Origin of the sequence: Bifidobacterium cebidarum, assembly GCF_009193305.1 — a bacterium.
In the GTDB taxonomy this organism is placed as follows: Bacteria; Actinomycetota; Actinomycetes; order Actinomycetales; family Bifidobacteriaceae; genus Bifidobacterium; species Bifidobacterium cebidarum.
Window position 1 is genome coordinate 1 of record NZ_WBVS01000003.1, and the last position, 330,369, is coordinate 330,369.

Here is a 330,369-nt window from a genome sequence, read left to right on the forward strand (position 1 = left end):
CCAGCGTGTAGATGAACACGCTGCATGCGAATGCCGTCCACCACAGGCACAGCATGAACAGGAATGGATTCACGGTTTGCACGCGCAGATACAGCAGGTCGCCCAAACCCAAAATGGTGGTCTGTATCAACGCCAAAGCCACGAAAATCATGCCGCGACCAAGGTAGAGCTGCCATCCTTTCGGCTTGTGCAATGCCGCTACCGTCTTCTCGGACACGTTCGGTTTCATGATGATGCCAAGGAACATAACGCCAACCCAAATGGCCATCAATGTGTAGAACGGCGCCATGGAGGAACCATTGTTCTCAACAGGGAAGATAGCCTTGCGCTTCAACGTTACGGGCGTGGTCATGGCGGCGGCCAATGTGTCGGCCGGCTGGCTGAACAGTGTGCGCACCTGGTCCACTCCCCCGGATGCCATTGCCGCATCGATGCTGTCCGCGGCTTGTTTCAGCTTGTCCGCCTGCTCGACGAGCGTACTGTTCGCCTCATCAAGCTTATCCGCCACACCATTGATGCGGGTCAGCGCATTCGCTGCATTGTTGCCATTGGCTTGTGAGGCTTCGGTCACGCTGGCGAGCATCGATTGTGCGTCATTCACCAGCAGTACTGCATCCTTACCGCTTTGCCGTGCGGACTTGGCTGCGTTGGCCATTTGCGGCATCACATCGTTCTGGTATGACTTGTTCAGATCGCGGATCGATTGGGCAAGACTTGCCGCCTGATTACGCAAATCAGTAGCGGCTTGTCCAGTGGACTGCGAGCCAGCAGCAGCTTTATTCGCGGCATCGTTCAGTGTGGCGTCATAACCGTTGAGCTTGGCGATGCTGCGATTCACATCTGCGATAGCCGCATCCAGCGCTTTGCGCTCGGCATCGGTGCTCGCATTGTTTCTCAGACCATCCAAGGTATTGCGATAATTCTTGAGCTCGGCAATCATCGGCTGCACAGTGTTTGTGGAAATCGACTGGAGTTTCGCTGCAGTGTCTCCGGCGGACGTCGAGGGTTGCTCCAAAACGTCCGCTGCTTCAGAACCGACTGTATCGAAAGCATCCGCCAGCGCATCAAGCGCGGTGGTCATGCTGGTGCTGGCCTGGTCGAGAGCATCGGCGGCCTTGTCGAGCTTCGATTCCAATGCTTTGGCATCGATGGTTTTCGTGGACATGGAGGATTTGGAATCCTGCATCGCCTTCAGCGAAGCATCGAGCATGGATGCAGCAGAACGAGTCAATCCTGCGTAGCTGGAACTGAGTGCCGCCGCGGAAGCCAGATCTTCCGATTCTTGGCGCAGACTAGAGCTCAGCGCGGAGACCGAGCGACCACTCTGATCGGTATCCAGATAATCGAGTATCGAGTTCATCGTACCAATCAGCGTCTTGGCCACCGTCGAGGTCAATGTATCGTTCACCTGCTCCTGTACTGCCGCAGCACCTTGGTTCGTCACCGTGGAAGCGATGGGATTCTTCTTGGGGTTGGCGTAGTACACCAAGTGCGCGTGCCGCGTGGTACCGGCGTCGCCAGTATTGCTTCCTTCGCCGGTGAATACGGTGAATACATCCGAGCTGAAGTTTTTTGGAATGATGATGGCGGCATAGTATTCGCCGCTTTGCACACCGTTCTTGGCTTCCTTTTCGGTTACGAACGTCCATTTCAGATCATCGTTCGCGCGCAACGCATTGACCACCTGATCACCCACGTTGACCGCGGCTGGCATCAGGTCGCCTTGATAACCGACATCAGCATTGGCCACGGCGACTTTCATATCGCCGGTATTGTCATATGGATTCCAACTGCCGTAGATGTTGAACCATGCGTAGAACGAAGGCATGATCATGAGGCCGATGGCGATAATCAGCGCGATGACACTGCTACCGATATGCTTGACGTCGCCAGTGAAAATAGTCCAGACGTTACGCATCAGCGCACCACCTTTCCAATCACGGATTGCAGAAGCTCTCGAACATCCATGCGGCTTTCCTCAGCCTGTCTCGGCAGGCTGAGATGCAGGTATTCGATAGCGATAAGAACGATGTCGATGACCAACACAGCGATCAGCCAAGCGACCAGGAAGCCGATTCTCGGTCCGGTGATCATCATGACGGCAAGGAACGCACCCGGAATGGCCCAGATGAGATGGATTCCGACGCGCACGATATATGGGTAGCATCTCTCGAAGGTTGCCGCACGGTTGCGAATCACCTTGCCCCACGTCGGGTCATGCATCATGTTGCGCACAGTACGCATCACATTGCGTTCGGAGCCGACCACTTCGAGTTTTCTCACGTTGATGAGATCGGTGTCCGCCAGTTCGCGAGTGAACAGGTCGTTCAGGTTGGCGAGCGCCGGCCGACAAGTGACCGTAACGGCGAGAAACACCAGTGCGAACAGTGCCGTACGGGCCAAATCCAACCAGAATGCGTTGCCGTAGAAACCGCCGATGGGTTCACGCAATGCCTCCACGCCATAGGTAAACGGCAATATAGGATGCAGCAGTCGATAGAAGCGCGGCATCATTTCGATGGGGTACATGCCGCCCGCTCCAGGCACTTGGAGGATTAGGATGATGACGCTTAAGGCCATGCCGATGTGTCTGAAGAGCATGATCAGGCTGTATACCAGCGACACATAGGTCATCGAGCAGACCATCGTGCCGAATATGTAGGCGATGGGTGACAGGCATTGGATGCCGATGATGAGGTTGCCGGTTGCGATCACGATGCCTTGGAGCATAGCGAGTGGCATCATCAGCAGCCAACGGCCGAGGAATGCCTGTGCCGGGGTGAGTCTTTCGATGCCGTCCGAATCGGCATCGTGGCGGAACAGGGTAAGCGCCACGAAGGAGCCGACCCAGCAGCCGACGTTGGTGAAGAACGGTGCGACCGCGGAACCGTAATTGCGCACCGGGTAATAGCTTTTGGAATTCAGCGATACCGGTGAGGCGAGGAATTCGGAAACCGTATCCGCATTCACTCCGGATAGCCCTTTGAGCTGTGCCCACGCCTCGCTGGAACGCAATACGGTGAAGTCGTTGCGCGTGCGGGTGATTGAGTCGCTCACACGTTTGAGCTGAGTGTCGGTCTGGGTCATGGTTTGTGAGGCGGCGGCCAATGTCGAGTCGAGCTGGGCGAGACTGGAGTCCAACTGTTTGAGCTCTTGTGCTGCGGCTGCCGTGGTGTCGGACAATCCGGTGAGGCTTGCGGACAGGTTATCGAATCCTTGATCGGCTTTGGTATTGGCCTCGCCGGAGATGCGCGACAGGTTGTCCGCCTTGGCGTTGAGCTGGTTGAGCGCGTGGTTGATGGAGTCCTGTGAGACTTCCAGTGAACCGGGCAGGCTATTGTTGAGCTGCTTCAGCGTTGCGATTTGTGTTGCAATGGCCTGTTGCTGATCTTTAGCCTGCTGCAATGCCTGGGTGTTTGCCAGATCAGGGTCTGATTCCATGCTTTCGATGGCGTCGCCAAGTCGATCATTGGCGGATTCAAGTGTGGAGAGCATCGCATCCACGCTGCCGGACAGCGCTGCGGCATTGCCGTTGATCGAGCCGATAGCGCCATTGGCCGTACTGGAAAGCGAGCCCAATCCGGTTTGACTTTGGGTGATCACCGTATTGGCAGATTGGTTGAACGCGTTGAGACCGCCACGTGCAGCGCTGATGGAATCCGCGGTATCGGCAATGGATCCTGACAGCGTGCCCGCCCGCCCGGCAAGCGAAGACATGTCTTTTCTCACCTGTGCAACAGTCCTGCGCGAGGACTCGATGGAATCCTGGGCATCGTCGACACCGGAGCGGGCGTCACCGATGCTGTGCTGCGCATCGTCGAGTTTGACGTTCATCGTTTGGGCAGTACCGTCAAGCTTGGTGTTGACGTTACCGGCTTCCTTGGTCAGCTCGCGTGTCACCGTGGCGCTTACCGTGCGCACGAAGGATTCGTTGATCTGCTTTTCGAGTGATTGCGCACCGGATTGCGCCACCCTGGGAGATAGGGAGTTGACTTTCTCGTTGACATAAAACCGTAGCTGAGGGCGTATGATTTCGCCCTGCAGCACGCTGGTCATATCCGCGCTGAAATTCTTGGAGATGATGATGGCGGCATAATAATCGCCTGATTCCACACCTGCGATGGCATCGTTTTCGCTGACGAATCGCCAGCCCAAATCATGGTTCTTCTTGAGTGTATCCGTGGTCTGGCTGCCGAAGTTGAAGTCTTTACCGTTGACGGATACGCCTCTGTCGTTGTCGGCCACGGCGATCGGCACGTTGCCAGTCAGTGCATACGGGTCGAGGTTCGCGGCGACGTTCAGCCAGGAATAGAGCCCGGGGATCACGCATGAAGCAATCAGCAGTATCACCGCGAACGGCACTGCGAGCACCCGCTGCACATCCCGCATGAACACCTTCCACACATTGCGCATGCCGAATCCTTTCCGTCAATGTCTGCAGAACGTTAATCAGACAACAGAGTGTCTATTTAATCCGGCACACATTATCGAGGAAAGTTCGGCACAGCGCAATGAACACAGTTCCGCATTATGTTCATTTCAACACCATTGATGAGGACTCGGGACCACGGACATCCGCCGCGGCAACGCGAGGCAAATAAGCGTGATGGCTTCTCAGCTGGCGCGACGATCAGTTCGTTCGCCACGCAGGAACACCAGTGGAATGATAATCAGCGGAACAGAGCAAGCGCCCATGGCCAGATACGTGAGGTTCAGGCCATGCATGTTTGCCGCAATCATGTTCATGCCGTCAGCCTGCGCGGAGGCAGCCAGCGAAGTCATCAGCCCCACAAATACCGCCTGGCCGATCGCCCCGGCGATGGTGCGCAACGCGGTGAACAACGCATTCGCATCGGCGAGGCGACCCTCCCCTGCGGCACTGGTGCCCCAGGTCACCAACGGCATCATCAGGCATCCGATTGCCAGTGAACGCGCCACATTGATGGCGCCCGCCGCCCAAATCGACGCGGACAGCGGCAGCAGCCCCATGCACAGGTTGCTTGCGGTCAGGCATATGCCGCCGATGAGGAACAGCCGCCGCACGCCGAACCGGTCATAGAGTCTGCCAGCCATCGGGCTGATGATCGCCATGGCGAGTGAGCCGGGCAGACTCACCAGACCGGCCATCGATGCCGAGCCGCCTTTGATGGTCTGCACGTAGAGCGGCAGCATCACGGACGAGCCCATCATCGCGAAATACAGCAGCATGCTGCCAATCACACTCAATGCAAATCCACGGTTGCGCAGAATACGGACGTCCAGGAACGGGCGTTCACGCTTGAGCTGCAGCATCACGAACCAGATGGACGCCGCGACACCCAATACCAGTGGCAGGAGCACCGTCGTGCTTACGAACGGCATGGAGCCTATGTTGCCGACGCCGAGCGTCACGCCGCCGAATGCGATGATGCTCACGGCAAAGGACAGCGTATCGAAGGACCGCTTGGATGTTTTGAGCACATTGCCGAACACGAAGCATGCCGCGATCAGTGAGACCGCCATCACGGCGATCACCAGGTAGAAGATCGAACGCCATCCGAATGCATCGACCATCAAGCCGGACAATGTCGGGGCAATCACCGGCGTGACGCCGACCGCGAGCCCATACCAGCCCATAACCGTGCCGCGGCTATCCGGATAGATGGTCAGGAGCACGACCTGCGCCATCGACATCAACAGTCCGTTGCCGCAGGCCTGTACCACACGGCCGATCATGATGACGGCGAATGGCACCGGGAGCACGCAGACCAGCGAGCCGATGATGAACAGTACCGCACCGGCGAGATACAGCGGTTTGGTCGGGAACCGCGTGATGAGGAACGCGGTCAACGGCATCACGATGCCCATGGCGAGCGAATAGCCGCTGGTCAGCCATTGGCCCGTCTGCATGGTGACACCCAAATCGGCGGCAATAGGAGGCAGGGCCGTGGTCAGCGCCGTGGCCATGATGGTGGTGGCGATGCACGAGAGCAGGATGTTGATGAAAATGAGCGTACGGCGACGGTTGCTCAGTGAGGATTGTTCAAGGTAAGACATGATGATGATTCGTTTTATTGCTGCTGCTTGTTGAGCTCTTGGTAATGCTGCTTGATTATTGAGAGAATCGTTCCGAATTGTTCGCGCTGGTCGGAATCAAGCGCGGCGAGTAGTTCCCCCGATGCGCTATTGCCCGCCGAGCGATGACGCATGGCCTCGGCTTTGCCCTCCTCGGTGAGCTCGACCATGTAGGTGCGCCCATCTTCAGGATGTGGTGTGCGCGAGATCCAGCCGCGCGACTCCATTTTGCCGAGCAGTTCGCTGAGCGATGCCGAGCGTATGCCCAGAATCGCGGCAAGCCTGCGTTGACTGACCGGACCGAGACCACTGAGGGTCAGCAAACACCGCGACTGCCCACTGCCGCGCGCGAGCGCATCATTGTTGCGCACTTCCCGTTGATGGCTGGCACGCGCCACGTCATGGAACAGCTCCACCAGTTCCTGGTCGCTCATCGGCATGGTTTGCACGGTCTCCTTGGTGATACAAAAATTGCTAGGTACCTTGCAAATAATACAAGGTACCTAGCAAAATGCAAATCAGCATCAACTCATTGCGTCATTGGCGCCCCTTGCGGCGACGCGGAGTAAGCGCAGCGGGACCATGCTGTTTGAGGGCGAACAGCAACGCTCGCATGCCGCCGATGCGCGGGTTCGGTTGTTTGCCGCGCGCGATGCGGTGCATCTGCAGCTCGAACCAGCTGATGACGAGAATGCCGCCGAACGCTTTATCAAGCGGCTTGACGCCGGTCGAAATCCGCGGTAAATCAACGCTTTCACGCCAGCCATCACGGATAACGCGGTTCGGCAGGTCGGGCACAAGCGCCAATGGACGCGCGATACCAATCATCTGCGTGATACCCTCGCCCAGCGCATGCTCCATGTCGGCCGCGTTGCGGAATCCTCCGGTCAGCGCAATCGGCACACGCAGCTCGCCTTTGACCCGTCGCGCAAAATCGGTGAAATAAACACCGCGTCTGCGATCTTCGGCAGCACCGTCATTGGTCTGGATGACCGGCTTGGAATAGGTGCCACCAGAGACGTCGATCACATCGACACCGCGGGCTTCCAGCTGTTTCATGACCCAAATGGATTCCTCTTCGTTGAACCCACCGGGAGCGCCGCTTTGCTCATTGACTTTAACAGCAATCGGCACGTCGGATGAGTTGAGTTTCACCGCAATTGGGAACTTCGGACCAACGGCCTCGCGCACAGCATCGAACACATCGAACAGGAAGCGAGCGCGATTTTCCAACCTGCCGCCGTATTCATCATCGCGATGATTGTCGAGTGGCGAAAGGAACTGGTTGATGAGGTATCCATGGGCTGCATGAATCTCAACACCGGTAAAACCAGCCTTCTTGGCGATGCGCGCCGTGTTGGCGAAGCGGCGGATGATGTCTTGAATCTGTTCACGTGTCAGCTCAGTCGGGTCAGCGAAGAACCTGCCATAGTCACCTTCGATTCTGCCGGCACTCGGGGCGAGTGGATGCTGGTTGACGGTGATCGGCGACTGGCGCCCGGGATGGTTGATCTGCATCCAGCAATGCGCGCCGTTCTCGGTACCGGCCGCCGCCCATCGGCGCAGCATGGGAAGGTCGCGCTCATCCTCGACTGCCACGTTGCCAGGCTCCCCGAGTTGCGTGTGGTCGACCATCACGTTGCCGGTGACGAGTACGCCCGCGCCGCCTTGCGCCCAAGTGCGGTATAGGCGCACATGTTCTTCAGTTGGAGCACAGTCGCGCCCGGCGAGCGCCTCGTTCATCGCAGATTTGTAGAACCGATTCTTAATCGTCACACCGCAGGGCAACGCCAATGGTTCGGCAATCATCGCTGCCTTTTTATTGTCCAGCATGATATCCATCTTTCCATTCGTCCACATTTTTACAGTTGTCTAAAATAGCACAGGTTTAGACAACTGTAAAAATATGGACGATAGACTATGCTGAACTCCAAGCAATACGACCAAGCAATCGCGGAAAGACTGCTCCGCAGGTTTCATAGACAGGGAAAACAAGGATATGAAGAAAGACATCAATGCAAAGCTCACACGTGGCACACAGCGTACATTGAATGCTTTCTTCGACGCGATGACTGCACTGCTTACCGCGAAATCGTTCACCGACATCAGCATCAACGAACTCTGCGAGCACGCCGGTTACCCACGTGCCACGTTTTACAACTATTTCGAGGACCGTGACGACCTGCTGAACTACTGCTGGATCGCACTGTCCCAACAGACTGACTCCGCTGACCTTACTGCGGTTGAATCCTTCCGCCGTGTGGATGTGGCGCTGGATTCCATGGCTGATTTGCTGGAAGCCCACGCCGATCTGCTGCAATCGATTCTGGAACATAACCCGCCGGAGGGTTCACTGTTCTCCAGTCTGCACATATTCATCAAACAGCGCGCACGGGAACTGATGCTCACCTGCATCGACCGCGATCGTCTTGATCTGCCAGTCGAGCTGATTGCCGACCACTACGCGAACACGGTGATGCTCGTGCTCGACTGGTCGTATTTGCGCGGTCATATGCTCACCCGGGAGCAACTGCATACCTACGCACACGCTTTGCTGCGCGGAGTGGAATTCACGGAATCAGTCTGACCGGAGTGGACGAATCAGGCCTCAACGACCTCAGACGCCAGCGAGGCCGAAGAACGTTTCGATAACGGCGTCGTTGAGCAGACGGCCATTGCGAGTAGGAACAACGCGGCTGTGGCCGGCGTCATCAGAAGTGATGACGATCAGCCCTTCCTGGACCATCGGCTGCAGTTGAGCCACATCAATGGGCTTTAATCTCGTTCCGTCACCGGCCTTGGCGGGCTGCTCCCCCATCGCAGCAATCGCATTGTTGATGCGCTTCAGGTCAAGACCTTCGCGGATGCGCAGCCCGAGCATGATGAGCTCCTCGAGGTTCTCAGTCGGAGTGATTTCCTCGCTGCCATCCCATGGGATGCGTTTTTCGTTAATAGCAGTGCCCCACAGTCGCGGATGTGCAATATCCCATGCGCGCAATGCGTCAAGCGATGACCGCGCGTTGTAATGACTGTGCGCGCCCGGGCCGAGCCCTGCCCAGTCGACGTTGCGCCAATAGCCGAGATTGTGCCGGCTTTCGTATCCAGGCTTCGCCCAATTGGAAACCTCGTACCATTGGAGTCCGGCCGCCGCGAACAGGTCATCAGCTATCTCGTATTTGGCCGCTTCATCATCATCGTTCGGCTTGGGCAGGGTGCCGGCGGCAATCTGCCTACCCATTTTGGTGGTCGGTTCCACGGTCAGTGCATATGCGGAAATATGATTGACGCCCAAGTCGATGGCGGTCTTGACCGAAATGCGCCAATCATCCAGGCTCTCCCCCGGTGCACCATAGATCAAATCAACACTCGAGCGCAATCCGGCCTTGTTCGCAGCCTCGACTCCGGCGGCTACATTGGCCGGCGTATGGGTGCGGTCAAGGGTTGTGAGCACATGCTGCACGGCGGACTGCATGCCAAAGGAGATACGAGTGAACCCGCCTTCGGCAAGACGATTGATGTAATACTCGTTGACCGTGTCCGGGTTGGCCTCAGTGGTGATTTCAGCACCGGGCTGGATGCCCCAAGTCTTCCGAATGGCATCCAGCATGGCCACCAAATCGTCCGCGGACAGAATGGTCGGAGTGCCACCGCCGAAGAACACGGTGGAGGCCGGCGGCTCTTCGATACCGTGGTCGAGCTGCCATTGCTTGGCTAGTTCCATCTCGCGAATGACCATCTTGGCATAGTTGCCACGCGAGGCACCTGCACCAAGATCCACCGCGGTATATGTGTTGAAATCGCAGTAGCCGCATCGGCGAAGGCAGAACGGCACGTGAATGTAGACTTCGTAAGTCATAGTGGCTCCCTCTGATGAGGGAGCCAACACGTCGATTCAACCATTCCAGCAGTCGTTACTACAAGTCTCTCCCTCAGTCAGCTACGCTGACAGCTCCCTCGCCAGAGGGAGCCGAACTATTATCAGCCTTCCGTCTTCTGGGCGGCGCGGATCTTGTCCTTGGTGTCGCGGTCGTTGGATTCCTCGCCGGTGGAAAGAGCTGCGATGAACGCCTCCTGCGGGACCTCCACATGACCGAGCATCTTCATGCGCTTCTTGCCGGCCTTCTGCTTTTCAAGCAGCTTGCGCTTACGGGTGATATCGCCGCCGTAGCACTTGGCCAACACGTCCTTGCGCAAAGCTCGGATGTTCTCGCGAGCGATGATGCGCGAACCGATTGCTGCCTGAATCGGAATCTCGAATTGCTGGCGGGGGATGAGACCGCGCAGCTTCTTCGTCATCATCACGCCGTAGCTGTATGCCTTATCGCGGTGCACGATGGCGCTGAACGCATCGACCTTCTCGCCTTGAATGAGAATATCCACCTTGACCAGATCAGCGGTCTGCTCGCCATCCTCGTGGTAGTCGAGTGATGCATAGCCCTTGGTACGGGACTTCAGCTGGTCGAAGAAGTCAAAGACGATCTCCGCAAGCGGAATGCGGTAGTGCATTTCCACGCGATCGGTGGAGATGTATTCCATCGTGCCCATGATGCCGCGGTGGTCCTGGCACAGATCCATCACAGCACCGATGAACTCCTTCGGCGTGATGATATCGGCGGCCACCATCGGTTCCACGATCTTCTTGATCTTGCCGTCCGGGAATTCGCTCGGGTTGGTCACATGATGTTCGCTACCGTCTTCGGCGGTCACATCATAGGTAACGTTCGGCGCGGTCTGAATCAAGTCCAGGCCGAACTCACGAGACAGTCGCTCGTTCACGATTTCCATGTGCAGCAGTCCCAGGAAGCCGCAGCGGAAGCCGAAGCCCAATGCCACGGAAGTTTCCGGGGTATAGATCAGGGCGGCATCGTTGAGCTTGAGCTTGTCGAGTGCATCGCGCAGCTCTGGGAACTGTGCATTATCAATCGGGAAGAGACCTGCGTACACCATCGGCTTCGGATCGCGATAGCCAGGCAGTGGCTCGGTTGCCGGGCGCACGGCAGAGGTCAGAGTGTCGCCCACCTTGGACTGGCTCACGTCTTTTGCGCCAGTGATGATGTAGCCGACTTCGCCGGCACCGAGTGCCTTGGTACGCATCATATCCGGGCTGATCACGCCGATTTCAATAGGGTCGTGGGTCATGCCGATGCCCATCATGTGCACCTTTTCGCGGTCGCGCAGCTCACCGTCTTCCATACGGATGTAGGTTACGATGCCGCGGTAGGAGTCGTAGACGGAATCGAAGATCAGCGCACGGGCCGGAGCCTCAGGGTCGCCGTGCGGCGCGGGCACCTCCAGCACAATACGGTCGAGCAGTTCGGCCACACCCTCGCCGGTCTTGCCGGACACACGCAGCACATCGCTCGGCTCGCATCCGATCAGACCGGCGATTTCCTCGGCGTGCTTGTCCGGCTCGGCGGACGGCAGATCAATCTTATTGAGCACCGGGATGATGGTCAGATCATGATCGATGGCCATGTACAGGTTGGACAACGTCTGCGCCTCAATACCCTGCGTGGCATCCACCAACAGCACAGCACCCTCGCATGCGGCCAATGCGCGGGAGACCTCATAGGTGAAGTCCACATGGCCAGGGGTATCGATCATGCCCAGCGTGTATTCGGTGCCATCGAACGTCCATGGCACACGTACAGCCTGGGATTTGATGGTGATGCCGCGCTCCTGTTCAATATCCATACGATCCAGGAAACGGTCACGCATCTCACGTTCGGGCACGATACCGCTCAACTGCAGAATGCGATCGGCCACGGTGGACTTGCCGTGATCGATATGCGCGATGATGCAGAAGTTACGAATCAGTGACTGATCAGTGGAACCCGGCTGATTGTGTTGGACGACCAACGCATTCCTCCTCTTGGCATATACTCAAACTTCACTTAGTGTAGCCGAGGGACTGTATTCGGCGTGGCATCGCGCGGGTTTTTCCGGGGTGCATGCTATCCTCTTACTTTTGTATGTCCTTGTAAAACACATCGTTTGGAGTAAACGTGGCAAACATTAAGTCGCAGAAGAAGCGCGTGCTCACCAATGAGAAGCGTCACCTTCGCAACGTGGCTGTGAAGTCCGGCCTGAAGACCGCTATCCGCGCCACTCGCGAAGCCATCGCCGCCGGTGACAAGGCTGCCGCCGAGGCCGCCTACAAGGTCGCTGCCCAGAAGCTCGACAAGGCTGCTGGCGCTGGCGTGATCCACAAGAACCAGGCCGCTAACCGCAAGTCCGGCCTCGCTGTGGCAATCAACGCTCTGTGAGCATAAGCCTTTCTCAGGTTTGAATAAAACCCTGCAGTCCACTGGATTGCAGGGTTTTATTGTATTCGTTGTGATTGCGCGCTACAGTTCCTCAAACAACCATATTCATGTGCGGCTAGTCCACAGGCTCATTCTCATCGTTGTCATGAGACTTCAATGCACGCGGCGTAATATCCGGACGCTCAAGATAACGCTTCTCCCCTGGCAGGTACACATGCGTGCGTGGCATCGCACCAGGCATGGTGACGTTGAATGCCACCGACAGCAACCGAATAGCCACCACGATGATGACAATCAGCACATCAAGCACCATTTCAGAACGCACATCAAACCAGCCGTAGCGCACACCCCGCCATACCAGAACAGTCAATATGCATCCAACGAACGATGGAATGGCATAGAGATGCTTGTCTCGGATGATCATCGGCACGTCACCGATGAAGATATCTCGAATCAGTCCGCCGGCTAGTGCCGTGAACATACCGAGAAATACGGCCGTCATGCCGGAGGTGCCAAACGCCAATGATTTTGCAGTACCGTTGACGGCAAATAGGCCGAGCCCCAGAGCATCGATGAAGGTCATCGTCCATTTGAGCTTTCTGATTTCCGGGTGGGCGATGACCACAACCACGCCAGAGAACAACGTGGTGAGCACATAGCCTTTGTCCGTGATGCCCACAGGCGGCAAATCACCGAGCATCACATCGCGGAACAAACCGCCGCCAAGTGCAGTCAGCCAGCCGCAAAGCATAATGGAGAAGATGTCATAGCCTTTTTGAATTGCGGCAAGACCACCGGAAAGACCCCAGCAGAGGATGGCAAGATATTCAATGCCGACAAATACCGCATTGCTCTCCAACGCCATCTGCATGAGTCGCTTCCCTTCTTGCCCCGCTTATCGGATTCGCATGCCGTAACGAGCCTACACCTTCTTCGCAACAGAAAAGACCTCTTGGAATCATAGCGAATCCAAGAGGTCTTCATTAATCGTTATTGAGAATTATTCTCAGCACACCTTCCACATCCAGTTGTGCGGGTCCTCGACTTCGCCGAGCTGGATGCCGAGCAGCTTGTTGCGCAGAGCAACAGTCAGCTCGCCAGAACCACCGTCGGCAACGGTGACGTCGAACTTCTCGGACTTGAAGCGACCAATCGGGGTGATGATGGCGGCAGTACCGCAAGCGAACACCTCGGTGACTTCGCCAGACTTGATGTCTTCGAGCAGCTGGTCGATGGCGATCATGGTCTCGACCACGTCGCGGCCCTCGTCCTGCAGCAGCTGGATCAGGGAGCGGCGGGTGACGCCCGGCAGAATGTTACCGGTCAGGGACGGGGTCTCCACGTGGCCATCCTTGTGGACAACCATCATGTTCATGCCGCCGAGCTCCTCAAGGTAGGTCTTGGTGGCGGCGTCCACGAAGCAGACCTGCTGGCAGCCGTTGGCGATGCCAGTGTATTCGCCGAGCAGGGATGCGGCGTAGTTGCCGCCGCACTTGGCGAAACCAGTGCCGCCAGGGCCGGTGCGGAACCACTTGTCTTCAACCCAGATGCTCACCGGCTTCACGCCGCCCGGGAAGTACGGGCCGGAAGGAGAAGCGATCACGCAGTAATCGACTTCCTGCGGGGCGCGCACACCGAGGAACGGCTCGGAAGCGAACATGAACGGACGCATGTACAGCGTGTACTCACGACGGGACGGAACCCAAGCGGCATCGCGCTTGACCAGTGCGGCAACGGAGCCCAGGAAGTCATCGACCGGCAGTTCCGGCAGGTACAGACGCTTGGCGGAGTTCTGGAAACGCTCGGCGTTGGCATCCGGGCGGAACAGCCAGGTGGAACCGTCAGCGTGACGGTATGCCTTCAGACCTTCGAAGCACTCCTGTGCGTAGTGCAGCACGGAAGCACCCGGATCCATCTTCAGCGGAGCGTACGGCTCAACGCGGCGATCGGACCAACCTTCACCCTTGGTCCAGGTCATGTGGGTCATGTTATCGGAGAACACCTGGCCGAAAGCCGGCTTATCGATGAGGGCCTGACGCTTCTCATCGGATGCGGGATTATCGTTCGGCAGTACGGTGAACGGTTCGGTGAGCTTATCGAGCGCAGCCGGATCGTGGTGCGTGTTTTCAGTCATTAGTCGTTACTTCTTCTTGACTTGGCGGTATAAGCCGCCGTGTTAGGGGGTTTGCTGTGCGCTTGTGGCGCCAAGCTCTGTGGATACTTTCGCACACCAATGCATAATGCGTGCAAGAGTTTTCACATGGTGAAAAAGAAGAACCCGCGTCCTAGATTTCCCTAGGCGCGGGTTCCGCGATCTACTATGAGTTCGTCTGCGCGTTATCGCGTTTCAGACAAAAACTCACTTGGCGTCGGCGGCCGGAGCGGCGGCAGCAGCGTCGGCGGCGGCCGGAGCGGCAGCAGCCTCCGAAGCAGCGGTGGACTCAGTAGCATCCTCCGGAACCTCAACGGTGACCACGGACTCTTCCGGATCCTCAACGTCGAGCTCAACGCCCTCAGGCAGCACAACGTCCTTAGCGAACACCTTGGTGCCGTCGGTCAGGCCCTCAACGCTCACGACGATCTTCTCAGGCAGGTTGGCGACATCAGCGCGAACCTTGAGCTCCTGGATGTCGACGAATGCGACGGCGGCGCCCTTCGGGGTGCCCTCGACGAAGACCGGCACCTCAACGTCGATCTTCTCGCCGGCCTTGACCTCGAGGAAGTCGATGTGCTCGATGATGCGCTTGACCGGGTTCTTCTGCACGTCCTTGACGACGGCCATCTTGGTCTCGTCGCCGAAGGAGATGGAGAACAGGGCGTTGGTGTGACGCAGGGCCAGAGTGGTCTCGCGCATCGGCAGGGTCACGAAGGCCGGTTCGGTGCCGCCGGCGTAGATGGTGGCCGGAATCTTCTTGGCAACGCGCAGACGACGGGCAACGCCCTTGCCGAACTCGGTACGGGCTTCGCCTTCAAGCTTAATGGTGGTAGCCATAATGGATACTCCTTGTTTTTGGTGTTACTTATCGTTTTGTCTGTTTGACGCCACGACGCGCCGCAGAACAAACACCCAAGGAGGTGAACATCTTACGCCGAGTCGATAACGGAAGATACGGACTCTTACGAGACTGTGTCTTCCCTCGCCAAAGCAACACGCTCTGGCTCGGTTTTCGTCGCGTGATCAATCACGCTCCCCTCGCCTACGAACAGTCCACCGGACTGTTCGCTTCACGGCTCAGCCTTGCCAAAGCAACAGGAATCAAGTATATACAAGGCCATGACTTTCATGTAGTAGTCCTATATTTGATAGTGGAATATAGGAATCGAGGGCCGCGATGAAGCGCATCACTAGAAATCTTATTATCGGCGCAGCAGCCACAACCGCTGTGATCAGTACCGGCACCTTTGCCATCGCTGATTTTATGTTTCATCTTTCACTTGATAAGCGTTGCGCGAAGTGGATGGAAAAGCTGATGGCCCATGACGCCGCTGCTGACTATCTGGAAATACCACATGCCGATGCCAATGAAGAGCGAGAAGCTGCGCAGTGGTTCGAAGGCACCAGGCAACCAGTCACCACTGTCAGCGAGGATGGGTTGAAACTGCACGGCTGGCTATTCGACCCGGACAGCACCTCCCCTGCTCCTCATCTGTATGCCATTTGTATGCATGGGTACACCGGCACTCCCGCCGAGATGGCGAAGTACGCGCATCGGTTCGCACGCATGGGATTCACCGTGCTGGTTCCTGCCCAGCGCTGCCATGAACTCAGCGAAGGTAGGTTCGTGGGCATGGGCTGGCTGGAACGCCGTGATCTTATGCGCTGGATTCATTTGATTGTGGAGAGCGACCCTGAAGCTCGCATACTACTGGATGGCATTTCCATGGGTGCGGCCACCGTGATGATGGCTGTCGGCGAGCCTGATTTGCCACGCAATGTGATAGCAGCCATCGAAGACTGCGGCTACTCCTCGGTTTGGGATCAATTCCTCTATAACGCGAAAGGCATGTACCGTCTTCCTCGCCGTTGGATGGCGATACCGACGGTGGCCGCTATGAGCAAGATTGCCAAGCACGTAGCTGGATACGATTTCACAGAAGCATCGAGCGTCAACTCGCTTCGCCGCACTACGATCCCCATGATGTTCATCCATGGCAGTGATGACGTGTTCGTGGACCCGGCTTTTCTGGACCGCAACTTCGCCGCCTGTGCCAGCATCGACCGTGAACGTCTACTGGTTCCGGGAGCCACTCACGCCATGAGCGCCAGCACCCAACCTGAACTCTATTGGAGCCACGTCACCAACTTCGTGAAGCGCACCTTCAAACTGTAAAGCCATAAAAAATGGCTCCCCTTATCAAGGGGAGCCAATACCACTCCATCAGGCCAACAATGCAATTGCTTGCGTAATGCGTGTGTCAGCTGCATTTACGCAGGCAATGTAATTGTTGGACTGATGTGTGTGTCCTCGAGGCGCACTGAGGGAAGGCGTACGATGGTACGTCGACCGAAGAGCAACGACGAGGACACTCCATCAGGCCAACAATTCCTTGACGGCGGCGATGACGGCTTGCAAACTCTTCTTCGCGTCGCCGAACAGCATCTGCGTGTTGTCCTCGAAGTAGAGCTCGTTCTGGATGCCGGCGTAACCCATGCCGCGGCCACGCTTCATGACCACGACGTTCTGGGCCTTGTCGACGTCGAGAATCGGCATACCGGAGACCGGGGTGCCTGGGCGGCGTGCAGCAGGATTGGTCACGTCGTTTGCACCAACGACCAAGGCCACGTTAGCCTGCGGGAACTGCGGATTGATCTCATCGAGATCGACGAGTTCCTCATACGGCACATTGGCCTCCGCCAAGAGCACGTTCATGTGGCCGGGCATGCGGCCTGCCACCGGGTGAATGGCGTAGGAGACTTCGACACCATGGTTCTTGAGCAGTTCGCCGAGGTCGGCGAGCTCTCGCTGGGCCTGGGCCTGAGCCAAGCCGAAGCCCGGTACGAAGATGACCTTTTCGGCGTAGACGAGCTGGACAGCCAGATCGTCAGGCGTGGTTTCCTTCATCGTGCCTTCAGGGCCGTCACCGGCAGCAGCGGCACCGGAGCCACCACCGAAGCCACCGGCAAGCACGGAAATCAGCGGACGGTTCATGGCTTGGGCCATCAGGATGGACAGGGTCACGCCAGCGGAGCCGACCAGTGCGCCGGCCACAATCAAAGCCACGTTGTCGATGGCGAGACCGGACATGGCCACTGCGGTACCGGTGCAGGCGTTGAGCACGGAAATCACGACCGGCATATCAGCGCCGCCGATCGGGATGACGAAGACGAGGCCGTAGCACAGGGCGAACACGGTGGTCAGGATTGACCAGATCAGCCGCTGTTCAGGCTGTACGCACAGCATGACCAGGGAAGCAATGGACAGCACGGCGAACAGGATGTTCCACACGCCTTTGCCCGGCAGAGCCAGTTTCTTGACCCACTTGATGCCCTGGAGCTTGCCGGCTGCAATCAACGAGCCAGTGAAGGTCACGGAGCCGATCAGAATACCAAGGCCGGCGGTGATGAGCACCACGATGTCCGGAGTGCCATCCTTGGTGAGGATATCGTTCAGCGCCACGAGGGCTGCAGCACCGCCACCCACGGTGTTGAACACGGAGACCAGCTGCGGCATGTCGGTCATCTTGACCTTCTTGGCGGAGACCACACCGGCCACAGCGCCGATCAGAATGCCGACGACAAGCACCACTACGGCCACAATGTTCACGAATCCCTTGGCGAAGAGCACTATGAACGCCATAAGCACGGCGACGACCATGCCGAACGCGGAAATCTGGTTGCCCTTACGCGCGGTCTTCGGCGAGTTCATGAAGTGCAGGCCGACCACGAACATGACGGCAGAGAACAGGTATACGAACCATGCAACGATGTCAATGGTTCCCACGGTTGCGGAGGTCATTACTTCGACTCTCCCTTCTTCTCGTTCTTATTGGACTTGAACATCTCCAGCATGCGGTCGGTGACCACATAACCACCAACCACGTTCATCGTGCCGAGCACGGCGGCGAGGAAGATGAACACGTAGGCCAGCGGGCTGTTGGCTTCAGCCGCCACGATGACTACACCGACAATGACGATGCCGTGAATGGAGTTGGCGCCCGACATCAACGGCGTGTGCAGGGTTGCCGGCACTTTGCCGATGACCTCAATGCCGATGAGCAGTGCAAGCACGAATAGCGTGATGGATACAACGAGTGTAGGCATGATAATTTCCTTCTTCCTTGGCTCACTCGGACTTCGCAGCCGGCTCTTCAGCGCGACCGGCAACCACCAGAGCGTTGTCCAGCTCTTCGCTCAGATCCTGGCCGAGTTTGCCATCGCGAATGAAGTGCACGAGAATATCCGCAACATTGCGAGACAGCAGGTTGGATGCGGTGGTTGCCACTCCAGAAGCAAGGTATGGAGCACCAATCAGCTTGACACCACCTTCAGTGACCTGCTCCCCTATTACGGAGCCCTCAACATTGCCGCCTAGTTCGGAAGCCGCGCAGTCCACCACGACAGCGCCACGGTGCAGTCCATTGACACCGGCTGCGGTAAGTAGTACCGGAGGTTTGCGACCGGGAACCTTAGCAGTGGTGATGATGATGTCGAAGCCTGCGGCCTTCTCGTCAACCGCGGCCTGCTGCTGAGCCTGTTCCTCAGCGGTCAGTGCACGGGCATAACCGCCCTCGCCCTGGCCCTTGGAAAAATCGAGACCGAGATCGAGGAATTTGGCACCAAGGGACTCGACTTCACCCTGAGATGCCGGGCGCACATCGTAAGCGGTCACCACGGCACCGAGGCGGCGCAACGTACCGATGGCCTGCAGACCAGCGATACCGGCGCCCAGCACCAGAGCCTTGGCCGGGCGGATCGTGCCTGCGGCGGTGGTCATCATCGGAAGGAACGAACCATAGGCATCAGCGGCCGCAATAGCGGCCTTGTAACCCATCACTGAGTTCTGGGAGGTCATCTCATCCATCGACTGTGCGCTGGATAGCTTGCGCGGCAGCTTTTCGATGCCGATGCCAACCAGTCCGGCCTGTTCGAGCGAGGCAACATAATCAGCATCGGTGAAGGAGCCGAGCATGCCAATAACCCACTGCCCCGGTTTCAACGACGCCACAGTCTCAGCAGATGGCCTATCCACAAAGCCGAGCGCATCGGCCTCGGCAAGTACACTTGCACGATCGGCGACCTTCGCGCCGGCCTTCTCATAATCTTCATCGGTGTATTCGGCGGCTATGCCGGCACCGGATTCAATAATCGAGGAAACACCGCTCCTCTTCAGTCGTGTAACGATATCCGGCGTCAGTGCAACGCGAGATTCCGTTTCAGACGTTTCATTCAAAACGCCGAAGACCACGGTGGCTTCTTGGTTTTGCGCCATGAGAGCCCTTTCTGTTCTACTTTGAATGGAAATGGTTATCCAACTCGTAAGTGTAACCGCAAATCGCGAAGAAAGGCGTTTATTTCTTACGGTTGCGTAGGGTTTTCCTACGGTTGCGTAAGGTGACGAGTTCGTCTTGCATGATTACAATTTGAACTTTGAGAAGCGTTTGGCATGGTTTTGCCATGCCGCAACGGCATTGAAATGTATAGCAGGAGCAAGAATTGTCGGTTATCAATTCCTTCACGCAGCACACCATTGACCTCACCCGTAAGGCGCTGAGGCTTGGATCCGACTTCGTTCATCCGGTTCATGACGACACTCCGGACGAGCCGGATTACCTCTCCAACTCCGATGTGCCGGTTGAGTCGAATATCGAATTGCCTCACACCGACGATTGGGACGACGGCCATCTGACCACTACCGAAATCGACCCTGAAACCGGATTGTTGACCACAACGACCGAAGGCAACCCTGAACTGGATGAGGGTACTTCCATTTACGATCTCTATGCTGACCGCGCCGAACGTATGGGTGATGAGCCGCTCTATACCTACAAGTCCGGCAATGAGTGGACGACCGTCACCGCCAATGAATTCCTCGCCGAGGTGCGTGCCGTAGCTAAGGGCCTGCTGCACTACGGCTTGAAGAAGGGCGACGGTGTGGCCTTCATGTGCCGCACCTCCTATGAATGGGATTTGACTGATGCCGCAGTCATGGCTTGCGGCGGCGTGCTGGCTACCATCTATGACACTGATTCCGCTGAGCAGATTCGCAACATCGTGAACAATTCCGACGCGCGACTGCTTATCGTGCAGACTACCGATATGCGCGATAAGGCCGATGGCGCCGTCGAGGAATGTCCCTCACTTGAGCACATCGTGTGCATCGACAACGGCGGTCTGGATGAAATCAAGGCATATGGTGCCGGGGTCTCTGATGCCGAACTGGACGAGCGTATCGACTCCATCAAGAAGACTGATCTGTGCTCGATTGTGTACACTTCCGGTTCGACTGCTGCGCCGAAGGGCGTGGAGATGACCCACGAGCACTACTGCCAGACCGCTCTGAACCTGCCGAACTACATGCCGGAACTGCTGCATGACAAGAAGAACACAATTCTGCTGTTCCTGCCGCAAGCCCATTCCTTTGCCCGCGCCATCAACTACATTGTGGTGGCTTCCAATATCCACATCTATATCGCCCAGGGCATCAAGACGCTGATCTCCGATCTGCAGGTGGCTAAGCCGTCCATCATGATTGTGGTGCCGCGCGTGTTGGAGAAGGTGTACAACGCCGCATCCCAGAAGGCAGGGCATGGTCCAAAGGGCGTGGTGTTCGCCTCCGCTGTGGTGGCGGCACAGGACTATATGAAGGAAATCTCCGCCAACGGCAAGGCTGGCGCGTTGACCCGCACCAAGCGTGCGGCGTTCGACCCGGTGGTCTATTCCTCGCTGCGTGAGGTGCTGGGCGGCCGCGCCAAGTGGATTGTGGCCGGCGGCGCCCCGTTGGATCCCGATCTTCTGGCCTTCTTCCGCGGTGCCGGTGTGCCGGTGTACGAAGGCTACGGTTTGACCGAAACCACCGCTCCGTGCGCGTTCAACCCGCTGGGCACGCCGTTCCACGCTGGTTCCGTGGGCATCGCATTCCCCGGTTTCTCCCTGCGCATTGCCGAAGACGGTGAGATTCAGGTCAAGGGTCGCGCAGTGTTCCCGCGCTACCACAAGAACGATGAAGCCACCGAACTATCCTTCACTGAGGACGGCTGGTACGCCACCGGCGATCTGGGACGCATCGACAATGACGGCTTCCTGTACATCACCGGCCGTAAGAAGGACCTCATCATCACCGCAGGCGGCAAGAACGTCTCCCCCGGTCCGATCGAGGAAGTCATTCAACGCTGCGAGATTGTCTCCCAGGCGCTGGTGCTCGGTGATAAGCGCCCATTCATCTCCGCGCTGATCACCTTGGATGAGGATTCCCTACGCCCGTGGCTGGCCTCCAAGGGCTTGGATGAGAACATGTCCATGGAGGACGCCGCACAAAACGCCGCGGTTCGCGCCGAAGTGCAGAAGTGGGTCGATCAGGCCAACGAAGGCGTTTCCCGTGCTGAATCCGTGCGCAAATTCATCATTCTGCCGGAGGAATTCACCCAGGAGAACGGTCTGATGACCGCCTCCATGAAGGTGATTCGCCCGAAGGTCATCAAGCGTTACACCACCCTGCTCAACACCCAGATGTACGTGGCCCGCAAGAAGTGACAATTACTGACACATCTAACAATGAAGGCTTCCTCCCACGAGGAAGCCTTCTTACATATTTGCGCTCATATCTGCATATATGTAAAGGCTCCCCTCAACGAGGGGAGCCAGAAACAGCATCGGCAAAGCCGATTCCGAAACTGCGAGTGATCCTAAGCAGTTGGCTAGAAGCCGAGCTTCTCCAACTGCTTAGGATCAGACTGCCAGCCCTTAGCAACCTTGACGTGAAGGTCGAGCTTGGCCTTCTGCCCTACGATGCGGTTGACCGGCGTGCGCAGCTTCTTCTTGACATACGTCAGGTTCGAGGCACCCTTGCCGATGATGATCGGCTTCTGGGAATCACGCTCCACATAGATAGATACGTGAACCTGTGCCTTGCCGTCATAGCCGACGCCGGTTTCATTGTCTTCCGGATAATCGATGGAATCAACCACCACGGCCAGGGAATGCGGAAGCTCGTCATCCAACGCCTCAAGGAACGTGCCACGGATCAGCTCAGCGATGGTTTCTTCCGGACGCTCCTCGCTGATCTGATCATCGGGATACATCTGCGGGCCTTCGGGCATATGCTCAATCAGCACATTCTTGACTTCGGCCAGATTGTCATGCTCCAGAGCACTCACGGGTACGATATCCGCGAAATCAGCGAATGCGTTGATTTCCATGAGCTTGTTGATCAGTTCGGTACGGTTCAGTTCATCAATCTTGGTCACGATGGCGATCAGCGGAACCTTCCAAGCGAACGTGCCATCATCACGCTTCGTCGCGAAATCAGAACGCAAGCGGGAAAGGATGCGTTTGTCGCCAGGGCCGATCTCCTGATCGGCTGGCAACAGGAAAGCCACCTCATCCACATCGGACAGGGATTCCTCCACCACGTCGTTTAGACGCTGGCCAAGCAACGTGCGTGGACGGTGGATGCCGGGCGTATCCACCAGCACCAGCTGCGCATGGTCGGTGGTCAGGATGCCACGGATGGCTTTACGCGTGGTTTCCGGTCGGGAGGATGCAATAGCGATCTGCTTGCCGATAAGTGCGTTGATCAGTGTTGATTTGCCAACGTTCGGGCGGCCCACCACCGCTACGAAGCCGGAACGGTACGGTACATCCTGCTGTGCTGGCTCGGCGGCATTGGCTGTGTTGTTCTGATCGCTCATCTCACTCCTTGCTGGCGGTCTGCTCATCGTCGGCGGATTCGCCGCTTTCATCGCTGGTCTTGCCATCTTCCTCGCCGCCCTCGACGTGTGCCGGTTCCACCACAATCGTGGAGACCTTCTTGCGGCGTCCCGCAGAATCAACTGCAGTCAGCCGCAACCCTCGAGTCACTGCGGAGGCGCCTACGATTGGCACACGGCCCAGGAGTTTGGTGAGCAGACCGTACACCGTATCGACATCATCCTCATCGATATCGATTTCGAAGATCTCCTCAAGATCGGCGATAGGAGTGCGCGCCGGCATCTTCCACTTGTTGTCGCCGATCTTCTCCGGCTCGCTACGTTGGGTGCGGTCATGCTCGTCCTCGAGTTCACCCACAATCTGCTCGAGCGTATCCTCGATGGTCACCATGCCGGCGATGCCGCCATATTCGTCCACCACGACGGCCACATGCTGACGGGAGCGCTGCATCTCGTGGAACAAATCATCCACCGGCTTGGATTCCGGCACCAGGAGCGGCTGTCGCACAATGGATTCCACCTCGCGATTCAATGCCGCGGGATTGAACGCCGTGGCCCGGACAGCATCCTTCAGATATGCGACGCCGATCAGATCATCCACATCCTCGCCGATTACCGGCACTCGGGAGAAACCGGAGCGGGAGAACAGCTTCAATGCCGAGGCTAGCGTAGTGTCGCGTTCCATGCAGATCATGTCGGTACGCGGCACCATGATCTCACGGGTCAGCGTATCGGAAAGAGTAAGCACATTGCGCAGCATCTCCGAGACTTCGGGATCGAAATCATTGGATTCCACCAGTCGGTCGATGGCCGCTTTACCCTGCTCGAGTTGGATTTTCTCCAGTTCCTCGTCATCGGAGAGATCGGAGTCCTTGGACTTACGCCCTTGCGCTTTGCCGCTTTTCTCCGAACCGATACGGGAGAACGGGGTGAGTTTGCAGCCCAAGGAGACGATACGCGAATGGGCGAGCATAATATCCACCGGTTTGGCCATACCGGCGGTCCGAGGGCGTACCAGCACGGAAACCACTGCCACGATGATGGCAAATAGGAATCCCGTGAGCAGGCTTGCCCATAATGGAGCCCCCCACAGCGAAGTGATCGAGCAGACCAGTACGCCATCCAGCACATTGCAGGTGATGCGGAAGAACGCGCAGCTTCCCGCCGTGGCGTAACGATTGGCGATCAGGCGCTGCACCCTATGAATCTTGTCAATCTTCTTCATCTTGAGGAACTGGCTCGCCTCAGAGTCGGTTTGCACTTCCAGGATGAGGTTGTTGAGGCTTGCGCGGGTCACACGGGCCACCGCGCCCTCGGCGGCGGCCATGGTCAGTGAAAGCCATACGAAGACGCCTGCGACCAGAACGAGGATGACGGTGAGGGAAATGACCGTGGTACTGAGATACTCCATGATGGTAGGTGCTGTCCTTAAGAATATTATTGTTTGGCGTTCAGGTCACGGCCGGTACCGTGGGAGGCATCATATAGCGCAAGGGCATCCGGAGTGCCGGCAGGCAATGTGGCCTGCACGTTGGCATCCTGGCGCAACGCGAAGAACGTGAGCAACAGCTGGCGCTGCAGGCCGAACATCTGGCGTTCCTGATCCGGCGTCACATGATCGTAACCAAGCAGATGAAGGATGCCATGGATGGTGAGCAACAGCATCTCCTGCATCGTGCTGTGACCGGCCGCCGCAGCCTGCTGCGCCGCGACCCACGGGCAGATGACGATATCCCCCAGAACGCCTTCCATCACGGTTTTGCCATCGCCGGGGCGAAGCTCATCCATAGGGAAGCTCATCACATCGGTCGGACCTTCGAGATTCATCCAGCGCATATGAAGCTCGGCGATAGGGTCCGGGTCGACGAACATGATCGTCAGATCGGACTGCGTGCTCACCCTCATCTGGTCAAGAACCCAAATGCCCAGATCGGAGAACACTTTGGGATCGATGTTCCATGGTGTTTCGTTGGTAACGTCAACGCTCATTCAGTTTCCTCGCTTGGAGTTTCCGACTTGTTCGCTCGCCCGCCGTGACGATGCTCTCGTTCCATCGCCCGATGGTCGCCGGCTATGGCGGCATGGCGGTCATATGCCGCAACGATCCTACCCACCAACTGGTGGCGCACCACATCTTCGGTATTGAGATGCACGAAGGCGATGTCATCAATGCCTTCGAGAATGCGCTCAATCGTGGCAAGCCCTGAACGTGGCACGGCGAGATCGACCTGCGTGATATCGCCGGTGATCACCATTCTGGTATTGAATCCCAGACGAGTGAGGAACATCTTCATCTGCTGTTCCGTGGTGTTCTGCGCCTCGTCGAGAATCACGAATGCATCGTTCAACGTACGGCCGCGCATATAGGCGAGAGGCGCGACCTCGATGGTGTTGTCGTCCATCAGGCGCTTCAGCTGGTCCGTTCCCAACATATCGCCCAAAGCATCGTAAAGCGGGCGAAGATACGGATCGACCTTATCATTCAACGTTCCAGGCAGGAAGCCGAGCTTCTCCCCCGCTTCCACGGCGGGACGGGTCAGGATGATGCGCCGAATCTGCTTGTCTTGGAATGCGCGCACGGCCTTGGCCACCGCAAGATACGTCTTACCGGTGCCTGCCGGTCCAATGCCGAAGGTGATAGTATGCGATTCGATTGCACTCACATATGCTATCTGGCCAGCCGTCTTGGCCCGTACGGGAACCCCGGCCGCGAATGTGATCACGCCGGGAACCGTGGGTTTGCGATAGAGCGAATCATGTGCGCCGGTCGAACGAGCGTGGGTGCGTTCAAGTGCCGTGGACTGCACCAGCCTGTCATGAGTAGGTCCGTGACCAGGATGCTCAAGACGCACATGGTTCTTCAGTACGTTCTGGTCGAGCATACGGCGCACGGTGTCGGCATCCATGGGCGCGGTGTACGCCGCCTGGATAAGCGTATGGATCAGATCCTCTGCCTGCGCCGCCTGGGACTCGGTCTGCTTGGACCTCGATACGATCGCCACGCGATTGCCGCGCACGATGATGGTCAATTCAGGGAACGCACGCTCCACCTCACGAATGACCTCGTCGACCGGGCCAAACACGGCCACCGGGTCCAATTGGGAGGGGACGGTAATGGTACGTGTAGTTGTTGCCACGAAAAGCGAATCCTATTCGTCGAGCTTTTCACCGGTGAGCACATGGGCGTGCACATGGAAGACCGTCTGACCTGCATCCAGACCAGTGTTGAACACCAAGCGGTATGCTCCATGGAATTCTTCATCCGCGATGTGCTGGGCGATGGCAACGATATGGGCCAGCTCCTCGGGATCAGCGGCGGCAAGCTCTGCGACATTGGCGTAATGCTTCTTCGGCACAATCAGCACATGCACCTTGGCTTTCGGGTTGATGTCCTTGAAGGCGTATGTGGTGTCGTCCTCATAAACCTTGGTGCTGGGAATCTCACCTGCGATGATCTTGCAGAACAAGCAGTCGCTGGATTCGCTCATCGTATTCCTCATCTTTCTTCGGTTGTTGTGCTAGCCATCAGCTTAGCGCGGGGCCAGGTCCCGTTATTCGTAACGGCCCAACGCTCGGGACAGCAATGACAACGCAACCGGGCCGGCTGTGGCGGCACGCAGGATATTGCCGCCCAGCACGCAGCTAATCGCTCCGGCTTGGGTGAATTCCTCCACTTCCTGCTCGCTGATGCCGCCTTCAGGCCCGACCACCACGTTCACGGTGCGTGGTTTGCCGTCCGCGAGACTGCGTTCCATCAGTTGCGCGACCTTGGCCTCCACGCCATTCCATGTATCGGTGGCGTCCTGATGGAGCACCACCACCAAATCGCCATGCACGCAAGCCCTACGGCAAATAGCCACCACCTGCTTGCTGGAAACGCATTCCTCCAATCGGGGCTTGAACGCGCGACGAGACTGCTCAGTGGCCGCGGTCAGCACGGCCGACCATTTTTTATCGGTCCGGCCGGCCTTCCACTTGGCGATGGAACGGTCGGCCTGCCATGGCACAACCTGATCGACGCCGATCTGGGTGGCCATATCGATGGCCTGTTCATCATGGCCCGTTTTTGCCAACGCCTGAATCAGAGCGAGCCTCGTCACCGGCTCAGGCTCACGCCAGACTTCGTCAACCTCGGCAAGTCCGGCTTCAGGGTCTGCCATCACCGCATGGATGCGAAGACCGTCGCCATCTGAAAGCTGCAGCCCATCACCGGACTTCAGCCGCATGGCCTGAACGGCATGACGCTTGATATGCGCAGGCAACGTCAGCTTCCAGCCGGCATGCAGCTCATCACTGTTCACCGGTACGTCGTCAACGGTCGGATCGAATAGGAATAACGCATCAGTCATGACTTCTAGGCTACACGCGACACGCCGAAGGACACGCTCAAATTGCATCCACGTAATTTCATGCTAAAGTACTTACTCGTTGTCCAAACGACACCTGCCCGGGTGGCGGAATGGTAGACGCGCTAGCTTGAGGTGCTAGTGCCTATTTTATACAGGCGTACGGGTTCAAGTCCCGTCTCGGGCACAGAACAAACCCCTTGCATTGCAAGGGGTTTTTCAGTATCTGCCGCAATACTGATTCCAATCACAGTCATACGTAGCCATGAAAGGGCATCATGCAGTTCGTTACGCTCCAAACCGTCGATGATCCGCGCGTCGAAGCCTATGTCAGCCTGACCGAAATGCAGTTGCGCAACCGACTCGAACCAGCGAAAGGCATGTTCATCGCCGAGTCCCCGAAAGTCATCGACCGCGCGTTGGCCGCTGGGCGTGAACCGCTGTCTCTACTGGTCGAAGAGGCATGGCTGGAAGGCATGAGCGACACGTTCGCATTCATCGATGCACATTGGGGCGAGGAAATCCCCGTATATGTGGCCTCTGCCGAACAGCTGAAACGTTTAACCGGTTACCGCCTGCATCGTGGCGCATTATGCGCAATGCGGCGTTGGCCGTTGCCCACCGTGGCAGAGGTCTGCAAAAACGCCACACGGGTGGCCGTCATGGAGAATATCGTCGATCACACCAACGTCGGCGCACTGATGCGTTCAGCCGCCGCGCTCGATGTCGATGCCGTGCTGGTCACTCCCTCATGCGGGGACCCGCTGTATCGCCGAGCCGCACGCGTGTCGATGGGCACGGTATTTCAGATTCCGTGGACGCGTATCACAGGCTTCAACGAAGACGGCACGGAAGACAAGCATTATTGGCCGTTCCGCGGCATCGACGAGCTGAAGGCCCTGGGCTTTACCACGGTTGCCATGGCTCTGGAAGATCGTTCCATCTCGTTGGACGAGCTTACTCGTCGTCTTCATGCACCGGCCAGCGATCCTGCGTACATCGGCAAGCTTGCCCTGATTTTCGGCACCGAAGGCGACGGCCTGTCACACCACACCATCGCCCGTGCAGACCTTACGGTGAAGATTCCAATGAGCCATGGCGTCGACAGCCTGAACGTGGCCGCCTCCAGCGCCGTGGCATTCTACGCGACACGCCACTGAAGCTTTCTGTCTGGACGTTTTTGGGCAAAATCCACTGGTATCGTACAAATTCGCACAACTATTCATCACAAGTTCACGGCACGCGGAAGCGATAGCCTTGCGTGTTCGTTTTTTTCTGCAATTATTAACTGTGTAAACCAAATGCAACGAAGCGTTTGGCCAAGCAGTACGGTGTCGAAAGACGCTTTAGAACAAGAGAGGACAGTAGCGATGGCCAAGAATCCTAAGATTCTGTCAATTGTGCTTGCAGGCGGCGAGGGGACCCGCCTGATGCCGTTAACCCGAGATCGCGCAAAGCCTGCCGTTCCGTTCGGCGGCGTATACCGTTTGATTGATTTTCCGTTGAGCAATCTGGTCAACTCCGGCTACCGTCAGGTAGTTGTGCTCACCCAGTACAAGTCGCATTCCCTTGACCGTCACATTTCCCAGGTCTGGCGCTTCTCTCCGCTGCTGGGCTCCTACGTGTCCCCAGTGCCGGCCCAGCAGCGTCTCGGCAAGCACTGGTACCTCGGCTCCGCCGACGCCATCTATCAGACCATCAACATCATCGAAGACGTACAGCCTGACATCGTGGTGATCGTGGGTGCCGATCACGTCTACCGCATGGACTTCGAGCAGATGGTGCAGCAGCACATTGAGTCCGGTGCCGAGTTCACCGTCGCCGGTATCCGCCAGCCCATCGAACAGTCCAACCAGTTCGGCGTTATCGGAGTCGATCCGGAACACCCGAATATGATCAAGAACTTCCAGGAGAAGCCGACCACCACCACCGGTCTGCCGGATAATCCGAACCAGATCCTCGCCTCCATGGGCAACTACGTGGCCAACACCAAGGCGCTGTTCGAAGCACTGGCCCTCGATGAGAAGGCCGCCGATACCAAGCACGATATGGGTGGCGATATCGCCCCGTACTTCGCTTCCCGCAACGAAGCCGGCGTCTACGACTTCAACTCCAACGAGATTCCAGGCTCCACCGCCACCGACCACGCATACTGGCGCGATGTGGGTACCATCAAACAGTTCTATGATGCGCACATGGATCTGATTGCCTATGTGCCGGAGTTCAACCTGTACAACCAGGATTGGCCGATTTACACGATGTCCGGTAACCTGCCACCGGCCAAGTTCGTGCACGCCGGTCGCGACCGTCTGGGCCACGCCACGGATTCCATCGTCTCCCCCGGCGTGATCGTTTCCGGCGGCGAAGTGCACCACTCCGTGCTCTCCCCCAACGTTCGCATCCATTCCTGGGCTCAGATCGTTGACTCCGTGCTCTTCGACGGCGTGGTCATCAACCGTCGCGCACGCGTGTACAAGGCCATTCTCGATAAGAACGTGGTGCTCACCGAAAACTCCACGGTCGGCATTGATACCGAGCATGATCTGGCCCGTGGCTTCACCGTCACGCCGGACGGTATCACCGTGGTGCCGAAGAACACCATCGTTGATGATTGATTGACGGCATGATTATGGAAAACCCCGCAACCTTTTGGCTGCGGGGTTTTCCATAACCGCTCACGAATGGGGGCGTCCATCATGAGGTTCCCCTCGTCGCGTGGAGGGGAACCTCATGTGATGCATCAGTACGTCGGCATGTTTTCGAAGTTGAAGCCAAGTGCCGCAAGCTGGTCGCGGCCTTCCGGCGTGATGCGGTCCATCGTCCAGAGAGGATCCCACGTCCAGTCGATGCGGAATTCCTCCACCAGGCCGGCGAGCGTGGAAGCGCATTCATCCTCGATCAGATCGGTCAGCGGGCAGGCAGGCGTGGTGAGCGTCATGGTGATGATGGCACGGCCGAGTTCGTCGATTTCAATGCCATATACCAGACCAAGGTCAATCACGTCGATGCCCAATTCAGGGTCGATGACCTGATGTAATGCTTCGCGTACATCTTCCGCGGTGGCACGGCCGATATCATCCACCGCCTTCAGCGGGATATCGTTGCCATCGGACTGTTCATCATCAGAGCAACCACATTGACCATGATGGTTGCCGCACGCGCAAGTATCGTCATTGTGCTCTGCAGGTGCAACTGGATGGCCGTTCGGGAAGCCCTTAGCCAACGCAGGATTCATCATCACGCGGCGGGAGGCCTCCTCATCCTTCAGCACATCATTGACAGCGTCGAAAATGGACGGCTGCGGCTCAGGAACCAGATTGTTATCCGTCATAATTACCTCAGTTCTTCGCGGCAAGGGCTTTGGCGATGGAGTCCTTCAGCCCCTCCCAGCCTAGCAGAGCGCATTTGATACGCATAGGGTATTTCGAGACTCCTTGGAATACCACGGCGTCGCCCAACTTGTCTTCCAAATCCTCGTCGTCCAAGCCCGCACCACGTGATTCCATGAGCTTGTGGAACACCTGTTCCAACTGCATGGCCTCATCAACGGTTTTGCCGTCAACGAGATCCACCATCACAGACAGGCTCGCCTGAGAAATAGAGCATCCGTGACCGTCCCATACCAATCGCTTGATGGTGTGCGGCTCATCATCGGACACCTCGACATGAACAGTGGCCTCGTCACCGCACGTCGGGTTGAACTGATGCGATTCGCCAGGCGTGCAATATTCATGCGTGGCATGAACCGTGGTGTTTGCGGCGGCTTGTCCGGATTCCTCTGTGGCAGCGTCCGGAGCGAAGGATTCCTTGCCGTGCGGGTGCTTGGATGCCTCGAGGATGACCTCTTGGTACATCTGCTCGAGTTCATCTCCAGTCATACCAAAATCACTCATATCTTTTCTGCTACTCCACTTCGAAGAACTTGCGAATACCCTTGGCCGCCTCGACCAGCGCCTTGGCATCTTCCACGGAATTGTAGACGCCGCTGGAGGCACGGTTCGAGGCGTACAAACCAAAGTGACGATGCACCGGCTGAGCGCAGTGATGACCAACGCGAATGGCGATGCCTTGTGCATCGATGTATTGACCGACATCATGCGGATGCACGCCGGCTACATCGAAGGCCACAGTGCCAATGCGGTCCTTGTTCTCGCGGGGACCGAGAATCCTGATGCCCTCGATATCGCCAAGCTTCAGCAGCTCGTCGGTGATGGTGCGTTCATGGGCCTCGATGTTCTCCAACCCAATGTTCATCATCCATTCGGCGGCAACACCGGCAGCTACCACCTGGGCGACCGGCTGGGTGCCGGCTTCGAAGCGAGCGGGCGGAGCCATGTACTGAGCCTCATGATCCATATAGGCGAGCTCCACCATGGATCCGCCGAAATTGGCCGGAGGCAACGCTTCGAGCATTTCGCGTTTGCCATAGAGGAAGCCGACGCCGGTTGGGCCGTACATCTTGTGGGCGCTCCAAGCAGCGAAGTCGACGTCCAGCGCATGGAAATCGACCTTGAGATGTGGCACGGACTGGCAAGCATCAAGAATGAAGACGGCACCCACCTCATGGGCACGCTTGATGATCGGGGCCACGTTGGTGATGGCACCGGTGGTATTGCCGACATGGGTCACGGCCACGACCTTGGTACGGTCGGTGATGACTTCCTCCAGATTATCCGTGCGTACACGGCCGTCCTCGGTCAGATCGATCCACTTGAACGTGGCACCGGTGCGGTAGGCCAGCTCTTGGAACGGCAACAGCACGGAATGGTGCTCGGCGCGGGACACCACGATCTCATCGCCAGGCTTCAAAGCGAAACGCTTGGCAGCCTCTCCCCCACGTCCCAGTGATGCATTGCCGAATGCGGTAGCCAACAGGTTGAGGCCAGCGGTTGCGCCGCCGGTGACCACGATTTCCTCTTGGCCTTCCTCGGCATTGGCACCAACCAGCTTGGCTACCTTGGCGCGGGCCTCTTCGAATGCCACAGTAGAGCGTGCGGCAAGCTCATGCGCACCACGATGCACGCCGGCATTGATCGTGCGATAGAAGTGCGCTTCCGCATCAATTACGCATTCAGGTTTCTGCGAGGTTGCCGCAGAGTCGAGGTACACCAGCGGATGCCCGTGAATCTCCTGATTCAAAATCGGGAACTCGCCCCGAATCGCCTTAAAATCAACCATCATTATCCCCTTAGGTTTTTCTACGGCTAGGAGTGCAAGGCTGGGATGTGCTGGTCCCGACCGCAGGCTTGGCCGAACGGCCTTGAGTGTGTCGGGAATAGTACATCCCAGCCCTGCACGGCCTCGAGTGACTTTGTCAGGCCAGAGCGGATTCGGAATCGGCGCCTTCGGGCAGGTAGGCGTCGTAGCCGTTCTCCTCAAGCTCATCGGCCAGCTCAGGGCCGCCGGTCTTGACGAAGTGACCGTCTGCAAACACGTGCACGATATCCGGCTTGATGTACTTCAAGATACGGGTGTAATGGGTGACCATGAGAATGCCGAACTGGTTGGCTTCCTTGGCACGGTTCACGCCTTCGGACACGATGCGCAGGGCATCCACGTCGAGGCCGGAATCGGTTTCATCGAGAATGGCGAACTTCGGCTTGAGCAGTTCGAGCTGCAGCACTTCGGCGCGCTTCTTCTCACCGCCGGAGAAGCCTTCGTTCACGGAACGGGTGGCGAACTTTGGATCCATCTTAAGTCGCTTCATAGCCGCGGAAAGATCCTTGGCCCACTGGCGGATGCCCGGAGCCTCACCGTCGATCTCGGTCTTGGCGGTTCTCAGGAAGTTGGTCATCGAGACGCCCGGAACCTCCACCGGGTACTGCATGGCGAGGAACAGGCCCGCCTTGGCACGCTCGTCCGGGGTCATCTTCAGGATGTCCTGGCCGTCGAGCAGAGCCTCTCCGGAATCGACCACGTACTTCGGATGGCCGGCCAGCGTGTAAGCCAGAGTGGACTTTCCGGAGCCGTTGGGGCCCATGATGGCGTGTGTTTCACCGGAGTGAACGGTCAGGCTGGCACCCTTGAGGATCTCCTTGATGCCTTCCTTGGTTTCCACATGGACGTGCAAGTCCTTGATTTCGAGTGTTGACATGATTTGCTCCTAAAACGTTCGTTCTTACTTGTCTTCGAGGACCTGCGTCATGGCTGCGTCTTCTCCACGAGCCAGACGACGGTCAATGACGTCCATCAGATGTTCGGAAATGGCGGGAATGCCGATTTCCTCCACAAGCTCACCGAAGAAGCCACGCACCACAAGCTTGCGGGCTTCAGCTTCGGGAATGCCGCGTGATTCGAGGTAGAACAATTCCTCATCATCGAAGCGGCCCACGGAGGAGGCATGGCCGGCACCGATGATGTTGCCGTTTTCGATTTCGAGGTTCGGCTCGGAATCGGCGATAGCACCCGGAGTCAGCACAAGGTTACGGTTCAACTCGTAGGAATCGGTACCGGGAGCAGTCGGCTGAATCAATGCATTGCCCACCCATGTGGAGTGTGCTCCCTTGCCGTCGAGTGCACCCTTGTAGACCACGCGGGACTTGCAGTCGGGGTGGTTGTGCACCACCATTGTGCGGTGTTCGATATGCTCGCCGGGATCAACGAAGTAGATGCCGAGCATGTTGAGATCGCCCTGCTCGCCGCCGAAGTCCTGATCCATGCGAATGCGAACGATGTCGCCGCTCAGGGTGACGACGGAGTGGCGCAGGGACGCGCCCTCCCCGACATGGATGCGGTGATTGCCGACATGCTTGGCAGTCTTCGTCCATTCCTGAATGAACGTGGTGGAAACATGCGAATCCTTGCCAGTGGTGATCTCCACGCCTTCGGCAAGGCGCGCATCGCCGTCATGTTCCACGACCACGTCGGCATGTGCGCGATCGGCAGCGGCGATCACCAGATGGAAGGCGTCGAGATCGGCACCTGCACCATGGACCTTGACCAGCACCGGCTGAGCGATTTCGCCATCCAGCTCGAGAACGGTGGCCGTCGCGCCGGAGTCCCATTCCACTGCGGATACGCGATCGTTCGGCTTGGAGACGGTACCGGACAGACCTTCGCCAAGCTTCACCTGGGAGAGTTTGACGCCTTCTACGATCGGCGATCCATCGATCATCGACACTTCGATTTGGGTTTCGCCGGATGGCTTGAACACGGTGAAGAACTCATTGATGCGTTCGATTGGCGTGTAGCGCCAGTCATCCTGCTTGCGATCAGGCATCGGATAGTCATCCGCATCGAACGAGCGGACGGCGTGATCCACCGAAGATGGCATGGCAGCCGGAACGGCATACGGATCATTGGGATCCGCCACCGGAATCTTGATTTCCTTGACGGGTGTTGTTGTATCGGCCATTGGTATCAGCCCACCGATCCTTCCATCTGAAGTTCCACAAGTCTGTTGAGTTCAAGTGCGTATTCCATCGGCAGTTCACGGCTGATCGGCTCGACGAAGCCACGCACGATCATGCCTTGGGCTTCCTCTTCGGTCAGGCCGCGGCTCATCAGGTAGAACAGCTGGTCTTCAGAAATCTTGGAGACCGTGGCCTCGTGTGCCATGGACACGTCGTCCTCGCGAACGTCAACGTGCGGATACGTATCGGAACGGGAGAAATCATCCACCAGCAAGGCATCGCATACCGTGGAGTTGGAGGATCCTTCCGCCCCCTTGACGATCTTGACCAGACCACGATATGCGGAACGACCGCCGCCGCGGGAGATGGACTTGGCCACAATGGTGGACGAGGTGTGCGGGGCCAGGTGAATCATCTTGGCACCGGTATCCTGATACTGCCCCTTACCGGCGAAGCCGAGGGACATCGTGGACGCCTTGGCATACGGCTCAGCGAGGATGCAGGCCGGATACTTCATGGTGGCCTTGGAGCCGATGTTGCCATCCACCCATTCCATCGTGCCGCCTTCGCGCACATAGGCGCGCTGGGTCACCAGGTTGTAGACGTTGTTCGACCAGTTCTGCACGGTGGTGTAGCGCACACGGGCATGCTTTTCGACGATGATCTCCACGATGGCGGCATGCAGGGAATCCTCGGACCAGATCGGTGCGGTGCAGCCTTCCACATAGTGCACGTAGGAACCCTCATCGGCAATAATCAGCGTGCGCTCGAACTGGCCCATTGCCGGGGTATTGATGCGGAAGTAGGCCTGCAGCGGTATGTCGACGTGCACGCCCTTCGGCACATAGACGAAGGAGCCGCCGGACCATGCAGCAGTGTTGAGTGCGCCGAACTTATTGTCTTCCGGAGGCACAACCGTGCCGAAATACTTCTTGACGAGTTCGGGGTATTCGCGCACCGCGGTGTCGGTGTCCACGAAGATGACGCCCTTCTTCTTCAAATCCTCCTGAATGGAGTTGTAGATGACCTCAGATTCGTATTGTGCGGCGACACCGGAGACCAGACGCTTCTTCTCGGCTTCGGGAATGCCCAGACGATCATAGGTGTTGCGAATATCATCGGGCAGCTCGTCCCAGCTCTTAGCCTGCTTGTCGATCGGCTTGACGTAATACTTGAAGTCATCGGCATTGAAGCCGGAAAGATCGACACCCCACTTGGGCATAGGCTTTTCGAGGAACGCCTTGAAACCACGAAGACGCATGTCGAGCATCCACTGCGGTTCGCCCTTGTCCGCGCTGATTGCGCGTACCACGTTCTCGTCGATGCCTCGTTTGGCAGCCTCACCTGCCGCATCGGAATCATGCCAGCCGTAGCTGTAGTCTCCGAATTGGCTGATGATTTCATCGTCCTTCTTGATCTTATCCTCGTTGACGCGGGAACGATCGGCCACATACTGGCTCATCTCCACGTCAGCGGCGGCGTTTGGTGCTGTGTTTTCGCTCACCATCCTGCCTTCCTTATTACTCACTAGTCCTAGGTAAACCTAACAGAACCTGTGGCGAAACACTACTAGCCACACTGAATATTGGCTATGCGCATACGTGATGTATGGCACATAGCAATAGGGCCCATCCGAAGATGGGCCCTATATGTAAGCAGGTTGGTTCATTCCTTTATGCCTGCACATGCACAGACGTGCCATCAAGGCACCAACCGTAGAACCATTCGGCCACATCCCAGCCAATGCCTACGCAACCGTGAGAAGTGTTGGCATTCATAGCGCCGATTGCGGCATCAGACATCGGAGAGACAATACGATGAATTGCACACCCGGACTTGGAGAAATAATTCACAAAACCGACGTCCTTGACATCCCATTTCGAGGAAGAGCCATCGGAAAGCGTCAGATTGCCGCTCATATCCTGCGACTGGTATTTGAGCCAAATCTTAAAGTCACCGGTAGGCGTGCACAGATCGCCAGTGCATTGACCGGTTCCGCGAACATTGCCTTCGCCTGCAGACATATTCATCGTCTTGATGAGCTGATCATTCTCGTAGGCGTAGACCTTGCCGTCGGACAAATCGACTACTACATGACGTTTCGTGGTCTTGGTCTGCATCGGGTCCACAGTGCCTTCCACGGTGACGGAACCGCTGCCCTGCGCGAGAGCTTCCACGGCATCCTGACCGATATGAGCATCGGCGCCACTGGCAACGGTGACCCCGTCATGACCCTCTTTGATGACCTTGAGTTCGTCACCATCATTATTGACGATGACTTCACGGTCCTCACGGCCGGTATGCAAATTCGGCTTGATGGAATCGACATAGTATTGCTGCAGTTTGGTCGCATCAAAAACCACATATCCGCTGCGAGTCTCATTGGAGCCAAGCTTGGCGTTCTTATTGGCTTCGATATGCGTAGATGCAGCCAATGCCGGAGCGTCAATCGAGGCAATCTGATGATCGGTCACCTTGATGGTCACCGGATTGGCGACCAAAGCATCAAGCGTGGTCTTGGCATCGTTGGCCACGGCATCGGTCACAGCTGGCTCGGTGTTTTTAAGGGCAACGGTCACCGCCTGGGCAGGCTCATTCCCAAGGGTTTTGACACTGGTCAAAGCCGCCTGGGCCACTGGTTTGGCGTCAAGGCCTTCACCTTGCTGGCCCGCGACAACTTCGAAACCGTTACCGTCTGCGTTCAGCTGCACCTTGGCATCCACAGGCTTGACTTCATTGACGCCGAGCTTGGCATTGAGCGTTGCATTATCCGCCGCATCAGCAGTGGCCGGAGTGACGGTCACGTTCTTCTTCACCCAGAACGCGTACTGCTGCCACCATGCATCGCCACGCTTGGCATTGACCACATCGGAGGCGATGGCATCGGAATCGACGCTCAGTCCAAGATCTTTCAGGGAAACCTTGGCGGTCTTGCCTTCATAATTTACCGAGACGGTGGCATTGCCGACGGCATCATCAATCTGTTCGGCGATATGGCTCTGGCTTTGACCCATCACCGGGTTGCCCCACAGAGTCACGCCAGGTAATGCATGCGATTGGAAGAACCAGAATCCGCCGCCGAGACCGGCGACGAAAACAGCCACCACGCCCAATACGAGCCATGGCCAGATTACATGGCGCCTGCCATGCCTGACTTTTAATGTATGATCATCAATCTCCTGAATCGGCTGAGCGACATCGAAAGGAGTGAACACAGCCGTCGTTTCCCCGTCGCTTACCGACCTCGCGACACCGGGCTGAGGCGTGCCCATCGTCTGACCGTAGTTATCCGTCATCTTGAACTCTTACATGTTTTGTTGCCGTTCGTACAATGCCTGTACGTTTGCGTTTCATTATGCACTAAGGCCATGAACTCTTCGCGAATTCATGGCCTTAGTAAGCAGTTAGCGTACGTGATTTACATCACGTTCACTGGCATATGTCAACGTGACTGCTGGTGGTCAAGCGCGGCCTTCACCAAGCCGGCGAACAGCGGGTGCGGCTTGGTTGGGCGGGACTTGAACTCCGGATGAGCCTGAGTGGCCACATAGAACGGGTGCACGTCCTGCGGAAGCTCCACGAACTCGGTGAGCTCGCCGTCCGGGCTCTGGCCGGAGATACGCAGACCGCCTTCACGCAGACGATCCTTGTAGGCCACGTTGACCTCGTAACGGTGACGGTGACGCTCGGTGACATGCGTGGTGCCGTAGAGCTCGGCGACCAGAGAACCTTCCTCCAGTTCCGCGGGGTAGGAGCCAAGGCGCATGGTGTGGCCCATATCGCCCTTGCCGGCCACGATGTCCTTCTGCTCCTCCATCGTGGCGATCACCGGGTTGGCGCAATCCGGCTCGAACTCGGTGGAGTTGGCGTCTTCGATGCCAAGCACGTGGCGGGCGTATTCGATGACCATCGACTGCAGGCCAAGGCACAGGCCGAGAGCGGGCAGACCGTTCTCACGGGCGAACTTCAACGCACCGATCTTGCCTTCGATGCCGCGGATGCCGAAACCGCCGGGGATTACGATGCCGTCGATGTTGTCAAGAGCGGCTGCGGCGCCTTCGGTGGTCTCGCAACGGTCGGCGGCAACCCACTTGACGTTAACCTTGGCCCAGTTCGCGAAGCCACCGGCCTTGATGGCCTCGGTGACGGACAAGTACGCGTCCGGCAGATCGATGTACTTGCCAACGATGGCGATGTTGACCTCATGCTTGGGATGATGCACGCGTTCCAGCAAATCGGCCCATTCGTCCCAATCAACATCATGGAACGGCAGACCGAGCTCGCGAACTACGTAGGCGTCCAGGCCTTCCTCGAACAGGATCTTCGGCACATCGTAGATGCTCGGGGCATCCACGCAGTTGACGACGCCTTCCGGATCGACGTCACACATCAGGGAGATCTTGTCCTTGATGCCCTGGTTCAGCGGACGGTCGGAGCGCAGCACCAACGCGTCCGGGGAGATGCCGAGCTGACGCAGCATCATCACGGAGTGCTGGGTCGGTTTGGTCTTGAGCTCATGCGCAGCGGAGATATATGGCACTAGGGAGACGTGCACGAACATGCAGTTCTCCGGGCCGAGATCGCGACGCACCTCGCGCGCCGCCTCAAGGAACGGCTGGGATTCGATATCGCCCACGGTGCCACCGATTTCGGTGATGATCACATCGACGTCATCGGATGCCTGGGCGCGCATACGGGACTTGATCTCGTTGGTGATGTGCGGAATGACCTGCACGCACTGGCCGAGGTATTCGCCGGCGCGCTCCTTGCGCAGCACTTCCTGGTAAATCTGGCCAGTGGTGACATTGGCCTTCTGGGAGAGGAATACATCAAGGAAGCGCTCATAGTGGCCGATGTCGAGATCGGTCTCAGCGCCGTCCTCGGTCACGTACACCTCACCATGCTGGAACGGGTTCATGGTACCCGGATCCACATTGATGTACGGATCCAGCTTCTGCTGGAGCACATGAATACCACGGCTACGCAGCAAACGTCCGAGGGACGAAGCGGTCAGGCCTTTACCGAGGGAGGAAACAACACCACCGGTGACGAAAATATGCTTGGTGACGTGTTCTTGAGAATTGCCATGTGTTCTTCTAACCATGGAATTTCACTCTATCATCCGCGCATGACGCGATGTCAAACGTGTGTTCCCTCCCCTGGCGCCTATTCCTGTCTATTACTGTGCGAGCAAATGCGCGATGGCTTCAATAGCCAGTTTGTAGCCATAGAATCCCATACCGGTAATGGTGCCAGTGGCAACCGGGCTGATCACGGAACGTTTGCGGAATTCGTCGCGCGCAGACGGATTGGAAATATGCACTTCCATCAGCGGCAGTCCGGCATCGCCCACCATGTGGGCGGCATCGGCAAGAGCATAGCTGTAATGGGTGAAAGCGGCCGGGTTCATGACCACCGGAGTTTTCTCGTCGGCTGCCTGATGCATCCAATGCACCATCTCGGCCTCATCGTCGGTTTGACGAACTTCGACTTCAAGACCGAGTTCCTTGCCCCACTCGGTGCACAGGCGACGAAGCTCTTGAAGATCCTGGCGTCCGTAGACATCTGGCTGGCGTACGCCAAGACGGCCGAGATTCGGGCCGTTGACAACGATGATTTTGCTCATATTGCTCCTTAATGCTGAATACGGCGGAAGGCTTCTTCCACATCGTCGACGGATGGATTATCGAGGTGAACGACATGACCGATGGAATCAAGCACCACGAACCGCAGTTCATTGCCGCGCGCCTTCTTATCGCGATGCATCAGGGCGAGTACATCCTCAAAGGAGCCGTCATTCCAGGATGTCGGCAGGCCCAGAGAAGACAGCAGCGAACGATGGTAATCCACCAAATCGCGGTCGATCAGGCCCATGATGTTGGCCAGCTCGGCTGCATATACCATGCCTACCGCCACTGCGTTGCCGTGACGCCAGCGGAAGTGCTCCAACTTCTCGATGGCATGGCCCAGCGTATGGCCATAGTTCAGGAATTCACGAAGTCCCTTCTCCTTCAGGTCGGAGGAGACATGGTAGGCCTTGACACGAACCGTACGCTCGATGAGCTCGGCCACCACATCTTCAAGAGGCGATCCCAGGAACGTCTGACCATTGAAGTTCCTCAGCTCGTCGGCGTGCTCTTCGAGAATATGCAGAATCTCGGGATCACGGATGAAACCGGATTTGGCCACTTCTCCAAGGCCTTCGATGAATATGTCGTTAGGCAGCGAAGCCAACGTGGTCATATCCGCCAATACGCCGGCCGGCGTGTAGAACGACCCGACCAGGTTCTTGCCTTGCGGCGTATTGATGCCGGTTTTACCTCCGGTCGAAGCGTCCACCATGGCCAACAGCGAGGTCGGACAGTTGACGTAACGGATGCCGCGCATCCACGTGGCCGCAACGAAACCGGCCAAATCGGTGGCTGCACCACCGCCGAGCCCCACCACCGCATCAGAGCGGGTGAATCCTTCAGCACCAAGACGTTCCCAAATGCCGTTGGCAACGGCTATGGTCTTGCCGGGTTCGGCATCCGGAATCACAATGTCGGAGACCTCATAACCGCCTTGGCGCAACAGGGCGCGGGCACGATCGGAATGGCGCTGCACCGGCTGGGTGTGAATCAATGCGATCTTCTTCGGCTGAGTGCCAAGCACATCCACCAGTCGGTTCATCGCGCCTTCGCCAATGGCCACATTGTAAGGTTCGATGGCTGTTCCATCCACATGAACGATTCGTTGGGAAACCATATCTATCACTTTCTTAGCGGCACCTTGCGGGGTCAGACCGCGCGTATGAACGTGGACATTGGACACTTCATGGAACACCGGATCGCGCTGCTCATACAATTTCCGCCACCGGGCATTGGCGTCCCCATTGAGCATGGGTCTGCCGCCTCCCCGATTGGCGCGCTCCATGGCCTCCTGCGGATCGGCGTCAAGATAGACCACCTTGCCGCCACGACCGATGTACGCGGACAATTCGCGCTGGGTGGAGGGGGTCATCGGTGCCCCTCCACCAAGGGAGAAAATGCCTTCGAAACCCTCGAGGAAATCAGCGATGACGTCGGCCTCGACCTCACGGAATGCCGGTTCACCATACTGTTCAAAGTATGCGGGGATCTTCATGCCGACTTCGCGTTCGATCTCCGCGTCCGCATCGGCGAAAGGAAGGTGCAGCATGTGTGCGACTTCCTTGCCGACGCGCGTCTTGCCGGCACCCATCATGCCGAGAATCACTGCGTAAGGGCGTGCTGCCATATCATCAATCCCGGTTATCAGCGCATGTGCTCGGGCCAAGAGGCTAGGTATGCCTCAAGGTTGCGATGCGTTTCCTCGACGCTGTCTCCACCGAACTTGTCCAGCGCATACTGGGCAAGAGTGAGGCGCACCATAGCTTCAGCCACTACGGCGGCCGCTGGAACCGCCGTGCTGTCGGAACGCTGGTTGATGGCCTTCGCGGCCTCCCCGGTCAGCACATCCACGGTGCGTAAGGCCTTCGGAATAGAAGGAATCGGCTTCATGGCTCCACGAACACGAATCACCTGCCCGTTGGACATACCGCCTTCAATGCCTCCGGCACGGTTGGAGAGACGGTCGATGCGACCATCCGCGTTCACTACGATCTCATCATGCGCCTGGGAGCCCGGGCGTGCGGCCTCAAGGAAGCCGTCACCGATTTCCACGCCCTTGAACGCCTGAATGCCCATGATGGCGCCGGTCAATGCAGCATCGAGCCTGCGATCGGACTCCACGTAGGTACCGATACCGGCAGGGACACCATAGGCGAGCACCTCCACCACACCGCCGAGCGTATCCGCGGCCTTCTTGGCCTCGTCGATACGCTCGATGATACGCTGTTCGCCTTCCTTATCGAGGGTACGTACCGGGGAGGCATCCAAGGCGTCCACGTCGTCTGGGGTAGGCAACGGCAAGTCAGGGTCCGTGGAGACGCCGCCAAGCGCCACCACATGCGACACCGTGCGAATGCCGAATGCCTGCTCGAGGAATTGGCGGGCGACCTCGCCAAGCGCCACACGGGAAGCGGTCTCACGGGCGCTTGAACGTTCCAGCACCGGACGGGCGTCATCGAAGCCGTACTTGCGCATGCCGGTCAGATCGGCATGTCCGGGGCGCGGCCGGCTCAACGGCGCGTTACGGCCTTCACGCGGCAGGTCATGGTCAAGGGCATCCGCACTCATCACCTCGGTCCACTTGGGCCACTCGGTGTTGGCGATTTCAATGGCGATCGGGGAGCCAAGCGTCAAACCATGGCGCACGCCGGTGAGCAGACGAACCTGATCCTGTTCGAATTTCATGCGGGCGCCGCGACCGTACCCAAGACGGCGACGGGCAAGAGCACCAACGATATCATTCGTGCTGATGCGGATGCCAGCCGGCAGCCCTTCAATCATCGCCACCAAGGCCTCTCCGTGAGACTCCCCCGCTGTCTGCCAGCGCAACATAGCAAATCCCTCTCATTTCAATGGTCAATAACTAGGGGATAATGGTAAGCCATGCCATACCTGTTCACTCTTCCCGGTCTGCTATGTGAGCTTGCGCTGTCCATCGAGGATATGCACACTCGACGGGTTCCTTTGCCTTGGGTGGCATCAGGCGCCTTGCTGCAACTGGTTGCCGTATTCGCATACGGCGTGATGACCAACGACCTGTTCACATTGCTGCAAGCGCTTCTGTTCACGGGGCTGTGCTGTCTGATTCAATGTGCGCTGGCACTAATCGTCCCGCGCTCTTTGGGGTTCGGCGATGTGACCGCATTGATTCCCGCCGGTCTTGCGGTAGGGATGTTCGGGCTCTCCCCCATCGTGATGTGGTGGCTGGCCATGGGCGTATGCGGTCTTCTCTGGATCGGATGCTGGGTCAGACTCAATGCGCACGATACATCGGTCCACGCGGGCAAAGTGCCGTACGTGCCGGTGATATTCGTGTCGGCGGTTATCGCACTCGCATTGAACTGGATATTCTGAATCATCCATGCGAATACAGCAGTGCCTCCCATATGGGAGGCACTTGAGCAAATAGTTACTGGTTTTCGGCTTGCCATTGACGAAGCTCGGCCACGTTTTTGTCATGCTCTTCGGCAGTGGTCGCGAACTTGGTTTCGCCCGTATCGAGGTTCACGGTGCAGAAGTACAGCCAGTCACCGCTTTCCGGATTCATGGCCGCCTGAATGGCGTTGTCTCCCGGATTGCTAATCGGCGTTGGCGGCAGGCCCGCGATCTTATAGGTGTTGTACGGGTTCGACTCGTCCTGGAGCATCGCAGTGGTCACATCGGCCGGCTGAACGTTATTGCCATAGGCAACCGTTGAATCCATACCCAAGGACATGCCCTGCGCCAGACGATTTTCAATGACTCTGGTCACTTTGCCGTAATAATCGGCCTTGTTGACCTCAGCCTCGGCAATGGAGGCGATAATCATCACACGTTCACGGTCGGCACCGGAAGGCACACCGAGCTCCTCAAGCTTGGCGATACGCTTATCGACCATGTCCTTGAGGATGTCCGAGGCGCTGCCCATGCCCTTGACATTATAGGTGCCGGGCTCCAGCCAGCCTTCAAAACTGCCGTTGGCTTCGGCAGGCAAAATACCGTCACCCTTGTTGCTGATGATAGTTTCGAAATCGGATTGGGCGATGCCGGACAAGGCTGCGGCATCGGCGATGACCGCGCTGAGTCGTTCGCCAGGGCGCACTTCGAGGAATCCCGCCGCCTTCGAACTGTCAGTGAGAATAGCGAGCGCATCGGAAGCCGCCATATGCTTCTTGAGCGTAAAGGTTCCCGGATACAGTTTGGAATCGTTCGCGCTCACCAGACTGGTGAAGGCGTCGGTAGATTTGATGACTTCAGCCTTCAGCAAGCCCTTGGAGATTTCGACGGCGCCCTGGCCTTCACTGACAGTGAACGTCACTTCGCCATATCCAGGGCCGGGGTAATCTTCCAACGCCGTATTCGCCTGACTCTGACTGTCGCGAATGGCGTGCAGTTTGGAGATGGCGAAGTAGCCGCCGCCGATAATCACCGCAACGGCCACAATCGCCGCGATGATGGCGCCAAAGCGCCTCTGCTTGCGCTGTTTACGGCGTTTGCGCATCTCACGGCGAGATCTCGGAGGCTTCGGAGGAACCCCTCCACCCGTCAGCGATCCGGTTCCTTGTTCAACCCAGTGCGTGTTCTCATCGAAGAAATCATGAATGTTATCTGACATGAACCCGTACCTCATTGTTTCCCGGCACGGTCGAGTGCCGTCTGCAAGATCACCACTGCCGACTGCTGATCGACCAAGGGCCTATGCTTGTTCGAGGATTTATTGGCCTCGAACAGCTGCCGATGCGCGCTGACAGTGGTCAATCGCTCATCAATCAATGATACCTGCGGAATCTTATCTTTCTCTAATGTGTTCTCCGCTTCCGTCTGCAATCTCTTCTCAAGATTCGCAGCCCATCGACGCGCCTTTTTTGCGCTTTTGCCCTCTGTTCCATCCATTTGCAGCGGAAGGCCGACAACCACATGCGTCACATGCTCGTCTTCAATGACGTCGAGCACATCGTCGATGGCAAAGAAATAATCACCGGCAACATAGATATCGCCTGCCGGGTGGGCGAAGGTAAGCTCGGGATCGGACAATGCGAGTCCGACCCGAGCATTACCTAAATCGACGCCTAACCACACCACAGGCGTCAGGCTTTCTGCGCCTCGTGCTTCAAAGCCTCGAGCGCTTCATCGATCCTGGATGCGTCAGCACCGCCGCCCTGAGCGAAGTCCGGCTTGCCGCCGCCACCGCCGCCGAGAATCTTGGATGCGCCACGCACCAAATCGCCGGCTTTGATGCCTGCCTTGCGAGCCGCCTCATTAGTGGCCACAGCCACCATCGGCTTGTCATCCTCGTTCACGCCGGCAAGGGCCACGATGGCCGGGGCGTCTTCACCGAGCTGACCACGAATGTCGAGCACGGTCTTGCGCAGGGCATCGAAGGTGCCGAAGTGGCCGACATTCTTGACTGCGGCCTTCACCGGGGCATCGGAAGCCTTGGCGTCGGCAATCAGAGCCGGCACGGCGGCAGCCAGCTGGCCTTCGTACATGGCAGCCAGGCGGCGATCGGATTCCTTGAGCTTGGCGAGTAGCGTGTTGATGCGCTCGGCGAGCTCGTCCGGGCGGGCGTTGAGCTTGTCGGACAGCTGGGAGACCAGCGCGTGCTCACGGGCGTTGAAATCGTAGGCGCCCTGACCGACCACGGCGTCCACACGACGCACACCCTGGCCAATGGAAGCCTCGGAGAGGATGTTCACCATGCCGATCTTACCGACGTGATCGACGTGGGTGCCGCCACACAGCTCACGGCTCCAACCATCCTCGCCAATGGAGACCACGCGCACGATGTCGCCGTATTTCTCGCCGAACAGATGCATGGCGCCGAGGGCGATGGCATCATCGAACTTCATTTCCTTGGTGGTCACGGCGAGGTTGTCACGCAACTTGTCGTTGACGCGTTCCTCGACTGCGGAGATCACAGACTTGGCCGGAGCCTTGGACCACTGGAAATCGAAACGCAAACGGTTCGGAGCATCCTCGGAACCGCGCTGGGTGGCCTGCGGGCCGAGCTCCTCGCGCAGCGCCTTGTGCACCATATGGGTGGCGGTATGGGAGCGGGCGATGGCACCACGACGGTTCAGATCGATGTTGGCGTTCACCTCGGCACCGACCACCAAAGTGCCTTCGGTCAGTCGGCACTGGTGGACGATAAGATCCTTGATCGGCTTCTGTACATCGTCGACTTCAAGCACAGCGCCATCGTCGGAGAGAATCTCGCCCTGATCGGCGAACTGACCGCCGGCCTCCGCATAGAACGGGGTGCGGTCGAGAATGACCTCGATGTTGGCCGGACCAGTGACAGCGGGAACAGAGCCCTTGCCTTCCTGCATGATGCCGATGACCTTGGCACGGGCAGACATATCGGTGTAGCCGAGGAAGTCGATCGGCTTGACCAGGGTCTTCTTGAAATCGTCGTAGACGGAAAGATCCACATTGTGACGCTTCTTCAGAGCATCGGCGCGCGCACGGGACTTCTGCTCGGCCATCAGTTCGCGGAACTTGGCCTCATCGACCTTCACACCCTGCTCAGCTGCCATTTCGAGGGTCAGCTCAATCGGGAAGCCGTAGGTGTCGTGCAGCTTGAAGGCATCCTCACCGGTCACGGTCGGCTCGGAAGAATCGTGCTTGGCCTTGTTGACGGCCACATCGAGGATGGTGGTACCGGTTTCCAGCGTGCGGCGGAAGGCATCTTCCTCGCCGTATGCGGATTCGGACACCTCGTGGAAGGTGTCGTTGAGCTCCGGATAGCTGGCCTCCATGGCGTTCTTGGAGGTCGGGAACAGGGTGGGCAGCACCGGATCGGTCACACCGAGCATGCGCATGGAGCGCACGGTGCGGCGCAGCAGACGGCGCAGCACGTAGCCACGGCCCACGTTGGAGGGACGCACGCCGTCAGACATGATCATCAGTGCGGAACGCACGTGATCGGCAACCACGCGGAAACGCACATCGGCTTCCTCGTTCTCGCCGTACTTCAGGCCGGAAAGCTGTTCGGCGGCGGCGATGACCGGGAAGACCTCATCGGTCTCGTAGATGTTGTTCTTGCCCTGCATCAAGTAGGCGAGGCGTTCCAGACCGGCACCGGTATCGATGTTCTTGTTCTCAAGCTCGCCGACGATGTGCAAATCGGTCTTGGACTTGACGTTGTCGACCTCGTAATTCTCGAACACGAGATCCCAGATTTCGATGTAGCGGTTCTCATCGGCGATCGGGCCGCCTTCCTTACCGAATTCAGGACCGCGGTCAACGTAGATTTCGGAGCACGGGCCGCCAGGGCCAGGGCCACCGGTAGTCCAGAAGTTGTCTTCCATGCCCATCTTCTGGATGTGCTCTGGGTCGACGCCCTCGTTGATCCACAGGGAACGGGCTTCGTCGTCATCGGTGAAGGTGGTCATCCACAGCTTTTCGGGGTCGAAGCCGTAGCCGCCCTGATCCTGAGGAGTGGTGAGCAGCTCCCAGGCATAATGGATGGCCTCTTCCTTGAAGTAATCACCGAAAGAGAAGTTGCCGAGCATCTGGAAGAAGGTGCCATGGCGGGTGGTCTTACCGACCTCATCGATGTCCAGCGTGCGCACGCACTTCTGGTTGGAGGCCATACGATGCTTCGGCGGAGTCTGTTCGCCCATCAGGTACGGGATAAACGGCACCATGCCGGCAATAGTGAACAGGGTGGTGGGATTCGGGGAGATTAGCGACGCAGAAGGCACGACGAGGTGGTCATGCTTGGCGAAGTAATCGAGGTATCGCTTTGCGATTTCCGCAGTGCGCATGGCGGGATATACTCCTTGTTTGTTTTTTAGGCGCGATTGCGCCCTCTCTTAACTGTGAAAGTCTTGATTGTGTAGTGATTATGGCAAAAGGCCTGAACGAGATCATCAATCAATGTGCTTGCTTCAGTCAGCATGCACATTGTATTTGTTGTTGAGTTCAGCCTCACGGGCTCGACGCGTTGCATTGAACTCATTGACCAAGCCCTCAAGCGTTTTCATCGGCACGTTGTTCTGATCAGGGCCGAGTAGGAACTGACGGGCGGCGTCAGGCGTATTCGCCTTGACATACGCCTGAGCTTTGGCAACAGCCACGATGCCGATGGCCACGCCCACGCCGACCCAGAAGATGCGTTTGAACATCACTCCCCCTTCTGAGCGTCGCCGCCAGCGTTCTTGACGATGAAGGACTGGGCGGTGGACTTCAGCGCATAGGCGGCAGATGCAATCTTGATGATGGGCTTGCCGAGGAAGGAGCCATACAGATCGGTTAATGCTCCAACATTATTGGCCGTGGTGGAGGCTGCGGCGGAAATCCGGTTGACATCCTCCAGCGACTTGTTGACCTGCTTGACCGTGGTCACGCCTTCATCCAATGCAGGAATGGCGTGTTCACCGGATTCCTTAACAGTTTGTGCGATCTGATCAAACATCTTGCCGAGCCTGATCAGCGGATAGATCATGAAACCGGCCAATACTGCGAACGCGATGGCCGCAATCAGGCCAGCGATCTCTCCGACTCCCATTGTTTCCTCCTTGAGGTCACATATACTCGCATAACAGTAGCACTTGCGCTCTATTTCCCCGACCAGCTCCATCCTGACTGTAGGTTTTTGAACACTGACTGTAGGTTTTCTAACGGAATTCGTCCAAAAACCTACAGTCAGTGTTCAAAAACCTACAGTCAAAAAAGCTGTGTGGTGTCCGGGGCTTTATCTGATGGTTATCTGCCATATGACACTATGGTCAAGGCCTCGGCAAATGGCTTGTCCGTATCGAAATCGACGACTGTCACAGAGCCGTTTGCCGGCCGTTCGCTCAGGTCAAGGTCGGGCCCACCAAAACGATGCGCCAAGCTCAGCAGTGTGTTGCCGTGCGAAATCTGCAGTACATCGTCGCCATTGCGGAGATCGGGATTTTCGGCGATGAGTTTGAAGGCTCCTTCAACACGCGTCCAATATTCCTCATCGGATTCCGCATCATGGAATGGGTCGGCCTCTTTCAGGAAATCTCGGGAGGCCGCAAGCCCGAACCGTTCCACTATTTCGTTGTAGGTCTTCACTCCATGAGGAGCGCCGGCGGCATACCATGCCATGGCCATATCGAGACCTTCATAGTAGCCATAGAACTGCTCGCGGAAATGCATATCCGAGATTAATGCAGGACGCGGGTTACCTGCCGCTTCATTGATATCCAGGATTTTCTCGGCAGTCTGCTGTGCTCTCGTGGTATCGGAGCAATAAGCGGCGGCAAACGTCAAATCTTTCAGTCTCTCCCCCGCTTTGGCAGCGTCAGCGATGCCGGATTCAGTCAGCGGGGAATTGGACCAGCCTTGCAGACGGTTGTATCGGTTGAAATAGGTCTGTCCATGGCGAACCAAGTGCAAATGAAGAATCATGGAGTCCATGCTACGCCAATTTGGCGTCAGAACGCAGGAACCCCGCGCTTTGCGGCGCGGGGTTCGAGCGGTATGTCCTGGATTGTTTTGACCAGATGGGCCCGGATCAGCGGGCGTAGAATTCGACCACGTACTGGATGTTGACCTGCACCGGGATCTCTTCGACCTCAGGCTTGCGGGTCAGGGTGGCCTTCAGGGAGGCAAGGGTCACGTCGAGGTAGCCAGGAACCGCCGGCAGCACATCGCGGTGCACGCCTTCAGCGGCGATCTGGAACGGAACCATGGTCTGGCTCTTGGCCTTGACCTGAATGGTCTGGCCGGGCTTGACGCGGTAGGACGGGCGATCGACCACGTTGCCGTCAACGAGGATGTGACGGTGAACCACGAACTGGCGAGCCTGAGCGGTGGTGCGGGCGAAGCCGGCACGCAGCACCAGGTTGTCAAGACGGGTCTCAAGATCGGTCAGCATGGCGTTACCGGTCTGGCCTGCGGTACGGGTAGCCTTCTCGTAAGCGGCACGGAGCTGCTTCTCGGAGACGCCGTACTGAGCGCGCAGACGCTGCTTTTCGCGCATACGCACCGCGTAATCGGATTCGGTGCGGCGACGGTCACGGCCGTGCTCGCCAGGAGCGTACGGACGCTTTTCGAAGATGCGCTGAGCCTTAGGGGTCAGTGCGATGCCGAGGGCGCGGGAAAGGCGCACCTGACGGCGAGAACGCTGAACGTTCGTCATTTGGATTAATCCTTCTGTCGTTATTTGAACGGAACGTTTGGCTTCTCTTCGATGCCAAACGCTGAGTCGGGCCTCTCCAACGCTTCGTCGTGATCGCTCACGAATGACTGTGCTCATATGCGCACGGCCACCGACCCGTTGATGGGCTATGACTCCAGACGGCATCTACCGTAAAGCAGACACCAGCGAACAACAATACACCTAGCCCATGGACAGCATGCCGTATCACGCGCTATTGAGAAGCGTTCAGAGCTTCTCAATAGCCGAAGCGCGAAGCGGACAGTCCAGTGGACTGTCCGTAGCTGAGGGGAGCGGCCCTGCCGCGACGGGCTCCTATTGAGAGTCCATCAGAGCTTCTCAATAGGCGCCACGCGCAGCATCAGACGCTTGACGCCGGCCGATCCGAAGTCCACGGTAATCACCGACTTGATGCCCTTGTCCTGAATATCCATGACTGTGCCAAGACCGAACTTGTCGTGAACCACCTTGTCTCCGATGGCGAAATCGGCAGCATTCAGCCCATTGTCTTTCTTGACCGCCGAAGCAGCAGCCTTTGGCGTGGTATGACGGGTCGTCACCTTGCCACCTCGCGTATGACTGTAGGAATCCGATGATGAGCCGGAACGGGAACCGTAGGAGGAAGACCCCGAACCGCGTGAACCATAGGAGCTGGAACCGTATGAAGACCTAGAACCGTAGGACCTTGAACCATACGATGATGAACCCGAACCATACGAGGAGCCATAGCGCGAGCGTGAGCCGTATGAGGATCCTGAACCGCGGCTGCCGAATGTCGATGAACCACCGAACGTGGTACCGCCAAAGTCATCGTCATCCCAGCCACCGAAGTCATCGGAGAAGCCATCGGATTCCCAGCTCGAACGCATACGTTCCACGCCGGCTTCCTTACGCTTCCAATCGATGAGCTCCGCTGGAATCTCGTCGAGGAATTGGCTCGGCATCATATCCGCGGCCTGACCCCACTGCGAGCGCACCGCAGCGCGGGTCACATATAGGCGACGCTTGGCACGGGTGATGCCCACGTAGGCGAGTCGACGCTCCTCCTGCAGTTCGGTGGTGTCTTCCATCGAACGAGAATGCGGGAAGGTGCCCTGTTCCATGCCGGTCAGGAACACCACCGGATATTCCAGACCCTTTGCGGTGTGCAGGGTCATCAACGTCACCTTGCCGGAATCCTCGGCTTCGCTAGGCAGTTGGTCGGAATCAGCTACCAGAGCAGTCGTTTCCAAGAACGCAGACAATGTGGCGTCCGGCGTATTCTGTTCAAATTCGGCTGCGGTGGATTGCAGCTGGGAGAGGTTCTCCAAACGGGAGGCATCCTGTGGATCGACGGATTTCTCCAGCTCTGCCCTCAATCCTGATTTCTCCAGCACTTCGGCCACAACTTCGCTCGGCTTGCTGTCATGCGCACGGGTGAATTGCGAAAGTGCACCCATGAGTTCGCGGAACGCTTTGAGTTGGTTGGCTGTACGGGTGGGAATATTCTGAATCTCATCCAAGTGCATCAACGCGTAGAAGAAGCTTGTGCCATGCTCACGCGCATACGCGAGCAGAATACCTTCGGCACGGTCACCAAGACCGCGCTTCGGCACATTCAGGATTCGGCGCAAGTTCACGTCATCATCCGGATTCACCAGTGCCTGCAGGTATGCCAGCGCATCTTTGATCTCACGGCGCTCATAGAACTTGGTGCCACCGACCAGCTGGTACGGCAGCCCTCCGTTGATCAATGCCTCTTCAAGCGAGCGGGACTGTGCGTTGGCTCGGTACATGATGGCCATATCCGAATAGGCGATGGATTCCTCCGCATGCAGTCGCGCGATTTCTTCCGCCACCCATTGGGCTTCCTGCTGCGCGTTATCCGCAGCATAGCCCACAATCGGCTCACCTTTGCCAAGTGCGGTCCACAGTTTCTTCGGCTTGCGGCCTTCATTATTACTGATCACCGCGTTGGCCGCATCCAGAATGGTTTGCGTGGAACGATAATTCTGCTCCAGCATAATGGTTTTGGCGTTCGGGAAGTCCTGTTCGAAATCCTGGATGTTGCGGATGTCCGCACCACGGAACGCATAGATAGACTGATCGGAATCGCCCACCACAGTAATCCATGCCGGACCGGTTTTGCCGGCAGTGGGAGCACCGGGCACGCTGTGTTCACCAGTGTCGACGCCGGCGAGCTCGCGCACCAGCACATACTGGGCGTGATTGGTGTCCTGATACTCGTCCACCAGAATGTAGCGGAAACGATGATGGTAGTACTCGGCCACTTGTGGGTCGGAACGCAGCAGTTCCACGGTCCTACCAATCAGATCATCGAAATCCACGGCGTTGGCAAGCGCCAGACGGTGTTCGTATTCGGCGTAGATCACCGCGTAAATGGCTTCGAGATCACCAACCGTACCGAACTGGTAGCCACGCTGACCTGGCGTGAAGTCCGGAGCATGGAGGGCCAAATATTCCTTCCAACCGGTCAAATTGTTCTTGAGATCGGAGATATGGCCGAGGATGGATCGCGGCGTATAGCGCTTGATATCCAGATTGAATTCGGTGGCGATGATTTTGACGAGGCGTTCGGAATCGGCGGAATCGTAAATGGAGAAGCCTGATTTCAATCCGATGGATTTACCATCGCGCCTCAGGATGCGCACACAGGCGGAGTGGAAGGTGGAAACCCACATGCGCTGCGCCACCGGGCCAATCAAGGAGCCCAGTCGTTCACGCATCTCAGCGGCGGCTTTATTGGTAAAAGTGATGGCAAGCACCTGGCTGGGCCATGCGCCAAATTGGCTTAGAATCCATGCGATACGGCGAGTCAACACACGAGTCTTGCCGGAGCCGGCGCCTGCGCCGATCAGCAAGGCCTGGCCTCGGTACTGCACGGCTTCGGACTGTTGCGGGTTCAGATCGCCTACCAGTTCCTGGGCGCTGCGTGCAATGACTTCCGGCTCATCGAACATGATTCTCTCCCCTTCACACATACCAGCCTTGACCTCTGCGCGCAGAAAACCGAATCCTCGAATCGCGCGACATTCATATCTACCATATGCGCCGGTCAGCGTAAGCTGGTTTGCCATATCCCATAGCTATATCGGTTAGCTATGCCAATTTGATGTCAAGGAGGTATCCAGTGCAGGAACTTGAGGAACGAATCCAGGCCGAAGGCACCGTCAAAGCCGGCGATGTGCTGAAGGTGGACGCATTCCTGAATCACCAGTGCGATGTGCGCCTGTTCGACCATATGGGTGCGGCTTGGGCCGAACACTTTGCAGGCAAAACCATCACCAAGATCCTGACCATCGAGGCTTCCGGCATCGGCATCGCCTGCTGTGCGGCCCGTCATTTCGGCGATGTGCCGGTGGTGTTCGCCAAGAAGGCACAGTCCATCAATCTCGACGGCGACCAGTACACCACCACGGTCTACTCGTTCACCAAGCAGAAGGAGTTCCCGGTCATCGTTTCCAAGAAGTACCTGAACCCGGGCGATCATGTGCTACTCATCGATGATTTCCTGGCCAACGGCAAGGCGCTGCGCGGTCTTATTGAGCTCTGCGAGGAAGCAGGCGCCACGGTTGAAGGTATCGGTATCGCCGTGGAAAAGGGCTTCCAGGGTGGCGGTGACAAGCTTCGTGAGGAAGGCTATGACGTGGATTCCCTAGCCATTGTAGAATCCATGGATCCTCAAACCGGCAAAATCGAATTCCGCCACTGACCGTTCGCTTGAGGAGAGAGAGAAAAGAAGAATGAGCGACGAAAAGAACACGACGACCAAGTCCTCTGCAGTCTCATTTGAAGCCTTGAGCTCACTGGACGCGCCTGTTTCCTTCTGGAAGGGCATCCCGTTCGGCCTGCAGCATGTGATGGCCATGTTCGTGGCGAATCTGGCCCCGATCTTCATCGTGGCGTCCGCCGCCAAGATGACACCCGTACAGTCCGCTGCAGTTATTCAGGCCGGTCTTCTGGTGGCCGGTCTCGGCACCTGTCTGCAGCTGTACGGCGCATGGCGCATCGGTTCTCGCCTGCCGATGGTCACCGGCATTTCTTTCACTTATGTGGCGGCAGCCGTGGCCATTTGCGCAGATAAGGGTTATGGCGCGGTGGTCGGTGCCGTGCTGGTCGGTGGTCTGCTGGAACTGGTGCTTGGTTTGACCGCCAAGTATTGGCGTCGATTCGTTCCGCCGATCGTCTCGGCCATCGTGGTGACTTCCATCGGTTTCTCGCTGCTCAACGTGGGTGCAACCTCGTTCGGCGGCGGTTCGGGAGCTAAGGACTTCGGCTCCTGGCAGAACCTGACGCTTGGTCTGATTTCTCTGGTGGCCTGCCTCGCATTCCAGCTGTTGATGAAGGGCACTGCCAAGCAGCTGTCCGTATTGTTCGGTTTGGTTGTGGGTTATATTGTAGCCATTTGCATGGGCAAGGTCGATTTCTCCGGTTTCCAGAATCTCTCCATCGTCTCCGTGCCGCAGCTGATGCCGTTCAAGCCTGAGTTCGACTGGGGTGCGATCATTTCCATCGGCTTGCTGTATGTGGTCTCTTCGGTCGAGGTGCTGGGCGACACCGCCGCACTGACCAAAGTGGGTCTGAACCGTACGCCTACCGAGCGTGAAACCGCTGGCGCCATCGCCGGCGACGGCCTGATCTCCTCGGTTTCCGGCCTGTTCGGTTGCTTGCCGCTGACCTCTTTCGCACAAAACATCGGTCTGGTGGCCATGACCAAGGTGGTCAACCGCAAGGTGATTCTCTCCGGCGGTCTGATTCTGATTCTGGCCAGCTTCGTACCGGCCATCGCCGAGGTGTTCAACTCACTGCCTCAGGCGGTGCTTGGTGGCTGCACCATCATGATGTTCGGCAACATCATTCTCTCCGGTTTCCAGATGATCGCTGAGGCAGGCTTCTCCCAGCGCAACATCACGATTGCGGCGCTCTCACTGACCATTGGCATCGGCTTTACGCAGGTGAGCGATATCTTCGTGAACTTCCCTTCGCTGTTCCAGCAGATCTTCGCTTCCAACTGCATCGCCGTGGCCTTCGTGGTCGCCGTCATCCTCAATGCCGTGCTACCAAGCGAGGAACACTTCCTGAGCGCACCAGCAGCGAAGGAAGCATAAACACGGTCTGAGCGCGCCGGCAAAGGAAACATAACCTTACTTCCCGCGCCTTTAGTCCTCTTAGCTCATACAGCTAAGAGGACTTTTTATATCGCCACCCAACAGAAGCATATCGAATATCGATATACAATGATTGCGAGTACAACGTAGAAAAAGGCGGCAGCATGAACAAGTACATGAATCGCTGGGTACTGTACGGACTGAAGGCAATAGTCGTACTGATTTGGCTGGGATGTATATGGGGACAGGTGATTGTCGTACCAATATTCAGCGAAGCAGTGGCAAATACATACCCTAGTCAAACTCCGTTGCACTGGCTGTATCTCATACTCGGTGAATTGTTCCTTGTCTGTGTCGAGATCGCGTTCATCGGAGTATGGCGTCTGTTCTCGCTTTCCGGCTCCGGCAGCGTCTTCACCGCTAAAGCACTCCCCTGTGTGAATCTAATCATCGGCTGTGCTTCAATCGGTACCGCAATAACCGCTATCGCCTTGGGTACGTTTGCCGTCAGCGCCTGGCATGACGCCACTATGCAGGGCATGGACTACTTCAGCATCGCAGCCGTTCTTGGCGCAACCCTTGTGGCTGAGATCGGCTTTATCCTCTTGATGCTGGTGATGAGGGGGCTACTTCGCGCCGCAACCGACCAATCCGATGAATTGGAACAGGTGATCTGACATGGCCATTCGCATCAATCTGGACGTGATGATGGCCAGACGCAAAATAGGCGTAGGAGAATTGGCCGAACAGATCGGCATCACACCCGCCAACGTATCAATTCTGAAAAATGGGCGCGCGAAAGCGGTACGCTTCACCACACTCGATGCCATCTGCAAAGCCTTGGATTGCCAGCCTGGCGACATTCTCGAGTACACACCAGACGAGTGAATTTTCGATGAATTGGCGTACCCTCCCCGCTTGAGGCAAGGCATACCGAACACTCATGCGGCACAATAGTGGCAAGGAGGCGCATTATGGTTGACGACTACACCGCGAAGATGACCGAGCTCATCGAGCTGATGCGCATGATCGGCAACGATACGCAACAGTGCGAGGTCAAGGAATGCAAGCGCCGCATCTCCTCCACCATCACCGATACATTGTCCGCATTCTCCAATGGTTCCGGCGGATGGATCATTCTTGGACTTTCCGAAAAGAACGGTTTCACCCCAGTTGAGGATTTCAACGCCCGTGCCATGCAGGAAGCGTTGAGCCAAGCATGCGAGAAAATGACTCCGGTGGTGCGCCCGGTGATTGTGACCTGCCCATTCGAAGGTTCGAACCTGGTATTCGCCCGGGTCGATGAAATGCTTCCGCGCGATAAGCCCTGCTTCACTACCGCGCTCGGCCCGCACGGCGGTTCGTTCATCCGCACCGGCGACGGTGACCGCCGGATGACCTCCTACGAAGTAGACCGTCTCATTGAAGAGCATCTGCAGCCCACGTATGACTTGGATATCGTGCCGCATGCCACCACTGATGATCTTGATCCAACATTGGTTGCAGGATTGCTGGCCCGTGCCCGCGAGCAGCATCCTCATGTGTTCGCAGACCGCGAGGCCACCCGCACACTGCTGGATTTGCAGGTGCTACGCCATGATGATTCCGACGAGAGCGAAGTGGGTGGCGTGCTCCGGCCCACGCTTGCGGGATTGTTGGCGCTGGGCCGGTATCCGCAGAAATATTATCCCCGGTTGTCTATTGCGATTGCCGTGTTCCCTGGTACGGACAGGGATGAAGTGTTCCGCGGAGATGAACGCCTGGTAGCCACGAAAACCATTGTGGGACCGATTCCAGTGATGATTAATGATGCCGTGGAATCATTGATGCAGTGGGTGGGTGCCAAGAAACTTGACTATCCGCCAGTAGTGCTGCGGGAAGCTATAGCGAACGCGCTCACCCACCGCGACTACTCCCCCGATGCGCGTGGCACGCAGGTGCGTATCAGCGTGTTTACCAACCGTATCGAAATCACCAATCCTGGCGGTTTGTACGGTACGGTGACCCATGATGTGCTGGCGAATCCGAATCCGGTGACCGGAGTACCGTTCGTCTCCACCCGTAATCAGTTCCTGTTTACGCTGTTGGAGTCCACACCGTACCCGGATGGTGGGTTCGTCAATCCGGAAGGCGGCGATGGTTTGCAACGGATTGCCGCAGCTTTGCGAGAAGCGGGCATTGAGCCGGCGACCGCACAGAACGATATCAATACGTTCACGATGACCATCACCAAGCATCGCACTGCAAAGAACAGTACACCTAGCGATATCTCCAAAGCGATTCTGACCGTGCTGGAACGTCATTCGGCAATGAGCATCAAAGAAATCATCCGCGAACTGCAGCTCACTCCCCTGGCCGCCACTTCCGGCATGCGCGAGCTGATACGCGAGGGCCGGGTCGCCAAGGTGAAGTTCCAAGACGATCCGACCCAACGCTATCGACTCAAAGGTCTATAACAAAACCAGCTGTGTTTCGCTACCTCTCAGCAAGCTCAGTTGCAGCAGGAGCAGCCAAGACGGGACGTGTACGACGGAATCGTCCTGCCGCAAGTCCGACGCAGACGAACGCGATGGCGAATAATACCACAATACCGGTTGCAACAGCCCATCCCGTCCAATCCGCGCCGGCGGTTGCCGCCACGCCCAGTGCGCTGTCAATCGCTGCGCAATACCACCATCCCGGCGTTATTTTCGCGATGGTAACCATCACATCAGGCATCATGCTCGTCGGAACCGCAATCCCCGATGCGAAGAGAATCAGCAAGCCAAACACATTGGCAAATCCGTTGGCAACCATATCGGAGGCTCCGAACTCACCAAGCATGAATCCACAGGCCACGCACATGAAGCTGAACATCACAGCTGAAAGGAACGCCATAATTACGCCGCTTACCGACAGTGAAGCCAGATGGCCGCCAGCCGCAGCGGTGAGCCCCAGAGCTCCAACCATATAGGCCACGCAAATCAGCAACGCGAAACCGCACAGTGCCACCATACGGTTCAAGCCGATCTTCATTCCCACTGGAGAGGCCACGAGCCTGCGGCGTAATTCGCCTGTTCCAAATACACGTGCCACCAAGCTCACGCATACGGTGAGCGTAAGGAACAGCGGATACAATGCGGTTTGCATGGTGCCGCCGAATCCCACTGCTACTGGATCGCTTTCCTGATGGGTTTTGTCGCGCGAGGCAACGGCTTTCACCGTGACAGCACGATTTACATCAGCGTCATGTGCCATATCCGCAGCATGGGCGGCGGCGGTCTCCACGTCATTCATCGTGAGACTGCTCAACGTTCCCTCAGGCATAGAATCAATGTTGATGGCACCAGCATCATCCGCTATATGAGGCCAGTCGACGTTTGTGTTCGCGCCCACGGAGGTAATCCATGAGGCGAGCGCTTCCTTGCTGAGATTGACGTGTTCACCAATCAGCGTGATTCGGGCGATCGAAAGGAATCCGCTCACATTCATATTGCCGATGGTTCCAGCTCCCGAGGTGTAGCTGGTGACGGTTTCGAGTGTCGGCATATCCTTGCCGGATTGCGCGGCGTCGAGGAATTCGTCGGCGTAGCCGCGCGGAATGACGACGATGAGGTCCACCCAGTTCGAGGCGACGGCTTGTTGCAAGGACTGAGCGGTATCGTCAAGTTCAACCATGGTGGCGGATTCGGAGAGATAGTTGCGCAGACCCTTGGCTATGCCGCCTCGGTTCCCGTCGCGATCGATAACAGCAACGTTGACCTTATCCGGCTCGTACGTATCGACTACAGGCTGCATGGAGGCGGTAAGCTGCGACCAGCTGAGCGTGAACATCATGATGCCCATCAGAATCAGATACACGATGATGTATGTCCGGTGCGCGAGCAGCACGCGCACGGTGGCCTTATAGGTGTTCATAGCGTTGCCTCCTCAGCATGATTACTCCGGCGGTAAGGAATACCGCGCTCATCGCGAATAAGATGGCACAGGTTTGGATAAACGGCTGATAGCTGTCGTAATACATCAGCGAATAGAACAGGTTCGTGACTTGTTGCGCCGGATTGATGGCGGCGAGAATCGGAGCTTTACGAGTGATCACATCGCTCAAGTCCATGGCGAATCCGCCGTACAGGCCGCTGAACAATGACAGCGAACAGGCGATTGCCGTCGACAGCCCTTGCTTGACGCCAGCGGTAAGTTTCGGTATCGCACCAATCATGGTGCCAAGTGAGCAAGTCATGAAGGATGCGATGATTACAGCCAGTACAGCCAACCCGTCGCGCCCGCCGACCTCAATGCCGCAGCCATACCGGATATAGGCGAGCGCTATCAGCAGGGAAACACTGGTGCAGAGCCATCCGGCAAGGAATCCCGCCACCAACTGCTTGGCTCGTCCGAGCGGGGCTACGGTCCGTCGGATGCCCAGGGCGGAAAGATTCGCCTGCGAGGTGGTGACCGTGTAGATCATGTATGACATGGCCACCAGGCAGGCCATGCCCATAAGCGCGTAATAATACCGAGCCATTGCGCTGGGCTTGAAATTGGTGAGCGAGATCTCACGCGTGCCGCCTGCCGCGGAATTGATGCCTTGCCAGAATGATTGCGCCATCGCCGCGGTTGGATTGTCTTTGAGTACGGCCAGTACGGTTGCGCTGGTGCGATTGTATTGGCCAATCACATTGTCCAGTGCATCCAGCGACACATCGAGCCCGGCTTCTTGCGTGCCGTTTGTGGCTTTGGCGGCGGTGTCGCTGCTTATCGTGAGCGACATGCGTCCTTTATCATCGGCGGATATGTAGCCGTCCACTTTGTTCTTGGCAAGTTGTTCCTGGGCTTGCGCTGTGGATTGGACGGCCGTGGTATCCAGCAGCTTCACATCGACTTTGATATCGCCGGTCACAGCTCCCCTGCTGTTGTTTGCAGTCTTGGGGTTCTTCTGTTCCCCGGATAGCGCGGAGATCAGCGTACTGGCATCCACTGCATTATCCCAGTTGGAATCTTCCACAACGGCCACGGATACTGGGGTGATGCTCATGGCCTTGTCGAGATTGCCGAACACGCCGTTGAACATCGTGGCAAGTGCTATGGGGAAGATGATCAGCCAGAACAATGCGCTTCTGTCTCTCAGGTTTGATTTCAATGAGACGATGAATGTACTCCACATGGCTCCTCCTTTCCTTATCGATTGGCGGCGACTGACTCAGTCGCGCAACGCCGTGCCGGTGAGTTCCAGGAACACGTCGTTCAAGGTGGGCGGTCGGCTGGCCAAATGTCCGATATTCGCTCCGGCGGCACGCAATACGGCAAGCAGGTCCATAAGATTGTGCTCACCTCGTCGGCACCGCACTTCCAGCTCCCGCCCGTTATAGGTGGCTTCGATGACGAAGCCGAGCCTGCGCACCTCGGCGAGTGCCTCGTCGGACAAATCAAGGGTTTCGATGGCGATGCGCTCGCCGGTGTCGATCATGTTCTTCAGCTCTTCGGCGGTGCCGAGCGCCAGATGACGGCCATGATCCATGATGAGAATGCGATCGCAGATCTGTTCGACTTCCTCCATGTAATGGCTGGTGTAGATTACAGTGGCTCCGGCCTTGTTGAGCTTTTGAATGCCTTCGAGAATCGCGTTACGGCTCTGAGGGTCGACGGCCACGGTCGGCTCGTCGAAGAAGATCAGATCGGGCTTATGCGCAATGCCGCACGCGATGTTGAGTCTGCGCAGGAGACCGCCGGAAAGTTTGCCCGGCCGGTATTTGCGGAATTCACGCAGCCCCACGAAGTCAATGGCCTCTTCCACGAGCGGTGCGCGTTCGGCCTTCTTCGGCACATACAGCGAACAGAAGTAGTCGATGTTCTCCGCCACGGTGAGCTCGTTGAACACGGCCACGTTCTGCGGCACGATGCCGATGCGGCGCTTCAACGCGTAATTGGTTGGCGTCATCGGCTCGCCGAATACGCGGATGGTGCCGGAATCATAGGTGAGTAGCGCCAGAATGCAATTGATTGCGGTGGTTTTGCCGGAGCCGTTCGGGCCCAGAAGTCCGAAGATCTCGCCTTGTTGTACGTCGAGATCGAAATAATCGAGCGCCACCATATCGCCGTATCGCTTGACCAGTTGGCTCACATGCACCGCGGGAACAATGGCCTGCGCGGCCTGAGTGGTTGCAGTGGTTTCGTCTGCCATGATCACTCCCTTCCTTGGATGATTCCATCATCCCAAGCGCACATGCACACAACCAGCCACTTTCGTCACGAGTTCTCATGGCAGCCATGACATTTGTCATTGGCCCAGCAAACGGCCATTTGTATGAACGGTTTGAGTTGGCAGCGTAGGCAGTTCAACCTGTGATACATCAATCTCGCCAGACATCAGCTTGGGCAGTAGTGCGTCACGAAGTTGTTCAAGTGCAGTGATTTCTTTGGTGTTATTGGAGATAAGATTCAAAACTGTTTTAGCTTCGTTAGAAAATGCTTGTGCTTCATCACTGATACTGGAAACGTTATAGGACATTATCTGATTTCTATCGCCACGCGGCATTTTTGTTCCTTTAGAACCCGCAACCATATATCTGAAAAACGCATCCGAGTAAAGAACGGAAAAGATATAGGGTGCCAGATTCTCGTTCTTTGCGCGGAAGACTAGTACATCATTCGAGCAAGTACCACTACAATCAGCAAACCATATTTTCTTAAAATAAGGACGAATGTTAGAAATCAAGGTGTCGCCCGATTTGTACATTGTCACTTTACCAGATATCGGCAATCCAGCAGCCTGTTGTCTGCCGCCTTTATCGGAAATAAGACTTTCCGTTGAAACATAGGTATTGAGATCCGCATTTTCAACTGTGGTCTTTTCTTTTACGAGAACACAAATGTCGCGCAATTCGGCATCAAGATGAGAGCCAAAACTGTCATTGTGCTTAGTTGATAACATCTCCAACAAATGGCCGTTTGCCCGTCCAAAACACTGCTTTTCTGTGGTTCGCATTATGTATGCGAATACCCCACATACATTCAGGCGAAAGACCCATATGATTGGCAACAGCACTATTGACTCAATACTGAAAGCTATGCAGAACACGTTGGACGCACGTCAGCTCAAACAACTCAAAGGCGTACTATCTTCCAATCTCATAGCGGAGATAAACACTGCTAACAGTAACGAAGCCGAAAAACTCCTAAGTTCATTCCTTACCGCCAAGGAACTTGAAGGATGTAGCGAACGAACGTTGAAATACTACGATTCAACGCTTACCCATTACATCAGGAAAACCACCACTCCCCTGCCCCAAGTGGACACTGAACAGCTTCGCGCCTATCTCGCCGAATATCAGGCAACGCATGTCGTGGGCAAAGTCACAGTAGACAATATCCGGCGGATTCTCGCCACGTTTTTCTCGTGGTTAGAGGATGAGGACTATATCGTCAAAAGCCCGGCACGCAAGATACGTCGAGTGAAAGCTCCGATTAGAGTCAAGGAAACCATCTCAGACGAAGATATGGAGCGTTTGCGAGACGGCTGCGAAACGCCACGAGACCTCGCAATAATCGACTTGCTCTCCTCCACCGGCATGCGAGTCGGCGAATTGGTAAAACTTGACCGTGACAGCATTAATCTCCACGAACGTGAATGCATCGTGCAAGGTAAAGGCAACAAGGAACGAAAAGCTTACTTCGACGCCAGAGCCAAGCTTCACCTTAAGGAATATCTGCAAGGTCGCAACGACACCAACCCCGCCTTGTTCGTCAGTCTCAACGGCAGCCACAAACGCATCGCCATCTGTTCCGTAGAAAGTCGACTGCGCACTCTCGGAAGGAAACTGCAACTTCCCCGCATCCACCCGCATAAGTTCCGCCGCACTATGGCCACCAACGCCATCAATCGCGGCATGCCAGTGGAACAAGTGCAGAAACTGCTCGGTCATGTCAAGATAGACACCACTATGCAGTATGCATTGGTCAGTCAAAGCAACGTGAAGGCATCACATCGAAAGTATCTAGGGTAATCAGCGTTATCCTTCTATAATCGAAACCAGTACAAATCATCCCCGGTAAAGCTGAAAGGAGAAGCACTTTGAGCACATCTCAAATCAGTTCAAGGCATTCGAATCATACTGCATATCTTAGTGCAGAGAACGGCTTTACTGTGTTTGAATATGGCAAAGCCCGTATTCGGTTCCGCGCTCCTTATTCGCTAGAGCGATATACCGGTGTCAAGCAATGGGACAACGGATATCTCGTCGTGAATGCAAAATACAAGCACAACACTGCGCCAGAAGAGGAATATATCGACTTGGCACCAATATTGAGCGACCTGTACATTGATGCCGATCATTTCCTACAACCAATCAAGAAAGTCGAGATAGCCCATGCCTGACATCGCTTCGATTGCCGGTAGCGCAGGAATGATTGTGAACGGCTATGCGTTCACCAACACAGATGACGGACACGTCAAGGTGCTGAATCTCAATGCGCCCGAATCAGCTCTGGTACTCGACCATGATGGCAGCGTGCTGGAAACCAGCATGGACGACATGGAGGTCGGCATCGTACAGGAATACTACCGGAACAACAAGGAGTTTCTGGAGGAAGACCATGCCTAAATACTTCCAGTTCATGGTCGCCGGATATTACCTGTATTTCACATCGTTCTGCGTCATCGAATGTATGCATGTACACGCCAGCGACACCAAGCTCACCGAATCAGGTTCCGCAAAATTCTTTGTCAAAGCCAACGGTGACACTACCCTCGAACGACAAGGCAGGCTCACCGCAAAGGAAGCCGCCACTATCCAGAAATTCATCAAGAAGAACTATCGGGAAATGTACCTCAAATGGAAAGAGTACAGCACCGAAGACTTTTACGGGCAAGCAAAGTAGATAAGCAAAGCCAATGAACGATTTCGAGTTGAGAGATGTATGTACTCGCCTAAGTAGCGGGAAAGGAATCCGCTCCAGCGAACTCTATCACAACGGGAAATACCCCGTCATTGGAGGCAACGGGGAACGAGGACGTACGGAGACATATAATTTCGATGGCGAGTGCGCCATTATCGGAAGACAAGGCGCGAACTGCGGGAATGTACGTTTTTTTATAGGCCGCGCCTATATGACCGAGCACGCAGTCGTCGCGCAAGCAAACGATAAAGCGGATACACGTTATCTCGCGTATCTGCTATCAACCATGCATCTTGGTAGTCTATCTGCACAGTCCGCACAACCAGGTCTCTCAGTCAAGACGCTCTCCAAACAGGTGGTATCGCTTCCCTCGCTTACAGTACAGAGACAATGTTCTAAGATTCTTTCCTCTTTCGATCAAGAAATCAACAATCTTCATCAAACAAACGGCCATTTGTTGGAATTGCTTAAGATTGAATTCGCCCATAGATTTGAGAATGAGGATACGCCTATTAGCGATTTAGGAAGCGTTGTTTCCATCTGGAAAAAGACGGTAAAACCTGCCAATAACCCAGATAAGTATTGGGAACATTACAGCATTCCAGCATTTGATGCCGAACAATACCCTTCTTTTGAACTGGGAAACACAATTAAAAGCAACAAATATGAGGTCGTGCCGAATTCCGTCCTGGTGTCGAAGCTCAATCCAACAACACGACGTCTATGGCTGCCGCAGTTGATAAACGACGAAAACGCGATATGTTCTACAGAATTTATCGAATATGTTCCCGATAATGAAAAGGATTATAGCTTCTATTGCTCAGCTTTGATGCAGGACAGATTTTTTGGTTATCTTGAGGGACATGTGACTGGCTCCACAGGTTCTCGTCAACGAGTCCATCCTAATGACACTCTTGCATACACTGTGCCGAACCCGAATGCGTCAGAGATTCAGGATTACTGCAAGTTCGCAGATCCTGTAATCAGGCAAATCAGGAACGCAAGCATCGAATCAAGAAGACTGACGATGCTTCGCGATGCATTGTTGCCCAAGCTCATGTCTGGCGAGATTGATGTGTCGAAGATCGAGCTTCCTACGCTGCCAACTCAAACCGTTCATACAAATGGCCGTTTGTTTGATTAAGGTTAGTGATCTCAGCATCAATAGTCCCGAGCAGCTCGGCAATACGCAACTGAATTTCCATCACAGGCAGAACTACTGAACACTTCAGCAATTCAGGCTGTCGCAGACCTACAACGGTCGTGCCAGTAGCTCTGTTTTTCAGTTCTTCTTGAAATGAACTGTTGCACATCCAGTAATAGAGATAGCGAGAGTCACAGATCTCGCTATTGGGCCGAACAGTGAACAGGCGTTGACTGAGAATAATTTTTTCATCACTATTCCAACGGTAAATCTGGCCAAACGGGGCTTCTGAAGTAATGAGAATATCGCCTCGCTGAACTTCATCCTTCATCCAAGCATGATATAAATCGCTGTCTCCGTAATGAATATTCTCAGCCTGAACAATTTGGCCGGTCTTGATATTCCTCGCAGACAATGCTCGGTACCCCGACGAAGACCATTCTTGTCCCAATTTCTTAGGTGTTTTTCCACGATAATCGATAACAAGCGAAATACAATCACGAAGTGGCACTATTTGATTACAGCCCATACCCAATCGCCTCCAGATTCTTTTTGATTTCGGCTTGCAGTCGGTTGGATTCCTCGAAGCATTTGGCGAGTTCGCCGGTCAGACGCTTCATCTTCTCGTCAAACGGCTCGTCATCTTCTTCCTGTTCGGCGATGCCGACATAGCGGCCCGGCGTGAGAATGTAATCCTGCTTGGCGATGTCTTCGATGGATACCGCCGCGGAGAAACCTTTCTCCTCTTCCAACGTTCCGTCACGAAATGCATCAAACGTGGAAGCGATCTTCTGAATGTCCTCGTCAGTGAGCGTTCTCTGCGAGCGGCTGATCATCGTGCCCATGTTGCGAGCATCCACGAACAACGTCTTAGAGTCAACAGGGCGACCTTTGCGCAGGAACCACAAGCACACTGGAATCTGCGTTGAGAAGAACAGCTGCGTCGGCATGGCGACAATGCCTTCCACCAGCCCGGCGTTGACGATGTTCTTGCGAATCTCACCTTCGTTGTTCGTTTGAGACGACAACGAGCCATTGGCCAACACCAGCCCGACACGACCGGTCTGTGACAGATGGTGGATCATATGCTGCATCCATGCGAAGTTCGCGTTGCCCTCGGGTGGTACACCATATTCCCAGCGTGGATCGTCCTTGAGCTTATCGCCGCCCCAATCGGACAGGTTGAACGGCGGGTTGGCAAGAATGTAATCGAACCGTTCGGTGCGATGCAAGTCGTTGAAGAACGTATCGTCGTTCTTTGGGCCAAGATCAGCATCAATACCACGAATGGCAAGGTTCATCGTGGCCATCTTCCACGTGGTCGGGTTTGACTCTTGACCATAGACGGAGATGTTGTTGATGTTGCCCTGATGATTGCGCACGAACTCGGCGGACTGCACGAACATGCCACCGGAACCGCACGCAGGATCGTAGACACGCCCCTTGAACGGTTCAAGCACATTGACCAGTGTTTTCACCACGCACTTCGGCGTGTAGAATTCGCCGGCGTTCTTGCCTTCCTGCGATGCGAATTGCGACAGGCAGTACTCGTAGGTGCGGCCAAGCAGATCATGCGTATCGCCGTTTTCGGCCATTTTCACATTGGTGAATAGGTCGACCACTTCCCCGAGCCGACGTTTGTCCAGCTCAGGACGTGCGAAGTTCTTGGGCAGTACGCCTTTGAGCTTTTTGTTCTCCTGCTCGATCAGTCTCATCGACTCATCAATGACCTTGCCCACCTCGGGCGTATGCGCAGCCGCCGCCACGACTTCCCATCGAGCCTCTTTGGGCACCCAGAAGATGTTCTCGGACGTGTACTCGTCGCGATCTTCCTCGAATCCTTCCCCTTCGGCCACGAGCTCGGCGTGCTTAGCCTCGAAGTTATCCGATATGTATTTGAGGAAAATCAAACCAAGCACAACGTTCTTGTATTCCGAAGCATCAATGTTGCCGCGCAGTTTACAAGCCGCATCCCAAATCTGCTCCTCAAAGCCTAGGGCTTTGGTGCTTGTCTTTTTCGCCATGAATCAGTTTCCCTCTCCGTAGTCAACCCACAACTCGCATTGCTGCATCACCGTCTCGATGGCCTCTGGCACCTCATCTGGCGGATACTTATGCTTCTTCAGCAATCGCTTAATCGACTTACGCATGCGAGCGCGAGCGTCTTCTTTCTTCTGCCAGTCTATCGTGCGGTTCTTGCGCAGCGTGTCAGTCAGCTCTCGGGTAATGGCGACTAACTCGTCATTCTCATAAAAATCCTTGATGGCTTGCGGCTTGGTCAGCGCGTCATAGAAAGCAAGCTCCTCCTCGTCTAGACCAAGTGCCTTGCCTTCCTGACGTGCCGCCATGATCTCCTTGGCCATATCCAATAGTTGCTGAATGACCTCGGCGTTAGTGAGCATGCCGTTGAGATATGCGTTGACCGACTGCTGTAGCATCTCTGAGAATTTGCCAGCCAGAACCACACTCTTCTTGCGATACGCTTTGACCTGATCGTCAAGTAGCTTGCGTAGCAGTTCCACCGCAAGATTCTTCTGCTTCATTTGAGCGACTTCAGCAAGGAACGATTCATCAAACAGTGACACTTCAACCGTCCGATCTTCAAATAGATCGATGACGCCTTCATTGTGCACACCTTGCTCCATGATTGCGGCAATCTGTTTATTAATCTCCTTCAAAGACATACGCGGATTGCCTGGATTAGCATTCAACACTTTCAGCATCTGTGTACGCAACACATCAATGTACGCTTCTTCAATCTTCAGTTCATCAGCGACCATACTGCGACATAAACCGAACGCCTGAGCCATTTCTTTGGCGCACTTGATGAAGTCCTTACGATCTTTTTCGCGTTCTGGGTCGAGCAAGTAATCCGCTCCATCCGCGATGGCGTTGGCCATTTGTTCGGCGGAATTGGTGTGGATTCGGCTTTGGTAGTCCAAACCATGCAAGAAGTCGCGGCATGCGCTCAGCTTGTCAAGGAACAGTGGATATGCAGTGTCGGCCACGTTCATATCGCCATAGCGTTCCCGATCACGCTTGGTGTAATCATGCATCGCGCGTTTCAGTGCCCCGGCAATGCCGATGTAGTCGACGATCAGGCCGCCTTCCTTGCCCTTGTACACGCGATTCACTCGAGCTACAGCCTGCATAAGATTATGGCCCTTCATAGGCTTGTACACGTACATCGTGGATAGAGAAGGCACATCAAAACCGGTCAGCCACATATCCACAACGATGGCAATTTTGAACGGGCTATCATCATCCTTGAACTCTTTAGCCAGTTCCAGCTTATGCGCCTTATTTCCGATGACCTTATGCCATTCCTCCGGATCCTGATTCGATGAGGTCATGACCACATGCACTTTGTCTGCCCACTGCGGGCGCAATTCAAGGAACTTCTCATACATACGCATGGCGATGGTGCGTGAATAAGCAACAACCAGTGCCTTACCAGTAAGCTCGTCCGCTCGGTTTTCCTCATAATGCTTCACGATGTCTCGGCACAGGGAATCAATGGTCTCCGGAGCCCCAAGAACACTGTCCACCGTCGCCAAATCACGTTTACTGCGATCAATAGCCATTTCGTCGGCATCATCTGCGATGCTTTCATACTGCTCATCCAGTTCGTGCAGCACCTTCTCATCCAGCTTGAGCGATACCACGCGACTCTCATAAAACACCGGACGCGTGGCTCCATCTTCAACCGACTGGGTCATGTCATACACATCCACGTAATCGCCGAATATCTCACGCGTGGACTTGTCCTGCGTCTCGATCGGAGTGCCGGTAAAGCCGATGTAGGATGCGTTCGGAAGTGCTTGGCGCACTTTCAGTGCATCGCCCACTGAATGCGTGCCGTCCGCGTGGAATTTCACTTCCAGACCGTACTGGCTGCGATGCGCTTCATCGGCCATGACCACGATGTTGCGGCGTTCAGACAATGGTTCATCGGATTCGCTGAACTTCTGCATCGTTGTGAAGATGATGCCGTTTGCCTGTCGATTATCCAGTAGTTCAATGAGATTCTCTCGGCTGTCCGCTTGCTGGGGAATCTGACGTAAGAAGTCCGAACACTTAGAGAACTGACTATACAGTTGCCCATCTAAATCAGTACGATCTGTAGTCACCACAATTGTCGGACTGCTTACCTGTTCAGCTAGCAAATGCGCGTAGAACACCATCGACAATGATTTACCGGAACCTTGCGTATGCCAGAACACTCCGGCCTTGCCATCGCTTTTCATGGCATGCAAAGTGCTTTCGACTGCCTTGTGGACACCGAAATACTGATGGTACGCGGCAAGAATCTTTGCAGTTCCGTCTTCGGATTTTGAGAAGCAGATAAAATTGCGAAGAATATCAAGCAAGCGTTCTTTAGGGAACATACCGTCAATTAGTGTGGTCCATCGAACAGCAATCCTGTTGGCAATCTTTGAATAATCGCCATCAGCGGTCTTCCATTGCATGAAACGGTCTTCATTGGCTGTGATAGTGCCTACACGCGTATCGCTCATGTCCGTCATCACGCAGAACGCGTTATATACAAATAACGAAGGAATGACCTTCATATAGTTGCGTAACTGCAGGTATGCATCTGAAGCGTCGACATTTTCTCGTGACGGTGATTTCAGTTCAAACACCACTAACGGCATGCCGTTCACGAACACAATGACATCAGGACGCTTCTCCTCATATTCAACGTATGTCCACTGATTAACCACATTGAATACATTGCGTTCCGGATGTTCGAAATCAATAATTCTCACATGATCGGTATCCATCTTCTTCCCATCGAAGAAGGACACCTCAACACCGGATTGAAGATAATCCATGAATTGGATATTACGGGACAGCAAATCCACCCCTTCAATATCCATTATCTTGCGTAAAGCCTCCGTGAGAGCTGCAGGATGAGCTTTAGTGTTAATACGCCGTAAGCAATCTTCCAGCACTCCGGGAAGTAAGGCATCACGATAAGACTCATCCGTACGACTTACATCCGGACCATATAGCCATTCGTATCCCAGCGATTGCAGATGCTGAATAATCGCTTGCTCAAACATAGCTTCATCAAAAGAGGAGATATTCTTATCGCTTTCCAGCTCAGACAAATGATCGGTCATGCTCAAAGTTCCCTTTGCCTCTTCGCGCGTTGAATAACTTACCGGAAACATCAAACCATGCTACTATCCGGCACATTATTTTGCTTGGTTCGACGCGAACCAAAAAGAACTTCCGACTATATCCTTACGGGTATTCTTGGCATTACAGATGATGGTTTTGGCAGGAGGGGCCATGCGGACGATGATTGAGAAGGGGCTGCTGCTGGTGTTCAGCGTGGCTCTGATGCTCACGTCGCCCATCGTCTTCGCTGATTCCGGTTCGTCGTATATGTTTGCATCGGAACATTATGTGGAGCTGATCGCCGGACTGTTGCTGGCCATTTCCGCCACTGGATTGGCTGAATGGCTGATGAGGCGAGATTGGGCATGGCTACCTGCCTGCTGTTATGCCATTGCGGCGATGGTTATGCCACTGTGGGTTATGTTTCTGCCGGTCATCGCCTATGATGCCGGGAAATCCACGCTACCCACCTCCATGCTGCTTCGCACTGTTCCGCACGCATCAGCGCCATCACAGGCATCGTTGCCGTCATCGCAATATGTGCGACTTGCAGGCGAGGCCGCATCACGATGGCTGTGGTTGGTGTCGGTTGTTGTTGGAATGGTACAGGTCCATTTCGTTGCGGACGGTGCGCAGGTCGAATTGTTCACGATCCGCGATTTTGCGGTTATCGTCGGGGCTTGCGCGTTGAGCTTTGCTTTAGGTTCCCGTGCACAGAGGGAAAACGCTGTGCGCCGGTCGCTGCGTATCCTGCAGGATCATGCCAGACAGTCCGCCCGAGTCAACCGGCTGCGGCTTGCCGATGTGGATGAGGAACGTGCGCAGTCGATTCGCATGGCCACACTCGGGGAGCGTACGCGTATCGCCCGTGAGATTCACGACAATGTGGGACACTTGTTGACGCGTGCCATTATGCAGGCGCAGGCCGGCAAAGCCGTGGCTGAAGCGACCGATGATGCGACCGCCGCTCAAGGCTTCGCCGCACTGGGCGATACGCTCAACGATGCGATGACGATGGTGCGCCGATCCGTGCATGATCTGGAGGATGACGGCACCGATTTTGCAGCGCAAATCAAGGATGCGGTTTCGTCATTCGAAGGTATCTCCCCCGGTTTCTCGGTGCATGTGGTCAATGACATTGCCGCAGCGCCTGCACCGGTGTCCCGTTGTTTGGCCACGGTGATTCGCGAATCATTGACGAATGTGGTGCGGCATAGCGAGGCAACCAGTGCCAACGTAACGTTGCGTGATTTTCCGGCGTTCTGGCAATTGGTGGTTCAGGACGCAGGGCCGATCAGAAACGAACCGGTCACAGGCAGCCAGACAACCATCACCAACCATGAAATGTCACGCGGTATGGGACTGGCCGACATCGATTCGCGCGTACGTGCCATCGGCGGCACGGCAACATGCGGACCGTACAATCAGGGTTGGAGGGTGTTCGTTTCCGTTCCCAAGCAACCATGGATGAAGGAGACAGAGAATCGATGAAAATCGCGATTGTGGATGATGATCCCATTGTCTGCCAATCTTTGGCGACCATTCTCGCCGCCACTCATACCGCCGAGGTGTTGTGGATCGCCAATGATGGCGATGCCGCTGTATCGCGTTATTTCGCGTCGCCCGCGAATCATCCGGATGTGCTGCTTATCGATATTCAGATGCCCGGCAAGAGCGGGATTGACGCATCCAAGGAGATTCTCAAGAAAGATCCTGCAGCCCGTATTCTGTTCCTTACCACATTCGCCGATCAGTCATATATCGCCCAGGCGATGGCGTTGGGAGCCAAAGGATATCTCATCAAGCAGGATGTGACTGCGGTGGGACCAGCGCTGCAGGCGGTGATGGCCGGACAGGTGGTGCTTGGCGCGGAGGTGCTGGGCAAGCTGACCGGTGATCATGCAACTGCACGCGGAAACGACTCCGCTTATGAGTCCGGTGAATCCATCGAAGGATTGCTCAATGAGCGGGAGCGGGATATCGCCACGTTGGTGGCACAGGGGCTGGATAACCGGGATATCGCAGCGCAGCTGTGCTTAAGCGAAGGCACGGTGCGCAATCGAATCAGTGCGATATTGGATAAGCTGGGGCTCACGAATCGCACTCAACTGGCGATCGAGTGGATTCGCGAGCACCGGTAATGCCTGAAGTCAGCTGTTTTTCATGACGATGCTGTCGACCACGTTGGCCACGGATTCGCAGTCATCGGCGCACTGTTCAAGATGACGGAACACGTCGTGCCATGCGAATACCTGCAGCGGATCGGTGCATGTGGTGTGCAAGGTGCGCATGGCTTCGATGAATACGTGATCAGCATCGGTTTCGATGGTGTTGATGGCGAACACGCGTTCGCGCAGCGTCTTGGATCGCTTGAACTGGGGCAGTTCGCCGATGAGGCCTTCAATCTGATCGCAGGCGTGCGACACCATTTCGGTCATTTGCAAGGCTTCCGGGCGAACATCGGTCACATTGTCGTAGTACATGCGATCGAGCACACCTTCAATGCTGTCAATCACATCATCCAGCACGTAACTCAGTTGGCCGATGTCTTCACGATCGAACGGGGTGATGAACGCGGTCACCAGTTCGTCCATCAGACGATGGCGAACCTTGTCGGCCGACTGTTCGATACGGTGCATCTCCTCCATGCTGTCCTTCAACTGTTCAGGGTCGAAGTTGTGCATGACTTCGCTTAAGAGGTGCGCTGCTTGGCATGCATATGCGGCGCTTTCGCGGAATCCGTCGAAGTAGAAGGAATCATTTTTTCTTGCCATTGCGGGGTTCCTTTCTAGAACACGAACATGAAGAGTTTGGCCATGGTGAAGCTGATGATGCCGCAACCGGGGAAGGTGAACACCCAAGTGAGCATCATGTCGCGCACCACACCGAAGTTGATGGCGGAGATGCGACGAACCGCGCCCACGCCCATGATGGCGCTGGTTTTGGTGTGCGTGGTGGAGACCGGGATGCCGAGCACGGTCATAACGAGCAGGCACAATGCGCTGGAGAGGTCGGCAGAGAATCCTTGGTATTTCTCGAGTTTGACCATGTCCATGCCTACGGACTTGATGATCTTCTCACCGCCGACCGAAGTGCCCACGCCCATGATGGTGCTGCACAGAATCATCAACCAAACGGGAATCACCACGCCGACCACGGAAGACTGGCCATTGCAGAAGGCCATGCCAAGGAACAATACGCCGATGAACTTCTGACCATCCTGAGCACCATGCATGAAGCTGTTGGCAGCAGCACCTACAATCTGCGCGTAGGTGAAGAATCCGTTCGTACGGCGACGGTCGAAGCCCGCGCAAATCAAGGTGACGATCTTGCAAACGATCCAGCCCATGCCGAATCCGATGACAAGACTTGCCACCAAGCCGTAGAGCACTTTGACCCATTCGCCCATGTTGACGCCGGCGAGGCCGCCTTGAATGGCGATGGCGGCACCGGTCAGGCCGGCGATCAGGCTATGGCTTTCGGATGTCGGAATGCCGAGCATGGATGCACCGACGCTGTAGACCACGATGGAGAAGAGCGCCGCGCATAGGGCGATAAGCGCCGAATGCGTGTCCCCACCGAAATCGACCATATTGGAGATGGTGGAGGCCACGGACGCGTTGAATTGCGTCATCAGAAATACGCCAAGGAAGTTGAAGATGGCCGCCATAATGACCGCGGAACGTACGCGCATGCACCGGGTGGTGACGCAGGTGGCGATGGCGTTGGGCGCATCAGTCCAACCGTTGACGAAGATGACTCCAAGCGTCAACAACGTTGTTACGGCCAACGCTGGGTTGGAGAACACCTGCTGGATGAAATAGGCCAGGGATACGTCCACGGCTAGTCATCACCTTCTTCTTCGGGGGCGTCGGAAAGTCGTCACACCGATTGTAACCGATTGGTGACTACGTAGTGCGCATTCGTGGCGTCGCGACGAAAACACCTTATGTACCGTGTCAAAGGATCTTATTGTGAGAAAATAGACGCAGTGTCAATAGGAGGTGTGTGATGGTTGTAAGCACTGACGAGGGACGTAATCTGCCGGATTGGGTGCGTTATGGCATGTTCTGGCAGGTGTATCCATTAGGCTTCTGCGGCGCCGATATTCGCCCCGCCGGGCCTCGCACCTTCAATGGCCGCGGTCTTGATTCGATGGTCGATTGGCTGGAATATGCGCGAGACCTTGGCGCTTCCGGCCTGCTGCTTGGTCCGATTTTCGAATCGGCAACGCATGGTTACGACACACTGGACCACATGCATGTCGATGTACGGCTGGGCGGTGACGAAGCTTTTGATCGATTGGCTGAAGCATGTCGAAGCATGGGATTGCAGATCATTCTCGATGGCGTATTCAACCATGTGAGCCGCCAACATCCTGCCGTGCGAGCCGCATTGGATGAAGCCGCAGGCCAATCGTCATCTGATAATCCGTGGCATGGCTTGGTGCGCGCGCATGTGAATCAGCAAGGTGAACCACAGCTCGATGTATTCGAAGGACATGGCGATTTGGTCGATCTCGACCATGATGCGCCCGAAACCGTGGATTATGTGACTCGCGTGATGAATCATTGGTTGGACCGTGGCGCTTCAGGATGGCGTTTGGATGCCGCCTATGCCGTGCCAACTTCGTTCTGGGCCAAGGTTCTGCCACAAGTCAAAGCCGCGCACCCATACTCCTGGGTGTTCGGCGAGGTGATTCATGGCGATTATCCTCAGATCGTTGCTGATGCTTCGTTGGATTCGGTGACCCAGTATGAGTTGTGGAAGTCGATTCAGCACGCGTTGGAAACCGACAATTTCTTTGAGTTGGATTGGAACCTGAAGCGTCATAACGCATTCCTGGATTCATTCGTGCCGCAAACGTTCATCGGCAATCATGATGTGACGCGCATCGCCTCGCAAATCGGACCGGCTAAGGCTGCACTTGCGTTGGCGGTATTGATGACGGTCGGCGGCGTGCCAAGCATCTACTACGGCGATGAACAGGGATACGTTGGCATCAAGCAGGAACGATTCGGCGGCGATGATGATGTGCGGCCGAAGTTCCCGGTCTCCCCTATCGAATTGTCCAAGCTTGGCGAGCCCACGTATCGACTGCATCAGGCGTTGATTGCCTTGCGTAGGCGTAACCCGTGGCTGTTGGATGCACGCACCGAAGCAATCAAGCTGGAGAATAAGCAGTTCGTATATCGTTCGGTAAGCGCGGACGGCAATCATTCGTTGATTGTTTCGTTGAGCGTTGAGCATACGCCAACGTTTACGATCACCGATGCCGCCGGTGCAGTGCTGTACCGGTATTAACAATTTGGCTCCCTCTGATGAGGGAGCCAATATGAAACCGGCTTATCGGCGGCCGGAGCGGGTGCCTTGCATACGGAATGGGGCACGCTTGGTTTTGGTCTGCTTGCCGAAATGCTTGGTATGGCGTTGCTGGGAGCCTTCCGCATTGCCGTACTTGGCCATCATGCGGCGTTCATGGCGCTTTGCGTCCTCACCGCGCTCGTCCACGATGATGCGATTCTCGTTACGGCGGTGGATACGCTTGCCGCCATGCTGCTCACCACGACGATCTTCACGCCATTCATTGCGGCTTTTCGAACCACGATGATTGTCCGCATTGCGACGACCGGTTGAATTGCCTCCTGAACGTCTGCGCTCCTCAGGGTGCTCGAACAAGTAGTCGCGACGCTCGGCTTCGCGATCACTCAAACCGGCACGCCGTTCGGCACGGTTCTGCTTGCGAGGCTTGCTTGGCTTTTCTCCACGAGCGTGACGTTCCATATCGAGTTTCGCCTGCTCAGCGGCTTCCAGGCGCTCGGCGGCACGGCGACGACGACGATCCTTCTTTCGCGCATTGCGTTCCTGCTCAAGCTGACGTGCACGGGCTTCACGCTCCTCTTTGCTGATGCGAGGAGTTTCCGGCCTGCCACTACGGCGCTTGCCACCGACCGGCTGGGACTTATCCAGATTCCAATCGTTGACGATGGGCGCACGCTCCCCCACCAGCTCCAATACTTCAGGAGATTCGTGAGTGACTTCCACCGACTTGACGGTGATTCCAGCTTCGCGCAGCATGCGGCGGGTCTGGCGGCGCTGTTCGGGCAGCACGATGGTCACCACATCACCGGCGCGGCCGGCGCGGGCGGTACGACCGGAACGGTGCAGGAAGGCTTTCGGATCTTCTGGCGGCTCGACCTGTACCACGAGCTCCACGCCGGAGACATCGATGCCTCGAGCAGCCACATCCGTGGCCACCATGACATGCACGTCACCGGATTCGAAGGCGGCAAGATTGCGGTCACGTTGGTTCTGGTTCAGATTGCCGTGTAATTCGGCAGCTGGAATACCGTTCTGCGTGAGGTTCTTGGCGAGCTTCTTGGTCTGGAACTTGGTACGCGTGAAGAGGATGCGCTGGCCTGTTCCAGAAGCCAGGGTGCGCACCAGTTCATGCTTATCCGCACGAGTGGTTTCGAAAACGTGATGAGTCATGAGGTCAGGCTCAGCGTTGGCTTCATCCACGCTGTGCACCTTCGGATCCTTGAGGAACTCCTCCACCACGGTATCCACGCCATGATCGAGGGTGGCGGAGAACAGCATGTGCTGGGCGTCCGGGCGAACCTGTTCAAGGAGTCGCTTGACCGGAGGCAGGAAGCCCATATCCGCCATCTCGTCGGCTTCGTCGATGACCACGACTTCCACGCTGGAAAGCGTCAGATGCTTTTGACGCAGCAGATCTTCGAGACGACCCGGGCATGCGACCACGATATCCGCGCCTTGGCGCAGGTCGCGAATCTGACGGTTCTGATTCACCCCGCCATACACCGTGGTGGTGCTGATGCCGTATACATGTGCCAGTGGAGCAATCACATCATTGATCTGATTGGCGAGCTCACGGGTAGGGGCCAGCACCAAACCACGCGGATGCGGCAAATAATCATCCGCACGGCGCTCTTCCAGTTTCTCCTGCTTGCGGCGCTTGATCTCGCGGCGGAATTCTTCCATCGCCAACTCGCCAAGGGAATCGTATTCTCCCAAGCGGGTAACCAGCGGAATGGAGAAAGCCAGGGTTTTGCCAGAGCCGGTGCGGCCACGGCCGAGAATGTCGCGACCCGACAGGGAATCCGGCAGCGTATCAGCTTGGATTGGGAAAGCGGTTTTCTTATCGTCACGGGCAAGTTCGCGAACAATCGGTCCGGGTACGCCAAGTTCGCCGAAAGTCATCGGGCGGGTTGCTTCACCGCTGTTCATAGTGGTATCAGCGGCATCTTCAAATTCGGTATAGGGCACAGTGGCCTTTCATCATCAGGCACGCACAGTAATCGCGTGAAATATGCAAACCACCCGAGCCTAGCCCAAGCCCCCTACTTTGTTGTAGTCAATGACATAAAACCCCACCGTGGGTGCGCGCCACACGGTGGGAGTAAGCATCAGCAGTGCTGCTGCAGACTACAGGATATCCGGATCATCCTTGTCGATGGTGCCGGTCGCCTTGCCAATGGCCTTGAGGCCATGGTAGGCCACCAGAATCACAATGGTGCCGATGGCGATGCCATTGAAAGAGGTACCTGCGATGGTGAAGGCGAACTGGCCGATGGCGATGATCATCGTGATGGCGGCAACCATGATGTTGAGCGGCTTGTCGAAGTTGACCTTGTTCTCAACCCAGATACGCACACCGATCATGCCGATCATGCCGTACAGCAATGTGGTCACGCCACCGAGCACGCCGGCCGGAATCGTGTTGATCACGGCACCGAACTTCGGGCACAGGGACAGGATCAGGGCGAATACGGCTGCGCACCAGTAGGCTGCGGTGGAGTAGACCTTGGTGGCGGCCATCACACCGATGTTCTCACCGTAGGTTGTGGTGCCGGAACCGCCGCCGAAACCGGCAAGCGTGGTACCCAAACCGTCGGCCATCAGGGCGGTGCCGATCTGGTTGTCGTAGTCGCGGCCGGTCATCTGGGCCACGGACTTCACATGGCCGACGTTTTCAGCCACGAGCACGAGCACCACCGGGATGAACATCGGCAGGATGGAGAAGTCGGCCTGCGGCAGGTGGAACTTCGGGAAGCCGATCCAGCCGGCATCCGCAATGGCGGAGAAATCAACCTGACCGCGGAAGCATGCGTAAATGTAGCCGATGAGCACACCGATCAGAATGTTGAGGCGGCCAAGCAGACCCTTGAACAGCACGGCCACAAGCAGCACAGCCACAAGAGTGACGATGGCGGTGTCCGGCGCAGCCTGGAAATTGGTCCATACCGAAGGAGCCAGGTTGAAGCCGATGATGGCCACAATGGCACCGTTGACCACCGGCGGCATGATGATGTCGATCCACTTGGCACCGGCGTAGTGCACCAGCACGCCGATCAGGGCGAGGAGTATACCGGTGACCATGATGCCGAAGCTGGCCACGGCGATGCCCTTATGCGCGGTGGTGACCGCGGTAATCGGGGCGATGAAGCCGAAGGATGAGCCAAGATAGCTCGGCAGCACATTCTTGTTGATCAACAGGAACAGTGCGGTGGACATTGCGGTAAAGAACAGTGTGGTGGACGGATCGAATCCCGTCAGAATCGGCACCAGGAAGGTGGCGCCGAACATGGCGATGACGTGCTGTGCGCCGATGCCTGCGGTGCGCACCCATGTCAGGCGCTCGTCAGGCTCCACGACTTCGCCGGGCTGCAGCGTCTTGCCGTCGCCGTGCAGTTGCCATTGAAAGATATTGGACATTACTTCTCTCCTCGCTTGTGGCTGAGGGCGCGGTCATACCTCCGGCCGCGCACTGCTCGCCATTGTATCGCATGGAGATAGCCCAAAATGGCGCTACCGGCACCAAGTATTAACTGCGTTTACTTGCCGTAATACTCGAGCAGATGTGGGTCCACGGTTCTTACCACATCCACCAGATCGCCATTGGAAAGATATGGACGCTTGAATTCACGCCACGGCTCCACCTTGACCTCCCAGCGCCCTGTTTCCGGATCTTGTACAGGCCTTGCGGTCTGCTCCCAACGCACGCGCTTGGAGGTACGACCGGTTTCCGGGTCGCGGCGGGAATAATGCAGGCAGGTGCAATTGGTGATGCGCCATTCGTCGGCATCGGCGCGATGCAAAAATTCCTCATCGGACAGGTCTTCGATGGTGAGCATCAGAGCCAGCATGAAGTCGCCGTGGGTGACCATCACCACGGATTCGGCATCCGACTTGCGGCTCAGCGAAGTCAGCACATTATGTACGCGATCTTCGGCCACATCGGCGATGGATTCGCCTGCCGGTGGACGCCAATACAGCGGGTCGGTGTTCTTGAACATCCAATTACGCGCATAGTTGGTCTTGAACTCATCCTTGGTGATGGTGTTGATTTCACCCCAGGAGCGTTCGCGAATCACACGGTTCTCCTCCCACTTGGCCTTCGGCAAAGCCATAGTGGCGGCAGTCTCACGTGTGCGCACATATGGGGAGACCAGATAGCGGTCGAACAGCTGCTGTTGGCTCACAATCCAACGGCCAATACAGTCAGCCTGCTTGCGGCCTGTGGCGGTAAGACGCCAAGAGCGATCCGGCACGGTCACATTATCCTGCGTATACAACGACTCATCGCCTTGTTCACCGGCCTGGACGATCACATTGGCTTCGGACTCGCCATGCCGAATCACATACAAATCAAGCGGCATGCTCATGCGCTACATTCCTCATTTCTTCATCACACATATTGAATTCTTCGGCTTCCATGCCGGGAACTATCAAACGGCCTGCGCCTATCATTCATGGCCGTACAACACTTCAAGTTTTTCCTGCATCATAACGTTTATATATAAGTTCCTCACAGAAGCAATTGACCACTACCCTACTCGAAATGCCTAGCGTCCCAATACTTATTCCCTTGGCTGAACCGAAGAATTCACCGGACGTTCAGCCTTGGCTTGTCTGCAATATCAGTTCATGCTTCCGCATCGAAACGTGAACGCACTACGATAAGAAACTATGGGGAATAACTCAAAAATAGACCGTTCCTGGCTGACTTCCGCTAAGGAGAGCATCGGCCAATGGTCATACATTATGTTGAAGGATGCAGATAATAACGATATTGATTGGGATTGGGTGCGTTCACTTGATCTCGAACACGGCATTGGCGTGGCGTCATCTGCCGACTACGAACCGGGGGCCGGTTCGAATGTGCATGATTTGCTGAAGGCTGATTTGGAGATACGCGATCGTCTTGAGGCGATCATCGCGAAAATGAGCATGGTGTTCATGCGTGATTTTGACCGCCATATCAAGACTTATGAGCTGCCGCGTGCACTGGCCTATGCAAATCGTCGTTTGAATGATCAGATTGTGCTGCTGCGCGACCGTGGTGTGGCAGAAGGCCTTTGGACCGTTACCGACGAGGAACGCCAGCGCGTGACCGTGCCGGTGCTGGCTGCCGCTCGTGATGGTGTGGTTGTGGATGATATTCAGGATCATACGGCTGAAATCATCAACGCTCGCGCTGAGCAGCGTAAGGCTGACCGCGCTGCCCGCGAAGCACAGCGTCATCATCGTCAGATGGCATTGTTCGATGCCGACGAGGTGAAATACGGTTCCGTTGAGGCGGGGCCTGATGAATCCGCGCCCGCCGACTCCAGCTCGGATGCCGGTTCTCCTGACTATTTGGTTGAAGGACAGCCGGTCATCAACGATGACAATCCCGCAGTGCCCGATACGCAGCAGATTGCGGTGGATGAGACCGCCGTTTCCGAACCTACGTTCGCTCGGTTCCGCCATGCCGCGGCCGAGCATGTGGCTTCACGCCAGAACGCGGAGACCAAGGAATACTGGCGTGCCGTGTTCCTGCCTGGTCGTGATGTGGACAAGGTGATGGGCATTGATCTGGAGACCAATGGCACCGAACCATACCGTACCTACATCATCGATGTCGGTTTCGAATACATGAATATGAAGTCACCGCGTCCGGCGGATGCTCCATCCGATTACACCTATGACAAGGATTACTATCAGGGCGGTGATGCCTATGATCAGCATCGTTTCTCGTTTGGCGTGACTCCGGAAGCCGCCCGTCATGGTAACCCGTTCATCATCCAGTTGACGGGTATTGATGTGAGCCAGCGCGTGGGCGACGAGTATCCGCTGTTCGATGAGGATGCCGAAGCACAGGCTGACCTGTTGAAGCGCTTGACTTCGCAACCATTCGTAGCGCATATGGCCACATTCGAGCACAGCTTCTTCATGCTCAACGTTGCCGGTTATGCCGAGGCGTACCGCAATGGCCATGTGACCATCATCGACACGCTGCCGATGAGCCGCCTGTGGGATGAGGGTTCGATTCCTTGCGAAGGCCATCCGGATGGCGACAACACGTTGGACGCGTATGCCAAGCGTCAAGGCGCCTTGCGCGAGGACGATAACGAACGCCACTTGGGTCTTGAAGACACGCATATCATGCTGCTCGCGATGAAGCATCATCTCACGCAGCTCAAGGCTGAGGCTCGCGGCCCCTGGGGTCCGGATGGCAAGGCCGGCGTGGGCGGCAAGCGCATCACCAAGAAGCGTCATTTCGTACGGCACGAGCGCCGCACAGTGATGTATGACTGAGCTGTGTGACTGAACACTAACCAACGCAATGGCGTTAGCCTCTCAATCAGAGAGGCTAACGCCATTTTGTCTACTAGCCTTTATGTGGCATATCGGTTTCGGTATCGACGATGATGGTCACCGGACCGTCGTTGACAAGTCCTACGCGCATGTGCGCGCCGAAGCGACCTTCCCTGACCGGCACTCCTCCGGAACGCAACGCCTCATTGAATTTAATCCATGTGATATCCGCATGTTCAGGTTTGCCTGCTTTGATAAAGCTCGGGCGATTGCCTTTGTGCACATCGGCGTACAAGGTGAACTGCGATATCGAGAGGATCTCACCACCGATGTCCTGAATCGATCGGTTCATCTTGCCATGCTCGTCTTCAAAGACGCGCAGGTTCAATACTTTGTGGGCAAGCCATGCCACTTCGGCGTCTCCGTCTTCATCTGAGACACCGACCAGAATCATGTAGCCAGGGCCAATCTGCTGCGGCTCGAATGTAGGGTCAAGGGTTCCCAGTTCGTTGACGACGTCAACACTGGCATGGCTTACTCGCTGAATCACAATACGCATATGCCCGATTATGCCATTCCTCGTGAAGCAAGACATGCTCAGTTCCCGGCGAGCGCACCCGACACGACTGATACGCTTGAATTGAGTGGTTTTTCGCAGCGTTATCGTCGCCTTACATGCAATAATCGCAGGCGCTCATAGAGAGCAGGAATCATGGCATCGGAGCATAACAGCACATCCGCACCAACTAGCACTGTCAATCATCATGATGTTTCCGGCCGCCATGGAGGTCATAATCCCAAGAATAGATGGTCAGGGGTTTTCATCTGCGGGTTCTTCAGCCTAGTTGGCGCAATTCTGCTGGTGCCCACTTTGCTGTCCTTAATCAGTGAGGTGCAGTTGCGTAGAGACTGCACCGAACCGACGGATGGAATCGTGACGCAACTCATCTTGAATCCCGCCGACGAGTCTGATGATGATTCCTCCGATACATGGACGCCGGTGTTTCGGTACATTGTCAATGGACAGTCATACGAGAAAAGGTCCTCGATATCAACGTCTCCACCACGATACAAAGTTGGCCAAGCTATTACGATACTGTATGATCCGGCTGACCCAAACCGTTATATCGCGAAAGGCGATAATTCAGCTCTCATCTTGTATAGCTTCGCCACAATCATGTGCATAGGATTCACAGCCGTATTGCCTGTAGCAGTGGCAATTCACAAATTCAATAATCCCACATCCGGCATTCCGGCTGCGAAGAGACCCGTCAAGCCTGGGACTTTGCCGGATACTCCTCAGAATCCTGCTCAACAAGTCGCAGATGCATCTTCCACGGCTAGCGGCAGAGAGCCAGCCCAGCTGCCCTACTGATATAAAGAGCGTTCAGCGCGATTGGGAGAGGCTGGTGCTGACTTGCTGCTCCACTCGGTCGTAAGCATTGGAAAGGATCATATTGCCGGGCACAGTAGTCAGTAGGAATGCGAGCACAGCCGCAATAATCGACATGACCAGGCCTTTGATGATTTTTGCGACGATTTTGAATACCACGTACGCTACAGCAGCGCCAACCACGATGGTTATGCCGGTCTGCAGAGTCGATGGCAGACCGCCATACCAAACAGCCACCCTATCGAGAGCCGACAAATCCAAATTCGACAAATCGACATTATTCAAATCCACACCTGAAACAATGGCATTCACAGCCTCGCTCCCATCCGTGATACTCGACCGCCACATTCTGCTGCTGCCATATAGATTAGCGTATGACCATGGTGATTATGCCCATGGCGCATATCCATGTGAGGGGGACAATGTATGCGTGGTGTTATCGAGCAGGCGCTTGCCGTGCAATCTCCGCTTATCGTCGATGGTGCGATGTCTACCGAACTGGAGCGGCGAGGTGTGGACACGGCGAATGGGCTATGGTCCGCTGCCGCTTTGATTGACTCTCCTCAATTGGTACGCGATGTGCATGAAGCGTATTTCGAAGCAGGCGCCAATATTGCCATTACGGACACCTACCAGGCGAACATTCCTGCATTCGAAAAGGCTGGACTGACAAGCGAAGAAGCAGAGCGACTTATCGGTACGGCCGTGACCGTTGCCTTGGAGGCGCGTGAACGATATCGGCGTCATCGTGCTGTAAGCAATAGTAAGTCAAGAGAACCATCGAATGCTTCATCGCCAACTTGCACGAGACCATTGCTGGTGGCAGGCAGCGTCGGCCCTTACGGCGCATTTCTGGCGGACGGCAGTGAATACACCGGCAAGTATCGTCTTTCCGACGCATGTTATCGTGATTTTCACCGCAGGCGCATGCAGATTCTGTCTGACAATGGCGTCGATGTATTCGCTTTTGAGACCATGCCCAATATCAGCGAAGTGCGCTCGCTGATCGGTCTGCTTACTGATGAGTTTCCTGACCTCGAGGCATGGGTGTCGTTCAGTCTTCACGATTCCGACCACTTATGTGATGGTACCGCACTGGAGAAAGCCGCGACTCTTGCTGATGCATGCTCACAAATCAGCGCGATCGGAGTCAACTGTGTGCAGCCGAATCTTGTCGCCGATGCCATCGCTCGCATATCGGCGATCACGGCCAAACCGATTATCGTCTATCCGAATAATGGCGATGTCTATCATCCTGACACAAAAACTTGGACGCATGGTTCAGAGGCCTTGTCACTTGGCCGTATGGCACTCCAATGGGTTGACGCTGGAGCTTCGCTTATCGGCGGTTGCTGCCGCACCTCCCCTGCCGATATTCATGATCTGGCCGCGACAGTTCACAGTCAGCGGCCTCGATAATATCGAGCTTTCCGTGCCGACTATTGTGCTTGCAATTGCGTCTTCTTGCGTTCGAATCGCAATGCGAACATCACAAGTAACACGACTGCGGCCAATGTGAACGGCAGTCCCGCGAGGCCGATGGTGTGATAGTTCATGCCGGATGTGTTCAGCGCCATGCCGCCAATCAGCGAGCCGACCGCATTGCCTCCGTTGAAAGCAATCTGCACGGCCGCGCCACCAATGAGTTCGCCGCCGCCTTTGCCCGCTTCGGCCATCAGCAGCATCTGTGGGCCGTTGATGAAGAACAGTCCGAACGCGATCCAGAATGTCAGCAGAGCGCAGGTTGCCAGATTGCCAGGCACTACGAACACCATCAGCAGACCCGCTGCGGAAATCGATTGACCGACCGCAGCGGTCACTGAGTGCAGCCAACGGTCGGCGAGATGACCGCCGGCGAGGCCACCGACCACCATGCCGAATCCGGCCAGCATCATCAGCAGCGGAATCAGCTGCGAATCATAGCCACCGGTTTTCTGCAACCATGGCGACACGTAGCTCCACCAGCAGAACACACCGGAATTTCCAACGAACACGGCACCAAGTACCAGCCATGGGCCTGGTTTGGTAAGGAATCGGAACTGGCCGGCGAGGCCGGCATCCGGAACGGCTGCAATCAGCGGCATCCACGCCAGCGTCAATACAATGGTGAGACCGGCGCCGAGAGCCAGAATGATGAAGGCGAGCCGCCAATTGAGGTATTCGGCAAGCAACGTTCCCGCCGGAACGCCAAGCATATTGGCAAGAGTCTGGCCCGTGACCATTACCGATACGGCCTTGCCTTCACGTCCCTTGTCGGCAAGCGCTTTGGCGATTACCGTACCGGTGCCAAAGAACGCACCATGCGGCAGGCCGGCAATGAATCGGGCGAGGACAAGCACAATGGCATTTGGCGCGACTGCACTCAGAGCGTTGCCGATGAGAGCAAGTGCCATGAAGAGAATCACCAGATGTTTCGGACTGGTTTTACGTCCGAAGACCAACATGGTGACGCCGACGCATACACCGATGGCATATGCGGAGATGAAGTGGCCTGCAGTCGGGATGGATACGTTCATGGCGGCTGCCGTTTGCGGCAGAATACCCATCATCACAAATTCGGCCGCGCCAAGCACAAATGCTCCCGCGGCGATTGACAGCAAGCTTTTCTTCATGTGCCCCGCCTCTCTTCTCCCCTGGCCGTTTATAGCCATCACGCTGTTTTGTGCGCGCTAACAAAACCTTCATGAGTATATGCCGTGGGTTGGAGGCTGTGCGGCGCTTAGTAATTCGACCTAACCAGCCAGATAATCTAGGATTATAAGAATATGTTGCATGACATCGGAGTCATCTGAAGGAGAAGAAATCATGGGCACTGGAGCCACCAAAAAGAAGCCATGGTACAAACGTTGGTGGGGTATCCTCATCATTGTGTTATTCGCCCTCGGACTTATTGGCTACGTATTCACCCCATCAAAAAGCGTGCCTGACGTCACTGGGCAGACAGTCGCCGAAGCTAAAACCACACTCAACCAGGAAGGCTTCACGCAAATCACCGTAACCCCCGAGACGAAAGGAGGAGACAAGAAATGGAAGGTAAAGAGTCAGACGCCAGAATCGGACAGTAAGCAGAAAACGTCTGTATCTATAACGCTCAACGCAGTGCGCGACAACTCGGATTTATCTGATATCGCTGAAAAAGGCATGATGCTCGACGAAGTGCTTATTCAGCTGGAAGATGAAGGCTACTCCACAGCGGACTACAAGATTAAGAGCGACAGCGGGAAAGCCGTGCTCAAACCATCGAACTGGATTGTACTATCCGCAAAAGATGGAGTCATCCGTGCGCATAACAAAGCCGCAGATGAAGAGGAAGCCAGAAAGAAGGCTGAGGAAGAAAAGAGAAAAGCCGAAGAAGAGGCAGCACGAAAAGCCGAAGAAGAAAAGAAAGCAGCCGAAGAGGCAGCGCGCCAGCAAGCAGAGCAACAGGCTCAGCAGCAGGCCGCGGCAGAAGAGGCGGCACGCCAAGCACAACAGCAACAGCAACAGCAACAGCAACAGCAACAGCAACAGCAACAAGCTCAGCAGTCAGCTCCCCAATCATCAACCGGGACAGTGCACGGTGGATCATTCTGCAGCAGCCAAGGCGCTACCGGTAGGTCGTCAGCAGGTACTTTGCTGACATGTCGAGTTGCGTCGGATGGAAGACTTCGCTGGATGAAATAACTAGCGACATCAATATCTCGGACTTCCTCGAATAGCATCGATTAGACATCGAGCCGTGTTCCACGATTCTGTGGAACACGGCTCTTGTTGAGCTGACTGCAAAGCCTCATTTCACGTATTTTGCATGACATATTCGTCGACACATTACTTGTTTGCGGCGGCTCGCGCCTGATGCTCGTAATAGTCGACGAGAGGAAGGAACAGCTCGTCAACGGTGGCAACGATGTCCGCTTCGGATAAGGGACGCATGTCGCGTAGGATGGTCGCACGGCCAAGTTCCCCGGGCATACGCAGCAATGATTCCGGCAGTTCGCATGTAATCTCGCCGCGCGACCGTGCGTTTTCGACGGCCATCATGATGCTGGGCTGATCGCTTATCATCGTTCGCTCGTACAGCTCATGAGCGCTCACGCCGAGCCAGTTGGCATAGACACCGAACTTGGCCAACACCATCACCGCATCGGACTGTTTGCGATTCAGTTGCAGAAGAATGGAGATGACATCTCCCCTGAGAGTGCCGGTGTGCGGGCGTTCGATGGCGGCATGGGCACGATGATGCTTCATAGCGTCTACGAACAGTTCCGTGCGATTCGACCATCGGCGGTACAACACCGGTTTGCTCGTATGCGCTCTGATGGCCACATTTTCGAAGGTGAACTCTTCGGCGCTGCACATAGATAGCTGCTCCCACGCAGCCGCCAAAATGGCTGTTTCCAAGGTCTCACCTCGACGGCGTGTACGCTTCGGCACATTGTTCGCTTCCATGGGATCTTCTCCATACGCGGCATATCCATGTGAAATATCCATACGTAGCAGGTGTTGTACCCGAGAATCATGTATGCCGCTTTTCCAAGATACCACAGCGTTTCTTACTTGCATCTGTCTATAATCGCCTGTGATCTATAAGAAACTTGTTAGTATCTTAAGAAGCTGAATTATGAACGATGCGAAAAAGAAGAATCTGGACCATTCCCTAATCTGCCTGTGCACGGCCGAACTGGTGATGATGATCAACACCACTGCATTCAACGTGGCACTGCCAAACATTGCGGAATCGTTTGGAGCGGATATGGCTGATCAGCAGTGGATTGTCTCCAGCTACAATCTCGTGTTCGCAGCCGTGGTCCTACTGGCAGGATTCATAGGTGACCGGCTCGGTCATTTGCGAACCATGATTGCCGGGTTAGGCATGTTCGTCGTCGCATCCATAATCGGACTTGCATCCGGAAACATACCGACGTTGCTTTTCTCGCGATCGATCATGGGTGCCGGCGCCGGTGTGGTTATTCCCATGGGGCAAGCGCTGCTCGGTATTCTGTTCCGTGGTTCCGAACTATCGCGCGCTATGACCGCCTGGGCGATAGCCGGTACTCTTGGCGTACCGTTCGGGCCGCTCGTCGGCGGAGCCCTTACCGCAATGCTGGGGTGGCGTGGTATCTTCGGATTCGATGGCGTGGTGTTTCTCGCAGTAATCATCGTCATCCACATGAACGTTCCGCAGGCGGGCGCCTCGCACGAATCCCGCTCGTTGCATGTGCCATGGATATCGGTGGCGCTCATGTTCGCCGGTTTCACCCTGTTCTCCGCCGGACTGGTTAACGCACAGCACGGTGTGCTGGCTGCGAGCGCTTGGATCCCAATGGCAATTGGCATTGTGCTGATAACGGGATTCGTGCTGCATGATCAAGCTTCAAACAATCCGCTGATGGAGCTCGATCTCATGAAGGATCCCTCATTCGCAGCCTGCGCACCGGCGCTGATGATGTTGAACTTCTCAATGTATGGCATCATCTTCATCATGCCGACCTATCTGGAGACGGTACTGCGCCACGGCACGTTGGTGGGAGGAATGCTGCTGATGCCGTTGGTCGTTGCCTCTATCGTGGGAGCCCGGATGAACGATTGGATCGTTTCTCGAATCGGTTCTCGTGGCACGAGCCTGCTGGCTTTGGGATGTCTGGCAGTTGGCATGCTGGCAATCGGCGCCGCCATGTGGTGGCCCAACGAAATAGTAAAGCAATTAACGGTACTGGCTGGACAAACCATGGCCGGATTCGGACTAGGAGTCGGGCAGCCTGCAATGCTGACGTGGGCCATGAGCCGGGTACCAATCGAACAATCCGGTGCCGGTTCCAGTCTGCTGACCGTGTTTCGTCAATTCGGATCCATCATCGGCGTGGGAATCTTCGGCAGCATACAGAGCGGACTCTATGTGGCGGAATTCCGCGAATTCGCACAGTCCTTCGGACTGAATCAGCAATCCGCTGGTTCCGTGACGTTAGATTTTCAGCATGCGCTCGAACTCACGAGTTCAGTGGGAGGTCTTATACGACAGACCGCTTCCCGTGCTTATGAATCCGCGATGATCGGTAGCTTCGCCGCAGCCGCCACTATTATCTTGGTCGCTCTCGGAATCGTTGCGCTGATATCACGTAAGACGTTGCGGTGAGGAAACTCGGCTTGCTCAATGGCATTACGTTGTTCTCTAACGACAACATAGAAAGACATGCCCCCTATTCAGAGAATGGGCTCTGTATATCCGTCATTAGTCGACGATCTTGAGCCCTATAACGCAAGCGACCAGCCCGATGATGAGCAGAATCCGCATTAGTGAAACGGCTTCCTCTCCGCTAAGCATGCCATAAACAGCAGTGATTGCCGCACCAATACCAACCCATATCGCGTATGAAGTACCAATGGGGATGTGTTTCATCGCAAAAGCGAGTCCGCCCATGCTGGCAACAAGGCCAATCACAAACACCACAGTGGGAACCAGTCGGGAAAATCCCTGGGATCGGTCAAGTGCAATAGCCCACACGGATTCGCAGATGCCAGAAACTACAAGAACGAACCAAGACATAACCGTCATACTCCTCATATATGGCAAGTCTTGTCAAACCGGGTACTTGTCCATCGTCCGGGAGCAACGCTAGCTCTGTCCCTACACGATAGCACAGCCGAAAACAGATATCGTTCAACCCTATATCTGCACGAAGGTTTGAACTGCGAATCTACGGTTTTCCGGAATGAATCAGAGTTTCAAAGTGCCCGAATGTGCGAGATCGATCGTCACGCTGGCTTTATGGAATTCAATCTCGAAAAGCACCAGCTGGTCGCCGAACCGTTCCACAGTGCCCTGGTAGGCGGGCACCTTACTGATGAAGTCTTCGGCGATCTCGCCAACCGTGAACGTACTGCGACGGCATATGCCTTTGGCCCGGACATGGGCGTTGCCAGTGGCCGGCACGGTGGTGAAGGCAACATGTGGATTCGCCTCGATTTCCCTCACTTTGTCGTTATCGGGAAACGTCGAGAAATAGACGCAACTTGTGTCGGCCCTCCAGCAGAAGTTGACGACGCGAACGTCGGGAACGCCATCCGAAGTCATCGTGGCCAAGGCCATGTTCGGCTGCTCGCTCATGATGTGCTCGAACGATTCACGCACGTCCATAAAATCATCCCCCTTGCCGATCGCGACTCCATTCGGCACAGCATTCTATCTCTTCAATTCGGCGCCCACCTGCCTAACGAGCGGGTCACATTCCCTTTTCCCGCGTACGCGTAGGAGAGATAGCGTGACTGATACATGTCAACATTCGCTCCTACACCATTGGGCTGAGGCGAGGTCATATACGATGTGACGGTGAAATAACCGTGGGCCATAGAACCACTGGAATTCCAAGGCCCTCGGCACTATGAAGCAATTACTTCTTAGACGTTGGGGAGAACTTGAACTCGAGCCGTGTCACTATATGGCATCACGCTGTTTTCTAGTGGCGACGTAGCTTTGCGATGCACGAACTCATAATTATCTCACATTGCATTAGCACAGCAGTTTCCCTATTCCGTATTGCCAGTCAATTCAGTGCTGAAGTGACAAACTAACCGTCAACGGCAGTCTTCCATGCCTCCTTGTAATGCACAACCCGGAGGACTCGGTTATTCTGCTTCTTCCGACATCTTTAGCGCAAGTTCACTCGCATACCTGGTGGCTTCAAACTCCGATCGCCATTCATCAGATGTGGTGATGCGGAAGACGTCATCATGATACGCATCGATAAGGTTGAAGTAATCGTACGCCGACTCAAAAGCCGTCTTCATGCCACACTTTTCCATCACGCGGCCAGACTGGGCGTTCTCCTTGTAATGACCGCCCCACACGGCATCCTTGTGCAACGTATCGAAAGCGTATTCGAGTACAGCGTTGAGCGCTTCGGGCATGTAGCCCTTACCCCAGAACGGGCGGCCAATCCAGTAGCCGAGTTCCAGCGCGTTATCGCCAAGATACTTTCCATACCGCTCCCCGAGCGCGGCATCGCCCTCGACCGGATCGATGGTGTAATGGCTGACCGGCTTGAGCGCGATGCTACCGACTGGTTCATCGCCATTGCTTCTAACGGTTATGGCCCAGTTGTTTTCCACCGCAAGGATGTTTCTGATGTCGTCCATGCTGCCCTCGACGCTGGCATGAGGCGGCCATCCACACAGCAACCCGATTTCAGGGTCGGAAGCGTACTTGAACAACGACTCCGCCTCGGCTGCATCATCAACCCTCCAAGAGCGCAGCAGCAACCGCTCGGTTTCAATGGTCGTGTTCATGTCGTTCCTTTCATCGGCTGGAGACAATAAGCCTGCATGCTATCACGGGACAGCAGAAACGGAAGGACCCGCCCTCCTGTTTTAGGGGAGCAGGTCCTGTATTCCATCCATGTCAATCTACGCGACGTAGCGTGGCACAATTCGTGTGCCAACCCGGCGCGTCTTGACTTATTAGCACTGGATTTGTGCCAACAGGATTGGCTTTATTTCAGTGTTTGCTGACATTGAACTTGAACTCGACCGACTCGCCTTCCTGCGACAGTCGTCCATTCCCTCATACTTGCGCAGTCGACGGATTGGTCATCCGGACAATGAAACCACGTCGTTTCAAAAAATGATTTGTTTGTCCTCGGGTGCATTATTCAAGCTCGATGCCCGACGATCTTTTTCATCCTGTTTTTGCCGTAGATATTCAAGCGCATCACATGGTGGTCTCGTCGACCATTTGACAGACCGACCGACGGTCTGTATACTTGTCGACGACAAGATTGAAAGGTGGGTCGCATGGCACACAATACGCATCCCGCGGAGACCGAGCGGCGGATTCTCGATTCCGCGCGCAGGCTATTCTCCGAAAAGGGCTACGAGAAGACATCCATCCAGGACATCCTGAACGATCTGGGGCTGTCCAAGGGCGGACTCTACCACCACTTCAAATCGAAGGAGGCGATTCTCGACCAGCTGAACGCCGACGAATGGACCGCCACCGCGCATCTTCTCGACGAACTCATCGACCGTAATGACCTGAGTGCGCTGGAGAAGTTGCGCACACTCATCATTTCCGCCGTGGATGCTCCTGCCCACTTGGATCTTGTCCGATCCCAGCTGGCGCTTCTCAAGGATCCCGCGTTCTTCACCGCGAACATGCGCTTCTGGTCGACGGGACTGCCGAAGTCCTTCCGCTCGCTCATCGACATGGGCGTGCAGGACGGCTCCATCCCCACGACGTATCCCGAGGAGGCGGCGCAATTGCTCTCGCTCCTCGGCAACTACTGGCTCATGCCCTGCTTCTACCCCGCCGATCGGGCCGGCATGGAACATCGCATCCGCTGCCTCGCCACGATGCTCGACGCCATCAGCGTGCCAATATTCGACGAGACGGTCATCTTGCGAGCGATCAAGGGCCTCACAGCCCTAATGCCCGAAGAAGGGACGGCATCCGCATAGGCGGTATGTCTGGGTGCCCCATCCCGCCAATCACGGCGCCCGCGCAACGGGACATTCCGTGTCCTTTGCATGGGCGCATTTTACTGCCATACACAGACCGACGGTCGGTCTGAAATAGATTTCCATCAATCACCGGGAAAAGGAATCCACAATGACGAACACAACCGAGCGCACGGCCAACCCACGAACGGTACGCTCCTCCAATCCACTGCGCACACGCGACTTCGTCCTGCTCGTCGCGGGTCTCGGCATCTCCCTCTTCGCCAACCTCATGCTGCGGTTCGCCATGTCCATGTGGGTGCTCGACGAGACCGGGTCGGCGGCGGCGTTCGCTTCCATCCTCACGGCGAGCATCCTGCCCACGATCCTGCTTTCGCCTCTCGGCGGCGTGGTGGCGGACCGCACGAACCGGCGGACCGTCATGGTGGCGCTCGACGCGCTTTCCGCCATGACGGTGCTCGCCTGCGCCATGGTCTTCTCGGTCGTCGGCTTCAATCTGGCGGCGATCGCCGTGATGCAGGTGCTGCTCGCTGTGCTCGATGCCATGGAGACGCCCACGGTGCAGGCGGCGTTGCCGCAGATGTTTCGGTCCCATGGCGAGGATGTGATGCGCCGTGCGATGGCAGTGGTGAACGTGGTGAATCAGACAAGCATGCTCGTGCCGGCCGTGCTCGGCGGCGTGCTCTATGCGGCGGTGGGCGCCATGCCCATGATGGGCATCACCGTCGTGGGATTCGGCACGGCCGCCGCCGTGGAGTGCTTCATCCGGCTCGGCGCCCCCGAACGCAGCGACGGCGGACGGGCCTCCGCTCTGGACGACCTGCGCGCGGCGGGACGCTTCCTCACGCACGAACGCCCCCTCATGCTGCACCTCGTGCTGCTCTGCGCCGCGCTCAACTTCCTGGTGACGGGGTACGCGGAAGTCGGCTTTCCCTACATGGTCCGCACCGTGCTGGGGTTCGACTCCACGGCGTACGGGCTCGCGTACGGCCTCGTGGGCGCATCGGGACTGCTCGGCGCACTCGTAGGCGGACGGGCCGCGAAATCGCTTGCCATGCGACGTTTCCCGACGGCGATCGCCGCCTTCTCCCTCACCATCCTGCCCCAGGCATTCGCCATGATCCTCCCCGTGAGCGCGAATCTGCGCCTTGCGACGCTCACGGCGGGCACCTGCGGGACCATGGTCGCCATCACATGCGCAAACCTCATCGCCGTGCCGGCGATCCAGATGGGTTGTCCCGAGGACATGACCGGCAAGGTGATGTCGCTCGCACTCTCCACGAGCATGTGCGCCCAGCCTCTTGGACAAATCGCATACGGCTGGGCGTACAGCGCCCTCCCGGCAGGAACGGTCCTGGCGATGACGTTCGTGCTCGCAATCGCGATGCTGCCACTGGTCGCACACGTAGCGCGACGGTTCTAGGACGTGCTCCCGTCCAAGATCACGACACTACTCGATAATCGCTTCTTGGACGTTGGTGAGAACTCGAACCCGCCCGGTTATTCTTTCTCAATCAATCTGTCGTTGAGAATCACAGGCGCGTTCCTGACCGCCGGCTGCAACGCGTCGAGCTGGGCGGCGAGCCTCGCCTCGTCCACCACGGGGATGTCGAGCAGCGTGCGTGCCGCGGCGTGCAGGTAGTCGTTCAGCGCCTCGATGCGGCCGTCCTCAAGCGGGTATATTGGATCGTTCTCCAACGTGACGTCCAACGCCTTGCGCAGCATCTCGTGTTGTGCGACTCCCATGATGGCCTCGCACTGGTTGTAGAACGTCATACGCGAGTTCGACGGCTGGCGTTCCTCCAGCACCTTCAGCGTCCACGCTCCACGCTCCCAATCGGCACGCATGTCGTTCTTGAACAGCGACATGTTGTGGTCGAACAAAGGAGCCGGGCCAAGGATACGACCGGTGCGGTTGTCGCGCAGGAACCCGTGGTTGTTGGCATGACGGTCCTGGTTGACGATGAGCGCATCGAACACGAGCATCGTGCGCATCGCCTCGAACGACTCCAAGGACACCGCGCGCGCCGCGGCAAGGATCTCCGGAAACGAGGCGAGCTGCGTGGCAGCGTAGAACGGCACGAACGACACGTCCTTCGAATTCATCGACGGGCACACCGACGCCAGCTTGCCCTTCCACCTAGCCATCCGGTAATCGACCGCGTTCACGCCGAGCTTGCGCGCCAGCTGAGAGGCGAGATACTCGGAATACGGCTCCAAGCCGGCGTTCGCATACCCTTCGGAACCAGCCTTCCACAGTTCCAGCCCGCTGCCCGTATGCCGCCACGCCTTCGGGAACTGTCCATCCGTCGTCCACTCGCTCGACAGGCCGATCGCATGCTTCTCGCTCGACGTGCACCCCGTGTACGCCACGATGGCAAGCGTCTCATCCAGCGGATTGTCATACAGGTTGATGTTTGAGAACTTCAGATCCTCGCCATCCCGTTCCACCCAGAACGAGTCGTTGACCGACAGTCCCTTGCACAAGTCGATGATGCCGAGCGTATCCGCGATGTTCAACCCGGCCTGCGCTAGAATTTGCGCCGCGAACTCGCGGTTCTTCGGGATAGTGCGCCGCTCCAGCCAAGCGGCGAGCTTCGCATCATCCGGCTGAGGAGCCAGCGGGAACGGCAGCAGCGTCCGTTTCGACTCGTCGAACCAACGGATACGGGCCTCGACCTTGCCAGCCAACAGCCCTTCGCCATACGAGGCATCGAACCGGAGCAGCGGGACATCATACAGACGCAACACATAACCAGTCATACCCGTTCCCTCCAATCCGACACGTACCAAGCCCATTCCGGCGCAATCCCGTATGGCAATAAAACTGTCTACAGTATAGACAAGGGCCTTGGAATCGCTTGGATTCCAAGGCCCTCAGCACTACCCGACAATCACTTCTTAGACGTTGGGGAGAACTTGAACTCGACGATATCGCCATCCTGCATGACGTAGTCGCGGCCCTCCTGGCGCAGCTTGCCTTCTTCCTTGATCTTGGTCATGGAACCTTCGGCAGCGACGAAATCATCGTAGGAGACAATATCGGCCTTGATGAAGCCCTTCTCAAAATCAGTGTGAATCACGCCAGCGGCCTGCGGAGCGGTCCAGCCCTTGTGGATCTGCCATGCGCGTACTTCCTTGACGCCAGCGGTCAGGAAGGTCTGGAGACCCAAGATGTCGAAGCCCACACGGGCCAGCTGGTCGAGGCCGGATTCGGAAAGGCCGGCATCCGCCAGCATCTCGCGGGCGTCGGCTTCGTCGAGTTCGGTCAGGTCGGCCTCGAACTGGGCGTTGAGGAACACGGCCGGAGCTGGAGCCACGGATGCGGCGAGCTTCTTCTTCAGCTCGTCGTTGGCGAGCTCGTTGTCGTCCACGTTGAACACGTAGATGAACGGCTTGGCGGTCATCAGGTGCAGGTCGTAGACGGAATCCTTGTCGAATCGGCCCTCACGTGCGGCCTTGTCCAAGGTCTCACCGTTTTCAAGAATCTGCTTGGCCTGCTTGACGGCATCCATATACGCCGGCTCGATCTTCTTGCCGCGAAGATCCTTCTCCAGCTTCGGCAGCGCATTCTCAATGGTCTGCAAATCAGCAAGAATCAGCTCGGTGTTGATGGTGTCAATATCGTCGGCCGGATCAACCTTGCCGTTGACGTGCACGATGTCATCGTCCTCGAACGCGCGCACGACCTCGCAGATGGCATCCGCTTCGCGAATGTTGGCCAGGAACTTATTGCCCAGACCTTCACCTTCGGATGCACCCTTGACGATGCCGGCGATATCCACGAAGGTCACCGTGGCAGGCACGATCTTTTCGGTGTTGACCAGCTTGGCCAGCACAGGCAGACGATTGTCCGGCAGCGGCACAATACCAGTGTTCGGCTCGATGGTGGCGAACGGGTAGTTCTCAGCCAGCACATTGTTGCGGGTCAGCGCGTTAAACATGGTGGACTTGCCAACGTTGGGCAGTCCGACAATTCCGATAGTAAGAGACATGGTTCCCTACCTTAGCTGTGATGGTACCCGTTCAGCCGACGATGGCGTCGACGGCATCGATGACCGAGCCGCGGAAGCCATCTTTTTCAAGCTTCGCGACACCCTTGATCGTGGTGCCGCCCGGCGAGCACACGGCATCCTTCATGGCACCCGGATGGGTTCCAGTCGCCATGTACAGCGCACCTACGCCTTCGACCATTTTTGCCGCCAAACGATAGGCGGTGGCCCGCTGCAGACCGTATTGCACGCCGGCATCGCCCAACGCCTCGATATACATGTCAGTGAATGCGGGCGCGCATCCGGCAATCACCATGGCGATGTTCATATGAGCGGTATCTACACGCTCGATCAGGCTGATGGCGCCGAACAACTCCTCGAAAGTCTGTGTTTCAGCATCGCTGAGCGTGTTGGCGGACTCGGTGACGAGCACGCCCTTGCCCACGGCCATCGGCGTGTTCGGAATCGTGCACTGGATATGGATGTCGGGCGAATTCACGGATTCGCCGTCTTCGGTGGCGAACAGGTCCTGATATTTCTTCAAATCCCAACCTGCCGCGATGGATACGACGAACTTGCCCGGCTTGGCCAGCTCGTGTGCCAGCGGCTTGATGACCGAATCAATCTGATATGGCTTGATGGCGATAATCACCACGTCTGCGGCCACAGCGACTTCCACCGCGCTATGCAGCGGGCGTACGCCAAGCGTCGCGGCGTTCTTTTCGAGCTTGTCGTAGTGTGCGGCGCAGGCAACGACCTGATGTCCACGCACCACGCCGGCGTCCACTAAGCCCTGGGCGATGGCTTGGGCCATGTTGCCATATCCGATGAATCCAATAGTTGGGTTATCCATGCTGTCTTCTTTCATATGAGTTTCAAACGGGGCCAGAACGGCGTCAGAACAATTCTTCAAGATCGCCGCGGTTCAATGCTTCATTCCACAAGTGCTTGAACACCTGTGAACCGTGCAGACCGTCGTGTTCGAATTCGTTGGTGGTCCAGTAGTGGCTGTTGCCCACGCGGCTCAAGGTGTCGAGCTGCATGCCGGAATCCACGTACATATCGTCGAAATAGACGGCCGCCTGTAACGGCACTTCGTTGCGCGCCAACTGACCTTCGTCGTAGATCACGCCGAAATGCGTGTCTTCCATCAGCACATCCATGGCCGGCTTGAAGGGGCGCAAGGCGGCTTCCTGCTCGAACATCCACGGGAACATGGCCTCACCGGTGAAGTTCAGCGGACGGATTTCCGTGCCGAATTCCGGCTTGGTGTCGCGTACGCGCTGAGCCGCCCAATGAATCGGCTTATCGAGTTCGCCGTTGGCATAGATGAATTCCTGCAGCGGCCAGTACAGCGGACGGGACGCAGTGGCGTTCATCACCTTGGCCAGGAATTCGTCGGACAAATCCGCATCAGCGCACGACTCGCCGTCCGAGGTCAGGAAGGCATCGTCGAGAATCCAATGCACGCGTTCGAAGCTTGGCTTCATACCGAAATCGGAGCCCAGGCACTGCAAACGTTCCACGGTCAGAGGATCGCCATTGGGCAACAGCGGGAAGCCATGAGCGGCCATACCGGCAATCAATCCCAGTCGATGATCGACATCGGTTTCCGCCATGGAACCCAGCACCGAATCAGTCAGTTTGCCGGTGAATTCAGCAACATCGTCCACGGTCGGCAGCTTGTCTGCCAACGTTTCCACGCGTTCCTTATCCTGCGGGTAGCGCTCGTAGAATTGCTGGGTCTTACGGGCCATACGCGGGAAAGTGTGCTCGTAGACTTCGGTGGCATCAGCCGGCACATGCGGGATACCACCGGTGGTGAAGCTAGCGATAACGCCGGCCGGGAACAGCGACAGGTAGGTAAGCGTCAGGAATCCGCCATAGCTTTGCCCCATCGTGACCCATTTGCGACCGCCGAATTCAGTCAAACGCAAATGTTCGAAATCACGGACGATGGAATCGGCCAAGAACTTCTTGAGATAGTCGGCTTGCACACGAGCTGCACCGGCGGCATTATCCTCGTGCGCAGCGGCCAAGTGAGCCATCGTATGCGTATCGACACGTGAGGAGCGTCCAGTACCACGCTGGTCGGGCAGAATAATGCGGAAATGCTTGCTGGCTTCCTCAATCCAACCATCCGAAGTGGGGCTGTTCAATCGTGGACCAGCCCCGCCAGGACCTCCTTGCAGGAAGATGAGTAGCGGCAAATCGTCGTGCACATGCTCGGGAGTGGTGACTACACGGTAGAACAGTTTGATGGTTTTACCGTCGAACGCCTGACCGGGTTCATGACCGGCCCAGTCCAGCGGCACATCGATGGAATGGTCTTCGATGGCGAGACCTGGTACATAGTATTTGCAAAGCATTGTCATGATTCCTGACTTTAGCCCACAAATCAGTCTTATGGGTGATGTCGGTTCATCTTCCACCGAGTTAGCCTTGACACCTATGGGATTGATTGCGAACGTTAGAATGCAGCTGACGAAGCTTGGCGGTAAGACGTATCAAACCTTGCTGTTTGATACGCTACTTGCCGTAGTACTGCTGGTACTGGGCTCGTTTATGGCTACAAGCACCGACCCGGGCACCACTCCGGGACTGCTGTTCCGTTCATCATCCTTGGCAACTGTGCTGTGGAATGTGCCCAGCATTGTTCCGCTGGCTTTACGAAGAACCCATCCTGAGGCTGCCGCTTGGATATTCGTCGGTCTTACGGTACTTCATCTGATCGTCGGTCCGACGATTATCTATAGCGATTTTCTTGCGCTGATTATGTTGTATTCCGTTTTGGTGTATGGCAATCCTCACCATAGTGCGAGATTCGTCATGGCATCACTGGCAGTCAGTCTGTTGACTGGCACTGTGTGGGGTGTGACCTTCAATATCGGGCCGCTGTTCGGCACCGCTGCCGGGCCCAACATAGCTTGGACCAGTTGGCTTCCCACCGCAACCACACTTTCGGTTTGTCCCGCCACAGGCCTCACCACACCCAATGCCAGCAGTTGCAGCATGAAAATGCTCGAGGACTCATTGATGATGACGGTCGTGATTGCCATCTGCGCGATCAGCGTCATTATCATGGCGTTGTGGCAACGTGCACGGCATGCCACGCTTGCGGCCATGCGTGAACGCAACGCGGCCATCGCAGCGAGAGATGCAGAAGAGACCCGTATCGCCGCTCTTGCTGAAAGAGCACGTATCGCCCGCGACATGCATGACGTGGTGGCACATACGCTATCCACGATTATCGTGCAGGCGGACGGAGGCCGGTACGCAGGCGCGCATGATATCAATCTGGCCCGTTCCACGATGGGTACGATCCGACATGAAGCGCAACGCGCGCAACATGATATGCAGCGCCTGTTTTCCGTGTTCGGCACGCAGGCAGGCAGCACTTCCATCGCATACAGCAATATGCCATCATTGTGGCATGGTGCGGCCAATGTTTCACGCACTGTAACCGGACCGGCACATCCGGAGCGATTATCTGCGCAAGCCAGTGAAGCCGTGTTCCGACTGGTGCAGGAAGCGTTGACGAATGCCCGCAAATACGCCGGCACAGGGGCACACGTATTCATCAACGAACACTGGTTAGAGACGGCACTCAACGTAACCATCACCGATGATGGGCTCGGAGCCGAAGCCATGCGAGACGGACACCAGCCAGGTTATGGTCTTATCGGCATGCATGAGCGCATCGAGGCTCTTGGCGGCACAGTATCAGCTGGACCGCAACTCCAACAAGGATTCGCAGTATCAGCATCGATTCCGCTCTCCCCCATGTCTGAATCCAATCAAGCTCCTACATTTGCCGTGCATTCGACATCGATAACCGGCAACAATTCCCATCCCGATAACCCCGCGCAGAGCATTCTTCCCATATGGACGCGGATTACAGATGCCGCAAAGCACACCCTGCGATCTTGGGTGGCATCGATATCGGTGGTATTCCAGCCGAAGCATTTCGAACAAGGAGAGTCCGTTCACCGGTTCAATTGGATTGGCAGGCTTTCTCAATGGACCGAACGGCATTATCTGTTAATAGATATACTCGTCGCCGCAATATTGGTGCTGCTGTTCAATTCGTCCACCTACAACGATCTACGACTGCTCGCCAACGACGGTATTCATTGGCTGCTTCCCAATCGGGCACTCACGACCGTTCTGACCATTGCATTGCTCGCTCCGGTGGCGTTCCGTCGCCGTTTCCCTGAATCAAGTGCTTTGGCCATGGCAATCATGTCATTTATTCAGCTGCTACTGCCTGCTTCCATCATGCCATCCAACGCTCTGGCCGTGAACGTATTTGCCTTGGTATCCGTGTATTCCGCAGTACTATACGGCCGCGAGCATGCGTGGCGCTGGGTCAGCATGACGCTGGTGGTTGATTCCTGGGTATTCGGTATCAAAATTGCCGCTGGATGGAATGGGACAAGCCTATGGGGCACTACAGCACAGTTGGTTATTCCAGGACGTGACTCGTGGACCGCATGGCGCATTATTCTTAGCGGACTGATGCCGGGAGGCATGGTGATGATGGCTGGTTTCGCTTGCATCGCAGCCGCACGATGGACTCGTTCCCGAGGAGCGAATGCATTGGTATTGCAACAACGCGAAGAGGCGCTACGCGCTGAACAAGAGCGGCAGAAGGTGCTGGCCGCCAACCTTGAACGAGAGCGTATCGGGGCTGCCATGCAGACCGAAGTACTGGCCACTTTGGAGTCGGTTATCTCACAGACCGATGAAGGTCTCATTATGTTGAGTAGCTCACCAGAACCGAACAGCGAACAGATCGCATCCTCGTTCGCGGCAATCGGCGCGCGTGGCCGTACGGCGCTGGCTCATATGCGTGAGCTGCTTGCCGTATTGCGCAGAACCGGATTCAGCGATGACACAGGTAACGCTTATTCGCTCAAACCTCCTTTACAGCCAGCGCAGTCCTTGGAACAGCAACTGGCGACTATACGTCACTGATTCCCCTTGACTGTAGGGTTTCTGACACTGACTGTAGGTTTTTGAACGTTTTCCGTCAGAAACCCTACAGTCAGTGTCAGAAACCCTACAGTAAATGTTGGAAGTCCTACAGTCAATGTTGAAAAACCTACAGTGAAGATGCATTGCAAATACGAGAGCAGCTACAGTGGGATTCATGAACGAGAGTAGAAGCATTCGTGTGGTTATTGCCGATGATCAGGAACTGGTACGCGCCGGCTTCGGCATGGTCATCAGCTCGCAGGTCGACATGACCGTTGTGGGCCAAGCGTCCGATGGTGCCAAGGCCGTGGCTCTGGCCGAATCCTTGCACCCGGATGTGATATTGATGGACGTGCGCATGCCTGGTATGAATGGGATCGAAGCCACCAGACAAATTGCCGGATTGTCTTCCGTCGTGCAACCGACTCGCGTAATCATCCTGACCACGTTTGACTTGGATGAATATGTGATGGCCGCCATCAATGCTGGTGCCTCAGGATTTTTATTGAAAGACACTGAGCCTGAGACGCTGCTCAATTCGATTCGCACCGTGTTTAACGGCAATGCAATCATTGCCCCTTCCGCAACGAAACGGCTGATCGAGCAAATGCTGCACGATGGATACGCCACGGAATATGCGACTGGAGAGCCCACCCGAGCCGTTTCACGCACCACAGTCGGCGGGGACTCCGACGAACCGTTCTATACCGATCCGGAACTCGAATTGCTCACCGACCGCGAGCGCGAGGTATTGGTGGAGATCGCTCATGGGCTAAGCAATCAGGAGATCGCGAACAAGCTGTTCATCTCCTTACCTACGGTGAAAACCCACGTGGCGCATATTTTGGCGAAAATCAACGCACGTGACCGTGTGCAGGCTGTGGTGTTTGCATACGACAATCGATTAGTGTGAATGACCAAGTAACTGCTTTGCAAGGGGTACATTCGTTTGATTGCAATCATCTATCTGCTCTACGAGGGGTACCAGTCCAATACATATACAGGTACACACGTTGTAATTCCAACAGTTGTACTTACATAAACAAGGTTTTGGTACCCCTTGCACAGCAGATAGAGATCTGGAGGTACGGCGATGTACCCCTTCCAAAGGAGATGGCCTGCACACCGCGGTGTGCAGGCCATCTCCTTGGCACTGTGTCGTCAGGCTTCAGCCAGGGCGACCACTGGCGGTACGCTGACTGCGCGACGAGCGGGCGCGATGCTGGCAATCAACGCGGCAAGCGCCGCAATACCGAGCATCAGACCATTACCGGCCCAGTCAAACGGGAACACCACGTTACCGTACAGACTAAACACCATATAGGAGCCAAGCCAGCCGAATACCGTGCCAAGCAGCACACCGACCACGCCGGAAACCAAGGACAGCAGAAGCGCCTCGACGGCAAGAGAGCGCCGCAACTGCCCTCGGGTCATGCCGATGGCGCGCAGGGTGGCGGATTCCCGGGTGCGTTCTATGACCGAGAGCGAGAGCGTGTTGGCAACGCCCACGAGCGCAATTAACACTGCCACGGCGATAAGCCCCACGAGCAGAGCCATCATGCCGTTGATCATGGTTTCCCACATCGACCGTTCGGCAATCGGCCCGGAGACCATGACTCCGTCACTTGAGGAGAAGGCGTTCCGCACATTGGTAAGCACGTCATTCAACGTGGTTCCGGCCGCATCGTTATCAACGCGCATGAGCAGCATATGACCGGTCGCCGTAAGGTCACCGTTCGCAAAATAGCTGTTATTGACGAAGGCCACTGCGTCATAATCCGCGGAGACTCGGCGATAGTCCACTTGTTCGGGTGCAAGTGTCAGCGAGCTGCCTACGGCATCAGCAGTGCCGTCCGACACCGGTTCCAATGTGATGCCGGAATTATTGAAACGCAATCCCTTGCCACTGTCCGCATCATGCTTCGGCAAAAGTACATGGTTGTTGTCAACAGATGCGCCGCCGATATTCGCTTTCATCACCTTGCGCAAGTCTGCCGCGTGCTCAACGCCGGCGACGAGCACGGTCAAGCCTTTCTTATCCTCGGTCGTGGTGGTCATCACCGTGGTGGGCATGTAGGCCGAGGCAGCGATACCTTTGGTTTCCGCCGCTTTGGTTGCCTGTTCGTCGGTCATGTCAGTACCGGTGGCGATCATATCCACGCTATAGCGAGAGGCAAGAGCCTCCCCCATCGTTTGCTTGGCGCTGGCTGCACCGGTTGCGATAGTGGCCACCAATGTCACACCGATGAGCAGTGCAGCTCCTGTTGCGGCCACACGACGCGGATTCTTCTGAATGTTGGCGTTCGCCACCGTGGCGCTAGGACCGGCGAGCGCCACCAGCGATCCCACACCGTGCATGAGCAGCGGCAACCAGAACACAGCCGCAATGACAAGACCGAGGAACACCGCCGCACAACCGCCAATAGCCGTCAGCAACACCACGACATAGTGATCTTTGACTAAGGATTCATGACCGGTCAGAGATGCGTGCATCTGCCATGCGGCAAAGCCGGCAAACGCCATACCGCAAACAATCAGCAGCGTGGCTATAACACCGCGCAACACACCTGCGCGACGTGTATCGGTCAATTCCATCGGGCGCAATGCCTCCAACGGGGTGACTGCGGTAGCGCTCCGAGCGGAGCTCAGGGAAGCCAGTATGGTCATTGCAAGACCGAACACCATCGGTACCGCGAACACCTGCCAGCTCAATACCAGTCGAGCATCCATACCGGTGGAAGCCATGATTCCGGAGGCGCACAGAGCGGCCATAAGTCCAATACCGAGCGCCACACCAAGCACGGAGGCCATCAGTCCCAGCACCGTGGCCTCGATAATCACCGATGCATACAGTTGCTGTTTCGTAGCACCGATCGTGCGTAGCAACGCCAAGGTGCGACGGCGCTGTGCGACGAGCACCTGGAATGTGTTGGCGATGACGAGCGCGGCGACGAGCATTGCGAGCACGCCGAAGCTCAGCAGGAATGTAGTGACGACGCTGGTGCCGTTGGAGCTCAGAGATTCCACAGCAAGCCGGTCTGCTTCGGCGCGATTCACGAGCCGGCTGTAGCGAGGCAGAAGACGCTTGATGGAGGCCGTATCAGTCCGGGTATCGAGATCGAGGTAGATGGAGGTGGCGTTGACTTGGTTGAAATCGGCGACCCCATTGGCGAAAGCCATGAGATCCTCCGAGAGGATCGAGGCACCGCCGTCGTACGCATAGACATTATTGGGATCATCGGTAAGGCCCGTCACGCGCGCTTCAATGCCACCGGCTGAGCCTTGACTGTCGGCAGTGTTGCCGCGTGAGACATGCACCACATCCCCCACGTGCACGTCAAGCTGTTCGGCAACATGTTCAGGCAGAGCGACTTCGCGATTATCGACGGGGCGGTCACCACGTATGACGGTCACAGGCAGCAGGTTCGTTTCACCCGTGTTGATGGCATAACCGGTGGCATGGTGGTTGCCGTTGGACAACCTGATATTGGTCGCAGTGACAGCACGCACACCTTCGACGCCATCGACAGTACGTATACGATCGAGATGGTAGTCAGCCACGGTACGCGAATACGCTTCATCGGATTGAGCGTCGGTGGGGTGTTCAGGCAGGTCGGTCAGCACCATCGCGTCCGCGCCGGCGTAGATGGCGGTCTGCTGGCGCACCAGCGAGTCGTTCATCGTGTTCGAAAACAGGAAGGTCGTCGCAATGAACGCCGTACCGATCAGGATGGCGATACCGGCCGGAATCAGCATTTTTGCGCTTTTCTTCATGAGTTTGACGGTGATGGAAAACATGACGTTCACTCCCCTCGCCTAGTCAGCGTGCGTGACGGGCCGGTGCAGCGGCATGCGTGGCATGCTCACGTTCGGCCATCAGCAATGCGTTCATGCCTTCTGCGGTGGGGTGCGCCTCGTCGGCCACGATTTGGCCGTCCGCAAAGACGATGGCACGGTCGGCATAGGAGGCGGCCACTGCATCATGGGTGACCATGATGATGGTTTGGCCAAGTTCATCTACCGAACGCTTGAGGAAGGTCAGCACTTCCGCGCTGGAAACGGAGTCGAGATTGCCGGTGGGCTCGTCGGCGAAAACGAGTTTCGGCTTGGCAATCAACGCCCGGGCGATGGCCACACGCTGCTGCTGGCCTCCGGAAAGCTCATTGGGACGGTGATCCAGTCGCTTTTGGAGACCTAAGGTTTCGACCAGCAGATTGAACCATTCGCGGTCCGGCTTCGTGCCGGCCAAGGTCAATGGCATCAGGATGTTCTGTTCGGCGCTGAACATGGGCAGCAGGTTGAAGCTTTGGAAGATGAAGCCGATCTTGTGCCGGCGCAGCAACGTGAGCTGTTTGTCGTTCATCTTCGTCAAATCGCTGCGGCCGAACATGATATGGCCGCTGGTGGCGGAGTCGAGCCCGGCCAGCGTATGCATGAGCGTGGATTTGCCGGAGCCGGATGGCCCCATAATTGCAGTGAACTTGCCACGTTCGAAGCTGACGTTGACACCGCGCAAAGCGTGGACCATATTGGCGCCGATACCGTAATCCTTGACCAGGTCGACGGCCTGGATGGCAGGCGATGACGGCACAGGTGAATTGCTGAAATTCATATGTTCCCTCCCGTAAGTGTCCCGGGCCTTTTGCCCGGATGATGCTTTCAACTTACGGAAGATCGCCGGCCCGCTCCATCGTGCGCCGGGCTGTCATTCTTGAGGATGATGCATTCCCGCACCGCCTGCAGAGCCGGCAATGCTGTGCGGGTGGCAGACACAAAAAAGCTCGCACTGCATGACTCAGTGCGAGCTTTTCCACCTTGAGTAAGGCCCCAACCTTTCAGCCATTCATGACGCTCCCCTTATGCGTCATGCCCCCTCGGCCGAAATGAGCCTTCCTTACTCGAAGTTACTTTGCCAGACCGGAGGCGCGGACGGCTTCGAAACCACCCTTCAGATCGTCGAGGATGTCCTCGATGTTCTCGGTGCCGATGGACAGGCGGATGGTGCCCTGGTGGATGCCCTGATCCTCCAGCTCCTCCAGGGTTTCCTGGGAGTGGGTGGTGGATGCCGGGTGGATGACGAGGGACTTCACGTCGGCCACGTTGGCGAGCAGGGAGAACAGGTGCAGGTTGTCGATGAAGACGCGGGCTGCATCCTTACCGCCCTTGATATCGAAGGTGAAGATGGAACCGGCTCCGTTCGGGAAGTACTTCTCGTAGAGGGCGTGGTCGCGACGACCCGGGATGGACGGGTGGGAGACGGACTCGACTTCCGGCACGGTCTGCAGGTATTCGACAACCTTCAGCGCGTTCTGAACGTGACGCTCGACGCGCAGGGACAGGGTCTCGGTGCCCTGCAGCAGCAGGAAGGCGGCGAACGGAGACAGGGTGGCGCCGGTGTCGCGCAGCAGGATGGCGCGGATACGGGTCACGAAAGCGGTGCCGCCGAGGGCCTCGTAGAAGTTCAGACCGTGGTAGGAGGGATCCGGCTCGGTCAGGGTCGGGAACTTACCCGGCACTTCGGCCCAGTTGAAGTTGCCGCCTTCCACGACGACGCCACCCAGCGTGGTGCCGTGGCCGCCGATGAACTTGGTGGCGGATTCGACGACGACGTCAGCACCGTGCTCCAGCGGGCGGAACAGGTACGGAGTGGCGAAGGTGTTGTCCACGATCACCGGCAGATGATGCTTGTGGGCGATGGCGGAGATGGCTTCGAAGTCCGGCAGATCGGCGTTCGGATTGCCGAAGGTCTCGAAGTAGACGAGCTTGGTGTTCTCCTGGATGGCATCCTCGAAGTTCTGCGGCACCTCCGGGTCGACGAAGGTGGTGGTGATGCCATCGCGCGGCAGGGTGTGCTTGAGCAGGTTGAAGGTGCCGCCGTAGATGTTCTTGGAGGAGACGATGTGGTCGCCGGACTGGGTGATGTTGCGAACGGCGTATTCGACTGCAGCTGCACCGGAGGCGACGGCGATGCCTGCGGTACCACCTTCAAGAGCGGCGATACGGTCTTCGAAAACACCCTGGGTGGAGTTGGTCAGACGGCCGTAGATGTTGCCCGGGTCGGCGAGGCCGAAACGGGCCTCAGCATGATCGAAGTTGTGGAAGACGTAGGAAGTGGTGGCGTAGATCGGCACTGCGCGGGAGTCGGTGGCCGGGTCGGCCTGTTCCTGGCCCACATGCAGCTGCAGGGTTTCAAAACGGTACTTCTTGTTCTCGGCCATGGTGTGCTCCTTGCTGGTTGTGCTTGGTCGCGAGGTTCTTTTCCTTGCCACCCGCCTGCCGTATTCGGCGGTTGGCGAGGTGTTGGTTATGAAAGTACGCGCGGCAAGTGGCGCGGCGCAAGCTGAGCGTTATCACGGTTGCCTATAGACCCTTATAACCCGTTGGAATCATTGGGATTCGAAGCTCTTCAGACATCGTTTTTTCTTACTGAAAATCTCACGACACGCCGAGAATCAGAGGACACGCACCGGCTCGTTCCGCGAACGTGTATGAATCTTCGAGCGTGACGTCGAACACGCGATGATCCTGTAATGCTCGCTCGCGAATTTACAGGATATGGGCAAGGAGACCGTCATGATGCAGGCACTGGACTACGCTCATCACTGAACATCATCCGCCCGCCAGAACCGAAAGAGAATCCCATGACCGACGTGACTCTGTATGACCGCGACCCGCTTTACATTCCCCGCGTGGCCGCCGTGCACGACATGTGCGGTTATGGCAAATGCTCGCTCACGGCGGCGATTCCGATTCTTTCGGCGGCCGGCTGCGACGTGTGCCCGGTACCTACCGCACTGTTTTCGGCGCACACCAAATACAAGGTGTTCACTTTCCACGACACAACGGATATCCTGAACGGGTACCTCGATGCCTGGCAGGCCGAGGATGTGGAACTCGACGGCATTTATTCCGGATTCCTTGGCTCCCCTGATCAGGTGGCAATCATCGAGCGGCTCTACCGCGAGTATCCGAATGCGTTGCGCTTGGTCGATCCGGTGATGGGCGATGGCGGCAGCATGTACCCCACGTATACGCCTGAATTGTGCGAGGCGATGGGGGCGTTGGCATTGGGCGCGGATGTGCTGATGCCGAACCTTACCGAGGCCGCGATTCTGACTAAGACTGAATATCCTGGGCATGATCTGGATGACGCGGCCGTGAACCGAATACTTGAGGCGCTGCTCGAGCTCGGTGCGAAGAACGTGGTGCTGAAGGGCATTGACCGTGGCGATGACCGCATCATCAACTATGTGGCGAGCGCAACCACCGGCGTGGAGCGGAAAATTGAGCTTGCCCATGAGAAACTTCCCTACATGATTCATGGCACCGGTGACGCATTCGCCTCCGCGCTGTGTGGCGCGGTGCTGGCAGGTCGCGGGCTTGCCGAATCGGCACGAATCGCCGGCGAGTTCGTGCGTCATGCGATGGCCAATACCCGTCATCAACCGCACTTCGAGGATCGCGGTTTGAGCTTCGAGCTCAATTTGGGCGAGCTGACTGGGCTTATCGGTTCTTGAAGTATCTGAGCAGGTGATTTTCCTGTGTGAACAGCACAGCTAGGAACGTGCCTAAGAGCACACCCAATACTGCAGCAACAGGTATGCGCAGCAATGTGTTGGTGAGAGCCGCAGCTTCGACTGCATTGTCATCCAACCAGACCCATGCAAGCAGCGGACCGGCCAATAACACTCCCACAATGCTCCAAGCGACGGTTTCCAACATGATCTGCGTCAGCAGCGCGGTTTTCGGCACGCCGCAGTGCAAGGCGGAAGCCATTTCCAATTTGCGCATGCGCGTGGCGATAAGGCCCAGCATCGCCGCCGCTGCAAGCGCAATCCACGGCGCGTAGGCGGTCAATCGTGATTTGAATAGCACGGCGCTATCCAAGGCGCTGCCTTTGGCGGTGTTGAGCTTGTAAATCTGCGGCCGCTCGGCTGTAGTCGCACCTGCCGTGCCATCGCCGGCCAGACGCAGCAACGATTCGAGATTCTTGGTTTGCGGCCATGCACGCACCCAGCATTGGCTGAAGGCCGCATTGGCCTCTGCGGGAACCGGAGTCAGAGCGGCATAGGAGAAGCCTGATTTTCTACCATCGTCAGGCCAGTCGAACACGCCGGCAACATGAAGACTGCGCCCATCCTGCAGTGCCAAGGACTGGCCGGATTGAGCTCGGAAAGGTGCGGCCGCTTCGCTAGACAGCAGCACACCTTCATGGTCCGAGGGCATGACCCCGGTTTCCTGGAGTTCGCCGTTCTTCCACTGCGTGCCGATAGTGCTTCTCATGAACACGCCCGCAGCGCCCGGTGTGATCTCATACAACGGCACGCTGGTCGATGGCAACGCGGCGAACACGAGTTTGTTTTCGGATTGCCGCACCGCTCCGGCCGCTTCGACCCCATTCAATGATGCGAGCCGGTCGCAGGCCGCGCCATCGATATGATTCGGGTATTCCAATATCCAGGTCGAGCCGCCTGATGCCACATATTCGTCCGTCTGCTTCTGAATGCCCGTAACGGTGAGCCAGTCGGCACCGGCAAGCAATACGATCAGGCATGCGAGTCCTATGGCCAGCGTGCAAGCGTGGCTGGTTCCGGTGAGGAGGTCTCGCCATGCCTCCCCCAGTATGCCGGCAAGTCGCATATGAGGCCGATGATCATTCCGTTTGCGCATGGGTCTCCCCGCTCTGCCAATCGCGCAGGTCAATCAGATCGGTGCAGGCGTCACGTGTGCGTGGATCATGGGTGGCCACCACCACGATGGCACCGCTCATCGAAAGGTTGTGCAGATGCTCGTTGACTGTGGCTGCCGTATTGAGGTCCAGCTGTGCGGTCGGCTCATCGACCAGCAGGAGGCCTGCATGTGAGGCGACGCCTCGGGCGAGCATCAGACGTTGCGCTTCACCGCCCGACAAATCCCGGAACGGCTTGCGTGCCAAAGCCGCCAAACCGAATGCTTCAAGCAGTTCCATCGCATGCGTTTCGGCGTCACGCCGTCGTTCCCCTCGCGCGATGAACGGCAAGGCCACATGGTCGATCGCCGAGCGACGGGCCACACCGTGCGGGTTCTGCAATACCCAGCACACGCGTCCGCAGCCGATACGTTCCACACTGCCAGCTACCGGAGTGACCCATCCGGCGATGATGGACAGCAATGTGGATTTGCCGGAGCCGGACGGCCCGGTCAGCGCGTACACATGTTTCGGCAGCAAGGTCATCGTGAGGTGACGGAACAGCATATCCTCGCCGGTACGGTCAAAACTGTGCCCCACGTCGGTAAGTACTACTTTTCTCGTTAACGTGCCGGCTCCCTCTGACGAGGGAGCTGTCGAGCTTCGCGAGACTGAGGGAGAGACATCACATGAATCTATCGGCGAAGCCGATCCCATTGCCGCAGTCACATCACTCACCGCCTTGGGCTGTGCAATGCGCAGCGGTCCGCGGCGTCACATCCACATGGTCGAATGCCTGATCATCACCAACGCTGACCATGGTCTTACCAAGCTGCGAGGCGATAATCAATACCGGCACCGGCTTCGCATCGACGCTCACGCAGCCTGAGCCGGCAGTCGCATCATAGATGGCGGATGGCGGCACACTCAGCGCGGTCAACGGCTGCTTCAGTTTCCAGTCATACGAAACGTTTACGGTTCCGCCAGCGGAAGAGCCCGCGGCATTCCCGGCCGCAACCCCGCCCACACTCATTGCACCGCTGGAATCCGAACCAAGTGAGGCCATGCGGAAGGCCACGGAATTATTGATGGCAGACAGCAATGCAGCATCGGTCAGCTCAGTGGAGTCAACCGGCACATCGAATGTCTGATCGCCGATGGTGATCACGCGCTCCCCTGCCACCACATCCGCGGCAGCAGCCGGCAACGTCGCCTTGAACGGAATTGCGGCCGTGGTGAACAGGTCCTGCCCTGCCGCGACCTGCCGGCCTATGGCAATGGAGGTTTGCTTGACCGTCACCGAATCGGCAGGCAACCATACGAACCAACCGGGGTCGATGGCCCAGCCGCTATCGCGACTCAACTGACGTGCGCCCACGGATTGCGCGAGCGCATTGTAGGCGGTGATGGTGTCCCAAGTCATTGCATCGGAATCCGGAGCATTGTAGCCCAGTCTGCGTAGCGCGGCGTTGAGCCCCGTCGCGTCTGGTCCGCGCATGCCGCTTTTGAGCTCCCGATACAGCGGCACATCGGTATGCAACGCCAGGACCGGCATGGCATCGACGTTGAACGCCACCTGCCCGGATGCGATAGACGCGCCGGCGCCCACGGAGATGCCGGTGACGGTACCGGAGGTCGGCGAAGCGACCACCGAGGACTCTCCCAGGCTCACGGTCAATGCGACCGAACGGGAGTCATCGAACTGAGCGGCCGCCACGTTCACCGTACCGGCTTCGGTATTGGAGACCAGTGAAGGCGGGATTTTGGAGCGGGTCAACAGGAAGCCCACACTCACCCCCATCGCGGCCATCACCAACGCCAGCAGTACCACGATGGAGATTGCCACGCCGTTGCGTGCGGCTCTGCGTTCGTTACGGACTGCCGTTGTTCTGGCCACTGTTTTGCTCCCCTGAGTCATGGCGCCGCCCTCCCTCGCTGTTTCGTGATGTTGCCGTTATTGATGCAGCGGATCGGACTGGCATGCCCAGAACTGCTGCCCTTTCGCTGAATTCTGGTCGTATTTGTAGTTTGGATTGGGCTGGCCATCGAATGTGGTGCTCATGTATTCGCCGAAGAATTCGTGCCAACGTTTGAGGTTGGTTTCGAACTGGCTCTTGTCAGTGAGTCCTACCGTGCTCATCGTGCTCATGTAGTCGTTCTCGCTGATGGGGCTCGGCAGCAGGTCATGCTTGGCATAGCATTGGTAGACCTTGCGTTCGAGGTCGACTTGGTCCACATGGTCGGGATTATTCTGCATGGCGATGTACAGGCTGGAGATATTGCCTGCCCCCGTTTTTGCATGGCATTGATCCATGATCTTGAGTTGTTCGTCGTCGGACATCGAGCCGCGGAATTGCCCCATGGATTCGCCTTGTTCCGCGTTCCAAGTGGCTTGCAATCCGTATGGTTCGAGGCACTTGTTATAGGCGTCGTATGCCTCCTGTACCTCGGTCTGCGTGATTGTGCCGTCTTTGAGAATGTTCCGGACCAGATCGGTGGGTGCTTTCTCGTATTCCTGTTTGAATTCGGCGGCATACGGGCCGGAGAAGGTGGGCTCGCCGTTCATGGCGGCTGCCTTGGCAGTGCTTCCAGCGTTCGAGGACGAACCGCACGCGGCAAGCATCACGCACATGAGTGCAACGGCCGCAATCAACATCATCATTCGGCTCGCCTGCACGCCCAGTGGCGTCGAATATCTCTTGTGCATGATGGCCTCCTCGCCTTTCACTGCCTCTCTTTTATGCATCGTATTGAGCTCATGCCCGGAATCCCAGCATCTATGTCATCTGATGGGTTACGTGATCGATCACTGGTTCAGCGGATCGGACTGGCATTGCCAGAATTGCCGGGCTTTATCGGCGTTGTAGTCGGAGTTCCTGCTGCCGTCATCGTTGTATTCCATGTAGATGTGGTAGAACTCGTTCCATGTGCGGGTCTTCTCCTCTATCTGCGCCTCACCGTCCGCACTGCTGACTTCCATCGCCAGATATTCCTGTTCACTCAACGGCTTGGGCAACAGGTCACGCTGCTTGAGGCATTGATATGACGCCTTCTGAAGCGCCTCGGTGCCGAGGTTGCCCGGATTGCCCTGCATTTCGTCGTACAATGCTTCAACATTCCACAGATCGGTCTTTTCGGCGCATTCCGTGTTCTTCTGGTTCATCTCGGCCTCGGTCAGCGCGCTGTCCCGCAACCGGGCGAGTTGGTTTTTCGTGGCGACCAATCCGTATGGCGCCAGGCATGCGTTTTGAGCGTCCAGGATCTCATTGAGCTCCGCATCGGTGATTTGGCAATCCTCCAAAATACGTTTGCCCAAATCGCTTTTGGATTGTTTGTAGGAATCCTTGAATTCATTGGCGAATGGACCGGAGAAATCCGGTGCCTTGCAGGCGGCGGCAGTGGATTGCGACGTCGTGCCATCTGCCGTGGCATTCGACGGCGAACCGCAAGCTACGCATGCCGCAAGCACAGACGCGGATACCAGCAGCGCAAGCACATGCCGAACATCATGTTGCATGCGCCCTTTGTTCGTTCCCCAACCAACCATGATGACCTCCCTGTCTCAATCCAGCATAGGCATGATGGCTCGGAAATCATCACACCGCTGTAGTCGCGAAGATTACAGGTATCGGTGCGAAACCAAAGCAGCAAAGGTACCGTGGAATCATCGGCAGGCAAGGATATCTAGCCGGAAAACCGTCGCATTCGCATCAGCGTCAAGTACCGGCCGGTAATCTCGCAAAGGAGGACTCCCATGAAGCGCGTACTGGCACATCGTATGGCCGTGTTGGCACTGGCTGCCGCTGTGACGTGCTCCACTGCTGCATGCAGTGCATCATCGTCGAGCACTGCCAAACAGCCGAAAGGCGAGCCTACGTTTTCAGGCCCTTGGGCTGAGGATTTCCGGTTGAGCTACGATCAGGCCCACGAAAACGGCAACACGTTCGCACAGACTGTGCTGAGCGACGAGCAGATCACCGAGGCGGAGGCCACGGAGGTAGCAAGCCGATACCAGTCCTGCATGGCGGATGCCGGGTTCGTGTATGACTATGTGAACCCGGATGGCTCCGCCCAAATGCAAACAGGCAATATGAGCGACGCCGAACAGCAGAGGTTCCATGAGCAGGACAGCGTTTGCTCCAGACAATCAGGTCAGATGTTCATCACGGCTCTCTACAACGCATTGCTTGAAGATCCTGATGGCGAACTGCGCAACCGTACAGCGGAGGAGATACGCCAGGATCTGGCGGAGTGCCTGAAGCGCAAGGGTGCGGTCGGTTCGGAGTTCACCGCGGAAGATGTTCCGATAGTCGACGCGGATGGCGAAGAATACGCCCAGTTCAGTCAGCAGTTCACCAATCCCGGCGGCAAGTACTACAGCGAACAGAATTACGAGAGCTGGGTCCAATGCAACGACGATCCTCGCAAGTAGATCGTAAGGCACTCACGTCTCCCCTTCAGACTTCTCCTTAAGACAGGGAGGCTTTTCTATGCCACTCGTCAGTCAAGCCCGCCGCATGACTTACTCGCAAGTCTCAAGCTTCTGCTGGAAATCTGCGTTCGCGCGTTGTGCTTCGCTGAACGGACCGGTGCCGTTTCTGCTGTCTCGCTCATAATCATCAATCGAATATGATTCGCCGACTATCCCCTGCTTGATATAGCAATCGATGATGGTCTGTCTTACATCCTTACCGTCGTTGTTCGGATTCAATTGCGCGGCGCTGGCCAGCTGCCAGATGGCGTTCGCACCATTGCGTTCGGTGCAGGTTTGCATGTCCTGGTTCACGGAAGCACCCCATGATTGCCGATCCTCTTGCGTCGCCCCACTCGGCGGATAGATGCTCATCTCGCCCAGCTCGCCCATGGTGATGGATTCCTTGTCATAGCCGAGATCGCCCAAGCACTGCACGACGCGATTGTTGAGTTCGGCCAGCTCACTGTCCGCGATAATGCCGTCGTCCAGGATGCCCGCAGCGAAATCATTGCCGTTCTGCCTCAATTGCTCGCGGGACTCACGCAATTCCGTTCCATAGTGGGCATTGAGGTCAATCCCCCCGCTGGTTTGCGGCTGAGACTGCGCAGCAGATGATGCGCAAGCTGACACCGAACACAATATACAGCTTGCGGCGACGGCGGCGACCATGACCTTTACCAATCGAAATCTGCCATATTGCTTGTTCATTGCGACTCCTTTGTCGATTGTTCGGAGGCCTGGATGTTGGCCAATGGTTCCAGCCATCGGTAATCGGATTCGGTGCCGCATTGGCTGACGATCGACGATTGTTGTTCGCCGCTCATCGATCCGCGAATCGGCACGACGCTCTCACCTATAGCTTCACCGTTACTGTCCGTAATCGTTTTGGCTTGCATTCCGTAGACGGATAGACATGCGTTATAGGCCTTGCGCACTTCGACGAGCTCGTCCGGCGTCACCACGCCGTCCTCGAGTATGTTGCGTCCGAGTTCGGTGTGCAGGTTGTTCCAAGCGGTCAACGCCTCGTACTTGTTCGGCCCGGTGAATTCTGGATGTTCGCTGCCAGTGGGCAACGTACGGCTGGAACCGTTGCGCGCATTGGACGCCACGTCGCTCCACGGTTGCGGAAGCAACGATGTCAGCAGTACGGCGATGGCGATGCATACGGCAAGGATGAGAGCAACCTTGAGATGGCGGCGCCGCCAGCGGCCGACTCCAACGGCGAAGACGCGCTGTGAATACTGTTGGTGTTGCTCATGTGGCTGATTGCTGCCACGAATCCTTGTCATCCTGGTCATGATGCGCGCCTCTCAGGTGCTGATGAACCAGGATGCATAGGGATGCGGGCATACAGTATCCAATCGCCATCCTCGGCTGTGGTGTTCAGCTCACCTCCCAGATCGTGGATGATGCGCTTGTGCATGGCGAGCCCGCTGCCGTGCGGTTTGAGGGCGGCTGGCATGCTGCCGTCGGCATTCGGTCCGTCATCGCCTGATCGGGCAATCGGATTGGTTTCCATGATTTCGATGGTGGTTGTACCGAAAGTAATCACACAGCAGTATTCGCCGGCATCTGGGCTCATGTGCCGGGTGATATTAGCTGTGATTTCACCGAGCAGGTTAATGGTTTCCTCAGCTGATTCGTCTGCGCAATTGTCCGGCAGATTGCCACGCGTTTCGATGTTTCCTGTGAATTGCAAATGAGCGAGCTTGCTATGCGCCTGTTGTATTGCCGTCTGAAGTTTGCTCCACTGCTCGGACGTGGCGTTGTCGCAGGATGAACGTTTCGGTATGGGACTCGCGGAGGGTTCCAGAGCAGAATCGGTGGCGGAATGCTCCGCATTGGAGTCATTGGAGTCATGTGACGATGGCTCAGACGATTGCGGCTGCTCAAGCAAATCGATGACATGATGGATTTCATCGAGCACGGACAAGGCCTGATCGTTGACGAACCGCCAATCCTGCTGTTCGTCGTGATATGCCGCGTCATCGCCGATGCGTCGCAACTCGCGTTGCGCGGTCAACGCGATGTATGAGAGCCCGCCACTGGCGGAATCATGGATGCGCGAGGCCAGGCGCGTGTTGCGTTGCAGGGTATCCAACTGCCATTGCTTGCGCTCCAGGGCCAAGGCTTGTTCGCGAATCTCATCGCGTTGTTTGCGCCATCGGAACGACATGCCGCCCATGGTGGCGAGCGTGAACATGCCGATGTAGTTAACCATGCCGATCCATGTGGCGGAAAGCGCATTGAAGGTGTTCAAAGCCACCGGCACGCATTCGGCAATCGTGACCGTGAGCAATGCGGCCACCGCCACGGGAATCGCACTGTCATACCCGATGATGGCAAGCGCCAGATACGCCGCCCACAACGGGTTCGGGCCGGATAGATCGAGCACGAACAGTCTGGCCACCACGGTAACGATAATCAGCCATCCTGAGATTCGTGGGATGAACGGCGAAAGCACAATGGCGATGACCGACAGACCGGAGAATAGGAAGTTCAGCGGGTATATCGGTGGTATCACCGACCATTCGATCAGGGTGGCCGCGAGCGTGAATGCCGCGATGGCAAGCCGGAACCAATGCGCCCGAATCCAGTGGACTGCTTCCGCAGCGGGTTTGCCGTTCATCACTCCCCCTCTGCTGCACCGGTCCACAAGGCCACGGCCGCGCCACGTGAAGCAACACCGAGCTTATGGATGGCACGGGTGAGATAGGTTTTGGCAGTCGAGGCATTGACCTGCATTTCAGCGGCGATCTGGTCAGTGGATAGCCCTCTGGAGCACAGGTTCATGGCTTCGGCTTCGCGGTCGGACAGGAGAAATTGACGAGGCATGCGCTGCCCGCTTAATCGGGCATGCGCCTGCGCCGCGGTTTCGAAGCCTTCACCCCATGTGCCGCCGGAGGCCACCGTGCGGATCGCTTCGATGATGGGCGTTTCGACTGATTTAGGCACAATGCCTTGTGCGCCGGCTGCGGCGGCTTTGCCGGAATACACGGCGAGTGAGAACGATGTGACGGCCAAAATCTTGACACGTGCGGTTTTGATGCGAATGGTTTTGCACACCACAAGTCCGGAGAGTTCGTCCATCGACATGTCGGTCAGGAGCACATTGGGGCTTTGCCGCGGGTCGAGGCAACGGGTGACCGCGTCCCTGCCTGATGTGGTTTTCCAAACGATGCGGGCTTCCGGCATGAGCTCGCTGATGGAGCGTTCGAGGAAAGCGAGCGAGAAGGCGTCGTTGTCCACAAGTCCGATGGTGACGATGGGGCGCACGACCTGCTGCTGCGATTGATGGTTGTGATCCACGTTGCCTTCTATTGCCGCTTGATTGGATATCTGATTGAACTGTTGATCGTCGCCGCTCATGATGTTCATGCCCTCCTGCGGCTTCGCTGCCGCCCCTTCTACGGCTACCGTAGCATCAGTGAACTTGTCACTATAAGGCGTGTTGTCATCCCGTGGATGACAACCAAAGCCTCATCACATGCCTACTGCCTTAACAAACGGTGGATAACCCGGTTTCCATCCACACGTTATCCACAACACGCCAAACCCCGTCATAGTATCCACATTTACCGGTTGCGCTTGTGCGGCGAAACGGTCAACCTGCACAGTGGATACATGAGTACTTCCCTATCATCGCAGATCCTTGAAGCCGGCAACGATGCCGTGCAACATTACCAACAGCCCATGTTGGATTCACCGCATGAGCACATGAGCGAACCATTGGACCATCTGGCCACGCTGATGGCGGACCCTCTGCTCTCCGCCAAACGTTTCGGAGTTCTTGGCGAGCATTACGCCGCGGCATGGCTGGAACAGCAAGGTTGGCAAACGTTGAGCCGCAATTGGCACACCCGATACGGCGAGCTGGACATCGTGATGATGGCACCAAGCCGAACCATCGTGTTCGTGGAGGTGAAGTCACGGCGCAACATGCATTTCGGCATGCCTCAGGAGGCGGTGACCCACGCCAAACAGATGAATCTTCGACGTGCCGCATGCGATTGGCTGATCGACAGGCGTAACCGCATACCTCATATCTCGATTCGTTTCGACGTCATCACCATTGTGATGGATATGGGGAAACCGTTGGTGCGCCACATCATCGCGGCGTTCTAGAAGGAGTCACAGCAATGCCCATCGGAAGCACATTCTCCGTAGGATTAATCGGATTAAAAGCCTTCATCATCCAAGTGCAGGCATTTATCAGTCCGGGACTACCCTATTTTTCCATCATTGGTCTGCCGGACACTTCACTATCCGAGGCACGCGAACGCGTGCGTTCCGCATGTCAGGCCAGCGGTTTTTCCTGGCCGCAAACGCGGGTAACCGTCAATATGAGTCCGGCGTCAGTGCCGAAACGAGGATCATCGCATGACCTGGCAATAGCGGCGAGCGTACTATGCGCGGCAAACGCCATCAGCCACAGTTGTCTGGAGAATACGATCGTGCTCGGAGAGGTGAACCTCGACGGTTCGGTACTGCCGATTCATGGTCTGCTTCCCATTATGCTGCATGCCAAAGAGCGCGGCATCCATAAGCTGATCGTCCCGTACCGCAACCTTGACGAAGCCCGGATGGTGGAGAACATGGATGTGGTCGGCGTGCAACATGTGGGCGAGCTCATCGAACTCATGGGAGGGAAAGCCACCTATCGTATGCCCGAACTGCCCCAGGGAAGCGAAGATGCCATAGACGCCACGTCCCAAACCGATGGCGTTCACCCTTGCGGGGATATGAGCGAAGTGTTAGGTCAGGAGCATGCCAAATGGGCCTTGCAGGTGGCTGCGGCAGGCGGGCATAACCTCATCATGACCGGACCTCCCGGAACGGGCAAAACCATGCTCGCATCACGTATGCCTGGCATCATGTGCCCTCTGGATGAGGCCGAGCAACTGGAAGTGGCGTCCATCCGATCATTGTGCGGCACATTGCCGCAATATGGCATCACCGATGTGCCTCCTTTCGAAGCACCACATCATACCGCCACGACAGCGGCGCTGGTGGGCGGAGGCAGCGGTCTGGCAACACCCGGCGCCATCACCAGGGCGCATCGCGGCATTCTGTTTCTCGACGAGGCTCCGGAATTCAGCGCACGCGCGTTGCAAACCATGCGCGAGCCGTTGGAATCCGGGTACGTGGCCCTCTCCCGCTCAAAAGGCAGCACCTACTATCCCGCCGCATTCCAACTCATCATGGCTGCGAATCCATGCCCATGCGGCTACTATTACGGCACCGGCGAGCGCTGCACATGCAAGGAGAAGGAACGCATGCGCTACTTCTCCAGACTTTCCGGCCCGATTCTCGACCGCGTGGATATTCAGCTCGCAGTCCCGCCAGTGTCCCGCATCGTCCAGCAATCCGAACCACAGGGAGAGTCCAGCCAAACCATTCGCGCCCGCGTGATTCAGGCACGGCGTATGGCAATGCGCAGGTTCGAACAGTTCGGCTGGACCTGCAACGCTCAGGCGTCCGGCAAATGGCTGCATGCCAATACGTCGCTCAAAGCCGTCGAACTCGTCAATAAAGCGCTCAACAACCATCAGCTCACGTTGCGAGGCGCGGATAGAGCCATGCGCCTCGCATGGACGCTTTCCGATCTGGACGGCAGAACCAGCCCAACCGAACAGGATGTCCATCAGGGCATCGAATTGAGAACGAGGATGTCATGACCGAACACAATCCCATACCGATACTGTCACGCGACGCCCTGTTTCGGGCGGCGCTCACCTTCTGCCTGGATGGGGCAGACGCCTCGATGTACGCCACGCTGAAAGGCGCCGGCCAGGCGGAAACCATATGGCATATACTCGTTGAAGCGCACCCGAGCGGCTCCAGCAGCAACTGCGAACCTGCGATGAAGGAACTGGAGCGCATGTTCATCGAAGGGTTGATTCGCTGGGGTCGCAAACCCTCGAACGCCATCATGAACGCATTCCGCACGGCGGTGGCCAGTTGGCATAATCGCATGCAGGATCTGCCGAATCGCGATCCATTGGCTCTTGCCGACTGGTTCACCGTGGACGGCACGCAATGGATCGTCACTCCTGCCAGTCCCTGGTGGCCTCAACAATTGGAGGATCTGGCCATTCGGTCCGACTGGGCACCACCATTGTGTCTCTGGGGCAAGGGCGATCCTCGAGCGCTTACCAGCTGCGATAAACCTCTAGGCATCGTGGGATCGCGCGATGTCACCGAATATGGCAGATATGTTGCTCATACCCTAGCTGAGCAGGCTGCCGTCTCAGGGCATCTAGTAGTATCCGGCGGAGCCATGGGCACCGACGCCGCCGCGCATTGGGGTGCCTTAAACGCATTGCATGGACGCAATCAATCCGGTATCGGGCGAACGGTCGCCGTGTTCGCGGGTGGTCTCAATCATATGGGCCCCATGCGCAACCACGAACTGTTCGAACGCATCGAGGGGCAATCAGGAGCACTGATCAGCGAACTGTGTCCGAATGTGATTCCTGAAGCCAGACGGTTCCTATTACGTAACCGAATCATCGCGGCGCTTTCCTCCACATTGGTGGTCGCCCAGGCCCGCCTGCGTTCAGGTGCGCTCAACACCGCGGGATGGGCGTGCGAATTGATGCGCGAGGTCTATGCGGCACCCGGAGACATCAACCAGCCGGTGAATGCCGGATGCAACAAAATCATCAACGAGCAGAAAGCCGTGCTGCTATGCGCGGCAACCCGGATAGAAGACATCTGCCATGAGCCACATCGACCCATCATGGCGTTCGACCCGCCACGCCATGAACCAGACACGAATCAATCACAACCGCCGAAGGAGGCACGGCAGACACAGCATGCCCAGCAACAACATCTTCCGGGAAACGCGCGCAATCAGCATCGGCCGCAACAGCCGGACGTTTCCAACATGCCCGATTTGAGGAATCAGCCCTCAGCGGCCGACGGCAAAGCGCAAGTCATCAAGCTCAGCAATCTGCCGGAATCGCAGCGGTTGATGGCCGCCCTCATCCGAGAATGCAACAAACGGCACCTGATCACCACACCTGACGCGCTGCTGCGCATGGCCAAGACCAGCGCCCCGGATGATATTACGAATATCGCCACGGTATTGGAAATACTCGGCACCATGGAACTGGCGGGTATCGTGACGAGGAAGGCGGATGCCATGGTGCTCAGCGACTTGGTTGTCTGACTGTCTTTCGCCTATCATCCACATCACTTGCCGGTCTTGTCCCGCACCGCAGGCATTGATGATTGACGGACTCTGTTCGGCGGGTGTGCGAGAATCAAACCCATGAGTCCGAAACGTTTGGAAGATATGTATGATGCGGTCATCGTCGGCGCCGGAGCCGCCGGCCTGTCGGCTGCGCTCGGTTTGCTGCGCTCCCCCGAGGTCGCGGAGCTGAGGGAACAGGGTCTCGATCCGAAGATTCTCGTGGTCTCCAAATTGCAGCCATTGCGCTCGCACACCGGTTCCGCAGAAGGTGGCATCGCAGCCAGCCTAGGCAATATCGAATCCGATGATTGGCATTGGCATTATTACGACACCATCAAGGGCGGCGATTGGCTGGTCGATCAGGATGCCGCGAAGCTGCTCGCCGAGTATGCGCCGGAAACCGTCATCAATCTGGAGCGTCAGGGTGTGGCGTTCTCACGCACCGAAGACGGGCATATCGCCCAACGACGATTCGGCGGTCATACCCGTGATTTCGGCGGAGAACCGGTCAAGCGCGCCGCCTATGCCGCTGACCGTATCGGCCATCAGATCTTGCATACGCTCTGGCAGCAGTGCGTGGCACAAGGCGTCGAATTCGCGGAGGAATGGTACGTCACCGATCTGGTGCTCACCGAGGATGGTAGCCAGGCTGCCGGCATCGTGGCGATGGACACCCATACCGGCAAGATCCATGCCATTCATGCCCGCAATGTGCTAATCGCCACCGGCGGTGCAGGCCGGCTGTTCCATACCACATCGAACTCCTGGGATTTGACCGGCGACGGCATGGCCTTGGCCCTTGCATCAGGCCTTCAGCTTGAGGATATCGAATTCGTGCAGTTCCACCCCACTGGACTTGCGCATACGGGCATCCTGCTCTCTGAAGCGGCCCGCGCCGAAGGCGGTATTCTGCGCAATGCGGAGGGTGAGGCGTTCATGGAACGATACGCCCCCGAACACAAGGACCTGGCGGCCCGTGATGTGGTGTCCCGCTCCATCATGGCCGAAATCGACGCAGGCCGAGGCGTGGCCGACCCGAAGGATCCCAATGGTCCAAAGGACTGCGTCTGGCTGGATATGACCGGTATCGATCCCAAGCGTATGGCCCAGGCGCTGCCTCAGGTGGTGGAGACCATCGAACAATACGCGAATCTCGATCCCGCCAAGGATCTGATTCCGATCAAGCCCACGGCGCATTACACGATGGGCGGTCTGCCCATCACCACGGATGGCGAAGTCTACCGTTGGGACGGCACCCGTCGCACTGTGGTAGACGGCCTGTTTGCGGCCGGCGAATGCTCCTGCGTGTCCGTGCATGGCGCGAACCGATTGGGCGGCAACTCATTGCTCGACGCATGCCTGTTCGGCACGCGTTCCGGGCGCACGCTAGCGGCACGCATCGTCGAGAACCCCGCCGGCTCTCCTATGGCGGACGATGCATCCGATGAGCTGTTGACCGCCGCAGTCGATCAAGCCGCCGACATGCGCAATCAGGAGCTCGACAAGCTTTTGCAAGGGTCCACTGCGGCTGGACAGTCTGATCACGGCGAGGGCGATGAGAACGCCTATGCGCTCATGGCCCGTTTGGGTTCCATTATGGAGCGCGCCTTGGCGGTACGGTGCAGCGCCGACACTATCGGAAACGCACTGGAACAGCTGAACACCAGCATTAGGCCCGCCGCCGAGGCTCTGCATGCGCATGACAAGACGGCAGCGTTCAATCAGGAGGTGACAGCCATTTGGGAGGTACGTCACCTCATCGAACTTGCCGAAGCGGTGCTGCAAGCTTCCGACGCCCGCCATGAATCACGTGGCTCGATGCGCCGACTTGACTTCCCCGAACGAGACGATGAGCATTTCCTAGCGCATTCCATGGTCTCTGCCGACGGTACGGTGACGTTCAAACCGGTGATCATTACCGATTACCCACCCAAGAAGCGTGAATACTGACCCGGCCCAGGGCTTGTGGCACAATAGGTTGGCTGATTAGTCAGATAATGACGCACTGTTTCATGGAGGCAAAGCATGGTTGAGGCGAGCAACACAACGGTTACCCTTCAGGTACACCGGTTCGCGCCACGCGCCGAACGCGCTGAGCGTGCTCGCGGCGGTAGCCCGTTCGCCCGTAAGAGCTCTCCGTTCGGCGGCGGTTCCGAGTCGGCGTCCCGTCGCCGTCCACGTGGTAAACAGTGGGTGCAGGAGTATACGATTCCCGCCCGCCCAGAAGACACCATATTGGATTGTCTGCTGGCCATCAAACGCACCATCGATCCGACGCTTGCCTTCCGATACTCGTGCGGCCATGGCATGTGCGGATCGGATGCCGTGTCCATCAACGGCACCCCGACATTGCTATGCACGGCCTCCATTCGAGACTGGGCCAAGCAGCCGGGCGCATTGCCCCAGGTGGATGACGAAGGATTCCGCCATATTGGCGAAGATGAATCCGACGGTGGCGCATCCGACGATGGCGCTTCTCTCGGTGTCATCGAGCTCGCTCCCCTGCCTGGGTTCCCGCCGCAGCGTGATCTCATCGCAGACATCGATCCGATGCTGAACCAGATTCGCAAACTCACCCCGTATCTTGAGGCCGATGGCGTGCTCGCCACCACCGAAGAGGGCAAGGTGAACGCGTTCGAGTATTTGCAACACCCTGAGCAGCTTGCCAAGTACGAGACGCTCAGCAACTGCATCGCCTGTGGCGTATGCGAAGGTTCCTGCCCGGTATTCGCCGGTGGCGACGCCTTCATTGGCCCGGCCGCATTGATTTGGTCATCCCGTTTCATCAACGATTCGAGGGACGCCAAAACCATGGAACGCATGGATGCCATCGATACCGCTGATGGCGTGGCCGCATGCCAGTCGGTGCGAGCATGCTCCCGTCATTGCCCGCGTGGCATCGACGTCGGCGAGGAGATGTGGCAGATCGTGGCCAAAGTCCGCGAACGCTGATCGGAGCCGCATGGCAACGCTCAACGATTGAGCACTATGAGCATTGAGCAGCACACTATATAGAGGAACGGTTATGGATAAGACGCAGTATACGAATCTTGCCAAGGCATGGGAATTTGCCGAGGATCATGCCAGGCAGCGTGAAGCCCAACCGGTTGTTGCGGCCCGCGAAGTAGCCGAACAGACGGGCCAGCCTCAGGGATCCGCAGCCCAGGCGCAGCTGCTGGCCCTGCTGGCGCGTATTACCGGCGCTTCTTCAGTAATTGCCATCGGCACGGGCTCTTTGGTGGAAACCATGCAATTGGTGCATGCATTGAACGGCACCGGGCAACTCACCGCCGTCGATTCCACCGCGCAAGGCATCGCGATGATTCGCAAGGCGTTCTCTGAGCTGCAGGACACCACCGATACGTCATTGCGTGCGGTCAATGCCGCGGCAAGCGTGTTCCTTCCCCGGTTGAACGCCAATGATTACGATATGATCGTCGTGGCTGGCGATGCCGCCAACTATGCGTCCACATTTGCCCAGGCCTCTCGTTTGCTGCGTTCGCACGGCGTCATCGCTTTTACCGATGCTCTGGCCACCTATGGCGATCACGGTGGTGTGCTCGATGCTGCTGATCGCAGCGCCAAGGCCGTGGCCATGCGTGAACTGATCGCCACAGTGGAAGAAGACGAGAACTTCGAGTCGACCCTGACGCCTGACGGCACGGGTCTGCTGCTCGCGTTTAAGAAGTAATACTTTTTGATAGCGAATAATAAAAAACCGTGCCGCTGAAGCTGATACACAGTGGCACGGTTTTTTATTCGCTATTGCACACCAATGGTGCTAGTGGCGATTTCAACGGCCTCTTCGGGATCATCGGTGACCGTGACCAGATGTGGGTCGATGGAGGAAATCATGCCGCGTTCTTTCACTGGCCCGTTCAGCCAGTCGAACAGCCCTTGCCAGTAGGCTTTATCGAATAATACGACCGGCATATTCGCCACCTTGTGCGTCTGCACCAGTGTCAGTAATTCGAACATCTCATCCAGCGTGCCGAAGCCTCCCGGACAGACGATGACGCCCGAGCTGTACTTGACGAACATCGTTTTCCTGACGAAGAAATATCGGAAGCTCATGCCGAGGTTCACCCACTGGTTCAACCCCTGCTCATGAGGCAGCTCGATGCCCAGCCCCACCGACTTGCCTCCGGCGAGCGCCGCTCCCCTATTCGCGGCCTCCATAATGCCCGGACCGCCACCGGTGATGACCGCGATGTTGTTCTTGGCAAGGAGGGTGCCCATACGTCGTGCCGCTTTATACGATGGCTCGGTTCGTGCGGTACGTGCTGAACCGAAAATCGCCACGGCAGGTCCAAGCTCGGCAAGGGCCCCGAATCCGTCCACGAACTCCGATTGGATTCTGAGCACACGCCACGGATCCATATGCAGCCAATCGGTATCCTGATCGGTTTTCAGTAAATTGGCGGTGGTGTTATCCGAGGGAATCATCTGACCACGAAGAATCACCGGACCACGATGGTAGGTATCTCCCAATGGCGAATAATCCTCGTTCATTGCCGGGGTCTGCTGTTCCTCCGTCATACGTTACCTTCTTCGTGTGCCATGTTGTGCAGTGCCGTCGCCTGTTCATACCGTTTGGATTGACGGCTTAATAATATGCCGGATATTACCGCGGATACCAATGACCCCACAAGCACGCCGAACCGGGCTTCCGCGGAAAGCTCGGCATTGCTGTATGCCAAAGACGCAATCAGGAAGGATACGGTGAAGCCGATACCGCAGGCGCACGCCGTGGGGATCATATCGCGTACGCGCAATCCTTTGGCCATCTTCAATCCGCCCACATGGGTCGCCAGCCATGCGGTCGTGATGATGCCCAATGGCTTGCCTACGGCGAGTGCTACAACCAATGCAATCACCAGCGGGGACAGCATCAGCGCTGGGCTCAGCTCCTCGAAATGCACGCCGGTGGCGAACAAGGCGAATATCGGCAAGGCCAACAACGCGGAGAACGGCTGGAGTTTTTCGGCGTATCGTGCGGCACGTGGCGTGGTCTCGCCGAACACTTCACGAGACGGCGTGGAGAGTCCCACCACCACGCCGGCGAGCGTCGGATGTACGCCGGCTTCGAACATCATGATCCACGCAAGAATGCCTACCACAGCAACGGCGATCCACGGCACTCGGCGCATACGCACCAACATGGACCACACCACCGCGCATACAGCGATGCCAAGGAACCAGTACCAGGCGTTGACCGATGAGAAGAACAATGCGATCAAAATGATCGCCAGCAAATCGTCCACGGTGGCCAGCGTCATCAGAAACGCGCGAATCGAGCCTGGCAGAGCTTTGGCGAACAGTGCCAGCACAGCCAGCGAAAAGGCGATATCGGTGGCGGTAGGCACGGCCCAGCCGTGCGCCATCTCGCCAAACGGTATGCTGCTGCCGGTGGTGGTGAGAATCAGGCTGCCGGTGCTGCCAGGACCATATTGGGAGAACACCGCAATAGTCAGCAGGAACAACACTGGCGGAGCCAACATGCCGCCCACCGCACAAAGCATCGGCACGGCCGCCGCCTTGGGATTGGAAAGTGAGCCGGTGGTGAGCTCCTGCTTCAATTCGAGACCGACGGTCAGGAAAAAGATCGTCAGCAATCCATCTTGCGCCCAATGACCGACCGGCAAATCGATATTGGTGTGAGGAATACCGATGTGCGTTTCCGCGATAATCTCAAACAGATGGTAGGTCCATGGCAGGTTGGCGCATACCAGACCGATCAGCGCAAAGCCCAGCATGATGAGACCGGAGATGCGATCGGAGGCGGCAATCCGCTTGATCACGCTCCATGCACTCCGTTTGGCCCCTGTTCCTGTCATTACCGCTCCTCGTCTTATGGCCGACTGCCCTGCGGCCGAAACCGATTACCCATATTACGGTAAAGCCCGGGAACGATTGCCCCGGGCTTAAGTAATCACATCATTCCTTCGATGCCAAATCAGCCTTTCTGCCGAGCAGCCAACGCCTGTTCGATGTTGTTCAACACGCGTTCAAGCAGCGCGGTTGGGCATGCCAGATTGATGCGTTCGAAGAAGTCTCCGGAATGGCCGAACAAGGAACCCTCATCAAACCAGACGCGCGCCTCATCGCGCAGGAAGCCACACTGTGCCTGAGGATCGACGAAACCAAGGCCTCGGCAATCCAACCAAGCCAAGTAGGTACCTTCCGGCTCAATCAATCGGATGCCATCCACACGGGTAGCAAATTCACGTACTAGAGTCACATTGCGTTCCAGTACCTTCAGCAGCTGATCCAGCCATGCTTCGGCATGGTTGTATGCGGCTTGGCAAGCTACAAGACCGAAATGGCTGACCGTCAATCCACCGATGTTCTCGGCCGCCACATCGAAGCGTCGCTTCAGATCGGCATTGCGAATGATAGCATTCGAGCACAGGAGACCGGCCAAGTTGAAGGTTTTGGTCGGTGCGGTGAATTCAAAGAGGATATCCGCGTATGCATCACCCAACGTGCCAAACATCGTGACCTGGTGACCGGGGTGGGCGAAGTCCGCGTGAATCTCGTCGCAGAGCACGTAGACGCCGTGCTTCAGGCAGATATCGCCGATACGGGTCAGCTCCTCGGCGGTCCAGACGCGGCCGACCGGATTATGGGGGTTGCACAGAATCATGGCTGTGCAACGTGGATCGGAAGCCTTGGCCTCGAGGTCATCGAAATCGATCTCATAACGGCCTTCGGCCTCGTTCAGTACCAGTTCGTTGTCGAGAATGGTCAGTCCATTGCGTTCCGAGGCGAACGTAAACGGATAGTAGACCGGGCGCTGAATGATGACCTTATCTCCCGGATGGGTCACAGCTCGCAATGCGGTGTTGATGGCAGGCATCACGCCATCGGACAGGCTCACCCACTCTTGGCTCACTGTGAAATGATGGCGGCGCCGCATCCAGCCAATGAATGCGTTGAAGTAATCATCAGTGGCGTAATCGTAGCCGAACACATCATTGGCGGCGGCCTTGACTAGGGCCTCAACGATTTCAGGAGCCGGTTTGAATTCCATATCCGCCACGGACAGTGGAATGACATCCTTGGAATCCGGTCCCATCTCCTCTTCAATCATGTGCCATTTGATTGATGTCGAACCATGGCGTTCAAGAACGGTATCGAAATCGTACTGAGACTGCTGCGCCTGCGTCACTGCCTAGTCCTTTCTGCAGAATTGGAAAAGCCTCGGAAGCATTTCGCTTTCGAGGCTTTATCGTGCGCCAGACAGGATTCGAACCTGCGACCTGCTGATCCGTAGTCAGCTGCTCTAATCCGCTGGGCTACTGGCGCATACCACTGTCATCCCCGTGGTTCGGGAGTGCGCCAGACAGGATTCGAACCTGCGACCTGCTGATCCGTAGTCAGCTGCTCTAATCCGCTGGGCTACTGGCGCATGTTGTCGTTCAGACAACTCGATTTATAATACACACTCTTTGAAGCTTCGCAACCCAGTGCACATACCGGCGTGTCGCAATGCAACTACACTATAAAACCGCAGTATTCTGCGGTTTTTAAGCATTATTGTCTACTGCTACTATGCCTCACACCGTTGATGGTTGTTCTCCAGTTGCATCGTTTCACGCAGTAATTTCGGACTGCTTTGCCCCAACACACTGGCCTTATCCACGATGACCTGACGCACATCATCCAAGCTAGGAATCTGGAACATCGTATCCTGCAGCGTCCGTTCAATAATCGAGCGAAGGCCTCGTGCACCAATCCCCTGCCCTATGGCGGTTTCGGCGATGGCCCGTATGGCTTTGTCGGTGAATTGCAAATCCGCGCCATCCACGGCGAACAGTTTGCGGTATTGCTTGACCAGTGCGTTCGCGGGAACGGTAAGTACGGCCACCAGATCATCCACATCCAGTTCCTTGAGCACACTGGTCACCGGCAGTCTGCCGATAAATTCCGGCAGCAAACCGAATTCCGCTAAATCATCCGCGTTGACCTGTTCAAGCAACTGTGTATCACCCAAATCGGCATTATGCCAGTTCGTGCCGAATCCGGTTTCCCGGCGCCCCAGACGTTTACGCACGATATCAGCAAGCCCGACGAACGCGCCGCCGCAGATGAACAGGATGCCACGCGTATCCATCTGCACGGTCTCTTGCTCCTTGTGTTTGCGTGTACCTTCCAATGGCACGGAGGCTATGGTGCCTTCGAGGATCTTGAGCAGCGCCTGCTGCACGCCTTCGCCGGACACATCACGGGTGATGGAGGTGTTTTCCCCGGACTTGCGGGCGATTTTATCGATCTCATCGATGTAGATGATGCCGTGCTGCGCGCGGCTCACATCACCATCGGCGGCCTGCAGCAACCGCTGCAGCACGGTTTCCACATCGTCGCCCACATAACCCGCTTCAGTCAGTGTGGTGGCATCAGTGATGACGAACGGCACGTTCATCACACGGGCCAACGACTGTGCGAGATAGGTCTTACCCACACCGGTGGGGCCGAGCAGAAGAATATTGGATTTGGCCACTTCCACATCAGCGAGCGAATCCCCTTCACGGCGTAGTCGCGTTTGGCGCGCGACTGGATTCTGAGATGCATCGTTCGGCTCGCCGGAGGCATTCTGGTCAAGCTCTTCGGCGGCCTCGCGCAATTCCATATTGACACGTTTGTAATGGTTGTAGACGGCCACGGACAAGGTGCGTTTGGCATCATCCTGACCAATCACATATCGATTGAGATATTCGAAGATCTGTGCTGGCTTAGGCAGACTCAACGAATTGACCTCGGCGTCTTTGACCCGTTCTTCGGAGATGATGTCCACACACAGCGCAATGCATTCGTCACAAATGGAGGCATTGGGGCCGGCGACAAGTTTTTTGACCTGCCGCTCGGTCTTGCCGCAGAACGTGCAACGTGGTATGTCATCGTTGTAGCTCACCACGCGTCCCATACGTGCCCCTTTGCATTGTTCCAGTGCCTTCAGCGTCTTAATACACGTGTGACTCCCCTCGATGAGGGGAGTCACAATCAACGGTACATCCGATTACTGGCGGTGCTCCAGTACTTCATCCACGATGCCGTATTCCTTGGCCTCGGGAGCGGTAAGGAAAGTATCCACCTCGATATCGCGACGGATCTTCTCCACATCCTGGCCGGTGTGCTTGGCCAGCGTGTTCTCCAGCCATTCGCGCATGCGCAGCATTTCCTTGGCCTGAATCTCGATTTCCGTGGCCTTGCCGAAGCCCTGGTCGATGGCCGGCTGGTGGATGAGCACACGGGCGTTCGGCAGCATCAGGCGCTTGCCCTTGGTGCCGGATGCCAACAGAATGGCGGCTGCGGAAGCGGCCTGACCAAGGCAGACGGTCTGCACGTCGGGCTTGATGTACTGCATGGTGTCGTAGATGGCGGTCATGGCCGTCATGGAGCCACCGGGAGAATTGATGTACATCATCACGTCACGGTTCGGATCCTGGGATTCCAGCACCAGCAGCTGGGCCATCACGTCATCGGCGGAGGCGTCGTCCACCTGCACGCCGAGGAAGATAATGCGATCCTCGAACAGACGGGAGTAGGCATCCTGGGTCTTCATGCCATACGGGGTCTTCTCCACGAACTGCGGCATGATGTAACGGTTCGTCGGCATCTGGGAGGCCTGAGCACGGGCGGCTGCCGGCATGAAACCAGCTACGCCCTGACGACCGGCCAGACGGTCGGCACGGGCCGCGAACTTTGCTTCTTCACTTGCCATACGGCTCACTCCCCTTTGTTTCCAATGGTGTCCGGCGTGGTCACGAGCTTATCCACGAAGCCGTATTCCAAGGCTTCCTGAGCGGTGAACCAATGGTCGTATTCGTTGTCACGGTAGATCTCCTCAACCGTGTGGCCGGTCTGCTCGGCGGTCAGCTCGCTCATGGTCTTCTTCATATCCATGATGAGCTCGGCGTTGATGCATACGTCGGTCGCGGTACCACCGATACCGCCGGACGGCTGGTGCATCAGCACGCGGGCGTGCGAGGTCAGGTAACGCTTGCCCTTGGTGCCGGAGCTCAGCAGGAACTGGCCCATGGATGCGCACATGCCCAGACCCACGGTTGCCACATCCGGCTCGATGAGCTGCATGGTATCGTAGATGGCCATGCCGGCGGTGATGGAACCGCCTGGAGAGTTGATGTACAGCCAGATATCCTTCTTGGGATCTTCGGCGGCCAGCATCAGCAGCTGGGCGCAGATGCGATTGGCCATATCATCCTTGACCTCTTCGCCCATCCAAATGATGCGGTCCTTCAACAGACGGTTGAAAATCGGGTCGACGGGGCCGGCCGGGACGTCTTCGCCCGCCATGACCGGCAAGGTCGCAAAGGTATTGCTCACCTTGATACTCCTTCTAATAACTCGAACATTGTTCAGACTACCGCCTTGAAGCGACGGAAGACGGATATTGGCCTGCATTTTGGCGGCCAGCGTAGGCACGGGCCTCACTCCATGGCATCGAGCACATCATCAATGAGCAGGCGTTCGCGAGCACCGTCCCCTTTCAATCTGGGGAACCGGCGTTCGGCGTTCGCGGGGCTCGCGCCGGCGGCACGCGCCACATTCGATTTGCTGGCTCCATGCGCCACCGCTTTTTCCGCAAGCCGATCGACCAGAGAATCCGACACCTGCCGCATCTGTTCGGCGACCCATAACTGCGCCATATCCTGGCTCAGCCCGTAGTCTTCGACCAATTCGCTGGAGGCCTCCTGAATCGCCGCCCACAACACCATAAATGGCTTGCGGTAATAAGCGATACGCTCGCTCAGGGATTCGGCGTCCAGTAATTCCAATGCCTTGCGATCTTCAGTGTTTTGCGACATGGGATCCTTTGATTGCGCTTAACATCCATGTGGACACCAATGCGGATGTGGCCACGGCCAATCCCACCGGCACGAAGAACGCAATGGGCGCTTCGGTCAGTTCCATAACCAAGCACATGGCCATCAACGGAGCCTGCTGCGAGGCTGCAAGCAGCGCAGCGGCTCCAATCAGCGCACAAGCCGTCACTGAGTCAGAGGGGAACGCAAGGAGCCACAACAGCCCCAGCATGGCACCCAACGTGGAGCCCAATGCGATGCCCGGTTGCAGCACGCCACCGGAGGCACCAGAACGAATGGTCATCAGCGTTACCAATGCTTTGGCGGCGAATGTCAGTGCCAATACCGCAAGCATCATGATCCACGGATTCCAGCTGGTGAGGCCGAGAGACGTCAATAGCGAATGCAGCAATGTCCATGGTGATTGGGCGGTGGAGGACGTTGACTGCGTGGCACCTGACATATCAGCGGTTTCGGATAGGAAGGTACTGAATCCAAGTTGCGCCGCGGCGCGCCCGTTGCCCATAACCTGCGGCACCAGTGCCGCCACCACACCAGTGGTCAGGCCGGCAAGAGGCATTTGCCATAGCATCGCTTTACCGGCAGGCTTATGTGATTCCGCCCATGAGGAACCTTTGCGGAACAAGGCACCGGCAATGCCACAGGCGGCACCGCATAGAATCGCGAAGAGCATGAGCGACGGCGTAGATTGCGGCTGCATGGCGGTGATGTCGTAAAACGTATGATGGCCTTTGATGGCGCTGGCCACAAACGCCGCCACGGCAGACATGCCGAGTCCAAACGCCACTTTTTCAAGCGTCACATCAACCAGCAGAATTTCCACGGCAAAGAACATGCCGGCAAGAGGCGCGTTATACACGCCGCCCAAACCGGCGCCTGCCGCCACGGCAACTACCATGCGGCGATCAATGCCACCGATTCCCTCAATATGAAACACATCGCAGAAACGCTGTGCCAACATGGCACCGAGTTCACGCGGCGCCACTTCGCGGCCGATGGAAGCACCGGATCCAACGATGAAAATCTGCAGCACCACATGCGTCACGGTCTGCCAAGCCGGCATCCGCTCCCCCGATACGGCTTTTTTGACCGAAGGAACCTTCGTGGTTTTGGTGCGCAGAAAATACCAGAGCACACCGGCGATGGTAAGACCGAGCGTTACCGAAATGCCGCGCCGTATGGCAAGTACGCCAAATGGCCCCGGTAATTGCGCTCCTTCGATATAACCGAGCATCACATGTTCGACGCCATAGAGCAGCAAGGTCAGCAAACCGGCGCCCGCACCAATCAATGCGCTTAATCCAATGATTGCAGCAGCCAGCCAGCCTATGCGTTTGTAATCGATGGTTTGCGACATGGTACTTCCTCCGACAATGACTTACTGATTGCTGCAGCTGGCACGCGGTACCGCCGATTAGGGCTGTTGCATACAGCGGCCAGCATCAATAAGGCCCGAAACCATAGACGGTTCCGGGCCTTACTAATCGTTACGCTCACGCGTAGTCGCTAAGCTCACTCAGCGTCGGCAGCCTTGTCCTCGTCGGACTTGGACAGCTCGTCAGCCACAGCGGCGGCAGCGGAAGCGGCCTCGACGGACTCAGCTTCCTCATCCTCAGCGGCGTCACCCAGGAAGCCGGAGAGATCGACGACTTCGCCGTCGGCGGTGAACTTCACAGCGCGCATACCGGCAAGCAGGCCCTTGGAGCGGCCGACTTCCTGCACGGCGGAGCCAAGCTGGCCGTTCTTGATGATGGCCTGGATGAAGGCGTTCGGATCCATGCCGTACTGCTGGGCGATGGAGGCGAGGAAGTTGAATACATCGGACTGGGAGACCTTGACGTCAAGCTTCTCAGCCAGAGCGTCGAGCACCATCTGATCACGCAGATCCTTCTCGACGGTCTTCTCGGCTTCGTCCTTCTGCTCCTTGGTGGCCTTCTCCGGGTCCGGGGTCATGCCCTTGAGCTGCTCTTCGACCATGTTGGCCTTGACGCCCTTCGGCACCGGGATCTCGAGGCCTTCCTGCAGCTTGGCGATGAAGGCATCGCGGGCCTCGGTGGCCTGACGGCCTTCGGCATCCTGGCCAGCAGCCTTGCGGATGTCGGCCTTGAGCTCTTCGAGGGTGTCGAATTCGGAAGCCTCGGAAGCGAACTCATCGTTCAGCTCCGGCAGCTCCTCGGCCTTGACGGAGTTGACCTTGACCTTGACCTGGGCCTTCTGGCCTTCGTGCTCGCCTGCTTCCAGGGTGCCTTCGAAGGTGGTCTCCTCGCCGGCGGACAGGCCGTCGAGAGCCTCATCCAGACCGTCGAGCATGGTGTTGGAGCCAAGCTCGTAGCTCACGCCTTCCTGGGAGTCGACGACTTCGCCGTCAATCTCAGCGGACAGGTCGATGTTGGCGAAGTCGCCCTTGGCGGCCGGGCGATCGACGCCGACCAGGGTGCCGAAGCGCTGACGCAGAGCCTCGAGGCGCTTGTCGACGTCCTCATCCTTGACTTCCGGCTTGGAGATGGCGATTTCCATGCCATCGATCTCCGGCAGCTCGATGACCGGGCGACGCTCGACGGTGGCCACGAACTTCAGCTTGGTCTCATCCTTAGCGGACTGCGGGACTTCCTGAACATCGAACTCAGGCTGGGCCATCGGGTGAATCTTCTTCTCCTCGAGAGCCTTGGAGTACAGCTCCGGCACTGCGTTGTTCACTGCTTCACCGGCGACGGCGGCAAAGCCGAAACGCTGGTCGATGATCTTGCCGGGAACGTGGCCCTTACGGAAGCCGGGAACGTTCACCTGCTTAGCGATTTCCTTACGGGCCTCATCCAGGAACGGGTCGAGCTCTTCCGGTTCAACAGTGACGGTGAGCTTCACCTTGGTGGGCTCGAGGTTACGAACGCTGATCTTCACGCTAATGACTCCTCAAAAAAGTCGTTAATTCTTACAATCTGCCGTTAGGCAACCTCTACATGATAACGCCACTTACGGACGGTGCAATAAGACGCACCTGCCAGTTTCGCGCACCCTGCTGGTGGAGAAACTCCGTCACGTCCATCATCTGCGGCTCTTCCACCCAGCACAGGTTGCGCACGATCTGCGGCTTGATGATCATTTCCGCAGGCGTGCGCGTATCCTGAGCGATCTGGTTGATCACTTTTCGCACCCGTTGCAAGCGTTCGTATCGGTCAGGATGACGCTGTTGCCACAGACGCATCGAGCGCGGCGCGTTGGCAATGCCGTTGTCATCCTGTTCGGGCGCAGGCATCGTCGGCCATTCACTCGGTTTCAGCGCCATAGCCCTATCAATGGCGGCCTTCCATACCTTCGGTTTTACCGAACGCTGAATCGGAGCATATCGTTCGAACATTTTGTCTTGCTCGGTACCGGTATGGATGCGCACCCGTTCGTTCAGGGATCGGATCATGCGGAATTGCGCCGCATTATGAGGTTTGCGTTCGGCGGCTTCGATGATCGAGGAATCCGCCAGCAATAGGCTGGGCGCGATATCGTATTGCTTGGCGAGCCTGTCGCGCTCCTCCCACAGTGACTTGGCGATGGCCAGTCCGCGCGGGTCACGCCCCAACTGGGTGATATGGGAGATGCGCAGCCACGGCACAGAATGCGGTTTTCTGGGAGCCAGACCGTGCTGCAAGGCGTATTCGAATTCCTCGCGCGCCCACTCGTCCTTGCCGGATTGCTTCAGGTCACGGCGCATCAGTTCCTCAAGCTCGATCAGCACTTCGACATCAAGAGCGGCGTAGTTGCGCCAATCACGAGGCAACGGCCTATAGGACCAGTCAGCGGCGGAATGCTCTTTCGCCAAGGTGATGCCCAGATAATGCTCGGTGACGGCAGCAAGACCGAAACGATGCAGGCCGAGCAGACGTGCGGCGATCTCCGTGTCGAACAGGTGCTGTGGTTTCAAACCAATATCAGCGAATCCCGGCAGGTCCATCATCGAATCATGCAGGATCCAGGTCGCCTGTTCCACCGCTTCGTTGAATTCGCTCCAATCCGCCCCTGCCTGCGTCAGGGCGATGGGATCAAGCAATGCGATGCCGGCGCCTTCGCGCTTGAACTGGATCAGCCAATCCTCGTGGCCGTAGCGGAATCCGGATGCGCGCTCGGCATCGGCCGCCAATGAGCCGGTCGCGTTGGCCAGTGCATCGCAGACACGATGATAATCGTCAAGTGTCGCAGTCACATCGGGCACTCCCCCACGAGGTTCCTTCAGCAATCGCGGTTGAGTGTCGCGGGCGTCGCTCACCTGTCGTCATCCTCCTCACAACGAACAGTGGATGTCAAGAACGTGGCCCACGAGTTGACTTGTGCGCCGGCGTCCATAGTACCGTTTGGGCCCGAACCGTCAAGCGGCGTCCACGACGCCCGTATTTCGCAACCTGCGCTGGTATTGCCGCCGATGGCGCCAAAAGACGTGTTTTGGTTGACGGTCACCGTGCCGGACAGCGAATCGGGTTCAATGGCTTCGAGATGATCGCACATATCATCCCAATACATGCTTGGGGTCAACGGATCGTTTTCCGTATCGGACAAAGGCAATCGAGCGAAGGCCGTGCATCTCCAGCGGGAACCCCATTCCATGCGAGGCCGCTCGCAATACAGCACCATGATCCAACCTGTTGCCGTATGCGATAATCCATCCGTCGGCTTGCATGGCGCATCACCGTGCGTGTGTTCCGCGCTCTCCAGTTCGACTCCTATGCCGAAATCTGCCAGAGTGGACGGCACAGGAATCTCCCGGTAATGCACGCCGGCGAGCAGAGGCATCGTGCTGACGGATTCAACTGCCGCCCAAAGGTCATCAGGCACACCATGAGGCCTGATGGGCTGCCCCTCGTTGGGCACACCCGCAGGAAACGCGTAGATGCTGGCCATATCTCTAGGCTACGAGAGAACCGCCAGAATCGCGGTATTAACGCGCTCAATATGCGAATTACTCTTCCTTGATTTCATCGGTTCGCTGATCAAATCAAGGAAGAGTAATTCGCGTCAATGCGACGACCATTTAGTACACAACAAAACCGTGGTCTTTGAACTGGTTGGCCACGCGTTCGCGGGTGGCGGCGTTCGGGCCTTTTTGGTTCTCCAGCGGGTACGGGATACGCAGCTCATGCCACTTCGGACGGCCGAGCTGATGGAAGCCGAGCACATCGATATGCTCCACCGCGTCACCGAAGGTCTCGCAGATCTTGGCCACGTTCTCCACGTTCTCCTCGGAATCCGTCAGCCCCGGAACAAGCACGAATCGTACCCAGATCTTCTTGCCGGCCTTTGCGAGACGCTGCCCGAAGTCGATGGTGGGCTGCAACAGGCCACCGGTCACCTTGTGATAGGTGGCCTCATCACCGGATTTGACGTCAAGCAGGCACAAATCGATGTCTTCAAGCATCTCATCGGTGTAATTGGTGTTCAGGAACCCGGAGGTGTCCAAGCAGGTATGCACGCCCATTTCCTTGGCGGCATGGAAGACACGGGAGACGAACGCGGGCTGCATCATCGATTCGCCACCGGAGAAGGTGATACCTCCATGAGTCGCCTTGAACAGATCCTTGTAGCGGTCGACCTTCTTGATCATCGCATCGAGATACACCGGCTTGCCGTCGCGCATTTTCCAGGTATCGGGGTTCTGGCAGTACTGGCAACGCAATGGGCAGCCGGACATGAACACGGTCATTCGGGTGCCCGGGCCATCAACGGAAGTGTTGATATCCCAAGAATGCACGAAGCCGATATCGCCGGATTTGAGCGCGGCGATACGATCGCGTCGATCGAGACCAATCGGGGATTCGAATCCGGAAAGGCCACCCATCAGGGTCTGGGATGCGTAAGTCTTTGATTCACGCAGCATATGGCGCGTGGTGGTACGGAACTGGTCGTCGGGCATCATTGTCCTCCTGTTCCTGAAAGTGATGCTATAGCTCTGCGATCATCGGCCAGAGCGGAACCTTCCTCTCACTCGTTGCATGGAAGCCCTTCTCCTGAGAGGAGTGAGAAGAACTTCATAAGGAAGGGGTGGGACTTGGCCCACCCCTTCATCGTTCACCCGTTCACACGGTTGGCGTCATCGGCTCATCAGTCGGTGACAGCGCCCTGGTGGAAGGTACGGGAGATGACGTCGAGCTGCTGCTCCTTGGTGAGCTTGACGAAGTTCACCGCGTAGCCGGAGACACGCACGGTCAGGTGCGGGTACTTCTCCGGGTGCTCGACTGCATCCTCCATGGTCTCCTTGCGCAGCACGTTGATGTTGGCGTGGTAGAGGCCGTGGCCATTGCCGGCGTCGAGGATGCCGACCAGGTTGCCGATACGCTCCTCCTCATCGCGACCGAGGCCATCAGGGGTGATGGTGTTGGTCAGCGAGATGCCGTCGAGAGCATCGTTGTAGTCGATCTTGCCGACGGAGAACATGGACGGCAGCATGCCGTGGGAATCCATGCCGTTCTCCGGGTTGGCGCCCGGAGCGTACGGGGTGCCCTTCTTGTGGCCGGACGGGAAGGAACCGGTGTTCTTGCCGTACTCCACGTTGGAGGTGATGGTCAGGATGGACTGGGTCGGGACCGCACCGCGGTAGACCGGCAGGCGCTTGACCTGGCCCATGACCGTGGAGACGACCCACTTGGCGATGTCATCGGCGCGATCATCATCGTTGCCGTAGATCGGGAACTCGCCGTCGGTGCGGTAGCCGACGACCAGATCGTCGTCAGCGCCCTCGACGTACTCGTACTCGTGGCCTTCGAGGTTCTTGGCCTCGGCGTTGGTGATCGGGTACACCTTGGCGTACTTGATGGCGGCCAGGGAGTCGGCTGCGATGGACAGGCCGGACATACCGCAACCGAGGGTACGGTAGACTTCCTTGTCGTGCAGAGCCATCTCGATGGACTCGTAGGCGTACTTATCGTGCATGTAGTGGATGATGTTCAGGGCCATGACGTAGGTCTCGGACAGCCACTCGAGAGCCTTCTCGTAGTTGTTCTTGACCTTCTCGTAATCCAGGGAGCCATCGGCTTCCGGCTTGATCGGATCGATGACGCCCTTATCGATGACCTGCATGCCGGTCATCTCATCACGACCACCGTTGATGGCGTACAGCAGAGCCTTGGCGGAGTTCACACGTGCCGCGAAGAACTGCATCTGCTTGCCCACGCGCATCGGGGAGACGCAGCATGCGATGGCGGCGTCGTCGCCCCAGTGGGAGCGAATCTCCTTATCGGACTCGTACTGGATGGCGGAGGTGTCGATGGAGATCTTGGCGCAGAAGCGCTTGTAGCCTTCCGGCAGCTTCGGATCCCAGAAGATGGTGATGTTCGGCTCAGGGCCAGGTCCGAGGTGCTCAAGGGTCAGGGTGTTGAGCAGACGGAAGGAGGTCTTGGTGACCAGCGGACGGCCGTCATCGCCGAAGCCAGCGTCGGACCAGGTCGCCCAGTACGGATCGCCGGAGAAGATGGCGTCGTAGTCCTTGGTACGCAGGAAGCGCACGATACGCAGCTTCATGACGATGTTGTCGATGAGCTCCTGGGCGTCGGTCTCGGTGATCTTGCCGGCCTTGAGGTCGCGCTCGATGAAGCAGTCGAGGAAGGCGGAGTTACGGCCGAAGGACATGGCGGCGCCGTCCTGGGACTTGATGGAGGCCAGGTAGCCCATGTAGGTCCACTGCACGGCTTCCTGGGCGGTCTGTGCCGGGCGGGTCAGGTCGAGACCGTACTCGTTGCCGAGGTTGATCAGCTGCTTCAGGGCCTTGATCTGCTCGTCGTGCTCTTCACGGAAGCGAATCCAGTGCTCGATCTCCGGCTCGGTGAAGTCGTTGCGGTACGGCACGGAGTCCTTGTCGCGCTTCTTGAAGGCGATCAGCTTGTTGACGCCATACAGCGCCACACGACGGTAGTCGCCGATGATGCGGCCACGGCCGTAGGCATCCGGCAGACCGGTCAGGATCTTGTTGTGGCGTGCGATCTTGATCTGCTTGGTGTAGACACCGAAGACGCCGTCGTTGTGGGTCTTGCGGTACTTGGTGAAGATCTTCTTGATCTCCGGATCCGGCTCCTTACCGGCTTCACGGATGGCCTGCTCGACCATACGCCAGCCGCCGTTCGGCATCATGGCGCGCTTGCAGGGCACGTCGGTCTGGAGGCCGACGATCACGTTGTCGACTTCCGGGGAATCAATGTAACCAGCCGGGAAGGCGTCGATGCCAGCCGGGGTGTGGGTGTCCACATCGTAGACGCGCTGCTTGCGCTCCACTGCCAGGTAGTTGTCGTCGAGGTACTTCCACAGGTGCTTCGTCTTTTCGGTGGCAGGCGCCAGGAAGGACTCATCGCCGGTGTACGGGGTGTAGTTCTTCTGGATGAAGTCACGGACGTCAATATCCTTCTGCCAATTACCCTCGGTGAAGCCGGCCCACGCCTTTGCGTCGAGCTCCTCCTGGGAGACAGCTGCATTCTCTACTGCGGTCATGTCACTCCTTTAATGGGGTTCAAGGTTTCGCATCTTCACGGAACCATTGCCATTAAGTGTAGTTTGCACGTACTGGTAAAAAGCTGAATTTATACGTGAGCTATCTCACACTCATGTGATTTGCCTGTATTCGAAAGGGTTTTCCAATCATCGACGATCCCTATATGATTTTTCTCACAAGAAAACCGCTCAATCCATATGTACGGATTTGAGCGGTTGTTCATCATATGAACATGCATGCAGCATGAAAACTACATAGTCGACCCATCGCCTTCCGGATGCATCAACGCCTGTATCCCTCGCCGTTCCACTGGCGATTCTGCTCCTCCCACTTGGCATTGCGATCGGCGACGATGTCCCAAGCGTGTTCCGCATCTTCCTTGGTCTTATACGGTCCCATGCGCTGCTCAATCGGAGATATCGGCCCCAGCTCCGCACGACCTTTGACCATGTTGAAATACCATTGCTTATCGTTATCACTCATACGGGTGTCCCTCCCCATCATCACCAATCAACAATGCCTGCTATGGCGCATAGTGACTCGCAGGCGAGACAGATGAGCCATAGCAGGCATATTATGCGCGATGAGCCGAGCTAATCAGATGACTCGCGCGACGTCAGCCTCCTGCGTCTTGACACGAGCCGCATGCTGTTCCTTGATGCGGCTCAGCAGCTCAGGATCCACGATGATATCGAGGGCTGTGTAGGCCAGAGCCTTGGACGACCAGCGAATCGATTCCAACCCGAACGGGCTGGCTGCGGCGGCCGCCACCTTTTCGTTGTGTCCACCGAGCTTCTCCGGGGAGATGGAGAACCATGGCTGGATGGTCGGCACCACTTGGGAGACATTACCGACGTCGCTGGAGCCGAAGCTGATCTTATCCTGGTCAGTGGGCTTAACGACCTGTCCAAGTGCTTCGGCATTACGCTGCCACACTTCATCGAACAACGGAGTCGGAATCATATTGTCGACCTGGTTCTGGTAGGGAGTCACCGTTCCGGTGGCGCCAGTGGCAAGCGCGGCACCGGCCACGATGTTGTCGACCTTCTTGCGCAGCGACAGCAGACCCGGCACGGAGGCGGAACGCAGATAGAACTTGGCTTTGGCGTAGTCGGGCACCACGTTCGGCTGCAGGCCGCCATCGGTGATGATGCCGTGGATGCGTACGTCCTTGGGCAGATGCTGACGCAGCGCATTGATGGAATTGAAGGTCTGGATTACGCCATCGAGCGCGTTGATGCCCTGCTCGGGCGTGGCTGCGGCATGGGAGGCCTTGCCATGGAATTCAATATCGATAGGCTGGCATGCGAGGTTGCGGGAGGACAGGAAGTTGCCGCCGGCGTGCGGGTGCGCGCATAGCGCGATATCCACGTCGTCGAAGAATCCGTCTTTGACGAAGCTTCCTTTGGCGCTGCCGTTCTCACCGCCTTCCTCACCGGGAGTGCCGTAGACGCGCAGCTCACCACCGAATTCGTCGATGACCTGCTTCAGCGAAGCGGCGGCCAGCGAAGAGTTCGGCCCAAACACACTGTGACCGCAGCCGTGGCCGACGCCGGGCAAAGCATCATATTCGGCAAGGAACACCACTACAGGCCCTGGCTTGCCGGTGCGGTAGATGGCTTCGAATCCGGTGCGATGATCGGCGACACCAAGGGTGACGTCAAAGCCTTCTTCCCTGAGCTTGTTCGACAGGGTTTCGGAGGCGAAGAACTCATAGTTGCTGTATTCCGGCTTGTCATGGATGGCCAGGGAAATACGCTGATAGTCGGCCAGTGACGCATCGGCATAATCGCTGATGCGCTGCTTGGCATCGGCAACGCGGGTTGCAACGGATTGCTGTTCACTCATGTGCGGCTCTCCTCATGGTAATGGCGGCTCGTATGTCTGCCGAGCCGCCGGTTGATAATGCTGTTGATGACTGATTGCGGTGAAATCGTCGACTACTTGGACAGATCGGATTCGATCTGCGCCAGGTAACCCTGGAGCTCCTTAGCGCTGTAATCGGTGACCAACACCGAAGTGCCCTTGGAGTCTTCCTGTACGGCATCGGTGACGGCCTTGGTCTTGTAGATCTCGACGATCTTCTTGTAGACCGGGTTGTTCACATCCGCCTTGCGGGCGACGAAAGCGTTGATGTACGGCTTGGCGGAGTCGGCACTCGGATCGTCCTGGAAGATGGCGTCCTTCGGGTTCAGGCCGGCGTCCTTGATGTAGCTGTTGTTGATGATGCCTGCGGTCAGCTGTGGATCGTTGAGCGAGTTGGCGACTTTTTCGGCACCGAGCGGCACGACCTTGACCTTGGAGGCGGACTCGTCGATATCCGAAGGTGCGGTGACCGCGGTCCACTTGTGCTTCAACGCCACGAGACCGGCCTTCTCCAGCACACCGATGGCACGAGCCTGGTTGGTTTCGTCGTTCGGGATGGCGATGGTGTCGCCCTGCTTAATCTCGTCGACGCTCTTGACCTTGCTGGAGTAGAGGCCGAGCGGCACGATCACGGTTCCGCCGATAGGCTGCAGATCCTTGTTGTTCTTCACGTTGTAGTTGGCAAGATACAGCAGGTGCTGGAATTCGTTCAGGTCAAGATCGCCGGAATCCAGCGCCGGGTTCTCGGAGGTGTAATCCTGGAAGTCGACGATATCGACATGGATGCCCTGTTTGAGCGCTTCCTGCTTGAACACCTGCCATGGCTTATCGGATGCGCCGACGACGCCGATCTTGACCGGGTTGGCCTCGGAGCCCTTTTCGGCGCTGGCGTTGCTGGCGAATGCGCGGTAGCCGAAGAAGCCACCGGCCAGGACCAGCACCACAACCACGGCCGCGATGATGATGTTGCGCAGGGTGTGGTTCACTCGCACCGGCTCCTGCGGGTTGGCCGGTGTCTGGATTGCTGCGGACATGTGTTCTCCCTCTCTCTGTTGGATGTATTTCACGATGCATGTCAATTGCTTGACGACATGAACCAACCATAGAGGCGGAAATCACTGGGTAGCGTCGTTTCGCCATATAGGCTGCTTATAGCCCGTTACGAGGCCATCAGGCGAATACCCTTAATAACCTGTTATAACCAGACGATTGTCTCGCAATATGAGAAAAGCACCTCGATAACGAGGTGCTTTTTCAACCGATATCTTGATTACTCGCGGAACGCGTTGGTCACCGGCAGACGGCGGTCACGTCCGAATGCCAACGCCGTGACCTTGGGGCCGAGCGGGTACTGGCGGCGCTTCCATTCGGCTCGATCCACCAGTCGCATCACCGTATCCACTGTGGCTTCGTCGAAGCCATCGGCCAGCAAATCGGCGCGACCATGCGCATGTTCGATGTATGCGGCCAACACCTTGTCGAGCAATGCATACTCAGGCAAGGAGTCGGAATCCTTCTGACCAGGGCGCAGCTCTGCGGAAGGCGCCTTTTCGATGGACGACACCGGAATCATCACGCCGTTCGGCAGCGGCTTGCCCGTGCTGCCTTCCTCGTTGCCGACGATCTTCAATCCACCGATGCCGACGCCGGCCGCAGCGGCCTTGTTGCGCCAACGGCTGATCTCCCACACGCGGGTTTTCAGCAGATCCTTGATAGGCGCGTAGCCACCGACCGCATCGCCGTAGATTGTGGAGTAGCCGCATGCCAGTTCGGATTTGTTGCCGGTGGCCACCGCAAGAAGCCCTCGGGAATTGGAGCTGGCCATCACGATAACGCCACGGATACGGGCCTGCAGGTTCTCGGCGGATACGCCTTCGAGATGCAGCTGCTGTTGGTAGGCGTTGAACAGCGGCTCAATGGGCTGCACCTCGTAATGGGCGCCGATGTTCTTGACCAGATCGGCGGCGTCGTCCTTGGAACCGTCCGAGGAATACATGGACGGCATGGAGATGCCCCAGACGTTCTCTCCCCCACAGGCGTCGGCGGCCATGGCTGCCACCAGGGCGGAATCGATACCGCCGGAAAGACCGAGCGTCACGCCGGTGAAGCGATTCTTGGCCATGTAATCCTTCAGACCAAGCACGCAAGCGGTGTAGACTTCCTCGTCCTTGTCAAGCTCAGGCACGATCTCGGCTTTGCTCTGATGCTCGACGGACGAATCGAAGTCCCAGAAGGTGAGGTTCTCCATGAACATCGGGCTGCGTTCCAGCAACGCGCCATCCGCGTCCACCACGAAGCTGCCGCCGTCGAAGACCAGATCGTCCTGACCGCCTACCTGATTGAGATAGATGACCGGAGCATTCACTTCGGCGGCCCGCTTCCGGGCGAGTTCGAAGCGCGTGTGGGTCTTGCCTTCCTCATAGGGGGAACCGTTGATGGTGAGCAGCAGATCGATGTTCTTGGTGGCGAGGTCGGCCACAGGGCCGCCATCCTGCCAGATATCCTCGCAGATGGCCACGCCGATACGAGCGCCGTCCATGTCAAGGGTCACCGAGCGATCGCCCGCCGAGAAGATACGGAACTCGTCGAAGACACCATAGTTGGGCAGGAAGTGCTTGTCATAGCCGGCCCATACCACGCCTTCGTGCAACACCACGAGACGGTTGCGCGGTTTGCTGGTGGCGCGGTCGGTGCCCACGGTGCCCACGACCACGAACAGGCCGCCAAGGCCTTCGGCATCGAGCTGGGAGGCGAGCTCATTGGCCTTGTCCCATGCGGCCTGGCGGAACGTGCGGCGCAATGCCAGATCCTCGATGGGGTATCCGGTGAGCGTCATTTCCGGGAACACCACCACCTGGGCGTCGCCTTGGGCGGCTTTACGGGAGAAATCGAGCACCTTGGCTGCGTTGGCGTCAAGCGCGCCGACGCAGGTATCGATCTGGGCGAGTGCAAAACGTAGCTGTGTCATGGTTTCTTAGTGTACTCAGCTCAACTCGTTGAGCACGCGTAGGGCAGCGTTGACGTAGAAGTTCACGAATGTCGGGATCGATTCGTCAAGTCCCACGAAATGCGGGCTGTGCCAGTCGGCACAACCTTCCTGCCCATTGGAGCCCACGAAGGCGAAGACCGGCAGCGTGACCTTGGAGAATTCGCAGAAGTCCTCCCCCGCCATCGATGGACGAATCGGCTCAAGCTGGGCGTATTCGTGCACATCAGCGGCCACGGCCTTGGCCAGTCCCGGATCGGAGGCCAGCGGATCCTGGAAATCGTCCCACATCACGTCGGCGCTGATGCCGTATGCCTTGGCGGTATGCTCCACGATCTCCTTGAACCGGCGACCCACAAGGTTGCCGTCCTCCTTATGGAAGTAGCGCACAGTACCTTGGAATCCAGCTTCGGCCGGCACCACGTTCCACACATCGCCGCCGTGCACTTCGGTCACCGAAAGCACCAGCGGGTGGAAAGGCGTCACATTGCGGCTCACAATGGTCTGCAGGCTCATGATCATGCTGGCCAGAGCCTCGATCGGGCTGGTCCCCTTGTATGGGTAGCCGGCGTGGGAGCCGGAGGCGTGAATGTCCACACGGAACTTCACGCACCCAGCCATCATCGGCTCCACGCCGATGGCCAGCTGGCCGGGCGCATAATTCGGATTGTTGTGAGTGCCGATGATGGCGTCCACATCGTCCACCAATCCGGCATCGATCATCGCACGCGCGCCTTGTCCGGTTTCCTCGCTGGGCTGGAACAGGATCTTGATGGAACCGGTGAACTTGTCGCGATGCTCGGCGAGCCAGAACGCCGCGCCCAACAGGCCGGTCATGTGGAGGTCATGACCGCAACCATGCATCACCCCATGGTTCACCGAGGAGAATCCCAGGCCGGTATCCTCCACAATCGGCAGACCATCGATGTCAGCGCGCAATCCGATGCGTGGCCCTGGTCCACCCTGCCCCTCAATCAGTCCCACGACACCGGTTTTCATAGGATTGGGCAATACCTCGATGCCGTGAGACTTGAGCTGGTCGGCAAGGTAGATGCTGGTGTCGAATTCCTTGAAGCTGCGCTCAGGATGAGCGTGCAGATAATGGCGAATGGCGATAAGTTCCGGATCGAAATCGATATGTTCACACATGGTTGACGATTCTAGTGACGGTGATGGTTACTTATGAAAAATCTCTCACCGAGTAACTGCTCAGTGAGAGATTTTCGAGAGAATGAGGTTGCCGGTGAACGCCGGCATACGGACTATTGCTGTCGCTTCAGCAGCTTCTTGGCGATGGCGTTGGCGATGCCCTGCACCACCTGCACCAGCACGATCATGATGATCACGGCGGTCCAAGTGACGGTCTGGTCGAACTTCTGGTAGCCATAGGCGATGGCGAAGTTACCAAGACCGCCGCCGCCGATGTATCCGGCCATGGCGGACATGTCAAGCACGCCGATAAACAGGAAGGCATAGGCGAGAATCAACGGAGCCAGGGCCTCGGGAATCAGCACCGTGCGGATGATGGTGAGCTTGCTGGCGCCCATCGAACGCGCGGCTTCGATCATGCCGGGGTCCACCGGCACCAGATTCTGTTCCACCAATCGCGATGTAGCGAACGTGCACATCACAACCATCGGGAAGATGGCAGCCACGGTACCGATCGATGTGCCGACCACCACGATGGTCAATGGCTGCATGGCCGCCAGGAAAATAATGAACGGAATCGGCCTGACGATATTGACAATCACGTCGAGCACTCGGTAGACGATGGCGTTCTCGAAGAGATTGCCCGGGCGTGTGCCATAGAGCACCACGCCGAGAATCAGACCGAGGAAACCGCCGATGACCAAGGTGATCAGCACCATGGTCAGGGTCTGCCCGATGGATTCGAACAGCAGGGGGCGCAGCACGCTCCAATCGCTGCGAGAACTTGCGAGTTCAATCATGATTCGGCTCCCTTTTCAGTCACGGACTGGGTCTTCGGCGCGTATCCGGCCACGGCCTGCGCATATTCCACCGGATTCTCGGCGGTGCCGAAATCGACAACGTCGCTGTCCTGGGCAAGCTCCTTGAGGAACCCTTCCACATTCGGTCCACGGAACTCATAGGTGATGGCACCGATCGCGGTGCCCTTGACCGTGTCGATTCCGCCATACAGCAGGCTGGATTCCACACCGTGCTTGGCGATGAGTCCGGAAATGTTCTGGCCGGAAGCGGCGAGCGCGCGGCCGTGGGAACCGAGCACATCCTTCTGGCGGATCAGTACGGTGACGATACGGCCGGACCAATCCTGATGCAGACGCTCCACACGGTCCTCTTCCGGCAGACCGGAAAGCGCGGTGGCGATGAAACGCTTGGTAACCGGCTGCTGAGGTGCCGCGAACACATCGTAGACGTCTCCGGATTCCACCACACGGCCGGCGCTCATCACGGCCACACGGCCGGCGATCTGCTGGACCACGTTCATCTGGTGGGTGATCAGCACGATGGTGATGCCGAATTCCTCATTGACGCGCTTGAGCAGGGCCAGCACTTCAGTGGTGGTCTCAGGATCGAGTGCGCTGGTCGCCTCGTCGGCGAGCAGGATCTCCGGATTGGTGGCAAGGGCGCGGGCGATGCCGACGCGCTGCTTCTGGCCGCCTGACAGCTGGGAAGGATACTTATCCGCATGCTCGGAAAGTCCGACGAATTCAAGCAGCTCGGCGACACGACGGTCCTGATAGTCTTTGCGCCAATGATCCAGCTGCAGCGGATAGGCGATGTTCTGCGCCACGGTCTTGGTGGAAAACAGGTTGAACTGCTGGAAGATCATGCCGATCTTCTGGCGAATAGGCCTGAGTTTGGCCTCGCTCAGCGCAGTGATGTCAGTGCCGAGAACATTCACACTGCCGGACGTCGGACGTTCAAGCGCGTTGATCAGACGCACCAGCGTGGATTTACCGGCACCGGAATAGCCGATGATGCCGAAAATGTCGCCTCGATTGATGGTCAGGCTGACATCGTCCACAGCGCGCGTGGCAGCCGCCTCGCGTCCGCGTGTTTTGTATTCCTTGACCACATGGTCGAAGGTGATGATGGGCTCGCTCATGGTCCTCCCTGATTGCGCCGGTGTTGCCATCTGCAACTGGTCATGCCGGGTGAACATGCCACCACGGCTCACCGTGAATGGCATCCTCACCCGGCACTATTGATTTCGTCTATCAGCAGCTCACTGAGCCTTGGCGTCCTTTTCGATGTCGGCCAGGTAGCTCTGCAGCTCCTGAGCACTGAACTTGTTGGCGAAGACCGCGGTGCCGCCGGACTTCTCCTGCAGTGCGTCAAGCACATCCTTCTCCTGGAAGATCTGGACGAGCTTCTTGTAGGTTTCGTTGTTCACATCATCCTTGCGGGCGACCCAGACGTTGATATACGGGCGGGCCTCCTCGGATTCGGCATCATCCTGGTAGATGGCGTCCTTCGGATCGAGGCCGGCATCGGCGACGTAGTCGTTGTTGATCACGCCAGCGGCGATGGTCGGATCCTTCAGGGTGGTGGCGACCTGCTCGGCCTTCAGCGGAGTGACTTTGACCTTGCTCTTGGCCTCATCGATATCGGCCGGAGTGGAGAATGCGGTCCAGTCGCCCTTCAGGGTCACGAGGCCTGCGGCCTTCAGCACGCCGATGGCGCGGGCCTGGTTGGTCTCATCGTTCGGGATGGTGACGGTGGAACCTGCTGCGATGTCCTTGATGTCCTTGACCTTGGTGGAGTACACGCCGAGCGGGTAGATGGCGGTGCCGCCGATGGGCTGCAGATCCTTGTTGTTGCTCACGTTGTAGTTGGCGAGGTACAGCAGGTGCTGGAACTCGTTCAGATCGAGCTCGCCGGAGTCGAGTGCCGGGTTTTCGGAGGTGTAGTCCTGGAAGTCCACGATGTCGACGTAGATGCCGGCCTTCTCGGCCTTCTGCTTGAACAGCACCCATTCAGGATCCGTGGCGCCCACAACGCCGATCTTGACCGGGTTGTCCTTGGAGCCCTTGGCGTCCGCCTGGCCGGAGCCGGAGAATGCGCGGAATCCGAAGAATGCCGCCACGGCGACGATGGCCACCACGACGATGGCGATGATGATGTTGCGCGGCGTGTTGTTCACGCGCACGGGCTCGTTGTTATTGGCCGGGGCTGCCGGCTGATTTGCTGAAGTCATCGATCTTTCCTCTTCTTCATGTTTGCTTGCGTCGGTGTCCATGAAATGCAGCACATGGTTTCACTGACGAACGTGTTACACAATAGCCGCTTCGCATCGCGCAAAGCCCGGAAATATGCGAATTGCCGTATAGGCGTTGGTTATGGCAGGCATATAAACGACTGGAATCATGCGGTTTTGAGGGCTGCCATAAAACCGGTTCGAGACAGCATTGGACAGGTTTTAATCACTATGTGGACACCTCTGGCGAGAGGAAGCCTGCATACGGCGCGGCGCGGGCGCCCAGCGCCGACAATGAAACCATGACCGATACTGATATCAAAGCCGTGTTCTTCGACATCGACGGCACACTCACGAGCTTCACCACGCATGCGGTTCCGGATTCCACCGTGCATGCGATTCGCTCCTTGCAGAAGGCCGGCATCAAGGTGTTGATCTGCACCGGCCGCGCCCCGTCGCAGATGAAGGTGGTACTGGACACCATGCCCGTGACGTTCGACGGCGTCGTGGCATTCAACGGCCAGTACTGTTTCGATGACTCCGGGTTCTTCGCATCGCAGTCCATCGACCAAGAGGATATTCGCATCATTCTCGATTGGCTCGACAGCCATCCGCACGTGGTATGCAACTTCGGCGAGAAGGATTACGTGTATTTCAATCAGGATGACGACGCCCTGCGAGCCACATGGGCGCAACTGGGCAAGACGGCGCCGATCAGATATTTCGACGATCCTCATGAACGCGCCCTGACTCATGAGACGTTCCAGATCAGCCCATTCATCGGAGTGCAGGAGGAAACCGAGCTGGTGGGACTGTGCCGCAACGTGCGTGGAGTGCGCTGGCACCCGGATTTCACCGATTTGATTCCCGCCGACGGCGGCAAGCCTCGCGGCATCCAACGGTTCATGGAGCATTACGGCATCGCTCGCGAACAGACGATGGCCTTCGGCGATGGCGGCAACGACACCGCCATGCTCGCCTATGCCGGCATCGGCGTCGCGATGGGCAACGCCACCGACGAGCCGAAGAACGCCTCCGATTTTGTGACCGACGATGTGGACCATGATGGCGTGCTGCATGCATTGCAGCATTTTGAGATTCTGTAGGATAGCTCGATACGCAAAAGGCCGACGCTTGAAGCGCCGGCCTTATCTGTGGAGCTAGGGGGATTCGAACCCCCGACCCTCTCCATGCCATGGAGATGCGCTACCAGCTGCGCTATAGCCCCAAATGGGTTGATTCATTATCAATGAATCTGAAGGACATCATCAACACTGGATGTCAATGATCTCTTCGTGGAGCTAGGGGGATTCGAACCCCCGACCCTCTCCATGCCATGGAGATGCGCTACCAGCTGCGCTATAGCCCCGTTTTCAGTTGTTGGCCCGTCGTTCGGACCTCGTATACATTACGACAGAATGAACTATCCGGCAAATCGGCGTGTCGTCAAATGACATTCATGTGATTTGGCATACCTCATACCGGATAGTTTTCCTACTGTTTCCAACGATTTCAGCGCTCTTTTTCCCATTCGTCCGTGTCGGCGATGGCCGGGCCATGGTTGTAATCCAGCAAACGCCATCGAGTCGGCCGCCCCTCGATATCCATCGGAACAAGACGAACCCAATGCGCATTGCGCATCGAAAGCAGCGAGGCGAACGTGGGGTCCACTTGGCTCAGGCCGAGCAGGGTCTGAAGGGTCTGGGAAATCCATGCCCCATGGGAGAACACAAACAGGTCGGTATCCATGCCTGCCCGCGTTGACCAATCCTGCAAGGCTTCCACGCCGCGCTTGCCTACATGTTCCTTGGCCTCGGCGTGGTATTTCATCTCACCGCCACGATGCTCCATCCATGAGCGGAAATCCTCAGGGTAGCGTTCGGCCAGTTCGCTCACCGCATGGCCATCCCAGTCGCCGAAGCTCCGTTCGCGCACGCGAACATCATCATGGACAGTCGCGCCGCCCAGCTCATCGGCAAAAGCCTGCGCAGTGGCGTGAGCGCGCATCAAATCGGAGCATACGATGAGGCGTTGGCTCGTTTCGGGTCTGCGGTCCACATAAAGGTCTTTGAGCGCCGCGGCGGTCTGCCTGACCTGCCACTGCCCCACTGCGTCCAGAGGAATGTCCACCTGTCCCTGAAGCTTGTGCGCAGCGTTATACGACGTGCGGCCATGGCGCACGAGGAAGATGGAACGAACATGTTGAGTTGTCATGGAATAATCCTTACGCTCGAATGCAGCTCTGTATCAACGCAAACGCGGTGGGGTGAAGTCATCCACCGCCACCGCGTCGCTAATGTCAATCGGCCAGATCATCGGCAGTGCGGTCATGCACTGCCGTCTCCGGGTGCTCAAGTTGCAAATCAATGGACTCGCAATCCTTCCACAATCTCTCCAGACCATAGAATTCACGAGCCTCGTCATGCATGACGTGAATGACGAAATCACCGTAATCGAGCAGCACCCACTGGCCTTCGGTCAGTCCCTCTCGCGAACGGGCCTGGCGCCCGTCGCATTTCAGATACAGGTCCTTTTCGATCTCCTCGGCCACGGCAAGCACCTGACGTTCATTCGAGGCGCCTGCGACCATCATGATATCGGTGATGCCGAGCAGGTCGGCGACGTCGAACGCCACGATATCGGTGGCCTTGATGCGGTCGGCAGCCTGTGCGGCCACACGCACGGCATTGATGGAATCCTGGAGCGCCGGCATCGATCAGCGCTCCCACGCGGGCTTCCAGCCCTCGACATTGTGTTGCGTGTTCTCGGAGTAGACCATCGTGTCATCCGGCACGGCATGGCGGACCACGGAGCCCGCACCGGTGGTGACATTGTCACCGACCTGGACCGGGGCCACAAACAGGTTGCCCGCGCCCACATGGCAACCGGAACCGATGACGGTGCGGTTCTTGTGCACGCCATCATAGTTGGCGGTAATCGTGCCGCCGCCGATGTTGGTGTGGTCGCCAAGCTGGGCATCGCCCACATAGCTCAGGTGCGGCACCTTGGTGCCGTTGCCGATATGCGCCTTCTTCATCTCCACGAATGCGCCGGCCTTGGCGTCCTCGCCGAACTCGTTGCCCGGGCGCAGATAGGTCCATGGACCGATGTTCGTACGCGCGCCGATATGGGATTCCTGCACACGGGAGCGCTCCACCACAGCTTCGGCATCCACCGTGGCGTCGATCAGCGTGGTGTACGGGCCCACAACCGCGTCCTCACCGATCACCGTATGGCCCTGGAGGAAGGAGCCGGGCAGAATGGTGGCGTCGCGGCCGATCTTGACGTCATCCTCGATCCAGGTGGTTTCCGGATCGAGGATGGTCACGCCTTCGCGCATCCAGCGTTCGCAGACACGACGGTTGTAGGTCTTGGAAAGGGCGGCCAACTGCACACGATCGTTCACACCCTCCACGGTCAATGGATCGGGAGCGGCGAACGCGCCGACCTTGCCGGCGGACTTGGCGGTTTCAAGGGCATCGGTCAGGTAGAACTCGCCCTGAGCGTTATTGGATTTCAGGCCCGCGATGGCTTCGGACAGCACAGAGGCTTCGAACACGTACACGGACGTGTTCACTTCCTGCACGGCGAGTTCGCTGCGGTTGGCGTCCTTCTGTTCGACGATGCGCAGCACGTTGCCTTCACGATCGCGAATGATACGGCCATAGCCGGTCGGATCGTCGAGGATCGTGGTGAGCACGGTGGCTCCGTTGCCGGAGGCATTGTGGAATTCCACCAGTTGGCGAAGCGTGTCACTGTCAAGCAGCGGCATATCGGAAGCGGCGATCAGCACCGGGCCATTCAGCTCTCCGGATTCGGCAAGCTGCGCCATGGCGCACTGGACCGCACGACCGGTGCCGGGAATGTCATCCTGGTTCACGATGGTCACGTTCTCGTCATACGAGCGGGCCGCCGCGGCCACGCGCTCAGCCTGGAAATGCACGACCACGGCAAGCGTGTCCGGGTTCAATGCGGCAACAGAATTCATCACCCTGTTCAAGAAGGTCTTACCGGCAAAGGTGTGCAACACCTTCGGCTTGTTGGAACGCATGCGGGTGCCCTCGCCGGCGGCGAGGATGATGGCTGCAGATAATGCCATAAGTGACGTATTCCCTTCGATTCGGAATAACTTGTGCTATTGCAAACAATCTAAAACAATAGACGGAAAAACAAAGAACGGCCACTCGTATGTCGAGTGGCCGTATCGGGCTCCCCCACCTGGACTCGAACCAAGACAAAGGGTTCCAAAGACCCGTGTGCTGCCATTACACCATGGGGGAATCGTGGGTTTTCACCCACAAGTGTTCATTTATACCATATGTTCGGCATTTGTCGAATGTCACCGCCATGTCGCGTCGTACACATCGCGCCATTTGCGCGTCACCCTGCGTTGCGCACAGCGACTTCGCATGCATTCATCCGCGTACCGGCGACCGGCGCGTCATGCGAACAGGAAGCCTTGTCCGTGATGTTCCGGATACGTGTCGAACAGCTCGGCGACCGAACCATCCTCGAACACGGCACGGATGGCGCTGGCGAGCAACGGGGCGATGGAAAGCACCGTCAGACCATCCCAGCGCTTCTCCTCCGGAATCGGCACGGTATCGGTCAGCACGACCTCACGCGCGCCGCAGTTCTTCAGACGCTCCACGGCAGGACCGGAAAGCACGCCGTGCGTGGCGACCACGGTCACCGACTTGGCACCGGCATCCTGCAGCACATGGCATGCACCGGCAATCGTGCCTGCGGTGTCGATCAGATCATCGACCAGCACGCAATCCTTGCCCTGCACGTCACCCACCACACGGTTGGCCACAGCCTGGTTCGGACGCGTGATGTCACGGGTCTTGTGCACGAATGCCAGAGGACCGCCACCAAGGCGCTGCGCCCACTGCTCGGCCACGCGAATACGGCCTGCATCCGGAGACACCACGGCCACATTGTCGAGCTGCCCCTGGAAACGGTCACGAATGTAGTCCACCAGTACCGGCATGGCGATCAGATGATCCACCGGGCCGTCGAAGAAGCCTTGGGACTGCGCCGCATGCAGGTCAACCGACATGATGCGGTCCGCGCCCGCGGTCTTGAGCAGATCGAAGATCAGACGGCAGGAAATGGGCTCACGGCCACGATGCTTCTTATCCTGACGGGAATAGCCGACCAGCGGGCACACGGCGGTAATGGAACGGGCGGAGGCACGCTTCAGCGCATCAATCATGATGAGCTGTTCCATGATCGCCTTGTTAATCGGCTGGTAGTGGCTTTGCAGTACAAAGACGTCAGCGCCACGAACCGACTCGGTGTAGCGCACATACATCTCACCATTGGCGAAATCGTACGCCGTGGTTTCCAACAAATCGATGCCGAGCTGTTGCGCAACATCTTCGGCCAATTTCGGATGAATTCTTCCCGTAACGAGAATCAGGTTCTTATCAGGCTTTCCTTCAAGGATTGCGCTCACCATTACTCCCAACGTGTGGTCTCGCTGATGCAAATTCCAAGCATAGCCGCTCTTGGCGACTGCGGTACACATCGGCGTCGCCTTGTGTTTACCAACTCGCATACGGCACATCGTTCAGACAGCCGCGCGCCACCCACTTCGACTCAGTGATTGCCTTTGATCCACGCAGCAATGGTGCTCTTCACCGTCTGTGCGTATAAATCGCTGTCAAGCTTAGGATGGATCCCATCAGATCCCAATATTTGTGGATTGGCTGTGGCGGCGGCATTCCAGTCCACCAACACCACGTTATCCGGATGCGCGGCGGCATAATCCGCAAGAACCTGATTGGTGGACGGAATCCAAGTCCGATCGCCATGGGCATTAATCAACACCAGCACGTGATCAGGACCGATCATGTCATGGATCTGATCCAGCTGGCCGTCGGTAATCTCGGAGTTGGTGGCCAGCCCCACCAGCACCCACTGTCGCAGCGTGCCGGCAGATAAGTCATTCTGGATCATATCGGAAGCCACCATAATAGAGCGCGAGACTTCAGCATCGGTCTGTATGCCTGGGAACACGCTCGACAGGCCTTGGGAGGAAGCAAGCATGACCGAATCTCCGATGGCGGTCATTTCGTCTCCTGCAGGCATGGCAAAACGCGGTCGCGGCGGCTTAGGAACCTCGCGGCGGATCAACGCATGCTCCTTCCGCTGCATTGCTTCCAGCTGTCGAGCCTGTTCTTCAAGCTGTATCTGCATAGCGGTCTTTGCCGGGGCGTTGGCCACGCCTTGAACTGCACCAAACAACGAGGCCGCCAGCAGCGCATCCACGACGATCGCCCGCACAATGTGCGCGCGCGAAGGCTTATGCAACGGCAGAATGACGAATACAGCCGAATTGGAGGCAGCGGGCTTTTCCACCAGAATCCAAGAAAGCGTCACCGCTACGGCAGTGAGCACAGCAGCCATAATCAGCGGCCACGGTCCTGGCACCGGGAAAAGCTTCGGAGCGAATGACTTGGAAGCCAGACACAACGGCCAGTGCCATAGATAAATGCCGTACGAGTATTTGCCGAGACCTGCGAGCGGTCGGAACACCATCAGGTCCTGCATCCATGAATCCTGGCAGATGGTGCCGGCCACGAGCAACAGAGCAAGCACACTGGAAATGACAATGCCGCCATGAAAAGCGAAATCATTCTGTTTGCCGATTATGGTCATGGCCACCAAAGCGATCAAGCTCATAAAGGCGAACAGAGGCGCCACGGCACGCCAGATAAGTATGTGCAAGGGTTCTGACACCACATTCGGTTGCCTATGAGCACCATTGAGAGCGCTCATGGATGGTGTTGCATCCGCAACGCCAGATCGATTCACCGACGCCACTCTTCTTGCTATGCGTTGAGATTGCGACCGGCCACGTTCGGAGGATGTGACCCACCATGCAAGGGCCAGACCAAGCATAAGACCCACGGCATGCGTATCAGTACCGAAGTAAACGCGCGTGGGGTCGCCGCCTGGAATATAGAGCATCCACATGGCATATCCACTGCCGGCAGCCAATGCCAGCGGAATCAATGCGGAAAGATGGCTACGCCGGATTTTCCACATCAGCCACACGATGCAAGGTGCCACCACATAGCATTGCATGAGCACGCCGATGAACCATAAATGCCGAAATGTCTGCGGGCTCATCTGATCAAAATAGCTTTGTCCGCTTGCGATTGCATACCAGTTGTAGCATCCCAGCAGCACCGTGATTATTTGGTCCCGTATGGATACCAATAAATCACGGTCGTACAGCCATCCCACGGACACGATAACGGGGATGAGCAGGAACAATGCCGGGTACAGGCGCACAGCGCGTTTCGGAATATACCGTTCAAGACGGAGTGAACCACTATTCATAAGAGAACGCAGCAGACTGACGCCGATCAGGAAACCGGAAACCGTGAAGAATACGTCCACGCCGTAAAATCCGCCCGGCAACATCTGCTCCTGCATGTGGTACAGCAGAATCGCGATGATCGCCAGACCTTTAATACCGTCCAATCCAACATAACGTCTACGCACTGCCGCCGTCACTGTTGTCTCTCGCTTTTCGATCGTATGCCGTTTCTTCTCAACGGTTTTTTATATCAATCCGCACAGACACGGCAGGCCATACGACGATGGGATAATCCGGATCTTGTATGGCCTGCTGTTTTTTATTTGTGGTACAGGCTCACGCGCTCGTACTTGGGCTCGCAGCACACGTTGATGCCGAGCTTGCGGTAGAGGGCCTCGTCCGCAGAGGAGATGATCACGGAGAAGAAGGCGTCACAGCCACGCAGCTGTTCAAGCCCGGCGATCACATGAGCGGCCACCGGGCTGGTGGCGCTGGTGATGGACAGCGCAATCAAGGTCTCATCGGAATGCAGGCGTCGATTAGTGCTGTTGAGATGTTCGGTTTTCAATTGGCAGATCGGTTCGATCGCCGCATCATCGATGACTTGCTCGGCATCGTCCACTCCGGTGACGGCCTTCAGCGCATGCATGAGCAGCGCACTGGCCGCGCCAAGCAACTCACCGGTTTTGCCGGTGACGACCCTGCCGTCCGGCAATACCATGGCACCAGCCGGCGCCCCTGTGGCAGCTTCCTTGCCCAGTGCCGCCGCTCGTGCCGGCGACAGGTCCGGCGTCACCGACGCCTTGTTCATGATCGAACGCAGACGCTCCACCTGCTCCTCACCGGTTCCGGTGCGCTTGACGCGTTCCGTTGCGGCGAAATACCGGCGGACGATTTCCAAACGCGCGGCATCCCTGCAGGCCTCATCATCCACAATGGCGTAACCGGCCATGTTGACGCCCATGTCCGTGGGGCTCTGGTACGGGCTCTTGCCCATGATGCGTTCCATCATGGCTTTGAGCACCGGGAAGGCTTCAACATCGCGGTTGTAGTTGACCGTGGTCTTTCCATAGGCCTCGAGATGGAACGAATCGATGATGTTCGCGTCGTCAAGATCCGCGGTCGCCGCCTCATAGGCGATGTTCACCGGATGGTTGAGCGGCAGATTCCAGATGGGGAACGTCTCGAATTTCGCGTATCCGGCCTCGATGCCGCGCTGATGCTCGTGGTACAGCTGGGACAGACAGGTGGCGAGCTTGCCGGAACCGGGGCCTGGGGCGGTGACCACGACGAGCGGTCGGCTGGTTTCCACGTAATCGTTTTTGCCGTAGCCTTCGGCCGACACGATATGTTCGATATCATGCGGATACCCGGCGATTGGATAATGCAGATAGCAGGTGACCCCGAGCTGCGCGAGACGGTGGCGATAGGCATCGGCGGCCGGCTGGCCGGCGTATTGGGTGATGACCACCGAGCCCACATACAAGCCATGGGAATGGAACACGTCGATGAGACGGAGCACATCCTCGTCATAGGGGATGCCCAGGTCGCCGCGCATCTTGGCTTTTTCGATGTGGTTCGCGTTGATGGCGATGACGATTTCCACATCGTTCGCCATGCTCTTGAGCATCTGGAACTTCACATCCGGCTCAAAGCCAGGCAGCACGCGTGAAGCATGGTAATCATCAAACAGCTTGCCGCCGAATTCCAAATACAGTTTGCCGCCGAACTGGGCGATGCGTTTGCGAATATTATCGGACTGCAGCTCAATATACTTCTGGTTGTCGAAGCCCTGACGCATAAGGCGGTATCCCTTTCCGAACATCGTCATAAACGGAAAAATTATACCGGAAAAACTAGGATTACTCTTTCGCACGTAATAAGGCACCACAACTCGTCAAAAACAACGATTTGGCAATGTTGTACCATGTTTGTTTGCCACAACCGTTAAGTCAAACGTTTTACTAACGTATTGGGAGCATGGCGCATTATTACAAAACGTTGGAATTAAGCCATTCTTGGACTGCAATTGTTTATTAGGCAAAGAGACTAATTTGTCACAATTTATGGAAAACCACGTTTTCACGATGTTGTGCACAAATTGACCAACGATTCCGCCGTATCACGAAAATAATGCAATCCTCATATATGACGATGCCGTTATTCCCAAGGTATTTCACCCGAGAATAACGGCATTAGAGCATTTCACTCCTTTGAGTAATTGCAGGATGCGTGCGGCCTCTAATCACAATGGCCGAAGGCATCACCTGGTTAAGTGAAATGTTCTGATGTGTGCGGTAGCAAGGCGTGGAACATGAAGGCGTACAACAGTACGTCGAATGTTCCGCAACGCAGCTAACGCTCCATCAGAGCATTTCACTCCCATTCGATGGTTGCCGGGGGCTTGGAGGTACAATCCAGCACCACGCGGTTGATCTGACGGCATTCGTTGGTGATGCGAGTGGAGATGGTGGCGAGCACGTCATACGGCACGCGGGCCCAATCGGCGGTCATGGCATCCTCGGAGGAAACCGGGCGCAGCACGATCGGGGAACCGTAGGTACGCTCGTCGCCCTGGACACCGACGGAATGGACATCAGCGAGGAGAACGACCGGGCACTGCCAGATATCGCGATCGAGACCGGCCTTGGTGAGCTCTTCACGGGCGATGGCGTCGGCTTCGCGCAGAAGGTCGAGGCGCTCCTTGGTGATCTCGCCGATGATGCGGATGCCGAGGCCCGGGCCCGGGAACGGCTGACGCCAGACGATCTCGTCCGGGAGACCAAGTTCGGTGCCGATGGCACGCACCTCATCCTTGAAGAGGGTGCGCAGCGGCTCGATGAGCTGGAACTTGATGTCCTTGGGCAGACCACCGACGTTGTGGTGGGACTTGATGTTCGCAGCACCGTCGCCGCCGCCGGATTCCACGACATCCGGGTAGAGGGTGCCCTGTACGAGGAACTTGACTTCCTTGCCGCGGGCGCCGGCCTCTTCGAGCACCTGCTGCTGTGCCTTTTCGAAGGTGCGGATGAACTTCTCGCCGATGATCTTGCGCTTACGCTCCGGCTCGGTGACGCCCTTCAGAGCAGTGAGGAAGTCATCGGCGGCATCGACGGTGATCAGGCGAATGCCGGTAGCCTCGACGAAGTCATGCTTGACCTGCTCGACCTCGCCCTTGCGCAGCAGACCGTGGTCGACGAACACACAGGTGAGCTGATCGCCGATGGCCTTGTGTACCAAAGCCGCGGCGACGGCGGAATCCACACCACCGGACAGACCGCAGATCACTTCGGCGTCGCCGACCTTTTCGCGAATCTTCTTGACCTGGTCCTCGATGATGGAGGAGGCATCCCAATCGTTGGGCAGGGCCGCGCAACGATGCAGGAAGTTCTCGATGAGCTTCTGGCCCAGCGGAGAGTGCTTGACTTCCGGGTGCCACTGCACGCCGTACAGCTTGCGAGACTCATCCGCCATGGCGGCGACCGGTGCACCTTCGGTGTGAGCCAGCACCTCGAAGCCTTCCGGAGCCTGCTCGACGGCAACGCCGTGGCTCATCCACGTGGTCTGTTCAGCCGGGGAATCAGCCAGGATGCCTTCCGCGTCGTCAATGGTGGCGCTGGTCTTGCCGTACTCGCCAAGGGCGGCCTTGTCCACCTTGCCGCCGAGCTCATAAGCCATGACCTGGAAACCGTAGCAAATGCCAAGCACCGGCACACCAGCGTTGAAGACCTTAGTATCTATGGTAGGGGCGCCGGGTTCGAACACAGAAGCCGGGCCACCGGACAGAATGATCGCCTTAGGATCCTTGGCCAGAATCTCGTCGGCCGGCATGGAATGCGGCACGAGTTCGGAATAGACGCCGGCCTCACGGACACGGCGAGCGATGAGCTGGGCGTACTGGGCGCCGAAATCGACGACGAGCACAGGACCATTTGCCATTGATATTCCCCTAACGTTCATTGAGACTTTACGTGGGTTGAACATTGATGATTATCACCGGTCAATACGACAACCTCGACACGCATGAATAGCGGTCGCTTCTATGTGCGAAAAACGAACAAGTCACATGCCTTCACAAAGCCAACACGCCGGCTCTAAGCACTGTAAATCGAACGTAATCATAGGTGCAAATATACTGATTTTGGCTTTATTGCGCCGTTTCTTACAATCCAGGCACGAAAATCAATGTTTACAAAGTTAAGGCTTAAACGCACAAATACTGAAATTTCCGCAACAATTTCGAACACACCCGCAAGAAATCGTTCAAAAGTCGTGTTGTCCTCGTACCATGACGATTGATTGGGAACGGAAAACCTTGGTACCGCAAGGAACTAAGGCCCGCGACCGAACAGAAATAATCAATCGCACGTTTACCGTGCAGGAGTACAGGAGTACACATGACGAGTCCTGTTATTGGCACCCCTTGGAAGAAGCTCAACGCTCCGGTTTCCGAGGAAGCCCTCGAAGGTGTTGACAAGTACTGGCGCGCTGCCAACTACCTTTCCATCGGCCAGATTTATCTGCGTTCCAACCCGCTGATGAAGGAGCCCTTCACTCGCGAAGACGTGAAGCACCGTCTGGTCGGCCACTGGGGCACCACCCCTGGCCTGAACTTCCTCATCGGCCACATCAACCGCTTCATCGCTGACCACGGCCAGAACACCGTGATCATCATGGGCCCGGGCCACGGTGGCCCGGCTGGTACCTCCCAGTCCTACCTGGACGGCACCTACACCGAGACCTTCCCGAAGATCACCAAGGACGAGGCTGGTCTGCAGAAGTTCTTCCGTCAGTTCTCCTACCCGGGCGGCATCCCGTCCCACTTCGCTCCGGAGACCCCGGGCTCCATCCACGAAGGCGGTGAGCTGGGCTACGCTCTGTCCCATGCTTACGGCGCCATCATGGACAACCCGAGCCTGTTCGTCCCGGCCATCGTCGGCGACGGCGAAGCTGAGACCGGCCCGCTGGCTACCGGCTGGCAGTCCAACAAGCTCGTGAACCCGCGCACCGATGGTATCGTGCTGCCGATCCTGCACCTCAACGGCTACAAGATCGCCAACCCGACCATCCTGTCCCGCATTTCCGACGAAGAGCTGCACGAGTTCTTCCACGGCATGGGCTACGAGCCGTACGAGTTCGTCGCCGGCTTCGACGATGAGGACCACATGTCCATCCACCGTCGCTTCGCCGAGCTGTGGGAGACCATCTGGGACGAGATCTGCGACATCAAGGCAACCGCCCAGACCGACAACGTGCACCGTCCGTTCTACCCGATGCTGATCTTCCGCACTCCGAAGGGCTGGACCTGCCCGAAGTACATCGACGGCAAGAAGACCGAAGGCTCCTGGCGTTCTCACCAGGTGCCGCTGGCTTCCGCCCGCGATACCGAGGCTCACTTCGAAGTTCTGAAGAACTGGCTGGAGTCCTACAAGCCGGAAGAGCTGTTCGACGAGAACGGCGCCGTCAAGTCCGACGTGACCGCCTTCATGCCGAAGGGCGAGCTGCGCATCGGTGCCAACCCGAACGCCAACGGTGGTCTGATCCGCGACGACCTGAAGCTGCCGAACCTCGAAGACTACGCCGTCAAGGAAGTCGAGAAGTACGGCCACGGCTGGGGCCAGCTCGAGGCTACCCGTCGTCTCGGTGTCTACACCCGCGACATCATCAAGAACAACATGCACGACTTCCGCATCTTCGGACCGGATGAGACTGCTTCCAACCGTCTGCAGGCTTCCTACGAAGTCACCAACAAGCAGTGGGACGCTGGCTACATCTCCGATGAGGTCGACGAGCACATGCACGTCTCCGGCCAGGTTGTCGAGCAGCTGTCCGAGCACCAGATGGAAGGCTTCCTCGAGGGCTACCTGCTGACCGGTCGTCACGGCATCTGGAGCTCCTACGAGTCCTTCGTCCACGTGATCGACTCCATGCTGAACCAGCACGCCAAGTGGCTTGAGGCTACCGTCCGCGAGATTCCGTGGCGTAAGCCGATCGCCTCCATGAACCTGCTGGTTTCCTCCCACGTCTGGCGTCAGGACCACAACGGCTTCTCCCACCAGGATCCGGGTGTCACCTCCCTGCTGCTGAACAAGTGCTTCCACAACGATCACGTCATCGGCATCTACTTCGCCACCGATGCGAACATGCTGCTGGCCATCGCCGAGAAGTGCTACAAGTCCACCAACAAGATCAACGCCATCATCGCTGGCAAGCAGCCGGCTGCCACCTGGCTGTCCCTCGACGAAGCTCGCGCCGAGCTCGAGAAGGGTGCTGCCGCTTGGGATTGGGCTTCCACCGCTAAGTCCAACGACGAGGCTGAGATTGTTCTTGCCGCTGCCGGCGATGTCCCGACCCAGGAGATCATGGCTGCTTCCGACAAGCTGAAGGCCATGGGCATCAAGTTCAAGGTCGTCAACGTGGTTGACCTGCTCGCTCTGCAGTCCGCCAAGGAGAACGACGAGGCCCTGTCCGATGAAGAGTTCGCTGACATCTTCACCGCCGACAAGCCGGTCCTGTTCGCTTACCACTCCTACGCTCACGACGTGCGCGGCCTGATCTACGATCGCCCGAACCACGACAACTTCAACGTCCACGGCTACGAGGAGGAGGGCTCCACCACCACCCCGTACGACATGGTTCGCGTGAACGAGATCGATCGTTACGAGCTGACCGCTGAGGCTCTGCGCATGATCGACGCCGACAAGTACGCCGACAAGATCAACGAGCTCGAGGCCTTCCGTCAGGAAGCCTTCCAGTTCGCAGTCGACAACGGCTACGATCACCCGGACTACACCGACTGGGTGTACTCCGGCCTCAACACCTCCGAGAAGGGTGCTGTCACCGCTACCGCCGCAACCGCTGGCGACAACGAGTGATTTCCTCTCTCTGAGGTTTAGCCTAACGGCTTAGAAAAGGGCTTGGGATTATCCCAAGCCCTTTTTGCATATGGTCACACCTTCAGTCATGTTTTCAGCATTCTTCCCGCAATCATTTCGCGTCCTACGCGTGAACGGTAACAATGGTCAGTACAATGATGTGTGGTCCTAATTGCTTGATCATCAAAGGAGACAGACCAAAGTGACCGTTACTCGCGTATATATCGCCAGCCCGGAAGGCGCTAATGGCCGCAACGTTGTGGCCTACGGCGTGCTCAATGCACTGACTTCAAAGTACAAGACCATCGTGTTCCGCCCTGCCGTGTCGAACCATGATGATTTCACTCCGATTCTGCTCTCCGCATCCAATGCGGGCCTCGGCGTGACGCTCTCCACAGGTCTTGATGTGCACAAAGTGCGCGCCGACAAGGACACTGCACGTGGAGATATCGTTGGCGCATTCAACGATGCCATGGAGGTTGCCCGCGCTGACGCCGCCTTAATCGTCGGTACCGATAAGTCCCATGTCAACGATCCGACCAGCTATGAATTCAATGCGAACGTTGCGGCCGATCTTAAGGCAGGAGTCTTCCTCGCCGTCTGCACCATCGACCGGTGGCCGCATGAATTGGACGAAACCGTCAAGCTCTCCATTGAAGGCATGGAAGCAGCGGGCAACAAGGTGCTCGGCATCTTTGTGACCGGATGCGAAACCCGTCATTCCGTATCGGTCAAAGAGACGCTGGCTAAGTACGGCCTTCCGGTTTGGACGTTGCCCCAAGTAGCGTTCACCGACGAATCCGGCAAGACCCTGGCCCTGGAGACTTTCCGCAAATACGCTCCCACCGAAGAAGTGCTTGCTGCACTTGATGTGGACTTCAATCCGCCTACCACCCCATACTCCTTCCAATTCGAACTGCTGGGCAGGGCCAAGAGCAACAAAAAGACCATCGTGCTACCGGAGGGCGAAGAAGATCGCATTATCAAGGCGGCCGATTACCTGCTTGAGCGCGAAATCGTGAATCTCATCATCGTGGGTGACAAGGCAGCCATTCTGGCGCGCGGTAAGGAACTTGGCCTGAACTATCTCGAGCGTGCCCGCTTCCAGGCCATGGATGATGAGAACATTCTGAAGCCAATGGTCGCCAAGCTGTGCGAGCTCAGGGCGAAGAAGGGTATGACCGAAGAACAGGCCCGTAAGCAGCTGACGGATGCCAGCTACTTCGGCACCATGCTCGTTGTGCTCGGATATGCCGATGGTCTGGTATCCGGTTCGGTGAATTCCACCGCCAACACCGTTCGCCCGGCGCTGCAGGTCATCAAGACCAAGCCCGGACAGAAGCTAGTTTCCGGCGCGTTCCTCATGTGCTTCAAGGACCATGTGGCCGTGTTCGCCGACTGTGCCATCAACCTGAACCCGGATGCCGAACAGCTTTCCGAGATTGCATTGCAATCCGCCGAAACCGCAAAAGCCTTCGGCCTTGACCCGAAGGTCGGCATGCTCTCCTACTCCACGCTCGGTTCCGGTAAGGGCCCCGACGTGGACGTTGTGGAGGAGGCCACCAAGCTGCTCAAGGAGAAGGCCCCGGACCTGCCGGCAGTGGGTTCCATCCAGTTCGATGCCGCCTGGTCCCCCACCGTCGCCGCGACCAAGGCCAAGGGCAACGACGTTGCCGGCCACGTCAACGTATTCGTGTTCCCTGACCTGTGCGCAGGCAACATCGCATACAAGGCGGTGCAGCGTTCCTCAGGCGCCCTGGCTATCGGCCCGGTGCTGCAGGGCCTCAACAGGCCGGTCAACGACCTGTCCCGCGGCGCCCTGGTGCAGGACATCATCAACACCATCGCGCTGACCGCCATCGAGGCCCAGTAACCAATTATTCAGCAACTAGTTTCTTAGGTATCTTTGCTGAAAGCAGAGTGGGAAGGCTGGGGATGCGATGCAGGACCGTAAGCTTGGCCGAACGGCCTTGAGTGTGTCCCGCATCGCATCCCCCAGCCTTTCCACGTTCCAATTGCAATCAACATTTTGTAGCAAGTAGCGAGTAATCTAATCAACGGTAACCCGCGTATTCGCGGGACTGAAACATATCACAATGGAGGATGCCCACAATGGCGAAAACCGTCCTTGTCATCAATTCCGGTTCCAGCTCTATCAAGTACCAGCTGGTTGACCTCGAATCCGGCGAAGGCCTGGCTTCTGGTCTGGTCGAGAAGATCGGCGAACCGATCGACGGCCACTACAAGCACGAGTACAACGGCGAGAAGCATGAGCTCGAAGAGCCGATCCACGATCACGAGCAGGGTCTGAAGCGCGTTCTCGGTTTCTTCGAGGAGTACGGCCCGAAGCTGTCCGATGCAGGCATCGTCGCTGTCGGTCACCGCGTGGTGCAGGGCGGTTCCCTCTTCCCGAAGCCGGCTCTGGTCACCGACAAGACCATCAACCAGGTCAAGGATCTGGCCGTGCTCGCTCCGCTGCACAACGGCCCGGAGGCCAAGGGCGCTGAAGTCATGCGCGCTCTGCTGCCGGATGTCCCGCAGATCTTCGTCTTCGATTCCTCCTTCTTCTTCCAGCTGCCGAAGGCCGCCAGCACCTACGCGCTGAACAAGGAAATCGCCGACCAGTACCACATCCGCCGCTACGGCGCTCACGGCACCTCCCACGAGTTCATCTCCTCCGTGGTGCCGGAAGTCATCGGCAAGCCGGCTGAGGGCCTCAAGCAAATCGTTCTGCACATCGGCAACGGCGCTTCCGCTTCCGCTGAAATCTCCGGCAAGCCGGTTGAGACCTCCATGGGCCTGACCCCGCTCGAGGGTCTGGTGATGGGCGGCCGTACCGGTGATATCGACCCGGCTGTGGTCTTCCACCTGATTCGTAACGCCCACATGAACGTGGACGAGCTGGATGCCCTGTTCAACAAGCGTTCCGGCATGATGGGCATGACCGGCTTCGGCGATCTGCGCGAGGTCCACCGTCTGGTGGCCGAGGGCAACGAGGACGCCAAGCTGGCTCTGGATGTCTACGTGCACCGCATCGTCAGCTACATCGGCAACTACACCTACCAGATGGGTGGCTGCGATGTGATCACCTTCACCGCTGGCGTTGGCGAGAACGACGACATCGTGCGCAAGATGGTGTGCGACAAGCTCGCTCCGTTCGGCGTCAAGCTGGACGAGGAGAAGAACGCCACCCGTTCCAAGGAGCCGCGCGTCATCTCCACCCCGGACTCCTCCGTGATCATCGCCGTGATTCCGACCAACGAGGAGCTGGCCATCGCCCGCAAGTCCGCTGCCATCGCGGAGGCCAGCGAGGACACCTACGGCAACAAGTTCGCCAAGTGAGTCTGAACTGCTGATTCACTAAGCTAAAAGCCCTGATGGTTCATATCGAATCATCAGGGCTTTTGCATAACTACAGTGGCTTCGTATTACTCCCCTAGCATGCCGTTCCACATGCCGACGAAGTCCGGCAATGTCTTGCGCGTGGTAGCAACGTTCTTCACCTTGATGCCAACAATACGCAAGCCCAGCATCGCCGCGAAGGTCGCCATGCGGTGATCCGCATACGTTTCCATATCAGCTCCGCGTAACTGTTCTGCAGGCACCGGTTCAATGCGCAATCCATCCGGCAATTCCTCAGCTTTGCCGCCCACTCGCGCAATCTCAGCCACCAGTGCCGCCAATCGATTCGTCTCGTGGCCACGTAGATGCCCAATGCCGACCATGTCCGTTGACGCATCCGCAAACACCAAAACTGCAGCCAAGGATGGCGCAATCTCACCGGCGGCGGTCAAATCAAAGGTTCCAAGCCCATGCACAGTACCGTTCCCAGTGACTTCGCAATAACGGACATCGTCAATCACTGGGAAGGCTACCGTAGCCCCCATCTGTTCAAGGTAACCAGGAAGCAGACCACCCGGCTGTGTTGTGGTTTCCGGCCAGTGCGGCACGCGTACAGTGCCGCCGGCGATCAGTGCAGCACCGAGGAACGGTGCGGCATTGGACAAATCAGGCTCAACCGTGACTGTATCCGGCAACTGCAAGGCACGCGGTTCCACCGTCCAAGTGCGGGCTGTTTCGTCGGCGTGCACTTCGCCGCCGGCACCAGTCACGTCAGCGACGGTCATGCGAATATGCGGCAGACTCGGGGTCTTCTCCCCCGTATGCTGCAATGTCAAACCACCGGGCAGTCGGGAGCCGATCAGCAACAGACCGGAAATGAACTGCGAAGAGCCAGAAGAATCAATGCTCACATGCGCACGCGTCTGCGGCAACGCCGCCGGCGGAGTGATCGTAAACGGCAGTTTGCCGATTTCGCCGTGGTATTCCACCGTGGCACCCAGCTGTTCCAAACCGTCCAGCACCGGCTTCATCGGGCGGGCATACGCCTGTTCATCGCCATCAAAATGCACCGGACCGTCAGCGAACAAGGCAAGGCCCGGCACGAATCGCATCACCGTGCCGGCCAGGCCGCAAAACAGGTCGGTGTTGCCGCGGAAACGTCCACCTGCGGGAGGAGTCACCGTTACCGTGGTTTCAACGTCGGCATCGACTTCGCAATGCACGCCAAGTGCTTCCAGTGCCCCCATCATCAAATCGGTATCGCGCGAACGCAACAACCCCACAAGTCGTACCGGCTGGGAGCCCAACGCCGCAAGAATCAGGTAGCGATTCGACAATGATTTGCTACCTGGCACGGTTACTGTGGCTTCCAATGGCTGCATGGCAAGCGGTGCTGGCCAAAGATTCGTGTTTTCTGTCATAGAAGTCAATCTATCAAGCTTCAGGTATGAAAGAACGGCTGTGTCCAGCATTGGATGCCGGGCGCAGCCGTTCCTCACGATCCCTCAAGCGACGATCAGGCAAGCGCCTCCTTGATGGCGCCGACGAAGTAGTCCAGATCGTCGGGCTTGCGGGAGGTGATGAGCTTCCAGCCGTTCGCATCGTCGACGGTCAGCTGCTTATCGACATAGTGGCCACCAGCGTTCTCGATGTCGGCTGCGATGTAGCGGCATGGCGAAGCGGTCTTGCCTGCAATCAGGTCGGCGTTGACCAGCAGCCATGCACCATGGCAGATGGCTGCGATCGGCTTGCCTTCGTGGGCGAATTCCTGTGCCAGGGTGATGGCATCCTCGTTCACGCGGATGCGGTCGACGTTGCAGGTGCCGCCAGGAACCACCAGCAGGTCATAGTCGGCGGCCTGCACATCGGCAAGACGTGCGTCCGGGGTCAGCGTCTCGCCTTCGTAACGGTCATGCTGCACGGTTTCGCACGGGTCAAGCGTGGTCGCGGCGAGCGTCACCTTGGCACCGGCCGCCTTCAAATCACGCAGCGGACGAGTCAGCTCGGTTTCCTCGATACCCCAGTTGTTGACGATGATCAGTACCTTGGCGTTCTCCACAGCCATAGTTCCTCCTTGATTGCAGTGGCTTGTTTCCGCAATCCATTATGCGTCAATGGCGGCGGTTGAGCCAGTAAAGAACATAACGATAACGTATCGACGGTCAGCGATCGGCCGCAATACGAGATTCGATTGTCGGCTCTTGTTGAGCGTGATGCTGTTCCAGCCCATTTTCCATCATCTGAGCATGCAGCAGCTGCGCTTCCACACGATCGGCTTCAATGGCGGCGATTTGGCGGGAGAACACGATGAACCAGCCAAGGAACATCAGGCCGGCGAGTGCCTCTACATTGGTGAGCGTATTGTGTCCCATCATCATATTGGCCCAGAATGCCGCACATACGAGTGCAGCAAGATCTGAGGCGACCATCACTGCTTTGGAGATGCGCGGAGCGAGCCACGGCAATAGTACGAAGAGCAGCAACATTACGAACGGCAGGCCTTTGGCACAGATGTTATGCATGAGGTTGTGCGGCGTATAACGGAATGCGCCGATGCCGATGAACGCAAGTCCGGATATGGTGAGCAGCACGGAGAGCACACCAATGCGGGCCATGAAGTGCGGAATCATATAGCCGCGGTTGGGATCGGCTTTCGTACGGTCATGCCATAGACGCTGCAGACGTTCGGTGGTCACCAGTTCGGAGATGGCGAAGTAGCTGACGATGATGATGCAGGTTCCGGCCAGCATCAGTGTGGAATTGAACATACGCGCCGCGAACGTGGTACGGTCGCCCAGCTGGGAGAAGTTGTTGTGATACCAGTACGGATCGTCGGTGGTGACGCCTGCGGTGACCACGCCGGAGATGACGAAGAACGGCAGCAGGCTGGCTATGGTTTTGGCGTTCATCATCTCCGCCTGCACGAAGGTCATGTATCCCACCACCCCGGCGAATCCGGCGCACACGCTGGAAATGTAGCCGGCGAATATGGCGTTGCCCATCATATCGTTCGCCGCACCGATCAGGGCGAACGAGGAAAGGAATATGGTGGAGCCGTAGACCACGGAGAGCGCCACGATTTCCACGATGCGTCGGATGGGAGCGAGCCAACCGTTCTTGAGGTTCAGCGAACGGGATTTGCGCGAGTAGCCCACGATGAATGAGATCACGCCACAGGCTGCCACGATGCCGGAGCACACCATGAATCGGCGTTGGGTAAGCTGCCAGATTGCTGGCGCATACTCCATGTAGAAGTTCATGATGACGGCACCTGCTACGGCGCAGACGACGAAGGAAATCAGTCCGGATGTCTCCGAACGCTGATGACGCCCCATGATTCCCTTCGCACCTCCTAGGATTCGGCCCGTTGCCGCCGCATGTTCTTTTCTCCAGCGGAAATCATTTGGTTCCCCGCGGAACGGGTCCAAATTTTTCTGCTGTTCTCCTCGCTATGCGAGCCATTCATGCCCAATATGACATTGTATCCCGTGTCCCGGTCCACCCATACTGTACAATGTTGGTTTGTGCTCTGAAGCTGTTCCAAGGTTTCACCGCATACGGGCTATAGCGCAGTTTGGTAGCGCGCCTGCTTTGGGAGCAGGATGTCGTGGGTTCAAATCCCGCTAGCCCGACTTCAAAGCCCTACTCCCGCTTGGGAAGTAGGGCTTTTTCTTATCTCGGCCTGAAAAACGGTTTATCCGATTTTCTCCGATGGCCATATAGGAAGGCTCGTTACCGAATAATCGGTAGCGGGCCTTCCTTGCCGTCGGCCTTTACAAGCCCAATGACGGCTTTTCGGGCTTCTTGGCGCTCATCAGCATCATGAAGCTGCGCGATTGCGCGGTGATCATGAAACCAGCCTCATAGCTCAGTTCCGGACCGTCCGGATTATGCGTGTCCACAATCAGCTGCCACTTGCGGCCATAGCGTTCGTCCGGCAGGGTGAACATGATCGGCTCGTAGTGCGCGTTGAAGATCAGGATGAAGTCGTTGTCGACCATGCGGTTGCCGTACCAGTCGACTTCGGGGATGTCCGAACCGTTCAGGTAGATCATCATGGAGAAGGCGTGCGTGTTCTGCCAGTCGTCCATATCCATGATGGAACCGGTGTGGTCGAACCATTCCACCTGTGGGATCTTGTTCGAATCGTCGCCGGGCTCACGGCCGGTGAAGAAGCGGCGACGGTGCAGCACTGGATGGTTCAGACGCAGATGGATGAGCTTGGAGACGAATTTCAGCATGCCCTTCTGGTCTTTGTTGAGATTCCAGTTGGTCCAGGAAATCTCATTATCCTGGCAGTACGCATTGTTGTTGCCCTGCTGCGTGCGGCATACCTCATCACCACCGCAGATCATCGGGATGCCCTGGCTGAGCAGCAGCGTGGAGAACATGTTGCGCATCTGGCGTTGGCGCAGGTCGATGACATCCGGAATGTTCGTGGCACCTTCCACGCCGCAGTTCCAGGAGCGGTTGTTGGATTCGCCGTCTCGGTTGCCTTCGCCGTTGGCGTCGTTGTGCTTTTCGTTGTAGCTCACCAGATCGTTCATGGTGAAGCCATCGTGTGCGGTGATGAAGTTCACGGATGCCACCGGGCGGCGGCCATTGACCTGGTACAGATCGGAGCTGCCCATCAATCGGGATGCGAATTCAGGCAACGTGGATGGCTGCGAACGCCAGAAATCACGGACGGTATCGCGGAAACGGCCATTCCATTCGGACCAGCTGGAGGGGAAGCCGCCAACCTGATAACCGCCGGAGCCCAAGTCCCATGGTTCGGCGATGAGCTTGACGCGGGAGATGACCGGATCCTGTTCCACGATGTCGAAGAACGCGGAAAGCTTGTCGACCTCCTGGAACTGGCGAGCCAGGGTGGCCGCCAGATCGAAGCGGAAGCCGTCCACATGCATTTCGGTGACCCAGTAGCGCAATGAATCGGTGATGAGCTGCAGGGCGTGCGGCGAGCGCATGAGCAATGAGTTACCGGTACCGGTGGTGTCGAAGTAATGCATCGGGTCGCCGTCCACCAGTCGGTAGTAGGAGGCGTTGTCGATGCCCTTGAAGCTCAGGGTGGGGCCCATATGGTTGCCTTCGGCGGTGTGGTTGTACACCACGTCGAGGATCACTTCCATGCCGGCACGATGGTAGGCCTTGACCATGGATTTGAATTCGTTGACCTGCTCGCCGCGCTCCCCCGAGCTGGAGTAGGCGTTGTGCGGGGCGAAGAAGCCGATGGTGTTGTAGCCCCAGTAATTCGACAGTCCCTTCTCCTGCAGGAAGGAGTCGTTGACGAACTGATGGATGGGCATGAGTTCGATGGCGGTGACACCAAGCTTCTTCAGGTATTCGATGACGCTTGGGTAGGCGAGGCCGGCGTAGGTGCCGCGGATATCCGGCGGCACGTCCATGTTGAGGTTGGTCATGCCGCGCACATGGGCTTCGTAGATCACCGAATCATGGTAGGGAATGTATGGATGCTGGTCGTTGCCCCAATCGAAATAGGGGTTGATCACGGCGGACTTCATCGTGTGCGCCGCCGAATCAAGGGTGTTCATTGCGGAATTGTCGTCCGGGCTCTTGAACCAGTAGGAGAACAGGCTTTCATCACCATCGATGTTGCCTTCGATCGCCTTGGCGTACGGGTCAAGCAGCAGTTTGTTCGGATTGCATCTCAAGCCGTGCACCGGGTCATACGGACCGTATACGCGGTAGCCATATCGTTGTCCGGGTTGGAGTCCGGGAATGTAGTTATGCCACACATAAGAGTTTTGTTCGGTCATTTCGACGCGAGTCTCATTGTCGTCGTCATCGAAAAGACACAGTTCCACTTTTTGCGCAACCTGAGAATACAGCGCAAAATTCACACCGGCGCCATCATAGCTGGCACCCAGCGGATACATTGATCCAGGTCTGATCTGCATAGTTACAGTATCCCACTTTCTTGTGTTACTAAAGTCTGTTGGAGTTGAACGTCAGGCGAACAAGGTCGGCTTATTGTCATCATCGGCGTGCTTGGCGATCAGACGACGCAATGCCTCATGTTGGATGGCGATCATGGAGTTGGACGCGGTGATGCGCGTGGCGGTCAAATCACTCCAGGGAATCCATGCGGATTCCACGTGCTCATCAGGGTCGAAGTGTCGTGCCTCCTGTTTGAACGGCCCCAGATGCAGCACCATGATGTGCGCCAATTCGTCGGTCATGCCTTCCGAGGAATAGAAGTCCCCCACATAGTCGACGCCCATCGTGTTCCTGTCCGGCACCACACCGGTCTCCTCGGCGAGCTCCCGCAAGGCGGCATCGAGAATGTCTTCGCCTTCATCCATCAGGCCGGCGGGAAGCCCATAGGCGAACATGTCCGAGCCGGCGCGGTATTCGCGTTCGATCAGATAGCGGTCGGTGGACATGTCATGCACCAGCATCACCACGCATGGGGCATGCCGCAACACCTGACGACTGATCTCATGTTTGTTGCCCTGCTTATCGGTCAGGGCAAGCGTCAAGTCATCCACATGGAATATGCGCCCGGTGTAGACGGTGGCGGTGTTCACCACTTCGGCCGGCACGTCCATGTCTATGCCATCGGAGCTGGCGTTCAATTTGCGATCAAGCCTATGTTCCAGTTGTTCCTGCTTATTATGGCCGAACACGTCATCTCCTTGGCTAGGCGACTGCTGAGACAGCCGATGAATGATGCCCGAAATACCACTGTAGTGGTTCACACCTGCGATGTTGTGATAGACAGCGTCCACGGGTCGGTCGTGTCTCGAATCCATTGCATGGTGACATGCTCCCCCGTCGCCTGCGCCACGGCCTGCGGAACATCTTCGAGGGCATAGTTGAACCATATGGATTCGATGGCGGCATGTGGCGTATTGATGAGGTATGGGCGGGCTTGCGCGCTCCCCTGCCCCAAGGCGATGCCCTGAGCACGCATACGGGCCTCATAACGCGCCTGTTCAATGGCATCGGTGGTGGGGTGATGCCGTAGGTCACTGGTCACATACACATCCACGCCTGCGGCACGCACCTCGTCGAACAGCGAGTCACCGGAGCCGGGAAGCACCGCCACTGTTTGGACCGGCGCTTCCAGATCCCCGCATACCTGAACACCAAGTTCGGTGTGCATGCCACGTGTGGATACCGTATCGAATACACGATAGACGAAATCCCTGAGCGTCATCGGCTCATGCAACGTGCCGATTCGGCCCAATCCCACATCATGCCCGGCATTGGCGTCTTGGATGGGTACCAGAGGACGCTGATGTTCGAGCTTCAGGAAATCGGCTGCGGCCTGTCCGACGCCGCGCCATGCGGAATCCGCGTTGGTGTGGCCGACCCATAGACCGCAGCCATGACCGTACAGTCTGCGGACGATGTCCCCGCGGAATCCCAGACCGCCTACTTCATGCACCGAGCGGAAGAACAGCGGGTGATGGGTGATTAGTAGATCCGCACCGGCTTCGATGGCTTTGTCCACAATCGCCGAAGTAGGGTCGGCTGCGACGACGATATGACGCACCTCATGGCTCAGATCGCCGACGATAAGCCCCGGCTCATCCCATTGCTCGGCATAGCGCAGCGGATATAGCGTTTCCAGGACATCGATGACTTGCTTGAGATTCGGCATACGGCTCATTGTAGCCGACCACTCATCGACTGCTCATCAATGCGCGGCAAGCTGCCAATCCGCGCCCATACCGCAGGACACATCGAGCGGCACGGCGAGATCCACGGCATGTTCCATGGCGTTCCTCACCAGTTCGGTGACCTGCTCGCCTTCCCCTGGTGCGATTTCCACCACCAGTTCGTCATGGATCTGCAGAATGATTCGGCTGCGGACACCGGCTTCGTGAAGCGCCTGATCGGCCCGGACCATGGCGATCTTCATGATGTCGGCTGCGGATCCTTGAATCGGCGCGTTCAACGCGGCTCGCTCCGCTGCATCACGCGCCACTCGGTTGAGTGAGCGCAGTGCAGGGAAGTACCGTCTGCGGCCGAAGATGGTTTCGGTGTAGCCTTTCTCCCGAGCGCTGGAGACCAGGGATTCCAGATAATCATGGACTTTGCCGAAGGTTTCGAAATACCGGTTCTTCAGGGCTTCGGCCTCGCGCGGGGCAATCTTGAGCTGCTGGGCAAGACCGTAGGTACTCAGACCGTACGCGAGGCCATAGCTCATGGCTTTTACATGCGTGCGCTGATCATTGGTGATCTGGTCGACCGGCAGCTTATAGACCATGGAAGCCACATATTTATGGAAATCGGCTCCTGAGCGGAACGCTTCGATGAGCGCTTCGTCGCCGGACAGATCCGCCATGATGCGCAATTCGACCTGCGAGTAATCGCAGCTCATCAGCGCCTCGTACCCTTCACCGGGCACGAACACGCCTCGAATCTCCCGTCCCGCCGCATTCCGGTTGGGAATGTTCTGCAGGTTCGGGTCCACGGAGCTCAAACGGCCGGTCGCCGCCACGGTCTGCTCGAACGTGGTATGAATGCGTCCGTCTTTCATATTGATGGAATCAATCAGCGTTTGCACGATCTGCTTGAGCTTGTTGGTTTCACGGTGTCGGAGCAACGCGCCGAGGAATCCATTGGCCTGCTCATTATCAAACGATTTGATGTACAGGCTCTGCAATGCCGCGGCATTCGTGGTGTACGAGCCTGATTTCGTGCGCTTGGTGGGTTTGAGCCCCATGTCTTCGAACAGCACCTTCTGCAGCTGCTTCGGGCTTTGCAGATTGATCTCGGCGCCGGCATGCCTCCATGCCTCTTCCTGGGCGAAGCGAGCATCCTCGGCGAACTGGTCGCGCATTGCGGTCAGCCGGGAAACATCGACTTTGGCGCCTGTTCGCTCCATATCATGCAGCACGCGTGATACCGGCAGCTCGATGGCCTTCATGAGCCAGTACTGCTCACGTTCGTCGATCATCGGCCTGAAATGCGCTGTCAGCGCTTGTACCACGGCAAGGTCATGCGCGCGCTGCTCATCCGCGTCGGCGGCTGCCGGCTCGTCGCCAAAGTCGAATGTGCCTTGTGCGGGCTGTTGCGTGTCCTCACCATGGATGTCAAGGAAATGTTCCACGGCCTGATTCAGATCGTCGGCGTGAAAATCAGGCTGGATCAAGTATCCCGCGAGTTTGGCATCGAACATCGGCAGCGGCAGGTCCAAGCCGATGCCGCCCAATGCGTGCAGCAGCTCCTTGTATCCGTACACGATGGTCTTGCCGTGTTCGGCCGCGAAGAAAGCCGCCAACGACTGCTTCAGCGCATCGTCGACCGGTGATTCGATGATCACCGCCGACTGCGCCACGGCCACAGCCAACGCTTGCGTCTTGACTCGCCCTGGGCGGACATCGCCCCACGCATGCACCGTCCAAGCATGACTCACCGCGGTGCCGCAGGAGATTCCGCGATCGGCCTGCTCGGAATAATCCCCGGGTTTGAATTCCGCGATTTCCCGAGGCACGTTGATCTGCGGACGGTGTTCTCCGACCCACGTTTCGAATTGTTCCGCCGTCGCAATGTGCTCGACGTGTGGTGGCTGAAGCGCCGCAACGCCCTCCTCGGCCTCCACGGATTCGGTTTCCGATGCCGATGAGGCGGGGCTCGTCTTGGAGATGGCCTGAGTCCCGGAGCTGCCGGAACTGCCGGTGTTGAAGGTTTTCAGCACACGGGTCTTGGTGCGCGAACCGAATTCAAGTTCCTTGAACAGCGCATCGACCTGTGCGATATCGACCGCGCCGAATCCGAGATCATCCAGACTTACGCCCAGTTCGACATCCCGCACAAGGGCATTGACCTTGCGATTGAGCTTGACCTGCTCGATATTGGCGCGCAGGGCCTCGCCCTTCTTGCCGCCGATTTCATCGGCATGTTCGCAGATGCCATCCAATGAGCCATATTGGTTGATCCATTTGGCTGCAAAACCGTCGCCCACGCCGGGCACGCCGGGGATATTGTCGGTGGTTTCGCCTCGCAGAGCGGCCAGATCCGGATATTGCGCCGGAGTGACCTTGTATTTCTCCATGATGGCCTGCGGCGTCATATGCTTCAGGTCTTTGAAATGATGGCCTGGATACAGCACCGTGACGTTATCATTCACAAGCTGGAAGGCATCGCGGTCGCCGGACAGTACCAGCGTGCGGTAGCCGGCCTTGTCTCCCATCGAGGCGAGCGTGGCGATGATATCGTCGCCCTCATAACCAGGTTTTTCGATGTACGTCACGCCAAGCGCCTCAAGCATGCGCTGAATGAGCGGCAGCTGGGTCAGCAGTTCTTCCGGAGCCGCCTCGCGGGTGCCCTTGTACTGCGGCAGCATCGTATTACGGAAGGTACCGCCTTTGACGTCGAAAGCCACGCCAAGTCGGTCAGGCTTTTCAGTGTCAATGACCTGCGCGAGCATGGAGGCAAAGCCCCATACCGCGTTCGTGGCCTGACCTTCGGAAGTGCTGAAATTATCTACCGGGAGCGCAAAAAAAGCGCGGAAAGCCAGCGAATGACCGTCTACAACGAGCAGTGTTTCGTTGGCCGCCGCGCTTGAAGGCGCTTGAATATCAGCGCTCATCCGAGTTCGAAGGCTTCGGATCGCCGTACTTGGCGATGATGGCCAGGGCCAGGCGCTTCTTCGGGATGCGCTGATCCATGGAGGTCTTCTGAATCCAGCGGAATGCGCCCTGTTCGGAGAAGTCCGCCTTGTCCATCAGCAGGCCCTTGGCGCGATCGACCAGCTTGCGCTCCTCCAGGGAGTCCTCGGCCTTCTTGAGCTTCTCTTCCGTTTCCTTCAGCTGATCCGCGGTCTCACGCAGCTTCTGCTCGCTGCGTTCGACGTTATCCAGCAGATCATTGATCTCGGCGAAACGGCCCATGGCCACTTCAAGGGTAGGCAGCAGCTTGGATTCCTCGTACGGCTTGGTGACGTAGGCCATAGCGCCCGCGCCGGTGGCCTTCTTGACCAGATCCGTCTGGGAGAATGCGGTGAGCATCACCACAGGGGCGATGTTTTCATCGCAAATGATGCCTGCTGCCGCAATGCCATCCATGCGAGGCATCTTGACATCCATGCACACCACATCCGGGCGATACTTGCGGGTCAGTTCGACGGCTTCCTCACCATTGGCCGCCTGGCCGACGACCTCGTAGCCGTTGTCTTCAAGCATGGCAACCAGATCCATACGGTTCACGGCTTCATCCTCAGCCACGACGACGGTACGCGGCGCGTCTGCCGGCTTTTCCTTACGCTCTTGGGAAACATCCTCGTCAGCGGCTGCGGCCCTCAGCTCCTCGTCGGTGAGCACCTCGTCCACATTGATGCTCGGTTCCTCAGACCTCTTCCTTGCAGCCATGCCAACCTCTTTCCTGTGAGAACCTCGATGTTATTGGCATAAGCCGTATGCATTCGGCGAATGCCACTGTGAAGAGTGCCCTCGGTGGGACTCGAACCCACACTGCGCAGATTTTGAGGCTGCTTCCTCTACCAATTGGGATACGAGGGCGTGCCAAAGCACTCTTCGAGAGATTAGCATACGAATTCGACCTATGGTGCCAAGACACGCATTTTCCGCTGACTTTTGTCAGGACTCTCGTCTTGCAAAGCCACTGTAACCCTTGGAAAACATGTATTTGTGACGGCTGCAAAAACTTTTCGCGATATGTCGCCGCTTGCGTGTGTTGCCTCAGGCATTGAGAAATATCGCGCCTTAGAATAAGCGTAGTTTCGATGGATGCCTTTGTGAGGAGGGATTATGAGCAGCGAAACGTACCGTCAATTTGATCCTTGGCGCCCGTCTCCTGTCAAGGAGATAGCCCGCAAGCAGATCGTGGAGACCCATTACTTCAATATCGATCATGTTACCTATGAATCAGCCAAAGGCGGTCAGTTCGACAGGTACTGCATTCAAGACAACAGCGGGGATACGGTTGCCGTGCTCGCGCTGACCAGCGATGGCAAGATTCCGCTCGTGGAGCAGTATCGTGTCGCCAATCATCGTTGGACGTTGGAAATCCCGGGCGGCCATGCCGCTGGTTCGGAGCGCCCGTTCGAGGCGGCGCAGCGCAAGTTGGCCGAAGAAGGCGGCTATGAGGCGGCCAAGCTCACCCAATTCACCCGTTTCCTGAACACGCCAAGCTATTCCACGCAGCACACCTGCATCTTCTTCGCCACAGGCCTGTCCACCGCATCACGCCAGTCCATTGGACCGGAAACGCCACGTTCCGAGGTTCGCCTGGTCACCGTGGACGAGGCTTATGAAATGATTCTCAATGGCACGATTGTCGACGCAAAGACCATTATTGCCATTCTGCGTCTGAAGAGCGGCAGCTTGGATCATCTCAACGACTAGAACACGCCATTGGCTGAAAGCCCGCGCGCATAAGGTACCGCAGGCACCGTGACGCGCGGTCTATAGCGCACAGCAGGCACGCAACAATACGAACCGATACGAAGAGGTCTCATCCAGATGGATGAGACCTCTTTCAGTATGCTCTACACTCTACGGCTTACCGCCGAGGGCTGCAACCGGCAATCAGTCGCAAGCGCCAACGGTGTGGACGTAGATGGAGTCAGTGCGGCCCGGCTGGTGATCGCCCTGGGCGGAGCTCAGGATGACGATCTTGTCGCCGTCAACGACCTTGCCGGCCTCCTTGAGGATCTTGTCGGTGAAGACCATGAGATCCTTGCGGGACTTGTCGTGGTAGTCTTCCTCGGTCAGGAAGGCCTCGGTGCCCCAAGACAGAGCCAGCCAGTGGTAGGTGTGCTCGTTGTTGGTGATGCCGTAGATCGGGGCGGCCGGACGCTCGCGGGAGACGCGGTGCACGGTGGAGCCGGTCTGGGTGTATGCAACGATGGCCTTGGCGTTGAGCTTGTCAGCCAGGTCAACGGCAGCGGAGGACACAGCGCCGGTGGAGGACATGTCGAGGTTCTTGAGCTCCGGGATGCGATCGAAGCCGTGATCGGTGGCGTAGCCGGAAATGCGAGCCATGGTGTTCACGGTGACGTCCGGGTACTTGCCGACGGCGGTCTCGTTGGAGGTCATGGTGGCGTCGGCGCCGTCGAGGACGGCGTTGGCGCAGTCGGAAGCCTCTGCACGGGTCGGGACCGGGTTGTTCACCATGGAGCCGAGGACTTCGGTAGCCACGATGACTGGCTTGGCGTACTGGCGGGCCAGCTCGATGATGCGCTTGGTGGCCAGCGGAACCTCTTCCAGCGGGCACTCGACGGCCATATCGCCACGAGCGGCCATCACGCCGTCGAAGGTCTTGACGATGTCTTCGAGGTTCTCCAGGGCCTGCGGCTTCTCGATCTTGGCAACGATCGGGATGCGGCGGCCTTCCTCGTCCATGATCTCGTGAGCGCGGTCGATATCGGTGGCGAAGCGCACGAAGGACATGGCGATGATGTCGGCACCGGTGCGGATGGCCCAACGCAGGTCGGCCTCATCCTTCTCGGTCAGAGCCGGCAGGGAGACGGCGACACCCGGCAGGTTGATGCCCTTGTGGGAGGACACGGGACCAGCCACGACGACCTTGGTGTGCACGTTGTTGCCCTCGACCTTGGTGACCTCGAGACGGACCTTGCCGTCATCGATCAGAATCGGGTCGCCCGGATGGCAATCGCCCGGCAGGCCCTTGAACGTGGTGGAGGTGATGTGCTCGTCACCCTCGATGTCGTCGGTGGTGATGATGAATTCCTGGCCAAGCTGAAGCTGGACCTTGTCCTCGCCCTCAGCGTTCTTCTTGAACCAACCGCAACGAATCTTCGGACCCTGCAGATCAACGAGAGCGGCGACGTTGCGACCGGTTTCCTTGCTGGCCTTGCGGACGTTGTTGTAGACGCGGAGGTGATCCTCGGGAGTGCCGTGGGAGCGGTTCAGACGAGCAACGTCCATACCAGCTTCGACGAGCTTGAGGAGGTTGTCGTAATCCTCGGTAGCGGGACCGATAGTGTCTACGATCTTGGCTTTACGCATGAATGCCTGCCTATTCCTTTTGATGTGGTTCGAGGCGTGAAGCCTCACTTGCCGAGCAATAGTCTACTAGCGCTCACCGACGCATGACAAGTTTTTCACCCGGTGTGTTGTGAGCGCTCACATTGTTGTGCCGATTGGGTTTCGAGGTATTGAATTCCTCGTGAAATCAGGCCTTCTCGACCTTTTCCATGCTCTTCATCTTGATTACGGACGCGATGGCCGCTCCGCCAATTGCCACGACGATCACGGCCAGCGACAACCAAGTCGGAATCTCAGGCACCCAGTGCACACCATGGCCGCCGTTGATGAACGGCAGCGTATTGCCATGCAGGGCTTCCATCACGAGCTTGACGCCGATGAAGCCCAGCACGATGGACAGACCAGCCGGTAGGTATACGAGCTTGTCCAGCAGGGCGCCCAGCAGGAAGTACAGCTGCTGCAGACCAAGCAAAGCGAACACATTGGAGGTGAAGACCAGGAACGGATCCTTGGTCAGACCGAAGATGGCCGGGATGGAATCAAAGGCGAACATCACGTCGGTGGTTCCGATGGTCAGGAAGACGATGAGCATCGGGGTCCAGTAGCGCACACCGTTGCGCGTGGTGCGCAGCTTCTCGCCATCATACTCGTCGGTGATCTTGATGACCTTGCGCAGCGTACGGATCAGACCGTTCTCGTGATATTCCTCATCCTCGTCACCACCGATGACCAGTTTGATGGCGGTGTAGATCAGAAATGCGCCGAAGATGAAGAACACCCATGTGAAGCGGGAGATCAATGCGGCGCCGATGAGGATGAACAGGCCACGGAAAATCAATGCGATGGTAATACCCACCGACAGCACATACTTCTGAATCTTCTTCGGCACGGCGAAGTTCGACATGATGATGACGAACACGAACAGGTTGTCGATGGACAGCGAATATTCAGTCAGCCATCCCGAATAGAACTCGATGGCGGGCTTGGATCCGGCGAAATACCAGATGCAACCGCCGAAGATCAGCGCCATGACCACGAAGAACGCGATGTGTTGCACACATTCCTTGGTGGATGGCACATGGGGTCGTCGGCCGATGATGAACAGGTCGACGATGAAGAACAGCGCGAGCACCACAAACGTGGCGATTTCAAATGCAAGAGGGGTTTCTGCCATGATTCACTACCCTAACTTATGTAGTTGACGGCTGGGCGTTCCACTTGCGTTGACCGCCAGGTGGTCGTGGCTGCCGAAATTTGCATCAAAGAGCCGGCTGGCTGTGATATGTGTTGCGCGACCGTAAGCAGCGCAGGTGCGTGCTAGGCTTTGCGAGCACGCGCCGGAGCGAGGCCGAACGGCCTTGAGTGTGTCGCGCAACACATGTCATAGCCAGCCAGCGGTCAGCTGCTACGGAAGCTCACTTATTCGCTTCCGTCATTTGCCTGAGTTCCTTTTTGAGGTCGCGGATTTCGTCGCGCAATCGTGCGGCGAGCTCGAACTGGAGTTGTTCGGCGGCGGTGTGCATCTGTTCGGAGAGCTGGCGAATCAGATCGGCGAGATCCTGCGCGGGCAGTCCAGCCTTCAGGATCTCCTCATGGCGTTTATCGGCCTCCTCAGGGTTCATGGTCGGCACGCCAAGATGCGTATTGCCAGCCTTGCCCGCATTACGGTAACCGCCTTCGAGCAGGGTCTGCGTATCCACATCCTCCTTGGCAAGCATGTCGTTGACGTCACTGATCTTCTTGATCAGCGGTTTCGGGTCGATGCCATGCTCCTTGTTGTAGGCGATCTGCTTGGCGCGACGTCGGTCGGTTTCATCGATGGCCTTGCGCATGGCCTCCGTGGTTTCGTCGGCATACATGATCACCGTACCGGACACGTTTCGGGCCGCACGGCCGATGGTCTGGATCAGGGACCGGTACGAACGCAGGAAGCCTTCCTTGTCAGCATCCAGAATGGCGACCAGCGAGACCTCGGGCAGATCGAGGCCTTCGCGCAGCAGATTGATGCCGACGATCACATCGATCTTGCCTTCGCGCAGCATGCGCAGCAGCTCGACTCGACGCAGCGTATCCACATCGGAATGCAGGTATTCGACCTTGATGCCGCGTTCCAGCAGATAGTCGGTCAGGTCTTCGGCCATCTTCTTGGTGAGTGTCGTGACCAAAGCGCGTTCGTTTTTCGCTACACGAGCCTTGATCTCGCCAAGCAGATCATCAATCTGACCTTCCACCGGGCGCACATCGATCTTCGGGTCAAGCAGACCGGTCGGTCGAATGATCTGCTCCACCACACCGTCGGAAAGACCCAGCTCATAGTCGCCAGGAGTCGCGGACAGATATACGGTCTGGCCTACACGCTCCAGGAATTCCGGCCATTTAAGCGGACGGTTGTCCATTGCGGAAGGAAGGCGGAAGCCATGCTCCACCAACGTGCGCTTGCGGGAGGCATCGCCTTCATACATTGCGCCAATCTGCGGGACCGTTACATGCGACTCATCAATCACCAGCAGGAAGTCATCGGGGAAGAAATCCAGCAGCGTATGCGGCGGAGTGCCAGGAGCTCGACCGTCGAAGTGCCGCGAGTAATTCTCGACTCCGGAGCACACACCCACCTGGGTGAGCATCTCCAAATCGTACGTGGTACGCATGTTGAGTCGCTGCGCTTCCAGCTCCTTGCCTTGCTTATGCAATTCGGCCAGACGCTCGTCAAGTTCCTCGCGGATGGTTTTGAGCGCACGTTCCATACGCGCCGGGCCGGCCACATAATGGGAGGCCGGGAAGATATGCACTTCGTTCTCTTCGGCTATCTCATCGCCAGTCAGCGGATGCAACGTGGAGATGCGGTCGATTTCATCACCGAAAAATTCGATGCGAACCGCCAGCTCCTCATAGACGGGAATGATTTCCACGGTGTCGCCACGCACACGGAACGTGCCACGGGTGAAGGCGATGTCGTTGCGCTTGTATTGCATGGCGACGAATTGGCGCAATAGGTCATCTCTGTTGATCTCCTGCCCGACTTTGAGCAGCAGCATACGGCCGGCATACTCCTCCGGCGTGCCCAAACCGTAGATGCAGGAGACCGTGGCCACCACCACGCAATCCCGGCGGGTCAGCAGGTTTGCCGTGGCCTGATGACGCAGACGCTCCACATCGTCGTTGATGTTGGAATCCTTTTCAATATAAGTGTCGGTCTGCGGGATGTAGGCTTCCGGTTGGTAGTAGTCGTAGTAGGAGACGAAGTAGCTGACGGCGTTATCCGGCATCAGCTCACGGAACTCGGCGCACAATTGCGCGGCAAGCGTCTTGTTGGGCTCGATGATCAACGTCGGGCGCTGCAAACGCTCGATCAGCCATGCGGTGGTGGCGGTCTTGCCGGTACCGGTGGCGCCCATCAACACCACATCGTTCTCACCGTTTTCGATGCGTTCAGCCAGCTCTTCGATGGCTTGAGGCTGGTCGCCAGCCGGCTTGTATGGTGATTTGACGACGAAAGGCTTATTGGCGCGCTCGATATTGAATCCCATGCGGCCATCATAAGCACTGTAGGTTTTTCAACACAAAATGTAGGACTTCTAACACTGACTGTAGGTTTTTGAACGTTGACTGTAGGTTTTTGAACGGATTTTGTTCAAAAACCTACAGTCAGTGTTGAAAAACCTACAGTTGTTGTTCAAAAGCCTACAGTCTTATGAGGTTCGCCTTATGAGGTTCACCTTATTTATAAGGGTTTGCCCATCCATCGGGGTTTGCCCATCCATAAGGGTTTGCCCATCCATAGGGGGGTTACCTATTCACAAGTGTTTACCTATTTACAGGGGTCTGCCTAATTTATAGGGTTTTTTATAGGGGTTTGTCTATTGGTTGGTTATGGGTTGGCATATGGATTTGCGCTAACAGACGCTGATATATTTCATCCACTTGTGCCATCATGCGGCTCATCGGCTGAGCCGAGTCAATGACGATATTCGCAATCGCCCGGCGCTCGGCTTCACTGGATTGGTGCCGGATACGACCTTCGGCCTGTTCAAGGCTCATGCCGCGTTCCTCAATCATGCGCTCGATCCGCATGCAGACCGGCGCCTCCACGGTAATAATGTGGTCGAAGCTCAAGGGAATGCTGCCGATGACTTCGGCCAGCAACGGCACGTCATGAACGATGATATCCGACGTGCTGCACGAGCGCTCTTGCCGAGCGGCAAGTTGATAGACAAGCGGGTGCTCGATGGCATCCAACCGTTCCCTCGCCCCTGGCTCCGCATGGGCTCCAAAAACATGGTCGGCCATCCAGGAGCGGTTCAAAGCACCGTCCGGCAGCAAAGCATCAGGCCCGAAGGCCTGTGCGATTTGGGCAATGGCCTCTCCCCCAGGCTCGACAATCCGATGCGCCAATGCATCATAATCAATGACTATTGCTCCGAGTTCGGCGAAACGCGCGGCAACCGTACTCTTGCCTGCGGCTATGCCACCTGTCAGTCCAATTCTCATAATGGCCATGCTAATACGAGAAAACCCGGCCCATATGGACCGGGTTTTCATTACGCACTAAGCGTCAGCAGCAACTCACTTGCCGAGCAGCTGGTCGCGCAGAGCGGCGAGCTGGTCGGAGTCGGCGAGGGTGCCGGTTGCCGGAGCGGCGGAAGAGTAGTTGGAGGTCTCCTCGACCGGCTTCTCTTCCTTCTGGCCCTGGCCGTCGGCGGCAGCGGACTCGGCTGCGTTGGCCAGTTCCTTGGCGACGAACTCCTTGTGCTCTTCCCACAGTTCGTGAGCGGCAGCGTACTGGGATTCCCATTCCTCACGCTGCTTCTCGTAGCCAGCGATCCACTCGTTGGTGTTCGGGTCGAAGCCTTCAGGGTACTTGTAGTTGCCCTGCTCGTCGTACTCGGCCGGCATGCCGTAGATAGCCGGATCGAAGTCCTCGGAAGCCGGGTCGACGGAGTCGTTGGCCTGCTTGAGGGACAGGGAGATGCGGCGACGATCGAGATCGACGTCGATCACCTTGACGAACACGGTCTCGCCCGGCTTGACCACGGTCTCCGGGTTCTCGACGTGACGGTTGGCGAGCTCGGAGATGTGCACCAGGCCCTCGATGCCGTCTTCGACGGAGATGAAGACACCGAACTGAACGATCTTGGTGACCTTGCCCTTGACGATCTGGCCAGGAACGTGGGTGCGAGCGAAGCGCTGCCATGGATCTTCCTGGGTGGCCTTGAGGGACAGGGAGATGCGTTCGCGATCGAGATCGACGTCGAGCACCTCAACGGTGACCTTGTCGCCGACCTTGACGACCTCGGACGGGTGATCGATGTGCTTCCAAGACAGCTCGGAAACGTGGATCAGGCCGTCAACGCCACCCAGGTCAACGAAGGCGCCGAAGTTGACGATGGAGGACACAACGCCCTCACGGATCTGGCCCTTCTTGAGCTGGGAGAGGAAGGTCTCACGGACCTCGGACTGGGTCTCCTCGAGGTACTGGCGACGGGAGAGGACCACGTTGTTGCGGTTCTTGTCGAGCTCGAGGATCTTGGCCTTGATCTTCTGGCCGATGTACGGGGAGAGATCGCGGACACGACGCATTTCGACGAGGGAAGCCGGCAGGAAGCCACGCAGACCGATGTCGACGATGAGGCCGCCCTTGACGGCTTCGATGACGGTGCCCTCAACAACGCCGTCAGCTTCCTTGATCTTCTCGATGTCGCCCCAGGCGCGCTCGTACTGAGCACGCTTCTTGGAGAGAATCAGTCGGCCTTCCTTGTCTTCCTTGGTGACGACAAGGGCTTCAATCTGGTCGCCGACCTCGACAACCTCGTCAGGATCAACGTCCTTCTTGATGGAAAGTTCGCGGGAAGGAATCACACCTTCGGTCTTGTAGCCGATGTCCAGGAGAACTTCGTCGTGATCGATCTTGACGACGGTGCCCTCAACCAGATCACCATCGTCGAAGTTCTTGATGGTGGAATCGACTGCCTTGATGAAGTCCTCTTCGGTGCCGATATCGTTGATGGCGACCTTGGTGACTTCAGTGTTGTTCTCTGCCATGTAAATATATGGTTTCTAATAGTGGATGGATAATTACTCGATATTCAGTTATGCCTGTACGCCTTTTCAGACATACAAGCATTCAGAATACATAGAGCTATAGCCAAGAAACCACTGCAATACCAAGGTGTGTCGCGCATTCTCTTTTGCAAGAGGCCGCTGATGGGCGAGGATGTGCATGTCTCGACACACTCAAGGCCGTTTGGCCTCGCTCCGGTGCGTGCTCGCAAAGCTTAGCACGCACCTGCGCTGCTTATAGTCGAGTCATGCACATCCTCGCCCACCAGCTCCGCATCACAAGGAACGCTCGGCCATCTCCACTACGTTGGCGAGCAGCATGGCGCGGGTCATCGGGCCTACACCACCAGGATTCGGCGTATAGGCGGAAGCCTTGTCATAGCAGGCCTTGTCCACGTCGCCCTTGATGCGGTAGCGTCCAGCTTCCTCATCGAAGACGCGGCTGACGCCCACGTCAACCAGCACCGCGCCCTCCTTGATCTTGTCCGGGGTGACGAATCCGGCCGAGCCCATGGCGGCGACGATCACATCAGCACGACGCATATGGTCCACCACATCCTTGGTGCCGGTGTGGCACAGGGTCACGGTGGCGTTGACGGCGTTGCGGGTCAGCATCAGTCCGATGGTACGGCCGATGGTGATGCCACGGCCCAGGACGCAGACCTCCTTGCCGTTCAAATCGATGTCATAGGCCTTGAGCAGTTCGATGACGCCGCGTGGCGTGCAGGGCAGCGGCGTGGAGATGTCCCCTCGCACGTGAAGCACCAGTTCGCCGAGATTGTACGGATGCATGCCGTCGGCGTCCTTGGCCGGGTCGATGAGGTCGATGATCGCGTTCTGGTCGATGCCTTTGGGCAGCGGCAGCTGGACGATGAAACCATTGCAGGCCGGATCTTCATTGAGCTCCTTCACCGCATTCGCGATATCCTCGAACGAGGCATCGGCCGGCAATTCCCTCTTCACCGAATTGACGCCAATCTCCTTGCAGTCGGCATGTTTGCCGGCCACATATTTCACTGATCCAGGGTCCTCCCCCACCAGCAGCGTGCCGAGGCCCGGCACCACGCCTTGCGCTTTGAGACGCTCAACGCGCTCAGCGAGATCAGCCTTGATGTCAGCAGCGACCTTCTTGCCGTCGATTCTTGTAGCCATCGAAGCCCTTCCTTGCATGTTTCGGTGAACAGTATCGAAACTGTAGACTATCGTTGAAATAAGTCAGGTTTGTATCTCACGATGAAGAAGGCTTGCCATGGGGACTCGATTTGCACGATTCACGCGATTCGCCGCCGCCTCGATCAGTGCGATGATGCTGCTCGCAACGGCCGCATGCGGGTCTCAGACGTCTTCGGAGCAACCTTCAGCCGAAACCGACAACACCGCCCAGCAGCCGACTGGCCCGATCACCGTCGTCTCCTCGTTGAATCAATGGGGGTCGTTGGCCGCCGAACTGGGCGGCGACGATGTGAAAGTCACGTCCATTGTGAATTCCACCAATGTGGATGCACATGACTTCGAGCCGAAGACCTCGGATGTCGCCAAACTCGCCAAGGCCCAAATCGTGGTGGCCAATGGCGCCGGTTATGATTCCTGGGCCACCAAGTCTCTGAGCAAAACCTCGAATCTGGTGTCCGCCGCTTCCGTAGTCGGCGCCATGGAGGGGGACAATCCGCATCTGTGGTTCTCCAAAGACGCCCGCTCCGGCATGGCGGAGGCGATCACCGAGGCATATATCAAGGCGCTGCCCAGCAAGAAGAAGAATTTCCAACAGCGTCTCAAAACCTGGCAGCAGGGCGAGAAATCCTTGGAGAAGTGGACCAACGATTTCACCAAGAAGCACAGCAAACTCACCTATGCCGCCACGGAACCGGTTGTCTATTACCTGATGGCGGACCTCGGCTTCGACGACTCCACACCCAAAGGGTATTCGCAATCCATTGCCTCCGGCGGAGAAGCGGCTCCCGCCGACCTGCAATCATTCCAGAAAATCATCGAAGACCGCAATGTAGACGTGCTGATCAATAACACGCAGGAATCCAGCGACGCCACGAATATGATCACGGGCACCGCAGGCCGTTCCGATGTTCCCGTAGTGGATGTGTCCGAGCAGATGCCGAAAGACGCCACTTCGCTCAATGCGTGGATTAACCAACTGATCAACACGATCATCGACGCCGTCGACCCCACCTATGGTTGCGATTCAGACGATGCCGACAGCAGCAGCGCCGATGACGACAGCAACACCGACGGCTCCTCGAACGACGGCAACACATCCGCCGACGCCGAAGACAGCGCCGACGACACTGCCTCCAGCGGCACAGACGACGATGATCAATCAAGCCGGTCCGATGATGCTTCGACGACGCAAGGCTCCGCCACCGAAGACGAGGCTCCCAATTTCATTCGCGCATGCAAAGCCTCGTCGAAGGGCACTTCGACCGATGCCAACGGTCAGACGTCATCCGATGACTCCACCAGCGCCAATGACGATTCCGCCCCATCCAATGCGGGTCAGACCGATCCTGGTAAGTAAGTTAATGCAACGCCTATAGCCCATAGAGCGCCGCCGTCGCGAGCTGCAATCGTGATCATCAGCGATCATATTCGCTATTGAGAACGATTGTCAGCATCATTTGCCACAATCGGAGTCATGAACAGCGATTCCGAGTGCATTGTGTTTAATGATGCGGCCATCAAACGTGGCGACCATATTATTTGGCAGCACGGCACCTTCACCATCCCCTATGGATCGGTCACGGCCATCGTAGGAACCAACGGCGCCGGCAAGACCACGATGATGAAGGCGGAACTCGGGTTGCTGCCGCTGGCACATGGCACTGTGCACGTGCTGGGCGAACCGGCGGGCCAGTCGAACCAACGCATCGGCTATGTGCCGCAAAGCTATGTGGCGAATGTGGATTCCAATCTCACCGCCGAGCAATCCGTGTTGCTGGGACTCACCGGAACACGCTTCGGCATTCACCCAATCACCAAAGCCCAGCGGGCCAAAGCTCACGAAGCCATGGAGTTCACCGGCATCGCCGACAAAGCGAAATACCGGCTTTCCGAACTTTCCGGCGGCCTGCGCCAACGCGTGGCCATCGCCCAGGCCCTGGTCTGCGACCCCAAGCTGCTCATGCTCGATGAGCCGTTGGCCAACCTCGATCTTGCCAGCCAGCGATCCACCGTGCATGTGCTTGCCCGCCTCAATCAGGAGCTGGGCATGACCATTCAAGTGGTGGCCCATGACCTTAACATGCTGCTGCCGATACTTACAGGTGCGGTGTATCTGCTGGACGGCCATCCGCATTACGCCGATATGGGCAAAGTGCTGGATTCCGATCTGCTGACGCACCTCTACGGCACTCAGGTCCAAGTGGTCACCACCCCTCAAGGCGACATGTTCGTGACTCCGACGCCGGATGAGCCTCAGAATCAGGAGCAGGACATGCACTCCGCCACTGAGGTGGCACAGATGCATCATCATAATCACAACATCAATCACATGAATTGATGCCCAAGGCAATGGCTGGGATACAACAATGACTTCTATCGACTTCTCCTTCGACCCTGAATGGATGAGTACGCTCACCGCACCGTTCATGACGAATGCCTTCGTGGCCGGACTATGCATCGCCTTGGCCGCCGGTGTCATGGGCTACTTCACCATCGCCAGGCACTCCACATTCGCCGCACACGCCTTGGCCCACATCGGTCTGCCCGGCGCCACCGGCGCAGTGCTGCTCGGCTTGCCGGTATCGCTGGGCATGGGCACCTTCGCCCTCGGTGGCGCACTGATCATCGGTGCGCTCGGCAAGCGAATCTCCGAACGCGAAATAGCCACCGGTACCGTTCTGGCGTTCGCCACCGGCCTGGGCCTGTTCTTCGCGCGACTCTCCAGCTCCGCCTCCCAGCAGATGCAATCCATTTTGTTCGGCTCGATTCTGACCATCACCACCGGGCAGATCATCGGTTTCGCGATCTTCGATGCACTATTGCTGGTGCTGCTGTCCATTATCTATAGGCCGTTACTGTTCAGTTCCCTGGACGAGCAGGTGGCACAGGCCAAAGGCGTGCCGATCGGACTGATGAATGTGGCGTTCATGGCGATTATGGCCGGGGTCATCACCATTGCGGTACCCGCAGTCGGCACGTTGTTGATTTTCGCATTGGTGATCACGCCTGCGGCAACCGCCAATATCCTGGCCGGCTCGCCATTGAAGGCCATGGTGATCGCCAGCGTGCTGTGCCTGGTCTCCATCTGGGCCGGTCTCGTGCTTTCCGCCATGTTCCCCGCTCCCCCGAGCTTCATTATCGTGACGCTTTCCACACTGTTCTGGGCCATCGCCAAGGGTGTGGCCGCGTTGCAAACGCGCTAGTCGCCGCATTCACCGCATGCGCTATTCCAACCGTGCGTCATCGCGGCACGGCGATTCCAGTAGCGCTCCCGTAGCGCAAGGATTTCAGGAAGATAACCTATATCTCCGGAATTTCTTGCGCTGACGGTGTCTCACTGCAAGATATTCGGGAGGTATGGCGTCACTTCCCGAATTTCTTGCAGTGAGACACCGTCAGCGCAAAGATTTCGGGAGGTATGGGCCATTTTCCGGAATTTCTTGCATTAACTTGTTCACGTTCAGCAATGACGTATGTGTCTGATCGATGACGACGAAACCGGACGGAATGCAGACGTATGGAAATCAATCCTCACGCGCAACGAGGGCGTTGGCGATGGCGGCGATGCCCTCGCCCCGGCCGGTGAAACCCATATGATCCGTAGTGGTGGCGGTTACAGAGACACGGCAACCAACCGCTTCGGAAAGTACAGCTTCGGCTTCATCCCGGCGTGCGCCGATCTTCGGACGATTGCCGACGATCACCACCGAGGCCGAAGTAGGCGTGAAGCCCTGAGCAGCAAGATAGGCCGCCGTTTCGCGGAGCATATCAACACCATGCATACCGGCACCATGCGCTTCGGCGCCCACGCCGAACAACAAGCCGATATCTCCGAGCCCTGCGGCGGAAAGCAACGCGTCGATAAGGGCATGCGCGGCCACGTCGCCGTCGGAATCCCCTTCGATGCCCTCGTATCGAGCGGCCTGCGCATCATCGGCGCCTTCGGGAACGGGCCAGTGGAGGCCGGCGACCCATAACGGGCGTCCGGTTCCAGCCGGAGCGAAACGATGCGCGTCGAAGCCTTGGCCAATCATCATGCTGCTGTCGGTCACCGAATCCTCCAAATGTCATTCGCATGCCGTCGGATTAAGACGCCTATGCCGCGGCGGCGATACCAAGCGACACGAAAAAATCCCGGCTCATCACTGACGATGATCCGGGATCCATGATCACTTCTTCTTGGACTTCTTTTCGGCAGCCACACGGGCGAGCGTATCGGCCGCGGCCTCCTCCGGCTCTTCAGTGTGGTGCTTCTCATCACCCGGCTGGGCGGGCTCATAACCGAGGTTCACGTCGAGCAGACGCTGCGCCTCAGGCTCGTCGATCTTCTCGCTCAGCGCGATCTCAGACGTGAGGATGGCGCGCGCCTTGGTCAGCATGCGCTTCTCGCCGGCGGACAAACCGTGCTCATCCACATCGCGCTGGGCAAGGTCGCGGACCACTTCCGCGATCTTGTTGACATCACCGGTGGCGATCTTCTCCACGTTAAGCTTGTAGCGACGAGACCAATTCATCTCTTTTTCGATAATCGGCGTACGAAGAATCTCGAAGACCTTGGCCACTTCAGAGGCGGAGACGATGTCGCGCACACCGACTTTCTTGGCGTTGTCCACCGGGACATTGATGACCAAGCCATCCGAAGACAATACGGACAGCTGAAGATACTCACGCGTCACGCCCTTGACCGTCCGCTCGGTGATGGCCTCCACCTTTGCTGCACCATGACGTGGATAGACGACCATATCGCCGACTTGATAAGACATGTACCCTCCGAGAACTGACGGCTCACACACAAAAACTCGAATAATTATGCCACCCGGCATGGACGGGAAAAATGAGAACGCTCACATTCTCCGCAACACGCTCAAATGCACAGAAATTCGATATATTTACTGCGTTAATACGGCGTTTTCAACTTCCACACACGTAGACTTTTGGGCATGGATACTGAAAAGAAGATCAAAGAAGATACCATCACCGTGCCTGTTGCCCAGGGCGATCTCGACGCTGTGAGCAACGCCGAATTCTACAACCCCCACGAGGTTCTCGGCGGCCATCTTGGCATCGGCAAGCATGCCGACACCGTGACCATTCGTGTCCTGCGCCCTCTCGCCAAAGCCGTAACCGTCGTCACTCAGCACGGCGAATACCCGATGCACCATGAGCACAACGGCGTGTTCGTGACCACCGTGCCCGCCGCAGGTGACGCCAAGCAGCCCGCGGTGCCCGATTACCGCGTGCGCACCGAGTGGGAAAGCGGTGAAGTCATCGTCGAAGACGATCCGTACCGTTACCTGCCCACCCTTGGCGAGATGGACACCTACCTGTTCGGCGAAGGACGCCATGAGAAGCTCTGGGAGGCCTTGGGCGCCCATGTGCTGCGTTACGACGATCCGATGGGCAGTGCCAACGGCACCGCGGGCGAGCAGCTGGTCGGCACCGCATTCTCCGTCTGGGCCCCGAACGCCCACGCCGTGCGCGTCGTCGGCGACTTCAACGGCTGGGATGGCCGCCGCCACGCCATGCGCGAGCTCGGCTCCTCCGGCGTGTGGGAGATCTTCATCCCCGGCGTCAAAGCCGGAGAGCATTACAAGTTCCATATCCTCAACGCCAACTATCAGTGGGAGATGAAGGCCGACCCGATGGAGCGCCAGCACGAGGTGCCGCCGAACACGGCGTCCATCGTGACCGACTCCCATTACGAGTGGCAGGATGACGCTTGGATGCAGCGCCGCCGCACCACCAATCCGGCCAACGGACCGGTATCCATCTACGAGGTGCATGCCGGCAGCTGGAAGCAGGGGCTCACCTACCGTGATCTGGCCAAGCAGCTCGTGGAGTACGTCAAGCAGGAGGGCTACACCCATGTGGAGTTCATGCCGCTTGCCCAGCACCCGTTCTCCGGTTCCTGGGGCTATCAGGTCACCGGCTACTATGCGGTCGATTCCCGTCTTGGCTCCCCCGATGATTTCCGCTACCTTGTCGACCAGTTCCACCAGGCCGGCATCGGCGTGATCATGGATTGGGTGCCCGCCCACTTCCCGAAGGACGCCTTCGCCTTGGGCCGCTTCGACGGCACCCCGCTATACGAGGATCCTGATCCGCTGCGCGGCGAGCACCCGGACTGGGGCACCTACGTGTTCAACTTCGGCCGCCGCGAAGTGCGCAACTTCCTCGTGGCCAACGCCCTGTTCTGGCTTGAGGACCTGCACATCGACGCCCTACGCGTGGATGCCGTCAGCTCGATGCTCTACCTCGACTACAGCCGCGAACCCGGCCAGTGGAGGCCGAACATCTACGGCGGCCGCGAGAACCTGGAAGCCATCGACTTCCTCAAGGAGGCCACGGCGACCGCATACAAGAACAACCCGGGCATCATGATGATCGCCGAGGAATCCACCGCATGGCCGGGTATCACCGCTCCGACCTCCGCCGGCGGCATCGGCTTCGGCCTCAAATGGAACATGGGCTGGATGCACGACACCCTCGAATACCTGCACGAGGAGCCCATCAACCGCAAGTGGCACCACAACGAGATCACCTTCTCCATGGTCTACGCCTACTCCGAGCACTACGTGCTGCCCATCAGCCACGATGAGGTGGTGTACGGCAAGGGTTCCGTCTACGGCAAGATGCCGGGCGACGGCTGGCAGAAGATGGCGGGCGTACGCTCCCTGTTCGCCTATCAGTGGGCCCACCCGGGCAAGAAGCTCTCCTTCATGGGCAATGAGCTGGCCCAGTGGGGCGAATGGGATCACGATGCGTCCATCGACTGGGATTGCCTGAATTGGGAGGAGCACCGCCAGATTCAGAAGTTCGTCGGCGACCTCAACGCCTTCTACAAGGCCAATCCGGCCCTGTGGAGCCAGGACTTCGACCCGGCCGGATTCCAATGGCTCACCAGCGATGATGCCGACCACAATACGCTGAGCTTCCTCAGGATCGGCGCCAAGGGCGAAACCTTGGCCGTGGTGGTCAACTTCTCCGGTGAGGCTTGGTCCGACTACCAGGTGGCGCTGCCCACCGGCGGCAAGTGGACCGAGGTGTTCACCACCGATGACGCCAAGTACGGTGGCTCCGACATCCATAACGGCACGTTCGAGGCGGAGGAAGGCGAATACCATTCCCGTCCGTTCTCGGCAAAGATCACCGTTCCGGCCCTTGGAGTTGTATTCTTGAAGCCAGAGGACTGAACAAGTCAACTGGCTGAAAGGTAATTGTTTATGCTCAATACCCCAGCACGTCAAAACACGGCCGTACGCACGGTGCTGGTGGTGGAGGACGAACCGACGCTCGCCACCGCCATCGCCCAACGTATCACCGCCGAAGGTTGGAGTGCCCGTGTGGCCGGCGACGGTGCGTCGGCCGTGCAGGCGGCCTCACAGCTCAAGCCGGATCTGGTCATCATGGATATCATGCTGCCCGTGATGGATGGGCTTGAGGCCACCAAGCGCATTGTGGCCGAGCGCCCTGTGCCAGTGCTGATTCTCACCGCCCGAGACGATGAGACCGATAAGGTCATCGGTCTCGGCGCCGGCGCGGATGACTATATGACCAAGCCGTTCTCTATGCGTGAGCTCATCGCCCGTTGCAAGGCGCTGCTCCGCCGTGTGGAACGTGCCAAGGTCATTGCCAAGAACTCCGAGAACGAGAAGATCCTCGATTTCGGCTCCATGGTCATCGACCCGGCCCAGCGTATCGTTACGCTGGATGGCGAGCAGGTGCATCTGACACCCACCGAATTCGATTTGCTGGCCACGCTGGCCCGCAGGCCGAAGTCCGTGCTCACTCGAGAGAAGCTCCTCGAGGAGGTATGGGATTGGGTGGATGCTTCAGGCACCCGCACCGTGGACAGCCATGTCAAGGCATTGCGCCATAAGCTTGGCGCGGATATGATTCGAACCGTGCATGGCGTGGGCTACGCATTCGAGCCTCCGACCGAGTGATGGCAAAGCAATCAAAAAAATCCCGGCTTGGCGTTTTCGGCGTCAAGCCGGTTGATTTATTCTCGTCTCTGAAGCTGGAACTGAGCGCATTGATTGTGTGCGCCACGGCCATTGCATTCGTGATGTGCTGGTTCCTGTTGAAATTCGGCTGGTCCGGCTGGATCGCCATGCCATTGACCTTGGTGGTGGCGCTGGGTATCACCTATGTGTTTTCGCGCGGCATCACCGCTCCCCTACGCCAGATGCGCGACGTGGCGGAGGCCATGGCGGACGGCGACTACACGGTGCGCGTGACCATCGATCCGACCAGACATGATGAGGTGGGCCAGCTCGCCCGCTCCTTCAACGAGATGGCCGAAGAACTCGAGCACGCGGATAAGATGCGTCTCGACATGATCGCCAATGTGAGCCATGAGCTGCGCACGCCGGTTTCGGCGCTGCAGGCCATGGTCGAGAACATGGCGGACGGCGTCACCGACCCCACCCCGGCCAATCTGGAAAGCATCCTCACCCAGACGCAGCGCTTATCCGATCTCATCGCATTCCTGCTTGATCTGAGCCGCATGGAGGCCGGCGCCGCAAGCCTCAACATCGAACGGTTCAACGTGGCCGACTTCCTGGACGAAACCGTCGAGCCGCTGGAGATCACCGATGGCGGGCACGCTCATGATATTCAGATGCACGTGCCGCAAGACGTCACCATGGAAGGCGACCAGGACCGTCTGCGCCAGTTGTTCACCAATATCATCGCCAACGCTCTGAAGCACTCCCCTGACGGCACCACAGTGCTTATCGAGACCCATGAGGACACGAACAACGGCACCATTGTGACCAATGTGGTCAATTTCGGCTCGCAAATCGCCGCCGCGGACCGCTCCGCCATCTTCCGCCGGTTCGTCAAAGGCAAATCCGGCCCCGGAACCGAATCCGGCGGCACGGGTCTGGGTCTTTCCATCGCCCGCTGGGCCGCCCAGCTGCACGGCGGCACAGTGAAAGTCGTCGACGATGATCGCGGCGCCGATTTCGAAATCATCCTGCCCAAATACCACATCTCACAGGACTGAATCCTCCACCACGGCATCCGCAAGCGTCAACGCGCCGAGGACCCGGGCTCCGCTTTGCCGGCATGCTCGAACGCATTGGCGCAATGTGGAGCCCGTGGTGATGATGTCATCGACCAGTACCACGGCGTCGCCCTGAAACGTCATGCCTCCGGCGACGGCGATATGGCCACCTATGCGCTGCGCCCGCTGGGTGAACGATATCTGCTGCACCGAACGGCCTCCCACAGCCGTGCTCACCAAAATCGGAGCGGCAACGGCATCGACGCCCCGCTCACGCAAACCCGCCGCCACTGCCTTGGCCAATGGCAATACGTGCCTGCGCCCTCGCCGTCGCATGGAGGATGACGACGAGGGCGCAGGCACGACCATCACCGTCTTTCCCGCGCATACGGGCGCCAGAGGCGAACGACATGCCAGCGCGTTCATGATGGAGCCGAACACCGCATCGAGTTCCACATCATCGTGGTCCTTCCAAGCCAAAATCGCATGTCGGGCAACCGATTGATATGAGGCGGCCGACCATACGGATACGCCGGTCTTCATGCCCAACCCATTGTCGATGGATTCAAGCCGACGGCATCGGCATTGATCAAAACGCCCGGCGCACTGTTGGCACAACACGGCGTCGGGCGCATCGCAACCGGCACAGCCTCGGGGAAACACTATGTCACGAGCCGCCCGCCACGCATGGCATGCCAGCTGCAATGCATCCAACATTCGCGGCATCATCATGCTTCTCCCCCGGCCGAATCAAATCCGTATATTCACTGACCGTCAAACGGCGCAGGATGCTGTGCCACACGTCGCAGCAGGGCATCCAGAAGTCCCAGAGCATCCGTGGGATCGGTCACTTTGATTCCCATCGCACCTGCCTCCACCGCAGGATAATCATTGCCTCCGGGGGTCATGCGATCGCCCACGAAGGCGATCTGCCCGACCGAAAGCCCCAATAGTCCCGCAAGCTTGCGCACGGCATAGGACTTGTCAATGCCATGCTTGCTCACGTCCACGCTGGAATAGCCACCGGTCCGCACCCTCAGATCCGGGAAATCCTGGCTGACCAATGCGGCCAGCGCATGCTTCTTGCTATCATCCGGATCCCATTGCTGTTTGACTGCCACCGGAGCATACTGGCCCAATGCGGAGAATGTGATCTGACTTCCGCGGTTCTCGATACGGGGGCCCCATACCTGGTTCTCCCAGAGGCCAAGCGCCTTGGCATGCCGCTCCAGACTGGATTCGATGGCCTCGACCGCAGCCTGATCCAGATCATGGGCGTAGACCAATGACCATTGGCCATGCCGCCAACGGTAGTATCTGGATCCGGAAGTGGGCATGACGTGCAGATTGCCCCTCTCGGCATGCTCGTTCAACACGTCAAGCACCTGCATCGTGACCACCGCCATGCTGCCGCCGGAGATCAACGCCACCGGTATGCGTGCGGTCAATTCGCTGAATCGTTCCGTCATCGCCGGGCTCATGGGCTGTTTGGAACTGGCAAGCGTATTGTCCAGATCAAAACCGAACAGGCATGCTTTGGCACACAATTCGTCCAAATCAAGTTCGGTCCACGATTGCACTCGCATCCGTCGTGTCCTCCTCGCTGACGAAGCAACCCCAATGCACCAATCCTAGCGCATATTGCCTTCGCCTTGGCCTATGGTGGGAGGCATGCTTCAACCACCATGGAACGCCAGAGTCTACAGGAACCGTCATGGCAGGGGCATGCGCACCCCTATGTTCGGCATTCGCATGCCCCGATACCGCACGCGCACCGGAATGTTCGACGATATGGTGGCCGCACAGATACGCAGGCTCAACGATGCCTGGCCGGAGTTGATTCGACCGCTGCAATTCGCCGTGGAGGATGTGCCGCCTTCGGATCCGGTGCCGTGGCAGACCGAACCGAACATGACGTCGCAATGCTTCCCGGCGTCCCATGGCATACCCGCACGCGTGGTGTTGTATCGTCTGCCGATGCAGACCGAAGCGCCGACCAAACTGGAACTGCAGCTTGCCATACGCGACGAGGTGGTTTCACGTGTGGCCGAGCTCTATGGCAGGCGGCCCGAGGAGATCGACCCCGATTGGGGCATGTGATCGCCGGTCAACGCACGATCGCCGCGTTGCTGCGCGCCCATACATGAGCCGTGGCCGGCATCAGGGAGACGGATTCAACGGATGCGAGTCCCGCGACCTTGCCATCACCGAGATTGTCGTGGGTGAGCCGGATGCTCCAACCAACCTTGCTGGATTCATCCTCCATCATGAAGATGACGGCGTGGGCGTCCTCCCCATTGAAATCATCGGCGTCGATGCTTTGGGCGGCGTTGGCGCCAAGCGTGATGTCCTTGCTGCCCACGGCATTGCCCTGGGCATCGAAACCATGAATCGTAATATGCTGCTCGGCATTGGACGCATTGGCCACGGTTATCGCAGCGGATACGCCATCAGGGACGCTCATCGCGGAGAACCGGGCCGGGGCGGCGGCGTTCATCAGGGCGAAGTCGGCCTGCTGATCGTCTCCGGAGCGGCTTGCCTTGATGCTCAGCGAGAGCTTGTCTTCGGCGGTGGACATCACGCCAAGGGCCTCCTTGGGTGCCGACCCCAAATCGACGACCTCCACTTGGCCGGCCTTGATCGCAACATCCTTGGCATGGACCAAGCCATGTGCGGTGATCCACGACAGTTCCGTATTGGTATCGGAATGGGCGAACAGGTATGCGGTGACGGCATCGGAATCACTGACCGAGGGAATCACGGACGTGTTCGAGGAAGCGGCCAGTGGCAGGGCGAAATCCGACCCCTTGGAGGTGAGGCCATCCATCACCACGGTGCGCACCACGGCGGCGATAGGCGTTTCCTTGCTGGAGACCGTGACGAACAGTCCGTCCTGGTCGGCCACCGATGCGGCCAGATCCAACGAGGATTCCCCCTCGGCGGGGATGGTGAGCGAGGACTGCGTTGACAGCGCCATCTTCCCGGATTGCTTCGACCCCCAGATCGACAGGTCGACCGTGGTTGGCTTGGTCGAGGGGTTGGCCACGATCAGCTGCTGCGTGGTGCCGGTCGAGCTTCCCGCGAGGAGGAACGACTGGCTCAAGGCGGTGGCCACGCAGGATGCCGCGGATACGCCTTTGAGGTCGCCGGTATCGGCCCATGAGGCGATAGACCCCACACTGCCGGTTCCAGCGGATGCCTGCAGCATATGGGTGTCCATCAGACGGGAGGCGTCGACATCCTGCTCGCCGGTTTTCACATCGGCGTCATCGGTCAGATCGTTGTCTTTCAGGGTGAGGTTGCCGGAGCTTGAATCCCGCCCCAGGGCGGAAACCGTGGAGGTGTATACCGAGCCGAACGAGGCGTACCGTGCTTTGGTGCTCAGATTGCCGGTGGAAACCTGGAACTCGCTGTCGCCATAGGTGCCGGTGTCCACCAAACCCATGGGGGCCGGGCAATAGGTCTGAGCCTGCGTGGGGCTCACGGTCTGGTCCATGGCGTCATCGGTGGCAGCCACGGAATCCGTCCAGGATCGGGGCCCGGGAATGATGAACAACGCCACCAAGGCCGCCACGAGAACGACGGTGGTGATGGCGCCAAGCACAATATTGGTCACGCGCCTTGCTCCGGCGGTAATATGCTTGCTCATGCTTCCTCCTCCAATCCGTCGGTCAGCTTCCTGCGCGGCACGGCGACCAGGCAATAGAAGATCATGATGACCGACAGGCAGGCCAGCCAGGCGTATCGCCATGCACTCTGCTGCGTGCGCCGCTGCCATGATGTATCCACGTTCTGCTCGTCCACGTTCTGCAGGGTAAGACGGTAGTAGCTTCCCTCATCCGTGGACACCAAGGATTGTGTGCCGTTGGATGCGGCGATATTGGCGCTCAGCTGCTCATACGGAGAGCCCGCGGTGCTGGCCTGGCCGTTGGCGGCCACATAGATGCCTCCGAATCCGAGGTTGCTGATATCCGTTATGGCTTGCTCGTCCGGATTGGACAGCAGTGAGGCGGCGGCCTTGGCGAGCTTCTGATCGATCTCGTCATGCTCGCCGTCCAGCAGACGGACGCGTGCGATCGGAGAGCTGTCGATCAGATCGCCGCGGGAGGTGCGCATCACCGAATAGTCGACCGCGTTGCGGGTTTGCGCGCTGATGGCCAGGACGCGATGATCCGCGCCGGATGCAAGATAATCGGTGGTGACCATGGGCAGCCCCGTCTCGGTGACGGACAGCCCTTCATCGCGATGGCGTTCCAGGCCATACCAGCATTGGATGGCGACGCAGGCCGCCAATACGCAGGCCAGGACGATACGCCCGGAGACGATCAGCCGCCGAGTGCGTTCGGCGATGGCTTGGTTCTCGCTTGGAATCTGGGAGGCGGAGATATGCAACGGATGGAACCGTTTCACCGCCCCGCCCGCCACCAGGCAGGTGCAGGCGAGGAACCCCATGATCATCAGCAGGTTGCCCGGCTGCGCCGAACCTGCGATGACCCCATCGGAGTCGACGGCGATGGCCACACGGCCGGAGACTATGGATAGCAACGCTCCGCAGACGATCAGCACCCACATCAGCCGTGATGCGCGCAACGCGAACGGCAGCACCAGCGAGACGATCGCCAGAATCGTGAAAACCGACAGCAATACGGCGAGCGCGATGTCCACCGCTTGCATGGATGCCGGATCCCAACCCAGCGCGCGCTTCGTGGACTCGAACAAGCTGAGCGCGGCCGGCGAACCGTTGGCCGCCGTGGAAGGCACCATGATGTCACCGAAGAGCTGTCTCCATGCGCCTTCGCCCCAGTAGCGAACGGCATTGACCAGCGTAGGGGCCACGGTGAAGGCCGCGGGTACAGGAATGAGCAGCAGTGCGGCGCGCTTGCGCCTCACGAACATCAGGAACGCGAGGAACGCCACGACCAAAGCGAGCAACAGCTGTGGTTCGGCGGCCACCACGGGGATGAAGCACAATGCGGAAATGGCCGCGGCCTGCACCGAGGTGCGCGGCTTCAACGGGTCTTCCGTGTGATACATGCCTACCGCACGGAACACGAAGGCAAACGCGGCCGGCATGAACACCAGAACCGTCAGCATGGGCAGGTTCGCCTGCGCATGCCAGCCGAACATCATGCCGGTGGAAGCCCATAGCAGCCCTCCCAGCACACGTACCACGTCGGAACGGGTGAAGATGCCCGCGAGCGCCCAGAACGACAATGCGCTCAGGGGGGCCGCCGCAAACAGGATCAACGCCAAGGCGGCGCCGACATGGCCCCATGTGGCCAACGAGGACACCATCAGCACCATCAGCCATGGCGTGGGCGGAGCCGGGATGCCGGTGCCGGCCCCGAAGACCCAGAGCGTGGTGGCGGATTGGACCAGCTGAGCGAAACTCGCCCCGGTGGGCAGCAGCTGGTTCGAATACAGCGACCCGTCGGAGAACACGTTCTTGAATACCGGCCAATACAGCAATGCCACGGCCAGGAACGCGACCAGCGCCATGCACAAGGCCGCCACCCATCGGCGGATCAGACGCTTACGCAGATGCGCGCGTTCCAGCGGGCTCAGCAGCACGACGCCCTGCTGGGCTCGGAATGCCTCACGACGTTCATGGAACTGGCGGATCTGCTGCCGGTCCGCGGAAAGCACCTGCAGCGAGGAGAGCGGCACCTTGCTTTGCCGTGCCACCAGAGCGCGGGAACCAATCGCCCTGGGAATGGAGGTCAACGCCAGCCAGGGCAAGCATAATTGAATCAACGCCTGATAGGGCCGTTTGCGGAACAGCAGGGCGAAGGTCATGCCGAAGCTGCGGATCAGACGCCACAGCCAGGTCACGACCCACACGGACATATGGATATCGGTGTAGAAGTAGCGCTGCTGCGAGCGCGCGATGCCCATGGCGGCGCTTCTGGCGTGTTCATGCTCGAGCGCTTCACCGTTGTGGCTGCGGATGCCTTCGTAACGGGCACGGCGGTGGGAGATCTCCGCTTTCGGCACCACGACCACTCGGCCACCGTTGAGGCATACGCGCCGGCAGAAGTCCACGGATTCGCTGTAGGTGGTCATCCACGGGTTGAGTTTGAGGCGTTTGAACTCATCGAATGAAATCAGGGCGCCGGCCAGGGAGACCGCGAATACATCCTGGCGGCCATCGTACTGCTCCTGGTCCGGTTCGCCGTCGACGACCAGGGAATGCACGGCATGCCTGCCGGCGTACATGCCGACCTCATGCAGCCGTTCGCCTTCCCAATCGCATTGCTTGCATCCCAGGATGCTGGCGCCGGGGGCATTGCGCCATGCCTCCAGCAGATGCTCCAGGCATAGGGAATCCGATGGGCGGGAGTCGTCATGCAACAGCCAGAGCGCCCTGGTGGAGGAATTGAGTTCGGCCTTGGTCACGGCCTTGGTCACGGCATCGCCGAAGGAGCGCGCCCCCTTGGCCCGCACGATCTGGATGCTGACCTGTTTGGCCTGAGGCACCCGCAGCACCGGGCCGGAAGGCGAGGGAATGACCTCGAACGAGGTTTTCACCGATTGGGTGGTGCGCCCTGACGCATCGGCGATGACGATCACACCGGGCAATATGCTTTGCGTCAGCACCGCGTGCAACGTGGATTCGAGGAATCGCGTGTCATCTTCAACAGTGATCACGGCCGTCACCCCGGCATCCACATCCTGCCGATGCGTATACGGCCGCGCGGCCATGGCGTTGGCCAATGCATTATGGATATCGTTATTCGCTGTTGAACTCATAAACTCCCAGTGTACGCATGAACCTTGAAGGGGTTGTGTATGCGCACGGCTCGCCGCCCGCACCGGGCACTGCGCACCGAGCAGGCTATGCCTGTTCTCGATGCTCCTTCTTGTAACGGCGGCGTTCACGCTCGCTCATGCCACCCCAGATGCCGAAACGCTCATCATGGTCTATGGCCCATTTCAGGCATTGTTCGCGCACCTCGCATTTGGCGCATACCCGCTTGGCGTCTCGCGTGGAACCGCCTTTTTCTGGGAAGAACGCTTCCGGATCGGTTTGCGCGCACAGCGCCTTATGCTGCCATGACACGTCACCGTCCGGATGGAACAGCCCCCATAATTCCTGCAATGGCTCTTCGGCGGAATCGTCGATCACACCCCACATGCGATCCTCCTTGCCTTTGAGCTTTTTCATACGCCTAAATTACACACATGCCACTTGGAGTTTGTCAAATTACTTCTCGTGTCAATACCCTTATTTGCCGGAGATTGTGCTATAAGAGCATCTGTCTTGTGTGATGCCGCGACCAATGCCGCATCGCGAACCGACGGCGTGCGGCATCTCCGGCCAGGCCCCGAACCAGCGAGTATGTGCCGTTCCTGCGTAGGAACAACACAGCCCCGCCATCGCCGGCAGGCGCTGTGCCAAAGTGTCATTCAGACACGCGACGACATCAGGAGGATTTTGCATGACGCAGGAATCAGGTGAAGCGGATCAGCACATCAATCCGCCTAGCTTTGCTCCTCCGGCAAATCGTCGCACCAGGCCTTCCGCCCAGATACCTTCCTCCGCGGTGAACGCCGCACGCGCATCGGTGCCGCAATATCGACCGCATCGCGCCGTGAACGCGGCGGATCAGGAGATGCCGGCGTCGTTCGCGCCTCCCGCATCCCGCCGCGCCTCCGCCGCAGGCGCCCCGTCGACGCCTCCGGCGTTTTCCCCCAACGCCGCAAGACGCCGCTCCTCCGCCTCCTCGGGGCAGGACGCGGCGCCGAGGAGCATCGCGCCAGCCCAGGCACGACGTTCCTCGGGTTCTTCGCGCAATGCGGTTCGCCAGCCCTCCGCCGATGCGGCATCCGTCCTTCGAGCGCAACATGGCTTCACCTCCGCCCTGACCGCAGGCCGAGGCGCTGCGGCCGCCGCCGTGGAGCGCCCCCATGCCAAGCGCCCCAGCGCCGGCAGGATCGCCGCATGCGCATTCGCGTTGGTGGCCGCGCTGCTGGCGTTGTCCGTCTTCGGCGCCTGGGGGTGGGTGAACAGCCGGCTCAATAAAACCGATTGGTTGACAGGCGCCGCCGACACGCCGGCCTCCACCTGGCTGATTCTCGGCTCCGACGAGCGAGATGACCCGAACAGCGATGTCACCGGTTTCCGCACGGACACGATTCTGGTGCTCACCAAGCCCAAGAGCGGCCCCAGTTCGCTGATCTCGATTCCACGAGACTCGCTGAGGCAGATCGACGACCAGTACATGAAGATCAACGCCGTGGCGCAATTGCTGGGCAGGAAGGTCCTGGTGCAGCAGGTCGAGGACATCACCGGCCAGAAGATCGATCATGTGGCGCAGATCAAGTTCGGCGGCCTGGAGCAGGTGGTCGACGCCCTGGGTGGCGTGCAGCTGTGCTATGACCAGGATGTGAACGACGTATATTCCGGTCTGAACTGGCAGGCGGGCTGCCATAACGCCAATGGCAGCGTCGCCTTGGCGTTCTCCCGCATGCGTTATTCCGACGCCAACGGTGATTTCGGCCGCAACGAACGCCAGCGTCAGGTCATCGCCGCCGTGGTGAAGAAGGCCTCCAGCAAGGAGACGCTCACCAACCCCAAGAGGGTCATGGCTGTGGGAGAGGCCGGTCTGAGTGCGCTGTCCGTCGACGAGAAGGCCTCCCCGATGTCGCTGCTCGACATGGCGTTGGCGTTCAAGGACGCCACCGGCTCCAAAGGCATCTCCGGCAGCGTGTATTGGTCCGATCCCGATTATTACGTCGACGGCGTGGGCTCCTCCGTGCTGCTTGACGATCAGAAGAACACCGCATTGTTCAGCCAGCTGGCGTCCGGCACCCATGCCGCGGGCGTGGTGGGCACGCTGGCCGAAGGCTGACATCGTCGCATCGTCGCCTTTTCATTGATCGACGCCTCTTATGCCTCACGCTCCCCAAGATTGTGGATAACTTCATAAGCTGGAACCACATACCCCGTTCCGGCTTGCCAATGCCATGCGTCTTCGTTCACGCTGGTCCTATGGCAGCATCGCGACGAAGAGACGGCACGCATCGCAATCCGCGCATGCGGGATGGGCGGACCCGCGCGCGCCGGTTCCGCCCATCCGCGCAATGGCGTGCGCGGATGATGGCATTCGCCATGGCGGCGCCTCTGGTGGCGCAGATCATGATGATCGCCATCATGCTGGCGCAGGGCCACTGGATGTATGCGCTGATGATAGTGCCCGGAGCGGTGGGCTGTCTGGCTTCGGTGCTGGTCTCATTGCCGGCCATGCAACCGGAGGGAAGCGATGCGCCGCCCGCACGGAGGCCCGCCGACCGGCCAGCGGCGCATGGCCAGGCCGTGGACCCCGCCGCTGGCGTCGATGCCGGACAATCCGGTACGGCGGTGTTCCCCGGCATCGACGCCATGCCGTTGGAGCAGCTCCTGCACGTCGACCCATTGCCATGGCGGACCATCGTCAGGCATTGGTCCGGCGATGCACAATGGGAGGTGCCGGTCGGCATGGCGGCGGACCGTCGACCGTTCGCCCTGGACCTGCGCAAGCATGGGCCGCACGCGCTGGTGGCGGGAACGACAGGTTCCGGCAAGTCGGTATTGCTGCAAAGCTGGTGCCTGGCCCTCGCCGTGCACAATGGCCCTGACCGTCTGCAGTTCGTGTTCCTGGATTTCAAAGGCGGGTCGGCCTTCCATGCCCTGGAACAGCTGCCCCATTGCGCGGGCAGCGTATCCGATCTGAATCTGGCGCACGCCTCCCGCGCGTTGCGCGCCTTGGAAGCGGAATTGACTCGCCGGGAATGGCTCACCGCCAAGCATCGCGCCGCGTATATCGACGCTCTTCCCGCCCCTCCGCCTCGCCTGGTCGTGGTCATCGACGAGTTTCACGCGCTCAAAGACCAATTGCCGGATTACATCAACCGTCTGGTGCGCATCGCCTCGCTTGGCCGTTCGCTCGGCATGCACCTCATCGCCTGCACGCAGAATCCGATGGGGCAGGTCGGCACCGACATGAAGGCGAACATGGCGTTGAACATCTGCCTGCGCGTACGCGATGCATTGCAGTCGGCCGAATTGCTGGGCGATGGCCGCGCCGCCCGCCTCAGCCCAGCAATGCCCGGTGCCGCATATTGCAATGACGGTGAGCAGGTGCGGGCATTGCGCTGCTCCCCTATCGGCGATATCGCCGGCATGAATCGCAATATCACGTATGCCGCGCGCTTCCTGGCAATGGATTCCGCTCCGAAATTGTTCTCCGCTCCCCTGCCCACAGCAGTGCAGCCGCGACGGCAGGCATCCGAGCATCTCGAACAGGTGTGGATCGGCTTGGCCGATAATGGCATCGACGTCAACGCGGCGACCATAGATCTGGCGCGGGGCAATGTCGGCATTATCGGCGGCCACGGCCGCGGGAAAAGCACTGTGCTGGATACCATCGCCAATCAGATTCATGACATCGACGGCATTATGGTGCGAATCAGCCAACCCGCGCATGGCGTCTGGCACACGCAAACCATCCGCCGCGGTGCGACGTATACGGTTCAGAGCGCAGCGCCCACGCCGCCGAGACTGCTCTGGCTGGTGGATGACGCGGACGGGCTTTTCGACCCGTTTCTTACCGATAGGCATGCCATGGCTTTCCGTGAGGCCCTTGCCGACCCATCCATCAGTGTGGTGTTCGCCGTCTCCTCGATGCGGCATGTGCGCGTTCCCGAACATTGCTCCACCAGAATCGTGTTTCCCTCCGGGGAGAAAACGGCTGATCTGATGGCGGGCGTTCCCTCGGCGCTCTTGGCCTCGCTGTCGGCCGACGATTTCGACATCCCCGGCCGCGCGGTGCTCATCGCCGGCGTTTCAGCGCGACTCATGCAATGCGCATCATGAAATAAGCGTATTTTCTCAGTGAAACCTCTTGAAAATGAACACGGTTCGTGGTTTCCTAGTGTAGGAATCAAGGAATACCAACAGCCACGTGGCTTTTAAGGGAGGCAAGCAATGAGCAGCGCTTTTGATTGGCGAGCCAAGGCCGCATGTCGCGATAAGGATCCGGAACTGTTCTTCCCGGTGGGCAACACCGGTGCCGCATACCAGCAAATTGAAGAGGCCAAGGCCGTGTGCCGTACCTGCAAGGTGATTGACGCCTGCCTGAAGTGCGCGTTGGACACCAACCAGGATTACGGCGTCTGGGGCGGCTTGAGCGAGGATGAGCGTCGCGCCTTGAAGCGCCGCGCCATGCGCGCCCGCCGTTCGCAGGCCATGCAGATGCAAATCTGATAACTCGCGGTATTTATCGCTTATGCAAGAAACCCTCCCCGGTCGGGAGGGTTTCTTTGTTGGGTGGGACTGCCCCCAGCCGCTATGCTGACGGCTCCCCTCAAAAAGGAAGGGAGCCGGCGCACGGGCGGATCATTCCTCTTGAGCGGCGCGCAGCTTCATGTCGAGCACCACGCGGGTGCCGCCTTCGCGGCGAGGCTCCCAATGCACGGAACCGCCGAAATCGTTGGTCACGAACGTGTTGATGATCTGCGTGCCCAGGCCCGATCCGGAGGAGCGCGCCATGCCGCCATGCTCCTCGGAGCCGAGGCCGGTGCCGTCATCCTCCACCACCACGTTGAGGTTGGGGCCGGAACGGCCTACGGAAATGGTGATGTTGCCTTCCTTGCGGCCTTCGAAGCCGTGCTCCACCGAGTTGGTGATGAGCTCGGTCAGCACCAGCGAGAGCGGCGTGGCATCCTGGGCCGGCATCATGCCGAACTTGCCCATGAAGTTCACGTTGATCTGCTGGTCCTTCATCGTGGCCAGGTCCACCGCCATGCGCAGCAGGTTCGAGATCACCTTGTCGAAGTCCACGATCTCGTCCGCGGTCTGGCTCAGGCCCTCGTGCACCATGGCAATGGTCTGCACGCGGCGCTGCGCCTCCTGCAGCTCCTTCTTGACCTCTTCGGACTTGGTCTTGCGCGCCTGGAGCCGCAGCAATGCAGAGACTGCCTGCAGATTGTTCTTCACGCGATGGTGGATCTCGGAGATCGTGGCGTTCTTGGTCTGCAGCTCCTTTTCACGGCGGCGCAGCTCGGTCACATCACGGCACAGGATGATGGCGCCGACGCGACCATTGTTGTCGTACAGCGGCAGCGAGCGCATCGAGACCGCGGAACGGTTGGCGTTGAGCTCGGAGTCGACGGCTGCCTTGCCGGCGAGCACCAGCGGCAGGGTTTCGGGAACCGGATCGTTCTCCTTGAGCAGCTGGGTGCCCAGTTCGCTCAGATACTGGCCGGGCATCGTATTGAGCAGGCCCAAACGCCTGAAGCAGCTAATGGCGTTGGGCGAGGCGTAACGCACCACGCCGTCGATGGTCAGGATGATGAAGCTGTCAGCCACACGGGCGATGTGGCGTTGGCTCATCACGGAATCCTGGTAGGGGAACTGGCCGCGTGGAATCATCTCGTAGAGCTGCTTGCCGGCGTTGATGCTTTCCGATTCGTAGCGGCCGTTGGATTCACGTGTGGCCATATTGGTCTCGCGCACCACCAGGCCAAGCGTCTTGCCGTTGTGGCGCACCGGGGCGTACACGTTGCATACGGTGGCCTTGCCGACCGAGCGCAGCACGGTGGAGCGGAACACGACGCTGGACTGCATGGCCGCATCCAGTTCGCCGGTCATGTCGTCGGGCATGATATCACCCACGACGTCCTCGCCACGAAGCGTCATCACCGTTGATGGGCGGCATTGCTCGGCCACCACATACTTGCCGTCGCCGTTTTGCACCAGCAACAGCAGATCAGCGAAACTCAGGTCAGCGACTACCTGCCAATCGGCCACAAGATGATGCAGCCATTCACGGTCCTCGTCATCGAAATCCGGACGGGTCGCAAGAATATGTGAAAAATCAGCCATGCGTACCATCATACGCAACCGGTTGCCCTCGGCTGGGTTTGACTGGCAGACCCAGCCGAGGGAGGAATAGACTGTGTCATAGTTCGAATCCGAGTGGCGGGTTGGCATTGACAATACGCAAACTTACGTTAACGTAGGTTACGGTAACGTAAGCAATGGTTCGTCACTCGATACAGTGGTTGGGGGCATTATGGCGCAGGAGCACATCGGGGGCACATCAGTACATCAGATAGACCCGGTAATCGAAGAAAAACGAGCCGCAGCCATCAAAGCCCGTGAGCAGGCGATGCAGGCCAGGGCGGATGCAGTTCGCGCCAAGGCGCAGTTCAAAGCCGAAGCCATACGGGCCAAAGCCGAGGAAAAGGCACGCAGGAAACTTGCCAAAGCCGAGAACCGCGCGCTGAAAATCGAGGGCATCGCACCGGTGGTGGCGCGCAAAGTTCGTCTGGATGTGCATGGCAGGCCGAAGCCGGCCATGCGTGGTTGGATCCATGCCGTGGCTTCTCCCCTATCGCTGGCCGCCGGCATCGTGCTGATATGCCTAGCACAGGGCGCGGGCCTCAAATGGGCGTGCGCGGTGTTCATGACCGCTTCGCTGATCCTGTTCACCAATTCGGCCTGCTATCACTTGGGCGATTGGAATCCCAAGGTCACCGACGTGCTGCGCCGCATCGACCATGTGAACATCTTCCTGCTCATAGCAGGCACCTATACGCCGGTTTCATTCGCTTTGGAGCCGTTCTGGCGCAACTTCATCATCATTTCGATGTGGTCGTGCACGCTCATCGCGCTGATCATTCATGTGATCTGGATCAACGCTCCGCGATGGCTGTATACCGTGGTGTACATCATCTTCGGCATCTATGGCCTGGCGTTCATGATGCTCTTCTGGAAGTCGCCGTATGCGGGCCCTGCCGTGGTGATCCTGCTGTGCGCGGGCGGCGCCTGCTACATCGCCGGCGCCATCGTCTATGCGCTGCGCAGGCCGGACCCATGGCCGCGCATTTTCGGCTTCCACGAGATATTCCACTGCGGCACCGTCGCCGGATACGCCTGCCACATGGTGGCCATCTATATGGTGATCGTGGCCCTGTGGAGCTGATTCAGCGCCGCGGCTTGCGCTTGACGTAGACGAGGGTGACGGCGGTGGCCGCCACCACCACGACGCCGGCGATGATGGCTCGGCGCAGCCAGCGGCCTCGCGGCACGATGCTGATGGTCTGTTCCTGCGGCTTGTTGGCTTCGGCGAGCGTGGTGCGCTCGCCCGTGACCAAGAGTCGATGCGTGTTCACACCGTAGGGCGTGCAGGTGAGCAAGGTGACCAGGTCACGGCCCTTGACGGCGCGCAGTTCCTCGAGTTCGCTGGGCAACACGGTTTTGATCTCCACCACCTTGTAGGCAAGGGTTTTGCCGAGCACATTGATGGTGAACACGTCCCCTTTGTCGAGTTCGTCCAATCGGGTGAAGAGCTCCGCATTGGGCAGCCCTCGGTGCCCGGTCAGCACGGGCCGGCGATCCTCGCCACCGATGGGCAGTGCGGTCTGGCGCATATGCCCCACGCCTTTGTCGAGGATGTCTTCGCTGGTGCCGTGGTAGATGGGCAGGTATACGTCGATTTTCTTGATGGTGAGGTACCCCATCACGCCATCGCCGTCCGGGTTCAGCACGCTGGTGTAGTTTTCCGGCAATGCGTAGCCGCTGCCGGGGATGAACGGATCATGCACCGGGTCTCCGGCCAGGCTCTCGTTGTATTTTCGGGCCTCGGCCATCTGCTTGTCCCGTTCTGCCTGGTCGAGCGAGTCCACCTTGCCTTGGTAGGAGTTGATGACCGTGGCGTGCTGGCCGTCCGCCAGCCAGTCCGCCACGCTGGGATAGGCGGCAATGCTGACGCCCGCGATGACGAGCACCGCGGCCAACAGGCCGGTGAGTCTGTCTCTCCATGATTTGCGCCGCGTATGTGCGCCCATTGTGTTTTCTCCCATGTGCGTATGTATGAATAAGGCTCCCCGATACGGGGAGCCGAAGTGAAAGGGTCCCCTGACAGGGGCCGGAGGTATTGGGGATCAGAACTCCGGCATCTTGTCAGGGGAGGAATTGATGCATGGCGTCAGGAACGCTTGCGTGTCAGGGCGAGCAGCAGGCCGCCTGCGACCAGCAGTACGCCAGCCACGGCAAACACGAGCGTGCCCACGCTACCGGTGGTCGGCATTTCCGGCGTCTTGGAGTTGGTCACCGTCACCGGGTAGTAGCCCGGAAGAGTGGTGACTTCATCCTTGACGTGGCCGTTGTGCTCCGCGGTGGGGCTGCCGGTCTGGTCATCAATGGTGAACGACTTCGGGCTGGTGAGCTTCACGTAGCCCTCCGGAGCCTTGGTTTCGGTGAGGTCGTAATCGCCTTCGTCAAGACCCTTGATGGTCAGGTTGCCCTTGGAGTCCACGGCGAGCGTGGTGGTCTTATTGGCAGCCGTATCAGTGTCAGTAGCGAGGCGGTATACGCCATCGGACTCCTTGACCACGTTGAAGTAGTTGGTGGTGCCCTTGGTGGAGAGCGCGAACTCGGCGCCGGAGATGGGCTGGTTGTTCTCGTCGTGCTTGACGACCTTCAAACCGTAGGTGAACACCTTCACCTTGTCGGTTTCCTGGTGCCAGCCGTCGGTCGGGTTGTGGGTCCACAGCACGTCCAGCGTGTTCGGGTTGCCGGTCGGTCCGATTTCGGCATCCTTGTTCACGGTGGCCTTGTAGATCACGTGCACCTTCGCGTAGCCCTTCACCTGGTTGTAGACGTAGTCAATGGTGAAGGACACCGAAGTATTGTCGTTCGGGCGCGTGGCGTTCGCAGTGGTCACGGTGTAATCGGTGCCGGCGGTCAGCTTGGTCTCCTTATCGCCATTCACACCGTACACCTCGATGGTGCTCGGCTTCAGGGTCAGGCCCGTGCTCAGGGTATCAGCCATGAAGAACTTCGGCTGAAGGCCGGTGGAAAGGTCCGGCACGTCGGAGCGCAGGTCGAAGCGCACGTCCTTGCCGATGGCTTCGGAGTCGGTGCCGTAGCCGGGATCGGCGTTCACGACATCCTTGCCGGACACATGGTCCTGAGGAGTGGTGTCTTCGTTGATGGACTTGTCGATGTTGGCGACGGTGCTCTTGGCAGCGGCGTTGCCCTCGATCAGCTCCCACTGCTTGGTGCCGTCATTGTACTTCGGGTACACGTTGAGCACGTTCTGCTGGTAGTCGCGCTTGCCGCCGGTCACCTCGGTGAGGTAGGAGCCGAAGCCGAGGTTGCCGATGGTGGCGGTGGCGTCAGCATTGCCGGTGGTACCGCCAGTGGCCTGAGCGGAACCGGCTTCGGTCAGCGCGTTCGCACCCTTGAAGTGGTCGGCCACGCGCTTGTAGAACGTCTTCAACTTGGCCGCGTCCGCATTCAGGTAGGTGTCGGTCACCGCATTGTTGGCGCCCACGTAGCCCTTATAGTCGTTCTGGCTGCTCAGCCAGGTGGCGACCGAGCCAACCCACGTGTAGGTCGGGTTGTTCGTGCCGTCCCAGGTGATGTCGATCACCTGGTAGGCGTGCACGGTGACACCCTGCTCCACCTCGGACACGGTGATCGAGCCCTTGGTCTGCGGCGTCACGTTGGCGGCCTGCGCCGGGGACGCGAATCCCAGCAGGCCGACTACCATGGCCAGCACCGCCACGACGGCGGCCCAGCTTTTCCTTATTGAACGAGACATGATCTCTTCTCCTTCATTGTGTTCAACAACTGTTTGTATTGATGGACGTTTGTATGTGCGGCCTCGCCGCGGTTTTCTCTCTTAACCGCGCCTCCTTGCTTCGATGGACAACACAGTCACACCCGCCAGCAGCAGGCCGAAGCCGGCCAGCGAGAAGAGCATCAGACCGCGGCCGCCGGTGGACGGCACTGCGATGGTCTTGTAATTGGGCACCGCGAGCATCGAATTGCCCGCACGAACGGACGCAGGGGACACGGACGCGCCAGCAGCCAGCGAACGCGACACCGTGAAGAACGCCGGCGCCTCACCCACCGACTCGATCCTCGGCTCGACGACATCCCTATCGGAATACGTCACACGCCACTGACCAGCAGGCTTCGCATAACCGGCAGGCGAGGCGACCTCCACCAGACGGTACTCACCCGGCCTGGCCAGATCATCGAACGTGACCAAGCCATCACCGCCGCTCGTCACATCCGAACCCACCCGCGTCCAAGCGTCACCCGGATCATCCGGATCGATCACATCACCGGCGGACGTGCCCGTACCGCACCTGCCCGCACCGGCCTTGCACTCGAACAGACGGAACGTGGCACCAGCCAACGCCTTCGACGTCTCATCCCCATCACGCTTGGCAAACGAGAACGAACCCTTGACCTGCTGGGGCTTGGGCTTGTTGGTCACCGTGGGCGCGGTACCGGTCAGATACGAATCATCCACCACCACCTTGTCCACCGGCTCCAAACGCAGAATCGGGGAGACATCCGCCAGCGTGCTGTCGGTGATCTGGTCGTTGACCCACTTGACCGCGTTGCTCAACGTATCGCCGGCATCACCGCCGTATTCCACCTTGCCGTTCCTGGAAGCTAACGCATCATCCTTGTTCTGGTAGCCGATGACGCGGTACTTGTACTTATCCGGCATCTGCGAAGCGGCAGGAACAGTGATTGCATCGCCATCGTTTTCAACGAACACATCGCCGCCATAGTCGGAGGCCTTCGACGTGTTGAGCGTGGTGCCGTCGAGAATAAGAGACTTATTGTCTAAAGCTACAAGCCAACTACTAGTATTTCTTGCCTCTTTATTAGTTTTTAATTTCACCGCAGACGGCAATGTCTTCATAGTTGAAGTCGAACCACTCTGTACAGTAATGTCAGACGGAATATCAGATACAGCGTTAACTGTTATTTGATGCTCAGTGGAATCCAACTGATAATCATTCGGAGCGGTAATTTCACGGTAATAATAGGTGCCCGGCTCCAAATCAGGCACCTTTACCTCACCATTGGCATCGGAAGTGACCTGAATCTTGTCAGCGGCCCATTCGATATTGCCATTCTGGTCGAATTGAATATTGCCATTGGCATCACGCTGCGCCTGATGCGGTGCTACCTCGTTGCCTGAATCATCTTTTTGATAAACCTCAAATACCGCACCAGGCAGTGTCTTTTGGGATCCATCATCTTTTTTGATGAAGCGGAAACCCGATAAAACAGCCAACGACTCAGCATCTATAACACTTAGATACTTCACATGCAATCGGTAATAATAATCAATTGAATTCGATTGCATTTGAGTATTGGCATAATAGTTATATACATACTGGAACCCCAGCATTTCCTGATAATTGCCATCTGCACCATTCCCAGGAATTGACATGCTGATTGCATTCCCACCTGGTGTTGTCACTGCATCAGTAACTTCGCCATCATAATCCTGAATAATATTGGCGTATTTCGCAAAGCTTGGATCCACAATCGGCATACTGCAACCTGCTCCGAGAGGATTGCATAGCCAATTCGGCATTTCAATCTTTGTATTGAGGTTAACTTCGCCTTTCTTATACCACTGCAGCAATGTATCGATATTTACAACGGTCGGCTTTGAACCTCGCACTACATATCCCTCATACGGGAAATACTGTGTGGTACTACTTAAGTCAACGGCTCCACTAAAAGTACGCGGAAGATTAAAATCGAACGAATGTTCAGGCAAATTTAGAACCGGAAAAGCTGATTTAACTTTCCAGTATGGACCTTTAGCTGTGAAATGACGCTGATTAGGCAAATCACGCCCAGAGGCTTTCGCAACTGCCTCGTATGCTTCCTCCTGAAATTGGTATCCTGTGTATTTACCAGCATCGAGAATTTGTATACCTTGAATACTTTGCAATAACTGGTAACCGTACAGTGGCCCATCCAGTGGCTTGTTCAGCAAAATCCACGCCTGAGACACACACTCGTAACCCAAATATTCAACAACATCTGCCGCAGACTTCGGGAACACCGTGCTCGTAAATCCGGATGCATTAGTATACGTTAATTTCCGCCAATCAGATCCCCATGTGCGGACTGTGTACCATACGGTTTCAGGCCAAACACTTCCACCTGCCTGACCGTCGAAATCAGTTGGCTTCGTGAAATTCTCATCAATGTAATCCTTCACATCATCAGCAGTCACACCATCCGGCCACACCGTCAGCGCTTCACCGAGTGCATCACCATGAGATGTGTCCACCGAACCATCTGGTCCTTGTGTTCCCCAATATGCCAACCGCGCATTCAACAGTTTCTTGCGAGCCTGGGCTTTTTGAGCTTCGGTCATGTTGGGCACCGTGCTGGCGTCCGGCAGGGCATCAAACATTTGCTGCACGGTAGCCGCCTGAGCCTTTTCGGCGCCCAAGAGATTCCATTGGCCTTGGGGCAGCGCCATCGCCAGTAGCATGGCCACGGCCAGCGCCATGCCCAATAACGCGCGCCACCAATAACGCGTCTTCCGTAATAGTGTTCCCGAACTGTTTGCCTTGCGCATAGCGACTCGCTCTCCTCGACCCATCTCATGGGCGGCCCAGCCCAAGCACAGCAAGCCGAACCGCGAGAGCTTCATGGCACCAGGAGCGGACGCAGCACAATTCCTCAACCCCATGCATCACGGAAATAAGGAATGCACCGTTGCCTCAGCCCCATCCATGAAACCTAAGGCAACAGATACCCCCCCGAGACTTCTTTACCCCCTAAAGCGATATGTCACGGCATCCGCTTCATACCGCCGCATTTCCCTTCATCATCACCCACAACACCAATATTCTCAAGGCTTTTCACACCACTCACCCGTCAGCACCACCACACGCCCACACCCCATGCAGCCCCCTTCGACACGCATAGGGGGCCACCCTAAAATTCCCCTGCGGAAATACACCACACTGCACTATGAACGAGCTTGAGATATACTATCTACTATCAATGTATTGATAGTAGATAGGAAAAGTCATGTCGACTGCAACCGTTTCCGCCAGCGTTGACACCAACACCAAAACAGTCGCCAACGCCTACATCAAGCAAGCCGGACTCACGCCAAACGAGCTTATTCGGAATCTCTGGGAGAGCATCGCCAGCACCGGAGTCGTTCCGGAGTTCGGTGACTCAAGCAGTAAACGCAAGCAGGAAATGCTTCACGCCTTCCAAGAATCACAAGATATTATCGCCACTCTGCCCCGCGGCACCGAATTGGACACCATGAGCTACGACGACATGCGCAAGGAGCTGGAGAACCGTGAAATCTAAGCTGCTACTCGATACCAACGTACTCATCGACTACGCGGTGGTGAATCGCCCGGAGCACGCAGAAGCCACAGCGCTGGTGAAGCGGATTGCCTCGGGGCAGGATACCGGCCATACCACGTCCGGATCATTGAAGGACTTCTATTACCTGTGCAGAAAACCGCTCGGAGAAGCCGCGAGCAGACATCTCATCAGGAATTTCCTGGTGCTGTTGAATGTTCTGCCCGTAGGGCAGGAGGAATGCCACGATTCCGCATACTCCGACGAGCCGGATTTCGAAGACGGACTGATTCGCGCCGTGGCCGAACGCAACGATATGGACTTCATCATCGCCCGGGATTCAGGCGCCTTCGCCCACTCTCCCGTCAGAAGCCTCACCGCCCGCCGGTACCTGGAACTCTTCGGCCAAGACTAGAAATCACGACGCATCGCATCTTTGTATGTTTTGATGAGTTTCCTTGTGGTTTTGCCTGAATACAACTCATCATGCGTGCTGGTACGGGTGAGCACCAATACGAGACCGTCACCGTCGATGAAATATACGAGCAGCCAATCTCCTTCGATATGCAGCTCGCGATATCCATTCCAGTTCCCGGTTAATGCGTGATCACGATATTTCATAGCAAGCAGGTCTTGATCACCATCAACAATGGCATGAATCGCGGGAAGCATACGTTTCACATCAACATGCTTTTTCTTGAGCGTCTTGACATCCTGGTCAAAAGCACGAATCGTCGTGATGCGTTGAATTCTAGATGGCATCGAAATAATCTTCCAGCTGGTTCACATTATCGAACGAATGCGTATATTCCTTAGTTGCGACATCACGCCTTGCCTGCTCGTTACGCAACTCACGAACTTCGTCTTCCAAATCGCGATAGTGCTGGAAATCATGCTGGTTAATGATGAAATATACAGGTTCGTTGTTCCGCAGCACAGTTACAGGACGACCATTATCCACCTTCGCGAATTCCGCACTCGCTCCACCTCGTCCAAACTTGCTAATCGGCACAAGAGTATCCACAGGAACCATAAGCGACGCCATCACGCCCCCCTAATCTACATGCATATTTACATGTAAATTATAACCATGCTCTGTACAACAGCACATGAAAAGCGATGTTCAACAAACAAATAATCCCTCTGAATAGCCAGAGGGATTTCATACGCGTTTGCGGTGTTGGGGAGGCTCTCAGCCGGCTCAGGCGAGGGGCTTGGAGGCCTTGACCACCACGGACAGCTCACGGCCGTTCGGGGCGGTGTAGGTGACGGTGTCACCCACCTTGGCGCCTTCGATGGCCTTGCCGATCGGGGAATCCGGGGTCATGATGTCGTAGTCGGTGCCGGCCACGATGTCGCGGCTGCCGAGCACGTAGGTCATCTCGTTGCCGTTGAGCTCGATGGTGACCACGGAGCCGTTGCCCACGGTGCCTTCCGGAGCGCTTTCGATGATCTTGGAGTCGCGCAGCTTCACGGTGAGCTCGGTGATGCGGCCCTCGTTCTTGCTCTGGGCCTCACGGGCGGCCTGGTAGCCGCCGTTCTCGGACAGATCGCCTTCGGCACGGGCCACGGCGATCTTGTGGGCGATCTCCTCGCGCAGCTCGCCTTCGCGGTGGGCGAGCTCCTCCTTCATCTTGTTGTATGCTTCCTGCGTCAGCAGGTAGACCTTCTCTTCAGCCATGTTGTCCTCCTGAACTTTACGATCAATGCTGAATGTATAGCAAAAACGCCGGCTATGACACCGGCGTTCCGTCATGCTGAATATGTCTCAGCGAGTGGAAATGATGTCGATAACGAAGACCAGGGTGTCACCGCCGCCGATGCCGGCCTGCGGCACGCCACGGGAGCCGTAGCCGTATTCCGGCGGGATGGAGACCACCAGACGGGAGCCCACGTTGTGGCCCGGCACGGTCTGGTCCCAGCCCTTGATGACCTGGCCCACGCCGATGCCGAAGCTGGCCGGCTGGTGGCGGTCGAAGCTGGAATCGAACGGGGTGTCCTTGCCCCACACCACACCGTGGTAGTTCACGGTGACGGTGTCGCCACGGCGGACCATCGGGCCGTCGCCCTCGGTCAGCTCAATGGCCTTGAGGCCCTTGGGAGCCTCGTCGGTCGGGAACTCGATAACGGGCGTGGTGCCGAATTCGGCGTTCACCTTGGGCATCTGTTCTGCCATACGTCCTCCTTGTCAGACACAATGCGCCCTACATTATCACCATTGGCGGAGCGGCGAAAGTCGTTCTTCCCAGTGCGATACAGCTCGCTAGCATTCGACGACGTTGACGGCGAGACCGCCCTTGGAGGTCTCCTTGTACTTGGCCATCATGTCCTCGCCGGTCTGCTTCATCGTGGCGATGGCCTGGTCGAGGGTCACGATATGCGAGCCGTCGCCGAGCATGGCCATGCGCACGGCGTTGATGGCGGTGTTGGCGGCCATCGCATTGCGCTCGATGCAAGGGATCTGCACCAGCCCGCCCACCGGATCGCAGGTCAGGCCGAGGTTGTGTTCGATGCCGATCTCCGCGGCGTTCTCCACCTGTTCGGGCGTGCCGCCCATCACCGCGGCGAGACCTGCCGCGGCCATCGAGCAGGCCGAGCCGACCTCGCCCTGGCAACCGACCTCGGCGCCGGAAATGGAGGCATTGCGCTTGAACAGGTAGCCGATGGCACCGGCGGTGAGCAGGAAGGTCACGATGCCCTGCTCGTTGGCATCATCGACAAAATGCCAGTAATAGTGCAATACCGCCGGAATGATGCCCGCTGAGCCGTTGGTCGGCGCGGTGACGATGCGGCCTCCCCCGGCGTTCTCCTCGGAGACGGCGAGCGCGAACAGATCCACCCATGCGGCGTCGGAGGATTCCAACACGACATCCTTGCGCCGGCGGTCCCTGTGCAGCAAATCGGAGTTGGAGGAAAGCCGCTGGTACATCTTCGGGGCGCGACGCGGCACATCCAATCCGCCGGGCAGCGTGGTCTCGGTGGACGTGCATCCATGGGAAACGCATTCGCGCATCACGCGCCACACATTGTCGATGGTGTTGCGCACCTGGATGCCCGAGCGGTTGGCCGTTTCATTGGCCCACACCAATTCGGCGATGCTCATGTGGTGCCTGTTGCACAACGACACGAGTTCGGCGCATGAGGAGAACGGGTATGGTGTCTCCGGGCCGAAGTCGGTCGAGTCGGATTCGTCTTCGTCGGCGAATGAAGTGCCCGCCGGCGGCTTGTCATGGATGCCGATCATCAGATCATCGGGCGTGCCCTGGCGGATGAAGCCACCGCCGATGGAATACCAGACCTGTTCGTTGACCAGCGAGCCCGCGGAATCGAACGCCTGGAAGCGCATGCCATTGGGGTGCGCGGCCATGCGCTTCCACAGTTCGAAGACCACGTCACGGTCGTATTCGAAATGGATGCGCTTCACGCCGGCAAGATTCAACGTATCGTCGAGCGCGCAGGTCTCGCGAATATGAAGCATGTGTTCCGTGTCCACGTAGGCCGGCAGGTTGCCTTCCAGACCCGCCATGGCGGCGCGGTCCGTGCCGTGACCCATGCCGGTCAGGGCCAGGGAGCCATAGAGCGTGACCTTGACCCGTTCGGTGCGGTCAATCAGGCCATCGTTCTTCAGCGACGCGGCGAACGCGTGTGCGGCGGCCATAGGGCCCACGGTATGCGACGACGAGGGGCCTACTCCGATGGTGAACATGTCGAGTACGCTGAACATACCTGCTCCTTCCTCGCCTGTGTGGCCTTGTCGATCGAATCAGTGGTTGGCAATCTGGCCGAAGATCATCACCAACACCACAATACCCAGAACGGCCAGCACCAGCTGGATGGTGAGCAGGGCGAAGGCCGCGGTTTTCTTCGTGGCGAGCTTGGTGCCATAGGCTCGGGCGAGCAGGAAGGCGATGAAGCCGAACACCGCATAGTTCGCGGTGAGCGCGAGGATATCGGAATTGGGGAGCACGACGCCGTTGATGGACTGGTCAAGCGAATTCATCGTGGAGCCCATCACGAACATGCCCCAGATGGCGTAGCCGATCAGGCCCACCACGGCGTAGCCCCAAGGTTTGAATGTGTCTTTGAGATGGATGGTGAACGATTCGGCGCACCAGAGCAGCGCGAAGCCGACCACATAGGTGAATACGACCGCCACCAACACCGTTGCCGCCATCCATGGCACCAGGGCGATGACCGGCGCGTTGGTTTTGGGATCGGCGATCATGTTCAGGTAGAAACCGGAGCAGGCGATGGCGCCAACGGTGAGCGCAGTGCCCGCGATGATAGCCTGGGCGAGCATGGTGGGCAGTGCGCCCTGTTCGACTCGATCGACCGCGGTCCAGCGTGAGGCCATAGGAATCCCTCGTTTCATCAGACGTTCAACACAACGAGGAACAGGGTAATGAGGGAATGTTTCGAGAAAGTGTGCCTCCGACGGGACTCGAACCCGTAAGCCGAAGCGGTCGATTTTAAGTCGACTGCGTATACCAATTTCGCCACGGAGGCGTTAGCCAATAAAGCTAACCGTACTATTGTACGTCACCCTAAGACGATGCGGCTTGCGGGTTGCTGAGCTTCGCTCAGCCGTCGCGGCATAGCCGCGCTCCCTTCGCCTACGGACAGCCCACTGGGCTGTCCGCTTCACGGCTCAGCCCGTCGGAGGCACTCTTATTTACCGTGCAAGCAGACGGCGGCCGTAGTCGAGGACGATGCCGTCCAGAAGCCCGTGCTCGCTGGCCACATAGGAGTCAATAGGCGTGCCGTGATCCTTTTCGGCGGCTTCGCTCACCTTGGCCAGCACACGGTTCCACACCACGGCGCCGCCACCGACCACGTCAATACGGCCAGGGTGAATCGTCTTGTATTCGCGGCGTTCGGCGCGGGTCATTGTGAGGAACTTGTCATCCACCGCATACGCCTCTTCAAGGCCCAGTCGGTACCCATCGACCACCGTGTGGTCGTATTCCTTCAGGCCGATGGCCAACGCGGTCATCGTGGTCACGGTGCCGGATACGCCGATGATGGTGCGGGCCTTGCCGGCGTCCACGTGCTGGAACGCCTCGTCGATGTGCTCGTCAATGTCGGCGATGGCCTCGGCGATTTGCTCATCGGTGGGCGGATCGTTCTTCAGATGACGTTCGGTCATACGTACCGAACCGATGTTCATCGAGAATGCGCCCTGTACCTGAGTGGTCGGCGCGGTGACGCCGTCGCCGCCGATGACCAGCTCGGTGGAGCCGCCGCCCAAATCGACCACCAGATACGGCGCTTCCAAATCATCACGGTTCACTACCGAGGTGGCGCCAAGGAAGCTCAGATCGGCTTCTTCAGTGCCGGGGATCACTTCAGGGCGCACGCCGAGGATCTTCTCGATCTCATCTTCGAATTCCTCGCGGTTCTCGGCGTCACGGGTGGCGGAAGTGGCTACGAAGCGCAGACCGTCCACCGGATGTTCGGCGAGTACGCCGGCGAATTCACGGGCGGCCACATAGGCACGTTCCAACGCCTCATCGGCGAAGCGATGGGTCTTGTCGACGTCCTGGCCGAGGCGAATCACTCTCAGGATGCGCGGCACCACTTCATGCATGCCGTTGGCGTCCACGCGCGCGACCTTCAGTCGAATCGAGTTCGTGCCGCAATCAATGCCGGCAACAGTTACGGAATCCTTGCTCATATGCTCCTCCTCGTATTGCTTACAGCAGTGTGTTCACAGCACCGTGCAACGGCAGACGGCGGGGTCAAATTCATCCTTGACGCGTTCCAGCACCATATCGCCGATCGGGTTGGCTCCCGGGCCCATCACCAGGCTCTGGGCCAACAGGGCGTGCAGGCATTTGACGCGCACTGGCATGCCGCCCGCGGACGTGCCTTCGATATGCTCCTCGCTATCGCCCAGACGTGCGGCCAGCTCATGGCGGAATGCCAGATACAGCTGATGCGCCTCACCGTATGCGGCCTTCAGCTCCTCATCCTCGCCGAGCATCTCGTTGTATTGCTGCATCACGCCGGCGGCCTCCACATGGGAGGCGGCTTTCACGGCTTCAGGACCGGTCAGATAGCAGGTGGTCGGGAAAGGAATGCCACCGGGCAGCACCGGACGTGTGATCACAGCCAGCGGGCGGCCGCATACGCAACGGGCACCCACAGCCACCATGCCGCGTGGATAACGGCCCAACTGGCGTTGCACCAATTCGATGTCCTGGTCGGTGGCTGGCTGCGCCATAACGGCGTCGACTAGGGACTTCGCTTTGGCGTCGATATCGATGGTCACTGTTGGGTTCCCTCCCCTGCGGTATTCTGGTCGGTGTTCTTATTGCCGTTCTGGCTACTGTTGGTGTCGCTGCCGGAACTATCGGAGCTGTTGGAATCGCTGCCTGATTGGTTCTTGACGTCTACGGGTTCATCGGCTTTTTTGAATGAATACGCAAGCTCGCTATACCAGGGCAGCACCTTTTTGTTCGAATCCTGCGAGGTGCCGGATTCCCCCGATTCCGTCTCCGTGCCGGTCACCGCCTCCGGATGCAGCACGCGGACCGCCTGCTCATCCGGGAACACGAATCCAAGACGCTCGCGCGCCTGCGCGGTGACATAGGCCTTGTCATTCCAACGTTTGATGTTGTTCTCGAGCTCCTGTTTCTTCGCCACCAATGAGGCTTCCTCGCGTTTCAGGCCGTTGAGTTCGGCAAGGTTCAACGCGTATGTGTGGAAGGTGGAGACCAGTTGGATGGTTCCTAATGCCACGATGAACAGAGAGACGAAGAATGCGATAGGTCCCGTGGCGCTCTTTCTCCTAGTGGACTTGGTTTTGCCGCTAGCCTCGGCACGGGATGATTTGCTCATGACACATGAAAATACCCGCCGCATTCGACTTGACGAACGCAGCGGGTATTGAGCTTCAGTGGAATGTCACGCCTTTATGGGCGTTTCAATTCACTTGGCCAGGTACTTCTTGCAGGCCTTGAAGGCGCTGTAGCCGGCGTACTGAGCGGTGGAGCCGAGCTCCTCCTCGATCTCGAGCAGGCGGTTGTACTTGGCAACGCGCTCGCCACGAGCCGGGGCACCGGTCTTGATCTGGCGGGTGTTCTTAGCGACAGCCAGATCGGAGATGGTGGTGTCCGGGGTCTCGCCGGAGCGGTGGGAAACCATGGAGGTGTAGCCGTTGGCGGTGGCCAGCTCGATGGCGTCGAGGGTCTCGGTGACGGTACCGATCTGGTTCAGCTTGACCAGCAGGGAGTTGGCGGCGCCGAGCTCGATGGCCTTCTGCAGGCGAGCCGGGTTGGTGACCAGGAGGTCGTCGCCGACGAACTGCAGGCGGTCGCCCAGCAGCTTGGTGATGGCGGTCCAGTCTTCCCAGCCCTCTTCGTTGAACGGATCCTCGATGGAGACGATCGGGTACTCCTCGATGAGCTGCTCGTAGAAGTCGAGCATGTACTGGGAGTCGCGCTCATCACCCTCGAAGTGGTACTTGCCGGTCTCCTTGTTGTAGAACTCGGAGGAAGCGACATCCAGGGAGATGCCGATCTGCTTGCCAGGCTCGTAGCCGGCAGCGGAGATGGCGTCCATGATGTAGTTCAGGGAGTCCTTGTTGGACTTCATCTTCGGAGCGAAGCCACCCTCGTCGCCGAGGCCGGTGTTCAGGCCTTCCTTCTTCAGGACGTTCTTCAGGGTGTGGTACACCTCGACGCCGGCCTGCAGAGCCTCGGAGTAGGTCTTGAAGCCGTACGGGGAGATCATGTACTCCTGAATGTCGGTGGCGAAGTCAGCGTGAGCGCCACCGTTCATGATGTTCATGTTCGGAACCGGCAGGATGTGGCCGTTGGTGCCGCCGATGTAGCGGTACAGCGGTTCGTCTGCGGACTCAGCGGAAGCGTACAGAGCAGCCAGGGAGACACCCAGGATGGCGTTGGCGCCCAGCTTACCCTTGTTCGGGGTGCCGTCGAGCTCGATCATCAGGTCGTCGAGAGCGCGCTGGTCGGAGGCATCCATGCCGATGACCTTCGGAGCGATCTCCTCGTTGACGGCCTTGACAGCGTTCAGAACGCCCTTGCCGCCGTAGACGGACTTGTCGCCATCGCGACGCTCCCAAGCCTCAGCTTCACCAGTGGAGGCACCGGACGGAACCAGGCCCAGGCCACGAGCACCGTCTTCGGTGTCCAGGACGACCTCAACGGTCGGGTTGCCACGGGAATCGAGAATCTGACGCGCGTACACGCTTTCAATTGCTGCCACAACTACTCCTTAAAACGGTTGTGTATCTAATGACAGTCATAAGACTAGTGCGATTTGTGGACGTTGTGAACGACACGCCCAAAAATAGTGTGAGCGCTCACATGAATTTGCCGGCCCGCCATGCGGCCCGCGGAAAGCGGCTTTTCGCGAGCTTGGCACCGAACCGCGCATCATGCGGCTTCGGTCTCATTGAGATAGTTAAGCTCCCTGTCGCTGAGCGTCAATCTCACAGCTTGGAACGAATCCTCAATCTCCTGCGGGTTGCGGGCCGAGGGAATCGTGAACAGCCGCGGATACTGCGCAAGCTCCCAGGCGAGCGTAATCCGCTGATAGGAGCAGTCATGCGCCTTGGCGACTTCCTTGAAGCGATCGAACAGATGCTCGTTGAACGGGTCGAGGAACCCGCCGAGCGGCGACCAGCAGACAAACGCCAATCCAAGCCGTTCGCAGGTTTCCATCGTATGCTCCGGATCGCGATGCACTGGAGAGAACTGGTTCTGCACCGCCACCAGACTATGGCCAAGAATGCGATGCGCGGTTTCGATGTCCTCGTTGCCGATGCGGGAGATGCCGACCGCTTTGGCGACGCCTTCATCCACAAGCTGCTTCAGCGCCCCCATCTGCTCCTCATAGGGCACCTGCGGATCGTCGCAATGCGAATAGAGCAGATCGAGCGCATCGACGCCAAGACGGCGAGCGGATTCCTTGGCGTTGGCGATCATCGTCTCCGGGCGGGCGTCGGCCTGCCAACCATAACGGCCTTGCTCATCGAGCGTGCGCAGCCAGCCGGTTTTGGTGGCCACGAGCACCTCATCCTTCGGGCCATGCCAGCTGGCGAGCGCGTCGCGGACCAGATATTCGCCATAACCCATGTCTTCCGGCTCACCGGTGCCGGGTTTGCTCGGCCGGTAGTATGACCACGCGGTGTCGAGATAACGTACGCCGAGGTCGAGGGCCCGGTGAATGGTTTCGACGGCCTCGCTGCGATCCGTCGGACGGCCTTCGATGGCGAGCGCCATCGTGCCCATACCGAGGCGCGGAATGGTGAATCCGGCCAGTTCGGCGGTGTTGGCAGGATTCGGGGTTATGGCACGGTTTGCGTCAATGACTTCACTCATGCCTCCATCGTACCCATCGTGCAGCGTCTCACCGGGCAGTGCCCATCGAACAGTGCACAACGAACAATGCCCCATCGTGCAGCGAGTCCTTCCACGGTATAGGCAAATATACCCGCACTGTGAGTGCGAACAGCCACACGATGGGAACAATGGAGCACGGACGTTATGGAATCGCGACCATTGCCGCTACCGCAGCAGCATCACCCCGAATGGCGGCAGTTGCGCGGTTGCGCCGGCTTTGAGCGTTGCCGGCGTACCTGCGGCGAGCAGGTCGGTTCCGCTGCGGGGCATGGTGACCGTGCGAGGCTCATCGGTGTCGTTGATGATGAACGTCAGCGCCTCGCCATCGGCTGTATACCGGGTGTTGATCGATACGCCGGCGTTCGTGTTCACCGTGGGGATGCCGGCTTCGGCCAGTACGATACCTAGGAATTCGCGCATCGCCGGACCGTTGAGGAATGCGCCCGCGTAATAGCAGACGCCTTCGCCCGAGCGATGGCCGGTGATGGCCGGTTTGCCCGCATAGAATGGTCCCTCGCCGTAGGTGGCAAGCACCTGCGTGCCTTCCTCCGACACCAAGATGTCGCAAAGGACTCTGGCCGCGTAGTCCGTTTGCTCTGTGGAGGCATCCTGCACAGCGCAGTCGGTCTGATCTGAGGAGTCGGCGAAATGCAACGGCACCGTGTGATCAGGGGCGAGCGCGTCGGTCTCCATGGCCCATACGCCGGCGGTCTCGTGGAAAGGCGCTGGCGTGAAGCCTTGGTGGAGTACGTCGTGTTCGTCGCTCAGGGCGCTCATGACCGTCAGCACCAAAGTGCCGCCCTGCCGCACATAGTCGTTGAGCCGGGCCGCGTCGGCATCGCTCACGATGTACAGCGCGGGGGCGAGCACCAGGTCGTAGGCACTGAAGTCGGCGCCCACACCCACCACGTCCACCGCAATGTTGCGTCGGTAGAGTTCGGCGTACATGGCTCTCGCCTCACGTAGATAGTCCAGGTCGTTCGATGGGCCGATCGCGTTGCGCAGGCCCCGCCAGGAGGACCAGTCGAAGATTATCGCCACGCGGGCCTTCGGCATCGACCCTTCGATCAGCGGGCCCACTTCGGCGAGTTCACGGCCCAATGCCGCGACCTCTTGGAAGGTTCGAGTTTTATTGGTTCCGTCGGCGTCAATCACGGCACCATGGAATTTCTCGCAACCGTAGCGGGAGCGGCGCATCTGGAAGAACTGCACCGAGTCGGCACCGTGGGCGATGGCCTGCCAGCTTTGCTGCCGCATTTGGCCGGGGCGTTTGAGCGCGTTGTATGGCATCCAGTTCATACGGCTGGGTGTCTGTTCCATAAGCAGGAACGGCTTGCGCTTCAGGCAGCGGATCAGATCATGCCAGAACGCGGTGTCGCTGGCAGGCGTACCTAGCCGAGGATAGCAATCCCATGCGGCGATATCAATGTCTTTGGCCCAATGCTGGTAGTCGTATTGGTAGAAGTTGCCCATGAAGTTCGTAGTAACCGGTGTTTGCGCATCGAAACGACGGATCGCTTTCTTTTCCACGTTGTATGCGTCGATGATCGAATCGTCGAAGAAACGGGCGTAGTCGAGACTTGCGGCCGGCAATACCGCACATGGGCCGTCATAGCTGCCGTCTCCGGCGCGGTCCGGCGGATAGATATGGTCAAAGGAGTCATAGGTGTGGCCCCAGAAATCAGTGCCCCACACCGCGTTCAGATGCTCGACGCTGCCATATCGCGCGCGCAACCAATCGCGGTATGTGCGAGCACAGTTCGGGCAGTAGCAGATGCCTTCGTATTCGTTGGAGATATGCCACGCCTCGAGATTGCTCAGTGAGCCATAGCGTTCGGCAAGTCTGCTGGCCAGTTCCGCCGCGTAATGGCGGTAGGTCGGACTGTTGGGGCAGGCGTTCTGGCGGGCGCCATGCCGGTGTTTGCGACCGTCAAAGTCGACTCGCTCCGCATCGGGATACTTCAGTGACATCCAGGCGGGCAGCGCGCCGGTGGATGTTGCCATGATGATGTTCATCCCATACTCGCTCACCAAAGCGACGATGTCATCAAGGCGGGAGAAATCATAGGTGTGCTCATCGGGTTGGAGTGCGGCCCACGAGAAAACATTGAGCGTGACTTCGTTGATGGAAGCCTCGCGCAGCAGCCGCATGTCGTGCTTCCACACGTCACGCGGCCACTGCTCAGGGTTGTAATCGCCTCCGTACAGCATCAGGACTTCGTGATCTTCCAGTAGGTCGGCAGTGCATTGAAGTTGAACTGGATCTTGCTCACGTTCTTGGTGGTTACGGCATTGGCGTTGCCATACCAGAGCGGAATGGTGGGCAGATCCTTAAGCAGGATCTCCTCGCTCTGCTGATAATACTTGTTGGCCTCATCCATCGAAGTGGTGGCGGCCGCCTTATCCAGCAGCGCATCGAATTCCGGGTTCTTATAATTGCCGGTGTTCGAGCCGTTTCCATCGGCGGAGCTGGAAGCATAGAGGGTCACGAGGAAGTCATCGGCGGACGGCCAGTCGGCGGACCAGCTGGTGTAGAAGGCGAAGGTCGGCGTCTTGGAATCCAACGAATCGTAGTATTCGGCGGAGGTCGGGAACGGCAGTCCCTTGGCGTCAATGCCGAATGCATTCTTCAGCTGGTTGCACACGGCATCTACCCACTGCTTGTGGTCGGCGTCGGCGTTGTAGGCCAGCTGGAAGGTTCCGGAGAACGGTGAGATGGCATCCGCTTGCTTCCACAACCTCTTGGCTTTGGCCTCATTGTGCTTGAGCACATCGGCGCCCTTCAGGTTGTCGGAATAGCCGGAGATCACGGGAGCAAGGAAATCGGTGGCGGGCGTACGGGTCTTGAAGAAGATCTTATCGGTGATCTGCTCGCGATCGATGGCCAGCGAGATGGCCTGACGACGCAAACGACCCTCCTCATTCATACCGAAATGATCCAATGCCGCCGGAATCGTAAAGCCCTGGAAGGAGGAGCCCGGCGTGGAGATGGCATTGATCTTCGGGTTGGACTGGAAGCTCTTCATGGCCGAGGCAGGAATGGTGGAGAGTACGTCCAAGTTGCCGGACTGCACGTCGGCATAGGCGGAATCCGGCTTGGTGTACAGCTGGAAGGTCACGCCATCGTTCTTAGGCTTGCGCGGACCGTTGTATTCGGGGTTCTTGACCAAGGTGATGGTCTTGCTATGGTCCCAGGACTCAAGCTTGTACGGACCGTTGGTCACCGGCTTCTGGCCGAACGCCTTCATGTCCTTGAACGCGGAATCCGGCACCGGTGCGAAGGCGATATAACCCAGCTCCTTAGGGAACATGGAATTCGGTTTGTTCATCTCAACAGTGAATGTCTTGTCGTCAACAATCTTCAAACCGGACAGTTGCGCATCGGAAGCTACCGACTTGTCTTGCAGCTCATCGTAGCCCTTGATTGCTGAGAAGCACCAGGCGTTTTTGGCACCGTTGGCGCCATTCGCCGCGTAACTCCAAGCTTTGGTGAAGTTCTCCGCCTTCACCGGAGTGCCGTCACTGAACTTCCAACCATCTTTCAGTGTGACGGTGAACTGTGTGGCGTCATCGTTTGGGGTGATGCCTTTCGCCACTTCGTTGTTAATGGAACCGTCGCTGTTGTAAGTGATGAGCGTGGAATAAATCTGATCGGCAACCTGGATGCCGCCGCTTTCACCGGAGTCACCGGGGGTCAGCGGATTCTGTGGTTCAACGCCATAAGCGCGAATCACATTGTTGCCGGCGGTGCTGCTGGCAGAAGAACTGTTTCCACATCCTGACAGCAACATAACCACAGCGCACAGCGCCGCTCCTGCTGCAAGAAATCGCCTGTTCATCTGACGCTTCCCTTCTTCTCGGGGACGATGCGCATTGAAAGCATCGTCGTTAGCCAGCAGTATTTGTGGCCAACGTTTCTGGTACGTAAAAAAGAGGCTTTTTGCCAACAGGCATGGAACGTTTCATATGACGAACAAGGAAATGGATATCCATCCACATTATGGCACTGATTCATATGGACAAACGAATTCCCTGAATTGCTTGCGTCGACGAATTGTCAATACGAGCAATTCAGGGAAATCATTGCCTATTCGCTATTTGCGCGGCTGCGGGCGCCAAGCCAAATCATCCAAGAGCTGATTGGTCCATAGCACGATCTGGTCAGAACTCATCGGCCCTTGGCCGAGCGAACCGTTGAACGGCGCGGGGATCAGCAGCTGATGCGTGACCGGGCGGTATTGAGCGCCCTTGTAGATGCGGGCCATGCGCATCTGGATGGATTCCGGCGGGTCGATGCGACCGATGCGCACGCGGTTCGACTGTGCAAGGATCTCGGAGACGCCGAGTTTCCTGGCCTTGAACTTGAGGCGGGCCACGTCGAACAGGGTCTTGAATTCGACCGGCGGCTTGCCGTAACGGTCGGCGAGCTCCTCCTGAAGATCCTTCAGATCGTTCTCGTTGCGTGCGGAGGCGAGCTTGCGGTACGCCTCCAGACGCAGCTTGTCGGAGTCGATGTAGTCCACCGGGATGGAGGCTTCGATCGGCAGGTCGACGGACACGGAAATCGGCTCGACGTTCTCCTCCGGCTCCTTGTACTTCTCCACGGCTTCGGAGACCATGCGCACATAGAGGTCGAAGCCCACGCCTTCGATATGACCGGATTGCTCGTCACCCAGCAGGTTGCCGGTGCCGCGCAATTCCAAATCCTTCATGGCCACGTCGAATCCGCTGCCGAGTGCGGTGTTCTGTGCAATGGTGGCGAGTCGGTCGTGCGACTGCTCGGTCATCGGCTTGGTTGGATCATAGAGGAAGTAAGCGTACGCGCGTTCACGGCCACGCCCCACGCGGCCGCGCAGCTGGTGCAGCTGCGAGAGACCGAAACGGTCGGCATGGTCCACGATCAGCGTATTGGCATTGGAAATATCAAGGCCGGTTTCGATGATGGTGGTGCATACGAGCACATCGATATCGCGGTGCCAGAAATCGCGGATGATCTGGTCGAGCTGCTTCTCCCCCATCTTGCCGTGTGCAATGCCCACGCGAGCCTCAGGCACAAGCGTGTGAATCTTGTCGGCGATGTGGGAGATGTCCTGCACGCGATTGTGCACGTAGAACACCTGGCCGCCGCGCAGGAGTTCGCGGCGCACGGCAGCGGTGACCTGCGCATCCTCATAGGCGCCCACATAGGTGAGCACCGGCAGTCGGTCCTCGGGAGGCGTGGCCAGCGTGGACATCTCGCGGATGCCGGTCACGGCCATTTCGAGCGTTCGCGGGATAGGCGTTGCGGACAGGGACAGCACGTCCACATTGGTTCTCAGGGCTTTGAGCGTTTCCTTATGCTCCACGCCGAAACGCTGTTCCTCATCGATGATGACGAGGCCCAGATCCTTGAACTTGATCTTCGGGTTCAGGAGCTTGTGGGTGCCGATGACCACGTCCACCGACCCTGCGGCCAAGCCTTCGATGGTCGCATTGATCTCCTTGGTGGTTTGGAATCGGCTCATGGCCGCCACGTCAACCGGGAAGCCTTCGAATCGTTCGGTGAACGTCTCGTAATGCTGCTGCACGAGCAGCGTAGTGGGCACGAGCACGGCCACCTGCTTGCCATCCTGTACAGCCTTGAATGCAGCACGCACGGCGATTTCGGTTTTGCCAAAGCCCACGTCGCCGCAGATCAGACGGTCCATCGGCACCGGCTTTTCCATATCGGCCTTGACTTCGTCGATGGTGGTGAGCTGGTCGGCGGTCTCCTGGTAGGGGAAGGCGTCCTCCAGTTCTTTCTGCCAAGGAGTATCCGGGCTGAACGCGAAGCCTTTCGCGCGTTGGCGAGCGGAATACAGTTTGATCAGGTCGTCGGCAATCTCATGGACGTGCTTGCGCGCCTTGGCCTTGGTCGCCGCCCAGTCGGAACCGCCGAGCTTGTTGAGTTTCGGCGCTTCGGCACCGATGTATTTGCTGACCTGATCGAGCTGGTCGGTGGGGATGAACAGCTTGTCCGCGGGCGCACCTCGTTTGGAGGGCGCGTATTCGATGACCAGGTATTCGCGGGTGGTGCGGTTCGCGCCGGTGCCGATGGTACGCTGGCGCATTTCCACGAACCGGCCGATGCCGTGCTGCTCGTGCACCACATAATCGCCTTTTTTGAGTTCCACCAGGTCGATGGCCTTGCGGCGGCGCTTTGGTGTTTTGGCCACGGCCACGGCCGACGTGCGGCCGGTCAGGTCGCGTTCGGTGAGTAGTGCGATTTTGGCGGATTTGTCCACGAAGCCATCGATGGCCTGCGAGCGGATGCAATCGAACGTGGTGATGCCGGTGGTGTTGATCGCGCGCTTGAGTCTGGCCAACGTACCGGCCGCGGCGGCGGTGATGGTCACTTGGAATCCGGCGTCGATCAATCCCTCGATGCCCTGCGCGGCCTTGGTTTCGTTGCCGCGGAACTCCGCCGGATTCTGCGCATCCAATTGCACACGGCCCGGCAGGGTGGCGTCCACGCCGAAGCTGGTCAGGCGAATTACGTCATGCTCGGAGTATTCGAGCGAACTGATGGTTTCCGCATAATCCAGGAAACTGGCCTCGTCGAAGCTGATGGGGGCACCGGCACCATGGCCGGATGCAGCCACATGCCAGCTTGCGGCAAGGAATTCGTTGGCGGTTTTGGCCAAATCCTCGGCGGAGCGGCGGAGTTTTTCCGGGTCGCTCAGCACGATGACGGCATGTTTGGGCAGCATGGAGCCCACGGGTTCAAGATGGTCAACGAGCGCCGGCATCAGGGATTCCATGCCTTCGACAGGAATGGCGTTGGCTATGGATTCGAGCATGTCCTCCGCGTTGGGAATCGAGCCAATCAGAGACTTGGCACGAGCACGCACGGCATCGGTCAATTGCAGTTCGCGACATGCGGTGGCCCAGATGGTCTTCATGCCTTTGCCATAGGTGCGCTGGTCCGAAGCGTGGAATTCCTTGATGGTGTCGATTTCGTCACCGAAGAATTCGATACGCACCGGATGTGGGGCCGTTGGCGGAAAGACATCGAGAATGCCGCCGCGCACCGCGAATTCACCGCGGTCCATCACCAGATCCACACGCGTGTAGGCGTTTTCGATGAGTCGCTTGGCGGCCTCGTCGAGCGCGAGCTCCTCTCCCACCGCGAATACCAACGGTTCCACGTCTCCCAGGCCTTTGACCACCGGCTGTATCAGCGAACGGATGGGCATCACGAGAATGCGGATCGGACCGAACATCGGATTGTTTCGGTCCGGATGCTTCAAACGGTGGAATACGGCCATGCGGCTGGCCACGGTGTCCGCGCGCGGGCTCAGGCGCTCATGAGGCAGTGTCTCCCAGGCTTCGAGCTGGGCGATGTCGTTCGGATCGCCGTCGTACCAGGAGCGCAATGCGCCTACGGTTTCTTCGGCTTCGCGGCCGGATGCCACGACCATGACCACCGGCTTGCCGGGTTTGCCATTGACGCCCTGCCCGATCGCAGCCGCCAGTGCCGGGCGTAAGCCCTCCGGCATGCCGACCAGCAGCGAAGGGTCTGCGGCATTCTCGCTGGGCTCGATCTCACCGGCTGCAAGGGCATGAAAATTCGAATCGTGGTTCAGTGCGTCCAATACGCCGGCGAGCGAGCCATTGATGGGCTGGCCGTTCGCCGCCGCAACGGCAATGGCGGACGCGTCGGCGGGCTTTGTGGCGTCAGCGGCCATTGAACTGCTCCTGGGTCTTAGCAAGCCCCTTGAAAATGATGTCTTCGGCGGCGTCGGCGCCATCGGCCAGGAAGTCGGGCAACTGCTTGCGCTGGTCCGGGCCGAATCCGCCCAATACCCAGTTCACCGTATTGTCGTGTGCGTTGGGACCACGCTTGGCGTGGCCGACGCCCATGCGCACGCGCGCGTATTTCGGCGTACCCAGTGAGCGGTCGATGGATTTGATGCCATTGTGGCCACCCGTCGAGCCGCCGACCTTGACCTTGATACGGCCGAATTCCAAGTCCATATCGTCATGAATCACCACGATGTGGTCCGGTTCGATCTGGTAATAGGCGGCGATGGAGGCCACGGCGTTGCCGGACTCGTTCATGTAGGTCAGGGGCTTGGCGAGGAAGAACTTCACGGTGCGGCCGTCAAGATTCATCGTGCTTTTGCCAAGCATGGCGAGGCCCTTGTGGTCGGCGAAGTTCACCGTCCAGCGCTCCGCGAGCACGTCCGCCACCATGAATCCCATGTTGTGGCGGGTGCCTTCATATTTCTTTCCGGGGTTGCCCAGTCCTGCGATCAGCCAAAAATCCGATGCCATGTCTCTCCTTCAAAGCCTTATCAACTTTGAAGATTGTACCCTGACCCCTTCAGCAGGATTACAGGTCCAAATACCAGTACGACATATCTCGCATGGTTCCGGTGGAGTCGGTGGCGGCGGACGGCATCAGGCCAAATTGCGTAAAGCCGAAACGGTGCATCAACGCGATGGAGCCGGCGTTGTCGGCGAAGATGATGCCACAGGCCTTACGCATGTGGCGGGCGCGGGCTTCATCGAGCAGATGCTGAAGCATGAACGTACCAACGCCTTTGCCCTGCCATGCGGGATCGATGTAGTAGGCGAGGTCGGTGACGCCGTCGTATCCGGCGCGATCGTAGAACACGGACAGCGCGCCGAACCCGATAACCTGGCCGGGATGCTCGGATGATTCGGCTACGAATACACCGTATGGCGGCTTGTGCGAGTCCACCCAAGCTTGACGCTGCTCAAATGTGCGTGGGGTCAGATCGGCGGTGGCACCGCCTGCGATGACGGAAGCATTGTAGATGTCGGTGATGGCCTGGGTATCGGAGGCGGCTGCTGCACGGAAGGTGTATGACATGGCACACAGCCTAACACTCAGCGCAAGAAATTCGGGAGGAAATCGGCCTCATCCCGAAATACTTGCACTGACGGCGGCTCAGTGAAAGAAATTCGGGAAGAGAGCCTTAATCTCCGGAAATAGTTGCGCTTACAGGAGCTCAGTGCAAGAAATTCGGGAGATTAAGGTTTATTACCCGAAATCTTTGCACTGGGAGAGGAGGACACGAAGAAACCAAGAAACAGAGGGGTCAGAAAGCCAAATACGGAGATCAAGGAGACCCGAACACGTAAACAATAACGGCTGTGGGGTGCGCTGATGTTGTATCAGCGCACCCCACAGCCGTTATTTAATGGTTGGTGACTACTTGTCGAGCTCGATGGCCTTGTTGATGGCGTCTTCGAGCTTCTTCTGGGCTTCGCCGTAGGCGGTCCAGTCGCCATTCTTCATGGCGTCCTGACCGTCCTTCATGGCTTGGGCCGCATCGTTCAGCGCCTGCTGGAGTTCGGGGCTGCGCGAGGTGCCGGAGGAGGACTGGCCGGATGATTCGGAACCGTTGTTCTGCCCGGTTTGGTCGGAACCGGTCTGATTATCGGACTTGTTCGAGCCTGTCGAATTGTTGGACGAGTTCGAAGCATCCGAACCGTTCGCATTCTCGGCGTCACCGGCGTTGGCTCCGGAGTCGCCTCCGAACACCTGATCAAGCGCTTCGTCCAATGTATCCGCGAATCCGACCTGGTCGCCGAAGGCCACCAACGTCTTCTTCAGCAGCGGGAAGGACGTGGCGCCCGAGGACTTCACGTATACCGGCTGTACGTAGACCAGACCGCCGCCGAGCGGCAAGGTCAGGAGGTTGCCGCGCACCACCTTGGTGTCGCCGGATTGCAGCAGGTTCAGTTCCTTGGACACATCGGCGTTGGCGTTGAAGTTGTTCTGCGCCTGTCCGGGGCCCGGCACATTGGAATCCTTGGGCAGCTCCTGCAGTCGGATGGTGCCGTAGTTCGGCCCGATCTTGCCTTTCTGGTTGCCGGCATCGGAATCCACCGAGAGGAATCCGGTCAGGATCTCACGGGTGGATTGGCCTGCCGGAATATAGGTGGAGGTCAGGGAGAACACCGGCTCCTTGGTGCCACCGGTTTGCAGCGTCAGGTAGTACGGCGGCTGGAGGATGTCCTGATCCTGCTGGGCCTGGGATTCGGTGGGGTCGACCGGCGTCTGCCAGAAGTCCTCGCCGGAGTAGTACTGGCTGGCGGAAGTCACATGGTACTTGGAAAGCAGTTCGCGCTGCACCTTGAACAGGCTTTCCGGGTAGCGCATATGGCTCATCAGATCGCCGGAGATCTCGCTCAACTGGTGGTACTGGCCGGGGAAGATCTGCTCCCATGCCTTGATCACCGGGTCCGAAGTGTCCCAGACGTAAAGGTCCACGGAACCGTCGTAGGCGTCAACGGTGGCCTTGACCGAGTTGCGGATGTAGTTGGCCTGCTGCGAGCCCAGCGAGGAAACCGTGGATGAGGAGACCGTGGTGGAATCCTGGGTGGCGGTGCCGAGGTTGGTCATCTGCGAGTACGGGTAGGCGTCGGAGGTGGTGTAGCCGTCCACGATCCACTTGACGCGGCCGTCGACCACCGCCGGGTAGACGCGGCCGTCCAGCGTCAGGTACGGCGCCACTTTGGCCACGCGCTCCTTCGGGGAACGGTCGTAGAGGATCTGCGAGGCGGAGGTCACACGGTCGGAGAAGAGAATCTGATCGGAGCCGAAGCGAATCGCATAGAGCAGGCGGGACAACAGATTGCCCACCGAGGGGCCGCCGTTGCCCTTGAATGTGGTCAGCGCGCCTTCGGATCCGGTCGGGTAATCGAACTCCCATGGCTGGGTGCCGCTCGGAGCGCCCACAATGGAGTACTCGGTGGTGTTCGGGGAGAAGTAGATGCGCGGCTCATACTTCTGGGATTCAGTGAGCTTGCCCTGGGTCGGGATGCCGGATTCGAAGAATTCCGGCTGGCCGTCAGCGGTCACCTTGTTGCCGTAGGCGGCCACGACACCGTAACCGTGGGTATACACGGTATGGTCATTGACCCAGTTGCGGTTGTCGTTGCCGTCCAGATCGAGCTCGCGGGCGGCAATCACCGTATCCTGGGAGACGCCATCCACATCGTACTTGTCAACAGCGAGCGTATCGGCGAAGGTGTAGTACTGCTTGGACTGCTGCAGCTGCTTGAACGTGGGGCTGACGACCTGCGGGTCCAAAAGACGGATCTGCGCGGTGGTGTCCGCCTCCTGGGCCAAAGCGCCCTGCTCGCCCTTGTTGGTGACCTCGTAGTTCTCGGTCTTGAGCTTGTCCAAGCCATACGCGGCACGAGTGGCGTCGATGTTGCGCTGGATGTAGGTGGATTCCATCTCCTGCGCGTTCGGGTTCACGCGGAAACGCTGCAGCAGTGCCGGCCATGCAATGCTCAGCACCATGGCCACTACCACGGTGGTGGCGATGGAGATCACCGGCACGCGCCACGCCTTCAATGCGGCGGAGGCACGAACACCAAGCGATGCCGGGCCTTCCAACGCATGCGAGCGCATCAGCCAGACGCCAAGCACCAAACCAAGAACCGCGGTCAACGCGGCCATGATGATGGTGACCGGGATGTTCGCGTGCACGGCGGTGTAGGAGGCGCCGGTGATGCGCGAGCCCTGAACGGTGAGCTGATCGAATACGCTGAATGCCTGGCGCACCGCCCATGCCAGCATGTTAAGGATCAGCCAGACGCCGAGCTGACGACGGGCGCGCTTGGTGATGGCGAACAATCCACGACCGTTTACCGGCATCGTGATACGGATGCCGCCCATGAGCACATGGGTGATAAGCGAGAACACGAGGCCTACGCCAAGCAGCATGGAGACGGCTGCCAGCACCAGCTTCAATCCCGGCAGCACGAACACGTAGAAGCCGTTGTCAAGACCGAACTGCGGATCGTTGACGCCGAAGCTCTGCGCATGGAACATGAGCAGGATCTCACTCCAGTTCGCGTTGAACTGCGCGCCGAAAATGGCGCCGACGATCAGCGACACCACCACCGCGACGCGATGTGCGGTTTTGGAGCTGAAGGATTTGCCGACTTCCACCACGTCGCCATTGATGCGGATGGTGGAGCCGTCCGCGGAATCCGGTCGGGCTCGGATGGCCAGCCATGCGGCCACGAAGCCGGTCAACGCCATGAGCAGCGCATATGCCACCCATAGGCCGACCTTCACACCGAGCTGCACCCAAACCACGGATTGGAAGCCGAGCTGGCCGTACCACATCAGATCGGTGATGAAGCGGGACAGGCCAAAGAACAGGCTCACGACGATAATCAGCGCCAGCACAATGCCGAGCATGATCTTGGTGCCGCGATTGTTGCCGGAGGATGCCGGGCGCGGAGTCAGCCGCGGGTGTCCGGATCCGCCGAACGACGGACGTCCGGCGCCGGAACCGCTCGCATTGTTACCGGAAGCGGGGCCATCCCCATCGGCCTCGACGTTGAGAATAATCGGATCATCGTCGTTCGACTGTTTCCGCGCACGGTCATTGCCGCCGCCATTGCCGAAGAACACGGAGAAAGGATCATTAAAAGACATGCCTTCCAGCGTACAGACAGGCCGCGAACGGCTGTTATGCGCTGAGCACATTATGCAATTGACGTAATGCGCGCGACGGCGGCATCACCATGTTCCGCCTATGCTGGGCAGTATGAATCATCACGCACCGCGATCGCCCCACTCCCCATCACAACGCATACGTACAATCTCGCATCGGGTTGCGGCGCTGCTTTCACTTGCATGCGTGCTGGCGCTTGTGGTCTCGGCTCTTTATGGATGGCATAGCGGCTTGTTCGCCAAGATAGGCCATAATAATGGCACTTCGGCGTACTCCATCGCGAATGATGTTACGCGGCAGTTGGAGCGCGGGCAGGTGCCCGGACCGGATCTTTCCCCTGCCGGTAAGGCGCGTCGCATGGTTCAGGCCATGGATATGCATACCCGGGTCGGGCAGCTGGTGATGGCGCCGTTGACCCCCGGAACCGATCCCAGCTCATTGGCGTCACTGATCGCCGACCGTCATGTGGGATCGGTGCTCATCCTCGGCGATTGGGACACGGGAGCGGCTTCGGTACGTTCCGCCGTGGATCAATTGCAGGGATATGCGGCGGCCGGCGACAAGCTCCTGGTGGCCACCGACCAGGAGGGCGGCTATGTCCAGCATCTCAGCGGCCCCGGCTTCGATCAGATGCCCTCCGCCGTGGAGCAGGGATCCATATCAGAAGACCAGTTGCAGCAATCGGCTTCCACATGGGGATCGCAATTGGCGGCCGCGGGCATTAACGTCGATCTCGCCCCCGTACTGGATACGGTTACGGTGGACCGTGCCTCTAATGCGCCGATTGGCGCGCTGTCGCGAGACTTCGGATTGGATTCCACCGGCAATGCTAGGCACGGCATGGCATTTGTTCAGGGGATGCGCGACGCCAACGTCGCATCCGCGATCAAACATTATCCGGGATTGGGATCGGTGAGCGGCAACACGGATTTCACCACCGATGGCATCCGCGATACCACCACCACGCTGGATGGTCCTGAAATCGACGCATTCGACACCGCCATCCGTCAGGCACATCCGGCAATGGTGATGATGGCATTGGCCACCTATCAGGCGATCGACCCCGATAATCCTGCGGCGTTCTCATCAACGATGATTGACGGCCATATCCGCCACGACCTTAGCTACAACGGTGTGGTGATCTCGGATTCATTGTCGGCGGCGGCACTGGGCGGGTACAGTCCCGCCGACCTGGGTGTCAGGCTGGTGGAGGCCGGAGGCGATCTTGCTTGCGTCGGCGCAGCCGACTATGTGGAGCCGATTCTGGATGGACTGTCCGCACGGGCGGATGCCGATCCCTCCTTCGCCGCCAAGGTCACTCAAGCGGCGACACGGGTGATGACGTTGAAAATCACGATGGGTCTGGCCTGACGACCCGGCCCGTCACCGGTACAGACCATGCTTGCCGATGTATTGCACCACACCATCGGGAACTAGATACCACACCGGCTCGTTCTGATGCGCGCGGCGGCGCACATCGGTGGAGGAGATGGCCAAGGCGGGAATCTCCAATGTGTCCACTTTGCCTTCCGGAAGTTTCACGCCTTCGGGACTCGAGTAGCCAGGCCGCGTGACGGCCACAAAATGGGCGAGATCCCACATTTTGTCGGCGTCTTTCCACTGCATGATCTCCGCCACTGCGTCCGCGCCGGTGATGAAGAACAGTTCGGCATCCGGGTGCTGGGCGCGAATATCCTTCAATGTATCGATGGTGTAGGTGACGCCGGGGCGGTCGATATCCACGCGGGAAACCGTGAACTTGGGGTTCGACGCCGTGGCGATCACGGTCATCAGATACCGGTCTTCCGCGTTGGTTACGTGCTTGTCGAGCTTGAACACCGGGCGCCCGGTCGGCACGAAAATTACCTCGTCCAGATCGTATACCCAGGCGACTTCCGAGGCGGCGACCAAGTGGCCATTGTGAATCGGGTCGAAGGTGCCGCCCATGATGCCGATGCGCAGACGGCTATGCCAGTTGCCTCGGGCGGAAAGCCTCCCCTTGCCGCGACCGTTCACGCCGGACTGGCCGGATAGGTCGGACATGCGGCGGCCGGTATCCTCCTGCGTTATCGCCACGAGTTCGGCTGGTTCGCTCGTGCTCATGCCTGACCGCCTTCACTGGCCTGGGCGGCCTGACCGTCCGCGGTCTCGGTCTCATGTTCGATCTCGTCGGCGGTGGGATCGCTTTCCCGTGGATCGATCTTGCCCATGTCCTCGTCCCACTCGTCCTGCACCACGCGGCGGATTTCCGCGAAGGTCGGCAATGGGAATTCCGGCTGGTACAGGCGGCGGACCTCGGCCACGCGTTCGGTGATGCGAATCAGCGTATCGGTCATGCCGTCGATATCGCCGTCATGCTCCATCTGGCTGAATTTGGCGATGTAGCTCTCCATCAGCTCCATGTGTTCACGCACAGTCTTGAGCTGGTCATCAGTCAGATCGACGACTTCGGGAGAATCGATTTCCGGCCAGCCGATGAGCACGGCGTCCGCGTATTCCAGGGAGGCGCGTTGTGCGGCGGACGCGATGCCGTCTTCGATCTGCACCAGGAACACGTAGCGGACGATGCTCAAACGTTCAGCGGCGATTTTGAGCCCGATCTTCGGGTTTTGTGGCTCTGTGGCGTTGGTCTCAACGTGTTCGCTCATGCGCGCACCTGTCCTGTTCCGTATCCAATCCATTTGGTCGTGGTCATCTCACGCAATCCCATCGGCCCCCGGGCGTGCATCTTCTGCGTGGAGATGCCGAGCTCGGCGCCGAAACCAAACACGCCGCCGTCCGTGAATCGCGTGGAGGCGTTGACCATCACTACTGCAGAGTCTATACGCTTGGTGAACGTTTCGATGGCTTCATAGTCCTCAGCGATGATGGATTCGGTATGACCGGTGGAATGCCGGTTGATGTGCGCGATGGCGTCATCGAGATTGTCGACCACTTTGATGCCCATCTTCAGCGCCAGATATTCGGTATCCCAGTCCTCCTCGGTGGCATGGTTGAGTTCGATGCCCTCGATGGCGGCCCCCTGAAGGATGTCGTAGGAGATGGCATCCGCCTGCAGTACGACGTTTGCCTGGGATAGTGCGGTGGCGATGGCCGGCAGAAAGTCCGCGGCGACATCCCTATGAATCAGCAGTTTTTCCGCAGCATTGCATACGCCGACGCGCTGCGTTTTGGCATTGAGAATGATGGGAATGGCCTTGGCGAGATCGCCGGATTTGTCGATGTAGATGTGCACGTTGCCGGCACCGGTCTCGATGACCGGCACCTTGGAATTGCGCACGACGGCTTGGATAAGGCCGGCACCGCCGCGCGGCACCAACACGTCGATATGCCCGCGGGCCTCCATCATGGCGGTGGCGCCCGGACGCCCATATTGGTCTACGGATTGCACGAGTGCGGCATCGAAACCGTGAGCTTCAAGCACCGGCGCAATCACATTCAGCGTTGCGGCGTTGGTGCGTTCCGCGGCATGGCCTCCTCTGAGCAGCGCCGCGTTGCCGGATTTCAGGCACAGGCTGGCCACATCCACGGTGACATTTGGCCTCGCCTCGTAAATCATGCCGATCACGCCCATCGGCACGCGGGTCTGCGTCAGCCGCAGCCCATTGGGCAGGTTGTAGCCGCGCACGATCTCCCCCACCGGGTCGGGCAATGTGGCCACATGACGCACGCCTTGCGCAGCGGCCGCAACGCGCGACACATCGAACAGCAACCGGTCGAGTTTGCCGGCGTCCATGCCGCTTTCCTTGGCCTCGAGCATATCGAGACCGTTGGCTGCCTCGATATCGCCGGCATGCTCGTCCAGCGCATCGGCGATGGCCAGCAGCAGGTCATTCTTGGCTGCGGTGTTCGCCCGGGCAAGTCTCTCCTGTGCGCGCGCCGCCTGATCGGCCTGCTCGCACACTGCATCGAATACTTCGGGGCTCAGTGCTTCGCTCATAACAGACTAGGGTAGCTCACAATATGGCGCGGCGCTTGTTTCGGCTCGGTTTTAGGCATAGAAAAGGCTCCCCTTTCAGGGAGCCAAATCATTAATCGATCACGTCGAAAGGCAGATTGTCACCGCCTATTCACTAATCAGTGGATCTGATCGAGATCCGGGTAGAGCGGGAAGTTCTCGACGAGCTTGTCGACACGAGCCTTGAGGCTTTCCACGTCAGCGGACGGACCAGCGGCGAGCGCGGTGCCGATGATGTCGGCGACCTCCTCGTATTCCTTCGGCCCGAAGCCGCGGGTGGCCAGCGCGGAGGTGCCGATACGCAGACCGGAAGCCACGGATGCCGGGCGCGGGTCGAACGGCACGGTGTTGCGGTTGATGGTGATGCCGCACTGGGCGAGCAGGTCCTCGCCCTGCTTACCGTCCATCTCGGAGTTGCGCAGGTCGACCATCACCAGGTGCACGTCGGTGCCGCCGGTCAACACGGAGATGCCATTGGCCTTGACATCGTCGGCCATCAGACGGTCGGCGAGGATCTTGGCGCCGTCGAGGGTGCGCTGCATACGGTCCTTGAACTCCGGGGTGCCGGCCACCTTGAAGCTGACGGCCTTGCCGGCCACCACATGCATGAGCGGGCCGCCCTGCTGTCCGGGGAACACGGAGGAGTTGAGCTTCTTGGCATACTCCTGCTTGGCCAGGATGAAACCGGAGCGCGGGCCGCCGAGCGTCTTGTGCGCGGTGGAGGAGACCACGTCGGCGTAGGGCACCGGGCTCGGGTGCAGTCCTGCGGCCACGAGGCCCGCGAAGTGGGCCATATCGACCCAGAACTTGGCGCCGACCTCGTCGGCGATCTCCTTCATGGCCTTGAAGTCCTCGATGCGCGGGTAGGCGGACCAGCCGCCGATGATCATGGCCGGGTGCACTTCAAGGGCGCGCTGGCGGATGATCTCCGGGTCGATGCGGAAGGTCTTCGGGTTCACGCCATAGGCTTCGGCGTGGTAGAACTTGCCGGAGAAGTTGATCTTCATGCCGTGGGTCAGGTGGCCGCCATGGTCGAGGGCGAGGCCGAGCACGGTGTCGCCGGGCTTGACGAGCGCCTGGTAGACGGCGGCGTTGGCCTGGGCGCCGGAGTGGGGCTGCACGTTGGCGTATTCGGCGCCGAACAGCTTCTTGGCGCGTTCTCGGGCGATGGTTTCGATCTGGTCGACGAACTCGCAGCCGCCATAGTAGCGGCGGCCCGGGTAACCCTCGGCGTACTTGTTGGTGAGCACAGAACCCTGGCACTGCAATACCGCACGCGGCACGAAGTTCTCGGAGGCGATCATTTCAAGGCCGCCCTGCTGGCGGCGGAGTTCGGAATCAAGCAGCTCGGCGATTTCCGGATCGGCAGCGCTGATGGGAGCGTTGAAAGCGTCGGTTGCGGTTTGTGCATGGGATGAAGCGGTCATCTGTGCTCCTTAAGGTGTGGATAACGACTGGTTTGCCGTTCGTGTTGCACTGTATTGCCCTTTTGTAGCGGGACTGTTTCACACAACCGCGTTACGTCTCACCACATGGACTTGTTCCATGGAATATCGCAGCAGCACGGACAGCTTGGGAAACGAGACGAAACCTACTGCTGCCTATGGCGCACGGTAGAATGAAAAAGATTTTTTAACCCTTTTCCGGCCCAATATTCAAAGGATTACCGTGGCTACCACCTTCCATTCCACTCGCAGCACCACCGATTCGCTGACCGCCAAGCAGGCGATCCGTAAGGGGATCGCCGATGACGGCGGCCTGTTTGTCTCGGATGATTTAGGCAAGACCAAGGTGGATATCGCCGACTTGGCCGGCAAGACCTATCAGGAGATCGCAGCCGACGTGCTCGGTGCCCTGCTGCCGGACTTCACCGCCGAGGAGCTCGCCCAGTGCATTGCCGACGCCTATGGTTCGCAGTGGTCCGACGAGCGCATCACCCCGCTGAAGCCGCTGGGCGATGACTACATTCTCGAGCTGTTCAACGGTCCGACCTCCGCATTCAAGGACGTGGCTTTGCAGATCCTGCCGCGTTTCATGGCGCACACCACTCCGGCTGATGGGGACAGCGACGAGAAGATCATGATTCTCACGGCCACTTCCGGCGACACCGGCAAGGCCGCGCTGGCCGGCTTCGCCGACGCCCCGGGTACCGCCATCACCGTCTTCTACCCGGAAGGCAAGGTGAGCCAGGTGCAGGAGTTGCAGATGACCACGCAGACCGGCGCGAACGTGAACGTGGCCGCCGTGGAAGGCAACTTCGACGACGCCCAGTCCGCGGTCAAGCGCATTTTCGGCGACAAGATCCTGGCCGAGCGTCTCGCCAAGGATTCTCATGTGGTGCTTTCCTCGGCCAACTCCATCAACGTGGGCCGTTTGGTGCCGCAGGTGGTCTACTACTTCTCCGCCTACGCCCAGCTGCTCGCCGATCAGGTGATCAACGTGGGCGACGAGGTTGAGTTCGTGGTGCCGACCGGCAACTTCGGCGATATTCTCGCCGGATACTACGCCAAACTGCTCGGTCTGCCGGTGAAGCACCTGGTGGTGGCCTCCGACAAGAACAATGTGCTGTTCGACTTCCTGACCACCGGTACGTACAACCGTCAGCGCCCGTTCTTCCAGACCATCTCCCCTTCGATGGACATCCTCATCTCCTCGAACCTGGAACGCATGCTCTATTACTTCTCCGAAGGCGATACCCGTCTGATCGCCATGCTGATGAACGACCTCAACAAGTGGGGCACCTATGAGATTCCGGAGGAGCTTCTGGCCAAGATCCGCCAGCTGTTCGGCTGCGGCTGGGCCAATGAGGATCAGGTGCGCGAGATGATCGCCGACTGCTGGAACAAGAACCATTACGTGATCGACCCGCACACCGCCTGCGCATACTTCGTGGCCCAGCAGATGCCGCGCGATCCGCTGACCCCGCGCGTGATTCTGTCCACCGCAAGCCCGTACAAGTTCCCGCGCGTGGTGAACGAGGCGCTGGGCTTCGACGCCACTGGCACCGACTTCGCATGCATGGATGTGCTGGCCCGCGAGACCGGCACCACCGCCCCCGCCGCGCTGCGTGGACTGGAAAGCGCCGAGGTGCGTTTCGATACGGTTGTGCCGATCGACGGCATGGAGCGCTTCGTGGCCAACGCCGCCGAATCGCTGTGATGAGATAGAGATGCATTATGGATAGGCTCTCCTTTCGGAGAGCCTATTTTTCATGAACAGCGGAATCAACTCATCACAGCTTACAGTTCCTTGGTACCCCAGAGACGTAGGGAGATATGGTAAGAGGTGACGAGGGCCAAGACAACGACGGCCGCAATCGCGGCCCAGCCGAGCGGCGACACTGTAATGGTCATGGACAGTATCTGCGAGCGCAGGCCGTGAGGCAATAGCAGCATGATGATCTGCGCGGCGAAGAACAGGGTGATCGCACCGGTGAACAGCCTCGAATATGCCTTGGTGAAATCATCACAGGAATAGAACACCGGAATCACTATGGCGGCCAACATCGCGAAAGCAGCCATGGCGAGCGGCACGACGGTGGCGAGCGCGCCCAGACCGATGCCGAACCACAGTCTCGACAGCGTGATTTCAATGCCGAGTTCGGCGAAGCAGATCAGGAACAGCACACCTGCGGAACAGTAGCGCATGTTGACCTGCGTGCGGCGGGATACCGGCATCACGCCGATCATTCGGGTCGAAGTATACTGGCCCGCACTGTTGAACTGGAACATCACAGCGACGGATGCCACCCAGTACATGACGGTCAGATATGCCATAACCGTGAGCGGCAAGCCTGAATCATCCGGCCCCGCAGACCAGGTGAACGCGGTGAACACCAGCGGAGCCAGAAACGCGATAACGGTCACCACTCTGGAATTGCCGGTAATGGCTTCAAAATCCATACGCAGGGCGATACGCTCGGCATGATGGTGAATGCTCTTGCTTGATGCGAATGCCATCAGAACTCCTTAGCAAGATAGATGCACAATGACGCAGCGAACGAAACCGCCGCAGCGAAAGCCGCTAGGACTATGCCTCCCAGCGCCAGCCAAATCATGCCGGCCCCAGACAAGGACTCAACCGACACCACCCACGACAGCACGGCATCGATGGCATCAGGCGCCAGTTTGGCCAACAGCGCGAACACGGCCGCGACGAGTGCACCAAGTCCTATGCAGATGAACATCATCGTCAGCAACGCCTTTTGATAGGTAAACCGATAGCACAGTGGAAGCATCACCGATTCGAGTAGCACATATATCACGACCGTAACCAACACGGATGCCGCCAGTCCAGGAAACTGAATCGCCCCGGATTCGAACCACATGCCGGCTCCGGTGCAGAACGCGACCTCCAACGCCAGTATCAGCACGCACGCGCCCACCACGAGATACCGGCCAATCACCTGATGGATACGACGAACCGGAATGACACCGTTCATCCAGTTGTTCTGCCCTTGCTGTTCAAAGGTGAACGCAGTGAGCGGCAACATGGCGAGCATGCCGGAAACACCACCAACAGCGGCTCCAGGCATATAGCTTGTACCGCCCGAGATGCTCCCGAGCAGTACCATCGCCATGGGAAATCCTATGAGCAGCACCAGTATCAAGAACATGCCTTGCGATGCAATCCGCCGCATATCCAGTCCAAAGGCACGCAGTACCCCGGTCATCATGCCACCTCCATAGCACGCGCGGCGTCATCCGTGTTGGTCAAGCGAATAATGTCATCGATGGAAGCCGGCTCGGCGGTGAGTGGCGCCACCCCGCGTCTCCCTTCCTCTTCCTCAGCTTTGAGCCCTGCAATCTTGCCAAGGTCTTCGGCGCGCACCAGCGCGTCGAAGCCGGTTTCATACCGGTGAACGCCAACCGCGACTCCCCTGACATCAGGCGCGAGATCGTCCGGCCCACCTTTGACCAGACGGAAGGATTCCTCGAATTCGTCTTTGGGACCGGTGAAGTACAGTTTGCCGCGCGTGATGTAGGTAATGAAGTCGGCGGCACGCTCCAGGTCGGCGGTGATATGCGTGGAGAACAGCACGCTGCGTTCACCGTCCGCGATGTAGTTCTGGAGGATGTCCATGAGCTCATCGCGGGCCAGCACGTCGAGGCCGCTCGTAGGCTCGTCCAGCACCAGCAGTTTGGCGTCATGGCTCAGCGCCACGGCGAGCATGAGCTTCATCTGCATGCCGCGGGAAAGTTCCTTCACGCGCTTCTTACGGTCCAGGCCGAAGCGCGTGAGATAGCCGTCGAACGTGGCGTGGTCCCATGCCAGATACATCGGAGCCATGGCCTGTTCGACCTTGTTCACCGTCCAGGTCTCGATGAAATAGCTGGAATCGAACACTATACCGAGGTTCTCCTTGACAGTCTCCTCGGCAGCGATGTTGTCGAGACCGAACACATGGATCTCGCCAGCGTCACGATGGATCATGTTCAAGATGAGCTTGATGAGCGTGGATTTGCCGGCGCCATTCGGCCCGATAAGGCCCATGATGTAGCCGGCCGGCAAGTCGAAGGTAATGTCATCCAGTGTGAAGCCGGAATCGTAATGTTTGATGACGCCGGTGATGGATAACGCCATCGGCGACTGATCTGCCGCAGCGGTCATAATGCCACGTCCTTCTGGTATTCCTCGGCGAGCATCGTTTCCAAATCGGCAAGAGGGATGTCGGCGGCCTTAGCAGCGCGGACGGCTTCGGCGAGGCTCGTGCGGGCTTGGGTTTCAAGCTGATTGCGCATCAGCTCGTTGCCTTTGTCCATCACAAACGTGCCTTTGCCCTGGATATTCTGCACCACGCCCTCATCAGCCAGTTCGTTGTACGCCCTGGTGACGGTAAGCACGGAGATACGAAGTTCCTTGGCCAGCTTTCTTAAGGAGGGCAACGCCTCACCGGCTTTGAGTTCGCCGTTCAATACACTTGTGCGGATTTGGTTTTTGATTTGCTCGTAGATGGGTTCGCCGGACACGGATGAGATGATCAGTTTCACCTATGCCCCTTTCCATTGATTGTGTTATAGCACTCGCAGCTGTTTAGCTGTTATACAGCACAGTATAACTGTTATCGTCAACTGTCAAGGTGTGTTACATAACAGTGCAACAGTACAGCCTGGCGTCACGTAAACACTTGATAAACAAAGCCTGCCAAGCGCCTCCGCCACACGAGTCGAAACACTACGCATGCCTACAATGGCAATGGAAAGGGGCTTGCCATGCCAAACAACGTTGTTACCTTGCGCGCTACAGAGCCAAACGATTACCCATACCTCGAAGCCTGGTGGAACGACCCGTCCGTTGCCGATGGATGCCGCATCACCACCGACACCATCCCACGAGAACGAGTGGACGCCCAGTTCCACGGATGGAGCGACACGGATGACGATCACCGATTCGGACGGACCGTCTTGGACCCGGGCGGCATGCCCATCGGGCATATCGCCGCATGGGATTGCAAGGATCCGGATCGCGACGCCACGATGGGCATTCTCATCGGACCATATTTCCAAGGCCTTGGCTACGGCAATCAGGCCATGAAACTCGGCATTGGGCTTGCCGCCGACCAGCTTAAAGCGAAGACCATTACCGTAAAGGTCTGGTCGTTCAATCTTCGCGCGCGGCACATGGTCGAGTCGCTGGGATTCAAGGAAGTCGCACGCAAGGCCGAAGTCGTCGAACGCGATGGACATGTCTATGACGAAGTCATCTACCGTGCGCCAACCGCCACGTTGCTGGAGCGCATCGCCTCCGAAAAAGTGGAACGCCAGGAAGGCGAGGAACTCGAGCGTCAACGGTTCAAGTCGAATCGCAGTGCGGATCTGCAGTCGATTTTCTGACATTCGTTCCGCGACAGCGAAAGCCGTCAGCACCTTCATTGCGGAGGTACGCTGGCGGCTTTATTGCTTGTTCTGAACGAGGTGTCTCTATGAGAGTGGTCTCTACAGCCGTGGCGCATCACGGAAGTCATGCAACGTACCATCGGCCACACGTGTGATTTCAGGCCAATCGGCGGCCGAGGAATCGTCATACATAGCCCAAGCCTGCATGCCGGCCGACTTGGCGGAACGAATGGCCACCAACAAATCCTCGAACACCGTGCAGCGCGCTGGCTCCACACCAAGACGGCTCGCCGCCAGCACATATACGTCCGGCTTGGCTTTGCCCACTCCCCCGGCGTCATCCACGGAGACAATCGCATCGAAATACGCACTCATGCCGAGATGGTCGAGCGCCGCCGTACGCAGTTGCGGCATCAGCGTGGTCGCCACGCCAAGACGTACGCCGGACGCTTTGAGCTCACGCAGATATTCCACGGCTCCAGGCTTGGCCTGGACGGTGGTGCCATAGGCCGTACGAGCCATTCCATCCCATTCGGCCATCAATTGCTCCGGTGTATCCGGCAGACCGAATCGTGCGATGGTGTATTCGGCAATCTCCCGGAATTGCATCGATGCCACGGTGGTCATGTAGTCGGCGGACACGGCAATGCCTCGGCGACCGAGGAAGTCAATGTCGATCTGATTCCAGACGCCCATCGAATCGAGCAGGGTGCCGTCGAGATCGAAGATAGCGGCTTTGCTCATAGCGACGACTCCTTGAGCAGTTCGCGGGCGTGGTCGAGGGAGGCTTCGGATTCGGAACCGGAGAGCATGCGGGCTATCTCGTGCACACGAGCCTCATCGGTCACCCCATCCACAGTGGTCACGACACCGATGGCATCATCATCGGCATCCGGTGGAATCTTGGTCACGACGAACTGACTATCGGCCCATGAAGCCACCTGTGCCAGATGCGTCACGACGATAACCTGAGAGGTGCGAGCCAACCGGGCCAAACGCTTGCCGAGTTCCGCTGCCGCCTTGCCGCCGACGCCGGCGTCAACCTCATCGAAGATGAAGGTCATATCGGAGGCATCATCCGCGGTCTTGCCTGATTTACCGGCATGCATATCCGCAGCAGAAAGCTCCAAAGCAAGCATCAACCGGCTCAGTTCGCCGCCGGATGCGCTTTTGCCCATCGCCAACTGCGGCGAGCCTTCATACGGTGTGAACAGGAACGCGATATCATCGCCGCCATTGGTGTCCAATGCGTCGTCACCGCTGCGTGGGGCCACGCGGATTTCCAGAGACGCTCCGGGCATGGCCAAGGACTCAAGTTCACCGGTCACCCGTTCGGCGAGTCGTTTTCCCGCTTCGACACGCACCGCGCTCAACGCGGCAGCCGCTTCGACGGCCTTGCCTCGCAATACGTCACGTTCGGCTTCCAATTCCGAAAGCTTTTCCGGGGAGGCGTCCAGATCCTCGATTTCAAATGCCGCTTTGTCTCGCCATGCGATCACGTCCTCCAGCGTGGGCCCCCAGCGGCGGGTCAGTTCACCGAGCTCATGAATGCGCGCGTTCAGCGTATCCAGATCCGCGTCGCCGAAGTCCTCATCCAAATGGCCGGATAGGGCGAACACCACATCCTGCAATTCAGCGTTCAGCGATTCAAGTCGTTCGGCGAGTTCGGCGAAATCGCCGGAGGCATGGATACCTCGCAGAGCCTGGGCCGCCTGGAGCAGCAGATCGGAGGCGCCGGCGCTTTCAGAGGAGGCATCGAACTCCATTTGCGAGGAATCCAGGGCCGCAAGCGCACGGGATACGCCCTCGGCGATGTCCGCCGCGTTTTCGATGCGATCGCGCTTGGCTTTGAGCTCGTCATCCTCCCCTAGCTGGGGATTCACTTCGTTGATGTGCTCCACCGATTCCCGCAGATAGTCGGCGCGCTGTCGTGCGGAGGATTCCTGCGAGCGCAGTCGTTGCAACTTGTCCTCCAGAGCGGCGAGCGCACGCCAAGCTTCACGATATGTTTCCAGCTCGGCGTCATCGCCGGCGGCATGGTCCAGAAATTCACGTTGCCGTGCAGCTGATGCGATTTTCAACTGTTCGGTTTGCCCGTGAATGGTCACGAGCTCGCCGGCAACGCTGGCAAGCACCGATTTGGGCACGCTTTTACCGCCGAGCACGGCACGGGACCGCCCGGCCGCCTTGACGGTACGGGAGAGAAACAGTTCCCCATCTTCCGGGTCCACGCCGGCTTCATGCGCAACCGCAGCGGATGCGGCATGGTCGGACACGGCGAAAATGCCTTGCGCCCATGCTTCATCCGCACCTGCGGTGACGCGGCCTGCATCGGCCGGGCCGCCGGAAATCAAATTGAGCGCGGACAGCAGCATGGATTTGCCGGCACCGGTTTCACCGGTGATGGCGGTCATGCCGGGAGCCGGCGTAATGGTCGCTTCATGGATGGGGCCGAGGTTACGAATATCGAGCTCTTCGAGCATCAGCGGTTCACCTCTCCGGCATGGTCCGCAGTTTCAGCGTCGGCGTTTCCATAAGCCGTCGCCGCAAGCGTCGTATCCGCTTGCCCCTGATGGGCGTGCGATTGACCGGCCGCTTCGGCCCGAGCGTGTTCACGCCATCCGACCACAGGCAGATCGAATTTGGACACCAAACGATTGGTGAACGGCACACCGGAGAGACGGGCCAGGCGCAGCGTATCGCGGGATTCACGCACAATCACACGCGTGCCCTGCGGCAGCGCGCGCTGCCGCCGCCCATCGCAGCAGATCCACCCCTCGGACATGGATTCGTCCAGAATATCGATGGAGAAGGTCGACCCCGAGCCGATAATCAGCGGACGCGCGAACAAGGCGTGCGCCGCAAGAGGAATCAACTGCAGCGCCTTGACGTTCGGCCAGATCACCGGGCCGCCGGCGGAGAAGGCGTATGCGGTGGAACCGGTGGGTGTGGAGACGATCACGCCGTCCGCGCCAAAGGAGTTCATTTCCACATCATCAACGCGGATGGACAACTCGACCATCTTGCCACGGTCCGCGCGCTCCAACGTGATGTCGTTCAACGCCCAATCCTCGATGGGTTCGTCGGCGCCCGGCAGCCACACATCCACGTGGGCAATCATGCGTTCATCGATGTTGTAGTCATGCTCGGCCACCCGGCGGATCGCCTCATCGATCTGGAAGCTTTCGAATTCGGCCAGAAAGCCCACATGCCCCATGTTGACGCCGAGAATCGGCACCTGTGTGCAATGCACCAGTTCGGCGGCGCGCAGAATCGTGCCATCGCCGCCCAGCACCACAACAATCTCCGTATCATCAGGCACGCATGGCGGCTGCACACCGAAATCAGGCGCCTCGGTGTTGTCGATGATCGTGACCTCGAAGCCAGCCACGCGCAGTTGGCTCACCGCCTCGGACACCACGGTTCCGGACTGCCTGAGCCTGGTATGCGTCACTATCACCGCATTGCGTTTGGCCATGACGTTCTCCTTCACAGTACGGCGATGTCGCCGATGATCGACTGCAACTAGTGACCATCCTAACCACCAATCAAGCCATCGAACATAACCCAAGCCCACTATTGCGCAAACTATCGCACGACCGATGGCGTGGGAACTTCCATGGAGTCGATTATCGTAGAGCACCGGCATACAATGACATCGTCCGTGCTTTGCGGACGGACCGGAGCATACGACAGTTTGAGGAAGTAACGGAAACCATGTCCAACGACTTCGATGAATCCTTCCTCAACAAGCAGGATTCAACAGGGTTCTCCTGGTGGTTCTCCAACGATGAACCGAACGAGAAGAGCAAAGCCCAGATCAAACGAGAGGCACGTTCCGCACGCCGCATACGCCGCATCGGGCTCACCGACCGGCTTCTCAGCCACCCTGGGCGGCTCTCCATCCTGTATTTCCTCGTACTAATCGTCATCGTCACGCTGTTGCTGCTGCTGCCATTCTCCACGCATGACTGGGTGTTCACCAATTTCCCGGTGGCGTTCTTCACCGCCGTCTCCGCGCTGTCGACCTGCGGCATTCCCGTGGTGAACACCGCGCAATACTGGTCGATGTTCGGTCAGGTGGTGATCCTCTTCTCCATCCAGTTCGGCGGCCTCGGCGTGATGACGTTCGCCTCCATGGTGGCGCTCGGCGCTTCCCGACGCCTCAAGGTCTCCCAGCGCATGCTCACCGCCAGCGAGCTGGGCACCACGAAGCTTTCCGAAATCAAAAGCGTGCTTTCCGTGGTGTTCGCCACGTTCGCCATCGCCGAAAGCCTGACGTTCGCCCTGCTGCTGCCGGAACTGTTCCGCGTCAATCGCGGGCAGATCGGCCGTACGCTGTGGCAGGCGCTGTTCTACGCCGTCTCCGCCTACAACAACACCGGTTTCACGCCGGACGCCACCGGCCTGCACATCAACCGCTGGGGCGTGGGTCTGCCGATTCTGCTCAGCGCATTCGTCGGCACGCTCGGCTTCCCGGTGGTGCTGAATGTGGTGCAATGCGCACGCAAACGGTTGAAACCGAAACGGTGGACGCTGCACACCAAGCTCACACTGACCACCACCGGTCTGCTGGTGCTCGCCTCCTTGGTCTGGTTCCTGCTGGTCGAATGGGGTAACACCGCCCTGTTCCCGGCCGACGACCCCAGCATGAAACTGCGCCGCGCGCTCTCCGCCGCCGTGATGCCGCGCTCGGCTGGATTCGATATCTCCTGGGTGCCGGAGGTCTCCAACGAGACCAAGGCGTTCATGAGCATGCTGATGTTCATCGGCGCCGGTTCGTCTTCCACCGCAGGCGGTATCCGTGTCACCACATTCGCCGTGATCGTGCTGATCTGCGCCGCATCTTTCACCGGCCACCGCGATGTGACGGCATTCCACCGGCGCATCCCCCGGCGCATTCAGATGACCGCCGTCTCAGTGACCACCGCATGCTTCTTCCTCGTATTCGTGGGCGCGGTGTCATTGATGTTCGTGACCGGCTGCAATTTCGTGGACGCCATGTTCGAAGCCTGTTCCGCGTTCTCGCTCGGCGGCTATTCGGTGGGAGTCGCCAACGCCGGCAATCCGGCCTGCCTGTTCATTCTCGCCGCCGAAATGATTGTCGGCCGTCTCGGCCCGTTGACCATCGCCTACTCGATCAGCAGACCGATGGCACCGGAGCCCATTCGATATCCGCAGGAAAACATCATCGTCGGCTGATTCACCCGCATCACTATTCTTGTTCACAACACGTTTCAGGAGGTTCACCATGGCATCCAAATCAAGCGGCACCAAAAGCGTATTGGTCATCGGCCTCGGACGATTCGGAGGCTCGGTGGCCTCCACGCTGGACGCCATGGGTCAGGATGTGCTCGCGGTGGACAAGAATCCCGAGATCGTGGCCCGTTGGTCCGCTCACCTGCCCACGATCCAGGCCGATATGACCGATGTGATGGCCATCGAGCAGATCGACGCCTCCCAGTTCGACACCGCGGTCGTGGCCATCGGCGACAGCATCGAATCCTCGGTGATCATCACCGGCAATCTTCTGGACGCCGGCATCTCCGACCTGTGGGCCAAGTCCGTATCCCAAGAGCATGCGCGCATCCTGCAGCGCATCGGCGCCCGCCATATCATCAATGCGGAGACCGACGCCGGCAAGCGCGTGGGGCATCTGGTGGCCGGCAACTATCTGGACTACATCGAAATCGATGGCCCCTATACGGTCGTGAAGATTCATACGCCGCTGTATGCCGTGGGCCGCTCCATCGAGGATGTGCAGGTGCATGACAAGTATGGCGTGACGGTGGTGGGCATCAAGGCACCCGGCAAGGAATTCCAATACGGATCCCGCGAACTGGTGATGCACCGCAACGATGAGCTCATCATCATGGGCAAGCAGGATCAGATCGACCATTTCATTCAGGGCTGATTCCACCCCTGAAGCACTCCCCCATACCCCCTACTCTGCGAACATCGCGGTTCAAAGCTAACGTTTGGCGCTTACGCTGGACCACGATACCCAACGAAGGAGGGGGTTACGATGACCGAGCATTCTGCGGATTGCTCAATGGTTCATAGTGGCGTCTACGACCTCATCGACGTGGAAGACGACGCCACATTCGCAAACGGCGTGAGGTTCAGAACCGCTATAGTGGAAGGCACCCTTGAAGCGCCGACGATTCAAGGCGACAGCCTGATTATCGATAACGGCATCGTCCGATGTTCCGGAAGAATCCATGTAAAACGCATATGCGGCCGCGGCGAACTCGAGGTCAGAGGCGACATCCTATGCGAGAGCATCGAGTTGACCGGCAGCGTGAATACCGATGGGGACATTCGATGTTCGGGCGATATGGCCATCACGGGTGCTCTGCGCAACGCGCACCACATCGTCGCCGATAATCTCTATATGCATGGCGTATTGCATGGCAATGATATCGATGGGCGTGTGTTCTTCACCCAACCATTGCGCAGTACGATGTTTTCACGTTTCGGCATGCCCGATTATCAGGCACAAAGTCGAGTCATATTGATCAAGGCTTCGGAAGTCTCCGCATGCAAACTCATCTGCCGCACCATGAAAGCGGATTCGGCTTCCTTGAGGGAAGGCACCGCCGTGGAACATGCCGTATGTTCCACCACACTGGGGATGGATATGACCTCCAATGTGCTGCTGCTAAAGGGTGCCTGCCGTCGTGTTCACTTGCGAACGGCGTAAAGCAGGTATTCGGCGTTGCCGTGCGTCCCTTCGATAGGGCTATCGGCTGTGGCCCGGACTTCCAGATCATGCTGGTTCGCGCAGTCCACCACACGGTCGAGCGCCTGCTGGCGTAAGGATGGATCCTCGACGATGCCGTTCTTACCCAAACCGGTTCTGCCGACCTCGAACTGCGGTTTGACCAGCAACACGATCTGAGCGCCGGATTCACTGATGCGTTCAATGACGGGAATCACATATGTGAGCGAGATGAACGAGACATCGGAGACGATCATCTGCGGTGGCCACGGCAGATCCTCGGCCTCGACTTCGCGGATGTTGACGCCGCTCATCTCGATGACCCGCGGATCGCCCGCGATGCGGGGATCGAGTTGGCCATGTCCCACATCCAATGCGACGACCCGATCCGCTCCCCCTCGCAGCAGCACATCGGTGAATCCTCCAGTGGAGGCCCCGATATCCAGGCAGCGCAACCCTTGGGGACCGGTAAGCCCTTGTTCGGCGAATGTCTCGAATGCGCCCAACAGCTTGTAGGCGCCGCGCGATACGTAATCGTCGCCTTTATCCACGGCGAGTTCGCCGTGCGAGGCCTTGACCATGTATGACGGCTTGGTGATGGTCTGACCGTCGACCCGCACATGGCCCGCTTTAATCAGACGCTGCGCTTTGGCGCGTGATTCCACCAAACCCGCAGCCACCAGCATCATGTCAAGACGGTCGAGTGGCGTGGAAGGATCAAGCTGCTGTTGAGACATATGCTCCCTCGGAAATGGGCACCGATAACGTACGATGCGAGGATTTTGTAGCCAGCTATAGCCCAGCGTAACCGGCTACTGGCGGTTCGCGTCGAGTTCCCGCTGCAGGGCGGACAATGCATCCCTGAACGCCCGCAGTTTGCCGTCATTGTCTTGCGAATCAAGATCGGCAAGCTGCGGGAAGCGTTCGACGAGGTGCGTACGCTCGGATGTATCGTCTATGTCCGTCATGGCAAGACCTTACAGCGTAAATGCCGGGACCGTGCTGGCGTCAAGACGTGCGCCCGTATCCGCGGCTTCCCATGCCGCGCATACGGCCGCGCGCAAGGCATCCATACTGCTGGAGTCGCTTACCTGCACGGCTCCGTTCTCGAACCAGGCGCTTGCCTTCCGGCATTCCCAAGTGCCATCTTCAGCACGGACCGGCTCGGGCTGGGCGTTGGCCAATTCGCGTAGGTCTTTGGCGATGAACGTGGGGCGCAGGTGTGCGGGAGCCAGCATCAGCTCCGTAGGATTGGTGACTCCGGTCAGCACGGCCAGGGAATCGTAACCGCCGCGATTGCCGGCTTCGATATCGGTGTCCAAGCGATCGCCGATGGCGATGGACGATTCCCTGGGAACCAGATCATGGCCTTCGGCAGCGTTCAATTCACGCGCTTCATCATACATGTAGGCTTCCGGCTTGCCGGCCGAAGCTACCGGCTCGACACCGGTAGCGGCGATCACCGCCTTGATCATCGAACCGCAGCCGGGTGCGATGCCCAGCTCACGCGGGATGGTCAGGTCTCGGTTGGTCACGAAGTATGTGGCCCCGGCTTCCACGGCAAAGGCCGCGTCCGCCATCATCTGCCAAGTCATCTGCGGATACCAGCCTTGGATGACCGCCTGTGGATGATCGGTGGGGCCGTCCACGATGGTCAGCCCATTGCGCTCCACTTCCTCACGCAGATGTTCCGCCCCCAGCACCTGGACTCGCGCGCCAGCCGGCAGAGCCTTGGCCACCATACGTGCGGCGACCACCGAGGAGGTGATGACCTGCCAAGGCTCCACGTTCAGGCCGAATCCTTTGAGCTGGTCGGCCACCACATGCTGGAATCGCGAGGAATTATTGGTGGTGTATTCGATGGTCATGCCGGCCTGTTCCGCGGCACGAATCGAATCAGCCGCATATTCCACCGGATTCTTGCCGCGATACACCACGCCGTCGAGATCGAGCAGCGCCAGCTGGTAGGTCTCGGCGAGCGAACGACTGGTTCCTTTGAGGAATCGGGTCATGCTTGCGTGCTCACTTCTCGTCGGATTCGTCAGAATCTTCGGATTCCGGCTGTTCGTCAGCGGATTCGGCATCCGCTTCCGGTTCTTCGGACTCATCGGAAGAATCCTCGGATTCGGTTTCAGGCTCAGTCTCGGCGGAATCTTCATCGGATTCCTCGGATTCCGGCTCCTCCGCCTCTTCCGGCTCCAGCTCCGGTGCGTACTGCGCGTCGGCAGGATCGATGCCGAGTTGTTCAAGCACTTCGGAATCGTCGGTCAGGTCCGCAAGATCATGGTCGATGACCACATCATCGCTGTTTTCGTCGAAGTCCTCGTCGGCATACTGGTCTTCCAATCGATCCAGCACATTGTCCAGCTTCTCGGCTTCGCCAGTACGGCCGGCCTCCTCAAGGAAGTACTGCTCCGCCTGCACGGCACGCATACGGTACTCGCCAGGCAGGCCCTGGGAACGGCCTACGGTGTGCACCACCTCAATGGCCTTGTCCCAGAGTTCCAGATCGCCCAGTGCACCGGCGTACACCAGGAACATCTCCACCTTGGGAGCGCCATGCAGCTGCTTGCCCTCTTCGGACTGGGCGATCTCCACGGCCTTCTTCGGGTTGCCCACGCCACGCTCGCAGTCGGCGATGAACGGCAGATAATCCTGGAATCCGTTCATACGGTAGGCGGTGCGGAACTCACGCAGTGCGAGCTTGTAGTTGCCCTGTCGGTAGGCCACGAAGGCCAGCGTCTCACGGGCGAAGTCGATGCGGGAGGCCTGACGGGCCACCCACTTGGCATGCTCGAGAGCCAAGTCCGGGTCCTTCTCCTCCAGCGCGTATGCGGCCAGAATGTGCAGACCGATGTTCTCGGCATGCTCCTTGGACAGGCCGCGCAGACGTTCGCGCTCGTCCTTGGACAGCATGGACCATTCCATGCCCTTCGGCATGCGCGGCTCATCGGGGCGACGGGCCGTGTACGGGTTCTGGGAGGGGAAGCTCATCGTGCCGTCGGAGTTACGGCGCGGGCGGCTCATGTATTCGCTGCGCTTGTTTTCGCGGTATTCGCGCTTCTCCTCGGCGTTGAACTCGCGGCGTCCACCATCGCGGCGATCGTCATGGCGGAAATCCTTGCGATCTTCGCGGCGGAAACCACCACGGTTGTCGCGGTTGTCACGATGGAAATCACGACGGTCGCCATCACGGCGATCATCTCGACGGAAGCCGCCACGCTCGCCATCACGGCGGAAGTTGCGACGGTCGCCATCACGATGGAAGTTACGGCGCTCACCGTCATTGTGCTGGTAGCGCGGGTTCTCACCGGCCTCGCCGTCACGACGCGGCTTGAAATCGCCGTCACGACGTGGTCCACCCTTGTGGAAACCGTCGCGGCGGAAACCGCCACGCTCGCCATCCTTACGGAAACCGCCCTTGTGGAAGCCGCCGGACTTGCCATAGGACTTGTGGAAGCCGCCGCGGCTGTTCTCGCCGCCCTCACCGTCGCGACGAGGTGCAAAGCCTTCGCCATCACGGTGACGCGGCTTGAAGCCCTCACCGTCGCGACGAGGCTTGAAGCCGCCCTTGCCGCGCGGCTTGAAGCCCTTGCCGCCACGGTTGGAAGGGCGGCGGTCGCCATAACCCTTGTTCCCGCCGTACGACTTGCCGGAACGCTCGTTACCTTCTGCCATCTATCTTTTCCTTAATCCTATACTTAACGGTTTTCCACGGCGCCGAGCGCCTTCTTGCCACGACGAATGAGAGCGAAGCGGCCAGCGAGGAAATCAGCCTCGCCAAGCACCTGCTCCTCGTCCTCGATACGGTTGTTGTTGAGGTATACGCCACCGGATTTGATGGCGCGACGGGCTTCCGAGCCGGACTTGAACAGACCGGCTGCCTGAGCGGCATCAATCACGCGGTCGCCGGGCTTGGCAACCGGGAACACATGCTCGCCGTTCTCATCGACGACTTTGAAGCCATCCAGCACGGATTCAAGTGTTGCCTCGTCAATGTCCTCAAGATTGCCGCCGCGGCCGAACAGCGCGCCGGAGGCATCGATGGCGGCCTGGGTTGCGGCTTCGCCGTGCACGAAGCTGGTGACCTCCCAAGCCAGCGCCTTCTGCGCCTCGCGCCTGCCCGGATTGGTCTTGGACTCCTCCACCAGACGCTCGATCTCGGCCTTGGGCAGGAAGGTGAAGGCCTTCAGGAGGCTTTCCATCTCCACATCCGGGCGGTTGATCCAGAACTGGTAGAACTTGTAGGGGCTCAGCATCGTGGCGTCCAGCCACACGGCGTTGCCCTCGGACTTGCCGAACTTCTTGCCCTGCGCATCGGTGATGATCGGGCTGGTGAACACGTTCACGTCCACGCCGCGCACCTTGTGAATCAGGTCAAGGCCGGAGGTCAGGTTGCCCCACTGGTCGGAGCCGCCGAGCTCGAGAGTGCAGTGATACTCGTCGAACAGGTGCAGGAAGTCGTTGCCCTGCAGCACCTGGTAGCTGAACTCGGTGAAGGAGATGCCCTCCTCGGAGTTCAGGCGGCGTGCCACGGTATCCTTGGCGAGCATCGTGCCGAGGCGGAAGTTCTTGCCGACATCGCGCAGGAAGTCGATGACGCTCATCTGCGCGGTCCAATCGTAGTTGGACACGAATCGCACCGGGTTGGCGCCTTCAGTCTCCAAAATGCCGCCGATCTGCTGCTTCAGACGCTCGGCCCAGCCGGCCACGACGTCCTTCGGATTGAGCGTGCGTTCGCCGGATTGGCGCGGATCGCCGATCAGACCAGTGGCGCCACCGACCAAGGCGATCGGATGGTGACCGGCCAGCTGCATGTGACGCATGTTGATGAGCTGCACCAGATTGCCGATGTGCAATGAAGCGGCGGTAGGGTCGAAGCCGCAGTAATAGGTGATCGGCTCGCCGTTCAATGCCGCTGCGAGTCGATCCCGGTCCGTGGACTGGGAAATCAACCCGCGCCATTCCAGTTCCTCAAGCAGGGTGTTGAAACCCGCTTCCTTGAAGTCGGTGACGTGAGCCATAGCGTGTAGCTTCTCCCTATCGAATTGTCTGATGAACGATGCTTAATTCTGTTTTCAAGCGTCTATAAGTCTCGCAGAACACACCGACAGTGCCGCCCACGCGGGTTTCCCGTTCACTGGCCGCGTCGGTACAGCTTTTCAAGCGTCTCACGCAGCTGCTGCAACGTATCGTTGTTGGAAGTGGTCTTCAATCTCGGGAAGGACGCAATCATACGGCGCTGCTGACGGTTGAACACCGAATCGGCGGCGTCCTTGATGCGAAGCATGAATTCGGAAGACATCTCCTTGCCGTTCTGCCAGGACTCGCCAACCTTCTGGCCCACTGTGGATTGCATGCCGCCGAACCTGTCGGTGGCCCCGGAAACCGCGTCACCCACTTTCTCGCGTACCACATCGCCATACTTGGCCACGGCGACTTTGAACTGTTCGAGGCTCTGCTCGAAGTTCACGATGCCGCACACGGTGACGATGGTATCGACGATGGTAAGCACCATAAGCGCCACGAACAATGCATGAATGATCTGCAATGGAATCATGTCGGTCACTCGTGCGACCTCAGGCTGGATCACATCCACAATCAGCACTCCCCCGATGCCGAATACCACGGCACCAAGCAGGCAGATGCGACCGTTCAGATTGAAGTGGAAATGCGAATAATCCCACCATCGCGCGTGGAACAGCTGTTCCATGGCCCATGATGTGAAGTATTCGAGCACCGAGGCGCCGATCATCGCCAGGAAGAACAAGGCAACCGGATTATGGATATGGCCGAGAATCACCACGCCAGCCACCGCGCCCGTGCCATAGATCGGGCAGAGCGGACCGTTCAGGAATCCACGGTTCACCCAGCGACGCTGCTGGCAGGAGACCAGAATCGATTCGTACACCCAGCCGGCGAAGCTATAGAAGATGAACCACAGGAACAGATACTCGAGAAACAGCATCACGGTTCAGATCACCTGCCTTGCGTGATGCCCGGTCGCTGACGGCTCGATTGCAGGGCTGCGCGCAATGGCCTGGCCGGCAACGCCTTCTTATGGAATCGGCCCATCGAGAAGGTCTCGCGGGTGGCGGAGATCTTGTCCGCCAAGGTGACCAGATAGCCTTCGATATAGCGCGGCGGGATCGGCGTCATCGGGAACATGTGCTTTTCGATGCTGTCGCGTTCGATGGCGTTGAGCTTGAAGTCCTTGAGCGCATTGGCCAATGCGGCATGCCCATGGGTGAATCCGTGCCAGCGGTGGGTGCCGTTATCCCAGTCGTGCCAGTCATAGAGGAAATAATCATGCAGCAGCGCCGCACGAATCAGGGATTTGATATGCACGTGATGCCACAGGTGTGCGCGATCCGCCATCCATACGGCCAGGCACGCCACGCGGATGGAATGCGCGAATGTAGTGACGTTGCCGTGTTGGTAGCAGCAACGTTCAATCTCCATATGCTGATGTTCGATGATTTCACTGCCGTGCTTGGCAACCAGTTGTTGAATCTGCGTACGAGTGAGCAGACGTCCCACGGTATCGGGCTCCTCAGAATCGATCAGTCTGTACTTACGTTGTTCGTTGCCGATTGTAGGACAAGCACAGAACGCCCGGACTCATCCGCCCGGATGATTATGGGCAGGAGCTCTGCGTTCCGCCTACGCACCTTGGGTTGCCAGATACTGCTGATAAGCGCGGAATCCGCCGTCCAGGCTTGCCACCTCGTAGCCGCGATCGGCGAGGATTTCGGCGACTTCCTCGCTCCACCAGCCTTCGGCGCAGTAGACGATGACTTTACGATCTTTCGGCACGTTTTTGAGCACATGGGCCAGTGGATCAAGCGGCGCATTGATGGCCCCTGCGACTGGATGCGCCTCCACGTCCGCCGGCTCGCGCAAATCCAGCAACGTGACCGTCGACGGGTCAAGCGCGGCGAACTCGGCCGGCGTGATATGGCTGAACACCGGTTCCTCGGCATCCGCCTGCGGATGGTTATGCAAAGCAATTGGCATAGCTGACATTCCCCTCGTTATTCCGGTTCCTTCGAGGAGCGCCGGAATCATAATCACATGGCAATCAAATGGCGCAAGCCGGCTGAATATAATTGGCCGAATCGATGGCGGTGATGGTCGGATGCTCCCCGCACACCGGGCAGTCCGGCACATGCTTGGGCAGCGGTACACGACGTATGTTCATCGTCAACGCATCGACGGTAAGCATACGGCCAATCAGCGGCTCGCCTACCCCTACGATGAGTTTGGCGGCTTCGGTGGCTTCAATGCTGCCGATGATGCCCACCACGGCGCCAAGCACGCCGGCCTCCTTGCAGGTCGGGATCTCGCCGGCCGCCGGCATATCGCGGAAGATGCAGCGATAGCACGGTCCTTCTCCGGGCACGACAGTCATCACCTGTCCGGCGAATCCCACCACGCCCGCATGAATGTATGGCTTATTCGCCAGTACGCACGCATCGTTGATGAGGAATTTGGCGGCAAAGTTATCGGTGGCATCAATCACCAAGTCATACGGCTCAATCAGTGCGCTGATATTGCTGGCATCAACGAGTTCGCGGTGGGCATCAATCTGCACATCCGGGTTTAATGCTCGGATGGACGCGGCCGCTGAATCCACCTTGGGAGTCCCCACCGAGGCCGTGGTATGGATGATCTGGCGCTGCAGATTGCTCAGATCCACCACATCGCCATCAACCAGACCGATGCGCCCCACACCAGCGGCGGCAAGATACAGCGCCACCGGCGAGCCGAGGCCGCCGGCACCGATGATGAGCACACTGGAGGCCAGCAGACGCTTCTGCCCCTTGACCCCCACGCCTTTCAAAATCAGGTGGCGGGCATATCGCTCCACTTGTTCGTCAGTTAATGCCATAGCTCGATTCCTTCATCGTATGTTCCCGACTGAGCGCTTCTCTTAGGCCGGCTGCCCGTCGGCTTCCTGCAACAGGAGGCCGACGGGCAGATTCGTCAATGCAGATACCCGGTGGTGGGGCTGGACGGCACGGCCTGGCCTTCGGTCACCTTGCCGAGTCCGGAGAGGTAGGCTGCGCGGCCCGCGTTGATGGCGTTCTTGAATGCCTCGGCCATCAGCGGGATGTTACCGGCGGAAGCCACAGCCGTGTATGCCATGACGGCGTCGGCACCCATTTCCATGGCGTCGCATGCCTGGCTCGGGCGTCCGATGCCGGCGTCGATGATGACCGGCACATGCGCGTTGGCGATGATGATTTCGATGAAATCGCGCATGCGCAGGCCCATGTTGGAGCCGATCAGTGAGCCCAACGGCATCACGGCTGCAGCACCGGCCTCCTCGAGCTGGCGCGCGGCAATCGGATCGGGGAACATGTACGGCATCACGACGAAGCCTTCCTTGGCCAGCATTTCGGTAGCGCGGATGGTTTCGGCGTTGTCCGGCAGGAGATACTTGGTCTCATGCTCGATCTCGACCTTGACGAAATCGGTGTGGCAGACTTCACGGGCGAGGCGGGCGATGCGCACGGCCTCTTCGGCGTTGCGCGCGCCGGAGGTGTTCGGCAGCAGCGTGATGCCTTCGGGAATGTAGTCGAGCACACTGTTTTCGGTGGTTTGCGCACGGCGCAATGCCATCGTGACGATCTGCGTGCCGGCGTGCTCAACGGTGGCCTTGATGAGGTTCAGGTCATAACGGCCGGAGCCCAGGATGAAGCGGGACTGGAATTCGTGGCCGCCCAGGTTGAGCGGCTTGTCCTCCACCGGCAGCATCGGCGCTGCGGTGCCAACGGGATTGACGACCTTGGGCTGCGGCGGCAGTGGTGTCGCTTCAACGGATGCTTCGGTAACCGGATTGATGTTCATGATGTATTTCCTTCTTTGGACTGTCTCGTAGTGATGCTGAGGCTTTGACTCAGCCGCCCTGTACGAACTGGACGATTTCCATGACGCACTGGTCATCGAGCATGGCGTCTGCTCGCTTGTCGCGCGGAATAATCTCTCCGTTGAGTTCGATGGCCACGCGTTCGGCACGGAAACCGTGAGTTTCCAGATAGTCGGCCACGCTGACCGGCGCTTCGAGCTTAACCTGCTCTCCGTTGACCTGCATTCGCATCCCTTCCATGAATACTAAAAAAGGGCGCACGAAACGAACCGTACCTTAAGTGGTGCGCCCATTCATGAACCCAGTCATGCGACCGTGCATGACTCATGGCGCATTGGCTACACCACAAGCCGCACACGGCTGAATTATATGAACCGAACAGAGTGGCGAACCCAACAAATCATGAACAACGATTCCTTACGGCGGCATGACCCGCGTCAAGTTCCCCGGTCGAAGCTGGCGCTTCCTCTCAGCCTTTCGGCTCCCGTTCGTTACGGTTATTCAGTGTAGGTGCGGCGTGTGACATAACAACGGCTCTCCGTTGTTGTGCGGAGAGCCGAAGTGTCATCAATGTGGCGCTGGCAATAATCAGAACGTGCCAGGAGCCTTGTATGCGGAGCCGTCAGAGGTGGAGGCCGGGAAGAGCTTCAGTTCTTCGACCTGCGCCTTGGCGTCGACGATCTGCTCGCGTACGCGACCGTAGGCGGTGCCGCCCTTGCCGTTACGGGAATCGACGGAACCGTGGCTGGAGAGCACCTCACGCACGCCCGGAGCCTTTTCGGCCGGCAGGAATGCGGCGAAGGTGTCGATGAAGTCCTGATCGGTCAGATCCCAGAGTTCCTGGCCGCGGCCTTCGGCGATCTTGACGCATGCGCCGGAGAGCTCGTGGGCATGGCGGAACGGCACGCCGTTCTTGACCAGCCATTCGGCGATGTCGGTGGCCAGGGCGAAACCGGTCGGGGCTTCCTCTTCCAGACGATTGGCGTCGAAGTGCATGGTCCTGACCATGCCGGTGAAGGCGGGCAACAGCACTTCGAGGGTATCCACCTGGTCGAAGACGGCTTCCTTGTCTTCCTGCAGGTCGCGGGCGTAGGCGGTCGGCAGACCCTTCAGGGTGGCGAGCAGACCAGTCAGGTCGCCGATCAGGCGGCCGGACTTGCCGCGGGCGAGCTCGGCGATATCCGGGTTCTTCTTCTGCGGCATGATGGAGGAGCCGGTGGAGTAGCCGTCGTCCAGCTTGACGAAGGCGAATTCCTGGGTGTTCCAGATGATGATTTCCTCCGAGAGACGGGAGATGTCCACGCCAGTCATGGCGGCCACAAAGGCGAATTCGGCCACGAGATCGCGGGCAGCGGTGCCGTCGATGGAGTTGTCGGTCACGCGGGAGAAGCCGAGTTCACGGGCCACGGCCTCCGGGTCGAGGCCGAGCGTGTTGCCGGCGAGTGCGCCGGAACCGTATGGGGAGGCGTCGATGCGCTTGTCCCAGTCGATGAGGCGCTGCACGTCGCGGATGAGCGGCCAGGCGTGGGCCATGAGCTGGTGTGCGAGTAGCACCGGCTGGGCGTGCTGCATGTGGGTGCGGCCCGGCATCACAGTGCGACCGGCCTTTTCGGATTGTTCGATCAGTGCGTTGACGAGGTCGAGCAGCAGTCCGGCGATCACGCGAGAGTGGCGGCGCAGCCACATGCGAATCAGGCAGGCGATCTGGTCGTTGCGGGAGCGGCCGGCGCGAAGCTTGCCGCCGAGCTCGTCACCCGCGATGTCGATCAGGCCACGTTCCAGCGCGGTGGCCTCATCCTCGTCGTCTTCGATCGGAGCGAAGGAGCCATCATCCACGTGACGCTGCAGGGTGTCGAGGGCGTCCTCCATGCGCTGCAGTTCGTCGGCGGTCAAGAGACCGGCACGGCCGAGTGCGCGAGCATGGGCACGGGAGCCGGCGATATCATCGTCGGCCAGCCGCCAGTCGAACTGGGTGGACTTGGACAGTCGGGCCAGTTCCGGGGACGGACCGGAGGTGAAGCGGCCACCCCACAGTGCCAGATGTTCATTGTTTTCGGGCATGAATCACTCCTTATGCAAAAATAGCGGCTGCGCACAGCGTATCAGCGCGTTCAAACATGAGCCCTCTAGACAAATGAGCTCCCCTCGTGGGAGGGGAGCTCAATGCGTTGCATCAATAATTACTCCACGGTGTTGGTGGGGACTTCGATGCCGTTGCCGAACTTCACGTCGCGGGCTGCGGCCACGCGGGACGGCAGGCCGTAGATGTCAATGAAGCCGTTGGAGGACTTGGAATCGAAGCTGTCGCCGGAATCGTAGGTGGCGAGCTTGTAGTCGTACAGCGAGGAGTCGGAACGACGGCCGGTCACCACGGCACGACCACCGTGCAGGGTCATGCGAATCTCACCGGAGACGTACTTCTGGGTGTCTTCGATGAAGGCGTTCAGGGACTGGGTTGCCGGGGAGAACCACTGTGCATCGTAGACCAGCTCGGCCCAGCGCTTGTCGATATCACGCTTGATACGGTGCTGTTCGCGCTCGAGGCAGCAGTTTTCGAGTTCCTGGTGGGCGGCGATCAGCGCCACGGCACCCGGAGCCTCGTACAGCTCGCGGGACTTGATGCCGACCAGACGATCCTCGATCAGGTCGATACGGCCGATGCCCTGGGCGCCGGCGCGGCGGTTCATCTCTTCAATGGCCTGCAGCGGGGTGACGTCACGGCCGTCAATCTTGACGGGGATGCCCTGCTTGAACTCGATAACCACTTCATCTTCGACCGGCGGGAAGGCCGGATCGTCGGTGTAGGAGTAGCAGTCCTTGGTCGGACCGTTCCACGGATCCTCGAGGAAGCCGGTCTCGATGGCGCGGCCCCACACGTTCTGGTCGATGGAGTACGGGGACTTCTCGGTCTGGGTGATCGGCAGCTTGTGCTCCTTGGCGAACGCGATTTCCACGTCACGGGTCAGCGCAAGGTCGCGAATCGGGCTGATGGCCTTCAGCGTCGGGTCGATGGCGGCGATGGACACCTCGAAGCGGACCTGGTCGTTGCCCTTGCCGGTGCAGCCGTGGGAGATGGTGTCGGCACCGAACTGGTGGGCGGCGCGCACGAGATGCTTGGAGATCAGCGGGCGGGAGATGGCGGAGACCAGCGGGTACACGCCCTCGTACATGGCGTTGGCCTTGAGGGCCTTCATGCAGTATTCGTTGGCGAACTCGTCACGGGCGTCCACCACATAGGATTCCACGGCACCGCAGGCGAGAGCGCGCTGCTTGATGGTCTCGAGGCTTTCGCCACCCTGACCGACATCGAGGGAGACGGCGACGACGTCCTTGCCGGTGCGCTCCTTCAGGTACGAAATGGCGACGGAGGTATCAAGACCACCGGAATAGGCCAGAACAATGCGCTTGTTATCTGCCATTGATTCCCTTTCCTAAACAATCAAAAAACAAACTGAATGCAATTATATACAGAGCTATGCATATTTATGCATGGGCGTGTTGGACAAATCATTTGGAGGCGAGGGTGAGAAGCCAGTCGGCGCGGGCGGCGGCGGTGTCGTCATCAGTGCAGATGACCAGCACCGTATCGTCGCCGGCGATGGTGCCGAGCACACCGTCGATGGGTTGCTTATCCACCACGGAGGCCACATACTGAGCAGCGCCGGAAGGCGTGTGCACCACAATGAGATTGCGGGCGGCGGCCACCGACGTGACCAGACCGCTCAGCACGCGAGACATCTGCGCTTCCGAGCGTTCACCTACAATAGCTTCCCCCTCGCCCACGGCCGCCCCTCGGTCAACCGCATAGGCTACCGTGCCGTCCTTCAGGCGCGTCTTGACCGCATGCATCTCGTCCAGATCACGGCTCAGGGTTGCCTGAGTGACCACAATGCCCTCATCAATCAGAATCTTGGACAATTGCGATTGGGAGGTGACGATATGCGTGGCCAATGCCTGTTCGATGGCACTCAGCCGAGCGGCCCTGGTGGCGGGCCGCTGCAACGGTGAAGAATCGCTCATGCCAGCAGGCTTTCGTCTCCACGAGCCTTGCCGGCGAGCCATGTCATCAGCGCCTTTTGGGCATGCAGACGGTTCTCAGCCTCATCCCATACCACGGACTGCGGGCCATCGATCACTTCAGCGGTGACTTCCTTGCCGCGGTAGGCGGGCAAGCAGTGCTGGAACAACGCATCCGGCTTGGCGAGCGCCATAAGCTCGGCATTGACCTGATAGTCCCAGAACGGCTTGGAGCGAATCGCGTATTCGGCTTCCTCGCCCATGGAAACCCAGGTGTCGGTGAAGACGCAGTCGGCGTCCTTGACGGCTTCCTTGGCATCGGTGGTCACCAGGATCGAGCCGCCATTCTCAGCGGCGATGCGCTCGGCATCGGCCACGATATCCGGGCGCGGCAGGTAGCCCTGGGGGCCGGCCACGCGCACGTTCATACCGGCCACGGCACCACCAAGCAGGTAGGAGTTGGACATGTTGTTGGCGGCATCGCCCACGTAGGCGATGGTCTGGGTCTTCAGGTTATCCACGCCACCACGGTGTTCGGCGATGGTCTGGAAGTCGGCGAGAATCTGGCAGGGGTGGAAGTCGTCGGTCAGCGCGTTGATCACCGGATGGGTGGAGTACTTGGCCATTTCCTCCACACGGTCCTGACCGAAGGTGCGCCAGACCACACCGTAGGCCATGCGATCGAGCACGCGGGCGGTGTCGGCCACCGGCTCGCCGCGGCCCAGCTGGGAGCCGGACTTGTCGATGACCAGCGGGTAGCCGCCCAATTCAGCTACACCGATGGAGAAGCTGGAGCGGGTACGTGTGGATGGCTTGTCGAACAGCACGGCGACGGCCTGCGGGCCGGCGAACGGCTGCTTGTAGAAGCGGTTGTGATGGAACTTGATGGCGAGTTCCAAAACCTGCTTCTGCTCCTCATGGTTGAGGTCATCGTCGCGCAGCATGTGGCGAAGTTCTGGGGTCATGGTGATCTCCTTGAAGTAATTGGAAGTATTAATCGTTGGGTAGGTCGGTCGGAACGCTCTTGAGCACGGCCAATGCCTGCTCGACGTCTTCGGCGGTAACGATCAGCGGCGGCGCGAAGCGCAGCGCATCAGGTGCCACGGCGTTGACGATCAGGCCATGCTCGAGGCAGTAGTTCATTACCGCGTGCGCGCATGGATGCTTGAGTTCGACGGCGTCGAGCAAACCACTGCCGCGCACCGAAACGTACAGCGGGTTGCCGGTGGCCATGATGCCTTCACGCAGCTGCTTGCCACGCTCCTCGGCATTCGCTACCAGGTTTTCGTCTTCAATCGTGCTGATTGTTGCCAGTCCTGCCGCGGCGCCCAACGGGTTGCCTGCGAATGTGGAGCCGTGCGAACCCGGCGTGAACAGTGCCGCAAGCTTGGCGCCGAAGGCGATCATGCCGCCCATCGGGAAGCCGCCAGCCACGCCCTTGGCGAACGTGACCATATCGGGCGTAACGCCACCAGATAACTCCTCGTTCTGGAACGCGAACCAGGAACCCGTGCGGCCCATACCGGTCTGCACTTCATCGATGATGAGCAGTGCATGGTTGATGTCGCACATTTCGCGCACGAACTTGACATAGTCAGCGCCCAGCGGCTTGACGCCCGCCTCGCCCTGAATCAACTCCAGAATCACCGCGGCCACCGGCCCCTTGCCGTAATGGCCAAGACCGGTCTGGGCGAAGGCATCATGCAGCGCGAATTTGTCTCCGGGGCGCACGAACTCGATGTTCGGCACCAGCGGATCGTACGGCTTGCGGATGTTCGGCTTCCAAGTAGCGGAAAGAGCACCCATCGTACGGCCGTGGAAGCCCTGGGTCATGGCGATGATGCGTGCCGGCTTGCCACCCACGGACGGCAACGCCCCCGGCAGCGTGCGGCCGTAGAGCTTGGCGAGCTTCAACGCCGCCTCATTGCCTTCCGCTCCGGAGTTACCGAAGTAGACCTTGGAGCCCTCAGGAGCACCAGCCAGCTTGACCAGCTTGGCGGCGAGCTCGATCTGCGGTTCGGAGGCGAAGTAGTTGCTGATATGGGCCATCTTCGCCGCCTGCTCGGCAACGGCCTTGACCCACTTGGGGTGTGCGTAGCCCAACGAATTGACGGCGATACCGGCCAGGAAGTCGAGATATTCATTGCCATCGACATCCCAGATATGGGCGCCTTGGCCATGGTCCATCACGCGAAGCGGCGTGCCGAATACGTTCATATGGACCTGGGCGTACTCCCCCAGCCACTTGCTGTCTTCCGCGCCCAGTGTTTCCTCATGCTCAGTAGACATAGGAGCTCCTCATTTCCAGTCCGTCCTCAGGCACGACCATGGTGCCGATACCCGCGGAAGTGAATATCTCGTTCAAAATGGAGTGTGGCTTGCGGCCGTCGATGATGTGGGCTTGAGGCACACCACCGTCGATGGCGCGCACGCAGGCCTCCATCTTCGGGCGCATGCCGGATTCCAAATCCGGCAGCATATCGCGCAGATTCTCCACGCCGATGCGTCCGATCAGCGAATTCCTATCCGGCCAATCGGCGTAGAGGCCATCCACGTCGGTCAGAATCACCAGTTTGTGGGCGCCTACCGCGGCGGCCAATGCGGCGGCTGCGGAGTCGGCGTTCACATTCAGCACCTCAGTGGCGTCCTCTTCGTTGGGAGCCACGGAAGAGACCACTGGGATACGGCCCGCTGCAACCAGATCCTCCACGGCGGAGGCGTCCACGGACACCACATCGCCCACCAGGCCGATATCGGTAGGAGCGCCGTCGATCACCGGCTTGCGCTGGGTGGCGGAGAACAGGCCGCCGTCCTCTCCGGACAGGCCCACCGCCAGCGGACCATGTGCGTTGATCAGGCCCACCAGTTCGCGGGAAACCTTGCCGGTCAACACCATGCGCACCACGTCCATGGCTTCAGGAGTCGTGACGCGCAGGCCGCCCTTGAACTCGGACTTGATGCCCAGAGCCTTCAGCATATGGGAGATCTGCGGGCCGCCGCCATGCACCACAATCGGATGGATGCCCACCTGGCGCAGAAACACCATGTCTTCGGCGAAGCATTGCTTCAGATGCTCATCAACCATGGCGTTGCCGCCATACTTGACCACGATGCGCTGGCCGGCGAACTCCTCCAGCCATGGCAATGCCTCAATCAGCACTTCCGCTTTCTGATCGGCGCGCAGGTCGGTGTGCACGTCAAAATGGAACCCAGGTCCCTTTAATTCCGTAGCCATAAATCTATTATTTCCCCTCACATATGCCATAGGTAAGAGGTTGCTGGAGATATTCGTTGTCAGACCGTAGGCTTGGCCGAACGGCCTTGAGTGTGTCGGACAACGAATATCTCCAGCAATCTCGCATAGCTTTACTCAGCTTTCATAGTCGGCGTTGATGTGTACGTATTCGTGGGTCAGATCGTCGGTCCATACGGTGGCCGAGGCATCAGCACCAGTGTTCAGATCAATGTCGATATGCACTTCGCGCGGAGTCATGTCGACTTCACTGCGATCGCGCCCGGCGCCGCCGTTCTCGCAGATGCGCACACCGTTGACGTCAACGGTGACCTTGTTGGAATCGTATGGCGCCACGTCTTCAGGCACCGTGCCCAAAGAGCTGACGATACGGCCCCAGTTCGGGTCATTGCCGGAAATCGCGCATTTGAGCAGGTTGGAGGCGGCCACTGCACGGCCACATGCCAATGCCGCCTCCTCGCTGGTGGCACCGGTCACGGTGATGCGGATGTCATGGGAGGCGCCCTCGCCGTCGCCGATGATCTGACGGGACAGGCTGGCGCAGGCCTGACGCACAAGCCTGTTGAACTCATCCTTATCCGGTTCAACGCCGGAGGCACCGGAGGCGAGCAGCAGCACCGTGTCGTTGGTGGACATACAGCCGTCCACATCGATACGGTTGAAGGAATGCTCGGCAGCCACAGTGAGCGCGGCTTGCATCTGCCCGGCGGAGACCACGGCATCGGTGGTGATGACGCACAGCATGGTGGCCAGCTGCGGAGCGATCATGCCGGAGCCCTTGACCATGCCACCGATTTTCCAACCGTTGGAGCCGGTCAGTTCAACCGTCTTCGGCTTGGTATCGGTGGTCATGATGGCATGGGAGGCATCGGCTCCCGCCTCGGCGGTATCGGCCAAAGCTTCATACGCTTGGGTGGCCCCCTCGAGCACGTGGTCGAGCGGCAGCAGCTCACCAATCAAACCAGTGGAGCATACCGCCACATCTTCCGGCTTGGCACCAACCAGTTCGGCGACCTTTTCCGCAGTGGCCTTGGACTGCGCATAGCCTTCCTCGCCAGTGCAGGCGTTGGCGCCACCGGAGTTCAGAATCACCGCCTTGGCGTGGCCATCCGCCACAATCTTGCGACTCCACTGCACCGGTGCCGCGCAGAAACGATTCGAGGTGAATACACCGGCAATGGCATCAAGCGGACCGTTGTTGACGACCAGTGCCAGATCCTTCTTGCCTTCAACCGCGGAAATACCGGCTTCCACACCGGCTGCGGTAAATCCTTGTGCGAATGTAACGCTCACGGAGCTACTCCAATCTTGGTCAGGCCTGCATCCTCAGGCAGACCCAGTGCGACATTCAGTGACTGTACCGCTTGACCGGCCGTACCGCGGTTGAGGTTATCAATAGCTGAAAATGCATACAGTCGCTTGGCCTTGCGATCGGTGACCACTTGCAGATGTGCGGCATTGGAACCGATCACATTGCCGGTTGCCGGCAGCATGCCTTCCGGCAACAGCACCATGAAGTCCTGGCCTTCGTAGGCCTTGGTCCAGATGCCACGAATTTCCTCATCGCTCATGTCGAGTGCCTTCTCGCTCATGCGAGCGGACACGGTGGCGAGAATGCCGCGGGACATAGGGGCAAGAACCGGCGTGAAGCCCAGCGTGAATTCGCTGGCGGCCGCAGCGCTTTTGCCAGCTGCGTGTGCGAAGTTCTGCAGAATCTCAGGGATATGACGGTGCGTACCACCGACACCATATGGCAATGCGGACTGCAATGCTTCGGAAGCGAGCAGATTCGTGCGCTTCAGGTTCTTGCCGGCTCCGGAATAGCCGACCACCAGATCGGCGACGATGTCGGTCGGCTCAACGAGGCCTTCGGCAATACCCGGCTGCAGGGCCAGCGTGGTTGCGGTGACATTGCATCCCGGTCCGGCGATACGCTTCGCACAAGGCAATGCCGCACGCTGGCGAGTGTATTCGCCGTTCGTGTTCTTGCCGGTAATGAGTTCCGGCATGCCATAGGTCCAGTGCTCGTAAAAATCGCCGCCATAGAACTCATCCCAGGCACTTCGCTCTTCGAGGCGATGGTCGGCGCCCAAATCAACCACTATGGCGTTCGGATCCAACTGGGAGGCCAGCTTACCGGAAGCGCCATGCGGCAACGCAAGAATAATCACGTCATGACCGTTGAGCACTTCAGGCGTGGTATCCTCCACCGTGAGCCCGGCCAATTGCGGAATGTGCGGCATGTGCTTGGCCATGGAATCACCCACGGAGGAATGTCCCGCCACGCAAGTGACTTCAAAGTCGGGGTGGGCGGCAAGAATGCGCAGCGCCTCGCCTCCGGCATATCCCGTGGCACCGGCCACGGCCACTGAATATTTGGGCATACTCATCTCTTTTCAACTGATGTAACCTTGGATGAGTATACATGATTATGCAGACTTATGTATAGTTATGCACAGGTGTGTTGGCTCACTGGTCCAAAGCCAACACGGAAAGGAACCACTTGCGAATCACGCGGCAATGGAATCGCTGGAGGAAGAGCCGGCACCACCGGTCAGCTGTTGCAACGCATCCTGATAGAGACTCATGGCGTCATATCCATTCAACGCCATCCAAACAACGGCCAGCGTATACAACACATTGAGTATCACTGCCGCCAGAGCCAGGCCAAAACCCTTCATATGGAAGGTACGGGTACGCCACATGGCCAGGATTCCCATCAATGCCGACAATACCGGCACAGGGAAGAACAATGCCAGAACGAAGGAAATAACCGCATACGAATCCCAATGCCCATACAGGGGATTCTGATTGGGATCGTTCAAATCAATGCCGTTGTAATAATGCGGCTGGTAGGGCTTGCCGTCTTGGTTGGAGGCGGGATTGCCCTGACCGAGCCGACCATATGGCTGACCCTGCGCTCCGGGATACCCGCCTGGGTAATATCCCGGCACATTCTGCCGCTGCGCAGCGTCACCGGACGCATTGCCCACTGCCTGCTGCGCCGCCGCAGTATTCTGCTTGGAATCGGATTCGGGAGCGCCATAGAGATATGGATTGTAATTGGGACCATATTGCCCAGCCATGGCACCGTATTCAGGCTGTTTGTACTGCCCGTACTCCGGTGTTTGTTGTTCTGGCTGGCTCATGACGCTCCTTAACTGTCGTTCAAGTATGGGCAAGGCTCCCCTCAGTTGACTTCGGGGAGCCCAGGTAGGTCAGGCGCGCAGCTGCGCACCAATCTTTGCGGCCGCCGCGACGATATCCGCACGAATCGCCTCGCTGTCTTCGGCAGAGAGCGTCTTGCTCGGGGAGCGGAAGACCACGGCGTAGGCCAGGGACTTCTTGCCTTCGCCCACCTGCTCACCGGTGAACACGTCGAACAATTCGATGGATTCGAGGTTGGCGCCTGCGGCTTCGCGAATCACGGCTTCCACCTGAGCGGCGCTGACCGTATCGTCCACGGTGAACGCCAGATCCTGCTTGACCGGCGGGAAGGTGGAGATCGGCTTGGCCTGAACCGGCTTGCCAGTCAACGTGGCGAACAGGTCGGTCAGGTTCAGCTCGAAGGCGGCGGAATGCTCAGGGAAGCCCAGGGCCTCGTTGACACGCGGGTGCAGTTCGCCAACCCAACCGGCGAACACATCGCCGGCCATCACGCGGGCGGCGCGGCCCGGATGCCACTGTGCGGGAACATCGTCGGCGGCGGGCTGGTCGAGCGTGATGTTCGCACCGATACGACCGGCGATACGGCGCACGGCTTCCACGGCATCGGACCAATCGACCGGGCGCTTGCCGCCCAGCCAGCCGGCGTCTTCAGCCAGGCCGGTCAGGATACCGGCCACGTGGTCGGGCTGATCAGGCAGGCCGGCATCAAGTGCGGCCAGCTGCTCGTCGGTCGGACGTACGCCACCGGGCAGAGCCGGGATGGCGGGAGCGTTGGGATCCCACAGGTAGACATGGCCCAGCTCGTACAGGGAGACGTTCTCGATGCCGCGGCGGATGTTGCGCTGCACGGTGGTGGCCAGAGTAGGCAGAATCTCACGACGCAGGTACGGACGATCGCCGTACAGCGGGTTGGCGATCTCCACACTGACCTTCTTGGTGGATTCGGCATCATAACCGAAGGCCTTGTAGTCCTCGTCGCCCACGAACGGGTAGCTCAGCGCTTCCACCATGCCGTACTCGGCAAGTTCGTCCGCGATACGACGGCGACGCAGCTGGTTCGGGGTCAGGCCCACGAGGCCTTCCACCGGAGCCGGCGGCACGGTGACCGGAATCTGGTCGTAACCGACCAGTCGGGCGATCTCTTCGACCAAATCGCAAGGAGCGCCAAGATCCGGACGCCAGGTCGGCGGAGTCACGGAGAATTCACCGTTACCGCCACCGGCAACGGTGCAGCCGATATCGGTGAGGATGTCGGAAATGCGGTTGATGTCCACATCGAGGCCGGCTACACGAGCCACCTCCGAGGCCTTGAAGTGAATGACCTTGCGACGCTTGGTGTTGTTCACATCATTCGGGTGTTCGCTCGGCTCGCCATTGCCGTACTTGGCCAGCAGTTCGGCGGCCATCTGAGCGGCGGCCGGCTGCAGTGCGGTGTCCACGCCGCGTTCGAAACGACGGGAAGCCTCGGACGGGGTCTTGTGGCGGCGTGCGGAACGGGCGATGGTCACCTGATCGAAATGAGCGGCTTCCAAGAGGATGTTCTTGGTGTCGGCGGTCACTTCGCCGTACAGACCACCCATCACACCGGCAAGGCCGATGATGCGGGAACCACGCTCGCCGTTCGGAGAGTCGGTGATGAGCAGATCTTCGACGCTGAGCTCATGTTCCTTGCCATCCAGCGTGGTGAGCTTCTCACCGGCGTTGGCGCGACGGACCACAATCGGGCCTTCGAGCTTGTCGAGATCGTAGGCGTGCATCGGCTGGCCGAGATCCAGCATCACGTAGTTGGTCACGTCCACTGCCAGAGACAGGGAGCGCATGCCCGCACGGGTCAGGCGTCGACGCATCCAGTTCGGGGTCTTGGCGGTGGGATCGAAGTTCTTGACGATGCGGGCGTAGTAGCGGTCGCATCCGGGAACGCCGTGAATCGGGTTGTTGTCATCGATTTCGACGTCGATGTCCACCTTGGTGCCCGGCTGGTAGTCGGCCGGTTCCGGAGCCTTCTCGTTGAGGGCGATGGCCGGATCGGTGTACGGAGCACCGGTGGAGTGGTGGTATTCGCGGGCCACGCCACGGTAGGAGAGGGTGTAGCCACGATCCGGGGTGATGTTGATCTCGAGCAGCGGCTGATCCAAATGCAGCAGATGCATGGCGTCCTGGCCGGGCTTGAGGGCCTCATACTCGGCCTTGGTGAAGCCGTACTCGCGCAGCAGGATGATGCCGTTGTGGTTGTCGCCAAGACCCAGCTCGCGCTCGGAAGCGCACATGCCGTTGGAGATGTGGCCGTAGGTCTTGCGCGGTTCGATCTTGAAGTCGCCCGGCAGCACGGCGCCCGGCAGCGTCACGACGACCTTTTCGCCGGCCTTCATGTTCGGAGCACCGCAGATGATGCCGCGCGGAACCTTGTTGCCATTCTCGTCGGTCTCATTCCATTCGTCACCGCAGTCCACATGGCACCAGTTGATGATCTTGCCGTTCTTCTGCGGTTCCGGGGTGGCGTCCACTACGTAGCCGACCACGATCGGGCCGGTCACCTGGGAGGCGTGAATCTCCTCTTCCTCAAGGCCCACCTTGACGAGGTCCTTGGCGAGCTGCTCATAGGTCAGGCCTTCAGGAACCTCGACATGGTCCTTGAGCCAATCGATATCGATCATAGGCATGGCTGAATCACTCCCCCATCACAAACTGTTCGGCGAAACGCACGTCGCCTTCAACCAGGTCGTGCATATCGTTGATGTCGCTGCGCAGCAGCAGCGTGCGCTCCATGCCCACGCCGAAGGCGAAGCCGGTGTACACGTCCGGGTCGATGCCGGCGGACTTCAGCACGTTCGGGTTCACCATGCCGCAGCCGCCCCATTCGAGCCAGCCCGGGCCGCCCTTCTTATCAGGGAACCACAGGTCGAGCTCGGCGCTCGGCTCAGTGAACGGGAAGTAGCTCGGACGCAGACGGGTCTTGGCCTCTGGGCCGAACATGGCCACGGCGAGCTTGTCCAGCACGCCCTTCAAATCAGCCATGGTCAGGTGCTTGTCGACGGCGAGGGCTTCGCACTGGTGGAACACCGGGGTGTGGGTGGCGTCAAGCTCATCAGTGCGGAACACACGGCCCGGGCTGGCGATGTACAGCGGCACACCGCGGGTGAGCAGTGCACGAACCTGATCGGATGAGGTCTGCGTACGCACCACCATGTTGGAGCCCACGAAGCCTGCTGCGTCCTTGGCCTGATTGCCTTTGACGTAGAAGGTGTCCTGCATCTGGCGGGCCGGATGATCAGGGCCGAAGTTCAGGGAGTCGAAGTTGTACCATTCGGCTTCAATCTCCGGGCCGGAGGAGATCTGCCAGCCCATGGAGATGAAGAAGTCCTCGACATCTTCCATCAGCTTGGCCAGCGGATGGCGGGCGCCCAGCGGCTTGCGGTTCACCGGCAGCGTCATATCCACGGTTTCAGCAGCCAGGGCAGCCTTCTCGGCGGCTTCCTTGAGCTCGACTTCCTTGGGTCCATAGGCGCGGCCGAAGTCGGCGCGCAGCTTGCTCATGAGCTTGCCCGCGTCCTTCTTCTGATCTACAGGGAGCGAACCGATGGCCTTGCTGGCACGAGTCATCGCAGAATCAGCGCCTGCGTACTGTGTCTTGATGGCTTTCAGCTCCTCCAGATTGGAGGCGTTCTGGATTTTCTCGATGCCCTCGGCAACCGCAGCGGTTACCTGGTCGGCATCGAACACCATTTGTTCTGCCACGAGAACCCTTTCGTTCGATGATTACTCAACGCGGTTTTCTAATGTTTGCAGCGTATTTTCCAAACTCACATTGTTTCAATATGACCCGACATAGCCAGGCTCATCAGCATGACCGCGGCCGAGGTGCCGAGGTTCAATGATTCGGCTTTGCCATAGAGCGGAATGGAGATGATGCGTCGGCACTGCTCCAGGATCTCCGTCTCCAACCCACGTGCCTCGTTGCCGAACAGCACTACTTTGGACTCAGCAACAGACGCTTGGTCGGCAAGCACCTGCGGCAAGCTCTCAGGCTTGCGATCGTTGGTGCCGTACACATCGGCCGCCCACACGTCCACATGTTGATCAGCAGCCCAGCTGAAGAACTCTGCAGTTCCCATATGCAGTACCGGAATATGGAACAATGAGCCGACCGTGGATCGAATAACCTTCGGATTGAGCGGATCGACGCAATTGTCCACAAAAATCACGGCATCGCAGCCGGCTGCATCGGCCGCACGAATCACCGTGCCGGCGTTGCCCGGGTCGCGCACCTGCCAGAAGGCGGCAATCTGTGGCTTCTCCCCTAATTCAATATCTTCGGGGTCGCTCTGCATCGCCCGCGCATTGCCTACTGCCAGAATACCTTGCGCATCCTTGCTGATATGGCGGATGACATCACCAGTGCACTGGTGTACGTAAATCGTGGCATCCTGGGATTTGTCCACGATTTTCTCCAACGTGGACGAAATGATGCGCGGATGCTCCAGCGCTTGGGAAACCTCCACGTACAGGTCCTGTACTACGTCTGGCCGCCAGGTTACGGCTTCGCGCACCGCCTGCGGGCCTTCGATAAGGAAACGACCGGAGCGTTCGCGGCCTTTGGTACGGGCGAGGTCGGCGATACGGCGCACACGGTCCGACTTTGGATTATCGAGAATCTGGGCATTAATCGGCATAGGCTTTAGCCTACCGCAAGGTTGTACAGCGGAGGTGAAATAAACTACGCACCTTGAAAAGCACTGTGCTCATTAACGCTTTTCAAGCACCTTGAAAAGCACTGCGCTCATTAACGCTTTTCAAGCACCTTGAAAAGCAAAATGCCAATTACCGGTGGCGACGGCTAGGGCTAGGGCGGCGAATGGAATGGCCAGGCAGATGGCGTAGAAGATCCAGTCGATGGCATGAAGGCTGGAGACGCGGGCTTGGGAACGCGGGGCATCCGAGCCGAAGCCACGAGCCTCCATAGCGGTGGCCAACTTGGTGGCGCGGCGGATGGAAAGCACCAACAAACCGAATGCCTGAGAAAGCGCACGCATGATGGCGTTGCCGTCACCCAAACCACGGGAACGCTGGGACAGCCCCAAAGCGCGCCAGTCATCCTGCAACAAGGTGAACATGCGCAGACCCGCCAGACCGCCATAAACGAACCGCGGGGAGAAATGCAGAATTTCCACCAAACCGTCAGCCAAGTCGGTGGGATCAAGCCCCAAAGCCAGAATCACACCGGGAACAGCAATGGCCGCCACACGAATGGCCGTGGCCAATGCCAGCGGGAATGACCCTTCGGAAATCACAATCCAGCCAGCGGACCATACAATCTCACCGGAGACTCGCGCATACAAGAACACCGAAATAAAGCTGCCAAGCGCGGCAATCCAGACGGGCCATGTCTTGCGGCATACCGTCCACGGTGCCACGCCGCCGATCCATAACAGTATGAATTCGATGACCAGAGCGCTGGACGAAGACACCAAATCCAAGCTGAAGAACATCGGAATGCACAGCAGCAGTGCGCCGATAATGCGGCTGACCGGATTGATACGCGCCACAAACCATGAGGGCGAAGCCAGTTTGACCGGTTCCACTCGCGTATCCTGCGGGCTGACGGTCACAGTATCGGCAATGCCATTCGCATCTTCAGAGACTTCGATCGCACGCTCATTATGCCGCATAGCAATCTGCACGGAATCGCTCATGCCCGACTCCCCTCCTGGAACATCACGCGACGCGCGTCCAACGCATTCACCAGCGCTTCATCGTGCGTCACCATGATCACGCACGAGCCTTGGTCTCGAATAGCGGCGATGAGTTTGACCATTTCGGTCCATGTGGTGAAATCCTGGCCGAATGTCGGTTCGTCCATCACCAATACCTGCGGTGCGGCAGCCAACATCGAGGCCACGGACAGACGTCGTTTCTCACCGCCTGACAGTGTATATGGATTCGCTTGCGCGAATCGGGTCAGATTCATGCGTTCCAGCATCGAATCCGCGATGGCATAGGCCTCTTCTTGTGTTTTGCCCATTGACTTCGGGCCAACCGACACTTCATCACGTACGAAATTCGCGGCAAACTGGTGCTCCGGCTCCTGGAACACCATGCCGATACGGCCAAGCAGCTCGCGGCTCTTCCACATGATAGGCTCACGACGGTCTGCACGTGGAGCAAGATTCTCGGCTATCAGCACCTGCCCATCGACCGGCGGCAGCAGACCGGCCAGCGTCAACGCAAACGTCGACTTGCCGGCACCATTAGGCCCCATGAGGGCAGTGACTTCGCCGGGATAGAAATCAAGATTGACGCCAGCGCCCAGTGCGCTGCCTCGGCCAAAGCTCAGGTTCCGGCAGCTCAGCACCGGCATATGCTCGTTCAGTTCGTCGGCGGTCGCGGACACATTAGTCACATTCACTGCCTTGGCAGCAGCTGATCCCGGGCGATAATCAGGAATCGTGCGGCCGGGCACCCATGCGCCGCCGGATGCCAATACATCGCCCATCGCCGCGAACACTTCGTCCGGCTTGCCATCGGCAATGACCGCGCCAGAAGGATCGCCGGGCTCCGGACGCCCCAGTACAATCACACGATCGACCATATCAAGCCAGACATCGATGTGGTGTTCCACCACCACCATGGTCTGCCCGGTCGATTCCACGACTTTCTTGACCGCATCATGCACTTCGACCACTCCTTCAGGGTCGAGGTTGGCGGTCGGCTCGTCGAGCAGGAGCAGTCCGGGCTTCATGGCGAGTACGCCGGCCAATGCAAGGCGCTGGCGTTGGCCACCGGAAAGATGGCGAGTGGAGCGATTGAGGTCAAGATCCCCCAGACCAACAAGGTTCAGGGATTCACGCACGCGCTGCCAGATCTCCTCGCGCGGCACGTTAAGGTTTTCGCAGCCGAATGCTGCATCATCGCCCAATCGTTCAAGAATGATCTGCGAGTCCGGGTCTTGGAGCACCAAGCCCACGCGGCCTCGCGCCTCGCGGGCGTCCACGCCGTCGATGGTCAGCGAGCCTTCCTGTTCGCCTTCCTCATCGCCGCCGAGCACGCCGGCGAGTCCAGCCATCATCGTGCTTTTGCCGGCACCCGAAGCACCGAGTAAGAGTACACGTTCACCTGGCTGGATAGTGAAATCAACGGCACGCAACGCGAAATCCTTACGCGTTGCGTGCCTCCAGCCCCAGCCGTTGGCTTCAACGGCGGCCGGTTGTACCTGCATCAGACGCGAGCCTGGGCGCGACCGGACTCAAAGCGATCGAGCACGCCGGTGGCGGCGATCGCACGAGAGAGGAACCAGACCACGATTCCGGCGATGATCAGGCCGGAGATGATGGAGCCCACGAGGTACCAGCCGACGCGCAGGAAGTTCCAGCCCGGGTTGGTGGCCCAGTAGTAGACCCAGCAGCCCACGCCGGCCAGAGCGCCGGAGAGCAGGGTGGTGCCGATGTTCCACTTCTTGTAGGCGAATACGGCGAAAGCGATTTCAGCGCCAAGGCCCTGGATGATGCCGACGATCAGAGAACCGCCAACGCCCCACTGGTTGCCCAGGGTGAGCTCAAGGAAGGCGGCAAGGGTTTCAGCGAACAGTGCGGCACCCGGCTTGCGCACGATGATGGCGGCCAACGGACCGGCGAACAGCCAGAAGCCGTTGAGCAGGCCTTCGAAGCCCGGGGTGACGCTTTCGAACAGGGTCAGCGGAACAGCGCAGACGATGTCCCAGCCCCAGAAGATAACACCGGATGCAACGGCGATGATGGCGGCGACGACGATATCGACAACGCGCCACTTGTAGTTGGCCTTAGCCACAGCTTCAGTCATGATTGTGCCTTTTCTTCTCTTCTCATGCGTTTAAAGGCTGTGAAACCTTCAAATCGCTTGGGTTCAGGCACGGGTATGTAAGAGCGACAATTCCGTGACGAACGGCATTACCCGGTCACGTTCCATCGGTCGAGACTTGTATGTCTCCTCTCAGCCGCCTTAAGGCAGCTCCCGTGTCAACTCCATGACTATAAGGCAAAGTGCAGTCAAAGGCAATAACTGCTATAAAACTTCAAAATAAATTTAGGGTCGAGCTTCGAAAATATCCGAAGCTCGACCCTATGGTTTTACCTAATAGGCACCTCTACTGTCAGCGGCGCTGACGCTTGATCGACAATACGATGCCAGCGGCAAACAACAGCACAGTCAGGCAGGCGATGCCGCCGATTGCAACGCCTGTGTCCGAAAGAGGCGTCTTGCTTGGTTTCTTGCCTGCGTTATCGTTATTGTCCTTGCCGTTGTCCTCACCGTCATTCGGGTTCGTAGATGAACCAGCCTTAACGGTTACCGTTGCCGCAATCGGGAAGGTGATGGTAGAGGCCTGTGCGGATCCCTCGGCGAGGCCGGATGCGTCGGCAGGAACGGTGACCACGCCGGAGACGGTGAACGTACCGGCCTTGGCCAGCAGCGCGGAATTAATCTCATTCCACGCCACAGCCGCGGCAAGCTTGTCGCCGTTCGACCACACGACATTCAGCCGAGAGGGCAGCTCGGGAGCCACACCCACCTTGGTCGTCGTCTCGACCTTGCCGTCGTTAGCCAGCTTGACCGGAGTGGCAGGATCGACATGCACCTTGACAGTCACCTTGCCATCCCAGCCGGCGACCGAGCCCTTAAGCTCATAATCGCCACCGGCCAAAGCCGTGTATGCATCCGATTCGGCCCACTTGACACCAACCTGAGACTCAGTGCCGTTCGACCAATGCGCCGTCAACGTGGCAGGCAGAACAGGCTTCACACCAGACGCGGTGGTTACCACATCCGCAGGCGCATCCACACCGGTTAGCGTCGCTGCGACGACCGTCACCGTCACGCTAACAGACAGGCCCTTAGCCGAGCCTTCGACAGTGAATTTGCCGGGCTTGTCAAGCTTTCCCTCGTCATACTGATTCCAAGTAATGGTTTCAGCGGAGGTTTCGCCGTTCGACCAAGTCACCACGGCGGTCTCAGGCAGCGTAGGCACTACCTTCTCCTCCGTAGAGACATCAGCAGGATTAGCCGCACCAATAGCCTTCGCAGCCTTCACATGCACAGTGAACGGAACGGCATCCTTCCAACCATCAACACGGCCAGACACCGCCACATCATGTGCAGTACGCGGATGATTCCAACCATCAGGCAACGCCAACGGCACATCCACTTCAGACGTCTTGCCATCATTCCACGTAAGCATCGCCTTACCAGTGACAGCAGGCTTCGGATCCGTATCAGTGGCGGTGGCAACTTCGATGGATTCGCGAGACGCAGTAACAGCAGTGACGGCACGAGCGGCGACATTCACTGTAACGGTTACGGTTGCCTTCTTGCCATCAATGGTGATGCCCTTGACGGTTCCGGTCACCTTGAAGTTGCCTGCCGAAGCGTACTGGTCAGCGTCAACCGCCTTCCATTCGACCTTCTCAGTGGTGGTCGTGCCATCAGACCACGTAACCTTCGCCTGCACCTTGCTCAAATCGGGAGCATTCGTGGCGATGGTCTCCACCGAGGTCTTGGTCGCCTCGGCCTTGACAGCCACATTGGTCACCGTGATCTTCACAGCCTTGGAGCTCACTCCACCAGCGGTGGCGGTAATCTCCGCAGTACCTTCGGCAATGGCTTTCACGTTGCCGTCCGCATCCACGGTGATGATCTTTTCGTCCGAGGAGGTCCAAGTCACCTTCTGATCAGTGGCGTTGCCAGGCTTGACTGTGGCAACGGCCTTGGCTGTACCGCCGATAGCCAAATCAGTCGAATCCACGGAAATGGCCACGCTTGTCACCGGCACGGCTTCAACGGTCACCGTCGCGATGATCGGGAAAGTAACCGTCGTAGAGACGGCAGCTCCCTCGGCTAGGCCGGATGCGTCGGCAGGAACAGTGACGGAGCCAGTGGCAGTGAACGTACCGACCTTGGCCAGCAGCGCGGAATCAATCTCATTCCATGCCACTGCCGCGGCAAGCTTGTCGCCGTTCGACCACACGACATTCAGCTGAGAGGGCAGCTCAGGAGCCACGCCCACCTTGGTCGTCGTCTCGACCTTGCCGTCATTGGCCAGCTTGACCGGAGTGGCAGGATCGACATGTATCTTGACGGTCACCTTGCCATCCCAGCCGGCGACCGAGCCCTTAAGCTCATAATCGCCACCGGCCAAAGCCGTGTACGCATCCTTGTTCAGCTCGCCCCATGCGACGCTCACCTGGGACTCGGTGCCGTTCGACCAATGTGCGGTCAACGTGGCAGGCAGAACAGGCTTCACACCCGACTTGGTGACCACCACATCCGCAGGAGCGTCCACGCTGGTAATCGTCGCTGCGGTCACCGTTACCGTAATGGTCACCGTCGCGTCCTTGCCGTCGACCTTGATGCCCTTGACGTTGCCGGTCACCTTGAAGCTACCTGCAGCCTCATACTTGCCGGCATCGATGGATGGCCATTCGATCTTCTCATCGGAGGTTTCGCCGTTCGACCAAGTCACCACTGCAAAGTCCGGAAGCACGGGCGCTACCTTCTCCTCTGTCGAGACGCCGGAAGCGGTTACACCGACGGCTGCCGCAGCCTTCACACGCACGGTGAACGGAATGGCATCCTTCCAACCATCGACGCGGCCGGACACCGCCACATCATGCGCAGCGCGAGGATGATTCCACCCATCAGGCAGCGTCAACGGCACATCCACAGTCGAAGTCTTACCATCATTCCATGTAAGCGTTGTCTTGCCGGTAACAGCAGGCTTCGGATCCGCATCGCCCGCGGTATCCACTTCGATGCTTTCATCCGAAGGCGTTACCTTGGCTATCACACGAGCTACAACATTCACGGTTACAGTGACGGTCGCGTCAGCTCCGTTGATCTGCACACCCTTGACAGTGCCGGTCACATCGAAGGAACCTGCCGAAGCGTACTGGTCGGCGTTGATTTCCGGCCATGTCACGTCCTCGGTAGTGATCGTATTGTCAGACCACGTAACCTTCGCCTGCACCTTGTCCAAGTCGGAAGGCTTGTTCGTGGCGATCGTCTCCACCGAGGTCTCAGTCGCTTCAACCTTAATGGCCACGGCCTTACCCACGTTCACCTTTACTTTGACGGAGGCGCTATAGCCGTCCACGCTCACCGTGCCATTGACCTCGAAGGATCCTGGCTTGGCGAAGTCGCCGAGTTTGATTGCGTCCCACTTGACATCAACCATCTCCGTATCGGAGTCGCCGCTGGACCAGACGATCGTGGCCTGCTTGGGCAGCTGACCAGTCGGATCCACACCGGCCGGTGTGGACAGTTCGGTCACATCAACCGTGGCCGACTTGATAGTGGCATGCTCGACGATAATCGTCTGCTCAGCCTTCACGCCATCCGAGCCGTCCACAGTGCCTTCGAGCTTGATAGTGCCGCCCCTGGGCCCCTTCCACGTATCAGGCATGGAGCCCCAAATGACATCCACTCCATCACGCGTCAGGCCGTTGTCAAGCTCGACCTTCACCTTGCTCGGCAGCTGACCAGAAGGATCGGTGCCAGCAGCAACCGTAATATCCTTCAGCGTCTCGACCGAGGCAATCTTCGCATCGACAATTACGTATCGGCCCGAATCGTTCGCCATGAACTTCTTGTCATCAGCAATAGTGCTCTGACCGGGGTTCTTGGCGTACGTTCCGCCAGTGATGTACTTCGTGTATGCCTGATCCTTATCGGAGGATACAGGGCTCACATCAAAATTACCGCCGGTGATGGCGAGTTTGTTGGTGCCTGCGGTGGCAGAAATTGCCACAGTGGCATCTTGGTAAGTACCGCCGTTGATTGTCAGAGCGGCACCGCTCTCCTCAGGCAGCACAAAGATGGCCGCCTTGATGACGGAGAAGCCACCACCATTGACAACCATCGTGCCCTCGACAGATGCAACCGGCGCACCATCGCCCGTGTAGATACCGTTCTCGATGAAGAGGATTCCTCCCTTCGACACGTCAAACATAGCGTGCAAGTCATCGTTATCCTCATCGGCTGCGACCGTATTGATCACAGTGCCGTTACCAGTAACGGTCAGCTTGCCACCGTTCGTGACGGCGAACTTGAAGCCTGCGGTTTTCACCGTTTTGCCGTTCAGATCAAGTATGACATTCTTGCTGATTTCAATATTCGCTGTCAGGGTTTCTGCATCCTGCACGGCAATGGTGTCGCCTGCTGCAGCTGCCTTGACGGCTTTGGCAAGTGAGGTGTATTCCACAACGGTGCCATCAGCCTTGGTAATAGTGGCGGCTACACGCAGCTTGGCGCCGAACGTACCGTCCGCGTTCTCCTTGACTACATAATCTTCGGCAAGTTCATCTTCGGTGGGCTTCACGTTGAAGGTGCCGCCGGAGATGGAAACAGACGGAGTGCCGTTGGTACTGGGCTTAAGATCGCTCACACCTTGCTTGTTGCCGGAAGTGAACGTACCACCGGTGACGGTGAGCTTGCCGTTGTCGAGCGCACGCAACGCGTAGCCCTTTTCGCTGATTACTTTGGCATCGCCACTGATAATGGTTTCGCCCACGTCGCCCTTGGCATTCTTGATGCCGGAAGCGCCGATGGGGAACATTGGTGCAGAAATTTCACCGCCAGAGATGCTGGCTTTATGGTAGGTCAACACGGCATAGAAATTCTCGACGGGCTGAGTAATCTTGCCGCCAGTGATGTTGAGGATGCCCCAGTCATCGTTCTTGACGGTAATCTTGCCGCCGATGAGTGTACCGCCTTCAATCGTGAGGGTGGCACCACCATTGGCTCCGTAAGCGTTGACTGTGGCGTCACCATCGTTATCGGAAGCGCTATACCAACCGTTGGCCACGAGGCTGGAACTTAGACCAGTGTTCTTGTCAGCGAACTTGACGACAGACGGATCCTTAATAGTCATCGTGCCAAAATTCTTGAGCACATAGTAAGAGTTGCCGCCTGAGCTGGCCTTGTCGGTATCCGGGTCATACGTGCTCGCTTCTTTGGAGCGGGTGTAATTACCGCCCGCGAGAGTTGCGGTAGCACCACTATAGTTGACAACCGCAGCCTTGGAATTGGAGACATTGTCGACAGTGCCGGTCTTCGCTGCGGAAGAATCCGTGACAGTGAGCGTGCCCTTATTGACAATGGTGTGCTTGCCCGCTTCGTTAGTGAGCGTGTGTCCATTCAAATCAATGCCGATATTCTGGTTTGCCTCAATGGTGAGGGTAGCGGTAACGTCATTGAGCAGCTTGAGCGTTTCTCCGTCCGCAATTGCCTTGAAAGCTTCGGATAACGTCTTGTAGTAGTCAATCGTCCCATCAGCGTGTACGACACCGGCCTGCAACGTGGTGTTGGTGTAGGAAAAACCCGTATTGTTCTTCACCGTAGCTGGCCCATCCAAAGCTTCAGGAGAAGAGACCACCAAGCCGCCTTTGGACACGTTGAAGTTGTTGCTCTCTAGCGTGACGTTCCTGGTCGGCGCTATGCCCGTGCCTGCGCCGAGACCGATGCCAGCATAGCCGGAGAAGTCGTTACCTTTTACGGTAAGCGTATCCACGTTTCGAAGCCAGGCGCCATACGCGTTGCCTCCTGAAACCGGAGCCACCGTATTGCCCTCGAGTGTCAAGTTGGTGATGGCGTATTCGCCATTGGTCACGTTGCCGCCGCCGATGACGAAATATGCGTAGGCCTTGGTGATCGCGGAGTTCAGTGTATTGCCGGCGATGGTGATATCCGTGGCTCGGATGTCCGCAGTATAGGCGAACCCGATGCACTGGACCGTGGAGGTGACCGAGGCGGCCACGTTGAACGTATTGCCTTCGATATTCAAACCGGAAACGGTCTTCTGAATATAAATGACTGCCCACGTGCCGTTTGCGGTTACATCGAAGACATTATTGCGGATGTCAACGTTCTTGTTATTCGCCCCGTTCACATGAATCTGCACACCTGTGCCGACAAAATCGATGTTGCGCACACTGACGCCATCATTGTTGCCAGCGAATGTGACGCTGCCACTGAGCTTATGACCGTTGCCGTCAATAGTCAGTCCGCTTTTACCTGATATGGAAACATTTTCTGACAAATCGGACTGCATAGTCACCGTGACGGCACCCGCCTTGATGGCCGCGGCGATGGTAGCGTATCCGTTGCCGTCCTGATCAGTCACCACAGTGTCAGAGCCAATGCTTGTTTGGCTGCTTGCCTGACTGTTGGAGACCGGATTGGAATCCTCGGCATATGCCGTGGGAATGCCAAGTCCTAACATAGCGATCGCCGCAATCGATGCGACTCCCGCTTTCAATCCTTTGTATACATCGTTGCCCATGGGCCAGAACCTCTCCCGTTGTAGCGATGCGTTCGCAAATGCAAAAGCATTGAATCAAAAGCCGCTCTTTCCATATCATCATGAATACTTGCAAGAGCGAATAGATGAACAGTTTACCGGAACTACGCGGACACATAAAAACGGCTTTCCCACAGCATGCTGCAGGAAAGCCGTATCGCGAATCGTTATCGTGCGCTACTTACCGAGCTTGGCAAGCAACAGTGCCTCGGTAATCACGTTATGCTTCAAACCGTAAAGCGAAATGGACTCGTTCGGGCTGTGCGCGTTGGCCTTCGGGTCTTCCGGACCGGTGACCAGCACCTGAGCCTTGGGGAACAGTCGCTGCAGCTCGGGGATGAACGGAATGGAACCGCCCTGCCCCTGGTTGATTGGAGCAACGCCGAATGCCTCTTCCATGGCCTCCAGCGCATCCTTGGTAGCCACGGCGTTTGGATCCATGGCCCAGCCCATGCCGTTCTCCAGTTTGGCAACCTCCACTTCGGCACCGAACGGCGGGTTCGCCACCAGGAACGCGGCCAAAGCGTCCTGAGCCTCTTCCGGTCGCTGGTTCGGCGCGGTGCGCAAGGACAGGCGGAAACGGGTCTCCGGGCTGATCACATTGAAGGAGCCGTCCACCGGGTGCGCGTCGAAACCAATCACCGTCAGGCTCGGCTTGGTCCACAAGCGAGATGCCAACGAACCAGTACCAGCAAGCACATATCCATCAACAGCACCAGCATCGGCACGCACACCAGCCTCATCGACATCCTGCTGCAGACCTCCGATGGGTTCCTCTGAGGCAATGCCCGGCACCGCGATATCACCATTGTCGTCATACAGCGAGGCAATCAGCATGGCAGCCAGCGTATTGGAATCCAGAATCGGACCGCCGTACTGGCCGGAGTGCACCGGATGCTTCAATCCGCGCACCGTAACATCCACGCAGGTGTTGCCGCGAAGCGAAGTAGTCAGGGACGGAATCTCGGCGGACCAGTTGCCGGAATCAGCCACGATGATTACGTCCGAATCGAACTCGTCCTTGTGCGCGGTGATGAATGGGATGAAGCTCGGCGAGCCCATCTCTTCCTCGCCTTCGATGAACACCTTGATATTCACCGGCAAATCATCGCCCAGAGCCTTCAGCGCACCGGAGTGGATGGCGATGCCGCCGCCATCATCGGCAGAACCGCGGCCATAGAGTCGGTCGTCAATCTCAGTGCCCACGAACGGATCGGTGTTCCATTCGGCCGCATCCGGCACCGGTTGCACATCATGATGGGCGTACAGCAGCACGGTCGGGGCACCAGGATCCACGATGCGAGAGCCGATAACCTCCCAGGCTCCCGGAGTGCCGTCTTCGTTGGTGGCCTGCACCACCTTGGTGTCGATACCGACCAGCTTCAATTCTTCTGCCACGAACTCAGCCGAACGCTTCATATGGTCGGCGGTGATGCCTTTGGCGGAAACGGATTGCAAGGCAATCTTGCGGTTCAGCAATTCGACAATGCGATTCCAGTCGTCTTCGACGCGCTCGCGCACTACGTCCACGGTGAGTTCTGCCATGATGTTCTCCTTATATATAAAGGGCGTCATTGCAATGGTTACGCCTACACAACATGTGTCTGAACGTCACCGTAACCTCAAAGCATGACATGGAACCCGTTCAAAAAAGAAGAGGCCCAAGCTCCAGTGGAGCCGGCCACCGAAAAGAAAACCGATCCGTCCGCCGGTAAGGGCCGCCCGACCCCGAAGATGAAGAAGGCGCAGGCCGCCGGCATCCGCCCGCTGGTCCCTGCGGATCGCAAGGCCAGCGCCAAGGCCGCCAAGGCCCGTATGCGCGAGCGCGAGAACCGCGAGTACGCCGCCATGCAAAGCGGCGATCTGAACAATATGCCGAAGTCCGAGAGGCTGCCGTGGCGTATTTACATCCGCGATTATGTGGATGCCCGCTTCAACCTGGGCGAATGGTTCATCCCCGTGGCGTTCGCCATTCTGATCGTCTCCATGTTCGTCACCTCCGCATCGCAGAACACTTGGGCTTCCATCATCATGATGACCCTGATGTATGGCTACCTGCTTGCAGTCATCATTGATGTATGGCTGATGTGGCGCAAGCTCAAGGCCAAGCTCATCGCCAAGTATGGCGAGGCGTCCGTGGCCAAGGGCTCCCGTTCCTTCTCCTACGCGTGGAGCCGCTCCATCCAGATGCGCCGCTGGAGGCTGCCGAAGCCGCGCTACGCCAAGCGCGGTCACTGGCCGGAGGACTAATTACTTGCTTACAACGTTTGTTGTATCTCATTTGCACTATGGCTCCCTATGATGGGAGCCATAGTCATATTTCGGGGACGATGATCCGGTCCATGCGAGCACAGATCGGGAGGCAGACAAAGGAGTGCATGATGAGCGATCAATATGATGTAGCGATTATCGGCGCCGGCCCGGGAGGATATTCCACCGCACTGCGCGCCGCGGAACTTGGGCTGAAGGTGGCCCTGATCGAACGAGACGCGACAGTTGGCGGAACCTGCCTGAACCGTGGATGCATCCCCTCCAAGGCACTGATCACCGCCACCCACACCATCGACACCGTGCACCGGGCTGCCGAGCTTGGCGTCAACGCCACAGTCGATGGCATCGACTTCGGCACATTGCATGATTACAAGCTGCGTATCGTCGACACGATGGTTCGCGGATTATCAGGCCTTTTGGCGCACCGCGGCATCACGGTGTTCCGAGCATTCGCCAGCTTTACGGCTGAAGCGACCGATGCCAATGGACGGCACCTCGTGCATCTGACCCCTGAGAGCGGCCAAAGCGCAATAACCATCTATCGCAAAGCCGATGTGCCGGAACCGGCTGGCGACGCGCTTGACATAGCCGCCGGCAATATTGTCATTGCCACCGGAGCCAAGCCTCGGCCGCTGCCGAATAATCCATTCGCCGCAGCACTTATTGATTCCACTCAAGCGTTGGAGCTGAATGAATTCCCCTCCTCCGCAGTGGTGATCGGCGCCGGAGCAGTCGCCCTTGAATTCGCTTCGATGTGGAACGCAGCCGGCTCGAACGTCACCTTGCTGATTCGCAAGGATCGTGTGCTCTCCAGCTGGGATCGTCGTACCAGCGTGACCTTGACCCGCGAACTCAAGCGGCATGGCGTCAATATCATCACCCATACCAGCGTGACCCATGTGGATGTAGGCGCCAACCTTGGCGCGACCGTGCATTACACCAAAGATGGCGTTGACGGCGAACAGCAGGTTTGGGGTGAAATCGCACTGGCCGCGATAGGCCGCGAACCAATCACCGATCCGGCATGGAAAGTCGAGTTGACCGGCAGCGGACATGTTGCCACGGATGCGTTTGGCCGGACCAATGTTCCTGGCATCTGGGCCGTGGGCGATGTCACCGTCGGCCATGCGCTGGCACATCGCGCGTTCGAACAGGGTCTGGTCATCGCCGAAACCATAGCCGGCCAACATGTCCGGCCAGTGGATGAAGCGACCGTGCCACAGGTCGTGTTCTCCTCCCCCGAAGCCGCCTGCGTCGGCCTGACGCTGAATCAGGCGCAGGATCGCGAAGATCTGCTTGAAGTCAAGGAAACCGTGTATCCGATGCTTGCCAACGCCCGCATGCTGATGCGCGGCGCAGCCGGTTCACTGACTGTGGTTTCCGGCTGCGACCAAAGCGAACCGGACACCCCTCGAGTACTCGGCGTGCATATGGTCTCCCCATTGGCCTCGGATATCATCGCCGAAGCCGAACAACTGGTGGGCAACCACGTGCCGCTGGCCGATGCCGCACGACTGATTCATCCTCACCCCACGTTCAGCGAAACATTGGGCGAGGCCCTGCTCAAGGCCGATGGACGGCCTTTACACACGCGATAACCGCGGACCAGCGCACCTGATACAGTTGTTTGCCAGTGTGTTCGTTTTGAAGACCATGCAGTAAAGGAAAGAGTGATGGCGGACAAGGAAGCAAAGCCCAAGAAGCAAAGCACGATCAAGCAGGTTATTCAGATCTACAAGTACACGGCCAAGGAAGACAAGGCCCTGCCATGGCTTGAAGCCGGCTCCTTCCTGCTGCCGGTCGTGGTCATGATCATCATCGGTCTGATTTTCAAGTGGTCTTGGCTCACTTGGATCTTCCTGATGATCACCGCCGTGATGTTGGGCCTGCTGTTCGCCACGATGATGCTGACCCGTCGCGCGGATGCCGTGGGCTACAAGCAGATCGACGGCAAGCCAGGTGCCGCCATCGGCGTGCTCAGCAACATGAGCAAGGCCGGTTTCGACTTCCCGCAGGAGCCGGTGTGGATCGATCCGAAGACCAAGGATGCCATTTGGCGCGGCACTTCGATGAACGGCATCTACCTGATCGGCGAAGGTGATTACGGCCGCATCATGAAGGCCATGGACCGCCAGGAACGTGAAATCAAGGGCGTCACCGCCGGCTCCTCCATTCCGGTCTATCGCATCCCTGTGGGCCATGGCCCCAAGCAGGTGCCGCTGGATAAGCTGCGCGACAAGGTGACCCACTCCAAGAGCTACGAACCGACCAACCACAAGAATGCGCTGATCGCAAAGATTCATCCGCGCCGCCGCTTCCTGCTGACCAAGGCCGAGATGGCCACGCTGAACGATCGTCTGCGCACGCTGCAGGCCAAGACCGGCTACAACATCCCGAAGGGCATCGACCCCTACCACCCGCAGAAGGTCTCCCGTCGCGCGATGCGCGGCCGCTGATCCTCTCTGCGGCTGATTTCCATTAGTAAAGCCCTGTCAATTCATTGTCGCAATGGATTGACAGGGCTTTTTGCATGCCCAAACTGTCCACTTTGCGGACGAAGTTACCATGCCATGGCATTGTGCTGAAAAAAATAATTCCTTGAAATTCCGCGGTTTATGAATTCCCATCAACCAGTACGAAACATTCTCGTAACCCAAGTTTCGAGCTTGCGAAACGCACGATTTTACGATGGATATCGTTAAATTCCACACGAAAGGAGCGGTCCCGTGACCGAACTCAAGTCCAAGGAAGACGCCGAGGCCCTTATCAATAAGGAAGGCATCGAGTATGTCTCCGTCCGTTTCACCGATCTTATCGGCGTTCAGCAGCACTTCACCGTGCCGGCTAGCGAGTTCCTGAAGGACGCCTTCACCGACGGCATGCCGTTCGATGGTTCCTCCGTCCAGGGCTTCCAGGCCATCAACGAGTCTGATATGAAGCTGGTGCCGGACGTTACCACCGCGTTCGTCGATCCGTTCCGCAAGCACAAGACCCTCGACGTGGCGTTCTCCATCGTCGACCCGCTGACCGACGAGCCGTACTCCCGCGATCCTCGTCAGGTCGCCGGTAAGGCCGAGGCTTACCTGAAGTCCACCGGCATCGCCGACACCGCATCCTTCGCTCCCGAAGCCGAGTTCTTCATCTTCGACAAGGTCCGCTTCGAGAACGGCATGAACCGTTCCTTCTACGAGGTCGACTCCATCGAGGCTCCGTGGAACTCCGGCGTTGACGTTGAAGAAGACGGCACCCCGAACATCGGCTTCAAGAACCGCGTCAAGCGCGGCTACTTCCCGGTCCCGCCGATTGACCACACCCAGGACCTGCGCGACGACATGGTCGCCAACCTGCAGAAGGTCGGCCTGATCCTCGAGCGTTCCCACCACGAGGTGGCCGGCGCTGGCCAGCAGGAAATCAACTACCGCTTCAACACCCTGCAGCACGCAGGCGACGACCTGATGAAGTACAAGTATGTCGTCCACGAGACCGCTGCTCTGGCCGGCAAGTCCGCCACCTTCATGCCGAAGCCGATCGCTGGCGACAACGGCACTGGCATGCACTGTCACCAGTCCCTGTGGAAGGACGGCAAGCCGCTGTTCTACGACGAGAAGGGCTACGCCGGCCTGTCCGACCTGGCTCGCTGGTACATCGGCGGCCTGATCAAGCACTCCTCCTCCGTGCTGGCCTTCACCAACCCGTCCCTGAACTCCTATCACCGTCTGGTTCCGGGCTTCGAGGCTCCGGTCAACCTGGTGTACTCCGCTCGCAACCGTTCCGCAGCCATTCGTATTCCGCTGGCTGGCACCTCCCCGGCTGCAAAGCGTATCGAGTTCCGCGCTCCGGATCCGTCCTGCAACCCGTTCCTCGCCTTCTCCGCTCAGCTGATGGCTGGCCTGGACGGCATCCTGAACCACATCGAGCCTCCGGAGCCGGTCGACAAGGATCTCTACGAGCTGCCGCCGGAAGAGCACGCCGGCATCAAGCAGGTCCCGAGCTCCCTGTCTGAGGCTATGGACGCCCTGGAAGAGGACCATGACTTCCTCACCGCCGGCGACGTCTTCACCGACGACCTCATTGAGACCTGGATTGGCCTCAAGCGCGACGAGATCGATCAGGCTCGCCTGACCCCGACCCCGCTCGAGTACGAGCTCTACTACCACATCTGATAGGTAGTTCAAGGTCATAAGTAAAGCCCCAGTTGCTTGAAGCAGCTGGGGCTTTATCGTTTCTGTATATATCGAAATATATCGAAAATAAGAGAGTCGAAGCTAAAATAGCGGCTCCATGCCTTCAGCCAGAGGCTTACGGGTCTTGGTCACCCTACCGGCATAACGCGCATACACCAGCCAACTACCATCCTGGTTTTCCATCCGAGCTTCGAATTTACCGCCCTCAAAACCACGACGCTCACCATTGCGGATCTTCAGCACCGCCTTATTGGCTGCCGCGCGATTAGCTGACTCGCCCACCTTATACCAGCCGGGATGCGCCTTCAGCCACGCCGCCAAAGCCGGCCCATTGCGCTTGATCTGCGGCCGTGAATCCTCAAGCTGCGCATCATATCCTTTTCTACGGCACTGCTGCAGGAAATGCGCCGCCTCTAGCGGGTCATCAAAAGCTACCCTGATCGTCGTTTTTCCCATGAGAGGTTAGTATACCTCGCAGCAACATGGGTCATACCGAGAACATACCGTTATGGGCGCCTATAATGCTGCCTCGGAAGAGGGAATGCATCATGTCTAATCAGAAGAATGCAGGCGCAGCAGTCAAAGCGGCCTTACTTGCCAATGTAGGCGTCGCATGTGCGAAATTCGCGGCGGCGGCCTTCACCGGTTCATCATCAATGTTTTCGGAATCCGTGCACTCGGTGGCTGATTGCGCCAACGAACTCGTACTGATGCTGGGAGACAAGGCCTCCGACCATAAGTCACGCGGCGATCATCCGTTTGGTCTGCATCGTGTGAAGTATCTGGCCAGTTTCATCGTGGCGACTTTGCTGTTCTTCGTCGGCGGCGTTTTCGCGGTCTCACAGGCGGCCGGCAAACTCGCCGGCCTGATCGAAGGCACTGTGCCACGCGAGGCGGAATCCGTGGAACTCATCGCAGCACTGGTTGTGGTGGGTGTTTCCGCCTGCTTGGAAGGTTATGGTCTGCACACTTCGGTGCATGAGGCGCGCGAACGTATGAAGCGTGTCAAGGTTGAGGACGATTCCCTCGTCGGCTTCTGGCGCCGCACCAAGTCCGCCGAGCTGGCCTCCGTAATGATGGAGGATACGCTGGCGCTTATTGGTTTGGCGTTCGCAGGGCTCGGCATTGGCTTGTCCATTGTGACCGGCGACGAGCTCTATGATGCCATCGGCGGCATGCTCGTCGGCTTGGTATTGGTCTGCGGGTCGGCCGCCCTGGCCTTTAAGTCCGGCTCCCTGCTGGTCGGCGAAAGCCTTGACCCCAGCACACGCGCCCAGGTGGTCAAAGCCGTGGAAGGCACTGATGGTGTGGATCGCCTGATCAATATGCAGGCGATCCATATGGATGAGGATTCCGTGCTGCTCTGTCTGAAAGTGGAAACCTCGAAGCTCGATTGCGATTTTGACGTGCAGACAGTCGACAAAATCGAGACCAATATCCGCGGCGCTTTGCCGTGGTATGAGTGGGAAATCTACGTCGAACCGGACATCTGGCGGGCACAGCATTAAGCTTCTGGCTAGCCCGACTACCATCTGCTAATCTCCGTCGGCTGCACTGCCGTCTCCGCCGATAACTCCGCAGCGAATGGTTCTCGATAAGAACCGTGTGGGGATTCTTCGGGCGCAATCGCACATAACCAAGCCGGAATTGCTGAAATGAAGCCAATCCCAGCTCTGTGCGGTCGAGTGATAATGTGTACTTTCCCCGCACGGTTCTTATTGAGAACCATTCGCTGCGAGGCAGCAATGTGGATAACTCCAGAAGCTCGAACCACATACCCCGAATTAGCTTGCGCACCATGTCTCAAGACATTTACCGTCAGGACATGGTTTCTTTTATAAATGAAAACATTGCTGCTAGGAGAAAAATAGAGCGCGACCGTTGCAATGAGGCAGCGCAACGTACTCGTCGACCTTTGCGCATTGGTTTTATCAATGCGGCGACCTATTGGGGTGCGCCAATCCCTAAGAATTGTTCCTTGGCCCCTGATCTGGTTCATGCAACCGTATCGAATGCGTCCATGCGGAGCGAAATTCAAGGGGTTTCGTTTCATGTCTTCAAGGGCAAGGAAGAATATTGCAAACGTGAGTATGAGCGATTCTGGGTAACGTCACCAGCCATGACCTGGGCTCAAATGGCCAAGTATTGCAGCGTGGAGGAACTCGCTGCTTTAGGCTCAGCATTAATGAGCCGTCATCGCAGCCGCAAAGTCACGACGCTGGACAAGTTGAAACGGTATTTGGAATCCAGCCCGAGATTCGTAGGCCGCAATACCTGTCTCACCGCTCTGCCGTACATAGTAGAGAACACGGATTCGCCACCAGAGACAACGCTATATGGAACACTTAACGACTCAGGTCTTGGATCTCCGATTCCGAATTATCGCATTGATCTCGGTAATTCCTATGTCATTGTTGATATGGCCTACCCTGATTGCAAAGTCGCTTTCGAGTATCAAGGCGCATATCATGCAGATACTGCTCAAATGCGTGCGGATATGGCACGCATCAATAAGTTGCAAATGCATGGCTGGGTTGTCATATTGGTCACCGCCGATGATTTTCGCTCCCCTGAAGCTCGACAGCATTTTATTGATATGGCAAAGACCATGGTCAATCGGCAACGACATCTTGTCTGGTCGTCTCGTCTCTGGGATTTTCCCGCAGCGAATGGTTCTCAATAAGAAACATGCAGGGAAAACGCACATTACCACACAACCGCACAGGGCTGAAATCGGCTCCATTCCGCCAATTCCAACCCAATCATGTGCGATTACGCCCGAGGAATCCCCGCACAGTTCTTATTGAGAACCATTCGCTGCGGGGTATGCTATGCTGACATAGCTTTACAAGCAGCACAAGGGAGACATACTAGATTGCTGATCTGATAGCCGCGGATACCGTAACAGGATTATGCGCATTGATGCGCGCTGCCGTGTTGCTATCAATCTGTATCCGCCGCCATCAGAGTAGATGCCAAGGCAGCGCCTTATCATCAGGAAGGTGTCATGCAACCTATCAATCTCTCGTTGAGCAATATCACATTTACTTACCCATCATCCAGTGAGCCTCTTTTTACCCAGATCAGTTGCACTTTCCCGCAAGGCTGGACTGCTGTACTGGGTGATAATGGCATAGGCAAATCAACCTTAATGGCGATTACGCAAGGCAAACTCCGCCCTGATAGCGGACACGTGACGCCACGCAATCTCGTTTTTAGCTATTGCCCGCAAGATATATCCGATCAGCCTCTCGACCTAGAAGACTTCGCCTCCGATTGGCAGCCTGGAGCAATCAGGCTGCGCGAAAGACTCGGCATTGAAGATGACTGGCCTTATCGGTACGACTCATTGTCTGGAGGAGAAAAGAAGCGTTTGCAAATCGCATGCGCACTGATACGGGATCCCGATGCGCTCATTCTGGATGAGCCCACCAATCATGTTGATGCACCAACCAAACGTGCCATTATCGCTGCTATGCGCGAATACCATGGCATTGGCGTTGTCGTCTCGCATGATGTGACATTGATCGATGCGACTTGCACGCGATGCGTCATGTTTGAACGTCGACACGTTGGTGGTCAGAATCACACCGAAGTCATCACTTACCAAGGCAATTACAGTCAAGCCATCAAGCAACAGCAATGCAATGAACGCGCTGCTTTGGAACGGCTTTCCGATATCCGCCGGGAAGTAAAACGGTTAGAATCCGCGCAATCGCAACGTTTTGCCAAGGTGCAGCAGGTCGAGTACACCAAGCGACATGGCGAGCGCATCAATCCGAAAGATCATGATGCACGCAACCGTAGGAATCTGGCAAAAATGACCGGACTGGATTCTGGAGTCAGTCAATCATACGCACAGCTTAATGGACGTCTCGCCCAAGCAAGGCGGACCGGCGAGACTATATCAACGGCCTCCAAACGATATAACGGCAATATCTGGATAGATATTGCGCCTAGCGGCAAACGAGAATTAATCCGTCTTGAGCCAAGAGTCATACCATTTGACGGACATCGATCTGGGAAAGAACTACTGGCTCAGCCTGTATGCAGGGCAACCCAGACAGGAGAGCAAATACATTTGGCTTTCCCGAAGGAAGGATCTCCAGTCGGCCTGATTATTCCGCGCATCAGTGTTGGTCCGCGCGATCATTTTGTCATCACAGGACCGAATGGCGCCGGTAAATCAACATTGATTCGTACGATGATTGATGCTGCCACAGATGTTCCGACAATGATAATCCAACAAAATACAACAATTGCAGATGCTAATCAAGCGAGGACCTTGCTACAAAGTATGCCCTCAAGCGATAAGTCGATGGTATTAAGCGCATATGCACAGCTCAATGCCAATCCGGACCAGCTCCATCAGACCGGACTGCTCTCTCCTGGAGAGTTGCGCAAATTGATGCTATGCCTTGGACTGGTAAGGAAACCGCAGCTCATTGTGATGGATGAGCCTACAAATCATCTTGATTTGCATTCCAAGAAAGCATTCGCCCGCGTACTTTGCGACTACCCTGGAGCATTGATTATCGTTTCGCATGATGACTGGTTTGTGCGGCAACTTACCACAGCGAATGGTTCTCATTAAGAACCGTGTGGGGATTCTTCAGGCGTAATCGCACATGATTGGGCTGAGATTGGCGGAATGAAGCCGATTCCGACCCTGTCCGATTGTGCGGTAATGTGCACTTTCCCCGCACGGTTCTTATTGAGAACCATTCGCTGCGGGGTGTGGTATCGGTTACGCCATTAATTGCTCAGCCAAGGACCGGAACGTCTTGCTGATGCCGTCGGTACGCAATGCGCCGTCGGCATCCAGCACGGCCGGACGGCCCGCCTCGCCGGTTTCGCGAACTTCAGGTTCCAATGGCAGTTGAGCCATCAGCGGCACATCATAGCCAAGTGCGTCGGTCAACTGCTCGCTGACACGCTGACCACCGCCTTCGCCGAAAATGCGCAGCTGCTCACCCTTGTGCTCGTAGTAGCTCATGTTTTCCACAACGCCACGCACCTTCATCGGCACCTGCAGGGCAACCAAGCCGGAACGCACGGCGATGTCGGACGCGGAAGGCTGCGGGGTCGTGATCACCACCAGTTCCGCATTCGGCAGCGCCTGCGCCACGGAAATCGCCATGTCACCGGTTCCCGGAGCCAAGTCAAGCAGCAGTACGTCCGGCTGCCCCCACCAGACGTCGGAGAGGAACTGCTCCAGAGAGCGCTGCAAACGCGGCCCGCGCCAGAGAATCGCGCGATCGGCACCGGCGAACATACCGATGGAGATGAGCTTGACACCCCAAGCCGTAACCGGCATCAGCATGCCATTGAGGTTCGTCGGCTGCGTATGCACGCCGAACAGACGAGGCAGCGAGAAGCCGTAGATATCCGCGTCGATGGCAGCGGTGTCATAACCCAATGCCGCGAAGGTCGCCGCAAGATTTGCCGTCACCGAAGACTTACCCACTCCGCCCTTGCCGGAAGCGATGGCGAAGATACGGGTCTTGACGCCGGGTTTGTTGAATGGGTTCTGCTTGCGCTCGGCTTTCAGGTCGGCCACCAGGTCGTCCAGCTTGTCCCGGCTCATCGAGGAGACCTCAATGTGCGGGGTGAGTTTGGCATCCGGATAGGAGGCGACCGCGCCGTTGATCTGATTGGTGATGGTTTCCGAAAGCGGGCAGCCTTCCACGGTGAGTTCCACGTGCACGGTAACGTCGTAATCGCCGTTGACGCCATCCGCGGCAGGCACCGCGTTAATGGCGGCAATCATGCCTAGATCGGTAACCGATCGACCTAGTTCCGGGTCGATCACACGACTCAAACGGCTGTAGATCGCTGCTTCAATCTCACGGGTTTCGCTCATCAATCCTCCTTATTGCCGCCCACTAGAGTACCGTGCAATTCACCGGCATGCCAGAGCTATGATGAGATTACTTTCACCGCGGAAAGGAGCGATGATGCCCACTCTCCTGCAAATATTGCTCAGCGAAGCAATACTCATTGCCATTGGCGTGTTTCTGTTATGGAAGCCTGACCTCGTCTGGAAATTGGAGCATTTCCTTGATGTCAAGGGCGGCGAGCCCACCGACTTTTACACGGGGAACGTACGGCTGCTGGGCACATTGATGCTGGTAGGTGCAATCGTGTTTCCAATTCTCATGCTCGCGTTGAATGACTGACATACGGAGTTCCGCCACGTCAGGTCATCAGTCCAAATCGCACATTGACCATATTGACTGTAGGTTTTTGAACAACGACTGTAGGTAATTAAACACTGACTGTAGGTTTTTGAACAGAATCCGTTGGAATTCCTACAGTCAGTGTTCAAAAACCTACAGTCAAACTGCACCGGTTTCCAGAAGCTCACCGAATTGGGCTTCATTCAGCATCGGGATGCCGAGTTCCTCGGCTTTGGCGGCTTTGGAACCGGCGTTTGCGCCGACCACCACATAATCGGTTTTCTTGCTCACCGAACCGGCCGCCTTACCGCCACGTTCGAGAATCGCCTCCTTGGCGGAGTCACGTGAATAGCCTTCCAGAGAACCGGTGACCACCACGGTTTTGCCAGCCAACGTCTGTGGCAACGTGCTTTGTTCCGCGGCCGCCACGCCGACGCCGGCCGCGGTCCAAGCGCGCAAGGTCTCACCACGCCAGTCACCCGGCTCGCGCGCGGCCGCGAACCAATTCACCACCGATTCGGCGATCTCGGGGCCAACGCCATCGATTTGCGTCAGATCCTCCACACTGGCTGACTCGATGGCCTCCAGCGAGCCCATTGCCGAGGCGATCAGGCGTGCGGTTGGCGGGCCAAGGCGGCGAATCGACAGGGCCACCAGAACGCGCCACAGGTCGGCATGACGGGCCTTATCCATCTCATCGAACATCTTGCGCGTGTTCTCGCCCGGGCGGATATACACCGGCACATCGGTTTCGCCCGCACGAGTCTTCCTGTGGTCCACACGTACGATCACCGCATCGGCCGGCACATCGTAATCGGGATAGGCGGTCACCGTGATATCCGAGACAGCTCCTCCCCCACGCGCAGCCAACTGCTTGGCGGAGAGCTTCTTGGCCGGCGTGGGCGCGGTCCAAAACGCCGGCACCTGATGCCACAGGCCGGAGCCTCCCACGCGCTTACGGGTGCGCTTCTTCCTGCCGTTCTCATCCACGGTTTCGCGCATTTCGACGATCGCCGCCTCACGCCAGACGCGCACATCCTTCAAATCGTTGGCGTTCAGCGCGAACAGACCCGCTTCGCTCGAAAGCACCGGCGTCTGTTCGGCTGGCAGTTCCAATCCCGCAACCGGCTCATATGGCTCAGGTTCCTCACCGGGCTTGATGATGATCTCCGTGATATTCGGCGCATAGGTGTCTATGGAGCCGGGACGGTTCTCCTCGGGATTCGTCAATGCCAGTGCCGATTGATCACCCAAATGCTCGATATCGAACGCCTTACGAGAGGCAAGGGAAATCACGCGTTCGGTCAGCTGGGCCGGGCAACTTTCCACATTCGGGCAGCGGATGTCCTTATCACCTTCCTTGGCCGGGGCCAATTTGGCTCCGCAGGACGGGCAGTATTCAGGCATCACAAACTCCCGTAACCGGTCTTCGCGGCCCTTACGCCGTTCCAATACCGGACCCACCAGTTCGGGAATCACGTCGCCGGCCTTGCGCACGACTACCGTGTCGCCGATCAGAATACCTTTGCGCTTGACTTCGAACGCGTTATGCAATGTGGTTCGCGCCACTGTGGATCCGGCCACATACACCGGCTTCAATATAGCCACCGGCGTGACTCGGCCGGTACGGCCCACCTGCACGCGGATGTCAAGCAGTTCGGTGTTGACTTCCTCGGGCGGGTATTTGTAGGCGATGGCCCAACGCGGCGCGCGTGAGGTGGCGCCCAGCATATGCTGCAGCGCCAAATCGTCGACTTTGACCACGATGCCGTCAAGCGCATGCTCGATATCGCCGCGATGTTCGCCGTAATAGTCAATCATGTCGAGGATTTCTTGGAATGAAGTCACCGAACGGTTGTGCGGGGAAACCGGCACGCCCCATTTCCGGTAGAGCTCATAGGCCTGCGACTGGTCGGACACGACATCATGCGTGCCACGCGGGTGATCGGCGCCCCAAGTGAGCTGGCCCAGACCATGCGCGTAGAAACTCAGTCGTCTGGTGGCGGTGATGCGCGGGTCCTTTTGTCGCAGTGAGCCGGCGGCGGCATTGCGCGGATTGGCGAACGGCGTACGGCCGGCATCCTCCTGCTCGGCGTTCAATGTGCGGAAATCGTCCCAGCGCATGAACACTTCACCGCGAATCTCCACAAAGTCCGGAATATCCTCCTTGGGACCGCCAAGGTTGGCTGGGATGGAACCGATGGTGCGCACGTTCAGTGTGATGTCTTCGCCGGTGACGCCATCCCCTCGGGTCAACCCCTGTTCCAATACGCCATTGCGGTAGATCAGGTTCAAGGCGAGGCCGTCGATTTTCACCTCGCAGCTCATCGGCAACGGCTTGCCCTCAGGCCAGTCAAGGTCGCGAATCACCGAATCGTACCAGTCCTTGAGCTCTTCGATGGAGAAGACATCATCAAGGCTCATCATGCGACTGGGGTGACGTACGGAGGTGAAGTCATTGGAGAACGTACCGCCGACGCGGTGTGTGGGCGACTGCGGGTTATCAAGCGAGGGGAATGCCGCCTCAAGCCGTTCAAGCACTCGCATGCGGGCATCATAGGCGGCATCGGAGCTGACCGGGGAATCGTCGATGTAATAGGCGATCTGATCGGCCTCCACCCAGGCGGCCACACGCGCCCACAGACGAGCGGCAGCCTCTGCGCTCAGCGTATTCACATCCAACCGGTCAATGCGCACGGCATCGTCGTCAGTTGGCTGCAATGCGGCTATCCATTGCTCGGAACCCGGCGCGAACTTGGTTGCACCCTCATTCGGCTTTACCGCAACGGTATCGCCGGTATCACTATCGTCAAAATCCCATGCCAGCTGTTCAATGCTCATAACCGCCTATCCTAGCCGACCACTCCCCTCAATCAGGTGGTCAGGGAACGCAGATACTGGGCTTGGATGACGTCGATGTCGCCGCCTTCGCCATCGTTCATGCGTGCCACGGCCACCGACAGCGTGCGGGCCGGCACGAACATGCCTTCGTCCACGCAGACGCGGGCGGCATCGCGCACGATGCCAGCGACCTCGATATTCGGCCAAACCGGCAGATCATGCGACGCCAGCACATAGGAGGCCGATTCCACGGATTCCGGCACATGGATGCATTGCGAGTCGGCACGAGCCACAAGCTCCTGCAATTCTCCTTCCAGGGAAGCGATGGCACCAGGCGCAATATGGTCGCTCATAATGTATGCGGCAACCGCGGTATCGAAATGATCGAGCATCCATTCGCAGTATGCGAAACGATAGTAGGCGAACGCCGCATCATCACGATCCAAGGCCACGCGCAACGCGTTCAGGCATGCGGCACGGGCCGAATCCCAATCCTCGTTACGCGCCAGTTGGATGGCCAGCTTCAAATGCGAAAGGGGGTACGCGGGAGCATAGGCGACCATACGGTTCAAATGCGGCACGGCGGCCGCGGCGCCTTTGATCTGACCAAGCACGTCAGCCAACTCCATATGCGCGTAGAACAGGTTGTCCGGGATGAGCAACGTATGTTCATCATGTGTGGCGAACAAGCGGTTGTAGACCACGCGCTCGGCATAGGAGTTGAAGTAGCGAGGCACGCCGGGGCCGGCCGCGAAAATCTGATCCATTCGGGCAACCGCCGATTCAGCCACCTCGATGGCCTGGTCGGCCTGTCCGGAGAACAGCAGATCGCGGGCCCGCAGACGCTCCTTATCAAGCTCATCGGCAAGCGTGAACTTGAAGTCCGGCGTATCCTTGCCATCAATCAGCGCGCTGGTCACCTCAGAGGCGAGATCGGTCAATTCCGGATCGCACATGGTACCGATGATATGCATCGCCTGCTGTGCCTTTTCCACGGAATCCAACTGATCGTTGTGGGCGATGGTGTGGAATTCGTTGACCGCGCGCTGCAGCCTATCCACACGCTGAATCGCCAGGCCGTCGCTACCGGAGGCACCCAATATCTGCGCGGTAGCCGAGCTGAACCCACGCTCCGCCAGTTCAGGCTCCTCTTGCGAACCCAATGGGGAGAAACGGGAATCGGCGAGATCGAAATCCGCGTTGATGGGCTTCAGACCGCCTTCGCCGTCCACATCCATCACCGCGCCGAACATACGGTAGGTGGCTTGCGGATGATCGAGCCCGTCCGTGTGCAGCCGCTCGAGGAAGGCATCACGGGTGAGCGTGACCGTGACCATGTTGCGCACGGTCGGATTGCTGCGCAGCACGCTCATCGGATCGGCATTGCTGATGTCCATATCGGCATCGTCCGCGCTCCGATTCGCGTCGCCATCATCATCCGAGCCAAGGCCGAAGGCCATCTCATCGATGTCAATGCCCTTCATCAGATCCTCGAACTGAGCATCGATGGATGTGTTGTCGGCGCCGGAGGCATTGCCGTCTTCCTGTGCCTCGGCATGCTGGTCGTTACCGGATTCTGCCGCATTCGCCGAACCGGAGCCGGAGCCTGCACCCGATGAGGACTTTTGGCTGAATGTCTCCTCATGCGTGATTGGACGCGTCGGATCGCCGTGGAAGTCTCCATCCTTGGGGTCGGCCTTGGACCCGGAACGGCCCAGATCGCCGCTGCGCAGATGCTCGAACGCACGCAACGCCTCGCTCATCATCTGTTCGATGGCGCTGTCTTGTTCGGCGATGGCCTCTTCCAATCCGATGGAGTCGATGTGCAACGAGACTTGTCTGACGGCTGGGCTGGCGCCGAAGCTCATCGCAGCCATCATCAGACCGACGCGCAGATTGTAGGCCACGCTCATGGCCGCGCGTTCGGTGCTCGAAAGGTTGCGCCATGTGTGCCTGGTGTCGTCATACCGGCTGTTCGGCATCATGGACGTTCCTGCGGTGGTGAAGCCGATCGCCACCTCCCCGTTCTCCAGGCAGGAGCGGAATTCCACATCGAAACGGTATGGCAGACGCAGACGACGCAGCAGTGTGGAAAGGGTCTGTCGATACACCCATTCGCTGGGTTTGCCGGCCTCGCCCGACTCGTCCGATTCGCCATCGCGCGCGAAACCGGCGTCCGAGTTTCGCGGATCGGGGAAATCATCGCGAATCTGCTCGGCCGTCCGCTTGGCGATATCGACCAAGCGCAGCACCGCCTGATGCTCATCAGCGCCGTCATAGGGGTCAAGAGCCATGATCGCCGGATTCTCGATCAGCTTCATGTCGATCTGTGCGGCTTCGGCACGGGTCACCGTGTCTTCAGTCAGCGTGCGCCCCAGTGAGGAATTACGTTCCAGCCATGCACTGACCGCGGCGAAGCGATTGAGATTGCCCTCGATCTTCAACGCCTTCAATGCCTGGGTGAACGCCAAGGATTTATCCCATGCGAAGAAATAACTGTTCGAGTAGCTGGAAGTATACAGATGCAATGCTTCGGCACCATGCACCGCCTCGAGTCCAGGCAGCTTATCCATCGCACCGGCCTCGCGCATCAGATCGGCGAAATGATCCTCCAAGCCGGACGCCCGCATGCCATGGGCGCGTGCGGCCAGCGTGTCCCTCACCGAACGGCGAATCGCGCCGATAGGCGCTTCACGGTTCAGACGGCGGAAGATGTTGCCGGAACCGAACCCGATAAGCAGCCCATTGATCTGCGGCAGCATGTACGCGGCGAAGAACGCAATGGCAATCGCATCGCGATATTCGAGATTGTGGCGCATATCGGCAGGCAGATTGGCGCGCATTTGCTCCAACGTGTACCGGTTGCCGGTCTTCAGCCAGGAGGCAAGCCACGTCATGCGACCGGTATCGTCTCGCCCGACCACACCACCGGCGATGGCGTTCACCGACTTGCCGGAGCGCCGACGCACCGCATGCTCCAGCGAACGCATCCGCCCGGCACGTGAATGCTCATCCAGCCCCAGACGCTCGCCATCCGGCAAAGTGACTTCTTTTTCCTTGCCGAACATGAACCGCGGCTTCATATCCTGCACGTCCATATCCGGGTCGGCCCCCACAAACACACGGCCATGCGAGTCCGCGAACGCCACTTGGGCAAAATGATCGCGATCCGGGAACACGCCCAACGAGAATCCACGCCCACGGGTGGATGGCAATTGCGCCCATCCAAGCACCAAGCCTTCCGGCACGTTCTCCAGGGCGGGGAATGTGTGACGCTTCACCACCGGGCTGATCGGCACCGCCCGACGAATCAGCTCGTCGATCACACCGCCCTTGCGCTCACTGTTTTCACGCAACGCATCTCCGAACGGATTGGTCTCAGCCTTCCTCGGTTTGACGAACCCCAGATCGGATGCGAGCGCGTTCATCGAATCCTTGAGCCCACCCAGTAACGACGTGTGAGGCTGCTTCTTGGGAAACGACATACGATTTGGCATGATTCACATTGTCTACTGTTTGCCAGACATACAGCTCGGCATAAAGCTTATAGAATAATGGCGTGCATTCCATAGACCTCTCTCCCGCAGCCGAGCCGGCAGCGCATCACACCGGGCCTTTCCGTATGATCAAGCGGATTCGTAGGCTGCTTGCCGTGGCCTTGGCCGCGCTGGCGATAATCACGGCGGTGGAATGCGTGGCGTTCAATATGCCGTTCTGGCGCACGCTCGGCGCCAGCACGGATAGCAACGCCGTGCATAATGCGCTGGGCAGCGGTCTGAAACGCACCGATGACGGTATGCTGACCGTCACGGATCCGACCAACGCCTATCTGGAATTGACCGCGGACGGCACATCCGATTTTCTTCGCATCGATACCGTCGACAGTTCGATCATCGCCAAGGCACGCGAGCAGGCTACCGAGCAATCCCGCGCACAGGGCGACGCCGTAATCCCGAAGCCCCTTGCCACCGTCCATGTGCGTGTGGATATTACCGGCACCGTCGCTGAAGCCAATGCCAATGCCGCGACCGCTGGCGCTGATGCCACCAGCCAAACCGCGCAAGTCACCTATAGCGGCAAGGCCCAATCCATCGGCATCGCATCGCCTCGCAGCCACTACATCAACGCGTCGGGCGCGGGCGTTGTCCGCGTATGGATTCAGGAGGAGCGCAACGCGGTAGTGCCGATCAGCGACGCCCGCGCCAATGTCAAGGTGCCGTTCGCATTCAACTGGGCCCGCGTGGCGGTCATGGTCCTGCTACTCACACTGATCGCGCTTTGGAGACCGGGCTCCTCGCTGTGGCATATTACGCTTAACCCCGCAAGTCTCAGGCAACGCCTTGCGTTCGCCGCCATTATGGCGATTCCCACCGTGGCGCTCGGGTGGTCGATCATCTGGCAATTGCTGTATTCCACCCCCCTGGCGTTCCACACGGCCGGCAATTACACCTATGACTTCGATCAGTATGCGCATGTCGCCGATTCCCTCATCGCCGGCCGCCCCTGGCTGGATCTGCCAGTGCCCGACCAGTTGGCACAAATCTCCAACCCCTATGACGTGCCCACACGATTGAAACTGCTCAGCGAGGGCGTGAACCCCATCTATTGGGATTACGCGTTCCATAACGGCCACTGGTACTCCTATTTCGGGGTGCTGCCGGCGGCCCTGCTCTTCGTCCCCTATCGTCTGGCGACCGGCCGCGCGCTTCCCACGGGTGCCGCGGAACAGTTCCTGATGCTGCTGTTCATCATCTTCTTCTCGATGCTGCTGTTGCGCATCATTCACCGCGTCATGCCGAAAACATCGTTGGCCGCCGCCTCGCTGGTCACGACCTCAGGTCTATTGGGCGCGCAAGTCGGATATTTGGTATACCGCACGAACTTCTATCAGGTGCCGTTCGCCGCATCGTTGGCGCTTACTTCACTCGGCCTCTGGTTCTGGCTGGGTGCGGATACGTCGGCTCGTCCCCTGTTACCTGCCGACCGCTGGCATGCCGGCAATGCCGCCCCACTTTCCCTCCCCCGGCTGGCCGCCGGCGCCTTGTGCATCGCCGCGAACTTCGGCTGCCGCCCCACTTTCACGCTTACAGCTTTGTTGGCGTTCCCCCTGTTCTGGCCGCAGATTCGCGCGATGATCAGCGACCTCAGGCAGCATAGGATTCCCCTGATGAAGGCGCTGCGAGCTCCCGCAGCCATGATTATTCCCGCCATCGTGGTGGTGACTCCATTGATGTTGTGGAACAAGGTCCGGTTTGGCTCCCTATTCAATTTCGGCAACGCCTACCAATTCACCGTCTCGGACATGACCCGCTACACCACTCCCGTAGTGGATATGCCGTCAACGGTTTGGTATTACCTGTTCCTGCCGTTGCGATTCACCCGGCAATTCCCATGGTTGGCCATTTCCCCGGCCCCCATGCCGGTTTGGGGATATTACGAGGTGATGGTCGGCGCATTGTTCACGGCAACCCCATTGATGCTCATGGCCTTGGTGCTGCCGTATCTCAGCAGCCTTGAAATGCACGGCATGCGTCCGTGGCTTTTGAGCTGTCTGGCGCTCGGCGCAGGGCTTATCGTATTCGACAGCGCCGTCGGCGGCTTGGGATGGCGTTACATGGCCGACTTCGGCTGGCTGGTCGCACTCGCTGCGGTTCCCGGCACCTTGTGGCTGATTAACGGCCGCGAACCGAGCACCTCGCTGGCCGGTGCGAACGACGCCGCTTCGGGTGATGGCATCACCCATGTGACCCCATGGCGTTGGCTGATGCGATGGACCGTACTGCTGCTGGTGCTGTGGGCATTGGCCATCGCCGTGCTGAGCTGCTTCGTATTGGCTAGGGATGATGCGATGATCACCAACGATCCTGCGCTCTGGTACAACGTGCAGTCTTGGTTCTCACTGCTGTAAGTACTGCAGTGCCCCCTGTGATGGTCCTGCATCCGCGTACACCAATCTCACAAACTACGTTTTTTGAGTCAAGCTTCGGCAAAGCTCCAGCGTATGCGCAGGAATTACCTGAGCCTTCTCCAAGTCTCGCGTCATAATGTACACGATGTAGTTTTTGTGTGCTTTATCGCTTAATCGTAAGGATTCCCATGTCCAGTACCGTGCGCGTACGCGTGTTCAAAATATCCGCCGCAATCATCACCATCGCCATCGCACTGGGCCTGTGCCTGTTCTACCAGGACGACGTAAGCGCAGCAATCAAGCAGCGCCGCGTGGAGCGCTTGAACGCCCAAGTGGAGAACATCTACACCACCGACTACCAGTCCATGATGGACGAGCAGCTCGCCGAAGAGCGTGACAGCAAAGAACGCACAGTAGATGACATCTACACCAAAGTGAATCCGTACGGCACGAACACCACATCCATGTACGTGTATTTCACCACCGATGAGGCCTCTACCGTGAGCTACACGGTCTCCGCGGACGGATACCCGGATTACACCGCCACCGCGGTAACCAGTGATGAGGCCGCGAGCGCCATCCGCTCCGCCATCAACGCTTCGGAAAGCTCCACCGGCGATACGCTGAGTCCCAGCGCTTCCGATGAGGATTCCGCGGCCTCCACCGTGTCCGAGGATTCACTGGCTTCCACCACGCATGAATTCCTGGTGCTGGGTCTGATCCCTGAAGTGAAGAACACCGTGACGCTGACCATCACCGCCGCTGACGGCACCGCCGTCACTCGTACCATCACTCAGAATGGTCCGAAGCTGCTTGGCAGCGAGGAAATCAAGCTTCAAGAGACCACAGCACCGGATAGCACCACGCTCGGCGAGCTCGGCAACGGCCTCTACGCCATTCTGGGCAATGATTCCAACGAGCAGGACTTCATGTACTACTACGACGCGAACGGCGTGCTACGCGGTGAAGTACCGGTGCTCTACTACCGTTCCCATCGTCTGCTGTTCGACAACAATGGCTTGATGTGGCTGTCCGCCTCCACCAAGAATTTCGTGGCGATGAACCGTCTCGGCAAGATTGTGAAGAACATCGATCTGGGTGATCGCTTTATTCTTCACCACGACTATGCGCTGGATTCCGACGGCAACATCGTCTCCCTGGCGACCGATCTGAAGCGCAGCGATCATGCGGTGCAGGATCAGGTGATCAAGGTCGACACCAGCACCGGCAAGGTGAGCCTCTTGGTTGATTTCGGCGAGCTGTTCGCCGACTACAAGTCCTCCACCGACCATTCCGGCATCGACGAATCAGATCCGACCGCCAAAAACCGTTGGGACTGGATTCACTTCAACACGATTCAGCTGATGGATGATGGCTCCGCGCTGCTTTCCGCGCGTGAAACCTCCACGATGATCAAAATCAACGACATCGAGGGGACGCCGAAACTGGATTACATGATCGGCGAGCCCACGGTGTGGGACGGCACCGATGAACAGGATTCCTTCCTGACCAAGGTGGGCGACTTCGGCGATACCGGCGGCCAGCATTCCATCACCGTGCAGTATGATTCCACGTTGCCGGCCGGCCAGTATTACGTCTATCTGTTCGACAACAACTTTGGCTATGCCATGACCCGCCCGGACTTCGATTGGACGGTGATCGACGGCATCTCCACCGCCCAATCGTCCAAGGATAAGAACTCGAACTCCCAGTTCCGCAAGTATCTGGTCGACGAAACAGCGGGCACCTACACCGAGGTGCAGTCCTTCGACGTGCCATACTCCCCGTACGTCTCCTCAGCGCAGGAGCTTTCCGATGATCTCAATCTGGTGGATACCGGCATGCAGGGCGTGTTTGGCGTGTATGACGATAACGGCGATCTGAAGGCCCAATACACGATGAACCTCTCCACCGCGTACATCTACCGCGTCTACCAGTACGGTTTCCGCGGCTTCTACTTCGCGTAGGTATCAGGCTTTCGCAGCCTCGTACCTGCGACGAATCAAATCCTCATAGAACGCCACGGCATCCTGAGGAGTGCCATCGAACACAACCGTGTGCTCATCCAATACGAGCGCACGGTCGATTGCATATTCGGGCCGGCGAATCATGTCCGTGTCATGCGTGGCGAAAATCACCTGCTTGTCATAGCTGAACAGCGCTTTGGCCACATGTGCGGTGCCGATTTCATCCAAACCTTTGCTGGGCTCATCGGCGACGATTGCGCTCGGTTCGAAGCTTAACGCCGCGGCAATGGCCAGCAGATGGCGTTTGAGCGAATCAAGCTCACTGGCCTTCGCGCGCGAGACCTGCGCCAGATCGAAATGCGCGAACAGGTTGCCGATACGGGCCTGACGCTCCCCCTCGGGGATCTTATGCTTTTTCAGCGCTTCGGAAACGGCTTCGGAGATGTTCTCCGCACGATAGAACGAGTTCGGAATCTCCTCACGGCGCACGATGCCTACCAAGTCGTTGATGCGCTTGGCGTCCTTCTTGATACTGGGGTCGAGTCGCTCTTCTCCGCCTTCGACACGGACCGCCCCTGCGGTGGCTTTCAACGTGCCATCCAGCAATCCCAGAAGGGTGGATTTGCCGGCGCCGTTCAGCCCGATAACTGCCACACGCTTCTCGCTGATGGTCAATGCGGTAGGCGCGAGGCCCAATTGACCGTCATCATAGGTGTGCCCGGCCTGCTCGAGGCGGAAGGTCAGCGATTGCGGGCGTGGCAGTTCTTTGGACTTGAAGAAGAATCCCATGCCGCCTATTGTAGGCCTAGCCTGCAAGGAGAGCAGCCACTTCCTCTAAGACCGCACGCACATTGCGCTCAAATTCCTCCGGTTCCGGCAGCAGGGAAATGGCCAAATAGCCATTAGACGTCATATCGAAGAAGTATCCGGGCTGGCCGCTGAGCCCATGATGTCCAATCAGACCTAATACCAGCTCATTTTCATCAATCACCGAAGGCACGCGCAGCAATACGTTCCATCCGCCTTCGGCGCGCAATACGCTTACCAGACCCTGAGGGTCGGCGTCGAGCATCGCATGAAGCCGATCTAGATTGCCGCGCACCCGCTCCTGCACTTTCGCGGTTTGCGCGGGAGCGACCTCAAGCAGCGCGGGAATCTTCTCGGCGATGATGTCGCTCATCGGCAGGTAGTCGTCGGCAATGACATCAAGTCGGCGCTTGGCCTCAGCCACATCATCAGCAGGTCCGGAGACCTGAATCCAACCGACTTTGGCATGCGGCGCGGCCAGCATTTTGGAAAAACCATCGAGCGCGAACGTCAATACCTCCGGTTCTCCGGCAAGTCGTGCGTTGCCGGAGAACGGCTCCAGACCATAGTCATAGAACACTTCGTCGGCAATCAACGCAATACCGTGTTCGCGGCACAGATTCACTATGGCTTTGCGCTCATCGGGCTTCACATACGAACCTGATGGATTGTTGGGATTGATCAGCACCAATGCGCGAATATCCGCGCCATTCGGCGAGCCAAGGATCTCCTCGAGGCCGGAGACGTCGATGAACCAAGAGCCGTCGAATTGCAGCTGGTATTCCACGGTTTCCACGCCCTCGAGCCGTGCGATGGATTCGATCAGCGGGTAGCCGGGCTTTGGCGCCAGCACCGCGTCACCGGGGTCGCACAGGAGTTTGATCAGCCATGAATACGCTTCGGAGGTGGAGCTGAGTATGTATAGGTCATCCTCATGCACCGGCAGCGCTCCCCCGTCCGAAAGGAATGCCGCCAAGGTCTCCCGCGCCGCTCGGGGGCCGCGTGGATCGGCCGTATACACGTTCGGCACCAATGCAGGAGCCAGACCGTGACGCGTGGGATTGGAATCATTGAGCTTGCCAAGCGTTATGCCCCGCACCTTGGCTTGGGCTTCCGCGGCGGCAATCGGGTTCGGGGCGCTGATATCCACTCGAGAGGAGAAATGCACGGTCATAGGCTCCCACATTAGAACCTGCCCCACCCTTTTCCCCGACTTGCTTCAATGCAATTCATCGGCACAACAAAAAGGCCCTCCTCGCAGAGGAGAGCCTGAAAGCGATACTATTATCGCCTATATCACTGCTGCTTGGTGCTGGCGTAGTAGGCGGCGCCTACGATACCGGCCTGGTTGCGCAGCTTGGCGGGCACAATCGGCGTCTTGATATCCACGTACGGCAGGAACTTCTCGCTCACACGGCTCACGCCACCGCCCACGGTGAACAGATCCGGATTGAAGTACTTCTCCATAAGGCCGTAGTACTTGGTCAGTCGCTTGGCCCACTTCTTGTAGCCCAGGTCCTCGTTCTCGCGCACGGCGGAGGAAGCATATTTCTCGGCATCCAAATGCTTGGCGCTCAGAATGATATGCCCCAGTTCCGTGTTCGGAATCAACTGGCCGTTGTAGATCAGAGCGGTGCCGATGCCGGTGCCCAGTGTGGTAGCGATGACCAGACCCTCCTGGCCCTTGGCGGCGCCGTACTGCACTTCGGCAAGGCCTGCAGCATCGGCGTCGTTCACCACAACGACCGGGCGGCCGCATGCTTCGGAGAACACTTCAGTGACGTCCACGCCAATCCAGGACTGGTCGAGGTTGGCCATGAAGTCCAGCTTCTGCCCGGGCTTGATCGGAGCCGGGAATGCGATGCCCACCGGAGCGGATTCGGGAACCTCGAAGTGATCGAGCTGCTGCTTAACGATGGCAGCCACAGCCTGAGGCGTGGAAACCTCCGGGGTCAGGATCTTGAGACGGGGCTCGGCGAAATCGCCCTTCTCCAGATCAACCGGTGCCGCCTTGATGCCGGAACCGCCAATGTCAACGCCAAAAGCCTGTGCAGTTTCAATCATCGTTGACCTTCCTTTCGTTTGGGACGAGGAATCACTTTGCCCTAAGTGTAACGCCGCGCAAAGCACATTCCAAAGATTGCGGCCACGCGTTGCAATCGTGTGCATCGGCTACGTAGTCGATGTTTCGACGACACACTCGAAAAGTCCGGCGTTGCGCATGCTGCGCCGACGGGGAACGGGTAATAATAAGAGGCATGGCAGAACATAATCAACTTATTGATGCGATTAATATTCGTACCGCGGTGCGCGCCTATGATGACGAGCCAATCGATGACGATGCGGCACGTCAGCTTGAAATGGCATTGCAGCCGGTCAACCTGCTCGGCAATCTGAACCTGCAGCTGGTGTTGAACCAGCCCAAAGTGTTCGAGGAGGCGAACGCCTCCGGTCATTTGACCGGCGCCGCGAACTATCTGGCTCTGGTGGTCCCTAAGGGTGACGAGCAGGCCAGGGAACGCGCCGGCTTTTATGCCGAACGTGTGGTGCTTACCGCGACCCTCCGCGGCCTGGCCACCCTGTGGGTGGCCGGCTCTTGGAACAAGACCGAGGCCGCCAAGCATTGCCGCATCGCCGGCAACGAGGAACTATTGCTGGGCGTGGTGATCGGTCATCCGAAAAATCATCTGGCTTACCAGTCGATGACCTACGACGAGCTGTGCGAGCGTCAGCGCACGCACCGTTCCTGCAAGACCTATGAACAGTTCACCGTCACGATGGGCGACGAGGCTCGTGCACAGGCTCCGGACTGGTTCAGGGCCGGTGTCGAAGCCGCGATGAAGGCACCGAGCGCGATGAACCGCCAGCCGATCACATTCTCCTATAATCCAGATGATGATACCGCGGCCGCGCATATCGACACGACCGCAGGCGACGAACATCACGCGTTGAACGATTTGGGTATCGCCAAGCTGCACTTCCAGATCGGTGCCGGTCAGGGCCAATGGGCCTGGGGCGACGGAGGCCTGTTCATTCACCAGTGATAAAAAAAGCTCCCTCTGATGAGAGAGCTTTTTCCTATTTACTCCAGCGGAGGCATCGGCTTCCAGTCGGGATCGTGCATGAGCTTGCGTGAATCCCACCAGCCTTGGGCGATCTTGGACAAACCTGTTTTCACATGTTCGCGATCCACCATCACGAGGCGAATCACTTCCTTGATCGCGGTCAGCACGGTGCCCAGACCGAAGATCAGCGGGTGGAAGTCGCCATGCACCATAAAGTAACGGGCCATGTAGCCACGGTTGCGCATGATGTGGTAACGGTTCATGTCGGAGGTGGAGTTGAGCTGGCGCACACCGGCGATGTCCCAATTGCCGATTTCGCGGGTGCGGCGCAGAATCACATCCGGCACCACAATCGGATTCGTGACCTTGCTGGCACGGTAGCCGTAGATCGTGTCATCCCAGTAGATGAAGAAGCGTGGATCCGGCAGACCGATGGCCTTGACCACACGGCGGTTGAACAGGCCGCCCTCGAAGCATAGCGTGTCCATCACACGGTAGCCGGCCGGGCCGAACGCGGCCGGAGCGATGGGGTTCGGGATGCCCAGCGGCACATTGAAATCGTACTGCCAGTAGAACGGGCCGCCATCGTAGTCATAGCGGGATCCCTGAATGACCTCATGCTTACCGGTCCACTTGGCGAGCTTGTCAATGGCGTCCGGCAGCACAGCCACATCGTCGTCCATCACCCAGAACCATTCGGCACCAAGCTCGTAGGCCTTCTTCACGCCTGCGGAGAAACCACCCGCGCCACCGAGATTCTCGGTTTGCGGGGCATACACCACGCGCCCCTCGTTGCCGGAGAGATCCGCCACGGTAGTCCCCCACTGGCCGGTCACCTTCGCGGAGAATTCACGAACCATGTCGGCGGTCTTGTCGGAGTGCTCGTTGTCGACGATGATGATGCGCCAAGGTGCCTGTTCCAGCGCGAGAATCGAATCGAACAGCACTTCAAGCAGCTGCTGGCGCTTGAATGTGGTGACGATCAGGGCAAGTTTGTTGATGGTTCGCTTTGCGGCGTGCTTTTCACTCATGGGTTCCATTCTATGCACACTTGTTCCCTAGCTCACACGAACGGTGTTCAGCGCGAGCAGCTGCATCGTTTTTTGCCCACAATGAAATGCAGCTTGCATCTGTACGTGCCATGGCGTATGAATGTGCCTGTCAGTTTCAGGGAAGGTGAAATTCCTTACTGGCGGTGATTCTGCGCCCGGGATGCAAAACGGACGTGCAGACGAGCCCGCGACCCGCGGAAGCGGCTGATTCGGTGAGATTCCGAAGCCAACGGTATAGTCCGGATGGAAGAAACGAGGGCTCCGATGAGCATTTCTTCGCGCATTCGCATGCAAGCAATCCGTTCCGTCACACCCGAGGCGGAAGGCGCAGCCGGTTCGGCCACCAACGCCAAGCTCGGTTCGCACTCCACCGGTGTCGCCGATTCCGGCCGCTGGTCCACCAGGCGCATCGCCATGTACGCCCTGTTCGTGGCGCTGGCCATGGTCACCAGCTTCATTGAGTTCCCGATTACACCAGTCGCCTGGCTGAAGTATGACCCGTCCGGCATCGTCTGTCTGATCGCCGGCTTCGCATACGGCCCATCCGCCGCCGCCATCGTCTCCGTGCTGGGCTTCGTTCCTCATATGTTCGCCGACCCATGGGGTTCGCTGATGGCTGTGCTCGTGGCACTGTGCCTGTCCGTTCCGGCTTCGCTAATCTACCGTAAGATCCGCTCCCGCAAGGGCGCCGCCCTCGGCATTCTCGCCGGAGCCGTGCTGGCCATCGTGGCCGCGCTGCTCGGCAACCTGGTGATTACCCCAATCTACGCGCACATGTCGTACGCCGCGGTCGCCGCCATGATCCTGCCGATTCTGCTGCCGTTCAACCTAGCGAAGATGGCCATCCACGCCGTGGTGACCTTCCTGATCTACAAGCCCATCTCCAACCTGCTCTCCAAGCAGCAGTGAGCGCCAAGCAATAAGTATCACCAACAATGAATTCATCCAAAGCCCAGACGCCAGCCGCCGAGCTCAACCATATTCGATTCAGCTATGACCATGGCTCGACATGGGCGTTGGATGATGTGTCGCTCACCGTATACACCGGTGAGCGACTCTGCCTCGTAGGACCGAACGGCTCGGGCAAGTCCACCTTAGCTCGGCTGATCGCTGGTCTGACCGCGCCCGACGCCGGCGCAGTAACGCTACTTGGGCACACCGTATATACGTCATCAGCCGGCCCGAATGCCGTTGAATACCGAGCCGCCCGTCGCGGCATCGGCATGGTGTTCCAAAATCCGGAAGACCAGATCGTGACCACCGTGATCGAGGACGATGTGGCCTTCGGACCGGAAAACCTAGGGCTGGAACGTCTCCATATCGGCGAGCGCATCGAATCGAGCCTCAAGGCCGTAGGCCTTGCCTCGCATCGCGCTTCGGACCCCACGCGCATGAGCGGCGGTCAGCAGCAGCGTGCAGCCATCGCCGGCATGTTGGCCATGAATCCGGCCATATTGGTGCTCGACGAACCCACCGCCATGCTGGATGAGACCGCACGTGCGGAAGTCATGACCGTGCTTGACACACTGCAGGCTCGGGGAACCACCATCGTGCACGTGACCCATCACGCCGATGAGACGCTTCGCGCCGACCGCATCGTGCATATGGAGCAGGGGCATATCGTCGAAATCGTCAGCCCTCATGATGCGCCTTGCCCCGAACCAGGGGTTAGACGGAGCGCGGTGGCCGTCGAAACATCCGCATCTTCGGCCGACGGCAATCTGCCGCTTCTAGGCGAACGGGGATTGGAAAGCGATTCGGCTGCGGTCCATTCACCGGCGTCCATCCGTGTGGAGCATCTGCAGTATCGCTATGGTTCGGGACGTACGGTCATTCGAGACCTATCATTCCGCGTCGAGCAAGGCGAAACCCTGGCGATCATGGGCGCCAACGGCTCCGGCAAATCCACATTGGCGAAACTGCTCTGCGCGTTGGGAAGACCCGTCTCCGGGTCCATCGAGGTAGCTGGCGTTCCGGTGTCTCAGGCGCCGAAGCGCACCGGCAAACCTCGTTACGCGAACCGCAGGCAACTCACGCAACTGCGCAGTCGCGTCGGTTATGTGATGCAGCATCCGGAGCATCAGCTGTTCGCAGATACCGTGGCCGATGACGTCGCTTACGGGCCGCGCAATCAAAAGCTGGATGAGGCACAGGTCGAGGCTCGCGTGAATCACGCATTGGAAGCCTTGCATATCAAGCATTTGGCGAATCACTCCCCCTTTGACCTTTCCGGAGGCCAGCAACGGCTGGTCGCCATCGCTGGCGTGGTGGCATGTCAGCCGGAAGTGCTGATTATGGATGAGCCCACGGCGAGCTTGGACGTAAGGGCCAGGGCGCGCATCCATGAGTTGATTCGCACCCTGCAACGCCAGGGGGTGACCATCGTGATGATTACCCACGACCGCGCCGAGGCGTTCGCTTTGGCCAACCGTGTGGTCTGCATGCCGGATGAGCATGAAACCATGCGTGAAACATCCTCCCAGACGAACGCTTCGGCAACTTCCCAGTTGGAGGACGGAGCCAAGCCCTCACATGAGCTTTCCTATGTGAGCAGACTGGACCCTCGCGTGAAAATGGTAGGATTCCTGGCTGCCATGTTCACCATGTTCGCGGTCAATACGCCTGTGCAGCTCATATTGGGCGCAGCTGTGACATTCGGCATCATCGCTGCCGCGAGAATCCATCCGATTCAACTGTTTGCCGCCATTCACCCGATTTTGGCCCTGCTCGCTGTGATGAGCCTGACCAATCTCGTCGTGGTACGTACCGGCGGCACGCTGGTCGGTCTCGGCCCGCTTTCCATCACCTCAGATGGCGTGATGATCGCGGTACTCTACGCATGCCGATTCGCTTTGGTGATCATTCTCGGCGCGGTGTTCTTGTGGACCACCACCCCCACGGCCATGACCGATGCCTTCGAATCCTTGTTGCACCCACTGCAACGAATCGGCCTGCATACGCAGGAGATCGCACTGGTCATGAGTCTGGCGTTGCGCTTCATTCCCACACTGACCGGCGAGACTAAGTCAATCATCGATGCCCAGGCGGCGCGCGGCGGATCGGTGGAAACCGGCTCTCTCGGGCAACGTGTGAAAGCCATGAGCGCGATCATCGTGCCCGTGTTCGCAGGCACCTTGCGCCATGCCAACAATCTGAGTTTGGCGTTGGATGCCCGCTGCTACGAGGAAGGCATCACACGCACCCATTGGCGCGTGTTCTCCCCCGGTCCGGCCGATGCCGTATTCGGCGCGGTCATCCTCGCATACATTGTGGCCATCGTATTGCTGTAGATGGTTGCCTGCGCCACATCCGGCCCCGCGGCTATGCTCAAGTGGTTACTCGAACGTAAGGAATTCCCATGGCATTAACCAAAAAGCAAATCAAGCAGCTGCGCGCAATGGCCAATTCATTGAAGCCGCTGTTTTATGTCGGTAAGAACGATCTGACCGAGGCGGCCATCAAGCAGGCCGACGAAACCATTGAAAAGCATGAGCTCATCAAGTGCGCCGTGCAGGACGGCTCGGGGCTCACCGCCAAGGAGGCCGCCGCCGAACTCGCCGAACAGCTCGGTGCTGAAGTGGTGCAGTCCATCGGCAATCGTTTCGTGATTTATCGCGCATCCAAGCGCGAGGATGTGGAGCACATCAAACTCGTGCGCGAGTAAGGCTCTGGAGCATTTAGCCCCGCACGAATTGCCTATGATGTGGCCGGCCTGCTTGTTTGGAGGAACACAGCGGCCGGCCACATCATGTTATACGAGCCGATGCTGCGAGCCGTTGTTCCCGTTTTAGGCAAAACGTGAGAAGATGTATATCAATGACGAAACAACATCGCCATGCATCTCGAGAAGGGACCCAATGATGAGTAACGATCAGCAGCCATATGCTCCAGCCAATCCGGAACCCAACGCATACACCGCTCCAGAACCATCGGGCGCACCGAACGCGTACACGCAACCGGTACAACCGGCTGGCGACTATGAGCAACCGCAAGCGAATGCCTATGAGCAGCCAGCACCCAACCAACAATATGCTCCGCAGCCAGGCGATGCGCGGCCCAGCGCCTACGCCGCTCAGCCCGGATATACGCAACAGTCCTACGGGCAGCAGTATGGCCAGCCGCAATATGCACAGCCACAGTATGGTCAGCCGGCCAACCCGTACACGCAGCCGCAATACAGCTCTCCTAACCCTCAGTATGCCACGCCGCAATATAACGCCCCGCAGTACGGTGCCGGACACTCGTCCAAGTCCAAACTGGCCGCTGGTCTGCTCGGCATCTTCCTCGGCGCCTTCGGCGTGCACAACTTCTATCTCGGCAATACCGGCAAAGCCGTTGCGCAGCTGTTGCTCACCTGCGTGGGCTGGATCCTCATTGGACTCGGCCCTCTGGCCGCCACCATCTGGGGTCTGGTGGAAGGCATTCTCATCCTCACCAGCCGATATGGCTCCCCGTGGCATCAGGACGCCAACGGTCAGGAATTGACCGACTAACGGCGGTCAGCCTGTTCAACCGCCTCATATCATCAATCACGACACACCGACCATGCATGACCAATGTTGTGCATGGTCTTTTTTGTTGTCTACATTTCCTCTAAAACGAACATAGTTTATGTTCACTTTTGCAAAAAACACACAGCGAATATCACAGCAAAACAATACCTTCCAAAACAGTTACCAGTATATGAATTACTTATTAAACAGCTAATTTCCAGCATTATTGATGCTAATCTAAGGAACCAGCACAGACCAATGTGCATATCCTTTCTCACAAGGGCAAGGATTATAGATGTGCGTTTTACTACGTAATTGAACATTACCGACTTCACCATGAAGCACGGCAGGACAATGAAAGGACCATCATGGCTGAAGAAAAAGTCATCGTCGTAGACCCAGATATGTTCGGCAAGGATGCTCAATCCAAGACCACCAAAGCCAATGAAGTAGCCAAGAGCTTCGGCATCAGCGATCAGGCGCTCGACGAAGTGGAGTATTTCAAGACCCAGCTGACCAACCACAATGCCTGGGATCTGCCATTTATGGGATACGTGAATGAAGACGGTTACGGTTACGCCTATGTTCCTGACGCCGCCATCACCATGAATCCGTACTGGGATGCGCACAAGGCCTTCCTCGCACTGCCTGAGGATGTGCAGACCGCATTCGCCATCCGCATGCTGTTCACCCACCGCCCTGTGGATCGCTACGGCGCCGCCATGTTCCTGCACTACCAGCGTGGCTTCAAGGTCGACTTCGAAGGCAACGGCGCGAACAAGTACTGATCGTCACTGATCGCTCGTTCGGTCATTCGCTTCCCTGAGTGCATGTGCCCCTCGCAAGGCAATGATGTCTTGCGAGGGGCACATGCACTGTATGCCGAACGAAACAGCTCAGCGACGCACGAGATTAATCAACTCCTGTTGTCGCGCGTAACGAGACACATTCGTTTGCACGATGCGAATAATCCGCTCAGACGTCCGCTCCAAATGATTGCCGCCGGCCACATGCGGAGTGATCAGGCAGCGAGGTTCATTCCACAGCGAACTGGACTCAGGAAGCGGCTCCGGTTCGGTAACATCCAGACCGGCTCCATGAATCCGACCTTCGTGCAACGCCTCGGCCAGAGCATCCGGGTCGATGACATCGCCCCTGCCGGCATTGATGACGATGGCGGTTCCCTTCAGACGGGACAAGCGTGCAGCATCCAGCAGATGATGGGTTTGCGGCGAGCGCGGCACGGCGAGCGCCACGACATCCGCCAACGGCAGCAACGCATCCAGTCGTTCGAAGCCATACATCTTTTCGATGCCCTGCGCCGGCATATCGGCGTGACGGCGCACGCCAAACGTGCGCATGCCAATGCCTTGGGCCAACCGCGCGAAATGCGAACCAATATCACCGGCTCCAATCACCAAGGCGATGCCGCCTGCAGGGCTCAACACCGGGCCCTGATCCCGCCAGCGATGCTCACACTGATTCGCGGCATACTGGTTGATGTTCTTCATCAATGCCCACATCATGGCAAACATGTGCTCGGAAACGCTTTGCCCATAGGCGCCGGAAGCATTGGTGACCATGGTACCGCGAGGCAATACCCCTTCCTTGAGGTAAGCGTCCACACCTGCGCTGAAGGTTTGCAACCATTCGAGTCTCGAGAATTGCGCGGCTTCGTTTGGAGGGAAGTTGCCAATCACCGCCGTGGCCTTGGCGCGCAGCTCTTTCGGAATGGACACTGGCCACACCATATCCGTGCGATGGGCATAGTCGCCTACGAATTCCTGTGGCACACCATATGCCGCCTTGACGAATGCCTGTTTTTCGGATTCGTCAAGCGGCAGACAATTGACGATGAGCTTATTCGCGTTTTCGATTCCCATGGTTCACCAACCTAGGCCGCGGTGCGGATAAAAACGGCTTCCCTCGCGGAGGCCCAGAAACCGACTAACGACGTGTGGCGCGGATATGAAAAGCAGCAGACAAACAGCTCCAGCCAATCACGCAAATCACAGTCATCGTGGCGAAGGTCCATGCGCCACCGATCGCCGTGGCATGAGCGAACTGTGCGGTGCCCTCTTCGCCGGCACCGGCCTGCGCCACGGCGAGAATGGTGGAGAACAGGGCCGTGCCTGCCGCACCGCCGAACTGCAGGCAGGTGTTGAAGATGGCGTTGCCGTCCGGGCGGAACTCGTGCGGCACGCCACTCAAACCGCTGGTCATGATATTGGCGGCACCAACGGCGTAGAAGAAGCCAAAGATGAAGTAGAAACCGCACAGCATCCCCGCCGTCAGGTGCATCGAGAAGACGAGCATCAGCACCGGCCCCAGGATGGCAATGCCAATAGGAATCAGAATCGGCTTGACCGCGCCGAAACGGTCGTACAGCCAGCCACCCACGGGTGCGCACACCGCGCCGATCAATGCGCCTGGCAGCACCAGAGAGCCTGCCACGAATGCGCTCACGCCAAGTGCGAGCTGGGAAACGTTGGTGATCACGTAGCCATATCCGATGGCCACCAACGGCAATACCAGATAGGCGATAACATGCAGCAACACCACCGGGTCACGCAGAATGCCCAAGCGCAGCAGCGGCGAAAATGTCTTCTTGGAACTCAAGGCGAACAGCATCAGGGAGCCCAAGCCAATAATGAGGCTCACGATGGCAATCGCAGCGGATCCGGTGACCTGCTGGCCGGATACCGCTGCGCTGATGGCCACGCCACCTTGATTCAGAGCCAGCACCAACCCTGCCAATGCCAAGACAATGGAACCCAGCTGAATTGGATCAAGGAAGGCTGGCTCGGTGGGAACTTTCTGTTCAATGCATTTGACGCCGATGAACGCAGCGATCACCACCAACGGAATCACAATCACGAAAATGGCTCGCCACGGCAAGACTGTGGTCACAGCACCGCCCACGGTCGGCCCGATGGCCGGCGCCACAGTGATGACCAGGGAACCGACGCCCATCAGCCGTCCGATTTTGGAGCGAGGCGATTGTTCCAGAATGATGTTCACCATCAACGGTGTGGCAATGCCGGAGCCTATGCCCTGAATGATGCGGGCCACGATCAGCAGCGGGAAGACGCGGGCGACAATCATGATCAGCGAACCGATAATGGCCAAGACCACTGCGGCAAGGAAAATGCCTTTCAGGGGAAAACGGCGCTTCAGGAACGAGCTGATCGGCATCGTGGCGGCCACGGACAGCAGATAAATCGTAGTGATCCATTGCACGGTGGCAGTATCCACATGGAATTCGCGCATCAGCGAGGGGAACAACACCGTCATCACCGTCTCGGTGAGAATCCCGATGAACGCCAATGAGCCTACAGCCACAATGGCGCCAATGAGTTTCGGCGGGATTTTCTCCGTATCGAGCGCGCGTGCCTGCTCAGTTTCGGGCATAGGAAAGCTCCTCTACGTCTTTGGTTCAACAAAGTGGAATATCAGGTTTACCAACCGGCGTATGTGTCTCTACGCACCATCTGATAGGACCGAAAAAATCCCGATGATACGCCCCGTTTATAGCCAGAACGAATATTAAGCCTGAAGGAGGACTCCCGGAAACGCCAGAGCGCTCTGTTACGGTGCCGTTGCCGTGTTCCTGACGCTCCGCAGCCTTAAGTGTGGGACGCAAATGCAGATTTGACGACAATGCAGTTACGTCCCATTTCTCATGCCGTTCCCCGGAATACGCGATTACGAAAACGGCGGAATTACGCCATTTTTTGTTGCTCCACGAGAGTGGATAACACAGTGCCAGCGGAACGCAAATGCAAAACCCTCCAAAATGCAGTTGTGTCCCACAATTCCCTGGCACCCGCGCCCTGGAATATGCAAAAACGTGTGGGGCGCAGTTCGGATTCCCGAGCTGCGCCCCACACGTCGATGAAAGGAAGAAAAGAGAAAGGAGAAAGCTTGCGGTGTTCGCCCCGGCGCACCACTCCCCTGCTCTATGACGAGCGGATGAAGAGTGATCGCGACCGGGGCACACCTATTGAGTTATTGTTCAGTTATCGCTTGGGTCGGGCCCTATTTTTTCTCCCCGACTGCCATCACGGCGCGCTGCAGCACCACGAAGACGAGAATCATGAGGCCGACCACGATGGTGGTCCATTCGGCCGGCACGCCGAAGTCGGAGGTGAGCGGGTCGAGGATGGAGCGCACCAGAGCGCCGAGCACGGAACCGAGCACGTAGCCGAAGCCACCGGTGATGATCGTACCGCCGATAACCACGGAGGCCACTGCGTCAAGCTCCCAGCCCACACCAACGGTGTTCTTTGCGGAACCGATGTTGGCGGTGTACACGATGGAGGCCAGAGCCGCGAGGATTGCGGAGGTCAGGTAGATGGTGTACTGGGTGCGCTTGACCGGCAGACCCATCAGCTCAGCGGAGGAGCGGGAGCCGCCGATGGCGTAGATGGTACGACCGGTGCGGGTGTGGTGCAGGAAGATGTAGCCGTAGATCACAACAACCAGAGCGATGATCACGCCGACGTTGAAGGACAAATCGTTGGAGATCTTCGGGTTATCGATGATCTTGATCTCGTTGGCGATGAAGGCGAAGTTGTTGTTGTCCGGGAAGGTCAGGGAGTCGGTGGAGATGATGGAGGCGATACCACGGGCCAGGAACATCGTGGACAGTGTCGCGATGAACGGCTGCATGTTGAATTCCTCAATCAGCGTGCCGGCCAGAAGACCGAACACGGCACCGATCAGGAGCATGATGACCATGACCAGGACGGCGGGGACACCGGCGTTTGCCAGTTTCAGACCGACGACTGCGGTGATTGCCACGATGGCGCCGACCGACAAATCGATACCACCGGTCAAGATCGGCAATGTCATGGCCACAGCCAGGATAATCAGGTAAGCGTGGTCGATGAACAGGGAGGAGATGAAGCCCAGTCGGATGTAGGTGCCGAACAGTGCCTGTCCCATGATGATCATCAGGAGGAAGATCACAACGGCCGCGAGGGTCGGAATCATCTGACGATCGAGCTTGAAGCCCTTCTTAGGAGCCTTTACCTTGTTTGCCGTAGCTGTTGTCATGCTGCCACCGCCTTAGCTTGAGCCTTGAGCGCGCGCTTACGCTTCATTGCCGCACCCAAGTTGTGGATCTTAGGAGCCTGCATCACGCAGATCACGATCACGACGACGGCGAAGAAGGCCGGGGTTGCTTCGGCGTTGATGCCGAGGGTGATGATGGTCTTGCGGATCATGGCGATAATCACAGCGCCGACAGCAGAGCCGGCGAGGGAGAACTTACCACCGAGCAGCGAGGTGCCGCCGATGACGACTGCCAGAATGGCGTACATTTCGAGGTCTTGACCGGTCTTGACCACGTCGACGCGCATCACGGATGCGGTGGCGAACAGACCAGCGATAGCCGCAAGGAAGCCGGAGACCGCGTAGACGAGGAAGAGGATCTTCTTCGGCTTGATACCGGTCATACGGGAGGCTTCCTGGTTGATGCCGACGGCCTCGATCATCATGCCCATTGCGGTCTTACGGCACAGCAGGCCGACGAGGATCACAATGACCACGGCGATGACGAAGTTGGCGGGGATGCCGAGGATGAAGCCGTTGGCGATCCACTTGAGCGGTTCGTTGCCGGCGACGGCGGAGGCGTCGGTGTTTTCACCGGAGGTGATTACCTTGGCGATACCACGGCCGGCGAGCATCATGATCAGGGTGGTGATGAACGGCTGCAGACCGAGCAGGGAGACCAGAGCGCCGTTGACGCAGCCGATGACCAGGCCGACGAGCAGG

General features: G+C 58.1%; 270 protein-coding genes, 9 tRNA genes, 2 pseudogenes and 3 riboswitches. Of the genes and pseudogenes, 80 read left to right on the forward strand and 201 right to left on the reverse strand.

Annotated features, from left to right (window positions below):
• The 5 genes from F7D08_RS03630 to F7D08_RS03650 all read right to left on the reverse strand — a co-directional run.
• The coding region (locus tag F7D08_RS03630) for a YhgE/Pip domain-containing protein (RefSeq protein ID WP_152209341.1) at positions 1 to 1,918 on the reverse strand (1,918 nt) is incomplete at its 3' end.
• Positions 1,918 to 4,413 carry a YhgE/Pip domain-containing protein gene (locus F7D08_RS03635; RefSeq protein ID WP_152209342.1) on the reverse strand — a complete coding sequence of 832 codons (2,496 nt, stop codon included), beginning with the start codon at positions 4,411 to 4,413 and terminating at the stop codon, positions 1,918 to 1,920. The genes F7D08_RS03630 and F7D08_RS03635, both read right to left, overlap by 1 nt.
• 201 nt (positions 4,414 to 4,614) lie before the next feature.
• Positions 4,615 to 6,036, reverse strand: coding sequence for a DHA2 family efflux MFS transporter permease subunit (locus tag F7D08_RS03640; RefSeq protein ID WP_152209343.1), 1,422 nt, complete (start codon positions 6,034 to 6,036; stop codon positions 4,615 to 4,617).
• Positions 6,037 to 6,050: 14 nt separating this feature from the next.
• On the reverse strand, positions 6,051 to 6,494 hold the full coding sequence (locus F7D08_RS03645) for a MarR family winged helix-turn-helix transcriptional regulator (RefSeq protein WP_226803306.1): 444 nt from the start codon (positions 6,492 to 6,494) through the stop codon (positions 6,051 to 6,053).
• Between the two features lie 97 nt (positions 6,495 to 6,591).
• Positions 6,592 to 7,887 carry an NADH:flavin oxidoreductase/NADH oxidase family protein gene (locus tag F7D08_RS03650; protein ID WP_152209344.1) on the reverse strand — a complete coding sequence of 432 codons (1,296 nt, stop codon included), beginning with the start codon at positions 7,885 to 7,887 and terminating at the stop codon, positions 6,592 to 6,594.
• Between the two features lie 166 nt (positions 7,888 to 8,053).
• Here F7D08_RS03650 and F7D08_RS03655 point away from each other — a divergent pair, with 166 nt between their 5' ends.
• Positions 8,054 to 8,641 (forward strand): TetR/AcrR family transcriptional regulator, encoded by a 588-nt coding sequence (locus F7D08_RS03655; RefSeq protein WP_152209345.1) that lies wholly within the window; start codon positions 8,054 to 8,056, stop codon positions 8,639 to 8,641.
• 30 nt (positions 8,642 to 8,671) lie between these two features.
• Here the strand turns inward: F7D08_RS03655 and hemW are convergent, their stop codons facing one another.
• Both hemW and lepA read right to left on the reverse strand, forming a co-directional pair.
• Positions 8,672 to 9,910: a radical SAM family heme chaperone HemW gene (gene hemW, locus F7D08_RS03660; RefSeq protein WP_152209346.1), complete on the reverse strand. Its 1,239-nt coding sequence runs from the start codon at positions 9,908 to 9,910 to the stop codon at positions 8,672 to 8,674.
• 122 nt (positions 9,911 to 10,032) lie between these two features.
• Positions 10,033 to 11,913, reverse strand: coding sequence for a translation elongation factor 4 (gene lepA / locus F7D08_RS03665; RefSeq protein ID WP_152209347.1), 1,881 nt, complete (start codon positions 11,911 to 11,913; stop codon positions 10,033 to 10,035).
• A gap of 146 nt (positions 11,914 to 12,059) precedes the next feature.
• On the opposite strand from lepA, the gene rpsT reads away from it, so the two are divergent.
• Positions 12,060 to 12,320: a 30S ribosomal protein S20 gene (gene rpsT, locus F7D08_RS03670; RefSeq protein WP_033890964.1), complete on the forward strand. Its 261-nt coding sequence runs from the start codon at positions 12,060 to 12,062 to the stop codon at positions 12,318 to 12,320.
• A 115-nt stretch (positions 12,321 to 12,435) separates the two neighbouring features.
• Here the strand turns inward: rpsT and F7D08_RS03675 are convergent, their stop codons facing one another.
• From F7D08_RS03675 to F7D08_RS03685, 3 genes are all read right to left on the reverse strand, one after another.
• Entirely contained in the window at positions 12,436 to 13,191 is a 756-nt protein-coding gene (locus F7D08_RS03675) for a trimeric intracellular cation channel family protein (protein ID WP_152209348.1), read from the reverse strand.
• Positions 13,192 to 13,326: 135 nt separating this feature from the next.
• A complete protein-coding gene (locus F7D08_RS03680; RefSeq protein ID WP_152209349.1) occupies positions 13,327 to 14,454 on the reverse strand; it encodes a branched-chain amino acid aminotransferase in 1,128 nt (375 codons plus the stop codon).
• 225 nt (positions 14,455 to 14,679) lie between these two features.
• Positions 14,680 to 15,312 carry a 50S ribosomal protein L25/general stress protein Ctc gene (locus tag F7D08_RS03685; RefSeq protein ID WP_152209350.1) on the reverse strand — a complete coding sequence of 211 codons (633 nt, stop codon included), beginning with the start codon at positions 15,310 to 15,312 and terminating at the stop codon, positions 14,680 to 14,682.
• Between the two features lie 340 nt (positions 15,313 to 15,652).
• On the opposite strand from F7D08_RS03685, the gene F7D08_RS03690 reads away from it, so the two are divergent.
• Complete coding sequence (locus tag F7D08_RS03690) at positions 15,653 to 16,651, forward strand: alpha/beta hydrolase (RefSeq protein WP_193316184.1); 999 nt, start codon at positions 15,653 to 15,655, stop codon at positions 16,649 to 16,651.
• A gap of 201 nt (positions 16,652 to 16,852) precedes the next feature.
• Here F7D08_RS03690 and F7D08_RS03695 read toward each other — a convergent pair whose 3' ends face one another.
• Genes F7D08_RS03695 through F7D08_RS03705 form a run of 3 tightly spaced genes read right to left on the reverse strand, consistent with a single transcriptional unit; the run spans position 16,853 to position 19,750 of the window.
• Entirely contained in the window at positions 16,853 to 18,277 is a 1,425-nt protein-coding gene (locus tag F7D08_RS03695; RefSeq protein ID WP_152209352.1) for an NAD(P)(+) transhydrogenase (Re/Si-specific) subunit beta, read from the reverse strand.
• Positions 18,277 to 18,582 (reverse strand): NAD(P) transhydrogenase subunit alpha, encoded by a 306-nt coding sequence (locus F7D08_RS03700; RefSeq protein ID WP_033890970.1) that lies wholly within the window; start codon positions 18,580 to 18,582, stop codon positions 18,277 to 18,279. The genes F7D08_RS03695 and F7D08_RS03700 overlap by 1 nt, the downstream gene beginning before the upstream one ends.
• A 22-nt stretch (positions 18,583 to 18,604) precedes the next feature.
• Positions 18,605 to 19,750 carry a Rossmann-fold NAD(P)-binding domain-containing protein gene (locus F7D08_RS03705; RefSeq protein WP_152209353.1) on the reverse strand — a complete coding sequence of 382 codons (1,146 nt, stop codon included), beginning with the start codon at positions 19,748 to 19,750 and terminating at the stop codon, positions 18,605 to 18,607.
• Positions 19,751 to 19,974: 224 nt separating this feature from the next.
• Between F7D08_RS03705 and F7D08_RS03710 the strand changes: the two genes are divergently transcribed.
• Complete coding sequence (locus F7D08_RS03710) at positions 19,975 to 22,011, forward strand: AMP-dependent synthetase/ligase (protein WP_152209354.1); 2,037 nt, start codon at positions 19,975 to 19,977, stop codon at positions 22,009 to 22,011.
• 164 nt (positions 22,012 to 22,175) lie between these two features.
• Here the strand turns inward: F7D08_RS03710 and era are convergent, their stop codons facing one another.
• From era to F7D08_RS03740, 6 genes are all read right to left on the reverse strand, one after another.
• Entirely contained in the window at positions 22,176 to 23,168 is a 993-nt protein-coding gene (gene era, locus F7D08_RS03715) for a GTPase Era (RefSeq protein ID WP_152209355.1), read from the reverse strand.
• Position 23,169: 1 nt separating this feature from the next.
• Positions 23,170 to 24,597 carry a hemolysin family protein gene (locus F7D08_RS03720; protein ID WP_152209356.1) on the reverse strand — a complete coding sequence of 476 codons (1,428 nt, stop codon included), beginning with the start codon at positions 24,595 to 24,597 and terminating at the stop codon, positions 23,170 to 23,172.
• A 26-nt stretch (positions 24,598 to 24,623) separates the two neighbouring features.
• On the reverse strand, positions 24,624 to 25,175 hold the full coding sequence (ybeY, locus tag F7D08_RS03725) for an rRNA maturation RNase YbeY (RefSeq protein WP_100494093.1): 552 nt from the start codon (positions 25,173 to 25,175) through the stop codon (positions 24,624 to 24,626).
• Positions 25,172 to 26,323 carry a PhoH family protein gene (locus F7D08_RS03730; protein WP_152209357.1) on the reverse strand — a complete coding sequence of 384 codons (1,152 nt, stop codon included), beginning with the start codon at positions 26,321 to 26,323 and terminating at the stop codon, positions 25,172 to 25,174. The genes ybeY and F7D08_RS03730 overlap by 4 nt, the downstream gene beginning before the upstream one ends.
• 12 nt (positions 26,324 to 26,335) lie before the next feature.
• Positions 26,336 to 26,674 carry a histidine triad nucleotide-binding protein gene (locus tag F7D08_RS03735; RefSeq protein WP_152209358.1) on the reverse strand — a complete coding sequence of 113 codons (339 nt, stop codon included), beginning with the start codon at positions 26,672 to 26,674 and terminating at the stop codon, positions 26,336 to 26,338.
• A gap of 63 nt (positions 26,675 to 26,737) precedes the next feature.
• Positions 26,738 to 27,535 (reverse strand): 16S rRNA (uracil(1498)-N(3))-methyltransferase, encoded by a 798-nt coding sequence (locus F7D08_RS03740; protein ID WP_152209359.1) that lies wholly within the window; start codon positions 27,533 to 27,535, stop codon positions 26,738 to 26,740.
• A 96-nt stretch (positions 27,536 to 27,631) separates the two neighbouring features.
• Between F7D08_RS03740 and F7D08_RS03745 the strand changes: the two genes are divergently transcribed.
• The 3 genes from F7D08_RS03745 to glgC all read left to right on the forward strand — a co-directional run bounded on the left by F7D08_RS03745 (position 27,632) and on the right by glgC (position 30,147).
• Positions 27,632 to 27,719 (forward strand) — tRNA-Leu (locus F7D08_RS03745).
• Positions 27,720 to 27,810: 91 nt separating this feature from the next.
• The gene (locus tag F7D08_RS03750; protein WP_152209360.1) at positions 27,811 to 28,692 is read left to right on the forward strand and encodes a TrmH family RNA methyltransferase; all 882 of its coding nucleotides are present in this window, start codon (positions 27,811 to 27,813) and stop codon (positions 28,690 to 28,692) included.
• 210 nt (positions 28,693 to 28,902) lie between these two features.
• Positions 28,903 to 30,147, forward strand: coding sequence for a glucose-1-phosphate adenylyltransferase (glgC, locus tag F7D08_RS03755; protein WP_100494097.1), 1,245 nt, complete (start codon positions 28,903 to 28,905; stop codon positions 30,145 to 30,147).
• A gap of 125 nt (positions 30,148 to 30,272) precedes the next feature.
• On the opposite strand, the gene F7D08_RS03760 is transcribed toward glgC, so the two are convergent.
• The 11 genes from F7D08_RS03760 to aroC form a co-directional block, all read right to left on the reverse strand.
• The gene (locus tag F7D08_RS03760; protein ID WP_152209361.1) at positions 30,273 to 30,863 is read right to left on the reverse strand and encodes a metal-sulfur cluster assembly factor; all 591 of its coding nucleotides are present in this window, start codon (positions 30,861 to 30,863) and stop codon (positions 30,273 to 30,275) included.
• A gap of 7 nt (positions 30,864 to 30,870) precedes the next feature.
• On the reverse strand, positions 30,871 to 31,425 hold the full coding sequence (gene sufU, locus F7D08_RS03765) for a Fe-S cluster assembly sulfur transfer protein SufU (RefSeq protein WP_193316185.1): 555 nt from the start codon (positions 31,423 to 31,425) through the stop codon (positions 30,871 to 30,873).
• A 10-nt stretch (positions 31,426 to 31,435) separates the two neighbouring features.
• The gene (locus F7D08_RS03770; RefSeq protein WP_152209571.1) at positions 31,436 to 32,710 is read right to left on the reverse strand and encodes a cysteine desulfurase; all 1,275 of its coding nucleotides are present in this window, start codon (positions 32,708 to 32,710) and stop codon (positions 31,436 to 31,438) included.
• A gap of 136 nt (positions 32,711 to 32,846) precedes the next feature.
• Entirely contained in the window at positions 32,847 to 33,626 is a 780-nt protein-coding gene (sufC, locus tag F7D08_RS03775) for a Fe-S cluster assembly ATPase SufC (RefSeq protein WP_152209363.1), read from the reverse strand.
• Between the two features lie 24 nt (positions 33,627 to 33,650).
• Positions 33,651 to 34,886, reverse strand: a complete 1,236-nt coding sequence (gene sufD, locus F7D08_RS03780; protein WP_152209364.1) for a Fe-S cluster assembly protein SufD — start codon at positions 34,884 to 34,886, stop codon at positions 33,651 to 33,653.
• Positions 34,887 to 34,891: 5 nt separating this feature from the next.
• A complete protein-coding gene (sufB, locus tag F7D08_RS03785; protein WP_152209365.1) occupies positions 34,892 to 36,391 on the reverse strand; it encodes a Fe-S cluster assembly protein SufB in 1,500 nt (499 codons plus the stop codon).
• A 166-nt stretch (positions 36,392 to 36,557) separates the two neighbouring features.
• Positions 36,558 to 38,180, reverse strand: coding sequence for a L,D-transpeptidase (locus F7D08_RS03790; protein ID WP_152209366.1), 1,623 nt, complete (start codon positions 38,178 to 38,180; stop codon positions 36,558 to 36,560).
• A 146-nt stretch (positions 38,181 to 38,326) separates the two neighbouring features.
• Complete coding sequence (locus F7D08_RS03795; RefSeq protein ID WP_152209367.1) at positions 38,327 to 39,988, reverse strand: CTP synthase; 1,662 nt, start codon at positions 39,986 to 39,988, stop codon at positions 38,327 to 38,329.
• A 75-nt stretch (positions 39,989 to 40,063) separates the two neighbouring features.
• A complete protein-coding gene (aroQ, locus tag F7D08_RS03800; protein WP_152209368.1) occupies positions 40,064 to 40,510 on the reverse strand; it encodes a type II 3-dehydroquinate dehydratase in 447 nt (148 codons plus the stop codon).
• Positions 40,511 to 40,518: 8 nt separating this feature from the next.
• Entirely contained in the window at positions 40,519 to 42,141 is a 1,623-nt protein-coding gene (locus tag F7D08_RS03805) for a bifunctional shikimate kinase/3-dehydroquinate synthase (protein WP_152209369.1), read from the reverse strand.
• 17 nt (positions 42,142 to 42,158) lie between these two features.
• Entirely contained in the window at positions 42,159 to 43,346 is a 1,188-nt protein-coding gene (gene aroC / locus F7D08_RS03810) for a chorismate synthase (RefSeq protein WP_152209370.1), read from the reverse strand.
• Positions 43,347 to 43,397: 51 nt separating this feature from the next.
• On the opposite strand from aroC, the gene F7D08_RS03815 reads away from it, so the two are divergent.
• On the forward strand, positions 43,398 to 43,868 hold the full coding sequence (locus F7D08_RS03815; protein WP_152209371.1) for a prepilin peptidase: 471 nt from the start codon (positions 43,398 to 43,400) through the stop codon (positions 43,866 to 43,868).
• Between the two features lie 55 nt (positions 43,869 to 43,923).
• Here the strand turns inward: F7D08_RS03815 and mltG are convergent, their stop codons facing one another.
• The 8 genes from mltG to F7D08_RS03855 all read right to left on the reverse strand — a co-directional run bounded on the left by mltG (position 43,924) and on the right by F7D08_RS03855 (position 53,588).
• Entirely contained in the window at positions 43,924 to 45,108 is a 1,185-nt protein-coding gene (mltG, locus tag F7D08_RS03820) for an endolytic transglycosylase MltG (protein WP_152209372.1), read from the reverse strand.
• 11 nt (positions 45,109 to 45,119) lie between these two features.
• On the reverse strand, positions 45,120 to 45,575 hold the full coding sequence (gene ruvX, locus F7D08_RS03825) for a Holliday junction resolvase RuvX (RefSeq protein WP_152209373.1): 456 nt from the start codon (positions 45,573 to 45,575) through the stop codon (positions 45,120 to 45,122).
• 5 nt (positions 45,576 to 45,580) lie between these two features.
• A complete protein-coding gene (gene alaS / locus F7D08_RS03830) occupies positions 45,581 to 48,262 on the reverse strand; it encodes an alanine--tRNA ligase (protein WP_152209374.1) in 2,682 nt (893 codons plus the stop codon).
• Positions 48,263 to 48,385: 123 nt separating this feature from the next.
• Complete coding sequence (locus F7D08_RS03835) at positions 48,386 to 48,622, reverse strand: hypothetical protein (protein WP_152209375.1); 237 nt, start codon at positions 48,620 to 48,622, stop codon at positions 48,386 to 48,388.
• Positions 48,622 to 49,005 (reverse strand): DUF948 domain-containing protein, encoded by a 384-nt coding sequence (locus F7D08_RS03840; RefSeq protein WP_152209376.1) that lies wholly within the window; start codon positions 49,003 to 49,005, stop codon positions 48,622 to 48,624. The genes F7D08_RS03835 and F7D08_RS03840 overlap by 1 nt, the downstream gene beginning before the upstream one ends.
• Before the next feature lie 197 nt (positions 49,006 to 49,202).
• Positions 49,203 to 49,877: a histidine phosphatase family protein gene (locus F7D08_RS03845; RefSeq protein ID WP_193316186.1), complete on the reverse strand. Its 675-nt coding sequence runs from the start codon at positions 49,875 to 49,877 to the stop codon at positions 49,203 to 49,205.
• Positions 49,878 to 49,983: 106 nt separating this feature from the next.
• Positions 49,984 to 50,610: a 30S ribosomal protein S4 gene (gene rpsD / locus F7D08_RS03850; RefSeq protein ID WP_100494115.1), complete on the reverse strand. Its 627-nt coding sequence runs from the start codon at positions 50,608 to 50,610 to the stop codon at positions 49,984 to 49,986.
• Between the two features lie 347 nt (positions 50,611 to 50,957).
• Entirely contained in the window at positions 50,958 to 53,588 is a 2,631-nt protein-coding gene (locus F7D08_RS03855) for an ATP-dependent helicase (protein ID WP_152209572.1), read from the reverse strand.
• A gap of 170 nt (positions 53,589 to 53,758) precedes the next feature.
• On the opposite strand from F7D08_RS03855, the gene F7D08_RS03860 reads away from it, so the two are divergent.
• From F7D08_RS03860 to F7D08_RS03880, 5 genes are all read left to right on the forward strand, one after another.
• Positions 53,759 to 54,340, forward strand: a complete 582-nt coding sequence (locus F7D08_RS03860) for a xanthine phosphoribosyltransferase (protein ID WP_152209378.1) — start codon at positions 53,759 to 53,761, stop codon at positions 54,338 to 54,340.
• Positions 54,341 to 54,371: 31 nt separating this feature from the next.
• Complete coding sequence (locus tag F7D08_RS03865) at positions 54,372 to 55,736, forward strand: nucleobase:cation symporter-2 family protein (protein ID WP_152209379.1); 1,365 nt, start codon at positions 54,372 to 54,374, stop codon at positions 55,734 to 55,736.
• A gap of 164 nt (positions 55,737 to 55,900) precedes the next feature.
• Positions 55,901 to 56,413 carry a DUF2975 domain-containing protein gene (locus tag F7D08_RS03870; protein ID WP_152209380.1) on the forward strand — a complete coding sequence of 171 codons (513 nt, stop codon included), beginning with the start codon at positions 55,901 to 55,903 and terminating at the stop codon, positions 56,411 to 56,413.
• Position 56,414: 1 nt separating this feature from the next.
• Entirely contained in the window at positions 56,415 to 56,624 is a 210-nt protein-coding gene (locus F7D08_RS03875; RefSeq protein ID WP_152209381.1) for a helix-turn-helix domain-containing protein, read from the forward strand.
• An 86-nt stretch (positions 56,625 to 56,710) separates the two neighbouring features.
• Positions 56,711 to 58,192, forward strand: a complete 1,482-nt coding sequence (locus F7D08_RS03880; RefSeq protein WP_152209382.1) for an ATP-binding protein — start codon at positions 56,711 to 56,713, stop codon at positions 58,190 to 58,192.
• A 19-nt stretch (positions 58,193 to 58,211) separates the two neighbouring features.
• Here F7D08_RS03880 and F7D08_RS03885 read toward each other — a convergent pair whose 3' ends face one another.
• The 4 genes from F7D08_RS03885 to F7D08_RS03900 all read right to left on the reverse strand — a co-directional run bounded on the left by F7D08_RS03885 (position 58,212) and on the right by F7D08_RS03900 (position 62,700).
• Positions 58,212 to 59,633: an ABC transporter permease gene (locus tag F7D08_RS03885; protein WP_152209383.1), complete on the reverse strand. Its 1,422-nt coding sequence runs from the start codon at positions 59,631 to 59,633 to the stop codon at positions 58,212 to 58,214.
• Positions 59,620 to 60,879 carry an ABC transporter permease gene (locus F7D08_RS03890; RefSeq protein WP_152209384.1) on the reverse strand — a complete coding sequence of 420 codons (1,260 nt, stop codon included), beginning with the start codon at positions 60,877 to 60,879 and terminating at the stop codon, positions 59,620 to 59,622. Before F7D08_RS03890 ends, F7D08_RS03885 begins: the two co-directional genes overlap by 14 nt.
• A gap of 36 nt (positions 60,880 to 60,915) precedes the next feature.
• A complete protein-coding gene (locus F7D08_RS03895; protein ID WP_152209385.1) occupies positions 60,916 to 61,896 on the reverse strand; it encodes an ABC transporter ATP-binding protein in 981 nt (326 codons plus the stop codon).
• A gap of 96 nt (positions 61,897 to 61,992) precedes the next feature.
• Positions 61,993 to 62,700, reverse strand: coding sequence for a restriction endonuclease subunit S (locus F7D08_RS03900; RefSeq protein WP_152209386.1), 708 nt, complete (start codon positions 62,698 to 62,700; stop codon positions 61,993 to 61,995).
• Positions 62,701 to 62,746: 46 nt separating this feature from the next.
• Between F7D08_RS03900 and xerA the strand changes: the two genes are divergently transcribed.
• From xerA to F7D08_RS09795, 5 genes are all read left to right on the forward strand, one after another.
• Positions 62,747 to 63,718: a site-specific tyrosine recombinase/integron integrase gene (xerA, locus tag F7D08_RS03905; RefSeq protein ID WP_404979652.1), complete on the forward strand. Its 972-nt coding sequence runs from the start codon at positions 62,747 to 62,749 to the stop codon at positions 63,716 to 63,718.
• Positions 63,719 to 63,786: 68 nt separating this feature from the next.
• Positions 63,787 to 64,089, forward strand: coding sequence for a DUF7724 family protein (locus F7D08_RS03910; protein ID WP_226803367.1), 303 nt, complete (start codon positions 63,787 to 63,789; stop codon positions 64,087 to 64,089).
• Positions 64,082 to 64,315, forward strand: coding sequence for a DUF7723 family protein (locus F7D08_RS03915; protein ID WP_152209388.1), 234 nt, complete (start codon positions 64,082 to 64,084; stop codon positions 64,313 to 64,315). The genes F7D08_RS03910 and F7D08_RS03915 overlap by 8 nt, the downstream gene beginning before the upstream one ends.
• Complete coding sequence (locus tag F7D08_RS03920; protein WP_152209389.1) at positions 64,308 to 64,592, forward strand: DUF4160 domain-containing protein; 285 nt, start codon at positions 64,308 to 64,310, stop codon at positions 64,590 to 64,592. Before F7D08_RS03915 ends, F7D08_RS03920 begins: the two co-directional genes overlap by 8 nt.
• A gap of 13 nt (positions 64,593 to 64,605) precedes the next feature.
• The gene (locus F7D08_RS09795; RefSeq protein ID WP_226803368.1) at positions 64,606 to 65,754 is read left to right on the forward strand and encodes a restriction endonuclease subunit S; all 1,149 of its coding nucleotides are present in this window, start codon (positions 64,606 to 64,608) and stop codon (positions 65,752 to 65,754) included.
• Here the strand turns inward: F7D08_RS09795 and F7D08_RS03935 are convergent.
• Genes F7D08_RS03935 through F7D08_RS03945 form a run of 3 tightly spaced genes read right to left on the reverse strand, consistent with a single transcriptional unit; the run spans position 65,705 to position 70,880 of the window.
• Positions 65,705 to 66,283, reverse strand: a complete 579-nt coding sequence (locus F7D08_RS03935) for a restriction endonuclease subunit S (protein WP_152209391.1) — start codon at positions 66,281 to 66,283, stop codon at positions 65,705 to 65,707. The genes F7D08_RS09795 and F7D08_RS03935 overlap by 50 nt on opposite strands.
• Entirely contained in the window at positions 66,273 to 67,778 is a 1,506-nt protein-coding gene (locus F7D08_RS03940; protein ID WP_152209392.1) for a class I SAM-dependent DNA methyltransferase, read from the reverse strand. The genes F7D08_RS03935 and F7D08_RS03940 overlap by 11 nt, the downstream gene beginning before the upstream one ends.
• A 3-nt stretch (positions 67,779 to 67,781) precedes the next feature.
• A complete protein-coding gene (locus F7D08_RS03945; RefSeq protein ID WP_152209393.1) occupies positions 67,782 to 70,880 on the reverse strand; it encodes a type I restriction endonuclease subunit R in 3,099 nt (1,032 codons plus the stop codon).
• A 172-nt stretch (positions 70,881 to 71,052) separates the two neighbouring features.
• Here F7D08_RS03945 and F7D08_RS03950 point away from each other — a divergent pair, with 172 nt between their 5' ends.
• Both F7D08_RS03950 and F7D08_RS03955 read left to right on the forward strand, forming a co-directional pair.
• Positions 71,053 to 72,372 (forward strand): sensor histidine kinase, encoded by a 1,320-nt coding sequence (locus F7D08_RS03950; protein ID WP_152209394.1) that lies wholly within the window; start codon positions 71,053 to 71,055, stop codon positions 72,370 to 72,372.
• Positions 72,369 to 73,022, forward strand: coding sequence for a response regulator transcription factor (locus tag F7D08_RS03955; RefSeq protein WP_152209395.1), 654 nt, complete (start codon positions 72,369 to 72,371; stop codon positions 73,020 to 73,022). Before F7D08_RS03950 ends, F7D08_RS03955 begins: the two co-directional genes overlap by 4 nt.
• 9 nt (positions 73,023 to 73,031) lie before the next feature.
• Here F7D08_RS03955 and F7D08_RS03960 read toward each other — a convergent pair whose 3' ends face one another.
• Positions 73,032 to 73,655 carry a DUF47 domain-containing protein gene (locus F7D08_RS03960; RefSeq protein WP_152209396.1) on the reverse strand — a complete coding sequence of 208 codons (624 nt, stop codon included), beginning with the start codon at positions 73,653 to 73,655 and terminating at the stop codon, positions 73,032 to 73,034.
• A gap of 14 nt (positions 73,656 to 73,669) precedes the next feature.
• Positions 73,670 to 74,722, reverse strand: a complete 1,053-nt coding sequence (locus tag F7D08_RS03965) for an inorganic phosphate transporter (protein WP_152209397.1) — start codon at positions 74,720 to 74,722, stop codon at positions 73,670 to 73,672.
• A 170-nt stretch (positions 74,723 to 74,892) separates the two neighbouring features.
• Here F7D08_RS03965 and F7D08_RS03970 point away from each other — a divergent pair, with 170 nt between their 5' ends.
• Positions 74,893 to 76,185, forward strand: coding sequence for an alpha-amylase family protein (locus F7D08_RS03970; RefSeq protein WP_152209398.1), 1,293 nt, complete (start codon positions 74,893 to 74,895; stop codon positions 76,183 to 76,185).
• Positions 76,186 to 76,227: 42 nt separating this feature from the next.
• Here the strand turns inward: F7D08_RS03970 and F7D08_RS03975 are convergent, their stop codons facing one another.
• The 3 genes from F7D08_RS03975 to F7D08_RS03985 form a co-directional block, all read right to left on the reverse strand.
• The gene (locus F7D08_RS03975; protein WP_404979650.1) at positions 76,228 to 78,171 is read right to left on the reverse strand and encodes a DEAD/DEAH box helicase; all 1,944 of its coding nucleotides are present in this window, start codon (positions 78,169 to 78,171) and stop codon (positions 76,228 to 76,230) included.
• Between the two features lie 159 nt (positions 78,172 to 78,330).
• Positions 78,331 to 79,620, reverse strand: a complete 1,290-nt coding sequence (locus F7D08_RS03980) for a uracil-xanthine permease family protein (protein ID WP_152209400.1) — start codon at positions 79,618 to 79,620, stop codon at positions 78,331 to 78,333.
• 119 nt (positions 79,621 to 79,739) lie between these two features.
• A complete protein-coding gene (locus F7D08_RS03985) occupies positions 79,740 to 80,570 on the reverse strand; it encodes a histidine phosphatase family protein (RefSeq protein WP_152209401.1) in 831 nt (276 codons plus the stop codon).
• Positions 80,571 to 80,874: 304 nt separating this feature from the next.
• On the opposite strand from F7D08_RS03985, the gene F7D08_RS03990 reads away from it, so the two are divergent.
• The gene (locus F7D08_RS03990; RefSeq protein ID WP_152209402.1) at positions 80,875 to 82,485 is read left to right on the forward strand and encodes a PolC-type DNA polymerase III domain-containing protein; all 1,611 of its coding nucleotides are present in this window, start codon (positions 80,875 to 80,877) and stop codon (positions 82,483 to 82,485) included.
• Positions 82,486 to 82,558: 73 nt separating this feature from the next.
• Here F7D08_RS03990 and dtd read toward each other — a convergent pair whose 3' ends face one another.
• Positions 82,559 to 83,044, reverse strand: coding sequence for a D-aminoacyl-tRNA deacylase (gene dtd / locus F7D08_RS03995; protein ID WP_152209403.1), 486 nt, complete (start codon positions 83,042 to 83,044; stop codon positions 82,559 to 82,561).
• A gap of 153 nt (positions 83,045 to 83,197) precedes the next feature.
• On the opposite strand from dtd, the gene F7D08_RS09950 reads away from it, so the two are divergent.
• On the forward strand, positions 83,198 to 83,860 hold the full coding sequence (locus tag F7D08_RS09950; protein WP_152209404.1) for a DUF3592 domain-containing protein: 663 nt from the start codon (positions 83,198 to 83,200) through the stop codon (positions 83,858 to 83,860).
• 12 nt (positions 83,861 to 83,872) lie between these two features.
• Here F7D08_RS09950 and F7D08_RS04005 read toward each other — a convergent pair whose 3' ends face one another.
• Positions 83,873 to 84,190: a hypothetical protein gene (locus tag F7D08_RS04005; RefSeq protein ID WP_152209405.1), complete on the reverse strand. Its 318-nt coding sequence runs from the start codon at positions 84,188 to 84,190 to the stop codon at positions 83,873 to 83,875.
• Positions 84,191 to 84,304: 114 nt separating this feature from the next.
• Between F7D08_RS04005 and mmuM the strand changes: the two genes are divergently transcribed.
• Positions 84,305 to 85,297, forward strand: coding sequence for a homocysteine S-methyltransferase (mmuM, locus tag F7D08_RS04010; protein WP_152209406.1), 993 nt, complete (start codon positions 84,305 to 84,307; stop codon positions 85,295 to 85,297).
• Positions 85,298 to 85,317: 20 nt separating this feature from the next.
• On the opposite strand, the gene F7D08_RS04015 is transcribed toward mmuM, so the two are convergent.
• Positions 85,318 to 86,490: an MFS transporter gene (locus F7D08_RS04015; protein WP_152209407.1), complete on the reverse strand. Its 1,173-nt coding sequence runs from the start codon at positions 86,488 to 86,490 to the stop codon at positions 85,318 to 85,320.
• Positions 86,491 to 86,683: 193 nt separating this feature from the next.
• Here F7D08_RS04015 and F7D08_RS04020 point away from each other — a divergent pair, with 193 nt between their 5' ends.
• The gene (locus tag F7D08_RS04020) at positions 86,684 to 87,541 is read left to right on the forward strand and encodes a PASTA domain-containing protein (protein WP_226803369.1); all 858 of its coding nucleotides are present in this window, start codon (positions 86,684 to 86,686) and stop codon (positions 87,539 to 87,541) included.
• 144 nt (positions 87,542 to 87,685) lie between these two features.
• Here the strand turns inward: F7D08_RS04020 and F7D08_RS04025 are convergent, their stop codons facing one another.
• Positions 87,686 to 88,306, reverse strand: coding sequence for a helix-turn-helix domain-containing protein (locus F7D08_RS04025; RefSeq protein ID WP_193316188.1), 621 nt, complete (start codon positions 88,304 to 88,306; stop codon positions 87,686 to 87,688).
• A gap of 172 nt (positions 88,307 to 88,478) precedes the next feature.
• On the opposite strand from F7D08_RS04025, the gene F7D08_RS04030 reads away from it, so the two are divergent.
• On the forward strand, positions 88,479 to 89,990 hold the full coding sequence (locus F7D08_RS04030) for an MFS transporter (protein ID WP_152209410.1): 1,512 nt from the start codon (positions 88,479 to 88,481) through the stop codon (positions 89,988 to 89,990).
• A 96-nt stretch (positions 89,991 to 90,086) separates the two neighbouring features.
• On the opposite strand, the gene F7D08_RS04035 is transcribed toward F7D08_RS04030, so the two are convergent.
• The 3 genes from F7D08_RS04035 to F7D08_RS04045 all read right to left on the reverse strand — a co-directional run bounded on the left by F7D08_RS04035 (position 90,087) and on the right by F7D08_RS04045 (position 92,140).
• Positions 90,087 to 90,401 carry a DMT family transporter gene (locus tag F7D08_RS04035; RefSeq protein ID WP_152209411.1) on the reverse strand — a complete coding sequence of 105 codons (315 nt, stop codon included), beginning with the start codon at positions 90,399 to 90,401 and terminating at the stop codon, positions 90,087 to 90,089.
• A gap of 19 nt (positions 90,402 to 90,420) precedes the next feature.
• Positions 90,421 to 90,480: riboswitch (guanidine-III (ykkC-III) riboswitch) on the reverse strand.
• Between the two features lie 92 nt (positions 90,481 to 90,572).
• Entirely contained in the window at positions 90,573 to 90,992 is a 420-nt protein-coding gene (locus F7D08_RS04040; protein ID WP_152209574.1) for a pyridoxamine 5'-phosphate oxidase family protein, read from the reverse strand.
• A gap of 488 nt (positions 90,993 to 91,480) precedes the next feature.
• On the reverse strand, positions 91,481 to 92,140 hold the full coding sequence (locus F7D08_RS04045) for a GNAT family N-acetyltransferase (protein WP_152209412.1): 660 nt from the start codon (positions 92,138 to 92,140) through the stop codon (positions 91,481 to 91,483).
• Positions 92,141 to 92,644: 504 nt separating this feature from the next.
• On the opposite strand from F7D08_RS04045, the gene F7D08_RS04050 reads away from it, so the two are divergent.
• The gene (locus F7D08_RS04050; protein WP_152209413.1) at positions 92,645 to 93,307 is read left to right on the forward strand and encodes a TetR/AcrR family transcriptional regulator; all 663 of its coding nucleotides are present in this window, start codon (positions 92,645 to 92,647) and stop codon (positions 93,305 to 93,307) included.
• 151 nt (positions 93,308 to 93,458) lie between these two features.
• Positions 93,459 to 94,730, forward strand: coding sequence for an MFS transporter (locus F7D08_RS04055; RefSeq protein ID WP_152209414.1), 1,272 nt, complete (start codon positions 93,459 to 93,461; stop codon positions 94,728 to 94,730).
• A gap of 77 nt (positions 94,731 to 94,807) precedes the next feature.
• On the opposite strand, the gene F7D08_RS04060 is transcribed toward F7D08_RS04055, so the two are convergent.
• From F7D08_RS04060 to F7D08_RS04075, 4 genes are all read right to left on the reverse strand, one after another.
• Positions 94,808 to 96,070 (reverse strand): HipA family kinase, encoded by a 1,263-nt coding sequence (locus tag F7D08_RS04060; protein ID WP_152209415.1) that lies wholly within the window; start codon positions 96,068 to 96,070, stop codon positions 94,808 to 94,810.
• A gap of 131 nt (positions 96,071 to 96,201) precedes the next feature.
• A complete protein-coding gene (gene ychF / locus F7D08_RS04065) occupies positions 96,202 to 97,302 on the reverse strand; it encodes a redox-regulated ATPase YchF (RefSeq protein WP_152209416.1) in 1,101 nt (366 codons plus the stop codon).
• Between the two features lie 31 nt (positions 97,303 to 97,333).
• The gene (proC, locus tag F7D08_RS04070; protein WP_152209417.1) at positions 97,334 to 98,152 is read right to left on the reverse strand and encodes a pyrroline-5-carboxylate reductase; all 819 of its coding nucleotides are present in this window, start codon (positions 98,150 to 98,152) and stop codon (positions 97,334 to 97,336) included.
• 43 nt (positions 98,153 to 98,195) lie between these two features.
• Positions 98,196 to 99,674 carry an alpha/beta fold hydrolase gene (locus tag F7D08_RS04075; protein ID WP_152209418.1) on the reverse strand — a complete coding sequence of 493 codons (1,479 nt, stop codon included), beginning with the start codon at positions 99,672 to 99,674 and terminating at the stop codon, positions 98,196 to 98,198.
• Positions 99,675 to 99,774: 100 nt separating this feature from the next.
• Here F7D08_RS04075 and F7D08_RS04080 point away from each other — a divergent pair, with 100 nt between their 5' ends.
• The 3 genes and pseudogenes from F7D08_RS04080 to F7D08_RS09960 all read left to right on the forward strand — a co-directional run.
• Positions 99,775 to 102,276: a sensor histidine kinase gene (locus F7D08_RS04080; protein WP_152209419.1), complete on the forward strand. Its 2,502-nt coding sequence runs from the start codon at positions 99,775 to 99,777 to the stop codon at positions 102,274 to 102,276.
• A 175-nt stretch (positions 102,277 to 102,451) separates the two neighbouring features.
• A pseudogene (locus tag F7D08_RS09955) lies at positions 102,452 to 102,904 on the forward strand (response regulator); the annotation flags it as partial.
• 69 nt (positions 102,905 to 102,973) lie between these two features.
• Positions 102,974 to 103,189 (forward strand): annotated as a pseudogene (locus F7D08_RS09960) (response regulator transcription factor); the annotation flags it as partial.
• A 248-nt stretch (positions 103,190 to 103,437) separates the two neighbouring features.
• Here the strand turns inward: F7D08_RS09960 and F7D08_RS04090 are convergent.
• From F7D08_RS04090 to F7D08_RS04100, 3 genes are all read right to left on the reverse strand, one after another.
• Positions 103,438 to 106,074, reverse strand: coding sequence for an ABC transporter permease (locus F7D08_RS04090; RefSeq protein WP_152209421.1), 2,637 nt, complete (start codon positions 106,072 to 106,074; stop codon positions 103,438 to 103,440).
• 22 nt (positions 106,075 to 106,096) lie between these two features.
• Positions 106,097 to 106,888 carry an ABC transporter ATP-binding protein gene (locus F7D08_RS04095; RefSeq protein ID WP_152209422.1) on the reverse strand — a complete coding sequence of 264 codons (792 nt, stop codon included), beginning with the start codon at positions 106,886 to 106,888 and terminating at the stop codon, positions 106,097 to 106,099.
• A gap of 292 nt (positions 106,889 to 107,180) precedes the next feature.
• The gene (locus F7D08_RS04100) at positions 107,181 to 108,494 is read right to left on the reverse strand and encodes an O-acetylhomoserine aminocarboxypropyltransferase/cysteine synthase family protein (protein WP_152209423.1); all 1,314 of its coding nucleotides are present in this window, start codon (positions 108,492 to 108,494) and stop codon (positions 107,181 to 107,183) included.
• 423 nt (positions 108,495 to 108,917) lie between these two features.
• On the opposite strand from F7D08_RS04100, the gene F7D08_RS04105 reads away from it, so the two are divergent.
• Complete coding sequence (locus F7D08_RS04105) at positions 108,918 to 109,793, forward strand: pyridoxamine kinase (RefSeq protein ID WP_152209424.1); 876 nt, start codon at positions 108,918 to 108,920, stop codon at positions 109,791 to 109,793.
• On the opposite strand, the gene F7D08_RS04110 is transcribed toward F7D08_RS04105, so the two are convergent.
• The 5 genes from F7D08_RS04110 to F7D08_RS04130 all read right to left on the reverse strand — a co-directional run bounded on the left by F7D08_RS04110 (position 109,780) and on the right by F7D08_RS04130 (position 114,491).
• Positions 109,780 to 110,946, reverse strand: coding sequence for a hypothetical protein (locus F7D08_RS04110; protein ID WP_152209425.1), 1,167 nt, complete (start codon positions 110,944 to 110,946; stop codon positions 109,780 to 109,782). The two genes, F7D08_RS04105 and F7D08_RS04110, sit on opposite strands and share 14 nt — an antisense overlap.
• A complete protein-coding gene (locus tag F7D08_RS04115) occupies positions 110,930 to 111,544 on the reverse strand; it encodes an ATP-binding cassette domain-containing protein (RefSeq protein ID WP_226803370.1) in 615 nt (204 codons plus the stop codon). The genes F7D08_RS04110 and F7D08_RS04115 overlap by 17 nt, the downstream gene beginning before the upstream one ends.
• A gap of 130 nt (positions 111,545 to 111,674) precedes the next feature.
• Complete coding sequence (locus tag F7D08_RS04120) at positions 111,675 to 112,862, reverse strand: hypothetical protein (protein ID WP_152209426.1); 1,188 nt, start codon at positions 112,860 to 112,862, stop codon at positions 111,675 to 111,677.
• A gap of 36 nt (positions 112,863 to 112,898) precedes the next feature.
• Positions 112,899 to 113,651: a hypothetical protein gene (locus F7D08_RS04125; RefSeq protein ID WP_152209427.1), complete on the reverse strand. Its 753-nt coding sequence runs from the start codon at positions 113,649 to 113,651 to the stop codon at positions 112,899 to 112,901.
• A gap of 99 nt (positions 113,652 to 113,750) precedes the next feature.
• Positions 113,751 to 114,491, reverse strand: coding sequence for a hypothetical protein (locus F7D08_RS04130; RefSeq protein ID WP_152209428.1), 741 nt, complete (start codon positions 114,489 to 114,491; stop codon positions 113,751 to 113,753).
• 207 nt (positions 114,492 to 114,698) lie between these two features.
• On the opposite strand from F7D08_RS04130, the gene F7D08_RS04135 reads away from it, so the two are divergent.
• Positions 114,699 to 115,376, forward strand: a complete 678-nt coding sequence (locus tag F7D08_RS04135) for a hypothetical protein (RefSeq protein ID WP_152209429.1) — start codon at positions 114,699 to 114,701, stop codon at positions 115,374 to 115,376.
• A 90-nt stretch (positions 115,377 to 115,466) separates the two neighbouring features.
• Here F7D08_RS04135 and F7D08_RS04140 read toward each other — a convergent pair whose 3' ends face one another.
• From F7D08_RS04140 to F7D08_RS04155, 4 genes are read right to left on the reverse strand one after another with little or no spacing between them, the layout of a single operon-like run.
• Positions 115,467 to 116,126 (reverse strand): hypothetical protein, encoded by a 660-nt coding sequence (locus F7D08_RS04140; RefSeq protein WP_152209430.1) that lies wholly within the window; start codon positions 116,124 to 116,126, stop codon positions 115,467 to 115,469.
• Positions 116,123 to 116,716: a hypothetical protein gene (locus F7D08_RS04145; RefSeq protein WP_152209431.1), complete on the reverse strand. Its 594-nt coding sequence runs from the start codon at positions 116,714 to 116,716 to the stop codon at positions 116,123 to 116,125. Before F7D08_RS04145 ends, F7D08_RS04140 begins: the two co-directional genes overlap by 4 nt.
• A complete protein-coding gene (locus F7D08_RS04150; RefSeq protein ID WP_152209432.1) occupies positions 116,713 to 118,047 on the reverse strand; it encodes a sensor histidine kinase in 1,335 nt (444 codons plus the stop codon). Before F7D08_RS04150 ends, F7D08_RS04145 begins: the two co-directional genes overlap by 4 nt.
• Positions 118,047 to 118,796: a response regulator transcription factor gene (locus F7D08_RS04155; protein ID WP_152209433.1), complete on the reverse strand. Its 750-nt coding sequence runs from the start codon at positions 118,794 to 118,796 to the stop codon at positions 118,047 to 118,049. Before F7D08_RS04155 ends, F7D08_RS04150 begins: the two co-directional genes overlap by 1 nt.
• A gap of 246 nt (positions 118,797 to 119,042) precedes the next feature.
• Between F7D08_RS04155 and F7D08_RS04160 the strand changes: the two genes are divergently transcribed.
• The 6 genes from F7D08_RS04160 to F7D08_RS04185 all read left to right on the forward strand — a co-directional run bounded on the left by F7D08_RS04160 (position 119,043) and on the right by F7D08_RS04185 (position 126,307).
• Positions 119,043 to 119,543 carry a YraN family protein gene (locus tag F7D08_RS04160; RefSeq protein WP_152209434.1) on the forward strand — a complete coding sequence of 167 codons (501 nt, stop codon included), beginning with the start codon at positions 119,043 to 119,045 and terminating at the stop codon, positions 119,541 to 119,543.
• Positions 119,544 to 119,557: 14 nt separating this feature from the next.
• On the forward strand, positions 119,558 to 121,096 hold the full coding sequence (locus F7D08_RS04165) for a YifB family Mg chelatase-like AAA ATPase (RefSeq protein ID WP_152209435.1): 1,539 nt from the start codon (positions 119,558 to 119,560) through the stop codon (positions 121,094 to 121,096).
• Positions 121,093 to 122,592: a DNA-processing protein DprA gene (locus F7D08_RS04170; protein WP_152209436.1), complete on the forward strand. Its 1,500-nt coding sequence runs from the start codon at positions 121,093 to 121,095 to the stop codon at positions 122,590 to 122,592. Before F7D08_RS04165 ends, F7D08_RS04170 begins: the two co-directional genes overlap by 4 nt.
• Positions 122,593 to 122,694: 102 nt before the next feature.
• Positions 122,695 to 124,566, forward strand: a complete 1,872-nt coding sequence (locus tag F7D08_RS04175) for an FAD-binding protein (RefSeq protein WP_152209437.1) — start codon at positions 122,695 to 122,697, stop codon at positions 124,564 to 124,566.
• Between the two features lie 75 nt (positions 124,567 to 124,641).
• Positions 124,642 to 125,568 (forward strand): succinate dehydrogenase/fumarate reductase iron-sulfur subunit, encoded by a 927-nt coding sequence (locus F7D08_RS04180; RefSeq protein ID WP_152209438.1) that lies wholly within the window; start codon positions 124,642 to 124,644, stop codon positions 125,566 to 125,568.
• A 73-nt stretch (positions 125,569 to 125,641) separates the two neighbouring features.
• On the forward strand, positions 125,642 to 126,307 hold the full coding sequence (locus F7D08_RS04185) for an O-methyltransferase (protein WP_152209439.1): 666 nt from the start codon (positions 125,642 to 125,644) through the stop codon (positions 126,305 to 126,307).
• A 71-nt stretch (positions 126,308 to 126,378) separates the two neighbouring features.
• On the opposite strand, the gene F7D08_RS04190 is transcribed toward F7D08_RS04185, so the two are convergent.
• From F7D08_RS04190 to F7D08_RS04300, 23 genes are all read right to left on the reverse strand, one after another.
• Positions 126,379 to 127,155, reverse strand: a complete 777-nt coding sequence (locus F7D08_RS04190) for an LOG family protein (protein WP_152209440.1) — start codon at positions 127,153 to 127,155, stop codon at positions 126,379 to 126,381.
• Positions 127,152 to 128,453 carry a Na+/H+ antiporter NhaA gene (locus F7D08_RS04195; protein ID WP_152209441.1) on the reverse strand — a complete coding sequence of 434 codons (1,302 nt, stop codon included), beginning with the start codon at positions 128,451 to 128,453 and terminating at the stop codon, positions 127,152 to 127,154. Before F7D08_RS04195 ends, F7D08_RS04190 begins: the two co-directional genes overlap by 4 nt.
• 119 nt (positions 128,454 to 128,572) lie before the next feature.
• Entirely contained in the window at positions 128,573 to 129,787 is a 1,215-nt protein-coding gene (locus tag F7D08_RS04200) for a MalY/PatB family protein (protein ID WP_152209442.1), read from the reverse strand.
• A gap of 63 nt (positions 129,788 to 129,850) precedes the next feature.
• Positions 129,851 to 129,924 (reverse strand) — tRNA-Arg (locus tag F7D08_RS04205).
• A gap of 29 nt (positions 129,925 to 129,953) precedes the next feature.
• Positions 129,954 to 130,027 (reverse strand) — tRNA-Arg (locus F7D08_RS04210).
• A gap of 141 nt (positions 130,028 to 130,168) precedes the next feature.
• Positions 130,169 to 131,542 carry an ATP-dependent Clp protease ATP-binding subunit ClpX gene (gene clpX / locus F7D08_RS04215; RefSeq protein WP_152209443.1) on the reverse strand — a complete coding sequence of 458 codons (1,374 nt, stop codon included), beginning with the start codon at positions 131,540 to 131,542 and terminating at the stop codon, positions 130,169 to 130,171.
• Positions 131,543 to 131,635: 93 nt separating this feature from the next.
• On the reverse strand, positions 131,636 to 132,340 hold the full coding sequence (locus F7D08_RS04220; RefSeq protein ID WP_100494184.1) for an ATP-dependent Clp protease proteolytic subunit: 705 nt from the start codon (positions 132,338 to 132,340) through the stop codon (positions 131,636 to 131,638).
• A gap of 5 nt (positions 132,341 to 132,345) precedes the next feature.
• Positions 132,346 to 132,963, reverse strand: coding sequence for an ATP-dependent Clp protease proteolytic subunit (locus tag F7D08_RS04225; protein WP_152209444.1), 618 nt, complete (start codon positions 132,961 to 132,963; stop codon positions 132,346 to 132,348).
• A gap of 104 nt (positions 132,964 to 133,067) precedes the next feature.
• Positions 133,068 to 133,445, reverse strand: a complete 378-nt coding sequence (locus F7D08_RS04230) for a transcriptional regulator (RefSeq protein WP_152209445.1) — start codon at positions 133,443 to 133,445, stop codon at positions 133,068 to 133,070.
• Complete coding sequence (locus F7D08_RS04235) at positions 133,429 to 134,820, reverse strand: chloride channel protein (protein ID WP_152209446.1); 1,392 nt, start codon at positions 134,818 to 134,820, stop codon at positions 133,429 to 133,431. The genes F7D08_RS04230 and F7D08_RS04235 overlap by 17 nt, the downstream gene beginning before the upstream one ends.
• A 155-nt stretch (positions 134,821 to 134,975) precedes the next feature.
• A complete protein-coding gene (gene tig, locus F7D08_RS04240; protein WP_152209447.1) occupies positions 134,976 to 136,361 on the reverse strand; it encodes a trigger factor in 1,386 nt (461 codons plus the stop codon).
• 55 nt (positions 136,362 to 136,416) lie between these two features.
• Positions 136,417 to 137,718, reverse strand: coding sequence for an HRDC domain-containing protein (locus F7D08_RS04245; RefSeq protein WP_152209448.1), 1,302 nt, complete (start codon positions 137,716 to 137,718; stop codon positions 136,417 to 136,419).
• Positions 137,715 to 138,347: a DUF3000 family protein gene (locus F7D08_RS04250; RefSeq protein WP_152209449.1), complete on the reverse strand. Its 633-nt coding sequence runs from the start codon at positions 138,345 to 138,347 to the stop codon at positions 137,715 to 137,717. Before F7D08_RS04250 ends, F7D08_RS04245 begins: the two co-directional genes overlap by 4 nt.
• 130 nt (positions 138,348 to 138,477) lie before the next feature.
• Positions 138,478 to 139,359: a pyruvate formate-lyase-activating protein gene (gene pflA / locus F7D08_RS04255; protein WP_152209450.1), complete on the reverse strand. Its 882-nt coding sequence runs from the start codon at positions 139,357 to 139,359 to the stop codon at positions 138,478 to 138,480.
• A 185-nt stretch (positions 139,360 to 139,544) separates the two neighbouring features.
• Complete coding sequence (gene pflB, locus F7D08_RS04260; protein WP_152209451.1) at positions 139,545 to 141,920, reverse strand: formate C-acetyltransferase; 2,376 nt, start codon at positions 141,918 to 141,920, stop codon at positions 139,545 to 139,547.
• 283 nt (positions 141,921 to 142,203) lie between these two features.
• Positions 142,204 to 142,404: a hypothetical protein gene (locus F7D08_RS04265; RefSeq protein WP_152209452.1), complete on the reverse strand. Its 201-nt coding sequence runs from the start codon at positions 142,402 to 142,404 to the stop codon at positions 142,204 to 142,206.
• A 114-nt stretch (positions 142,405 to 142,518) separates the two neighbouring features.
• On the reverse strand, positions 142,519 to 143,769 hold the full coding sequence (locus tag F7D08_RS04270) for a M20 family metallopeptidase (RefSeq protein ID WP_152209453.1): 1,251 nt from the start codon (positions 143,767 to 143,769) through the stop codon (positions 142,519 to 142,521).
• Positions 143,770 to 143,861: 92 nt separating this feature from the next.
• The gene (locus F7D08_RS04275; protein WP_152209454.1) at positions 143,862 to 144,821 is read right to left on the reverse strand and encodes a MetQ/NlpA family ABC transporter substrate-binding protein; all 960 of its coding nucleotides are present in this window, start codon (positions 144,819 to 144,821) and stop codon (positions 143,862 to 143,864) included.
• A gap of 236 nt (positions 144,822 to 145,057) precedes the next feature.
• A complete protein-coding gene (locus F7D08_RS04280; RefSeq protein WP_152209455.1) occupies positions 145,058 to 146,755 on the reverse strand; it encodes an NAD+ synthase in 1,698 nt (565 codons plus the stop codon).
• 15 nt (positions 146,756 to 146,770) lie between these two features.
• Entirely contained in the window at positions 146,771 to 147,922 is a 1,152-nt protein-coding gene (locus F7D08_RS04285) for a M20 metallopeptidase family protein (RefSeq protein WP_152209456.1), read from the reverse strand.
• A 113-nt stretch (positions 147,923 to 148,035) separates the two neighbouring features.
• The gene (locus tag F7D08_RS04290) at positions 148,036 to 148,722 is read right to left on the reverse strand and encodes a methionine ABC transporter permease (RefSeq protein WP_100494198.1); all 687 of its coding nucleotides are present in this window, start codon (positions 148,720 to 148,722) and stop codon (positions 148,036 to 148,038) included.
• Entirely contained in the window at positions 148,719 to 149,864 is a 1,146-nt protein-coding gene (locus F7D08_RS04295) for a methionine ABC transporter ATP-binding protein (RefSeq protein WP_152209457.1), read from the reverse strand. Before F7D08_RS04295 ends, F7D08_RS04290 begins: the two co-directional genes overlap by 4 nt.
• A 120-nt stretch (positions 149,865 to 149,984) precedes the next feature.
• Positions 149,985 to 150,956, reverse strand: a complete 972-nt coding sequence (locus F7D08_RS04300; RefSeq protein WP_152209458.1) for a MetQ/NlpA family ABC transporter substrate-binding protein — start codon at positions 150,954 to 150,956, stop codon at positions 149,985 to 149,987.
• A 302-nt stretch (positions 150,957 to 151,258) separates the two neighbouring features.
• Between F7D08_RS04300 and F7D08_RS04305 the strand changes: the two genes are divergently transcribed.
• Positions 151,259 to 152,062 carry a Cof-type HAD-IIB family hydrolase gene (locus F7D08_RS04305; protein ID WP_152209459.1) on the forward strand — a complete coding sequence of 268 codons (804 nt, stop codon included), beginning with the start codon at positions 151,259 to 151,261 and terminating at the stop codon, positions 152,060 to 152,062.
• Between the two features lie 49 nt (positions 152,063 to 152,111).
• On the opposite strand, the gene F7D08_RS04310 is transcribed toward F7D08_RS04305, so the two are convergent.
• The 10 genes from F7D08_RS04310 to guaA all read right to left on the reverse strand — a co-directional run bounded on the left by F7D08_RS04310 (position 152,112) and on the right by guaA (position 162,228).
• A tRNA-Ala gene (locus F7D08_RS04310) sits at positions 152,112 to 152,184 on the reverse strand.
• Positions 152,185 to 152,252: 68 nt separating this feature from the next.
• Positions 152,253 to 152,325, reverse strand: a tRNA-Ala gene (locus F7D08_RS04315).
• Positions 152,326 to 152,468: 143 nt separating this feature from the next.
• The gene (locus F7D08_RS04320; RefSeq protein WP_152209460.1) at positions 152,469 to 153,170 is read right to left on the reverse strand and encodes a histidine phosphatase family protein; all 702 of its coding nucleotides are present in this window, start codon (positions 153,168 to 153,170) and stop codon (positions 152,469 to 152,471) included.
• Positions 153,171 to 153,255: 85 nt separating this feature from the next.
• Positions 153,256 to 153,669 carry a ribosome silencing factor gene (gene rsfS / locus F7D08_RS04325; RefSeq protein ID WP_152209461.1) on the reverse strand — a complete coding sequence of 138 codons (414 nt, stop codon included), beginning with the start codon at positions 153,667 to 153,669 and terminating at the stop codon, positions 153,256 to 153,258.
• A 3-nt stretch (positions 153,670 to 153,672) separates the two neighbouring features.
• Positions 153,673 to 155,055, reverse strand: a complete 1,383-nt coding sequence (gene glmU / locus F7D08_RS04330) for a bifunctional UDP-N-acetylglucosamine diphosphorylase/glucosamine-1-phosphate N-acetyltransferase GlmU (protein ID WP_152209462.1) — start codon at positions 155,053 to 155,055, stop codon at positions 153,673 to 153,675.
• A 110-nt stretch (positions 155,056 to 155,165) separates the two neighbouring features.
• Positions 155,166 to 155,236: transfer RNA gene (locus F7D08_RS04335), tRNA-Gln, on the reverse strand.
• 161 nt (positions 155,237 to 155,397) lie between these two features.
• Positions 155,398 to 156,420 (reverse strand): ribose-phosphate diphosphokinase, encoded by a 1,023-nt coding sequence (locus F7D08_RS04340; protein WP_152209463.1) that lies wholly within the window; start codon positions 156,418 to 156,420, stop codon positions 155,398 to 155,400.
• A 140-nt stretch (positions 156,421 to 156,560) separates the two neighbouring features.
• Positions 156,561 to 158,474 (reverse strand): acyltransferase family protein, encoded by a 1,914-nt coding sequence (locus F7D08_RS04345; RefSeq protein WP_152209464.1) that lies wholly within the window; start codon positions 158,472 to 158,474, stop codon positions 156,561 to 156,563.
• A gap of 134 nt (positions 158,475 to 158,608) precedes the next feature.
• Positions 158,609 to 160,090: a DUF1846 domain-containing protein gene (locus F7D08_RS04350; protein ID WP_152209576.1), complete on the reverse strand. Its 1,482-nt coding sequence runs from the start codon at positions 160,088 to 160,090 to the stop codon at positions 158,609 to 158,611.
• A 575-nt stretch (positions 160,091 to 160,665) separates the two neighbouring features.
• Entirely contained in the window at positions 160,666 to 162,228 is a 1,563-nt protein-coding gene (gene guaA, locus F7D08_RS04355; RefSeq protein WP_152209465.1) for a glutamine-hydrolyzing GMP synthase, read from the reverse strand.
• 458 nt (positions 162,229 to 162,686) lie between these two features.
• On the opposite strand from guaA, the gene F7D08_RS04360 reads away from it, so the two are divergent.
• The 3 genes from F7D08_RS04360 (at position 162,687) to F7D08_RS04370 (ending at position 168,506) form a co-directional block, all read left to right on the forward strand.
• Positions 162,687 to 165,164 (forward strand): phosphoketolase, encoded by a 2,478-nt coding sequence (locus tag F7D08_RS04360; protein WP_152209466.1) that lies wholly within the window; start codon positions 162,687 to 162,689, stop codon positions 165,162 to 165,164.
• A gap of 202 nt (positions 165,165 to 165,366) precedes the next feature.
• Positions 165,367 to 167,037, forward strand: a complete 1,671-nt coding sequence (gene pta / locus F7D08_RS04365; RefSeq protein ID WP_152209467.1) for a phosphate acetyltransferase — start codon at positions 165,367 to 165,369, stop codon at positions 167,035 to 167,037.
• Positions 167,038 to 167,276: 239 nt separating this feature from the next.
• Positions 167,277 to 168,506 (forward strand): acetate/propionate family kinase, encoded by a 1,230-nt coding sequence (locus F7D08_RS04370; protein ID WP_152209468.1) that lies wholly within the window; start codon positions 167,277 to 167,279, stop codon positions 168,504 to 168,506.
• A gap of 86 nt (positions 168,507 to 168,592) precedes the next feature.
• Here F7D08_RS04370 and aroA read toward each other — a convergent pair whose 3' ends face one another.
• From aroA to F7D08_RS04385, 3 genes are all read right to left on the reverse strand, one after another.
• The gene (gene aroA, locus F7D08_RS04375) at positions 168,593 to 169,927 is read right to left on the reverse strand and encodes a 3-phosphoshikimate 1-carboxyvinyltransferase (protein WP_152209469.1); all 1,335 of its coding nucleotides are present in this window, start codon (positions 169,925 to 169,927) and stop codon (positions 168,593 to 168,595) included.
• Between the two features lie 95 nt (positions 169,928 to 170,022).
• Positions 170,023 to 170,571 carry a type 1 glutamine amidotransferase domain-containing protein gene (locus tag F7D08_RS04380; protein ID WP_152209470.1) on the reverse strand — a complete coding sequence of 183 codons (549 nt, stop codon included), beginning with the start codon at positions 170,569 to 170,571 and terminating at the stop codon, positions 170,023 to 170,025.
• A gap of 97 nt (positions 170,572 to 170,668) precedes the next feature.
• Positions 170,669 to 171,841: an ABC transporter permease gene (locus F7D08_RS04385; protein ID WP_152209471.1), complete on the reverse strand. Its 1,173-nt coding sequence runs from the start codon at positions 171,839 to 171,841 to the stop codon at positions 170,669 to 170,671.
• 223 nt (positions 171,842 to 172,064) lie between these two features.
• Here F7D08_RS04385 and F7D08_RS04390 point away from each other — a divergent pair.
• Positions 172,065 to 172,138, forward strand: a tRNA-Pro gene (locus tag F7D08_RS04390).
• Positions 172,139 to 172,279: 141 nt separating this feature from the next.
• Here the strand turns inward: F7D08_RS04390 and glgX are convergent.
• The 6 genes from glgX to F7D08_RS04420 all read right to left on the reverse strand — a co-directional run bounded on the left by glgX (position 172,280) and on the right by F7D08_RS04420 (position 179,998).
• Positions 172,280 to 174,403, reverse strand: a complete 2,124-nt coding sequence (gene glgX, locus F7D08_RS04395; protein ID WP_193316196.1) for a glycogen debranching protein GlgX — start codon at positions 174,401 to 174,403, stop codon at positions 172,280 to 172,282.
• Positions 174,404 to 174,475: 72 nt separating this feature from the next.
• The gene (locus tag F7D08_RS04400) at positions 174,476 to 175,153 is read right to left on the reverse strand and encodes an NUDIX hydrolase (RefSeq protein ID WP_152209473.1); all 678 of its coding nucleotides are present in this window, start codon (positions 175,151 to 175,153) and stop codon (positions 174,476 to 174,478) included.
• A gap of 68 nt (positions 175,154 to 175,221) precedes the next feature.
• Positions 175,222 to 176,133 (reverse strand): Nif3-like dinuclear metal center hexameric protein, encoded by a 912-nt coding sequence (locus F7D08_RS04405; RefSeq protein ID WP_193316189.1) that lies wholly within the window; start codon positions 176,131 to 176,133, stop codon positions 175,222 to 175,224.
• 36 nt (positions 176,134 to 176,169) lie between these two features.
• Positions 176,170 to 179,070 (reverse strand): DNA polymerase I, encoded by a 2,901-nt coding sequence (polA, locus tag F7D08_RS04410; RefSeq protein WP_152209475.1) that lies wholly within the window; start codon positions 179,068 to 179,070, stop codon positions 176,170 to 176,172.
• Positions 179,060 to 179,848, reverse strand: coding sequence for an ANTAR domain-containing response regulator (locus F7D08_RS04415; protein WP_152209476.1), 789 nt, complete (start codon positions 179,846 to 179,848; stop codon positions 179,060 to 179,062). Before F7D08_RS04415 ends, polA begins: the two co-directional genes overlap by 11 nt.
• 76 nt (positions 179,849 to 179,924) lie before the next feature.
• Positions 179,925 to 179,998, reverse strand: a tRNA-Leu gene (locus F7D08_RS04420).
• A 249-nt stretch (positions 179,999 to 180,247) separates the two neighbouring features.
• Between F7D08_RS04420 and F7D08_RS04425 the strand changes: the two genes are divergently transcribed.
• Positions 180,248 to 180,844: an NUDIX domain-containing protein gene (locus F7D08_RS04425; protein WP_152209477.1), complete on the forward strand. Its 597-nt coding sequence runs from the start codon at positions 180,248 to 180,250 to the stop codon at positions 180,842 to 180,844.
• Between the two features lie 183 nt (positions 180,845 to 181,027).
• On the opposite strand, the gene pyk is transcribed toward F7D08_RS04425, so the two are convergent.
• The 6 genes from pyk to F7D08_RS04455 all read right to left on the reverse strand — a co-directional run bounded on the left by pyk (position 181,028) and on the right by F7D08_RS04455 (position 189,658).
• Positions 181,028 to 182,470 carry a pyruvate kinase gene (pyk, locus tag F7D08_RS04430; protein ID WP_152209478.1) on the reverse strand — a complete coding sequence of 481 codons (1,443 nt, stop codon included), beginning with the start codon at positions 182,468 to 182,470 and terminating at the stop codon, positions 181,028 to 181,030.
• A gap of 166 nt (positions 182,471 to 182,636) precedes the next feature.
• Complete coding sequence (locus F7D08_RS04435) at positions 182,637 to 183,623, reverse strand: TerC family protein (RefSeq protein ID WP_152209479.1); 987 nt, start codon at positions 183,621 to 183,623, stop codon at positions 182,637 to 182,639.
• Positions 183,624 to 183,864: 241 nt separating this feature from the next.
• Positions 183,865 to 185,976 (reverse strand): excinuclease ABC subunit UvrB, encoded by a 2,112-nt coding sequence (gene uvrB / locus F7D08_RS04440; protein ID WP_152209480.1) that lies wholly within the window; start codon positions 185,974 to 185,976, stop codon positions 183,865 to 183,867.
• Positions 185,977 to 186,292: 316 nt separating this feature from the next.
• On the reverse strand, positions 186,293 to 186,946 hold the full coding sequence (gene coaE, locus F7D08_RS04445; RefSeq protein ID WP_152209481.1) for a dephospho-CoA kinase: 654 nt from the start codon (positions 186,944 to 186,946) through the stop codon (positions 186,293 to 186,295).
• Positions 186,947 to 187,012: 66 nt separating this feature from the next.
• The gene (gene rpsA, locus F7D08_RS04450) at positions 187,013 to 188,488 is read right to left on the reverse strand and encodes a 30S ribosomal protein S1 (protein WP_033890373.1); all 1,476 of its coding nucleotides are present in this window, start codon (positions 188,486 to 188,488) and stop codon (positions 187,013 to 187,015) included.
• A gap of 294 nt (positions 188,489 to 188,782) precedes the next feature.
• On the reverse strand, positions 188,783 to 189,658 hold the full coding sequence (locus tag F7D08_RS04455) for a bifunctional methylenetetrahydrofolate dehydrogenase/methenyltetrahydrofolate cyclohydrolase (RefSeq protein ID WP_152209482.1): 876 nt from the start codon (positions 189,656 to 189,658) through the stop codon (positions 188,783 to 188,785).
• A 97-nt stretch (positions 189,659 to 189,755) separates the two neighbouring features.
• Here F7D08_RS04455 and F7D08_RS04460 point away from each other — a divergent pair, with 97 nt between their 5' ends.
• The 3 genes from F7D08_RS04460 (at position 189,756) to F7D08_RS04470 (ending at position 192,882) form a co-directional block, all read left to right on the forward strand.
• Positions 189,756 to 191,036 carry a metal ABC transporter solute-binding protein, Zn/Mn family gene (locus F7D08_RS04460; protein WP_152209483.1) on the forward strand — a complete coding sequence of 427 codons (1,281 nt, stop codon included), beginning with the start codon at positions 189,756 to 189,758 and terminating at the stop codon, positions 191,034 to 191,036.
• A 117-nt stretch (positions 191,037 to 191,153) separates the two neighbouring features.
• Positions 191,154 to 192,017: an ABC transporter ATP-binding protein gene (locus F7D08_RS04465; RefSeq protein ID WP_152209484.1), complete on the forward strand. Its 864-nt coding sequence runs from the start codon at positions 191,154 to 191,156 to the stop codon at positions 192,015 to 192,017.
• A gap of 28 nt (positions 192,018 to 192,045) precedes the next feature.
• A complete protein-coding gene (locus tag F7D08_RS04470) occupies positions 192,046 to 192,882 on the forward strand; it encodes a metal ABC transporter permease (RefSeq protein WP_152209485.1) in 837 nt (278 codons plus the stop codon).
• A gap of 321 nt (positions 192,883 to 193,203) precedes the next feature.
• On the opposite strand, the gene ispF is transcribed toward F7D08_RS04470, so the two are convergent.
• Positions 193,204 to 193,716, reverse strand: coding sequence for a 2-C-methyl-D-erythritol 2,4-cyclodiphosphate synthase (ispF, locus tag F7D08_RS04475; protein WP_152209577.1), 513 nt, complete (start codon positions 193,714 to 193,716; stop codon positions 193,204 to 193,206).
• 132 nt (positions 193,717 to 193,848) lie between these two features.
• Positions 193,849 to 194,442, reverse strand: coding sequence for a CarD family transcriptional regulator (locus tag F7D08_RS04480; protein WP_100494228.1), 594 nt, complete (start codon positions 194,440 to 194,442; stop codon positions 193,849 to 193,851).
• Positions 194,443 to 194,619: 177 nt separating this feature from the next.
• On the opposite strand from F7D08_RS04480, the gene glgB reads away from it, so the two are divergent.
• The 3 genes from glgB to F7D08_RS04495 are packed head-to-tail and all read left to right on the forward strand — an operon-like array spanning position 194,620 to position 198,689.
• On the forward strand, positions 194,620 to 196,872 hold the full coding sequence (glgB, locus tag F7D08_RS04485; protein WP_152209486.1) for a 1,4-alpha-glucan branching protein GlgB: 2,253 nt from the start codon (positions 194,620 to 194,622) through the stop codon (positions 196,870 to 196,872).
• Between the two features lie 30 nt (positions 196,873 to 196,902).
• On the forward strand, positions 196,903 to 197,625 hold the full coding sequence (locus tag F7D08_RS04490; RefSeq protein ID WP_152209487.1) for a response regulator transcription factor: 723 nt from the start codon (positions 196,903 to 196,905) through the stop codon (positions 197,623 to 197,625).
• The gene (locus tag F7D08_RS04495; RefSeq protein WP_152209488.1) at positions 197,625 to 198,689 is read left to right on the forward strand and encodes a sensor histidine kinase; all 1,065 of its coding nucleotides are present in this window, start codon (positions 197,625 to 197,627) and stop codon (positions 198,687 to 198,689) included. The genes F7D08_RS04490 and F7D08_RS04495 overlap by 1 nt, the downstream gene beginning before the upstream one ends.
• Here F7D08_RS04495 and F7D08_RS04500 read toward each other — a convergent pair.
• Both F7D08_RS04500 and F7D08_RS04505 read right to left on the reverse strand, forming a co-directional pair.
• Positions 198,678 to 199,232: a ComF family protein gene (locus tag F7D08_RS04500; RefSeq protein ID WP_319624259.1), complete on the reverse strand. Its 555-nt coding sequence runs from the start codon at positions 199,230 to 199,232 to the stop codon at positions 198,678 to 198,680. The two genes, F7D08_RS04495 and F7D08_RS04500, sit on opposite strands and share 12 nt — an antisense overlap.
• 221 nt (positions 199,233 to 199,453) lie before the next feature.
• The gene (locus F7D08_RS04505; protein ID WP_152209489.1) at positions 199,454 to 200,275 is read right to left on the reverse strand and encodes an HAD-IIB family hydrolase; all 822 of its coding nucleotides are present in this window, start codon (positions 200,273 to 200,275) and stop codon (positions 199,454 to 199,456) included.
• Positions 200,276 to 200,360: 85 nt separating this feature from the next.
• Here F7D08_RS04505 and F7D08_RS04510 point away from each other — a divergent pair, with 85 nt between their 5' ends.
• Positions 200,361 to 200,789 (forward strand): metallopeptidase family protein, encoded by a 429-nt coding sequence (locus F7D08_RS04510; RefSeq protein ID WP_193316190.1) that lies wholly within the window; start codon positions 200,361 to 200,363, stop codon positions 200,787 to 200,789.
• A 7-nt stretch (positions 200,790 to 200,796) separates the two neighbouring features.
• On the opposite strand, the gene F7D08_RS04515 is transcribed toward F7D08_RS04510, so the two are convergent.
• The 3 genes from F7D08_RS04515 to F7D08_RS04525 form a co-directional block, all read right to left on the reverse strand.
• The gene (locus tag F7D08_RS04515) at positions 200,797 to 202,338 is read right to left on the reverse strand and encodes a DUF5719 family protein (protein WP_152209491.1); all 1,542 of its coding nucleotides are present in this window, start codon (positions 202,336 to 202,338) and stop codon (positions 200,797 to 200,799) included.
• The gene (locus F7D08_RS04520) at positions 202,335 to 205,439 is read right to left on the reverse strand and encodes a glycosyltransferase family 2 protein (protein WP_152209492.1); all 3,105 of its coding nucleotides are present in this window, start codon (positions 205,437 to 205,439) and stop codon (positions 202,335 to 202,337) included. The genes F7D08_RS04515 and F7D08_RS04520 overlap by 4 nt, the downstream gene beginning before the upstream one ends.
• An 85-nt stretch (positions 205,440 to 205,524) precedes the next feature.
• Positions 205,525 to 205,824, reverse strand: coding sequence for a WhiB family transcriptional regulator (locus F7D08_RS04525; protein ID WP_100494286.1), 300 nt, complete (start codon positions 205,822 to 205,824; stop codon positions 205,525 to 205,527).
• Positions 205,825 to 206,128: 304 nt separating this feature from the next.
• Here F7D08_RS04525 and F7D08_RS04530 point away from each other — a divergent pair, with 304 nt between their 5' ends.
• The 3 genes from F7D08_RS04530 to F7D08_RS04540 all read left to right on the forward strand — a co-directional run bounded on the left by F7D08_RS04530 (position 206,129) and on the right by F7D08_RS04540 (position 209,934).
• Positions 206,129 to 207,541, forward strand: coding sequence for an LCP family protein (locus F7D08_RS04530; protein ID WP_152209493.1), 1,413 nt, complete (start codon positions 206,129 to 206,131; stop codon positions 207,539 to 207,541).
• A gap of 140 nt (positions 207,542 to 207,681) precedes the next feature.
• Positions 207,682 to 209,544 (forward strand): FtsK/SpoIIIE domain-containing protein, encoded by a 1,863-nt coding sequence (locus F7D08_RS04535; protein ID WP_404979651.1) that lies wholly within the window; start codon positions 207,682 to 207,684, stop codon positions 209,542 to 209,544.
• A 111-nt stretch (positions 209,545 to 209,655) separates the two neighbouring features.
• Positions 209,656 to 209,934 (forward strand): WhiB family transcriptional regulator, encoded by a 279-nt coding sequence (locus F7D08_RS04540; RefSeq protein ID WP_003835265.1) that lies wholly within the window; start codon positions 209,656 to 209,658, stop codon positions 209,932 to 209,934.
• A 132-nt stretch (positions 209,935 to 210,066) separates the two neighbouring features.
• Here F7D08_RS04540 and F7D08_RS04545 read toward each other — a convergent pair whose 3' ends face one another.
• Positions 210,067 to 211,554, reverse strand: coding sequence for a sensor histidine kinase (locus tag F7D08_RS04545; protein ID WP_152209494.1), 1,488 nt, complete (start codon positions 211,552 to 211,554; stop codon positions 210,067 to 210,069).
• Between the two features lie 190 nt (positions 211,555 to 211,744).
• Here F7D08_RS04545 and trhA point away from each other — a divergent pair, with 190 nt between their 5' ends.
• Positions 211,745 to 212,656, forward strand: coding sequence for a PAQR family membrane homeostasis protein TrhA (gene trhA / locus F7D08_RS04550; RefSeq protein ID WP_152209495.1), 912 nt, complete (start codon positions 211,745 to 211,747; stop codon positions 212,654 to 212,656).
• Between the two features lies 1 nt (position 212,657).
• Here trhA and F7D08_RS04555 read toward each other — a convergent pair whose 3' ends face one another.
• The 3 genes from F7D08_RS04555 to F7D08_RS04565 all read right to left on the reverse strand — a co-directional run bounded on the left by F7D08_RS04555 (position 212,658) and on the right by F7D08_RS04565 (position 218,092).
• Complete coding sequence (locus F7D08_RS04555; protein ID WP_226803372.1) at positions 212,658 to 213,536, reverse strand: class C sortase; 879 nt, start codon at positions 213,534 to 213,536, stop codon at positions 212,658 to 212,660.
• 125 nt (positions 213,537 to 213,661) lie between these two features.
• Positions 213,662 to 215,281 carry a SpaH/EbpB family LPXTG-anchored major pilin gene (locus F7D08_RS04560; protein WP_152209496.1) on the reverse strand — a complete coding sequence of 540 codons (1,620 nt, stop codon included), beginning with the start codon at positions 215,279 to 215,281 and terminating at the stop codon, positions 213,662 to 213,664.
• A gap of 81 nt (positions 215,282 to 215,362) precedes the next feature.
• Positions 215,363 to 218,092, reverse strand: coding sequence for a SpaA isopeptide-forming pilin-related protein (locus tag F7D08_RS04565; protein ID WP_152209497.1), 2,730 nt, complete (start codon positions 218,090 to 218,092; stop codon positions 215,363 to 215,365).
• Positions 218,093 to 218,550: 458 nt separating this feature from the next.
• Between F7D08_RS04565 and F7D08_RS04570 the strand changes: the two genes are divergently transcribed.
• Together F7D08_RS04570 and F7D08_RS04575 are read left to right on the forward strand one after the other, a co-directional pair.
• Complete coding sequence (locus F7D08_RS04570; protein ID WP_152209498.1) at positions 218,551 to 218,844, forward strand: type II toxin-antitoxin system RelB/DinJ family antitoxin; 294 nt, start codon at positions 218,551 to 218,553, stop codon at positions 218,842 to 218,844.
• Positions 218,834 to 219,256: a type II toxin-antitoxin system VapC family toxin gene (locus F7D08_RS04575; RefSeq protein ID WP_152209499.1), complete on the forward strand. Its 423-nt coding sequence runs from the start codon at positions 218,834 to 218,836 to the stop codon at positions 219,254 to 219,256. The genes F7D08_RS04570 and F7D08_RS04575 overlap by 11 nt, the downstream gene beginning before the upstream one ends.
• Here the strand turns inward: F7D08_RS04575 and F7D08_RS04580 are convergent.
• The 18 genes from F7D08_RS04580 to F7D08_RS04665 form a co-directional block, all read right to left on the reverse strand.
• Complete coding sequence (locus F7D08_RS04580; RefSeq protein WP_152209500.1) at positions 219,253 to 219,603, reverse strand: type II toxin-antitoxin system YafQ family toxin; 351 nt, start codon at positions 219,601 to 219,603, stop codon at positions 219,253 to 219,255. The genes F7D08_RS04575 and F7D08_RS04580 overlap by 4 nt on opposite strands.
• Positions 219,593 to 219,886, reverse strand: a complete 294-nt coding sequence (locus F7D08_RS04585) for a prevent-host-death family protein (RefSeq protein WP_226803373.1) — start codon at positions 219,884 to 219,886, stop codon at positions 219,593 to 219,595. Before F7D08_RS04585 ends, F7D08_RS04580 begins: the two co-directional genes overlap by 11 nt.
• A 156-nt stretch (positions 219,887 to 220,042) precedes the next feature.
• Positions 220,043 to 220,522 carry a GreA/GreB family elongation factor gene (locus tag F7D08_RS04590; protein WP_100494855.1) on the reverse strand — a complete coding sequence of 160 codons (480 nt, stop codon included), beginning with the start codon at positions 220,520 to 220,522 and terminating at the stop codon, positions 220,043 to 220,045.
• 87 nt (positions 220,523 to 220,609) lie between these two features.
• The gene (locus F7D08_RS04595; protein WP_152209501.1) at positions 220,610 to 221,017 is read right to left on the reverse strand and encodes an FKBP-type peptidyl-prolyl cis-trans isomerase; all 408 of its coding nucleotides are present in this window, start codon (positions 221,015 to 221,017) and stop codon (positions 220,610 to 220,612) included.
• A gap of 87 nt (positions 221,018 to 221,104) precedes the next feature.
• Positions 221,105 to 222,565, reverse strand: coding sequence for an L-serine ammonia-lyase (locus tag F7D08_RS04600; protein ID WP_152209502.1), 1,461 nt, complete (start codon positions 222,563 to 222,565; stop codon positions 221,105 to 221,107).
• A 39-nt stretch (positions 222,566 to 222,604) separates the two neighbouring features.
• The gene (locus F7D08_RS04605) at positions 222,605 to 223,195 is read right to left on the reverse strand and encodes a cadmium transporter (protein WP_152209503.1); all 591 of its coding nucleotides are present in this window, start codon (positions 223,193 to 223,195) and stop codon (positions 222,605 to 222,607) included.
• Between the two features lie 72 nt (positions 223,196 to 223,267).
• Positions 223,268 to 223,347 (reverse strand) — tRNA-Leu (locus tag F7D08_RS04610).
• A 166-nt stretch (positions 223,348 to 223,513) separates the two neighbouring features.
• Positions 223,514 to 224,515, reverse strand: a complete 1,002-nt coding sequence (locus F7D08_RS04615) for a Ppx/GppA phosphatase family protein (RefSeq protein ID WP_152209504.1) — start codon at positions 224,513 to 224,515, stop codon at positions 223,514 to 223,516.
• A 33-nt stretch (positions 224,516 to 224,548) separates the two neighbouring features.
• Positions 224,549 to 225,112, reverse strand: coding sequence for a DUF501 domain-containing protein (locus F7D08_RS04620; RefSeq protein ID WP_152209505.1), 564 nt, complete (start codon positions 225,110 to 225,112; stop codon positions 224,549 to 224,551).
• Complete coding sequence (locus F7D08_RS04625; protein ID WP_193316191.1) at positions 225,109 to 225,681, reverse strand: FtsB family cell division protein; 573 nt, start codon at positions 225,679 to 225,681, stop codon at positions 225,109 to 225,111. The genes F7D08_RS04620 and F7D08_RS04625 overlap by 4 nt, the downstream gene beginning before the upstream one ends.
• A 90-nt stretch (positions 225,682 to 225,771) precedes the next feature.
• A complete protein-coding gene (eno, locus tag F7D08_RS04630) occupies positions 225,772 to 227,070 on the reverse strand; it encodes a phosphopyruvate hydratase (protein ID WP_033890350.1) in 1,299 nt (432 codons plus the stop codon).
• Positions 227,071 to 227,240: 170 nt separating this feature from the next.
• Complete coding sequence (locus F7D08_RS04635; protein ID WP_152209507.1) at positions 227,241 to 228,188, reverse strand: aldo/keto reductase; 948 nt, start codon at positions 228,186 to 228,188, stop codon at positions 227,241 to 227,243.
• Positions 228,189 to 228,374: 186 nt separating this feature from the next.
• Positions 228,375 to 230,420, reverse strand: a complete 2,046-nt coding sequence (locus F7D08_RS04640; protein ID WP_152209508.1) for a beta-galactosidase — start codon at positions 230,418 to 230,420, stop codon at positions 228,375 to 228,377.
• Positions 230,420 to 232,048 (reverse strand): peptide ABC transporter substrate-binding protein, encoded by a 1,629-nt coding sequence (locus F7D08_RS04645; protein WP_152209509.1) that lies wholly within the window; start codon positions 232,046 to 232,048, stop codon positions 230,420 to 230,422. Before F7D08_RS04645 ends, F7D08_RS04640 begins: the two co-directional genes overlap by 1 nt.
• Positions 232,049 to 232,303: 255 nt before the next feature.
• Positions 232,304 to 235,915: a transcription-repair coupling factor gene (gene mfd, locus F7D08_RS04650; protein WP_319624260.1), complete on the reverse strand. Its 3,612-nt coding sequence runs from the start codon at positions 235,913 to 235,915 to the stop codon at positions 232,304 to 232,306.
• On the reverse strand, positions 235,905 to 236,504 hold the full coding sequence (gene pth, locus F7D08_RS04655; RefSeq protein WP_152209510.1) for an aminoacyl-tRNA hydrolase: 600 nt from the start codon (positions 236,502 to 236,504) through the stop codon (positions 235,905 to 235,907). Before pth ends, mfd begins: the two co-directional genes overlap by 11 nt.
• Positions 236,505 to 236,562: 58 nt before the next feature.
• Entirely contained in the window at positions 236,563 to 237,066 is a 504-nt protein-coding gene (locus F7D08_RS04660) for a GNAT family N-acetyltransferase (protein WP_152209511.1), read from the reverse strand.
• A gap of 342 nt (positions 237,067 to 237,408) precedes the next feature.
• On the reverse strand, positions 237,409 to 240,660 hold the full coding sequence (locus tag F7D08_RS04665; protein ID WP_152209512.1) for a UPF0182 family membrane protein: 3,252 nt from the start codon (positions 240,658 to 240,660) through the stop codon (positions 237,409 to 237,411).
• A 208-nt stretch (positions 240,661 to 240,868) separates the two neighbouring features.
• Here F7D08_RS04665 and F7D08_RS04670 point away from each other — a divergent pair, with 208 nt between their 5' ends.
• On the forward strand, positions 240,869 to 242,050 hold the full coding sequence (locus tag F7D08_RS04670) for a glycoside hydrolase family 3 N-terminal domain-containing protein (protein ID WP_404979653.1): 1,182 nt from the start codon (positions 240,869 to 240,871) through the stop codon (positions 242,048 to 242,050).
• Between the two features lie 12 nt (positions 242,051 to 242,062).
• On the opposite strand, the gene nadD is transcribed toward F7D08_RS04670, so the two are convergent.
• From nadD to glyA, 4 genes are all read right to left on the reverse strand, one after another.
• Positions 242,063 to 242,782: a nicotinate-nucleotide adenylyltransferase gene (nadD, locus tag F7D08_RS04675; protein ID WP_152209514.1), complete on the reverse strand. Its 720-nt coding sequence runs from the start codon at positions 242,780 to 242,782 to the stop codon at positions 242,063 to 242,065.
• Complete coding sequence (locus tag F7D08_RS04680) at positions 242,779 to 243,327, reverse strand: phosphoribosylglycinamide synthetase (protein ID WP_152209515.1); 549 nt, start codon at positions 243,325 to 243,327, stop codon at positions 242,779 to 242,781. The genes nadD and F7D08_RS04680 overlap by 4 nt, the downstream gene beginning before the upstream one ends.
• Positions 243,324 to 244,619: a glutamate-5-semialdehyde dehydrogenase gene (locus tag F7D08_RS04685; protein ID WP_152209516.1), complete on the reverse strand. Its 1,296-nt coding sequence runs from the start codon at positions 244,617 to 244,619 to the stop codon at positions 243,324 to 243,326. The genes F7D08_RS04680 and F7D08_RS04685 overlap by 4 nt, the downstream gene beginning before the upstream one ends.
• 137 nt (positions 244,620 to 244,756) lie before the next feature.
• Positions 244,757 to 246,064 carry a serine hydroxymethyltransferase gene (gene glyA, locus F7D08_RS04690; protein WP_152209517.1) on the reverse strand — a complete coding sequence of 436 codons (1,308 nt, stop codon included), beginning with the start codon at positions 246,062 to 246,064 and terminating at the stop codon, positions 244,757 to 244,759.
• Between the two features lie 241 nt (positions 246,065 to 246,305).
• On the opposite strand from glyA, the gene thrC reads away from it, so the two are divergent.
• The gene (thrC, locus tag F7D08_RS04695; protein WP_152209518.1) at positions 246,306 to 247,796 is read left to right on the forward strand and encodes a threonine synthase; all 1,491 of its coding nucleotides are present in this window, start codon (positions 246,306 to 246,308) and stop codon (positions 247,794 to 247,796) included.
• An 80-nt stretch (positions 247,797 to 247,876) separates the two neighbouring features.
• Here the strand turns inward: thrC and F7D08_RS04700 are convergent, their stop codons facing one another.
• Genes F7D08_RS04700 through F7D08_RS04715 form a run of 4 tightly spaced genes read right to left on the reverse strand, consistent with a single transcriptional unit; the run spans position 247,877 to position 250,627 of the window.
• Positions 247,877 to 248,596, reverse strand: a complete 720-nt coding sequence (locus tag F7D08_RS04700) for a hypothetical protein (RefSeq protein ID WP_152209519.1) — start codon at positions 248,594 to 248,596, stop codon at positions 247,877 to 247,879.
• On the reverse strand, positions 248,596 to 249,312 hold the full coding sequence (locus F7D08_RS04705) for an ABC-2 transporter permease (protein WP_152209520.1): 717 nt from the start codon (positions 249,310 to 249,312) through the stop codon (positions 248,596 to 248,598). The genes F7D08_RS04700 and F7D08_RS04705 overlap by 1 nt, the downstream gene beginning before the upstream one ends.
• Positions 249,309 to 250,247 (reverse strand): ABC transporter ATP-binding protein, encoded by a 939-nt coding sequence (locus tag F7D08_RS04710; protein ID WP_152209521.1) that lies wholly within the window; start codon positions 250,245 to 250,247, stop codon positions 249,309 to 249,311. The genes F7D08_RS04705 and F7D08_RS04710 overlap by 4 nt, the downstream gene beginning before the upstream one ends.
• Positions 250,244 to 250,627, reverse strand: a complete 384-nt coding sequence (locus tag F7D08_RS04715; RefSeq protein WP_152209522.1) for a GntR family transcriptional regulator — start codon at positions 250,625 to 250,627, stop codon at positions 250,244 to 250,246. The genes F7D08_RS04710 and F7D08_RS04715 overlap by 4 nt, the downstream gene beginning before the upstream one ends.
• A 222-nt stretch (positions 250,628 to 250,849) precedes the next feature.
• On the opposite strand from F7D08_RS04715, the gene F7D08_RS04720 reads away from it, so the two are divergent.
• Entirely contained in the window at positions 250,850 to 251,470 is a 621-nt protein-coding gene (locus F7D08_RS04720; RefSeq protein ID WP_152209523.1) for a GNAT family N-acetyltransferase, read from the forward strand.
• Between the two features lie 102 nt (positions 251,471 to 251,572).
• Here F7D08_RS04720 and F7D08_RS04725 read toward each other — a convergent pair whose 3' ends face one another.
• Genes F7D08_RS04725 through F7D08_RS04735 form a run of 3 tightly spaced genes read right to left on the reverse strand, consistent with a single transcriptional unit; the run spans position 251,573 to position 254,951 of the window.
• Positions 251,573 to 252,217 (reverse strand): HAD family hydrolase, encoded by a 645-nt coding sequence (locus F7D08_RS04725; protein ID WP_152209524.1) that lies wholly within the window; start codon positions 252,215 to 252,217, stop codon positions 251,573 to 251,575.
• On the reverse strand, positions 252,214 to 253,956 hold the full coding sequence (gene recN, locus F7D08_RS04730) for a DNA repair protein RecN (RefSeq protein ID WP_152209525.1): 1,743 nt from the start codon (positions 253,954 to 253,956) through the stop codon (positions 252,214 to 252,216). Before recN ends, F7D08_RS04725 begins: the two co-directional genes overlap by 4 nt.
• Complete coding sequence (locus F7D08_RS04735) at positions 253,956 to 254,951, reverse strand: NAD kinase (protein WP_226803374.1); 996 nt, start codon at positions 254,949 to 254,951, stop codon at positions 253,956 to 253,958. The genes recN and F7D08_RS04735 overlap by 1 nt, the downstream gene beginning before the upstream one ends.
• A 239-nt stretch (positions 254,952 to 255,190) precedes the next feature.
• Here F7D08_RS04735 and F7D08_RS04740 point away from each other — a divergent pair, with 239 nt between their 5' ends.
• The 3 genes from F7D08_RS04740 to F7D08_RS04750 all read left to right on the forward strand — a co-directional run bounded on the left by F7D08_RS04740 (position 255,191) and on the right by F7D08_RS04750 (position 258,176).
• The gene (locus F7D08_RS04740; protein ID WP_152209526.1) at positions 255,191 to 256,675 is read left to right on the forward strand and encodes a TrkH family potassium uptake protein; all 1,485 of its coding nucleotides are present in this window, start codon (positions 255,191 to 255,193) and stop codon (positions 256,673 to 256,675) included.
• 49 nt (positions 256,676 to 256,724) lie between these two features.
• Positions 256,725 to 257,387, forward strand: a complete 663-nt coding sequence (locus F7D08_RS04745) for a potassium channel family protein (protein WP_152209527.1) — start codon at positions 256,725 to 256,727, stop codon at positions 257,385 to 257,387.
• Between the two features lie 111 nt (positions 257,388 to 257,498).
• Entirely contained in the window at positions 257,499 to 258,176 is a 678-nt protein-coding gene (locus F7D08_RS04750; RefSeq protein ID WP_226803375.1) for a hypothetical protein, read from the forward strand.
• Here F7D08_RS04750 and F7D08_RS04755 read toward each other — a convergent pair.
• The 28 genes from F7D08_RS04755 to F7D08_RS04885 all read right to left on the reverse strand — a co-directional run bounded on the left by F7D08_RS04755 (position 258,158) and on the right by F7D08_RS04885 (position 293,369).
• Positions 258,158 to 258,931 carry a TlyA family RNA methyltransferase gene (locus F7D08_RS04755; protein WP_152209528.1) on the reverse strand — a complete coding sequence of 258 codons (774 nt, stop codon included), beginning with the start codon at positions 258,929 to 258,931 and terminating at the stop codon, positions 258,158 to 258,160. The two genes, F7D08_RS04750 and F7D08_RS04755, sit on opposite strands and share 19 nt — an antisense overlap.
• Before the next feature lie 75 nt (positions 258,932 to 259,006).
• A complete protein-coding gene (locus tag F7D08_RS09715) occupies positions 259,007 to 259,162 on the reverse strand; it encodes a hypothetical protein (RefSeq protein ID WP_193316192.1) in 156 nt (51 codons plus the stop codon).
• Between the two features lie 9 nt (positions 259,163 to 259,171).
• The gene (locus tag F7D08_RS04760; RefSeq protein ID WP_152209529.1) at positions 259,172 to 260,206 is read right to left on the reverse strand and encodes an HAD-IIA family hydrolase; all 1,035 of its coding nucleotides are present in this window, start codon (positions 260,204 to 260,206) and stop codon (positions 259,172 to 259,174) included.
• A gap of 10 nt (positions 260,207 to 260,216) precedes the next feature.
• Positions 260,217 to 261,872 (reverse strand): hypothetical protein, encoded by a 1,656-nt coding sequence (locus F7D08_RS04765; RefSeq protein ID WP_152209530.1) that lies wholly within the window; start codon positions 261,870 to 261,872, stop codon positions 260,217 to 260,219.
• Between the two features lie 23 nt (positions 261,873 to 261,895).
• Positions 261,896 to 263,218, reverse strand: coding sequence for a tyrosine--tRNA ligase (tyrS, locus tag F7D08_RS04770; RefSeq protein ID WP_152209531.1), 1,323 nt, complete (start codon positions 263,216 to 263,218; stop codon positions 261,896 to 261,898).
• A gap of 113 nt (positions 263,219 to 263,331) precedes the next feature.
• Positions 263,332 to 264,162 carry a putative ABC transporter permease gene (locus tag F7D08_RS04775; protein WP_152209584.1) on the reverse strand — a complete coding sequence of 277 codons (831 nt, stop codon included), beginning with the start codon at positions 264,160 to 264,162 and terminating at the stop codon, positions 263,332 to 263,334.
• An 11-nt stretch (positions 264,163 to 264,173) separates the two neighbouring features.
• Positions 264,174 to 264,734, reverse strand: coding sequence for an HD domain-containing protein (locus F7D08_RS04780; protein WP_152209532.1), 561 nt, complete (start codon positions 264,732 to 264,734; stop codon positions 264,174 to 264,176).
• Between the two features lie 123 nt (positions 264,735 to 264,857).
• Positions 264,858 to 265,211: a rhodanese-like domain-containing protein gene (locus tag F7D08_RS04785; protein ID WP_152209533.1), complete on the reverse strand. Its 354-nt coding sequence runs from the start codon at positions 265,209 to 265,211 to the stop codon at positions 264,858 to 264,860.
• A 64-nt stretch (positions 265,212 to 265,275) separates the two neighbouring features.
• The gene (gene thiF, locus F7D08_RS04790) at positions 265,276 to 266,085 is read right to left on the reverse strand and encodes a thiazole biosynthesis adenylyltransferase ThiF (RefSeq protein ID WP_152209534.1); all 810 of its coding nucleotides are present in this window, start codon (positions 266,083 to 266,085) and stop codon (positions 265,276 to 265,278) included.
• Positions 266,086 to 266,180: 95 nt separating this feature from the next.
• Positions 266,181 to 267,050 carry a thiazole synthase gene (locus F7D08_RS04795; protein ID WP_101625264.1) on the reverse strand — a complete coding sequence of 290 codons (870 nt, stop codon included), beginning with the start codon at positions 267,048 to 267,050 and terminating at the stop codon, positions 266,181 to 266,183.
• Positions 267,051 to 267,096: 46 nt separating this feature from the next.
• On the reverse strand, positions 267,097 to 267,291 hold the full coding sequence (gene thiS, locus F7D08_RS04800) for a sulfur carrier protein ThiS (RefSeq protein ID WP_152209535.1): 195 nt from the start codon (positions 267,289 to 267,291) through the stop codon (positions 267,097 to 267,099).
• 171 nt (positions 267,292 to 267,462) lie between these two features.
• Positions 267,463 to 267,564, reverse strand: a riboswitch (TPP riboswitch).
• Between the two features lie 90 nt (positions 267,565 to 267,654).
• Entirely contained in the window at positions 267,655 to 269,127 is a 1,473-nt protein-coding gene (gene argH / locus F7D08_RS04805; protein ID WP_152209536.1) for an argininosuccinate lyase, read from the reverse strand.
• Positions 269,128 to 269,246: 119 nt separating this feature from the next.
• On the reverse strand, positions 269,247 to 270,485 hold the full coding sequence (locus F7D08_RS04810; protein WP_152209537.1) for an argininosuccinate synthase: 1,239 nt from the start codon (positions 270,483 to 270,485) through the stop codon (positions 269,247 to 269,249).
• A gap of 88 nt (positions 270,486 to 270,573) precedes the next feature.
• Positions 270,574 to 271,086 carry an arginine repressor gene (locus F7D08_RS04815; RefSeq protein WP_152209538.1) on the reverse strand — a complete coding sequence of 171 codons (513 nt, stop codon included), beginning with the start codon at positions 271,084 to 271,086 and terminating at the stop codon, positions 270,574 to 270,576.
• Complete coding sequence (gene argF / locus F7D08_RS04820) at positions 271,083 to 272,048, reverse strand: ornithine carbamoyltransferase (RefSeq protein WP_152209539.1); 966 nt, start codon at positions 272,046 to 272,048, stop codon at positions 271,083 to 271,085. The genes F7D08_RS04815 and argF overlap by 4 nt, the downstream gene beginning before the upstream one ends.
• A gap of 28 nt (positions 272,049 to 272,076) precedes the next feature.
• On the reverse strand, positions 272,077 to 273,372 hold the full coding sequence (locus F7D08_RS04825; protein WP_152209540.1) for an acetylornithine transaminase: 1,296 nt from the start codon (positions 273,370 to 273,372) through the stop codon (positions 272,077 to 272,079).
• Positions 273,362 to 274,318: an acetylglutamate kinase gene (gene argB / locus F7D08_RS04830; RefSeq protein WP_152209541.1), complete on the reverse strand. Its 957-nt coding sequence runs from the start codon at positions 274,316 to 274,318 to the stop codon at positions 273,362 to 273,364. Before argB ends, F7D08_RS04825 begins: the two co-directional genes overlap by 11 nt.
• Before the next feature lie 135 nt (positions 274,319 to 274,453).
• On the reverse strand, positions 274,454 to 275,629 hold the full coding sequence (gene argJ, locus F7D08_RS04835; RefSeq protein WP_152209542.1) for a bifunctional glutamate N-acetyltransferase/amino-acid acetyltransferase ArgJ: 1,176 nt from the start codon (positions 275,627 to 275,629) through the stop codon (positions 274,454 to 274,456).
• Positions 275,626 to 276,720 carry an N-acetyl-gamma-glutamyl-phosphate reductase gene (gene argC, locus F7D08_RS04840; protein ID WP_152209543.1) on the reverse strand — a complete coding sequence of 365 codons (1,095 nt, stop codon included), beginning with the start codon at positions 276,718 to 276,720 and terminating at the stop codon, positions 275,626 to 275,628. Before argC ends, argJ begins: the two co-directional genes overlap by 4 nt.
• Before the next feature lie 126 nt (positions 276,721 to 276,846).
• Entirely contained in the window at positions 276,847 to 277,485 is a 639-nt protein-coding gene (locus F7D08_RS04845) for a DUF4190 domain-containing protein (RefSeq protein WP_152209544.1), read from the reverse strand.
• Positions 277,486 to 277,554: 69 nt separating this feature from the next.
• On the reverse strand, positions 277,555 to 280,164 hold the full coding sequence (gene pheT / locus F7D08_RS04850; RefSeq protein WP_152209545.1) for a phenylalanine--tRNA ligase subunit beta: 2,610 nt from the start codon (positions 280,162 to 280,164) through the stop codon (positions 277,555 to 277,557).
• A gap of 7 nt (positions 280,165 to 280,171) precedes the next feature.
• A complete protein-coding gene (gene pheS / locus F7D08_RS04855) occupies positions 280,172 to 281,227 on the reverse strand; it encodes a phenylalanine--tRNA ligase subunit alpha (RefSeq protein WP_193316198.1) in 1,056 nt (351 codons plus the stop codon).
• Positions 281,228 to 281,304: 77 nt separating this feature from the next.
• Positions 281,305 to 282,174: a TrmH family RNA methyltransferase gene (locus F7D08_RS04860; protein ID WP_152209547.1), complete on the reverse strand. Its 870-nt coding sequence runs from the start codon at positions 282,172 to 282,174 to the stop codon at positions 281,305 to 281,307.
• A gap of 120 nt (positions 282,175 to 282,294) precedes the next feature.
• Positions 282,295 to 283,122: an energy-coupling factor transporter transmembrane component T family protein gene (locus F7D08_RS04865; protein ID WP_152209586.1), complete on the reverse strand. Its 828-nt coding sequence runs from the start codon at positions 283,120 to 283,122 to the stop codon at positions 282,295 to 282,297.
• A 68-nt stretch (positions 283,123 to 283,190) separates the two neighbouring features.
• On the reverse strand, positions 283,191 to 284,717 hold the full coding sequence (locus F7D08_RS04870) for an ABC transporter ATP-binding protein (RefSeq protein WP_193316193.1): 1,527 nt from the start codon (positions 284,715 to 284,717) through the stop codon (positions 283,191 to 283,193).
• Positions 284,717 to 285,316: an ECF transporter S component gene (locus tag F7D08_RS04875; RefSeq protein WP_152209548.1), complete on the reverse strand. Its 600-nt coding sequence runs from the start codon at positions 285,314 to 285,316 to the stop codon at positions 284,717 to 284,719. Before F7D08_RS04875 ends, F7D08_RS04870 begins: the two co-directional genes overlap by 1 nt.
• Positions 285,317 to 285,626: 310 nt before the next feature.
• Complete coding sequence (locus F7D08_RS04880) at positions 285,627 to 291,806, reverse strand: Ig-like domain-containing protein (protein WP_152209549.1); 6,180 nt, start codon at positions 291,804 to 291,806, stop codon at positions 285,627 to 285,629.
• Positions 291,807 to 292,001: 195 nt separating this feature from the next.
• Positions 292,002 to 293,369, reverse strand: coding sequence for a dipeptidase (locus F7D08_RS04885; protein ID WP_152209550.1), 1,368 nt, complete (start codon positions 293,367 to 293,369; stop codon positions 292,002 to 292,004).
• A gap of 84 nt (positions 293,370 to 293,453) precedes the next feature.
• Between F7D08_RS04885 and F7D08_RS04890 the strand changes: the two genes are divergently transcribed.
• From F7D08_RS04890 to glnA, 4 genes are all read left to right on the forward strand, one after another.
• Positions 293,454 to 294,074: a DUF3043 domain-containing protein gene (locus tag F7D08_RS04890; protein ID WP_152209551.1), complete on the forward strand. Its 621-nt coding sequence runs from the start codon at positions 293,454 to 293,456 to the stop codon at positions 294,072 to 294,074.
• Between the two features lie 131 nt (positions 294,075 to 294,205).
• Positions 294,206 to 295,693: a dihydrolipoyl dehydrogenase family protein gene (locus F7D08_RS04895; protein WP_152209587.1), complete on the forward strand. Its 1,488-nt coding sequence runs from the start codon at positions 294,206 to 294,208 to the stop codon at positions 295,691 to 295,693.
• Between the two features lie 75 nt (positions 295,694 to 295,768).
• Positions 295,769 to 296,551, forward strand: a complete 783-nt coding sequence (locus tag F7D08_RS04900; RefSeq protein ID WP_152209552.1) for a DUF4191 domain-containing protein — start codon at positions 295,769 to 295,771, stop codon at positions 296,549 to 296,551.
• A gap of 270 nt (positions 296,552 to 296,821) precedes the next feature.
• Positions 296,822 to 298,258, forward strand: a complete 1,437-nt coding sequence (gene glnA / locus F7D08_RS04905) for a type I glutamate--ammonia ligase (RefSeq protein WP_100493673.1) — start codon at positions 296,822 to 296,824, stop codon at positions 298,256 to 298,258.
• Between the two features lie 102 nt (positions 298,259 to 298,360).
• Here the strand turns inward: glnA and F7D08_RS04910 are convergent, their stop codons facing one another.
• Positions 298,361 to 298,735, reverse strand: a complete 375-nt coding sequence (locus F7D08_RS04910; protein WP_152209553.1) for a hypothetical protein — start codon at positions 298,733 to 298,735, stop codon at positions 298,361 to 298,363.
• 92 nt (positions 298,736 to 298,827) lie between these two features.
• Here F7D08_RS04910 and F7D08_RS04915 point away from each other — a divergent pair, with 92 nt between their 5' ends.
• The 3 genes from F7D08_RS04915 to F7D08_RS04925 all read left to right on the forward strand — a co-directional run bounded on the left by F7D08_RS04915 (position 298,828) and on the right by F7D08_RS04925 (position 302,873).
• Positions 298,828 to 299,787 (forward strand): cation diffusion facilitator family transporter, encoded by a 960-nt coding sequence (locus tag F7D08_RS04915; RefSeq protein WP_226803376.1) that lies wholly within the window; start codon positions 298,828 to 298,830, stop codon positions 299,785 to 299,787.
• 329 nt (positions 299,788 to 300,116) lie between these two features.
• Positions 300,117 to 300,962 carry an endonuclease domain-containing protein gene (locus F7D08_RS04920; RefSeq protein ID WP_152209588.1) on the forward strand — a complete coding sequence of 282 codons (846 nt, stop codon included), beginning with the start codon at positions 300,117 to 300,119 and terminating at the stop codon, positions 300,960 to 300,962.
• 324 nt (positions 300,963 to 301,286) lie between these two features.
• Positions 301,287 to 302,873, forward strand: coding sequence for an ATP-binding cassette domain-containing protein (locus F7D08_RS04925; RefSeq protein ID WP_152209555.1), 1,587 nt, complete (start codon positions 301,287 to 301,289; stop codon positions 302,871 to 302,873).
• A 153-nt stretch (positions 302,874 to 303,026) separates the two neighbouring features.
• Here the strand turns inward: F7D08_RS04925 and F7D08_RS04930 are convergent, their stop codons facing one another.
• On the reverse strand, positions 303,027 to 304,142 hold the full coding sequence (locus F7D08_RS04930) for an Mrp/NBP35 family ATP-binding protein (protein ID WP_152209556.1): 1,116 nt from the start codon (positions 304,140 to 304,142) through the stop codon (positions 303,027 to 303,029).
• Positions 304,143 to 304,233: 91 nt separating this feature from the next.
• Between F7D08_RS04930 and F7D08_RS04935 the strand changes: the two genes are divergently transcribed.
• Positions 304,234 to 304,458, forward strand: a complete 225-nt coding sequence (locus tag F7D08_RS04935; RefSeq protein WP_152209557.1) for a DUF6199 family natural product biosynthesis protein — start codon at positions 304,234 to 304,236, stop codon at positions 304,456 to 304,458.
• 159 nt (positions 304,459 to 304,617) lie between these two features.
• Here the strand turns inward: F7D08_RS04935 and ligA are convergent, their stop codons facing one another.
• Positions 304,618 to 307,299 (reverse strand): NAD-dependent DNA ligase LigA, encoded by a 2,682-nt coding sequence (gene ligA, locus F7D08_RS04940; RefSeq protein ID WP_152209558.1) that lies wholly within the window; start codon positions 307,297 to 307,299, stop codon positions 304,618 to 304,620.
• Positions 307,300 to 307,331: 32 nt separating this feature from the next.
• Entirely contained in the window at positions 307,332 to 310,727 is a 3,396-nt protein-coding gene (locus F7D08_RS04945; protein WP_152209589.1) for a tetratricopeptide repeat protein, read from the reverse strand.
• Positions 310,728 to 310,921: 194 nt separating this feature from the next.
• Here F7D08_RS04945 and F7D08_RS04950 point away from each other — a divergent pair, with 194 nt between their 5' ends.
• Together F7D08_RS04950 and F7D08_RS04955 are read left to right on the forward strand one after the other, a co-directional pair.
• Positions 310,922 to 313,207: a hypothetical protein gene (locus F7D08_RS04950; RefSeq protein ID WP_152209590.1), complete on the forward strand. Its 2,286-nt coding sequence runs from the start codon at positions 310,922 to 310,924 to the stop codon at positions 313,205 to 313,207.
• A 188-nt stretch (positions 313,208 to 313,395) separates the two neighbouring features.
• A complete protein-coding gene (locus tag F7D08_RS04955; protein ID WP_152209559.1) occupies positions 313,396 to 315,174 on the forward strand; it encodes an aryl-sulfate sulfotransferase in 1,779 nt (592 codons plus the stop codon).
• 3 nt (positions 315,175 to 315,177) lie between these two features.
• Here F7D08_RS04955 and F7D08_RS04960 read toward each other — a convergent pair whose 3' ends face one another.
• The 3 genes from F7D08_RS04960 to ppgK all read right to left on the reverse strand — a co-directional run bounded on the left by F7D08_RS04960 (position 315,178) and on the right by ppgK (position 318,045).
• The gene (locus F7D08_RS04960; protein ID WP_152209560.1) at positions 315,178 to 315,963 is read right to left on the reverse strand and encodes an ATP-binding cassette domain-containing protein; all 786 of its coding nucleotides are present in this window, start codon (positions 315,961 to 315,963) and stop codon (positions 315,178 to 315,180) included.
• A 16-nt stretch (positions 315,964 to 315,979) separates the two neighbouring features.
• Positions 315,980 to 317,155: a pyridoxal phosphate-dependent aminotransferase gene (locus F7D08_RS04965; protein ID WP_193316194.1), complete on the reverse strand. Its 1,176-nt coding sequence runs from the start codon at positions 317,153 to 317,155 to the stop codon at positions 315,980 to 315,982.
• Positions 317,156 to 317,277: 122 nt separating this feature from the next.
• Entirely contained in the window at positions 317,278 to 318,045 is a 768-nt protein-coding gene (ppgK, locus tag F7D08_RS04970; RefSeq protein ID WP_100493662.1) for a polyphosphate--glucose phosphotransferase, read from the reverse strand.
• 194 nt (positions 318,046 to 318,239) lie between these two features.
• Here ppgK and F7D08_RS04975 point away from each other — a divergent pair, with 194 nt between their 5' ends.
• Entirely contained in the window at positions 318,240 to 319,025 is a 786-nt protein-coding gene (locus tag F7D08_RS04975; protein ID WP_152209561.1) for a nitroreductase family protein, read from the forward strand.
• 38 nt (positions 319,026 to 319,063) lie between these two features.
• Here the strand turns inward: F7D08_RS04975 and F7D08_RS04980 are convergent, their stop codons facing one another.
• Positions 319,064 to 320,077, reverse strand: coding sequence for a glycosyltransferase family 2 protein (locus F7D08_RS04980; protein ID WP_152209562.1), 1,014 nt, complete (start codon positions 320,075 to 320,077; stop codon positions 319,064 to 319,066).
• A 128-nt stretch (positions 320,078 to 320,205) separates the two neighbouring features.
• Positions 320,206 to 320,357, forward strand: a riboswitch (FMN riboswitch).
• A gap of 5 nt (positions 320,358 to 320,362) precedes the next feature.
• Here F7D08_RS04980 and F7D08_RS04985 point away from each other — a divergent pair.
• The 5 genes from F7D08_RS04985 (at position 320,363) to F7D08_RS05005 (ending at position 325,379) form a co-directional block, all read left to right on the forward strand.
• Positions 320,363 to 321,007, forward strand: a complete 645-nt coding sequence (locus F7D08_RS04985; RefSeq protein ID WP_152209592.1) for an ECF transporter S component — start codon at positions 320,363 to 320,365, stop codon at positions 321,005 to 321,007.
• Positions 321,008 to 321,033: 26 nt separating this feature from the next.
• Positions 321,034 to 323,388 (forward strand): energy-coupling factor transporter ATPase, encoded by a 2,355-nt coding sequence (locus F7D08_RS04990; protein WP_152209563.1) that lies wholly within the window; start codon positions 321,034 to 321,036, stop codon positions 323,386 to 323,388.
• A gap of 68 nt (positions 323,389 to 323,456) precedes the next feature.
• Positions 323,457 to 323,762 (forward strand): YhbY family RNA-binding protein, encoded by a 306-nt coding sequence (locus F7D08_RS04995; RefSeq protein ID WP_152209564.1) that lies wholly within the window; start codon positions 323,457 to 323,459, stop codon positions 323,760 to 323,762.
• A 193-nt stretch (positions 323,763 to 323,955) separates the two neighbouring features.
• A complete protein-coding gene (locus tag F7D08_RS05000; protein ID WP_152209565.1) occupies positions 323,956 to 324,591 on the forward strand; it encodes a TM2 domain-containing protein in 636 nt (211 codons plus the stop codon).
• A gap of 368 nt (positions 324,592 to 324,959) precedes the next feature.
• Positions 324,960 to 325,379 carry a glycerophosphodiester phosphodiesterase gene (locus tag F7D08_RS05005; protein ID WP_152209566.1) on the forward strand — a complete coding sequence of 140 codons (420 nt, stop codon included), beginning with the start codon at positions 324,960 to 324,962 and terminating at the stop codon, positions 325,377 to 325,379.
• A gap of 108 nt (positions 325,380 to 325,487) precedes the next feature.
• On the opposite strand, the gene F7D08_RS05010 is transcribed toward F7D08_RS05005, so the two are convergent.
• From F7D08_RS05010 to F7D08_RS05025, 4 genes are all read right to left on the reverse strand, one after another.
• The gene (locus F7D08_RS05010; protein ID WP_193316195.1) at positions 325,488 to 326,474 is read right to left on the reverse strand and encodes a D-2-hydroxyacid dehydrogenase; all 987 of its coding nucleotides are present in this window, start codon (positions 326,472 to 326,474) and stop codon (positions 325,488 to 325,490) included.
• A 64-nt stretch (positions 326,475 to 326,538) separates the two neighbouring features.
• Positions 326,539 to 328,002 carry an MFS transporter gene (locus F7D08_RS05015; protein ID WP_152209567.1) on the reverse strand — a complete coding sequence of 488 codons (1,464 nt, stop codon included), beginning with the start codon at positions 328,000 to 328,002 and terminating at the stop codon, positions 326,539 to 326,541.
• A gap of 627 nt (positions 328,003 to 328,629) precedes the next feature.
• Positions 328,630 to 329,649: an ABC transporter permease gene (locus tag F7D08_RS05020; RefSeq protein WP_152209568.1), complete on the reverse strand. Its 1,020-nt coding sequence runs from the start codon at positions 329,647 to 329,649 to the stop codon at positions 328,630 to 328,632.
• Positions 329,646 to 330,369 (reverse strand): ABC transporter permease (locus tag F7D08_RS05025; RefSeq protein WP_152209569.1); only part of this gene is annotated, 724 nt, incomplete at its 5' end. The genes F7D08_RS05020 and F7D08_RS05025, both read right to left, overlap by 4 nt.

Bases quoted from the DNA above. Each gene is read 5' to 3' on its own strand.
- F7D08_RS03635 (WP_152209342.1), bottom strand. From the start codon at position 4,413: ATGCGCAATGTGTGGAAGGTGTTCATGCGGGATGTGCAGCGGGTGCTC.
- F7D08_RS03640 (WP_152209343.1), bottom strand. From the start codon at position 6,036: ATGTCTTACCTTGAACAATCCTCACTGAGCAACCGTCGCCGTACGCTC.
- F7D08_RS03645 (WP_226803306.1), bottom strand. From the start codon at position 6,494: ATGCCGATGAGCGACCAGGAACTGGTGGAGCTGTTCCATGACGTGGCG.
- F7D08_RS03650 (WP_152209344.1), bottom strand. From the start codon at position 7,887: ATGCTGGACAATAAAAAGGCAGCGATGATTGCCGAACCATTGGCGTTG.
- F7D08_RS03655 (WP_152209345.1), top strand. From the start codon at position 8,054: ATGAAGAAAGACATCAATGCAAAGCTCACACGTGGCACACAGCGTACA.
- hemW (WP_152209346.1), bottom strand. From the start codon at position 9,910: ATGACTTACGAAGTCTACATTCACGTGCCGTTCTGCCTTCGCCGATGC.
- F7D08_RS03675 (WP_152209348.1), bottom strand. From the start codon at position 13,191: ATGCAGATGGCGTTGGAGAGCAATGCGGTATTTGTCGGCATTGAATAT.
- F7D08_RS03680 (WP_152209349.1), bottom strand. From the start codon at position 14,454: ATGACTGAAAACACGCACCACGATCCGGCTGCGCTCGATAAGCTCACC.
- F7D08_RS03685 (WP_152209350.1), bottom strand. From the start codon at position 15,312: ATGGCTACCACCATTAAGCTTGAAGGCGAAGCCCGTACCGAGTTCGGC.
- F7D08_RS03690 (WP_193316184.1), top strand. From the start codon at position 15,653: ATGAAGCGCATCACTAGAAATCTTATTATCGGCGCAGCAGCCACAACC.
- F7D08_RS03695 (WP_152209352.1), bottom strand. From the start codon at position 18,277: ATGACCTCCGCAACCGTGGGAACCATTGACATCGTTGCATGGTTCGTA.
- F7D08_RS03700 (WP_033890970.1), bottom strand. From the start codon at position 18,582: ATGCCTACACTCGTTGTATCCATCACGCTATTCGTGCTTGCACTGCTC.
- F7D08_RS03705 (WP_152209353.1), bottom strand. From the start codon at position 19,750: ATGGCGCAAAACCAAGAAGCCACCGTGGTCTTCGGCGTTTTGAATGAA.
- era (WP_152209355.1), bottom strand. From the start codon at position 23,168: ATGAGCGATCAGAACAACACAGCCAATGCCGCCGAGCCAGCACAGCAG.
- F7D08_RS03720 (WP_152209356.1), bottom strand. From the start codon at position 24,597: ATGGAGTATCTCAGTACCACGGTCATTTCCCTCACCGTCATCCTCGTT.
- ybeY (WP_100494093.1), bottom strand. From the start codon at position 25,175: ATGAGCGTTGACGTTACCAACGAAACACCATGGAACATCGATCCCAAA.
- F7D08_RS03735 (WP_152209358.1), bottom strand. From the start codon at position 26,674: ATGAGCGAATCCAGCGACTGCTTGTTCTGCAAGATCATCGCAGGTGAG.
- F7D08_RS03740 (WP_152209359.1), bottom strand. From the start codon at position 27,535: ATGACTGATGCGTTATTCCTATTCGATCCGACCGTTGACGACGTACCG.
- F7D08_RS03750 (WP_152209360.1), top strand. From the start codon at position 27,811: ATGCAGTTCGTTACGCTCCAAACCGTCGATGATCCGCGCGTCGAAGCC.
- glgC (WP_100494097.1), top strand. From the start codon at position 28,903: ATGGCCAAGAATCCTAAGATTCTGTCAATTGTGCTTGCAGGCGGCGAG.
- F7D08_RS03760 (WP_152209361.1), bottom strand. From the start codon at position 30,863: ATGACGGATAACAATCTGGTTCCTGAGCCGCAGCCGTCCATTTTCGAC.
- sufU (WP_193316185.1), bottom strand. From the start codon at position 31,425: ATGAGTGATTTTGGTATGACTGGAGATGAACTCGAGCAGATGTACCAA.
- F7D08_RS03770 (WP_152209571.1), bottom strand. From the start codon at position 32,710: ATGGTTGATTTTAAGGCGATTCGGGGCGAGTTCCCGATTTTGAATCAG.
- sufC (WP_152209363.1), bottom strand. From the start codon at position 33,626: ATGTCAACACTCGAAATCAAGGACTTGCACGTCCATGTGGAAACCAAG.
- sufD (WP_152209364.1), bottom strand. From the start codon at position 34,886: ATGGCCGATACAACAACACCCGTCAAGGAAATCAAGATTCCGGTGGCG.
- sufB (WP_152209365.1), bottom strand. From the start codon at position 36,391: ATGGTGAGCGAAAACACAGCACCAAACGCCGCCGCTGACGTGGAGATG.
- F7D08_RS03790 (WP_152209366.1), bottom strand. From the start codon at position 38,180: ATGACGGATAACTACGGTCAGACGATGGGCACGCCTCAGCCCGGTGTC.
- F7D08_RS03795 (WP_152209367.1), bottom strand. From the start codon at position 39,988: ATGGTTAGAAGAACACATGGCAATTCTCAAGAACACGTCACCAAGCAT.
- aroQ (WP_152209368.1), bottom strand. From the start codon at position 40,510: ATGAGCAAAATCATCGTTGTCAACGGCCCGAATCTCGGCCGTCTTGGC.
- F7D08_RS03805 (WP_152209369.1), bottom strand. From the start codon at position 42,141: ATGGCAGCACGCCCTTACGCAGTGATTCTCGGCATGATGGGTGCCGGC.
- aroC (WP_152209370.1), bottom strand. From the start codon at position 43,346: ATGTTGCGCTGGCAGACAGCGGGGGAGTCTCACGGAGAGGCCTTGGTG.
- F7D08_RS03815 (WP_152209371.1), top strand. From the start codon at position 43,398: ATGCCATACCTGTTCACTCTTCCCGGTCTGCTATGTGAGCTTGCGCTG.
- mltG (WP_152209372.1), bottom strand. From the start codon at position 45,108: ATGTCAGATAACATTCATGATTTCTTCGATGAGAACACGCACTGGGTT.
- alaS (WP_152209374.1), bottom strand. From the start codon at position 48,262: ATGCGCACTGCGGAAATCGCAAAGCGATACCTCGATTACTTCGCCAAG.
- F7D08_RS03835 (WP_152209375.1), bottom strand. From the start codon at position 48,622: ATGTTCAAACGCATCTTCTGGGTCGGCGTGGGCGTGGCCATCGGCATC.
- F7D08_RS03840 (WP_152209376.1), bottom strand. From the start codon at position 49,005: ATGGGAGTCGGAGAGATCGCTGGCCTGATTGCGGCCATCGCGTTCGCA.
- F7D08_RS03845 (WP_193316186.1), bottom strand. From the start codon at position 49,877: ATGATTCTTCATTTGCACTTGGTTCGCCATGGACAGACCTATTTCAAC.
- rpsD (WP_100494115.1), bottom strand. From the start codon at position 50,610: ATGACGAACGTTCAGCGTTCTCGCCGTCAGGTGCGCCTTTCCCGCGCC.
- F7D08_RS03855 (WP_152209572.1), bottom strand. From the start codon at position 53,588: ATGTTCGATGAGCCGGAAGTCATTGCACGCAGCGCCCAGGAACTGGTA.
- F7D08_RS03865 (WP_152209379.1), top strand. From the start codon at position 54,372: ATGAGCGACGAAAAGAACACGACGACCAAGTCCTCTGCAGTCTCATTT.
- F7D08_RS03870 (WP_152209380.1), top strand. From the start codon at position 55,901: ATGAACAAGTACATGAATCGCTGGGTACTGTACGGACTGAAGGCAATA.
- F7D08_RS03875 (WP_152209381.1), top strand. From the start codon at position 56,415: ATGGCCATTCGCATCAATCTGGACGTGATGATGGCCAGACGCAAAATA.
- F7D08_RS03880 (WP_152209382.1), top strand. From the start codon at position 56,711: ATGGTTGACGACTACACCGCGAAGATGACCGAGCTCATCGAGCTGATG.
- F7D08_RS03885 (WP_152209383.1), bottom strand. From the start codon at position 59,633: ATGAACACCTATAAGGCCACCGTGCGCGTGCTGCTCGCGCACCGGACA.
- F7D08_RS03890 (WP_152209384.1), bottom strand. From the start codon at position 60,879: ATGTGGAGTACATTCATCGTCTCATTGAAATCAAACCTGAGAGACAGA.
- F7D08_RS03895 (WP_152209385.1), bottom strand. From the start codon at position 61,896: ATGGCAGACGAAACCACTGCAACCACTCAGGCCGCGCAGGCCATTGTT.
- F7D08_RS03900 (WP_152209386.1), bottom strand. From the start codon at position 62,700: ATGCGAACCACAGAAAAGCAGTGTTTTGGACGGGCAAACGGCCATTTG.
- F7D08_RS03915 (WP_152209388.1), top strand. From the start codon at position 64,082: ATGCCTGACATCGCTTCGATTGCCGGTAGCGCAGGAATGATTGTGAAC.
- F7D08_RS03920 (WP_152209389.1), top strand. From the start codon at position 64,308: ATGCCTAAATACTTCCAGTTCATGGTCGCCGGATATTACCTGTATTTC.
- F7D08_RS09795 (WP_226803368.1), top strand. From the start codon at position 64,606: ATGAACGATTTCGAGTTGAGAGATGTATGTACTCGCCTAAGTAGCGGG.
- F7D08_RS03935 (WP_152209391.1), bottom strand. From the start codon at position 66,283: ATGGGCTGTAATCAAATAGTGCCACTTCGTGATTGTATTTCGCTTGTT.
- F7D08_RS03940 (WP_152209392.1), bottom strand. From the start codon at position 67,778: ATGGCGAAAAAGACAAGCACCAAAGCCCTAGGCTTTGAGGAGCAGATT.
- F7D08_RS03945 (WP_152209393.1), bottom strand. From the start codon at position 70,880: ATGACCGATCATTTGTCTGAGCTGGAAAGCGATAAGAATATCTCCTCT.
- F7D08_RS03950 (WP_152209394.1), top strand. From the start codon at position 71,053: ATGCGGACGATGATTGAGAAGGGGCTGCTGCTGGTGTTCAGCGTGGCT.
- F7D08_RS03955 (WP_152209395.1), top strand. From the start codon at position 72,369: ATGAAAATCGCGATTGTGGATGATGATCCCATTGTCTGCCAATCTTTG.
- F7D08_RS03960 (WP_152209396.1), bottom strand. From the start codon at position 73,655: ATGGCAAGAAAAAATGATTCCTTCTACTTCGACGGATTCCGCGAAAGC.
- F7D08_RS03970 (WP_152209398.1), top strand. From the start codon at position 74,893: ATGGTTGTAAGCACTGACGAGGGACGTAATCTGCCGGATTGGGTGCGT.
- F7D08_RS03980 (WP_152209400.1), bottom strand. From the start codon at position 79,620: ATGTCCAATATCTTTCAATGGCAACTGCACGGCGACGGCAAGACGCTG.
- F7D08_RS03985 (WP_152209401.1), bottom strand. From the start codon at position 80,570: ATGAGCATGCCGCTTGATTTGTATGTGATTCGGCATGGCGAGTCCGAA.
- F7D08_RS03990 (WP_152209402.1), top strand. From the start codon at position 80,875: ATGGGGAATAACTCAAAAATAGACCGTTCCTGGCTGACTTCCGCTAAG.
- dtd (WP_152209403.1), bottom strand. From the start codon at position 83,044: ATGCGTATTGTGATTCAGCGAGTAAGCCATGCCAGTGTTGACGTCGTC.
- F7D08_RS09950 (WP_152209404.1), top strand. From the start codon at position 83,198: ATGGCATCGGAGCATAACAGCACATCCGCACCAACTAGCACTGTCAAT.
- mmuM (WP_152209406.1), top strand. From the start codon at position 84,305: ATGCGTGGTGTTATCGAGCAGGCGCTTGCCGTGCAATCTCCGCTTATC.
- F7D08_RS04015 (WP_152209407.1), bottom strand. From the start codon at position 86,490: ATGAAGAAAAGCTTGCTGTCAATCGCCGCGGGAGCATTTGTGCTTGGC.
- F7D08_RS04020 (WP_226803369.1), top strand. From the start codon at position 86,684: ATGGGCACTGGAGCCACCAAAAAGAAGCCATGGTACAAACGTTGGTGG.
- F7D08_RS04025 (WP_193316188.1), bottom strand. From the start codon at position 88,306: ATGGAAGCGAACAATGTGCCGAAGCGTACACGCCGTCGAGGTGAGACC.
- F7D08_RS04030 (WP_152209410.1), top strand. From the start codon at position 88,479: ATGAACGATGCGAAAAAGAAGAATCTGGACCATTCCCTAATCTGCCTG.
- F7D08_RS04035 (WP_152209411.1), bottom strand. From the start codon at position 90,401: ATGTCTTGGTTCGTTCTTGTAGTTTCTGGCATCTGCGAATCCGTGTGG.
- F7D08_RS04040 (WP_152209574.1), bottom strand. From the start codon at position 90,992: ATGGACGTGCGTGAATCGTTCGAGCACATCATGAGCGAGCAGCCGAAC.
- F7D08_RS04045 (WP_152209412.1), bottom strand. From the start codon at position 92,140: ATGAACACGACCATTGAAACCGAGCGGTTGCTGCTGCGCTCTTGGAGG.
- F7D08_RS04050 (WP_152209413.1), top strand. From the start codon at position 92,645: ATGGCACACAATACGCATCCCGCGGAGACCGAGCGGCGGATTCTCGAT.
- F7D08_RS04055 (WP_152209414.1), top strand. From the start codon at position 93,459: ATGACGAACACAACCGAGCGCACGGCCAACCCACGAACGGTACGCTCC.
- F7D08_RS04060 (WP_152209415.1), bottom strand. From the start codon at position 96,070: ATGACTGGTTATGTGTTGCGTCTGTATGATGTCCCGCTGCTCCGGTTC.
- ychF (WP_152209416.1), bottom strand. From the start codon at position 97,302: ATGTCTCTTACTATCGGAATTGTCGGACTGCCCAACGTTGGCAAGTCC.
- proC (WP_152209417.1), bottom strand. From the start codon at position 98,152: ATGGATAACCCAACTATTGGATTCATCGGATATGGCAACATGGCCCAA.
- F7D08_RS04075 (WP_152209418.1), bottom strand. From the start codon at position 99,674: ATGACAATGCTTTGCAAATACTATGTACCAGGTCTCGCCATCGAAGAC.
- F7D08_RS04080 (WP_152209419.1), top strand. From the start codon at position 99,775: ATGCAGCTGACGAAGCTTGGCGGTAAGACGTATCAAACCTTGCTGTTT.
- F7D08_RS04090 (WP_152209421.1), bottom strand. From the start codon at position 106,074: ATGTTTTCCATCACCGTCAAACTCATGAAGAAAAGCGCAAAAATGCTG.
- F7D08_RS04095 (WP_152209422.1), bottom strand. From the start codon at position 106,888: ATGAATTTCAGCAATTCACCTGTGCCGTCATCGCCTGCCATCCAGGCC.
- F7D08_RS04100 (WP_152209423.1), bottom strand. From the start codon at position 108,494: ATGGCCGAGAACAAGAAGTACCGTTTTGAAACCCTGCAGCTGCATGTG.
- F7D08_RS04105 (WP_152209424.1), top strand. From the start codon at position 108,918: ATGACCGACGTGACTCTGTATGACCGCGACCCGCTTTACATTCCCCGC.
- F7D08_RS04110 (WP_152209425.1), bottom strand. From the start codon at position 110,946: ATGCGCAAACGGAATGATCATCGGCCTCATATGCGACTTGCCGGCATA.
- F7D08_RS04120 (WP_152209426.1), bottom strand. From the start codon at position 112,862: ATGACTCAGGGGAGCAAAACAGTGGCCAGAACAACGGCAGTCCGTAAC.
- F7D08_RS04125 (WP_152209427.1), bottom strand. From the start codon at position 113,651: ATGCACAAGAGATATTCGACGCCACTGGGCGTGCAGGCGAGCCGAATG.
- F7D08_RS04130 (WP_152209428.1), bottom strand. From the start codon at position 114,491: ATGGTTGGTTGGGGAACGAACAAAGGGCGCATGCAACATGATGTTCGG.
- F7D08_RS04135 (WP_152209429.1), top strand. From the start codon at position 114,699: ATGAAGCGCGTACTGGCACATCGTATGGCCGTGTTGGCACTGGCTGCC.
- F7D08_RS04140 (WP_152209430.1), bottom strand. From the start codon at position 116,126: ATGAACAAGCAATATGGCAGATTTCGATTGGTAAAGGTCATGGTCGCC.
- F7D08_RS04145 (WP_152209431.1), bottom strand. From the start codon at position 116,716: ATGACCAGGATGACAAGGATTCGTGGCAGCAATCAGCCACATGAGCAA.
- F7D08_RS04150 (WP_152209432.1), bottom strand. From the start codon at position 118,047: ATGAACGGCAAACCCGCTGCGGAAGCAGTCCACTGGATTCGGGCGCAT.
- F7D08_RS04155 (WP_152209433.1), bottom strand. From the start codon at position 118,796: ATGAACATCATGAGCGGCGACGATCAACAGTTCAATCAGATATCCAAT.
- F7D08_RS04160 (WP_152209434.1), top strand. From the start codon at position 119,043: ATGAGTACTTCCCTATCATCGCAGATCCTTGAAGCCGGCAACGATGCC.
- F7D08_RS04165 (WP_152209435.1), top strand. From the start codon at position 119,558: ATGCCCATCGGAAGCACATTCTCCGTAGGATTAATCGGATTAAAAGCC.
- F7D08_RS04170 (WP_152209436.1), top strand. From the start codon at position 121,093: ATGACCGAACACAATCCCATACCGATACTGTCACGCGACGCCCTGTTT.
- F7D08_RS04175 (WP_152209437.1), top strand. From the start codon at position 122,695: ATGAGTCCGAAACGTTTGGAAGATATGTATGATGCGGTCATCGTCGGC.
- F7D08_RS04180 (WP_152209438.1), top strand. From the start codon at position 124,642: ATGGTTGAGGCGAGCAACACAACGGTTACCCTTCAGGTACACCGGTTC.
- F7D08_RS04185 (WP_152209439.1), top strand. From the start codon at position 125,642: ATGGATAAGACGCAGTATACGAATCTTGCCAAGGCATGGGAATTTGCC.
- F7D08_RS04190 (WP_152209440.1), bottom strand. From the start codon at position 127,155: ATGACGGAGGAACAGCAGACCCCGGCAATGAACGAGGATTATTCGCCA.
- F7D08_RS04195 (WP_152209441.1), bottom strand. From the start codon at position 128,453: ATGACAGGAACAGGGGCCAAACGGAGTGCATGGAGCGTGATCAAGCGG.
- clpX (WP_152209443.1), bottom strand. From the start codon at position 131,542: ATGGGACGCGTGGTGAGCTACAACGATGACATACCACGTTGCACGTTC.
- F7D08_RS04220 (WP_100494184.1), bottom strand. From the start codon at position 132,340: ATGGCAAGTGAAGAAGCAAAGTTCGCGGCCCGTGCCGACCGTCTGGCC.
- F7D08_RS04230 (WP_152209445.1), bottom strand. From the start codon at position 133,445: ATGTCGCAAAACACTGAAGATCGCAAGGCATTGGAATTACTGGACGCC.
- F7D08_RS04235 (WP_152209446.1), bottom strand. From the start codon at position 134,820: ATGTCGCAAACCATCGATTACAAACGCATAGGCTGGCTGGCTGCTGCA.
- F7D08_RS04250 (WP_152209449.1), bottom strand. From the start codon at position 138,347: ATGGCCAGCATCTACGCGTTTCCTGCGGGTGTGCCCAACGAGGGGCAG.
- pflA (WP_152209450.1), bottom strand. From the start codon at position 139,359: ATGATGCCCGACGACCAGTTCCGTACCACCACGCGCCATATGCTGCGT.
- pflB (WP_152209451.1), bottom strand. From the start codon at position 141,920: ATGACCGCAGTAGAGAATGCAGCTGTCTCCCAGGAGGAGCTCGACGCA.
- F7D08_RS04265 (WP_152209452.1), bottom strand. From the start codon at position 142,404: ATGAGTGATAACGATAAGCAATGGTATTTCAACATGGTCAAAGGTCGT.
- F7D08_RS04270 (WP_152209453.1), bottom strand. From the start codon at position 143,769: ATGAGTGAACAGCAATCCGTTGCAACCCGCGTTGCCGATGCCAAGCAG.
- F7D08_RS04275 (WP_152209454.1), bottom strand. From the start codon at position 144,821: ATGTCCGCAGCAATCCAGACACCGGCCAACCCGCAGGAGCCGGTGCGA.
- F7D08_RS04280 (WP_152209455.1), bottom strand. From the start codon at position 146,755: ATGACACAGCTACGTTTTGCACTCGCCCAGATCGATACCTGCGTCGGC.
- F7D08_RS04285 (WP_152209456.1), bottom strand. From the start codon at position 147,922: ATGTGTGAACATATCGATTTCGATCCGGAACTTATCGCCATTCGCCAT.
- F7D08_RS04290 (WP_100494198.1), bottom strand. From the start codon at position 148,722: ATGATTGAACTCGCAAGTTCTCGCAGCGATTGGAGCGTGCTGCGCCCC.
- F7D08_RS04295 (WP_152209457.1), bottom strand. From the start codon at position 149,864: ATGAGCGAGCCCATCATCACCTTCGACCATGTGGTCAAGGAATACAAA.
- F7D08_RS04300 (WP_152209458.1), bottom strand. From the start codon at position 150,956: ATGACTTCAGCAAATCAGCCGGCAGCCCCGGCCAATAACAACGAGCCC.
- F7D08_RS04305 (WP_152209459.1), top strand. From the start codon at position 151,259: ATGACCGATACTGATATCAAAGCCGTGTTCTTCGACATCGACGGCACA.
- F7D08_RS04320 (WP_152209460.1), bottom strand. From the start codon at position 153,170: ATGACAACTCAACATGTTCGTTCCATCTTCCTCGTGCGCCATGGCCGC.
- rsfS (WP_152209461.1), bottom strand. From the start codon at position 153,669: ATGCCGGCGCTCCAGGATTCCATCAATGCCGTGCGTGTGGCCGCACAG.
- glmU (WP_152209462.1), bottom strand. From the start codon at position 155,055: ATGGCATTATCTGCAGCCATCATCCTCGCCGCCGGCGAGGGCACCCGC.
- F7D08_RS04340 (WP_152209463.1), bottom strand. From the start codon at position 156,420: ATGGTGAGCGCAATCCTTGAAGGAAAGCCTGATAAGAACCTGATTCTC.
- F7D08_RS04350 (WP_152209576.1), bottom strand. From the start codon at position 160,090: ATGCGTCAGGGCTTCGACAACCAGAAGTATATTGAGCTGCAGTCCGAT.
- guaA (WP_152209465.1), bottom strand. From the start codon at position 162,228: ATGGCAAATGGTCCTGTGCTCGTCGTCGATTTCGGCGCCCAGTACGCC.
- F7D08_RS04360 (WP_152209466.1), top strand. From the start codon at position 162,687: ATGACGAGTCCTGTTATTGGCACCCCTTGGAAGAAGCTCAACGCTCCG.
- F7D08_RS04370 (WP_152209468.1), top strand. From the start codon at position 167,277: ATGGCGAAAACCGTCCTTGTCATCAATTCCGGTTCCAGCTCTATCAAG.
- aroA (WP_152209469.1), bottom strand. From the start codon at position 169,927: ATGACAGAAAACACGAATCTTTGGCCAGCACCGCTTGCCATGCAGCCA.
- F7D08_RS04380 (WP_152209470.1), bottom strand. From the start codon at position 170,571: ATGGCTGTGGAGAACGCCAAGGTACTGATCATCGTCAACAACTGGGGT.
- F7D08_RS04385 (WP_152209471.1), bottom strand. From the start codon at position 171,841: ATGGGGCGTCATCAGCGTTCGGAGACATCCGGACTGATTTCCTTCGTC.
- glgX (WP_193316196.1), bottom strand. From the start codon at position 174,403: ATGTATCCGCTGGGTGCCAGCTATGATGGCGCCGGTGTGAATTTTGCG.
- F7D08_RS04405 (WP_193316189.1), bottom strand. From the start codon at position 176,133: ATGCCGAATCTCAAGCAAGTCATCGATGTCCTGGAAACGCTATATCCG.
- polA (WP_152209475.1), bottom strand. From the start codon at position 179,070: ATGAGCGCTGATATTCAAGCGCCTTCAAGCGCGGCGGCCAACGAAACA.
- F7D08_RS04415 (WP_152209476.1), bottom strand. From the start codon at position 179,848: ATGGCTGCAAGGAAGAGGTCTGAGGAACCGAGCATCAATGTGGACGAG.
- F7D08_RS04425 (WP_152209477.1), top strand. From the start codon at position 180,248: ATGAGCAGCGAAACGTACCGTCAATTTGATCCTTGGCGCCCGTCTCCT.
- pyk (WP_152209478.1), bottom strand. From the start codon at position 182,470: ATGCGTAAAGCCAAGATCGTAGACACTATCGGTCCCGCTACCGAGGAT.
- F7D08_RS04435 (WP_152209479.1), bottom strand. From the start codon at position 183,623: ATGGCAGAAACCCCTCTTGCATTTGAAATCGCCACGTTTGTGGTGCTC.
- uvrB (WP_152209480.1), bottom strand. From the start codon at position 185,976: ATGGGATTCAATATCGAGCGCGCCAATAAGCCTTTCGTCGTCAAATCA.
- coaE (WP_152209481.1), bottom strand. From the start codon at position 186,946: ATGGCCATTATGAGAATTGGACTGACAGGTGGCATAGCCGCAGGCAAG.
- rpsA (WP_033890373.1), bottom strand. From the start codon at position 188,488: ATGGCAGAGAACAACACTGAAGTCACCAAGGTCGCCATCAACGATATC.
- F7D08_RS04455 (WP_152209482.1), bottom strand. From the start codon at position 189,658: ATGGCTACAAGAATCGACGGCAAGAAGGTCGCTGCTGACATCAAGGCT.
- F7D08_RS04460 (WP_152209483.1), top strand. From the start codon at position 189,756: ATGGGGACTCGATTTGCACGATTCACGCGATTCGCCGCCGCCTCGATC.
- F7D08_RS04465 (WP_152209484.1), top strand. From the start codon at position 191,154: ATGAACAGCGATTCCGAGTGCATTGTGTTTAATGATGCGGCCATCAAA.
- F7D08_RS04470 (WP_152209485.1), top strand. From the start codon at position 192,046: ATGACTTCTATCGACTTCTCCTTCGACCCTGAATGGATGAGTACGCTC.
- ispF (WP_152209577.1), bottom strand. From the start codon at position 193,716: ATGATGATTGGCCAAGGCTTCGACGCGCATCGTTTCGCTCCGGCTGGA.
- F7D08_RS04480 (WP_100494228.1), bottom strand. From the start codon at position 194,442: ATGTCTTATCAAGTCGGCGATATGGTCGTCTATCCACGTCATGGTGCA.
- glgB (WP_152209486.1), top strand. From the start codon at position 194,620: ATGGATACTGAAAAGAAGATCAAAGAAGATACCATCACCGTGCCTGTT.
- F7D08_RS04490 (WP_152209487.1), top strand. From the start codon at position 196,903: ATGCTCAATACCCCAGCACGTCAAAACACGGCCGTACGCACGGTGCTG.
- F7D08_RS04495 (WP_152209488.1), top strand. From the start codon at position 197,625: ATGGCAAAGCAATCAAAAAAATCCCGGCTTGGCGTTTTCGGCGTCAAG.
- F7D08_RS04500 (WP_319624259.1), bottom strand. From the start codon at position 199,232: ATGAAGACCGGCGTATCCGTATGGTCGGCCGCCTCATATCAATCGGTT.
- F7D08_RS04505 (WP_152209489.1), bottom strand. From the start codon at position 200,275: ATGCGAGTGCAATCGTGGACCGAACTTGATTTGGACGAATTGTGTGCC.
- F7D08_RS04510 (WP_193316190.1), top strand. From the start codon at position 200,361: ATGCTTCAACCACCATGGAACGCCAGAGTCTACAGGAACCGTCATGGC.
- F7D08_RS04515 (WP_152209491.1), bottom strand. From the start codon at position 202,338: ATGAGCAAGCATATTACCGCCGGAGCAAGGCGCGTGACCAATATTGTG.
- F7D08_RS04520 (WP_152209492.1), bottom strand. From the start codon at position 205,439: ATGAGTTCAACAGCGAATAACGATATCCATAATGCATTGGCCAACGCC.
- F7D08_RS04525 (WP_100494286.1), bottom strand. From the start codon at position 205,824: ATGTGGGGTGTGATCGACGATTCCGCCGAAGAGCCATTGCAGGAATTA.
- F7D08_RS04530 (WP_152209493.1), top strand. From the start codon at position 206,129: ATGACGCAGGAATCAGGTGAAGCGGATCAGCACATCAATCCGCCTAGC.
- F7D08_RS04535 (WP_404979651.1), top strand. From the start codon at position 207,682: ATGGCAGCATCGCGACGAAGAGACGGCACGCATCGCAATCCGCGCATG.
- F7D08_RS04540 (WP_003835265.1), top strand. From the start codon at position 209,656: ATGAGCAGCGCTTTTGATTGGCGAGCCAAGGCCGCATGTCGCGATAAG.
- F7D08_RS04545 (WP_152209494.1), bottom strand. From the start codon at position 211,554: ATGGCTGATTTTTCACATATTCTTGCGACCCGTCCGGATTTCGATGAC.
- trhA (WP_152209495.1), top strand. From the start codon at position 211,745: ATGGCGCAGGAGCACATCGGGGGCACATCAGTACATCAGATAGACCCG.
- F7D08_RS04555 (WP_226803372.1), bottom strand. From the start codon at position 213,536: ATGGGAGAAAACACAATGGGCGCACATACGCGGCGCAAATCATGGAGA.
- F7D08_RS04560 (WP_152209496.1), bottom strand. From the start codon at position 215,281: ATGTCTCGTTCAATAAGGAAAAGCTGGGCCGCCGTCGTGGCGGTGCTG.
- F7D08_RS04565 (WP_152209497.1), bottom strand. From the start codon at position 218,092: ATGCGCAAGGCAAACAGTTCGGGAACACTATTACGGAAGACGCGTTAT.
- F7D08_RS04570 (WP_152209498.1), top strand. From the start codon at position 218,551: ATGTCGACTGCAACCGTTTCCGCCAGCGTTGACACCAACACCAAAACA.
- F7D08_RS04580 (WP_152209500.1), bottom strand. From the start codon at position 219,603: ATGCCATCTAGAATTCAACGCATCACGACGATTCGTGCTTTTGACCAG.
- F7D08_RS04585 (WP_226803373.1), bottom strand. From the start codon at position 219,886: ATGGCGTCGCTTATGGTTCCTGTGGATACTCTTGTGCCGATTAGCAAG.
- F7D08_RS04590 (WP_100494855.1), bottom strand. From the start codon at position 220,522: ATGGCTGAAGAGAAGGTCTACCTGCTGACGCAGGAAGCATACAACAAG.
- F7D08_RS04595 (WP_152209501.1), bottom strand. From the start codon at position 221,017: ATGGCAGAACAGATGCCCAAGGTGAACGCCGAATTCGGCACCACGCCC.
- F7D08_RS04600 (WP_152209502.1), bottom strand. From the start codon at position 222,565: ATGTTCAGCGTACTCGACATGTTCACCATCGGAGTAGGCCCCTCGTCG.
- F7D08_RS04605 (WP_152209503.1), bottom strand. From the start codon at position 223,195: ATGGCCTCACGCTGGACCGCGGTCGATCGAGTCGAACAGGGCGCACTG.
- F7D08_RS04615 (WP_152209504.1), bottom strand. From the start codon at position 224,515: ATGAGCAAGGATTCCGTAACTGTTGCCGGCATTGATTGCGGCACGAAC.
- F7D08_RS04625 (WP_193316191.1), bottom strand. From the start codon at position 225,681: ATGAGCAAATCATCCCGTGCCGAGGCTAGCGGCAAAACCAAGTCCACT.
- F7D08_RS04635 (WP_152209507.1), bottom strand. From the start codon at position 228,188: ATGAGTGAAGTCATTGACGCAAACCGTGCCATAACCCCGAATCCTGCC.
- F7D08_RS04640 (WP_152209508.1), bottom strand. From the start codon at position 230,420: ATGCTGTACGGAGGCGATTACAACCCTGAGCAGTGGCCGCGTGACGTG.
- F7D08_RS04645 (WP_152209509.1), bottom strand. From the start codon at position 232,048: ATGAACAGGCGATTTCTTGCAGCAGGAGCGGCGCTGTGCGCTGTGGTT.
- mfd (WP_319624260.1), bottom strand. From the start codon at position 235,915: ATGGCCGCTGACGCCACAAAGCCCGCCGACGCGTCCGCCATTGCCGTT.
- pth (WP_152209510.1), bottom strand. From the start codon at position 236,504: ATGGCATCGGATTTTTGGCTGATCGCAGGACTGGGCAACCCCGGAAAG.
- F7D08_RS04660 (WP_152209511.1), bottom strand. From the start codon at position 237,066: ATGTCATACACCTTCCGTGCAGCAGCCGCCTCCGATACCCAGGCCATC.
- F7D08_RS04665 (WP_152209512.1), bottom strand. From the start codon at position 240,660: ATGTCTTTTAATGATCCTTTCTCCGTGTTCTTCGGCAATGGCGGCGGC.
- nadD (WP_152209514.1), bottom strand. From the start codon at position 242,782: ATGAGCACGAGCGAACCAGCCGAACTCGTGGCGATAACGCAGGAGGAT.
- F7D08_RS04680 (WP_152209515.1), bottom strand. From the start codon at position 243,327: ATGAGCGAACACGTTGAGACCAACGCCACAGAGCCACAAAACCCGAAG.
- F7D08_RS04685 (WP_152209516.1), bottom strand. From the start codon at position 244,619: ATGAGCGAAGCACTGAGCCCCGAAGTATTCGATGCAGTGTGCGAGCAG.
- glyA (WP_152209517.1), bottom strand. From the start codon at position 246,064: ATGACCGCTTCATCCCATGCACAAACCGCAACCGACGCTTTCAACGCT.
- F7D08_RS04700 (WP_152209519.1), bottom strand. From the start codon at position 248,596: ATGGCATTCGCATCAAGCAAGAGCATTCACCATCATGCCGAGCGTATC.
- F7D08_RS04705 (WP_152209520.1), bottom strand. From the start codon at position 249,312: ATGATGACCGGGGTACTGCGTGCCTTTGGACTGGATATGCGGCGGATT.
- F7D08_RS04710 (WP_152209521.1), bottom strand. From the start codon at position 250,247: ATGACCGCTGCGGCAGATCAGTCGCCGATGGCGTTATCCATCACCGGC.
- F7D08_RS04720 (WP_152209523.1), top strand. From the start codon at position 250,850: ATGCCAAACAACGTTGTTACCTTGCGCGCTACAGAGCCAAACGATTAC.
- F7D08_RS04725 (WP_152209524.1), bottom strand. From the start codon at position 252,217: ATGAGCAAAGCCGCTATCTTCGATCTCGACGGCACCCTGCTCGATTCG.
- recN (WP_152209525.1), bottom strand. From the start codon at position 253,956: ATGCTCGAAGAGCTCGATATTCGTAACCTCGGCCCCATCCATGAAGCG.
- F7D08_RS04735 (WP_226803374.1), bottom strand. From the start codon at position 254,951: ATGGCCAAACGCAATGCGGTGATAGTGACGCATACCAGGCTCAGGCAG.
- F7D08_RS04740 (WP_152209526.1), top strand. From the start codon at position 255,191: ATGTCCAACGACTTCGATGAATCCTTCCTCAACAAGCAGGATTCAACA.
- F7D08_RS04745 (WP_152209527.1), top strand. From the start codon at position 256,725: ATGGCATCCAAATCAAGCGGCACCAAAAGCGTATTGGTCATCGGCCTC.
- F7D08_RS04750 (WP_226803375.1), top strand. From the start codon at position 257,499: ATGACCGAGCATTCTGCGGATTGCTCAATGGTTCATAGTGGCGTCTAC.
- F7D08_RS04755 (WP_152209528.1), bottom strand. From the start codon at position 258,931: ATGTCTCAACAGCAGCTTGATCCTTCCACGCCACTCGACCGTCTTGAC.
- F7D08_RS09715 (WP_193316192.1), bottom strand. From the start codon at position 259,162: ATGACGGACATAGACGATACATCCGAGCGTACGCACCTCGTCGAACGC.
- F7D08_RS04760 (WP_152209529.1), bottom strand. From the start codon at position 260,206: ATGACCCGATTCCTCAAAGGAACCAGTCGTTCGCTCGCCGAGACCTAC.
- F7D08_RS04765 (WP_152209530.1), bottom strand. From the start codon at position 261,872: ATGGCAGAAGGTAACGAGCGTTCCGGCAAGTCGTACGGCGGGAACAAG.
- tyrS (WP_152209531.1), bottom strand. From the start codon at position 263,218: ATGGCTCACGTCACCGACTTCAAGGAAGCGGGTTTCAACACCCTGCTT.
- F7D08_RS04775 (WP_152209584.1), bottom strand. From the start codon at position 264,162: ATGCTGTTTCTCGAGTATCTGTTCCTGTGGTTCATCTTCTATAGCTTC.
- F7D08_RS04785 (WP_152209533.1), bottom strand. From the start codon at position 265,211: ATGCCAATTGCTTTGCATAACCATCCGCAGGCGGATGCCGAGGAACCG.
- thiF (WP_152209534.1), bottom strand. From the start codon at position 266,085: ATGGCATTAACTGACGAACAAGTGGAGCGATATGCCCGCCACCTGATT.
- thiS (WP_152209535.1), bottom strand. From the start codon at position 267,291: ATGCAGGTCAACGGAGAGCAGGTTAAGCTCGAAGCGCCGGTCAGCGTG.
- argH (WP_152209536.1), bottom strand. From the start codon at position 269,127: ATGCCCGAAAACAATGAACATCTGGCACTGTGGGGTGGCCGCTTCACC.
- F7D08_RS04810 (WP_152209537.1), bottom strand. From the start codon at position 270,485: ATGGCAGATAACAAGCGCATTGTTCTGGCCTATTCCGGTGGTCTTGAT.
- F7D08_RS04815 (WP_152209538.1), bottom strand. From the start codon at position 271,086: ATGAGCGATTCTTCACCGTTGCAGCGGCCCGCCACCAGGGCCGCTCGG.
- argF (WP_152209539.1), bottom strand. From the start codon at position 272,048: ATGACCCCAGAACTTCGCCACATGCTGCGCGACGATGACCTCAACCAT.
- F7D08_RS04825 (WP_152209540.1), bottom strand. From the start codon at position 273,372: ATGTCTACTGAGCATGAGGAAACACTGGGCGCGGAAGACAGCAAGTGG.
- argB (WP_152209541.1), bottom strand. From the start codon at position 274,318: ATGGCTACGGAATTAAAGGGACCTGGGTTCCATTTTGACGTGCACACC.
- argC (WP_152209543.1), bottom strand. From the start codon at position 276,720: ATGCCCAAATATTCAGTGGCCGTGGCCGGTGCCACGGGATATGCCGGA.
- F7D08_RS04845 (WP_152209544.1), bottom strand. From the start codon at position 277,485: ATGAGCCAGCCAGAACAACAAACACCGGAGTACGGGCAGTACAAACAG.
- pheT (WP_152209545.1), bottom strand. From the start codon at position 280,164: ATGCCTATGATCGATATCGATTGGCTCAAGGACCATGTCGAGGTTCCT.
- pheS (WP_193316198.1), bottom strand. From the start codon at position 281,227: ATGGTGTTCGATGCCGACCAGGTAACCGCTGCGGTTGCCGAGGGCATC.
- F7D08_RS04860 (WP_152209547.1), bottom strand. From the start codon at position 282,174: ATGCCGATTAATGCCCAGATTCTCGATAATCCAAAGTCGGACCGTGTG.
- F7D08_RS04870 (WP_193316193.1), bottom strand. From the start codon at position 284,717: ATGCAGGTACAACCGGCCGCCGTTGAAGCCAACGGCTGGGGCTGGAGG.
- F7D08_RS04875 (WP_152209548.1), bottom strand. From the start codon at position 285,316: ATGACTGAAGCTGTGGCTAAGGCCAACTACAAGTGGCGCGTTGTCGAT.
- F7D08_RS04880 (WP_152209549.1), bottom strand. From the start codon at position 291,806: ATGGGCAACGATGTATACAAAGGATTGAAAGCGGGAGTCGCATCGATT.
- F7D08_RS04885 (WP_152209550.1), bottom strand. From the start codon at position 293,369: ATGGCAGAACTCACCGTGGACGTAGTGCGCGAGCGCGTCGAAGACGAC.
- F7D08_RS04890 (WP_152209551.1), top strand. From the start codon at position 293,454: ATGACATGGAACCCGTTCAAAAAAGAAGAGGCCCAAGCTCCAGTGGAG.
- F7D08_RS04895 (WP_152209587.1), top strand. From the start codon at position 294,206: ATGAGCGATCAATATGATGTAGCGATTATCGGCGCCGGCCCGGGAGGA.
- F7D08_RS04900 (WP_152209552.1), top strand. From the start codon at position 295,769: ATGGCGGACAAGGAAGCAAAGCCCAAGAAGCAAAGCACGATCAAGCAG.
- F7D08_RS04910 (WP_152209553.1), bottom strand. From the start codon at position 298,735: ATGGGAAAAACGACGATCAGGGTAGCTTTTGATGACCCGCTAGAGGCG.
- F7D08_RS04915 (WP_226803376.1), top strand. From the start codon at position 298,828: ATGTCTAATCAGAAGAATGCAGGCGCAGCAGTCAAAGCGGCCTTACTT.
- F7D08_RS04925 (WP_152209555.1), top strand. From the start codon at position 301,287: ATGCAACCTATCAATCTCTCGTTGAGCAATATCACATTTACTTACCCA.
- F7D08_RS04930 (WP_152209556.1), bottom strand. From the start codon at position 304,142: ATGAGCGAAACCCGTGAGATTGAAGCAGCGATCTACAGCCGTTTGAGT.
- F7D08_RS04935 (WP_152209557.1), top strand. From the start codon at position 304,234: ATGATGCCCACTCTCCTGCAAATATTGCTCAGCGAAGCAATACTCATT.
- ligA (WP_152209558.1), bottom strand. From the start codon at position 307,299: ATGAGCATTGAACAGCTGGCATGGGATTTTGACGATAGTGATACCGGC.
- F7D08_RS04945 (WP_152209589.1), bottom strand. From the start codon at position 310,727: ATGAACGCGCTCGCATCCGATCTGGGGTTCGTCAAACCGAGGAAGGCT.
- F7D08_RS04950 (WP_152209590.1), top strand. From the start codon at position 310,922: ATGATCAAGCGGATTCGTAGGCTGCTTGCCGTGGCCTTGGCCGCGCTG.
- F7D08_RS04955 (WP_152209559.1), top strand. From the start codon at position 313,396: ATGTCCAGTACCGTGCGCGTACGCGTGTTCAAAATATCCGCCGCAATC.
- F7D08_RS04960 (WP_152209560.1), bottom strand. From the start codon at position 315,963: ATGGGATTCTTCTTCAAGTCCAAAGAACTGCCACGCCCGCAATCGCTG.
- F7D08_RS04965 (WP_193316194.1), bottom strand. From the start codon at position 317,155: ATGACCGTGCATTTCTCCTCTCGAGTGGATATCAGCGCCCCGAACCCG.
- ppgK (WP_100493662.1), bottom strand. From the start codon at position 318,045: ATGATTGAAACTGCACAGGCTTTTGGCGTTGACATTGGCGGTTCCGGC.
- F7D08_RS04975 (WP_152209561.1), top strand. From the start codon at position 318,240: ATGGCAGAACATAATCAACTTATTGATGCGATTAATATTCGTACCGCG.
- F7D08_RS04980 (WP_152209562.1), bottom strand. From the start codon at position 320,077: ATGAGTGAAAAGCACGCCGCAAAGCGAACCATCAACAAACTTGCCCTG.
- F7D08_RS04985 (WP_152209592.1), top strand. From the start codon at position 320,363: ATGAGCATTTCTTCGCGCATTCGCATGCAAGCAATCCGTTCCGTCACA.
- F7D08_RS04990 (WP_152209563.1), top strand. From the start codon at position 321,034: ATGAATTCATCCAAAGCCCAGACGCCAGCCGCCGAGCTCAACCATATT.
- F7D08_RS04995 (WP_152209564.1), top strand. From the start codon at position 323,457: ATGGCATTAACCAAAAAGCAAATCAAGCAGCTGCGCGCAATGGCCAAT.
- F7D08_RS05000 (WP_152209565.1), top strand. From the start codon at position 323,956: ATGATGAGTAACGATCAGCAGCCATATGCTCCAGCCAATCCGGAACCC.
- F7D08_RS05005 (WP_152209566.1), top strand. From the start codon at position 324,960: ATGGCTGAAGAAAAAGTCATCGTCGTAGACCCAGATATGTTCGGCAAG.
- F7D08_RS05010 (WP_193316195.1), bottom strand. From the start codon at position 326,474: ATGGGAATCGAAAACGCGAATAAGCTCATCGTCAATTGTCTGCCGCTT.
- F7D08_RS05015 (WP_152209567.1), bottom strand. From the start codon at position 328,002: ATGCCCGAAACTGAGCAGGCACGCGCGCTCGATACGGAGAAAATCCCG.
- F7D08_RS05020 (WP_152209568.1), bottom strand. From the start codon at position 329,649: ATGACAACAGCTACGGCAAACAAGGTAAAGGCTCCTAAGAAGGGCTTC.